We start from the raw sequence: 461,373 nt of genomic DNA, 5'->3' as shown, positions 1-461,373 counted from the left end.
CACGGTGTTCGGCGTTTCGTTTGATTCAGTCATCAATGGCTCTTACTTGATCAGACCATCCAGCGGCGAGGAGGCGCTGGCGTAGAGTTTTTTCGGCATGCGCCCGGCAAGGTAGGCCAGGCGGCCCGCGACGATCGCGTGTTTCATGGCTTCTGCCATCATGATCGGTTGCTGGGCATTGGCGATGGCAGAGTTCATCAGCACCGCTTCGCAGCCCAGTTCCATGGCGATGGTGGCGTCGGAGGCAGTGCCTACACCCGCGTCCACCAGCACCGGAATCTTGGCTTCTTCGAGGATGATCTGCAGGTTATACGGGTTGCAGATCCCCAGGCCCGTGCCTATCAGGCCAGCCAGTGGCATCACGGCGATGCAGCCGATTTCGGCCAGTTGGCGGGCGATGATCGGGTCGTCGCTGGTGTAGACCATCACGTCGAAACCTTCCTTGACCAGGGTTTCGGCGGCCTTGAGGGTTTCGATCACGTTGGGGAACAGGGTTTTCTGGTCGGCAAGTACTTCCAGCTTCACCAGATTGTGACCGTCGAGCAGCTCACGAGCCAGGCGGCAGGTGCGCACGGCTTCGATGGCGTCGTAGCAACCGGCGGTATTCGGCAGGATGGTGTAGCGGTCTGGCGGCAGGATATCCAGCAGGTTCGGTTCGCCCGGGTTCTGGCCGATGTTGGTGCGTCGCACGGCCACGGTCACGATCTCGGCGCCCGAGGCTTCGATGGCCAGGCGGGTTTCTTCCATGTCGCGGTACTTGCCGGTGCCGACCAGCAGACGGGACTGGTAGGTGCGGCCGGCCAGGACGAAGGGCTTGTCGCTACGAACGATGCTCATGGGAAATCCTCGAAATGGGGTGAGGTTCTGCAGAATCCGGGGTGGCGCGCCTGGACGCCGGACGACTAGCCGCCGCCGATGGCGTGCACCACTTCGACCTGGTCACCTTCGGTGAGCGCGGTCTCGGCGTGCTGGCTACGCGGGACGATATCCTGGTTGAGCTCCACTGCGACGCGACGCCCGGTCAGGTCCAGGCGGGTCAGCAGGGCCGCAACGGATTCCCCGTCGGGCAGTTCAAAAGATTCGCCGTTCAACTGAATGCGCATGCCACGGGCCGCCATCGTTTTTAGGGGCCAGCATTCTAGCCCGATTGAGGTTGCTGGCCCAAGTCCTCCGGTCAGCGAAAGCTTTAATCAGCCTGCAGGCGCCATGCCGCCAGGCCGAGGAAGAACCAGCCCAGCAGGAACGCGAGCCCGCCAAATGGCGTGATGATGCCCAGCTTGCTGATGCCAGTCAGGGTCAGCACATACAGGCTGCCGGAGAACAGCAGAATACCGACGGTAAACGAGAGACCCGCCCAGTTGACCAGCCGGCCAGGCATGTGCGCGGCCAGCAGCGCGACGCCGAACAGCGCCAGGGCGTGCACCAACTGGTAGGTGACGCCGGTGTGGAAGATTGCCAGGTACTCGGCGCTCAGGCGGTTTTTCAGGCCATGGGCGGCGAATGCACCGAGGGCGACGCCGGTGAAGCCGAAAAAGGCAGCCAACATCAGAAAGCCACGCAGCATGAGGAACTCCAGTCAGACTCATTGGGCAGGGTCTGTATAATGGCCCGCTCAACGGGTTCGGCCAAGCCATCTCTATGCTGCGTGTCCTCTTCAATCGTTTTCTCAAAGTCGTGAAATGGTTTGCCATCGGCAGCGTTTTGCTGGTGCTGCTATTCCGTTTCGTGCCGCCACCGTTCACGGCGTTGATGGTGGAACGCAAGGTTGAATCCTGGTTCGACGGCGAACCCATTGACCTGCAGCGCACCTGGGTGCCCTGGGACCAGATCTCCGATGACCTCAAGGTCGCTGTGATGGCCGGTGAAGACCAGCGCTTCCCGCAGCATTGGGGCTTTGATTTCGGCGCGATCCAGGCGGCGCTCCTGCACAACGAGCGCGGCGGTTCGATTCGCGGCGCCAGTACGCTGAGCCAGCAGGTGTCGAAAAACCTGTTCCTGTGGGCAGGCCGCAGTTATTTGCGCAAGGGCCTGGAGGCCTGGTTTACCGGGCTGATCGAGGTGCTGTGGCCCAAGGAGCGGATTCTTGAGGTGTACCTCAACAGCGTGGAGTGGGATGAGGGCGTGTTTGGCGCGGAAGCGGCGGCGCAGCATCACTTCGGCGTAAGTGCCAAGGGGCTGTCCCGGCAACAAGCCAGCTATCTGGCGGCGGTACTGCCTAACCCACGGGTGTGGAGCGCAAGCCATCCGACCGCCTATGTGGCGCGACGGGCCGCATGGATTCGCCAGCAGATGAGCCAGTTGGGTGGGGATGGTTATCTGGTGGAGTTGAACAATTCGCGCAAGGCGCCTTGGTCCGACTGAGACAACACAAAACAAATGTGGGAGGGGGCAAGCCCCCTCCCACATTTTTAAGCCGCGATCGACAGCTTCAGCTTATTCATCGCGCTTTTCTCAAGCTGACGAATCCGCTCGGCCGACACGTTGTACTTCTGCGCCAGGTCGTGCAGCGTGGCTTTTTCTTCCGCCAGCCAGCGCTGGTAGAGGATGTCACGGCTGCGGTCGTCCAGCACTTCCAGCGCTTCGTGCAGGTTGTGGTTGGAATTGTCGCTCCAATCAGCGTCTTCCAGTTGACGCGCCGGGTCGTACCGGTGGTCTTCCAGGTAGTTGGCTGGCGATTGGAAGGCGCTGTCGTCGTCCGCTTCGGCGGCCGGGTCGAAGGCCATGTCATGGCCGGTCAGGCGGCTTTCCATCTCACGTACTTCACGGGGCTCCACGCCAAGGCTTTCGGCCACGCGGTGGACTTCCTCGTTGTTCAGCCACGCCAGGCGTTTCTTCTGGCTGCGCAGGTTGAAGAACAGCTTGCGCTGGGCCTTGGTGGTCGCGACTTTCACGATGCGCCAGTTGCGCAGGATGAATTCGTGGATTTCCGCCTTGATCCAGTGCACGGCAAACGACACCAGGCGCACACCCATCTCCGGGTTGAAGCGCTTTACAGCCTTCATCAGGCCGACGTTGCCTTCTTGGATCAGGTCAGCCTGGGCCAGGCCGTAGCCACTGTAGCTACGGGCGATATGTACGACAAAACGCAGGTGGGCGAGCACCATCTGCCGAGCCGCCCCCAAATCCTGCTCATAGTAGAGACTCTCGGCCAGTTCACGCTCCTGCTCCGGTGTCAGCAATGGAATGCTGTTCACCGTGTGCACATAAGCCTCCAGGTTCGCACCTGGGACCAAAGCATAAGCAGGTTGCAAAGAAGTGGTCATACGAAAAAACCTCCGACTCACATAACTCGTGCAGTTCAGCACTGCGAAAATTGACCGGGAACCGTAGGACAAGTTCCCTAAACTACTGATACGGCCAATACAAACGAAACCACATTACCCTGACATTAACTACTTCGGTGCCAGCTCACGTAAATGCCGTGCGACCGCAATCCACGCACCGATATACCCCAACAATACCGCGCCAAGCAAGAGCGACAGACCGTCGGCAACCGGCACGCCCGCCAGGGCGAAATCACTGCCGTACAAGCCGGCAAGCCCGACCACCGCGTCATTCAGCCAGTCAAGGCCAAACGCCAGGACACCCCAGGACAAGATCCCCGCACCAAAGCCATAAAGCGCGCCCATGTACAGAAAGGGACGACGCACATAGCTGTCCGTGCCGCCGACCAGTTTAATCACTTCTATCTCGGTGCGACGGTTTTCAATATGAAGACGAATGGTATTACCTATCACCAAAAGTAATGCAGACACCAACAGCACCGTCAGGCCGAACACAAAGCGGTCGCCCAGCTTGAGAATCGCGGCCAGGCGCTCTACCCAGACTAGATCAAGTTGCGCCTGTTGCACCTTGGGCATCTCTGCGAGTTTTTGTCGCAGCGCTTCAAGGGCAGGCTTGTCGACTTCATTCGGCGTCACCAGCACCACGCCCGGCAGCGGGTTCTGCGGCAGCTCTTTGAGCGCCTCACCTAATCCGGACTGCTGCTGGAACTCTTCAAGGGCCTGATCGCGGCTGATGTACTCGGCATCCGCCACGCCCGGCAGGTTCTTGATGTCATCACGCAGAGCCTCGCCCTCTCTGGCACTGGCATCCAGGTTCAGGTACAGCGAAATCTGCGCCGCACGCTGCCAGGAACCGCCCAGGCGCTCCACATTATTGAGCAACAGCGACAAGCCCATCGGCAGGCTCAAGGCCACGGCCATCACCAAACAGGTGAAAAAGCTGCCGATGGGCTGCTTGCCCAGGCGACGCAGGCTGTCCAGCAGGCTGGCGCGATGGCTTTCGATCCAGGCGCGCAACAGGGTGCTGAAGTCCGGGCCGTCGTCTTCGTCGTGTTTTTTCTTTTTCGGCTGCGGGTCGGCTGCCTTTGGCGCCACACGCTCGGAAACCTTGGGGCTGCGGGTCGCACTCATACGCCAGCCTCCCCGTCGCCGATCAGGCGCCCGCGTTGCAGCGTGAGCATGCGATGGCGCATGCGCGCGATCAACGCCAGGTCGTGACTGGCAATCAATACGCTGGTGCCCAGGCGATTAATGTCTTCAAACACCCCCATGATCTCGGCGGCCAGGCGCGGGTCGAGGTTACCGGTGGGTTCGTCCGCCAACAGCAGGGCCGGGCGATGGACGATGGCGCGGGCGATGCCGACGCGCTGTTGCTGGCCTGTGGACAGGTCACCCGGGTAGAGGTCGGTCTTGTCGGACAGCGCCACGCGCTCCAGGGCCGAATCCACGCGCTTGACGATCTCGGCCTTGGACAACCCGAGGATCTGCAATGGCAAGGCAATGTTATTGAACACCGTGCGATCGAACAGTAACTGGTGGTTCTGGAATACCACGCCGATCTGGCGGCGCAGGAACGGAATCTGCGCATTGCTGATGGTGGCCAGGTCCTGGCCGGCCAGCAGCAGCTTGCCGGTAGTCGGGCGCTCCATGGCCAGCAGCAGGCGCAACAATGTACTTTTACCGGCGCCCGAATGGCCGGTCACAAACAAGAATTCGCCGCGACGCACTCGAAAGCTCAGCTCATGCAAGCCGACATGCCCGTTGGCATAGCGTTTACCGACCTGTTCGAATCGAATCATGAACGCTCCCGCTCGGCAAACAGTGCCTGGACAAAGGGTTCGGCTTCAAAAGTGCGTAGGTCGTCGATGCCTTCACCAACGCCGATGTAACGAATCGGTAACCCGAACTGCTTGGCCAGGGCGAAGATCACCCCCCCCTTGGCCGTGCCGTCGAGCTTAGTCAATGCCAGGCCGGTCAGTTGTACCGTCTGGTTGAATTGTTTGGCCTGACTGATGGCGTTCTGCCCAGTGCCGGCGTCCAACACCAGCAACACCTCATGCGGCGCGTCGGCATCGAGCTTGCCGATCACACGGCGGACTTTCTTCAGCTCTTCCATCAAATTGTCTTTGGTGTGCAAGCGACCGGCGGTGTCAGCAATCAGCACGTCAATATTGCGCGCCTTGGCGGCTTGCACGGCATCGAAGATCACCGAGGCCGAATCGGCACCGGTGTGCTGGGCGATCACCGGGATCTTGTTGCGCTCACCCCAGACCTGCAATTGCTCCACAGCAGCGGCGCGGAAGGTGTCGCCAGCGGCGAGCATGACTTTCTTGCCTTCCAGTTGCAGCTTCTTGGCCAGCTTACCGATGGTAGTGGTCTTGCCGGCGCCGTTGACGCCCACGACCAGGATCACGAAAGGTTTCTTCGGGGTAATCACCAGCGGCGCTTCCACCGGCTTGAGCATCGCGGCCAGCTCGGCTTGCAGGGACTTGTACAGTGCGTCCGCGTCGGTCAACTGCTTGCGCGCGACCTTCTGGGTCAGGCTCTGGATGATCACGGCGGTGGCTTCAACGCCCACGTCCGCCGTCAGCAGGCGAGTCTCGATGTCTTCGAGCAGTTCGTCATCGATGGTCTTCCTGCCCAGGAACAGGCTGGCCATGCCTTCGCCGATGCTGGCGCTGGTCTTGCTCAGGCCTTGCTTGAGGCGGGCGAAGAAACCGGTCTTGCTGGTTTCGACGGCAGCGACGGGCTCGGGCTCGACGGGAACCGGCTCAACCACGGGCGCGACAACCGCAACGGGTGTCGGCTCGCTCACAGCCACAGGTGCAGGGGCTTCGAACACAACAGGAGCCGGCTCGATAACCACCGGAATCGGCGGCGTCACATGCTCGGCCTGCACATCGTCAACCAACGCCACGGGCTCCTCGGCCACCGGCAGCTCCGGCCACGGCTTATGCTCGGGCTCAGGTTCCGGCACCACGTCGGCCACTGGCTGCAACACCGGTTCAGCCATCGGCAGCACCACCGGCGCCGGCGCTTGGGCAACCGGTTCGGCTTCTACTATAGGAGCGGGGATCGGCTCAGCTTGAACCTGTGGCTGTTCGACGACGGTTTCCTGCGGCTTTTTGCGCAGCCATCCGAACAGGCCTTTTTTCTCGCCAGCCGCAGCTGGGGTCTTCTTGTCGTCGTTGGAACCAAACATGGAGACGGCTATCTCAAGGTAGCGACGCGCCAAGGGGCACATCGGTAAATAAAATTCGATGCGTAACAGACTGTTTTTTAGCCAGCTCGTTCATGCGCAACATTTTGTAAGGCCTAAATAGGGCCTCAACAAGACAGCCACAGTGGCCGTCCCTTAGTCGGATCAGTATCCTAGCACCTCCTCGCCCGCCGACGCTAAGACCAAGCGGGCAGCCCAACAGGTTTAAAAACGAATGAATGCTCTAGCCCGCCGCGCTGCAGGCCTGCTGCTCAGCACAGTTTGTCTGCCCCTCTCAGCCTTGGCTGCCGACCCACAACCCACCCATGAATTCACCTTGGATAACGGCCTCAAGGTCGTGGTGCGCGAAGACCATCGCGCGCCGGTGGTGGTTTCGCAGGTCTGGTACAAGGTCGGTTCGAGCTACGAAACCCCAGGCCAGACCGGTTTGTCCCACGCTCTGGAACATATGATGTTCAAAGGCAGCGCCAAGGTCGGCCCCGGCGAAGCCTCGCTGATCCTGCGCGACCTGGGCGCCGAAGAAAATGCCTTCACCAGCGATGACTACACCGCTTATTACCAGGTACTGGCCCGCGACCGCCTGGGCGTCGCTTTCGAGCTGGAAGCCGACCGCATGGCCAGCCTGCGCCTGCCGGCCGACGAGTTCAGCCGCGAAATCGAGGTAATCAAGGAAGAGCGCCGCCTGCGCACTGACGATAACCCGATGTCCAAGGCCTTCGAGCGCTTCAAGGCCATGGCCTACCCCGCCAGTGGCTACCACACGCCGACCATCGGCTGGATGGCCGACCTCGACCGCATGAAGGTCGAGGAACTGCGCCACTGGTACCAGTCCTGGTATGTGCCGAACAACGCCACGCTGGTAGTGGTGGGCGATGTAACCCCGGATGAGGTAAAAAACCTGGCCCAGCGCTACTTCGGCCCTATCCCCAAGCGTGACGTACCGCCCGCCAAGATCCCGATGGAACTGGCCGAGCCCGGCGAGCGCCTGTTGACGATGCACGTGCAGACCCAATTGCCGAGTGTGATCCTGGGCTTCAACGTACCCGGCCTGGCCACCGCCGAAGACAAGCGCTCGGTCCAAGCCCTGCGCCTGATCTCGGCCCTGCTGGACGGTGGCTACAGTGCACGGATCTCCGAGCAACTGGAGCGTGGTGAAGAGCTGGTATCCGCCGCATCCACCAACTACGACGCCTACACCCGGGGTGACAGCCTGTTCACCCTCTCGGCCACCCCGAACCAGCAAAAGAAAAAGACCGTCGCCCAAGCCGAAGCCGGCCTGTGGCGCCTGCTGGAAGAGTTGAAGGCCAAGCCACCGACCGCCGAAGAACTGGAGCGCATCCGTGCCCAGGTCATCGCCGGCCTGGTATACCAACGTGATTCCATCACCAGCCAGGCAACGGCCATCGGCTCCCTGGAAACCGTCGGCCTGTCCTGGAAACTCATGGACACCGAGCTGGCCGACCTGCAAAGCGTGACCCCGGAAGACATCCAGAAGGCCGCACGCACCTATTTCACCCGCGAACGTCTCAGCGTCGCCCATGTTCTGCCTCAGGAGACCGCTCATGAGTGATCGCAAAAGCAGCCGCCTGATCCTGCCCGGCCTGATCGCCGTCACCTTGATCGCAGCAAGCGCCGTGTATTTCCTGCGCCCCAGCGAGTCCGTCGCCAGCCAGGCCCTGGACAAGGCCCAATCGGCCAACAAGCTGCAATCTCTGGCAGAGCTGAACGGCAAGGCGCCGACCAATCGCAAGCTCGATGTGCAAACCTGGACCACCGCCGAAGGCGCCAAGGTGCTGTTCGTCGAGGCCCATGAACTGCCGATGTTCGACATGCGTATCCTGTTCGCCGCTGGCAGCAGCCAGGACGGCAACGTCCCGGGCCTCGCGCTGATGACCAACGCCATGCTCAACGAAGGCGTGCCGGGCAAGGATGTCAGCCAGATCGCCAGCGGTTTTGAAAGCCTGGGCGCCGACTTTGGCAATGGCGCTTATCGCGACATGGCGCTGGTCTCCCTGCGCAGCCTGAGCGACAGCACCAAGCGCGACGCCGCCCTGACGCTGTTTGACCAGGTGATTGGCAAGCCGACCTTCCCCGCCGACTCCCTGGCACGGATCAAGAACCAGATCCTCGCCGGCTTTGAATACCAGAAGCAGAACCCCGGCAAACTGGCCAGCCTTGAACTGTTCAAGCGCCTGTACGGCGATCACCCTTACGCTCACCCAAGCGAAGGCACGCCAGAAAGCGTTCCGAAGATTACCCTCGCGCAGTTGCAGGCGTTCCACGCCAAGGCTTATGCGGCGGGTAATGCCGTGATTGCCGTGGTCGGTGATTTGACCCGCGCCGAAGCCGAAGCGATGACGGCCAAAGTGTCGGCCTCGCTGCCCAAGGGCCCGGCCCTGGCGAAGATCGCCCAGCCGACCGAGCCCAAGGCTGGCCTGAGCCATATCGAGTTTCCGTCCAAGCAGACCCACCTGTTGTTCGCCCAACTGGGTATCGACCGCGCCGACCCGGACTACGCGGCCCTCTCCCTGGGCAACCAGATCCTCGGCGGCGGTGGTTTCGGCACCCGGTTGATGAGTGAAGTGCGCGAGAAGCGCGGCCTGACCTACGGCGTGTACTCCGGTTTCTCGCCGATGCAGGCACGCGGCCCGTTCATGATCAACCTGCAGACCCGCGCGGAAATGAGCGGTGGCACCCTGCGCCTGGTCGAGGATGTGCTCGCCGACTACCTCAAGACCGGCCCGACGCAAAAGGAGCTGGATGACGCCAAGCGCGAGCTGGCCGGCAGCTTCCCGCTGTCGACCGCGAGCAACGCCGATATCGTCGGGCAACTGGGCGCCATGGGTTTCTACAACCTGCCGCTGAGCTACCTGGAAGATTTCATGAAACAATCCCAGGCCCTGACCGTAGAGCAGGTCAAGGCTGCCTTGAACAAACACTTGAGCGCCGACAAGATGGTCATCGTGACCGCGGGCCCGACCACTGCGCAAAAGCCACTACCGCCCCCCACTGATAAACCTGCCGAGCAGCCGCTCGGGGTTCCGGAGCATTAATGGCCAGTTCATCTCGCCCGAAAAAACCTGTCCACAACGTGCATAACGGTGTGGGCCAACTGCGCATCATTGGCGGCGAATGGGGCAGCCGCAAGCTGAGCTTCCCCGACGTCGTGGGCCTGCGCCCAACGCCGGATCGCGTGCGCGAAACCCTGTTCAACTGGCTGGCCCCGTACATCGCCGGGGCGAAGGTGCTGGACCCGTTTGCCGGCAGCGGCGCCCTGTTCCTGGAGGCGCTGTCCCGTGGCGCGGCCCAGGCACAGGCGCTGGATGCCAGCAATGTGGCGGTGTCCAGCCTCAAGGAGCACCTGGGCACCCTGCGCTGCACCAACGGCCAGGTGCAGACCGCTGACGCGCTGCGCTACCTGGAAACCCAGGCGGCGAGCGAATACGACGTGGTGTTCCTCGACCCGCCATTCAACCAGAACCTGTTGCCGACGGTGTGCGCATTGCTTGAAGAGCGCCAATGGCTGGCACCGGACTCATGGATCTACACTGAAAGCGAGACGGCACCGTCTACCTTGGGTTTGCCGGGCGCCTGGCGCCTGCACCGGGAGCAAAAATCCGGGCGGGTGTATTACGCGCTGTGGCATCGGTTGGTCGAAAGCGCCGTCTGACCTTTCAGACTGGCGTCAAGTGTGGCGAGCGGGCTTGCCCCGCGTTGGGCTGCGAAGCAGCCCTAAAACCTGCGACGGCACTCTGACTGAATAAATGCGGTGTTCTTGATGGGGCTGCTTCGAAGCCCAACGCGGGGCAAGCCCTAATGCCGTTCAGTTAAGCGTACATCGCCTTCTGTAGGAGCGAGCTTGCTCGCGAAAAACCTCAACGATAACGCGTGTTTCCTGAGTGAACGCGGCGCCTGTGAGTTCTTCGCGAGCAAGCTCGCTCCTACAAAAAAGCCTTAACTGAACGGCATTAGGGCAAGCCCGCTCGCCACAGACAGTGAGTTAGCTCAAAACCGAGAGTTTCATGACACCGTCCTCCGACCTGTTCACCCCCGCCTTCGGCCTCGGCAACCCTCACCTGCAAACCCTGTGGGGGCCGCTGTGGCGCCCTACCACCCACATCGAACGCCAGCGCGAACGGCTATGGCTGGAAGATGGCGACTTTCTCGACCTCGACTGGCACGGCCCGCACGACGCGCAAGCACCGTTGGTACTGGTGCTGCACGGGCTCACCGGCTCATCCAACTCGCCTTACGTGGCCGGCCTGCAAAAAGCCCTCGCCGTACAAGGCTGGGCCAGCGCAGCCCTGAACTGGCGCGGCTGCTCGGGCGAGCCGAACCTGTTGGCGCGCAGCTATCACTCCGGGGCCAGTGAAGACCTGGCAGCCACGATTACCCACCTGCGCACCAAACGACCATTGGCACCGCTGTATGCAGTGGGTTATTCGCTGGGCGGCAATGTGCTGCTCAAGCATTTGGGCGAAACCGGCGACGCTTCGGGGCTGCAAGGCGCAGCAGCGGTGTCGGTGCCGTTTCGCCTGGACCAGTGCGCAGATCGCATCGGGCTGGGCTTTTCGCGGATCTATCAAAAGCACTTCATGCGCGAAATGCTCGCGTATATCCGCGCCAAACAAAGCCGCTTTTTACAGGATGGTCGTGCGGACGGGCTGAAAACCCTGGAAGCCCTCGGTTCACTGGAGAAGATGCGCACGTTCTGGGACTTCGATGGCCGGGTGACCGCGCCGCTGCATGGTTTCTTGAGTGCCGAGGACTATTACCGGCGCGCGTCGAGCCGCTACTACCTGGGCGCTATCCGCACACCGACGTTGATTATCCAAGCTGCCGACGACCCGTTCGTATTCGCCCACAGCTTGCCCGAAGCCAGCGAGCTGTCGGCATGCACCGAGTTTGAGCTGACGACCAAAGGTGGGCACGTGGGCTTCGTCGATGGCTCACTGAAACGCCCCAGCTACTACCTGGAGCGGCGCATCCCCCAATGGCTGCTGGCCCAACACGGTTGAAGTAAAACCGTAGACATCGTTTACATCTGAAACCGGGGACATCGTTTACACATTTGAGGCAGGGAACTCAGTCACCCGTAGCGATTGCCCGCGCGGGATCGGTAATCCACTCGCTCCACGACCCCGCATACAACTTGCCCAACGGGTAACCCGCCAGGCTCAGGGCGAACAGGTTGTGGCACGCCGTCACGCCCGAGCCGCAGTACGCCACCAGATCTTCGGGCGAGCGGCCCTGCAACTGCGCGGCGAAGCGTTGCTTGAGTTGGTCGGCCGGCAGGAAACGCCCATCACTGCCCAGGTTTTCGCTAAACGCTGCACATTGAGCACCGGGGATATGCCCAGCAATCGGGTCAATAGGCTCAACTTCACCGCGAAAACGTGCTTGGGCACGGGCATCGATCAAGGTCAGGCCGGGCTGGCCCAGGCGTTTTTGCAGCTGTTCGGCGTCCAGCAGCAGGTGATTGTCCGGCGCCCCCACAAAGGTGCCAGGCGCAATTACCGGCGCATCCAGGCTCAACGGGAAACCCGCGGAGTGCCAGGCCTTGAGGCCACCGTCCAGGATAAACACGCCGTCACGCTTACCCAGCCAGGCCAACAGCCACCAGGCGCGAGCGGCATAGGCGCCGGGGCCGTCGTCATAAAGCACCACGTCGGTGTCGGCATTGATGCCCCAGGCCTGGAGCTGTTCGACGAATCTTTTCGCCTCTGGCAAGGGATGACGCCCGGTCACCCCCTTGGTCACCGGCCCGCTCAAATGGCGCTCCAGGTCAGCATATTGCGCGCCTTCGATATGCCCTTCGGCGTAGCTGCAACGCCCGTAATCCGGGTCTTCCAGGGCAAAACGGCAATCCAGGATCACCAGCCCCGCCGACTTTTGGCGCTCGGCTAATTGCTGGGGGCTGATCAATTGGGCAAGTGGCATGACGGACTCCTACAAATACAGGTGGGAAAGGTCTACTTCACTTCTTCCAGTGCCTGGTTCAACGGCACGTAAAACTCTTTGAACAACGCATCCACCGCCTCTTTGGCCTGAGGCGTGACAAACCCCGCCTCCAGCACCAGCACCTGGTACACACCGCGCTTGATTGCCTCGGCGCTCAAATGCGTGGAATTTTCGTTGGTGGTGCACAAGAAACGCACCCAAGAGGTGAGGATGATCCAGGCATTGAGGGTCAGGGCTTCGGTCTGCACCGGGTTCATATTAAGGATGCCGGCGTCGACAAACCCCTGGTAGATGGCGCCGCCCTGGATCAGGCAACGCTGGGAAAACCGCCGGTAGCCGGTGGCCAGTTCCGGGTCGCTTTCCAGCAAGTGTTCAAGGTCGCGATGCAAGAAGCGGTAGCGCCACATCCCGGCCAATACGGCCTGCAGGTAGAAACGCTTATCCTCCACGACCATTGCACGCCCCTGGGGCGGGCGCAGGAAGCTGTCGACCAACGCTTCATATTCGCGAAACAGCACGGCGATGATCGCTTGCTTGTTGGGGAAGTGGTAGTACAGGTTGCCCGGCGAAATTTCCATATGGGCGGCGATATGGTTGGTGCTGACACTACGCTCGCCCTGCTGGTTAAAAAGCTCCAGGCTGGTTTGCACAATGCGCTCGCTGGTCTTTACTCGTGGTGCCATAGGGGATCAGCTTCTGTACACGTGATCGGGCATCTTACGGCCTATCCTGATTGGGATAAATCCGGATGTTACTGCAATGTTATTTGACAATTTAGAGTAATGACTCTAAAAATCCAGGCAGACCTATAACAATCGGGAACTGCGCCATGTCTGCCAACGTTGCCTACCTCCAGGATTCCCAGGCACTGGACCAACTCCAGGGCTTGTTCGATGCCCAGCGTCGCGCCTATGTGGCCAACCCGATGCCGCCGGCCGCGCAACGCCAGCAATGGCTCAAGGCCCTGCGCGAGTTGCTCAGCGACGAACGTCAGGCGCTGATCAACGCGATCAGCCAGGACTTCAGCCACCGCAGCGCAGACGAAACCCTGTTCGCCGAGCTGATGCCCAGCCTGCATGGCATTCACTACGCCAGTAAACACCTCAAGGGCTGGATGAAACCTTCCCGCCGCGCTGTAGGTATAGCCTTCCAACCCGCGTCAGCCAAAGTTATCTACCAACCGCTGGGCGTGGTCGGGGTGATTGTGCCCTGGAACTACCCGCTGTACCTGGCCATCGGCCCGCTGGTCGGCGCCCTGGCGGCCGGTAACCGGGTAATGCTCAAGCTGAGCGAGTCCACCCCCGCTACCGGCGCGCTGCTCAAGACCCTGCTGGCGAAGATCTTCCCTGAAGACCTGGTGTGTGTGGTGCTGGGCGAGGCCGACGTGGGCATGGCGTTTTCCAGGCTGCGCTTCGACCACCTGCTGTTCACGGGTGCCACCAGCATTGGCAAGCATGTGATGCGCGCCGCAGCCGAACACCTCACGCCGGTGACGCTGGAGCTGGGCGGCAAGTCCCCGGCCATCGTCTCGGCGGATGTGCCGCTCAAGGACGCCGCCGAACGTATCGCGTTCGGCAAGGCCCTGAATGCCGGGCAAACCTGTGTGGCACCGGACTACGTGCTGGTTCCGGAAGATCGCGTCGAGGGTTTTGTCGAGGCTTACAGCCAGGCGATTCGCGGGTTTTATCCGACCTTGGCCGACAACCCGGACTACACCGCCATCATCAACGAGCGGCAATTGGCCCGGCTGAATGCTTACGTAAAGGACGCCACCGACAAGGGGGCCACCCTGATCCCGCTGTACGAGCAGAACCAGGCACGGCGCATGGCCCACAGCCTGCTGTTGAATGTCAGTGACGACATGACCGTGATGCAGGATGAAATCTTCGGCCCTGTGCTGCCGATCGTGCCTTATCGCGGCCTCGACCAGGCGTTTGCCTACATCAACCAACGCCCTCGCCCACTGGCCCTGTATTACTTCGGCTACAACAAGCGCGAACAGAACCGCGTGCTCCACGAAACCCACTCCGGTGGCGTGTGCCTGAACGACACCCTGCTGCACGTCGCCCAGGACGACATGCCCTTTGGCGGGATCGGCCCTTCAGGCATGGGCCATTACCATGGCCATGAAGGTTTTCTCACGTTCAGCAAGGCCAAGGGGGTACTGGTGAAACAGCGCCTCAATGCGGCAAAGCTGATCTACCCGCCCTACGGCAAATCGATCCAGAAGTTGATCCAGAAGCTGTTCGTTCGCTGATACCGCCACCCTCGGGATAACAATAACAATGAACCCTAGCCTGACTGATTCACCCGCGCTGTCGCGGCGCGGCGTCTTGAAAATCGGCCTGTGCGCCAGTGCCTTCCTGGCCACCGCCGGGCTGGGCGCCAGCCTCAGCGGCTGCTCCAGCAGCACCCCGGCCAACGGCTTCGCCATGCTGCGCGCCAGTGATTTGCCATTTCTGCGCGCGGTGATCCCGGTCCTGCTGGAAGGCGTGGCCAGCGCCCAGGAAGTCGCCAACGGGATTGAAGACACGCTGAAAAAGCTCGACTACAGCCTGCAACACCTGTCGCCGGAGATGTTCAAGCTGACCGAGCAGTTGTTCGACGTGCTCGGCATGGGCATCACCCGTGGCCCACTGACCGGCATCTGGGGCAGTTGGGAAAACGCCAGCAGCGAGCAAATCCGCAACTTTCTGCACCGCTGGGAAAACAGCTACCTGAACCTGCTGCGCATGGGCCAGGGCTCGCTGCTCAAGCTGGTGATCATGGCCTGGTACTTCCGACCGGCGTCCTGGGCACATTGCGGTTACCCCGGGCCACCGAAGATCTAGCCGTGTTCTCCGGCGCCCACATTGACGACAACGTCCTAGCCTTTAACGCATAAAAACAAGAGTGCCCCTCTATGCCCGTACCCGATTTGTTTCGCGACGGCCTGGCCCGTGGCTGGAAAACCCACAACGGCGCCGCCCTGGACAACGACCTGACCCTGGATGCCGACGTCGCAATCATCGGCAGCGGTGCCGGCGGCGGTACCACCGCTGAGATCCTCAGCGCCGCCGGCTACAAAGTGCTGCTGATCGAAGAAGGCCCGCTCAAGACCAGCAGCGATTTCAAGCTGCTCGAAGATGAGGCTTACGCCAGCCTGTACCAAGAGGGCATCGGTCGCATGAGTAAGGATGGCGCCATTACCATCCTGCAAGGCCGGGCAGTGGGCGGCACGACGTTGATCAACTGGACCTCGAGTTTTCGCACCCCGGACGCCACCCTCGCCCATTGGGCCAGCGAATACGCGGTCAGGGGCCACAGCAGTGCCGAGATGGCGCCGTGGTTCGAAAAGATGGAGCAGCGCCTGGGCATCGCACCCTGGGCCATGCCGCCCAACGCCAATAACGATGTGATCCGCAAAGGTTGCGAGAAGCTCGGCTACAGCTGGCATGTGATCCCGCGCAACGTGCGCGGCTGTTTCAACCTGGGGTATTGCGGCATGGGCTGCCCGGTCAATGCCAAGCAGTCGATGCTGGTGACCACCATTCCCTCCACCCTGGAGAAAGGTGGTGAACTGCTCTACCTGGCCCGCGCCGAGCGCCTGAGATACAGCGGCGACACGATCAGCAGCCTGGAATGCGTGGCCATGGACGAACGCTGCGTGGCCCCCACCGGGCGCAAGATCACGGTCAAGGCCAAGCATTACGTACTCGCGGGTGGCGGCATCAATAGTCCGGCACTGCTGATGCGCTCGAACGCCCCTGACCCGCATTCACGGCTGGGCAAGCGTACGTTCTTGCACTTGGTGAATTTCTCCGCGGGGCTGTTCGATGAGGTGATCAACCCCTTCTACGGTGCGCCACAGTCGATCTATTCCGACCACTTCCAATGGCAGGACGGCACCACCGGCAAAATGTCCTACAAACTGGAAGCACCGCCGCTGCACCCGGCGCTGGCCAGCACCCTGCTCGGCGGCTACGGCACCCAGAACGCCCTGGACATGAGCCAATTGCCCCACACTCACGCCATGCTCGCCTTGCTGCGCGACGGTTTCCATCCCGATAGCCCCGGTGGCAGCGTGGAATTGCGCGGTGACGGTACGCCGGTGCTCGACTATCAGGTGTCGGACTACGCCTGGGACGGCCTGCGCCGCGCCTTCCACAGCATGGCCGAGATCCAGTTCGCGGCAGGTGCCAAGTCGGTCAAGCCGCTGCATCACGATGCGCAGTATGTGAAGACCCTGGCCGAAGCCCGGAGCCTGATCGACGGCCTTAACCTGGAATTGCACCGCACCTGCCTGGGCAGCGCCCATGTGATGGGCGGTTGCGCCATGGGCGAAGACCCGAAAAATGCCGTGGCCGACAGCCTCGGTCGCCATCACCAGCTGCGCAATCTGTCGATCCACGATGGCTCGCTGTTCCCCACGAGCATTGGCGCCAACCCGCAGTTGTCGGTGTATGGATTGACCGCGCAACTGGCGTCGGCATTGGCCGAACGTCTGAAAACAGCATGAAAAAAGCCGGTATTCGGGGTGTCTATAGTGCTTTCTTCTGCATAAGTTGACTTGGCCGACCGGGATGGCTGCGATACCATCCGGTTCCCCAACGGACTCCGCCAGGACGACGCGATGAACCGAGTGTTGTACCCAGGTACCTTCGACCCGATTACCAAAGGCCATGGCGATCTGGTCGAACGTGCCTCACGCTTGTTCGACCACGTGATCATCGCGGTCGCGGCCAGCCCCAAGAAAAACCCGCTGTTTCCCCTGGAACAGCGCGTGGAGCTGGCGCGTGAGGTCACCAAGCACCTGCCTAACGTTGAAGTGGTGGGCTTCTCGACGTTGCTGGCGCACTTCGCCAAGGAGCAGAACGCCAATGTGTTCCTGCGCGGCTTGCGTGCGGTGTCGGACTTCGAATACGAATTCCAGCTGGCCAACATGAATCGCCAACTGGCGCCGGACGTGGAAAGCCTGTTCCTCACGCCGTCGGAACGTTATTCGTTCATTTCCTCGACGCTGGTCCGTGAAATCGCCGCATTGGGCGGGGATATCACCAAGTTCGTCCACCCGGCCGTGGCGGATGCACTGACGCTGCGCTTCAAGAAGTAATGCTCTTATTGGCAAGCCGGGTTTGACTGTGGCGAGCGGGCTTGCCCCGCGTTGGGCTGCGCAGCGGCCCTAAAACCAGGCGACCAGATTCTGCCTGAAACTACGCAGTGCCTTTATTGGGGCCGCTACGCAGCCCAACGCGGGGCAAGCCCGCTCGCCACAACAACAAAGTAGTCCTCTACACGACATGCCGGACGGCCACAGGTCATGTGCACTCGCACTGCGGGCGCCAATGCGGCACAATTGCGCGCATTCGTTTTCAGATGCCTTGGCTGACAGCCCTGGCAGGAGTTTCCATGTCCCTGATCATCACCGACGATTGCATCAACTGCGACGTCTGCGAACCTGAGTGCCCGAACGCTGCGATTTCACAAGGCGAAGAGATCTATGTGATCGACCCCAACCTGTGCACCCAGTGCGTCGGCCACTACGACGAACCCCAGTGCCAGCAGGTGTGCCCGGTGGATTGCATTCCGCTGGATGAGGCACACCCCGAGACCGAAGCGCAGTTGATGGAGAAGTACCGGAAGATTACCGGTAAGGCTTGAGCTTCTTTAGTGCCTGTAAGGACCTCATCGGGGGCAAGCCCCCTCCCACACTTTGATTTGTGAATACCCTCAAAATGTGGGAGAGGGCTTGCCCCCGATAGCGATATCAGCCTTTACACCGCAATCAACTCTGGCACTTGGGGCAAAACACACTCGCCCGTTGCCCCAGCACCACGTTGCGCAATTCGCTCCCACAGACCTTGCACGCCTCGCCACCCCGGCCGTAGACGAACAATTCCTGCTGGAAATACCCCGGCTGCCCGTCACCGCCGATAAAGTCGCGCAACGTGGTGCCGCCACGCTCGATCGCCGCCGCCAGAATGCGCTTGATCTCGATCGCCAGCTTCAAATAACGCCCGCGTGAAATGCCGCCGGCGGCGCGACGCGGATCAATCCCCGCCGCAAACAACGCCTCAGTCGCATAGATATTGCCCACGCCGACCACCACCGCGTTGTCCATGATGAACGGTTTCACCGCCATCGACTTGCCGCGAGACAGTTGAAACAAACGCTCACCGTCGAACAGCTCGGTCAACGGCTCCGGCCCCAGGCGCAGCAGCAGTTCGTGGTTATGCGGGTCCTGGCTCCAGAGCATTGCGCCGAAACGCCGAGGGTCGGTGTAACGCAGGGCCAGGCCGGATTCAAGCTCGATGTCCACATGCTCATGCTTGGCCGCCGGCATGCCGACCTCCACCAAGCGCAGGTTACCGGACATGCCCAGGTGGCTGATCAAGGTGCCCACTTCGGCGTTGATCAACAGGTACTTGGCCCGTCGTTCCACCAGCACGATGCGCTGCCCGGACAGGCGCACATCCAGGTCTTCCGGGATCGGCCAGCGCAGGCGCCGTTCGCGCACCACGACGCGGCTGACCCGCTGGCCTTCCAGGTGCGGCGCGATCCCGCGCCGGGTGGTTTCGACTTCAGGTAACTCGGGCATGTGGACCTCTTGAAGGGGGGATCAGTGCGCGCCCAGCTCGCGGATCGACAGCTTCATGCTTTCGAAGTCGTAGTCCGACAGGCCCACGTAGTCCAGCACCAGGTGGCCAATGGCGTTCCACTCATGGTCCTCCGCCTGGTTGCCCAACACGCGGTAGGACGAGCAGATGTGCTCGGCCATTTTCAGGATCGCCAGCAGGTTTTTCAGCTGCGGATTGCGCGACGACTCATCGCTGAAGATCGCCAGGGCATTGTGGTGGTTGGCGATGGCATCGGTCACATGTTCCGGCAGGCGCCAGGACTTGGCCGTGTAGTAGCCGACCACGGCGTGGTTGGTGTTGAACGCATTGTTCTCGGTGTCGACTACCCGGCAATCGGCGCCGGCGTTGGCGTAGGCCTCTTCGAGCACCGCCATGTAGTCGGGGAAGCGCTTGAGCATCAACGGCACGCCGCAGTCGTGGAACAGGCCCAAGGCATAAGCCTCGTCGACTGCCTGGGAACCGGTGCGCTTGGCCAGGGTCAGGCAGGTCATCGCCACATCCTGGGCGGTGTCCCAAAAACGGTTGAGCGTAACGATGGTGTCGTCGCTCATCTCGCCTTTGATCGACAATGCGTTGATCAGGTTGATGATCGAACGGCTCCCCAACAGGTTAACCGCGCGCTGGATCGAAGCGATCTTGTTGCTCAAGCCGTAATACGACGAGTTGACGATCTTCAACAGCGCACCGGAAAGGCCTGGATCCTGGGAAATCAGCCGCGCAATCACTTCCAGGTCCGGATCGGGCATGTACTGCTCCATCTGCAAATCCACCATGATTTGCGGCTGAGGCGGTACGCTGATGCCTTGCAAGGCCTGTTGGATCTGTTCGGCGGAAAGCTCTGGGGACATAAGTGCATACTCTGGGCTAGGCGGAGATTCTAACCCTTATCCACGGCGCGCCGACACCTTCCCGCACATCCGGCAGCCCGGCCATTTCCTACACAACACGGTATACTCCCGCTCTTTTTTCCGGAGCGACGTCATGTCCCTGCCAAGCCTGCGTCTCAAAGCCAACGCCGATCGTCGTTTGCGCAACGGCCACCTGTGGGTCTACAGCAACGAAATCGACGTGGCCGCCACACCTCTTCACGGCTTCCAGGCAGGCGACCAGGCCATCCTGGAAGCGGCCGGCGGCAAGACCCTGGGCATCGTGGCCATGAGCCCGAACAACCTGATCTGCGCACGCCTGCTGTCGCGTGACATCAAGTTGCCCCTGGACAAGTCGCTGTTGGTGCACCGCCTCAACGTCGCCCTGTCCCTGCGCGAGCGCCTGTTCGACAAGCCGTTCTACCGCCTGGTCTACGGCGATTCCGACCTGTTGCCAGGCCTGGTGGTCGACCGTTTCGGCGACATCCTGGTGGTACAGATCGCCTCGGCGACCATGGAAGCCCATAAAGAAGACGTGATCGCCGCCTTGACCCAAGTGCTCAAGCCGAGCGGCATCCTGTTCAAGAATGACTCCGCCGCGCGCGATGCCGAAGGCCTCAACCGCTACGTCGAGACCGTGTTCGGCCTGGTGCCGGAGTGGGTGGCACTGGAAGAAAACGGCGTGAAATTCGAAGCCCCGGTGATCCAGGGCCAGAAAACCGGCTGGTTCTACGACCACCGCATGAACCGCGCGCGCCTGGCGCCGTATGCCAAAGGCAAACGTGTACTCGACCTGTACAGCTACATCGGTGGCTGGGGCGTGCAAGCGGCAGCCTTCGGCGCCAGTGAAGTATTCTGCGTCGACGCCTCGGCCTTCGCCCTCGACGGCGTCGAGCGCAACGCCGCGCTCAATGGTGTCGCCGAGAAAATGACCTGCATCGAAGGCGACGTCTTCGAAGCCCTGAAGGAACTCAAAGCCAGCGAAGAACGCTTCGACGTGATCGTCGCCGACCCGCCGGCCTTCATCAAACGCAAAAAAGACATGAAAAACGGCGAAGGCGCCTACCGCCGCCTCAACGAGCAAGCCATGCGCCTGCTCAGCAAGGACGGCATCCTGGTGAGCGCCTCGTGCTCGATGCACCTGCCCGAAGACGATCTGCAAAACATCCTGCTGACCAGCGCCCGCCACCTGGACCGTAACATCCAGATGCTCGAACGCGGCGGCCAGGGCCCGGATCACCCGGTACACCCGGCAATTGCCGAGACGCGCTATATCAAGAGCATTACGTGCCGGTTGTTGCCCAATAGCTAAATACCGAAACCGTCCCCCTGTAGGAGCGAGCTTGCTCGCGAAGACCCCATAGACGACGCGGGCTACCTGATAGCGCTGCGTTATCGTTGACGCTTTTCGCGAGCAAGCTCGCTCCTACAGGGGCGGCGTACACCAATACGGGACGCTTCGCACAATAGATTTGATTGAATTCCATCTTTCGCAGACTAGTATCGGTTTCTGGTTTTACTCCGGAAAACAAAAACAATGTCTGGGCCCACCCTCTCCCGCTTTATCCTCATCACCTGCATTTCACTGATCAGCTTCTTCCCTATCAACATCCTACTGCCCTCTTTCCCCGCGCTGGCAACCCGGTTTGACACGCCCAGCGCAGACATCGCGCTGTCCATCAGCCTGTTCACCCTGGTCTTTTCCATCTCTCAACTGGTCACCGGTCCGCTTTCGGATAAATGGGGGCGCAAGAACGTGCTGCTCGGCTGCATCACGTTGTCGATTGTCGGAGCAATAGGCTGCGCACTGGCGTCGAATTACCTGACCTTCCTGCTGTTTCGCGCGGTGCAGGCCATGGGCTGTGGATTCTTTGTATTGGGCCATGCACTGGTGGAAGACCTGTTCGACGAACAGGACCGAGTCCGGGTGCGCCTCTATTACATGACCCTGAGCGGCTCGTTTGTCGCATTGTCACCGCTGATCGGCTCCTGGCTGCAAACCACCTTCGACTGGCAAGGGAGCTTCTATGCGTTCGCACTTATGGCATTGGGCATGTTTCTCCATGCGTTTTGCATCCTGCCTTCCAAGGCTGCCAGCCCTCACAGCGCGCCCGTCTCGATCCCAGGCACGCTCAAGGCGGTCGCGGCCAATCGCGACTTCCTGCGCTACTGGTGGATCGCCGCCCTGGTGTTTGCCTGCTACTTCGCCTTGATCAGCGTGACACCGCTGATTTTCATGGATGCGCTGAAGCTTTCCGAATATCAGTACGCGCTGGTGCTGATGGTGTACGGCGCGGCTTATCTCCTCGGCGGAGTGGCAGCCTCGTACCTGCAAAAACTTATCGCGCTGTCCCGGCAAATCAATATCGGTCTTGGGTTGTTGCTGGTCGCGGGTGTGCTGCTGGCGCTGATTATCATCTTTGAAGCCATTACCACAGTGACCCTGCTCATTCCGATGATGATCAGCGCACTGGCGGTCACCCTGATTCGTCCCGCCGCAATTTCGGCGGCGATGCTGTTGTTTTCAAGCAGCGCGGGCACAGCAGCATCAGCAGGAAATAGCATCATGTTCTTCACCGCCGCCGTCAGCAGCGCAGCGCTTGCGCAAACCGGCAGTCATTTGCTGATGACGATTGCCGTGAGCTTTATCATCTTCAGCCTGTGGGGTTGGCTGACCAATGCGCGGGTCGGACACTGACACTGTCCCCCTGTAGGAGCGAGCTCGCTCGCGAAAAACTCATAGACGACTCGGGCCATCTGATAGCGCTGCGTTATCGTTGACGTTTTTCGCGAGCAAGCTCCCTCCTACAGGAAGACGGTGTAGAATCGGCCCTATTCATCGCCAGTCATCCCCCGGCGGGTTTATGAGCTCGAGGCCCAAGCACGCGGCGATCCCGCGACGCGAGTGGCAACTTCCGGACACACGGCCATTTTTCGGGTGTTCCAGTAGTGAAATAGAAGCTCACTCCCCTTTAGTACTTGATTAGCCGCCCGGAGTGCTCCAATGCCTGATTACCGCTCGAAAACATCCACCCACGGTCGCAACATGGCCGGCGCCCGCGCGCTGTGGCGTGCCACTGGGATGAAAGATGACGACTTCAAGAAGCCGATCATCGCGATTGCCAACTCGTTCACCCAGTTCGTACCGGGTCACGTGCACCTCAAGGACCTGGGCCAGTTGGTCGCCCGCGAGATCGAACGCGCTGGCGGCGTGGCCAAGGAATTCAACACCATCGCCGTGGATGACGGCATCGCCATGGGCCATGACGGCATGCTGTACTCGCTGCCGAGCCGCGAGATCATCGCCGATTCCGTCGAGTACATGGTCAACGCCCACTGCGCAGACGCCATCGTCTGCATCTCGAACTGCGACAAGATCACCCCCGGCATGCTGATGGCCGCCCTGCGCCTGAATGTGCCGGTGATCTTCGTCTCCGGCGGCCCGATGGAAGCCGGCAAGACCAAGCTGGCCTCCCACGGCCTCGACCTGGTCGACGCCATGGTCATCGCCGCCGATTCCAGCGCTTCTGACGAGAAGGTCGCGGAATACGAGCGCAGCGCCTGCCCGACCTGCGGTTCGTGCTCCGGCATGTTCACCGCCAACTCGATGAACTGCCTGGTGGAAGCCCTGGGCCTGGCCTTGCCGGGCAACGGTTCGACACTGGCCACCCACAGCGACCGCGAGCAACTGTTCCTGCAGGCCGGCCGCACCATCGTCGAGCTGTGCAAGCGTTACTACGGCGAGAACGATGAGTCGGTATTGCCGCGCAATATCGCCAACTTCAAGGCGTTCGAAAACGCCATGACCCTGGACATCGCCATGGGCGGTTCCACCAACACCATCCTGCACTTGCTGGCCGCGGCCCAGGAAGCCGAGATCGATTTCGACCTGCGCGACATCGACCGTCTGTCCCGCCACGTGCCGCAACTGTGCAAGGTCGCGCCGAACATCCAGAAGTACCACATGGAAGACGTGCACCGCGCCGGCGGGATCTTCTCCATCCTGGGCTCCCTGGCCCGTGGCGGCCTGCTGCACACCGACCTGCCGACCGTACACAGCAAGTCCCTCGCCGAAGGCATCGCCAAGTGGGACATCACCCTCACGGACGACGAAGCCGTGCACACCTTCTTCAAGGCCGGCCCGGCGGGTATCCCGACCCAGACCGCGTTCAGCCAGTCGACCCGCTGGGACACCCTCGACGACGACCGTGAAAACGGCTGCATCCGCAGCGTCGAGCACGCCTACTCGAAAGAGGGCGGCCTGGCTGTGCTGTACGGCAACATCGCCCTGGACGGCTGCGTGGTGAAAACCGCCGGCGTGGATGAGTCGATCCACGTGTTCGAAGGCAACGCCAAGATCTTCGAAAGCCAGGACAGCGCGGTACGCGGCATCCTCGCCGACGAAGTCAAGGAAGGCGACATCGTGATCATCCGCTACGAAGGCCCGAAAGGCGGCCCGGGTATGCAGGAGATGCTCTACCCGACGTCCTACCTGAAATCCAAGGGCCTGGGCAAAGCCTGTGCCCTGCTGACCGACGGCCGCTTCTCCGGCGGCACCTCGGGCCTGTCCATCGGCCACGCTTCGCCAGAAGCCGCTGCTGGCGGCGCGATCGGCCTGGTGCAGGATGGCGACAAGGTGCTGATCGACATTCCGAACCGTTCGATCAACCTGTTGATCAGCGACGAAGAACTGGCTGCGCGCCGGGTCGAGCAGGACAAGAAAGGCTGGAAACCGGTGGAGAAGCGTCCGCGCAAAGTCACCACGGCGCTGAAAGCCTATGCCCTGCTGGCCACCAGTGCCGACAAGGGCGCGGTGCGTAACAAGGCGATGCTCGACGGCCTGTAAGCCTCGCGCATAAAAATGCCCCGCCAAGTGCGGGGCATTTTTTTGCCTGGAACAACTCTTCAAAACACTGAAGATCAACTGTGGGAGGGGGCTTGCCCCCTCCCACATTTTTGACCGCATTCGGCCCGTTACTGGATTTCGTCAGGCTTGACGATCACCCAGTTCTTGTCCGCTGTCACCGGCAACCCTTCCTTGGCCTGCGCTGCCGCGTGCTTGGCGATCATGCCGTTGAGCTGGGTCATGTACTTGTCCTTGCGGTTGACCCACAGATGGATGCCGCCCTTGGCCACGTCCACATCGTGGAACAGCATGTAGCCGTCGCTGGTCGGGGTATCGCCACCGACGATCACCGGTTTTTTCCATTCGTCGATGTAGGTCAGGATTGCGGCGTGTTTGCCGGCCATCCAGGTGGCGGGGGTCCACAGGTACGGGGTCAGTTCCAGGCCGAGGTTGGCTTTCTCGTCATATTTACCGGCGCTGATCTGCTTGCGCGCCGTGGTCAGCTCGCCGGTCTTGCGGTCCTTGAGCAAGGTGGTCACGCCGATGACGTTCTCGGGCTTGACGTTATAGCCGTACTTCGGATCGGCGGCGACCATGCGCACCAGCTCTTCCGAGGCAGCGGTCATCACGTACACCTCGATGCCGTTTTCCATCAGTTTGTTGTACAGCTCGGCCTGGCCGGTGAAGACTTTCGGCGGCTGTACTTCGGAGTTCTTCACCACGTCGCCTTCGAAGTAGCTGACCGGTACCGGCTTGCCGGAGGCCATCAACTCATCGACCTGAACCTTGAGCTCCTTGAGGGTAAAACCTGCAAACACTTGGGCGACCCACGGGTAGCAGACCATGTCGTCCACTTCGCAGAGGCGATAGTAGTAACTGAACAGGCTTTCCTTATGGTCGGCGGTGTCTTTGAACGGGATGAGCTTGAGCGACGGATCGAGCGTGTCGCGGGTGATCAGGCCCTTGTTTTCCATGTAGGGCAGCAGGGACTCTTCGAGGTCGTAGCGATAGCTGGTGTTGTCCATGTCGAACACCGCAAAGTTACCTTTGTTGGCATTGGCGGCGATCATTTCGTCCAGTTGCTTGGCGGCGGGTGCCGGCCAGTGTTTCAACTCGGTGGCGGCGAACGCCTGGCTGGCGAGGCCTAGGCAGAATGCGGCGGATACCAGTAGTTTCGGTACGAGCTTCATAGGCGTTGTCTCCCTGAGTGAAAGACATCGACGCTAACAAATCTCTGTGACAGTTACCGCCCGAGCACGACCGCCTCCATCGCGATTGCGTCAATGGCATGTGCCTGAGCGTCAAACGCTTATTCCAAAAACGACAGACGCCATTCCATATCGGTATTAAATCATTATATTTCAAGCTGTTAGGCTTCCCGGTTCGCAATCGCAGGCTCACGCGATTGGCTGCCTTCTCAACGGAGCTTCAATGAATCTGCCCCTGATTCTCAACTTACTGGTGTTCGTGGCCTTGCTATTGGGCCTGGCACAAACCCGTCGCACCCACTGGAGCCTCGCCAAGAAGGTTCTGTTCGCCCTGGTACTGGGCGTGGCGTTCGGTGTGGCCCTGCACGCCATTTATGGCGCCGGCAACCCGGTGCTCAAGGCCTCCATCGGCTGGTTCGACCTGGTCGGCAATGGTTATGTGCAGTTGCTGCAGATGATCGTGATCCCGCTGGTGTTCGCCTCGATCCTCAGTGCCGTGGCGCGCCTGCATAACGCCGCGTCCCTGGGCAAGATCAGCTTCCTGACCATCGGCACGCTGCTGTTCACCACGGCGATTGCAGCCCTGATCGGCATCGGCCTGACCAACCTGTTCGGCCTCACCGCCGAAGGCCTGGTGGCCGGCACCCAGGAAATGGCGCGCCTGCAAGTCATCCAGAGCGATTACGCGGGCAAGGTCGCCGACCTGAATATCCCGCAGTTGCTGCTCTCATTCGTGCCGGCCAACCCGTTCGCCGACCTGGCGCGGGCCAAGCCGACGTCGATCATCAGTGTGGTGATCTTCGCCGCATTCCTAGGGGTTGCCGCGCTGCAACTGCTCAAGGATGACGTGGAGAAAGGCCAGAAAGTGCTCAACGCCATCGACACCCTGCAAGCCTGGGTGATGCGCCTGGTGCGCCTGGTGATGAAGCTGACGCCCTACGGTGTATTGGCGCTGATGACCAAGGTGGTCGCCAGCTCCAACCTGCAAGACATCATCAAGCTCGGCAGTTTTGTCGTGGTCTCGTACCTGGCCCTGGGGTTGATGTTCGTGGTGCATGGCCTGCTGCTGTCGCTGGCCGGGATCAACCCGCTGCGCTTCTTCCGCAAGGTGTGGCCGGTGCTGACCTTTGCCTTTACCAGCCGCTCCAGCGCGGCGGCGATCCCGCTGAGCATCGAAGCGCAGACCCGTCGCCTGGGGATCCCGCACTCCATCGCCGGTTTCGCCGCCTCGTTCGGCGCCACCATCGGCCAGAACGGCTGCGCCGGCCTCTACCCTGCCATGTTGGCGGTGATGGTCGCGCCGACCGTGGGCATCAACCCGCTGGACCCGCTGTGGATCGCGACCCTGGTGGCCATTGTGACCTTAAGCTCGGCCGGTGTGGCGGGCGTGGGTGGCGGTGCGACATTCGCCGCACTGATCGTATTGCCAGCCATGGGCTTGCCGGTGTCACTGGTGGCGCTGCTGATTTCCGTGGAGCCGCTGATCGACATGGGCCGCACGGCGTTGAACGTGAATGGTTCGATGACAGCGGGGGCGATTACCAGCCAGATCATGCAGCAGACGGATAAAGCGCTGTTGGATGCCGATGAGCATGCCGAATTAGCGCAGGCCTGATAGACCGCCATCGGGGGCAAGCCCCCCACAGTTGATCGAGTTCCAACATGAGAATGCGGTCGAATGTGGGAGGGGGCTTGCCCCCGATGCTTTTAGACTTTTTCCCAGACTTCGAAGGTGTAAGCCGGCTTATCACCTTCGGCTGGGTTCGGCAGATTGGAGACCAACGTCCACTGGTTCGTATCAAACTCCGGAAACCACGCATCCCCATCCGGGCTCAACGCCACCCGCGTCAAATACAGGCGATCCGCCTGCGCCAGCCCCTGCTCATACAGCTGCGCGCCGCCGATCAGCATCAGCTCATCCACGCCCTGCTCCAGCGCCCAGGCCTCAGCCCGCGCCACGGCGGCATCGAGTGACGGAAAAACTTCCGCACCTTCAAGCGCCAGATCGGTCTGACGACTGACCACAATGTTCAAGCGCCCCGGCAGCGGTCGGCCCAGGGAATCCCAGGTCTTGCGCCCCATGATGATCGGCTTGCCCAGGGTGGTGGCCTTGAAATATTTGAAATCCCCCGGCAAATGCCAGGGCATGCTGTTGTCGACGCCGATCACACGGTTTTCACCGAGGGCCGCGATCAGGCTTAAAGGGAGAGTTTTTTTCATGGCGACGAGAATACCAGAGCAGCACGCCGCGTACCCCAACCAGGTGCACAGCGGTTATGCTCCAGGCTCACGAACACAACAGGACGGCGCGTGACTGCACTGACCCCCCTGCACACACTCTGGCTGACGGAAACCGTGCGCCTGCGTGAAGAACACGCCGGCCCCTTGGAAGACCTCGAAGCCAACCGCCTGGCCCGTACGGCCGGCGGCGATCTGCCGACGCGCATCCAGCAGCGCGCTCTGCACCTGGCCGAGCGCGATGGCCTGACGGCGGCCCTTGCTCGCTGGCTGCAAGGTGCGCGCCTGGCGCTGCTGCTGCTGGCAATAGTCGCAGTGATCAGCGGTGCCGGCCTGGCCTTTGCCGCGCTGGGTAACGGCTTGATCCCGGTGAACGTATTCTGGGCCCTGGGCAGCCTGCTCGGCTTAAACCTGATCCTGTTAATCAGCTGGGCTTTGGGCCTGCTGTTTGCCGGCGAACACAGCGCCAGCCTGGGGCGACTGTGGTTGTGGCTCAGCGAAAAGCTCGCCCGTGACGCCAAGGCCGCACAACTGGCGCCAGCGCTTTTACTGCTGCTGCAACGACAGAAACTCAATCGCTGGGCGGTCGGTGTGCTGGTCAACAGCCTGTGGGTGTTGGCGCTGCTCAGTGCCCTAGTGATTCTGCTGACGCTGCTCGCTACCCGCCGCTACGGCTTTGTGTGGGAAACCACCATTCTGGGCGCCGATACCTTTGTCGCCGTCACCCAGGCCCTCGGCACCCTGCCCGCCCTGCTGGGCTTCAATGTGCCAACCGTCGACATGATCCGCGCCAGCGGCGATTCCGCGCTGAATATCGAAAGCGCCCGCCAAGCCTGGGCCGCCTGGCTGGTGGGCGTGCTGCTGGTCTATGGCTTGATGCCCCGCTTGATCCTCGCCCTGCTGTGCCTGTGGCGCTGGAAACGCGGGCGCGCCGCCCTGCGCCTGGACCTCAACCTGCCCGGCTACAGCCAGTTGCGCGAACGCCTGATGCCGAGCAGCGAGCGCCTTGGGGTCAACGATGCCGCGCCCGAACAGCTGCACCACGTCAGCGGCGGCGTCAGTGAATTGGAAAGCGATGGCGCGCTGCTGGTGGCCATCGAGCTGGACGACCAGCACCCCTGGCCGCCCAAGCTGCCCTCCAGCGTCAAGAACGCCGGCATCCTCGACAGCCGCGAATCGCGCAACAAGCTGCTGGAACAACTCGCCCGCTTTCCACCTGCGCGCCTGGCCATCGCCTGCGATCCACGCCGCTCGCCGGACCGCGGCAGCCTGGCGCTGATCGCCGAGCTGGCACGCAGCGCCAGCGCTACCCGGGTGTGGCTGCTGCAAGCCCCGCCCGGCCAGGCGCTGGATGCCGAGCGCCTGGGCGACTGGCACGCCGCGCTGCAACAGCTTGAACTACCGTTCGCCGATTGCGCGCCGCTGAACTGGCTGGAGACCGGTCATGACTAAACCGCTGAAACTCGCCGTGGTCGGCCACACCAACGTCGGCAAGACCTCCCTGCTGCGCACGCTGACCCGTGACGTCGGCTTCGGCGAAGTCTCCCATCGCCCCAGCACCACACGCCATGTCGAAGGCGCGCGTTTGTCGGTGGATGGCGAAGCCTTGCTGGAGCTTTACGACACCCCCGGCCTGGAAGATGCCATCGCCCTGCTCGACTACCTGGAGCGCCTGGAACGCCCCGGCGAACGCCTGGACGGCCCTGCACGCCTGGTGCGGTTTCTGGACGGCAGCGAAGCGCGCCAGCGGTTCGAACAGGAAGCCAAGGTGCTGCGCCAGTTGCTCGCCTCCGACGCCGGCCTGTATGTGATCGACGCCCGCGAGCCGGTGCTGGCCAAGTATCGCGATGAACTGCAAGTGCTGGCCAGCTGCGGCAAACCGCTGCTGCCCGTACTCAACTTTGTCAGCAGCAACGACCACCGCGAGCCGGACTGGCGCGAAGCCCTGGCCCGCCTCGGCCTGCATGCGCTGGTGCGCTTTGACAGCGTGGCGCCGCCGGAAGACGGCGAACGGCGCTTGTATGAAAGCCTTGCCCTGCTGCTGGAAAACGCGCGGCCGCAACTGGAAAGGCTGATTCTCGATCAACACGCCCAACGCCAGGCTCGTCAGCAAAGCGCTGCGCGGTTGATTGCCGAATTGCTGATCGACTGCGCCGCTTGCCGCCGCAGCGTGGTCACCGAAGACGAACAGCAAGCCATCGGTGACCTGCGCAAAGCGGTGCGCCAGCGCGAACAAAAATGCGTGGAAGCCCTGCTCAAACTATTCGGCTTCCGCCCCCAGGATGCCGCCGCCAGCGACCTGCCCTTGCTCGACGGCCGCTGGGGTGATGACCTGTTCAACCCGGAAACCCTCAAGCAACTCGGCGTGCGCGTCGGAGGTGGCATCGCCGCAGGCGCTGCCGCGGGTGCCGGTGTGGACCTGCTGGTCGGTGGCCTGACGCTTGGCGCCGCCGCCCTGGCCGGCGCGATTGCCGGCGGCGCACTGCAAACCGCGCGCAGCTATGGCAGCCGACTGCTGGGCAAAATCAAAGGCCAGCGTGAGCTGACCGTCGACGATAGCGTGCTGCGCCTGCTCGCCCTGCGCCAACGCCAGTTGCTCAAGGCCCTTAACCTGCGCGGTCATGCGGCGATGCACAGCATCAAGGTCGACACGCCGCAGGACAAGACCTGGCGTGAAGGCAAGCTGCCGGAAGCCTTGCACAAGGCCCGCGCTCACCCGCAATGGTCGTCCCTCAACCCAAACGCCAAATTGAGCCAGGCCGAGCGTCAGGAGCAGGTCGAAGCCCTGGCCGCCCGACTCGATGAAGCCTGACCGGCTTATTGACGCGCGTACCACTCAAAGCCCAGAAAGGTCGTGCATAACGTGCGGATCAGCTCTTTATCGGCCTTGTCCGCAATACCGTCGCGGTCGATGTCACTGTTGGTAAACGATTCCAGCACCCCGTCGCCATCGCCGTCATAGGCCGCCGCCTTGTAGATCAGCGAACCCTTGCACTGCGACGCCGTGCGCTCTTGGAATTCCAGCTTGACCGCGTTGGGCGTGCCGGCCTTGGCGTAATGATCGACGTACAGCGTCAACGTGCGCTGCCAGTGGCTGCGCCGATTGAACCAGTTCAACTTCAAAAAGCAGTCGGCGAAAGTGTCCACCCGCTGTTTTTCCAGCCGACAGGGGCGGGTGACCGGGTTCAGATCGTCCGCCCATTGCAGGTCGACCCGACCGTCCGCGCTCATGTCCACGGCGAAGATCTCGTGGATCAGTTCATCGGGACGGCCAGCCTGCTGCTCATAGAAGTGCAGGATGACGGTGTCTGCCCGACCGTTGCCGCTCATGTCCTGGGCCGTCACTTTTAAGTAGCGCATCAGCGTTGCTCCTTGGATTGAAGAAGCAAGCCACCTTAGTGATCCGACCTCAGGGGCTCTAGGCGGCGCATCTGCATTTGGCGTAAGGCCAATCTACGCAGCCAGTAGCCGCGCGGCCTTGGCCTTGAGTAGCTGCAGGTCGAGCACCGGCACCTGCGCTTGCTTGGCCTGTTCGTCCCAGTGGCGCAGACGCAGACTGATCGCGTAGAGCGGGTCTTGCTCGAACGCCCGCGCTTCGTCAGGCGTCATTGCCCCGCCTTGATACGCCAGCGTGCGGCGGCTGGCTTCGCTCAACCGGGCGTAGTAGTCCGGCTGGCTGAAGGTCAGGTAGCGCTTGGCCTCGACGTGATATTCCACCAGCCGCGCCAGGCGCTCGCTGAAACCGACGCGGCGCAGGTAATCGGCGCCCAGCCGCTCATGGCTGGCCACGCCATAACCGCCCATGCTCTCGCCGCCCTGGCCGCAGAGATGGCCGATATCGTGGAAGAACGCCGCCAACACCACTTCATCATCAAAGCCCTCGGCCATGGCCAACTGAGCGGCTTGGGACATGTGCTCGATCTGCGACACCGGCTCGCCGATGTAATCCGCCGCGCCGTGCTGCTCGTACAAGCCAAACACCTCGGCGATTGCCTGTTCCGGGTTCATCATGCCGCCCCCCACAACGCACTGATATTTCGCTCGGCCATCGCCGGCCCCACGCTCATGCCTACACCGGTGTGCATCAACGCCGCGCTCACCCCTGGAGCAGCACGCAGGAATGAAAACGGTCCCGGCCCGCGCGAGCCATAGACACCCTGCCAGCGCTCCACCACCTGGATCCTGCACCCCAAGGCGTGCTCGGCCAGCTCAACCAACCAGTTATCCACGTGTTCGGCGTTGAACGGCGACGGATCGCTGCCGTAATCATGGGAATCGCCGATGATCAGCTCACCATGGGGCGTCGGGCTGATCAGCAGGTGGATGCCGTGTTCATGCAGGTACGGTGCCTCCCGCAGGATCTGCGCCTGTACCGCCGCCGCTTCCGGCAAGTCGGCAAACGCACCGTAGTGCACGCAACTGAGGCCGGTGAGCAAGGCGTGTTGCAGGTTAAGGTTGAGTGCAGGCCGGGCGCGCAGCATTTGCAGCCGGCAGATCTGCGGGTTGAGTTCGGCGATGGCCTCGGCCAGCAGGGTTTGGTAGTCATGGCCGGAACACACGATGATCTGCTCGCCACGAAAGCTGCCGGCCGTGCTGTGCAACTGGCCCGGTTCCACATCGCGCACCAGGGTGGAAAAGTGAAACTCCACCTTCAGTTCATGGCGAAGGTAGTTGATCAGCGCCGGGATCGCTTCGCGCGAATACAGTTGCTGATCGTCCTTGCCATGCAGCGCGGCGCGGTGATGGCGGAACTGGCCGCCGTACAGGTCCTTCATTGCCGCGCCTTGCAGCAGTTCGACGTGATAGCCGTGCTCCTGCGCGCGGCCGGCACAGAAGGCTTCCAGCAAATGTTCTTCCGCTTCGGTTCGCGCGAACAGGTAAGAACCATTGCGCTTGAGTTGCAGGCTGGCGAGTTGTGCCCATTGGCCCCAGATCGCGCGGCTCTCCCGAGCCAGGTCGAGCATCGGCCCCGGTGGTTGGCCAGTGACCAGCGCCTGGCCAAAGTTGCGCACGGAGGCGCCCAGCGGGGTGGCGCTGCGCTCGAACACCCTGACCTTGAGCCCGCGCCTGGCAGCGGCGTAGGCGTGGGACAGGCCGAGGATGCCGGCGCCGACGATCAGCAGGTCGCTGTGGTGTGTCATTGAGTGATGTCCTGTTTTCAAGACCGCTATCGGGGGCAAGCCCCCTCCCACAGTTGATCGAGTTCCAACATGAGAATGCGGTCGAATGTGGGAGGGGCGGGGCGACGATTCGACTTGCCCCCGATGAGGCCAGTAGCCCTAACGAAAGCCTTACTGACCCGCGACCTTCTCCGACTTGCCGTCATAGCGCTTACGCCACTCGGTCAAGATGCTGTCGCGATTCTTCGACGCCCAGCCAAAGTCGTTCTTGATCAGGCGCTGCTCGTAGTCGGCCGGCAGTTCGGTTTGCGGCTTGGCGATGCCAGGCTGGGCGAGGACCGCAAAATTTTCTTTGTACAGGTCCATCGCGGCGGGGCTGGCAGAGAAGTCGGCGAGTTTTTTCGCCGCATCGGCGTGGGCGGAACCCTTGATCACGGCGGTGGCTTCGATGTCCCAGCCCAGGCCTTCCTTCGGCAGGATGATGTCCAGCGGTGCGCCCTGGCGCTTGAGCTGCACGGCCGGGTACTCAAAGGAAATACCAATCGGGAATTCACCGGAAGCCGCCAGCTTGCAGGGCTTGGAGCCGGAGTGAACGTATTGGCCGATGTTCTGGTGCAAGTCGTCCATGTACTGCCAGCCCTGCTTCTCGCCGAAGGTTTGCAGCCAGGCGCTCACATCCAGGAAGCCGGTGCCGGACGATGCCGGGTTGGGCATGACGATCTTGCCCTTGTACTCGGGCTTGGTCAGGTCCTGCCAGCTCACCGGCTTGGTCAGGCCCTGTTTCTCGGCTTCGACAGTGTTGAAGCAAATGGTCGCGGCCCACACATCCATGCCGACCCAGGCCGGTGGGTTGGCGGCGTCACGGTAGTGCTTGCCGATCTTGTCCAGGTCCTTGGGCGCGTAGTTATCCAGCATGCCCTGCTGATCGAGAATCGCCAGGCTCGACGCGGCCAGGCCCCACACTACGTCGGCTTGCGGGCGAGCTTTTTCGGCCAGCAGCTTGGCGGTGATGATGCCGGTGGAGTCGCGCACCCATTTGATATCGATATCCGGGTTGGCCTTCTCGAAGGCCTGCTTGTAGGTCTTCAACTGCTCGGCTTCGAGGGCCGTGTACACGGTCAGCTCGGTTTTCGCGGCAAAGGCATTCAGGCTGAATACGCTGAGTACAGCAGCGGCCAGCGCCAGGGGCTTGAACATGGTGCACTTCCTTTATCGAGGGTTATTGACCGGGCGCGGTTTGACGCCAGGCTTGGGAGCGACGCAACAGGCCGCGTGAGGCCCACGCCAGCAGCAGCGAGACGGCGGCCGAAGTGAACAGGATCAGGGTCGACATCGCCGCCGCGCCGCCCACGTTGCCGGCGTCGTCCATGTTCAGCACGGCGACGGCGGCGAGAATGGTGTCGGGGCTGTAGAGAAAAATTGCCGCCGACACCGTGGTCATCGCCGACACAAACAGGTAGCGCACGATATCCAGCAGTGCCGGCAGGCAAATCGGCACGGTCACCCGCAGGTAGTGGCGATAAAGCGGCGCCTTGAGGGACAGCGCAGCGGCTTCGAACTCGGCGTCCAGCTGGCGCAGGGCAGTGGTCGCGGTCATCTGGGCAGTGGTCAGGTAGTGCGCGATGGTGCACACCACCAGCAAGGTCATGGTCCCGTAGAACACATGCAGCGGGTTGCCGTTGAGGTTGAAGAAGAACACATAACCCAGGCCCAACACCAAGCCCGGCACGGCCATCGGCACAAAACTGAGCAGGCGCAGCGCCAGGTTGAGGCCCTTCTGGCCCTGGGTCTTTTCCATCAGGTAGGCGCCGGTGAAGATCAGCACGCTGCCGATCAACGCGGTGCACAGTGCCAGGGTCAGGCTGTTGCGATAGGCCAGCCAGCCGCCGCCGGCCGTGTCTTCGAACTGGTAGTGGTTGAGCGACAGCGACAGGTTGTACGGCCAGAACTTCACCAGCGAGGAGTACACCGCCATGCCGAACACCAGCAGCAACACGGCACACATCCCCAGCACAATGGCCAGGTAGCAGGCGTCCCGCAGCCGCGATGGCGCGGGTTGGAACACCTGGGCGCGGCCACTCATCGAATCACCCTGCCGACGACGTAACCAGGCGTCCACGCCAAAGCTGAACAGCGCCGGCAGCAGCAACACCATGCCAATCAACGCACCGCGGCCGAACTGTTGCTGGCCCACCACCGCCTTGTAGGCTTCCAGCGCCAACACCTGGTAATCGCCGCCGACCACCACGGGCACGCCGAAGTCGGTGATGGTCAAGGTGAACACCAGGCAGAACGCGGCGAACACCGCCTGGCGCGTGGCCGGCCAGGTGATGCTGCGAAATGCTCGGGCGGGGCTGGCGCCCATGCTCGATGCCGCGTCGAATAACCGCGCATCCGCCAAGGAAAGCGCTGACAACAGGATCATCAAGGCATGTGGGAAGGTGTAGATCACTTCGCCGAGGACAATGCCCCAGAAGCCGTAGATATTCTCCGAGAGCAGGCCACGTAACAGGCCCTGGTTACCAAACAGGTACACCAATGCAATCCCCGGCAGCATCGACGGTGCCATCAACGGCAGTAACGACAGGCCACGCCAGATGGCCTTGCCGGGAATCAGGGTGCGTTGCAGCGCGTAGGCAAACAGGTAGGCCAGCGGTACGACGATAGCCGCCACGCTAAGGGAAACTTTCAGGCTATTGCCCAACAGCCAATGAAAGTTGGCGCTGCTCACCAGCTCTCGCGCAGCGACCAGGCCACCGCCCTGCCCCGCCTCGCTGCTGAAGCCACGCCAGAAGATCGCCAACAGCGGTAGCAGGACCGCGACACCCAGCAGGCACAGCCACAACAGTTTGCCGCCGAGCACAAAAAGGCGGTCGCCGGTTTCCGCACGGGAAACCTGGCGCGGTATCGGCAAGCTCATATCAACGGCCATCTCAGGCAAACACCTGCAGGCTACGCGGCGGCAAGGCGACCCAGATGTGCTGGGCGCCCAGGCGTGGCATGGCTTCCGGGGCCAGCTCGGCCAACAGCGGATGCCCAGGCAACTGCTCCAGTTCAAAGCTCATGCGGCAGCGGTTACCCAGGAAGGTGATCTCGCGGACCTTGGCCGGGAACAGGTTTTCTTCATGCACCGGTGGGTTGACGCTGATCGCTTCCGGGCGGCAGAACAGGCGGCCGGAGGAAGCCACACCCGCGTCGTCGGCCAGGCGCATGTTCATCCCGCCGACCTGGGCGTGACTCGCGCTGTTGCGGCTGAACGGCAGCCAATTGCCCTGGCCGACAAACTCGGCCACGAACGGTGTGGCCGGGCGATCATAGATTTCCTGGGGCGTGGCGTATTGCTCGACCTTGCCGTTGTTCATCACGGCGATGCGGTCGGCCATCAACATGGCCTCATCCTGATTATGGGTGACCATCAGGGTGGTGATGCCCAGGCGCCGTTGCAGTTGGCGCAACTCGGTGCATAAATGCTCGCGGACACGGGCATCGAGGGCCGACATCGGCTCGTCCAGCAGCAGCAACGACGGTGCTGGCGCCAGCGCACGGGCCAGGGCGACACGCTGCTGTTGGCCACCGGACAGTTGGCCTGGGTATTTCTTTTCACTGCCGACCAGGCCCACCAGTTCGAGCATCTGCCCGACACGCTGGCGCACTTCATCACGGCCGCTGCCGGTAAGGCCGTAGCCAATATTGGCTTCGACGCTGAGGTTGGGAAACAACGCGTAGGACTGGAACAGAATGCCGTAGTCCCGTGCCTGGGGCGGCAGCAGGGAAACATCCCGGCTGCCCAGGTACAGTTCACCGCTGTCCTGGCGCTCCAGGCCGGCGATGCAACGCAGCAAGGTGGTCTTGCCGCAACCCGACGGGCCCAGCAGACACACCAGCTCGCCGGCGGCGACGTCCAGGGACACGTTGTCCAGCGCGGTAAAGGCGCCGAAGCGTTTCTGGACACCGCGCACCTTCATTGGCGCGCCGGGGTTGCTCAGGGCTGTGTTCATGGAGGCACCTCATCAAACGGATGAGGGCCATGCTAGGCAGCCAATGCGTCCCTGGTGTGGCAGAAAGGCAAAACATGGCGATAGTGGTATTGGTGGATTTGGGTAGGCCATTCAGAGATGGGTTGCCTGGTCTACCGCAATCGGGGGCAAGTCGAATCGTCGCACCGCCCCTCCCACAGGGGACCGCATTTCCATGTTGGAACTCGGTCAATGTGGGAGGGGGCTTGCCCCCGATTGGTCCCCAAAGCCACCACAAGGCTTCAGATCGGCGACATTTCCTGCGCCAACCCCAAAAACGCCGCCGGCAGCCGAGCGCCTTTTCTTTCCTTGAGGCAGTAGAGATATTCCGGAATCTGCGGTGCATGCTCGATGGTCAGCACCCGTAACTGCGGGTCATGGGGCACTTCCTGGCGGGCGATGATGCTGATGCCGATATTGCGCAGCACTGCTTCGCGAATCGACTCGCGACTGCCGATTTCCAGCAGCGGCCCATAACTCACACCGGCGCCTTGCAGCATCTCTTCCGTCAGCCGTCGCGTGGTAGAACCCGCCTCACGCATCAACAGCGTATGGCCGGCGAGCGCGGTCAACGGCACATGATCCAGTTTGGCCAGGGGATGGTTGCGATGCACCGCCAGCACCAAGGGGTCGGTGCCCAATACGCGGCGGATCAAACGGGGGTCTTCCAGCAATTGCGAGGAGGCAGCGACGTCTACACGGTAATCGTCCAGGGCCTCGAGCACCTGCTGGGAGTTGCCGATTTCCACCGACACCTCCACGTGCGGCAGGCGTTCGCGAAAGGCTTTGACCAGGTCGAGGATGTAATACGGCGCCGTCGCGGCAATCCTCAGCGCCCCTTGGACCTGACCGCTGTTGCGCAGGAAAAACTCGATGTCCGCTTCCTGCTGCAACAGCGTCTTGACCATCGGCAACAGGCGCGCGCCTTCGTCGCTGACGGTGAGACGGCGGCCGCCACGGTAGAACAACTCAACGCCGTATTGGCTCTCCAGGTTGCGCACCTGGGTGGTGACGGTGGGCTGGCTCAGGCCGAGTTTTTTCGCCGCCTGGGTGATGCTGCCCAGGCGGGCGACCAGATAAAACGCCTTCAGCTCGGCACTCAGCACACCACCCTCTCATCGTCTATTTGCGCAGCAGGCGCAGGCCATTGAATACCACCAGCAGGCTCACGCCCATGTCGGCGAACACCGCCATCCACATGGTGGCCATGCCCAGGAAGGTAACGGCCAGGAAGATGGCCTTGATCACCAGCGCCAGGGCGATGTTCTGCTTGAGGATACTCGACGTTTGCCGCGACAACCGAATGAATGCGGGAATCTTGCGCAAGTCATCGTCCATCAAGGCGACGTCGGCGTTCTCGATGGCGGTGTCCGTGCCCGCGGCGGCCATGGCAAAACCGATCTCGGCGCGAGCCAGGGCCGGGGCGTCGTTGATGCCGTCGCCGACCATGCCCACGCGGTGGCCTTGGCCGTAGAGGGTTTCGATGGCTTGCAGTTTATCGGTGGGCAACAGGTCGCCCTGGGCCTGGTCGATGCCGACCTGGGCTGCGATCGCCTGGGCGGTGTGGGTGTTGTCGCCGGTGAGCATCAGGGTCTTGATGCCCAGCTCATGCAACTGCTGGATGGCTTCGCGGCTGCTGTCCTTGACCGTATCGGCCACGGCGAACAGCGCCAGCGGGCCGGATGTGTCGAGCAGCAGCACCACGGACTTGCCTTGTTTTTCCAGGGCGAAGAGTTTTTCTTCCAGAGCTGGCGAACACAGGCCCAGGTCTTCCACCAGGCGATGGTTGCCCAGGTGGTAGGTTTGACCGTTGATATCGCCGCGCACACCGCGACCGGCCAGCGCTGCGAAGTTATCCACAGCGTGGGTCGCCAGGTTTTTATCCACAGCCGCCAAGGCGATCGCCAGGGACACCGGGTGATCGGACCGCGCGGCCAAACTCGCGGCCAGGGCCGGTGCGCTGTCTTCGACATTCGGGAACAGCGCCAGGTAATCGGTTTGCACCGGCTTGCCGTGGGTAAGGGTGCCGGTCTTGTCGAGGGCCAGGTAGTCGAGCTTGTAACCGCCCTCCAGGTACACGCCGCCCTTGATCAGGATGCCTTTGCGCGCCGCGGCGGCCAGGCCGCTGACAATAGTCACCGGGGTGGAGATCACCAGCGCGCAGGGGCAGGCGACCACCAGCAGCACCAGCGCGCGGTAGATCCAGTCAAACCACATGCCGGCCATGAACAGCGGCGGGATCAACGCCACGCCCAGGGCGAACAGGAACACAGCCGGGGTGTAGATCCTCGCGAAGCTGTCGACAAAGCGCTGGGTCGGTGCACGCGCGCCCTGGGCCTGTTCCACCGCGTGGATGATCCGCGCCAGCGTGGAATTGTTGGCTGCCGCCGTCACCTTGTATTCCAGGGAGCCGGCCTGGTTGATAGTGCCGGCAAAGACCTTATCGCCCGCTGCCTTCTCAATCGGCAGGCTTTCGCCGGTGATCGGCGCCTGGTCGACAGTGGATTGGCCGGCGGTAACTTCGCCGTCCAGGCCAATGCGCTCGCCAGGTCGAACCCGCACGATTGCACCCAGTTCGATGTTTTTGACGGGTTGTACGCCCCACGATCCATCCGCCTGCCGTACCGTTGCCTGCTCCGGCGTCATCTGCATCAAGCCGCTGATCGCGTTGCGCGCCCGGTCCAGGGACTTGGCTTCGATCAACTCGGCCACGGTGAACAGGAACATCACCATCGCCGCTTCCGGCCACTGGCCAATCAGGATCGCGCCGGTGACCGCGATACTCATCAGCGCGTTGATGTTCAGGTTGAGGTTTTTCAGGGCTATCCAACCCTTTTTATAGGTGGTGAGGCCGCCACTGAGGATCGATACCAGCGCCACGATGGCGATCACCCAGGTCGGCGCGGCATTGGTAAAGTGCAACACTTCGGCGCCCAGTGCGCCCACGCCAGACAGCGCCAGCGGCCACCAGTGCTTCTTGGCTGGCGGCTCGGCGGCCGGGACGCCCTCTTCGATCGGATCGGCGTGCATGCCCAGGGATTTGATGGCCTCGACAATCGACGCGGTGCTCGGCAGGTCATGGGTGACGCCGAGTATGCGGTTGATCAGGTTGAACTCCAGTTGCTGCACGCCGGCCAACTTGCCCAGTTTGTTCTGGATCAGCGTTTGCTCGGTGGGGCAGTCCATGGCTTCGATACGGAAGGTGCTCAGGCGTGAGCCGGCGGTCTGGGCATCGCTCAGTCGCACCAATGCAGGCGCCGGGGTACCGGAGCAGCAGGAGCCGCCGTGGCCGTGATCATGCACGGGCGTAAGTTTCTTCGGCGCATGATCGTGCTCATGGTCGTGATCGTGGTCATGCTTATGCGGGGTGTGGAAGGAGTCGCTCATCAGGTCGCGTCCGTAAGGTGCCTGTTGCCAAGTAAAGACCCTGTAGCCACTATAGGGTCAAGCACCCATTTGGAGATTGCTGCGATGAAGATCGGCGAACTGGCCAAACTGACCGACTGCCCGGTGGAAACCATCCGTTATTACGAGAAGGAAGGCCTGCTGCCGCCCCCGGCGCGCACCGAGGCCAACTACCGCGTGTACACCCAGGCGCACACCGAACGGCTGGTGTTTATCCGCAATTGCCGCAGCCTCGACATGACCCTGGAAGAAATCCGCAGCCTGCTCGGGCTGCGCGACAGCCCGCAGGACCAGTGTGAAAACGTGAATGCATTGATCGACGAGCATATCCACCATGTGAAAGCGCGGATCGATGGGCTGCTGGCGTTGCAGGAACAGTTGATCGACCTGCGCCAGCGCTGTGGCAGCGGGCCGGAGCTGGACCAGTGCGGGATTTTGCAGCGGCTGGAGGTCAGCGGCGGTGTCGCTGCCAGCGAGGCTGAGCCTTCGCACGTGGGCAGAAGCCACGGCCACTGACTCAAGGCGACACAGATCAAATGTGGGAGGGGGCTTGCCCCCGATAGCAGTGGATCAGCTAAGTATTAGGTGGCTGACATAGTGAAGGCTTTTTTGTAGGAGCGAGCTTGCTCGCGAAGAACTCACAGGCGCCGCGTTCACTCAGGAAACACGCGTTATCGTTGACGTTTTTCGCGAGCAAGCTCGCTCCTACAGAAGGCGATGTACGCTTAACTGAACGGCATTAGGGCTTGCCCCCGATAGCAGTGGATCAGCTAAGTATTAGGTGGCTGACATACTGCAATCGGGGGCAAGCCCCCTCCCACAGTGGGACCGAGACCCACGTTAGATAGCCACGTCGGCCTTGATGCTTGGGTCGGCGTCGTAGCCCACGATTTCAAAGTCTTCGAACCTGTAGTCGTAGATCGACGCCGGCTTACGCTTGATCACCAGTTCCGGCAGCTTCTTCGGCGTGCGCGCCAGCTGGGTCCGGATCTGTTCCATATGGTTGCTGTAGGCGTGGGTGTCGCCGGTGGTGACGATGATCTCGTGAGGGATCAGGTCGCATTGCTGCGCCAGCATATGGGTCAGCAGCGCCAGCGCGGCGGTGTTGTAGGGCAGGCCGAGGAACACGTCGGAGCTGCGGATGTACAACTGCATCGACAGATGGCCGTCATGCACGAACGCCTGGTACAGCAGGTGGCACGGTGGCAGGGCTTGTTTGCCATTGCGCGCGTTTTCCTGCGGGCTCTTGGTTTCGTCCGGCAGGTACTCGACGTTCCAGCCGTGGAACAGGATGCGACGGCTGTTGGGGTTGGTCTTGAGCGTGTGCACCATGTAGTCGATCTGGTTGATCGTGCCGCCATCCTTGGTCGGCCAGGCGGTCCACTGTTCGCCGTACACCGGGCCCAGGTCACCTTCTTCGGTGGCCCACTCGTCCCAGATTCTCACGCCGTTTTCGTTCAGCCACTTGATGTTGGTGTTACCGCTCAACATCCAGATCAGCTCGTTGGCGATGCTCTTGAAGTGAAGCTTCTTGGTGGTCAGCAACGGGAAGCCGTCGGCCAAGTTATGCCGATACTGACGGGCGAACACGGCCTTGGTGCCGGTGCCGGTACGGTCGCCTTTGGTCAGGCCATTGGTCACGACGTCGTTCAGTAGTTCGAGATATTGCTTCATGTCATTACCCGTATCGTTGAAGCCGAGACCTCGCAGGCATCGGCGTTCGAATTTAAAGCGCGGTGTTCTTCAGCGGTTGCGGGCGGTTGTAGGCCCACCACAGCAAGCCCAGGCCGGCCAGGATCATCGGCAGGCTGAGGATCTGGCCCATGGTCAGCCAGCCCCACGCCAGGTAGCCCAGTTGCGCATCCGGCACGCGCACGAACTCGACGATGAAACGGAAGATCCCGTAGAACAACGCGAACATACCCGACACCGCCATGGTGGGACGTGGTTTGCGCGAGAAGAGGTACAGGATAAGGAACAGTGCCACCCCTTCCAGGGCGAACTGGTAAAGCTGCGACGGATGGCGCGGCAGCTGTGCCGGGTCGCTGAACGGCGGGAACACCATGGCCCACGGCACGTCGGTCGGCTTGCCCCACAACTCGGCGTTGATGAAGTTACCGATACGCCCGGCACCCAGGCCGATCGGCACCAGCGGTGCGACGAAATCCATCAGTTGGAAAAACGACTTGCCGTTGCGCCGGCCAAACCACCAGGCGGCGATCATCACGCCGATAAACCCACCGTGGAACGCCATGCCGCCCTTCCACACTTCGAAGATCAGCGTCGGGTTGGCGATATACGCCGAGAGATCGTAGAACAGCACATACCCCAGTCGCCCGCCGACAATCACCCCCATCGACAGCCAGAACACCATGTCGGAGAGTTTTTCCTTGGTCCAGGTCGGGTCAAAACGGTTCAAACGCCGAGAGGCCAGCAGCCAGGCGCCGCCGATGCCGATCAGGTACATCAACCCGTACCAGTGGATTTTCAGCGGACCGATGGCCAGGGCCACCGGGTCGATCTGCGGGTAAGGCAGCATTGCGACTCCTCGTTAAATCATTCGTTATGGCGCCGGACCATGCCCGGGCGCGATTAAGCCTGCGTTACAGCAAAAAATTCAAACCGACACAAAACAACAGACCGGCGAACAGCCGCTTCAACAGACGCGGCGACAAGCGGTGCGCCAGGCGTGCGCCGAAGCGGGCAAACACCATGCTGGTCAAGGCAATGCCCAGCAGTGCCGGCAAATACACGAACCCTAGACTATGAGCGGGCAACAGCGGGTCATGCCAGCCCAGAATCATGAAACTTAACGCGCTGGCCACGGCGATCGGCAGGCCGCAGGCCGATGAGGTGGCCACCGCTTGCTGCATCGGCACGCTGCGCCAGGTCAAAAACGGTACGGTCAGCGAGCCGCCGCCGATGCCGAAAATCGCCGAGGCCCAGCCGATCACCGTACCGGCCAGGGTCAGGCCGACCTTGCCGGGTACCGTCCGGCTGGCCTTGGGCTTGACCTCCAGGGCCAGCTGCACGGCGACGATCAATGCGAACACGCCAATGATCTTCTGCAAATGCGGGCCGGAGATCGCCTCGGCCGTCAGCGCGCCGAAGCCTGCGCCGATCAAGATGCCGACCGTCATCCACACGAATATCGGCCAACGCACCGCGCCGCGTCGGTGATGCTCACGCACGGCATTGATCGAGGTAAATATGATCGTCGCCAGGGAAGTGCCCACGGCCAGGTGGGTCAGCACCTGCGGGTCAAAGCCCTGCAAGGTGAAACTGAACACCAGCACCGGCACGATAATGATCCCGCCCCCCACGCCAAACAGCCCGGCGAGCACGCCCGCACAGGCACCCAGCAGCAAATACAGCAGAAATTCCATGGGAGCCCCCCAACCAAGTCCGGCATGTTAACGGATGGAAGGCATGCGACCCAACTGGATACGATGGAACGCCGCTGCCGGTGTGGGTAGAGTGACAAAAAAACACAAAGGGGAATCGCCTGATGTGCCTGATTGTTTTCGCCTGGCGGCCGGGCCACGCCCAACCGCTGATCGTCGCGGCCAACCGTGATGAGTTTTACGCCCGCCCCAGCCTGCCGCTGGCCCAGTGGCTGGATGCGCCCGATGTGTACGCCGGTCGCGACCAGGAAGCGGGCGGCACCTGGCTGGGGGTCAATACCGATGGGCGATTCGCCGCCCTGACCAATATCCGCGACCCGCACCAACCGCCCGCACGCAAGTCGCGCGGTGAATTGGTGGCGCGGTTTCTCAGCGGTTCACTGCCCATTGACGACTACTTGGCCGACGTTAACGGCCGATCGATTGAATATGCTGGGTTTAACCTGCTGGTGGGCACGCGGGATGAGTTGTGGCATTACAACGCCCGGGACACTGCGCCCAGCCTGTTGGCGCCTGGCGTGTACGGGCTATCCAATGCAGGGCTGGATACGCCCTGGCCGAAGCTGCTCAAGGCCAAGTCGGCGTTGATCGAGGTCCTGGACGATCCGCAGCCGGACGCGTTGCTGCAGATCTTGAGCGACCCGCTGACAGCGCCATTTGCGGAGTTGCCGGATACCGGCGTGGGGTTGGCGACTGAAAGCCTGTTATCGAGCGTGTTTATCGCCAGCCCAAGTTATGGGACACGGGCGAGTACGGCGCTGATTGTAAATGCCGATGGCACGCGGCGGATGGTGGAGCGTAGTTTCGGCCCCCATGGTGGCCGACTCGGCGAAGTCGAACTCACGCTCTAGGCACACCACAAAACCAATGCGGGAGGGAGCAAGCCCCCTCCCACCTTTCTGATCGGTGCCAGGCTTTAGAGGGTCTTGGCGGAAGCTGGATTGATCATCCGCGTCAGCCCCAGGTTCTTCAGCGCCAATTGCAGCGAGCTGTGGATCACTTGCGGGTTGTCGATGGTCATCAACTCCGCCAGCAAGTCCTTGGCCCGGCTCAGGTTGATCTGGCGCAGCATCCACTTCACTTTCGGCAAGTTGGTGGCGTTCATCGACAGGCTGTCAAAGCCCATCGCCATCAACAGCACCGCTGCGGCCGGGTCGCCGGCCATTTCACCGCAGATGCTCACCGGCTTGCCTTCGGCATGAGCGTCGCGCACCACGTGTTGCAGGGCTTGCAGGACGGCCGGGTGCAGGTAGTCGTAGAGGTCGGCCACGCGTGGGTTGTTGCGGTCCACGGCCAGCAGGTACTGGGTCAAGTCGTTGGAACCGACCGAAAGGAAGTCCACCTGCCGCGCCAGCTCCTTGGCCTGGTAGACCGCCGCCGGGATTTCGATCATCACGCCAATCGGCGGCATCGGTACGTCGGCACCTTCGTCGCGCACTTCGCCCCAGGCACGGTGAATCAGGTGCAGGGCCTCTTCCAACTCATGGGTGCCGGAGATCATCGGCAGCAGGATGCGCAGGTTATTCAAGCCTTCGCTGGCCTTGAGCATGGCGCGGGTTTGTACGAGGAAAATCTCGGGATGGTCGAGGGTGACGCGAATACCGCGCCAGCCGAGGAAGGGGTTGTCTTCCTTGATCGGGAAATAAGACAGTGACTTGTCGCCGCCGATGTCCAGGCTGCGCATGGTCACCGGTAACGGGTGGAAGGCCTGCAATTGCTCGCGATAAATCGCCAGCTGCTCCTTCTCACTCGGGAAACGCTGGTTGATCATGAACGGCACTTCGGTGCGGTACAGCCCCACCCCTTCGGCCCCGCGCTGTTGCGCGCGCGCGACATCGGCGAGCAGGCCGGTGTTGACCAGCAGCGGCACGCGGTGGCCGTCGAGGGTGACGCAGGGCAGCTCGCGCAACGAATCGAGGCCTTGCGCCAGTTGTTTCTCTTCTTCCACCACCTCGGCGAATTGCTTGCGCAGCACGTCGCTGGGGTTGGTGTAGACCTCGCCACGATGGCCGTCGACGATCATGTCGATGCCGTCGACCTTGGAATAAGGCAAGTCCACCAGGCCCATCACGGTCGGAATGCCCATGGCGCGAGCCAGGATCGCGACGTGGGAGTTGCCCGAACCCAATACCGAAACCAGGCCCACCAGCTTGCCTTCTGGCACTTCGCCAAGCTGAGTGGCCGTCAGTTCTTCACTGACCAGGATGGTGTTATCGGGGAAGACCATGTTGGTGGTGCGATCTTCCTGCAGATAAGCCAGCAGACGGCGACCCAGGTCGCGCACATCCGAAGCCCGTTCACGCAGGTAGGCGTCATCCATCATTTCAAAGCGGTTGACGTGATCGGTGACCACCTGGCGCAACGCGCCCTGGGCCCACTGGCCGGTCTTGATCACGGTCTTGACTTCGTTACCCAGGGACGCGTCGTCGAGCATCATCTGGTACACGTCGAACAGCGCGCGCTCTTCGGGGCGCAGCTGGGTGGCCAGCTTGTTCGACAGGTTGCGCATGTCGGCGCGCACGCCTTCGAGGGCGGTCTTGAACAGCTTGATCTCGGCGTCGATGTCGATGACGGTCTTGTCCGGCACCACATCGAGGTCGGCCGGTGGCAGCATGACCACCGCCGTACCCACCGCAGCGCCCGGCGAACCCGGCACGCCGACGAACTTGGCTTCCTGGATGCCCTTGCCCTGGCGCCCCAGGCCGCGAATCGAGCCCGTGGCTTCGGCGTGGGCGATAACCCCGGCCAGTTGCGCGCTCATGGTCACGAGGAAGGCTTCTTCACCTTCGTCGAACTGGCGGCGTTCTTTCTGCTGGATGACCAACACGCCAACGACGCGGCGGTGGTGGATAATCGGTGCGCCGAGGAACGAGGCGTAGCGCTCTTCACCGGTCTCGGCGAAGTAGCGATACCGCGGGTGATCAGCGGCGTGTTCAAGGTTCAGGGGTTCTTCACGCGTCCCCACCAGGCCCACCAGACCCTCATTGGGTGCCATGCTGACCTTGCCAATGGAGCGCTTGTTCAAGCCCTCGGTGGCCATCAGCACAAAACGGTTGGTCTCTGGGTCCAGCAGGTAAACCGAGCAGACCTGGCTGCCCATGGCTTCCTTGACGCGCAACACAATAATCCCCAACGCCGCCTTGAGATCCTTGGCGGAGTTAACTTCCTGGACGATCTTGCGCAGCGTATTGAGCATGGCTCGGGGTCGAACTCCGTCGTCAGTCGCGCGCTAAAAGGCGCGGGGCAAGCTCTTTGAGAGCGCGACGATAAACCTCGCGCTTGAATGTCACCACCTGGCCCAACGGGTACCAATAGCTGACCCAGCGCCAGCCATCGAACTCCGGTTTACCGGTCAAATCCATCCGCACCCGCTGCTCGTTGGAGATCAGGCGCAGGAGAAACCATTTCTGCTTCTGGCCGATGCACAGCGGTTGGCTGTGGGTACGCACCAGACGTTGCGGCAAACGATAGCGCAACCAGCCGCGGGTACAGGCCAGAATTTGCACATCTTCACGCTCAAGGCCGACTTCTTCGTTCAACTCACGGTACAAGGCGTCTTCAGGGGTTTCGTCGGGGTTGATTCCACCTTGAGGAAACTGCCAGGCATCTTGGTTGATTCGGCGAGCCCATAGCACCTGTCCGGCATCATTCGTAAGAATAATCCCGACATTAGGACGGAAACCATCGGGGTCGATCACGGCAACAACCTCGCAAACGCATGTCGCCGCATTGTTCCACAAAGGTTGATCCAGCGGCAACGAGGCTTCTTACCTTATGTGCACTCTTGTGAAAAGACCGTATTCTGGACGCCTTTTTACAGACTTTTCAGCGAGTAACTGCAATGCGCCTGGCTTTATTCGACTTGGACAACACGCTCCTGGGGGGTGACAGCGATCACGCCTGGGGCGATTACCTCTGCGAACGCGGGATTCTCGACCCGGTGGCCTACAAGGCTCGCAACGATGAGTTCTACCAGGACTACCTGGCCGGCCAACTGGATAACGCGGCCTACCTGAACTTTTGTCTGGAAATCCTCGGCCGCACCGAGATGGCCCAGCTGGACGAGTGGCACAACGACTATATGCGCGACTGCATCGAGCCGATCATGTTGCCGCAGGCATTGGAACTGCTGGCCAAACACCGCGATGCCGGCGACAAGTTGGTGATCATCACCGCCACCAACCGGTTCGTCACCGCGCCAATTGCCGCACGCCTGGGCGTAGACGCCCTGATCGCCACCGAATGCGAGATGGAAGACGGCCGCTACACCGGGCGCAGCACCGATGTGCCGTGCTTCCGTGAAGGCAAGGTGACACGCTTGAATCGTTGGCTGGAAGAGACCGGGCATAGCCTGGAAGGCAGCTATTTTTACAGCGATTCGATGAATGACCTGCCGCTGCTGGAACAGGTGACCCACCCGGTGGCGGTGGATCCGGACCCGAATCTGCGCGCTGAAGCCGAGAAGCGTGGTTGGCCGGTGATTACGCTGCGTAGCTGATGGCCCTATCGGGGGCAAGCCCCCTCCCACACTCGACCGCATTTACCAATCAAGATGTGGGAGAGGGTTTGTCCCCAATAAGGTGGACGCGCTCTAAAACCCTAAACCGGCTTGGCGCCCATCAACCCCGCAATCGCTACAAACCCCACCAGGCTGACCACTGCCAAGACCAGGGTGAAATTCAGGCTGCCGCCCTCGCCCTTGCGCAGGCGATTGAGCCGCGCCACCAGCCAGAACCAGGCCAGCGCCGCGACGGTGTAGAGGATGCTGGAACCCAGGATCCAGGTCTGCCCCAGCGGCCAGCCGATCAAGTGCGCCAGCCACCAGCCGGTAAACGGCATGCTGAGCAGGCAGACCCCCATCAGCAACCACACGAACACCCATGGGCGTTGCACGGTAACCGCCGGGCCGGCACTGCGTTTGCGCCAGGCCAGCAGGGCCAGGCCCAGGCCGCTGAGCAGCAATAACGCAGTGGCCGCAATGTGGATAACTTTCAGGGTGGTCAGGGTTTCCATGGTTTCGATTCCTTAAAGGCCGCCCAATCAGCGTAGTCGTTCAACCGAGGAACAGTTGGTACGCCGGGTTATCACTTTCATCCCAGTACGGGTAGCCGATGGCTTCAAGGGCTGCAGGCACCAAGTGGCGCTCGTCCGCCGGCACTTGCAAGCCGGCGACCACACGGCCATCAGCCGCGCCATGGTTGCGATAGTGGAACATCGAGATATTCCAGCGCCCGCCCAGCTTATTCAGGAAGTTGAACAGCGCGCCGGGGCGCTCCGGGAACTCGAAGCGCAACACCACTTCATCGCTGACTTTGGCCGCATGCCCGCCAACCATATGGCGGATGTGCAACTTGGCCAGCTCGTTTTCGGTCAGGTCCAGCACCGGAAAGCCCTTGCCGGTGAGGCTGGCGATCAACGCGCTGCGCGGGTCGTTTTCCGGGTGGGTCTGCACGCCGACAAAGATGTGCGCCTCGCTGCCGGAGTGGTAGCGGTAGTTGAATTCGGTGATCTGGCGCTTGCCCACGGCCTCGCAGAACGCTTTGAAGCTGCCCGGTTTTTCCGGGATGGTCACGGCGATAATGGCTTCGCGCCCCTCACCCAACTCAGCGCGCTCGGCCACATGGCGCAGGCGGTCGAAGTTGACGTTGGCCCCCGAGTCGATGGCCACCAGGGTTTGCCCGGTGATGCCACGGGTCTCGACGTACTTCTTGATACCGGCCACGCCCAGCGCGCCGGCCGGCTCGGTGATCGAGCGGGTATCGTCGTAGATGTCCTTGATCGCCGCACAGATTTCATCGGTGCTGACGGTGATCACTTCATCCACATAGTCCTTGCAGATATCGAAGGTGTACTGGCCGATCTGCGCCACCGCCACGCCATCGGCAAAAATGCCCACCGTCGGCAGTACCACACGTTCGCCCGCCGCCATCGCGGCTTGCAGGCAGTTGGAGTCGTCCGGCTCGACGCCGATGATCTTGATTTCCGGGCGCAGGTATTTCACGTACGCCGCGATACCCGCGATCAGCCCGCCGCCGCCCACCGGAACGAAGATCGCATCCAGCGGCCCTGGGTGCTGGCGCAGGATCTCCATGGCCACTGTGCCCTGCCCGGCAATGGTGTGCGGATCGTCATAGGGGTGGATGTAGACGTAGCCTTTTTCATCGACCAGCTTCAGCGAGTAGGCCAGGGCTTCCGGGAAGGAATCACCGTGCAGCACCACCTTGCCGCCGCGGGAGCGCACGCCTTCGACCTTGATCTCCGGGGTGGTCTTGGGCATTACGATAGTGGCCTTGACCCCCAGCACCTTGGCTGCCAGGGCCAGGCCCTGGGCATGGTTGCCGGCCGAGGCGGTGACCACGCCGCGCGCACGCTCTTCGTCCGTCAACTGGGTCAGCTTGTTATACGCACCGCGAATCTTGAATGAGAACACCGGCTGCAAGTCTTCACGCTTGAGCCAGACCTTGTTGCCCAGCCGCTCGGAGAGCTGGCGGGCGGTCTGCAATGGAGTTTCCACGGCAACGTCGTAAACGCGCGAGGTGAGGATCTTTTTGACGTACTGTTCAAGCATCGGAAAGCATCACTGGGCGGGTTGGGCAGGGTCGAGGAGTCTAACCCGGCTTTTGGCCGTACGACCACACGAATCCCGAGGTTTTGTTGGGTTATACTCGCGCCCTCTTTACTCCCCGCCCGTTCCGGAGCCCGCATGACCCAGGATCAACTCAAACAGGCAGTGGCCCAGGCCGCCGTCGATTTAATCCTTCCTAAACTCGACGACAAGAGCATCGTCGGTGTCGGCACCGGCTCCACCGCCAACTGCTTTATCGATGCGCTGGCCAAGCACAAGGGCGCATTCGATGGCGCCGTGGCCAGCTCCGAAGCCACCGCCGCACGCCTCAAGGGCCATGGCATTCCGGTGTACGAGCTCAATACCGTGAGCGACCTGGAGTTCTATGTCGACGGTGCCGATGAAAGCGACGCGCACCTGAACCTGATCAAGGGCGGCGGCGCGGCCCTGACCCGCGAGAAGATCGTCGCGGCCGTGGCCAAGACCTTTATCTGCATCGCCGACGCCAGCAAGCTGGTGCCGGTGCTCGGCGCGTTCCCGCTGCCGGTGGAAGTGATCCCCATGGCCCGCAGCCACGTGGCCCGCGAACTGGTGAAACTGGGCGGCGACCCGGTGTACCGCGAAGGCGTGTTGACCGACAACGGCAACATCATCCTCGACGTGTTCAACATGCAAATCACCAACCCGGTGGAGCTTGAGACTCAAATCAACGCCATCGTCGGCGTGGTCACCAACGGCCTGTTCGCTGCGCGTCCGGCTGATGTGCTGTTGCTGGGCACGCCCGAAGGCGTGAAAACCCTCAAGGCCTGAGAACACCACACATCCAGTGTGGGAGGGGGCTTGCCCCCGATGGCGGTGCCTAAGTCAAGTAGATGTCGACTGACACATCGCTATCGGGGGCAAGCCCCCTCCCATATTTTTTGATCGGCGGTGCCTCAGAGATTGGGTTTCTTGAACACATAGAACAGGTTCGGCTCGCTGACCAGGTACAACGTGCCCTCGTCATCCATGGCGATCCCTTCGGCCTGCGGCACGCGCTTGCCCAGGCCATGGCGCCCTTTGAGCAGCGACAAACTGCTTAATGGCCGCCCATCGATATCCAGCTCCAACACCAGGAACGACTCATCCGACAGCGCCAGCAAATGACCGCTGCGCTCATCGTATTGCAAGCTTGAAAGGTCGCGCACAAACAACCCGGCATCGCGCCTGGGGTTGTTGACCACGTGCACTGAGTAGGTTTTTTCCGGTTTGAAATGGGGAAAGCCGTGGACCTCGTAGATCAGCATCGGGTCGCGCTCCTTGGCGACAAACAGGCGCTTGCCAACCGAGTCATAGGCCAACCCTTCGAACCCCTTGTTGCCGCCGACATGCATGCCCAGGGTCATCTGCTCCGCGTCGGCCGCGTCGAGGAACTGGGTGTCGTCGTCCACATGCACCTTGATCAGGCGTTGCTGGCGCTCATCGCTGATGACGTAGATGTTGTCGCTGATGAACTCCACGGCTTCGGCATCGCCAAACCCCACCAGGGGAATGCGTCGCAGGATCTTGCCCTGCAGGGACAGTTCGATCAGTTCGGCGTTTTTATTGGTGACAGTAAACAGGCTGTTGCGCACCGGGTCGTAGGTGAGCGCTGAAACATCGTCGTCGAGCCCCTCGATCACCTGGGCTTCGAGGGCGACCCGATAATCCGCCAGGCCGATGGAGCGCTCGTCGGCAGGCTGGCGCCACGCTTTCCAGTTGAACCAGGCGCGCTCGAACAGACGAAACTGTTGCGCAAAGACGCCGACGGAAACCAGCGCAATCAACAGCAGGATAAACAATGCAGGTTTGGGGCGGGCAAATCGGCGCATCGGGGCGGGCTCGAAGAAAAACTGGCGAATAGATATCAAGGTCGCCTGAATTTAAACTTAAACGCACCGGACTGTCTGGCGAATGCCGCTCATAGAGACGCATCCGACGTAATCGGTCTGCTATTTCCGCTTCTCGAAGCGATAGAACAGGTTTGGCTCACTGACAAAGTACAGGTTGCCACTCTCGTCCATGGTCACCCCTTCCGCGCGGGGGATGGTGTCTTTCAGGCCATTGAAGCCGCCGAGCAAGGTCATGAAGCTGACCTGCTTGCCCTTCTCGTCCAGCTCCAGCAACAGGTGGGAGTCCGCCGACAGCACCAGCAAGTGCCCGGTACGCGGGTCGACGGCCAGGGCCGAGAGGTTGCGCATGTCCAGCTCGGTGCTGGCCAGCTTTTGCTTGTCGCCGACCAGGGTCTGGCTACCGTCGCTTTTCCAGGTGAACAGCGCCGGCGGTCGTTCTTCACCCAGCACCAGTTGCTGGTTGCGCTTGTCCCAGGTGATGGCTTCAAAGGCTTTGTTCTGGTCTTTGGACGGCCCCAGGTCATAACTGGAGAAGTCCGCCTTGTTCAACGCTGTCGTACCGGCGTCGACCTTGATGATGGTCAGGCTGTGCTGGCGCTCATCCACCACGGCCATCAGGCCGTTTTCCATGACAGTCACACCTTCCGGGTTATTCCAACCGTTGAGCGGCATCTTGCGCAGCACATCGCCTTGCAGGGTCAACTCAACCAGGAACGGGTTCTTGCCCATGACCGAAAACAGGGTTTTGGTCTGCGGGTTATAGGCCAGGTCGGAAGCCTCGTCCTTCTCCATGCCGGGCAACAACTTGGCGTCGATCACGGCGCGATAGTCCGGTAGCCAGACACTGGCCTCGCGCTCGGCGGGCGATTCAAAACGCTCCACCAACCACAACACACCCCGATTGTCCCAATGCATGGCCCAGGCGATGCCATACACAATGGCCCCGACCAGGAACAGCCAGGAATACCAGCGCAGGGCAAAACGCGAACGTCGCTTGGGCGTCAGGGTAGGCAGGGGCACAGCCATTGGGCGCTTATCCAGAAAGTCAGCATTAGGTGATAGCACAGGCTCGACGAGCCTGCGTGTTCGAGGCTGAGGATTATCCGGATAGCGTGTGAAAAAAATGCAAAACATTGGATTTGTGGCGAGCGGGCTTGCCCTAATGCCGTTCAGTTAAGGCTTTTTTGTAGGAGCGAGCTTGCTCGCGAAAAACTCACAGGCGCCGCGTTGATTCAGGAAACACGCGTTATCGTTGACGCTTTTCGCGAGCAAGCTCGCTCCTACAGAAGGCGATGTACGCTTAACTGAACGGCATTAGGGCTTGCCCCGCGTTGGGCTGCGAAGCAGCCCCAAAACACAGCCCCGGAGCTGACTGAAACACTGCAGCGCTCTTATTGGGGCTGCTGCGCAGCCCAACGCGGGGCAAGCCCGCTCGCCACAAGGATGCGAGAGTTAGCGCAACCCCACACATTTTTACCGCGTTTCGTCAGGCGCTCAGCGAACGCTGCTTTCGAAGCGGTTCACGCCAGACAGTTCCAGCACCAATTCATCACCCACATTCAGCGGGCCTACGCCGGCCGGGGTGCCGGTGAGGATTACATCGCCAGCTTGCAGTGAGAAACAGCCGGCCATGTGCTGGATCATCGGGACGATCGGGTTGAGCATCTGCGCGCTATTGCCGTCCTGGCGCACTTCGCCGTTGATGGTCAGGCGAATGCCGATATCGGCCAGGTCCGGGAACGTACTGCCGACCACGAACGGGGCAATCACCGCCGCGCCGTCGAAGGACTTGGCGATTTCCCACGGCAAGCCCTTGGCTTTGAGCTCAGCCTGCTTGTCCCGCAGGGTCAGGTCCAGGGCCGGGGCGAAGCCGGAGATGGCGTCCAGCACTTCTTCACGGCTGGGCTTGGTCGACAGGGGCTTGCCGATCAGCACGGCGATTTCCGCTTCGTAGTGCACCGAACCGCGTTCGGTCGGAATGCTGAAACCACCTTCCAGCGGCACCACGCAACTGCCCGGCTTGATGAACAACAACGGCTCGGTCGGTACCGGGTTGTCCAGTTCCTTGGCATGTTCGGCGTAGTTACGCCCAATACACACCACTTTACCCACAGGAAAGTGGATGTTGGTGCCGTCGACATACTTGTGCTGGTAGCTCATGAAACGACTCCTTCAGGGGCGGTTAAACAGCGAAGATCTTGCCAGGGTTCATGATCCCTTTCGGGTCGAACACGGCCTTCACGGCCTTCATGTATTCGATTTCAACCGGCGAGCGGCTGTAGGTCAGGTAATCGCGCTTGGTCATGCCCACGCCGTGCTCGGCGGAGATCGAGCCGTTGTACTTCTGAACGGTTTCGAATACCCATTTATTCACGGTGGCGCACTTGGCGAAGAACTCGTCCTTGCTCAGGTTTTCCGGCTTGAGGATGTTCAAGTGCAGGTTGCCGTCGCCGATATGGCCGAACCAGACGATTTCGAAGTCCGGGTAGTGTTCGCCGACGATCGCGTCAATTTCCTTCAAGAACGCCGGCACTTTGGAGACAGTCACCGAGATATCGTTCTTGTAGGGCGTCCAGTGGGAAATGGTCTCCGAGATGTACTCGCGCAGCTTCCACAGGTTGTGCAGTTGGGTTTCGCTCTGGCTCATCACGCCATCCAGCACCCAACCCTGCTCCACGCAGTGCTCGAAGGTTTCCAGGGCATGGTTGGCAACTTCTTCGGTGGTGGCTTCAAATTCCAGCAGCGCATAGAACGGGCATTCGGTTTCGAACGGTGCAGGCACATCGCCACGACCGAGGACTTTGGCCAGGGCCTTGTCGGAGAAAAACTCGAACGCGGTCAGGTCCAGCTTGCCCTGGAAGGCATGCAGCACCGGCATGATCGAATCGAAGTCGGTGGTACCGAGCACCATGGCGGTGAGGTTTTTCGGCGCCCGATCCAGGCGCATGGTGGCTTCGACCACAAAGCCCAGGGTGCCTTCAGCACCGATGAACAGCTGGCGCATGTCGTAGCCGGTGGCGTTCTTGATCAGGTCGCGGTTCAGCTCCAGCACATCGCCCTTGCCGGTGACGACTTTCATGCCGGCCACCCAGTTACGGGTCATGCCGTAGCGAATCACCTTGATCCCGCCGGCATTGGTGCCGATATTGCCGCCAATCTGGCTCGAACCGGACGACGCGAAATCCACCGGGTAGTACAAGCCGTTTTCTTCGGCGACGTTCTGCAATTGCTTGGTGACCACACCCGGCTGGCACTTGGCGGTGCGGTCGGTGAGGTTCACCTCGAGGATCTGGTTCATATAGTCGAACGAGACGACCACTTCGCCATTGGCCGCGACCGCGGCGGCCGACAGGCCGGTACGGCCACCGGACGGCACCAGCGCCACTGTGTGCTCATTGGCCCAGCGGACAATGGCCTGCACCTGCTCGATGGTCTTGGGGAAGACGATGGCGGTGGGGGCGGGAGCGAAGTGCTTGGTCCAATCCTTGCCGTAAGCCTCCAGGGAGTCTGCATCGGTCAGCACTTTGCCGGGCTCAACCAGGGTCTTTAGCTCATCAATCAGGGCAGGATGGGTCATCGACAGAACTCTCGAACAATTCATGGTCATCCTGAGAACGCTTCACGTCGCAGGAATAGGTGTTTAGCGGGGCGCGTATGCTAGCATACCGCCCCCGCAGGACAGAGCCCAAAGGCGTTTCTGCGGTGACGGCTTTCCTGCCGTCCGGGTCAGCTTAAGCGATCCGATTCCCTGCCATTTTTCTCCGGGATACAGGTTTACGCAGATGAGCAAGACTTCTCTCGATAAGAGCAAGATCAAGTTCCTTCTTCTGGAAGGCGTCCACCCATCGGCCGTCGAAGTACTGAAGGCCGCCGGGTACTCCAGCATTGAGTACATCACCAGTTCTCTGCCGGAAGCCCAGCTCAAGGAAAAGATCGCCGACGCGCACTTTATCGGCATTCGCTCCCGCACCCAGCTGACCGAAGAGATCTTCGATCACGCCAAGAAACTCGTGGCGGTCGGCTGTTTCTGCATCGGCACCAACCAGGTCGACCTCAACGCAGCGCGCGAGCGCGGCATCGCGGTGTTCAACGCACCGTACTCCAACACCCGCTCCGTTGCGGAACTGGTGCTGGCCGAGGCGATCCTGCTGTTGCGCGGTATTCCTGAGAAGAACGCTTCCTGCCATCGTGGCGGCTGGATCAAGAGCGCAGCCAACTCCTTCGAAATCCGCGGCAAGAAGCTGGGTATCGTCGGTTACGGCTCGATCGGTACTCAGCTGTCGGTCCTGGCTGAAGGCCTCGGCATGCAGGTGTTTTTCTACGACACCCTGACCAAGCTGCCATTGGGCAACGCCACGCAAGTGTCGAGCCTGACCGAGCTGCTGGGCATGTCCGATATCGTCACCCTGCACGTGCCGGAAACCGCTGAGACCCAGTGGATGATCGGCGAGAAGGAAATCCGCGCCATCAAGAAAGGCGGGATCCTGATCAACGCCGCACGCGGCACCGTGGTCGAGCTGGACGCCCTGGCCGAGGCGATCAAGGACAAGCACCTGATCGGCGCCGCCATCGACGTGTTCCCGGTGGAGCCGCGCTCCAACGACGACATCTTCGAAAGCCCGCTGCGTGGCCTGGACAACGTGATCCTGACCCCGCACATCGGCGGTTCCACCGCTGAAGCCCAGGCCAACATTGGCCTGGAAGTGTCGGAGAAACTGGTCAAGTACAGCGACAACGGTACGTCGGTCTCGTCCGTCAACTTCCCGGAAGTGGCCCTGCCGGCTCACCCTGGCAAGCACCGTCTGCTGCACATCCACCAGAACATCCCTGGCGTGATGATGGAGATCAACAAGGTCTTCGCGGAAAACGGCATCAACATCTCCGGTCAGTTCCTGCAGACCAACGAGAAGGTTGGCTACGTGGTGATCGACGTCGACGCCGAGTACTCGGACCTGGCGCAAGAGAAGCTGCAGCACATCAACGGCACTATCCGTAGCCGCGTGTTGTTCTAAGGCTTTAAACGCTGCATAAAAAATGGGAGACCCGCAGAGGTCTCCCATTTTTTTGTCTGAACAAATCTTACTTGACGTTAACGGTGATCACTTTCGAGGCTACAGTCGGGTTGAACTGCATGTGCAGCTTGTCGCCGGCCACCAGTTGCAAGGTGTGCTTGCCTGGGGTGAGGGTCAATTCGGTTTCGGTCTGGGCTTTGCCGTAGTGGATCACGGTGTCGGTGGCCGGGATCGGCGCGCTGGCGTCTGGCAGCTCTTTCTGGTCAACCAGCAAGTGGTGGTGGCCGGTGCCTGGGGTCTGGTCGGTAGCCGGGGCCAGTTTCAGGCCTTCCATACCGAATTTCACGGTGAAGGTTTTATCGACGGTGGCGCCGTCTTTGGGCGAGACGATAAACACCTTGGCGCCTTCGGGCGGTGCGCTGCGCGGGATACCATCGGCGGCGGAGGCCAACATGGAGGCACCCAGCAATAGGCTGGCCAGCACTGTATTAGAGAGTGTTGCGCGTGACAAAAGGGCTTTCATTCGCTTCTCCGGTTTTTCAAGAAATGTGTTGGGTTATGACAACTTCGCGACAAATTGCTGTCCAAGGCACTCAACACCATAGCAAAGCGATGCTGAACGGCGCCTCGCACATAAAAATTCTCTAGGAGTGACCATGCGCTTTTCGCCTGGCCTGTTACTGCTGCTTCCCCTTCTGAGCCCCCTGGCTCACGCCGAACTGGTCGATGATGTGTTCGATCGTGGCGAACTGCGCATCGCCCTTGAAGCCAATACGCCACCGTTCAACTTCAAGGACGGCGACAAACTCACCGGTTTTGAAGTGGAACTGGGTGAACTGCTGGCAAAGGAAATGGACGTACGCTCCTCGTTCATCACCACCGATGACGCCGACTTGCTGCCAGGGGTGGCAACCGGCAAGTACGACGTGGCCATTAACCATATCGCTAAGACTGCCGACCTTGAGGATCAGTTCGATTTCAGTGAGGTTTATCGCGAGAAGCCCGATTTGGTGATCCCATTCCAAAAGGGTAACCCCGCGTTCAAGACGAGCCTTGACGGCGCGCTGAAACGGGTGAAGGAGGATGGCCGGTTAAAGGCGCTGTCGCAGAAGTGGTTTGACGCAGAAGCACCGACTACAGCTGCGCCAGTGCCTGCGCAGCCTCAGGCAACTCCAGCTCACTGAACACCTGCACGCCGTGGCGTTTGAGCAGCGCCGCGGTTACGCCCTCGCCCTTCACTTTCACGCCGGTAAAGGTGCCGTTATAAGTGAGCAGGTTGCCACACGACGGGCTGTTGGCCTTGAGCACGGCGATGCGAATAGCGTGGCGTTGCACCAGCGCCAAGGCCTGGCGGGCGCCGTCGAGAAAGGCGGCGCTGAAATCTTCGCCCTCGGCCGTCAGCACCTGGGCGCGCCCCTCCCACACATCCACACCCTGCCCGCCTGGGATCTCGGCGGCAGGTCGTGGCGTTGGCAAACCACCCGACACTTCCGGGCAGATCGCAACCACACGCCCCTCGGCCTGCCATGCGGCCAACTGGTCAAACGGCCCGCTGGCCCCGCCGTCGTAACGCACCTTGTGCCCGAGCAGGCAGCGGCTGACAAGAATCTTTTGCATGCTCAAAACGGCTCATTGCCCCGCCGGCGAAACCAGCCCGTCAGGGACAGGCGCTCACGCGTAGCAGGCAAAACTTCGTGGGGTACCTCGCCCGACAGGAACACCACCAGGCAACCGCCGGTGGGCACCACGTCGTATTCGACGCCGTCCTTGAGGTACATGCGCAACTGGCCGCCATGCTCGGGCAGCCAGGCGTCGTTCAAGTAGATCACCGCCGACACCGTGCGCCGATCATCATCGCGAAACCGGTCCAGGTGCTTGAGGTAGAAGGCCCCTGGCGGGTACATCGCGAAGTGGCTTTCGAAATCCTCCAGGCCCAGGAACAGGTTGCGGTTCATCGCCAGGCGCAGGCTGTCCATCAACGCCATATAGTCGCCACAGACCGCCGCGTCGCCCTCTTCCAGCCACTGGATATGGTCGCCGCGAATACCCTCACGAATTTCCTGGGCCGGCCCGCGCCCCACCGCCGCCGGCGACAGCTCACCTTCGGCCGCACGTTTACGGCACTCAGCCGCCAGTTCCAGGGTCAGAGCCTGGGACAGGAAGGCGTTCTGCTGCGACCAGCCTTTCTCGGCCAGGTCGTCGACGATGCGTTGCAGCAGCGGGTGATCAAAGGGTATTTGCATGGCGCGCATAGTATCCATACGCCTATGAATCCGACAGAGCCGCCGAGCGTCTGAATGCACTTTAGTCAGGTGACTGATAGGACTTCTCGACAAATCCTACGCCCGACACGGACAATAGTGGCCGACTGACAGGAGTCCATATGCGTCGTTTGTTTTTTTCCTTGCTGATGTTCTGCGTTTTGCCCGCCTGGGCAGACGGCCATGACCAGTTGTACAAGGTCGCCGGCTGGGCCGAACAACGTGCGCATTTCAATGATGCCCTCAGTGCAGCCCAGCAACGCTACCGCAACAGCCTGCCGCCGGCGGTGTACCAGGCGCTGGTGGACAACAGCAACAGGCGCTTCGCCGCCCAGGCCATGGACCAGCGTGCCGAAGCGCAGTTGCGCCAGCACCTGGCGGACCCCAAGCCGGCCCTGGCGTTCTTCCAATCGCCGCTGGGCCGCAAGATCGTCGCCGCCGAATTGCTCGCCACCCGCCGCGACCAGTTGGCTAAAAATGCCCAGGGCCTGCCGCATGTCGAAGCCGACGCCACCCGCAGCCTGATCATCGGCCACTTGGCCCAAGCCCTGCCCGCCCGTGAAGCCGGTGCGGAAGTCAGCCTGGCAATCGCCGGCGTGGCGGCCGACAGCTTGAGCCAGATGATTCCCGGCCTGTTGGGCGGTGACCAAGCCCAGGGCATGCTGGATGGGCAACGCGAGCGCTTGATGCAACAGATCGGCAATGACCTGAACAACACACTGCTGTACGTCTATCGAGATTTGTCTGACCCGGAGTTGGAAGAATTCGCGACGTTTGCGGAGTCGCCGGAGGGTAAGGCGTATTACCGGGCGGCGCTGGCAGCGGTTCGTGCGGGGCTGGCGGTCGGCCAAAGCACTTCAAGCCTGACGCAGTAGAAAATGTGGGAGGGGGCTTGCCCTAATGCCGTTCAGTTAAGGCTTTTTTGTAGGAGCGAGCTTGCTCGCGAAGAACTCACAGGCGCCGCGTTCACTCAGGAAACACGCGTTATCGTTGACGTTTTTCGCGAGCAAGCTCGCTCCTACAGAAGGCGATGTACGCTTAACTGAACGGCATTAGGGCTTGCCCCCGATGGCAGTGGGTCAGCTACAGATAAGCTGACTGATGCACCGCTATCGGGGGCAAGCCCCCCCCACATTTGGATTGCGTTATTTCAAATGGTCTGTCAAATACCGGAAGTACTCTTCACGAATCTCCGGAATCTCATTGGCCAGGTGATGCCGGCCACGCGGCAGCATCAACACCTCGGGCTGGTCGAACTTGCCCCGCAGTACCTGCAAGTTGTGCTGCCAATCCACGGTCATGTCTTCCTCTCCCTGCACAATCACCGGCCGCCGTGGGCTGCGCGGTGCGGCTTCGATGCGTTTGATCCAGCGCGCCAGCGCCCCCACCCAGGCGGTTGGCAGCTGGCGCGGCTGAAGCGGGTCGGCCTCCAGGAACGGCTTGAACTGCGGGTCGTTGGTGTTCTCGCTGAAACGCCGGGCGATGCCTTTGACGAACGGGCGCAACAGGTAATAGCTGACCTGCGACCACCCCCACGCACGCGGCCGTACCAGCGGAGACAGCAGGAAGGTCTTGCCTTGGGCCGGGCTGTCGGCCCCGCGGCTGAGCAGGTGGTCGACCACCACCGCGCCGCCGGTGCTTTGCCCGAACAAGTGCCAGGGCTGCGGCAATTGCAGCGCTTGGGCTTGAGCGAACAGTGCCTGCACCACGTCCTGATACACCGCAAAATCATCGATGCTGGCACGCGCGCCGCTGGACAAGCCATGGCCTGGCAAATCGCAGGCGATCACCACAAAGCCCTGGTCCAGCGCCCAGTCCACCACGTGGCGATACAGCCCCATGTGGTCGTAGAAGCCGTGGAACATGAACATCGTCGCCACCGGTGCGGGCGGCCACCATACCTGGGCCACCACCTGGAACCCATCGACCTCGAAACGTCCCAGCCGGCTCACTGCCGGCACTTTGCGTGCGGCCAGGTCCAGGCCGTAGAAACGCTGGTAGACCCGCGCCTCGGCGCTGAGCGGCTGCGCATCCACCAGGGGTCGCAAGCTTTCGCGCAGATGATCGGGGTCAAAGGTGACGGGCATAGGAGGTTCCAGACTTGAGGCTTCACGCACTGCGCAGATGAATATCGAGCTGCGATATTCATCTGTCAGGGCAAGCATGGCAAGCTACGCGACCTTCGAGGATAGATCTGAATGCGACAGCCCTACCGCAGTGCCTTATTCGCCAGCCTGCTCCTGATCCTCTGCGTCGGCGTGCTATGGGCCGCCTATGATTGGTTCCAAGGCCGCTACCTGCGCGCCTTCAGCGAACATACGGCGGTCTTTTCCGGCGACGCCCTGCGCCTGCCCGCCGACCTTGCCGGCCCCGGCAACATCCGCCTGGTGCACTTCTGGGACCCGGCCTGCCCGTGCAACGTCGGCAACCAGCAACACCTGGCCGAGCTGATCGAGCACTACGCGCCCCAGGGCGTCGAATTCTACGCCCTGCAAAAAACCGGCAGCCACGGCCAATTGCCCGATAACCTGCGCCAGATGAAAATCCTCACCGCCCTGCCCGGTGCCGACCAGATACCCGCCGTCCCCGCCGTGGGGATCTGGGATCGCACGGGCAAGCTTGCGTATTTCGGGCCTTATAGCGAAGGGCTGACGTGCAATTCCAGCAACAGCTTTATCGAGCCGATCCTCAAGGCTCTTGAAGACGGACGCGCAGTGAATGCCACTCACACCCTGGCGGTGGGCTGCTATTGTTCGTGGCCAACAGGTTCGTAGCCCACTCCCATCTCTTGCTAAGGAATGTTCATGAAGCGCGTCTTGCAGGCTCTCGCGGTTCTGGTGGTGCTGATCGCTCTCGGCGCCGGCGGGTACGTCTACAGCAAACTGCCCACCCGCCAGGGCACGGTTGAGCTGGCGCACCTGCAAGGCTCGGTCACCGTGCGCTACGACGACCGTGGCGTGCCGCATATCCGCGCCGAGAACGAGACCGACCTGTACCGCGCCCTGGGCTATGTGCAGGCCCAGGACCGGCTGTTCCAGATGGAAATCATGCGGCGCCTGGCCCGTGGCGAGCTGGCCGAGGTGCTGGGGCCCAAGCTGCTGGAGACCGACAAGCTGTTTCGCAGCCTGCGCATTCGTGAGCGCGCCCTGAGCTATGTGGAGCATATGGACCGCGAGTCTGCGTCGTGGAAGGCCCTGCAAGCCTATTTGGACGGGATCAATGCGTATCAGGACAGCCACGCCAGCCCGATGGAGTTCGACGTGCTGGGCATTCCCAAGCGCCGGTTCACCGCCGAAGACACCATCAGCGTCGCCGGCTACCTGGCCTACAGCTTTGCCGCCGCGTTTCGTACAGAGCCCTTGCTGACCTATGTACGTGACCAGTTGGGCAGCGATTACCTGAAAGTGTTCGACCTCGACTGGCAACCCAAGGGCGCACTCAACCTGGCCGCCGGCGATTGGCAAACCCTTGGCGCCATCGCCTCCCTGAGCGAACAAGCCTTGGCCGACAACGGCTTGCCGCAGTTCGAAGGCAGCAACGCCTGGGCCATCAGTGGCAACCGCACCAAAAGCGGCAAGCCGTTGCTGGCCGGTGACCCGCATATCCGCTTCTCGGTGCCGTCGGTGTGGTACGAGGCGCAGTTGTCGGCGCCGGGCTTCGAACTGTACGGCTATCACAACGCGCTGGTACCGGTGGCGTTCCTGGGGCACAACCTGGACTTCGGCTGGAGCCTGACCATGTTCCAGAATGATGACCTCGACCTGATCGCCGAGAAGGTCAACCCGGACAATTCCAACCAGGTCTGGTACCACGACCAGTGGGTCGACATGACCAGCAGCGAGCAACAGATCGCGGTGAAAGGCCAGGCACCGGTCACGGTCACCCTGCGCCAGTCGCCCCATGGCCCGATCATCAATGACGTGCTTGGCGACAATGCCGGCAAGACGCCGATTGCCATGTGGTGGGCGTTCCTCGACACCGAGAACCCGATCCTCGAAGGTTTCTACCAGCTCAACCGCGCCGACACCCTGGCCAAGGCGCGCGCGGCTGCATCCAAGGTTTCCGCGCCGGGGCTGAATATCGTGTGGGCCAATGCCAAGGGCGATATCGGCTGGTGGGCGGCGGCACAGTTGCCGATCCGCCCGTCCGGTGTCAACGCCGGGTTTATCCTCGACGGTAGCAGCGCCCAGGCCGACAAGCTGGGTTTCTACCCCTTCAGCGCCAACCCCCAGGAAGAAAACCCCGCGCGTGGCTATGTGGTGTCGGCCAACGCCCAGCCGGTATCGCCCACGGGCATGGAGATCCCCGGTTATTACAACCTGGCCGACCGGGGCCAACAGTTGAACGCGCAGTTGAGCGACAAGAGCGTGAAGTGGGATGTGAACAACAGCCAGGCCTTGCAACTGGGCACCACCACCGCCTACGGCCCGCGCCTGCTGGCGCCGCTGCTGCCGGTGCTGCGCGAGGTGGTCAAGGACCCGGCGCAATTGAAGTTGGTGGAACAGCTTGCCAGCTGGAAAGGCGACTACCCGCTGGACTCCACCAGCGCCACGCTGTTCAACCAGTTCCTGTTCAACCTGGCCGATGCCACCTTCCACCCGAAACTGGGCGACGGCATGTTCAAGACCCTGCTCGGCACCCGCGTGATCGACGCCGCCTTGCCACGCCTGGCCGCATCGGCGGATTCACCCTGGTGGGACGGCAAGCGCGCCGACCTCGTCAAACTGGCCTGGGACAACAGCCTGGCGCACCTCAAGACCACCTTCGGCGATGACCCGGCTCAGTGGCAGTGGGGCAAGGCCCATACCCTGACCCACAGCCATCCACTGGGCTCGCAAAAGCCATTGGACTTGATCGTCAACGTCGGCCCCTTCCCGGCGCCCGGCACCCACGAAGTGCCGAACAACCAGTCGGCCGCCATCGGCCCGGCGCCATGGCCAGTGACCTACGGCCCATCAACCCGCCGCCTGATCGACTTCGCTGACCCGGCCCACGCCCTGACCATCAACCCGGTGGGGCAAAGCGGCGTGCCGTTCGACAAGCACTACAGCGATCAAGCGGAAACCTATATCGAAGGGGGTTACGAGCAGGCGCATTTCAGTGATGAGGAAGTCACGGCCAATACGCGCGGTACGCTGAAGCTATTGCCCGCTCGATAACGGCCTGAAACGCGATCAAACCTGTGGGAGGTCCCGCTAAAAGCGCCGTCGCCCAGCAAACTGGCCCCCTGTGGCAAGCGGGCTTGCCCTTTGTAGGAGCGAGGGGGACGCCTAGTTCTTGCTCGCGAAAAACGTCAACGATAACGCGTGTTTCCTGAATCAACGCGGCGCCTGTGAGTTCTTCGCGAGCAAGAACTAGGCGTCCCCCTCGCTCCTACAGAAGGCGATGTACGCCACAAAAAATGCCGTCGTTTAATACAGCCCTTCCCATGGTGTGTTCCGTTTAGAGCGGCGCCGCAAAGTTGCGCCGGAACTGTTGCGGCGTCACGCCCAGGCGGCGATTGAACACGCTGCGCATGTGCTGCGCATCGCGAAAACCGCACTGATAGGCCACGGTCTTGAGCGGCGCGGGACTGCTTTCGAGCATCATCCGCGCCGCATCCACCCGCGCCCGCTCGACAAACTCCGCAGGCGTTATCCGCGCTTCACGGGTGAACACCCGAGAGAAATTACGCGCACTCATATTCGCGGCCTTGGCCAGGTCGGCGATGGTCAAGTCACCGGTCAGGTTCGCCAAGACGTACACCTGCACCAGCGCTACCGCCGAGGTGGTTTCGGCATGGGGCGTGAGGAACGGGCTGAACTGTGACTGCCCACCCGAGCGCTGGGTGAACACCACCAGGCGCTTGGCCACGCTCAGCGCCACCTCCGGGCCATGGTCCTGGGCCAACAGGTACAGCGAGAGGTCGATACCCGCCGTGACGCCAGCCGAGGTGTAGAGGTTGCCGTCTTGCACGTAGAGGCGGTCAGCTTCGACCTGGGCGCGGGGGCACAAACGCGCCAGGCCTGCCGCATCATTCCAATGCGTCGTGACGGTTTTTCCATCCAGTAGCCCGGCGCGCGCCAGCGTGAAGGCGCCGTTGCAGATTGAACCGAAGCGCCGCGCCCGGGCGGTTGCACCACGCAGCCAATCATCGAACGGGGCGCCAAATTCCTCGAAGGGCAATTGCGGGCCACCGGGGACCAGCAGCAGGTCATAGGCTTGCAGGGCTTCGCTGTAGTGCCGGTGGGCCTGCAATGACAAACCGTTGGAGGCAGCCAGCGTGCCGTGGTCCAGCCCGATGACCTCCATCTGGTAGTGATCCTGGGGCGGCAGAAAGCGGTTGGCTTCGCAGAACACATCCAGGGGGCCGGTCACATCCAGTGACTGGACGCCGGGGAAGATCAGGATGGCGACGGTCTTGTGCATGCTCACAGACACCTTTTTCTAGCGGAATAAAATGCAAACCCTGTGGGAGGGAGCTTGCTCCCGATGGCGTTGTATCAGTCAGCAGATGCAGTGCCTGGTGCTCAGCTATCGGGGGCAAGCCCTAATGCCGTTCAGTTAAGCGTACATCGCCTTCTGTAGGAGCGAGCTTGCTCGCGAAAAACGTCAACGATAACGCGTGTTTCCTGAGTGAACGCGGCGCCTGTGAGTTCTTCGCGAGCAAGCTCGCTCCTACAAAAAAGCCTTAACTGAACGGCATTAGGGCAAGCCCCCTCTCACATTTTGATTTTCGCAGGCTTCGAGAGTGATATCGCCCGCTACACCCTAGTCGATTTCCCCTTGGCACGATGTGACGGCAGATTGGCCGGGATCGCCCCCTCGTCACCATGGCCGCTTCACGGGCGCGCGGCCAGACTGGATGCTTTCCAGAGGAGAACCACCATGAGCACCACCATCGCCGGCATCAAGATCCCGGACAGCGCCCTGGCCAAGGCCACCACCGAGTACATCCGCGACATTGAATCCGACCTGCTCTACCACCACTCCCGCCGGGTATTCCTGTTCGGCGCCTTGAGCGGTGAGCGCAGGCAACTGGCCTACAACCCCGAGTTGCTGTACGTCGGTGCGATGTTCCATGACCTGGGCCTGGTGGAAGGCCATCGCAGTGACAACGAGCGTTTCGAAGTAGACGGTGCCAACGCAGCGGCGGATTTTCTCAAGCCCTACGGACTGAGCGACGACGATATCGAACAGGTGTGGCTGTCCATCGCCCTGCACACCACACCGGGTGTGCCACAGCATCTGCGCCCGACCGTGGCGCTGGTGACGGCCGGCGTGGAAATGGACGTGCTGGGCATGGACTACGCCGCCTTTCCCAGCGTGCAGCGCGAAGCCGTGGTGCATGCGCATCCACGTGGTGAAGGGTTCAAGGAGTGCATCATCTGCGCCTTCGCCGACGGCTTGCGCCATCGTCCGCAGACCACGTTTGGCAACGTGAAGACCGATGTGCTGGTGGACCAGGAGCCGGGGTTCAAGCCGATGAATTTTGTCGAGGTGATTCGCCAGTCGCCGTGGTTGGCGTAGCGGCGTTGAAATGCAATCAACTGTGGGAGGGGCGGTGCGACGTTTCGACTTGCCCCCTCCCACATTTTGACCGCGCAGGCTTTTAGACCGGCGCTGGCGCCCGACGCACATCCGGCTGCTGCCAGCCATCCGCCGCTGCTTCTTCGATCGCCTGCTGGATCGCCTTCTTGCGCATTTCTTCGGCACGCCGGCTGAAGAACCACACCAGGAAGGTCACCAGCGATACCGCCAGCAGAATCAGGCTGGCCACGGCGTTGATCTCGGGTTTAACCCCCAGGCGCACTGCCGAGAACACTTCCATCGGCAAGGTGGTCGAACCCGGGCCCGACACGAAGCTGGCCAGTACCAGGTCATCCAGGGACAGCGCGAACGACATCATCCCACCGGCCGCCAACGACGGCGCGATCATCGGGATGGTGATCAGGAAGAACACCTTCCACGGCCGCGCACCCAGGTCCATCGCCGCTTCTTCGATCGACAGGTCCAGTTCACGCAGGCGCGCCGACACCACCACCGCCACATAGGCCGCGCAGAACGTGGTGTGGGCGATCCAGATGGTGACAATGCCACGCTCCTGGGGCCAGCCGATCATCTGCGCCATCGCCACGAACAGCAGCAACAGCGACAGACCGGTGATCACTTCCGGCATCACCAACGGTGCAGTCACCAGGCCGCCGAACAGCGTACGGCCTTTGAACTGACTGATGCGCGTCAAGACGAACGCGGCCAAGGTGCCCAGCGCCACCGCCGCCACCGCCGTGTAGCAGGCGATTTCCAGGGAGCGCGCCACCGAGCCCATCAACTGGGTGTTGTCCAGCAGGCCCACGTACCACTTGATCGACCAACCGCCCCACACTGTCACCAGCTTGGATTCGTTGAACGAGTAGATCACCAGGATCAGCATCGGCAGGTAGATGAACAACAACCCCGCCACCAGCATGAAGCTTGAGAAACTGACGCGCTTCATATCTTGCCCTCCATCTCTTTGGCTTGGCTGCGGTTAAACAGGATGATCGGCACGATCAGGATCGCCAGCATCACCACCGCCAGGGCAGAGGCCACCGGCCAGTCACGGTTGTTGAAGAATTCTTGCCACAACACTTTACCGATCATCAGGGTTTCCGGGCCGCCAAGCAGTTCCGGGATCACGAACTCGCCCACTACCGGAATGAAGACCAGCATGCAGCCGGCGATGATGCCATTCTTGGACAGCGGCACGGTGATCTTCCAGAAGCTGTTGAACGTGCTCGACCCGAGGTCTGACGCGGCTTCCAACAGGCTCTGGTCATGCTTCACCAGGTTGGCGTACAGCGGCAGGATCATGAACGGCAGGTACGAATAGACCACGCCGATATACACCGCGATGTTGGTGTTGAGGATCTGCAACGGTTCGTTGATCAGGCCCATGGACATCAGGAAGCCATTGAGCAAGCCGTTGTTGCTGAGAATGCCCATCCACGCATACACGCGGATCAGGATCGCGGTCCAGGTCGGCATCATGATCAGCAGCACCAGCACGGTCTGCATCTCCTTGCGCGCACTGGCAATCGCATAGGCCATCGGGTAGCCGATCACCAGGCAGAGGATGGTGCTGAAAAACGCCATCTTCAGCGAGCCCAGGTACGCGGCGATGTACAACTCGTCATCGCCGAGCATCGCGTAGTTGGCCAGGTTCAGCACCAACTGCAACTTCTGCTCTACGAAGGTGTAGATCTCGGTGTATGGCGGGATCGCCACGTCGGCTTCGGCAAAGCTGATCTTCAGGACGATGAAGAACGGCAGCATGAAGAACAGGAACAGCCAGAGGAAAGGGATCCCGATGACCACATGCCGGCCACCGGGGGTTATTCGTTGCAGCTGGCGCTTGAACTTTTTCATATTCATGAGCGAAGTACCACGCCGCTGTCGTCTTCCCACCATACGTACACCTGGTCACCCCAGGTCGGACGCTGGCCACGGCGCTCTGCGTTGGCAACGAAGGACTGCACCAGCTTGCCGCTCGGCAGCTCGACGTAGAACACCGAGTGGCCACCCAGGTAGGCGATATCGTGCACCTTGCCGCTGGACCAGTTGTGCTCGCAGGTCGGCATTTCGGTGGTCACCAGCAGTTTTTCCGGGCGGATGGCGTAGGTCACCGACTTGTCTTCGACCGCTGTGGCGATGCCGTAGCCCACGTAGATGTCGCGGTCCAGGTCCGGGCATTTGAGTACCGCGTGGCCTTCGGCGTCGTCCACCACCTGGGTGTCGAAGATGTTGACGTTGCCGATGAATTCGCACACCAGGCGGCTGGTGGGGGTCTCGTAGATGTCGACCGGGCTGCCGATCTGGGCGATCCAGCCCAGGTGCATGATTGCGATGCGCTCGGCCATGGTCATGGCCTCTTCCTGGTCGTGGGTCACCATGACGCAGGTCACGCCGACACGCTCGATGATTTCCACCAGTTCCAGTTGCATCTGCGAACGCAGTTTCTTGTCGAGGGCGCCCATCGGCTCATCGAGCAGCAGCAGTTTCGGGCGCTTGGCCAGGGAACGGGCCAGGGCCACGCGCTGACGCTGGCCGCCCGACAACTGGTGCGGCTTGCGCTTGGCGAACTGGCTCATCTGTACCAGCTTGAGCATCTCGGCCACGCGCGCATCCACTTCGGCCTTGGGGATCTTGTCCTGCTGCAGGCCGAACGCGATGTTCTGCGCCACGGTCATGTGCGGGAACAAGGCGTAGGACTGGAACATCATGTTGATCGGCCGCTCGTAGGGCGGCATATCAGTGATGTCCACGCCGTCGAGGTAGATGCGACCTTCGGTGGGGCGCTCAAAGCCTGCGAGCATGCGCAGCAAGGTGGATTTGCCCGAACCCGAACCGCCGAGCAAGGCGAATATCTCGCCTTTCTTGATTTCCAGGGACACATCGTCCACGGCAATCGTCTCGTCGAACTTCTTCGTGACCCGGTCGATTTTGACCAGCACCTTTTTCGGTGTCTGGTCGCCCTCGAGGGCTTTCTTATAGGCGCCGGAGGCAACTGCCATTTACGAAACTCCCAAAAAAAAGAGTGCAGTTCGCCCGAGGTGGGCGAACCTTGGATAGTTAGAGCCTTACTTGCCCGTCTTGACCTTGGTCCAGCTACGGGTCATTAAACGCTGCACCTTCGGGGGTAGCTCGAAGTTGACGAATGTCCGGTCGAGAACCGCCTGCGGTGGGTAAACCGCTGCGTCGGTGCGTATCGATTGCTCCATCAGTTTGTCCGCCCCTGGGTTAGGGTTGGCATAACCGACGTGATCACTGACCTGAGCGATCACCTCAGGTTGCAGCAAATAGTTGATAAAGGCGTGGGCTTCCTTGACGTTGGTGGCATCCTTGGGAATCGCCAGCACGTCAAACCACAGGTTGCCGCCTTCTTTCGGAATCGCGTAGGCGATGTTCACGCCTTTACCCGCTTCGGCCGCCCGGGCCTTGGCCTGGAACACATCACCGGAGAACCCGGCAGCCACGCAGATATTGCCGTTGGCCAGGTCGGAGATGTATTTGGAAGAGTGGAAGTAGGTCACGTAGGGACGCACTTTCAGTAGTTTTTCTTCGGCCTTCTTGTAGTCGTCCGGGTTGGTACTGTTGGGGTTGAGGCCCATGTAGTTGAGTACTGCCGGCAGCATTTCATCCGCCGAGTCCATAAAGGACACGCCGCAGGACGCCAGCTTCTTCATGTTTTCCGGTTCGAACAGCACGGCCCACGAGTCGATATGGTCGACACCCAGTACTTCCTTCACTTTATCGACGTTGTAGCCAATGCCGTTGGTGCCCCACAGGTACGGTACAGCGTACTGGTTACCCGGGTCGTTCTTTTCCAGGCGCTTGAGCAACGCCGGATCAAGGTTGGCGTAGTTCGTCAGCAACGACTTGTCGAGCTTCTGGAATGCTCCGGCCTTGATCTGCTTGCCGAGGAAGTGGTTGGACGGCACGACCACGTCGTAACCCGTGCGCCCGGCGAGCAACTTGCCTTCCAGGGTTTCATTGGAGTCAAACACGTCATACACCGGCTTGATGCCGCTGGCTTTTTCAAAGTTGGCCAGGGTGTCGGGCCCGATGTAGTCCGACCAGTTATAAACATGCACGGTCGATGCGGCCTGCACGCTGACAGCCAGCGTGATACCTGCACCCACCAGCAAGGCTTTGCGAAATAAAGAAAATGGCAAGTGGAGGTCCTCTTAAATAGTTGGGCCCAAAGTTGTTGCCCGGCAACAAAACCGGCGCGCAACTTACCCTCGATAAACCGATCCGGCAAAACTTTCTGTCATTTAATTACTGTACGGTTGCCGCTCTTTGTAGGAGCGAGCTTGCTCGCGAAGAACTCACAGGCAACGCGGGCGACCAGAGGCGCTGCGTTATCGTTGACGATTTTCGCGAGCAAGCTCGCTGCTACAGGTTTCCTCGCTTATTTGCCCGACTTGATCTTGGTCCAGCTGCGTGTCATTTCACGCTGGGTTGCCGCCGGCAAGTCAGCAATGGCGTAGAGCTTGGCCTGCACCTCCGCCGGCGGGTAGATGCCCGGGTCGCTGGTGATGTCTTTATCGACCAGTGCGGTGGCTTTTTCGTTACCGTTCGGGAAACGGACGCTGTTGGTAATGCTCGCCATGACTTCCGGCTTGAGCAGGTAGTTCAGGAACTTGTAGGCAGCGTCGACGTTTTCGGCATCTTTAGGGATGGCGACCATGTCGTAGAAGCTACCAGCGCCTTCTTTCGGAATGTCGTAGGCGACCTTGACCTTGCCACCGGCTTCAGCCGCGCGGGACTTGGCCTGCTGGATGTCACCCGAGTAGCCCACGGCCACGCAGATGTTGCCGTTGGCCAGGTCGGAGATGTATTTGGACGAGTGGAAGTAACCAATCGAAGGACGGATCTTGAGGAACAGATCTTCAGCTTTCTTCAGGTCTTCTTTTTTCTGGGTGTCGGTCGGCAGGCCCAGGTAATGCAGCGCCACTGGCAGCATTTCGGTTGGCGAATCGAGGAAGCTCACGCCGCAGCTTTTCAGCTTGGCGATGTTTTCCGGCTTGAGCAGGGTGTCCCACGAATCGATCTTGTCCACGCCCAGCGCAGCCTTGACCTTCTCCGGGTTGTAGCCGATACCGATCGAGCCCCACATGTACGGGAATGCGTGCTTGTTGTCCGGGTCGCTGACCGACACGGCTTTGAGCAGGGCTTTGTTCAGGTTGCCGTAGTTGGACAATTTGGACTTGTCCAGCTCCTGGTAGACCCCAGCCTTGATCTGCTTGGCAAGGAAGTTGTTCGACGGTACGACGATGTCGTAGCCGGACTTGCCTGCCAGCAACTTGGCTTCCAGGGTCTCGTTACTGTCGAAAACGTCGTACACCACTTTAATGCCCGACTCTTTTTCAAAGTTGGCGATGGTGTCCGGAGCGATGTAGTCGGACCAGTTATAGACGTGCAGCACTTTATCGTCTGCCTGGGCCGCGCCTGCCATTGCGCCCATCAGGGACAAGGCGAGGAGGGTCTTGCCCGCGTTCTTCAAACCTAATGCCTTCATTTGGTGATGCTCCAATTTTTCTTTTTTGGGCCACAAGCTTGTGTGTGTTTCGCGGCCCACAAAGGGCAACAAAACAGGGCGACAGTCTGGCAACTTAGAGGGCCGGCTTTCAACCAAAGCCCTCGATTTATACATGCATATTTATAGCTGCCCAGACGCAGCGGCAAAGCCACCGCGCACTGAGCCTAGCACTTAGCCCTGCAATGCCGCCAAAGTCAGGTCCAGGCAATGCCGAGCCTTGGTTACCAGCTCATCAATTTCAGCCTTGCTGATCACCAGTGGCGGCGAAATGATCATGGTGTCGCCCACGGCGCGCATGATCAGGCCATTCTCGAAGCAGAAGGTGCGGCAGATCATGCCAACGCCACGGCCTTCGTAACGCTTGCGCGTCGCTTTGTCCTGGACCAGTTCAATTGCACCGAGCATGCCGACACCGCGTACTTCACCCACCAACGGGTGGTCAGCCAGCTCCCTCAGACGTTTCTGCAAATACGGTGCCGTTTCGTCGTGAACGCGGTTAACGATTTTTTCATCGCGCATGATGCGGATGTTTTCCAACGCAACCGCCGCTGCCACCGGGTGACCGGAGTAGGTGAAGCCGTGGTTGAAATCGCCGCCTTCATTCAGCACGGCAACCACATCGTCGCGCACGATCAGGCCGCCCATCGGGATGTAGCCCGAGGTCAGGCCCTTGGCGATGGTCATCATGTCGGGCTTGAGGTCGTAGAAATCACTACCGAACCACTCACCGGTACGGCCGAAACCACAGATCACTTCATCGGCGACAAACAGGATGTCGTACTTGGCGAGAATTTCCTTGATGCGCGGCCAGTAGGTCGCGGGCGGTACGATCACGCCACCGGCGCCCTGGATCGGCTCGGCAATAAAGGCCCCGACGTTGTCCACACCCAGCTCCAGGATCTTCTCTTCCAGCTGGTTGGCAGCCCACACCCCGAACTCTTCGGGGCTCATGTCACCGCCTTCGCCGAACCAATAGGGCTGGGCGATATGGACGATGCCCGGGATCGGCAAATCGCCCTGTTCATGCATATAAGTCATGCCGCCCAGGCTGGCGCCAGCCACGGTGGAGCCGTGGTAGCCATTCTTGCGGCTGATGATGGTTTTCTTGTTCGGTTGGCCCTTGATCGCCCAGTAGTGGCGGACCATACGCAACATGGTGTCGTTGCCTTCGGAGCCGGAACCGGTGAAGAACACGTGGTTCATGCCAGCAGGCGCGATGTCGGAAATGGCCTTGGCCAATTCGAGTACCGGCGGGTGTGCGGTCTGGAAGAACAGGTTGTAGTACGGCAGTTCTTTCATCTGCTTGGCGGCGGCGTCGGCCAGTTCATCGCGACCGTAGCCGATCGCCACGCACCACAGGCCGGCCATGCCGTCGAGGATCTTGTTACCTTCGCTGTCCCACAGGTAAACGCCGTGGGCTTTGGTGATGATCCGCGGGCCTTTCTCTTTCAATTGCTTGAAGTCGCTGAACGGTGCCAGGTGGTGCTCACTGCTCAAGGCTTGCCATTCACGGGTTTGCGGGTTGTTGCTGGACATACCAATCTCCTAGACTTTTCAGGTGAGGGCGCGCCGTTCCCACGGCACGCCCGGCGCATCAGACGGCGAAGAGCAGGAATTCCCGCTCCCACGAACTGATCACGCGCTTGAAGTTTTCATGCTCGGCCCGCTTGACCGCGACGTAGCCTGTGATGAATTTATGACCCAGGTATTTCTCGATGGTCTTGCTGTTTTCCATGCGCTCCAGGGCGTCTTCGATGGTCAACGGCAGGCGCAGGTTGCGCCGCTCGTAGCCACGACCAACCACCGGTGCGCTCGGGTTATGGCCTTCGACCATGCCGATGTAGCCACACAGCAGGCTGGCGGCAATCGCCAGGTACGGGTTGGCGTCAGCCCCCGGCAGGCGGTTTTCCACACGGCGGTTTTGCGGGCCGGCATCCGGTACGCGCAGGCCGACGGTGCGGTTTTCTTCGCCCCATTCCACGTTGACCGGCGCCGAGGTGTCGGGCAGGAAGCGGCGGAACGAGTTCACGTTGGGGGCAAACAACGGCAGCAATTCGGGGATGAATTTCTGTAAGCCGCCAATGTGGTTGAGGAACAGCTGGCTCATGGTCCCGTCTTCGTTGGAGAAGACGTTCTTGCCGGTGGCGATGTCGATGATGCTCTGGTGCAGGTGCATCGCGCTGCCAGGCTCGCCGGTCATCGGCTTGGCCATGAAGGTGGCGGCCACGTCGTGCTTGAGCGCGGCTTCCCGCATGGTGCGCTTGAACACCAGGATCTGGTCGGCCAGGGACAGGGCATCGCCGTGACGGAAGTTGATTTCCATCTGCGCCGTGCCGTCTTCGTGGATCAGGGTGTCGAGGTCCAGCTCCTGCAGCTCGCACCAGTCGTAGACGTCTTCGAACAACGGGTCGAATTCGTTGGCGGCTTCTATGGAGAAGGACTGGCGGCCGGTTTCCGGGCGACCGGAACGACCAATCGGCGGCTGCAGCGGGAAATCCGGGTCTTCGCAGCGCTTGGTCAGGTAGAACTCCATCTCCGGCGCCACGATGGGCTGCCAGCCTTTGTCGGCGTAGAGCTTGAGGACTTTCTTGAGCACGTTGCGCGGCGACAGCTCGATCGGGTTGCCTTGCTTGTCGTAGGTGTCGTGGATCACCTGGGCGGTCGGCTCGATGGCCCAAGGCACCAGGAATACCGCGTTCTGGTCGGGGCGGCAGATCATGTCGATGTCGGCCGGGTCGAGCAATTCGTAATAGATGTCGTCTTCGACGTAGTCGCCGGTCACGGTCTGCAACAGCACACTCTCGGGCAGGCGCATGCCTTTTTCGGCGATGAACTTGTTGGTCGGCGAGATCTTGCCCCGGGTGATGCCGGTGAGGTCGCCAATCATGCATTCGACTTCTGTGATCTTGTGGTCTTTCAACCAATCGGTGAGCTGGTCGAGGTTGTTACTCATAAATGCCTCTGGGCTGGGTTTCCTGGCATCCATTAAAGGCCAGGCGTTGGTTGACGCAGCATCCGCGTCGTTTTTTTCGTTCAGAGTAGGAGCTTACCTGCCATTTGCTGCAGCGTTGCATTCCTCAGGCCAAAGTCGTGCAGAATCATGAGCAGCACCTTGCACGGGAGCCGTTCAGGGGTAAATTCGAGGGAAGCGCAGAGGCATAGAAGAGGTCCGCCGAAGCGTCAAGAATATTGGCCGGGGCGCGGGTGTTCACACAGGACGGATGAACGGATGACAAAGCCTGTATGGAGCAGGCCAAGACGCCAAGTGGCGGCAGGAGACACATGAAACACCCCGGTATTATTGCTGTTATGGGTTTGAATCGAGCTTAGCCTTGTTCATTTTTTTACACAACACCCCCGTAAAAAATACAACACGGCCCGCTCAAGCCTGCTGGTCCCACGGCGGTCAAACCGAAAAAACAGCCCCAAAAAGCCTCAAAAAAGCCCTCAAGGCGCTTTTTTAGGGCAAAAAAGGCCTCGCTTGACTTCGGCATGCCGTTCGGGTTGACTGAAACCAGAAAAGATCAATGATTGATATTTTTAACAACAAAGGTGTTGCATCATGTCGGTACCCCCGCGTGCCGTTCAGCTTAACGAAGCGAACGCGTTCCTTAAGGATCATCCTGAGGTTCTGTACGTAGACCTTCTAATTGCGGATATGAATGGTGTGGTGCGCGGTAAGCGCATCGAACGCACCAGCCTCCACAAGGTTTACGAGAAGGGCATTAACCTGCCTGCCTCTCTATTTGCCCTGGATATCAATGGCTCTACGGTGGAAAGCACCGGCCTGGGCCTGGATATCGGTGATGCTGACCGAATCTGTTATCCGATCCCTGACACCCTGTGCAATGAACCCTGGCAAAAGCGCCCTACCGCGCAACTGCTGATGACCATGCACGAACTTGAAGGTGAACCTTTCTTCGCCGATCCGCGCGAAGTGCTCCGCCAAGTTGTAAGCAAATTTGATGACCTCGGCCTGACCATCTGTGCTGCCTTCGAGCTTGAGTTCTACCTGATCGACCAGGAGAACGTGAACGGCCGCCCGCAACCGCCCCGCTCGCCGATCTCCGGCAAACGCCCGCACTCGACACAGGTCTACCTGATCGACGACCTCGACGAATACGTCGACTGCCTCCAGGACATCCTGGAAGGTGCAAAGGAACAAGGCATCCCGGCCGACGCCATCGTCAAGGAAAGTGCTCCGGCGCAGTTCGAAGTGAACCTGCACCACGTGGCCGACCCGATCAAGGCTTGCGACTACGCGGTACTGCTCAAGCGCCTGATCAAGAACATCGCCTACGACCATGAGATGGACACCACCTTCATGGCCAAGCCTTACCCAGGCCAGGCAGGCAACGGTTTGCACGTACACATTTCGATCCTGGACAAGGACGGCAAGAACATCTTTGCCAGCGAGGATCCCGAGCAGAACGCCGCATTGCGTCACGCGATCGGCGGTGTGCTCGAGACCCTACCCGCCCAAATGGCGTTCCTGTGCCCTAACGTCAACTCCTACCGTCGTTTCGGCGCACAGTTCTACGTGCCGAACTCGCCGTGCTGGGGCCTGGATAACCGTACCGTGGCGATTCGCGTACCGACCGGCTCGTCCGATGCGGTGCGTATCGAACACCGCGTGGCCGGCGCCGATGCCAACCCCTACCTGCTGATGGCTTCGGTCCTGGCAGGCGTGCACCACGGCCTGACCAACAAGATCGAACCGGGCGCTCCCGTGGAAGGCAACAGCTACGAGCAGAACGAGCAAAGCCTGCCGAACAACCTGCGCGATGCCTTGCGCGAGTTGGACGACAGCGAGGTGATGGCCAAGTACATCGATCCTAAATACATCGATATCTTCGTCGCCTGTAAGGAAAGTGAGCTGGAAGAGTTCGAACACTCCATCTCCGACCTTGAGTACAACTGGTACCTGCATACCGTGTAAGCAGTGGTTGTACTGAAAAACGCCTCCGACCTTTGGTCTGTGGCGTTTTTTTATGGGTTTCTTCTGGTTGACCGAGTCGGCCTCCTCGGGAGCAAGCCCCCCTCCCACACTTGACTGCATTTCAAGGTTGGAACGCAGTCAACTGTGGGAGGGGGCTTGCTCCCGATGGCGCCTTGGCAGACAACACCGGTTCCTGCTCATACAATGCCCGCTGCCTTGTAGGAGACTTCCATGCCACCCCGCCCCGCCGCCCCTCGCAAACCCCGCGCCCGCAGCCAGGCCCGGATCGACGCGATCCTTGATGCCGCCCGTACCTTGCTGGCCGCCGAAGGCGTGGCCAGTTTGTCGATCTACAGCGTGGCCGAGCGTGCGCAGATTCCACCGTCATCGGTGTATCACTTTTTTGCCAGTGTGCCAGCGCTGCTCGAGGCACTGACGGCGGACGTCCACGCCGCCTTCCGGGCAGCAATCCAGGCGCCCATCGAGCATGGTTCACTCAAGCACTGGCGTGACCTGTCCTGCATCGTCGAGCAACGCATGCTCACCATCTACGACCAAGACGCCGCCGCCCGCCAACTGATCCTGGCACAGCATGGGCTGACCGAAGTGACCCAGGCGGATCGCCAGCATGATCTGGAACTGGGCGACTTGATGCTGGAGGTGTTCAATCGTCACTTCGAGGTGCCGAGCCTGCCTAAGGATGTGGACGTGTTTGCCCTGGCACTGGAACTGAGTGACCGGGTGTATGCGCGCTCGGTGCATCAGCATGGGTTGATCACGCCGCGCATGGCGGAGGAAGGGATGCGGGTGTTCGATGCCTATGTCGGGCTTTATTTGCCGGCGTATCTGCCCAAGCGATAAGCCTTGTGTTGACTGGGATGGCCTCATCGGGGGCAAGCCCCCTCCCACATTTTGAATGTGTTCACAGATCAACATGTGGGGGGGCTTGCCCCCGATGACGGCCTCAAGAGCGACGCAAATCACAACTTGGCGATCGACACCTCGGTGGACTTAACAAAGGCAATCACTTCGCTGCCAATCACCAGCTCCAGCTCTTTGACCGAGCGGGTGGTGATCACGGAAGTGACGATGCCGGATGCCGTCTGCACGTCGATTTCCGACAGTACATCGCCTACCACGATTTCCTTGATGGTGCCTTTGAACTGGTTACGCACGTTGATGGCTTTAATAGTCATGGTGTTCTTCCTTCGTGGGACAAGTGAGTTATTGAGCCCAACGCAATTGCGTAGGCAACGGTGAAACAGGTTCGGGCTCCGGCGGGGTGCCGGGCAACGACAGCACACGGTTGAGCACTTGCGCTTCCAGCGCGGCCAGGCGGTGTGAGCCACGGGCGCGTGGACGCGGCAGATCGACGAGCAGGTCCAGGCCGATTTCGCCGTCTTCGATCAGGATCACCCGGTCGGCAATGGCCACGGCTTCACTGACGTCATGGGTCACCAGCAACACCGTGAAGCCGTGTTTTTGCCAGAGGTTTTCGATCAGTTGCTGCATCTCGATACGGGTCAGGGCGTCCAGGGCACCCAGCGGTTCGTCGAGCAGCAGCAGGCGCGGCTGGTGGATCAAGGCGCGAGCCAACGCCACCCGCTGCTTCTGCCCACCGGACAAGGCCGCCGGCCACTCATTGGCACGCTCGGCCAGGCCGACCGCTTCCAAAGCTTCCAAGGCTTTAGGGCGCCAGTTGCCTTTGAGGCCAAGCCCGACGTTGTCGATGATCTTTTTCCACGGCAGCAGGCGCGCTTCCTGAAACATCAACCGCGTGTCTTCAATCGCCTCGCTCAGCGGCGCGGAACCGGCCAGCAGCTCGCCGCCGCTGGCTTTGTCCAGGCCGGCCAACAGGCGCAGCAAGGTACTTTTACCGCAACCGCTACGCCCGACCACGGCGACGAACTGGCCCGCGGGGATATGCAGGTCGATGCCCTTCAGCACTTCCCGCGCGCCAAAGGCCTTGCGCAACTTACGCACCGCCAGCGGGATGCCTTTCAACAGGCGTGGAGGTTGTTGAGCAGTCATGCCGCACCTCCTTTATTGACTTGATACGCCGGGTGCCAGCGCAGCCATACACGTTCCAGGCCGCGCGCGGCCAGGTCGGCCAGCTTGCCGAGGATGGCGTACATCACGATGGCCAACACCACCACGTCGGTTTGCAGGAATTCGCGAGCGTTCATCGCCAGGTAGCCAATCCCGGAGCTGGCAGAGATCGTTTCCGCCACGATCAGCGTCAGCCACATAAAGCCCAGGGCAAACCGCACGCCCACCAGGATCGAAGGCAGCGCACCCGGCAGGATCACTTGCCAGAACAGGCTGAAACCGGACAAGCCATAGCTGCGCGACATTTCCACCAACGCCGGGTCGACGTTGCGGATGCCGTGGTAGGTGTTGAGGTAGATCGGGAACAGCGTGCCGAGGGCCACCAGGAAAATCTTCGCGGTCTCGTCGATGCCGAACCACAGGATCACCAATGGAATCAGCGCCAGGTGCGGCACGTTACGGATCATCTGCACCGAGCTGTCCAGCAGGCGTTCGCCCCACGTCGACAGGCCGGTGATAAACCCAAGCGCCAGGCCGATGCCGCCACCGATCACAAAGCCCAGGCCGGCCCGCCAGCCACTGATCGCCAGGTGCGTCCAGATTTCGCCGCTGCGCACCAGGTTGACCCCAGCCTCAATCACCGCGCTGGGCGCCGGCAGGATGCGCGTCGACAACCAGCCCGCCGACACTGACAGCTGCCACACCGCCAACAACAATACCGGCAACACCCACGGCGCCACGCGATGGCTCAATTTTTCAAGGTTCATGGCGCTGCCTCAGCTCTGTGATGCAGCTTTGGGAAGGATATCGTTGGCCACCATCTCGCCGAACGGGCTGACGTAACCGGCGCTTTTCGGCAGCTCGGGACGTTCGATATCCAGGTGTGGGAACAGCAGTTCGGCCACGCGATACGACTCTTCCAAGTGTGGATAGCCGGAGAAGATAAAGGTGTCGATGCCCAACGCTGCGTACTCCTTGACCCGGGCGGCCACGGTCGGACCATCGCCCACCAGCGCAGTGCCTGCCCCGCCGCGTACCAGGCCAACGCCCGCCCACAGGTTGGGACTGACTTCCAGGTTGTCGCGGCTGCCGCCATGCAAGGCCGCCATGCGTTGCTGGCCGACGGAATCGAAGCGCGCCAGGGAAGCCTGGGCACGGGCGATAGTGTCGTCGTCCAGGTGGGAGATCAGTTTGTCGGCGGCTTTCCAGGCTTCAGCGTTGGTTTCGCGCACAATCACATGCAGACGAATGCCGAAACGCACGGTGCGCCCCAGCTTCGCCGCCTTGGCCCGCACCTGTTCGATTTTTTCGGCAACGGCAGCCGGTGGCTCGCCCCAGGTCAGCACCATGTCCACTTGCTCAGCGGCCAGGTCCTGGGCCGCTTCCGAGGAACCGCCGAAGTACAGCGGCGGACGCGGTTGCTGGATCGGTGGGTAAAGCAGCTTGGCGCCTTTGACGCTGATGTGCTGGCCGTCGTAATCCACGGTCTCGCCTTCCAGCACGCGCCGCCAGATGCGGGTGAATTCCACCGAGGCCTGGTAGCGCTCTTCGTGACTGAGGAACAAACCGTCGCCAGCCAATTCTTCCGGGTCGCCACCGGTCACCAGGTTGAACAACGCCCGGCCACCGGACAGGCGGTCGAGGGTCGCGGCCTGACGCGCCGCCACCGTCGGGGAAATGATCCCGGGGCGCAGCGCCACAAGGAATTTCAAACGCTGGGTCACCGGAATCAGCGAGGCGGCCACCAGCCACGAGTCTTCGCAGGACCGGCCGGTGGGGATCAATACCCCGCCGAAACCGAGACGGTCAGCGGCCTGGGCCACTTGTTGCAAATAACCGTGGTCGACGGCGCGAGCGCCTTCGGCGGTGCCAAGGTAATGGCCGTCGCCGTGAGTAGGCAGGAACCAGAAAATATTGAGGCTCATGGAGTTGTCTCCTGAAGAAGTCGAATTACGGCGCTTTGGCCACGGCGGCAGGTGGCGTCCAGATCACGTCCTTGATGCTCAAGGGTTTGGGGATCAATTTGAGTTGGTAGAAGCTGTCAGCGATTTTCTGCTGGGCCGCCACCACTTCCGGGGTCAGGAACAGCGCGCCGTAGCCTTGGCGCTTCACCGAAGTCAGGGTGATGTCGGCCGGTAAGCCAAGCAGCGGAGCGACTTGTTCGGTGACTTCCTGGGGGTTGGCCTTGGACCATTCGCCCACCGCGCGCACTTCTTCCACCAGCGCCTTGATCACTTCGGGGTGTTTTTCGGCATAGGGTTTGGTGGCCAGGTAGAACTGGTGGTTGTCGGCAATGCCGGTGCCGTCACGCAGGGTGCGCGCTTGCAGTTGTTTCTCGGCGGCGGCCTGGTACGGGTCCCAGATAACCCAGGCGTCGACACTGCCACGCTCGAACGCGGCACGGGCATCGGCGGGCGGCAGGAATACGGTTTGTACATCGGTGTATTTCAGGCCGGCGTCTTCCAGGGCACGTACCAGCAGGTAGTGCACGTTCGAGCCTTTATTGAGCACAACTTTCTTGCCCTTGAGTTCGGCCACGGATTTGATCGGCGAATCTTTCGGTACCAGGATCGCTTCGCTGGTCGGCGCGGGCGGCTCGTAGGCAACGTAGAGCAAGTCGGCACCGGCCGCCTGGGCAAACACCGGCGGGGTCTCGCCGGTGACACCGAAGTCGATAGAGCCCACGTTCAAGCCTTCGAGCAACTGCGGGCCGCCAGGGAACTCAGTCCATTGCACCTGCACGCCTTGGGCGGCCAGGCGTTTTTCCAGGGTGCCCTTGGCCTTGAGCAGCACCAGGGTGCCGTACTTCTGATAACCGATCCGCAGGGTTTCGGCGGCGTGGGCTTGAACGATGGCGCCGAAGGACACAGCCGCGGCAAACAGCGCGACCAGACCACGACGCAAGATGACAGTGCGCATGGCGCTCTCTCCAAAAATGCGATGAAGGGGTTGGCTGCACCTGCTTGGCCGTTGGCGGCTGAGTAAGGTGAGTACTTCTATATAGCGGTGAGGCTTACTTAAATGCTCCAGCGAGCACTCAACAAACGTTCATTCAACACATGCGGGTCCAGCGGTTTCGGGCGACGGGCCATGGCGCCATAAAGCGTCTCCAGGGCCTCGTGCAAACGGTGTTCGAGCACCGGCACCAAATGCGCCTGGGCACTGCCTTCGCCATAGGCGATCTGGCTGTCTTCGGCGAAAATCCCGTGGAGCAGCTCCTGGGCTTTCAATGCCGACAACACCGGCTTGAGCGCGTAGTCCACCGCCAACATGTGGGCGATGCTGCCGCCGGTCGCCATGGGCAGCACGATCTTGTGGGCCAGAGCGCGTTCCGGCAGCAGGTCGAGCACGGTCTTCAGCGCGCCGGAGAACGAGGCCTTGTACACCGGCGTGGCGATCACCAGGCCGTCTGCATTGGCCACCTGTTGCAGCAGGTCGATGACCTTGGGGCTGTCGAAGCGGGCGTGCAGCAAGTCTTCGGCCGGGAAGTCCCGTATCTGGTAACTCACGACTTCCACGCCTTTGTGTTGCAACCACTGACGGGTTTTATCCAGCAACACCCCGGAGCGCGAACGCTGGCTGGGACTGCCTCCAAGTGTTACGACCAGCATCTAGGAAATTCCTTAAGCAAGTGTCGGCGGTTCGCTGTGTGGCGATGGCGCCAAGATGGAACAGACCATATCAGCAGATTTATATATCTATAAATCTTATTTTTTCATTTGTTTATTCTTTAAATGCATAAAGCATAGATAAATTCACAGGCGAAAAAAAAGGCCGTCGAAACGGCCTGAAAACCCCTGCTATGTGTGACTTGAAATGCGCTCAACCTGTAGGAGGGGGCTTGCTCCCGATAGCAGCGTGTCAGTCGACACATTCAGTCCTGACGCACCGCTATCGGGAGCAAGCCCCCTCCCACATGGGTCCTGTGTCAGCGGTTGGGTTGCGGGGTGAGACGCAGGTATGGCTTCACCGCTCGATACCCCTTCGGAAAGCGCTTCTTGATCTCTTCCTCGTCCTTGAGCGACGGCACGATCACCACTTCATCGCCGTCCTGCCAGTTGGCGGGCGTCGCGACTTTGTAGTTGTCGGTCAGTTGCAACGAGTCGATCACCCGCAGGATTTCGTGGAAGTTGCGCCCGGTGCTGGCCGGGTAGGTGATGGTCAGGCGGATCTTCTTGTTCGGGTCGATCACGAACAAGGAACGTACGGTGAGGGTGTCACTGGCGTTCGGGTGGATCAAGTCGTAGAGGTCCGAGACCTTGCGGTCGGCATCGGCTAGGATCGGGAAGTTGACGATCGTGTGCTGGGTTTCGTTGATGTCTTCGATCCACTTGTGGTGCGAGTCCACCGGGTCTACCGACAGGGCGATGGCCTTGACGCCGCGCTTGGCGAATTCGTCCTTGAGCTTGGCGGTAAAGCCCAACTCGGTGGTGCACACCGGGGTGAAGTCTGCCGGGTGGGAAAACAACACCCCCCAGCTGTCGCCCAGCCATTCGTGGAAACGAATCTTGCCGGCGCTGGAATCCTGTTCGAAGTCGGGGGCGATGTCGCCCAGTCTTAGGCTCATGGTGTGGCTCCTGGTGAGTGCTATGGAGCCCACTGTGCATGCATTGTGGATAATTTAAAAAGAATAAATATCGATTTATCTAGATGATAATGGAATATTAAAAATCTGTTCATTGGACGCCGGAACGGGCAAGGAGCAACATCCATTTCAAGGTTTGAGAAGGCCTTGAGACGCTGTACGAAGAGGGGTTCAGGAAGGGCTTGCGGGGGTTGAGCCCGACTTGAAAAGCAAGACACCTTGCCCGGCGTTGCGCCGGGCAAGGTTTACAGTCTTACAACAGCGTTACGCTACTAGAACAGTGGCAGCGAATAGCTGACGATCAGGCGGTTTTCGTCCTGGGAACGGGTGTTCGCCAGGTCGGTACGCCACATAGCGTTTTTCCAGGCAACGCCGAGGTTTTTCAGCGGGCCTTCTGGAATCACGTAGGCAACGGTGATGTCACGTTCCCACTCGGATTGACCGGTGATTTCAGTACGAGCAGCGTTGGTGCCAACAGTGTCGATGTCGCTACCCTTGAGGTAAACAACACCAGCAGTCAGGCCAGGTACGCCGACTTTAGCGAAGTCATAAGCGTAGCGAGCTTGCCAGGTGCGTTCGCCGGCACGGGCAAACTTCTGGATCTGCATGTCAGTGGTCAGGTAAGCCGACGAACCGTCGCCTTGGTTCAACCAAGGGAAGTCGCTGCTACCGTTGCTGACCTGGTAACCGCCACCGAAGGTGTGACCGGCAACGGTGTACAGGAACAGGCCGCTGTACAGGTTGTTGTCAACCTTACCCTTGCCGCCGCTGAAGCCGTTGTAGTTACCGCTGCTGTAGTAAGCAGGGGTATTGCCGTTTTTACCATCGTCAGAGCTGTTGAAATAACGCAGGTCAGATTTCAAAACGCCCGGGCCGATTGCCCAGTTGTGGGTCAGACCCAGGAAGTGCTGCTTGTAGAAGTCTTCCAGGTTGCCGTAGTAGTACTGGGCGGTCAGGTCTTTGGTGAGTTTGTAGTCACCACCGGCGTAGTAGAACTTGTTGGTGAACTTGCCTGCGTTGTAGTTGGAGCTGCCGTTGGCACCGCCAATCGACAGGTTTTCGTTGTTGCTGGAGTTACGACCCTTGGCCTTTTCGACCTGACCAGCAACCAAGGTCAAATCCTTGATGTCGTTGGTAGTGATCTGGCCACCTTGGAAGGTTTGCGGCAGCAGACGACCATCGTTGGTCACGATAACTGGCAGCTTAGGCTGCAGGGTGCCCAGCTTCAGTTCGGTTTGGGAGATCTTGACCTTGCCGGTCACGCCCAGGCTGGCGAAATCATTGACAGCGGTGTTGCCGTCGCTTGGGAACACGGTGCCGCCGGAAGCAGTACCGGTGTAGTTACCGTGTTCTGCACGGCTCGAATCCAGACGCACGCCGTACAGGCCGATCGCATCAACGCCGAACTGGACAGTGCCCTGGGTGTAACCCGAGATGAAACGCAGGTCGAAGCCTTGGCCCCATTCAGCGTTCTTGCTGCGGGTGTTCGAGGTCGCCGATGGCTGGCCATCACGGTTATCAGTGTTGATGTAGAAGTTACGCGCACTCAGTGTGGCGTGGCTGTCTTCGATGAAACCGGCAGCGCCTGCTTGCTGAGCGATTACGCCCAAAGCTACAGACAGTGCCAAGGTGGACTTCTTCATGTACCGCTCCTCTCATTTCTAATTTTTGTATTTCTTTGGTCTCGGGTCTGACGCCCTCGATCCACAGATGCGCGATTAGCACCGGATAGTGACTGACAAGTCAATCGTAACCTTGTGTGTCTACTACCTTCGTCTAATCACAGTTGATTTGGTCCCTGCAGGGTAATGAGTTTTTCATACACCCAAAAAGAATTGTTTCATTCTTTTTCATACGATTTGGGAATAAGCCCTAGCATGGGGTGAGCGAGTCAGCGTAGACCAACTACTCCACGAGCTAATTCCTAAAGGGTATTTGTTAGCCTTTTTTTAGATCGCTCAGTGTGGCCGCGGGGTTGCATACGTCACCCACGATCAAAAAAGCGACGCCATCATGGCCAAACGCGCATCCTCCCGTCAATTTGTTACAGTTTTTGTATCGCTAATATTTTTTCCGGGATTAAAGCCGTCGTATGGAGCGTTCTGACCACGGCAGCCTAGTGCAATCTACCCACTGCCGCCTTGATCGTATCGGCCCAAATCAAGAATTCTGAAACTTTAGTAGGGGTTCACGGCAGCCAAATTGACGCACCCCAAGACCGGCTCGACAAAAACCATTACCCCCTCCTTGTCTCATTACGGCCTGCCTGTTGCACTGGCGCCTTTGGGGGCTGGGCACCAGACAAATCAACGGCGTGAACCTGAAATCCGCCGACCAGGTGGCCCAGAAAGACGGCCGGATGATGGATTTTAACCGACACAGAAAATCGCCAAACTGACAGGTTTAAACACCGCCGGTATCCCCGAACCGTTGGCCGGCCTTACATTCCAGAATGCACAGGCGCGACAAGCCGACGCCCCGCTTAAAGGGGACACGGCAAGGGTTTTGAAGGTATGGGGGAAGGGATCGATGCAGTGTGACCGACGTATTTATCAGCCCTGGACAGATCAAATGTGGGAGGGGGCTTGCTCCCGATTTCGGTAGTTCAGATCGACACTCAGTGACTGATCCACCGCGTCGGGAGCAAGCCCACCCCACATTGCAACTTCATTCATCTATCGAGTCGGGCCTACAGGGCCTTTTCGAAAATCTTCGAGTTACGCTGATAGTTGTACAGTGACGCCCGTGCCGACGGCAGGCGGTCCACACTGCTCGGTACGAAACCGCGCTCACGGAACCAATGGGCCGTGCGCGTGGTGAGGACGAACAACGTCTTCAAGCCCTGCGCCCGGGCACGCGTCTCGATGCGCTCCAGCAGTTCATCACCACGGCCACCATGGCGGTACTCCGGGTTGACCGCCAGGCACGCCAGCTCCCCCGCGTCCGACTCCGCAATCTGATACAGCGCCGCACAGGCGATGATCATGCCTTCGCGCTCCACCACGCTGAATTGCTCGATCTCACGCTCCAGCACCTCCCGCGAGCGGCGCACCAGGATGCCCTGCTCTTCCAGCGGGCTGATCAAGTCAAGCAAGCCGCCGACGTCTTCAATCGCCGCTTCGCGCACCAGTTCGAATTGCTCCTGGGCCACCAGCGTACCGCCGCCGTCCCGGGTAAACAGTTCGGTGAGCAATGCGCCGTCTTCGGCGTAGCTGACGATATGGCTGCGCCCTACCCCGCCACGGCAGGCCTGGGCCGCTGCATCGAGCAATTCGGCCTGGTAGTTGCTGCTGCCCAGGCGTTGCAGGTGCGCCGGCACTTGTTGCGGGCGCAGTTCACGGACCAGGCGACCGTTTTCATCGATCAGGCCCAGGTCGGCGCCAAACAGCAGCAGCTTGTCGGCGCCCAGGTCGATGGCGGCACGGGTGGCGACGTCTTCGCAGGCCAGGTTGAAGATCTCGCCGGTGGGCGAATACCCCAGGGGCGACAACAGCACAATGGAGCGCTCGTCCAGCAGGCGATTGATGCCCTTGCGGTCGACCCGGCGCACTTCGCCGGTGTGGTGGTAGTCCACGCCTTCGAGCACGCCGATCGGCCGCGCGGTGACCAGGTTGCCGCTGGCCACCCGCAGGCGCGAACCCTGCATCGGCGACGAGGCCATGTCCATGGACAGCCGCGCCTCGATAGCGATACGCAGGTGGCCGACCGCATCGATCACGCATTCCAGTGTTGCGGCATCGGTGATGCGCAAACCATCGTGGTAAGCCGGGGTCAGGCCGCGTGCTTCAAGGCGTGCTTCGATCTGCGGGCGCGAACCGTGCACCAGCACCAGGCGCACGCCCAGGCTGTGAAGCAGCACCAGGTCGTGGACGATATTGCCGAAATTCGGGTGTTCCACACCGTCGCCGGGCAGCATGACCACAAAGGTGCAGTCGCGGTGGGCGTTGATGTAGGGCGAAGCGTGACGAAGCCAATTGACGTATTCGGGCATGGAACCTGGGCCTGTAATAAAAAGCAGCCGAAAAAGGATGAGTCGTGAAAACGCACAGCGGGCTGATGGTTATCGTCGGAACAGGCTTGGCGACACGCTCGCTCTCCTTATGTACGAATGGACGGGGGTTAATTTATGCAGGTTTGAGGCAGTAATGCTCGATCAGCTCACGCAATAGACGCACTGTAGGCGTCAAGCGTGACATTTCGAGGTACTCGCCTGGCTGGTGGGCGCAAGCGATATCGCCGGGGCCCAATACCAGGGTTTCACAACCAAGGCGCTGAAGATAAGGCGCTTCGGTGCCAAACGCTACTGCTTCGGCACGATGACCGGTCAATCGTTCCGCTACCCGCACCAGCTCGGCGTCTTCGGCCTGTTCGAACGGCGGCACTTCGGGGAACAACGGCGCGTAGTCGATCTTGACTTGATGGCGCTCGGCGAGCGGTTCGAGCCTCTGCCGGATGGCGGCGCGCAACGCCTGGGGGTCCATGCCCGGCAGGGGCCGCAGGTCGAATTCCAGGGAACACTGGCCACAGATGCGGTTGGGATTGTCGCCGCCATGGATGCAGCCGAAATTCAGGGTCGGCTGCGGCACACTGAATTGCGGGTTGCGGTACTCGCGCTGCCAGGCCAGGCGCAGGCCGCGCAATTCGCCGATGGCATCGTGCATGGCCTCAAGGGCGCTGTGGCCCAGGCTCGGGTCTGACGAATGGCCACTTTGGCCGAGAATATCGATGCGCTCCATCATCACGCCTTTGTGCAGGCGGATCGGCTTGAGGCCGGTCGGCTCGCCAATCACCGCCGCACGCCCCAGCGGGCGCCCGGCGGCCGCCAAGGCACGGGCGCCAGACATGGAGCTCTCTTCATCGCAGGTGGCGAGGATCAGCAGCGGCTGCTTGAACGGCTGCTCCAGCAGCGGCAACACCGCTTCGATGGCCAGCGCGAAGAAACCCTTCATGTCACAACTGCCCAATCCGACCCAGCGGCCATCGACTTCCGTCAGCTTGAGGGGGTCGGTCTTCCACAGCGCCGGGTCATAAGGAACGGTGTCACTATGACCTGCCAGCACCAAGCCACCCGGGCCGCTGCCGAAACTGGCCAACAGGTTGAACTTGCCGGGGCTGACGGGCTGGATGTCGATGGCGAATCCCAGGTCGCCCAGCCAACTGGCGAGCAGGTCGATCACCGGGCGATTGCTCTGGTCGAGAGACGCCTGGGTACAACTGACCGACGGCGCGGCAATCAAGGCGGCGAATTGCTCTTTCATGGACGGCAACGGCATGCGCGGTCTCCCTACTTCCCGGATGAACCTCACTATAGAGGCATCTGCACGACACAATAAACCGTTGCGGCGCGCTGCCGGGCTCAGTCCTGTACACTGCACGACCTTGGCAGCCACTCTTTTCCCCGGCTGCGCTCCCGATCCTGGATTTTCCGGCCATGCAGAAAGAAACCGAAATCAAGCTCCGCGTCAGCCGCGAAACACTCGCCGCGCTGCGTGAGCACCCGCTACTGAAAAAACGCAACAAAAGTGGCTGGGAACGCCGTGAGTTGATGAACCAGTATTTCGACACCCCCGAGCGCGACCTGGCCCAGGCCAAGGTTGCCCTGCGCCTGCGCAAGGACGGTGACGACATTATCCAGACCCTCAAGACCCGTGGCCAAAGCGTCGCTGGCTTGTCGGAACGTAACGAATACAACTGGGAATTGCCCAAAGCCAAGCTCGACGTCAAGAAACTCGACGGCGAATGCTGGCCCGAGCAATTGGCCGAGCTGGACAAGAAAACCCTCAAGCCAATCTTCACCACCGACTTCGTGCGCGAACGCGCCGAAATCGCTTGGGGCCGCGGCAAAGCCAAGGTGGTGATCGAAGCCGCCCTGGACCTGGGCCATGTGGTGGCTGGCAAGCAGAAAGAAGAAATCTGCGAGCTGGAACTGGAACTGCGTGAAGGCGAACCGTCCGCCCTGCTGGAGCTGGCCGCTGAACTGGCTGAGACCCTGGCCCTGATGCCGTGTGACATCAGCAAGGCTGAGCGCGGCTACCGCCTGTACGACGCCAGCAGCTACTCACTGAGCCTACCGGCGCCCCAATTGCAGGCTGAAATGCCGCTGGACGACGCCTTCGCCGCGATCATGTGGCACCTGCTGGGCAGCAGCCAGCGCCTGGCCGAGCAATACCGCTTCAATGGCCACTGGCGCCTGTTGCAAGACTGGGTCGACAACCTCGGCGAACTGCGTGCCCTGCTTGGCAGCCTCGGCCAGGCCGCCCCGCGCCAATCCACCAGCGAACTGCGCAGCGCCCTCGACGCCCTGCTGGAAGACTGGCGCCCGCTGGTCCAGGCCGGTGATGACGACGAAGACATTCGCAAAGCCGCGCCGGAACAGTTCGCTGAAGAATTGACTGACGTACGCTGGGGCCTGTTCTCGCTGAACACCTCCCGCTGGTTGCTGAACCGCACTTGGACCGCCGACCGCAACGTACGCGGCAACCGTCAGGGTGCTGCGCAAATCACCAACTGGCTGCCGCGCCTGCTGGCCGAAGATGCCGTCGCCCTGCAACTGCCGCGCTACCAGCAGCAACCGGAAGACCTCGCCGAGCAACTGCCGCGCATCGAACGCATCCAGGCCTGGCTGCACCATGCACGCCAGGTGGTGGACATCCCGGAGCTGGACCGTTTGTACGGCGAGCTGAACAAACTGGCACAACTGGCCAACCAGCCGATCACCGATGAATCGCTGGATGCGCGCATGCATCAGGCCATCGCGGTGTATCAGAACCGTGCCTGGAAAACCCTGCTGCGTCTGTAAATCGCCATCGGGGGCAAGCCCCCGATAAGGCCGGTACAGTCAACGCAATACTGGCAGGCTGGTGGTCGACTTGATCTCGGACAGTGCCACAATCGAGTTGACCTCCTGAATCCCCGGCACCATCGACAACTTCTCAAAGAAAAACCGCTCGTACGCCTCGATATCCGAGGTGACGATACGCAGCAGAAAATCCACCGCCCCCATCAGCACATAACACTCCAGCACTTCCGGAAAGCCGCAGATCGCCTCGGTAAACTCAGTGAAGTTGGATCGCCCGTGGGCGTTGAGTTTGACCTCGGCAAAAATCTGCGTATTGAGGCCGATTTTCTTGCGATCCAACAGGGTGACCTGGCCGCGGATCACCCCTTCCTCCTTGAGCCGCTGGATGCGCCGCCAGCAAGGTGACTGGGACAGCCCGACCTGTTCGGCGATCTGCGCGCTGGAGAGCGAAGCGTCCTCCTGCAGCAAGGCCAGGATGCGGCGATCATAGACGTCCAACTCGCTACGCATAAAACAACCTGCTTAGTGGCTTACATTGAATAGAATTATTCGAGCATGCGTGAATATTGCCCATTTTAGATAAGAAATCTCCGTTGGCGAATGTAAAAATTTCTCCAGTCGAAACTGGAGAGCCAACATGCACGCCGTTGAAACCACCCATTCTGTTTGCCGCGTCGATGCCTGGGCCGTCGATAGTGCTCACTGCCAGGCGCATTATCAGATCGTCGCCGAGGCTGAGCCGGATGTGCTGTGCCGGGTACTCAACTATTTCGCGTTGCAGTTCCTGACTCCGCGCCAGGTCAATGTGAACCGGCAGGAAGACCTGCTGACCCTCGACATCGTGATGGATGGCCTGAGCTGGCACCGTGCCCAGGTGATTGGTGAAAAGATTCGAAACCTGATCAGCGTGTGCACCCTCGAGGTTTGGCCTGCCGATGCCGTGCGGCCCCAGGCGCTGGCGGCGGGAGCCCAGTAAAAACCTGCAATACACATCGGGAGGAGGAACGCTGGCGGCTGACTAGCCTGGGATCACGCCTCCCAGGAAACGCCTCATGCCCATTGATCATCGATTGGAATTGCACCCGTTGTTGCCGGCCCTGCTCGAAGAAGGGCTGATCACGCCCGACATGGCACGGCGCCTGGCGACGCTGCCGGCCAGCGACACCCAGCACCCACTGGAACACATCGCGGCCCTGGGCCCTTGCCTGGAAACCCTGACCCAATGGCTTGCCCGACACACCGGGCAAGCCTACCTGCGTATCGACCCCCTGAAAATCGACGTGGCAACCGTGGTGCCGCTGATGTCCCACGCCTTTGCCCAACGCCACGCCATCCTGGCGGTGGCCGTGGACGCGCAGAGCGTCACCATCGCCAGCGCCCAACCCCATGTCACCGCCTGGGAAGCCGGGCTGGCGCAGGTGCTCAAGCGCTCGATCAAGCGGGTGGTCGCCAATCCCCAGGATATCCAGCGTTGTATCGCGGAGTTCTACCGGCTGGCCAAGTCGGTCAGCGGCGCGGATCTCAAGATGGCAGCGCCGGGCCATTTCGACCTGCTCAACCTCGGCAGCGGCGACCAGGAGCCGGACGCCAACGACGCGCACATCGTCAACATTGTCGACTGGCTGCTGCAGTACGCGTTCGGCCAACGCGCCAGTGATATCCATGTCGAACCGTGCCGGGACCAGGGCCGGGTGCGCTTTCGCATCGATGGGTTGCTGCATGATGTCTATCAATTTCCGTCCCAGGTAACGGTGGCCGTGGTCAGCCGCCTGAAAAGCCTCGGACGGATGAACGTGGCGGAGAAACGCAAACCCCAGGACGGCCGGGTCAAGACCAAAAGCCCGGCGGGCGCCGAAGTGGAGTTGCGCCTGTCGACCTTGCCCACGGCGTTCGGCGAGAAACTGGTGATGCGGATTTTCGACCCCCAGGTGCTACTCAAGGACTTAGATCAGTTGGGCTTGCCCACCGAAGACCAGCGGCGCTGGCACACCATGGTTCGCCAGACCAGTGGCATCATCCTGGTCACCGGCCCTACCGGCTCGGGCAAGACCAGCACCCTTTACACCACGCTCAAGCAACTGGCGACCCGCGAGGTCAACCTGTGCACGGTGGAAGACCCCATCGAGATGGTCGAGCCGGCGTTCAACCAGATGCAGGTGCAGTCCAATATCGACCTGACCTTCGCCAGCGGTATCCGTGCCCTGCTGCGCCAGGACCCGGACATCATCATGATCGGCGAGATTCGCGACAGGGAAACCGCCGAAATGGCGATTCAAGCTGCATTGACGGGGCACCTGGTACTGTCGACGCTGCACACCAACGATGCACCCAGCGCTATCAGCCGTTTACAGGAACTAGGAATTGCTCATTATTTGATCAAAGCTACGCTGATTGGAGTGATGGCGCAGCGCCTGGTGCGGCTGTTGTGCCCGCACTGCAAGCGTGTCGCGGGTGAGCGCTACGAAGCTGTGGGCTGCGCGCAGTGCCGAGACAGCGGTTACCGAGGCAGGGCCGGCGTGTACGAAATCATGGTCATGGACGAAACGCTCAAAGCGTTGATCACCCCCGGCGCCGATGTGCAGGCCTTGCGCCGGGCCGCGCTCAAACAAGGCATGTGCAGCCTGCGTATCGCCGGCCTGCGCAAGGTCAACGCCGGGCTGACCACACTGGCTGAAGTATTACGAGTAACGCCCGGGGATTCAGATACAAATCCTTTGCTTGTCGAACCGTGAAATCGTTCTTATCCGTGACAACACCGCTACAATCGGCCGAACGTCGTTTCACTGACACCAACAGATAGGGAATCGCTATGCAGATCGGAACCGTACTGCTTCTTTTCGTGGGTTTGGCTGTCGCCATTCTCTTCATGGGTTTCAAGGTCGTGCCACAAGGCTACCAGTGGACCGTGGAGCGTTTCGGGCGCTACACCAACACGCTCAAGCCGGGCCTCAACATCATCATCCCGGTCATGGACCGTATCGGTCGCAAGATCAACGTGATGGAAAGCGTGCTGGATATCCCTCCCCAGGAAGTGATCACCGCCGACAACGCCACCGTGCAGATCGACGCCGTGTGCTTCTTCCAGGTGGTCAACACCGCCCAGGCGGCCTACGAGGTGAACAACCTCGAGCATGCCATCCGCAACCTGCTGCAAACCAATATCCGTACCGTCCTCGGCTCCATGGAGCTGGACGCCATGCTCAGCCAACGTGACGGCATCAACGAAAAACTGCTGCGCACGGTCGACGAAGCCACCGCGCCGTGGGGCATCAAGATCACCCGGATCGAGATCAAGGACATCAGCCCACCTGCGGACCTGATGGCCGCCATGTCCGGCCAGATGAAAGCCGAGCGGATCAAGCGTGCACAGATTCTGGAGGCCGAGGGCCTGCGGGCGTCGGCGATCCTGACCGCCGAAGGCAAGAAGCAGGCACAGATCCTTGAAGCCGAAGGTGGCCGCCAGGCTGCGTTCCTGGAATCCGAAGCCCGTGAGCGTCAGGCTGAAGCGGAAGCTCGTGCGACCCAGGTCGTTTCCGAAGCGATCGCCACCGGTAACGTGCAGGCCATCAACTACTTCGTCGCGCAAAAATACATCGACGCCCTGGGCAAGCTGGCTTCGGCCAATAACAGCAAAGTGATCCTGATGCCGCTGGAAGCCAGCCAGGTGATCGGTGCAGTCGGTGGTATCGGCGAGATCGTCAAGGCCACGTTCGATAACAAGAAAGGCTGAGGCGATCGACATGTGGGATTTCCTGCAGCATCTATCGTTCTGGGATTGGCTGGCGCTGGGCACCGTGTTGTTGATTCTTGAGGTGTTCGGCGCCGGGGGTTATCTGCTGTGGATGGGGATCGCCGCCGCCGCCGTGGGCGTGATCAAGTTCCTGGTACCGCCGCTCGGGCTGGAATGGCAACTGCTGCTGTTCGCCCTCCTGTCGATCCTGACGGCGGTGTATTGGTGGAAACGCCAACGCAGCAGCGCCAAGGCCAGCGACCAGCCGGGGCTGAACATGCGCGGCTCCGAGCTGATCGGCCGCACCTTCATAGTGCATCAGGCAATTGTCGATGGGCGCGGCAAGATAAAAGTCGGTGATGGCGTATGGATCGTGACCGGCCCGGATATGCCTGTAGGCGCTCAAGTACGGGTCGTTGGCCAGGATGGCGCGATTCTGAAAGTTGAAACTGTTTAGTCAGTGATGGAACTCGGCTGGGCTAACCACAATCATAATGTACAGATAACCCACCCGGAGTCACCCATCATGCGTCTCAAATATGCTGTCGCAACCCTCGCTGTGCTTTCCCTCCCCGTCGGCTCAGCCATGGCCGACAGTTTCTGGCGCAATGTCATCTCCTCGGGCGCTACTACCGGCTCGACTTACCTGACATTCAAGGACCATAAGTTGGTGGTTGCCGCCCAGGACGACGCCGGCAGCTTCGTTGCCAGCGACGGCGGCATCCGTGGCCCGTACCTGGAGGCTGCGATGCAGAAGGTCCGTGCCGATAACCCTGGCCTGAAAGCCACGGACATGGAACTGGCCAATGCCATCCTGGCGAAAAACGCCATCGCTTCCGAGTAATACGGCCCCATGAAAAATGCCGCTTTTGAAGCGGCATTTTTTTTGCGCCGATATCCTACAGCCAGAGCTGGTAATTCATTAGCCAATGGCGCCGGCTTCGCCCATGAATGCCAGAGAAGTCCTGTTCACGCTAGATCCCCCTCCGCAACAAGCTATCGATCCCCTTTTACATCAAAGTGAATCGACGACCATGCAAAAGCTGTCCTTCGCCCTGTTACTCGCCGCGACCGCCAGCCCTGCCACCCAGGCGGAAGGCTGGTATGGTTCGGCAAAACTCAACAGCGCCCGCCAGGACCTTGCCAATGCTCTGCTGACCAGCCCCCGTGTCACCGCGCGGGTAGACGGCCCCAACAACGCCAAAACGTTCACCGGCTCCTTCGCGGCCGGTTACGCGCTCAGGGAAGGCTGGCGCCTGGAGGGCGAATACACCCTGCCTGGCAACTCGACGTTCAAGTCCTATTGGGCGCCTTTCAACGCCAACGTCAACAGCCTGCACACACGAAGCCAGCGTTTAATGCTCAATGGCTACAAAGACATTCCGATCACCCCCTGGCTGTCGTTTTACGGCATGGCCGGCGTGGGCGCAGCGCGGATTGACGCCAACGGTACCCAGGCCAACGACACCCGGCGCTTCGCCAGTCACCGCCAGTACAATCTCGCCTATAGCGTTGGCCTGGGACTGGACGCCAAGGTCAGTGACGAAACAACCCTGGGTGTGGGCTATCGCTATGTGGGCATGGGCAATGTTGAAACCGGCTACAACACCTTCGCCAACCGCATAAACGCACGAGATGAACAGCTCAAGGGCAAGCTCAAGGAGCAGAATCTGTTTCTTGAAACTCGAATTGCCTTCTGACCCTTATTGTCGAGATGCTGCCCACCGGGCGGCATCTTTTTGCAACGGCTGACGATTCATTCACAGGCGACAGGCTATATTCAGTCGAGCCGTGCAACCATGCCGGTACTGATCAATCTTTCTCTCATCGTCTATCTGAAACGGATGCCTTCGTCGTCATGAGCCAACAGCCCTTTCTGCCGTTCTCCAAACCCACCATCGATGAAGCCACCATCTCGGCGGTCGGCGATGTACTGCGCTCGGGCTGGATCACCAGCGGGCCGAAAGTGCAGGCATTCGAGGCACAGCTGTCGGAATACTTTGGCGGCCGCCCCGTGCGCACCTTCAACTCAGGCACCTGCACCATGGAGATCGCCTTGCGCATCGCCGGTATCGGGCCTGGCGATGAAGTCATCACCACACCGATCTCCTGGGTCGCCACGGCCAACGTGATTCTCGAAGTGGGCGCCACACCGGTGTTTGCCGACATTGACCCGGTGACCCGCAATATCGACCTGGCCCAGGTGGAAGCGGCCATCACCCCGCGTACCAAAGCGATCATCCCTGTGTACCTGGCGGGCTTGCCCGTGGACATGCCGCTGCTTTACGCGCTGGCCAACAAATACAACCTGCGCATCGTCGAAGACGCTGCCCAGGCCCTGGGTTCCAGCTGGGATGGCGAGCGCATTGGGGCCACGGGTGACTTTGTGTCCTTCAGCTTCCAGGCCAACAAGAACATCACCTCCTCCGAGGGGGGTTGCCTGGTGTTGAACAACGCCGAGGAAGCCCGCCTGGCGGAAAAGTATCGCTTGCAGGGGGTGACCCGAACCGGCTTCGACGGCCTGGACGTGGACGTGTTGGGCGGCAAGTTCAACATGACTGATATCGCTGCTGCCATCGGCCTGGGGCAATTTGCCCATATCGAGAAGATCACCGCCCATCGCCGGCACCTGGCACAGCACTACTTCAAGTGCTTCGGCAGTGACTTTGAAGAGAAGTACGGCGCGCAACTGCCGCCGCCGGACTTTGAAAACAGCAACTGGCACCTGTTCCAACTGGTGCTGCCGGAACGTCAGGACGGCCTGCCCGCCCGCGCCACCTTCATGGAGCAGATGCAAGCCCTTGGCGTCGGCATTGGCTATCACTACCCGCCGATCCACCTGTTGAGCCTGTATCGGGCACAGGGCTTCAAGGAAGGCATGTTCCCGGTGGCGGAGCGTGTTGGACGTTTGATCGTGTCGTTGCCGATGTTCACGGCGATGACAGAGGCGGATGTGGAGCGGTCGGTAGCGGCAGTGAAGGCTGTGTTGAAACGCTGAATGCCTGTTGCAGGAGCCGGGTGACCGGCTCCTGCAGCGGAATCACTCGCCGATGGCGGCCTTGTAGGCAGCAGCATCGAACAGTTTGGCCAGGTCGGCGTCAACGCTGCTTGGCTTGAGCTTGAAGATCCAGGCACCGTACGGGTCGGAGTTCAGCAACTCAGGGCTGCCGCCCAGCTCTTCGTTAACCGCAATCACTTCGCCAGCAACTGGCGAGTAGATATCAGACGCCGCTTTAACCGACTCCACGACACCCGCCGTTTCACCCGCCGCAAACACTTTGCCAACCTCGGCCAACTCAACAAACACCACATCACCCAACGCTTCCTGGGCATGGTCGGAGATACCGACGGTCACAGTACCGTCAGCTTCCAGACGCGCCCATTCGTGACTTTCGGCAAAACGCAGGTCGGCAGGGATATTGCTCATAGTCTGTGTCCTCAAGAAGAAATGTCAGCAGCCTTTGGCCTGCCGGAAAAGTTAGATCAAGGTTTTGCCATGGCGCACGAAGGTCGGTTTGACCACTCGAACCGGGTACCACTTGCCGCGGATTTCCACTTCGGCCCGATCGGCAGTCGCCATCGGTACGCGCGCCAGGGCAATGGATTTGCTCAGCGTAGGAGAGAAACTACCACTGGTGATCTCTCCTTCGCCAACATTGGCGATACGAACCACTTGGTGAGCGCGTAAAACCCCACGCTCTTCCAGCACCAAGCCGACCAATTTGGTCTGCACACCGGCCCCCAGTTCGGCTTCCAGCGCGGCGCGGCCGATGAAACGGCGCTCGGCCGGCTCCCACGCAATGCTCCAGGCCATGTTGGCCGCCAGGGGCGAAACGTCCTGGTGGATATCCTGCCCATACAGGTTCATGCCCGCTTCCAGGCGCAAGGTATCGCGGGCGCCCAGGCCGATAGGAGAAATACCGGCGCCCACCAGATCGTTGAAAAAACCCGGCGCCTGGTCGGCAGGCAGGACAATCTCCAGGCCGTCTTCGCCGGTGTAGCCCGTACGGGCGATAAACCAATCACCGTCGGCCTGGCCTTCGAAGGGCTTGAGCTGATGAATCAGGGTGCCGCGGGACTGGGTAACCAGCTCGGCAATCTTCTGCCGGGCATGGGGGCCTTGAATCGCGAGCATGGCCAATTCGGGCCGCTCGAGCAATTGCGCCTGGTAGGTGCCCAACTGAGCCTGCATCCAGGCCATATCCTGATCGCGGGTAGCGGCATTGACCACCAGCCGATAACCGGTTTCGGTGCGGTAGACGATCATGTCGTCCACCACCCCACCCTGCTCGTTGAGCATGGCGCTGTACAACGCACGGCCGCAGCCCTGCAGACGATCGACATCATTGGCCAGCAGGTGCTGGAGCCATTCCTTGGCCTCGGGGCCTGTGACATCGATCACGGTCATATGAGATACATCGAACACCCCGCAGTCGCGCCGCACCTGATGGTGCTCTTCAACTTGCGAGCCGTAGTGCAGAGGCATATCCCAACCGCCAAAATCGACCATTTTCGCGCCTAGGGCGAGATGCAGGTCATACAGAGGCGTACGCTGTCCCATGGGTTTCTCCTTCCGGGCTTGGCGAAGGTGCGTAAGGTTGCCGTTCGCGCTGCAAACCTTGAATTACAAGGCCTGCAGCCACATACAGCGACCCGACCCGAAAGACGGACCGCACCGAATGCCGCGCATTGTAGCCGCAAGCTGTAGGACTGGCACCTAGCCGATTTGTCGGGCGGAGCGACGGATCAGCCCGATCACCGGCAGCAAGCCCACCAACACCAGGGTCAGCGCCGGCAAGGAAGCCCGCGCCCACTCCCCTTCGCTGGTCATTTCAAAAATCCGCACCGCCAGGGTGTCCCAGCCAAACGGGCGCATCAGCAGGGTGGCGGGCATTTCCTTGAGCACGTCGACGAACACCAGCAACGCAGCGCTCAGGGTCCCGGGCAGCAGCAACGGCAGATACACCTTGCAAAACAGTCGTGGGCCGCTCACCCCAAGACTGCGCGCCGCCTCCGGCAACGATGGACGGATTCGTGCCAGGCTGTTTTCCAGCGGCCCGTAGGCCACCGCGAGGAAGCGCACCAAGTACGCCAGCAGCAGTGCCGACAGGCTGCCGAGCAACAACGGCCTGCCCGCACCGCCGAGCCAGCCCGACAGCGGCACCACCAACTCACGGTCCAGGTAGCTGAATGCCAACATCATCGACACCGCCAGCACCGAGCCCGGCAAGGCATAACCGACATTCGCCAGGCTGATGCCGGAGCGAATTGCCCTGGTCGGCGCCAGGCGATTGGCGAACGCCAGAATCAACGCCACGCTGACCGTGATCAGCGCGGCGGTACCGCCCAGGTACAGCGTGTGGACGATCAGGCCGGTATAGCGTTCATCCAGGTCGAACCGACCGCGCTGCCAGAACCAGGCAACCAGTTGCAGCACCGGAATGACAAACGCACAGCCGAACACCAATCCACACCAGGCACTGGCCGCCGCCGCCTTGAACCCGCGCAGGTGGTACAGCGCCTTGCCGCGCGGTCGTTCATTGCTCGGTCGGCTGGCGCCCCGGGCTCGCCGTTCGCCGTACAGCACCAGCATCACCACCAACAGCAACAGGCTGGCCAGTTGGGCCGCGCTGGAGAGGCTGAAAAAGCCGTACCAGGTCTTGTAGATGGCGGTGGTGAAGGTATCGAAGTTGAACACCGAGACCGCACCGAAATCCGCCAGGGTTTCCATCAATGCCAGCGCCACGCCGGCGCCAATCGCCGGGCGCGCCATGGGCAAGGCCACGCGCCAGAACGCCTGCCATGGCGATTGCCCAAGCATGCGCGCGGCTTCCATCAGGCCCTTGCCCTGAGCCAGGAAGGCGGTGCGCGCCAGCAGGTAGACGTAGGGATAGAACACCAGCACCAAAACAATGACCACGCCGCCCGTGGAGCGCACGCGCGGCCAGCGTAGCCCCGTGCCGAACCAGTCGCGCAGCAGGGTCTGCACCGGGCCGGAGAAGTCCAGCAAGCCGACAAATACGAACGCCAGCACATACGCAGGAATCGCGAAGGGCAACATCAGCGCCCAGTCCAGCCAGCGCCGCCCGGGAAACTCGCAGAGGCTGGTCAGCCAGGCCAGGCTTACGCCCAACAGGGTCACGCCAATACCGACGCCCAGCACCAGGATCAGGGTATTGCCCAGCAAGCGCGGCATCTGGGTTTGCCAGAGGTGGGACCAGATCTGCCCATCGATGCTTTGCCAGGACAGCAACAGCACGCTCAGCGGCAGCAGCACCAGCGCGGCGACGATAAAGACCGGCGCGTACCAGCGACGTTGGGCGGGGTGGACCAAGAGCAAATTCCCAGGGAAGAGTATCTAAAGGCAGACACAAAAGGGGCGGCGTTTACCCATTCAGTTCCAGCCAGCGCGATCCATCAGGCGAATGGCCTCGGCCTGGCGCTTGCCCGCGACTTCCACCGGCAAGGTATCGGCCACGAACTTGCCCCAGGTCGCGACTTCGGCAGACGGTGGCACCGCCGGGTTGGCCGGGAATTCCTGGTTCACGTCGGCGAAGATCTTCTGCGCCTCAGGTGTGGTCATCCATTCCACCAAGGCCTTGGCGGCTTCCGGGTGCGGCGCATGCTTGGTCAGGCCGATACCGGACAGGTTCACATGCACGCCACGGTCGCCCTGGTTGGGCCAGAACAACTTCACCGCCAGGTCCGGCTTCTGCTTATGCAGGCGGCCGAAGTAGTACGTGTTGACGATACCCACGTCGCACTGCCCGGCGTTGATCGCTTCGAGCACGGCGATGTCATCGGAGAACACGTCGGTGGACAGGTTGTTGACCCAGCCCTTGACGATTTCTTCGGTCTTGGCCGCGCCATGGGTTTCGATCAGGGTGGCGGTCAGCGACTGGTTGTAGACTTTTTTCGCCGTGCGCAGGCACAGGCGGCCTTCCCATTGTTTGTCGGCCAGGGCTTCGTAAGTCGTCAGGTCGCCGGGTTTGACCCGGTCGGTGGAGTAGGCGATGGTCCGCGCGCGCAAGCTCAAGCCGGTCCAGGCATGGGCCGACGAGCGATATTGAAGAGGGATGTTCTTGTCGATCACTGGGGAGGTGAACGGTTGCAGGATGCCCATTTGCTCAGCCTGCCAGAGGTTGCCGGCGTCGACGGTGAGCAGCAGGTCGGCAGTGGCGTTTTCGCCCTCGGCCTTGATGCGCTGCATCAACGGGGCTTCCTTATCGGTGATGAACTTCACCTGCACGCCGGTCTTTTGGGTGTAGGCGTCGAATACCGGCTTGATCAGTTCGTCGATGCGCGAGGAGTAGACCACGACTTCGTCGGCCGCCTGCACGGTGGTGCTGCCGATAAGGGTTAGGGCCAGGGCAGTCAGGAGGCGCTTGGGTGCCAACATGGGTGCGGTCTCTCATATGCAAATTGAAAGCAAATGATAGGGACTCACATTTGGCAGCTCAATCAAACACTCAGCGGAGGCGTTACCAGATGTTGCACGGCGCCTTCAGGGCCGTGCCAACTCTGGTAGATCCCCAGTCAGGCCAAGGGCCTGACGCACGAATACCGCCTTGGCTTCCGGCATTTGATCAACCATTTTCAACCCGGCATTACGCAACCAGCGCAACGGCAGTTGATCGGCCTGGAACAAGCGCTCGAAGCCTTCCATCGCCGCCATCAACGCCAGGTTGTGCGGCATGCGCCGACGCTCGTAACGGCTCAGCACTTTCACATCCGCCAGGCGTTCGCCACGTTCAGTCGCCGACAACAGCACCTCGGCCAGGACCGCCGCGTCGAGGAAGCCCAGGTTCACGCCCTGCCCGGCCAACGGGTGGATGACGTGTGCGGCGTCGCCGATCAACGCCAGGCCTTCGGCCACATAGCGCTTGGCATGGCGTTGGCGCAATGGCACACAGACACGCGGATCAGCGCTGAGCACCGTGCCCAGTCGGCCTTCAAAGGCGCGTTCCAGCTCACGGCAAAAGCTTTCATCCTCAAGCGCCATCAGGCGTGCGGATTCAGCTGGCGTGGTCGACCAGACGATCGAGCACCAGTCTTCCTGACCATCGCGCACCAATGGCAAGAAGGCCAGCGGACCGGTATCGGTAAAGCGCTGCCAGGCGGTGCGCTGGTGCGGCTGGCTGCTGCGCACGCTGGTGACAATCGCGTTATGCAGGTAATCCCACTCGCGGGTCGCGGTGCCAGTCAGGCGGCGTACGGCGGAATTGGCGCCATCGGCGGCCACCACCAGCGGCGCGCGCAATTTGCGGCCATCGGCCAGGGTCAGCAGCCAGTCATCGCCGGAGCGGCGCATTTGCTCCAGGCGTGCATTGGCCAGCAGGCCGAGGTCACAGTCATGCAGGCGATCAAGCAGGGCATCCTGGACCACACGGTTTTCGACGATATGCCCGAGCACTTCGGCATGCACGCTGGCCGCCGAAAAGTGGACCTGCCCGGTGCCGCTGCCGTCCCACACCTGCATCTCTGCGTAAGGGCTGGCGCGGCGGTCGACGATGCCGTCCCACACGCCCAGGCGCTCGAGGATGCGCTGGCTGGCGGCCGACAAGGCGCTGACCCGCGGCTCGAAGGCGGCGTCACGTTCGAACGGCTTGACGCTCAACGGGCTGCCGTCCAGCAGCAGCACCTGCAGGCCACTGCCCTGCAACGCCAGCGCCAGGGCGCTTCCGACCATTCCGGCCCCGACAATCAGCACATCTGCGCGCATGTCCATGCTTTAAGCCTGTCTCGCTGGCGGCTTGCGCCGCACGTAAAGGGTTTTGTCGACTCGCGCCACCAGGGTGCCGGAGCCGTCATGAATCTGGACCTTGAGGCGGGGCAAATACTTCTCGCCGCCTGCGGTCTGTCGACGCACCTCATCCAGCAAGGCGTCGTCGATGGAAAACTCGGCATACACCGGGCCTTTGCCCGGCGAGACGAAGTCGATGCTGGCCGCCTTGTCCCACACAATGTAGTCGCGGCCCAGGTTCTCCATCAGCATCAGCATGTAGAACGGGTCGACCATCGAATAGAGGCTGCCGCCGAACTGCGTACCCACGTAGTTACGGTTGTACCACCCCAGGCCCATGCGCACTTTGACGTGGCGAAAATCGGCGCTCATGTGCTGCACGCTGATCCCCGCGCCCAGATACGGCGGGTAAAGGGTCATGACCCAACGCAATAAACGCGCTTTACCCAGGCGAGCGACCAGCCACTTACGCATCGGGACGCGTACCCAGGCCCATGGCCTGCCGGGCGAACCAGCGTTTGGCCGGTGGCAGCAGGTCCAGGCCCAGCAAGCCCATGTTGCGGCCCAGGGCGACCAGCGGTTGGGCACTGCCGAACAGGCGCGTGACCTGGTCGGAGAAGCCCACGGTCAGCTTCTGATCCAGCCGCTGACGCTCGCGATAGGCCTGCAAGGTGGCCAGGTCGCCCGGCACCGTCGGCCCGGCCAACAGGGCCTCGGCCAAGGCATTGGCATCACGCAGGGACAGGTTGAAACCCTGCCCGGCAATCGGGTGCAGACTGTGGGCGGCATTGCCGAGGATCGCCAGGTGGGAGCGGACTTGTTCTTCGGCTTCCACCAGGGTCAGCGGGTACAGGTGACGAGCCCCCACTTGCTTCAGGGTGCCCAGGCGGTAACCAAACACGCCCTGCAACTCACTCAAGAAACTGCGTTCATCCAGGCTGGCCAAGCGCTGGGCGTCCATGCCGATGCGGGTCCACACCAGCGCGCAACGGTTGTCCGGCAGCGGCAGCAAGGCCATCGGCCCCTCATCGGTAAAGCGCTCGAAGGCTTCGCCGTTGTGGGCTTCGCTCGGGGTGATATTGGCGATCAGCGCGCTCTGGTTGTAGGGGCGGGTTTTCACGCCGATGCCCAGTTGCTCACGCAAACCGGAGCGGCCACCATCCGCGAGCACCGCGAGGTCGCATTCCAGTACGGTTTCATCGTTGAGGGTCAGGCGGTAGCCATCCGGCAGCGGTTCCATGCGCGTGACTTCCGCCGGGCAGCGCCAACTGACCACCTCTTTATCCAAGCCTTGCCACAAGCACTGGCCGAGCCAGGCGTTTTCCACCACATAGCCAAGGGCAGGAACGCCCTCCTCCATGGCGGATAACCGCGCGGTGGAGAAACGCCCGCGGTCCGACACATGAATCTGCTTGATCGGTTCTGCGCGGCGGGAGATGTGCTGCCAGAGCCCCAGGCGCTGGTAAATCTGCCGAGCGCCAAACGACAGCGCCGAGGAGCGTGCATCGTAGCTAGGCTGGTAGCTGTCACCCGGGGCGAAGGGTTCGATCAGCACGATCTTCCAGCCTCGGGCCTTTGCCCCCGCTTGCAATGCCAGCGCCAGGCTGGCGCCCACCAGGCCGCCACCGATGATCGCCAGGTTGACCCGGCTCATCGGGCAGCCGCCATCAGGGCTTCAATGTCGGCGACGGTCTTGGGCACGCCGACGGTCAGGATTTCACAGCCTTGCTTGGTCACTACCACGTCGTCCTCGATGCGCACGCCAATGCCACGCCATTTCTTTGCCACATTCTGGTTGTCCGGCGATATGTAGATCCCCGGTTCCACGGTCAATGCCATGCCGACCTCCAGCACACGCCATTCACCGCCCACTTTGTACTCGCCCACATCGTGCACATCCATGCCCAGCCAGTGGCCGGCTCGGTGCATGTAGAAAGCCCGGTAGGCTTCGCTGGCAATCAACTCGTCCACGTCACCCTGCAGCAAGCCCAGTTTGACCAGCCCGGCGGTGATGACCTGCACGGTTGCCTCGTGGGCCTGGTTCCAATGCTTGTTCGGCGCTATCTCGGCAAAGGCGGCTTCCTGGGAGGCCAGCACGATTTCATAGATCGCCTTCTGCTCCGGCGAGAACTTGCCATTGACCGGCCAGGTGCGGGTGATGTCGCTGGCGTAGCAGTCGATCTCGCAACCGGCATCGATCAGCACCAGGTCGCCGTCCTTGAGCACGGCGTCATTCTGCTGGTAATGCAGGATGCAGCTGTTGCGCCCGGCGGCGACGATGGAGCCATAGGCCGGCATTTTCGCGCCGCCCTTGCGGAACTCGTAATCCAGTTCGGCTTCCAGGCTGAATTCATGCAAGCCGGCGCGGCTGGCCTGCATCGCCTTCACATGGGCCGCGCAGGAAATTCGCGCAGCCTCGCGCATCACCTTCACTTCCGCCGCCGATTTATACAGGCGCATGTCGTGGAGCAAATGATCCAGGGCAACGAATTCGTTCGGGGGCTGGGCACCGAGGTGCGCTTTAGAGCGGATGACGTTGATCCACTCCATCAGGTGCCGATCGAATTCAGCGTTGCTGCCCATGGCCGAATACACCCGGTCGCGACCTTCGATCAAGCCGGGCAGGATGTCGTCGATATCGGTGATGGGGAAGGCATCGTCGGCGCCAAAATCGCGGATCGCGCCCTCGGTACCGGCGCGCAGGCCGTCCCACAGTTCGCGTTCGGCATTGCGCTCGCGGCAGAACAGCACGTACTCGCCGTGCTGGCGACCGGGCATCAGCACGATCACCGCCTGGGGCTCGGGGAAACCGCTCAGGTACTGGAAGTCGCTGTCCTGGCGATAGACGTGCTCGACATCACGGTTGCGGATCGCCACGGCGGCGGCCGGCAGGATCGCGATGCTGTTGGGTTCCATCTGCGCCATGAGCGCCTTGCGGCGCCGGGTGTATTCCGCTTTGGGGATATGGATCATGGGCAGATGGGCTTCCTTTCTCAGTGCAGCGAAGGCTTGGGGGCAGCCGGCTCAGCGGACTTCTTGGTCTCGGTGAACAGCAGCAACGGTGCGACGCGCAGGTATTCCATGACTTCCATGTAGTCGCCTTCGCCGTCTTCGGACTCTTCCAGGGCGTCTTGCACCTGGGAGATGGCCGCCAGGTCCTGCAACACTTCCTTGGCATCGGTGCTCAGCTCCAGGCCACCGGCGTTCACGCCGAAACCGTGGAGGAAGCCCTGGCACCATTGGCCCAGTGCGGCGGCGCGTTCGGCGAGCGGTGCATCGTCGGTCGGCAGCAGCAGGACCACGGTGACGTCATCACCGGTCAGCTCGCCCTTGACCATCTCTTGCAGGCCGATCAGCGCGTTACGCACGTTGTCGGTCGGTTCGGTTTCCAGCAGCTCGGCCACATCGGCCAGCCAGTTGTCGGCATCAAAGCCAACGCCGGTGCAACTGCGGCCGAGCAACACGCCGTGCAGTTCGGCAGGCGAGCAAGGATGACCGCTGGTGCTCAGCAGTTTGGAAAAAGCATCGTACGGGGAGTTCTGAATGGGCATGGTGAGCTAGGCGCCAGACGGCGCAATGTCTAGAATGGAGCGCTGTATCCTAGCACCGGCAGACGTACCAAGACTATCGAGGGCGTCAGATCGTTTATCCTGCAGTTGCCATTCATCAGACAAATCCAGTGGAACCCAATGGAAGACACCGACCTGCAAGCGCTGATGGCCAGACTCGAATTGCTAATTGATCGGGTCGAGCAACTAAAGAGCCAAAACGGACTCCTATTAGCTCAGGAAAAGACCTGGCGCGAGGAACGCGCTCACCTCATTGAAAAAAACGAAATCGCCCGGCGTAAGGTCGAATCGATGATTTCGCGCCTGAAGGCCCTGGAGCAAGACTCATGAGTTCAAGCAATAGCGTTACCGTGCAGATCCTCGACAAAGAGTATTCGATCATTTGCCCCCAGGAAGAACGCAGCAACCTGGTGAGCGCTGCCCGCTACCTGGATGGCAAGATGCGTGAAATCCGCAGCAGCGGCAAAGTCATCGGCGCCGACCGCATCGCCGTGATGGCCGCGCTGAACATCACCCACGATCTGCTGCACAAGCAGGAACGTCCTGACGTACAGGCCAGCGGTTCAACACGCGAACAGGTGCGTGACCTGCTCGAACGCGTTGATCTGGTGCTCTCCAGCGACTCAGACGCACCCAAGGGCTGATTGCCGCGACTGTTTAAGGTATACTCGCCCCACTCCCTGGCGTGCTTGCCAGTCGGCGATGTCCCGGAGCCGATTCGCACTACCCTGGAAGTTGCACGTTGGGCTGGTGTGCATGTCCGCTAGACGGAAAGCCTTAAAGCCTACTGCTTCTTCCACCTTGAACTTTCGGGTTCAAGGGCTTAGTCGACAGCGGTTCTGTCGGGGAGCCTGATTTCCAAACTCAATGCCAGTCTTAAGGACTGGCATTGTTTTATGAGCCGAAAACCATGACCGAACCTGCGCCGCTTTCCCGTCCGCACCTTCGACGCATGTTGCGCAAGGCCCGCCGTGCGCTCACCCCCAGCGAGCAGCGCCGGGCGGCCCTTGGCTTGTATCGGCAACTGGCACAGCACCCGCTGTTTCGCCGGGCCAAACATATTTCTCTATACCTGCCGACGGACGGTGAAATCGATCCGCGCCTGCTGCTGCGCGCGGCCCAGCGCCGGGGCAAGGCCACCTACCTGCCAGTACTCAGCGCCTGGCCGAGAACCAAGATGGTCTTCCAACGCGTGAGCCCAGGGGAAAAACTGCTGCCCAATCGGTTTCGCATTCTCGAACCCCGGATAAACGCCTGCCGCCAGCGCAAGGTGTGGACACTGGACCTGGTGTTGCTCCCGCTGGTGGGGTTCGACGACGCGGGGGGGCGCCTGGGCATGGGCGGTGGTTTTTATGACCGCAGCCTGGCCTACCTCGCTCGCCGCAAGAGCTGGCGCAAGCCGACGCTGCTGGGGCTGGCCCATGAGTGTCAGAAGGTCGATCGGTTGGCGCAGGCGAGTTGGGATGTGCCGCTGGCGGGCACGGTCACTGACAAGTATTGGTATATCGCAGAGACGCCACTGGAGTCAGCGGCGCCTTGAATAAGGGTCAGCGCTTGAACGGTTTAGGCTGCTGCTGAGCCAGTTCAACGGGTGCATCGGTCTTGTTCGACCACAAGCTTTGCGCATACCCGGTGGTCACGACGCCCAGACCAAACAAAATCACCAATATCCATAGTAAATCCGGTTTACGTTGCATCGATTGCCCCCCTTCAGGCATCTCGTACACGATGACAACAACGTTCCAAAGTAGTCCGTTGCAGCTGCGTCAAGCTTAAAATCCCGGCATTCTGCGTTAACGTGAACCAACACGCAAACCTTGGCGTCAACCGACTGTCGGTTTGTCATGGAATTGCCTGACAACTTGCCCAACGCCTTTTTCAGGAGCCCCCAAATGGCCTATTGGCTGATGAAATCCGAGCCCGACGAACTCTCCATCAAAGGCCTGGAAACGCTTGGCGAAGCCCGCTGGGATGGGGTGCGTAACTATCAGGCGCGCAACTTCCTGAGGGCGATGGCGGTGGGTGACCAATTTTTCTTCTATCACTCCAGCTGCCCCGAGCCTGGTATTGCCGGCATCGGCACCATCGTCGAGGCCGCCTACCCGGACCCGACCGCACTGGAGCCGGACAGCCACTATTTCGACGCCAAGGCCAGCCCGGAGAAAAATCCATGGAGCGCGATCAACGTGGCCCATGTCGAGACGTTCCCCAGCGTACTGGGCCTGGGGTACCTGAAGCAGCAAGCCGCCCTTGCCGAGCTGCCTCTGGTGCAAAAAGGCAGCCGTCTCTCGGTGATGCCAGTTACCGCCGAGCAATGGGCCGCGGTCTTGGCGCTACGCTGACGGCAGGAGCCAGCTTGCTCGCGAAGAGCGCAGCTTCACCGCGACCTTCCAGGCTGGTCGCGTTATCGTTTACATTTTTCGCGAGCCAGCTCGCTCCTTCAGTTCATTTGATCGGTATCAACGCCTTCTGAGGCAAGGCCGGTCAAACTAGGACGCTAACGCCGCAGGATGCATTCATGTCGACGAACCATCGCACCTCCCAGCTGTTTGCCTCGCTCCTGATTGTGTTGCTGCTCGCCGCCGGCGGCTTCGGTTACTGGAAATCCACCCAGGACCGCCTGCCCGAAGGCTTGAGCATGGGCAACGGTCGCCTGGAATCCACTGAGGTGCAGATTGCCGCCAAGATACCCGGGCGCCTCGCCGAAGTGCGCGTGGATGAAGGCGACAAGGTGCTCAAGGGCCAACTGCTGGCGCGCATGGACACCCGAACCCTGGAGGCCCAGCGCGCCCAGGCTGAAGCCGAGGTGCTGCGCGCCAAGGAAAACTTCGCCGCTGCCGAAGCCAATGTGCAACTGCGCCAAAGCGAGCAACTGTTGGCCCATCAGGAGCTCAAGCGTACGCAGGAGCTATACGCGCGCGGCTTTGCCAGCAGCCAACTGATCGACCAGCAGCAGGCTCGCCAGAATACCGGCAATGCGGCCGTAGTCGCGGCCCAAGCCCAGGTCAATTCGGTCAAGGCGGCCATCGGCGCCGCCGAAGCCCAGGTGGCGCAACTCACCAGCGAAATCGATGACAGCAGCCTGCGCGCGCCCATCGACGGCATTATCCAGCTACGCCTGGCTGAACCGGGCGAAGTGCTCGCCGCCGGTGGGCGCGTGTTGCTGCTGATCGACCCACAAGATCAATACATGAACCTCTACTTGCCCGCCTCTGTGACCGGCCGCCTGACCGTCGGCAGCGATGCGCGCATCCTCCTCGATGCACTCCCCGACCAACCGCTGCCGGCCAAAATCAGCTTTGTCGCGGCCAAATCGCAATTCACGCCCAAGGAAGTGGAAACCCGCGACGAACGCCAGAAACTGGTATTCCGCGTCAAACTGCGCCTGACCCAACCCAGCGCCGTGCCGCAGGCCAAGCCCGGCATGCCCGGTGCCGGCTATGTGCGTACGGCTGACATCGACTGGCCGGCCAACCTGAAATGACCGACCTGGCGCTGCACGCCACAGGTGTTCAGCACCGCTATGGCAAGCAACAGGCGCTGATCGACATCGCCTTCAGCCTGCCCGCCGGTACGCGCTGCGGGCTGATAGGCCCGGATGGCGCGGGCAAGTCGAGCCTGCTGGGCTTGATCGCCGGGGTTAAACACCTTCAGGAAGGCCAACTGGAGGTGCTCGGCGGCTCCATCGCCGACCGCCGCCATCGCAACAGCCTGTACCCGCGCATCGCCTTTATGCCCCAGGGCCTGGGCGGCAACCTGTATCCCGAGTTGTCCATCAGCGAAAACATCCGCTTCTTCGCCACGCTGTTTGGCCTGTCGAAAGCCGACTGCGACCAGCGCATGCACAACCTGCTGCTGGCCACCGACCTCGCCCGTTTCGCCGAGCGCCCGGCCGGCAAACTCTCGGGCGGGATGAAACAGAAGCTCGGCCTGTGCTGCGCACTGATCCACGACCCGGACCTGCTGATCCTTGACGAGCCCACCACTGGCGTCGACCCGCTGTCGCGTAGACGCTTCTGGGAACTGGTCGATACCGTACGTGCCGAGCGCCCGCAACTGACCCTGCTGGTGGCCACGGCCTACATGGAGGAGGCCGAGCAGTTCGAACATTGCCTGATGCTCGATCGCGGCAAACTGATCGCCAACGGGCTTAGCAGCGAACTGGCGGCGGCCACACCCAGCGGAAAACTGGATGAAGCCTTCACCCACTTCCAGGGCGACAGCGCCCACAACAACCAGCCACTGGTGATCCCGCCCAGGGCAAGCGCCAACACCGATATCGCCATCGAAGCCCACGACCTGACCCTGCGCTTCGGCGACTTCACGGCAGTCAACAAGGTCAGCTTCGCTATTGGCCGGGGCGAGATCTTCGGTTTCCTCGGTTCAAACGGTTGCGGCAAGACCACCACCATGAAGGTCCTCACCGGCCTGATGCCGGCCACCGAAGGCAGTGCCACGTTGCTGGGCAACCCGGTGAACGCCAAGGACCTGGCCACCCGCAAGCGCGTGGGCTTCATGTCGCAGAGCTTCTCACTGTATGGCGAACTCAGCGTGCGCCAGAACCTGGTGTTGCATGCGCAGTTGTTCGACTTGCCCAAGGCCGACAGTGGCGCGCGGATCGACGAACTGATCCAGCGCTTCGACCTGGGCGAAGTCGCCGAGCAGCCGTCCGGTGAACTGCCCCTTGGCCTGCGCCAACGGTTGTCGCTGGCCGTGGCGGTGCTGCATCGCCCCGAGGTGCTGATCCTCGATGAACCGACCTCAGGCGTAGACCCAGCGGCGCGGGATGATTTCTGGCGGTTGCTGATCGAGCTATCGCGCGAACAGGGGGTGACGATCTTCCTGTCCACTCACTTTATGAACGAAGCCCAGCGCTGCGACCGCATCTCCCTGATGCATGCGGGCAAGGTGCTGGCCTGCGACACGCCCGACGCGCTGCAACAGCAGTTCCACGGCGACACCCTTGAAGCCGCGTTTGTCACGTGCCTGGAGCAAGCCCAGGGCGAACCGGAACCGACGGCGCCTACCGCCACCGTCAGCGAAACCACTGCACCGCCTGTGAGCAAGCGCGGGTTCAGCCTGGCGCGCCTACTGGCCGTGGCCAGTCGCGAAGGCAAGGAACTCTTGCGCGACAAGGTGCGCATGGCCTTCGCCCTGCTCGGGGCGATGTTCATGATGGTGATCTTCGGCTACGGCATTTCCCTGGATGTGGAAAACCTCGCCTTTGCCGTCTACGACCAGGACCAGACCCCGCAAAGCCGTGCCTACCTGGAAGCCTTTCGCAGCTCGCGCTATTTCGCCGAGCAAACGCCAATCCAGGATGCCAACGAACTGCACCGGCGCCTGCAACGCTCGGAAATCAAACTGGCGCTGGAAATCCCGCCGGGCTTTGGTCGTGATCTTTACGCCGGTCGCCAGCCCACCGTGGCCGCGTGGCTCGACGGCGGCATGCCGTTTCGCGCGGAAACCAGCCGCAACTATGTCGAGGCCGTGCACCAGGGCAACCTCGAACAACTGGCCGAACTGAGCAGCTCGCCCTCGAACACACAAGCTGCCGCCAAGTTGGAAACCCGCTTCCGCTATAACCAGGACGTGGTCAGCGTAAATGCCATCGGCCCGGGCGTCATGGCGCTGATCCTGGCCTTTATACCGGCCATGCTGACGGCCCTGGGCATCGTGCGCGAGAAGGAGCTGGGCTCGATCACCAACTTCTATGCCACGCCCCTGACCCGCCTGGAGTTTTTGCTGGGCAAACAGGCGCCCTACCTGGCAGTGAGCCTGGTGAACCTGGCTGTACTGGTGGCGATGAACCGCTGGCTGTTCGGCGTGCCGTTCAAGGGCAGCGCCCTGACCCTGGCGTTTGGCGGCCTGCTGTACGTGCTCGCCACCACCAGCATGGGCCTGCTGATTTCCGCATTCACGCGCACCCAGATCGCGGCGATCCTCGGCACCATGATCATCACCAGCCTGCCGACCATCCAGTTCTCCGGGCTGATCGTGCCGCGCTCGTCCCTGGAGGGCGCGGCGGCGGTGATGGGCATGCTGTTTCCGGCGGGGCACTTTCTCGATATTGCGGTGGGCACCTTCACCAAGGCCCTGGACTTGCGCCAGTTGTGGCCACAGTGCCTGGCGCTGTTCGGATTTTTCCTCGGTTTTACCGGACTGAGCCTGATCATGCTCAAGAAGCAGGAGGCCTGATGCACAAGTTTGCGCATATCCTGCGCCTGGGGATCAAGGAGCTGACCAGCCTGCGCCACGACAGTGTGTTGCTGCTGTTTCTGTTCTACGCCTTCACGGTGGCGATCTATATGCCCGCCGCGGGCTCGGTGATTGGGGTGCACCATGCCAGCGTGGCATTTGTCGACGAAGACCACAGCCCGCTCTCGCGACAGATGGCCGAAGCGCTGCAACCGCCCGAGTTCCAGCCACCCGCACCGTTGGCGTACGACCAGTTGGACAAGGTCATGGACAGCGGCCAGTACACCTTCGTGATCAACGTACCGGCGAACTTCCAGGCCGACCTGTTGGCCGGTCGACAGCCCGCCGTACAGGTGAACGTCGACGCCACGGCGATGAGCCAGGCCTTTATGGGCGCCGGCTACATCGGCCGGATTTTCCAGCGCGAGTTGCTCACCTACAGCGGCCAGGCGGATAGCGCCGCGAAAGCGCCAGCGCAACTGACCACCCGGGCGCTGTTCAATACCAACCTGGAGGGTGGCTGGTTCCTGGCGGTGATCCAGATCGTCAACAACATCACCATCCTCGCCATCGTGCTCACCGGCACCGCCCTGCTGCGCGAGCGTGAACACGGCACCCTCGACCACTTGCTGGTACTGCCGCTGACAGCACTGGAAATCATGCTGGCGAAAATCTGGAGCAACATGCTGGTGGTCGTGCTGTGTACCTGGCTATCCCTGGAAGTGGTGGTCAAGGGCTTGCTCGGCGTACCGCTGGCCGGCTCGCTGGCGTTATTTCTGTTCGTGACCGCGCTGTACCTGTTTGCCAGCACGGCCCTGGGCATCTTCCTCGCCACCCTCGCCCGCTCGACGCCTCAGTTCGGCTTGCTGGCGATCCCGGTGATCATCCCGATGCTGCTGCTTTCCGGCGGCAGTACCCCGCTGGACAGCATGCCCGAGTGGTTGCAGTGGGTGATGCAGGCTTCGCCGTCGACGCACTTTGTGAGCCTGAGCGCAGCGATCCTGTTCCGCGATGCGGGCGCTAGCGTGGTGTGGCCGGACCTGCTGGCGCTGGCAGGGATCGGCCTGCTGTTCTTTGCCGTGGCGTTGGCGCGGTTCAGGAAAAGCCTGGCCTCCTGAGCGTGGCGAGCGGGCTTCTTGTTGTGGTCAGCCGGCTCGCCACAGTAAGCGCGATCGCCACAGTTACTGGATGATGAGGTTATTGAACAGCAGGTCTTCCACCACCGGTTTGCCGGTTTCGTCGCTCATCACTTGCTGGGTTTGCTTGAGTGCTTCCTGGCGCAGCTTTTCCTTGCCTTCGACACTGCTCATGGTCTCGTTGGTCTGCTGGGTGAACAGTGCCACCAACTGGTTGCGAATCAATGCATCGTTGGATTTGACCAGCGCCGCCGCTTCGGGGCCGGTGACGCGCAGGGCGATGTCGGCCTTGTACACCTTGAGCTTTGCCGTGCCATCCAGGCCATAGTTGCCCACGAACGGCGGAGTCAGGCTGATATAGCTGACCTTCGGTGCCTCACCTTCTTTGGCTTCTTCGGCCTGGGCTGCCATCGGCAAGGTCAGGGCCAGCATCAACGGGATCCACGCTTTCACAGTTCATTCCTCACATTCGATTGCCAGGTAGCATAACGCTAGCAAGGCTGAGCACAAGCTTATGGCGACTTATCAGGCCAGGGCATGCTCGTTGACCCCCGGGCGTACCCTCCTACACTTATCGGCCACGACGCCAAAAGGAATAGTCCGATGAAAGCTGTGCTGTGCAAAGCCTTCGGCCCTGCCGAAACCCTGGTGCTGGAAGAGATCCCCAGCCCGGCGATCAAGAAGAACGAAATCCTGCTGGACGTGCACGCGGCCGGGGTCAACTTCCCGGATACCTTGATCATTGAGGGCAAATACCAGTTCAAGCCGCCTTTCCCGTTCTCGCCGGGCGGCGAAGCGGCGGGGGTGGTCAGTGAAGTGGGCGAAAAGGTCAGCCACCTGAAGGTCGGCGACCGGGTCATGGCGCTGACAGGCTGGGGCAGCTTTGCCGAACAGGTCGCCGTACCCGGCTATAACGTGCTGCCGATCCCGCCGAGCATGGACTTCAACACCGCAGCCGCGTTCAGCATGACCTACGGCACGTCGATGCACGCCCTGAAACAACGGGCCAACCTGCAACCTGGCGAAACCCTGCTGGTGCTCGGCGCCTCCGGCGGCGTGGGCCTGGCCGCCGTGGAAATTGGCAAGGCCATGGGCGCGCGCGTGATCGCCGCCGCCAGCAGCGCCGACAAGCTCGCGGTGGCCAAGGCGGCCGGCGCCGATGAACTGATCAATTACAGCGAAGCCAGCCTGAAAGACGAGATCAAGCGCCTGACCGATGGCAACGGCGCCGATGTGATCTACGACCCGGTGGGTGGCGACCTGTTTGACCAGGCCATCCGCGCAATCGCCTGGAACGGCCGCCTGCTGGTCGTGGGGTTTGCCAGTGGGCGCATTCCGGAGCTACCGGTGAACCTGGCGCTGCTCAAAGGTGCGGCGGTGGTTGGGGTGTTCTGGGGCTCGTTCGCCCAGCGCCAGCCGCAGGATAATGCGGCGAACTTCCACCAGTTGTTTGCCTGGTACGCCGAGGGCAAGCTCAAGCCGCTGGTGTCGCAGGTGTATCCGCTGGAACAAGCCGCACAGGCGATCAATGATCTCGGCCAGCGCAAGGCGGTCGGCAAGGTCGTCGTCCAGACCCGCTGATAGCCACTTGAAATGCGATCAGTGTGGGAGGGGGCTTGCCCCCGATTGCTGTGGGTCAGTTGATGCAACTGTTGACTGAGTCACCGCCATCGGGGGCAAGCCCCCTCCCACATTTGCTCTGCATTGGTCTGAGAAGCGCTAAACGACCACCACGTATCGATTATCGACATGTTCGTAAGAGAACACGCGCTTGCTCTGTTTTCTTGTGTTTGCACATAAGACGCGATGCTATTTTCGGTAACGAAACTGTAACATTCGCATCCGCAGTCAAAACAAGAAATCTGGAGCTCTTGAATGTTTGCTTTTTTTCGTCCTGCCGCGCACCAGGCACCCCTGCCTGAAGAAAAAATAGACAGTACCTACCGACGACTGCGCTGGCAGATCTTCGCCGGTATTTTCTTCGGATACGCCGGGTACTACCTGCTGCGCAAGAACTTCTCCCTGGCCATGCCTTACCTGATCGACGAGGGTTACACCCGTGGCGAACTGGGCCTGGCAATGTCGGCCATCGCGATTGCCTACGGCTTGTCCAAGTTCCTGATGGGCCTGGTGTCCGACCGCTCCAACCCGCGCTACTTCCTGCCCTTCGGCCTGCTGGTATCGGCGGGGGTGATGTTCATTTTCGGTTTCGCACCTTGGGCAACGTCCAGCGTGACCATGATGTTCATTCTGCTGTTCATCAATGGCTGGGCCCAGGGCATGGGCTGGCCGCCAAGCGGACGCACCATGGTGCACTGGTGGTCGCAAAAAGAACGCGGCCGCGTAGTCTCGGTCTGGAACGTCGCGCATAACGTCGGCGGAGGCCTGATCGGCCCGCTGTTCCTGTTGGGCATGGCCTGGTTCAACGACTGGCATGCGGCGTTCTATGTGCCGGCAACCGTAGCGTTGCTGGTGGCGGCGTTTGCCTTCATCACCATGCGCGACACCCCGCAATCGGTTGGCCTGCCGCCGATCGAGCAGTACAAGAACGACTACCCGGAAGGCTACGACGCCAGCCACGAAGACGAATTCAGCGCCAAGGAAATCTTCGTCAAGTACGTGCTGCGCAACAAAATGCTGTGGTACATCGCCTTCGCCAACGTGTTCGTCTACCTGCTGCGCTATGGCGTACTGGACTGGGCGCCAACCTACTTGAAAGAAGCCAAGCACTTCACGGTCGACAAGTCGTCCTGGGCGTACTTCTTCTACGAATGGGCCGGTATTCCAGGCACGCTGTTGTGCGGCTGGATGTCGGACAAGATTTTCCGCGGTAACCGAGGCCTGACCGGCATCGTGTTCATGACGTTGGTAACCTTGGCCACCCTGGTCTACTGGCTCAACCCGCCGGGCAACCCGATGGTCGATATGATCGCGCTGTTCTCCATCGGCTTCCTGATCTACGGCCCGGTGATGCTGATCGGCCTGCAGGCGCTGGAACTGGCGCCGAAGAAAGCCGCCGGTACGGCAGCGGGCTTCACCGGCCTGTTCGGTTACCTGGGCGGTTCGGTGGCGGCGAGCGCGGCCATGGGTTACACGGTGGACCATTTCGGCTGGGACGGTGGCTTTGTGCTGTTGATCGGCGCGTGCCTGCTGGCCATCGCCTTCCTGATCCCAACCTTGTGGCACACCAACAGCGTCAGCTCGGCGCGTTAATCACCTGAGCAATCCTTGGCACAACGCTTGAGCCGCGCCTCCAGATTCTTGTCTGGCATGGCGTGGCTACGCAGGGCGTTGACGGTCTGCTCGACATAATCGCGCGTAGTGCCGTAACGCCCGCAAGCGCTTTGCAATACGTGATTGAGTACGATATCGGGCAAGTTGCCGGCGTAGCTGGGTAAATGCCGCTCCAAGACAAACCCTAACGCCTGTACCTGGCTGCCATCTTCCAGACGGCAACTGAGCCAGTGCGGCCGGTAGGAGGGGTATGGCATCTCGCGCTGCCACAGGGCATAAAGCGAGGCCTCCAGCTGATCTTCCGGCAGGCGATAGGCAAACCCGCTGCACGAACCGCCCCGATCCAGCCCGAACACCAACCCTGGTAGTTCCGGTGTACCCCGATGCTCGTGGGACCACAGGTACAGGCCCCGGTGATAACCGTGGACCCGTGCCCGCACGCGCTCGGTCGAGGAGCACTCAGGGCGCCAGATCAGCGAACCATAAGCGAATAACCAGACCGGCCCACCCTTATGCCTGGCCATGGTGGCCTGCATTGAGCTCATCAACTGTTCGTGAGTGAGTTGCGGCCCCAGATCGAGCCGCGGAGGGTAAGCCAATTGCAAAAGATCGGTTTCAATAACGGTCATGGCGGATCGCTTAGGTCTCCTGTGTTGCTGCGAAAAGCTGTTACCAGTTGTAAGCAACTTTACCGTAATAGAACGCGCCGCTGTAACCGTATGGCGAAAAAGTGCTATAGGCCAAATTGCCACCACTGCTGGCGAAGGCGTTGACCTTCTCCGGGTATTTATCCGTAACGTTGTCGCCGCCCAGGGTGAAGGTCCAGTTCTTCAGCTTGTAGTCCACCGACAGGTCGAGCACCCAGGCCGCCTTGAAGGTCTGGTCGTTGACCTTGTCGGCCTGGTAACTGGTGAATTCACCATAGCGCACCAGGTTGCTGTGCAACGCCCACCGGCCGAAGGTGAAGTCGTTACCCAGGCTCAGTTTGTGCTGGGGCGTGGTGTCGCCGAGCAAACCGATGCGCTCGCGACGGTCCACCCGCAGCAGGTTCACCCCCAGGCTATCGAGGACGGCCGGGTTGGCTTTCACGTCGGTGACCTTGGTGTGGTTGTAGTTGTAGCCCACGGTGCTGTTCCAGCGGATGCCGTTATCGAGTTGATAGCGATAGTTGGCCACCAGGTCGACGCCATCGGTGCTGGTGTCGGTGGCATTGGTGAAGTACCGCGCACTGGTGTAGTTGATATTGCCCACGCCATTGGCCTGCAGGTAAGCAATCGCCGCCGGGTTGAGGTTCAGGTTGGACGAAAGGCTGATGCGGTCACGGATATCGATGCGGTACACGTCCAGCGTCACGGTCAAGTCATCGGCCGGTTCCAGTACCAGGCCGAGGCTGTAGTTGCGCGATTTCTCGGCCTTGAGGTCTTCGGCACCGAGCAGACGGGCCACCTGGCTGTTGGCCGGGAAGGTGCCGGCTTCCTGGATCGTACTGCCGATCAACTGCGAGGAGGTGTAGGCAAAGTTCTGCTGGGCCAGGGACGGTGCGCGGAAACCATTGGAAATACTGCCGCGCACCGCGACTTGCGGGGTGAAGTCGTAACGCGCTGACAGCGAGCCGCTGACATTGGAGCCAAAGTCGCTGTAGTCCTCATGGCGCACGGCAGCCGAGGCACTGAGTTTTTCGGTGAAGTTGGTTTCCAGGTCCAGGTACTGTGCCCAGTTATGCCGTGTGCTGGTGCCCGCATCAGCATCACGAAAGCCACCTAACCCCGAGCTGCCGGTCTGGTAATAAGAGGCGGGCTCTCCCGCCTCGATTTCATACCCCTGGTGCAAGTATTCACCACCAAACGCCACGGACACCGGGTAAGGCAGCCAACCCACGTCGAACTCGCGAGACAGGTCCAGGCTGATTTGCTTCTGGTCGTTGCTCAACGTGCCGTTATCGAACTTGCGCGGCGTGGCCAGGCCCAGGGAGGTGTTGATGGTTTCGGTGCTCAGCGCGTACTGGTTCTTGCCGTAATTGGCCGAGAAGTCGTAATGCCAGTCGTAGGCCAGCAAACCGCGCAGGCCCACCACCAGTGAGGTGTCCTCCAGGTCGCCTTTGATCAGCGGCAGGTAGCCGTTGGGGTTGAGCGCCGGGATGTTGTTGGACGCATTGCTCGCCCGGTAGAACGCTGCCGTCTCGCCGCGTCGCTTGCTGTAACCGCCGAAAGAGTAGAACTCGGCCGCATCGTTGAAGGAATATTCGGAGTTGAACTGCAATTTGCCTTCATTGGTCGCCGGCTCGCCTTGTCGGAACACGCGCTGGCCGTAGGTGGTGGAACCCACGCTGCCCGGCCGGAAATCATTCCCGGCGCGGTTGGTGTAGTCGTTGTCGGCACCTTCGGCCGAGAGGTTGATAAAGCCGTTGTCACCCAAAGCCAGGCCAGTGTTGCCGCTGATATTGCGCTGGATGCCATCGCCCTTCTTGTATTCGCCAAACTTGGTGGAGATCGAGCCGCCATGGTCAGCGTGCTTGAGGATCACGTTGATCACACCCGCGATGGCATCGGAGCCGTAGCGCGCGGAAGCGCCGTCACGCAGCACTTCGATATGATCCACCGCCGACAGCGGGATCGCATTCAAATCCGCCGGGGCCGAACCACGCCCTACCGCACCGCCCAGGTTGACGAACGCACTGGTGTGGCGGCGCTTGCCGTTGACCAGCACCAGCACCTGGTCCGGCGACAGGCCGCGCAACTGTGCAGGTCGTACCAGCTCGGCACCGTCCACCAGGCTTGGGCGAGGGAAGTTGATCGACGGAATCAGGCGCGCCAGCACCGCCCCCAGCTCATCGGAGCCGGTACTGCGTAGGGTCTCGCCGGAAATCACATCGATAGGCGACAGTGAAGCGCTGGCCGTGCGCTCCTGGGCACGGGTACCGGTGACGATCACCGTGTCGAGTTTGGGTACATCGGCGGCAGGCGTTTCAGCCGCCTGGACTGGATTGAATCCCACAGCGGTCAGCAAATTGGCCGACAAAATCGCTGAGTACAGCGCGTGTTTCTTGTAGCTCCCCATACCGCTCCCCTTGGAATCAACACTCAGAACTTCATTGCGCTGAGTGCGTACGATCGATCCGGCTGGCGGGCGGTGGCGGTCAGTGATTGGTTAGTGTCTGTCGTTCGGTAGTCCGTTTATATATAGCTTAAAGATATCTATCAAATAAATTAAATACCTTAAAAGAATAAGCAAAAGTATAAGCCCCTCCGCCCTTTCGTCAGGATTCAGGGCAGCAATCCCGCTACTTTCAGCCCCGGTTCAGCCTGGGCGCACGTCAAGCCGTCAAAATAGCGTGCACATCACGACCCACTTAGCCGCCTCTCACACCGACTATCGAGGTCGCCTCCATGAAAAAATATCGACTGCCCGGCCTGCTGTTCCTGGCCCAGGCCGCCTCGGCCCTCGCTGCCGAAGCGCCGCCCGCCAATGACGACGATGGCTTCTGGTATGCGCAGACCAGTGTCTACACCCGCCATTTCGCGCCGGACCCGGACCACAATAACCAGCAAGACTTGATCGGGCTGGAACGCAATGAGCCGTCAGGCCTGGTATATGGCGGCGCGACGTTTCGCAACTCGTTCAGCCAGCGCTCGTACTACGTCTACGCGGGCAAGCGCTATGACATGGCTGACTATCCGGTGTATGTGAAACTGACAGGCGGGGCGATCCAGGGTTATCGCGGCGAATATCGCGACAAGATCCCGTTGAACCGTTTTGGCGTGGCGCCGGTGATCATTCCGTCCGTGGGCGCCCATTACGGGCCGGTGGCGGCGGAACTGGTATTGCTGGGGTTCAATGCGGCGATGGTGACGACCGGAGTACGATTCTGAGCCGGCACAAACCATTGTGGCGGGTGGCTTGCTCCCGATAGGGAAGTGCCAGCCAGCTCATTTGGACTGATACACCGCTATGGGAGCAAGGCGAATCGTCGCACCGCCCCTCCCACCGTTTGATCGCGTCAGGGCCGCGGGGCGTAGGCGAATACGTCGGCGCGCATCTGGTGCGCATCCATGCCGGCCTCCACCAGTGCGTCCAAGGTCCCGTAGATCATCGCCGGCGAACCGCTGGCGTAGACATGCACCGCCTTCAGGTCGGCAATGTCCTCGCACACAGCCTCATGCAACAGCCCGCAGCGACCCTGCCAGCCACACAGGTCGCTGACGACTTTGTGCAGGAACAGGTTGGGCAGTTGAGCCCATTGATCCCAATGCTCGATCTCGTAGAAGTCTTCTGGACGACGCACGCCCCAATACAGGTGCACCGGGTGCTTGAAGCCCGAGGCGCGGCAATGCTCAATCAGGCTGTGCATCTGCGCCATGCCGGTGCCGGCGGCGATCAATACCAGCGGCCCGTCTGGCAGCTCAGCCAGGTGGGTGTCGCCAAACGGCAGCTCAATGCGAGCCATCCGGTTGCGCTGCAACTGCTCCAGCAGGTTGCGCGCGCTGTCCTCACGGGCCAGCACGTGCAATTCCAGGTCGCGCCCGGCATGGGGCGCGGAGGCCAGGGAAAACGCCGACTTCTCGCCGTTCTCCCGCTCGATCATCAGGTATTGCCCAGCGTGGTAACGCACTGCCTTGCCGGCCGGGGCGCGCAGGCGCACGCGCCACACATCGCCACCGACCTCCACGCACTCGCTCAACTGGCACGCCAACTTGCGCAGCGGTAACTCACCCGGTGCCAGCACGCCATCCCACAACACCACACAATCTTCCAGTGGCTCGGCGATGCAGGTATAGAACTCACCATGGTCGCGCACCTCGCCGGCCTGCTGCACGCGGCCTTCCACCAGGAGCGCCGCACACACGTGGCACACGCCGTTGCGACAGGCTTGCGGGCACTCGTAGCCCAGGCGGCGGGCGCCTTCGAGAATTCGCTCGCCAGGGACCAACTCCAGTACCGCACCGGAAGGTTGCAGGGTTACACGCATCAATCTATTCCCAATTCTTTCCAGATCGCATCGACACGCGCCGTCACGGCTTCATCCTTGACGATCACCCGCCCCCACTCGCGGGTGGTTTCACCCGGCCACTTATGGGTGGCATCCAGGCCCATCTTCGACCCCAGCCCCGACACCGGCGAGGCGAAGTCGAGGTAGTCGATCGGCGTATTGTCGATCATCACCGTATCGCGCTTGGGGTCCATGCGCGTGGTGATGGCCCAGATCACGTCGTTCCAGTCACGGGCGTTGATGTCGTCGTCGGTGACAATAACGAACTTGGTGTACATGAACTGTCGCAAAAACGACCACACACCCAGCATGACCCGCTTGGCATGGCCTGGGTACGACTTCTTCATGGTGACAATGGCCATGCGGTACGAACAGCCTTCCGGCGGCAGGTAGAAGTCGGTGATCTCCGGGAATTGCTTTTGCAGGATCGGCACGAACACTTCGTTGAGCGCCACGCCGAGGATCGCCGGCTCATCCGGTGGTCGGCCAGTGTAGGTGCTGTGGTAGATCGGCTTGATTCGATGGGTAATGCGTTCAACGGTAAACACTGGGAAGCTGTCGACTTCGTTGTAGTAACCGGTGTGGTCACCGTAAGGGCCCTCATCGGCCATTTCACCGGGGTGAATCACGCCTTCGAGGATGATTTCGGCGGTGGCCGGTACTTGCAGGTCGTTGCCACGGCACTTCACCAGCTCAGTGCGGTTGCCGCGCAGCAGGCCGGCGAATGCGTATTCGGACAGGCTGTCCGGTACCGGCGTCACGGCGCCGAGGATGGTCGCCGGGTCGGCACCCAGCGCCACGGAAACCGGGAACGGCTTGCCCGGGTGCTTTTCACACCACTCACGGAAATCGAGGGCACCGCCGCGGTGGCTCAGCCAACGCATGATCACTTTGTTGCGGCCGATCACTTGCTGACGGTAGATGCCGAGGTTCTGGCGATCCTTGTTCGGGCCCTTGGTGACGGTCAGGCCCCAGGTGATCAGCGGGCCGACGTCGCCGGGCCAGCAGGTCTGCACCGGCAACATGCCCAGGTCGACGTCATCACCCTCGATGACCACTTCCTGGCACACCGCGTCCTTGACCACCTTGGGCGCCATGGCAATGATCTTGCGGAAAATCGGCAGCTTCGACCAGGCATCCTTCAAGCCCTTGGGAGGCTCGGGCTCCTTGAGGAATGCCAGCAGCTTGCCGATCTCGCGCAATTCGCTGACCGATTCGGCGCCCATGCCAAAGGCCACGCGGTCGGGGGTGCCGAACAGGTTGCCGAGCACCGGGATATCAAAGCCGGTCGGGTTCTCGAACAGCAGCGCCGGGCCCTTGTTACGCAGGGTACGGTCGCAAATCTCAGTCATTTCCAGCACCGGGGAAACCGGTACCTGGATACGTTTCAACTCTCCGCGCTGCTCAAGTTGCTGCACGAAATCCCGAAGATCCTTGAATTTCATTAACCATGCCACCCGTAAAATAGGCGTACATCCTACCTGCTCTGACCGCGGCTGGCAGCTTAATTGGCCGTCAGCCCCCGTGATTGCAGCGAACTGAACAGTGGCTCCAGAAAGGCTTCGATGTGCCGCGCACCGACCTCGGAGAGGTGATTATCATCGGTGTACAGCGCGCGACCATTGAGTTCGACCCGACATAGACCGTCGACGCCACACAGCAGGGGCGCCGGGTCCAGTACCGCCACGCCACTGTCGGCAGCCGCCAACTCGTCGAATAGCTGGGTGATAAAAGCCTGGCGCCGCTCATGCTCCTCCACCGCAAGCCCTTCTCCCTCCACCGGGCGGTGCATCATGGCCAGGCGACTGAGGCGGTAAGGCACGATGATTTGCTGCAGCGGGACTTCCTTGACCAACCACACGCGATGCCCGGCGGCGCGCAACCCCTTGATGCGCTCGCGCAGGCCCTCGGCGAAGCGTTGTTCGGCCACGGCGCGCACGTACTCACCGGTGCTCGGGTCCTTGAGCGCGTGCTCCTTGTCGCCCGACATTTGCCCATAGAGGTACAGGCTCCAGCGCGCCGCCAGTACCACATCACTGAACGACTGATCGGCCAAGGCCTTCTCGACGCGGCGATTGAAATGCGCACACCGAGAAATATTCTCCAGACCGTCCAAGGGCACGCAACCGGCGAAGCTGGCCTGTACCAGGCTGATGTCGTGGCGCTTGGCCCCATCCTCAAGCGCCGGAATCAACGCGGTGGCATGGCTATCGCCCCACACCAGCGCGGACACCGACAGACTTTTGGGGCCAAAGTGGCAGAACAGTCGCTCATCGGGCGTGTCCTTGTCCGCCAGGCAGGCCATGAGTTCCGGGCTCCATTTCTTAGCCTGGGCATACCGCAACGCCTGTTCGGACAAGCGTGAAGGCACGCCATCGGCTTCGCGCACCGCAAGGCCCGTCAAGCCCAGGCACAGGATGCCAGCCCCGGCAGCGGCCAGGATCGCCTTGCGCCCAGCCAGCAAGCGCTTTTCCCGAAACGGCGCCTCCACGAAGCGCCAGGACACATAACCCAGCACCAGGCTCAGCAATAACAACCCGGTCAGATCAAGCGCGCCCAAGCCATCAACCGCGGCATAGTTGGCGTACACGAACACCGGCCAATGCCACAGGTACCAGGAATAAGAAATCAGCCCCAGGCCCACCATCAACCGCGAACTGAGCAACCGCCCGACCCAGGTTTGCCGCTGCCCATTGGCCCAGATCAAACCAACCACACCCAGCACCGGCAGCAAAGCGGCGGCACCGGGGAATGGCGTGGACGCATCGAAAGCGAATATGGCAATCAGGATCAACGCCATGGACACCAGACTGACCCCCTGGGCGAGTGCCGGTGAAGCGCGCCAGTCACGCTTGGGCATCACCGCCAGCATCGCACCCGCCAGCAGTTCCCAGGCCCTGAGGTGTAGCAGGAAGAAGGCTTTTTGCGGTTGATGGTCGACGGCCCAGACGCTCAGGCCAAACGACACCAGCAACACCACGAACAAGGCCAGGCGCCAGTGTTTCAAGCGGCTGGAAAGCAGGGTCAGCAACAACGGGAAGAGGATGTAGAACTGCTCCTCCACCGCCAGCGACCAAGTGTGCAGCAATGGCTTGATGTCAGAGGAGGCGTCGAAATAACCGTGCTGGCGTGAAAATAGCAGGTTGGAGGTGAATATCACCTGGTAGTGCGCCGACCGTCCCAGCTCTTCGTAGTCCTTGGGTGCCAACAGGAACCAACCCACTGCCAGTGTCGCGGCCATCATCACAAACAACGCCGGCAGGATACGCCGGGCGCGGCGAGCCCAGAAGTCGACGAAACTGAAACGCCCGGCCTGGCGTTCGCGCCAGATGATCGAAGTAATCAAAAAGCCGGAAATCACAAAAAAAACGTCTACCCCCACAAAGCCGCCAGTAACGCCTGGAACGCCAAAGTGGAACAGTACGACTGCAAGGACAGCGACAGCACGTAGGCCATCAATGTCTCTTCGGTAAGCAAGAGAGGTCATAAATCTAGAGTCAGCCAGATACGAATGGGGATGAGCGTAGCCTCGCTCACCTTTTTTGTTTCTTAACTGACACTTGACGCGCTCAAACCTCCCTTTTTCGACACAAAAAAAATGGCGCCCCGGAGGGCGCCATTCTTACGGACCTGAAACGTCGTATTACTTACGTTTCATCGACAGGAAGAACTCGTCATTGGTCTTGGTGGTTTTCAGCTTGTCGATCAAGAACTCAATGGCCGCAACTTCGTCCATTGGGTGCAGCAGCTTGCGCAGGATCCACATGCGCTGCAGTTCGTCGTCGGCGGTCAGCAACTCTTCGCGGCGGGTGCCGGAGCGGTTGATGTTGATCGCCGGGAACACGCGTTTTTCCGCGATGCGACGGTCCAGGGGCAATTCCATGTTGCCGGTACCCTTGAACTCTTCGTAGATCACTTCATCCATCTTAGAGCCGGTTTCAACCAGCGCGGTGGCGATAATGGTCAGCGAGCCGCCTTCTTCGATGTTCCGCGCGGCGCCGAAGAAACGCTTCGGTTTCTCCAGGGCGTGGGCATCGACACCACCGGTCAATACCTTGCCGGAGCTCGGGATCACGGTGTTGTAGGCGCGAGCCAGACGGGTGATGGAGTCGAGCAGGATCACCACGTCCTTCTTGTGTTCGACCAGGCGCTTGGCCTTCTCGATCACCATTTCGGCAACCTGCACGTGGCGGGTTGGCGGCTCATCGAACGTCGAGGCAACCACTTCGCCGCGCACGGTGCGCTGCATTTCGGTAACTTCTTCCGGACGCTCATCGATCAGCAATACGATCAGGTGAACTTCAGGGTTGTTACGTGCGATGTTCGCTGCAATGTTCTGCAGCATGATGGTCTTACCGGCTTTCGGCGGTGCGACGATCAGGCCACGCTGGCCCTTGCCGATGGGAGCGCACAGGTCGATGACTCGACCGGTCAGGTCTTCGGTGGAACCGTTGCCGGCTTCCATCTTCATGCGCACGGTCGGGAACAGCGGGGTCAGGTTCTCGAAGAGAATCTTGTTTTTCGCGTTCTCGGGACGATCGAAGTTGATCGTGTCGACCTTGAGCAGGGCGAAATAACGCTCGCCTTCCTTCGGAGGGCGGATCTTGCCAACGATGGTGTCACCGGTGCGCAAGTTGAAGCGACGGATCTGGCTCGGCGAGACATAGATATCGTCTGGGCCGGCGAGATAGGAGGCGTCTGCAGAGCGGAGGAAGCCGAAGCCGTCCTGGAGAATCTCCAGCACGCCATCACCGGAGATTTCCTCGCCGCTTTTCGCGTGCTTTTTCAGCAGGGAGAAAATCACGTCCTGCTTGCGCGAACGGGCCATATTTTCTATGCCCATCTGTTCGGCCAATTCGAGCAGTTCGGTAATCGGCTTTTGCTTGAGTTCAGTCAGATTCATATAGGAATGACGTAATCATTTATGGAGGGGGGGAAATTAAGCTTTTGGCTTAATGAGGCCGCGCCGCAGAGAAGGCGACAGGATCGCGTACTAATCGAAAGGAATGCGTCGGCGACGGCTTGCAGGGGGCAGTGGAGAAACCAGTGCGGGGCCGAATGTACCACCTGAGTTTCGGAGCGTCTAGCCCTGTTTCACGAAAAAGCCCCGCGATTTGCGGGGCTTTTTGCTGACGCTTAGATGTGCGCGTCGAGGAAAGCTTGCAACTGGGACTTCGACAGCGCGCCTACTTTGGTCGCTTCGATGTTGCCGTCCTTGAACAGCATCAGGGTCGGGATACCACGCACGCCGTGCTTGGCCGGGGTTTCCTGGTTGTCGTCGATGTTCAGCTTGGCAATGGTCAGCTTGCCTTCGTAGGTGGTCGCAATGTCGTCCAGGACTGGAGCGATCATTTTGCAAGGGCCGCACCATTCAGCCCAGTAGTCAACCAGCACCGGGCCAGCAGCCTTGAGTACTTCGGCCTCAAAGGTCGCGTCGGTGACGTGCTTGATAAGATCGCTGCTCATGGATGTCTCCGGATTGTAAGCAAAAAAAACGTTGCCCATCATAGCTGCCCTTCCCCCGTTCAGGAAGCCGTCTCTGATTGAGTCTTGCTATGGTGGTGCATGAGTTTGGGTATGGGCCCAACTCAGGGCGTTACGGGAGTCACAAAGGCAATGCCAGTACGCAATGCCGCGTTGCGCACGTGTTCCTGCATGGTTTTTTGTGCCGCTGCACTGGCGCGACGTGCCAGGGCACGCAGGATTCGACGGTGCTCCTGCCAGGTTTCCATGGCCCGCTCCGGCCGGATGAACGGTAGTTTCTGGCTCTCCAGAAACACCTCGGCGCTGGCGCTGAGTATGCTCACCATCGCCTGATTGCCGCTGGCCAGGAGGATGCGCTGGTGAAATTCGAAGTCCAGTCGGGCGGCAGCTTCGAAGTCACCGGCCTTGAGCACTTTGCGCATGGCCTCGACATTATCTTCAAGGCTATCCAGCTCATCGAGGGTCAATGTCACTGCCGCCAAACCCGCCGCAAACCCCTCCAGCGCGTAGCGCAACTGGAAGATATCCAGCGGCGTGGCCTGGGCCGCGAAGGGCCAGGCAAATCCCGGCGACTCTTGTACCTCCTGCACAAACACGCCCTTGCCTGGCTGCACACTGACTACGCCCAAAGCACTGAGGGACGACAATGCCTCGCGCAAAGACGCCCGGCTCACGCCCAACTGCACTGCCAAGTCGCGCTGGGATGGCAATGCATCACCCGGCCCGAAGCCCTGCTCCTTGATCAGTTTACGGATGGCCTGCAGGGCCGCTTCCGGTACGGCTTGGGCGATGGAATTCATAAAAAACTCAAGGTTCCAGACAGCTGAGCAGCTAGTTGTAAAGCTATTCGCAGCCGGCGGCAAGCTACGCCCCAAAGGGGCTCGCCAGGTTTTGTCGACGCCCGAAAAGGGTGCGAAATGCCTGACAACTGTTCAGACCAGTAAGACCACTTAAACTCAGCAAATCCGAGCGTTGCAGGCCATTGCGACGGTCATGGCATGGGCTGTGCACTGGGCAAATCCAGAAATTCCCTTCGCCCTTCTCGGAGAGTTGCCATGACCAAGCGCTACAGCGCCCTGCTCACTGCCCTGTTTGCCAGCCTGATGCTGAGCCAGGCACCCGCCCAGGCCAACGGTCTGGACGACATCGTCGCCCGTGGCACCCTCAAGGTCGCCGTGCCCCAGGACTTCCCGCCATTCGGTTCGGTCGGCCCCGACATGAAACCACGCGGCCTGGATATCGACACCGCCAAGCTGCTGGCCGACCAACTCAAGGTCAAGCTGGAACTGACGCCGGTCAACAGCACCAACCGCATTCCGTTCCTCACCACCGGCAAGGTCGACCTGGTGATCTCCAGCCTGGGCAAGAACCCCGAGCGTGAAAAGGTCATCGACTTCTCCAAGGCCTACGCCCCCTTCTACCTGGCGGTGTTCGGCCCGCCTGACGCCCCCATCGCCAGCACTGACGACCTCAAGGGCAAGACCATCAGCGTGACTCGTGGCGCCATCGAAGACATCGAGCTGACCGCCGTCGCCCCCAAAGAGGCAACCATCAAGCGCTTCGAAGATAACAACTCGACCATCGCCGCCTACCTGGCCGGCCAAGTCGACCTGATCGCAAGCGGCAACGTGGTGATGGTAGCGATCAGCGAGCGCAACCCGAAACGCGTGCCCGCGCTGAAAGTGAAGCTCAAGGATTCGCCGGTGTACGTGGGCGTGAACAAGAACGAGCCGGCGTTGCTGGAGAAGGTCAACCAGATCCTGGTCGCGGCCAAGGCGGACGGCAGCCTGGAAAAGAACGCGATGCAGTGGCTCAAAGAACCACTGCCTGCTGACCTCTGAAGCGGAGCTGATTGATGGCCTATCAATTCGACTTTGTGCCGGTGCTGGCCAATACCGACCTGCTGTTGCGCGGTGCCCTGTTCACCCTTGAGCTGACCGCTATCGGCGCGATCCTGGGGGTCGCCCTGGGCACCGTGGGGGCCGTGGTGCGGGCGTGGAAAATCCAGCCATTGGCCTGGTTCTTTGGGGTGTATGTCGAGTTGATCCGCAACACGCCGTTCCTGGTGCAGTTGTTCTTTATCTTCTTCGGCCTGCCGTCCCTGGGGCTGAAGATTACCGAGTGGCAAGCCGCCGTGCTGGCGATGGTGATCAACCTGGGGGCCTACTCCACCGAAATCATCCGCGCCGGTATCCAGGCCATCCCGCGCGGGCAACTGGAGGCCGCCGCAGCGCTGGCGATGACACGCTTCGAAGCATTCCGCCATGTGGTGCTGCTACCGGCGCTGGGCAAGGTGTGGCCGGCCTTGAGCAGCCAGATCATCATTGTGATGCTCGGCTCGGCGGTGTGTTCGCAGATCGCCACCGAGGAACTGAGCTTTGCCGCCAACTTTATCCAGTCGCGTAACTTCCGCGCATTTGAAACCTATGCCCTGACCACCCTGGTGTACCTGTGCATGGCGTTGATGATTCGCCAGTTCCTCAACTGGATTGGCCGCCGCTTCGTGATGAGGAACAGTCGATGAGTGATTTTTCCTTCTGGGACATCGTTCGCAACCTGGCCACCGGCCTGCAGTGGACATTGTTGTTGTCGTTGGTGGCGTTTGTCGGCGGTGGCCTGATCGGCTTGCTGGTGATGACGATGCGCATCAGCCGCAAGGCTTTCCCGCGTAATGTCGCGCGCACCTACATCGAACTGTTCCAGGGCACGCCGCTGTTGATGCAACTGTTCCTGGTGTTTTTCGGCATCGCCCTGCTTGGCGTGGATATCTCGCCCTGGCTGGCCGCGGCGATTGCCTTGACGCTGTTCACCAGCGCCTACCTCGCCGAAATCTGGCGTGGCTGTGTCGACTCCATCGCCCACGGGCAGTGGGAAGCCTCGGCCAGCCTGGCCCTCAACCCATTTGAGCAACTGCGCTACGTGATCCTGCCCCAGGCCCTGCGAATTGCCGTGGCGCCCACCGTGGGCTTCTCGGTGCAGGTGGTCAAAGGCACCGCAGTGACCTCGATCATCGGCTTCACCGAATTGACCAAGACCGGCGGCATGCTCGCCAATGCCACTTTCGAGCCCTTTATGGTCTACGGCCTGGTGGCCCTCGGTTACTTCCTGCTCTGCTACCCCTTGTCCCTCAGTGCGCGCTACTTGGAAAGGAGACTGCATGCCTCTGCTTAGAATTTCCGCCCTGCATAAGTATTACGGCGATCACCACGTACTCAAGGGCATCGACCTGACGGTTGAAGAAGGCCAGGTGGTGGCGATCATCGGCCGCAGCGGCTCGGGTAAATCCACTTTACTGCGAACCCTCAATGGCCTGGAATCGATCAACGACGGCGTGATTGAAGTTGACGGCGAATACCTCGACGCCGCCCGTGCCGACCTGCGCAGCCTTCGGCAGAAAGTGGGCATGGTGTTCCAGCAGTTCAACCTGTTCCCGCACCTTACGGTGGGCGAAAACGTCATGCTTGCGCCACAGGTCGTACAAAAAGTGCCCAAGGCCAAGGCGACACAATTGGCGCGACAGATGCTGGAACGCGTTGGCCTGGGCGAGAAGTTCGACGCCTTTCCCGATCGCCTTTCAGGCGGCCAGCAGCAACGCGTTGCCATCGCTCGTGCGCTGGCGATGTCGCCCAAGGTGCTGCTGTGCGATGAAATCACTTCGGCGCTGGACCCGGAACTGGTCAACGAAGTCCTCAGTGTGGTTCGCCAGTTGGCCAAGGACGGCATGACCCTGATCATGGTGACCCACGAAATGCGCTTTGCCCGGGAAGTCGGGGATAAGCTGGTGTTCATGCACCAGGGCAAGGTGCATGAAGTCGGTGATCCCAAGGTGCTGTTTGCAAACCCTCAGACTGCCGAGCTCGCGAATTTCATCGGCACTACCGAGGCCTCCGCCTGACCCGTCAGCCTCCTGGCACCAGCTCGAATCGTCCATTGCCCTCCAGCGTGGTTTTATCGCGAACGGCAATGGCCGCACTCGACAGCCAGGTGTCGACCTGCACCTGCGCTGAAAAGGTACGCCCGGTGGCAGGCAACCCACCTGCCAACACAACCAGCACCTGCCCTGGGCGCAGGGCCCCGCCTCGCTCGGCGTGGTTGTACAACTGCGCCAGCTCCACTGGCTTCCCATCCAGCAGGGGATGCTGGAGGGTCAAGTTGAAATAGTCTTGCCGACCAAACCTGTAGCCCTCAGCGTTGGCGGGCGTACCGTCAAAACGCAGCGCAATCACGGTTGCCCCAGGGCACACCACATTCAAACGCACTGTGCGCTTGCCCATGGAAACGGCCTGGCTGGCCGACTGCCCGTCACTTCGCAGCAGGCCATAGTCAACCAGCGGCTGGCTCAAGGACAAACGACAAGCCGCACTGGCCTCACCCGCCAGCACCAGCCCCGCCAGCAGCACACCAGCACGCTTCAAGGCGCCAGCCCTAGCGGCAGGTCGCCGAAGCGGCTTCATAAAATTGGCCATCATTCGTTTGCTCCGCGAGGTCGAGTTTCAGTACGCAAGAAGTCGCATTCGACGAGGATACTTTCAGGGTTTTCAACGCGTCGGCATTACTCAGGAAAATCATGCCGTCACCCACTACCGTGGTCAGGAAAGTATTGTCAGCTCCAAGGACCGCAGCGCCCTGGGGCAAAGGGTTACCCCGCGAGTCGGTGGCACGCAGCAGCACTCGTCGCACCTTCACCACATCGAAGTTGACCTGACTGAACGAACCTCGCCCTGCCTCCAGGGTCCGGGTGCCATTCTTGATATCCACTTGTTTCGGCAAGCTTTTGCCTTCGACTTCCAACTGGCTGGTTTGATAGGCCGGCAAGGCGGCAATGACCGCATTGCCCCATGGGTCGGTCCATACGGGGCCTTGCGGCGTGGTAATCCGTGCGCCAGGGATATCGCCGACCGAGACCACGCCAAACGTGTCCTCGACAGGGTACGGCGATAGCGTGACGCCTTCCGAGTGAGCAACCACACCGCCTTGCACCTGTCCGCTGTAGCTGGTGTTGTAAGAATCGCGGTTGATTCCCAGGCCCACCTGGGCATAGCGGGATGTCGTATTGAGCGTTGCGCCCAGTGTGTTTCCAGCAGGTTCACCCAGCTCATGATCACTGCGGACCTGGTAGTTCAGCGTTTCATCGACGCGTTCGTCATAGGCGGTACCGATGCTGGATCGCAGGCCCTGGCGGCGGGCATACGTACTCAGGGAACGATCGCCACCCAAGGGCACGCTGACCTGCAAGCGCACACCTACGCCGTCGTCGTTTCGGCCCTTGTCCTTTGCCTGGCTGGATTGGCCTACTTGCGAGTCCACCGTCACGCCCACGTTGGCGTACAAGAAGTTCTTGTTCCATGAGCCATAGACGTGTTCGGAAGTGCGGCTGTTGAAATGCGATCCACGCGTATAGCCGATAGAGAAGCCACCGAATAGCGGGTCCGCCCAGCTGAAACCCGCGGTGTACTGGTTCTTGAAGCGCGAGCCTTCATGCTCTTCACGGGATACGGCATCGAGTACGTCCCGGTAACCCTGCGTCTGGGTCGTGGCGCTCAACGCCATCTGCACATCCCAGGGCAATGCAGCGCCTACGGAAATACTGCTTCGGGCGCCCTGCACTTTTTTCGAATGGTCTCGAGACAGGTTATTACGCACCCCGACGGAAAAGCGCTGGGAGAAATTACTGTCCAGCGCCCATCCCAACGAGTTATAGCCTTCAGTGGCCTGCACACCTGCGCTGAGCGCGCTGTTCCTGCCCACCGCCCAAGTGCCACTCCCCATGGCCATCAAGGGCTCCCTGGCGCCTCGCCGCTCGACATCGCGAATCTTGCCCACCGACGCGGCGTAGCCCGACTTGACGGGCACTGCCGCACGAAACGAGGCGGCGGGTACCACAAAGCTGCGCTGGCCACCGCGAGTGTCAATGACGGTGACGTTAAGATCGCTGGTGCCATTGAGCAAGGGCAGGTTCTTCAAGGCGAAAGGCCCCTCTGGCACCACTGTTGTGTAGATCAGGGCACCGGACTGCCTCACCTCGACCCGTGATTGGCTAAGAGCCTGCCCTTCCACCAGGACGCCTGCGTTGGCCGCACGGTTTTCTATACCGTCAGGAAACAGCTGTGCCCCCATCAGTTGCACGCCACCAAACACAGGACTGGTTCCAGAAACCTGTCCGACTTGGAATGTAGAAGCCAGCGGCGCAAAGTCGCGCTGTGCATAGGCGTACAGATGCTCGGACGTGGTGTTACGGTCGTTGGCGATGTAGAGCTGGCGACTGCGGGCAATCCAGTCGCCCAGGTTGAAACCCACCTCGGTGGAGGCAGACATATAACGGTTGGTGTCTGCTCGCGAGTGACTATTGACTGCCTGAATGTCGTAATTGAGCAGTGCGGCGGTGCCCCCCCGAGCGTAGCTGCCGGAACCTCGCTGACCATCGTGCAGCGCGTCCGTGGGCACCACTAACGCCACTTCTTCACTTCCAGGACGCAGGGTCGTGACCGTCTTGGGGTACTCGGCCCGAAAATCATGGCAGGCGTGATCAGCGGCGGCCCCCTTGTCAATCACCGAGGAAGGCACACGCAGGCCTGCGCGCTCCAGCAAGGCACGGGTAAAACACAATTCGCCCTCGCTATCGAAGCGTGCATCCGTCAAGCCAATACGTTCACCATTCACCGTCAGGTCTACAACCCTCAGGCCCTCGCTAAAACGCGGGGCGCTACGGAAATACTGGGCAATCGAAGGGCTGATGCCACGCGCCTGCAACGTCGCCAGATCAAAACCCGCGATGGTCGATGTCGGTGCCGCATAAGACCCCGTCGCCACACCCGACATCATCACTACACACACCGACAGGCTCAGGCCATTGACGCTGAACAGCGGCTGGGGTGTTTGTTTTTCACGTGAACGACTACGAACCGTGCCGGTGACTCCGTTGATATCACTCATGGCGGATTAAGGTGCGTTCGCTACGAGCAACGCTTCGTAGCTATCGACGGAAAAACCATACACGGTGGCAGGTTCGAGGGTGACGGAGGTCGCCCCTGGTGCCGCTGTCTTCAACTCCACGCTCAATACTTCGCCCGGCAGGATGTAGGTACGGGGAAGGCTGGTGCTGATTTTCTGCGGATTGAGCCGTACTTCAGCCGCCAAACGAACCACATAGGGGCTGTCGTTACGCACACTCAAGGTTTTGTTCCGGAGTTGCCATGCCAGCAACTCCCAGGGTGCCTCGTGCCGCGGCAGTCCCTTCGGATGCAGGATCAGCGGCAGATTCTGTCGAAGACTGATACCGATGGTTGCACCCGAACCGGGTTGAGCCTGGGGAATGCCTTCGAAGGAAACGCGCTTCAACCGCTGGGTCTTGAGCGGTTCCTTGGCGGTTATCAGGAACCTCACCATTTGCCGCTCACCACCATCGACCCGTGCAACCGGCGGGGTCAACACCACCAGGGGCTCAAGATCTTCTGGAATATCCTCGATGGTCGAATGCAGCAACGCGGGTCGGGCATCCGTATTTGTCACATTGATGCTGGCCTCCCCATCGGCCTCATTCAAAACGACGACAGTGGTTTCAGGTTGCATGCCATCGCCCACCGCCACGCTGCATAAAAGAAAGTTGAAGCATACAAACAACGAAAGGAGAGCCTTTGCCTTTGACACTATTATCATTTGTTCTTCCCTTCATTTAACGAGCATCAAAACGATTGGTGCAACTTCCAGCACGCCACGCAAGAGCACTGATTTGCCCTGACCACACCCACTACCCCTTAGAGATAGCGCAACTCCAAAGTCGCGAGACCGTCCAACCTGGCCACATCCTTAAAATTCAATTCGGAGGTTTTATTGATGACGGCTTGAAACTGTAGATATCCAGAAATAACAGTAAGCCGCACAGGCGCCATTGTTCCTGAATACCAGCTGGTTAAATGTCCCCCCTGCCCCAGCGCACCCTCACCCCCCACCCAGCGTCCTTGACCGTCCCCATAAAGAGGCAAAACAGGCCTTCCGTCAGCGGTGGAATTAAGCAATTGCATTATGTAACCACCAATCTTTTGATTCGCCGCGGTCAACCCAAGCCCGAAATTGAAGCGATCAGTAACCGGATGATCGAACTGACCTCTCATCATGTCCGGAATTTTACTGGCGGCGCGATTATCTACAGCGGTCACAGCCAACTGGGTTCCAGAAGAGCACTTAATGTTATAAGGCGTACTTTTCGCTTCCAGCGTGGTGTAGTTTGTAGCGCTTAATAGTTGAGGGTCAATGGTGCCATAATCGATGACCGCATTGACCAATGTGAAGCTGCAACTTGCAGGCACAATAAAGCCCTTTACACGCACATCAATAGCCAGGGCATTAAAACCTGCGACAACCAGAAATATGCCCGTCATCACTGCAACTATTTTTTTCATACAATTTACCGCTCATAAGACTGTCTGTTGCAGGTTTTGTAGTCCTGCCCCAATCACGCCTCTCTGACAGGTAATGAAATCCAATACTGTTAAAGGGAACGTTCACGAGACAGGAACCTGTAGCAGGTGGGCACACGTCTTAGAGGTAGCGCAGCTCCAGTGTTGCCTGACCATCCAGGCTTACCCGGCTACTCAAGTCGAGCTCGGACGTTTTATTGATGACGGCCTGGACTTCCAGGTTTCCGGAAAGGGTATTGAGTTGAATAGGGGTAGCGGTGCCCGAGTACCACGAGGCAACATTGGAAACGAGCCCCAAGGCTTGGCCACCCGCCGACCAACTTGCACCATTATTGGTGGAGGTCAGAACGCCGACCGCTTTACCATCCGCTACCGAATTGCGCAGGTGAACAACATAGCCGCCAACCTTCTGATTTTTGGAATTAACGCCCAGGCCGTAGTTATAAGTATCCGTGTAGCTACTACCGAACTGGGACACCATCAAGTTAGGGATGCGGGTACTGGCACGGTTATCGACTGCCTTGATGCCCACTTTGGCCTTGGCGTGAGATCCGCACCTGATTGCATACGGCGTGCTTTTCTTTGCGAGCTTGGTGTAATTTGTTGCACTCAGTGTATTCGGATCAATACTGCCATAATCAATAATCGAGTTAGTAATAGTAAAGCTGCAGCTGGGAGGAGCAATGGATCCTTTTACGCGTAGATCTGCCGCTTGAGCTGTCAAGCCAGCAACAGCCAAAAATACACCTGCGAATATTGCTATATTCTTCTTCATCTAAAGCGCACCTTAATCAAGAATTAGAGGGTGTATCAATAAAGATCAAAAAGCTCCTCATGCGCGCCCGGCGACGACGCCTACCAATATCTTCTTCCTGAAACGCTGACCGATAGATCAATAACACCACGGCACAATCGCCGGTCGGAAGTATCAACGCTTCACATCGGCGATAAAGCCGGAAAAAATATCAATTTCCGTAAGAACCATCAGCCGCGTAACGCGAAACCTTCAACCAGGGCCGTACGAATAAAAGCGCCACCAATAAGGTACAAAGATAAATCAAGTAGGACTTAGCCAATAAATCAGTAAATTTACGGGTAGCGGAACATGTCTTACAGCGGCTATCCGCCTTGCAATACAATATTTATAAACATTTCTTACATCCCTTACTCAATTGCCCTACCGAGCACGCAGCAAAAATCCCCTGGCACTACGCGTTGGCTCCAGCGGTCGATCGTGGCACGATGGTCAGGTTATCGACCGAGACCCCCAAACCATGCCGCAATCCCAAGCCAAGAATCTGTCCCTGATCGCCGCCATCGACCTGGGCTCCAACAGTTTTCACATGGTCGTGGCCAAGGCCCAGAACGGCGAGATCCGCATCCTTGAGCGGCTCGGCGAGAAAGTACAACTGGCAGCCGGGATCGACGATGAGCGCCAGCTCAATGAAGAATCCATGCAACGCGGCCTCGACTGCCTCAAGCGTTTTGCCCAACTGATCAACGGCATGCCCCAGGGCGCCGTGCGCATCGTCGGCACCAACGCTTTGCGCGAAGCACGCAACCGTGGCGAATTCATCCGCCGCGCCGAGGAGATCCTCGGGCACCCTGTAGAAGTCATCTCCGGCCGTGAGGAAGCCCGCCTGATCTACCTCGGCGTGTCCCACACCCTGGCCGATACCCCTGGCAAGCGCCTGGTGGCCGACATCGGCGGCGGCAGTACCGAATTCATCATCGGCCAGCGCTTCGAACCGTTGCTGCGCGAAAGCCTGCAGATGGGCTGCGTCAGTTATACCCAGCGTTATTTCAAGGACGGCAAGATTACCCCGGCGCGCTATGCCCAGGCCTACACGGCGGCACGCCTGGAAATCATGAGCATCGAGCACGCCCTGCACCGCTTGACCTGGGATGAGGCTATCGGCTCTTCAGGCACCATTCGCGCCATCGGCCTGGCCTTGAAGGCCGGTGGCCATGGTACCGGCGAGGTCAATGCCGAGGGCCTGGCCTGGCTCAAGCGCAAGCTGTTCAAGCTGGGGGATGCCGAGAAAATCGACTTCGATGGCATCAAGCCGGACCGTCGCACCATCTTCCCCGCCGGCCTGGCGATCCTCGAAGCGATCTTCGACGCCCTCGAACTGCAACGCATGGACCACTGTGACGGCGCTCTGCGCGAAGGCGTGCTGTACGACCTGCTGGGCCGTCATCACCATGAGGACGTGCGTGAGCGCACCCTCAGTTCGTTGATGGAGCGTTATCACGTCGACCTTGAACAAGCGGCACGCGTGGAGCGCAAGGCCCTGCATGCCTTCGACCAGGTGGCCGAGGACTGGGATCTGGAAGACGGTGTATGGCGCGAGCTGCTCGGCTGGGCGGCCAAGGTGCATGAGGTGGGCCTGGACATTGCCCACTACCATTACCATAAGCACGGCGCCTACTTGATCGAGCACTCCGACCTGGCCGGCTTCTCCCGGGAAGACCAGCAGATGCTTGCGCTGCTGGTGCGCGGCCATCGCCGCAATATCCCCAAGGACAAATTCGCCGAGTTCGGCGATGAAGGCATCAAGCTGATTCGCCTGTGTGTGCTGCTGCGTTTTGCAATCCTGTTCCACCACATCCGTGGCACCCAGGAAATGCCCCAGGTGACCCTGCGCGCCAACGGCGACAGCCTGGACGTGGTGTTCCCGAAAGGCTGGCTGGACGAAAACCAGCTGACCCAGGCGGACTTCGCCCAGGAAGCGGAATGGCTGACACGGGTGGGTTTCAGCCTGAACCTGCGCTGAGCCGATCCAAGACACACCGCAAACCAAATCTGGGAGGGGCACACCGCCCCTCCCAGATTGGCTCGCGTAAGACACCTCGCTCTTCCCCCCGTCACCACTCGTACAGACCTGTCAAATATGACAGTTGCGCACGCCTGCCGATCAGTTTTTACTCACGCTCACCCCCTCGCGTAACAGGCAGTAACGCCAAGGGCCAACAGACCGTCTCGTTCCAGGGAAGGGCACACTATGAAATTATCAGCGATCACGCTTACAGGCCTAGGCCTCTGGACTGCTGGCCTGAGCATTGCTCATGCAGCCACATGGACACCTTTCTCCGCAACCGTAGGTGCACAATGCGCGCCGGTCGACATCAACGATAGTGGCACGACCGTGGGCAACTGCAAGCCGGCCAGCGCCACCGCCAACAACATCCCATGGGTGGCCGACGGCTCCGCACACGGCCCCCAAACGGCACTGCCCCCTCTGGCGAGCGGGCAACCCTGCAGCGTTTGGGTAGTGTCCAACAATGGGAAAGTGGCGGGCAATTGCAGGGACGCCAGCAATTCCCACTTTGCAGTGGTGTGGGACGCCGCGTCTCCCGGAACGGCGCCCACCAAGCTGGATTCGCTACCCGCTACATTGTTAATCCCCCTGCTACGCCCCAAAGATGTCGCTACCGAAAGCGTTGCGATCAATGACCAAGGCGACGTGGCGGGTTCAAGCTTCGATGCCGATAGCCGGGGAACCGTAGTGTTTTATGCCTCCGGCAGCGGGACACCTGAACGCGTGTCCGGCTGGGGGGACAATTGCACCGTCGCAGATATCAACCGGCCCACCACCGGCACCCCGCAAATCGCACTCAATTGCCCGAACAATGCAGGTAATACCACCCCGCGAGTCGCGGAAAAAACCGGACTATCCTACAACCTGACTGACTTGGCCCTGCCCACTGGGGCTAGTTACTGTACGGTCAGCAGCGCCACTAACACTGCAAGGTTTGTGGGGACATGCATTTATCCAAACTCGTCAGTAAACGTGGCGAAAAGTGCCTTCTGGAGCAGCAAGAATGCCATGCCCCTGGTACTGAACTTGTCCTCGGGCTCAAAAAACATGGCCATCGATATCAACGAGGAAGGCCTGGTGCTGGTGTCCCAGAACACCGCAGATGGGCGATACCAGTACATGACCTGGGTACCCTCCGTGCTCCCTATCCCGGTCATCACGATCATCCCTCTTCCGAGTGGAAGCGTATGGGGCGAAGCCGGTGCGATTTCCAGCAGTACTGTCGTTGGGTTGAACATCCTTACCAGCGACCAATACTCACAGGGTTGCACCTGGACACCGACGGCAGGAACGGTATGCCTGCCGTCGATTGGCGGCGGCAAAAACAACCAGGTGACGGTCATTTCCAAAAATGGAACGTACATAGCCGGAGTGGTCATGGACAGCACACAAACCGTTGTTGCTGTAACGACGCGGCTCCCCTGAAAAGCAGGTTTGCGGGACATCAATAGCCATCGCGGCGCTGCATGCACTGAAAGAAGGAGTTGCACTTATGAAATGCAGAATGGTTGTCAGCGGCCTCCTGTGTCTATGGGCCGTCAGTCAAGTCACGATGCCGCCATCTGCTGAAGCCGGGAAGGTGAGTTGGCGCGACGATTTAACCAAAATAGTGTGGACCCATGAATGGGGTCCATTTCATGTGGACCCTGGCTTGGGTAGTGACTCGAATTCAGGGCGTGGCACTTCAGTCACTGAACGCAACGCACCTAACCCTGCCGTCTGTAAGGGTGGATACCGATGGGGGCGAGTAACCCCTGACGACTTCATCACAAAAATCTATTGCTAAGTCCTTAACCAAAGCATCGAGGGCGACTGACAGCTAGCCAACAACATCGAAAAAACCGCGGGGGCTTTCGCCCCCGTCTTCCATCTTCGCTGTTTGAGGGCATTCCCTAAGCCCGAGTACCGCCTCAGTTCACCGACAGAATCGGGCTACCCAACCTCTCCAACAACGTCGCCTGCGCGCTGCGTGGGTTCTGGTTGCCAGTTGGCGTATTACGCACATAGCGCCCGTCCGACTGCAGTTACGGGACATCAATAGCCATCGCGGCGCTGCATGCACCGAAAGAAGGAGTTGCACTTATGAAATGCAGAATGGTTGTCAGCGGCCTCCTGTGTCTATGGGCCGTCAGTCAAATCACAATGCCGCCATCTGCTGAAGCCGGGAGTTGGCACGGCGGTGGACTCAATACGGGAGGAGAATTGAATTCCCGTCAATGGGGTAGTGTTTGGAGAAGCGACCTGAGCGTGGCACTTTGGACATTCGGCCCAACGCAAATAACCCTGCGGCCTGTAAAGGTGGGCGACTGACAGCTCGCCAACAACATCGAAAAAAAAGCGGGGGCTTTCGCCCCCGTCTTCTATCTTCGCTGTTTGAGGGCATTCCCTAAGCCCGAATACCGCCTCAGTTCACCGACAGAATCGGGCTACCCAACCTCTCCAGCAACGTCGCCTGCGCGCTGCGCGGGTTCTGGTTGCCGGTTGGCGTATTGCGCACATAGCGCCCGTCCGACTGCAGGCTCCAGCTGTGGGTGTTGTCGGTCAGATAGCTTTCCAACTCTTTCTTGACCCGCATGATCAACTTCTTGCCTTCCACCGGGAAGCAGGTCTCCACGCGCTTGTCGAGGTTGCGCTCCATCCAGTCGGCGCTGGAGAGGAACATCTGCTCTTCGCCGCCGTTGAGGAAGTAGAACACCCGCGTGTGCTCCAGGAAGCGGCCGATGATCGAGCGCACATGGATATTGTGCGAGACGCCGGCAATGCCTGGGCGCAGGCAGCACATGCCACGCACCACCAGGTCGATGCGCACGCCGGACTGGCTGGCCTTGTACAGCGCGCGGATGATCTTCGGATCGGTCAGCGAGTTGAACTTGGCGATGATATGCGCCGGCTTGCCTTCGAGGGCGAACTGGGTCTCGCGGGCAATCATGTCGAGCATGCCCTTCTTCAGGGTGAACGGCGCGTGCAGCAGCTTCTTCATGCGCAAAGTCTTGCCCATGCCGATCAACTGGCTGAACAACTTGCCGACGTCCTCACACAGGGCGTCATCGGAGGTCAGCAAGCTGTAGTCGGTGTAGAGTTTGGCGTTGCCGGCATGGTAGTTACCGGTACCCAGGTGCGCGTAACGCACGATCTCGCCGGCTTCGCGGCGCAGGATCAGCATCATCTTGGCGTGGGTCTTGAAGCCCACCACGCCGTAGATCACCACCGCACCGGCCGCTTGCAGGCGGCTGGCCAGTTGCAGGTTGGACTCTTCGTCGAACCGCGCACGCAGCTCGATCACTGCCGTGACCTCCTTGCCGTTACGCGCCGCATCGACCAGCGCATCGACGATTTCCGAGTTGGCGCCGCTGCGGTACAGGGTCTGGCGTACGGCCAATACATGCGGGTCCTTGGCGGCCTGGCGCAGCAGGTCGACCACCGGGGTGAAGGACTCGAACGGGTGCAGCAGCAGGATGTCCTGCTTGCTCACGACGCTGAAGATGTTCTCGCTGTTTTGCAGCAGTTTCGGGATCTGCGGCGTGAACGGCGTGTATTGCAGCTCTGGATGGCTGTCCAGGCCAGTGATGCTGAACAGGCGCGTCAGGTTGACCGGGCCGTTGACCTGGTACAGCTCGCTCTCGCCCAGGTTGAACTGTTTGAGCAAGTAGTCCGAGAGGTGCTTCGGACAGGTGTCGGCCACTTCCAGGCGCACCGCATCGCCGTAGCGCCGCGAGAACAACTCACCGCGCAGGGCACGGGCCAAGTCTTCGACGTCTTCGGAATCCAGGGCCAGGTCGGCGTTGCGGGTCAGGCGGAACTGGTAGCAGCCCTTGACCTTCATGCCCTGGAACAGGTCATCGGCGTGGGCGTGGATCATCGACGACAGGAACACATAGTTATCGCCAGCGCCCCCTACCTCTTCCGGTACCTTGATGATCCGTGGCAACAGGCGCGGTGCCGGGATGATCGCCAGGCCGGAATCGCGACCGAACGCGTCGATACCTTCTAGCTCAACGATGAAGTTCAGGCTCTTGTTCACCAGCAACGGAAACGGGTGCGTCGGGTCGAGGCCGATGGGCGTGATGATCGGTGCGATTTCGTCACGGAAGTAGCGGCGCACCCAGGTCTTGATCTTGGTGGTCCAGTGACGACGACGGATAAAGCGGACCTGATGTTTTTCCAGTTCCGGCAGCAGGATGTCGTTGAGGATCGCGTACTGGCGATCGACATGCCCGTGCACCAGCTCACTGATGCGCGCCAGCGCCTGGTGTGGCTGCAGGCCGTCGGCACCGGCTTGTTCACGGGCGAAGGTGATCTGCTTCTTGAGGCCGGCGACGCGGATTTCGAAGAACTCGTCCAGGTTGCTGGAGAAGATCAGCAGGAATTTCAGCCGTTCCAACAATGGGTAGGACTCATCCAGCGCCTGCTCCAGCACGCGGATGTTGAATTGCAGTTGTGACAGCTCACGGTGGATGTACAGGCTGCTGTCATCCAGGTTGGTCACCACCGCCACCGGTGCCGGCGCGGGCACGGGCGCTTCGGCGACCGCAACGGGCGGGGCCGGCTCCAGCTCCGGCGGGGTCTCGGCGATTTGTTCAACCACCGGGTGAGCGTCTTTTACGGCAACTTCGGAGAGTCCTTCGGTATTCATCGAGTGTTCCTGTGAGGGCTATTGTTGCTCTCTAAGCAATTGGGCAGCGCGGGCAGCGAAGTAGGTCAGGATGCCATCAGCACCCGCACGTTTAAAGGCAGTCAGGGATTCGAGGATCACCCCTTCGCTCAACCAACCATTCTGGATCGCGGCCATGTGCATGGCGTATTCACCGCTGACCTGATAGACAAAGGTCGGCACCTTGAATTCCTCTTTGACCCGGTAAAGGATGTCCAGGTAGGGCATCCCGGGCTTGACCATCACCATGTCGGCCCCTTCGGCCAGGTCGGCCGCCACTTCGTGCAGGGCCTCATGGCTGTTGGCCGGGTCCATCTGGTACGAGGCTTTGTTCGCCTTGCCCAGGTTCAGTGCCGAGCCCACCGCATCGCGGAACGGGCCATAGTAGGCACTGGCATATTTGGCCGAGTAGGCCATGATCCGTACATTGACGTGGCCGGCCAGTTCCAGGGCTTCGCGAATCGCCTGGATGCGACCGTCCATCATGTCCGACGGGGCGACCACCTGGGCACCGGCGGCGGCGTGGGACAAGGCCTGCTTGACCAGCGCGTCAACGGTGATGTCGTTCTGAACATAGCCGTCTTCATCGAGGATGCCATCCTGCCCGTGGGTGGTGAACGGGTCCAGGGCCACGTCGGTGATCACCCCCAGCTCCGGGAACCGTTTGCGCAAGGCGCGAGTGGCGCGCTGGGCAATACCGTCCGGGTTCCAGGCTTCGGCAGCGTCGAGGGACTTGAGCTCAGGCGGGGTCACCGGGAACAGCGCCAACGCCGGAATACCCAGCGCCACCCAGTTCGCGGCTTCTTCAAGCAGCAGATCAATGGTCAAGCGCTCGACCCCTGGCATCGATGCCACCGCTTCCCGACGATTCTCACCGTCGAGCACGAACACCGGCAGGATCAGATCGTTCGTCGTCAGCACGTTTTCACGAACCAGGCGGCGAGAGAAATCATCACGGCGATTACGACGCAGACGGGTGGCAGGGAACAGGCGATTGGCAGGGGTAAAGCTCACGACAGACTCCTGAGCCCGTGTTTACGGGCGAGCGTTGCAGTTATAAGCGGCCATTATGACGAAGGAATGACAGTTGTGCTTATCGATGCGACCTGTAGTCGCATTCGTCGTTTATGTAGGAAATGTTCACTTCGTGACACATCTCGATACTTTCATGAATGATCACGAAGGCGTAGGCTGCGCGTTCATTTCGCCAGCACCCAGACCATGCTTCAACAATTTCTGCATGACTTCGGCTACTTTGCCCTATTCCTAGGCACGTTCTTCGAAGGTGAGACCATCCTGGTACTCGCAGGCTTCCTGGCGTTCCGTGGATACATGGATATCAACCTGGTGGTCGTCGTTGCCTTTTTTGGCAGCTATGCCGGCGACCAGCTGTGGTACTTCCTGGGGCGCAAGCACGGCCGCAAACTGTTGGCGCGCAAGCCGCGCTGGCAATTGATGGGCGACAAGGCCCTGGAACATATCCGCAAGCACCCGGACATCTGGGTGCTGAGCTTCCGGTTCGTCTACGGCTTGCGTACGGTGATGCCGGTGGCGATTGGCTTGTCAGGCTACCCGCCGGCCCGCTACCTGATCCTCAATGGGATAGGCGCAGCCGTCTGGGCCGCCGCGCTCGGGGCCGCGGCCTATCACTTCGGCGCGGTGCTGGAAGGCATGCTGGGCAGCGTCAAGAAGTACGAGCTGTGGGTGCTGGGCGCATTATTGCTGTTGGGCCTCGGCCTGTGGCTGCGCCGCCGCTTCAAGAACGCACGCATCACCCGCCAGGCGTGCGCCGACGCCAAGGCCCGACTGGCCGAACAGCAACAGGCCGAGCCCGCTAAAGTCGATGCGCCTAAGACGCCAATCGAGTAAGCCGGCCTCTGCAGCAGTAGAGGCCGATCACACTGAGCAAGCTGTAACTGAGCAGCCCCAGCCAGCCCAGGTGGCTGGCCGGCCATAGCCCCAGCAGCGGCGCCAGCCACACCAAGGGCACGTTCAGCGCCAGGCGCACCAGCTCCGCCTTCAACGCCCATGGGCGATTCTCCAGGGCCACGCCCAACGTAAACAGGCCCAGCGCCATTGCACTCCAGCCCAGGATCAGTGCGGCCGTGGGCAAACCTTCGCCGAAATTCATCAAGTAGCTGCCAAACCCCACATACGCCGCAAATTGCAGGGCGATATAGACCTGCTGGCGCGCGTCCAGCGGCACGTCGAATTTACGGAACTGGCTCAGGTCTGGCTTGGCCAACGGGTATTTGGCCTTCACGTCCGCCGGGCGCCAGCCGGTACGCATGAACCAGATGCGCAGCTTGTCCCACCAGCGTTCGGTGCGTCGCGCATCACTCCACAACTGCGCATAGAACTGCAGGTTGGCCCACAGCGGATTCCAACTGGCCAAAGGTGTGGTCACGCCGAAAATCACCGGCTCGTTGTCGTCTTCTTCCTGGAAGGTGCCGAACAGCCGGTCCCAAATAATGAACACCCCGCCGTAGTTGCGATCCATGTAGAGAGCGTTCTGTGCATGGTGGGCCCGATGATTGGATGGCGTGACGAAGAACCACTCGAACCAGCCAAGCTTGGGCACATGGCGGGTGTGAACCCAGAATTGGTACAACAGGTTGAGCGAAGCCACGCTGATAAACACCACCAGCGGCACGCCAAGCACGGCCAGGGGCAGGTAGAAGATCCAGCTCAGCAGAAAGCCGGTGCTGGTCTGGCGCAGGGCGGTGCTGAGGTTGTAGTCCTCGCTCTGGTGATGCACCGAATGGGCGGCCCACAGGATATTGCGTTCATGCCCCATGCGGTGCAGCCAGTAGTAGCAGAAGTCGTAGAACACAAAAGCGAACACCCAGGTCCAGGCACTCTGGGCAGGCAACTCGATAAGTGCCAGGTGCTTGAGGGCGAACGCATAGGTCAGCAGCCCCACGCCCTTGGTCAACAAGCCCGTGGTGGTAGACAGCACGCCGGTGCTGAGGCTGTTGATGGCATCCGCCACCCGGTAGTTACGCTGGCTGCGCCAACGATCGGCCAGCAACTCAACCACGATCAAGGCGATGAAAAACGGTACCGCGTAAGGCACGAAGTCCATGGGCTAGTCCGGTCTATTTTTGTTACATCAAGATTAGGTGCTGCGGCGAGAGTTCCCATTGGCAACAGATGACAAATTAGTAGACATTTAACGCCAAGACCCCAGGAGAAATGCCCATGAGCAAAAAGATTGCAGTGATCCTTTCCGGCTGCGGCGTGTATGACGGCGCAGAGATTCACGAAAGCGTGATCACCTTGCTGCGCCTGGACCAGCGCGGTGCTCAGGTCCAATGTTTTGCCCCGGATATTGCGCAACTGCATGTGATCAATCACCTGACGGGCGAAGAGATGCCTGAATCGCGCAATGTGCTGGTGGAGTCGGCACGCATTGCCCGGGGCAACGTGAAGGACATCCGTGACGCCAACGCCGAAGACTTCGACGCGTTGATCGTGCCTGGCGGGTTTGGCGCGGCGAAAAACCTGTCGAACTTCGCCGTCGAAGGTGCCGGTTGCAGTATCAACCCGCAGGTATTGGCACTCGCCGAAGCCTTTGCCGAAGCGGGCAAGCCGATAGGTTTGATCTGCATCTCGCCGGCCCTGGCGGCGAAGATCTATGGCCCGGGCGTCACCTGCACCATCGGCAACGATGCCGACACCGCGGCCGCCATGGACAAGATGGGCGCCACCCACCAGGAATGCGGGGTTGAAGACATTGTCGAGGACAAGGCGCGCAAGCTGGTGAGCACCCCGGCCTACATGCTCGGCAAGAACATCAGCGAGGTCGCGTCAGGCATCAACAAGCTGGTGGACCGAGTGCTGGAGCTGACGCACGAAAACGATTAGTCGCGATGAATAGGCTTCTGTGGCAAGCCCCCTTGCCACAACAAGCTCACTCTCGACAACAAGCTCACTCCCCAGCAAGCGCCTTCTCCACAACGCTCAATCTCCACAGGATCAGGTCTGGTGCATCAACCGCGTCAGTATCCTGTCGAGTGCGTTGGCAAACGCCTGCTTGTCCTTTTCCCCATGGGGCGGCGGGCCGCCGCCCATCTGGCCCTGCTCGCGCAGATCGGTGAACAGGTTGCGTACCGCCAACCGCTCACTCATGTTTTGCGGGCTGAATTCCTTGCCCCGTGGATCAAGGGCTGTAACCCCCTTCTTCACCAGGCGGTCAGCCAGGGGGACATCGCTACAGATCACCAATTCGCCGGGCACTGCGTGCTCCACCAGGTAATCATCCGCCGCGTCCGGGCCGCTGGGTACCACGATCAGCTTCACGCAGGCAAAGCTCGGCTTGATCTGGCTCTGCCCCGCCACCAGCACCACCTCGAACTGACGCTTGAGGGCAAATTTCACCACCTGATCCTTGGCGGCCCGAGGGCAGGCATCGGCATCGATCCACACGCGCATGGTCAGGCCGCCAATCGGCGCTTGTCAGCCACACGGCTGCGGCTGTACAGCACCACAATTGCCAGGATCGCCACCACCTGTGCACTCAGCGAGTAGGCATCGGCGTGGATACCCAGCCAATCGAAGTCAAAGAACGCCACTGGCCGCGTGCCGAAAATGCCCGCTTCCTGCAACGCCTTCACGCCATGCCCGGCGAACACCACCGACAGCGCGCACAACAGGGCGGCGTTGATACCGAAGAACAGCGCCAATGGCAGCTTCGCCGAACCGCGCAGGATCACCCATGCCAGGCCCACCAGCAGCACCAACGCCGTGGCACCACCCGCCAGCACAGCGTTGTGCCCGGCCGGGCCGGCTTGCAACCACAGGGTTTCGTAGAACAGGATCACCTCGAACAGTTCGCGGTACACCGAGAAGAACGCCAGCACCGCAAAGCCAAACCGCCCACCGCCGCCCACCAGGCTGCTCTTGATGTAGTCCTGCCAGGCTGCCGCGTGGCGCCGGTCGTGCATCCACACGCCAAGCCACAGCACCATGACGCTGGCGAACAGCGCCGTGCAGCCTTCGAGCAATTCGCGCTGTGCGCCGCTGACGTCAATCACATACGCCGCCAACGCCCAGGTCGCGAGGCCGGCCAACAACGCCAGGCCCCAGCCAATATTGACGCTGCGCACCGCCGATTGCTGGCCGGTATTGCGCAGGAAGGCGAGGATCGCCGCCAGCACCAGAATCGCTTCCAACCCTTCGCGCAACAGGATCAACAGCCCGGAAATAAAGCTCAGCGACCAACTCAAACCGTCGCCGCCCAGTAAACCGGCAGACTCGGTGAGCTTGCCCTTGGCCATGTCCAGACGCTGCTGCACCTGTTCGATCGGCAAGCCATCCTGCAACGACTGCCGATAGGCCATCAGGGCTTTTTCGGTGTCCTTGCGTACAGTGGCGTTGACGTTATCCAGGGAGCTTTCCACCAGCTCGAAGCCTTCCAGGTACGCCGCGACCGACAAGTCGTAGGCCTGTTCACGATCACCGTTGCGGAACGCGGCAAGGCTCTTGTCCAAGGTCGCGGCGGTGTAGTCGAGCAACTGCGCCGGGCCACGCTTGACCTGCGGCGGTTGCGCGCGCTGGGCCCGGAACGTCGCGGCAGCGGCCGGACCGGCACTGGTCAGCACTTCATTGGGTGTCTGACGGGCGAGGTCGGCAAGGTTGAAGGGGTGTTCGCTTTTGGCTGCGGCCGGATCGGCTGTAAAGCCTGCGATGTAAGTGGCCAGGTCCCAACGCTGGCGATCGTCCAGTTGGTCGGCGAAGGACGGCATGTCCGTGCCTTCGACGCCCAGGCCAAGGGTGTTGTAGATCGCATACAGGCTCAGGCGGTCCAGGCGTACAGCATTTCGCAGGTTCGCCGGAGGTGGCGTCATGCCTACGCTCGCCGGGCCATCACCGGTACCCGCCGTGCCGTGGCAGACCGAACAATGCTGTGCATAGAGCGGTGCACCTCGCGTTGGGTCAGGGGTGATTGCCGGGGCCTGGCTGACTTCATACGCCACCGCGAGCTTGGCGCCCAACTGACGGGCCTGGCGGGCCACGGTCGCGCCATCCTGACGAGCCGTCACGGCCGCCTGTAATTCATCCACACCCTTTACCAGCTCGGCGTGCTCGGGTTTCGACGGCAAGTCCACGACCAGGCCCTGCAAAACCCCAAGAAACTCCACCTGCTCACGGTATTCCGACTCATCAACGACTTTGCCCGCCGCCACTGTCGGGGGGTAGTCCGCGCCAATGTAATCCAGCAAATGCAGGGCTTTTTGCGCGCCTTCAGGACTCGCGGCCAACAGGTTGAAGCTGCACGACATCAACGCCGGCAACACCAGCCAGGCGAGAACACGGAAGGGGGCAGTCATGAATGAATCTCAAGGGGAAATACGAAGTAACACATTGTTGAGGTTTATGCGCTTTGACTCAAGGCGTATGTGATTCGCAGAGCAGAAGAAGAACCGAGCCTTTTGAAAAGCCATGATGGCTTTTTGTCGATTAGATCACAGCAAAAAGCCATTGTTTTGCCATTAATGACGCCTATAATGCCGCGCCCTGTTATCGCGAAAGGGAATTTTGCTCCTCGTTTTTATGAGGAATTAGTAGGACGCGCCGTGCATCCTGCGATTGGTGATTCGAGCCGACCAGCACCTCGGCTGATTACGTTCAGGGAAGAAGCTTGCCATGGCATTTCGCGCCTTAACCCCGCTAGCGCTCGCGGCGGTCACCGTGTTGTCCGGTTGCTCGATGTTTCGTAGCTACGATTCCGAGCTGCAAGCCACCAATCAGCAGTTGGCCACGGGCAATGTCGACGCCGCCCTGACCCTGCTGGAAAAGAACAACACCGGCGAAGACAAGGACCTGCTCTATTTCTTTGAAAAAGGGGAATTGCTGCGGGCCAGGGGCGACCTGACTGGCAGCCAGACCGCCTGGCGCAGCGCCGACCTGCAAGTCTACAAATGGGAAGAGTCGGTCAAGTTCGACAGCGAAAAGTACCTTTCCCAATTCGGCAGTTTCCTGGTCAACGACAAAGTGCGTCGCTATGAAGGCTATGACTACGAAAAAGTCATGCTGACCACCCAGATGGCCCTGAACCTGCTGGCCCTGAATGACTTCGACGGCGCGCGCACCGAGATCAAGAAGACCCACGAACGCGAAGCCGTGATCGCCGACCTGCGCGACAAGGAATACCTCAAGCGCGAAGACGAAGCCGAGCGCCAGGGCGTGACCACCCAGATCAAGGACCTGCGCGGCTATCCGGTGCAAGCCCTGGACGCTCCCGAAGTGGTCGGCCTGAAGAACAGCTACCAGAGTGCGTTCAGCCATTACCTCGCCGGGTTCGTCTACGAAGCCCTGGGTGAAAAAGACCTGGCCGCACCGGGTTATCGCAAGGCGGCCGAGTTGCGCCCCAATACCCCGCTGCTGGAACAGGCCTTGCTGGACCTGGATAAATCCAAGGTCGGCGCCGATGAAACCGACGTGCTGATCGTGGTCCAAAGCGGCCTGGCACCGGCCCGCGATTCGATCCGTCTGCCCTTGCCGATACCGATCAACGGCAACCTGGTGATCACCCCACTGTCGTTCCCGGTGATCAAGGCAGACACCTCCACCCCGGCCTTCGCCCAAATCGGCGTCGACGGGCGGCAGCAGAACCTCACCGCGCTCAACAGCACCACCGCGATGTCCCGTCGCGCACTGCGTGACGACATGCCGGGGATCATCCTGCGCACCACCGTGCGCGCGATCAGCCGTGGCGTGGCGCAAAACAACCTGAACAAGACCAACCCCATGGCGGGCCTGGTGCTGGGTATTGCTTCGGCCGTGGCCGAAGGCGCCGACACCCGGACCTGGCGCACCTTGCCGGATATGACCCAAGTCACGCGCCTGCGCCTCAAGCATGGCGAGCACCAGGTCAGCCTGCCCAACGCCTTGGGTGGCACGCTGGTGACGATCAAGGCCGATCAGCGCTACCAGGTGATCACCCTGCGCGTAGTCGGCAACCAAGTGTTCGCCGGCGGCCTCGCGGCCCATGTGGTCCCGAGCACTCAACCCCAGGCTATCGCCACCCTCAAACAACCCTAAGGAGCGCGCTATGCGTCATTTCATCCTCGGCGCCTTGGCGCTGGTCCTGCTCGCCGGCTGCGCGACCCCGCCGCCCCCGGCACCCGGCAGTGCCGCCAGCAAGATCGTGGTGATGGGCAAGTTCAAGGGCATCGCCGTCGGTGCCATCCGCGTCGCCCGCGAGAACGGTTTTCTAACGGCCAAGGTGCAGTTGAGCAACATCACCAGCAGCAACCAGATGATGTATTACCGCTTCGCCTGGCTGGGCGCCGACGGTTTCCCGGTAGGCGATGAAGAGACCTGGAAGGTGCTGAACCTGTACGCCAACCAGGCCACGTTCCTGCCGGCCATCGCCAATTTGCCCCAGGCGGCGGACTTCCGTCTTGAAGTGAAGACGCCTTGAAGCCCTCCTCCCTCCGCTTACAGAGAGATATCCCCATGTTTGCACGCTTCTCGATGCTCGCCGTGGTCGCCGTCCTGGCCAGCGGCTGCGCCAATACTTCACCGGTATTGGGCGGCAAAAACATCAGCTACGGCGATACCAAGGCTGTGGAACTGGTGACCAACGAATTCGGTTCCACCGACCTGCAGATGATCGCCGAGAGCATGACCCGCTCCCTGGCCCAGTCCGGCATCCTCCAGGGGCGCCCGGTAGTGCAGGTGTATGACGTGAAGAACAAGACCAGCGAGTACATCGATACCCGCGAGATCACTACGTCGATCAAGACCCAGCTGATGAAGACCGGCACCGCGCGGTTCGCCAGCGACAACACCGATATGCAAAGCCAGGTCGACCAACTCAAGCTGCAGAACCAGAGCGGCCTGTACAAGAAATCCACCGTGAGCAAGACCGGCAATATGGTCGCCGCCAAGTACCGCCTGGAAGGCTCGATCAGCTCCATCGTCAAGCGCAGCTCGGACTACAAGGACGTGTTCTACAAGTTCAGCCTGCAACTGATCGACGTCGAGAGCGGCCTGGCCGAATGGATGGACGAAAAAGAAATCCGCAAGACCACGGAGCGCTAAGCAATGCGTGCATGGATCGGCATGATCAGCCTGCTGTGCGCCTTTGGCGCATCGGCCGCGCCGAAGATCGCGGTGACCGACCTGGCCTATGAGGCACAGGTCGAGGAGTACATTCACCAGGTCTCGGCCAGCAACAACTTCCAGGCCGGCGCTTACCACGCCAGTGGCGCGTCAAACTACAGCGAGTACGAAAGCCGCACCCGCTACATCGAACAGACCGAGCTGCGTAAATTCAGCGGTGACATCAAGGGCGAGATCCTCAAGTCGCGCCAGTTCCAACTGGTGCAGGGCACGCCTTACACGGCCGACGCCAAGGCAGACGTCTACGATGTGATCAAACGCATCAAGGCCGGCAACTTCAAGGGTGCGGACTACGTGCTGTTCGGCACGCTGTCAGACATCGACTTCACCCAGGACATCAACGCCCTGGACCACACCAACAGTTACTCGGCGGTGCTGGGCCTGACACTGGTGGCGGATTTCAGCCTGATCAACACCCGCACTTTCGAAATCACCTCGGCGTTCACCGCCATGGGTGAGGGCCAGGACACCAAGCTGGTGAACAGCCGTGATGTGCGCGTAAGCCTGAACCGGCCGCGTGTGGTGAAGGAGGTGTCGAAAGCGCTGGGTGAAGATGTGGCGCGGCAGTTGGCGGAGCAACTGGGCGGAGAGTATCAAGACCCCGGTCAGCCGGTGTTGCGCAACAACCTGCCAAGGGATGAAGCGCCGAAGATCCTGCGCTGACGCCCTATTCACACACACCGCAAAACTAATGTGGGAGGGGCGGTGCGACGATTCGACTTGCCCCCTCCCACAGTTTTGATTCGGTTTCGTCAGTTATGCCGTGGCGCGGTGAAGGCTGGCGAGGAAGCCGGCAGCCCCTACGAACAACCCGGCAAACGTGCGGTTCATACGCTTCTGCTGCTTAGGCGTGCGCAACAACCGCAACACCTTCGACGCCAACCCCGTATACCCCGCCATCACGATCATATCGACGCTGATCATCGTCGCACCCAGGATCAGGTACTGGATCAACAGCGGCGCCTGCGGGTTCACGAATTGCGGCAGCACCGCGAGCATGAACACCAGCGCCTTGGGGTTGCTGGCGTTAACCAGAAAACCCCGGAACATCATCGCCATCGGCTTGCCGATCGGGCGCACCGCCGCGTCATCGGTCATGTCCATGGGCAGCGCACGCCATTGCTTGACGGCCAGGTACACCAGGTACGCCACGCCAAACCATTTGATCGCATAGAAGGCGGTGGAAGATGTCGCCAGAATGGCACCCAGGCCGCAAGCAACGACCGCAATCTGCATCGCCAGGCCCAGTTGCAGGCCAATGGCATTCCAGTAACCGCGCAGGAAACCGTATTGCAAGCCACTGGACATCGAGGCGATGGCGCCAGCGCCAGGAGAAAGGGAGATGATCCAACTGGCCAGGAAAAAGGCCAGCCATGTGTCGAGTGCCATTACACACCTCGGGAAAGAGTCAGCGATTGTTGTGCCTTAAGCTAACTCCGACGACCAAGGAATGGCTATAGATTTCTTGCAGGAGCGAGCTTGCTCGCGAAAAGCCAAGAGGCGCCGCTGGGCGTCAGGCTCCCCGCGGTATCGTTCACGTTCTTCGCGAGCAAGCTCGCTCCTACAGAGGTGAGACGCTTGTATCGCGCCAACGTCGTACCGAACGCTGGAAGAACAAGCTGTTGGGCACCTGCACCACTGCGCTGCCGGTCCCTGCTTCCTCGACCTCGATCAGCGTGGTGTAGAGCAGGTTGATCGCCACCACCCGGCCTTTCACGCCGGGCTTGTCGACGGTGTCTACCAGCTCGACGATATCACCGAGACGAAACGGCCCGACCGTGAAAATCAGGATCGCGCACAGCAGGTTGGACAACACCGACCACATGGCAAAGAACGCCACCGCCGCCACCGCCACAAACCCCGACAGTGCCGTCCACAACACCGTGGCGGAAACGCCCAGGCGCTCCAACACAAAGATCAGCGCGCTGCCCATGATCAGCCAGCGCAAGCCGCCGCGCAGCGGCATCAGCAATTGTGGCGGGAACGGGTAACGCTCACCCAGGCGGGTCAGGCCTTTTGCGACAAAGCGCTGGGCAAGGTAGCCGGCCAGCAGGATCAGCAGGATTTGCACACCGATCCACACCGGCTCGACCCATTGCGCCGGGAACGGCAGCTGCAACGTATCCATCAGGACAGCGCCTCCAGCTCCGCTTGCAGGCTTTCGAGCAGTTCGAGGGCTTCCATCCAGCTTTCCTCCAGTTGCCCTTCACGGACCTTGAGCTTGGCCTGCTCGGCCAGCAGGTCGCGCAGTTCGTCCTTGCGGGCCGCTTCATACACGGCACTGTCGCCCAGGCTGGCTTCGATTTTGGCCAGGCGTTCATGGACCTTGCCCAGCTCGGCTTCCAGCTTGTCGGCCTCGCGTTTGTGCGGCGCCAACTGCTGGCGCAGCGCGGCAGCGGCCTGGCGCTGGGCTTTCTTGTCGGTCTTGTCCGGGTTGACCGGGGTGTTGCTGACCGGTGCGTTGCGCAGGCGGTAATCCGTCAGCCAGCGCGCATAGTCGTCCAGGTCGCCATCGAACTCTTCGACTTTGCCATCGGCCACCAGCAGGAAGTTGTCCGTGGTGCTCTTGAGCAAGTGGCGATCGTGAGACACCACCAGTACCGCACCGCTGAATTCCTGCAGGGCCATGGTCAACGCCAGGCGCATCTCCAGATCCAGGTGGTTGGTGGGCTCGTCGAGCAGCAACAGGTTCGGTCGGTCCCAAGCGATCAACGCCAGGGCCAGGCGAGCCTTTTCGCCACCGGAGAAGTTCAACACGGGCTCATCGATCCGTGCGCCACGGAAGTCGAACCCGCCGAGGAAATCGCGCAAGGTCTGCTCGCGCTCGGTCGGTGCCAGGCGCTGCAGGTGCAGCAACGGGCTGGCCTTGGCATCGAGGGAGTCCAACTGATGCTGGGCGAAGTAGCCCACTACCAGGTTCTCGCCACGGGTCAGGCGGCCGGCCAGGGGCTGCAGCTCACCCGAGAGGTTCTTGATCAGCGTCGACTTGCCCGCGCCGTTAGGCCCGAGCAAACCGATGCGTGCGCCCGGCGTGAGCTGCAGCTTGACCTTCTCGAGGATGGTTTTGTCGCCATAGCCCAGGCGCGCATCCGAGAGGTCGAGCAGTGGGCTGGAGATTTTCACCGATTCGCGGAACACAAAATCAAAGGGCGAATCGACGTGGGCCGCCGACAGCTCTTCCATGCGCTCCAGTGCCTTGATCCGGCTCTGGGCCTGGCGGGCCTTGGTGGCCTGGGCCTTGAACCGAGCGATGTAGCTTTCCATGTGCGCACGCTGCGCCTGCTGCTTCTCGTAGGCTTGTTGCTGCTGGGCCAGGCGCTCGGCACGGGCGCGTTCGAACGCGGTGTAGCCACCCCGGTAAAGGGTGATTTTCTTCTGTTCGACGTGGGCGATGTTGTCGACCACGGCGTCGAGGAAATCCCGGTCGTGGGAAATCAGCAGCAAGGTGCCTTGGTAGTTCTTGAGGAAGTCCTCCAGCCACAGGATTGCATCGAGGTCCAAGTGGTTGGTCGGCTCATCGAGCAGCAACAGGTCCGAGGGGCACATCAGCGCCTGGGCCAGGTTCAGGCGCATGCGCCAGCCGCCGGAAAAGTCAGCGACCGGGCGGTCCATCTGCTCGTTGGTAAAGCCAAGGCCGGCCAGCATCTTGCGCGCGCGGGCGTCGGCGGTGTAACCGTCGGCACTGTCGAGTTCCGAGTGCAGGCGCGCCTGGGCGGCACCGTCCTGGGCTTTCTCGGCCTCGGCCAGGTCGTGCTGAACCTGGCGCAGGCGCAGGTCGCCATCGAGCACGTAGTCGATCGCAATGCGGTCCAGGGTGTCGATCTCCTGGCGCATATGGGCGATGCGCCAGTCGGCCGGCAGCAGGCAGTCCCCGGAATCCGGGGTCAGCTCACCCAGCAACAGGGCGAACAACGTGGATTTGCCGGCGCCGTTGGCACCGATCAGGCCGGCTTTGTGACCGGCGTGCAGGGTCAGCTCGGCGTCTTCGAGAAGACGTTGCGGGCCACGCTGTAATGTTAGGCTTTGAAGTCGGATCATAATGGCGGCGGAGTCTACCAGCTTCGCAGGCCGCTGGCTTGGGTGTGAATATGTGTGCTGACCTGTGGAGCTTTGCCCTCTCGACTTACACCCGCCCGGGCGTGGAGGCCGCGTGCCTGCGCCTCCAGGAACAAGGAGCGGATGTGTGCCTGTTGCTCTGCGGGGCCTGGCTGGAACAACGAGGTGTAGGGTGTGTACCCGAGCGCGTGCAGGCACTGCAACAAATTGCCCGGCCTTGGCAGATGCAGGTCATCGAACCCTTGCGTCGGGTGCGGGTGCAATGGCGAGAGCTGGCACAGCAGGATGAATCATTGGCGGCATTGCGGGAACGGGTCAAGGCCCTGGAGCTGGATGCCGAGCGACAGTTGCTGGCACGCCTGGAGGCGTTGGTTCTGGGATGGCAGGCGGGTGATGGCGTGGGTCAACCGCAATGGTTGGAAAGACTGGCGACTGAGGATGCCGCCAACCTTGACCCCGACGCGCTGCAGCAGCTGCGCGTCGAAGTCACCGGCACTTAGGAAGCGCTGGTTGGGGTGGTGCTTGGCGCTACCGGTGCAGGGGTGCTGCTGGCCGATGCGGTTGGAGCGGTGGTCGCTGCCGGGCTAGCAGCAGGCGCTGCTGGAGCCGTTGGCTTGGCCGGTGCAGGCTTGGCAGCAGCGGGTTTCGCAGCAGCGGCTTTAACCACTGGCTTGGCGGCTGGTTTCGCGGCAGCGGCTTTAACGGCCGGCTTGGCGGCTGGTTTCGCAGCAGCGGCTTTAGCAACTGGCTTGGCAGCTGGTTTTGCAGCAGCGGCTTTAGCGACTGGCTTGGCGGCTGGTTTTGCAGCAGCAGTTTTAGCAACTGGCTTGGCGGCTGGTTTTGCAGCAGTGGCTTTAGCAGCTGGCTTAGCGGCTGGTTTTGCAGCAGTGGCTTTAACAGCTGGCTTAGCGGCTGGTTTTGCAGCAGCAGTTTTAGCAGCTGGCTTGGCGGCTGGTTTTGCAGCAACGGTTTTGGCAGCTGGCTTGGCGGCTGGTTTTGCAGCAGTGGCTTTAACAGCTGGCTTAGCGGCTGGTTTTGCAGCAGCGGTTTTAGCAGCTGGCTTGGCGGCTGGTTTTGCAGCAGCAGTTTTAGCAGCTGGCTTGGCGGCTGGTTTTGCAGCAACGGTTTTGGCAGCTGGCTTGGCGGCTGGTTTTGCAGCAGCGGTTTTAGCCACTGGCTTGGCAGCCCCTTTAGTCGGCGCCTTCGCTGCAACAGCTTTGCTCGCCGGTTTTTTCGCCGCGCTGGTCGCTACAGCTTTTGCAGGGGTACGAGCGCCGAGCACTTTAGATACAGCTTCCTTCACACGACCAACGCCCTGGGCCAATTTCAGGCTTTCTTGAGCATCTTTTTTGAGTTGGGAAATGTAGGTGCGGGTTTCGGCTTGGCGATCCTTGAGGGCGTCCAGCAGGTCCTCAAGTTCTTTGACAGCGTCTTTGGCTTTGGCTTGTGCCTTGGCCTTGCCGGCAGTGGCGGCGTCTTGCAGTTTGGTGCGGGATTTGTGCAGCTTCTCTTGCGCTTTACCGCGTTGTTTTTCCAGTTTGGCGAGCAGTTTTTCTGCATCGGCCAACGCTTGGGAACATGCGCTTTCCAGATGTTCGAGCAGGCTGCCCGAAAGTTGTTGGAGTAAATGCAACGGGGTATTTACAGGCTTCTGTTTGGCCGACATGGTTTACCTCCTGGCTGACGTGGGTGCGGCTCATACTAGCCCTCTGCTCTTACCGCCGCTAGGGCATGTTGACAGTATCCTTTGCCTTGCGTTGCACCGTGCGAAAATTCTTATCGATATAACGAAAGACCACGCCACTTTTTACCTCATCACACTGGCATAATCCGTCGCACTTTCGGCGGGAGACATGCGTATGTCGCGTTACCTTTTTCTTGTGCTTGGCTTGGTGCTTGGCGGGGCCAATGCAAGCGAGCAGTCGCCGCCCAAAACCTCACCCCAGGACCAGCACGACCTCGCGTACAGCCTGGGCGCCAGCCTCGGCGAACGGCTGCGCCAGGAGGTCCCCGACCTGCAGATCCAGGCGCTGGTCGAGGGCCTCAAGCAAGCGTATCAAGGCAAGCCACTGGCACTGGATAACGCACGCATCGAACAGATTCTGGCCCAGCACGAAGAACAGAGTGAAGCCGACACACAGGTTCCAAAAAGTGAAAAAGCGCTGGCGGCGGAACAGCAATTTTTAACCAAGGAAAAATCGGCAACCGGTGTGCGCGAATTGGCGGATGGCATCCTGCTCACAGAGCTGACGCCCGGCAATGGCAACAAACCATTGGCCAGCGATGAGGTGCAAGTGAAATACGTGGGGCGTTTACCCGATGGTACGGTGTTCGATCAGAGCACCCAGCCTCAATGGTTCCGCCTGGACAGTGTGATCGACGGCTGGCGCAGTGCGTTGCAACAGATGCCTGTCGGCGCGAAATGGCGACTGGTGATCCCTTCGGCACAAGCGTATGGCGCCGACGGGGCCGGCGAATTGATCCCGCCTTACACACCGTTGGTATTCGAGATCGAGTTGCTCGGTACTCGCCACTGACCCAATAAAAAACGGTGCGCCATGCGCACCGTTTTTTTATCTCGCCAGCAAAGGTCAGGCCTGGGTGGCCGTCTCTTCCTTATGGGCGTTGTGGAGTACTTCGATCAGGCAATCTTCCAGTTCGAAACGTTCATGGAGCAGGCCACCCAACTCCTTGAATTTCTCGGCAACACATTGGCCGGCATCACACAGATCGGTGAACGCCAGCAATTTCTCAGTGATGACATCAATGCGCGGGTAAAGAGTCTCGGCCAGTTCCAGCCCACGCTGGTCATCGAAGGCTTCCGCCTCTTTGGTCAGCTGCTCATAGACACCGAAATGGCCAGCCGACGCGTAGTCCACCAACACGCCACAGAATTCCTGCAACGGCTTGCGATTCTCAGCCAGAGACTCGGGCTTGGCGCCAAGAGCATCAAAGGCCCGAACCAGTTCGTGACGTGCCTTCAACCAGCTGTCGATCAGCTTGTGCACCCCACCCCAGCGTTCCTGAGCATTCTGACAACTTTCCAGCATGATGATCTCTCTTCCCTATTGGGGGCGCTGCCGCGCTGTGCCCGCGCAACACTTCAAGGATAAAGCGGCGGCCGGACAAGGCAGCATCTGGCTAACAGTTTCATAACGCCTGCGGGCCAGATTATGCCCGCATGACTATGGCTTCAAGGTACGCAGGAGAGAAAGTTCATACAAGTGTTTAATCCCGTCCTACAGCTTTTGAGCTGTTTTCAGTGCCTTGCCAAGCTTAAACGCTGACTGAACAACAGCCGCGAAAACTGCACGCCTCCCAGGATCAGCATCGCCACGAAGAACAACAGGCTCCACTCCGGAAGGCTTAGGTCGAACAGCGTCCAGTTTATCTCCATGCAATCGACGGTGCCTTTGAACACCGAGCGCACCGCATCCTCAAGCGACAGGTTTTCAATCATGTCCTGTGCGCTGGGCCAACAATCGGGGGCTTGATCCGGCACGCTGTTCTGCAGCAGCACCTGGCGTACGGCGGCAGTCGCACCGAGCACGGCACAGCTCATGCTTGCCAACCCGTAAAGGAAGACGCCAGAGCGCCTGGGGTTATGAATGGCAGCGCTCAGGTTGATCAGCGTAAAGACCGCTAAAAATAGCCGCTGCACCTGGCACAGGAAGCAGGGCCGAAGCAGCGCGCCATATTCCAGATAGAACGATGCGCTCAACGTCAGCGCACCTGCCATGAACGCCAGCAAAAACAGGGAGCGTGAGGGGGCCAAAGACATTGTCGATCCGTAACGCAAGAGATAGGCCGTTACGGTAGAGGAAAGGCCCGAGCCCTTTCAATACACGCTAGAGCAGACGATTCCGCGAAAACGTAGGGACATCCCGTCAGAACGCGAAGGGCATCACCTAGGAATACGTAGGAACACATTACGAGCCCCATTAAACCGAGGCCATTGGCAAAATTGAAGCGTTGGCTACCAGACAATTCCGAGCCAACGCTCACTCTTTTTCCTACCTCAAACCCGCGCCGGTACCGGCAATGGAGAGGCCAGCAGACGACTGTCCAGCAGACCCAGGCCTTCCTGGAACAGCTGGTTGCTGCGCTCAGTGTCGCCTAATTGGGCCAGCAGTCGCGCCAACTCGGCGCAGGCTTCGGGATTGCGCTGCACCTGCAGGCTGCCTTCCAGGTAGTCCCGTGCCTTGCCCCACAGGCTGTTCTGCAAGCACAGGCGACCCAGGGTCAACAGCAGGCTGGCGTCACCGGAGTGGTCCTTGAGCCAGCCTTCGGCAAACTTCAGTTGCCGCGCCGGGTCACTGCCTCGCAGCAGGCCGTATAACCGAATCAGATGGCTGTCGTAGCTGCGCTTGATCGCACCCCGCAGCACTTCCTCGGCCTTGGCATCCGCGCCTAACTGACGCAGTTGCTCAGCGTAGGCCAACACCAGCTGCGGCTCCTGACGCTGGGCAGAGGTCAGTTGCTGCCAGGCCCGTTCAAGGGACTGCAAACCGGCTTCGCCCTGCTCTTCCCGCTGGGCCGCCAGGCTCAGGTTTTCACCCCAGGCGCGACGCTCCAGCTCGGCCAGTTCACCAGGGGGCAAGACTTTGTCTTTGCGCAACTCGGGCAATAGTCGAATGACCGACGACCAGTCGCCCCGCTGCTGATGCAGGCGCTGCAATTGACGCAGTACCTGGGCGTTATGGGGATGGCGCTCATGCATCGCCTGCAGGGTCACCAGGGCGCCCTCGGTATCGCCGCGGTCCGTCTGCAATTGCGCATGGCTCAAGGCAACCGCCAGCTCGGCTTGAGGCTGACGCTCCAGGGCGCGCTCGAGCAAGCTGTCCGACTCTTCGTAGCGCCCCTGCTCATTGGCCGCACGGGCCGCGCCGAGGTAATACAGCAACGGTTGACGCTCGGCTTCGGCAGCCCGGTGCAGGTGGCGCTCGGCACTGGCCCAGCGCCCTTCGGCGAGGTCCATCTGGCCCTGTTCGATCGCAATTTGTACGCGACGGCTGCGGTTACGGCGCGACCATGGGTTGACCACGCCACCGGAGGTGGTCACCAGGCTCAGCAACACGCGGAGCAGGTAGATCGCCAGGACGATGACAAACACCGCCACCAGGGTGGCCCACAGGCTCGACTCGTAATGCAGCACATGGGGATAGGTAATCAGCACGTAGCCAGTATGTTTCGAGATGCCCACGGCCAGTGCCAGGGCGATCGCAATCGCCAGCACCAGGATCACATAGAAACGCTTCATCGGCTCTACTCCTGGGTCGCCGGCGTGCCAGCCGAAGCCTTGGCTTCGTCAGCAGACAGATGACGACGCTCGAGATACGCCTGCACGGCCGCCAGGCTCGCGGCCAGGTCCGGTGTCACCACCGAGACGGCCTTGGGCTCAAGCTCGGCGATCCGTGCCAGCATCGCCTTGCTCTGGGGGTTGTCCTGGTTGAAGTTGTCCTGCAACACGCTACGCGCTTCACCCAGCGAACGGCTGTACACCGCCGACTCGCCATTGAGCGCGGCCCATTGAGCTTGCTCCAGGGCCAGGCTCAGGGCCAGACGCACCTGGTTCAAGCCTTGGCCGGCCAGCAGCGGGCGAATGTTGTCATCGGGGTTGAAATCGATGCGGAAGTAACGGGAAATCTGTTCCCACCATTGGCTCCAACGGTTGTCAGTGTCCGTGGTTGGACGCCCTTGGGAAGCCGGCTCCGTAAGCTGGTATTCCGGCGCAATCGCCGCCAGCTGCACGACCTGATCGCGCAACGCCGCCAACTGCAGATACAACCCGGTACGGTCCGGCTGCTCGGTGCTGCGCAGCGCGGCCAGGCTCTTGGCCAGTTGCTCGCGGGCAGCGTAGGAACCCGGATCATTCTGCTCGCGCAGGATCTCATCGGCGCCCTGGACCAGCGACTGAGCACTGTTGATATCCTGCAAGGCCGACAGTCGCAAACTCGCCAGACGGATCAGATGCTCGGCTTCAGCCAGGCGCCAGTCCTTGCGGCTGGCCCCCAGCACGGTTTCCAGGCGTTGGTTCAGGCGCTGCTGATCACCTTGCAACTGGGCCACCAGGCGGCGACGCTCCTCCAGCTCATCAGCGCCCGGCAACTGTGCCAGGCGTGCCGCCAACTGTTGCTGGCCTTGCTTGAGAGACTGGGACTGGTCATCAAGGGTCTGCACCTGGCCCAATTGATGCTGGCTGCTGGCTTGCAGGGCACGGACCTGCCAGATCCCCCAACCGCCAGCGGCAACACCCGCGGCGCCCAGCAGCAGGGCAACGATTGCCAGGCCATTGCCACGGCGTGGCGCGGCGACCGGTGTCTCGACCGGCGCATCAAGCGCGGGCTGAGTTTCATCTTTAGGCAAGGCTGTATCGCTCACGTATCCGTCCTTTGCGTATCAGAGAGTGGGGGCGGGATGTTTTTATAAGACAAAGCCGCCTAACGCCACTAACAAAGCCGCAGCACTCGCGCCGCGACAATCCACAACATTTTCTGCCCCAGCGTCCCGCGCCATCTCATAGACTCGCGGGCTGGGTACGAACAACGGCAGTCGGGCCACCTGTGGCCAATCGGGTCCGGCCAGGGCTTGCAGATGCAAGAAACCCTGCCCACTGCTGACCACCAGGCCGTTCAAGCGTTCCAACTGGATGCGCTGCATCAGTACCCCGGCGTCGTAGGCCGGCAGGAAGCGGCGATACAACTCCAGATAGTCGACACTAGCACCTTGCTCGCGCAAACGCTCAGCCAGCAGTTCTCGGCCGCCTTCTCCCCGCAGGATCAACACCCGCGCCCCAGGGCGTGCAATAGCCTCGCGCAAGGCGGGTAAGGCGAGCAAGGCTTCGCTGTCATCACCGGTGGGCGGATAGTGAACGTCAAGGCCCTGGTCAGCCAGCACCTGGGCGGTCGCCGCGCCAACGCTGAACCACGGCAATTGCGGCCAGTGTCGATCCAGCTGTTGCAAACCCAGGCGCGCAGCCGGTTTGCTCACCACGATCACTGCGCAATAACGGCCCAGGTCGCGGAAAACCGCCTGTTGTGCGGGCGTGACCGGCAACGCCTCGATCTCCAGCAAGGGCAGGCTGCTGCTGAAAATGCCGGCTTCGGACAACGACGCCGCCAGGGCCTTCGACTCCTCGGCAGGCCGTGTCAGCAGCACACGCCAGCCGGTCACTGCGGACCGGCCTCGCCATAGACTTTTTGCAGAATGGCGCCAGCGCCTTTTTCCAGCAGCTCTTCAGCCACCTGGATACCCAGGGCGCTCGCATCACGCCGTGGCCCGCGCATCTCGGCGGTGAGCAGGGTGCCACCGGCCGGATCCCCAACCAGGCCACGCAGCCACAGAGTGTCACCTTCGAGCACGGCGTAGCAGGCGATCGGCACCTGACAGCCACCGTTGAGGTGCTTGTTCAGGGCGCGCTCGGCCGTGACGCGCACTTCGGTGTCGTGGTGATCGAGGGGTTTGAGCAACGCGTGAATTTCGCTGTCTGCCGTGCGGCATTCAATACCTACCGCACCCTGGCCGCCAGCGGGCAAGCTGTCTTCAACGCTGATCGTTGACGTAATACGGTCTTCGAAGCCAAGGCGGATAAGCCCGGCCGCAGCGAGGATAATCGCGTCATATTCGCCGGCATCCAGCTTGGCCAGGCGCGTGTTGACGTTGCCGCGCAGAAAGCGGATCTGCAGGTCTGGACGACGGGTCAACAACTGCGCCTGGCGACGCAGGCTCGAAGTGCCGACGATGCTGCCCAAAGGCAGCTCATCCAGAGATGCATAGGTATTGGAAACGAACGCATCGCGCGGGTCTTCGCGCTCGCAGATGCAAAAAAGGCCCAGGCCTTCGGGGAAGTCCATGGGCACATCTTTCATCGAATGCACGGCGATGTCGGCTTCATTTTCCAGCAGCGCGGTCTCCAGCTCCTTGACGAACAGGCCCTTGCCGCCAATCTTCGACAGCGGCGAGTCCAGCAGCTTGTCGCCGCGACTCACCATGGGCACCAAGGATACCTTGAGACCTGGATGAGCCTCTTCAAGGCGAGCTTTGACGTATTCGGCCTGCCACAAGGCCAGGGCGCTTTTACGAGTGGCGATGCGGATTTCGCGAGAGGACATGGATCAATCCGTACTGAATAGATACGGCAGATAATAACAGCTCAGGCAAATACGCTTTGATTTGAATCAGCAAGTGCGGGGCCTCCCTGGCCGCATCACACCGGGATAAGCACTGCAGTCCACGCTACAGCCCTCGGGCTAAAGCTGCTGCATCATCTTGCGCACGCCGGCGACATGGCGTCGGCTGACGATCAAGGCATCGCCATTGAGCCCTTTCAGGAACAGCTGGAAGTGCCCCAGGGGCGTACGTTGCAGGCGCTCGATTCGTTCGCGGGCCACCAACGCATTGCGGTGGATTCGCACAAAGCGGTCGCCAAACTCATCTTCAAGAGCCTTGAGCGGCTCATCGAGCAGGACTTCACCGGCTTCATGGCGCAGCGTCACGTACTTGTGATCGGCAATGAAGTACACCACCTGGCTCAGGGGGATCAGCTCGATACCTTTGCGCGTACGCGCACTGATATGGCTGCGCGGCCCGTTGCCACTCTGGGCGGCAGGTTGAGTCAGGGCAGCGAGTTGGACCCGGTTAGGGCGCTCGGCCTTTTTCAATGCCTTGAGCAACGCGTCGCCAGTCGCCGGCTTGACCAGGAAACTGACACCACTGGCTTCCAACGCTTCCGCGGAAAACTCTTCCTGGGCAGCGCACAACACCACCGACGGAGGTGATTCTCTCTCACTCAGGCGGGCGGCGACCTGCAGGCCATCAAGGCCGGGCATGCGGATATCGAGCAGCACCACATCCGGCTTGAGGCTATCGATCAACGTCAACGCCTCCTCCCCGTTGGTGGCGCTCGGTTCAAGGACTGTATAACCCTCGAGTTCACTGACCAGGCGGCTCAGTCGCTCGCGGGCTTGGGGTTCGTCATCAACGATCAGGACATTCATATTGCGCTGGATTCCTGCGTGAGTCTCGCACAAGGATAGCGTAGACAGGTGCGGTGACTTGCGTCACAGCGATCCACGCTAAGACTAGCGCGAGCGGCAAAAAGTGCCCTGAGAGCGGCACGCATATTTACCCGGACCTGTTCAATAGCGCCCAAAACCTGCTGCCCTTGGGCATAGTCGTAGGGTTTGCTGATACACAATCCGAATACCCCCCTTTTTAATGGATAGTCTGGGTTATGACCGCATCACCCGACTTTGGTGCATTCACACACTATCAGTCCAACTGTAGACGCTCGCTGAGACGACATTACTCAATCCTCAAATATCGTTTCAACAAGCACCTGGCCCCAGTCTCTTCCCGGACGCGCTCGGCGGCAAGGCACTTAGCCATCCTTCGCGCAAATAAAAATGCCGGCCACCCACAGCACCGCCTCCACGAGCAACCCTGTTATTATCGGCGGCACACCTCCACGCCTCTTTTAAGCAGATCACGAGCGAATCCATGAGCACCGACAAGACCAACCAGTCCTGGGGCGGCCGCTTCAGTGAACCCGTCGACGCCTTCGTCGCCCGCTTCACCGCCTCCGTCACCTTCGACCAGCGCCTGTACCGCCACGACATCATGGGCTCGATCGCCCACGCCACGATGCTGGCCAAGGTCGGCGTGCTGACCGACGCCGAGCGCGACAGCATCATCGACGGCCTGACCACCATTCGCGGTGAGATCGAAGCCGGTACGTTCGACTGGCGCGTCGACCTGGAAGACGTGCACATGAATATTGAGGCCCGCCTCACCGACCGCATCGGCGTGACCGGCAAGAAACTGCACACCGGGCGCAGCCGCAATGACCAGGTGGCCACCGATATCCGCCTGTGGCTGCGCGATGAAATCGACCTGATCCTGGCCGAAATAACTCGCCTGCAGAAAGGCTTGCTGGAACAGGCCGAGCGCGAATCGGACACCATCATGCCCGGTTTCACCCACCTGCAAACCGCCCAGCCTGTCACCTTCGGCCACCACTTGCTGGCCTGGTTCGAAATGCTCAGCCGCGACTACGAGCGCCTGGTGGATTGCCGCAAGCGCGCCAACCGCATGCCCTTGGGCAGCGCCGCGCTGGCCGGCACCACCTACCCGATCGACCGCGAATACACCGCACAACTGCTGGGCTTCGATGCCGTGGGCGGCAACTCCCTGGACGGCGTGTCGGACCGCGATTTCGCCATCGAATTCTGCGCCGCCGCCAGTATCGCGATGATGCACCTGTCGCGTTTCTCCGAAGAACTGGTGTTGTGGACCAGCGCGCAATTCCAGTTCATCGACCTGCCGGATCGCTTCTGCACCGGTAGCTCGATCATGCCGCAAAAGAAAAACCCCGACGTGCCCGAGCTGGTGCGTGGCAAGAGCGGCCGCGTATTCGGCGCACTGATGGGCCTGCTGACCCTGATGAAAGGCCAGCCCTTGGCCTACAACAAGGACAACCAGGAAGACAAGGAACCGCTGTTCGACGCCGCCGACACCCTACGTGATTCGCTGCGTGCCTTTGCCGACATGATCCCCGCGATCAAGCCCAAGCACGCGATCATGCGTGAAGCGGCCCTGCGTGGGTTCTCCACCGCGACGGACCTGGCGGACTACCTGGTACGCCGTGGCCTGCCGTTCCGCGACTGCCACGAAATCGTCGGCCATGCCGTGAAATACGGCGTGGACACCGGCAAGGACCTGGCGGAAATGAGCCTGGAAGAACTGCGCCAGTTCAGCGACCAGATCGAGCAGGACGTGTTTGCCGTGCTGACCCTGGAAGGCTCGGTGAATGCCCGTAACCACGTGGGCGGCACCGCGCCGGCGCAGGTGAAGGCCGCCGTCGTGCGCGGCCAGGCCCTCCTCGCCAGCCGCTGAAAAATGAGGGAGGGGGGCAACCCCCTCCCACACTGGATCACTTTTTGGCCGCAACCATCGCCATGAACGCCGGCATCGCGGCTTCCCTGTCCGCCGCCACCTTCTGCGCATTGGGCATGGCATGCAGCCGCTCCAGCAACACTTTGGCCGCCGGGAGTTCAGCCAACAGGTCCAGGCCAAACAACTTCTCGCCCACGGCACAGGCGAGGTTCACGCTATACATGAAATACAGATCCGCAATCGTAAAACTCTCCCCTGCCACATAAGGCGCGAACTTGCCGTGCCGACCTAAAGAACCGATCCCCAGCAGCAACTCAGCCTTGGATTTCTCCTTGATCGCGTCCGGCACCTGCATGCCGAAAAACGCCTCGGCGAAACACGCGCGGGCGGGCAGTTCGATGTACAGCTCGATTTCCCGGCACAACGCCAGCACCTGGGCACGCTGAAAAGGATCAGCAGGCAGCAGCGAACGGCCCTCCTGGGTTTGCTCGATGTATTCGAGGATCACGCTGGTTTCATTGACGAAACCCTGCTTCACCCCCAGTACCGGCACCTTGCCTCGCGGGCTGACGGCAAGCGCCTCAGGGGTTTGCCCGGCGTAAAAAGGCACCTCTTCGAACGGTAGCCCCTTCTCCAGCAGCGCCAGTTTCACCATGTTGTAGTAGTTACTGACCGAAAATCCGTAAAGCTTGAGCATCGCAAAGCCTCCAGGCCGTGTGCGGGGTTGGCCGCAAGAGTTATAGATGCCCGGGCCCGCCCTGACCAGCAGCATCACCGGCCTGAATGGAGTTAGACTGGCGCCCTTTCCTTGAGGAGCCTGCCATGAGCGAGCCGACCGATATCGACAGCGACGAAGAAGCGTTCACCGAAAGTACACTGATCGAAGCCATCGAGAATCAGATCGAAAGCGACACTCCGCCTGCCGCCAAGGCCACGTTCAACAAGCTGACCCTGGTAGGTTACGAGCGCGAGGAGATTCTGAATCTCATGGCCCATGTGCTGGCGGTTGAAATCGACCAGATGCTCGACGAAGACCGTGCATTCGATACCCAATGGTATGAGACAGCCCTGCGGGCGCTGCCGGAATTGCCGCCGGAAAACGACTGAAGCCCCCTCCGCGTGGCCGGGAAGCCTGCTTCCTCGCCACAAATCTGCGGCATATCAATACCCATGACTTTCTCACTGGACAGCCCGCCAAAGTGCGTTCACCTTATGGCCTGCTAGCCTCTAATAAATTCTTAGAAAGTCTGGAGTCCTTATGTCGTATACCCCTGAGTTGGTTGCCGAACTGGAAATCCTTGCACTCTTCAACCTGGGCAGCTCCCAGGAAGGCCTGAAAGTCCACCAGACTGCCGCTCCCACTGCCATCGCCGCGGCCAAACGCCTGTTCGAGAAAAAGCTGATCGACCAACCGGACGGAGGCTATCTGACCAGCCTTGGCCGAGACGCCGCCGAGCAAGCGCAAACCCTGCTGACGATCTTGAGCACCGCGACAAGCAAAGAAGCCGCCTGACACCTGATACCGCCCATGGAGTCCGCCCCTTGCGGATTCCGAGGGCGCTGCTGTGGACGCGAGAAAATTCTGACGTCAAAAAACATTTCCCTCTAAACCTCCTACGCTTCTGACTGTAAACTCCTACACGGCCGCCCATGTCGGGCCTTGCGAGCCACCGAGTTCGACATGACCCGCACCCATGAAATCCGCCCCGACCTGGACGAAGGCATCGACCGCAAGGTGCTGGCTCAGCTGCGCGCGCGCTTCATGGCCCTCAACGAAGGCCGCATGGCCCGCGCCATCGAGGGGCTAACGCCGCGCCAGCAAAGCGTACTGACACTGTTGCCGCTGTTTTTCCACGTCAATCACCCGCTCCTGCCAGGCTATGTGTCGGGCAGTACACCGGCCGGGCTGTCGAACTTCGAGCCTGATGCCCAGGCCCTGACCGAAGCCCAGCGCCTGACCCGTTCATTCTCCTACAAGCCGCGCCATGGCAACCCGCCCCGTCCGATCCATGGCCTGTTCCTGATGGGCAGCCTCGGCACCCTGGCCCAGGCAGACCAGAGCGATATGGATGTGTGGGTGTGCCACGCCGCCGACCTGGACGAAAGCGAACTGGCCGAACTGCGTAAGAAATGCCAGCTGCTGGAGGCCTGGGCCTTGAGCATGGGCGCCGAGGCACATTTTTTCCTGATTGAGCCGACGCGCTTCGTACTGGGTGAGCGCGACACCCAACTGAGCTCCGACGACTGCGGCACCACCCAGCATTACCTGCTGCTGGACGAGTTCTACCGCACCGCCATCTGGCTGGCTGGCCGTACACCGATCTGGTGGCTGGTGCCCGTCTACGAAGAAAACCGCTACGCCGAATTCACCCACACGCTGATCTCCAAGCGCTTTATACGCGCCGATGAAACCCTTGACCTGGGCCACCTGGCACGCATCCCTCCGGGCGAATTCATCGGCGCCGGGTTGTGGCAGCTGTTCAAAGGCATCGAGTCGCCCTACAAGTCAGTGCTCAAGCTGCTGCTGACCGAGGTTTACGCCAGCGAGCACCCAAACGTGCAGTGCCTGAGCCTGCGCTTCAAGCAGGCGGTGTTCGCCAACCAGATGGATCTGGACGAGCTGGACCCTTACATCGTGGTCTATCGCCGCATCGAGGAATACCTCAAGGTCCGCAACGAACCCGAGCGCCTGGAGCTGGTACGGCGGGCACTGTATTTAAAGGTCAACCGCAAGCTCAGCGCTGGCCAGCGTAGCTCTAGCTGGCAACACCTGTTGCTGGAGCGCCTGGCCCAGGAGTGGGGCTGGAACCCGCGCCAATTGGCCCTGCTGGACAGCCGCAGCCAATGGAAAGTGCGCCAGGTCGCCTCCGAGCGTCGCGCATTGGTCAGTGAGCTGAACTACAGCTATCGCTTCCTGACGCAATTCGCCCGCAGCGAACAGACAGTCAGCCTGATCAATAAGCGTGACCTCAATGTGCTCGGCCGCCGTCTATATGCTGCGTTCGAGCGTAAAGCCGGCAAAGTCGAGTTCATCAACCCCGGCATCGCCCCGGACCTGGCCGAAGACACCCTGACCCTGGTGCAATCGCCCAACCGCAAAGAGCCGGGCCAGCACCATTGGGGGCTGTACAACGGCAACCTCACCGCCCTGGAATGGGAGCACTTTGCGCCGATCAAGCGCAGCCGCGATTTGCTGGAAATGCTGACCTGGTGCCACCGCAACGGCGTGATCGACAGCAGCACTCGCCTGGCGCTGCACCCGGGCACCAGCGACATGACAGAGTTCGAGCTGTTCAACCTGCTGGGCAGCCTGCAGCAGAGCATTGCCCTGCCCTTGCCCAGCGTCGCTGAAGAACGCCTGTTACGCTCGGCGGTGCCCGAAGAGGTATTGCTGTTGATCAACGTCGGCGTCGACCCGCTCAAGCATCACCGCGACCTGAATATCCTGATGACCACCGAGCGCACCGACTCCCTGAGCTACGCCGGTGTGCGCGACAACCTGGTGCTGACCCTCGACCAGGTCACCCTCAATAGCTGGAACGAGGTGATGGTCAGCCGCTACGACGGCCCCCATGCTCTGCTCGATTGCCTGCGCGACTACCTCAACCAGTTGCCATCGGATCACCTGCCGCGGCTACGGGTGCGCTGCTTCTGTCACAACCGTGCGCAGTTCATTGCCCAGCGCGTAGAAGAAATCTTCGACACGGCGCAGAACCTGCTGCTGGGGCAGGGCAATCACCGCTACTTGCTCCAGGTGCAACAGCACTATCACGTGATGGAGTTGATGCCCGGCCAGGCCACCCACGTATCACTGGCGACCCAGGATGCACTGATCGCCTACCTCAGCGAAGAACTGGCCAGCTACAGCCCGCTGCACCTGGATGCCATGGCCCTGGAGGACCACGACCTGGCGCTGCTTTTGCCCATGGGTATGGCCGATTGCGTGCAAGTGTTCTACCGAGTCAATGAAGGCTTCGCCGAGCTGTATGTGCTGGATGAGTTCAACGCGCTCTGGCAGCAGCGCCTGCCGTTTCATGACGAGCAGAGCCTGTTGGCACCGCTGCAGCGCTTCCTGCAATCGATCATCTATCGCCGGGACGCGCTGTCGCCGCTGGACCCACAGGAGCCGCTGGGCGCGGTGCAAACCCTGTACTACCAACTATTACCGTCAGGCAATAACCGTGCACGCGGCATAGAGCCTCGGCCAGCACCACAAAATCCGGCCAACAAGCCGTTTTATGACGTGCAGGCGATTATCGGCAAGGCGGCGCCGGGCCAAGTGGGGATTACCCTGTACTGCAATCAGCGGGAGTTTTCCGAACTGGAATTTGGCGACCAGCTGTTTGCAGTGGTCGCCCAGGAGATCGTCGGGCAGCGCCGCGAAACCGAGCGCTACCGCTGCTATATCACTGATCTGGACCTGTCGGGTCTGATCGGTGATGTGCAAAGCCCGAGCAATTTGTACCTGCGCTACAAGGCCGAGCTGGAGCAAGCGCTCAATGAAGCACTGAACCAGATTTAAAGCGAGAAAGCGCCGCCGTCTTTGGGCTGGCCTTCCACTTTGAGCAACTTGAGCTTGAGAGTCTTGCCGCCGGGAGCCGGCCAGTCGATATGCTGGCCCACTTGCAAGCCAAGCAACGCACTGCCTACCGGTGCCAGGATCGAAATCTTGCCTTCGTCGGCGTTGGCATCCTTGGGGTAAACCAGAGTCAGGTGATAGTCCTTTCCGCTGCTTTGCTCGCGGCAATGCACGCTGGAGTTCATGGTCACGACATTCGCAGGCACTTCATCGTGGCCAACCACTTCTTCGGCGCGGTCGAGTTCGTGTTGAAGGGCTTCGACACCCGGCGAGTCCTCGCCTACACGGTCGATCAGTTGCTCAAGACGCTGCACGTCGAGACGGGTAAGAATGATGGAAGGTGCGGTCATGATTCAGGCAGACTCCTTTTTTCTGCACAAAAAAGCAAAACCCCGCCAGGAAAAGGCGGGGTTCTCACGGACCTCGATGAGTTGAGGTGTACCCGGACACTACCACAGCACCGTAAATAAACAAGACGGGGTCAAGGCGCTGCCTTGCGCTGCTCGGCCTGGGCCACGATCACCCGCCGGCGCTGATCGTCGGCGGAGCGCCATTCACGGATGTCTTCCACGTGGCGGAAACAACCAAGGCAAACTTTCTCCTCGTCCAGCCGACACAAACTGATACAAGGTGACGGCACGGCCGGGCTGACATTGCTGAACAGCGGCTTCGGCGGACGTATGGGTGCAGGCTGGGTCACAGTCAGATCTCGTCGAAATCCAGCTCGGCGCCGGTATATTCGTGGACCAGGCGCATGAGCATCTCGCCCAACAACTCTTCACTCTTGTCGCACTGCCATTTGCCGCTTTCTTCGTCGTAGTCGAAGTGAACACCACCGGAGCGCGCCGCCAGCCACAGCTGATGCAGCGGCTCCTGGCGACTGAAGATCAGTTGCTGGCCACTCTCAAACTTGACGGTCAGCACCCCGGCCGAGTTTTCCAGGTCCACATCCAGGCCGCTGTCGTCGAAAATATCTTCCAGCGCCTGCTGGGTCGAATCCACCAGGTCGTGAAAACGGGCTTCGGTCAAACTCATTGTGGCAACCTCAAAAGTGTCTGGTTTTGCTCGAGCGGCGCACGATACGGGCGAGCCCCGCCGATTGCAAAGGATACCGATTTCATCACAACTGACGGCATGAAATATCCCCCGCCAGCGTAGCCCGTTTCTCAACCCACTCAGCAAAGCCCCGCCGGACGGGTATTCCAGCGCATAGGCAAGCTGGCAGGTGGTCGGTATACTCGGGCGCAATTAATGCATATTCAAGGATTTCGCCATGAAGCGCCTGATCTCTTCCCTTGCTGCGCTCGTCGCGGTCGCCTGCCTCGTTAGTGCCTGTGGTCAAAAAGGCCCGCTGTACCTGCCTGATGACAGCAAAGACCCGAATGAACAGGCGCAATCGTCGCAAAAAGCGCACAAGCACGACACTTACTAAGGGTAAATCATGGACGCTTTTAACTACCGGGACGGCGAGCTGTTCGCGGAGGGCGTGGCGCTGTCCGCGATTGCCGAACGCTTTGGCACCCCGACCTATGTGTACTCGCGCGCGCACATCGAAGCGCAATACCGCTCGTTCACCGATCCGCTGGACGGCGTGCCGCACCTGGTGTGCTATGCGGTGAAGGCCAACTCCAACCTCGGTGTACTCAATGTCCTGGCGCGCCTGGGCGCTGGTTTCGACATCGTGTCCCGTGGCGAATTGGAACGTGTTCTGGCCGCAGGCGGCCAGGCTGACAAGATTGTGTTCTCCGGCGTCGGCAAGAGCCGCGAAGACATGCGTCGTGCCCTGGAAGTCGGCGTGCATTGCTTCAACGTCGAATCCACCGACGAGCTGGAGCGCCTGCAGGTCGTCGCCGCCGAAATGGGCGTTCGCGCGCCGATCTCACTGCGCGTCAACCCGGACGTCGATGCCGGCACCCACCCGTACATTTCCACCGGTCTCAAAGAGAACAAGTTCGGCATCGCCATCGCCGACGCCGAGGACGTGTACATCCGTGCCGCCCAACTGCCGAACCTGGAAGTACTGGGCGTCGACTGCCATATCGGCTCGCAACTGACCAGCCTGCCCCCGTTCCTTGATGCCCTGGACCGCCTGCTGGCGCTGACCGATCGCCTGGCCGAGTGCGGCATCTACCTGCGCCACATCGACCTCGGTGGCGGCGTGGGTGTGCGTTATCGCGATGAAGAGCCTCCGCTGATTGCCGACTACATTGCCGCCGTGCGTGAACATATCGGCGGCCGCGACCTGGCGCTGTTGTTCGAACCAGGCCGCTATATCGTGGCCAACGCCGGCGTGCTGCTGACCCAGGTCGAGTACCTCAAGCACACCGAGCACAAGGATTTTGCGATCGTCGATGCCGCGATGAACGACCTGATCCGCCCGGCGCTGTACCAGGCCTGGATGGATGTCACCGCCGTAACGCCTCGCGACAGTGAAGCCCGCGCCTATGACATCGTCGGCCCGATCTGCGAAACCGGCGACTTCCTGGCCAAGGATCGTCAACTGGCCCTGGAAGAAGGCGACCTGCTGGCCATTCATTCGGCCGGTGCCTACGGGTTTGTCATGAGTTCCAACTACAACACCCGCGGGCGTACCGCCGAGGTGCTGGTGGACGGTGATCAAGCGTTTGAAGTGCGTCGCCGCGAGACGGTAGCCGAGTTGTATGCTGGCGAAAGCCTGCTGCCGGAGTAAGCCATGCTGCTGCGTTTTACCAAGATGCACGGACTGGGCAATGACTTCATGGTCCTTGACCTGGTCAGCCAGCACGCGCACATCCTGCCCAAGCACGCTAAACAGTGGGGCGACCGTCATACCGGCATCGGCTTCGACCAGTTGCTGATCGTTGAGGCGCCGAGCAACCCGGAGGTGGATTTCCGTTACCGGATCTTTAACTCCGACGGCTCCGAGGTGGAACAATGCGGTAACGGCGCCCGCTGCTTCGCGCGCTTTGTGCTGGACAAGCGCCTGACCGCCAAGCGGCAGATTCGCGTCGAGACCAAGAGCGGCGTGATCGAACTGGATGTCCGCAGCGACGGCCAGATCAGCGTCAACATGGGTGCACCGCGCCTGGTGCCGGCGGACATTCCGTTCCAGGCCAGCGAGCAGGCCACGAGTTACACGCTGGACGTTGAAGGCAAGGCCGTCGACATCGCCGCAGTGTCCATGGGCAACCCCCATGCAGTACTGCGGGTCAACGACATCAACAATGCCCCCGTGCATGAACTGGGGCCGAAGATCGAACACCACCCGCGCTTTCCGGCACGGGTCAATGTGGGCTTCCTGCAGGTGATCGACCGTTCCCGCGCGCAATTGCGTGTGTGGGAACGCGGCGCCGGCGAAACCCAGGCCTGCGGCACCGGCGCCTGCGCCGCTGCCGTAGCCGCAATCAGCCAGGGGTGGATGGATTCGCCGCTGCTGATCGACCTGCCAGGTGGACGCCTGTCCATCGAATGGGCAGGCCCCGGCCACCCGGTGATGATGACCGGGCCGGCCACGCGCGTATACGAAGGACAGGTCCGTCTATGAGTGAGCCAAGCAAATGACCGATAAGCCTCAAGTACCCGCACAAGCATCCCCGAGCGAAAGCCTGGAGGCCGCCGCTGTCGCGGCGTACCTTGAGGCTCATCCGGACTTCTTCGTTGAGCATGAAGAACTGTTGCCGGCCTTGCGCATCCCCCACCAGCGCGGCGATACCGTGTCACTGGTGGAGCGGCAGATGAAAATCCTGCGCGAGCGCAACATAGAAATGCGCCATCGGCTCTCGCACCTGATGGACGTGGCCCGCGACAACGACCGCCTGTTCGACAAGACCCGCCGCCTGATCCTGACCCTGATGGACGCCACCAGCCTGGAAGAAACGGTGATCGCCGTGGAAGACAGCCTGCGCCAGGATTTCCAGGTGCCCTTTGTCAGCTTGATCCTGTTCAGCGACAACCCGATGCCGGTGGGACGCTGGGTCAGCGGCAGCGAAGCACAGACCGCGATCGGCGGCCTGCTCTCCGAAGGCAAGACCATCAGTGGCACCTTGCGCGAGCACGAACTGGACTTCCTGTTTGGCGCTGAACAACGCCAACAGATCGGCTCCACCGCCGTCGTTGCCCTCAGCCACCAGGGCCTGCACGGCGTACTGGCCATCGCCAGCCGTGATCCTGCGCACTACAAGAGCTCGGTGGGCACCCTGTTCCTGACCTACATCGCCGAAGTCCTGGGCCGCGTGTTGCCGCGTTTCACTACCGCCCTGCGCGCGGTGCGCTAGCCATGGAACGGCAACTGGACGCCTACTGCGCTCACCTGCGCAGCGAGCGCCAGGTGTCGCCCCACACCCTGGAAGCCTACCGACGGGACCTGAACAAGGTCCTGGCCTACTGCGAGAAACACCAGATCGCCAGCTGGAAAGCCCTGGATATCCAGGGCCTGCGCAGCCTGATCGCGCGCCTGCACCAGCAAGGCCAATCCTCACGCAGCCTGGCCCGGTTGCTGTCGGCGGTGCGCGGCCTCTACCACTACCTCAACCGTGAAGGCCTGTGCGATCACGACCCAGCCAACGGCCTGGCCCCACCCAAGGGCGAGCGACGCCTGCCCAAGACCCTCGACACCGACCGCGCCCTGCAACTGCTCGACGGCGCGGTCGAGGACGACTTCCTGGCCCATCGCGACCAGGCGATCCTCGAACTGTTCTATTCTTCGGGCCTGCGCCTATCGGAGCTGACGGGGCTGAACCTCGACCAACTGGACCTGGCGGACGGCCTCGTGCAAGTGCTCGGCAAAGGCAGCAAGACCCGCGTGTTGCCAGTGGGCAGGAAGGCCCGGGAAGCCCTGCAACTGTGGTTGCCGCTGCGCGCCCTCACCAACCCGGCCGATGATGCGGTGTTTGTCAGCCAGCAAGGTCGGCGCCTGGGGCCACGGGCCATCCAGGTACGGGTCAAGGCGGCGGGCGAACGCGAACTGGGGCAAAACCTGCACCCGCATATGCTGCGGCACTCCTTCGCCAGCCATCTGCTGGAATCATCCCAGGACCTGCGCGCAGTACAGGAACTGCTCGGCCACTCCGATATCAAGACCACGCAGATCTACACCCACCTGGACTTCCAACACCTGGCAACGGTGTATGACAGTGCCCATCCACGGGCCAAACGTATCAAGGGCGGCGACTCATGAGTATCAAGCTGATCACTTTCGACCTGGACGACACCCTCTGGGACAACGTTCCCGTCATCGTCAGCGCCGAGGCGTCAATGCGCGAATGGCTGGCCACCCATGCCTCCAAGGTCGGCGACTTGCCCCTGGAGCACTTCGCCAGCCTGCGCCAGCAAGTGCTGCAACGTCATCCCGAACTCAAGCACCGCATCAGCGTCCTGCGCCATCGAGTGTTGATGCATGCGTTTGAAGAGGCCGGTTATCCACAGCCTCAGGCCACCGAAATGGCCGATGTGTGTTTCGAAGCGTTCATTCACGCCCGCCATCAGCTCACGCCCTTCCCCGAAGCCGAGCCGATGCTGCAAGCGCTGCGCCAGCACTTTCTGCTGGGTGTGATCACTAATGGCAATGCCGATGTGCAGCGTGTGGGCCTGGCGGACTACTTCCACTTTGCGCTGCGTGCCGAAGATATTGGGATCGCCAAGCCGGATGCGCGCTTGTTTCAGGAAGCGCTGCAGCGCGGTGGAGTGGATGCCAGTGCGGCTGTGCATGTTGGCGATCACCCCGGGGACGACATTGCCGGGGCGCAGCAGGCGGGGCTGCGGGCGGTGTGGTTCAACCCCAGCGCCAAGGCATGGGAAGCAGATAAACGCCCCGACGCGGAGATTCGTAGCCTCACGGAGCTGCCGGAATTACTCCGCAAGTGGCAGTAGCACTGGAGATCCAAATGTGGGAGGGGCAAGCCCCCTCCCACATTTGGATCACCACAAAGCTCAAATAAATCAGCAAGCATGAAAAAGCCCGCAGCGACGGCGGGCTTTTTCATACAGGCATGCGGCGGGCCTTAGATAGGCCGGCTGCCATACTTGTTGTCAGGCTTCTTGGGCGGATCTGCAACCACGTTGGGCTCGACTTCAACCACCTTGCCGCCTTTAGCGAGGAACTCTTCCATCGCGCGGGCCAGCGCATCGCGTTCTTTGTTCTTGGCTTCAACGCTCGGCAATTCGTCTACCGAAACAGCAGCCTTCGCCTTGCCCTTGGCAGCCGGAACAGGAACATCGTCACCGCCATCGTCGTCGGCAACGTCTTCCGCCGCCGCTTCAAGGCCTTCTTCGGTGTCGTCTTCGTCACCTACTTCCAGTTCGTCGTTTTCCAGATCATCGTCGCTCATGTTCTACCTCATGACTTGCGAAAAGCAGATTAGTTATAGCCCAGCCTCACCCTCTGTCGAGGTCGCCGGAAAAAAATCAACATCCACCGGATAACCAGTGGCTTATGCCCCATCACCGTGCAAGGTGGCGAGGACTTTACGAGCACCACCATGATCACGGTGCTCGCCCAGATAAACACCTTGCCAGGTCCCCATCGCCAAGCGGCCGGCCTTGACCGGCAAACTCAGCTGGCAGCCCAGGAGACTGGCCTTGAAGTGCGCCGGCAGATCGTCCGGGCCTTCGTCGTTGTGTTCAAACCCCGCACGCCCTTGCGGCACCAGCGAGTTGAAGAAACGCTCGAAGTCACGACGAACCGCCGGATCGGCATTCTCGTTGATGGTCAACGAAGCCGAGGTATGCTGCAGCCACAGGTGCAACAGGCCCACGCGGCATGCCTTCAACTCAGGCAAGCCGGCAAGCAACTCATCGGTTACCAGGTGAAAACCCCGGGGCTTGGCCCGCAAGGTAATCAGGGTCTGTTGCCACATACAGTTCTCCGCCCATCGGCGCGCATTCTAGCGCGCTCTGGGAAAAAACAAAGTGCCGAATACGCCTACATGGCTGTAAGACATTCGCACGCTTACAAGTACCGTGTGCGCGCCATCACAAACTTTGCGCTAAAACCGGTACAGCTTGTTATGACTGACAAACACCAGGCAAAAAAATGCCCGGCAAGCCGGGCATCTTTTTTTTGCGTACTTACAAGTTGTAGCCGCGTTCGTTGTGTTGCGCCAAGTCGAGGCCGACAGCCTCTTCTTCTTCGGTAACCCGCAGGCCCATGACCATGTCCAGCACCTTGAGGATGATGAAGGTCACAATAGCCGTATAGATCACGGTGAAGCCGACGCCTTTGCACTGAATCCAGACTTGGGCCGCCACATCAGTCACGGTGCCGAAGCCACCCAGTGCCGGCGCTGCAAACACACCGGTGAGGATTGCGCCGAGGATACCGCCGATACCGTGAACACCGAAGGCGTCCAGGGAATCGTCGTAGCCCAGTTTGCGTTTCAGGGTCGTCGCGCAGAAGAAGCACACCACACCCGCCGCCAGGCCGATGATCAGCGCGCCCATCGGGCCCACAGTGCCGGCTGCCGGCGTAATTGCCACAAGGCCCGCCACCACACCCGAGGCGATGCCCAGGGCACTTGGCTTACCGTGGGTGAGCCACTCGGCGAACATCCAGCCCAGCGCAGCGGCAGCAGTAGCGATCTGGGTCACCAGCATTGCCATACCGGCAGTGCCGTTGGCCGCAGCAGCGGAACCAGCGTTGAAGCCGAACCAGCCCACCCACAGCATGGCCGCACCCACCAGGGTGTAACCCAGGTTGTGTGGCGCCATTGGCGTGGTTGGGAAACCTTTACGCTTGCCGAGGACCAGGCACGCGACCAGACCGGCCACACCGGCGTTGATGTGCACCACGGTACCGCCAGCGAAGTCCAGCACGCCCCAGTCACCCAGCAACGAACCCGGACCGCCCCAGACCATGTGGGCAATCGGTGCGTAGACCAGGGTGAACCAGACGCCCATGAAGATCAGCATCGCGGAGAACTTCATACGCTCGGCGAAGGCGCCGACGATGAGCGCCGGAGTGATGATGGCAAAGGTCATCTGGAAGGTGACGAACACCGCCTCAGGGAACAGCGCCGCCGGGCCGGTGATGCTGGCAGGGGTCACACCCGACAGGAACAGCTTGGACAAGCCGCCCACAAAGGAGTTGAAGTTGACGACGCCTGCTTCCATACCCGTGGTGTCGAACGCCATGCTGTAGCCGTAGACGAACCACAGGATGGTGATCAAGCCGGTAATGGCGAAGCACTGCATCATCACGGAAAGAATGTTCTTGGAGCGCACCATGCCGCCGTAGAACAAGGCCAGGCCGGGAATGGTCATGAACAGCACCAGCGCGGTGGATGTGAGCATCCACGCCGTGTCGCCGGAATTGAGGACTGGAGCCGCCACTTCGTCTGCCGCCATGGCCAGGCTTGGCATTACGATGGACAACAGGGCTCCGAGCCCTGCGAATTTACGCAGAGTCATATTGTTTTCTCCTGGGGCGTTGGGGTTTGGCGGCTTAGATTGCGTCGGTATCGGTTTCGCCGGTACGGATGCGAATAGCCTGTTCCAGATTGACCACGAAGATCTTGCCGTCACCAATCTTGCCGGTGTTGGCGGCCTTGGTTATCGCCTCGATAACCCGGTCAAGATCCTTGTCGTCAATGGCGACATCAATCTTCACCTTCGGCAGGAAATCGACCACGTATTCCGCGCCGCGATACAGCTCGGTGTGACCCTTCTGCCGACCGAAGCCTTTGACCTCAGTAACGGTAATGCCCTGCACGCCGATCTCGGACAACGACTCGCGTACATCGTCCAACTTGAACGGCTTGATGATGGCAGTGACTAGCTTCATGAAAACTCTCTCCCGAATTGGTGGACTTGCCCCAGGAAAACAAACCCGTCTCAAGTCTAAGCGCAGTGCCTGGCTTTGTAACGCGTCGTCGCAAGAGCAGTTGCCGTTGCAACGCCAGCGAACCACTGGTGACGAAACCTGTACCCCTGATCCGTCGGCGCACTGCATTCGTCACAGCGACTGCATCAGTGCATGGGTCATGATCGTCTAAGCAGAAACCTTGCCAGCTCCGTAAAAATCACTGAAATCAGTCCTTTGCTCCGCTACGCCCACCTGCGAGGCTTTTTGGCGGTGCCATTGCGCACGAAAACAGTGCGCAGACGCCCGCCCCCATGCGCGAAAAGCGTGCGCCTGTGGCCGTGGAAATGACTATAGACGCTGCGTGATACACTGCCCGCCAACAGTTTTCCGGAATATTTCCCATGCTCGCGCCCAAAGACCTCCTCGACGCCCTGAGCGGCCACGCCTCTCGCCTGTTCAGCGGCGACACCCCGCTGCCCCGCAATGAAATCGAAAGCCAGTTCAAGGCGTTGCTGCAAAGCGGCTTCAGCAAGCTGGACCTGGTGAGCCGGGAAGAATTCGATAGCCAGATGGTCGTACTTGCCCGCACCCGTGCGCGCTTGGAGAGCCTGGAGGCGAAAGTTGCAGAGCTGGAAGCGCGGTTGAACCCTCCTGCGGAATAAATGCGATCAGTGTGGGAAGGGGCTTGCTCCCTCCCACATTTGCTCTACCTTTTGTTCTGGATACGTTCTGTAAAACCTCCCCGCCTCGCTCTTCCCCACCTCGTCTACCCTTGAAAAACCGCAGGAAGCGGCCACCTCTTTCAAGGAACGAGCATGTCCCTCGCCATCGTCCACAGCCGCGCCCAGGTCGGCGTCGAAGCCCCTGCCGTCACCGTCGAAGTGCATATGGCCAACGGGTTGCCGTCGCTCACCCTGGTGGGGCTGCCAGAAACCGCGGTCAAGGAAAGCAAGGACCGCGTACGCAGTGCCATCCTCAACTCAGCGCTGCAATATCCTTCCCGCCGTATCACCCTCAACCTCGCGCCCGCCGACCTGCCCAAGGACGGTGGGCGCTTTGATCTGGCGATCGCCCTGGGGATCCTGGCGGCGAGTGTGCAGGTGCCGGCGTTGATGCTGGATGACGTGGAGTGCCTGGGGGAGTTGGCGTTGTCCGGCGAGGTGCGGGCGGTAAAAGGCGTATTGCCCGCCGCATTGGCGGCGCGCAAGGCCGGGCGCACCGTGATAGTGCCGCGGGCGAATGCCGAGGAAGCGTGCCTGGCATCCGGGCTGAAGGTCATTGCCGTAGATCACCTGCTGCAGGTGGTGGCACACCTGAATGGGCATGCACCGATTGAGCCCTACAAGTCTGACGGGTTGCTGTATTCGAACAAACCCTACCCGGACCTGAGTGAAGTTCAGGGCCAGCTGTCAGCCAAGCGCGCACTGCTGATTGCAGCAGCGGGCGCACATAACCTGCTGTTCAGCGGGCCACCAGGTACCGGCAAGACCTTGCTCGCCAGCCGCCTGCCCGGGTTGCTGCCGCCATTGAGTGAACAGGAAGCACTGGAAGTGGCGGCGATTCAATCCGTGGTCAGCCTGGCACCGCTGAGCCATTGGCCCCACCGGCCGTTTCGCCAGCCACACCATTCAGCCTCCGGTCCGGCACTGGTGGGCGGCGGATCGAAACCGCAGCCGGGGGAAATCACCCTGGCCCATCATGGAGTGCTGTTCCTGGATGAACTCCCGGAGTTTGATCGCAAGGTGCTGGAGGTCTTGCGCGAGCCACTGGAGTCGGGGCACATCGTGATTTCCCGCGCCCGTGACCGAGTGCGCTTCCCCGCGCGCTTCCAACTGGTGGCGGCGATGAACCCCTGCCCCTGCGGTTATATGGGCGCGCCCTGCAACCGATGCCGTTGCACGCCCGAGCAAATCCAACGCTATCGCAACAAACTCTCCGGGCCCTTGCTGGATCGGATCGACCTGCACTTGACGGTCGCCCGCGAAATCACCGCGCTGAACCCGACCCCACAGCCCGGCGGCGACACATCCACCGCCTCCGCGCTGGTCGCCCAGGCTCGAGAGCATCAACAGCGGCGCCAGGGTTGCGCCAATGCGTTCCTGGATCTCTCTGGGTTGCGCCAGCATTGCGCGCTGTCCAAGCCGGATGAAGCCTGGCTGGAAAGCGCCTGCGAGCGCTTGACCCTGTCCCTTCGAGCCGCCCACCGCCTGCTCAAGGTCGCCCGCACTCTGGCGGACCTGGAGCGCGCAGACACTATCGGCCGCAACCACATTGCCGAAGCACTGCAATACCGGCCCTCGGCCTCCAGCCAAGTCGACGGCGCAAACGGCTAGAAACACCCCTCGGCGATACACCGGGCGACGGCGGCACAGCGCAACCACGCGCTCACGCACCGGCAGGTCGTTAACGGCTGATTGGCGCGCATCATTGGGCCACTCCCTTCGCCGTCACCACCGGCTCGGAGACCGGCGCCACAGTCGCCCGGCGACGGGGCAGGCGGCCGTTCAGCAGCACATACGCGGCCAATCCGATCAACAACCCCCAAAACGCTCCACCGATCCCCAGCAGGGTGATGTTTGCGGCGCAGGCCAGAAAGGTGATCAGCGCAGCTTCACGGGATCGGGTGTCCGCCATGGCGTTGGCCAGGCTGGTGCCAATGGTGCCCAACAGCGCCAAGCCGGCCAACGTGGTGATAAACGCCGACGGGAACGCCATGAATACGGCGGCCAACGTCACCCCGAACACCCCGACAAGGATATAGAACACCCCTGCGGCAACACCCGCGAGCCAACGTTTGGACGGGTCTTCCGAGGCTTCCTTGCCCGTGCAGATGGCCGCCGTGATGGCCGCGATGTTGAACGCGTGCGAGCCGAATGGCGCCATCAACAGCGAGCCCAGCCCGGTCACTGCCAGGATGGGGTTGGCGCTGGTCTTGAAGCCATCATTGCGCAACACCAGCATGCCCGGCATGTACTGGCCCGTGAGGGTGATCAGGAACAGCGGCAATGCCACACTGAGCAGCGCATTGACGGAGAATTCAGGCTGGGTGAAAACCGGCGCGGCCCATTGCAGGGACAATCCCGATAGATCCACTCGCCCTTGCACCAGCAGCAATACCAGCCCGAGCACCAGAATTCCGACGACCGCGTAGCGCGCGGTAAACCGCTTGAACCCAACGTAAGCGGCAATCAGCAACCCCACCAGGGCAGGGTCCAGGCTCATGCCACTGAATGCGCCGATCCCGAACTGCAGCAGAATGCCGGCCAGCATGGCGGCCGCAATGCCTGGCGGAATCAACCGAATGACTTTTTCAAAGCAGCCGGACAACCCGAGCAGCACAAATGCCACGGCCGAAATGATGTACGCACCGACCGCCTCGGCATAAGGCGTGGTCGACAACGCGACGATCAGGAACGCCGCCGCGGGAGTCGACCACGCGGTGATGATCGGCTCACGACTCACCCAACTGAGAGCCAGCCCCGTCACCCCAACACCGATCGACACCGACCAGACCCACGAAGCGGTCAGCTCCGCGCTGAGCCCGGCCACCTTGGCGGCCTGGAACACCAGGATGAACGTACCGCCATAATTGACGATGACTGAAATCAGACCGGCTACCAGGGGGTGAAACAGGTCGCGTGGGCGCAGCGAAGACGACGATATCGAAGAAGACATGAGGGCATTGCTCCTTGCCGTACGAGAAATTGAGCCTCACGCAGTGGGTTGTCCGCCAACGTGAAGGCTGTGGCTCGGGTCCAAGTCTACGGATAGACTGGCCTGCCATTACCGGCCAATTCTTCGAGGAAAGGCAGACCGCATGGCGAAAACGTTCGAGCTTGAAACCCTGAAAATGCGCCTTGACGATGTGCAACTCCAGGGGTTGGGCCTGCACCAGCGAATTCAACGCGCGCTGCGGGCGTTGATCCTCGACGGGGCACTGGCGCCCGGCCTGAAGCTGCCCGCGACGCGGGTGTTGGCCAAGTCATTGGGGATCGCACGCGATACGGTGGAGAACGCCTACGTGCAGTTGCAGCGCGATGGCTTTATCGCGCGGCGCGAAGGTTCCGGCAGTTATGTGTGCGAGGCCCTCGGCACCGAATTGCGCGGCGGGTCCGGCCGCCGTATCAAGGCGCAGGCAGGCAAAAGCAGTCTCGCGCCCCTCGGCACCGGCTTGAGCCAGCGCGGACGGATGATCCTCGACAGCGGTGGCGTAAACGACCAGCAGGTGATCAAAGCCTTCGCCACGGGCCTGCCTGAAACCCGCTCCTTTCCCACCGACGTCTGGGAACGCCTGCAACGTCAGGTGATGAGGGACTCTCGCAGCAGCGTGCTGTTGCACGGCGACCCGCAAGGGGCCGAGCCGTTGCGCAAAGCCATCGCTACGTATTTGAACCTTGAACGCGGCGCCCAGTGTTCGCCCGACCAGATCCTGGTGCTGAGCAGCACGCGCCAGGCGCTTTTTCTATGCGCGCAGTTGCTGGTGGACGTCGGCCAGCCGATCCTGCTGGAAAACCCGGGCTACTACGGCGCCAGGAAGGCTTTTGAAACCGCCGAGGCCAAGGTCGTGCCCATCGATGTCGATGAATCGGGCATCCGCACCGACCTGCTGCACGCCGACCGCAGCGGCGCCCACTGCGTGTATGTCACGCCCTCCCATCAATACCCGACCGGCGCCACGCTGACACTGGAACGGCGGCTTGAGCTGATCAACTGGACGGCGGAAAAAGGCAAATGGGTCATCGAAGATGACTACGACAGCGAGTTCCACTACGACGGCAAACCCACGGCCTGTGTACAGGGCTTGGACAAGTACCAGCGCACGCTTTACCTCGGTACCTTCAGCAAGACCCTCTTCCCCGGGCTGCGCATGGGCTACATGGTGCTGCCCCCTGCGCTGGTCAAAGCCTTCACCTATGCTCGCAGCATGATGGACGGCCACACGCCTCAACTCCTGCAATTGACCCTGGCGCGTTTTATGGAGGACGGTCATTACAACGCCCATGTGCGCGCAATGCGCAAACTCTACGCCGGGCGCCAAACCGTCATGCTCGATGCCATCGGCAAGCATCTGGGCGGCGTGGTCACGGCATGCCGCCCCCAAGGCGGGCTGCAAATTCCCTGCGTGCTCCATGAGGGTTGGTCGGAAGAAAAAACCATCCACAAGGCCGCCAGTGCGGGTGTGCAACTGTCCGGCCTGAGTCGGCTATACGCCGGCACCGCACAGAAACAGGGCTGGCTATTGGGCTACTCGTCCTTGACCGCCCATGAAATCGAAATCGCCATGCTACGCCTGGCTAACGCGCTCAAGACCCGCTAGACACACGCCCTGGGCCGCCTTCAACGAAAACGATCCACCTCGTGCCGCAAGCTTGCCGCCAGCGTCTCCAGTTCCTTGGCGGTAATGGCCAGGTTGGACACCACCTCACGCTGCTCGCTGTTGGCCAGCGCAATGCTCTGCAAGTTGCTGCTCAGCAAGGTCGCCGTGCTGCTCTGTTCCTGGGTGGCGGTGGTGATCGCAGCAAACTGCTGACCGGCCGAGCGGCTTTGCTCGTCGATCCGCGCCAGCGCCGAAGCCACGTCGGCATTACGCGCCAGGCCTTCCTGCATCAGTGCATTGCCGTGTTCCATGGTGCTGATGGCGTTGCCGGTTTCCTGCTGGATGCTCTGGATCATCCCGGAAATTTCGTCGGTCGCCTGGCGGGTGCGCGACGCCAGGTTGCGCACTTCATCGGCCACCACCGCAAAGCCACGGCCTTGTTCCCCGGCGCGGGCGGCTTCGATGGCGGCGTTCAGTGCCAGCAGGTTGGTCTGTTCGGCAATCGCGGTGATCACCCCGACGATGCCGCCAATTTCCTGGGAGCGCTGGCCCAGGGTGTTGATGACGGTGGCAGTGCTGTTCAGCGCGGTCGCGATATGCTCCAGGGACGACGACGCCTCTTGCATGGACGTGCGCCCGATACGGGTCTGCTGGGCGTTTTCCTGGGCCAGGCGTTCGGTATTGCCCATGTTGTCAGCAATATTCAGTGAGGTGGCGCTGAACTCTTCGACCGCGCCGGCCATGCTGGTGATCTCGCCAGACTGCTGCTCCATGCCTTCATAGGCGCCGCCGGATAACCCGGACAGTGCCTGGGCACGGCCGTTGACCTCTTCAGCCGCCTTGCGGATATGCGAAACCATGGTCGACAGCGCTTCCCCCATCTGGTTGAAGCTGCGTGCCAGTTGGCCGATCTCGTCATGGCTGGACACATTGAGGCGTACGCTCAAGTCACCCGCGCCCAGGGCTTCGGCCTGGCGTACCAGGTCACTCAAGGGGGCCAGCTTGCTGCGCAACAACCAGACCGTTGCCCCCACCGCCAGCAGCATCGCCAGCACACTGCCGATCACCAGGCGAATACCGACGCCCCAGGTCACCGAGCGAATCTCGGCCTTGGGCATGCTCGCAACCACCGACCACGGGCCGCCCTCGAACGGCACCGAGACACTGTAGAAATCTTCGTTCTTGTCGCTCCAAAAGCGGCCCTTACCTGGGGTCTTGGCCAGGTCCAGCATCACCGGAACCGCTTGATCCAGCGCCTGCACGCCTGCGGGTGGCACCAGCCAGCGTTTCTGTTCATCCAACAGGGCCAGTGAACCGGTCTGGCCGATGCGGAAGCGCTTGAGGTTGTCGAACTGCGCGTTCTGCGCGTCGGTGTAGTCGAAGCCGACAAACAACACCGCGATAACTTTGCCAGCCGCGTCACGCACGGGCGTGTACTGGGTCATGTAGGAACGTTCGAACAACACGGCGCGGCCGACATAACTCTGCCCCGCGAGCAGGCGCTGATAGGCCGGGTGCTGGTGGTCCAGGGCCGTACCGATGGCGCGGCTGCCATCCTGTTTGGTCAGGGAGGTGCTGATGCGGATAAAGTCTTCGCCGCTGCGCACAAACACGGTGGCCACGCCGCCGGAGGTGTACTTGAATTCATCGACCTCATCGAAATCATTGTTCAACAGGTCACTGCCCAGGTAGAGGGCCGGGGTCTGTACGCCAGCCACAGCCATCTGCTGATCACCGTGCACGCTCAAACCCGCGCCGAAACGCTTTTCAAACAGCCCGCTCAAACGCTGAGTGCTCTCGCGCAAGGTGCTGTGGAAGGTATTGAGTTGGTCGGCAAGCAAGCGCGCCTCGCTGGCCAAGTGCTCCTCGCGGGTGGCGAGGTTGGCGGAGTCAAGGGAACGCAAGGCGAAAACAGTGCTGCCGCTGATAACGACAGCCAGAATCACGGCTAATGCAAGACCTAACTGGGAAGCGATCCGGGCACGAGGTTGAGACATGACAGCTCCTGGCCGAGGCCAGGATCATCCTGATCTCATAGCGCTGCTCGGCGAATTATCTGGTGGGTAACGTTGGTGCACGATAGTTCCAACACACCTGCTTCGGCGGGCTTGGGCAATACTTGAGCTATTCACAGGGGTATCACGCAAACGGTTGCGAGAAAGCGCTGAAGCGATTCAATCGAGACGCTCGACTGCCGGCAGCACCATCGCCTGCACTTCGCCCTGCAGAAACTCCGCCAGCCGACGCAAGCGCTCGCCACCCGGGCGGGTTTTCGGCCACACCAGGTAGTAACTTTCACCACTGGCGACAGCCGTTGGCCACGGCAAGCTCAGCCTTCCCTGGGCGACGTCCTCGGCCACCATCAGTAAATCGCCCATGGACACCCCGTAGCCGCGCGCAGCGGCGATCATGCCCAGTTCCAGGGTATCGAACACCTGCCCACCCTTGAGCGACACCTGGGAAGCCAGGCCCATGCGCTCCAGCCAACTGCGCCAGTCCCGACGGTCGGGCGTGGGGTGCAGCAACTCGGCGGTGGCCAGGCGGCTCACGTCCCAGGGACCGTCACTCAACAGGTTCGGCGCACCCACCGGAATCAATAACTCCGGGAACAGGTAGCTGGCCTCCCAATCCGCCGGAAAATGCCCATCGCTCAACAACACCGCGCAATCGAATGGCTCCTGATTGAAGTCCACTTCATCCACGCTCATCCATGCGCTGGTCAGTTGCACCTCGTTGCCCGGCTGCAAATGCCGGAAGCGACTCAGGCGCGCCAGCAGCCAGCGCATGGTCAAGGTGGACGGCGCTTTCATACGCAGGATGTCGTCTTCGGCATTGAGGGTATGACAGGCCCGTTCCAGCGCGGCAAATCCCTCGCGCACGCCAGGCAACAGCAGGCGCGCGGCTTCGGTGAGCTGCAGGTTACGGCCGCTGCGCTGGAACAGGCGGCAGGCGAAGTGCTCTTCCAGGGTGCGGATGTGTCGGCTCACTGCGCTTTGCGTAATCGACAGTTCTTCAGCGGCGCGGGTGAAGGAGTTGTGCCGCGATGCGGCTTCAAAGGCCCGCAAGGCATACAGCGGAGGAAGACGACGAGACATAGGGAAAGCTCCGACAGCGCAATGGGCAAACCCTACCAGAATCAATCAGGCATGAGTTTTAATCATGCAAACGATCGCTTTTATCCCTTTGTGCAATGGGCTGAGAGCGCCGAGAATCAACCCCTCCCCAATTCTCTGACTTTCTGAGCGTGATGATCATGCGGCATCCGGCACGTACCGAACTCTGGGCCATTCTGCGGTTGTCAGGGCCGTTGATTGCCTCCCAGTTGGCGCACATGCTGATGGTGCTGACCGACACCCTGATGATGGCGCGCCTGAGCCCTGAAGCCCTGGCCGGCGGCGGCCTCGGCGCGGCGACGTATTCGTTTGTAGCGATTTTTTGCATCGGCGTGATTGCCGCCGTGGGCACCCTTGTTGCCATCCGCCACGGCGCGGGCGATATCGAAGGCGCCACGCGCCTGACCCAGGCCGGGCTATGGCTCGCCTGGCTGATGGCGCTGGTGGCGGCCTTGCTGCTGTGGAACCTCAAGCCGGTGCTGTTGATGTTCGGCCAAACCGAAACCAACGTGCACTCGGCGGGGCAATTCCTGACGATCCTACCGTTCGCCCTGCCCGGCTACCTGAGTTTCATGGCCCTGCGCGGTTTTACCAGCGCCATCGGCAAGGCCACACCGGTCATGGTGATCAGCCTCGGCGGCACGGTGGTCAACTACTTGCTCAACCATGCCTTGATCGAAGGCATGTTCGGCTTGCCGAAACTTGGCTTGATGGGCATCGGCCTGGTCACGGCGATCGTCGCCAACAGCATGGCGCTGGCGCTGATGTGGTACATCCGCAGCAACCGGGCGTATGCGGCCTACCCGCTAAGCAGCGGCCTGCTGCGTCTCAACACTCAATACCTGCGCGAGCTGTGGCGCCTGGGCCTGCCGATTGGCGGTACTTATGCAGTGGAAGTCGGGCTGTTTGCCTTCGCCGCACTGTGCATGGGCACCATGGGCAGTACGCAATTGGCGGCGCATCAGATTGCCCTGCAGATAGTTTCGGTGGCATTCATGGTTCCGGCGGGGTTGTCCTACGCGGTGACCATGCGCATCGGCCAGCATTATGGCGCCGCCCAACTGCTGCAGGCGCGCATGGCTGGCCGAGTCGGCATCGGCTTTGGCGCAGTGGTGATGCTGGGGTTTGCCCTGGTGTTTTGGCTGTTTTCAGACCCGCTGATCGGGCTGTTCCTCGATCATAACGACCCGGCGTTTCACGATGTCATCGTGCTGGCTGTCAGCCTGCTGGCCGTCGCCGCCTGGTTCGAGCTGTTCGACGGCGTGCAGACCATCGCCATGGGCTGTATCCGCGGGCTCAAAGACGCCAAGACCACGTTCCTGGTGGGGCTTGGCTGCTACTGGTTGATCGGCGCGCCCTCCGCCTGGTTGATGGCCTTCACCTTGGGCTGGGGGCCGACTGGCGTATGGTGGGGCTTGGCGCTGGGCCTGGCCTGCGCGGCCGTCAGCCTGACGTGGGCGTTTGAGGCAAAAATGAAACGCATGATTCGCCAGGAGCCTGAATCACAGCCAGCATTTCAGACCGCACAGACAGAATAAAAACCCTGCTCAACCCAGCAACGCCTGCTGGCTTTTCCCGAACGTCAGGTATTCCACCAACTCGGGCAACGGCAGCGGCTTGCTGATCAGGTAACCCTGGGCCTGATCGCAACCGAACAAGCGCAAGAGCGCAAGCTGTTCCGGGGTTTCGACACCTTCGGCCACCACTTCAAGATTCAGGTTGTGCGCCAGGTTGATCATCGCGTGCACCAGCTTGCGGTTCTCTTCCCGCTCCTCCATTCCACCGACAAAGCTCTTGTCGATCTTCAACAAGGCAATCGGCAGGCTGTTGAGGTGCACGAACGACGAGAAGCCGGTGCCGAAGTCATCCAGGGAAAACCGCACACCGAGGCGGCCAAGGGCATCCATGGTCTGCTTGACCAGGTCACTGCGCCGCATGACAGCGGTTTCCGTCAGTTCGAATTCAAGCCATTGCGCATCCACACCGCACTCCGCAATCAGTCGGCTGAGGGTCGAGAGCAACTGACTGTCCTGGAACTGGCGAAACGACAGATTGACCGCCATGTGCAATGCCGGCAGGCCACGTTCGCGCAGGTCTTGCATGTCACGCAGGGCACGGGCGATCACCCAGTAGCCCAGCGGTACGATCAGGCCACTCTGTTCGGCCAAGGGCACGAACTCGCTGGGCGGCAACAGGCCGCGCTCACCGTGGCGCCAGCGCACCAAGGCTTCCAGGCCGACGATATGCCCGTCGTCCAGGTCCAGGCGCGGCTGGTAGTGAAGCTCCAGCTCATCACGGCGCAAGGCGCGCCGCAGTTCGCTTTCCAGGTCGGCCAGGCTGCGGGCGTTGCGGTTGATACGTTCGTTGAAGATATGAAACGTGCAGCCCTGGGTACTCTTGGCCTGCTGCATGGCGATGTGGGCATGCCACATCAGCGGGTCGGCGCCCGCGCGAGCACGGGCGTGCGCCACGCCCAGGCTGCAACCGATCAGCAGGCTTTCGCCGTCCACCCAATAAGGCTCGGCCATGACTTCGGTGATGCGTTCGGCCATCCATTCGGCACGCTGAGGAGCGCGACGGGTGTCGATCAGCAACGCGAACTCGTCGCTGCCCAGGCGCGCCAGTTGGTCGCCGGCCTCAAGCTGGCTCTTGAGCCGCGAGACCACTTGCAGGATCAGTCGGTCGCCGGCCTGGTGACCGAGGGCATCGTTGGCATGGCGGAAGTTATCGAGGTCCAAATGACCGAGGGCCAGGCCGCGGCCGTCGTTCTCAGCCAGGCGCGCAGCCAGCAGGGTCTGGAAACCCTGGCGGTTGGCGATACCTGTGAGCGGGTCCTGTTCGGCCAGGCGTTGCAGGGTGTTTTCCAACAGGCCACGCTCGCGCACATGGCGCAGGCAGCGGCGCAGGGTGTCGGCGTCCAGGGCATGACGGACCAGCCAGTCACTGACCCCCAGTGGCGCAACCAGAGGCTCCTCCTCCAGCAACAACACGCACGGCAGGCTGCAACGCCCAGGGCCGGGTTGCAGGCAGGGCGTGGTCAACAGCACGGCAGTGTGGTCGTCATCGAACAGACGACTCACCGAGTCCCAGTTGGGTGCGCTGATCAGCACAGCCCCATCGCCCATCGGCGCCAGGCACTCGCGCAACAACGCTGCCCACGCTGGCTCATCGGCCAGTAGCAGCAAACGCAAGGGTTCGACAGGCGTAGACAAGCTAGCTCCCTAGACTCTGCAAAATATCGATGGCGGTGGGCATTATGACGTGCGGTCTGATAATCACCAACGATAGGGGTTATCAAATGCGCAGACTGTAAACATTCGTATAAATACACACACATCCTGCGGCAAAGTATCAAAACCGGCAAATTTAGATCGAGTGGTACGTCACACCGTCGATCCAGGGCAGCAGAATCTTGCCAGCCTGTTAAAATGCCCGCCCTTTTGAACAACGACTCCTGAAATTCCGTATGTCCCGACTCAATCCCCGGCAGCAAGAAGCCGTGAACTACGTCGGCGGCCCTCTATTGGTGCTCGCCGGTGCAGGCTCCGGCAAGACCAGCGTGATCACCCGCAAGATCGCGCACCTGATCCAGCAGTGCGGCATCCGCGCCCAGTACATCGTCGCCATGACCTTTACCAACAAGGCGGCGCGGGAAATGAAAGAGCGTGTCGGCACCCTGCTCAAGGGTGGCGAAGGCCGTGGCCTCACCGTGTGCACCTTCCACAACCTGGGCCTGAACATCATCCGCAAGGAGCATGTGCGGCTGGGCTACAAACCGGGCTTTTCGATCTTTGACGAGACCGACGTCAAAGCCCTGATGACCGACATCATGCAGAAGGAATACGCGGGCGACGACGGCGTCGACGAGATCAAGAACATGATCGGCGCCTGGAAAAACGACCTGATCCTGCCCGCCGAAGCCCTGGAAAACGCGCGCAACCCCAAGGAGCAGACTGCCGCCATCGTCTACACCCACTACCAGCGCACGCTCAAGGCGTTCAACGCCGTGGACTTCGACGACCTGATCCTGTTGCCGGTCAAGCTGTTCCAGGAACACGCCGACATCCTCGAAAAGTGGCAGAACAAGGTGCGCTACCTGCTGGTGGACGAATACCAGGACACCAATGCCAGCCAGTACCTGCTGGTGAAGTTGCTGATCGGCACGCGCAACCAGTTCACCGTGGTCGGCGACGACGACCAGTCGATCTACGCCTGGCGCGGTGCCCGCCCGGAAAACCTGATGCTGCTCAAGGACGACTACCCGTCCCTGAAAGTGGTGATGCTGGAGCAGAACTATCGCTCCACCAGCCGAATCCTGCGTTGCGCCAACGTGCTGATCTCCAACAACCCCCACGAGTTTGAAAAACAACTGTGGAGCGAGATGGGCCACGGCGACGAGATCCGCGTGATCCGCTGCCGCAACGAGGACGCCGAAGCCGAGCGCGTGGCCGTGGAGATCCTCAGCCTGCACCTGCGCACCGACCGGCCCTACAGCGACTTCGCGATCCTCTATCGCGGCAACTACCAGGCCAAGCTGATCGAACTGAAGTTGCAGCACCACCAGGTGCCGTATCGCCTGTCGGGCGGTAACAGCTTTTTCGGACGCCAGGAAGTCAAGGACCTGATGGCCTACTTCCGCCTGATCGTGAACCCGGACGACGACAATGCTTTCCTGCGCGTCATCAACGTGCCGCGCCGCGAGATTGGTTCCACCACCCTGGAAAAGCTCGGCAACTACGCCACCGAACGCAAGATCTCGATGTACGCCGCCACCGACGAAATCGGCCTGGGCGAACACCTGGACACGCGCTTCACCGATCGCCTGTCGCGCTTCAAGCGCTTCATGGACAAAGTGCGCGAACAGTGCGCCGGCGAAGACCCGATCAGCGCCCTGCGCAGCATGGTCATGGACATCGACTATGAAAACTGGCTGCGCACCAACAGCTCCAGCGACAAGGCCGCGGATTACCGCATGGGCAACGTCTGGTTCCTGATCGAAGCGCTGAAGAACACCCTGGAAAAAGACGAAGACGGCGAAATGACCGTCGAAGACGCCATCGGCAAGCTGGTGCTGCGCGACATGCTCGAACGCCAGCAGGAAGAGGAAGACGGCGCCGAAGGGGTACAGATGATGACCTTGCATGCATCCAAGGGCCTGGAATTCCCCTACGTGTTCATCATGGGCATGGAAGAGGAAATCCTCCCCCATCGCTCCAGCATCGAAGCCGACACCATCGAGGAAGAACGACGCCTGGCCTACGTGGGCATTACGCGCGCGCGTCAGACCCTGGCCTTCACCTTTGCCGCCAAGCGCAAGCAATACGGCGAAATCATCGATTGTGCCCCCAGCCGGTTCCTGGATGAACTGCCGCCGGACGACCTGGCCTGGGAAGGCAATGACGACACCCCGACCGAGGTGAAGGCCGTTCGCGGCAACACCGCCCTGGCGGATATACGCGCGATGTTAAAGCGCTAGAATCGACTACTTTTCAATCTACTTTCGGCGCACAACGCGCCATTAGAGGAAGCTTTCCGTGGAAGCACTGCACAAGAAAATTCGCGAAGAAGGCATCGTGCTTTCCGATCAGGTACTCAAGGTCGACGCCTTTCTGAACCACCAGATCGACCCCGCGCTGATGAAGCTGATCGGCGATGAGTTCGCCGCGTTGTTCAAGGACTCGGGCATCACCAAGATCGTCACCATCGAAGCATCAGGGATTGCCCCAGCGATCATGACCGGCCTGAACCTCGGCGTGCCGGTGATTTTCGCCCGTAAGCAGCAATCCCTGACCCTCACCGAAAACCTGCTGTCGGCAACGGTGTATTCCTTCACCAAAAAAGTAGAAAGCACCGTGGCGATCTCACCACGCCACCTGACCAGCAGTGACCGCGTGCTGATCATCGATGACTTCCTGGCCAACGGTAAGGCCTCCCAGGCCCTGATCTCGATCATCAAGCAGGCCGGCGCGACCGTTGCGGGCTTGGGGATTGTGATCGAGAAGTCGTTCCAAGGCGGTCGCGCGGAGCTGGATGCGCAGGGTTATCGGGTTGAATCGCTGGCGCGTGTGCAGTCGCTGGAAGGTGGCGTCGTTACCTTCATCGAGTAATTTGCTACACAGCAAATGCCAGGTGAGCACGATCAAAATGTGGGAGGGGGTAAACCCCAATGCCCGTCAGTTAAGCCAACATCGCCTTCTGTAGGAGCGAGCTTGCTCGCGAAAAACTCACAGGCGCCGCGTTCCTTCAGGACACACGCGTTATCGTTGACGTTTTTCGCGAGCAAGCTCGCTCCTACAAAAAAACCTTAACCGACTGACAATTAATGCGCGGTAGCCTGGAGGCCGGCAAGCAACAAACGCTGGTAGAGGTCCTCCTTCAAACCCTCCGGCTTATCCAACCGCATCCGCACCAGATGTTCAGGAAACGCCTCCGGCTCCGGTGCATCCAGCGCCGCCTTGCCCAACTCCAGAATCTCCGTCAGTTTGAATTTGCTCTTGAGCCAGTTCAACGCGCGCAACAGATCCCGCTCCTCATCGGTGAAATCAGTACCCAGCGGATATTCCGGAAACAGTCGGCGATGCCGCGCCTGGATACCTTGGAGCCGCTCCGGCGTGTTGTCGCTGAAGCGTGGGTCCAGTTGGAAATCCTTGGGCAACTTGCCGGCCTTTTGCGCCTGCTCGATCAAGTCGGCCTGGAAGCGTGAGTCGGTAATGTTGAGCAACGCCTCGATCACCTTGGCATCGGTCTGCCCACGCAGGTCGGCAATGCCGTATTCAGTGATGACGATATCCCGCAGGTGCCGTGGGATGGTGCAATGGCCGTACTCCCAGACAATATTGGAACTGACCTCGCCCCCCGCCTCGCGCCAACTGCGCAGGATCAGGATCGATCGCGCACCTTCCAGCGCATGGCCCTGGGCAACAAAGTTGTACTGCCCGCCCACGCCGCTGAGCACGTGACCACCTTCCAGTTGGTCGGCAACCCCGGCACCGAGCAATGTCACCGCAATCGCGCTGTTGATAAACCGCGCATCCAGGCGTTGTAAACGCTTGAGCTCTTCCTGCCCGTACAGCTCGTTGATGTAGCTGATGCGGGTCATGTTGAATGCCTGGCGCTTGGCGTAGGTCATCTCCTGCAAGCGCTGGTAAAAACTGCGCGGCCCGAGGAAGAAGCCGCCGTGGATCGAGACACCATCGGGTTGTGCCGCGTCGTCAAGGAGCCCGGCATTGGCTTGTGCCTGGGTTGCCACATCGGGGTAGACCTTGCGTCGCACAATTCCCGCATCCGCCAGCACCAGCAGACCGTTGACGAACATTTCGCTACAGCCGTAAAGACCGCGGGCAAAGGGATCGACACCCCCCTCACGACTGATCAGTGGCGCCCACTGGTACACATCCAGGTCCGTCAGCAGCAAGCGATAGGCTTCGTTGTCGGCCTGGCGCGCCAATAGCGCGGCCGTCAGCGCATCGCCCATCGAGCCGATGCCGATCTGCAAGGTTCCCCCATCACGCACCAGGGTGCTGGCGTGCAGGCCGATAAAGTGATCCTGGAACCCCACGGGCATGTTCGGCGTGGAGAATAAGGTGGTGCTGTCCTTTTCATCGAGCAGGTAGTCGAATTCGTCCATGCCCAGCTCGGCATCGCCAGGCATGTAGGGCAAATCGCTGTGGACCTGGCCAACCACCAGAATGGTTTCCCCTGCGGCGCGACGCTTGGCGATCATCGGCAACAGGTCGAGGGTGATGTCGGGGTTGCAGCTCAGGCTCAGGCGATCGGGGTGTTCGGCGCTGCTGGCCACCAACTGCGCCACCAGGTTGAGGCCGGCGGCATTGATGTCGCGTGCGGCATGGCTGTAGTTGCTGCTCACGTAATCCTGCTGCGCCGAGGTGCTGTGGAGCAAGCTGCCAGGCTGCATGAAAAACTGCTGCACGTGGATATTCGCCGGCAGACTGTCCTTGTGCAGGTCGGCGAGAAAATCCAGCTCGGGGTAATCGCCAAACACCCGCTCGATAAAGGGTTCGAGAAAGCGCTTCTGCAAGCCATCGCCCAAGGCCGGACGGCCCAGGCTCAGCGCGGTGTAGATCGTCAGCGCCCGCTCCGGCAGCTTGGCGATACGCCGGTACAGCGCATTGGCGAACAGGTTCGGCTTGCCCAGTCCCAAGGGCATGCCCATGTGGATATGCGCCGGCAAGCGTGCCAGTACGTCGTCAACTGCTTGCTCGATTGAACACAACTGCACCATCCGACCCTCCTGAACATTCCGTGATTAGGGGTTTGACCGAGCTTGCAGGGTCTTTGCTGCAAAGAACAGCCTCGAAACACACATTACGGGCACAAAAAAGCCGCTCGTAAGCGGCATTTTTGACGAAGATCGGCTGATTACAGACCGGACATCTTCTTGATCGCACCTTCAAGGTCTTCGAGGCTGCAATCAGCACACGTCCCCATCGGAGGCATGGCGTTCAAGCCATGCTTGGCGACCTGGGCCAACCCCTTGGTGCCTTTCTGCGGGTCCTCGATCTTGAGTTCCGCCAATACAGTATCCAGATGACCTACCCGCTCTTTCCAGGCAGCGGTATCACCGATCTTCGGAGCATTCAGCAGGCCGGTGCCGTGGCATGCGTTGCAGTGCTTGGCGATCACATCATCAGGCGTTTTAGCCGCGCCCCCGCCACCAGCAGCCACAGCCACCTCCATCCCCTTGCATTCCTGCCCCTGGACACAAACCTGGCCTACAGGCTCCAGGCGCTTGGCAATGTCATCATTGGTCGCAGCTTGAGCGCTGACAGCCCATAGGGCCAGTACGGTTGCTGGTGCAGCCAGCATTTTCATAATTAGGTTCACGCGTTCACCCTCAATGGTGGCTATTCACGCCTGCGGCCACGGTTTCGCAGGCGGCGAAAGTATAACGGTTAGCCCGCCTGGCTGAAACAACCCCATTAAATAAAGGGAGATTCAGCCTGGCGGAATACGGCTGCGGGAACCTCTGCAACGCTGGCAGGGCGCCTCTGTTGTTAAAAGTTCGCGGGTGTGGCTGCGCTGATTAGTCGCGCCGGCACGTCGAACGGATTGCGAAAACGATGGGGCTTGGTGCTTTCAAAGTAGTAGCTATCGCCGGCTTCGAGCACAAAAGTTTCAAGACCGACAACCAACTCCAGTCGACCTTCCACCAGAATCCCGGTTTCTTCGCCTTCGTGGGTGAGCATTTCTTCGCCGGTGTCGGCGCCTGGCGGGTAGATTTCATTGAGAAATGCGATGGCCCGGCTCGGGTGCGCCCGGCCCACCAGTTTCATGGTGACGGCTCCGTCGGAGATGTCGATCAGCTCATTGGCTTTATAGACGATCTGTGTCGGTATTTCCTGGAGGATCTCTTCAGAAAAAAACTCGACCATCGACATAGGGATGCCGCCCAGCACCTTGCGCAAGGAACTGATGGAAGGGCTGACACTGTTTTTTTCGATCATCGAAATGGTGCTGTTGGTGACACCCGCGCGCTTGGCGAGCTCGCGCTGGGAAAGACCCTTCAGTTTACGGATGGATTGCAGTCGTTCGCCGACGTCCAATGCGGGAGCCTCCTAGGATTCAGGCTTTGTTGTAATTGAGCGTTATCATGGCGACAGCGTTCAGTATTTACAACACTTGGGCCTAAATCCTGGCCAGCTCCGTTCGTCGAGGTCGATCAAGCCCCGGAATAGAGCCTTGGCACACGGCGAAGGTTGCAGAAGATCTGGTAGGGAATGGTCTCGGCGGCGACTGCAACATCACTGGCAAGAATATTCTTGCCCCACAGTTCCACGGTGGAACCGAGGCCGGCCTGGGGTACATCGGTGAGGTCGACGCATAGCATGTCCATGGACACACGCCCCAGCAACTGGCTGCGTTGCCCCGCCACCAGCACCGGCGTGCCCGTTGGCGCATGGCGTGGGTAGCCGTCCGCGTACCCCATGGCGACCACGCCGATGCGCATCGGTTTTGGCGTGATGAACTTGGCGCCGTAGCCCACCGGCTCGCCGGCCGGCAGTTCACGCACGCAGATGACTTTCGACTCCAGGGTCATCACCGGCTGCAAACGCGCGGCGACGGCCTGGTCTTCGCCAAACGGCGTCGCACCGTACAGCATGATGCCCGGCCGAACCCAATCGCTGGATACGTTTGGCCAGCCCATCACCGAAGGCGAGTTACGCAGGCTGACCTCGGCTGACAAGCCCTGACGCGCCGCCTCAAACACGGCCACCTGTTCATTGCTGCGCACACAATCGAGTTCATCGGCGCGAGCGAAATGGCTCATCAATACAATCTTGGCGACTTTGCCACTGGCCAGCAGCCGCTGGTACGCCGCTGGGTAATCCTTGGGGTGCAGGCCCACGCGATGCATACCCGAGTCCAGCTTGAGCCAGACGGTCAGCGGCTTGCTCAGGGTGGCCTGTTCGATAGCTTCCAGTTGCCACAGCGAATGCACCACGCACCAGAAATCATGCTCGATGATCAGCGGCAGCTCATCGGCTTCGAAAAAACCTTCCAGCAATAACACCGGCGCGCGAATGCCGGCAGCTCGCAATTCCAGTGCTTCTTCGATGCAGGCCACGGCAAACCCGTCGGCCTCGGCTTCCAAAGCCTGGGCCACCCGCACGGCACCATGGCCGTAGGCATCGGCCTTGATCACGGCGAGGGCCTTGGCCCCCGTGACTTCACGGGCCAATTGATAGTTGTGGCGCAGGGCTTGGAGGTCGATCAGGGCACGGGCTGGACGCATGGCGGCAGGCTTCTAGGCGGCAGAGTGGAGAAAAAACCGGCGCCGACTAACCGCGTCGGCACCGGGAGAGGGATCGTTGTTTATGGCAAAGCGGCCACGACGGACAGCTCTACCAGGATTTCCGGTTCGCACAGTTTCGCTTCAACCGTGGCACGGGCCGGGGCAGCACCTTTGGGCAACCACTTGTCCCATACCGCGTTCATACCGGCGAAGTCGGCATCGATGTCTTTCAGGTAGATCGTCACCGACAGCAACTTGGTCTTGTCGGTACCCGCCAGGTCCAGCAGGCGCTCGATATTGGCCAGGGTTTCACGGGTCTGCTGTTCAATCCCGGCGCTCATGTCGTCGCCGACTTGGCCTGCCAGATACACGGTACCGCTGTGGACAACGATCTGGCTCATGCGCTCATTGGTGAGCTGGCGCTGGATTGACATGTTTTGCGGACTCCTGGTGGTTGCCGTAACGGGAAATGTCGAGGCCTTCGGCGCTGATCTGCGGGGTTTTCTTCGCCATCAGGTCAGCCAGCAAGCGGCCAGAGCCACAGGCCATGGTCCAACCGAGGGTGCCGTGGCCGGTATTGAGGAACAGATTCTTGAACGGGGTGGCGCCGACAATCGGTGTGCCGTCGGGTGTGGTCGGGCGCAGGCCGGTCCAGAAAGTGGCTTCAGTCAAATCGCCGCCCTGAGGATAAAGGTCGTTGACGATCATCTCCAGGGTTTCACGCCGACGCGGGTTAAGCGACAGGTCAAAACCGGCAATTTCAGCCATGCCACCCACGCGGATGCGGTTGTCGAAACGGGTGATCGCGACCTTGTAGGTTTCGTCGAGAATGGTCGAGGTGGGGGCCATCGCCGGGTTGGTGATCGGCACGGTCAACGAGTAGCCCTTGAGCGGGTACACCGGGGCCTTGATCCCCAACGGCTTGAGCAACTTCGGCGAGTAGCTGCCAAGAGCCAGCACGTAGCGGTCGGCGGTTTCCAGCTTGCCGTCGATCCACACACCGTTGATGCGGTCGCCAGCGTAGTCGAGGCGCTGGATGTCCTGTTCGAAGCGGAACTCCACGCCCAGTTGCCTGCACATGTCGGCCAAGCGGGTGGTGAACATCTGGCAGTCGCCGGTCTGGTCGTTGGGCAGGCGCAGGGCACCGGCGAGGATATCGGTGACACTGGCCAAGGCTGGCTCAACACGGGCGATACCGGCGCGGTCGAGCAGCTCGAACGGCACCCCGGATTCTTTCAATACGGCGATGTCCTTGGCGGCGCCATCGAGCTGGGCCTGGGTGCGGAACAGCTGGGTGGTGCCGAGGCTGCGGCCTTCGTAGGCGATGCCGGTCTCGGCGCGCAGTTCGTCGAGGCAATCGCGGCTGTACTCGGACAGGCGCACCATGCGCTCCTTGTTCACCGCGTAGCGGCTGGCGGTGCAGTTACGCAGCATCTGCGCCATCCACAAGTATTGATCAATATCGGCCGTGGCCTTGATCGCCAGCGGGGCGTGGCGTTGCAGCAGCCACTTGATAGCCTTGAGGGGCACACCCGGCGCGGCCCATGGCGAGGCGTAGCCTGGGGACACCTGGCCGGCGTTGGCGAAACTGGTTTCCATGGCAGCGGCAGGCTGACGGTCGACCACGACGACTTCAAAGCCAGCCCGCGCCAAATAGTAGGCACTGGTCACACCAATGACGCCGCTACCCAAGACCAGAACGCGCATTTTTATATCCTCATCGCGGCTTGACCGCCGACGTGTGTTGTTCGAGCAATGATGTGCGCAGTATAAAAAGCAATCGCCAGTGCATTTCACTATATAACTGCCTATATTTGGCGACAATTCTCGGCAAAAACCCTTTTCACAGAGGCGTATCCCCTATGCGTACCAACACTCAGACCAAGCGGGAGCTGGACAAGATCGATCGCAACATCCTGCGCATCCTGCAAACCGACGGGCGAATTTCGTTCACCGAGCTGGGGGAAAAGGTCGGGCTCTCCACCACGCCGTGCACCGAGCGGGTACGGCGGCTGGAGCGCGAAGGGATCATCATGGGCTACAACGCACGGCTCAACCCCCAGCATTTGAAGGGAAGTTTGCTGGTATTTGTCGAGATCAGCCTCGATTACAAATCCGGCGACACCTTTGAAGAGTTCCGCCGCGCCGTGCTGAAACTGCCCCATGTGCTGGAATGCCACCTGGTGTCGGGGGACTTTGACTACCTGGTGAAAGCGCGGATTTCCGAGATGGCGTCGTACCGCAAATTGCTCGGCGATATCCTGCTCAAGCTGCCCCATGTGCGGGAGTCGAAGAGCTATATCGTGATGGAAGAGGTGAAAGAGAGCCTGAACCTGCCAATTCCGGACTGACTGACACATCGGGGTCAACGGTGGGAGCAAGCACCTCCCACATTTTGACCGCGTACATCGTTAGACCAGCACCTGCCGGGTACTCGCCATGTATTCATGTATCTGCTTCTCCACCCGTGGGTGAATCAGCTCCACCGGCCGCCGTCCATTGGGGCAAGGCAAGGTCTTGGTGGTGCCGAAAAGCCTGCAGATCAACGGCCGCTCGTCATACACCGTGCAGCCATTGGGCCCCAGGTGCACACAGTTCAGCTCGTCCATGGCGGCTTCCTGCTCGGCCGCGGTTTTGCGCGGCAGGCGGGACATTTCCTCGGGCGATGTAGTCACCGGCCCACAGCAATCGTGGCAACCGGGAACGCACTCGAACGAAGGAATCTGTCGGCGCAGCGCACTGATTTTCTGGCTGTTGCAACTCATCGAAACACGTACCGAACGGCGAATAGACGTAGATTCTGAAGCAAAACGCCCTGCGCAGACAGCTTCGTCCGACCGCTGTATCCTGCGTCAAATTTTCCAAACAGGGATGTTCCCCATGACTGCCAGCGCCCGGCACACCGCTTCCTACTACGCCGCCAGCAGCGTGCCGCAACCGGATTACCCGATGTTGACCGGCGAGGTGAGCGCTGATGTGTGCGTGATCGGCGGCGGTTTCTCCGGGCTCAATACGGCCCTGGAGTTGGCTGAGCGCGGCTTCAGCGTGGTGCTGCTGGAGGCCCGCAAGATCGCCTGGGGCGCCAGCGGGCGTAATGGCGGCCAGTTGATTCGCGGTGTCGGCCACGGGCTGGAGCAGTTCGCCAACGTGATTGGTAACGACGGCGTGCGCCAGATGAAACTCATGGGCCTGGAGGCCGTGGAGATCGTGCGTGAACGCGTCGAACGCTACCAGATCCCTTGCGACCTGACCTGGGGCTATTGCGACCTGGCCAACAAACCCCGCGACCTGCATGGCCTGGCCGAAGACGCCGAAGAACTGCGCAGCCTGGGTTATCGCCACGAAGTGCGCCTGTTGCAAGCCAGTGAGATGGGCAGCGTGATCGGCTCCGACCGCTACGTGGGCGGCATGATCGACATGGGCTCCGGCCATCTGCACCCGCTGAACCTGGCACTGGGTGAAGCGGCAGCCGCCGGGCAATTGGGCGTGCGCCTGTTCGAGCAGTCCGAAGTGACGCGCATCGACTATGGCCCCGAGGTCAACGTGCACACCGCTCAGGGCAACGTACGCAGCAAGACCCTGGTGCTGGCCTGCAACGCCTACCTGAACGGCCTCAACCCACAACTGAGCGGCAAGGTGCTGCCCGCCGGCAGCTACATCATCGCCACCGAACCCTTGAGCCCGGTACAAGCCGCCAACTTGTTGCCGCAGAACATGGCGGTGTGTGACCAACGGGTGACCGTGGATTATTTCCGCCTGTCTGCCGATCGTCGCCTGCTGTTCGGCGGGGCCTGCCATTATTCCGGACGCGATCCCAAGGACATCGGCGCCTACATGCGGCCAAAGATGTTGCAGGTGTTCCCACAGCTGGCTGACGTGAAGATCGACTACCAATGGGGCGGCATGATCGGCATCGGCGCCAACCGCCTGCCGCAGATAGGCCGGTTGGCGGATCAACCCAATGTGTATTACGCCCAGGCCTACGCTGGCCATGGCCTCAACGCCACACACCTGGCCGGCAAACTGCTGGCCGAAGCCATCAGCGGCCAACAGCAGGGCCGCTTCGATCTGTTCGCCCAGGTGCCGCACATCACCTTCCCCGGCGGCAAACACCTGCGTTCGCCGCTGTTGGCGCTGGGGATGCTCTGGCACCGCCTTAAAGAATGGGTCTGATCAATCACGCCAGAAAGGCTTCAGGCCTTCCTGGCGTGCTTGCTCTGGGGTCAACCCAACGTCACGCAACTGCTCGCGGGTCAAGTGCAGCAAGGCCTTGCGCGTATGGCGGCGGTGCCAGAACAGACTCCAACGGCTGATCTCGCGCGGCGACGTCGCCCGCTCTTGCCCAGCCTGCAATTCCTGACTGTGTAACATCAGCCGCACATCACTCATGCCGTTCATTTTGCTGCCCCTCATTTGCTTGTTGCCATGAGTGACTAGAATGGGCGAGCAGGCAAAACCATTACAGATCCAACCCATCTTTATTAAATCCATACAGAAACTGCCCATGCGCGGCTGAATCCTGTATTTTTTCCCTATCTGTACTGGTCTCCCGGAGCGACCGCCATGACGCTTTACGTTAACCTCGCCGAATTACTGGGCACGCGCATTGAACAGGGTTTCTATCGCCCCGGCGATCGACTGCCGTCCGTACGCGCCTTAAGCGTCGAGCACGGGGTCAGCCTGAGCACCGTGCAGCAGGCCTATCGGTTACTGGAAGACAATGGCCTGGCAATGCCCAAGCCCAAGTCCGGCTACTTTGTACCGGTGAGTCGGGAGTTGCCGGCGCTGCCCGAGATCGGCCGCCCGGCCCAGCGCCCGGTGGAAATCTCCCAGTGGGATCAGGTGCTGGAATTGATTCGCGCAGTCCCGCGCAAAGACGTCATACAGATGGGTCGCGGCATGCCGGATGTATTGTCACCCACCCTCAAGCCCCTGCTGCGCAGCCTGGCTCGCGTCAGTCGGCGCCAGGATCTGCCGGGGTTGTATTACGACAACATCCTCGGCTGTATGGAATTACGCGAGCAAATCGCCCGACTGTCATTGGATTCCGGCTGCCAACTGAGTGCCGAAGACATCGTGATCACCACCGGCTGCCATGAAGCGTTGTCCGCCAGCATCCGTGCGATCTGCGAGCCCGGGGATATCGTGGCGGTGGACTCACCCAGCTTCCACGGTGCCATGCAGACCCTCAAGGGCCTGGGCATGAAGGCGCTGGAAATCCCCACGGACCCGCTCACCGGCATCAGCCTGGAAGCCCTGGAACTGGCGCTGGAACAGTGGCCGATCAAGGTCATCCAACTGACCCCCAACTGCAACAACCCCCTGGGCTACATCATGCCGGAGGCCCGCAAGCGAGCGTTGCTGACCCTGGCCCAGCGCTTTGACGTGGCAGTCATCGAAGACGATGTGTACGGCGAACTGGCCTACAGCTACCCGCGTCCGCGTACCATCAAATCCTTCGACGAGGACGGCCGCGTGCTGCTGTGCAGTTCGTTCTCAAAAACCCTGGCGCCAGGCCTGCGCATCGGCTGGGTCGCGCCGGGTCGCTATCTGGAGCGGGTGCTGCACATGAAATACATCAGCACCGGCTCCACCGCCACCCAGCCGCAGATCGCTATCGCCGAATTCCTCAAGGGCGGCCATTTCGAACCGCATTTGCGGCGGATGCGTACGCAATACCAGCGTAATCGCGACTTGATGCTCGACTGGGTCAGCCGATACTTCCCGGCGGGCACCCGCGCCAGCCGGCCGCAAGGCAGTTTCATGCTGTGGATAGAACTGCCGGAGGGCTTCGACACCCTCAAGCTCAACCGCGTGCTGATGGAACAAGGCGTACAGGTGGCGGTGGGCAGCATCTTTTCGGCTTCCGGCAAGTACAGAAATTGCCTACGCATGAACTACGCTGCCAAGCCAACGCCACAGATTGAAGAAGCCGTGCGCAAGGTCGGCACCGCCGCGAGCAAGCTGCTGGCCGAGGCGGCCGACTGACCTTTCTTGGGAAATTGCCGTCATATGCCGACAACCGCCCTGATCTGGAAGCGACTCCCTTGATGATTCGACGGCTTTTACCGTTTTTCCTGCTGGGAGCCCTGGCCCTGGGCGGTTGCGCCACGGTCAATGCGCCACGCATCCCCAGCGACGCCCTGCCAGCGAAGGATTCGTCGTTCGGCCGCTCGATCCAGGCCCAGGCCGCGCCCTACCAAGGCCGCTCTGGCTTTCGCCTGCTGCCCAACAGCAGTGAAGCGTTCATGGCCCGCGCCGAGCTGATCCGTAACGCCCAGACCAGCCTCGACCTGCAGTACTACATCGTCCACGACGGCATCAGCACGCGCATGCTGGTGGATGAACTGCTCAAGGCCGCTGATCGTGGTGTGCGGGTGCGCATCCTGCTGGACGACACCACCAGCGATGGCCTCGACCAGATCATCGCCACCCTCGCCGCTCATCCCCAGATCGAGATTCGCCTGTTCAATCCTCTGCATCTGGGGCGCAGCACCGGCGTAACACGGACCATGGGGCGGCTGTTCAACCTGTCGCTGCAACACCGGCGCATGCACAACAAACTGTGGGTGGCGGACAACAGCGTGGCCATCGTCGGTGGGCGTAACCTCGGGGACGAGTATTTCGACGCCGAACCCAACCTCAACTTCACCGATATCGACATGCTCAGCGTGGGCCCGGTGGCCGAGCAGCTAGGCCACAGCTTCGACCAGTACTGGAACAGCGCCCTGAGCAAACCCATTAATGAGTTCATCTCCAACCTGCCATCCAAAGGTGACCTGGCGACTGCACGGCTTCTCTTGGAGGAATCCCTGGCCCAATCCCGCCAGCAAAACCACGCCCTGTACAACCGCCTACGCGCCTACAAGACCAAACCGCGCATGGACATCTGGCGCCGCGAGTTGATCTGGGCCTGGAACCAGGCGTTGTGGGACGCGCCGAGCAAGGTGCTGGCCAAGAATGATCCGGATCCTCGACTCCTGCTGACTACCCAACTGTCGCCGGAACTGGAAGGCGTCAACCACGAGCTGATCATGATCTCGGCGTACTTCGTGCCTGGGCAGCCTGGGCTGGTGTACCTCACCGGTCGCGCCGACGCCGGCGTGTCGGTCAGCCTGCTGACCAACTCCCTTGAAGCCACCGACGTACCCGCTGTGCATGGCGGCTACGAGCCGTATCGCAAGGCGCTGCTGGAACATGGGGTGAAACTCTACGAATTGCGCCGCCAACCGGGTGCCCCTGGCGCAGGCAGCGGCCCACACCTGTTTCGCCGCGGCACGTTCAAGGGCTCGGACTCCAGCCTGCACAGCAAAGCGATGATCTTTGATCGGACGAAGTCGTTTATCGGCTCATTCAACTTCGACCCGCGCTCAGTGTTGTGGAACACCGAAGTGGGCGTATTGGTCGACAGCCCCGAATTGGCGGAACACGTACGCAACCTGGCACTGCAAGGCATGGCACCCGCCTTGAGTTATGAGGCGAAATTGCAGAATGGCCAAGTGGTGTGGGTGACCGAGGATAACGGTCAGTTACACACCTTGACCCGCGAGCCGGGCAGTTGGTGGCGCCGGTTCAATGCGTGGTTCGCCAACTCGGTCGGCCTGGAACGCATGCTCTAAGAACAGCGAAGATCCAATGTGGGAGCAGGCAAGCCCCCCTCCCACAGTTGATTGCTTCCAGATCAAGCGGGCTGCGCAGCACCAAATGCGCCCTGGCGCAACAACAGCACCACCAGCCCCAGCGCCCCGGCCGCCATCAGCCAAGGCAGGGCATGCCCGCTGATCCACTGGCTGCCTGCACCCGCCACCAACGGCCCGATCAAGCAGCCGATCCCCCACAGCTGCGCGATATGGGCATTGGCGCGCACCAGCGCATCGTCACGGTAGCGCTCGCCAATCAGAATCAGCGACAAGGTGAACAACCCTCCGGCACTGGCGCCGAACAGCACCCACACCGGCCAGATCAACACCGTCTGCATCAACAACGGAATCGCCAGGCTCGACGCCAGCAACAGCAGCGCACAACTCAAGAACAGCGTGCGCCGCGGCAAGTAATCGGCCAAGGCACCGATGGGCAACTGCAGCAGCGCATCACCCACCACCACGGTGCTGACCATCGTCAAGGCTATCTCGGCGGTGAAGCCCTGCTGCAGGCAATACACCGGCAACAGTGTCAGAATCATCGCTTCGAACGCAGCGAATAACGCCACCGCCCAGGCAATCGCCGGCAGTGTCAGGCAGAAGCGCCACAGGTCGCCAAGGGTCACACTGAACGAATCGGCAGTCGGCGCGCCGGAACGCCCCAGCAGCAACAGCGGCGCGACCATCAGCAGCCCCGCACCCACCCAGAGACCGTAGTCATGATCAGTGCCGATCACACCCAGCAGCAGTGGCCCTGACAGCTGGCTCAAGGCATAGCTGCAGCCGTACAGCGCCACCAGCCGGCCGCGCCACTGCTCCACTACCAATTGGTTGATCCAGCTTTCACCCAGGATAAACACGATGGTCAGGATCACCCCGATCATCAGCCGCAGCACCAGCCACACCGGGTAACTGGGCAGGATCGCCAGCAAACCGATGGACACGGCACCGGCCCATAGGCACAGACGCATCAGGTTGGCAGTGCCCAGCCAAGAGGCCAGGCGGCTGGATACCTTGGCACCCAGCAGCACACCAAAGGCCGGCACCGCGGCCATCACGCCGATGGCGAAACTGCCGTAGCCCCAGCCCTCAAGGCGCAGGGATACCAGTGGCATGCTGACGCCCAGCGCCAGGCCGACACTGAGTACCGAGGCCAGGACGGCGAAATAAGTCGCCCAACGCATTTCCACGCTCCTGTGGATACTTTTCAGGGTTGCAAACGAACTGTAGGAGCGAGCTTGCTCGCGAAGAACTCAAGGACACCGCGTGTTACCAGACAGCACGCGTTATCGTTGACGTTTTTCGCGAGCAAGCTCGCTCCTACAGGGGTTCAGCGGCGCTGCTTACAGCTTGATCCAGGTCGCCTTCAGCTCGGTGTACTTGTCGAACGCATGCAACGACTTGTCGCGACCGTTACCCGACTGCTTGAACCCCCCGAATGGCGCGGTCATGTCACCGCCATCGTACTGGTTGACCCACACGCTGCCGGCACGCAGGGCCTTGGCGGTCAGGTGCGCCTTGGAGATATCGGCCGTCCATACCGCCGCCGCCAGCCCATATTGGGTATCGTTGGCGATGGCGATGGCTTCTTCAGCGCTGTCGAAGGTAATGACCGACAGGACCGGGCCAAAGATTTCTTCCTGGGCGATCCTCATGGCGTTGGTCACACCATCGAAAATCGTAGGTTCGACGTAGGTGCCACCGGTTTCTTCGAGGGTACGCTTACCGCCTGCCACCAGCTTTGCACCGTCGGCATGGCCGGCTTCGATGTAGGACAGCACGGTGTTCATCTGTTGAGTGTCCACCAACGCGCCGACGTTAGTGGCCGGGTCCAGCGGGTTGCCTGGCTTCCAGCCCTTCAGCGCGGCGATCACCAGCGGCAGGAATTTATCCTTGATGGAGCGCTCCACCAGCAGGCGTGAACCGGCAGTGCAGACTTCGCCTTGGTTAAAGGCAATGGCACCCGCGGCGGATTCGGCCGCGGCTTGCAGATCCGGGGCATCGGCGAACACGATGTTCGGGCTCTTGCCGCCCGCCTCCAGCCATACGCGTTTCATGTTCGATTCGCCGGAGCGGATCAACAGCTGTTTGGCGATCTTGGTCGAGCCGGTGAACACCAGGGTGTCGACATCCATGTGCAGCGCCAGCGCGTTACCCACGGTATGGCCATAGCCCGGCAGCACGTTGAACACGCCTTTTGGAATGCCGGCTTCAACGGCCAGGGCCGCAATGCGGATGGCAGTCAGCGGGGATTTTTCGGAGGGCTTGAGGATGACCGAGTTACCGGTGGACAGCGCCGGCCCCAGTTTCCAGCAGGCCATCATCAGCGGGAAGTTCCACGGCACGATGGCGCCGACGACACCAACCGGTTCACGGGTTACCAGGCCCAACTGATCGTGAGGGGTGGCGGCGACTTCGTCATAGATCTTGTCGATCGCCTCACCGCTCCAGCTCAGGGCATTGGCTGCGCCAGGCACGTCAATGTTCAGGGAGTCGCTGATCGGCTTGCCCATATCCAGGGTTTCAAGCAGCGCCAGCTCTTCGGCATTGGCCTTGAGCAACGCGGCGAAACGGATCATGACGGCCTTGCGCTTGGCCGGTGCCAGGCGCGACCAGGCGCCGGAATTGAAGGTGGCACGGGCATTTTCCACGGCGCGCTGGGCGTCGGCGGCATCGCAACTGGCAACGGTGGCGAGCAGGCGGCCATCGACCGGGCTGATGCATTCGAAGGTGTCACCGGAAGCGGCGGCAGTGTATTCGCCATTGATATAGGCGCGGCCTTCGATCTTCAGGTCCTTGGCGCGTTGTTCCCAGTCGGCACGGGTCAGGGTGGTCATGCGAGTGTCCTCCTCTTATTGAATACAAGGGCCAGGTGATGTCCCCCGGCAGCCTCAAAGAATTCTTGCCCGGCCAGCCTGCTGTTCGGCTCAAGGCAGCTGCCACCCTAAACCAGCGGCTGGGGATGTTTCAATATATTTGACATAACGGCGGTAAACGCCCTTGCGATGTTCATTTTAATAAACATAGACTTTGGGCTCTCCAACCGCAGGCCAGACGGGACACGCACATGAGCATCCAGGACATCGTCGACTTCAGCCAGGCCAACACGGCGCCCGACCGCTACCGCCCTGCCGCCGAGAAAATCCTCAAGGGCGACCCCGAACAAACGATCTACAACCACTACAACAGCCCATGCGGCCAGATGAGCGCCGGGGTTTGGGAAGGAGAAGTCGGGCAGTGGAAGGTCAACTATACCGAGCATGAATACTGCGAAATTGTGCAGGGGGTTTCGGTACTGCGCGACGGCGACGGTAACGCCAAGACCTTGCGCGCCGGCGACCGCTTCGTGATCCCCGCCGGCTTCAGTGGTACCTGGGAAGTGCTGGAACCGTGCCGCAAGATCTACGTGGTGTTCGAGCAGAAGGCCTGATCAACAAACGCCAGGCAAAAAAAAGCCCGCATCGTGAGATACGGGCTTTTTTTCACAAGGAAGAAAACCAATTACTTGATTTTGCCTTCTTTGTAGATCACGTGCTTGCGAACGCGCGGGTCGAACATTTTCTTTTCGAGCTTGTCCGGGGTAGTACGCTTGTTCTTGTCGGTAGTGTAGAAGTGACCAGTACCGGCGCTAGAGATCATTCGAATCAATTCACGCATGATAGAGCTCCTTAGATCTTGCCAGCGGCGCGGATTTCGGCCAGCACGACAGTGATGCCACGCTTGTCGATGATACGCATGCCTTTGGCAGATACACGCAGGCGAACAAAACGTTTCTCTTCTTCAACCCAGAAGCGGTGATGCTGCAGGTTCGGCAGGAAACGACGACGGGTTTTGTTATTTGCGTGGGAAATGTTATTCCCAGTCACCGGACCCTTACCGGTAACTTGACAGACTCTCGACATGCCTCAGCCCTCTAAAACCACATGCCCAACCCGGCATGGGTTGGCCGCTTAATCTCTCAGTCATTTGGCGCCAGGCGCCGCGTTTCTTTAGGGTCTTACCGGCTACACCTACAAGCGAAGGAACCGGGCCCCTAGAAAAGAGCGCTGCTTTATACCAGAAAGACCCAAGTGCAACAACAGCCCGTGTGTTTTTACCGGCGTAAATCTCGGCGACATACGCCCGAACCGTTGCCAGGAGGGGCCGCTGTAACAGCCGACCGCTCGTCGCACAGAATGACTTACAGCGCTCGCGCGCGCAGTGAGGCGCACAGCGAAACGCGCTGAGGCGCCATCAAAACAGCATTTGAGCCAAAAGCACAGGCAAAAATGGGCTAGTCATTTATGAATCAGACCACTACGGTAGGACTTTTCCAGACTGCACTCGCAGATGGGCCTTCGATCTGCAAAGGAAACCTAATATGCGCCTCGCTGCCCTACCGCTATTGCTAGCCCCTCTATTTGTCGTGCCGCAGGCCCTGGCGGCCACCAGTTTGAGCGTCTGCACCGAGGCCAGCCCCGAAGGGTTCGACGTGGTGCAATACAATTCGCTGACGACCACCAACGCCTCGGCCGACGTGCTGATGAACCGTCTGGTGGACTATGACGCCGCCAGTGGCAAGCTGGTGCCGAGCCTCGCCGATAGCTGGGAGGTTTCGCCGGATGGCCTGGCCTATACGTTCAAGCTGCACCCGGACGTGAAATTCCATCGCACCGAGTACTTCACCCCGAGTCGCACGCTGACTGCCGAAGACGTGCGCTTCAGCTTCGAGCGCATGCTTGACCCGGCCAACCCGTGGCACAAGATCGCCCAGAGCGGCTTCCCCCATGCCCAGTCGCTGCAATTGCCGACCCTGGTCAAGAAGATCGACGCCCTCGACCCACTGACCGTGCGCTTCACCCTGGACCACGCCGACTCCACCTTCCTGGCGGCCTTGAGCATGGGTTTTGCCTCGATCTACCCGGCCGAATACGCCGACAAATTACTCAAGGCGGGCACCCCGGAAAAACTCAACAGCCAACCGATCGGCACCGGGCCGTTCATCTTCACGCGCTTCCAGAAAGATGCCGTGGTTCGCTACAAGGCCAACCCCGACTACTTTGCCGGCAAACCGGCTGTGGATAACTTGATCTTCGCCATTACGCCAGACGCAAACGTGCGGCTGCAGAAATTGCACCGCAATGAATGCCAGATCGCCTTGTCCCCCAAACCGCTGGATGTCGGCGAAGCCGAGAAGGACCCCGCGCTCAAGGTGGAAAAAACCGCCGCATTCATGACCGCATTCGTTGCAATCAATAGCCAGCATCCGCCCCTGGACAAGCCGGAAGTGCGCCAGGCAATCAACCTGGCATTCGACAAGGCCAGCTACCTCAAGGCCGTGTTCGAAGGTACCGCCGAAGCCGCCGATGGCCCCTTCCCGCCCAACACCTGGAGCTACGCCAAAGAGCTGCCCGGTTATCCACAGGACCTCGCCAAGGCCAAGGCCTTGCTCGAACGTGCCGGGCTCAAGGACGGCTTCAAGACCACAATCTGGACACGCCCCACCGGCAGCCTGCTTAACCCGAACCCGAACCTCGGTGCGCAACTGCTGCAAGCGGACCTGGCCAAGGTCGGCATCCAGGCCGAAATCCGCGTGATCGAATGGGGCGAACTGATTCGCCGTGCCAAAGCCGGTGAGCACGACCTGCTGTTCATGGGCTGGGCCGGCGACAACGGCGACCCGGATAACTTCCTCACCCCGCAGTTCTCCTGCGCCGCCGTAAAATCCGGCACCAACTTCGCCCGCTACTGCGACCCTGCCCTGGACAAGCTGATCAGCGCCGGCAAGACCACCAGCGAACAAGGGGTGCGCAGCAAGCTGTACCAACAGGCCCAGGCGCAGATCCAGCAGCAGGCCTTGTGGTTGCCCCTGGCGCACCCGACGGCGTTTGCCTTGGCGCGCAAAACCGTCGAGGGCTACCAGGTGAGCCCGTTCGGGCGGCAGGACTTCTCGAAAGTCAGCGTCAAGCCCTGACCCAATAGCCCCCATCCAATGGGCGGGGGCTACATCCATCCGTATTCCGCCATCGACAACGGATCCCCATCCCCCACGATGATGTGATCCAGCACTCGCACATCCACCACTTCCAGGGCCTTTTGCAGCACCTTGGTCAATTTTCGATCAGCGGCGCTGGGCTCCACATTCCCCGAAGGATGGTTGTGACACAGGATCAGCGCCGCCGCGTTGTACGCCAGGGCGCGCTTGATCACCTGCCGGGGATAAACCATGGCGGCGTCGATGGTGCCCTGGAACAACGCCTCGAAACCCAGTACACGATGTTTTGAATCGAGAAACAGGCAACCGAACGTCTCGTGGGGCTCATGGCGCAGCAACGCCTTGAGGTAATCACGCACGGCCACCGGGCTTTCCAATACGGAGTCACTCCGCAACCGCTCGGCCAAGTGGCGCCGGGACATTTCCAGCACCGCCTGCAACTGGGCAAACTTCGCCGGCCCCAGCCCCAGTTGCTGGCTGAACAGCGCCTGGCTGGCCTCCAGCAGCGGGCGCAGGCCACCGAATTGCACCAACAGGTGGCGTGCGAGGTCCACCGCACTTCGCCCGGAAACCCCGGTGCGCAGGAAGATGGCCAACAACTCGGCATCGGACAGACTCGCCGCGCCCCATTCCAGAAGTTTCTCCCGCGGACGTTCCGCTACGGGCCAATCGCGAATACTCATCCCTCTTTCCTGTATACGTGCGCCGCTGTTGCCTGGCAGGCGCTGTGTTATCGTAGGCCCTCTTTTTTGCGTGCGATTTCACCTGGGGAGGGGGCATCGCAGGCGTCACTGAACTGGCTTCACTGAACTGGAAAGGCAAACCAATGCAGCGTCTGTATCGGAAACGCATCGTTCTCGGCGTCGGCGGCGGCATTGCCGCCTACAAGAGCGCAGAGCTGGTTCGCAGGCTCCTTGACCAGGGCGCCGAAGTGCGCGTGGTCATGACCCGCGGTGGCAGTGAGTTCATCACCCCACTGACCATGCAGGCCTTGTCCGGCCACCCGGTTCACCTGGACCTGCTGGACCCGGCAGCCGAAGCCGCCATGGGCCATATCGAGCTGGCCAAATGGGCCGACCTGGTACTGATCGCCCCGGCCACCGCCGACCTGATCGCCCGCCTGGCCCAGGGCATCGCCGATGACCTGCTCACCACCCTGGTACTGGCGACCGACGCCACCGTCGCCATCGCCCCGGCCATGAACCAGGCCATGTGGCGCGACCCGGCCACCCAGGCCAATACCCAACTCCTGCAAAGCCGTGGCCTCAAGGTGTTCGGCCCGGCCTCCGGCAGCCAGGCCTGCGGCGACGTGGGCATGGGCCGCATGCTCGAAGCCACCGACCTGGCGCTGTGCGCCGCCGAGTGCTTCCAGCACCTGGCCCTGACCGGCAAGCACGTGCTGATCACCGCCGGCCCGACCCAGGAAAACATCGACCCGGTGCGCTACATCACCAACCATAGCTCAGGAAAAATGGGCTTTGCCCTGGCCGAAGCCGCGGTTGAGGCAGGCGCGCGCGTCACCTTGATCACCGGTCCGGTGCATTTGCCAACGCCCGACAGAGTCACCCGAATCGACGTAGTCAGCGCCCGGGACATGCTGGCAGCCTGTGAAGCGGCGATTCCCTGCGACCTGTTTATCGCCTCGGCAGCAGTTGCGGACTACCGACCGGAAGTAGTCGCCCCGCAAAAGCTCAAGAAGGACCCTACAAGCGGCGACGGCCTGCTCCTGCAAATGGTGCGCAACCCGGACATCCTGGCCACCATCGCCACCCGTGCGGATCGCCCATTCAGTGTCGGTTTCGCCGCCGAGACCGAGCACCTGCTGGACTACGCCGCACGCAAATTGAAAGATAAAAACCTCGACCTGATCGTCGCCAATGATGTCGCCAACCCAAGCATCGGCTTCAACAGCGAGGAAAACGCCTGCAGCGTGATCGACCGCGAGCTGCACGCCACCCTTTTCGCCCAGACCAGCAAAGGCAAGATTGCCCGCCAACTGATCTCTTTTATCGCCCAACGGCTGAACCAGGTTTAATGTCCATGCACGCTTTGCAAGCCAAGATTCTCGACCCTCGCATCGGCAGCGAATTCCCACTGCCGGCCTACGCCACCCCGGGCTCCGCCGGCCTGGACCTGCGCGCCATGCTCAAGGAAGACACTGTCCTCGAGCCACGCCAGACCCTGTTGATTCCTACCGGCCTGTCGATCTATGTCGGTGACCCTGGCCTGGCCGCACTGATCCTGCCGCGCTCCGGCCTGGGTCACAAACATGGCATCGTGTTGGGCAACCTGGTCGGCCTGATCGACTCGGACTACCAGGGTGAGTTGATGGTGTCGTGCTGGAATCGTGGCCAGACCGCGTTCAATATCGCGGTCGGCGAGCGCATTGCGCAGCTGGTGCTGGTGCCGGTGGTGCAGGCGCACTTCGAGCTGGTACAGGAATTCGACGAAACCCAACGTGGCGCAGGTGGCTTTGGGCACTCCGGCAGTCACTGACCCAGCTGAACCTGGCCGGGTACGTTCGTCCGGCCAGACGCCACCGCATGGCCTTTCAGGATGAAGAATGCGCGAATCTAATCAGCGAGATTTCCCCAGGGGAATCAATGCATTACGAAAGATAAACCATCGAGCTCCCGCTCAGGTGGCACTTTTGCACCACGAACTCTCTGCCGAAAACACCGTCATACCCTTCAGTTTGAGCCTGCCGGTCAGCCACATTATGGCCAGCCTTGCCCCCTTCAGATGGAGTTTCCCCCCGCGATGAGTAACGCAGCCCGAGTAGCCCCGACCTTTCCCGACAGCATCTTTCGCGCCTATGACATCCGTGGCGTAGTACCCAAGACCCTGACCGCCGAAACTGCCTACTGGATTGGCCGCGCCATCGGCGCCCAAAGCCTGGCCCAGGACGAACCCAACGTATCGGTAGGCCGTGACGGCCGCCTGTCCGGCCCGGAGCTGGTGGAACAACTGATCCAGGGCCTGGCAGACAGTGGCTGCCACGTCAGCGACGTCGGCCTGGTGCCTACCCCGGCGCTGTACTACGCGGCCAACGTACTGGCCGGCAAATCCGGCGTGATGCTCACCGGCAGCCACAACCCGTCGGACTACAACGGTTTCAAGATCGTCATCGCTGGTGACACCCTGGCCAACGAACAGATCCAGGCCCTGCACACACGCCTGAAGACCAACGACCTGACCAGCGGCCCCGGCAGCATCACCAAGGTCGACATTCTTCAGCGCTACTCCGACGAAATCACCCGCGACGTCAAACTCGCGCGCCGCCTCAAAGTGGTGGTGGACTGCGGCAACGGCGCGGCCGGCGTGATCGCCCCGCAACTGCTCGAAGCCCTGAACTGCGAAGTGATCCCGCTGTTCTGCGAGGTCGACGGCCACTTCCCCAACCACCACCCGGACCCAGGCAAGCCTGAAAACCTGGTGGACCTGATTGCCAAGGTCAAGGAAACCGGCGCCGATGTGGGCCTGGCCTTCGATGGCGATGGGGATCGCGTGGGCGTAGTAACCGAAACCGGTGAGATCGTATTCCCGGACCGCCTGCTGATGCTGTTTGCCCGCGACGTCGTGGCGCGCAACCCCGGTGCCGAGATCATTTTCGACGTCAAATGCACCCGCCGCCTGACCCCGCTGATCAAGGAATACGGCGGTCGTCCGCTAATGTGGAAGACCGGTCACTCGTTGATCAAAAAGAAAATGAAGGAAACCGGCGCCCTGTTGGCCGGCGAAATGAGCGGCCACGTATTCTTCAAGGAACGCTGGTTCGGCTTTGACGACGGTATTTACAGCGCTGCCCGTCTGCTGGAGATCCTCAGCAAGGAAAAATCCACCGCGCAAGGGCTGTTTGAGACCTTCCCGAATGATATTTCTACGCCAGAGATCAATATCCATGTGACCGAAGAGAGCAAATTCAGCATCATTGACGCATTGCACGATGCGCAATGGGGTGAAGGCGCCAACCTGACCTCCATTGATGGTGTGCGAGTCGATTACGCCAAAGGCTGGGGCCTGGTTCGCGCGTCCAACACCACACCGGTGCTGGTGCTGCGTTTCGAGGCGGATACCGAGGCTGAGTTGCAGCGCATCAAGGACGTGTTCCACGCCCAGTTGAAACGTGTTGCCCCTGATCTCCAATTACCGTTCTGATTTTTTGTACCGGAGCCCTGAATGACCCTCGAACGCGAAGCCGCTGCCAACACCGCCAAGGTCCTGTCCGAAGCGCTGCCCTACATTCGACGCTACGTCGGCAAGACGCTGGTGATCAAGTACGGCGGCAATGCCATGGAAAGCGACGAGCTGAAAACCGGCTTTGCCCGCGACATCGTGTTGATGAAAGCCGTAGGGATCAACCCGGTGGTAGTCCACGGTGGCGGCCCGCAGATCGGCGACCTGCTCAAGCGCTTGTCGATCGAGAGTCACTTCATCGATGGCATGCGCGTGACTGACGCACAGACCATGGACGTGGTGGAAATGGTCCTCGGCGGCCAAGTGAACAAGGACATTGTCAACCTCATCAACCGCCACGGCGGCAGCGCCATCGGCCTGACCGGCAAAGACGCGGAGCTGATCCGCGCGAAAAAACTGACCGTTACCCGTCAGACGCCGGAGATGACCCAGCCGGAAATCATCGACATTGGCCAGGTAGGCGAAGTGATCGGCATCAACACCGATCTGCTGAACCTGCTGGTCAAGGGCGACTTCATCCCGGTGATCGCGCCAATTGGCGTGGGCACCAACGGCGAGTCCTACAACATCAACGCCGACCTGGTGGCGGGCAAGGTGGCTGAAGCACTGAAGGCTGAAAAGCTGATGCTGCTGACCAATATTGCTGGCCTGATGGACAAGGAAGGCAAGGTGCTGACCGGCCTGACCACCCAACAGGTGGACGCGCTGATCGCCGACGGCACGATCTACGGCGGCATGCTGCCGAAGATCCGTTGCGCGCTGGAAGCGGTGCAGGGCGGCGTGGGCAGTTCGCTGATCCTGGACGGCCGGGTGCCGAATGCGATCCTGCTGGAAATCTTCACCGACACTGGTGTAGGTACGCTGATCAGCAACCGCAAGCGTCCTTAAACACTAAAAAGCCCCACCCTCTGTAGGAGCGAGCTTGCTCGCGAAAAACGTAAAGGCGCCGCGTTCATCCAGAATAAACGCGTCATCGTTGGCGTTCTTCGCGAGCAAGCTCGCTCCTACAGGGGGTGGGGCTTTTTGTTGTGCGGCGATTACTGGACGCCGAACTGCTCGCGGTACGCGCGCACTGCCGGCAAGTGCTGCTTGAGCTGCGGATCGTCTTCCAGGAACTGCAACACCTGGTTCAACGACACGATACTCACCACCGGGATGCCGAAATCGCGCTCCACTTCCTGGATCGCCGACAATTCACCGTTGCCACGCTCCTGGCGGTTCAGTGCGATCAACACACCGGCAGCCTTGGCGCCGTCCTGGGAGGCGATGATCTGCATCACTTCACGGATGGCGGTACCGGCGGTGATCACATCGTCGATAATCAGCACATCGCCAGTCAGCGGCGCACCCACCAGGCTGCCGCCTTCGCCATGGGCCTTGGCTTCCTTGCGGTTGAAGCACCACGGCAGATCCCGCCCGTGATGCTCAGCCAACGCCACGGCAGTCGCGGCGGCCAGGGGAATGCCCTTGTAGGCCGGACCAAACAAGACATCGAAGGAAATACCGCTTTCAACAATGGCTGCCGCGTAGAAACGACCCAGTTGGGCCAGGGCCGAACCCGAGTTGAACAAGCCTGCATTGAAGAAGTACGGGCTGGTGCGCCCGGACTTGAGGGTGAACTCACCGAAGCGCAAAACCCCGCGATCGATGGCAAAACGAATGAAATCGCGTTGATACGCCTGCATGAAAAAAGCCTCAGATACCACGGATTTAGCTAATTAGGTAGACGGCGTGTATCATACACGCACGCGATTTTTGGGGCCATTTATGCGGATCATCAGTGTGAACGTTAATGGTATTCAGGCTGCAGTCGAGCGTGGTTTGCTCAGTTGGCTGCAAGCCCAGAATGCCGACGTCATCTGCCTGCAGGACACCCGCGCCTCCGCCTTTGAACTGGACGACCCAGCCTTCCAACTGGATGGCTACTTCCTTTATGCCTGCGATGCCGAAGTACCCGCCCAAGGTGGCGTGGCTTTGTACTCGCGGTTGCAACCCAAGGCGGTCATCAGCGGCCTCGGCTTCGAGACAGCCGACCGCTACGGGCGCTACCTGCAAGCCGATTTCGACAAGGTCAGCATCGCGACCTTGCTGCTTCCATCAGGGCAGAACGGCGATGAAGACTTGAACCAGAAGTTCAAGCTAATGGACGATTTCGCCCGTTACCTGGATAAACAGCGACGCAAACGTCGCGAGTACATTTATTGTGGCTCGTTGTACGTGGCGCAACAAAAGCTGGATATCAAGAACTGGCGCGACAGCCAGCAATCCCCTGGCTTCCTGGCGCCGGAACGGGCCTGGATGGACGAGATTGTCGGCAACATGGGCTATGTGGATGCCCTGCGCGAAGTCAGCCGCGAAGGCGACCAGTACAGCTGGTGGCCAGACAATGAACAGGCTGAGATGCTCAACCTGGGCTGGCGCTTCGACTACCAGTTGCTGACCCCAGGCCTGCGTCGGTTCGTACGCAGCGCACGCCTGCCGCGCCAGCCACGCTTCTCGCAGCACGCGCCACTGATCGTGGACTACGACTGGACACTGACCATTTGAGGTCTTTTTCCAGGCACAAAAAAACCGACATCGCTGTCGGTTTTTTTGTGGGCGCTCATTATTTGATCAGGCGCCAGGTCCACGGGTAACGGTAAGCCGTGCCATTGTTGGCCTTGATCCCGCCAATAATTGTCAGCACCAGCGCCGCAACCACCAGGATCAACATCAGCACAAAGCCGATCACCACGAACCCCAGCACCATGCACACCAGCCAGGCGATCGCCACGGTGATCTGGAAATTCAGCGCTTCCTTGCCCTGATCATCGATAAGCGGGTCCATGTCTTTCTTGATCTGCCACAGGATCAGCGGCCCCAAGAGACTGCCGAAGGGGAATACCAACCCCAGGAACGCCGCGAAGTGACACAGCATCGCCCACTGGCGAACTTCCTTGGACGGTGCCGGAACCGGCAACTGGCTGTCACTCATGGCACTTCTCCTTGAAGCGTGTTCAGTCAGCCAGTGCGGCGTTCTGCAGTTCGAAAATCTCAGTCATGCCCTTCTGGGCCAGGGCCAGCATCGCATTCAGGTCGGCCGGCTGGAATGGCGCGCCTTCAGCGGTGCCCTGCACTTCGATAAAACCACCGGTGCTGGTCATGACCACGTTCAGGTCGGTCTCGGCGGCCGAGTCTTCCAGGTAGTCCAGGTCCAGCACAGGCTCGCCCTGGTACATGCCCACCGATACGGCAGCGATCATCTGCTTGAGCGGATCGCCGCCTTTCAGGCCGCCACGCTTCTTGATCACTTTCAGCGCATCGACCAGAGCGACCATGGCGCCGGTGATGGACGCAGTACGAGTACCGCCGTCGGCCTGGATCACGTCGCAATCGACGTACAGGGTCACGTCGCCCAGCTTGGACATGTCCAACGCTGCACGCAGGGAGCGACCGATCAGGCGCTGGATCTCCAGGGTACGACCGCCTTGCTTGCCACGACTGGCCTCACGCTGGTTACGCTCGCCGGTGGCGCGCGGCAGCATGCCGTATTCGGCGGTCAACCAACCCTGGCCCTGGCCCTTGAGGAAACGTGGCACGCCGTTTTCGACACTGACGGTGCAGATCACCTTGGTATCGCCAAACTCGACCAGTACGGATCCCTCGGCGTGTTTGGTGTAGTTGCGGGTGATGCGGATCGAGCGGAGCTGATCGGCAACGCGACCACTTGGACGTTTCATAGGGGATACCTGTACGAAGGACGAAAAACTGCCGAGCATTATAGAGCCGCGAGCCGATTCGGGGCACTTCTTAAAATCTGGTTACGAATGCTCGGCTTGTGATGCGATGTCAGCACCCGCGTTTGGGGCCTATCGCACCACTGCGCTACACTCCTGCGCCTTCGCAGCCAGTCGGCTCCAATTTATCCATCAGCCCGCTTTCGCGGGACTGCAACGCGAGGTACCTCCATGGTGCACAGCATGACCGCCTTCGCCCGCGTCGAAAAAGCCGGCGCCCAAGGCACCCTGAGCTGGGAACTGCGCTCGGTCAACAGCCGCTACCTGGAACCGCACCTGCGCCTGCCGGAATCGTTCCGCGACCTCGAAGGCGCCGTACGTGAAGCCCTGCGCCAAGGCATCTCACGCGGCAAGCTGGAATGCACCCTGCGCTTTACCGAGGAAACCACCGGCAAGCCACTGCAGGTCGACCGCGACCGCGCCGCGCAACTGGTCGCGGCCGCCGAGACTATCGCCAGCCTGATCCAGCAGCCCGCGGCGCTGAACCCCCTGGAAGTGCTGGCCTGGCCCGGCGTGCTGGTGGCCGATGCCGTCGACCCGCAAGCCCTCAACGCCGAAGCCCTCGCCCTGTTCACCCAGGGCTTGAAGGAGCTCAAGGCCGGCCGCGAGCGCGAAGGCGCCGAACTGGCCCGCCTGATCAACGAGCGCCTGACCTCGATCGAGGAGGATGTGGTCACCCTGCGCGAGCTGGTGCCACAAATGCTGGCGACCCAGCGCCAGAAGGTCCTCGATCGCTTCGCCGACATGAAAGCCGACCTTGATCCGGTGCGCCTGGAGCAGGAAATGGTCCTGCTGGCGCAAAAAAGTGACGTCGCCGAAGAACTCGACCGCCTCAGCACCCACATCCTCGAAGTGCGCCGCGTGCTCAAGTCAGGCGGTGCCGCCGGTCGGCGCCTGGACTTCCTGATGCAGGAACTCAACCGCGAAGCCAATACACTGGGCTCCAAGGCTTTCGATCCGCGCAGCACCACCGCTGCGGTCAACCTCAAAGTGTTGATCGAGCAGATGCGCGAACAAGTACAGAATATTGAGTAAGGCAACCTCCATGACCCATAGCACCGGCACCCTTTACATCATTTCCGCCCCTTCGGGCGCAGGCAAGAGCAGCCTGGTCAAGGCTCTGACCGACACCAACGATCAGATCCGCATCTCGGTCTCGCACACCACCCGCGCCATGCGCCCGGGTGAGGTGAACGGCGTGCACTATCACTTCGTCGAGCGCACCGAGTTCGTCAAGATGATCGAGCATGGCGACTTCCTCGAGCGCGCCGAAGTGTTCGGCAACCTCTACGGCACCTCGCAAAGCCACCTGCAGCAAACCCTGGACGAAGGCCACGACCTGATCCTGGAAATCGACTGGCAGGGCGCCGAGCAAGTGCGCCAACTGATGCCCAAGGCGCGCTCGATCTTCATCCTGCCGCCGTCTTTGGAAGCGCTGCACCAGCGCTTGACCAACCGTGGCCAGGACAGCGACGCGATCATCGAAGGCCGCATGCGGGAAGCCGTCAGCGAAATGAGCCACTACGTCGACTATGACTACCTGATCATCAACGACGATTTTGCTCACGCGCTGGACGACTTGAAGGCGATTTTCCGCGCCAATCAGCTCCAGCAAAAACGCCAACAGCAGCGTTTCGGCAAATTACTGGCCGAACTGCTCGGTTGATTGGCTCTTCCCAAAACTGCTGCAGGGGCCTTACATTGGCACTTGTAGCGGTTTTGCGAGGGCCTGCGAAAAATCAGCGCTTCCCTAAACGCTGGTGATTTTTTAAACTGTTTAGTCCGCTCGCCCAGCCGGGCAGCGCGCATCTTGCATTCGCTCCGAGGAATACCATGGCCCGCGTAACCGTTGAAGACTGCCTAGAACACGTGGATAACCGCTTTGAGCTGGTCATGCTCTCTACCAAGCGTGCCCGTCAACTGGCCACTGGCGGCAAAGAGCCCCTGGTCCAGTGGGAAAACGACAAGCCTACCGTTGTAGCCCTGCGTGAAATCGCTGAAGGCCTGATGAGCTACGAGTTCATCGCCAACGCTGAGATCGTTGAAGACGAACCGCTGTTTGCAGCGTTCGAGGACGAGTCCAACGAGGCCGTCTAAGCCTATGCCTGGTCGACGTAGCACGGCGCGGGGTCACAGCCAACGGCAGGAGTTCACACTTTGCCGAGCATAGACGCCCTCGCCGATCGCTTATCGGCCTACCTCGGCCCCGACCAGGTCAACCTGGTCCGCCGAGCGTATTTCTACGCCGAACAAGCCCACGACGGCCAACGCCGCCGGAGTGGCGAGGCGTATGTCACCCATCCTCTTGCGGTGGCAAATATTCTTGCCGACATGCACATGGACCATCAGAGCCTGATGGCCGCCATGCTGCATGACGTGATCGAAGACACCGGTATTGCCAAGGAAGCGCTCAGTGCGCAATTTGGCGAAACCGTGGCCGAACTGGTCGATGGGGTCAGCAAACTGACCCAGATGAACTTCGAGACCAAAGCCGAAGCCCAGGCGGAAAACTTCCAGAAGATGGCCATGGCCATGGCCCGGGATATCCGGGTGATCCTGGTCAAGCTGGCCGACCGGCTGCACAACATGCGCACGCTGGAAGTGCTGTCCGGCGAAAAACGCCGGCGCATCGCCAAGGAAACCCTGGAAATCTACGCGCCCATCGCCAACCGGCTGGGCATGCACGCCATTCGCATCGAATTCGAAGACCTCGGCTTCAAGGCCATGCACCCGATGCGTTCGGCACGCATCTACCAGGCGGTCAAGCGTGCCCGGGGCAACCGCAAGGAAATCGTCAACAAGATCGAAGAATCCCTGAGCCATTGCCTGGCGATCGACGAGATCGAGGGCGAGGTCAGCGGCAGGCAGAAACACATCTACGGCATCTACAAGAAGATGCGCGGCAAGCGCCGGGCGTTCAACGAGATCATGGACGTGTACGCGTTCCGCATCATCGTGGACAAGGTCGATACCTGCTACCGCGTGCTGGGCGCTGTACATAATTTGTACAAGCCCCTGCCGGGCCGCTTCAAGGACTACATCGCGATTCCCAAGGCCAACGGCTATCAGTCGCTGCATACCACGCTGTTTGGTATGCACGGGGTGCCGATCGAGATCCAGATCCGCACCCGGGAAATGGAAGAAATGGCCAACAACGGCATCGCCGCCCATTGGCTGTACAAGTCCAGTGGCGACGAGCAGCCAAAAGGCACCCATGCCCGCGCGCGCCAGTGGGTAAAAGGCGTGCTGGAAATGCAGCAACGTGCCGGCAACTCCCTGGAATTCATTGAAAGCGTGAAGATCGACCTGTTCCCGGACGAGGTCTATGTGTTCACGCCCAAGGGCCGGATCATGGAGCTGCCCAAAGGCTCCACGGCCGTCGACTTCGCCTACGCGGTGCACACCGACGTCGGCAACAGCTGCATCGCCTGCCGCATCAACCGTCGCCTGGCCCCGCTGTCGGAACCGCTGCAAAGCGGCTCCACCGTGGAAATCGTCAGCGCGCCGGGCGCACGGCCGAACCCCGCGTGGCTCAACTTCGTGGTCACTGGCAAGGCACGCACCCATATTCGCCATGCGCTGAAGCTGCAGCGCCGCTCCGAGTCCATCAGCCTGGGCGAACGCCTGCTGAACAAGGTGCTCAACGGTTTCGACAGCGCCCTGGACAAGATCCCGGGTGAGCGTGTTCAAGCGATGCTCCACGAGTACCGCCAGGAAACCATCGAAGACCTGCTGGAAGATATCGGCCTGGGCAACCGCATGGCCTACGTAGTAGCCCGCCGCCTGCTCGGCGAAGGCGAACAGTTGCCGAGCCCGGAGGGTCCGCTGGCGATTCGCGGCACCGAGGGCCTGGTGCTCAGTTATGCCAAGTGTTGCACACCGATCCCGGGCGACCCGATTGTCGGCCACCTGTCGGCGGGCAAAGGCATGGTCGTGCACCTGGACAACTGCCGCAACATCAGCGAAATCCGCCACAACCCGGAAAAATGCATCCAGCTCTCCTGGGCCAAGGATGTCACCGGCGAGTTCAACGTCGAGCTTCGCGTGGAGCTTGAGCACCAGCGTGGCCTGATCGCCCTGCTGGCCAGCAGCGTCAATGCGGCCGACGGCAATATCGAGAAAATCAGCATGGACGAACGCGATGGCCGCATCAGCGTGGTCCAACTGGTGGTCAGCGTGCACGACCGCGTACACCTGGCCCGCGTGATCAAAAAACTGCGCGCCTTGACCGGCGTGATCCGCATCACCCGCATGCGTGCATAGCCCACCTCTTACAAGGAGTCATTCATGACCAAGACTGTTATCACCAGCGATAAAGCCCCGGCCGCCATCGGCACTTACTCCCAGGCGATCAAGGCGGGCAACACCGTCTACATGTCCGGCCAAATCCCGCTGGACCCAAAGACCATGGAACTGGTTGAAGGCTTCGAAGCCCAGACCGTACAGGTCTTCGAAAACCTCAAGTCCGTCGCAGAAGCCGCGGGCGGTTCGTTCAAGGACATCGTCAAGCTGAACATCTTCCTCACCGACCTGAGCCACTTCGCCAAGGTCAACGAGATCATGGGCAAGTACTTCGAACAGCCCTACCCTGCTCGCGCCGCCATTGGCGTCGCAGCGCTGCCAAAAGGCGCGCAGGTTGAGATGGACGCGATCCTGGTCATCGAGTAAAACACCCGGCGCAGCCTCAACCAGGCTGCGCCGACTTCGTTTCAGAAGGATTTCATGATGCGCAAAGCGCTTGTAGCCTCCTCGTTGCTCGCCCTGTTGCTCGGCGGCTGTGCCAGCAATCCCGCCGACCTGGATGTGAGCGGCACCTGGATCAACCAGGTCGCCATCGATGCGGCAGCCAAGGGCGGCCCTTTGCGTGAAGCATTGCAAAGCTATGGTCCAAACCTCGAATGGGAGGTCAACACCAAGGCTTCGCAAGCGCGCTACTACAACGGTTTTGAAGTTGCCGAAGGCAAGTTGCTCGGCGAGCAATCCGGCGCCTGGAGCGTGGACTTCTACGGCAGCACCGCCACCGAACTCAAGCGCAAAAACAAACAACTGCTGCAAACGGCCAACGACAACGAGCCCGAACAGCTGTTCGCCCGCGCCAAAGACCCCGCACCGGAAGGCGCGCCACTGGGCGCCAACTTCGAACGGGCGCTGTACGCGGCCTATATGGGTGGCGACTGGAAGATCACCGACGGCTTCGGAAACGGCGCCACGGTACAGTTCCAGGCTGACGGCAAGGTCGCCGGCCTGCCTGGCGTCGATCGCTACTCACTGTGCCTGGCGGGCGATTGCGCCTCCATGAGCGGCGGCTATGACAGCATCTGGCTGCAACTCAACGGCCAGGGCAACCCCTGGATCTTCGTGCGCAAGGGCAAACAACTGGAAATCTTCCAGGCCGTCAACACCGCACAGACGGATGAAGTGCCCTCGTTTACACCGGGGCCACGGCAGTGGTTGCTCGAGAAACCGTGATACACAACAAAGGAGCCTACCGGCTCCTTTTTCTTTAGCCTGCGCCATTGTTTTCACGCATAAGCGGATGGCCTCATGCACAAGTTACTCGCGCTCAGCCTCAGCCCGTTCCTGCTGGCCGGTTGCACGCACACGTCGCAACCTGTCGACATCAGCGGACTGTGGATCAACCAGGCCGCTATTGATACCGCCGCCCAAGGTCGTCCATTACTCAAAGCACTGGACGCCAATGGCCTGAATCTGGAATGGAACATCGACGCCCGTGGCGGCAAAGCGTTATTCAGCAATGCATTCGAAGCCGGCGAAGGTCAACTGCGGTCAAAGGCACCAGGCGTATGGGTTGTCGACTATGACGGCCACGGCACCGACGAACTGCACTGGGATGGCAACCAGCTTATCCAGCAGGCCAAAGCATTTTTTGCCGGCCAAGTGTTCCGGCGCCCGGCCCAGCCAGCCCCCGAGGGTGCAAGGTGGGGTACAACGTTCAGACAGGCACTGAATTCAGCCTACATGGGCGGGAAGTGGAAAATCATTGAAGGCCAAGGCGTCGGCAACAGCGTGGTGTTCAATGCTGATGGCAGCCTGTCCGGGCTGGCACAAAATGACCGGTACGAGCTCTGTCTGGGCGGCGATTGCGCCACTCAAGGCGCTGGCAATGACACGCTCTCTCTCGGCAAGGGCGATGTCGCAGACGTATGGATTTTTGTCCGTCACGGCAAGCGGATGGAAATTTTGAACGCGATCAATCATGCCCAACCGGACGAAATTCCCCAACTCGCTCCAGGCCCACGCCAATGGCTGCTGGAACAACAGTGACGAAAAAAGAGCCCTTGTTCGGGTAATGCCAGCCAGTAAGGAGGAACACCGCAACTGTGGCAAGCGGGCTTGTTGTGGCAAACGGGCTTGTTGTGGCGAGCGGGCTTGCCCCGCGTTGGGCTGCGTAGCGGCCCCAATAAGAGCGCTGCAGTGTGCCAGGCAGCTCCGGGGCTGTTTTTTGGGGCCGCTTCGCAGCCCAACGCGGGGCAAGCCCGCTCGCCACAGGTTACTGTTTGCTCGTTCTATCTCTTAACTGACTGGCATTCGCCCTTGGGCTCGTCTGTCAGCGCTGACCTTCCAGAATCGCCGCATACCCCTCGCGATAGGTCGGATAGACCGGCGCCCAGCCCAGCGCCTTGGCCCGCGCATTACTGCATTGCTTGCTGCCCGCGCGGCGCACGCTGGCGTCGTCGGCCCATTCGGTCACGCCCAAATAGTCGCGCAACCAACCGACCACCTCCGCCAATGGCGCCGGCGCATCGTCAACACCGATGTAAATCTTCTCCAACGAGCCGCCCTGCTCCACATGCCGCAGCAAAAAGGCCAGCAGGCCCGCCGCGTCATCGACATGAATCCGGTTGCCATATAAAGGCGGATCGATCGCCACGCGATAACCCTGGCGCACCTGGGTCAGCAGCCATTCACGGCCCGGGCCATAGATCCCCGTCAACCGCACGACGCTCGCCGGGATACCACTGTTCAGCGCCACTTGCTCAGCTTCCAGCATCACCTGCCCGGAATAGCCTTTCGCCTGGGTCTCGGAGGTTTCATCGACCCACTCGCCATTCTGCTGCCCATACACACTGCTGCTGGATACAAACAACAGATGCTTGGGCTCCTGGCCGTAATCCTTCAGCCACTCCAGCACGTGCTGCAGCCCCTGCACATAAGCGGCGCGATAACCGGCCTCATCGTGATCCGTCGCGGCGGCGCAATACACCAGGTAATCCACCCCGCCGATTGGCCAGGTGTCAGGGCAATCCTTGTTGAACAGGTCGCCGGCAATGCCAATCACGCCATCGGGCAGGCGCGAAATATCACGCCGCAGGCCATGAACCTCCCATTCCGAGGCGAGCAGTTGGCTGGCCAGCCGACTCCCCACATCGCCACATCCGGCAATCACAACAGAAGGCGCAGACATCACAAAACTCCGAACTGAAAGGTCTAGATTAGCCGTCTCGGTAGACCGGCGGCCAGAAAAAGGGCAAATAAAGTTACTGTATTACTTTTGTTAACAAGAATTACTTGCAATAATAACCGCCCATTTGTCCTCGACCTCGCACGGTCTGGAAGGACGATCACTCATTTTTTCTCTCAGGTCCGGCCAGCATGACACGTCATACAAACCCCGCTTCGCCAACCAAGCCTCACAGCCCATCCCGCGCCTGGCGTGCGATTGCTGCGTTGCTGTTCAGCGTACTGCTGGCACCGACCGCCGCATTCGCTGATGCCACGGCGCCGGCCACCCCGCCTGCCGCCGAACAGAACGCCGCCCCTGCGGCTGCACCTGCCGCGACCGATCCGGCAGTGCCAGCCGCTGCCGACGAGTCCGGCGTAGTACTGGAAGAAGACAACACCCTGGGCATGGCCCACGACCTGTCCCCATGGGGCATGTACCAGAATGCTGACGTGGTGGTGAAAGCCGTGATGATCGGCCTGGCCATTGCCTCGATCATTACCTGGACCATCTGGATCGCCAAGGGCTTCGAGCTGCTGGGCGCCAAGCGTCGTCTGCGCACCGAGATCGTCCACCTGAAAAAAGCCACCACCCTCAAGGAAGCCAGTGAAAGCGCGACCCAAAAGGGCACCCTGGCCAATACCCTGGTGCACGACGCGCTGGAAGAAATGCGCCTGTCGGCCAACACCCGCGAAAAAGAAGGTATCAAAGAGCGCGTAGCCTTCCGCCTGGAGCGTTTGGTCGCAGCCTGCGGTCGTAACATGAGCAGCGGCACCGGCGTGCTGGCTACCATCGGTTCCACTGCGCCGTTCGTCGGCCTGTTCGGTACCGTGTGGGGCATCATGAACAGCTTCATCGGCATCGCCAAAACCCAGACCACCAACCTTGCCGTCGTTGCCCCCGGCATCGCCGAGGCCCTGCTGGCTACAGCCCTGGGCCTGGTTGCCGCGATTCCTGCGGTGGTGATCTACAACGTCTTCGCCCGTTCGATTGCCGGCTACAAGGCCCAGGTATCGGACGCGTCGGCAGAAGTCCTGCTGCTGGTGAGCCGCGACCTCGACCACCTGCCTACCGAGCGCAGCTCGCAACCGCACATGGTGAAAGTGGGGTAATCGGCCATGGGCCTGCATTTGAATCAAGGCGACGACGAACTCGTCGAGAACCACGAAATCAACGTCACGCCATTCATCGACGTGATGCTGGTGTTGCTGATCATCTTCATGGTGGCGGCACCCCTGGCCACCGTGGACATCAAGGTCGACCTGCCCGCCTCCAGCGCCAAGCCGGCGCCGCGGCCGGAGAAGCCGATCTTCCTCAGCGTCAAGGCGGACCAGCGCCTGTTCCTGGGCGAAGAAGAAGTCAAAGCCGAAACCCTGGGGCCAGTGCTCGATGCCAAGACCCAAGGCAAAAAGGACACGACGATCTTCTTCCAGGCTGATAAAGGCGTGGACTACGGCGACCTGATGAGCGTGATGGATGCCCTGCGGGCGGCCGGCTATCTGAAGGTGGGCCTGGTCGGACTTGAGACGGCAGCCAAGAAATGATCACGACGCGCCACAAACTGACGCGTTATGGCACCAGCCTCGCCGTCGTGCTGGGCGTGCACGCCATCGCGATTGCCATCGCACTCCACTGGTCGGCACCGCGCCCGGTCCTGCTGCCACCGGCAGCCATGGTCATTGACCTGGCACCCGCGCCAGCGCCACCACCGCCAGCGCCGCCGAAAGTGGTGACGCCGCCGCAACCGCCTGCCCCGGTGGAAGAGTTGCCGCTGCCAAAACTGGCCGAGGCGCCCAAGCCGACGATCCAGGTGCCCAAGCCGGTCAAGCCCAAGCCCAAACCCCAGCCGCCCAAGCCGGTGGAGAAGAAGCCCGAGCCACCCAAGGAAAAACCTTCCGAGGACCCACCGAGCGAATCGCCACAGACCAACGCTCCGGCGGAAAAATCGGCCCAGCCGGTTCCTGGCCCATCGCCGCAACAGGTGGCCGCCAAGGCGTCCTGGGAAGGCACCCTGCTGGCGCACTTGCAGAAGTACAAGAAGTACCCGCCGGGCGCCCAGGCCCGAGGCAAGGAAGGCCTGAACCGCTTGCGCTTCGTGGTGGATGCCGATGGCAACGTGCTGTCCTATGAGCTGGTGGGCCGCTCCGGCAACGCCGACCTGGACCGTGCGACCCTGGACATGATCCGTCGTGCCCAACCACTGCCCAAGCCACCGGCAGACATGTTGAAAGGCGGCAGCATCGAGATCGTTGCGCCGTTCGTTTACAACATCGAAAAACGTCGCCGGTAATCCTCACCGTGGGCACTCTCGGGTGCCCACGGCTGCTGCTCCCTCCCCCGCGTATTGCTGCAACCTGAACCAGGGTTGAACAGCCTGCGACCTATCTCCATCTTCACTTGTAACATTTAAATACAAAGCCAATTATCCGCGAATCGTTCTCATTAGCGGACATTCGGCATGCCCACTCTTGCCCGGCTGGCTCTCCTCCTGCTGGCTTTTCCCGTCGTTGCGCAGGCGGATCAACTGGTCACCCTGGTCATTCAAAACCACACCTTCAGCCCCTCAAGTTTCGAGGTGCCGGCCGGTGAGCGCTTTCGCATTCAACTCACCAGCCACGACGAAAGCGTCGATGAGTTCGAAAGCTATGACATGAAATTCGAAAAAATCATCGTCCCCGGCAACACCGTGACGGTGTTCGCCGGCCCGCTGCATCCCGGCACTTACACCTTCTTCGATGACTACCACCCCGACCAGGCCAAAGGCACGGTCACTGCCGTCGAGGCCAAGGAGTAAGCCATGCTGGCCTGTCTGTTGATCGTGTTTCGAGAAGTGCTGGAAGCCGGGATTGTGGTGGGGATCGTGATGGCCGCCACCCAGGGCCTGGCGCGGCGCGGGCTGTTTATCGGCGGCGGGATCGCAGCCGGCGTACTGGGCGCGGGGATCCTCGCACTCTTTACCGGCGCAATCACCCAGGCACTCCAGGGCTTTGGCCAGGAGATTTTCAACGCAGCCATTCTGGTGGTCGCCGTGGTCATGCTGGGCTGGCACAACCTGTGGATGGCCAGCCATGGTCGCGAGTTGGCCACCCAACTGCGCAGCGCCGGCAATGCGGTACTCAACGGCGAAAAATCACTCTGGGCGCTGGCCGTGGTAATCACCGTGGCGGTGCTGCGCGAAGGCTCGGAAATCGTGCTGTTCCTCTATGGCATCGCCGCGTCGAGCCAGGCAGACCCACTGTCGATGCTGGCCGGTGGCGTGCTCGGCATCGCCGCCGGCGCCGCGCTGTCCTGGCTGATGTACCGCGGCCTGGTCGCCATCAGCCTCAAGCGTCTGTTTTCGATTACCGGTTGGATGATTGCCTTGCTCGCCGCCGGCATGGCGGGGCGGGCGGCCGCGATCCTCGCCGGTATCGACCTGATCCCCGCCTGGGGCTACCAACTCTGGGACACGTCCTGGCTGGTCTCCGACGCCAGCCTCACCGGCCGCGCCCTGACCGCGCTGGTGGGCTACACCGACCGGCCGCTGGGTGTCCAACTGGTCGCCTGGTCTGTCACCCTTGCGCTCCTGGTGCTGGGTAACCGCTTGCTGCATTCACGCCCGACGCAATCACGTTAACTGCCTCAAGGAGCCACGCCATGAAACACCTGCGCAACCCCTTGGCCACCGCACTGGTACTTGTCAGCGCCCTGGCCGCTTCAACCCTGACCCAAGCCCGCGAGTACCCGATTGGCGGGCCCGTCCAGGTCAACGACATGGAAATCGCCTCCTCCTACCTGGTGGGCATCGAAATGGCCCCCATGCCACCGGGCATGGTGATGAGCAAGGATTCGGTGCACCTTGAAACGGATGTGCATGCCACCGCCGACAACAAATACGGCCTGTCCAATGGCGAGTGGGTGCCCTACCTGACCATCACCTACTCGCTGGTCAAGCAGGGTTCGCCCGACTACAAGGAAATCGGCACGCTGCTGCCGATGGTGGCCAAAGACGGCGCCCACTACGCCAACAACGTGAAAATGGACGGCCCCGGCACCTACACTGTGGTACTGCGCTACGAAAGCCCGCAGATCAAAGGTTTCTTCCACCACGTGGACAAGGAAACCGGCGTACCGGAATGGTGGGGGCCGTTCACCAAAACCTTTACCTTCAAATACCCGCAAAGCTGAAAGCATGAACGCGACACCTGATTACCAGGTGTCGTAAACCCCATCCTCTCTGATAACGTGCGTCTATCGATTGCAGCCGGTATGCTTGGCTTGCAACCTCATGGACGCCCGCTATGACTCTTACAGAATTACGCTACATCGTGACCCTCGCCCAAGAACAACACTTCGGCCACGCGGCCGAGCGTTGCCACGTCAGCCAGCCGACGCTATCGGTGGGCGTGAAGAAGCTTGAAGACGAACTCGGTGTGCTGATTTTCGAGCGCAGCAAAAGCGCCGTGCGCCTGACCCCGGTGGGTGAAGGCATTGTTGCCCAGGCCCAGAAGGTCCTGGAACAAGCGCAAAGCATTCGCGAACTGGCCCAGGCCGGCAAGAACCAGCTGACCGCACCGCTGAAAGTCGGCGCCATCTACACCGTCGGCCCCTACCTGTTCCCGCACTTGATTCCGCAACTGCACCGCGTCGCGCCGCAGATGCCGCTGTATATCGAAGAAAACTTCACCCATGTGCTACGCGACAAACTGCGCAACGGCGAGCTGGACGCGATCATCATTGCCCTGCCGTTCAACGAGGCGGACGTGCTCACCCTGCCGCTCTACGACGAGCCGTTCTACGTATTGATGCCGGCCTCGCACCCGTGGACGCAAAAAGACACCATCGACGCGGCCCTGCTCAACGACAAGAGCCTGCTGCTGCTCGGTGAGGGCCACTGCTTCCGCGACCAAGTGCTGGAAGCCTGCCCGACCCTGACCAAGGGCAACGATGGCGCCAAGCACACCACGGTGGAATCCAGCTCCCTGGAAACCATTCGCCACATGGTCGCTTCCGGCCTCGGCATCTCGATCCTGCCGCTGTCGGCGGTGGACAGCCATCACTACGCCCCCGGCGTGATCGAAGTGCGCCCACTCACGCCACCGGTGCCGTTCCGCACCGTGGCAATCGCCTGGCGCGCCAGTTTCCCGCGGCCCAAAGCCATCGAGATCCTCGCTGACTCGATCCGCCTGTGCTCGGTGGCCAAGCCGCCTGCCGCGAGCTAAGCAACGGTATGACAGAGCTGTCGCAGGTGCAAGTGACGGCACTCAAGGGTGTCGGTGAAGCCATGGCCGAGAAGCTGGCCAAGGTCGGCCTGGAGAACCTCCAGGACGTGCTGTTCCACCTGCCCCTGCGCTATCAGGATCGCACCCGCGTAGTGCCCATCGGCCACTTGCGGCCTGGACAGGACGCAGTGGTCGAAGGCACCGTCAGCGGCGCCGACGTGGTCATGGGCAAGCGCCGCAGCCTGGTGGTGCGCCTGCAGGACGGCACCGGTGGCCTGAGCCTGCGCTTCTACCATTTCAGCAACGCGCAGAAGGAAGGCCTCAAGCGCGGCACCCGCGTGCGCTGCTACGGCGAGGCGCGGCCCGGCGCTTCTGGCCTGGAAATCTATCATCCGGAATACCGCGCCATTACCGGCGACGAGCCACCGCCGGTCGACACCACGCTCACACCGATCTACCCGTTGACCGAAGGCCTGACCCAACAGCGCCTGCGCCAACTGTGCATGCAGACCCTGACGATGCTCGGCCCCACCAGCCTGCCCGACTGGCTGCCCCAGGAGCTGGCGCGCGACTACCAGCTGGCGCCGCTGGCTGATGCGATTCGCTACCTGCACCACCCACCGGCCGACGCCGATGTCGACGAATTGGCCCTGGGTCATCACTGGGCCCAGCATCGCCTGGCGTTCGAAGAGCTGCTGACCCACCAACTGTCCCAACAGCGCCTACGCGAAAGCATGCGCTCCCTGCGCGCACCAGCGATGCCCAAGGCCACGCGCCTGCCTGCGCAGTACCTGGCCAACCTCGGCTTTGCGCCGACCGGCGCCCAGCAACGCGTGGGCAATGAAATCGCCTACGACTTGAGCCAGAAGGAGCCCATGCTGCGGCTGATCCAGGGCGACGTGGGCGCAGGCAAGACCGTGGTTGCCGCCCTCGCCGCCTTGCAGGCCCTGGAAGCCGGGTACCAAGTCGCGCTGATGGCGCCCACCGAGATCCTCGCCGAGCAGCACTTCATCACCTTCAAGCGCTGGCTCGAACCCCTGGGCCTGGAAGTGGCATGGCTGGCGGGCAAGCTCAAGGGCAAGAACCGCGCAGCCGCCCTCGAACAGATCGCCGCCGGCGCACCGATGGTGGTGGGTACCCACGCGCTGTTCCAGGACGAAGTGACGTTCAAGAACCTGGCCCTGGTGATCATCGACGAACAACACCGTTTCGGCGTGCAACAACGCCTGGCCCTGCGTCAGAAAGGCGTGGGCGGCCGCATGAGCCCGCACCAACTGATCATGACCGCCACGCCGATCCCGCGCACCCTGGCCATGAGTGCCTACGCCGACCTCGACACCTCGATCCTTGACGAACTGCCCCCCGGCCGAACCCCGGTCAACACCGTGCTGGTCACCGACACCCGCCGCGTGGAAGTGATCGAGCGCGTGCGTGGCGCCTGTGCCGAAGGGCGCCAGGCGTACTGGGTGTGCACGTTGATTGAAGAATCCGAAGAGCTGACCTGCCAGGCCGCCGAGACCACGTACGAAGACCTCACCAGCGCCCTCGGCGAGCTCAAGGTCGGGCTGATCCACGGCCGCATGAAGCCGGCAGAGAAAGCTGCGGTAATGGCCGAATTCAAGGCCGGCAACCTGCAACTGCTGGTGGCCACCACGGTCATCGAAGTCGGTGTGGACGTGCCCAACGCCAGCCTGATGATCATCGAAAACCCCGAGCGCCTGGGCCTGGCGCAACTGCACCAGTTGCGCGGCCGCGTCGGCCGGGGCAGCGCCGCCAGCCACTGTGTGCTGCTCTACCACCCGCCACTGTCGCAGATCGGTCGTCAGCGCCTGGGCATCATGCGTGAAACCAACGACGGTTTTGTCATTGCCGAGAAAGACCTCGAACTGCGCGGCCCCGGCGAGATGCTCGGTACCCGCCAGACCGGCCTGCTGCAATTCAAGGTCGCCGACCTGATGCGCGACGCCGACCTGCTGCCCGCTGTGCGCGATGCGGCGCAAGCGCTGCTGGAGCGCTGGCCGCATCACGTCAGCCCGCTGCTGGATCGCTGGCTTCGCCATGGGCAGCAATACGGCCAAGTGTGACGCCTGACTCACTTATCCGACCTACAGTTGTATCAAGCTGGTTATACTTCGTTGACTGTAAGAAATTGGATCAGGCCATGTCAGAAGTTGCCCTCGCCACAACCCCACTGACCGCCCCGCCGGTTATTCGGGCGTTGCTTGCAAAACTCGCCATCAGCTACACGGAAGTCGCCGAACAACCGGGCCTGAATCCTGCGCAAAAGGTCCAGGCGGTGTTGCTGGAAGATGCCGTGGGCGCACTGATGGTGCTGTTCCCACAGAGCCAGTTGCTCGACCTCAACCGCCTCACCGAACTCACCGGGCGTCGCCTCACGGCGGTATCACCGGATCGCGTCAAGCGCATGCTGGGCAAGCACGACCTGAGCCTGTTGCCGGGCCTGCCACCGCTGACCAGTTCACCGTGCCTGTACGAAGGCAGCCTGCTCAACGAACCCAGCCTGCTGGTGCATTCAGGCGAAGCCGGGGTATTGCTGGAAATCTCCAGCGAAGCCTTCAAGACCATGCTCACCAAGGCCAGCGCCGGCCAGTTCGGTGAGCCGCTGAGCAACATCCGCCCCAACCTCGACCGCCCCAATGATGACCGCGAGGAAATCACCCAAGCGATGCAGGCGTTCACGGCCCGCCGCATCCAGCAACGCCTGGAAGCGACCATCGAGATTCCGCCGCTGGCTGACACCGCGCAGAAGATCATCAAGCTGCGCGTCGACCCCAATGCGACCATCGACGATATCACCGGCGTGGTGGAAACCGACCCGGCCCTGGCCGCCCAGGTGGTCAGTTGGGCCGCATCGCCCTACTACGCCTCGCCGGGCAAGATCCGTTCGGTGGAAGACGCCATCGTGCGCGTGCTGGGCTTTGACCTGGTGATCAACCTGGCGCTTGGCCTGGCCCTGGGCAAAACCCTGAGCCTGCCCAAGGACCACCCGCACCAGGCTACGCCGTACTGGCACCAATCGATCTACACCGCCGCCGTGATCGAAGGCCTGACCCGTGCCATGCCACGCGCCCAGCGCCCCGAAGCCGGCCTGACCTACCTGGCCGGCTTGCTGCACAACTTCGGCTACCTGCTGCTGGCCCATGTGTTCCCGCCGCATTTCTCGCTGATCTGCCGGCACCTGGAGGTCAACCCGCACCTGTGCCACAGCTATGTCGAGCAGCATCTGCTGGGCATCAGCCGCGAGCAGATCGGCGCCTGGCTGATGCGCTACTGGGACATGCCGGACGAACTGTCCACCGCCCTGCGCTTCCAGCACGACCCGACCTACGACGGCCAGTATGCCGAGTACCCGAACCTTGTATGCCTGGCCGTGCGCCTGTTGCGCAGCCGTGGCATTGGTTCCGGCCCGGATGAAACGATCCCGGATGTGCTGCTCGATCGCCTGGGCTTGAGCCGTGACAAGGCCGAGGAAGTGGTGGGCAAAGTGCTGGATGCCGAAGTGCTGTTGCGCGAATTGGCGTCCCAGTTCAGCCAGGGCTGAATCGGTAGCTTGTCAGATCGCTATCGGGGGCAAGCCCCCTCCCACATTTTGATCTGCGAACACAGTCAAGTGTGGGAGGGGGCTTGCCCCCGATGAATCCACCTCGATCTACTTCTTTTTCTTCGGCTTCAAATACTTGGTCAAGCCCTGGAACCAGATCACCAACGCCGGGTTGCCCTTGATCTGGATCGACTTGTCCTGAATCCCCGTCATGAACGCCAATTGCTTGTTCTTCGCCTGCAAGGTGGCGAAGCCGTAGGCCGCATCCTTGAACGCGATGGCAAACGCCGGCGCCGGGTGGACACCCGAGCGGCTGGTGATGCGCTGGTCTTTGACGATGAAATGACGGGCAACCTTGCCGTCGAGGGTCTGCAACTGGAACGCCAGGTCTTTGTCACCCAGCTGTTGCTGGAACGCAGGGTTGGTGCGGCTGGCTTTGCCCATCATCAGGCCCAGCACCCACAGGAGAAGACGAAATTTCATAACGGCACAGCCTCAGGAAAATTAACGGCTCGCGCAGTCTAACGATTCCCCTGTAGAACGCCACTATTCCCCCAAGTTAGAAAACCCTCATTGTTTTACTCAGACGCATGACTGCACGGTCAATATTTAAACAGACCACCATTAGACCGGCGCAGGCGAGAATCAACTTGGAATAACGCCATTCCAAACAGGTCTAACTGACTGTCAACTTTAACAGTAGTTATTTCCAGTCCCTGACGCCAACCTTGACGCGAAACTTCCAGGCTCGATAAAAATCATTTAATGGAACTAAAGCCATGAAAACCATTAACAACACATTGGCTGGACAAGTAAGCGCCAATATTGAACTGGGCGGCTCCATACATCCTTTCGTGTCAACATATACCAGCGCAACTTTGAAAGACCATCACGTGGTCATCAAAGCCTCCCAAGCGGTATTTTCACCTTTCCGTATCTATACCGTTGAATTGAAAATTGCCAATGGCGCCGAACCTGGTCCATATCCCTTGGATGGCAAGCCGGGAAATACTGTCGGCCTGGCGTATGACCCACCCACGACGGTTCAGTTGGACTCCTACCGGGACATCGAAGGCGAATTTACGTTGACTGAGACGGCGTCTGAGCAGCAAATCGACGGCACCTTTTACTGCACCGCCAAAAGTTTAAACCCTGAAATCCGCGATTTAGCCACCTTCACTGAGGGCAAGGTATCCTTCCGCAGTGAAACATCACATCGACAAAGTACAGGGTATCTGAGGGGCACGCTTAATTTGCCCACGCCCGACTTCAGCTCAAGCAAACCGCACATGAGCTTCACTGAACCTGGCTTTCTGCAAGTCGTGGCAAACGATGATAACGATGATAAAAACGCGCCTAGACACTTGTGGCTGCACATTCCCACATCAAAGCTGGGTGAAAAAACACTTCCCATTTCCCCCTCTGAGGATGGGGACACCGCTGTCGTCACTTTGATTGCGAAGGTCTTTTATCGCGCCACCTCGGGAACCGTTAACTTCACCTACGATGAACATCTAAAAAAATTGACTGGCACTCTGAACTTCAGCGTCTCTGGCCCAGGCCACGACGATGTCGTATTTTCTGATGGCTCTTTTGAAATCACGGGATTGAGCAAAGCCTAGACAGGCTGATAGCACACCGATTGAACGGGTATCCAGACTCCATTCAATAGAACGCGGTGTAACAATGCCAGCCGATCACCATTGAAGATGAGTGGCTGGCATTGACGGTTTAGAACACCCCCTCGTCCTTACACGTTAGGGCAAGGCACCGGCGCCCAGTCGGCCAGGTTTGGATCGCGGCAAGTGCCTTCGATCTGCGCTTTACCGGCGCTGGCGACCTTCTTGCTTTCATCTTGCTTGGTCTGGGCGGTCTGGAAGGTTTTCTCGGTGTTTACCGCTTCTGTCGGCACGGTTGGAAGAGGCGGCTTTTTCGGCGGTTTGGTGCCTGTACCTTTCTTCTTGTTGCCCGGTGTCACCGCGGGTGTTGCATCGGCCTGGGCCACGGTGACCACGTCGGCACGCTGTACGCCAACCTGCTGCAGGTCCTTCTCGTAGGCTTGGGTGTAGTTGTTCAGGTCTTCGGCGGCTTTGCCGTTGACCGCAACGATCAGGTCATTGGATTCCTTCAGGCCCGAGACGATTTCCGCCAGGCGCTTGCGGCCTTCGGTATCGTTGACGGTCTTGGCTTTACGATCAGCCACCAACTTGGTGAATGCGCTCTGGTAGCACTGCTGGGACGCCCTGGCGTACGCGGTGCTGCGGTCGATGTCAGAGGCACTTTTGTTCACGTCAGCCGCATACGAGGCAATGCGCTGGTTGTCATCGGCGATCTGCTTCTGACGCTCGGTGTAGTAACCCGCTGCGCCGCCGGCCAGGGCGCCGCCCGCTGCGCCGATGGCGGCGTTACGGCCACGGTTTTCCTTGTCGCCGGTCAGCACGCCCAGCAAGGCACCGCCCGCCGCACCGATGGCCGCGCCGGTGACAACCGACTTGGTCATGTTCGAATCGGTGGCGCGCAAGTGCTGCACCGGCTCGTAGCAGTTGGGGTAGTACTCGACCTTGGTGCTCGACGCGACCTTGGAGGCCGGCGACGTGGCGCAACCGGTCAGCACCGTGCTGAAGCCGGCTGCGATCAGCAGCAAGTGACGCTTGGAAACCGCCTTACGGGAAAAAAGCATAGGTGTGTTCTCTTCTAAGTTTGACTTGCCCAGCACGGCCCACTGCCGCCTGAGTCCCTTCCAAGCTCGCCATACAGCCAGCGATCATCGCTGACCGCTCGCTGCGAGCAATTCCTTCAAGATCGTCGCCGGGTCGGCCCGCTGTTGCTTGCGGTAGTTGCCGACATGGCGGACGAACAGTGTCGCGCGCGTCACCAGGCTCTTGCCGAGCACTGGCTTGCGATCCAACTCTTCCTTGATGCGTTGAAACTGCGCCTGGATCACCGCGTCGGTGTAGCGCGTGCCGGTGGCCAGGTTGTCGATATAGATCGCCACCGCGCCATCGAGGGCGCTGCGCCCGTTGTCGATGGCCGTGGCAAACAGCGCCGCGCTGGCCTCGTCCTTATTGTCCAGGGCCTGCTGGCGACTCTTCTGCAGGTTGGCCAGGCGGATGTTGTAGTTGCTGATGGTCTCGGCCACCAATGCCGCCGACTGAATCAGGTTGCCCGCCGCCTCTTCGCGTTGCTGGGCGATCAGCGAGACATTGCGCTTGAGCTCTTCGTTGACCAGCCCAAGCTCGGCCTGCAACTTGGGGTCGACGCTGGCGGCGATGATGCTGTCCAGGCGCTTGGTCGGGTCCTGGGCATCGTCAATGGCGTCGGTCAACGAGGCCAGGCGGCCCTCTTTCTGCCACTGGGCGAACAACTCCTTGTAGCGTGAGCGCGGTGCCGACAACGCACCAATCGCCACGCGGAAACCGGTGGTCTCATTGCTTTGCTCGGTGCCGTCGGCGGCGAACAACGGGTATTCGCGGCGCATGCCGGTAAACAGCGTGCCCTCGCCTTCCAGGTAGTTGCCGCCCTTGACCACAAAGCCGCCGTAGGTGCCCTGGCGGCGTCCGGCGTGTACCAGTTGGAAAGATTCCTGGACCATTTCCGCGGCGTTACCGATCACGTCGAACATGCCGATCGGGTTGGGCAATTTGGTGCCGATGGGCATCAGGCGCGCGGCCTGGCCGGTGCCTCCGGCGACCTGGTTGAACACCGCATAATCGCCGAGCGGGCCGTCGCTCTCGCTGCCTTCGACGCGGCGCGGGAACAGGCGCCCTTCCAGGTCCTGGCGGCTGACCGCATGGCCACCGCGGGCCGCGAACTCCCATTCCACTTCGGTAGGCAGGCGCACAAAACCCAGGCCGCCCTCTTCTGCCGACGAACCGCGCCCGCTGACCGGCAGCAAGTCGCGGTGGTATTTCATCAGCCAGGCGCTGTACACCGCCGAGAAACGCTCGGCCTCAAAGCGCGACAGTTTCACCTTGGGCAAACGCGCGGCCATGCCGGTGGGCGCATCGCAGGCCGGCGCGGGCTCGCCACTGGCCAGCGACTGCGCCTGGGACATCACCTGGGCGTATTGGCGCGCGGTCACTTCGTACTTGCCGATGAAGTACAGCATCGGCTTGAGCGGGGTCTTGGCGTCGGTCTTGGGCATCAACGGTGCGATGACTTTGTTCCAGTCTTTCGGCAAGTCCTTGAGGGTGAATTGGCCGTTGATGAAGTCGCGGCGATAGCCGGAGATAAACGACTGCTGATAGCCCGCCTCGCCTTCGGCAAACGGGTAACCAAGGGTGATCTCGCGGTCGTCCAGGGTGCCCTGGGCCAATACGTAGGCGTAGCGGAACACCATATTGCCTTCGCACGGCAACGGCAGGCTGACGTCGTCGGGCAACGGCTTGGGGTTGTCGAGCTTGTCACTCGCTTCATCGGCCCAGGCCATCGAAGCCAAGGTCAGCGCCACACAGGCGCCCAGTAACTTATACATCTCTGATTCCTTCAGAAGCCTGGATACGCGCCACTCGCCAACCGCCACAGGCCGCCGCCACGGCGCTGACGCCGAGGACTGCAACCAGGGCCAGGCCGTAGTGACGCGCCAGCAGGTGGCTGGCGTATTCGCCCGGCACCTGCACGAATAACTTATTCACCGCTGTCTCGGCCAGGCCATACAGCCCGGCACTGAGCAAGGCGGCAAACCCTGCGCTGTACAGCGCCTGCACCACCACAAACAGCAACAGTGCGCCGGTGGAAAAACCCAACAGGCGCAACACCGACAATTCCCGGCGCTTGCGCGCCACGGCGGCCAGCGCCCCGGCGAAGATCGCCGCAAACGCCCCCGCCAAGGCCAACCCGGCGATGATCCAGAACACGATCGACAGGTTGCGGCTCAACGACTGCACCTGGGCGATGGTCTGCGCCTGGGTCGACACCAACAGATTCTGCGCGGCGAAATACACCCGCAGCGGTTCCACATCGGTGAGGCTGCGCGCATACAGGCGAAATGCCGGGTATACCCGCTGCTCGCTCACAGCCACCTCATCACCGGCCCAACCCAACGCCGGTACCGCACGGCCATCGCGGTAATCTTCCGCCGCTTCCAGCAATCTCAAATCGGCAAACAACCCATCACGCGCGAAGGCTTCCAGCGGCAGCACCGCCAGTACCTGCAAGCGTGTGCGCTGGGCTTCTACACGTCCCGCCACTTGCCGCGCAAAACTGGTCTCCAACCAATCCCCCGGCCGTGCCGCGAGCTTCTCGGCAGCGGTGTGGCTCAGCACGATCTGGTCCAGGCCCTTGGGCATCGGCAGGCCGCTCAACAACGGGTCACTCGCAGCCGTCGGCAGCATTTCCAAGGTCAGCGTGCCGACCTGCGCCGTCGCCGCAATCTGCCGCGTGCGTGGTAAGGCGAACGCCACATCGCTGCGCTGGCCGAGCTGTTCGACAAATGCGCTGCTGAATCGACCACCGCCCAACGGAATAATTTCACGGGTGGCCGGATCGGTCTCCAAACGTTCGGTCAAACTGCTAACCAGTCCAAATTTCAGGCCGAATAACACCAGCAACGGCGCGATCACCGCCACCAGCGCCAACACCGAGCAGGCCGACAGCCAAGCATCGTTGCGGTAATCCTGCCAAGCCAGGGACGCCACCAGAGGGATGCGCATCAGCACGCCTCCCCGAGGGTCGCGGTGACGCCGCCGTCGGCGTCGCGGCGACAGCTGATGCGCCGCACCTGCAAGCCGCTGGCGCGGGCCAGGGGTTCGTCATGGGTGGCGATCACACAGGCGGCGCGATGCTCGCGGGCCTGGGCCAGCAGCGCCTGCATGACGCGTTCGGCATTCAATGGGTCAAGGGACGCGGTGGGTTCATCAGCCAGCACCAACTGCGGCGCATGGGCCAAAGCGCGCGCGCAGCTCACGCGTTGGCGCTGGCCCACTGACAGGGCCGCCGGCTTCTTGGCCAACTGGTCGCTGATCTCCAGCTGTTCAGCCAGGCGCGCCACGCTGCCATCGTCCTTCAACCCCAGCAGTTGCCGCGACAGCGCGATATTGCTGCGTACATCCAGAAAGCCCAGCAGCCCGCCGGTTTGCAGCACATAGCCCAGGTGCTGGCTGCGCAGCGCGGCCAGGGTGGATTGCTGATCGGCACACCACAGCCCGCCAATGTCCTGCTGATTGAATTCGAACCGGCCCACCTGATCAGGCGCCAATACCAGCGCCAGCAGATCCAGCAGGGTGCTCTTGCCACACCCGCTCGGCCCGACAATCGCCAACTGCTCCCCGGCACGCAGGTGCAGCGCCGGGATCACCAGGCTGTAACGCTGGCTGCCGACACCCCGGCTCTTGTGCACCGCACTCAGGTTCAGCATTACGGCAGCGTCGACAAGGGTACGCGGTACAACGCATCACCCGGCTCGGCATCGCCGAAACGGACCCAGTTGGCCACGTCATTGTGGAAGGTTTCGTAGAGGCGGATCTTCGAATCCAGCTCGTCGATAAAGTCTTCCTGCTCGGCCACGCTCAACGACAACCACAAATCCTGGGTCATGTTCAGCGACTTGCTGCGGTACGGCAGGCCTTCCAGGTACTCGCCGAGAATCCCGCCATCGGCCAGGTTGCCGCCCTTGCGCAGGGCTTGCGGGTCACGGCTCATATAGGCTGAGGCGCTGGCGATTTCCTGGAAGAAATCCTTGGGTGAAGTCTGGGTTTTGCGCGCGGCATCGACGATCAGTTTCAGCGACTGTTGCAGGTCATTGAGCTGCAATTTGGTCAACATCACACACACCTGGAACGCCGGCAGTGCCGGGTTGGTCAGGTCGCGGTCGGCGGTCCAGGCGCTGACCAGTTGCGGCGCCTGGCTCGCGGCTTTGCGGCCGAGGAAGTCCATGTGCATGGCATAGCCGACCGCCGCGGATTTATCCGCCAGGCTCGGCGCGCCACTCAGCAACGGCACCGGCTGCGGCGTGTTGCTGCGCACTTGGTGCACAAGGTTGGCGAACACCGTGCCGATCTCATCGACCCGCTCACCCAACTTGCGCACATCCCCCCCCGGTACCGGCGTGTACAGGTCGCCGATCTGTGGGTTGGCGTCGGCGGTGAGGACACGGTATTGGCTCTCGGCGCCGGCGTGGGTTTTCTTGCCAGCGTCGGTGCGCAGGTGCAGGGCGTAGATCTTGATCTGCTTGCCCAGCGCGGCCTGGCGCACTTCGGCTTCGTTCATCTGAGTGGCGGCGAACGGGTCGTTCTTGCGCAGGGCGCCAGCGTCGGTGACCAGCAGGATGATCCGCCCGCCATAGCCGGACCAGTCCATGCCTTCCACGGCCTGCATCACCCCGGCAAACGCATCTTCGTTGAAGGAATGGCTGGACACCGTGGACGCCTTGACCTGGCGCGCCATGTCGAGAAAGCGTTGCGGGTCGCGGCCCTGGTCAAGGCTGATCAGGGTCTTGGCCACGTATTCCAGGCCCGGGGTTTTCTTGATGCTGTTGCGAAAACCGACCAGGCCGAAGCTGACACTGTCCAGTTCGCCACGCTCGGCAATGCGGGTTTGCAGTTCGTGCACCACGTCGCGAACCTGGTCGATATAGGGCTGCATGGAAACGGTGGTATCGACCACCAGCACCACGGCGGTGCGGAAGGCGTCGGCATTGGCGCTCATCACCGGCGTTGCCGGCTTGGCGGCCGCGCTGCTGCCAGGGTCGATGGACGCGACATTCAGCAACTGCACCGGCTGGCCATTTTCGTCGAAGCTCTCTTTGGAGTCGAAGATCGGCAACAGGTAGAACTGGTTCTGCGGCACCGCACTGGCAGCCGGCTCCAAGGCCAGGACCTGGCCGTTGTCTTCGCTGTTTTTCTGCGCCTTGGCCAACACGCCTTTAGCCGCGGCGGGATCAGCCAGCAGCTTTTCCACTTCGGCGGATTGGCGCAGGAACATCACCGGCGCCCGGCCGGAGCGTTCGGTGAACTTGAGCACCAGGCTTTGCTTCCAGTCGCTGACCTGGGCGGCGGGCAACCAACCGTCGCTGCGGCCATCGGTGGCGGCGCCGACACGAACCCACGGGCTGCCGTCGACGTCCTTACGCTGATACACGTAGAGCACGGAGAACGCCGGCAGGGCCTTGCCCGACGCGCTGCCGGCCTCATTCGACAGTTTGGCGCCGGGCTTGCTGAGGACGCGCTGGAACAGGGTCTTCTTGCCGGCCATCAACAACGGACGTTGGCCGCCATCCACTTCAGCCACCGCCACGGGTGGCGTTGCTTGTGGCACTTCGGCTACCGCCGCAGGCGGCTTGGCCTGCGGCACGACGGCAGCCGGCGGCTTGGCCGGTTCATCACGGCCGCTCAACCACCAGTAGCTGCCGCCACCAATGGCCAATGCCACGGCCACCGCCACGGCGGCCAGTGCCAACACCGGCCCACGGCGCTGCTCGGACACGGCGTTATGCTGGGTCGGTGTCACCACCGGCTGGCGCACCGGTTGCGGCTGGGGTTTATCGGTCGGGATGTCGATGGTGACCGGCGTCATGCCCGCCAGATCAAAACTCAGCGGGATCGGCAACGGCCGCACCAGCGTGGCCTCTGGCGAGTCCGCCGGCAGCTGGTCCAGTGCCGCCAACAACGCCGCCGCATCCGGGAAACGCTCCGCCGGGTCCTTGGCCAACAGCTTGCGCAGCACGCCCTGATAACGGCCATGGTGCACCGGCAACTCCGGCAAGGGTTCGGTCAGGTGCGCCAGCGCCGTGGACAGCGCATCGGTGCCGTTATACGGCAGCTTGCCGACGAGGATTTCATACAGCACCACGCCCAGGGCGTAGAGGTCGGCACGGCCATCGATCTCCTGGCCCCGTGCCTGCTCCGGGCTCATGTAGCTCGGCGTGCCCACCGCAAACCCGGCCTGGGTGAACTGGGTACGGTCGTCCAGGGACTTGGCGATACCGAAGTCCGACAACACCGCGGTGCCGTCAGCACGGAACAGGATGTTCGCCGGCTTGACGTCGCGGTGCACCAACCCCTGGGCATGCGCATAGCCCAGCGCCGAGGCAATCTGGCGAATCAACGTCACGCCCTGCTCTGGCGTCAGGCCCGCGGCGATGCGCTCCTTGAGCGTGCCGTTGGGCAGGTACTCCATGGCCATGTAGTACAGCTCACCGACATTGCCGATGTCATGGATGGTCACCGTATGCGGGTGCGACAAGCGCGCCAGGGTCTTGCCCTCGCGCAGGAAGCGTTCGCAGAAACTCGGGTCGGCCGCCAGCGCCGCCGCCATCACTTTCAACGCCACCTTGCGCTCCAGCGAGCGCTGGGTCGCCAGGTACACGCTGGCCATGGCGCCTTCGCCGATCTCGCCTTCGATGTCGTAGCCCGGAATCACAATGTTCATGCCGATACCTTCACGACGATGGCGGTGATGTTGTCCGGCGCGCCGCGGTTAAGCCCCAGGTGCACCAGGCTGCGCACGATTTCGTCCGGCGCGTCGTGGCTGAGCACTTCGCGGATCTCATGGTCTTCGACGGTCTTGTTCAGGCCATCGCTGCACAGCAGGTAGCTGTCACCCGGGGCGATCAACAGGTCGACCACCGCCAGTTCCAACTGGGCCTCTACGCCAATGGCGCGGGTGACGATGTTGGCGCGCGGATGCACGCGCGCGTCGGCTTCGCTGAGCAGGCCGCTGTCTTGCAGGTCCTGCACGTAGCTGTGGTCGCGGGAGATGCCTTCGAGCACGCCGTCGCGCAGGCGGTACAGGCGACTGTCGCCAGCCCACAGGCACACACCGCGCAAGCCGCGGGCGGCGAGCACCACCACGGTGCTGCCCATCATGGTCACACCACGGTTGGCGGTTTCTTCACGCACGGCGGCATTGATACGGAGCAGGTCATTGCGCAAGGCCGCCGAGTATTCCTCGAGGGACCGACCCAGCGGCACACTGCGCAAGCTGTCGACGATCAGGCTGCTGACGTAATCCCCCGCCGCATGCCCGCCCATGCCGTCGGCCACCACCCACAGGCGGTTTTCCGGCAGGTCCAGGCAGGCGTCTTCGTTGACCTGGCGGACCATGCCCACATGGCTTTTGCTCGCGGATACATACGTCGCCCCCATCTACATCACACCCTCTTGTCCGAGCAAAAACTGCGCAAAATCGCCGGTGGCGGGCAGGCCCTGACACCGCAATAAACCAGGGGAAATCGTCTGCGAACCACGGCCCCACCACAGGCTGGCACCGTCGCAGGCCTGTTCGGCGAGCGCGGTCATGCGCTGGTGGGGCTCGGTGGCGGCCACGCGTTGCAGGCCGGCGAAACGGCTGTCGACCGCTCGCGGCTCAGTCGCTGGCAAGCCCAGGCTGTCGAGGCCATCGTTGAAGCGTTCAAAGGTAGCGTCGGCGTCGAGGGTGCCGAGCAACAGCTCTTCGGCCTGTTCGAACCAGGTGTCCGGACCGCCCACCAGGGACGCCGGGTTGGTGTCGTGATCGAGCAAGGCCACCACCGCCAGCGGGAAATACCGCCCCACCCGATCGATGCTCGGCATCACCACGCCCGCCGCCGCGTTCGGTCCGCACACACCCGGCGCCAACACGAAGCGCCACAGCGGGCTGACCAGGTACACGTTGAGCCACTCGGCGCCCAGGCTCTGCTGGCTGGCGAGCAAACCCGCCGCCAACCAGCTGTCCCATGGGCCAATAAAGCTCTGGGGCAAGGCGCGGCTGACAAAGTCCCCACGACTGGCCAACTTGCCGTAGAAACCCAGCGTCGTCATAACCGCTCCGGCAGGCTGAAGCCGCTGAGCACGCGACTCTTGAACGGATTGAAGGCGCTGTTGGCGCGCAACTCGTAGGCGATGCTCGCCCCATCCACACGCAGGCGCAGGTTAAAGCGATCAGGCGAGTTGCCGGCGGTAAGGTCCGATTGCTCCAACAGGCGGAACCAAGCCCACGGGCCATCCAGGGTCACACCGGAGCGGCCACTGGCCGACGGCGGCATGATGGAAATTCGCACCACACCAATGCTGCCGGGGTTTGGCCATTGCATCGCCACCGGGCGGCTCGGGCCGTGGTCGTAGCTCAGTTGCTGGCCGTCAAGGTCAAGCAGGAACTGGGTAATGCTCGGGTCCATCGACACTGGCTTGAGTTCGAAGCGCACGATGGGTTGGGTACCCCCGGAGCGGAAGAACGCATCGCGGATCGTCGCGGCACGCTGGAAGGTTTGCAGCACGCCCGGTGCAATCCCGAGCTTCTGCGCCGCGCCCGGCTGCCAGCGCCAGGTCTGCGCCGAGGTGTCCACGTACGGCTGCAGGTACTTGCGGAAGTAATTGTCCATCACCCCGCCCACGCCAAAAAACTGCCCGAAGTCATCCAGGGTGGCGTCACGCGTACTGCCCGGCGACATCGGGTAGCGCCCTGCCAGGGACTGACGATACACGTTGACCACTTCGCTGACCCAGGCCGCGTTCAGTTGGTTACGCACACCGCCCATCATGCTGTTGGTGGTGGAGTTGACCACCGACTTGACCATGCCTTGCACCAAAGGTGGCTGGCGCTCGGCATTCAGGCTGACCCGCGTGGCCGCAGCCGCCGCCTGGTTCTTCGCCTCACCCAGCAAGGCGTCGCCGCTGGCACCGACCATGGCGCTGACCTGCACATATAGCGCATTCATGTCCGACAACAGGCCGTCGATGGCAGCCGGTTCGCCTTCGTTCTTGCTGACGATGCTGTTGAGTTCGGCGAAGTGTGCGGTCACCGGATCATCCGCGGCGGCCGGGGCATTCGCGGTCGGTTGCTCCTGGCCGAGCAGGCTGCCCAGGCGCTCCTTGAGCTTGTCCACCCCACCTTCCACCGGTACACCCTTGGCGGCCAATTGGCGCTCTTCCGCTTGCAGGTCGGTTTCCTTGGCCACCGCCACCAGCAGTTTTTTCAGCGGCGAGGTGGGTCCGGAAATCACCCGCAGCACATCGGCTGCCTGGGCCACGCTGGTGATCGGTACAAAGTCGATGTCGGCGAGCAACGCATCCCACTGGCGCTGGTAGTCCTGGAAGTACAGGCGACGCACATCAGCGGCCAGGCTGACCACGTTCTGCTGGTCGGCCTGCTCACGGCCCAGTACCCATTGCTCTTCGGCCAGGGTACCGGTCTGGTTCAGGCTGCTCAGCAGGAACGCCTGCCGATAGCCCTTGGCGGTAAAGAAACCACTCAGCGGCTCACCCAGCGGCTTGCCACTTTTGCGGCTGAACACCAGCGCAGCATCACGGCCGGCGGCTTCGTTGATGCGGAAGTCCGGGATGCCTTCAGGCAATTTCTGACGCTTGACCCGGTCGTAGACACGCTGGGCCACCGGCAGTTGTTGCAACTGGCGACGCAGGTCGTCGATCAAACGCGGATCGAGGCGTGCGCTCGGCGGGTGCCGTTCGAACAACGCCTGCAGGTGCCCGGCCAACGCCTGGCGCTGATCGGCGGGCAGGTCACGGGGCAGGTTGCGGTCCCAATCGAGGGCGATCCAGGCCTTGATGAAGTCCGGGTCGTAATGCTCGGTGTCGGCGAGCATCAGGTAGGCCTTGAGGCCCTCGTAAAGGAAGTCGGAATTGCCACCGCCGTGCAGTTGCTCTTCGATACGCGTCACCAGGCGTGGCGCGAAGACCGCGATCAACAGCTTGCGGTAGACGCTGGCGGACTCGGCTTCCAGCATGTCGCCTTGATACAGCCCAAGGCCCTCGGACCAGCTGGGCGAATCGCCTGCCAGGTTCTTCACCGCATTGAGCAGCGGTAGCACGGCCAGCACTTCGCGCTGCGCCGGGCTGAGGTTCTGGACGGTCTGGCCCAGGGGCGCGACCTTCTGGTCGACCTGGGCGATATACGCCTGGTTGGCGCGATAACTCACCCACCACAAGCTGCTGACCACGATCACCAAGGCCACGGTGGCCGCGAGCACACCGCGTGCGATCCACTTGCGCCGGCGCTCAACTTTCGGGTTCACACCCACCAGTCCACGTTCGGCAAAAGCCACGGCGGTGAAGAGTTTTTCGATGAAGTAACTGCGCCCGGTACCGCTCTGGCGCGCCAGGTGCTGGCGGTCCAGGTTCATGCTCTGGGCCATGGCGCCAATCAGGCGGTCAATCGGGCTGCCTTCCTGGGTACCGCTGGTGAAGTACACCCCGCGCAGCAACACGCGTTCTTCAAAGGCGTTGGGCTTGAATACACCTTCGAGGAAGCTTTGCAGGCAATCTTTCAGGGCGCCGAACTGTTGCGGGAAACCGTAGATCAGGTCGCGCCGCGCCGGGTCGCGCTCCTGTTGCAGGCGTTCCACCAGGCGTTCGTTGAGGCGCTGTTCCAGGCCGGCGAATTCGCTTTGCAGGTGGGCCAGCGGGCTGTCGCTGTTCTTGCCGTCATCCAGGGCAAAGGTCATGCCCCACACCTGGGCGCGTTCTTCCTTGCTCAGGTTGTCGAAGAACTCCATGAAGCCCGGCACCAGGTCGAGCTTGGTCAGCATCAGGTAGATCGGGAAACGCACGCCCAATTGGGTGTACAGCTCCTGGATACGCAGGCGGATCGCCGCCGCATGGGCGGCGCGTTCGGCGTCGGTACCCAGCAGCAGGTCAGACAGGCTGATCGCGATAAAGGCACCATCGATCGGGCGACGCGAGCGCTGCTTTTTCAGCAGGTCGAGAAAGCCCAGCCAGGCGGCTTTATCCACCGTGGAATTGCTGTCCTGGGTGGTATAGCGGCCTGCGGTGTCGAGCAATACCGCCTGGTCGGTAAACCACCAGTCGCAATTGCGCGTGCCGCCGACACCACGCACCGCACCGGCGCCCAGTTGCGCGGCCAGCGGGAAATGCAGCCCGGAATTGACCAGCGCAGTGGTCTTGCCCGAGCCTGGCGGGCCGATGATCACGTACCACGGCAGCTCATAGAGATTGCGGCGTTCGTCACCACCAAGCTTGGCCTTTTTCAACAGGGCCAAGGCTTCGTCCATGCGCTGGCGCAAGCTCGACAATTCTTCGGCGGTGGCCACGCTGTTGGGGTCGGCCGGGGTTTCCGCCGCCAGGCTGCGCATGACTTCGGCCGCCTGACGGCGCGCCTGGATGATGCGGAACACCCGATAGGCAATCCACACCGCAAAGATCAGCACGATCAGCGCCCAGCGCCGCCCTTCCGGAACCAGCCCATCGAGCAACGGCCCCACAAACCAGATGATCAGGCTCAGGGCGATCAGGCCCAGTACGGGGATCACCCAGCGAATCATGAAACTGAAAAACGCCTTCACTCGACGCCCTCCGCCAATACGGTGATTTCAACCCGGCGATTGCGGGCACGGCCTTCGGCGGTGGCGTTGGTGGCCACCGGCTCGGTGTCGCTGCGGCCTTCGGCGCTGAAGCGGTCGCCTTGGCCGGTCTTGGCTGCCAGGATGTCCAGCACCGACTTGGCCCGCGCTTCGGACAGCGCCCAGTTGGACGGGAAGCGCAGCGTGGCAATCGGGCGGTTGTCGCTGTGCCCGGTGACACGCACCTGGCCCTTGACCTTGCGAATGGCGTCGGCGATGCGCAGCATCAGCGGCTGGTAGTCATCGACGATGCTGGAGCTGGCGGACGCAAAGAGTTCGTCGCCACGAATGGTCACGACTGAACGGTCGACCTGATCTTCTACTGCCACACGACCCGCCTTGATGTCCTCCGCCAGGAAGCCGGCCAGGCGTGGCCGCTCGATGACTTTGGGCTGCGCCACCGGACGGTCGATGGCCTGCACCGGGATCTCGCCCAAGGCATGAATGTTCTTGAACACCGGCTCGGCGTCCGATGCCAGCTTCATGCGCAAGCCGAACAGCAACGCCAGCAGCAGCGCCAGGCCGATAGCCACCGCGATCCATGGCGGCATGAACTGCGCCAGGCGATCCCGCGCGACGCTGACGCCGCGCCAGTGCGGCGATAACTCGCGCTCGTGGTCGCCACGGGCACTGCGAATCGCCGCAGCGGTGCGCTCACGCAGGGCTTCCAACTGGCTGCGACCGTCGTTGATCACGCGGTAGCGGCCCTCGAACCCGAGGCACATGCACAGGTACAACAATTCCAGCAGGTACAGGCGCTCACGCGGGCTTTGCAGGCAGTGGTCGAGCAACTGGAAGACTTTTTCGCCGCCCCAGGCTTCGTTATGCACGGTGATCAACAGGCTCTGCTTGCCCCAGTCGCTGGTGCTGCCCCACGGCGTGCTCAACACCGCTTCATCGAGGGCGGTGCAGAGCGCATACCGCGCCAGCAGCACTTCATTGCGTGCCACACCGGCTGCTTCCGCGCGTTCTTCGAACTGGCGCAGGTAGGCCAGCAGTTGCGCACGCAAGCTGGCCGGTGCGGGGTGGGCAATGGTGTTGCGCAGGCGTGTCAGCAACGCCAATAGCGGGCCGGCGGCGCTTTCCAGCGGGTTAAGCCCCTGGCTTTTGCCGGTCAGGATCGGTGCCGCCGGCATCGACAGCGGCGCCGGCTCTGCACGCACAGGTTCCGGCGCACGGCCACCCGGGCGCGGCATGAACTGGGTGCGGTCATCATCATTGGGATGCATCGCGAATTATCCTCGGATCGCCCAGAAGGCCAGGTTCAAACCCGGGAACTGCCCGGCGATATGGAAGGCGAAACCGCCGGAGTTGCCCAACTGCTGCCAGTGCTCGCTGCCGCGGTCCAGCTCGTAATAGGTACTGCCTGCGTGGTAGGGAATCTGACGTGGCGCCACCGGCAACGGCAGCAGGCTGATGCCCGGCAGTTGCAGGTTGACCAGGTCACGGATGTGCTCCACCGAGCCGACCTTGCTCTGCTGGCCGAAGCGCGCGCGCAGGGTTTCGCCTGGCACATCGGCACGCACCACGAGGATGAAGCTGGCGCTGTCGAGCAGGGTCTTGTCGGCCAGCATCGCCACGTGGATGCCATAGGCTTTCTCCACGATCGGGATCGGCGTGGCCTTGCTGTCGATCAGCATCGACAACGCTTCGCGCAGCGCCGCCATCACCGGGGCGAAGCTCAGGGCCAGGTCGTCGTGCTGGTACTGCGGGTATTCCTGGGGGCGACGGCCACTGGTGGAAAAGGTGGAAAACTCACCGGCCAGGCTGACCAGTTCGCTGAAGAAACGCTCCGGATGCAGCGGGCTCAACTGGTTGAAATGCTGGATCAGCGGTTGGGCACGGTTGACCAGTTGCAACAGCATGAAGTCGGCAATCTCCGACGCCCCACCGGCACCCGAGGCCACCACACGGCCCGCCAGGGCTTCGCCACGCTGGTGCAGCAGGCCAAGCAGCTCACTGCGAAATGCGCTCAGTGGTTTGCTCGCGGCCACGTCCAATACCGGCGGGATATAAGTGTCGTCGAGGACCAGTGCGCGGTCGGCGCGTTTTTCCTTGATGCGCACCAGGCCGATGGCGGCGTAATCGCTGATGCCATCCTGCGCGGTCAGCAGGCGCAAGGCACGGGAGCCAACGGCCACTGGGGCGCGGTTCTCGAAAGGGGCGTTGTCGTCGCGCACTTCGCGCACCTGGCTCACGTAACGCGCGGCGCCAAGGTCTTCGCCGTCGTCGACGGTGTCGCGGGCACCCGCGCGCTTGAGGGGCAAGGCCAGGTAGACCAGGCCGTCGCGCAGGTTGTCGTCGATATTCAACGGGCTCGGCGCGAGGTCATCCTGGGGAATATTGAACGGCGTGCCGTCGGGCAACAGGCCGCGCGCCGACACGATCGCCAGCTTGCCCTGGGCCAGCAGGCCCTGGTCGATCAGCAACTCGGAAAAGCCCCAGGCGCCAGCGGACAGCGGACGGCTGCGGGCGTCGATCAGGTTTTCCAGGTAACGGTCATGCTGCTGGAAGTGCTGCGTTCCGATGAACATGCCTTCCGACCAGACCACGCGATTGTTCCAGGACATGGGGGCTCCGATTGCTTCTTATTGGGCAGGGCTGGATGGGGTAGCCACGACGTCGGCGCGCACGGCACGCACATCGAGGCTGATCTGGTATTCGGTGTATTGGCGCGCGGGCACGTTGATCACCGTGCGCCATTGCGCGCGGTCCAGCTCGCGATAACCCACCAGCAAGCCGATCTGGCGCGTGGAGGGGTCGAGGTCGCGCTGGATGCTCAGTTGCTGGCCGGGTTGCACCATGACTTCGTCCTGGTCCAGCAGGTCCAGGCCGAGGGTGGATTGCGCGCGGTCAGCCAGGGCGAAGTAATCGGAGCGGGCGAAGGTGGCGGCGTTCTTCAGTTCGAAAATCCGTACCCGCACCGGGGCGGCCTGGCCGTTGGCGCCGGGGTTAAGCCCGGCAATGGCGTGGAAATGCAACTCGACGGCGGCGGTGTCCACTTCAGCCTCAGCGGCTGTTTCGGGTTTGGCCGCGTCCTTGGCACACGCGGTCAGCAGCAGCGCGGTAGCGACTGCGAGTAAAAACCTGGGAATCATCCTGCGTCCTCAATGACGTACTTAGCTATCCGTTAATCCATGTGCTGCGGGTCAGCGACGCTGGCGTGCGCTGTGTTCTTCGTAGGCTCGGCTGAATTCGCGGCCGAACAGGTCCTGGAAATCTTCCTGGGCCTCGCGGGAAATATTGCTGTAGAGCTCGGTGAATTGTTGCCAGTACTGGGCCTGGCGCGAACCGTTGAAAAGGCTCGACAGCCCGCCGGGTTTGCCCATGCGTTCTTCCAGTTGTGCCGGTTCGAAGCGGCCGAGCAGGTGTTTGATCGCCGCTTCCACCCCCGCCATCACCGCCAACTGATGGGCGCGCAGATCGTCGAAACTGTCGCGCACGGCGAGATCCGGAGCCATAAACGCTTGGTTGCCATGGCGAAGCAGCAGCAGTAACGCTTCGTCGGCGTTCGGTGCGAATTTCAACGGATTGTTTTCGGCGGGTTGGATCATCGTCTGCTGCATGCGGAACTCGCCCTTGAGACTGGCGCGGGCGCGCAACACGTCGATCAAGCCCTCGACCATCAGGCGGTAGCTGCGGCCGATGCTTTCCATCTGCGCACAGGCATCGGCCTTGTCCAGGCGCAGTTGATCCAGGCCCGCGCCACGCAGGAAGGCTTGCAGGAGGTCGGGTTGCCGGGTATCGGCCACGGGGAGCACGGGCTCGACCACGGGGGGCGACGGCACGCTCGGTGCAGGCGGCGGTGTCGGTACGGGGGGTGGTGTCGGCGCAGGCGGCGGCGCGCTGGTCAACGGCGCTGGCGTATCGCCAAACAGGTCCCAGTCTTCGGGAATCACCGCGCCGGATACCGCAGGCTTCTCGACCAGCGGCACCGCGACCGGCGTAGGTGGGCGGAAGTCGTGTTGCTCGGAGGGTACGTGGTCCGGCACGGTGGGCGGCGGTACGGCGGTGGGGCTGAGAAAGTCGAACAGGTCGGGCAGCGTGTCCATCGACGAAGCGCCGTGGAACTGCGGCGCAATCACGGGCGTCGGCGCGGGCTTGTTCGCCACGGCGCCCATCAAGGCCTCAAAACTGTTCGGTGAATCACCGGCAAACGGCTGGCTATCGACGGCCTGCACATTGAAATCGATACGTGCCTGGATTTCGTAATCGCCGATGCGGATCAACTCGCCATCCTGCAGCGGCTCGCTATTACCCCGGCGCATACGAATACCGGCGTTAACCAACTCCACACCATTTGTACTGTTATCGGTTAAATAATAACGGCCATCTTTGTATTGAATAACGCAGTGCTGCGAAGACACCAGGCGCTCAGGGTCGGGCAATACCCAGTCATTATCCGAGCTGCGGCCGATAGCCATCGAGCCCTGGTTCATGGACTTTTCGGAGCACTGCCCCGGGGTAATCTTGTGATAACTAGTGATAGTCAAACACAGCGACATCTTGCCTCCTTGCTGATACTTCGCGCGCAGTCGATCCAAGGGACAGCGATTCCCGAGAGATCCCCATCAGGTCGTGCAATCGACCTTCCACAACCTGCTTTTGTCAGCATGATCGCTGATCTTAACTGGCCTTCATGACAAAAATCCTGTTCCGGTGCGTCGTTCGACCCACCAGTCGCGCAGGTTGTTAAACACCGCACATCTGTCACAGAGCGCGAATAGCTTACCTTGACAAGGCATAAGTACTACACCAAAAATGCACAACTTCTTGAATACCAGTGATGGCACATTAGTGGCATCTTACTTATATGACCAAGAAAACATGCAAAGTTCCTCGCGCAACTAATGCATGAATTGCCCGCCATTTAACGGGCTGATAGGGAGATCGATTTCAGTGGATGTGCCGTTGCTGCTCACCGCCGTTTCCGCGACTTCGCCGTGTGGTGAAGACATGGAATATGACGCGCAATTTTTGCAATTGGAGCGTGATGCCAAGGGCCAACCCGAGCGCAGCATGGGCGACTCGATCCTGCCCGCTGAACCGCCGGAGTGGCGCAGCATCCAGCAGCAAAGCCTTGACTTGCTGCAACGCAGCAAAGACCTGCGCATCACCCATTTCCTGCTGCAAAGCTCCCTCGCCCTGCAAGGCGTGGCCGGGCTGGCTGAAGTCCTCACGCTGATCAACGCGCTGCTGCGCGAATACTGGGCCGACCTGCATCCGCACCTGGATGCCGACGACGATAACGACCCCACCGTGCGCATCAACGCCCTGTCTGGCCTGACCAGCGACGCGACCATTCGTCTGTTGCGCGAAAGCATCCTCACGCGCTCGCGCACCTTCGGCCCCGTGAGCCTGCGCGCTGCGCTCAGCGCCAGCGGCCTGATGAATTTCCCCGATGAACAGCTCGGCGCCCAGCAACTCAACGCCGCGTTCCTCGACAGCGATCCCGAACAACTGCAGGCCACCCGTGACGCCTTGAGCACGGCGCGCGCCGCCTGCGAAGCCATCGAGCAGCAGGTCAGCGACCAGGTCGGTTCAGCCCAGGGCGTGGACCTCAGCCTGCTGAAGCAGCCGCTCAAGCAGGCGTTGCAAATACTCAACCAAGCCGTACCCGACCCTACAAGCAGCCGCGAACCCGAGGCCGTCAGTGACGACAATGCCCCCTCGGTCGATTTCGCCGCTGCCCCCGCCGCACCTCGCCCCACTGGCGACATCGCCAACCGCGACGACGTGCTGCGCAGCCTCGACAAGATCCTTGCGTACTACACCCGGCACGAGCCTTCGAGCCCGCTGCCGGTGTTGTTGAACCGGGCCAAACATCTGGTGCACGCCGACTTCGCGGCCATCGTGCGCAACCTGATTCCCGATGGCATGTCCCAATTTGAAAACCTGCGCGGCCCGGACGGCGAGTAAACCGCCCGGCTGTGCAGTAACAACACCGTCGCTCAAGCGACCAGGAGCAGCAACGTGGCGAAGCAAAGTTCTCAGAAATTCATCGCGCGCAACCGCGCGCCTCGAGTGCAGATCGAGTACGACGTCGAGCTCTACGGCGCCGAGAAAAAGGTCCAGCTGCCCTTCGTGATGGGTGTGATGGCCGACCTCGCCGGCAAGCCTGCCGAGCCTCTGGCGCCTGTGGCCGACCGCAAGTTCCTTGAAGTGGATGTCGATAACTTCGACTCGCGCCTCAAGGCCATGCAGCCACGCGTGGCGTTCCACGTACCCAACGAGCTGACCGGTGAAGGCAACCTGAGCCTGGATATCACCTTCGAAAGCATGGACGACTTCAGCCCGGCCGCCGTGGCCCGCAAGGTCGACTCGCTCAAGCAACTGCTCGAAGCCCGCACCCAACTGGCCAACCTGCTGACCTACATGGACGGCAAGACTGGCGCTGAAGAAATCATCATGAAGGCGATCAAGGACCCGGCACTGCTTCAGGCACTTGCCAGCGCGCCTAAGCCTGCAGGGGAGCAGTAATCATGACTGACAATACCGCCCGCGAAGGCGCCCAGAGCCTGGGTGCAATTGAGGAAACCAGCGAGTTCGCATCCTTGTTGATGCAGGAATTCAAGCCTAAGACCGAGCGTGCCCGCGAAGCCGTGGAAACCGCCGTGCGCACCCTGGCCGAACAGGCCCTGGCGCAAACCGACCTGGTGTCCAACGACGCGATCAAGTCGATCGAATCGATCATCGCCGCCATCGACGCCAAGCTCACCGCCCAGGTCAACCAGATCATCCACCACCCGGATTTCCAACAGCTGGAAAGCGCCTGGCGTGGCCTGCACTACCTGGTCAACAACACCGAGAGCGATGAGCAGCTCAAGATTCGCGTGCTCAACATCTCCAAGCCGGACCTGCACAAGACCCTGAAGAAATTCAAGGGCACGGCCTGGGACCAGAGCCCGATCTTCAAGAAGATGTACGAAGAAGAATACGGCCAGTTCGGCGGCGAACCGTACGGTTGCCTGGTAGGCGACTACTACTTCGACCAGTCGCCACCCGATGTCGAGCTGCTGGGCGAGCTGTCGAAAGTCTGCGCCGCCATGCACGCCCCGTTCATCGCTGCGGCTTCGCCGACCGTGATGGGCATGGGCTCGTGGCAGGAACTGTCGAACCCGCGCGACCTGACCAAGATCTTCACCACCCCGGAATACGCCGGCTGGCGCTCGCTGCGTGAATCGGAAGACTCGCGCTACATCGGCCTGACCATGCCGCGCTTCCTGGCGCGCCTGCCGTATGGCGCCAAGACCGACCCGGTGGAAGCCTTCGCTTTCGAAGAAAACACCGATGGCGCCGACAGCTCCAAGTACACCTGGGCCAACGCGGCCTATGCGATGGCGGTGAACATCAACCGTTCGTTCAAGCACTACGGCTGGTGCTCGCGCATCCGTGGCGTGGAGTCTGGCGGTGAAGTGGAAAACCTGCCGGCCCACACGTTCCCTACCGATGACGGTGGCGTGGACATGAAGTGCCCGACCGAAATCGCCATCAGCGACCGCCGTGAAGCGGAACTGGCGAAGAACGGTTTCATGCCGCTGCTGCACAAGAAAAACACCGACTTCGCCGCGTTCATCGGTGCGCAGTCGTTGCAGAAACCGGCCGAATACGACGACCCGGACGCCACCGCCAACGCCAACCTGGCCGCGCGCCTGCCGTACCTGTTCGCCACCTGCCGTTTCGCTCACTACTTGAAGTGCATCGTGCGCGACAAGATCGGTTCCTTCAAAGAGAAGGACGAGATGCAGCGCTGGTTGCAGGACTGGATCCTCAACTACGTCGACGGCGACCCGGCGCACTCCACCGAAACCACCAAGGCCCAGCACCCGCTCGCTGCCGCTGAAGTGATCGTGGAGGACGTCGAAGGCAACCCGGGTTACTACAACTCCAAGTTCTACCTGCGCCCGCACTACCAGCTCGAAGGGCTGACCGTGTCGTTGCGCCTGGTATCGAAGCTGCCTTCGGCAAAAAGCGCGTAAAAAATCCGGACTGGCTCGCTCCCTGTAGGAGCGAGCTTGCTCGCGAAAAACTTGAAGGCGCTGCGTTCATCCAGGATGCCTGCGTCACCGTTGACGACCTTCGCGAGCAAGCTCGCTCCTACAGGGGTCGGCGGCGTTAACAAATACTGTGGCTGAGACCACACAGGGAGAAAACATGGCTGTTGATATTTTCATCAAGATCGGCGACATCAAGGGCGAGTCCATGGACAAGGCCCACAAGGACGAGATCGACGTGCTGAACTGGAGCTGGGGCATGTCCCAGTCCGGCAACATGCACGTCGGCGGTGGCGGCGGCGCGGGCAAGGTGAATATCCAGGACCTGTCGCTGACCAAGTACGTCGACAAGGCGTCGCCGAACCTGATGATGCACTGCGCCAGCGGCAAGCACATCGACAAGGTCAAGCTGACCGTGCGCAAGGCCGGTGGCGAAAGCCAGGTCGAGTACATGATCATCAACCTGGAAGAAGTGCTGGTCACGTCCCTGAGCACCGGCGGTTCGGGCAGCGATGACCGCCTGACTGAAAACGTCACCCTGAACTTCGCCCAAGTGATGGTCGACTACCAGCCGCAGAAAGCCGACGGCACTAAAGACGGCGGCGCGATCAAGTTTGGCTGGAACATCCGTTCCAACACCAAGCGCTGATAGCCTTTGTGGCCGTGGCTTTGCGCCACGGCCACAAGCCCCTGCCCCTCTGAACGAGCGTCCCTCTCACAACCCGTCCGTGGAGCTGCTTTGGTGGTAACTGAAATCGCTTCCCGCGACCGTCTGCAACCGTCCCTGCTGGACCGGTTGACCGACGACGACCCAACCAATCCCAAGGAAAGCGCGGATAAACGCGTATTGTCCCTGACCCAATTGAAGGCCTCGGTGCTGCGCGACCTGGCGTGGCTGCTCAACACCACGTCGTTGCTCGATGCCGATGCCACGCTGCACACACAAGCAGGCACCTCGGTGGTCAATTACGGCCTGCCGGCGCTGGCGGGCAACAGCGTTTCCAGCGTTGATATCAAGGCCCTGGAAGCCCTGATCTACCAGGCGATCGCCACCTTTGAACCACGCATCCTGCGCCACACCCTGCGCGTCAAAGCCCGCGTCGGCCATGGCGAGATGAATCACAACGCCCTGAGTTTCGAGATCGAAGGCGACCTGTGGGCGCAGCCGGTGCCATTGCGCCTGTTGCTGCAAACCGACCTCGACCTGGAATCCGGCCATGTGCGCGTGGTCAATGCCGACCAGCGGAGGCGCCCATGAACCCGCGTCTGCTGGAGCTGTACAACCAGGAACTGCACCACGTGCGCGAAAGCGCCGCCGAGTTCGCCAAGGAATACCCGAAGATCGCCAGTCGGCTGACCCTGTCCGGTATGGACTGCGCCGACCCGTACGTCGAACGCTTGCTGGAGGGCTTTGCCTACCTCACTGCCCGCGTGCAGCTCAAGCTCGACGCCGAGTACCCGACCTTCACCCACAACCTGCTGGAAATCGCCTACCCGCACTACCTGGCGCCGACCCCGTCGATGACCGTGGTGCAGTTGCAGACCGATCCCGATGAAGGCTCCCTGGCCAGCGGCTTCCCGCTGCCGCGCGACACCGTGTTGCGCGCCGCCTTGGGCCGCGAAACCCAGACCTGCTGCGAGTACCGCACCGCGCATCCGGTGACGTTGTGGCCGTTGCAGGTCAGTGGCGCCGAGTACTTCGGCAACCCCGCCGCCGTGCTCGGGCGCCTGGCCGCCAGTGAGCCGAAAGCCAAGGCCGGCTTGCGCCTGACCCTGCGCACCGGCGCCGAATTGCCGTTCAACAGCCTCGACCTGGACAACCTGCCGCTGTACCTCAGCGGTGCCGACGAGCAGCCGTTCCGCCTTTACGAACAACTGCTGGGCAACGCCTGCGCGGTGTTTGCGCGCAAGCCCGGTGGCGATTGGGTCGAACGCCTGCCACAAGGCGCATTGCGCTCGCGGGGCTTCGATGACGCCGATGCCGCCATGCCAGTGGTGGCGCGGGCGTTCCAGGGCTACCGCCTGTTGCAGGAGTACTTCGCCCTGCCCCACCGCTTCCTGTTCGTCGAGTTCGCCGAGCTGAGCCGTGCGGTCAAGCGTTGCGACGGCCAGGAACTGGAACTGATCGTGCTGTTCGACCGTCACGAACCGAGCCTGGAAGGCAGCGTCGGCGCGGCGCAGTTTTTGCCGTTCTGCACCCCGGCGATCAACCTGTTCCCGAAGCGCGTGGACCGTATCCACTTGTCCGACCGGGTCAACGAACACCATGTGATCGCCGACCGCACGCGGCCGATGGATTTCGAGATTCATTCGTTGAGCGGCATCACCGGCCACGGCACCGGGCCAGAGCAGCCATTTTTGCCGTTCTATGCGGTACGCGATCCATCGCGGTATGGCCGCGACCAGGCTTACTACACCGTGCGCCGCGAGCCACGGGTGTTGTCCAGCGACCAGCGCCGCAACGGCCCGCGCTCCACCTATGTGGGCAGCGAAACCTTTGTCAGCCTGGTCGACAACCGCCAGGCGCCGTATCGCCACGACCTGCGCCAGCTTGGCGTGACCGCGTTGTGCACCAACCGCGATTTGCCGCTGTTCATGAGCGTGGGCAACGGCAAGACCGACTTCACCCTGGCCGACAGTGCGCCGGTTTTATCCGTGCGTTGCGTCGCCGGGCCAAGCCGCCCGCGCGCCAGCCATGCCCATGATGCCAAGGCCTGGCGCCTGATCAGCCAGTTGTCCCTCAACTATTTGTCCCTGAGCGAACAGGGCCAGGGCGCGGCGGCATTGCGCGAACTGCTACGCCTGTACGGCGACAGCAACGACGCCGCCCTGCAATTGCAGATCGAAGGCCTGCGCGAGGTCAGCAGCAAGGCGGTCACTCGCCGCTTGCCGATGCCCGGCCCGATCGTGTTTGGTCGTGGCCTGGAAATTACCTTGGAGTTTGATGAAAACGCGTTTCGCGGCACCGGCGTGTTCCTGCTCGGTGCGGTGCTGGAACGCTTCCTGGCACGCTACGTGTCGATCAACAGTTTTACCGAGACGGTGATCCGTACCACCGAACGCGGCGAGATCATGCGATGGAAAGCCAAGCCCGGGCGTCGTCCGACCCTGTGAGTACTTTGGATGCGATGCATCAGGAGCCCTGGGAATACGATTTCTTCCAGGCATTGCGGCGTATCGAGTGCGAATCGCCCGAGCTGCCGCGCCTGGGCCATTCCCTGCGCCTGGCGGATGACCCGCTGCGCCTGGGGCAGCAGGCCGATTGCACTTTCGCCCCGGCTACGCTGGCCTCGGTCGATCCCGGTGGCGACGGCAAGCCGGCGCGGCTGGAGCAATTCTTCTTCGGCCTTGGCGGCCCCAACGGCCCGCTGCCGCTGCATATCACCGAATACGTGCGCGAACGCCAGCGCAACAACGCCGACAGCACCAGCAAGCAGTTCCTGGATATCTTCCACCACCGCCTGCTGAGCCTATTCTACCGGGCCTGGGCCGAGGCACGGCCGACGGTCAGCCACGACCGCCCGGACGATGACTACTGGTCTGCACGCCTCGCCGCACTGAGTGGTCGCGGGATGCCAAGCCTGCTGAATCAGGGGCTCATCCCTGATACCGCGAAGCTGCATTACAGCGGCCATCTGTCGGCGCAAACCCGCTACCCGGACGGTTTGAAGGCGATCCTCGGCGAGTATTTCGGCCTGCCGGTGGAGATCGAAGAATACGTCGGCCAATGGCTGGAACTGCCCGAGCGCAGCCGCGTGGGCGTCAGCGCCAACCAACTGGGCGTGGACTTCTGCCTGGGCAGCCACGTGTGGGACCGCCAGCATAAATTCCGTATCCGCCTGGGCCCACTCAAGCTGGACGACTACATGGGCATGCTGCCTGGCCAGTCGCCGTTCAATGAGCTGGTGGCCTGGGTGGCCGAGTACCTGGGCCATGAATTGGACTGGGACTTGAACCTGGTTTTGCAACAACCCGAAGTGCCGGCGCTGCAACTCAACGGCCAGTTCCGCCTGGGCTTCAACACCTGGCTTGGCCGCCCTGCGGTTGATGCCAACGACCTAATCCTGGCCCGGCATTACGCCGATCAAGCCACCACCTCAAGGAATCCAGAGCATGGGTGAAATCAGTCGCGCCGCGTTGTTCGGCAAACTCAACAGCGTGGCCTACAAGGCCATCGAAGCCGCCACCGTGTTCTGCAAGCTGCGGGGCAACCCGTACGTGGAACTGGCCCACTGGTTTCACCAGTTGCTGCAACTGCAGGACTCGGACCTGCACCGCATCATCCGCCAGTTCAACGTGGAACCGGCGCGCCTGGCCCGTGACCTCACCGAAGCCCTGGACCGCCTGCCGCGTGGTTCGACCTCGATCACCGACCTGTCTTCCCATGTGGAAGAAGCCGTGGAGCGCGGCTGGGTCTATGGCAGCCTGATGTTCGGCGAAAGCCAGGTGCGCACCGGTTACCTGGTGCTGGGCATCCTCAAGACCCCAAGCCTGCGCCATGCGTTGCTCGGCCTGTCGTCTGAGTTCGACAAGATCAAGGCCGAAGCCCTGAGCGAACGCTTTGACGAATACGTCGGCGACTCGCCGGAAAACGCCCTCAGCGCCAGCGATGGTTTTAATGCCGGCGTTCCAGGCGAAGCCAGCGGTGCCATGGCGCCGAGTGCGATGGGCAAGCAGGAGGCCCTCAAGCGTTTCACCGTCGACCTGACCGAGCAGGCACGCAGCGGCAAGCTCGATCCGATCGTGGGCCGTGACGAAGAGATCCGCCAGCTGGTGGACATCCTCATGCGTCGCCGCCAGAACAACCCGATCCTCACCGGCGAAGCCGGCGTCGGCAAGACCGCCGTGGTCGAAGGTTTTGCCCTGCGCATCGTCGCCGGCGACGTGCCGCCCGCGCTGAAAGACGTGGAACTGCGCAGCCTCGACGTGGGCCTGCTGCAAGCCGGGGCCAGCATGAAAGGCGAGTTCGAACAGCGCCTGCGCCAGGTCATTGAAGACGTCCAGGCCTCGCCCAAGCCGATCATTCTGTTTATCGACGAAGCCCACACTCTCGTAGGTGCCGGTGGTGCCGCCGGGACCGGTGATGCCGCCAACCTGCTCAAGCCCGCCCTGGCCCGTGGCACCCTGCGTACCGTGGCCGCGACGACCTGGGCCGAGTACAAAAAACACATCGAGAAAGACCCGGCCCTGACCCGTCGTTTCCAAGTGGTACAGGTGGCCGAGCCGTCGGAAGACAAGGCGCTGCTGATGATGCGCGGCGTGGCGTCGACCATGGAGAAACACCACCAGGTGCAGATCCTCGATGAAGCCCTGGAAGCCTCGGTGAAGCTGTCTCACCGCTACATCCCCGCGCGCCAGTTGCCGGACAAATCCGTAAGCCTGCTGGACACCGCCTGCGCCCGCGTCGCTATCAGCCTGCACGCGGTGCCGGCCGAAGTGGACGACAGCCGTCGCCGCATCGAAGCCCTGGAAACCGAGCTGCAAATCATCGCCCGCGAGCATGCCATCGGCATTGCGATTGGCGCGCGCCAGAGCAACAGCGAAGCCTTGCTGAGCGCCGAGCGCGAGCGCCTGGCCACGTTGGAAAGCCGCTGGGCCGAAGAGAAAGCGTTGGTGGATGAATTGCTCGCCACCCGTGCAACCCTGCGCGAAAAGGCCGGGGTTGTGGACAGTGGCAACGATGAGCTGCGTGCAAAACTGGTCGATCTGCAACAGCGCCTCACCGCGCTGCAAGGCGAAACCCCGTTGATCCTGCCGACCGTGGATTACCAGGCCGTGGCCTCGGTGGTCGCCGACTGGACCGGTATCCCGGTGGGCCGCATGGCCCGCAACGAACTGGAAACCGTGCTCAACCTCGACCAGCACCTGAAAAAACGCATCATCGGCCAGGACCACGCCCTGCAGATGATCGCCAAGCGCATCCAGACCTCCCGCGCCGGCCTCGACAACCCGAGCAAGCCGATCGGTGTGTTCATGCTGGCCGGCACCTCGGGCGTGGGCAAGACCGAAACCGCCCTGGCCCTGGCCGAAGCCATGTACGGCGGCGAGCAGAACGTGATCACCATCAACATGAGCGAGTTCCAGGAAGCCCATACCGTGTCGACCCTCAAGGGTGCGCCACCGGGCTATATCGGCTACGGCGAAGGCGGCGTGCTGACCGAAGCGGTGCGGCGCAAACCTTACAGCGTGGTCCTGCTGGACGAGGTGGAGAAAGCCCACCCGGACGTGCATGAGATCTTCTTCCAGGTGTTCGACAAGGGCGTGATGGAAGACGGCGAAGGCCGGGTGATCGACTTCAAGAACACCCTGATCCTGCTGACCACCAACGCCGGTACCGAGCTGATTTCCCAGGTGTGCAAGGACCCGGCGAACATTCCCGAGCCGGAAGAAATCGCCAAGGCCCTGCGCCAGCCATTGCTGGAGATCTTCCCGCCAGCCTTGCTCGGCCGCCTGGTGACCATTCCTTACTACCCGCTCAGCGATGAGATGCTCAAGGCGATCACCCGCCTGCAACTCAACCGCATCAAGAAGCGTGTGGAAAATACGCACAAGGTCGCCTTCGACTACGACGACGCGGTGGTCGACCTGATCGTCTCGCGCTGCACCGAAACCGAAAGCGGCGGGCGCATGATCGACACCATCCTCACCAACAGCCTGCTGCCCGACATGAGCCGTGAATTCCTCACGCGCATGCTTGAGGGCAAGGCGCTGGCGGGTGTGCGCATCAGCAGCCGGGATAATGAGCTGCACTACCAGTTCAACGATTGACCTGACGGAATACGGCTCAACATGTGGGAGGGGGCTTGCTCCCGATGGCGGTGAATCAGTCACCAATGCATCACCTGACACACTGCTATCGGGGGCAAGCCCCCTCCCACATTTGGACTGGGTTCCTTCAGTTATTAGGGTACTTCGATGCTATTCAACCAAGCCTCACGCCTGGCCAAGATCACCAGCCCCCTCGGGCCGGATGTGCTGCTGCTCAATGAAATGGGCGGCGGCGAAGAGCTGGGGCGCCTGTTCACCTACGAGCTGCAACTGACGTCCCTGGACGCCAACATCGACCTCAACCAGTTGCTCGGCAAGCCGATGAGCGTGGGCCTGCAACTGGCGGACGGTGGCGAACGGCATTTCCACGGCATCGTCGCGCAGTGCAGCCAGAGCATCGACCAGGGCCAGTTCGCCAGCTACCAGGTGACGCTGCGCCCATGGCTGTGGCTGCTCAGCCGTACGTCCGATTGCCGGATTTTCCAGAACCTGAGCATCCCGCAGATCATCAAGCAGGTGTTCCGTGACCTGGGCTTTTCCGACTTCGAAGACGCCCTGAGCCGGCCGTATCGCGAGTGGGAATACTGCGTGCAGTACCGCGAGACCAGTTTCGATTTCGTCAGCCGCCTGATGGAACAGGAAGGCATCTACTACTTCTTCCGCCATGAGCAGGACCGCCATGTGCTGGTGCTGGCCGATGCCTATGGCGCCCACACCACGGTGCCGGGCTACGCGTCGATCCCCTACTACCCCAAGGACGAGCAGCAACGCGAACGCGACCACATGCACAACTGGCACCTGGCGCAGCAAGTGCAGCCGGGCTCGCTGGAGCTCAACGACTACGACTTCCAGCGCCCCAGCGCGAGCATCGACGTGCGCTCGGCCATGCCACGCCCGCACACCGCGGGCGACTACCCGCTGTACGACTACCCCGGCACCTACGTGCAAAGCGCAGACGGCGAACACTACGCACGTACCCGCATCGAAGCCCTGCAAACCCTGCATGAGCAGATCGAGTTCAGCGGCAATGCCCGCGGCCTGGGCTCCGGCCACCTGTTCAGCCTCACCGGCTTCAGCCGCCAGGACCAGAACCGCGAATACCTGATCGTCGGCTGCCGTTACTACATCGTCCAGGAAAGCCTGGAAAGCGGCGGCGGTTCAGGCGCGGCGCAGTTCGAAAGCAGCCTGACCTGCATCGACGCCCAGCAAAGCTTCCGCCCACTGGCGAGCACCCACCGCCCGATCGTCAAAGGCCCGCAGACCGCGCTGGTGGTGGGCCCCAAAGGCGAAGAAATCTGGACCGACCAGTACGGCCGCGTGAAGGTGCACTTCTACTGGGACCGTCACGACCAATCCAACGAAAACAGCTCGTGCTGGATACGCGTCTCGCAATCCTGGGCCGGCAAGAACTGGGGCTCGATGCAGATTCCACGCATCGGCCAGGAAGTGATTGTGAGCTTTCTGGAAGGTGATCCCGACCGGCCGATCATCACCGGGCGGGTGTACAACGCGGAGCAGACGGTGCCCTACGACCTGCCGGAAAATGCGACCCAGAGCGGCATGAAGAGCCGCTCGAGCAAGGGCGGCACGCCGGCCAATTTCAATGAAATCCGCATGGAGGACAAGAAGGGATTGGAGCAGTTGTACATCCATGCCGAGCGTAACCAGGACATCGTCGTCGAAGTGGACGAAAGTCACTCGGTAGGGCATGACCGCAACAAGAGCATCGGGCACAACGAGACGGTGACCATCGGCAACAACCGCCTGCGCATCGTCAAGCAGGAAGACATCCTCTCGGTGGGCCAGAGGAAGACCGACAGCATCAGCCAGAGCTACGTCATCGAAGTCGGTGAAAACCTGCGCCTGGTCTGCGGTGAAAGCATCCTGGAGCTCAACGCCAGCGGGCAGATCAACCTGACTGGCGTGCAAATCAGTTTCTACGCCAGTGGCGATGCCGAGTTCAATACCGGCGGCGTGCTGCACCTGAACAACGGCGGCGGCCCCGGCGCCACGCCCGATGGCCAGGGCCAGAAAGGCGCCATCGACGCCAATATCAAAGCCGCGTTTCCCGCGCCTAAAAGCTCCTGACGAGACCTGTTTTCCATGACGTACCGAATCAACGAATTCCAGTTTCAACTGCCCGCCAGTGAGTTGCAGGACGCGACGATCAACATCCTCAAGTTCCCCGAACTGGGCACCTCCCTGATCGTCAGCCGCAGCCTGCTCGCCGAGGGCGAAACCCTGCACAGCAACTTCAACGACCAGCTCCAGCGCCTGGAAAAACAGGTGCAGGACTTGCGCTATCAACCGGGTGTGGATGTGCGCCTGGGCGCCGCGCAAGAGGTCGAAGGCATCGAGCTGCGCAGCCAGTTCAACAAGGGCAATGACAAGGTGTTCCAGTATCAGTTGGCCCTGGTGATACCGGGCACACGCAAGATGCTCGCGTTGAGTTATGTGAAGGCGGACAAGCTGGGTGATGCCGAGGCGGCGCATTGGGCATTGATCAAAAACTCGCTGTCGTTCGACGCGATTTCTTGATGAGCTACCTGCATGTCTGACGCGTTATGGGCGGCCCGGATGGGCGATGCGCTGTCCCACACCTCGATGATGGCTGACATCCTCGGCGGTGTGCTGGAGGTGGCGGCCAATATCGCAATCACCGCCGTGGCGACTGCTGCCGTGGTCGCGGCCACCGGTATTACCGTCGCCACCGGCGGGCTGGGGTGCTTCCTGCTGGGCGCGGTGGTGGGCACGATTGTCGGCCTGGCCATGAGCAAGACAGGGGCGGACAAAGGGCTCACGAATTTATGCGATAGCTTCAGCAACGCGCTGTTTCCGCCCACGGTGCAGGCCAACATTCTGACCGGCTCCACCGATACCCTGACCAACAGCATTCCTGCCGCCCGCGCCGCCGGGGCGATCAGCTCCCATGTAGCGCCGGCCGGTACCGAGCTGGAAGCCCCCCAGCCAGAGCCCGAAGCCAGTTACCTCGACATGGCCGAAAGCTTCTTCTCGCAGATGTGGCGGCCCACGGTTGCCACCCCGGCGCCGGGCGCCGTACCCAAGCCGCTGGATCTGGTCACCTGCATGAAGCATCCACCGATGCCACCGCAGTTTCTGGCCGAGGGCTCGGACAAGGTCACGATCAACGGCCAGCCGGCGGTGCGCAGCGGTGATCGCAGTACGTGCGATGCGACCGTGGTGTCGTCCGGGTTGATTTCATCCAACGTGACCATTGGTGGCGGCTCGGTGGTGGTGCGCGAGATTCGCAGCGGCAAGACGCCGGGTGTGGGGCTGGCGGTCACCGCGTTGTTGATGCTCAAGGGCGGCAAGGGCAAGTTCTTCAGCAAGCTGCCGTGCATGTTGATCGGCGGTGCGACCTCGATGGCCGTGAGCAGTGCGATGGGGGCGATGGCCAATGCGGCCATGGGCTCGTCGAACCCGGTGCATGCTGCCACCGGTGCCAAGGTGTTGGGCGGCGATAATGAGCTGGATTTCGTACTGCCGGGCATCCTGCCGATTGATTGGCAACGTTTCTACAACAGCCGCGACGAACGCACGGGCAGTTTGTTCGGCGCGGGCTGGAGCGTGCCGTATGAGGTGTGCGTCGAAATTCGTCCCCATCCCGAGGGCGGCGAAACGCTGGTCTACACCGATGAACAGGGTCGGCCTATCGACATGGGCAGTATTCCCCTGGGCGGCGCGGTGTTCAGCGCCGGTGAGGGGCTGGCCGTGCGCCGACACCTCAACGGGCAATTGCTGATAGAGAGCGATGACGGGCTGTATCGCTTGTTTGAACCCTCTGCCAACCCTTCATTGCTGCGCCTCAGCCAGCTCGGCGACCGCAACGACAACCGTATCCATGTCGATTATGACGAAGCCGGGCGACTGATTCGGCTGCGCGATACATTCGATCTGGTGCAAGTGGAGTTGATCCGCGATCAAGGCCACGTGATGCGGCTCGAACGTCTTTACCCCGATCAACGCCGCGACGTGCTCGTCAGTTACGGCTACGACGCTACTGGCAACCTGGCGGAGGTCCGCGATGCCACTGGCCAGGTGCAGCGGCGCTTCTGCTACGACAGTGGTCGGCGCATGGTGGAGCACCAGTTACCTACCGGTCTGCGCTGTTTCTACGAATGGGCCTTGGTTGAAGACGTGGAATGGCGCGTGGTCCGGCACTGGACCGACGAAGGCGACGCCTACCAGTTCGACTATGACTTGCAGGCCGGTATCACGCGCATTACCGACGGCTTGCAACGCGTCAGTACCCGCCACTGGAACACCCAGCACCAGATCGTTCGCTACTGCGACAACCTCGCGCAAACATGGCTGTTCGAGTGGAACGACGAGCGCCAATTGCTCAGCGCCACCGATCCGCTGGGCGGGCGCTTTGCATACAGCTACGACGACGCTGGCAACCTGATCGGCGAGACCGACCCGCTGGGCCGCAGCGAATCCACTACGTGGCTTGAGCATTGGGCTTTACCAGTATCTGGCACGGACAGCGAAGGCAACACCTGGCACTTACGTTATGACCAGCGAGGTAACTGCATTGCTGAAACGGACCCGCAGGGTCATGTTTCGCAGTATCGCTATGACGATCACGGGCAGTTGGTGGAGGTCATCGACGCAGCGGGAAAAAGCAAAAGGATGCGCTGGAACCCATTCGGCCAACTTATTGAGCATATTGACTGCTCAGGTTACCCGACCCGTTTCAAGTATGACGAAAGAGGCTATTTGCAGGCTGTCACCGATGCATTGGGTGAGCGCACAACGTTTGTTTACGATGCTCGGGGCCTGGTGCTGAGTACTCAGTTGCCTGATGGACGCATTGAACACTTTCAACGCGACACCAGCGGTCAACTGATCGCACATACCGACTTCTCCGGGCACTCTACCTACTATCAACGCAATCGCCAGGGACAGGTCAGTCAGCGGCTTGATGCGCACGGCCGCCAAGTCAACTTTGAATACGACCGCTATGGCCGCCTTAACACTCTGTGCAACGAAAACGGTGAGCGGTACCGTTTCTCCTGGGACGCCAACGACCGCGTGGCTGAGCAGCAGGACCTGGACGGTAGCGTGCGCCGCTATCATTACGACGCACTGAACAACATTAAGCGGATGGAATCTATTCCTGCCCCTCTGGGCAGCGGAATGGCATCAGTCCCTGTAACTCCCGAAGCATCCATCGTGCATTGCTTTGAGCGCGACGCTGTTGGCCGCCTGCGGGTCAAGATCACTGATGATGGACGAACGGAATACACCTACGACTCGCTGGATCAACTCAAGGCCGTCACATTTACCGACAATGCCGGCAGGCAACAAGCGATCAACTTTGACTACGACAGCGTTGGTCAACTGATCGAAGAGAAAAGCGCGACTGGCACCCTGCAACATAACTATGACGAGCTCGGCAACCTGAGTCAGACTCGCCTTCCCGACGGGCGCTGGCTCAACCGCTTGCACTACGGCAGTGGGCACCTCCATCAAATAAATCTCGACGGTCAGGTTATCAGCGACTTCGAGCGCGATCGCCTGCACCGCGAAGTACTGCGTACCCAAGGACATCTCAGCACGCGTCATCACTATGACCGTTGTGGGCGATTGCGCTCCCGTGAACGAGGTCAGATCACTCGAGCATCGGTACTTCCTGCTGCGGTACAAAAGCATTTCGAGTATGACCCCAGCGACAACCTGATTGGCAAGCTCGAGCAGACGCCGAGCGGCCAACGCAGGCAACTGCTGCACTACGACGCAACCGACCGGGTGGTCGCTAGCCAAGACAATCTCGTAGGCCAACGCGAAACCTATTCCTATGATGCAGCTGCGAACCTTCTGGATGCTCCGCAACCCGGTGCCGGGCTGGTACAGCACAACAAGGTCCTGACGTATCAGGACAAACGTTATCGTTACGACGGTTTCGGTCGAATGATCGAAAAACGCAGCGCAAATCGCGGCATCCAGCGCTTTGCCTATGACGCCGAACATCGCTTGATTGAGGTCCACAATGAGCACGGCGGGCAGCGGTCTGTCGTAAAAATGACCTACGACCCTATAGGACGAAGAACTGCCAAGGCGACCTACGACGGGAATGGCTATTTGTTGAGCGAGACCCGCTTTACTTGGGATGGACTGCGCCTGCTGCAAGAACACAAGCACGCCCAGACCAGCCTTTACATATACGGGGACGATAGTCACGAACCTCTCGCTCGCGTTGATGGCAGTGGCATCCAGCAGAAAGTTCGCTATTACCACAATGACCTAAACGGTCTGCCCGAACTGCTCTCGGAAGCTGAAGGTCAGACCGTCTGGCAAGCCAGCTATCGAATTTGGGGAAACACGGTTCAGGAAATTCGTGAACCCTACTACATCGAAGAACAAAACCTGAGGTTTCAGGGCCAGTACCTGGACCGTGAAACCGGCTTGCATCACAACACATTCCGTTTCTACGATCCGGATATCGGCCGCTTCACTACCCCCGACCCTATCGGCCTTGCAGGGGGGCTGAACCTTTACCTGTATTCGACAAATCCACTGACCTGGATCGACCCCTACGGCTTGAATCCTGAGGATTTGATACGTTACAAACCCAAGGCGTCCGTCACCCCGAAAGCGGGTGGCCGCGGTACGGCAATCAATAGGGCATGGGGCGAAGAACGGGATCTGGTTCTACGCGGTGGCGGCTCACGAAACTGGACGGATGAGGAACGCGAGCTGATCAAGAATACAAAGAGCAACGCTCGCCTGAACTCTAAGATGTCCAAAGCAGGCTACACCGGTCACCATATCAACAGCGTCGAAGGTAACGGTGCCTTGGGCAAGGCCTGGAAAGGTGACCCGAGGAACATTGTTTTCTTGCAAAACTCGAAACACCCAAGTGGTGTGGACGAACATTTGAACAGCCCTCAAGGGCACCGAAAGAATTATGCCAACTCAGGCAAAGGCCGATTGATCGACCGTCTTAGAACACCCGGCAGAAAAGCCGGCTGCGGTAAATAATCCATTGGAGAAGAACATGAGCGCCCTTGACAACGCATTTAAAGAGTTGCGCCGCGTCCACAAAAAATTCGATATCGAAGGAAGCTTCGAAAAAAGCAGCCATGCCAACGCAAAATGGCCGCAGACGTTACCGCGCTCGGCAGAAACCGACTATTTCTACGATAACTGTGAGCCAGTTGATGTTGAAGTTGAAACCGGTCTGACGCCGATCTGCTTCTTCAACTTGAGCGCTTTGGAAGACGGCCAAGTTGGCTATAAATGGGATGGCGATTCGAACAAGACCCAGGTAAACGGGAATTGGCCTGCCCAGTATCTGGTTTTCATGGATGATATTGGCGGCGGAAAACCGATTATCGCCGTTACGGACACTCCCGGGACTCCAGTGTGGGCGAGCTACGATGTCGTCGAGCCGTTCAAGATTGCCAACTCCCTGGCTGATTTCCTCTTGGCATTCGCCAAAACTATCGAAATTGTTCACGGAAAATTCGACATCTTTGACATTTACAACGATGACGACGAGCTTTCCCCCAAATTTGTAAAATTGCTGACGAAAGAGGTCAGCCCGTTGCTGGGCGAGGAGAACTTCGAACGTTTTTTCGATTACTTCTACGGCTAAGGCGGATTGTGCCAAAGACAACGTACGGCCTGTCGACTGCCTTGAGGATCCGCGCATGAGAACAGCATTGATGAGCATGCCTTAACCACACGATGGCAGCTGACTGACTATGGAAAGTCTCAATAGAATCGGCACATCCCTGAGCACCACGCATGTCTGACGCGTTATGGGCTGCCCGGATGGGCGATGCGCTGACCCACACCTCCATGATGGCCGACATTCTTGGCGGTGTGCTGGAGGTGGCGGCCAACGTGGCGATCACTGCTCTGGCGACTGCTGCGGTGGCGGCGGCGATTGGTGTGACGGTCGCTACTGCCGGCATTGGTGGCTGCATCCTCGGCGCGGTAGTCGGCATTGTCGTCGGCATGGCCATGAGCAAGACGGGGGCCGACAAGGGCCTCAGTAAAATGTGCGAGAGTTTCGCCAACGCGCTGTTTCCACCGGTGGTGGAAGCCACGATTGCGGTAGGCTCGGCCGACACTTTCGTCAATAGCATCCCCGCTGCGCGTGCGGCAGGCTCCATTCCCTCGCATGTGGCGCCCGCAGGCACGGAGCTTGAACTCCCGCCGCCGGAACCCGACACCGCGCCACAAGCCGAGCCCGGCTTCCTGGATATGGCCGAGGGCTTCTTCTCGCAGCTATGGCGGCCGACCGTCGCCACGCCCGCGCCTGGTGTCGTTCCAGCCCTCACCGATATGGTCCTGTGCGCCCGTCATCCGCCGATGCCCCCGCAACTTCTGGCGGAGGGTTCCGACAAAGTAACCATCAACGGCCAGCCCGCCGTGCGCAGTGGTGACCGCAGCATGTGCGACGCGACGGTAGTGTCCTCGGGCCTGATCTCGCCGAATGTCACGATTGGCGGCGGTACGGTGGTGGTACAGGAGATTCGCAGCGGGAAAACCCCAGGCGTTGGGTTGGCGATTGAAGTGCTGATGATGCTCAAGGGAGCGAAGGGCAAGACGCTGAGCGACCTGCCTTGCATGTTGCTTAGCGGAGTCACGTCCTATGCGGTCAGCCAGGCTATGGGGGCAGCGGCAAATGCAACGATGGGCTCGCCCAATCCGGTACATGCGGCGACGGGAGCAAAGGTGCTGGGCGGTAATACCGAAATGGATTTCGTACTGCCAGGGATACTGCCGATCACTTGGCAACGCTTTTATAACAGCCGGGATAAACGTCGCAACGGGATGTTTGGCGCAGGATGGAGCGTTTCGTATGAGGTCTGCATCGAAATCTTGCCTCACCCAGATGGTGGCGAAGACCTGGTCTACACCGACGAACAGGCACGACGCATCCATCTGGGGGCTATGCCGCTGGGTACTGCGATGTTCAGTGCCGGCGAGGGCTTGAGCATTCGACGTCACCGTAACGGGCAGGTGCTGATCGAGAGTGAAGACGGGCTGTACCGCCTGTTCGACAGCGCCCCTGGAGACTCGGCATTTCTGCGCCTGAGTCAATTGGGCGACCGCAATGACAACCGGATTTATCTTGATTATGACGAGCGAGGTCAACTGGTTCGGCTGCGAGATACCTTTGACTTGATACAGATTGAACTGACGCGCGAACGTAATCGTGTCTGTCAGATTGTCCGCGTGTACCCCGACCACCGGCGAGAACCCCTTGCCCTTTATAGCTTCGATGCAGCCGGTGATCTGGCGCACGTCAGCGATGCTACCGGCCAGACTCAAAGACGTTTCGCTTATGACAGCAGCCAGCGAATGGTCGAACACCAGTTGCCCACAGGGTTGCGTTGTTTCTATGAGTGGGCGTTGATTGACCAGATGGAGTGGAGGGTTATCCGGCATTGGACGGATGAAGGGGACGAGTACAGATTTGAATATGACCTGCAAGCGGGCATTACTCGGATCACCGACAGCCTGCAGCGTGTCAGCACCCGGTTGTGGAATAGCCAACATCAAATTGTCTCTTACACGGACAACTTGGGCCAGACGTGGTTGTTTGAGTGGAATGACGAGCGTCAGTTACTCAGTGCAACCGATCCGAAAGGGGGGCGATATGCGTTCAGCTATGACGATTCGGGAAACCTGATTGGCGAACACGACCCCTTGGGACGCAGTGACTCTACCGTGTGGCTGCCGCATTGGGCGCTGCCTCGATTTCAAATTGATGCGGCGGGCAATAGTTGGACGTATCAATACGACTCACGCGGAAACTGCATCCGAGAAACTGACCCATTGGGCTATAGCACGCAGTACCGTTATGACGCTCATGGGCAGATCGTAGAAATCATTGATGCCGCGGGCAAAAGCAAACGAATGCGCTGGAATCAATTCGGCCAGCTCATTGAGTACATTGACTGCTCGGGCTACCCGACACGGTTCAGCTATGACGAACGTGGCTTTTTGCAGACGATTACCGATGCGCTGGGAGAACGCTCCCATTTCAGTGTTGATGCCAAAGGACGGCTGCTAACCAGCCAATCACCCGACGGGCAGATGGACTATTTTCAGCGCAATGCAAACGGGCAATTGGTCAGCCACACCAACGCTGCCGGCCATACCACGCACTATCGACGCAACCGTCGCGGGCAGGTGTCACAGCGCACAGATGCCCACGGTCGTACGGTCGAGTTTGGCTACGATGCCTTCGGGAGGCTGCAGGCGCTGACCAATGAAAATGGCGAACGTTATCTGTTTACCTGGGACGCCGGTGACCGGCTTGAGAAACAGCAGGATCTCGACGGCAGTGCCAAGTACTACGCCTACGATACGCTGGATAACTTGGCCAGCGTGGAATCTGTGCCCGCACTTTATGGCACAGGGCTTTCAGTTGTACCGCCCACCAGGGCTAAACCTATTGTTCACCGGCTGGAGCGGGATGCAATCGGGCGCCTGACAGCTAAAGTTACCGACGATGGCCGGACCGAATACGTTTATGACGTACTCAACCAATTGCTCGCAGTGACGTTTACGGATCACCAAGGCAATTCGCAAGCGCTGGGCTTTTCGTATGATGCACTCGGCCAACTTCTGGAGGAGGCCAGCCCAGCTGGGAGTTTGCGCCATCATTACGATGAGTTGGGTAACCTGACACAAACCCAATTGCCCGACGGACGCTGGATAAATCGATTGTTCTACGGCAGTGGCCACCTCCATCAAATCAACTTAGACGGCGTCATCATCAGTGACTTTGAGCGCGACCGCTTGCATCGCGAAGTCATGCGTACCCAGGGGCAGATCAGTACTTACTTGGGGTATGACCGCAGTGGCAGGTTAAGGTCTCGTCAACGCAGATACACGCAACAGGCGTCGCTGTTGCCCAGTGCAGAGCAAAGCAACTTCGAATACGACCTCGCAAACAACCTGGCCTTAAAGCGAGATCAACACGCCAAGGGACAGCGCCACCAGCTTCTGCATTACGACGCTACGGGGCGGATTATTGCCAGCCAGGGCGATATCCAAGGACAAGCAGAAATATTCGCTTATGACGCGGCGGCAAATCTGCTGGATGGGTCGCAACAAGGAGCAGGCCTGGTCGTACACAACAAATTAATCACCTATCAAGACAAGCGCTTCCGTTACGACGGATTTGGCCGGGTGATCGAAAAAAGAAGCAGCCAACGCGGTCTACAGAGCTTCAGATACGACGCTGAGCATCGCCTGATTGAAGTTCGAAATCACGGTACTGCTGGGGACTCCGTGATTTGCATGAAGTATGACCCTTTGGGCAGGCGTCAGGAAAAATGTGAGTGGCGCAATGGGTTTCAGACAAACAAAACCACGTTCTTATGGGACGGTTTAAAACTACTCGAGGAGCAACATAACAGTCAGAAAAGCTTATACCTGTATGCCACCAGCGGATACGAGCCTTTGGCGCGTGTCGATGGCCGCGGTCACCAGCAAAAAATCAGGTATTACCATAACGACGTTAATGGATCGCCCCTACAACTGACTGAAGCGGACGGAAGCCCTGTCTGGGAGGCCACTTATAAAGTTTGGGGCAATACCCTCCAAGAAGTGCAAGAACCGTATTACATCGAAGGGCAAAACCTGAGATACCAAGGCCAGTACCTCGATAGAGAAACCGGTCTGCACTACAACACGTTCCGCTTTTACGACCCTGATGTAGGGCGGTTTACCACCCGGGACCCTATCGGGCTGGCAGGCGGACTCAATCTCTACCAGTACGCGCCCAATCCGATTGGCTGGATCGACCCGCTGGGATTAAGTTGCTCCCTCAGTGCCAAGGCTCGAAAAATACATGACGTGGCGAGAGATCCGTTCGCCAAACGGAATTCAACCGTCGCCATCGCGGAGGTCACGATCAATGGAAAAACTACACATTACGTGGCTGGCAGCGGCGGCACACTCTCCCCTGCACAAAGAAAACTCGCCGCTGAAATGGGTATACCACCTGAAAACATATTGTCAGGCACGAAGGTACGAAGCAGTAACGCGGACCCGACACAGGCGAAACTGGAAAACCATGCTGAACGGGTTATCATCAGAAACCTGCCAGAAGGTGCAAAAGTCGAAAAATGGGGCGTGTCGTGGGGTGGTAAACAAACCAACGCATCCTGTTCAAATTGCCAGCCTCATGTGGATGCTTCCGGCGGCATTTTCGATTAAAAACTTACAGGACAATCATGATGTTTAATATCGTCGACGAGATAGACAACTATCAGGCCTTCATTCAGAACAGCCTTAAAAATTTGTCCGATAAGCAAACTATTTTTTTATCGGCCTGGTGTGTCAATGGCTTATTCAGCTTGCCAAATACCCTGACTGTTATTCAGCAAAAACTGGGTATCAGCGACAGCAAAGAAACTATTGTTGATTCTATTCTTCAAGGCAACATCTCGTCCTATCAGCACAAACTTCAACACCTGCTGGACACAATGGATGAGTATGCTGCCAACTATGAGGAACCCGAGGCACACGAAACCTATTCGTTGGCGGGTTTCAATTCTGCACTTAACAGCGCAACCGACACGGAGAACCTTGCCTACGCCCTTGAGGTGATCATTAATCTGATTGATCACTACGCGCAAACAGAAGATGACCCCGTCTGGGAGCGTACGCTAAAGGAAGAATTCGACGCTCAGCACTCGATCATTAACGATCTGCTGAAAAACAGACCGGTCACTATCACCAGCCACCATGACTTTTTGATTAGTTAAGATAAAGATCAAAAAACAGGGGGTTGGCTGCCCCACCACACAATATCCGTCCACAAAAAATGGGCACCCGACCCAGTCGGCGTGCCCATTTTTCCTACCACCCCGCCCCCTGTCGAGACGGCACTGCTTACGCGTTGACGGTGTCTTTAAGCGATTTACCCGGCTTGAACGCAACGGTGTTGCTCGCCTTGATTTTCACAGGCTCACCGGTTTGCGGGTTTTTGCCGGTGCGGGCGCCACGGTGGCGTTGCAGGAAGGTGCCGAAACCAACCAGGGTGACGCTGTCCTTGCGGTGCAGGGCGCCGGTGATTTCTTCGAGAACGGCGTTGAGGACGCGGTTGGCCTGTTCTTTGGTGAGATCCGCTTTTTCAGCGATGGCGGCTGCGAGTTCTGGTTTACGCATAAATGAAGCCTCTTTGACGGTTTTTTGTTGTTATGTCCGTGCTGCTCGTCTGTGGAGCAGCGCCCAAAGCGCCGCAGGCTCTACTCTGCGGCAGACGGGAGTGAGGATGGCATGCCCTCGTACGCCGCGCCAGTCTCGCGGCGACCTTTCTAGGGTAAAAAATGTGCTTATTCCGACAGAACGACCGGTATTTACGCCAGCAACGGCGGAAGTTCTTTGTTGAGGGCAAGTTTTTCCATCACGGCGTTGCCGGTCAGCGCATAACCCAGCAGGCGGCCGCTGGCGTCGCGGCACAGGGCCTTGATGTCGGCGCCCTGGCCTTCGACGCTCCAGACCCCTTCGGTGCCCCGTGGCGGTGGCGAAACCACCAGCGGGCAGACCGGGGTCTTCACGGTGACGGGCATCGGGCCGTAACTGACGGCGGTGGCGTTACCGGCCAGGGTCTGGGCCAGGGCGCGGGCACAGGTCATCAGGGGCATGACGTAGAGCAGGTTCAAGCCGTCGACTTCGGCGCAGTCGCCCAGAGCGTAGATATTGGCGTGGGAAGTCTTGAGGTGGCGATCCACCATGATCCCGCGGTTGGTTTGCAGGCCGGCGGCAGCCGCCAAGTCGATGCGCGGGCGCAGGCCGATGGCTGACACCACCAGGTCACAGGCGACCACCTCGCCGTCGGACAAGTGGGCTTCAAGCCCATCCGCCGTGCGTTGCAGGCGATTGAGCACCGGGCCCAGGTGGAAACGCGCCCCCAGGCCTTCCAGCCCCGCCTGCACTGCCGCTGCAGCCGCGGGGTGCAACAGGGTCGGCATGACTTGCTCGCAGGGCGCGACCAGGTCGATTTCATAGCCGCCGAGGATCAGGTCATTGGCGAATTCGCAGCCGATCAGGCCCGCGCCCAGCAGCAGTACGCGGCGCTTGCCGGCGGCCGCAGTGCGAAAGCGTGCGTAATCTTCAAGGTCGTTGATGGGGAAAATCAGCTCGGATGCATCGCCTTCCACCGGCACCCGCACGGTTTCTGCGCCCCAGGCCAGGACCAGGTCGCGATAGGCCACGGCTTCCTCGCCAATCCACAGGCGCTTGTGACCCGGGTCGATGCCAGTGATGCGTGTGTGGGTGCGCACTTCAGCCTTGAGTTGCTCGGCCATCGCGCCCGGTTCAGCCATGCTCAGGCCATCGGCGTCCTTGTTCTTGCCAAAGCCGGTGGAGAGCATGGGCTTGGAGTAGGAGCGCCCGTCATCCGCGGTGATCAGCAGCAATGGGGTCTCGCTGTCGAGCTTGCGAAACTCCCGGGCCACGTTGTAGCCGGCCAATCCTGTGCCGATGATCACGACAGGTGCGTTCATTCCTTTCTCCTTGTAGTACGGTTCTGAAACTGAAAATTAGCCGATTTCGATCATTTCGAAATCCATCTTGCCGACGCCGCAGTCCGGGCACAGCCAGTCTTCCGGGACGTCCTGCCACAGGGTGCCCGGAGCGATACCATCATCCGGCCAGCCGTCTTTTTCGTCATAGATCAGGCCGCAGACTACACATTGCCACTTCTTCATTTACTTGCTTCCTCAGGGTCCAGGCAGGTTGGCCGGCGGTCGATGGATCCAGCGTTGCCGCGCGGCTCAGGGCGTTTTGTACTGATCGGGGCCGGGAGATGCAAGCTCGATCGACGCAAGGCGCTGGCTCGGCCCGGCAAAAGGTCAGGACGCCATGGTAAGCTCGCCGCCTCTTTTGCTGCCAATACTGACTCACCGTGCCGCACTCAATCGCCCTTCCCGATGTTTGCCAATGGCTGACCCAGAGCCTTCTGATCCCTGCGCCCGCGCCCGTGACCCTCGACTGGCTGTTCGACGAAGGCTCGCTGACGCGCCGGCTGACGTGGCTGTCCAACGATGGCTTCAGCGTGACGCCGCTGTTCGAAGGCTGGCAGCCGCTGCGCGGTGATGAATGCGCGGCGCTGCACATGCCCCCGGCCAGTATCGGTTGGGTGCGCGAGGTGTATTTGCGCGGGCATGGCCAACCGTGGGTATTTGCCCGCAGTGTGGCGGCGCGCAGCGCATTGCAGGGCGACGGCTTGCATATGGACGAATTGGGCAGCCGCTCCCTGGGCGAATTGCTGTTTTGCGATCACGCGTTCACCCGCCAAGCCATCGAGGTGTGCCGTTACCCTCGCCAATGGCTGCCCACCACGGACCAGGCCGACGGGCTGTGGGCACGCCGCTCACGCTTTGATCGTGGGCCGCTGAGCGTGCTGGTGGCGGAAGTCTTCCTGCCGAGTTTCTGGCACGCGCTGCATGACCATCCGGAGAATTGCTGATGTATCAACGTCTGCTCAAATCCTTGAACCGCCTGAACCCCAGGGCCTGGGATTTCATTCAGTTGACCCGCATGGACAAGCCCATCGGCATCTACCTGTTGCTGTGGCCGACGCTGTGGGCGCTGTGGATCGCCGGCAAGGGCTCGCCGGCCCTCCTCAATATCGTGATTTTCGTATTGGGTGTGGTGCTGACCCGCGCCGGCGGTTGCGTGATCAACGACTGGGCCGACCGCAAGGTCGACGGCCATGTGAAGCGCACCGCGCAACGCCCGCTGGCCTGCGGCAAGATCAGTTCAAAAGAGGCCCTGGTGTTCTTTGCGGTACTGATGCTGATCAGCTTCCTGCTGGTACTGCTGACCAACGCCACAACCATCTGGTTGTCGCTGGGCGGCCTGGCACTGGCGGCCAGCTACCCGTTCATGAAGCGCTACACCTATTACCCCCAGGTGGTGTTGGGCGCGGCGTTTTCCTGGGGCATGCCGATGGCGTTCACCGCCGAAACCGGCCACCTGCCCGCCACCGCCTGGCTGCTGTATATAGCCAACCTGCTGTGGACGGTGGGCTACGACACCTATTACGCAATGACCGACCGCGATGACGACCTGAAGATCGGCGTCAAATCCACGGCCATTCTGTTCGGCGATGCTGACCGGGTGATCATCCTGACCCTGCAAGGCCTGGCGCTGCTGTGCCTGTTGCTGGCCGGCGCAAGGTTTGAACTGGGGGGCTGGTTCCACCTGGGGTTGCTGGCGGCGGCAGGCTGCTTTGCCTGGGAGTTCTGGTACACCCGCGACAGGGACCGGATGAAATGCTTCAAGGCGTTTTTGCACAACCACTGGGCCGGGTTGGCGATTTTTGTCGGGATTGTGGCGGATTACGCGTTTCGCTGAGGTGTTTGCAGTGTCTGGTCGGGCCTCATCGGGGGCAAGCCCCCTCCCACGTTTGAATGTATTCACACATCAAAAGGTGGGAGCGGGCCTACCCGCGATGTTTTAGCCACGAAGCAGGATCAGGGCTTGGCGACTTTCCAGGCCCCGTCCATTTTGCCGTCGCCGGTCATGTCACCGGCCTTTTTGTCCATGACGAAGGTATAGAGGGGCTTGCCGCTGTAGGCCCATTGGCTCTTTTGATCGTCTCGGGTGATGACGGTCCACTTGCCCATGGGCTTGTCGGTGGATTCGGCCATCAACGGCGGCCAGTTGGCAGCGCACTTGTCGTTACACATGGACTTGCCATCGGCATCCTTGGCGAAGGTATAGAGCGTCATGCCTTTGTGATCCACCAACACCCCATCTTTCGTCATCGCCGGCTCTGCGGCAAACGCCAGGGTCGGCAGCGTCAACGCCACCGTTACCAGCAAGGCTTTCCAGGAAAAAGTACTGTAAGTCATCGGAACCTTCCTTTTGTGGTTGTCAGGATTCGGACTCAAAGCGTAGTCCACACGGGCGGGAATTGCCCAAGCGGCTAAATTACTGTCACACGACTGCAATAATTCCGTTATCTAATGCGGCGCAAGACAGTTAAATGACAAGAGGATTTTAGGCATGGTTGGCAGGAGCATTCTGATCGTTGACGACGAAGCGCCCATTCGCGAGATGATCGCCGTTGCGTTGGAAATGGCCGGCTATGACTGCCTGGAGGCGGAAAACTCCCAGCAGGCCCATGCCATCATCGTCGACCGCAAGCCGGACCTGATCCTGCTGGACTGGATGCTGCCGGGCACCTCCGGTATCGAACTGGCCCGCCGCCTCAAGCGTGATGAGCTGACCGGGGATATCCCGATCATCATGCTCACCGCCAAGGGCGAAGAAGACAACAAGATCCAGGGCCTGGAAGTCGGCGCCGACGACTACATCACCAAGCCATTTTCCCCACGGGAGCTGGTCGCTCGTCTGAAAGCGGTACTGCGCCGTGCCGGTCCTACCGATGGCGAAGCACCGATCGAAGTGGGCGGCCTGCTGCTGGACCCGATCAGCCACCGCGTGACCATCGACGGCAAGCCTGCCGAGATGGGCCCGACCGAATACCGCCTGCTGCAATTTTTCATGACCCACCAGGAGCGCGCCTACACCCGTGGCCAATTGCTGGACCAGGTGTGGGGCGGCAACGTGTATGTGGAAGAGCGCACCGTGGACGTGCACATCCGTCGCCTGCGCAAAGCCTTGGGCGACGCTTACGAGAATCTGGTACAAACCGTGCGCGGCACCGGCTATCGGTTTTCCACCAAGGGCTGAGCCAGCCACTTCCTGATTTAAGAGCCTGACTTAACAGCTGACAAGGACGCATGTTCAAGTGAATCAAAACTGGCATGGCACCCTGATCCGCCACATGCTTCTGTTGATCACCGGCTGCCTGCTGGTGGGCCTGGTCAGCGGTCAATACGGCTGGAGCCTGGCTGTTGGCATCGGCCTGTACCTGGGCTGGACGCTCAAGCAATTGCTGCGCCTGCATGAATGGTTGCGCCAGCACAAACCCGATGAAGCACCACCCGACGGCTACGGCCTGTGGGGCGAGGTGTTCGACAGCATCTACCACCTGCAACGCCGCGACCAACGCGTCCGCGGGCGCCTGCAAGCGGTGATCGACCGGGTACAGGAGTCCACCGCCGCGCTCAAGGACGCGGTGATCATGCTCGACAGCGATGGCAACCTGGAATGGTGGAACCGCGCCGCCGAGACCCTGCTGGGCCTCAAGACGCCCCAGGACAGCGGCCAGCCGGTGACCAACCTGGTGCGTCACCCGCGCTTCAAGGAGTACTTCGAACAAGAGAACTACGAAGAAGCCCTGGAAATCCCCTCGCCCACCAACGACCGCGTGCGCATCCAGCTGTACCTGACGCGCTACGGCAACAACGAACACCTGATGCTGGTGCGTGACGTGACACGCATCCACCAGTTGGAGCAGATGCGCAAGGACTTCGTCGCCAACGTCTCCCACGAACTGCGTACCCCATTGACCGTGATCTGCGGCTACCTGGAGACGCTGCTGGACAATGTCGACGAGATCAACCCGCGCTGGAGCCGCGCCCTGCAACAGATGCAGCAACAGGGCTCGCGCATGCAAACCCTGCTCAACGACTTGCTGTTGCTGGCCAAGCTGGAGGCCACCGATTACCCGTCGGACAACCAGCCGGTCGCGGTGCAGAGCCTGTTGCAGACCATCAAGAACGACGCCCAGGCCCTGTCCGGCCAACGCGGGCAACAGATCACCCTGGAAGCCGACCCGTCGATCCTGCTCAAAGGCAGCGAAGGCGAATTGCGCAGCGCGTTTTCCAACCTGGTGTTCAATGCGGTGAAATACACCCAGGACAAGGGCAATATCCGCATCCGCTGGTGGGCCGATGAACACGGCGCCCACCTGAGCGTGCAGGACTCCGGCATCGGCATCGATGCCAAGCACCTGCCGCGCCTCACCGAACGGTTCTACCGTGTCGATTCCAGCCGCAACTCCAACACCGGCGGCACCGGCCTCGGCCTGGCCATCGTCAAGCATGTGCTGCTGCGCCATCGCGCGCGGCTGGAGATCAGCAGCGTGCTGGGGCATGGCAGTACGTTCACCTGCCATTTTCCGCCGACTCAGGTGGCGCGCTCGCGAGCCCTCAGCCCCGACGAATAAACCCAATACTGTGGGAGGGGGCTTGCCCCCGATATAGGTGGCAGGGTGTCATGCAGCACATTCATATCTGACCCGCCGCCATCGGGGGCAAGCCACCTCCCACAGTGGATCGGTGTTGTCTTAGAGAGTGCATTCCATACCCCACCTGGCAGCAACCACTAGGCAAGCGCCCCATCAGCCGCTACATTGGCCCACTTGTGTCTGCCTTTCAGGCCCTCCTGTCACCCCTAATTGAACACACGGAACCCGCAAAACCCCATCATGGACCCTTCCCCTGGTATCACCCTCGCCACACTCTTCGCCGACTTCGGCATGATTCTTTTTGCACTGGTCCTGGTACTGCTCAACGGATTTTTCGTTGCAGCGGAGTTCGCCATGGTCAAATTGCGCTCCACCCGGGTCGAGGCCATCGCCCATACCAACGGCTGGCGCGGACAGATCCTGCGCACCGTGCACAGCCAGCTCGACGCCTACCTGTCGGCCTGCCAGCTGGGTATCACCCTCGCCTCCCTGGGCCTGGGCTGGGTCGGTGAGCCGGCCTTTGCGCATATCCTCGAACCGCTGCTGGGCGCCGTGGGCGTCGAATCGCCGGAAGTGATCAAGGGTGTGTCGTTCTTTGCCGCGTTCTTTGTGATTTCCTACCTGCACATCGTGGTCGGTGAACTGGCGCCCAAGTCCTGGGCGATCCGCAAACCCGAGTTGCTGTCGCTATGGACCGCCGTGCCGCTGTACCTGTTCTACTGGGCCATGTACCCGGCGATCTACCTGCTCAACGCCAGCGCCAACGCCATCCTGCGCATCGCCGGCCAAGGCGAACCCGGCCCGCACCACGAGCACCATTACAGCCGCGAAGAACTCAAGCTGATCCTGCACTCCAGCCGTGGCCAGGACCCCAGCGACCAGGGCATGCGCGTGCTGGCGTCGGCCGTGGAAATGGGCGAGCTGGAAGTGGTGGACTGGGCCAACTCCCGGGAAGACCTGGTGACCCTGGACTTCAACGCCCCGCTCAAGGAAATCCTCGCGCTGTTCCGTCGCCACAAATTCAGCCGTTACCCCGTGTATGACGCGGTGCGCAACGAGTTTGTCGGCCTTTTGCACATCAAGGACCTGCTGCTGGAACTGGCGGCCCTGGACCACCTCCCCGAGTCGTTCAACCTGGCCGAGCTGACCCGCCCGCTGGAACGTGTGTCGCGGCACATGCCGTTGTCACAGTTGCTGGAGCAGTTCCGCAAGGGCGGCGCGCATTTCGCCCTGGTGGAAGAAGCCGACGGCAAGGTCATCGGCTACCTGACCATGGAAGACGTGCTGGAAGTGCTGGTAGGCGATATTCAGGACGAACACCGCAAGGCCGAGCGCGGTATCCTCGCCTATCAGCCGGGCAAGCTGCTGGTACGGGGCGATACGCCGCTGTTCAAGGTGGAACGCCTGCTGGGCGTCGACCTGGACCACATCGAGGCTGAAACCTTGGCCGGGCTGGTCTACGACACCCTCAAGCGGGTGCCTGAAGAAGAAGAAGTGCTGGAGGTTGAGGGCTTGCGGATCATCATCAAGAAGATGAAAGGACCGAAGATCGTGCTGGCCAAGGTGTTACTGCTCGACTAACCGCAGGCGCGGGCTTGCCCGCTCCTGCCGTCAATTGCCCAATGCAAAATTGGGCAATGCGCCGACGGGCTGGTTGAATTCATACGGGATCGACACCAGCCCCGCCTCGGTGGGCCGCTGCACCACGAAGTGCAGATGCGGCCCGCTGCTGTTGCCGGTATTGCCCGATAACGCCAGCGGGCTCCCCACTGCCACGCGTTGCCCTACCCTCACACTGACCGACCCTCGCTTGAGATGCAGGTACACGCCCTCGGTGCCATCGTCGTGCCGCACCCGCACAAAATTCCCCGACGCATCATTGCCCCGCCCGGCCTGCTCGTTCTCGGTCTTCACCACCACACCGCTGCGGGCGGCAATAATCGGCGTGCCTTCAGGCATGGCAATGTCCATGGCGTAGCGGCTCTTGGCGTCGGTGTGGCTGAAACTGCCGTTGGGGCCCTGGGTCAGGCGGAAAGGACCGCCGCGCCAAGGCAAGGGGTAGCGGTAAGCTTGTTGTGGACGATCGGGCCTGGGCACGACAAGCATCGGTCGCTCAACCTTGCGCTCCCGGATCACGAACGCCTGGGCGCCAGGCGTATACCGGTCGCTGAAAAACACCAGGCCATTGGCATCGACGGATTTGTAGAGGGTCATGGCCTGGGTCGACACGGCGACCGTTGCAAGCCCGCAGCACAGCAAAAAGCGCATGAGCATGGTGTGAACCTGCCGGGATGACTGAGCGGCAGGTTAGCAAGGGATCATGACAACTTTGTACGCCACAATGGAGATCCAATGTGGGAGAGGGCTTGCCCCCGATAGCAGTCCTTCAGCCAAGTATTCGTTAGCTGACACACCGCTATCGGGGGCAAGCCCCCTCCCACATTTTTCAGTTGTCTCGAGGATCAGGCGCCCGGCACAAAATGCTTCTGCGCCGTGCCGCGCGCGATCAGGCGCGAGATGTAGTCAAGCTTCTGCGCATCCTGGTCGATGAACCGGAAGGTCAGTTGCAGCCAGTCGCTGTCGGGCTTGGGCTCGAACGCCACAATGGCGTGCAGGTAGCCGTTGAGGCGCGCGACTTCGGCGTTGTCGCCCTGCTCAAGGTCGAGTACCGCGCTTTCCAGTACCTGGGGCAGGACCTCACCGCGACGCACCACCAGCAGCGCCTCCTTGATGCTCAGCGCCTTGATCACACACTGCTGGGTGCCGCTGGACAGGCGCAATTGGCCCTGGCCACGACCACCTGCCGGTGCCCCTGCCGCTGGCGCCGCTTGCACGGGTGGGCTGTTGAGCAAGCCGCGGCTGGGTGCCACGGCCGCGACCGGAGCGGCCTTGACCGCTTCAGGTTTGCCGCCGGTCAGGGCGCTCAGCGAGTCGTTGCCGAAAGCCGAGTTCATCTTGGTCGGTGCGCTGGCGACTAAGGCGTCGAGACGGCCGATTTTGTGCAGGGCCTGCTTGACCTTGTTCAGCAACTGCTCGTTGGTGAACGGCTTGCTGACGTAGCCGGATACACCGGCCTGGATCGCCTGGACCACGTTTTCCTTGTCGCCACGGCTGGTCACCATCACGAATGGCATGGCCTTGAGGTGCGCCTGTTCGCGGCACCAGGTCAATAGCTCAAGCCCGGACATCTCCGGCATTTCCCAGTCGCACAGCACCAGATCGAAGGTTTCGCGCATCAGGATGGCCTGGGCCTTTTTACCGTTCACCGCATCTTCGATCTTGATGCCCGGGAAGTAGTTGCGCAGGCACTTCTTCACCAGGTCGCGAATAAACGAGGCGTCATCCACCACCAATACACTGACTTTACTCATCGACCCTTTATCCTATAAAAACCGCGGCACGCAGAACGCCTGACTAATGGCATTTTGCCAAAACTCTATCGTCACGTTCGGACTTTCTTTCGTCCGATCCGTAAAAAATTCAGCTGCCACGAACAAAAACGCCCGACCAAAGGCCGGGCGTTAATTTCTCGGGCAACCTTACTTATCGTCAGATTCGCCAGGAACATTAGGGATTTGATCGACTGAACCTTCAACTTCCGCTTTCATGCGCTTGAGGCCCATGTGCCGTACGTCGGTGCCGCGTACCAGATAGATCACCAGTTCCGAGATATTGCGCGCGTGGTCGCCGATCCGCTCCAGGGAGCGCAGCACCCAGATAATGCTCAAGACCCTTGAGATAGAGCGCGGGTCTTCCATCATGTAGGTCGCCAGCTCACGCAACGCCGTCTTGTACTCACGGTCGATGATCTTGTCGTACTGGGCCACCGACAATGCCAGCTCGGCATCGAAGCGGGCGAATGCGTCAAGCGCGTCGCGCACCATGTTGCGCACCTGGTCGCCGATATGGCGCACTTCCACGTAGCCGCGCGGGGCTTCGCCTTCTTCACACAGCTGGATGGCGCGACGGGCAATCTTGGTGGCTTCGTCGCCGATGCGCTCAAGATCGATCACCGACTTGGAAATGCTGATGATCAAACGCAAGTCGGACGCCGCCGGCTGGCGACGGGCAAGAATGCGCAGGCATTCTTCGTCGATGTTGCGTTCCATCTGGTTGATCTGGTCATCGATCTCACGCACTTGCTGGGCCAGGCCCGAGTCGGCCTCGATCAGCGCGGTGACCGCATCGTTGACTTGCTTCTCCACCAGCCCGCCCATCGCCAGGAGGTGGCTGCGCACTTCCTCAAGCTCGGCATTGAACTGCGCGGAGATGTGATGGGTAAGGCCTTCTTTGCTAATCATGTTGGCGTCCTTGGAGCGTCCGGTAAGGTGCGGAGAACCGCAGCGTCAGTGCAATGTGAACCACGGCTTCCTAGCCGTAGCGACCGGTGATGTAGTCTTCGGTCTGTTTTTTTGCCGGATTGGTGAACAGGGTATCGGTATCGCCGAACTCCACCAGCTTGCCCATGTACATGAACGCGGTGTAGTCGGAAACCCGCGCCGCCTGTTGCATGTTGTGGGTCACGATGACGATGGTGAACTTGGACTTGAGCTCGTAGATCAGTTCTTCCACTTTCAGCGTCGAGATCGGGTCGAGTGCCGAGCACGGTTCGTCGAGCAGCAGCACTTCCGGCTCCACGGCGATGGTGCGCGCAATCACCAGACGTTGCTGCTGGCCGCCGGACAGCCCCAGCGCTGACTCATGCAGGCGGTCCTTGACCTCATCCCACAGCGCCGCGCCCTTGAGTGCCCACTCCACGGCCTCATCAAGGATACGTTTCTTGTTGATGCCTTGGATGCGCAGGCCGTAGACCACATTTTCGTAGATGGTCTTGGGGAACGGGTTGGGCTTCTGGAACACCATGCCCACGCGACGACGCAACTCGGCCACGTCTTCGCCCTTGCGGTAGATGTTGGTGCCGTAGAGGTTGATCGCACCGTCCACGCGGCAACCGTCCACCAAGTCGTTCATGCGGTTGAACGTGCGCAGCAGGGTCGACTTGCCGCAGCCCGAGGGGCCGATAAAGGCGGTCACGCGCTGCTTGGGGATGTTCATGCTGACGTCGAACAACGCCTGCTTTTCACCGTAGTACAGGCTCAGGCCGGGCACTTCGATGGCCACGGTCTCCTGGGCCAGGCTCAGGCTCTGCTTGTCACGCCCCAGGGCAGACATGTTGATGCCGTGGGATTGGGTTTCGTGTTGCATGGGATGCTCCCTGTGCTACCAATTCGTTTCAGTGAGCCGCGGCGATTGGGCCTGCGGTTACATCATTCTTCTGTAGGAGCGAGCTTGCTCGCGAAGGTCGTTAACGAAACGCGCGGGAGCCAGAATGAACGCGGCGCCCTTGCGTTTCTCGCGAGCAAGCTCGCTCCTACAGGGTTATCAGCTATCCAACGCTTTGTATTTTTCGCGCAGGTGGTTGCGAATCCACACCGCCGACAGGTTCAACGTAGCGATCACCAGCACCAGCAACAACGCGGTGGCGTACACCAGCGGCCGTGCGGCCTCGACGTTGGGGCTCTGGAAGCCGACGTCATAAATATGGAAGCCCAGGTGCATGATCTTCTGGTCCAGGTGCAGGTACGGGTAGTTGCCATCCAGCGGCAGCGACGGCGCCAGCTTGACCACACCCACCAGCATCAGCGGCGCCACTTCACCGGCGGCGCGCGCCACGGCGAGGATCATGCCGGTCATCATCGCCGGGCTGGCCATCGGCAGCACGATCTTCCACAACGTTTCCGCCTTGGTCGCGCCCAGTGCCAGGGACCCCTCACGCACGGTGCGAGGAATCCGCGCCAAGCCTTCTTCGGTGGCCACGATCACCACCGGCACCGCCAGCAGCGCCAGGGTCAGCGAGGCCCAGAGCAGGCCTGGGGTGCCGAAGGTCGGGGCCGGCAGGGCTTCGGCGAAGAACAAACGGTCGACCGAGCCACCCAATACATACACGAAGAACCCCAGGCCGAACACGCCGTAGACGATGGCCGGTACACCCGCCAGGTTGTTCACGGCGATGCGGATAATCCGCGTCAGGGTGTTCTGCTTGGCGTATTCACGCAGATACACCGCCGCCAACACGCCGAACGGGGTCACGATCATCGCCATGATCAGGGTCATCATCACGGTGCCGAAGATGGCCGGGAAGATCCCGCCTTCGGTGTTGGCTTCCCGTGGGTCGTCGCTGAGGAACTCCCAGACCTTGCTGAAGTAGAAGCCGATCTTGGTCATCGTGCCCATGGCGTTCGGCTGGTAGGCGTGTACCACTTTGCCGATGCCGATTTCCACTTCCTTGCCGTTCGCATCGCGGGCGGTCAAGGCATCGCGGTTGAACTGGGCGTGCAGGTCGGCCAGGCGCGCTTCGATGTCCTGATAACGGGCGTTCAGCTCAGCGCGGTCGGCATCCATGTCGGCCTGGGCGGCGGCGTCGAGCTTGCCTTCCAGTTCCAGCTTGCGACCGTGCAGGCGAATACGTTCGAGGCCGGCGTTGATCGCGCCGATGTCGGACTTCTCCAGGGTCTTGAGTTGAGCCGCCAGCTTGTTCACGCGGTCGACGCGGGCTTGCAGTTCCGGCCATGCAGCCTCGCCTTCAGCGATGACCTTGCCATCCTGCTTGACGTTGACCAGGGTGCCGTAGAAGTTGCCCCACTCGCGACGCTCGATAGTCATCAGGTTCTTCGGCGTGCTCTGGTCCTTCAACCACTCGCCGACGATCCAGGTGAAGTCGTTGCCGTTCAGGTCACGGTTGCCGACCTTGATCAGCTCGCGGGTCATGAATTCCGGGCCCGCATCGGGCACCGGCAGGCCAGCGCTTTTCAGGCGCTCGCGCGGCACTTCTTCTTTCTGCACCACTTCGCCGATGACGATATGGTTTTCCTGGCCCGGCACGTTGTAGTTGGCCTGGATCAGGTCAGCCGGCCAGAAGTGGCCCAGGCCACGCACGGCAATCACCGCCAGCAAACCAATGGTCATGATGACCGCGATGGACACCGCGCCACCGCTGATCCAGACGCCGGGAGCGCCGCTCTTGAACCATCCATTCAGGGAGTTCTGTTTCACAGACTTCTACCTTTCTTAAAGCGACGAGTATTTCTTGCGCAGACGCTGACGGATCAGCTCGGCGAGGGTGTTCATGATGAAGGTGAACAGCAGCAGCACCAGTGCCGAGAGGAACAGCACGCGGTAGTGACTGCCGCCCACTTCCGACTCGGGCATCTCCACGGCGACGTTGGCCGCCAGGGTGCGCAGGCCTTCGAACAGGTTCATCTCCATCACCGGCGTGTTACCGGTGGCCATCAGCACGATCATGGTCTCGCCCACGGCGCGGCCCATGCCGATCATCAGCGCCGAGAAAATCCCCGGGCTGGCGGTCAGGATGACGACGCGGGTCATGGTCTGCCACGGCGTGGCGCCCAGGGCCAGGGAGCCCAGGGTCAGGCCGCGCGGCACGCTGAACACGGCGTCTTCGGCGATGGAGTAGATGTTCGGGATCACTGCAAACCCCATGGCCAGGCCAACCACCAGGGCGTTGCGCTGGTCGTAGGTGATGCCGAGGTCATGGGAGATCCACATGCGCATGTCGCCGCCGAAGAACCAGGTTTCCAGGTACGGGCTCATGTACAGCGAGAGCCAGCCCACCAACAGGATCACCGGGATCAGGATCGCGCTTTCCCAGCCATCGGGTACCCGCAGGCGGATAGACTCAGGCAGGCGGCTGAAGATAAAACCTGCCACCAGGATGCCAATCGGCACCAGCATCAGCAGACTGAAAATCCCCGGTAGATGCCCTTCGACATACGGCGCCAGGAACAGGCCGGCGAAGAAGCCAAGGATCACCGTCGGCATCGCTTCCATCAGTTCGATCACCGGCTTGACCTTGCGGCGCAGGCTCGGGGCCATGAAGTAAGCGGTATAGATCGCGGCGGCAATGGCCAGTGGCGCGGCCAGCAGCATGGCGTAGAACGCGGCCTTCAAGGTACCGAAGGTCAGCGGGGCCAGGCTCATCTTGGGTTCGAAATCAGTGTTGGCGGCGGTCGATTGCCAGACGTATTTAGGCTCGTCGTAGTTTTCGTACCAGACCTTGCTCCACAACGCGCTCCAGGACACTTCCGGGTGCGGGTTGTCCAGCAGCAGCGGTTGCAGCTTGCCGCCGGCTTCGACGATCACACGGTTGGCGCGAGGCGACAGGCCGAACACGCCCTGGCCGTCGACCACCGGATCCACCAGCAGGGTGCGGTGGGCGGTGCTGTGGAACACGCCGAACTTGCCGGAAGCATCGAGGGCGGTGAAGCCTTTGCGACGCTCTTCGGCGGTGATTTCCACGATGGGCGCGGTGCCCATCTGGAAGGTGCGGATCTGCTTCAGGCGCTGCTCGCCATCCGGGTCGCGGGCCATGAACCACTGGGCCAGGCCACCCTTGGAGTTGCCGATAATCAGCGAGATACCGCCTACCAGTTGAGTGCTGGCGGTGATTTCAGCGTTGGCGTCTTCCAGCAACTTGTAGCGACCATTGAGGCTCTTGTCGCGCAGGCTGAACACATCGGCCAGGGCGCGACCGTTAATCACATACAGCCACTGCTGTCGCGGGTCGATGAAGATCGCCTTCACCGGCTCAGTCATCTGCGGCAGCTCGATACGCTTCTGCTCGCTGGTGACGTCGCCGGTCATCATGTTTTCTTCACGGCTCAGGGTCAGCACGTTCAAGTGCGAACCCGCCGAGCCGGCAACCACCAGCGACGAGTCGGTGGCGTTGAGGGCGACGTGCTCCAACGGGCGGCCGGCATCGTCGAGCACGATGGGCGTTTCACCGTAGGGGTATTCAATCGCAGGCGTGATGGTTTTCTTGCCGTCCGGGTACGACACCTTATAGGTGTGGCGGAACACCAGGGACTGGCCATTGGAAAAGCCGAGGATCACCAGCGGGCTGCCCGGCTGGTCTTCACCGATGGACGCTACGCTCGCACCCGCCGGCAGCGGCAGATCGAAACGCTTGAGTTCGGCACCGGTGGCGACATCAAAGAACAGTGCCTGGCCCTTGTCGGAAACCCGCATGGCCACCTGGTTCTGTTCCTCCAGGGAAATCATCAACGGCTTGCCGGCGTCCTGGATCCAGGCCGGGGTCAGCGCGTCTTCCTTGGTCAGGGAAGCACCTTGGAACAGTGGCGCAACCACATAGGCAAGAAAGAAGAAAATCAGGGTAATGGCGCCGAGGACGGCGAGGCCGCCAATCAGTACGTACCAACGGGTCAGGCGATCCTTGAGCGCGCGGATGCGGCGCTTGCGTTGCAGCTCAGGCGTATTGAAATCAATGCGCTTGGGGGGAGAAGTTGTCGTCATGGTGGAATTGGCCAGATCATTCATGCGCACACCCTAGCGATCCTGTATGACAGAAAGATGACAATGCAGTGACGCAAGAAATCCGCCGCGAAGCAGGGCTGGCAGCGGATTGAAAATTAGTGATGCGGGAACCGGCGTACCGGTTCCCGCAGAGGCAATCAGTTGCCTTCTTTCAGACCCAGGTCAGCCAGGGCCTTGGCGGCAACTTTGGCTGGCAGCGGGATGTAGCCGTCTTTCACTACAACTTCCTGGCCCTGTTTGGACAGAACCAGTTTCACGAACTCAGCTTCCAGCGGGGCCAGAGGCTTGTTCGGGGCTTTGTTGACGTACACGTAGAGGAAGCGCGACAGCGGGTATTTGCCGTTCAGGGCGTTTTCTTCGCTGTCTTCGATGAAGTCAGTGCTGCCTTTCTTGGCCAGGGCCACGGTTTTCACGCTGGCGGTCTTGTAGCCGATACCCGAGTAACCGATGCCGTTCAGCGAGGAGCTGATCGACTGCACGACCGAAGCCGAGCCAGGTTGTTCGTTCACGTTAGGCTTGTAGTCGCCTTTGCACAGGGCTTCTTCCTTGAAGTAGCCGTAGGTGCCGGACACCGAGTTACGACCGAACAGTTGCACTGGTTTGTTGGCCAGGTCGCCGGTCACACCCAGGTCGCCCCAGGTTTTCACGTCGGCTTTGCCACCGCACAGGCGAGTCGAGGAGAAGATCGCGTCGACTTGCTCCATGGTCAGGTGCTGGATCGGGTTGTCCTTGTGCACGAACACCGCCAGGGCGTCCACGGCAACCGGGATAGCGGTTGGCTTGTAGCCGTACTTCTGCTCGAAGGCCGCCAGTTCGGTGTCCTTCATCTTGCGGCTCATCGGGCCCAGGTTGGAAGTGCCTTCAGTCAGCGCAGGAGGCGCGGTGGCAGAACCAGCAGCTTGAATCTGGATGTTGACGTTCGGGTATTCCTTTTTGTAACCCTCAGCCCACAGGGTCATCAGGTTGGCCAGGGTATCGGAACCGACGCTGGACAAGTTGCCCGACACACCAGTGGTCTTCACATAAGCCGGAATTGCCGGGTCAACACCAGCGGCCACCGCGTTGGCGGTCGCAACGCCAGCAGCGACAAAAGTCATTGCCGCCATCAAACGTTTCAGTTTCATGCCTTGCTCCTAGCAGATAGGGATAATTGGATCGGGGCCAAGTATCGAGAGGCCGTGTGAACACTCTATGTCCGGAATATGACAATTAGATGAAAGGCCATCATCGATGATGAAACGCAGCAACGCGGGGAAAACTTCGGAAACACAGGGGTTATGCGAGGGTTGAGGCGGGCGTAACGGTTATTCGGAAACACTCTGACATTATTGATGAGGCAAACATCACCTGTGGCGAACGCGCCCGCCACAGGTGATCAGTCGGCCGTCAGCGCCCGCGCTTCCACAGGTACCCACCCACCACCATCCCCATCACACACAGGACGGCAACGTAGTAAGCCGGGCCCATCGGGCTTTCCTTCATCAGCAACGACACGGCCAACGGCGTCAGCCCACCGAACACCGCGTAGGCCACGTTGTAGGAGAATGACAAACCACTGAAGCGCACCACGGGCGGGAAGGCTTTGACCATCACGTAAGGCACCACGCCAATGGTGCCGACGAACAGACCGGTCAGGGCGTACAGCGGGAACAACCAGTCGGGGTGGTCCAGCAAGCTGTGGTAAAGCGTCCACGACGTTGCCAGCAACAGCGCGCAACCGGCAACCAGTACGCGCCCGGCACCGAAACGGTCGGCCAGGGCACCGGAGGCAATGCAGCCCAGGCTCAGGGTCACGATGGCCAGGCTGTTGGCTTGCAGCGCAATGGTCGGAGTGAAGTGGTAGATGGTCTGCAGCACGGTCGGAGTCATCAGGATGACCACCACGACGCCGGCCGACAACAGCCAGGTCAACAGCATCGACAGCACGATGGCGCCACGATGGTCACGCAGTACGGCGCGCAATGGCAGCTCGGCGGCCAGGGTCTTGCGCTGCTGCATCTCGGCAAAGATCGGGGTTTCGTGCAGCCAGCGGCGCAGGTACACCGACAGCAGGCCAAATACACCGCCCAGCAAGAACGGAATCCGCCAGGCGTAATCCGAGACCTGCTCCGGGCTATAAATAGTGTTGATGGCGGTGGCCACCAGCGAGCCCAGCAGGATACCGGCGGTGAGGCCGCTGGTCAGGGTACCGCAGGCGTAGCCGATGTGACGCGGCGGAACGTGTTCGGAGACGAACACCCAAGCACCCGGCACTTCGCCGCCAATGGCCGCACCCTGGATCACGCGCATCAGCAGCAACAGGATCGGCGCCCACAGGCCGATCTGCGCGTAGGTCGGCAGCAGGCCCATGATCAGGGTCGGCACGGCCATCATGAAGATGCTGAGGGTGAACATTTTCTTGCGGCCCAGCAGGTCACCGAAGTGCGCCATGATGATGCCGCCCAATGGGCGTGCCAGGTAACCGGCGGCGAAAATGCCGAAGGTCTGCATCATGCGCAGCCATTCGGGCATGTCGGCGGGGAAGAACAGTTTTCCGACCACCGTGGCGAAAAACACGAAGATGATGAAGTCGTAGAACTCCAGCGCCCCGCCCAAGGCAGACAGCGACAGGGTTTTGTAGTCGTTGCGGGTCAGCGGGCGCGACGGTTGCGCACTGCTTGCGGGCACGGAGGACATGGCAGAGCTTCTCTTATAGTAATCAGCGTAATAAGGACGACATGCCCGCGACTGGCGGCGGGTCTGGCAAGATAGCAAATCGTTGGAAAAAGCACAGCGCCGAACGGTTAACTGTGCAGATGGACGAAATAATCCCGTCGCGGGACACCCGTTAAGCTGGATAGAAGAACAGTTGCCCGAAAAAGCCCCATTACAGCGTCTATTTACCGACCAAATGAGCGCCGGGAGGTCGTCGTGGCGTCAGGGTCTCGATATACTCGGCCCTTGCATGCGCAAGACCCGCATCCTTGACGGGCTGCTGTGCCAAAACGCCGTTGGGTGCCACCCAGCCGGTTTGGCAGAGTTTCCCTTTAGTACGCCTTACGAGAAACGTATCGAACGGAGTATGTTTGTGCTGAAACGTTTTTCCACCAGTCGGCTATCCACTTTGCACCATCTATAAAAAGCTTCACGGGTCAGAGGCACCCCCGGCATGATCGAACTCGAACAAGAAGATCCTATCCCGCAAGGCGATCTCGCCCTGCAAATCACCGCGCTTCCGCGTGAAACCAACGGTTTCGGCGATATCTTCGGCGGCTGGCTGGTCTCGCAAATGGACCTGGCCGGCACCGCGATGGCAAGTAAAGTCGCCGGCGGTCGTGTCGCCACCGTGGCCATTGATCGCATGGCGTTCCTGGTGCCGGTCGCCGTGGGCGCGCAATTGTCCTTCTATACCCAGGCCCTGGAAATCGGCCGCAGCTCGATCCAGATGATGGTCGAAGTGTGGAGCGATGACCCGCTGTCCAGCGAATGGCGCAAGGTGACCGAGGCGGTATTCGTGTTCGTTGCCATCGATGGCAGTGGCCGCACACGTTCGGTGCCGTCGCGCGCGCGTTAAACCTCGCCGGGTTTTGACGGTCAATTGCCCCATTGCCTGCCATTGAGAGTGCTTTTGTATGCCTACGCCCCACGTTGAAACCGTGAAAGTCGACGAGCTGGACTGCTGGCGCATCCGCCACAACGGTGCGCAACTGATGGTGGCCCAGCAGGGCGCGCACATCATCAGTTACCAACGCGCAGGCGAGCAGCCGCTGATCTGGCCGAACAAGGCCGCCGTGTTCAAGACAGGCAAAGGCATTCGCACGGGTGTGCCGGTGTGCTGGCCGTGGTTTGGCGTGTTCGATCGCAACCCTCAAAGCGTCAAGGCGATGCGCCAGAGTGATACCCCGGCCGGCGCCCACGGTTTTGTGCGCACCGCCCTATGGGCGTTGGCCGGGACCGCACTTGAAGGCACAGGGTTGCGCGTCGACCTGGTGCTGCCAGTGCCCACAGGCGGCTTCCCCGGCTGGCCCCATCAGGTCGACCTGAAGCTGAGCCTGCTGTTGGACGACCAACTGCATATCCGTCTGACCAGCCATAACCGTGGCGACCACACTGTCACGCTCAGCCAGGCGCTGCACACCTACTTCGCCGTCAGCGACGTACGCAACGTGCAGGTCGAAGGCCTGGACGGCTCGGCGTACATCGATACCGCCGATGGCTGGAGCGAGAAGACGCAAACCGGCCTGCTACAGTTCAGCGCCGAGACCGACCGCATCTACCTCGATACACCCGCGCAACTGAACATCGTCGATAACGACTGGCAGCGCCGCATCCAGCTCACCAGCCAAGGCTCGAAATCCACCGTGATCTGGAACCCCTGGACCGAACGCGCCAAGGCTTTCGACGACATGGCCGACGATGGCTGGCAGGGCATGCTGTGCATCGAGACGGCGAATGTGCTGGATGATGTGGTGGCGTTGGCGCCGGGTGAAAGCCACACGCTGGGCGTGAGCATCACCAGTATCACTTTGTAAACCCAATCAAAATGTGGGAGGGGGCTTGCTCCCGATTGCAGGGGGTCAGTCACTGTCTCTGGTGACTTCATCACCGCTATCGGGGGCAAGCCCCCTCCCACATTGATTTGCAGTGTGGTTTAGAGATCCGACTCCTTCACCACCCGCACCTTGCCCGCATCCAGCGCATACGCCGCATCCGCCAGGTCGTTATTCACCTTCTCCACCTTCAACGTGCCCGTGACCCACAGCGGCGTGTAGATATCATCCAACTTCAAGCCCTTGGGATAGCGCACCAGCACCAACTGGTTAGGTGGCGGTGGCGGCACGTGGATACACGCGCCTGGGTAGGGCACCAGGAAGAACAGCGTACTGCGGCCCTTGGCATCGGTTTCCAACGGGACCGGGTAGCCGCCGATGCGGATGTTCTTGCCGTTCATGGCGGCCACGGTCTTGGTGGAATACATCACCGCCGGCAAGCCTTTGCTCTGCTTCAAGCCACCTTTATCGGTGAAGGTGCCTTGGGCTTCGGGGGAGTTGTGGTCGATCTCGGGCATGGCCTCGAGGGCCTTCTGGTCCGACAGCGGCATCAGGTCGAGCCAGTCGGTTTCCGGCAGTTCGCCGGCGTGTGCCAGGCCAGAGCCCAGCAAGAGAAGAGTCAACAGAAAACGGCGCATGGAAAGGCTCGGCAAGTAACAAGTGCCGAGCATTCTAGCCCTCTGCGCCTGCGCAGCGCAGAGGACTTTGTCGGCTGATCAGTTCTTTTTGATCAGGCCGTAGATCACCAGCAGGATGATTGCGCCGACGAGTGCGCCGATAAAGCCCGCACCTTGGCCCGCCTGGTAGATACCCAGTGCCTGACCACCGTAGGTCGCGGCCAGGGAACCGGCGATACCCAACAGGATGGTCATGATCCAACCCATGCTGTCGTCGCCGGGCTTGAGGAAACGCGCCAGCAGGCCGACGATCAAGCCGATAAAGATGGTTCCGATGATACCCATGGCATTTCCCTCTGAATGAAGTGAGCTATGCCAAAGCCTGGACAGGCTTTGGCATCCTGCAATCAGAGGACGGCGATAGCCGAATGGTTCCCGCCGCCCCCTGGGTTTATTGCTCGGCGATCAGCGCTTCGACCTTGAGGATCTGCGCTTGCAGCGTTGCGCGATCCTTGCAGCGCAGGTTGGCGTGACCGACCTTGCGCCCGGCCTTGAAGGCCTTGCCGTAGTGATGCAGGTGGCAGTCATCGATGGCAATGACGCGCTCGACCGACGGTACGACGCCGATAAAGTTGAGCATCGCGCTCTCGCCCACCTTGGCCGTGGAACCCAGGGGCAAGCCTGCGATAGCACGCAGGTGGTTTTCAAACTGGCTGCACTCGGCGCCTTCGGTGGTCCAGTGCCCGGAGTTGTGTACACGCGGGGCGATTTCGTTGGCCTTGAGGCCACCGTCGACTTCAAAGAACTCGAACGCCATCACACCGACATAATCCAGCTGCTTGAGCACGCGGCTGGAATAGTCTTCGGCCAGGGCCTGCAACGGGTGATCGGTGCTGGCCACGGACAGTTTGAGGATGCCGCTGTCGTGAGTGTTGTGCACCAGCGGGTAAAAGCGGGTTTCGCCATCACGGGCGCGCACGGCGATCAACGACACTTCACCGGTGAAGGGTACGAAGCCTTCCAGCAGGCAGGCCACGCTGCCCAGCTCGGCGAAGGTGCCGACCACATCCGCTGGGGTGCGCAGGACTTTCTGGCCCTTACCGTCGTAACCCAGGGTGCGGGTTTTCAGCACAGCCGGCAGGCCGATACTGGCAACGGCGGCGTCCAGGTCCGCCTGGGACTGGATATCGGCGAAGGCCGGGGTTGGAATGCCCAGGTCCTTGAACATGCTCTTCTCGAACCAGCGGTCGCGAGCGATACGCAAGGCTTCGGCGCTCGGGTATACCGGCACGAACTGCGACAGGAACGCCACGGTTTCAGCCGGGACACTTTCGAACTCGAAGGTCACCAGGTCAACTTCGTCCGCCAGCTGGCGCAGGTGATCCGGGTCGCTGTAGTCAGCGCGCAGGTGTTCACCGAGGGCCGCCGCGCAGGCGTCCGGCGCAGGGTCCAGGAAAGCAAAGTTCATCCCCAGCGGGGTTCCCGCCAAGGCCAGCATGCGGCCCAGTTGGCCGCCACCGATTACACCGATTTTCATCGTCAACAACCTCAGGCAATGCGTGGGTCTGGATTGTCCAGCACGCTGTCTGTCTGCTCAGCACGGAATTTTTTCAGCGCAGCGTGGAACTGCGGATGCTTGGCGCCCAGGATGCTGGCAGACAGCAAGGCGGCATTGATCGCGCCGGCCTTGCCGATTGCCAGGGTCGCCACCGGGATGCCGGCCGGCATCTGCACGATGGACAACAGCGAATCCACGCCCGAGAGCATCGACGACTGCACCGGCACGCCGAGCACCGGCAGGTGGGTCTTGGCCGCACACATGCCTGGCAGGTGCGCTGCACCGCCGGCACCGGCGATGATCACCTCAATGCCACGGGATTCTGCTTCATCGGCATACTGGAACAGCAAGTCCGGGGTGCGGTGGGCAGAGACCACTTTCACTTCATACGGAATGCCGAGTTTTTCCAGCATATCGGCGGTGTGGCTAAGGGTGGACCAATCGGACTTGGAGCCCATGATCACGCCAACCAATGCACTCATCGTCGTGCCTCTTCTCTCTGGGCGCCCGCAGGCGCGTCAAAAAACAACAAGCCACGCGGGAAATCCGGCGTGGCTTGTTGTACGAAATTTGGCCGGTTGGACCGGCCGAAGGCCGCGCAGTATACCGTAATAACGCAGATAAACAGCCCCTGGGATGACCATCTGTCTAGCCGTGCAAACCGGCGGCTTTATTGACTTTCAAGTCAGCCAGATCACCACAAAACCCTGTGGGAGGGGCTACACCCCGATAGCAGTGTAGTAGTGACATATTCAGTGCCTGACACACCGTAATCGGGGGCAAGCCCCCCTTCCACATTTGCCCTGCATTCGGCCCGAGATTGGGCTCAGGTGTTCTGCGCCGCCCCACCTTCCAACTTACGCCACAACAACCGCACATTCGCCTTACGCACCAACGCACAGCGATACAGCCGAATTTCCAGCGGCACATGCCATTGCGGCCCGCCGCACACCACCAATTCACCGCGCGCCAGTTCGGCACGCACACTCAATTGCGGCACCCAGGCAATACCCAGGCCTTCCAAGGCCATGCTCTTGAGGCTGTCGGCCATGGCCGTTTCGTAAACCGTGGTAAAACGCAGGGCGCGTTGACGTAACAGCAAATGCACCGAACGGCCGAGGAACGCGCCAGCACTGTAGGCCAGCAACGGCACGCTGCCCTCGCCTTCCAGGTCGAACAGCGGCTTGCCCTCGGCGTCGGCCGCGCACACCGGGAGCATTTCGGTGTTGCCCAGGTGCAGCGACGGGAAGATCTCGGCGTCCATCTGCATCGCCGCATCCGGGTCATAGAACGCCAGCATCAGGTCGCAACCGCCTTCGCGCAGGGCGTGTACGGCGTCGCCGACGTTGGTGGCCACCAGCCGCGTGGCGATGTTCAGACCTTCATTGCGCAGTTGTGCGATCCAGCGCGGGAAGAAGCCCAATGCCAGGGAGTGGGCAGCGGCCACTTGCATGACCTCACCCTGCCCGCCTTCCAGGTGATGCAAATGGCGCAGCACTTCACCGAGTTGTTCGACCACGGTGCGCGCGGTGACCAGGAACAGTTGCCCGGCCGCCGTCAGCTCCACCGGCGTGCGCGAGCGGTTGACCAGGGTCAGGCCCAGTGCGGCCTCAAGGCTGCGAATACGTCGGCTGAACGCTGGCTGGGTGACAAACCGTCGCTCCGCCGCCTGGGAAAAGCTGCGAGTCGCCGCCAAGGCGCTGAAGTCTTCCAGCCATTTGCTCTCAAGGTTCATCACTGCCTCCCACGGATACGCACCATTTTGGCACACACGCCCGTCATGATAGCCGGGTCACACCTGCATTATGCCGTTTATGCATAGGCCAGTGTTTAACAGCATTGGCCCAAAATTTCCTACAGGCCTAGCATTCGCAGCGTTCCGGCCTGTTCCGGGTCCATATCGAGATGATTTCCGTCATGTCCTCCGCTGCATCATTCCGCACAGAAAAAGACCTGCTTGGCGTACTCGAAGTACCCGCTCAAGCGTATTACGGCATCCAGACCCTGCGAGCGGTGAATAACTTCCGCCTCTCGGGCGTTCCGATTTCGCATTACCCGAAATTGGTGGTCGGCCTGGCAATGGTCAAGCAAGCTGCCGCTGACGCCAACCGTGAGTTGGGCCAGCTCAGCGAAGCCAAGCACGCCGCTATCAGCGAAGCCTGTGCCCGTCTGATCCGCGGCGATTTCCACGAAGAATTCGTGGTGGACATGATTCAAGGCGGCGCCGGCACTTCAACCAACATGAATGCCAACGAAGTCATCGCCAACATCGCACTGGAGGCCATGGGCCACCAGAAGGGCGAATACCAGTACCTGCACCCCAACAACGACGTGAACATGGCGCAGTCGACCAACGACGCCTACCCCACCGCGATCCGCCTGGGGCTGCTGTTGGGCCATGACGCGCTGCTGGCCAGCCTCGACAGCCTGATCCAGGCGTTCGCCGCCAAAGGCGTCGAATTCAGCCACGTACTGAAAATGGGCCGCACCCAACTGCAAGACGCCGTGCCGATGACCCTCGGCCAGGAATTCCGCGCGTTCGCCACCACCCTCGGTGAAGACCTGGCCCGCCTGAAAACCCTGGCGCCAGAGCTGCTGACTGAAGTGAACCTGGGCGGCACCGCCATCGGCACCGGCATCAACGCCGACCCGCGCTACCAGGCCCTGGCCGTACAACGCCTGGCCGTTATCAGCGGCCAGCCCGTGGTCCCGGCTGCCGACCTGATCGAAGCCACCTCCGACATGGGCGCCTTCGTGCTGTTCTCCGGCATGCTCAAGCGTACCGCTGTGAAGCTGTCGAAGATCTGCAACGACCTGCGCCTGCTGTCCAGCGGCCCACGCACCGGTATCAACGAGATCAACCTGCCGGCGCGCCAGCCAGGCAGCTCGATCATGCCCGGCAAGGTCAACCCGGTGATCCCGGAAGCGGTCAACCAAGTGGCGTTCCAAGTCATCGGTAACGACCTGGCCCTGACCATGGCGGCCGAAGGTGGCCAACTGCAGTTGAACGTGATGGAGCCACTGATCGCCTTCAAGATCTTCGACTCCATCCGCCTGCTGCAACGCGCCATGGACATGCTGCGCGAACACTGCATCGTCGGCATCACCGCCAACGAAGCCCGCTGCCGCGAGCTGGTGGAGCACTCCATCGGCCTGGTCACCGCGCTCAACCCGTACATCGGCTATGAAAACGCCACCCGCATCGCGCGTATCGCCCTCGAAAGCGGCCGCGGCGTGCTGGAACTGGTGCGCGAAGAAGGCTTGCTCGACGACGCCATGCTCGACGACATCCTGCGCCCCGAAAACATGATCGCTCCACGTTTGGTCCCGTTGAAGGCCTAAGCGTTTGTTGCACCGCTCACCAGGTTGAGGGACTAGACACCTCTCACCTTTTGAGGGCCTGAAGGCTCGTTCTTCAGGCCCTTTTTTTTGCCTCAAGGTTGTGAAATGACGCCCATAAAAATTCCAACATCGCCCCTACCCGACACCCCTTGGCTGAAACCTTTAATCAGTCCGAGCAGACGGATCACGTTCGCCTAGGTATAGTGCCGCCCCTCTTCGCGCCAGCGGCCGTCGGCAACGAGGCCCGGACACGCGCGAAACCGCATGAATAACAACACCCGCAAAAGGATGGGTCGAACCGTCGCGCACTGCCTGGTGCTATGCGAGGGGTAGGACCGTCCTGCGTTTGCCATTAGAAAAATCAGCGAGGAACACTCCATGCTCGAAGTCATCAACGACTTCCTCTCAGGGAAAGTACTGATCGTGCTCATTGTCGGGCTCGGCGGTTATTTCACGATCCGCTCGCGTTTCGTCCAGTTGCGTCACTTTTTCCACATGTTTTCGGTGTTTCGCGACAGCCTGAAAAACAGCTCCGACCAGCTCAGTTCGTTCCAGGCGCTGATGCTCAGCCTCGCCGGCCGTGTGGGTGCCGGTAACATCGCAGGTGTCGGCATTGCCGTGACCCTGGGTGGCCCGGGTGCCGTGTTCTGGATGTGGGTCACCGCGCTGGTGGGCATGTCTTCGAGCTTTATCGAGTGCTCCCTCGGCCAGCTGTACAAGCGCACTGACGCTGAAGGCACCTACCGTGGCGGCCCGGCCTATTACATCCAGCACGGCCTGCACAAACGCTGGTTGGGTATGGTCATGGCGTTCCTGCTGCTGGTGACCTTCGGCTTTGCGTTCAACGGCCTGCAAGCCCATGCCGTGACCCACTCGCTGAACAACGCCTTTGGCCTGGATACCACCTACACCGGCCTGGCCCTCGCAGTCCTGCTGGGCCTGGTGTTCATCGGCGGGATCAAGCGCATCGCGTCGATCGCCGACCTGCTGGTACCGGTCAAGACCCTGGTGTACATCGCCGTGACCCTGTATGTGATCGTGCTGCAATTCGACCACGTGCCGGCCATGCTCGCGACCATCGTCAAGAGCGCCTTCGGCCTCGACCAAGCCTTCGGTGGCCTGGTGGGCAGCGCGATCATCATGGGTGTGAAGCGCGGCGTGTTCGCCAACGAAGCCGGGCTGGGCAGTGCGCCGAACGTGGCGGCGGTCGCGTCGGTGGAACATCCGATCGCCCAAGGCGTGGTGCAAGCGTTCAGCGTGTTCCTCGACACCTTCGTGATCTGCACCTGCACCGCATTGCTGATCCTGCTCTCCGGCTTCTACACCCCAGGCTTTGAAGGCGACGGCATTGCCCTGACCCAGAACTCCCTGGCGGCTGTAGTGGGTGACTGGGGCCGCATGTTTATCTCGGTGGCCCTGGCGTTGTTCGTGTTCACCTCGATCATGTACAACTACTACCTGGGCGAGAGCAACCTGCGCTTCCTGGTGGGTAACAACCGCAAGGTGCTGATGGGCTACCGCGCGCTGGTGCTGGTGCTGATTTTCTGGGGCTCGATCGAGAACCTGAGCACCGTGTTCGCCTTCGCCGACATCACCATGACCCTGCTGGCGTTCGTCAACCTGTTCGCCCTGGCGTTCCTGTTCAAGATTGCCATGCGCATCCTGAATGACTACGACAACCAGCGCGCGGCAGGCATCAAGACCCCGGTGTTCGACTCCAGCCAGTTCCCTGACCTGGACCTGGACCGCAAGGCCTGGCCGGCCAACCCGGTAAAGCCGCAAGCGGCCCCGGCAGCTGAGCTGAACGCTCAAGTGCAACGCTGAGCCCAGGTAGATAGATGACACGCCGCCCGGCCTTGGGCATGCTCTGGGCCCGGCGGCGTTTTTCGTTCAGGAGAAAACTCATGTCCCCATCCCACAACATCATGGTGCTCTACACCGGTGGCACCATCGGCATGCAGGCCAGCGCCAACGGCCTGGCGCCCGCGTCCGGTTTCGAAGCGCGCATGCGCGAACAACTTGCCAACCAGCCATTGCCCGCCTGGCGCTTTCGGGAAATGTCGCCGCTGATCGACAGCGCCAACATGACCCCCGCCTACTGGCAGCACCTGCGCACCGCCGTGGTCGAGGCCGTGGACGAGGGTTGCGACGCGGTACTGATCCTGCACGGCACCGACACCCTGGCCTACAGCGCGGCCGCCATGAGTTTTCAATTGCTGGGCCTGCCCGCGCCGGTCGTGTTCACCGGTTCCATGCTGCCTGCCGGGGTACCCGACAGCGATGCCTGGGAAAACGTCAGCGGTGCCTTGCAGGCGCTGGGCGAAGGCCTGGCACCGGGTGTGCAACTGTACTTCCACGGTGCGCTGATGGCGCCGACCCGTTGCGCGAAGATCCGCAGCTTTGGTCGCCATCCGTTTGCGGCCTTGCAGCGTAATGGTGGCGTCGCCCAGGCCGAAATGATCCCGGCCGCCCTGCATTACCGCCAACCCAAGGCCATCGCGAATGTGGGCGTGCTGCCATTGGTGCCAGGTATCGCCGCCGGGCAACTGGATGCACTGATCGACAGCGGCCTTCAGGCGCTGGTGCTGGAATGCTTTGGCAGCGGCACGGGACCGAGTGATAACCCTGCGTTCCTCGCCAGCCTCAAGCGGGCGCAAGACCTGGACGTGGTCGTGGTTGCAATCACCCAATGCCACGAAGGCGGCGTTGAACTGGACGTGTACGAGGCCGGCAGCCGGTTGCGCGGTGCAGGTGTGCTTTCCGGCGGTGGCATGACCCGCGAAGCCGTCTTCGGCAAGCTCCACGCGCTGCTCGGTGCAGGGCTTGCAACGGATGACGTCCGACACCTGGTGGAGCTTGACCTGTGCGGTGAGCTGGCCTGAGCTGCGCTGTAAACCTGAGTAAAAACACCGGCCCACTACATAGTTAGCCTCATGCCTGCCTTGCGCCTTTCTAGCATGCCGAAGCTGTTCTTTCGGCAGCATTCATGAAACGGCAAGGCAGGACCCCATGAGCCAACTACCTTCTACCGCTCCTCACAGCCCCACTGATTCGCTGATCACTCAGCTCTGCGTAGGCCCCGCCTTCAGGGAAGCCGCCGGCGTGCTGTTGCGCCGATCACTGCAAGAGCTTTACCCGGACCTGCATATCGATCCCGATGTTGCCACGGTCGTCACACCGGTAGCCGAGCTCGTTGACGACGAGATCGTCGTCGGCGCTCCGACGCAACAGCATCTCACCGATATTCTCGCCAACCAGGCGGTCTCGGGCATTCCGACGTTGTTCACTGAGGGCCAGCATTACCTCATTCAGCCAAAAAACACGCATTCCCCCCGCCATCTCCCCGTGCGTATCGCTCAAATAGCGCAGTTGATCAACGTGCTCGCGCCCGTGATGAAGACGGCGTATCAAGAACTTCAAGTGGACTTCTGGAACTCAACCAATGGAACCTCCGGCCCACACTGGCAGGTGCTGTCCAACACATTGCGATCAATCTGGAATGTCACTGCCGTCGAAGACTGGAACGCGCAGGAATGCGCGATGGCCCGCAATCTGTTCATGTCGCCGGAGCACAAGCTCCGTCAAGCCAAGGACCCCTATGCCAGCCGGGCCTACCTGATAGATGTCGACAGGGTGGACGGCGAAACCGTCAAACACCTGGCCATGCTGTCAATGGCCGTGCTGATCGGCAGCCACGCAGGGAAGCCGATGATCCTCATGTACTCACTGCTCAACGGCTACGAAAAGTTCACCTCGCTGGAGCAACTGGGACGCAGCTTACCCAGTCACTTGCCCTCCCCAGCCCCCACGAACATACAGTGGCGACTGTTCGAGCCCGATGGCCACTTTTTTGACCACCAGGCCTGCGCGTTGATTGCCCAGCAGATCGCGTTCATCGGGCAGCTCGACCTTGGGCAACTGCGTCGCGTCGACCCCACCGAGTCCTCACTCAACGTCCCGGCCGCCGCTGAAGAACTGGCCGGTGATAAACACCCCGACCTGGCACGCTTACGTCACCTGCTACCCGATTGGCTGAAAGTCGCCTCCACCAGCGACTTGGATCTCTATGCGCGCCACCTGAAAGACCTCGCCGCCCTGCACAGCCTGAATGCTGGCAAGTCTTTTCAAGACGACATCCCTCCCATTCAGGAATACGCACTGACCAAGCTGCGCGCAGAAATGCTCAAGGAACACAGCGATGCCGCGAACCTGCGCCTGGATAGAGTCGAGATCCGGGTGCAAAGCCCCGTGGTCTGGGGCAGTTTTACCCTTCCAGGCAAGGTCGACGTCACAACCTTCAGCCTTGCCGAACTTGCCCTGCAAAGCCTGATCAGCCTGCCGGTCGGTAACAAAAGCATTCACTTGGATAGCGATAGCAATGCCTTACCGGCCTGGATGACCGTAGCGTACGTCGAGGCCCTGATTCGCAAGGTGGACATCGGTCAACAGTACCCCGCCCTGGTCAAACAGAAACTGCTCGACAACCCGCTGGAGTCCGCGCGCAGGCAATACCTGTACAGCAACCATTTGCGTATCCAACTGCCGCTCCTGGCATTGCAGTTCAAGATCCGTCAGGAAAATGGGATTGACGAGTTGGGGTATCGCTACATCGTCGCCGTATTGAATAAAGAGGTGTCAAACCGTCAGGTCGACGGTCAGACCATTGTCCTGCGCCCCCTGGCTTTCATTCCGAAACACCGCGACAACGCCACGCAAGACACGGTCGCCAATATGTATGTGATTGGCCCGCAGGACCCGGATACCGGCCCTTGCCTGTTGTACCGTCCGATGCTGGAGCCGCAGTTGATGCAATACCCGTCACCGGCCAACCTGCTGTATGCGATCCGCCAATCCCAAGCGTTGCGCGACTCAGTATTGGCCTGGCTGCCCGACGGTGTGCGCAGCGACTATGCCCGCTACGCCTTTCCCGGCGAACTGCCGTCGCCCTGGGCCGCCGTCGAGCTTCTCGTAGACCCTGCGAAGCTGCTGCTGATGAACGGGCCCATGGGCCTGGGCCACCAGACGCTCAACGACCACCTGACCGGCCAGTTGTACAAAGCCAACGCCAATGCGCTGGTTACATTGGCAGACCGTCAATCGGTTTCAAATGCAGAAGCCCGCTGGGCATCGTTCAAGCAGGCCAGCTGGCTGGCGTTCACTGCCGTACTGCCTTTTTTGGGGCGAACCGTAAACGCCGCGGCCTGGATCTGGCAGATCCTCGACCAACTGCAAGAGGCCGTCGACGCGGATAAAAAGCAAGACAAAGCGGCCGAATGGTCGGCCCTGACAGGCCTGTTCCTCAACCTGGGCATGGCGTTGACCCTGCATATTGCCAGCCGCAACGCCCCGTCAGGCAGCGCTTTGGCAGTCGAAGAACCGGTAGAGCAAACGCAACAAACGGCCACCGCAAAACCCACGGTGATCAAACAACTGACCGACATCAGTTCGCCTGCCCTGCCCAGCGATCATCCCCACGTGCTGCATACCCTCGGCGCGATCAACCGTACTACCACCGACCTGGGCAAGCTGCTGGACAGTTTCAAAGTCGAAAAACCAGCGGTGCAAAACCCGGCCTCGTCACGTAGGGGCCCTCAACGATACCTCTACCCGTTGCGCAGTAAGTGGTACGCACCAGTGGGCCAACGCTGGTTTGAAGTCACGGTCGACGAAAATGACGAGGTGCAGATCATCGATCCCCAGCAACCCACTCGCTCTGGCCCCTTTGTGATCGGCAACCTCAAGGGGGAGTGGTTCATCGACACCCGCTTGCGTCTGCGCGGAGGCGGCTCCAAGAGCCAGGAAAGAAAAGCCCGGGCACTGGCCGAGCGTCAAGTGAACCAGATGCGCAACCAACTCACGACTTTCGAGCAACGCAAACAAGCTGCGCAAGAGGAGCTGCAACGTGCACTGCAAGCCATGCTCGACGCTCCCGCAGCCACAGCCCAGGCCAAGCGCAACGTCTACCTCGGACTGCTGGACAGTCAATGCGCGAACTATGAAACAGCCCTGCAAGACCTCAAGACCTTGAATGTTTTTGCACCGACACCAGACTTCCAGTTTCGCGCCATCGGGTACATCAAAGCTCAGTTGAGTTTGAGCCAGGCGGGCCTCACTGAAATACTGAAAACCTTCGCCCCCAAGCTCAAGACAACGCTGGAGCAGATCGAGCGCCAGGCCAAAGCCCCGCAAGAGCGGGATATCCCCCAGTCCAACGAAATGACTGAAATGTTGGGGAGAATGATTCAATGCATGGATTACTTCGAATCACGATTCACCCAACTGCGCGATCTTTCAAGCGAAGGGTTACGCTTGATACAAAGCACCAAAAGCCTGCTGCCCAGTTACCGCAGCGATGACCTCAAGGCGTTACAGGTGTCCCTTGCCCGCAATCTCTGCCTGCGTGAAGACACCCTACTGAGCGAACCCCAGGCGTGGCTGGCCATCGACCAGATTGTCGACGCCTGCGACATCGCCATCCAGGCCCTGCGCGATACATTGCGCGAGCGCAGTGACAGGCGGATCGACGAGCAGATCGAAACACTGAGCAGCCTGATCGAACAGTTCACGCTGCTGGACGAACGCCTGCGAGACTTTCCCACTGAATTCCCCGACATTTCCCAGGCGCAAGCATTGACTCGCTTGCGCGACCAACTCAGCGGGTACACCAAACAGACCACGACTCAGCTGGCGCTGCTGGCCGCCAGCCGCAGCACCCTGCGATCCACCCCCCGTCCGCCGTCCACGCCCCCACTCCCACAGAAAAAGTTCATCAGAACTCGCTACCACGGCATGGTGGTCGGCGAACCGCAGTTGTCTGCAACGGGCCAGGAAACCGGGCTGGTGGATGTCCGTTCGCCCCTGTCCAATACCGTGGTGGCCACGTTTCACGAAAAATCAGACGGCTTTTGGGTCCAGCGGGCCAAGGCCGTAAAAACGGTCAACCTGCCCATCGACCTGCAAGCCAGTGTGACCACGGGCAACACCCTGCTCACTGGGTTGACAGCCTTCAAACAGCGAATCACCGAGCTGGCCAATCAAGCCCAACGCACGCCCATCGGCATCGAGTACCTCTACCATCAACACGCCCATCGCCTGGAGCAAGCCAGCCGCGACATCGAACAAGCACTGACCCAGAAAAACCTTGCCCAGGGCGACGTCACCCTGGCCAGCAGCGTCAAGAAATCCCTCGCCGAGGCTACCGCCACGCTGTATCAGCAATCCATAGAAAACGTGCTGAGAATGACCAAGCAGCACCCGCCCACGCCTTCCGGCGTGCAATGGCTCAAGGATCGCAACGCCATCAGTATCAAAAAAACAATCAACCGACGCCGCATAAAATCCGCCACTCCGGACTACCTGGACGAGTACTCCATCACCGATCGCAGCACCCATAAGGTGCTCTGGTATGCGCATTTCCACTATTCGACCGACTGGACCACCCTCAGGTCGTTTCTCAGTGCGCGCCTCAAGACACCCCAGGAGCAAAGCCTTGGCGCTACAGCCGACACCATCAAGGGCCTGAGCAGCGCACAACGCGTGGCCTTCCACCGCAGCGAGATCAACGAGAGCCAGGCTCAAACACTGTTTTTCAACTTGACCTGATGCACGGGCGACGGCACACAACTTGCTCCTTCACCGCACCTGCCACGTTGGAGCCGTCGATGCTGCACGCTCATCTCACCACCCTCAACGCGGTGTCGCTGGTGCTCAACACCTTCAAGGCCGAAGGCCAGGACAGCGAGGCGTTGCTTGCGGGCAGCGGCATCTGTGCGGCGGACTTGAGCCGTGCCGACACGCGCATCACCACCAATCAGGAAATGCGCGTGTGCGCCAACGCCGTGGCCCTGCGTCGCGATGTCGGCCTGGAGCTGGGCCGCCAGATGCATGTGTCGGCCTACGGCATGCTGGGTTACGCGCTGCTCACCAGTGCCACCTTCGGTGACGCTTTGCGCCTGGCGCTGCGTTATCCAGCGCTGTTGGGAACACTCTTCGAACTGAGCCTTGAAGAAGAGGGCGAGCGCATCTGGTTCACTGCCAGTGGCTACCGGGAAAACCCGACGCTGGAGACGTTCAACGTCGAACTGTGCCTGGCGTCGCTGAAAGTGATCTGCGACGACCTGCTCGGCCAGCCCCTGCCGCTGCTCGCCGCACGCTTCGAACATGACGCCCCGGACTACCGCGCGCGCTATGCGGAACGTTTCCCCTGCCCGCTGCAATTCCAGGCCACCGCCAATGCTTTCGCATTCGACAGGCACTGGCTCGAACAGCCGCTGCCCCTGGCTGACGCGATTACCCACCGGGCCATGGCCGAACGCTGCCGCAAACACAACCTGGAGTTCACCGGGCGCCAGGCTTGGCTGGGCAGGATTCGCCAACTGCTCACCACTCAGCTCCACGCCGCGCCCGGCGTGGAGGGCTTGGCCACGCAAATGAACTGTTCAGCGCGAACCTTGCGCCGGCACTTGCATGACCTGGGTTGCAGCTACCAGGACCTGCTTGATGAGTTGCGCTTCGAGCGGGCCAAACAACTGTTGGCGCAAGACCAATGGCCGATCTACCGGATTGCCGAGGCGCTGGGCTTCAGCGAGACGGCCAGCTTCCGGCACGCATTTGTGCGCTGGAGCGGCGTGGCGCCGAGCCAATTTCGCGCATGACGCCCCACGGAGGGGCGAATTGCGGACAGATAATTTGGCCGTATTTATCCCCTTTTGGCCGCTCCTGCCGTTCTCATAAACCGCGTCCGCCGCAAGACTGCATGCACCGACACAGCCTGCGGAGAACAACAAATGCTGACGATCTACTCGGACGATCACCACCTGCACCACGGCCGTTGTGAACTGATGGACGGGCAACTGATGCCCTGCTTCGAGATGCCTTCGCGTGCCGACCACGTGCTGCAACGGGTCAAAGACCGCGAACTGGGCCCGGTCCACGGGCCGCGGGACTTCGGCCTGGCGCCGCTGCAACGGGTCCACAGCCACGCCTACCTCGACTTCTTCCAGGGGGCCTGGCAACGCTGGACCGAATTCGGCCAGGACGGCGACCTGTTGCCCTACACCTGGCCCGCCCGCACCCTGCGCCGGGTATTGCCCGCCAGCCTGCACGGCCAGCTCGGCTACTACAGCTTCGACGGCGGCGCGCCGATTACCGCCGGCACCTGGCAAGCCGCCTACAGCGCGGCGCAAGTCGCCCTCACGGCCCAGGCTGCCATCCAACAAGGCGCCCACAGTGCCTTCGCCCTGTGCCGCCCGCCGGGGCACCATGCCGCCAGCGACTTGATGGGCGGCTACTGCTACCTCAACAATGCCGCCATTGCCGCCCAGTCCTTCCTTGATCAAGGCTGCAAGCGCGTCGCGATCCTCGATGTGGATTACCACCACGGCAACGGCACCCAGTCGATTTTCTATGAACGCAGCGATGTGCTGTTCACCTCGATCCACGGCCACCCCGAAGCGGAGTTTCCGTTTTTCCTCGGCTATGCCGATGAACTGGGCGAAGGCGCAGGCACTGGCTTCAACTTCAACTACCCCTTGCCGGCCGGTTCAGGCTGGGAACGCTGGAGCGCTGCCCTTGAAGAGGCTTGCACAGAAATTGAGCGCTATGGCGCCGACATCGTTGTCGTTTCGCTGGGGGTGGACACGTTCAAGCACGACCCCATCTCGCAATTCAAACTCGACAGCCCGGACTACCTGGCGATGGGCGCGCGCATTGCGCACTTGGGCAAGCCGACGCTGTTCGTGATGGAAGGCGGCTACGCCGTCGAAGAAATCGGCATCAATGCCGTCAACGTTCTCGAAGGTTTTGAGGGGGCTGCCCAATGAAGATGCTCAAGTCACTCGTGCTGTGCGCCGCCGTTATCAGCGGCATGGTCCACGCTGAAGAAAAAACCCTGCGAGTCTACAACTGGTTCGACTACATCACGCCCAAGGCACTGGAAGACTTCAAGGCACAGAACCCCAACCTCAAGCTGGTGTACGACATCTTCGACACCAACGAAGCCCTGGAAGCCAAGCTGCTCACCGGCAACTCCGGGTATGACGTGGTGGTGCCGTCCAATGTGTTCCTGGCCAAGCAGATCGAAGCCGGGGTGTTCCAACCACTGGACCGCAGCCAACTGCCGAACTGGAACCACCTCGATCCCAAGCTGATGAAGCTGATCGAGGCCAATGACCCCGGCAATAAATTCGCCGTGCCCTATATGTACGGCACCATCCTGATCGGCTTCAACCCGGACAAGGTCAAGGCCGCGCTGGACGCCGATGCGCCGGTGGACAGCTGGGACCTGATCTTCAAGGAAGAGAACATCAGCAAGCTCAAACAATGCGGCGTCGCACTGCTCGACTCGCCGTCCGAGATCCTGCCGCTGGCCCTGCAGCACCTGGGCCTGGATCCCAACAGCCGCAACCCCAAGGACTATGACAAAGCCGAAGCGCTGCTGCTGAAGATCCGTCCCTACATCACCTACTTCCACTCCTCCAAATACATGGCGGATATCGCCAATGGAGACATCTGCGTGGCCGTCGGTTATTCCGGCAGCTTCTCCCAGGCTGCCAACCGCGCCAAGGAAGCCAAGAACGGCGTGACCGTTGACATGCGCCTGCCCAAGGAAGGGGCACCGATCTGGTTCGACATGCTCGCCATTCCCAAGGGGGCGAAGAACCCGCAAGACGCCTACACCTTTATCAACTACCTGCTGCAACCGCAGGTGATCGCGCCGATCAGCGATTTTGTCGGCTACCCCAACCCCAACAAGGACGCCACCGAACAGGTCGACCCCTCGATTCGCAACAACCCCAACCTGTACCCGACTGAGGCGGCGATGGCCACGCTCTATACGCTCAAGCCGCTGGGGCGTGACGCTGAACGCGCCCGCACGCGGGCCTGGACCAAGATCAAGTCCGGGACATAACGCAGGCATCGGAGGGCAATGCAAAGGGGTGGTAAGTCGTTGAAGGTACTCGACAGTTAGTTACCACCCTGGGCGAACCGCTCCTCGATAAGTTCTGACACACGGATGTTTTCCGCCTGATCAGGACTGCCCACATGAACGATGTTGTTTCACCCGAAAACAGCGAAATACTGACCCAACTGAGCTCCGGCCCTTCCGTGCGTGAAGTGGCCTCGGCCACCCTGCGCCAGGCCTTGGACGAGATGTACCCGGAACTGGAAATCAACCCGGACCTGGCCACGGTGTATCAACCCCAATGGTATCCGGTGGATGACACAATCCTCCCGGGCAAGCCGCACACCGAAACCCTCACGAGCGCACTGGCGCGCAGTGCCTTTTCCGGCGAGCCGGTGACCTATCTGGACCGTGAACACTATCTGGCCTATCGCTCGACGGGTAAACCGCAAGCGCACCTGCCCGTCAGAATCGACGCGATTGCCCGGCTGATCAACGAGCTGGCGCCGCTGATGTTTGTCGCCTACCAGGAACAGCAGATGGAATTCTGGAACCAAAGCGACGGCAGGGGCCCGCGCTGGCGAGCCTTGGCCCAGGCATTGCGTAATGCCTGGAATGTGCAGGAAGTCGACGGCTGGGACGCCGACGACTGCGCCATTGCCCGCACGGTGTTTCATTACCCCGATTACGTCGAGCGCCAGCCCCGCGACAAATATGGAACGCGGGCCTACCTGGTGGACATCGATATGCAGGATGGTGCAGCCAACCAGCATATTAACGTCACGGCAGTTGCCGTACTGATCGCCAGCCACGGCGACCGGTCCATCATCCTCAGCTACTCGATCATCGACGGGTACAGAAAATTCGTCGACACCCAGGCGCTCGGCGAATCACTGCAGGCATGCATTGGCAACTCATCCGGTGAAACCCTGAACTGGCGGCTGCTGGAGCCAGACGGTGATTTTTTCGAACACCAGGCCTGCAGTTTGATTGGCCTGCAAGTCGAGGCCATTGGCTCGCTCGGTTTTTTAACCGCTGAACCCCAGGACCTGCTGTCCCTGAAAGAAGGCAGCACAGAAGCTGCCCAACTCCTGCGGCTCGATCAGTCGCATATGGGCCATATCCGACGCGCCTTACCGCAATGGTTGCTGCAAGCCTCGCAGGCCGATCAATCGGCTTACGGGCGCTACATGATCGACCTCGCCAATCAGAACGCCCGGGACGAGGGAAAAACCTTCATGGACGGCCTGCCGACTATCACCGATTTTACGCGCCAGGCCCTGAAGGCATTGCTCACCCGGGATCACCCCGAGGCCACCGGCCTGGACCCTGAGCACATTGTAATAACGGTCACCAGCCAAGTGATCTGGGGCACGGTCACGATACCTGGCAGGACGCAAACCGAGACATTCAGCCTGGTTGAATTGGCCTTGCAAAACCTGATCGCGCTCCCGCTGGGAAACAAAACCGTGAGCTACAAAAGTGGGCGCCCGACACCCGCCTGGCTGACGCCCACCTATGTGGAACAACTGGTCACCCAGGCGAATATCGGCCAAAGCTACCCGGCGCAGGTCAACACGCAGTTATTGACCAACACCGAACAAGCCTTGAAGCGTCAACAGTTGTACCGCGGGCAGCTACGCCTGCAACTGCCCTTGCTGGCCTTGCAGTACAAAATCCGCGACCAGTTCAACATTGATGAACAGGGTTATCGCTATGTGCGCGCGGCGATGGCCACCCATGCGCAGGAACGCCGGGTGGATGGCGATGAAGTGGTCATTCGCCCCTTGGCGCTACGCCCCAAGTGGCGTGTGCTAGGCGGTGCGGACACCGTCGACAACATGTTTATCATCGGGCCGCAGGAGCCGAAAAACGGCCCATGCCTCTTGTATCGACCGCTTTCCGACGCGCCTTTGATGCAATTCCCCTCATTGGCCAACCTGCTTTATGCGATCAAGCAAGACACACCATTGCGCCAATCAGTACTCGCGTGGCTTCCCGAAGCCGTACGTTCGGACTACGCCCAGTTCGTCTTCCCCGGTAGCGTGCCTTCGCCCTGGATACTCCCCACGCTGCTCAGCGAGCCGGTGAGTTCATTGGTGATGAGTGGTCCCATCGAATTCAGTACCCAGGCCCTGAGCACAGATCCCTTCACTGAACTTTACAACGCTAACGCCCGTGCCCTGGTGACCTTGGCCGACCGCCAGTCAGTCTCCAATGCCGAAGCTCGCTGGGAGAGCCTGAAGCACGCGGGCTGGCTGATTCTCAATAATGCGTTGCCATTCCTGGGCCGAACCGTGGGTGCCGCGGCCTGGATCTGGCAAATCATGGACGATATCCAGCACATCATCGATGCCGAGGCGAGCGGCGACCGCCCGGCCAGCACCTCGGCGCTGGTGGATGCGTTCCTGACCCTGGGCCTGGTCCTGGCCCTGCATATCAGCCTCCAGCACGCGCCGACACGCACACTTGAAAAGCCCGCCCTGGCACCCGAGCCGCCGCTACGGCGCAAACCTGTGTTCATTCAAAAACCCACCGTCAGCACCGCCGACCTGACCCCAACCCATGAACCGATACTGCGCAGCAGCGGTGCATTGACCCGTGGCCGCCTCAGCCTGGCCAAGCTGCTGGACAGCTTCAGCCTGCCCAAACCCGAAGGGTTGGCGGCCCAAACCGTCACGCCTGGGCCCCACCTGCACCTGTATGCCAAGGGCCAAGCGTGGTACGCCCCTGTAGGGGAGCGTTGGTTTGAGGTGACCATCGACGAAAATGACGCGGTGATGATTATCGACCCCAAGGACCCGCGACGGGAGGGGCCATCCTTGATCAACAACCGCCTGGGGCAGTGGTTTGTCGACACCCGGCTGCGGCTGCGGGGCGGCGGGCTGCGTAGCCGACGCAAGAAAGGCGAGCGCCTGAGGCCGCCGAAAATCCACGAGTTACGCGAACAACTGGAGGCTTTCGACTCCCGGACCATGCAGCGGCGCGAGCAAATCATTGAGTCCCAGAGAGCCATCGACGCGGCAACTCCGGCCGATCGTGAAGCCGCCAGCACCGCCTTCCTCACACAGGTTTCCACACGCCTGAGTGAGTTGGACGTGCCGATCGCCCAGCTGAAATCGTTGAACCTGCTCGATAGCGTGCCCAATTACCAGGAGGCCATGCTCGAATACCTGGACGAGCAGATGATACTGGCGCGAAGCGCCACGGCCGAACAGCTGGAGCGTTTTCAGGAGAGCTTGAACACGGCCTCTCAATTCCTGGACGATCCCGAGCCGTCAGATACACAAGCAGCGCTGGAAGACTGCCGCGCCATCGACCTGCAGGCCCAGGACTTGATCAATCGCTTCAGTGACCTGCACTCGCGTTTCAACGAGGCCCGCGCCCTGGGCGAGAAGGGTGTGATGCGGGCTCAACACAATGAAAAGCTATTACCCAAGATAGAACTGGAGAATCTCAAGGCCTTCAGGATCACCTTGTCGCGTTTCCTATGTATTAAGGAGAACGCCCCGGCCGGCTCAGCGGCCGCCCGTGCGGTCGTCAACCAGATCGTCGAAAAAACCGAACTGGCGGTACAGAGCCTCTGCGAAACCTTGCAACCAGATACCCCGGTTCCGCTGGATGACCAGATCGAAGCCCTCGATAGCCTGGTGGAACAGTTCACCAGTCTGGACCAAAGCCTGGCCGACTTACCGGCTGACTTTCCCGATGATGTGCATCGGCCTGCCCTTGGAGACCTGCGAGCGCTCACCGAGGAGTTCTCCCAGCGTGCGGTCAAACGCTTGACGGCATTGCTGCGCCAGCGAAAAGCCTGGGAGTCGCACGTGGCGGGCCCGTCCAGGCCCGTGCCGAGGCCGCAGAAAAAGGTGATCAAGACCCGCTTCCAGGGCGTGGTGGTAGGAGAAGAGCGCGCGCCATTAAGTGGCGAATCCACCCCCCTGGTGGAGGTGAAGCAACCGCTGACCGGCAAAGTGATTGCCTTGTTTCATGAAAAGGAACCGGGGGTGTGGGTGGAGCACGAGCGCCCGAGCGCGCCATCGACACACGCCATGCCACGCACCGTGAGCGCCGCCATTGCCAGCGGCCAGACGTTGCTCGACGAGATGGAGCCCTTCATCGAGCGCACCAAGGGCCTGGCCAGTGACACACGACGGTTGCCCGTGGAAATCGAAGAGCGTTTCCACCGCCAGATCAAACAGTTGGAACAGGCCGGCCGTGATATCGAGGAGGCATTGACCGCCAGCAACCTGACTGAAAGCGGGGCTCCGTCGGCAGCCCTGATCAATCGTAATCTCGATACGGCGGTCAAGCGCCTCTATGACGAGGGACGCCGGCTCAAGCTCACCATGCTCAAGCAGCGCCCCCCCACAGCCGCCCATGTCGAACTGCTGTACCGCGAAAAAGAGATCGTTATCAAACCGTTGCCCGGTTCACGCAGCAAGCTCTCCGGGCGCAACAAAGGCTATTTGAAGGAGTACGAGATTCTCGACACGCAAAGCTCGAATGCACTGTGGTATGCCCACTTTCACTATAAAGAGCTGGTAGGTCCCGAAGAGGCTTACACCGCCGCACACCTCAAGACCAAGGCGCAGCGACGCTTGGGTGGCAAGTACCAGACACCGACCAGAACCGACGACCACGAGAGCATCGCCGTGTACCGCAGCGAAATAGGCCCTCACCTGGCCCGTTTACTGTTCTTCAAACAGCCCGCTCCGTCGGTGCCCGCGCCCTGACGGCGGCTGGCAATGCCAGGCCTTGTAGAGACGCGCCAGGGCCTGTGCGATATCCGCCTGCGGCACCGCGGCAAACCCCAGCACCAGCCCGGCCCGCAGGTCCGGCGGCGTGCTGGAGTCGGGCAGCCAATAGCTGCTCAAGCCGTTGACCTCCACCTCTACCGCACGAGCCTGTGCCACCAACTGTTGTTCACGGGCCAGGCTGTCCACCCGCACGGTAAGGTGCAGGCCCGCTGCGACATTCGGCAGGCCGCTCACCCCCTGGAGTCCGCTCGGCCATCCGTTCAGCAGCGCATTACGCCGGCTGAGGGCGGCGCGGCGCATGCGGCGGATATGGCGTTGGAAATGGCCCGCTGCCATGAACTCGGCCATCACCGCCTGGGTGCTGACCTCTGAGTGCCGCACATCCACGGCACGACGCCGAGCAAACGCATCGACCAAGGTTGGCGGCAATACCAGGTAGCCCAAGCGCAATGCCGGAAACGCGACTTTGCCGAAGGTGCCCACATACAGCACGCGCCCGCTACGGTCCAACGCCGCCAGCGGCGACAGGGGCGCGCCGCTGTAGCGATACTCGCCGTCATAGTCGTCCTCGACGATCCAGCCACCGCTGCGTTCCGCCCAGGCCAGCAACTCCAGGCGTCGGGCCAGGCTCATGACCACACCCAGGGGGTACTGGTGGGACGGAGTGACATAGGCCAGACGGCAGTCGATGAGGCGGCTCAACGCCGTGCAATCAATGCCCTCCCCGTCCACCGCCACGCCATGCAAACGCCCACCGGCAAGCGCAAAGGCATGCCCGGCCGCGCGGTAACCCGGGTTTTCAACCGCGACCCCATCGCCAGGCGCCACCAGCAACTGTGCACAAAGGCTGATTGCCTGCTGCGCGCCACTGGTGATCACAATTTGCTCAGCCGTGCACTGCAAGCCTCGGGAGGTGCGCAAGTAGGCAGCGATCAACCCGCGCAGTCGTTCATCCCCCGCCGGGTGGCCGTAACACAGCTGTTCTAAGTTCGGCTTGCGCCAGAAAGCCGCATTCAGCTTGGCCCAGACATCGAAAGGGAACAGATCGAATGCAGGCACCCCCACTCGAAATGCCCGAGGTGGCCCCACAGGCGGCAGGGGCAAATGATTGGTTTCAAGGCGTCCCATGGCCAGGCTGTGGATAACTTTTTCGGCCGCTGAAGCCTCTTTTTGAAGATCATTTGTGGATAACCCTGGGGATAAGCCTGTTGAAAACCCTGTGGATAGTTTTGTGGATAGTTTTTTTGAGGTGGGCAGTTGCGCCACATAAGTGCCGTCGCCGACCCGGCTTTCAATAAACCCCTCGGCGTAGAGCTGATCGTAGGCGCGCACCACACTGTTGCGAGAAATCGACAGCGCCGCCGCCAGGTCACGGCTGGCGGGCAACCGCGTGCCACTGACCAGACGACCGTCCAGCACCCGTTGGCGCAACGCTTCGTACAGCTGGCGAGTCAGCCCTTGGCGGCGATCCAGCTCAATGCCGGCTGGGTTGAACGATAACGGCGGCGCACTGGATGACATGCTGGACTCTCGCGAATTGGACCTATGAAATTGGCCCTAGATGGCTCTTACAACGAACCATTAGCCTGCCTAGGATGCAGGCATTCGCCAAGGAATATTTCCATGTACACACCCCGCGCCTTTGTTCTCGACGATTTGCCCGAACTGCAGCAACTGATCCAGCACACCCGCCTGGCGCAGTTGGTGACCTTTGGTGAGCAAGGCCTGCAAGCCAGCCACCTGCCGCTGTTGATCAACCCCGACGAAGGCCCCAACGGCACACTCTACGGGCACTTGGCCAAAGCCAATCCCCAGTGGCACGACCTGCAAAATGGCAGCGATGCGCTGGTGATCTTTGCCGGCGCAGACGCCTACATCAGCCCGGCGTTTTACCCAGCGAAAGCCGAGCACGGCAAAGTGGTGCCCACCTGGAATTACATCGCGGTGCATGCCTATGGCAAGGCCGAGGTATTCACCGACGCCGAACGTGTGCTCGCCGTGGTCACCGCGCTGACCGATCGTCATGAAGGCAACCGCCCCCAGCCATGGAAAGTCAGCGACGCCCCGGCCGACTACATTGACGGCATGCTCAAGGCCATTGTTGCCTTCGCCCTGCCGATCGAGCGCCTGGTCGGCAAACGCAAACTCAGCCAGAACCGCAGCGCGGCGGATATCGCCGGCGTGCAGGCGGGCCTGGCCACCAGTGTCGACGTGCGCGACCAGACCCTCGCCCGCTTTATGCCTCAAGGAGCGCCAGAATGAGCCAGATCGATATCCGCCCCGTTACCGCCGCCGACCACGCCGCCTGGCTGCCGCTGTGGCAAGCGTACTTGAAGTTCTACAACACCGAACTGCCGGACGCCGTGAGCCAGAACACCTGGCAACGCCTGATCGATCCCCAGGAGCCAACCCATTCAGCCCTGGCCTGGCAAGACGGCAAGGCCGTGGGCATGGTCAACTTCATCTACCACCGCTCCAACTGGAGCATCGAGAATTCCTGCTACCTGCAAGACTTGCTGGTGGACCCGGCCCAACGGGGTACGGGTGTCGGCCGCAAGCTGATCGAATTCGTCTACACCACCGCCAAGGCCGATGGTTGCTGCAAGGTGCATTGGCTGACCCACGAGACCAATGCCACCGCGATCCAGCTCTACGAGCGCATCGCCGAACGCCCTGGTTTCATCCAATTTCGCAAAGGTCTTTAAGGAGCGCAGCATGCCCACTTCTCTCGCCGACTGGAAAGGCGTCCCGGCGCCCACCGTTCAACTGCTCGAAGGGCGCTTCATCCGCCTGGAGAAACTCGACCCGGCCCGCCATGGCGACGATCTGTTCAACGCCCTGCAAGGTCCCGGCGCCGATCCCAAGCTGTGGGACTATCTGCCCTATGGCCCCTTCCCCGAGCGCAGCGCCTTCAATGACTGGCTGAACAACCATGCTGCGCACAGCGACCCCTATTTTTTCAGCGTGATCGACCGTGCGACCGGCCAGGTCCAAGGCATCCTCAGCCTGATGTCCATCGTCCCGGAGCATGGCCGCATCGAAATCGGCCACGTGACCTTCGGCGCCCCGATGCAACGCTCGCCAAAAAGCACCGAGGCGGTGTACCTGCTGGCCAAGTACGCCTTTGACCAGGGCTATCGCCGCCTGGAATGGAAGTGCAACAACGCCAACGACCGCTCCAAATACGCGGCCGAACGGTTGGGCTTCAGTTTTGAAGGGGTGTTTCGCCAGCATACGGTGGTCAAGGGCAAGAACCGGGACACCGCGTGGTATTCGATCATCGACTCGGAATGGCCAACCGTTGGGGCGGGGTTTGAAGCGTGGTTGTCGCAGGCGAACCAGGCAGGTTCAGGCCAATTGAAAAGCCTGGCGGAGTGTCGCCGCCAGGCTCTTTAAACGGTTAAGCCAGCTTCTGGGCCAACACCGCAATATGCTCCGGCCCGATCCCGCAGCAACCGCCCAGGTGGCTGGCGCCGCGCGCCTGCCAGTCGGCGGCCCAGTGCAGGTAGCCGGGCGGGTCGAGATCATCACGCAGCGGGTCGAGGCCGTCGTTGGCCGTGGCCTCCTTGGGTTGCGGCGGGAACGCATTGGCGTAGGCGCCGATCTGGATCGCCACGCCCAAGCGTTCGAAGGTCTGGCGCGCCGCATCGATCGCCGCGCCAATCACTTCAGGTTGGCTGCAATTGAACAGCAGGACCTCCACCCCCAGTTGTGCCGCCGCTTCGGCCGCGTCTACCACCGGTTCGCCGGAGCGCAGGCGCGGGACTTCGTCGGTGTCTTCATCCTTCAAGGTAAATGACAGCCAGAACGGTTTCCCATCCCGCGGCAGGCCGGCATGGATGGCCTGCGCCTCGACGATCGAACTCTGGGTTTCCGCCAGCCACAGGTCGACGTGGGGGGCCAGGCCCTGCACCAGTGGTGTCAGCAACTCGTTGACTCGGTCGGCCTCAAACAGGTCTGGCCGATAAGAACCAAACAGCGGCGGCAATGAGCCTGCCACGCGTACGGCCTGGCCGGAAGCCTCCACCGCGCGCCGCGCCAACTCACCTGCCAGCGCCGCCAGGGCCTGGCCCTCGGCGGCAAACCGGGCTTCGCCGATATGAAACGGCACAACGGCGTAGCTGTTGCTGGTGATCACATTGGCGCCGCTCTGGATGTAAGCCGCATGCACCGCCTCCACGGCCTGGGGAGCTTCACTCAACGCCAGCGCTGACCACTCCGGCTGCCGAAACGGCGCGCCTCGGCGTTGCAGTTCGCGGCCCATGCCACCATCGAGAATTACTGTGCGTGTTGCGGGCATATGCTTTTTACTCATAAGCTTATGAAAATAACTCACTATGAGAGTCGTTCTTATAACTATTTAATACGTACACTTCGGTTCATCACAACCTCTTTTTTATTTAGGTGTCGCCCTTGAAACTAAAACCGCTCCTGGCCTTGGGCCTAACGATTCTGGCTGCCTCCACCCAAGCCTTCGGCGGTGCGACTCTGGACCGGGTTGAACAGAAGAAAGAACTGGTGGGGGTGCTGATGGAAAGCTACCCGCCTTTCTCGTTCCTCAACGAACAAAACCAACTCGATGGTTTTGACGTCGATGTGGCGAAGGCCGTGGCGCAAAAACTGGGCGTGAAACTGCGCCTGGAAACCCCTTCCTGGGACGTCATTGCCGCCGGCCGCTGGAGCGGGCGCTATGACATTTGCATCTGCTCGATGACCCCGAGCAAGGCCCGCGCCGAAGTGTTCGACTTCCCGGTGGAGTACTACGCCTCGCCTGCGGTGATCGTGGTCAACGCCCAGGATGAGCGCATCCACGGCGCCAAGGACTTGAGCGGCAAAAAAGTCGGCCTCACCAGCGCCTCCAGTTACGAAAGCTACCTGAACAAAAACCTGGTGATCGAAGGCGCCGAAGACACGCAACTGCAGTACCCCTTCGAGAACGTCCAGATCGCCCCGTACGATACCGATAACGTGGCCTTCCAGGACCTGGGCCTGGGCGCCGGCGTACGCCTGGACGCCATCCTGACCAACCTGGTCACCGCCCAACCACGCCTGAACCAGGACAAACGCTTCAAGCTTGCCGGCGAACCGCTGTACGCCGAACCCAACTCGGTGGCCATCGAAAAAGGCGACCCGCAGTGGGACGCCAAAGTGCGTGAGGTCTTTGCGCAGTTGAAGCAGGACGGCACCTTGAGCCAGCTGTCGAAGAAATGGATTGGCGCCGACATCAGCCAATGACCGCGTTCCCCACTCCTCCCAAGCCACCCGTGACCGAGTCGCGACGCCAGCGACTCCTGGGTTTTCGTACGCGCCTGTACCTGACCTGGGCCGCGCTGTTTTGCCTGTTCGCCAGTTTCTTCCTGAGCTTTGACCTGAAGTTCTCGATCATCCTCGACAAGCTGCCCAACCTGGTTGGCGTGCACCTGGCGCCCAACGGTTTTCTGCAAGGCGCGGCGCTGACGGTATTCCTGTGCCTGTGCTCGATCGTGGCATCATCGATACTGGGTTTCATCACTGCGCTGGGGCGTCTGTCGAAAAGCGCCGTGGCCTTTGGCATTGCGAGTTTTTACGCCTCCTTCTTTCGGGGTACGCCGTTGCTGATCCAGATCCTGCTGATCTATCTGGGACTGCCGCAACTGGGCCTGGTACCGGGCGCCATCGTCGCCGGGATCATCGCGCTGTCGCTGAACTATGGCGCCTACCTGAGCGAGATTTTCCGCGCCGGCATCCTCGGAGTACCCCATGGCCAACGGGAAGCAGCCCTGGCCCTGGGCATGCGCGACAGTGCGATCTTCTGGCATGTCACCCTGCCCCAGGCCATGCGCACGATCATTCCCCCTGCCACCAACCAATTTATCTCGATGCTCAAGGACTCGTCCCTGATCTCAGTGATGGGGGTATGGGAAGTGATGTTCCTGGCCCAATCCTATGGTCGCTCCAGCTATCGCTACATCGAGATGCTCACCACTGCAGCGATCATCTATTGGGTGATGTCCCTCGGGCTGGAGCTGATCCAGGCGCGCATGGAGCGGCATTACGGCAAGGGCTACGTACGACGGACCTAGTCATCCCTTTTGCGACGCACCTTGACCACGCCCATCTGCAAACCAAAGGGGCGGAACACGGCGTTCAGCGATTTCAAGGTTTGATTGCCTTCGCCATGCTCGATATGCAACAGGGTACGCACGGATATCTTGCACATCTGCGCGAACTGGCTCTGGTGCAGGCCTGTGACTTCGGTACGCAGGCGGCGTACGGCGTCGCCTATTTCGAGCGAACCGTCAGACAAGCCCTGCTCGATGCTTTCAATCACTTGTGCACGCTGACTGAGCGAGAGACTCATTGGAGAAAGGCCGGCGCGTGCTTGGGTGTCTCCTGTGACCAGTTCAATGGCACCCTTACACTCACCGCCTTGGCAAAAAGGGTATCCATCTCGTCCAGGTGATCGACCAGGTAGGTGGACTCGTAGCCAAAACGGCAGGGGCTTGCAAAACCTTTATCAGGCTCGGAAAACTCAAGCGTCATCGCATCCTGCCAATGACCGGCATCGAATATCTGCAAGGTAAGCCTGTAGGCATTGTCCATACGCAACTAAATGCACCTCGAGGTAATTGACCGGCCTGATAAACGCAATATAGTGCATAAAGCTGACTGTAGCAGCAGACGAAGCGCAATATAATGCAATCAAAGCGCTAAAGTTGGACCCTTAGCTGCATTAAAATGCATATCTATCAAGGTCCCGTACACCATCGTTCGGTCAAAACAGATCCGTTTTTAATCGCCCTGAACTAGAGACAACTCCCGCAAACCAGCGGTCGATGGCCTGACAGTTATCGCCCCGCCATCTCGCTAAATTCCCGGCCTCACTTATCAGAGGTCAGGAATTCATGCCCTTTACACTCCAGAAACTCACGCGTGCGGTCATCCTCGCCATTGGTATTGCCAGCGCTCCCCTCGCCCAGGCGCAAACAGGCACGCCTTATCAGTTCGAACTGCTTGTGCCTGACTACGACGACTATGACGATTACGACGAATGGATGTCGGCCCCGATCGAGCAAGCCACTCCCCTCGACGGCTACCTGACTCGCCAAGCCACGACCCTCAATGGCCTACGGGTGGCCCAGGTGCTGGAGCCTGCCTTGATTCGGTTACTGGAATCCGGCGAGCTGACCTCAGAGCAGATCAAAGAGTTGGAACGCTTCAATGAGGCATTGATGCAGCAGCCCGGAGGGGTCGGTGCGGCCCTTGAACAATTGGCCGGCAGCCAGAATGCCAACCTGGCGGCGGCGACCCAGAACATCACACAGCAACTGGGCAGCCAATTGCTGTCGACCCTGCGCGCCCTGCCCACCAATGACGACGCTCATGTCTGGGTACAGGGACTGGGCCAAGACGGCCGCCTCGACAAACAAGGCGGCAGTGCGGGCCTGAAGTACGCCAACCGAGGCCTGCTGACAGGCGCCGACTGGGCACTGGAGCACGCCTGGCGGATCGGCGTAATGGGCGCAAAATCCACCAGCCGCCTCGACGCCCAGCGTTTTTCCGCCGACCTGGACAGTTGGCACCTGGGCGGTTATGCCGTGCACCAGGACGGCCCGCTGGGCCTGCGCCTGGGGGCGATCTATAGCCGCCACGCCGGGCAGAACAAACGCAGCGTCCAGTTGCTCGATAACAAACAGCAACTCAAGGGCGACTACAAAGCCCAGAGCCAAACCTTGTTCTCGGAAGTGGGCTATCAGTTGGGCAGCGCGGACTTGAGTATCGAGCCCTTCGGCGGCCTTGGTTATCAACGCTATCACCGCGACCGGTTCCAGGAAAAAGGTGGCCTGGCGGCACTGAACGTTGGCTCACAAACCCAGCAAAACCTGAACAGCACCCTGGGCCTGCGCCTGGCGAGCCAGTATCGGTTCGATAACCAGGTCAGGCTCATCCCCCATATCAGCGCCGATTGGAAACGCCTCTATGGCAAGGTCGACAGCCGCGTCCGCCAGTCCTACCGCTACATGCCGTTCGCGATTGACGACTTCACCCTGGTCGGCGCTTCCCTGGACCGCAACAGCCTGAACTGGCAGGCCGGGCTGGACCTCGCGCTGTCGCCGCAACACACCGTCGGCCTGGCCTACCAGGGGGAAGCGGGTACCAACAGCCACAGCCAGGGCCTGATGGGGCAATGGCAAATGAGGTTTTAACCTCATGAAACCGAGGAACATTCCCTCATAGCGTTGTTATCAGGCCTGACAGCCGCCGGCTACGTTACTGGCTACATTCCGGTCTCCTACACTTGCGAGGCCGGAAATTATGTCGTCGATCTTCCCGTACATCCCTTCCGTCGGTGCCCTGATGGGGTATGGCATACACACACTGGCGCAATCCATATCGCAGACGCCGCCTGGCACCGCCGCGGGTACCCGCCAGGACAAGCCGGCCGGCCGCACAGACATCGCCGCTGCGCTCAACGATCAACCTGCGATCAAGCCCGACGCCCGGTTCAGCTCGGCAACCATCACACTCAACAATGGCAATGGCCTGGACATCGACAACGCCGCCAGGCTGCTTATCCCTAGTGCTCCAGCCGGCACTGCAACCTCGTTGCGCGGCATCGAGATTATCAACAGCGCGACGGCCAAAACCGTTGGCGAGCGCAACGGCTTCACCAGCACCGGCCTGGCACCGGTGTGGCTCGAAAACCACGGCAGCATCACCGGCAAGAATGGCGCCGGGGTAAGGCTGGACGGCGACCAGGATGATGAAGTGGTCAACGCCGGCTTGATCATTGGCAGCCATGGCGTAGCGCTGAGCATGGGGGGCGGCAACGATATGCTCATCGTCCGCAGCGGTGGGCGCTTCGAAGGCGTGGTTGACGGGGGCAGTGGCACCAACCAGGTAATTCTGGACGATGCCAGGGGCGGCACATTCGATGGTGCCCGCCAGATGCAGCATCTGTGGGTGGGCTCTGGCAACTGGACCCTCACAGGTGAAGTCCCGGTCAATCAGCAAGGTGCGGTCTACAGCGGTGCAACCCTGGTCAACCAGAGCAAAATCGGCGGTTCCATGACCGTCCAACCTGACGCCACCTACGCCGGCGGCACCGTGGCCAACCTTGAGGTCGCGGGAACATTGCGGCTGGATCCAGCCACCCACGTCGAGCAGGACCTGCGCATGCAACATGGCTCGACGCTGGCCCTGACGCTGGGCGCAGACCAAACCCATACCCCCTCGAACATTGGCAACACCGCCGACCTGCGCGGGGCGACGCTGGCTATCCACGTCGAAAACGAAAACGATGCGCTGCTCTCGCAACCCTTGCAGCTCCTCAGCGCCAAGCACGTCGAAAGCCCGTTCGCCGGCATCACCAGCAACTTGAAGACCCTGGTCCCTACGCTGACTTATCGCCCTGACGGCGTCTTCGTCACCTTCAAACGCAATGATCCCACCGCCTGAGTACCAAATCGCGGACAAAAAAAGGGGGGCACCTGCCCCCCCGAGGATTAAGCGGTAGTGTCGAAGGCTAGGGATCAGCCTTCGATTTCAATCAGGATTTCGCCCGGGTTGACCCGGTCGCCCTTGGTCACGTGAACCGCAGCCACCTTGCCGGCAATCGCAGCCTGCACTTCGGTTTCCATCTTCATGGCTTCGGTAATCAACACGGCCTGGCCGGCCTTGACCACGTCACCAACCTTGACCAGCACGTCTACGATATTGCCCGGCATCGCCGTGCTCACATGACCCGGCTCGGTGGCTTGCTTGCGCTTGCTGCTGCCGCCGCTGACAAACTCGTTGAGCGGTTCGAACACCACTTCTTCAGGCATGCCGTCGATGGACAGGTAGAAATGGCGCTTGCCTTCAGCCTTCACGCCAACACCGGTGATGTCCACGCGGTAGCTCTCGCCGTGCACGTCGATGACGAACTCGGTCGGTACGCCTTCGCCACCGGCACGGGCCACGCCGCCTGCTTCGGGGATCGGCAACAGCACTTCCGGGGTGAGGGTGCCGGCGTCGCGCTCTTCGAGGAATTTGCGACCGATGTCCGGGAACATGGCGTAGGTCAGCACGTCTTCTTCAGACTTGGCCAATGTGCCGATTTCACCGCGCAGCTTGGTCATTTCCGGCTTGAGCAAATCGGCTGGGCGCACGTCGATCACGTCTTCGCTGCCGATGGCCTGGCGGCGCAACTTCTCGTTCACCGTGCCCGGCGCCTTGCCGTAGCCGCCTTGCAGGTACAACTTCACTTCGTTGGTGATGGTCTTGTAGCGCTCGCCAGCCAGCACGTTGAAGAACGCCTGGGTGCCGACGATCTGCGAAGTCGGGGTGACCAACGGCGGGAAGCCGAGGTCCTCACGCACCCGAGGAATTTCAGCCAGCACTTCCCCCATGCGGTTGAGCGCGCCCTGCTCCTTGAGCTGGTTGGCCAGGTTGGAAATCATCCCGCCCGGCACCTGGTTGACTTGCACGCGGGTATCGACGGCGGTGAATTCGCTCTCAAACTGGTGGTACTTCTTGCGCACCGCGTAGAAGTACAAACCAATTTCCTGCAGCAATTCCAGGTCGAGCCCTGTGTCGAACTCGCTGCCTTTAAGGGCGGCGACCATCGACTCGGTACCTGGGTGGCTGGTGCCCCAGGCGAAGCTGGAGATCGCGGTGTCGATATGGTCGGCACCGTTTTCGATGGCCTTGAGTTGGCACATCGCGGCCAAACCTGCCGTGTCGTGCGAGTGGATGAACACCGGCAGGTTCTGCTCGGCTTTCAGCGCCTTGACCAGTTCGCCCGTGGCGTACGGGGTCAGCAGGCCGGCCATGTCCTTGATCGCCACCGAGTCGCAGCCCATGGCTTCCATTTGCTTGGCCTGGGCCACAAAGGCGTCGATGGTGTGCACCGGGCTGGTGGTATAGGCGATGGTGCCCTGGGCATGCTTGCCGGCGGCCTTGACCGCTTCAATGGCCACGCGCAGGTTACGCACGTCATTCATGGCGTCGAAGATGCGGAACACGTCGATGCCATTCACGGCGGCCTTGGCGACGAAGGCCCTGACCACGTCGTCGCTGTAGTGGCGGTAGCCCAGCAGGTTCTGGCCACGCAGCAGCATTTGCAGGCGCGTGTTAGGCAATGCGGCGCGCAGTTTACGCAGGCGTTCCCACGGGTCTTCCTTCAAAAAGCGCACACAGGCATCGAAGGTCGCGCCGCCCCAGACTTCCAGGGACCAGTAGCCGACTTTGTCGAGCTTGTCGCAGATCGGCAGCATGTCGTCGGTGCGCATGCGGGTCGCCAGCAACGATTGGTGAGCGTCGCGCAGGATGGTGTCAGTAACGAAGATTTTCTTGCTCATTATTATGTTCCTCACAGGCCTGCGTGGGCGGCGATGGCGGCGGCGATGGCCAGGGCCAGCTCTTCGGGTTTGCGCTTGATCGAGTAGTTGGTCAGCTCAGGATGGCTTTCCACAAAACTGGTGTTGAACTGGCCGCTGCGGAATTCCGGGTTGCGCAGGATTTCCTGATAGTAAGCGGCGGTGGTCTTCACGCCTTGCAGGCGCATGTCATCCAGGGCACGCAGGCCGCGGTCCATGGCTTCTTCCCAGGTCAACGCCCACACCACCAGCTTCAGGCACATGGAGTCGTAGAACGGCGGGATGGTGTAGCCGGTATAGATCGCCGTATCGGTGCGCACGCCGGGGCCGCCGGGCGCGTAGTAACGGGTGATCTTGCCGAAACTGGGCAGGAAGTTGTTTTTCGGGTCTTCGGCGTTGATACGGAACTGCAACGCGAAACCACGGTGCTGGATGTCTTCCTGCTTCACCGACAGCGGCAGGCCCGAGGCGATGCGGATCTGCTCGCGGACAATGTCGATCCCGGTGATTTCTTCGGTGATGGTGTGTTCCACCTGCACCCGGGTGTTCATCTCCATGAAGTACACCTCGCCCTCGGCGAGCAGGAACTCCACGGTGCCGGCGTTTTCGTAGCCCACAGCCTTGGCCGCGCGCACCGACAGGTCGCCGATATAGGCGCGCTGTTCCGGGGTCAACTGCGGGCTCGGGGCGATTTCGATAAGCTTTTGGTTGCGGCGCTGGATCGAGCAATCGCGCTCGAACAGGTGCACCACATTGCCAAAGCTGTCACCGAGGATCTGCGCCTCAATATGCTTGGGATTGACGATGCATTTTTCCAGGAACACTTCCGCCGAACCGAACGCCTTGGTGGCTTCGGAGATCACGCGGGGGAAGGCTTGTTCGAGTTCTTCGCGGCTGTTGCAACGACGGATGCCGCGACCGCCACCACCGGAGGTGGCCTTGAGCATCACCGGGTAACCGATACGGTCGCCTTCAGTGAGGGCTTCGGCGATATCGGCGACATTGCCTTCAGTACCGGGCGTGACCGGTACGCCGGCCTTGATCATGCTGCGGCGCGCTTCGGTCTTGTCGCCCATACGGCGAATCACTTCAGCCGAAGGACCAATGAATTTGATCCCACGTTCGGCACAAATGTCTGCCAGTTCGGCGTTTTCCGACAGGAAGCCGTAGCCGGGGTGCAAGGCATCACAGCCGGTTTCCACCGCCAGGTTCACCAGCTTGCGCGGGTTCAGGTAGCCGGACAGGGGCTCGGCACCGATGCTGTGGGCCTCGTCGGCACGCTTGACGTGCAACGCATGGCGGTCGGCGTCGGAATAGACCGCGACCGAGCGAATGCCCATCTCGGCGCAAGCACGCACGATTCGTACGGCAATTTCACCACGGTTGGCGATCAGGATCTTTTTTATCACTTGGAAATTCCCTTGAGCCGATTGCTGCGTTCTTCGACCCGCTAGACCCGGGTCGGCGCGTGACCAAATGTTTCAAGCCAGTCGCAGGCCCACACTAAGCCCGTAGAGGGATTAACAAAAATCAATAATTATTGGGTCGCGCATAAGTAAAGACTTATAGTCGACACACTGGATGGGATCGAGGGGATTTAAAAATGCGTAAGTCATTGATGAGGCTGACATTACGGCAATTGCAGATCTTCAATGAGGTGTGTGATTTGCGCTCGTACAGCCGTGCCGCCGAGGAAATGTCTCTCACCCAACCGGCCGTCAGCCTACAAATTCGCCAGCTGGAAGAGCTGATCGGCCAGCCGTTGTTCGACTATGTGGGCAAAAAGCTCTACATGACCGAGGCCGCCGAAGCCCTGCAACGGGCCAGTCGCGATATTTTCGGGCGCTTGGAAAACCTCGATATGCAGCTATCGGACATGCAGGGTTCGTTGCAGGGCCAGTTGAAGCTGGCCGTGGAATCCAGCGCCAAGTATTTCGTACCGCACCTGTTTGCCGCGTTCAAGCGCCAGCATCCCGAAGTGCAGTTGCACCTGACGGTGGTCAACCGTGCCCAGGTGATCCGCAGGCTTTCGGACAACCGTGATGACTTGGTGATCATGTCCATGGTGCCTCAGGACATGGGCCTGGAGTTCCTGCCGTTCCTTAACAACCCCATCGTTGCCGTGGCGCCACCCGATCACCCTTTGAGCCTCCAGGGCCCCTTGCGCTTGCAGGACCTGGAACCCTACACGCTGCTGCTGCGCGAACCGGGCTCCGGTACGCGATTGGCCTGCGAGGAGTACTTCAAGGAAAAACGCGTGCACTTCACCCAGACGGTGGAGGTGGCCTCGGCCGAGGCGCAGCGTGAGTGCGTGGTGGCAGGGTTGGGCGTGGCCTTGTTGACGCGCCACGCCCTGAACCTGGAACTGGCCACCGGCGGGCTCAAGGAGCTGCCGGTGGAAGAGCTGCCGCTGTACCGCAGTTGGTGCCTGGTGCAGGCCAAGGCCAAGCGCCTGTCACCGGTGGCCCATGCATTCCTGGGCTTTATCCGCAGCGAGCGGGTGCAGATCAGCGCGTTGGCTGAGCGCTTCGCTGGGCAGCCGCGGGTGCCTGCCAGTGCAGTTCCGGGTAGTCACTGATGCTCTGCTGCAGCTGGCGCTGGTCGCAGCGGTCTTCGATTGCGCGACGGAACGCCATGCGGCGCTGGTCTTCCTGTTGACGGCGGGTCTTGACGGAGCTGTTGCTGTCTTCGTAGTGCCGGGTCATTTTGGAGTCTCCCAATGCGAGTACGGGGAGTACAGGATCGGCTCGGCGGATGACATGACGATGACAGCCTGGTGAAGATTCTGGACACACAGAAGATGCAAAGGTGGGAGGGGGCAAGCCCCTCCCACCTTTGAAACGAATGCAACCTTGAATCAGTCGTCGAGGGCTTTGACGGACTTGGGCGAGAGCCGCAGGCTGCGCAGACTGCGCTTCACGCTCTTGAGGTGATTGACCAGGCTCGGACCGCGCGCCATGGCCACACCCATCGCCAACACGTCGATCACCACCAGGTGGGCGATGCGCGACGTCAGCGGCGTGTAGATTTCCGTGTCTTCATGCACGTCGATCGCCAGGTTGACCGTGGACAGTTCCGCCAACGGCGTCTGGCTCGGGCACAAGGTGATCAACGTGGCGCCGCTTTCACGCACCAGGTTGGCGGTGATCAGCAGGTCTTTGGAGCGACCGGACTGGGAAATGCAGATGGCCACGTCGGTCGGCTTCAAGGTCACGGCCGACATTGCCTGCATATGCGGATCGCTATAGGCTGCAGCGGTCAACAGCAGGCGGAAGAACTTGTGCTGGGCATCCGCGGCGACAGCACCTGATGCGCCAAAACCGTAGAACTCGACACGCTGGGCCTGGGACATGGCGGTCACGGCCTTTTGCAGCTCCACCGGGTCGAGCTTCTCACGCACTTCCATCAGGGTGTGCAGGGTGGTGTCGAAGATTTTCAGGCTGTAGTCAGCGACCGAGTCGTCTTCATGGATCGCAAACTGCCCGAAGCTCGCGCCAGCGGCCAGGCTTTGGGCCAGCTTGAGTTTCAAGTCCTGGAACCCGGAGCAACCGATGGCGCGGCAAAAACGCACGATGGTCGGCTCACTGATGCCCACGCTGTGGGCCAGGTCGGCCATGGAACTGTGCATGACGGCCGCAGGGTCTAGCAGCACGTGATCGGCAACCTTGAGTTCCGATTTGCGTAACAGGTGGCGCGACTGGGCGATATGTTGCAACAGGTTCAAAGGGCAGGACTCTTGTTATTGGCAGGCGCCAGGGATGTAGCAAGCTTGTAGTTATACTACAAGAATTGTCGTTTTGCCCGTCCGATGCATCACTTAATCGCCCTGATGCCCTTTGAATCTAAGGGCAGGCGAGTTGTAGCCACAATGGCTGAAGGCCCGGTGCTAGGAAAAATCTGCTTTTTTTCGTAACAACTCTGCCAGGCCATCGGCTTCCATCGGCCGACTGATCAGGTAGCCCTGCACCTCGTCACAACGCTCCCCCCGCAGGAAATCCAACTGCTGTTGGTCTTCCACGCCTTCGGCCACCACCTTGAGCGCCAGCCCGTGGGCCATTGCAATGATCGCCCGCGTAATGGCCGCGTCTTCGCGCCCCTGGCCGAGGCCACGAATAAAGGTCTGGTCGATCTTCACGTAGTCCACCGGGATGCGCTTGAGGTAGCTGAGGGACGAATAACCGGTGCCGAAATCATCAATGGCCAGCTTCACCCCCAGGTCCCGCAGTTGCTGGAAAGTCGCGATGATGTGTTCCACGCTGTCGAGCAGCTGGCTTTCGGTCAGCTCCAGTTCGAGGTATTGCGGGTCCAGCCCGGTTTCTTCCAGCACCTGGCGCACCAGGCTGACCAGCTTGCCCTGGCGCAACTGGTGCACCGACAGGTTCACCGACACCCGGATCGGCGCCAACCCTTGGCGCTGCCACTCGCAGGCCTGCCAGCAGGCCTGGCGCAGCACGAACTCACCCAGCGGCACGATCAGGCCGGTTTCTTCGGCCAGGCCGATAAAGTCCCCCGGTGGCACCATGCCCCATTGCGGATGCTCCCAGCGAATCAACGCCTCGGCGGCGTTCAGTTGGCCGGTGGCCAGGCATAATTTGGGTTGGTAGAACACCGTGAGCTGGCGCTCTTCAATGGCTTTACGCAGATGGTTTTCCAGTTGCAAACGCTCCAGCGTGCTGGCTTGCAGGCTGTCGGTGTAGAACTGGAAGTTATTACCGCCCAGGTGCTTGGCATGCTGCATGGCCATGTTCGCCTGGCTGACCAAGGCTGAAATTTCCCGCGCGTTGTCCGGTAACAGGCTGACCCCCATGGAGGCACTGACTACCAGCTCATGCCCTTCCACTGCCACCGGCACACGCAGCTTGGCCAGTAGCCGCGTGGCGACCCGCGCGAGGCTCGACAAGTTGCCATAGGCATCGAAGAGCACAGCGAATTCGTCGCCGGACAGTCGCGCAATGGTGTCGGCTTCCGGCAGGGCGTTGATCAAGCGCCGCGCCATTTTCTGTAACAACTGGTCGGCCACTTCATGGCCCAGGCTGTCATTGAGCAACTTGAAGCGGTCCAGGTTGATATGCAGCAGCGCCAGGCTACGCCCGCCCTGGCGGACGCGCTGGTGGGCTTCGCGCAGGCGTTCGCGAAACAGCGAGCGATTGGCCAGGCCGGTCAATTCGTCATAGTGGGTGAGGTAGCGCATACGCTCCTCGGACTCACGCCGCGCCGACAGATCGGCGAAGAAGCCCACGATATGGCTGACTTTTCCTCGAGCATCCCGCACAACATTCAGTTGCAGCCACTGCGGATACAACTCGCCACTCTTGCGTGTCTCCACCAGTTCACCCTGCCAGGTGCCGTGGCTGAGCAGCGCCTGGCGGATCACCGGGAAGTGACGCCGCGCATCACGACTGCTGGGCAACTCCACGACATTGCGACCCAGCATATCGTCGATGTCGAAGCCGGTGACGCGACTGAAAGCCCGGTTGACGGCGATCAGCACGTAGTCCGGGTCAAGGATCACAATGCCTTCACTGGCGGCTTCGAACACGGTCGAGGCCAGGCGCTGTTGTTCTTCCAGGGCCTTGCCGGCACTGATATCGCGACGGGTACCCAGCATGCGCGTGACCCGTCCGCTGGGCGCACGCTCCACGGCGCGGCCACGGTCTTCGATCCACACCCAGTGGCCATCGCCATGGCGCACGCGGTATTCCACCTGGTAGTCCTCACTGCGGCCCTTGAGGTGCTCCACCAGGGCACGCTTGAGCAACGGCAGGTCGTCGGGGTGCAGGCGCGGCTTGAGGTGGCTGAGCATCGCCGTGACGTACTCGGGCTCCAGCCCGAACAGCTCTTTGAGCTGGGTGTGGTGCACCTCGTCGGTTTGCAGGTTCCAGTCCCACAGCCCCAGTTCGCTGGCTTGCAAGGCCATCGCCAGGCGCGCTTCGCTTTTATTCAGGGCCAGGCTGGCCGCGTCCAGTTCCTGGCTGCGTTGCGCCACGCGGTCTTGCAGGCCGATTTGCGCTTCGCGCAGTTCCTGTTCGACTTGGCGGCGTTGCTCGACTTCGCGCACCAGGTCCTGGTTCAACTGCTCACTGCGCTGTTGCGCCTGCTGGAGATGTTCGATCAGCGCCTGGTTTTGGAAACGTCGCAACAGCCCGCGCTGGATCAGGCGATTGACCTGCCACGCCACCACGCTCAGGGACGCCAGCAGGATCAGGCCAAGTACCCCCCAGCCTTGTTGTTGCGGGGCACCGTTCCAGAACAGATAGACGATGGCCGGCACCAGGCATGGCAAGGCGAATGACAGGAATGCGGGCAAGCTCACCGCGTAGGCCACGCTGGCAGACAACGTGGCCGCACCGATCAGGCCGAACACCCAGGCCTGCTGCGTAAAGCTGTCCACCGGCACCAGGGCAATGGCGGCAGTGGCCAGGGTCAGCCCGCTGGCGGCCGAGCCGAGCATGAACCTGCGGCGCCAGATCGGCTGCGCCTGGCGGCTGGGCATGGCCGAATCAAAGTCCGCCACCTGGATCACGCGCATGGCCACCAGGGCGAGCAGCCAGACCAGCCAAATGCTGTCCAACAAGTATTGCGTGGGGTTCCAGAGCAGCCAGGCGCAGACCAGGCCGTTGACCAGCATCAACAGGGTCGGCAGCAGCGAGCCCTGATAGAGCAGGCGTGTGCGCTCGACCGCCATCTCGGTGGCGTAGTGTTTGTGGATGACCTGCGCTGGCGCCGCCGAGGGGCTGAACAGATCGGTGCTGAGAGTCATAGGCAGTGTTCTTATAATGGTGAGCCCGAAACGTCGACGGAGCATACACAAGCAAGCGCTTGGGCCAAACTGCTCCACGTCATAAAAACTGCATGGTCATCCGGCGCAAACCCAGGGGCCAGACAGCTTGAGCGAGACGCTGCGCGGGCTGCGGCCATTGACTGACCGGTCATCACCCCATGCAGAATGTTCAGCCGCCCGGAATCACCGTGGATGTTTTCCGTCGACCACCCGGCATTGGGGTTTGCCCCACTCCCCCCAGCACCCTAGAATGCGCCGATGCGCGATGATCTCTCTCTTTTGCTGAACTCCCTCAACGATGCCCAACGCCAGGCCGTAGCGGCCCCCGTTGGCCGTCAGTTGGTCCTGGCCGGTGCTGGCTCCGGTAAAACCCGAGTGCTGGTGCACCGTATCGCCTGGTTGATCCAGGTCGAGAACGCGTCCCCGCACTCCATCCTGTCGGTGACCTTCACCAACAAGGCCGCTGCCGAGATGCGCCACCGCATCGAGCAGTTGATGGGCATCAGCCCGGCCGGTATGTGGGTGGGCACCTTCCACGGCCTGGCGCACCGCCTGTTGCGGGCGCACTGGCAGGAGGCCGGGCTCGCCCAGACGTTCCAGATCCTCGACAGCGATGACCAGCAACGCCTGGTCAAGCGCGTGATCCGCGAACTGGGGCTCGACGAACAGCGCTGGCCTGCGCGCCAGGCCCAGTGGTTTATCAACGGCCAGAAAGACGAGGGCCTGCGCCCGCAGCATATCCAGGCCAGCGGCGACCTGTTCCTGGCCACCATGCGCAGCATTTATGAAGCCTATGAGGCCGCCTGCGCGCGCGCCGGCGTGATCGACTTCTCCGAGTTGCTGCTGCGCGCCCTCGACCTGTGGCGCGACAACCCAGGCTTGCTGGCCCATTACCAGAAGCGCTTCCGGCATATCCTGGTGGACGAGTTCCAGGACACCAACGCCGTGCAGTACGCCTGGTTGCGCCTATTGGCCAAAGGCGGCGACAGCCTGATGGTGGTGGGCGACGACGATCAGTCGATCTACGGCTGGCGTGGCGCGAAAATCGAGAACATCTACCAGTATTCCGAAGACTTCCCCGACGCGGTCACCATTCGCCTGGAGCAGAACTACCGCTCCACCGCCGGTATCCTCAAGGCTGCCAACGCCTTGATCGCCAACAACACCGGGCGCCTGGGCAAAGAGCTGTGGACCGACGGTGGCGAAGGCGAAGCGATCAACCTGTACGCGGCCTTCAACGAACACGATGAAGCACGCTACGTGGTGGAAACCATCGAGAGCGCGCTGAAAACCGGCCTGGCGCGCAGTGATATCGCGATTCTGTACCGTTCCAACGCCCAATCGCGAGTATTGGAAGAAGCCCTGCTGCGCGAGCGCATCCCGTACCGCATCTATGGCGGCCAGCGCTTCTTCGAGCGTGCGGAAATCAAGAACGCCATGGCCTACCTGCGTTTGCTCGAAGGCCGCGGCAACGATGCGGCGCTGGAGCGGGTGATCAATATCCCGGCCCGTGGCATCGGCGAGAAAACCGTTGAAGCCATTCGCGACCACGCGCGCCATGCCGATGTGTCGATGTGGGAAGCCATGCGCTTGCTGATCGCCAACAAAGGCTTGACCGGCCGGGCTGCCGGGGCGCTGGGGGTGTTTGTCGAGCTGATCGAGAACCTGGCGGCCAAATGTTCGGAAATGCCGCTGCATTTGATGACCCAGACCGTCATTGAACAGTCCGGGCTGATTGCCTATCACGAAGCCGAAAAAGGTGAAAAAGGCCAGGCCCGGGTAGAAAACCTTGAGGAATTGGTCAGCGCCGCCCGTGCGTTTGAAAACACCGAGGAAGATGAAGAGCTGACCCCGCTCGCAGCCTTCCTCGGCCACGCCTCGCTGGAGGCGGGTGACACCCAGGCCGACGAGCACGAAGACAGCATCCAGCTGATGACCTTGCACAGCGCCAAGGGCCTGGAGTTTCCCTATGTGTTCCTGGTGGGCATGGAAGAAGGCCTGTTCCCCCACAAGATGAGCCTGGAAGAACCCGGCCGCCTTGAGGAAGAACGCCGCCTGGCCTATGTGGGCATTACCCGGGCGATGCAGAACCTGGTGATGACCTACGCTGAGACCCGACGCCTGTACGGCAGCGAGACCTACAACAAGGTGTCACGCTTCGTACGTGAAGTGCCGAAAGGGCTGATCCAGGAAGTACGCCTTTCCAACAGCGTCAGCCGCCCGTTCGGCGGTGGCCAGCAGCAGAACTCCAGCAGCATGTTTGCGGGTTCCGAGATTCCGGAAACGCCGTTCAGCCTGGGCCAGCAGGTCAAGCATGCGATCTTCGGCGAAGGGGTGATCCTCAACTTCGAAGGTGCCGGCGCCCAGGCACGGGTGCAGGTGAACTTCGCCGAAGGCAGCAAATGGCTGATGATGGGCTACGCGAAACTCGAAGCGGTCTGAAACAATTCCAAACATGAAGGTTGCTGGCCCGCCCTTGTTTTTAACGAGCGCGGGCCAATATCTGTAACAAGTCCTACAGACCATCCTGAATCGATCTTACGCAAAAGCCCGAAACATTATGTTGCTAGCCACTGTCACGACACCTGTGCAACATGGCGCGCGTGCAATCCACAAATGGGAATTCCCTTTATGAAACGTTTTCTTAGCATCGCCATGGCGTTATGCATAGGCCTGACGATGAGCCTCGACGCCAACGCCAAACGCTTCGGTGGCGGCAAAAGCATGGGCTCGGCACCGACTCACCAGACCAGCCAAATGGCCCCATCCGCCGGTGTAGGCGGTGCTGCCGCTACCGCAGGCGCAGCCGGTGCTGCTGGCGCTGCTGCCAAGGCCGGCGGTGCTTCGCGCTGGTTGGGCCCTCTGGCCGGTATCGCGGCCGGTGGCCTGCTCGCCTCCATGTTCATGGGCGGCGGCTTCCAGGGCATGCAGATCTTCGACATCCTGATCATGGCGGTCATCGCCTTCCTGATCTTCCGCTTTATCGCCGCCCGTCGCCGCAAGCAGCAGGAGCATCTGGCGCCCGCCGGCGCGCCGATGCAGCGTGAAGTGTTCGAGCAGAAACCCGCCATGGGTTCGATCTTCGGTGGTTCGTCAGCCCCTGCTGCCGCCCGCCCAGTGATCAACGCACCGGCCTGGTTCAACGAAGAGCGTTTCGTCGAAGCGGCCCGCAGCCACTTCCAGTCCCTGCAACAGCACTGGGACGCCAACGAAATGGACAAGATCTCCGAGTTCGTGACCCCGCAACTGCTGGAGTTCCTCAAGCGCGAACGCGCCGACCTGGGCGACGGCTTCCAGTCGACCTACATCGATGACCTGCATGTCCAGCTGGACGGTGTGGATGACCGCGCCGACAAGACCATCGCCACCCTGACGTTCAGCGGTGTGTCGAAAACCTCGCGCTTCGACCAAGGTGAAGTGTTCAGCGAAAGCTGGAACATGGAACGTGCCCAAGGCGACAACCAGCCATGGCTGGTCGCCGGTATCCGTCAGAACGGCTGATACCCGCACGCTTGTGCAAGCCGTAACAAAAACCCCGGACTTGTCCGGGGTTTTCTATTTCACGGTTGCACTTATAGCGAGCTACTGTATAAAACGCCCCTATAACCGCGCCATCTAGCAAGAGGATCCCGGACGTGGAAGAAGTCATCGAACAATTGCGTGAAGCCAACGAACCGGTTCCGGTTCCTCTGGAGCTGCCTGATGAAGACCAGTTGGTGGAAATCGAAGAAGAGCTGTTCATCAATATTCCGTTCGTCTTCAAGGAGTTTCTGCTGACCGTCAGCGACGTGGTGTACGGCAGCCTTGAGCCGGTGACCGTCACCGACCCGCAATCCCACACCTACCTGCCGGAAGTCGCAGCAAATGCCTGGGATAGCGGCGTGCCGCGCGAGTTGATCCCGATCTGCCAGGACGGCGACGACTATTACTGCGTTGAAGAAGACGGCACGGTGGTGCTGTGGTCCGGCGAAGAAGAACTTGTCACCGAGGAGTCTTGGGAATCGGTATGGCACTGGGCGCGGGACGTCTGGTTGGAAAGCTAAGACCTGATCCCCGTGGCGAGCGGGCTTGTCGAATCGTCGCACCGCCCGCGTTGGGCTGCGCAGCAGCCCCCCATCAGTGCTCCGGCGTATCCTTATGGTTATCCAGCGTCTCCAGCAAGGCGACCTGCATCCGCGTATGCACACGGATAAACCAGCGCCACAGCACAGCCGCCACCGCCGCCGCGACCACAGCGATCAGCACCAGCAGCTTGTTGGTCGGCAGAATACTCGCCGACAAGGCGGCCAATAGCAGGAAAATCACCAGCAGCGACAGGATCGGGATCAGCTCGGCGATCACCCGACGCACGCGCTGGGTATGTCGTCCGGCCATCTCCGGCTTGACGCTCATCTCTGCCAGCAACATCGACAATGCCTTGAGCTTGCGGTACGCCGCAATCAGGAACGGCAGCGACAACAATAATGCCCCGCCCCAGATCAATGCCTTCTGCCAGCTTGGATCACTGATCCAACCTTCCAGAGACGCGCCAATACGCACCGCGAAGTAGCTGCCTGCAAAAAAGATCGACACCACCAGCGCCAGGTTCACCCCCACTTGCAGGATGATCTTGCGGATCATCGACACCAGCATCGCGCCTTCACCCTGAGGCTGAATGCTGCGCAACCATTCACCATACAACCCGAACACTCGGCTCATACGCTTGGGCATCACTGCCGCGATCTTCAACGACAACGGGTCGGCGCCGCGAATCAGGTACGGCGTGAGCAGCGTGGTGATCGCCGAAACGGCCACCGCCACCGGGTACAGGAAGTCGCTGGTCACCTGTAACGTCATCCCCAGCGCGGCGATGATGAAGGAAAACTCGCCAATCTGTGACAGCCCCATGCCAACCCGCAACGAAGTGCGGCCATCGTTGCCAGCGATAAACGCGCCGATCCCACAGGACAGCATCTTGCCCAACACCACGGCGACGGTGATCACTGCAATCGGCCAGGCGTATTGCAACAGGATCTGCGGGTCGATCATCAAGCCAATCGCCACGAAGAAGATCGCGCTGAACATGTCGCGAACCGGCTCGATCAAGCGCTCGATCTTAATCAACTCGCGGGACTCAGCCATGATCGCGCCGATCAGGAACGCCCCCAACACCATGCTGTATTCCAGCTTGACCACCAGCAGGCAAAAACCGAAGCACAGGCCCAATACAGTGATCAGCAGCATCTCGTTGCTGTCGAACTTGGCCACATAGGCCAACAAACGCGGCACCAGCAAAATGCCGATGACCAACGCGACGATCATGAACAGCGAGAGCTTACCGACCGTGGAAAATACTTCGCCCGAGCTGACCGTGCCACTGACGGCGATACTCGACAGCAAAGCGATGATGCCGATGCCGAGGATGTCTTCCACGATCAGCACGCCGAAAATCAGCTGGGCGAAGCGCTGGTTTTTCATCTTCAGATCATTGAGTGCCTTGACGATGATGGTGGTCGAGGAGATCGCCAGGATCGCGCCGAGGAACAGCGAGTCCATCGTGCTCCAATCGAACCAGCGGCCAATCTCGTAGCCGATCCAGATCATGAGGATGATTTCGAGGAAGGCGGCAATAAATGCCGTGGCGCCCACCTTGAACAACTTGCGCAGGCTGAACTCCAGGCCCAGACAGAACATCAGGAAGATCACCCCCAGCTCGGCGAGGGTCTTGATGGTGTCTTCGTCGTGGATCAGGCCAAATGGCGGGGTGTGGGGCCCGATGATGAACCCGGCGACGATGTACCCCAGCACCACAGGTTGTTTGAGACGGTGAAACAGGATGGTGACAACCCCGGCCACCAGCATGATCACGGCCAGGTCCTGGATAAAGCTGATGGCGTGCATGGCGAGGGCCTCCTTGAGGGTGCTGGCGCTTTTCCCACTTCCGCCCGCACCTTTGAACGGTCGCAAAGTGCGGAAGGAAAAGTCTGCCTTGATCGTAAGAAATGCCCTGATATGGGCTTTTGAAGGTTAACACCGCGACTTCCGCCGGAAAGCCGGTGCAATATATGGAAACAGATCGGTGCAGGCGTGACGGCAAGGCGCCCACCGGCGTCCCGTTAGGGATGGCGCTGCAAAGACTCCAGCACCCGAAGAGGTGCCTCCCCAACCAATGCCTACAACCGTGAGTGTGCTATGGAACCCGGAAACGCCCAGCTGTCGATGACGGTATTGATGACCCCCGATATGGCCAACTTCTCTGGCAATGTCCACGGGGGCACCCTGCTCAAGTACCTCGACGAAGTGGCCTACGCCTGCGCCAGCCGTTACGCCGGCCGCTATGTGGTGACGTTGTCGGTAGACCAGGTGATTTTTCGTGAACCGATCCATGTCGGCGAGCTGGTGACCTTCCTCGCGTCGGTCAACTACACCGGCAATACGTCGATGGAAGTGGGCATCAAGGTGGTGACCGAGAACATCCGCGAACGCTCGGTGCGCCATACCAACAGTTGCTTCTTCACCATGGTAGCCGTGGACGATCAGCGCAAACCCGCCGCCGTGCCGCCGCTGCAACCGCATAACAGTGAGGAAAGACGCCGGTTCGTGCAGGCCCAACAACGCCGGCAGATTCGCCAGGAGCTGGAAAAGCGTTACCAGGAAATAAAAGCCGACGCGCTATAAACCCCAAGCGGTAAACCCAATCAAAATGTGGGAGGGACTTGCTCCCTCCCACATGGGGTTCTGCGTATTTACAGGCCGATCGGCGTCGCCTCGAAGCGCACGCGCGGATGAGCAATACGATCCTGGGCCCGCACCAATTCCAACTCGTAACTGGCACAGGCCTGGGTTTCCAGCAGCACTTCATGCACCGCCGCGGCGGTGAATTCGAAGGCGGCCAGCAGGCTATCGCCCAGCAGCACCCGCGCCAGGAACAACCCCGAGGTCAGGTCGCCCACGCCCACTGGCTGGCGGGGGAACGCCAACAGCGGGCGGCGCAGGTGCCAGCTGCCGTCGGCAGTAACCAACAGCATTTCGAAGCCATCCGGCAGCTTGCCCGGATAATCCAAGTGTTTGACCAGCACCGCCTTCGGCCCCCGGGCCAGCAACGCCTTGGCCATGCCCAGGCAGTCGAACAGCGACTGCGGCTTACGACCGGCAAAGCTGTCCAGCTCCAGTTGGTTTGGGCAGAGGAAGTCGGCCATGGCGGCGGCCTCCTCCAGCAGGAAATCGCTGACCTCCTGCGGCACGATGCAGCCTTTTTCCGGGTGCCCCATGACCGGGTCGCACAGGTACAGGGCCTTCGGGTTGATCGCTTTGATCCGCGCCACACCGGTGAGAATGGCGCGACCCTGATCGGCACTGCCCAGGTAACCGGACAAGATAGCGTCGCAGTTGCCCAACTCACCAATGGCCGCAATGCCTTCCACCAACGCCGGAATCTGCTGCGGCGCCAACACTTCCCCTGCCCACTGTCCATACTGGGTGTGGTTGGAGAACTGCACCGTGTTCAGCGGCCAGACGTTCACCCCGACGCGCTGCATGGGAAACACGGCGGCGCTGTTTCCGGCGTGGCCAAAGACCACATGAGACTGGATCGCAAGCAGATGAGGTGTGCGTTTCATGCAGGAGATTTCCGTAAAGCCGTTTAAATTCTGGCCGCGCAGTATGCGACTAAACGCAGCCTATACGACAGACCGGCGACACAGTTAAGCTGCTCTCACTTTGTTGGAGTTTTTCGCATGCTGACCTTGGGAAACATCTTCGTGTTGATGCTGCTGGCGACCGGTGCCGCCTGGGTCTGGCACAACCACGGCCTGCGCGAGCGGGCGTTGGAGCGGGTCAAGCAGCATTGCGCCAAACTCGACATCGAGCTGTTGGATGGCGCCGTGGCACTCAAGCGCATCGGCTTTGTGAAAGATGCCAACGGCCGCCGGCGCCTGGCGCGGGTCTACAACTTTGAATTCACGGTGACCGGGGAAACCCGCCATCCGGGAACCATCACCCAGTTCGGCGCCCACAGCGCACAAATCGAACTGGCGCCCTACCCCTTCGAGATCAAGACGCCACTGCCCAGCGCCGAGGTCATCGAGCTGAGCCAATGGCGCCAGGACCACGCCACCAAGCATCGTCACTGACGGCAGGCGGCCAGCGAATGCTGTAGCAGGGCCACGTCCTGGGGTTCGCTGAAGATCAATTCGATGCGTGAGTCGCGCCGCCATTCGCTGGGTTGCCAGGCAATCGGGCTGTTATCCACAGCGTTAGCGGATAGCCAGCCCTCGCCACTGTGGATAACCAGTTTGGCGCGACGCCAGCCGAGACCGGTCAGCCACTGATGCAGGCGCTGCGGGTCGAATTGCTGGCTCGGGTGCCAGCGCCAGCCGATGCTCCAGCCACCGTCCTGAGCCTGGCTCAGGCAGATCGGCAGCAGGGGGTCGCTCCAGATGGCCGGTATTTGTGCGAGGCCTTTGGGCACCGTGAAGTTATCCACAGTGGCGCCGGCCCGTGCGCTTGAGCCTGGTAAGCGGTTCAGCGGCAATTGCGCCTGGCGGGTCCAATACACCGGGCAATCGGGTAACTGCCGTTCGATGGCCTGACGCTGTGCGGTGTCCAGCGCCTCATCTTTGTTCAAGACCAACAGCCCGGCACTGGCCAGCGCTTCCAGCTGCGCAGGTGGCAAGGGCTTGCCCGCCGCCAGGGCTTGGGCATCCAGTACCAGGACGCAGGGTTGAACCGCCAGCACGTCCTGCCACGGCGGGTCCCGCAGTTGCTTGAGCAATTGCGCCGGGTGGCCCAGGCCCGAAGGCTCGATAAAGACACGGTCAGGCTTGGCCTTACGCAGCAGACGGCCAAGGCCCACCTGGAACGGGGCGCCATTCACACAGCACAGGCAGCCACCGGCAACTTCGCCCAAGGCAATGCCATCGTCATCCTGAGTCAGCAGCGCGGCGTCCAGGCCAATCTGCCCGAACTCGTTGATCAACACCGCCCAGCGCTCGTTGGCCGGGCGTTGAGCGAGCAGGTGCTGGATCAGGCTGGTCTTGCCGGCACCCAGGGGCCCGGCAATCACGTGGGTGGGAATGTTCTGCAGCATAAGAGGCATCATTTTGACCGTGTAGAGCGCTTGATCCTACGCGGTTATGCCAGCCAATCCAGCGTCAGGATCAAGCGTCGCTCATCCGCCTTCAAGGCCGGCGAGCGGTGAATCAGGCCATGACCCTCGTTGCCATGCCATTTCGTACCCTTGAGTAGAGCCACCTCACCGCAGAGGATTTGCTCGATGCGGTCAGTGGGTTCAGCATCCGACTGGCCCAACGTGCGACGGTCCATCACCCCCTCGCGCAACCACTGGCTGCCGATGCCGGCATAGGTGGTGATCAGCCGCACAGGCACATGATCAACATGAAAACGCGGGCACATGGCCTTGTCCAACAACCGCAGGCGCACGCCGATGCGCCTGGCGCCCAGCAGGCAGGCAAAGGCGCTGATCAGCCACGACACATCGGCGATAAAGCCCTCATAACCCTCAAGATCGCGGCAACTGGACGCCAGGCCGTGCAGATTGGGCTCGGCGCCTTCGCTGTCCAGCTCGATCACCAGCGATTCAGCCAACGGCTCATTGAGCGCCACCAGCAAGGCGCCGAACTCGGCGATATGCAGGGGTAATTGGCGCTGCCACAGCGTCAGGTTCACACCATCCTCAAGGATATCGGACAGCGCCAGCGGGGTTTCACCGCGGGTCTGGCGAATCACGGGGCGCAGGGACATGACCGGCGCCAGCATCAGGCGGCCACCTCTTCATACCAAGGGCCGAAAGGATCGGCCAGTAAGCGCCAGGCGTCGACGCCCAGGGCCATTTCTTCGTCGGTGAGCAAACAAGCGTCCAACTCGGCACGCATCTGTGCGAAGTCGATGTTCTGCCCGATAAACACCAGTTCCTGGCGGCAGTCGCCCGTGCTCAGTTGCCAGTTGCCCATGATCGCGGCGACGCTTTCTTCATCCTGCGGCCACTGGCTTTTCGGTACAAAGCGCCACCAGCGTCCAGCAAAGCCATGGCGCATCAGGCCACCCGCCTGTGACCAACTGCCAGCGTCCTGGTGCTTGCTGGCCAGCCAGAAAAACCCCTTGGAGCGCAGCAACTTGCCGTTCCCCCACGGGCGATCGATAAAGTCGAAGAAGCGTTGCGGATGAAAAGGTCGGCGGGCGCGATAGACAGTGGATGCGATGCCATATTCTTCGGTTTCCGGTACGTGTTCGCCGCGCAATTCCTGCAACCAGCCTGGGGCCTGGGCGGCGCGTTCAAAGTCAAAGCGGCCGGTGTTGAGGATCTTGTTCAGCGGCACCTCGCCCATGACCATCGGGATGATTTCCGCCTGGGCATTCAGGCGTTCGAGGATGGCCATCAGTTCCTCACGTTCGTGGCTGCTGACCAGGTCGATCTTGCTGATCAAAATGACGTCGGCGAACTCGATCTGCTCGATCAGCAAGTCGGTGATGGAGCGTTCGTCTTCTTCTCCCAGGGTTTCGCCACGAGAAGCGAGGCTTTCGGCGGTCTGGTAGTCGAGCAGAAAGTTCATGCCGTCAACCACGGTGACCATCGTGTCCAGGCGCGCGATATCGGCCAGGCTTTGTTCGTTTTCATCACGGAAGGTAAACGTTTCGGCCACGGGTAAGGGTTCGGAGATGCCGGTGGACTCGATCAACAGGTAATCAAATCGCCCTTCTTTGGCGAGTTTTCCGACTTCTTCCAGCAAGTCTTCGCGCAAGGTGCAGCAGATGCAGCCATTGCTCATTTCCACCAGTTTTTCTTCGGAACGATTAAGGGTGACGTCGCGCTGAACCTCGCTGCCATCAATGTTGATTTCGCTCATGTCGTTGACGATCACCGCAACCCGCAGGTTGTCGCGGTTGCGCAGGACATAGTTGAGCAGCGTGCTTTTACCGGCGCCGAGAAAGCCGGACAACACGGTAACGGGGAGACGATTGGGCATCAGGTAGTCCTCATCAGGGTTGGCCGGTCAAATCGCCCGTTTATGGCGTTCGCGCAGCTCTTCGCGTTCTTTGGCTTCGATACACAGGGTGGCGGTGGGGCGTAGCAACAGGCGTTGCAGGCCAATGGGTTCGCCCGTTTCGCGGCACCAGCCGTATTCGCCGCGGGCCAGCCGTTCCAGGGCGTCATCGATCTTGTCCAACAGCTTCTTTTCCCGCTCCAGCAGGCGCAGTTGCCATTGGCGCTGTTCTTCGGCGCTGCCCACATCGGCAGGGTCGCTGTTGGGTTCCTGTTCGCGCAGCACCAGGAACTCAGCGTCGATTCGCGCTTGCAGCTCGTTGCGCTGGGCCAGGAGCAGCGTGCGGAAGAAGCCTTGCTGGGCTTCGTTCATGTAGTCGGCGGGCGGTTGGGCCAGGAGGTCTTGTTCGGTCATGGGAACGGTTCACGGGTCAGGCTGTGCTTTTATGTTATATTATAACAACACAAATAAGCCAATCCCCCTTGCTCGTCACGACGAAGGGCGCAATGCTTGATCATCTTCCTGCCCCGAGACCCCCTATGAAATACCTGGTGTGCGGCCTGTTATTGGCAGCAGCAGGATCTGCCTGCGCCCAAGTACCGAGCCTGTTGGCCAACTGCACGCGCAGCGCCAACCTGCTGGCGTGTGTGGACTCGCAAGGCAATGCCTACAGCGTGGCGACGGCCGGCAGTACCACGTATTTGCGCGGTTTCGAAGTCATCGGCAAACGCTATTGGGCCCAGACCAATAGCCGCTATGGGCAACTGACGTTCTTTACCGGGTTGGCGTCGGACGGTGAAGCGTGGGTCGGCTACACACGACGCGTGGGCTGGACCACCCTCAACCGGTTTTCCAGTTCCGGTGGCGCCAGCGCCAAGTTCACCTGCAGCCGGATAACCGGCTGTTAGACCTGGCCGTTTTTCTGTTCCTGCAGCCAGGCCACGTAGCTGTTCATCGGCGGGTTCTTCTGGAAGTATTTTTTCAACCCTTCGAACAAGCCATCGGCTACCGCCTGTTGATGACGCGCGGTGACCAGGCGCGCACTGTCCCGCGCATTGGAGATAAACCCGGTTTCCACCAGGATCGACGGCACATCCGGTGACTTGAGCACCGCAAACCCGGCCTGTTCCACGCGCTTCTGATGCAACGAGGTGATGCCCTCCAGGCTGCCGAGGATGGAACTGCCCAATTGCAGGCTGGAGGCGATGGTGGCGTTCATCGACATATCGAGAATCACCCCGGCCAGCATCGGGTCCTTGTCCTTGAGGTTCAGCAGACTGGTGGCGCCCAGCAGATCGGCGCCGTTTTCCCGTTGTGCCATGAACCGCGCAGTGGCCGAGGTAGCCCCCCCTTCGGACAAGGCATACACCGACGCCCCCGAGGCGGTGATCCGCGGTGCCGCATCTGCGTGTACCGAGATAAACATGTCGGCGTTGTACTTGTGGGCAATCTCCACGCGCTTGCGCAGCGGCACGAAGAAGTCGTCGTTGCGCACCAGTTTCACGTCAAAGCCCCTCTCGCGTTTCAAGCGCTTGGCCAGCAACTGCGCGATCGACAACACCACGTCTTTTTCGCGCTGGCCCTTGGAGCCGACCGCGCCGGGGTCCTTGCCGCCGTGGCCCGGGTCGACTACCACAATGATGTCGCGCTTGGGATGCGCCTTGTCGATCGGAGCGACCAAGGGCGCAGGTTCAGCTGCGATCTGGCGTGGCGCGTGGGTGGCGCTGGTCAGGTCCAGTACCAGGCGATGACCTTGGCCATCCTGAGGCGGTAGTAGAAAACTGTTGAGCTGCATCGGCGCAGCCAGGTCGAGCACGATCCGCGTATCGCCTTTGCCGAAATGCCCCGAGCGAATCGAGGTGATCCCACTGTTTTTCAAGGCCAGTTGAGAAAAGTCACCACTGAGGCCGGCACCGCTCAGGTCGATGATCACCCGTTCGGGTGCAGCCAGGGAGAAAGTCTTGTACTGCACCGGACCGCTCAGGTCGAACACCAGCCGCAGTTTGTCGTCCGAGCGCCACAGGCGGGCATTGCGAATCTGCGTGGCCGATGCGGCGAACGGCAAGGTGAACAGCGGGCTGACCAGGAGCAGGTTGAGGAGCTGACGTCTGTGCATGACATATACCGCAAATAAAGGAGCGTCCCTGCTCGACATGACTGAACAAAGGCTGGAGCAGAAAATTCATCGTCGACTCAATAGTTATAATATAACATGTCTTTTTATTTCCAACGATGGACCTGCTTATGAATGCGCTGACTCTGCCGGATATCGCCGCGCAAGCATCACGCCAAGCCTTGCCCCTCGACTGGGTCGGCATGTGCGGCATCGCCCTGCCCATCTTGATCGATGGCCAGCGTCTGACGGCCAAAGCCGATGCCGGCGTCAGCCTCGACGACGGCACCGCCCGTGGCATTCATATGTCACGCCTGTACCTGGCGCTGGAAATGCTCGGCCAACAGCCCCTGACGCCGACACTTCTGCGTAATGTACTGCAGCATTTTCTTGCCAGTCATGAAGGTTTATCTAAGAACGCCTACCTGCGTATCCATACCGATTTGCTCCTGAATCGTCCGGCCCTGGTCAGCCCACTGGCCGGCTGGAAGGCCTACCCGGTGAGCATCGAGGCGCACCTGGAAAACCAGATGTTCCACGTGGAACTAAAAATTGACGTTACTTATTCCTCAACCTGCCCCTGCTCTGCTGCCCTCGCCAGGCAGTTGATTCAGCAGCAATTTGTCGATGACTTCGCCAACACACCGTTGCGACATGAAGACGTGCTGACCTGGCTCGGCAGCGCCAATGGCATTGTGGCCACGCCCCACAGCCAGCGCAGCAGCGCACAGCTGCGCGTCCACCTGCAAGGCGAGCATCTGGCGCTTACCGAGTTGATCAACGACGCAGAAGCCGCCCTTGGCACTGCCGTGCAAACCGCCGTAAAGCGTGCAGACGAACAAGCCTTCGCCCTGGCCAATGGGCAGAACCTGATGTTCTGCGAAGACGCCGCCCGCCGCCTGAACCTCGCCTTGAAACGCTCGGATGCCGTCAAAGCCTTCCACCTCAAAGTGATCCACGCCGAAAGCCTGCACGCGCACGATGCCGTGGCTGAAAGCCGCTGGACGAGACCCTCTGCATGATCACCTGTACCGCTTTACGCTGGGGTGCCCCTGGGCAACCGCTGACCCCCGCCGTGGATTTCACCCTGGAAAAAGGCAGCCTCACCGGTGTGATCGGCGCCAACGGCACCGGCAAAAGCAGCCTGCTGAAGGTTATCGCCGGGCTGCAAAAGCCATTGGCGGGCAAAGTCACCGTGAATGTGCCACGGCGCGGCGGCCTGTCGTTCCTGCCCCAGCAGCAGCACCTCGACCGCCAGTTCCCCATCAGCCTGCAAGAGTTGGTGGCCGCCGGCTTTTGGGGCACCCAACTCACCCCGCAACAACGCAGCCAACGCCTGCAAGCGGTGCTGGAGGATTGGTGCCTCAGTGGCCTGGAACATCGCCCGCTGATGGCCTTGTCTGGCGGCGAACTGCAACGTGCCCTGCTCGCCCGCATGAGCCTGGCCGAGGCGTCGGTCCTGTTGCTCGACGAACCCCACGCCGCCCTCGATGAAGATGGCCAGGCCTTGTGCTGGAAACATATCCACGCCTGGCATGCCCAAGGTCGCACGCTGGTAGTGGTGTGCCATGACCTGGCCGCCGTGCGTGAACACACCCAGCAAGTGGTGCAGATCAAAAGCACCGGCTGCGTCGTCGGCCCCAGTCAAGAACTGATCCGTCCACACCCTCGCATGCAGGTGGCCTGATGCACTTCGCCTCCCATCTGTGGATGCCCTTTGCTGACTTCGTCTTCATGCGTCGCGCCCTGATCGGAGGCCTGGTACTCGCCTGCAGCACCGCGCCGCTGGGCGTGTTCCTGATCCTGCGGCGCATGAGCCTGATTGGTGACGCCGTCGCCCACGGCATCCTGCCCGGTGCGGCCCTGGGCTTCTGGTTCGCCGGGCTCAGCCTGCCCGCGCTGACCGTCGGTGGCCTGGGTGCCGGCCTGGGCATGGCCGGGCTGGCGGCCTGGATCACTCGCCGCACCGGCCTGCGTGAAGACGCCAGCCTCGCGGCTATCTACCCCATTTCACTGGCCGCCGGTGTGCTGATCCTGGGCATTGCCGGCAAACGCCTGGACCTGCTGCATCTGCTGTTCGGCTCAGCGCTGGCCGTCGACGAGGCCACCCTGACCGGCATGCTCTGGGTCTCCGGGTTCAGCCTGGTGGCCATGGTGCTGATCTACAAGCCGCTGCTGCTGGATACCCTCGACCCGCTGTTCCTGCAAACCGTCAGCCGCCTGGGCCCGCTGGCCCATGGTTTGTTCCTGACCCTGGTGGTGTTGAACCTGGTCATCGGTTTCCAGGCCATCGGCGCGTTGATGGTGGTGGGCTTGATGATGTTACCGGCCATCGCGTCACGGTTCTGGAGCCGGCGCCTGCCGGTGTTGATCGCGATATCGGCGGTGCTGGGATGCCTGTCGGTATGGCTGGGTTTGTTGCTGTCGTTCTACTACTCACTGCCCAGCGGCCCGGCGATTGTGCTGGTGGCTGGCGGCGGGTACCTGCTGTCCGTGGTCTTCGGTCCGGTGCACGGCTTGCTGCGCCGCCCCCCCTTGCTGTCATCCCAATGAGGTGTCTCCCGATGCGCGCTTTACTCGTGCTGTTCAGTCTCGTCCTGTCGTTATCGACGGCCCAGGCCGCCGACAAACTCCAAGTGGTTACCAGCTTCAGTATCCTCGATGACATCACCCACCAGATTGGTGGTGATCACATCCAGATCAGCAATATGGTCGGCCCCGACGCGGACGCCCATACCTACGAGCCCACCCCGGACGACGCCAAGGCGTTGCTCAAGGCCAAGCTGATCATCAAGAACGGCCTCGGTTTTGAACCCTGGCTGGACCGCCTGGTCACCAGCACCGAAACCAAGGCCACGGTGGTCACCGCCAGCAAAGGTGTGATCTCCCACACCATGGAGGAGGACGGCGAAACCATCCCCGATCCGCACGCCTGGCACAACCTGGCCAACGCCGAAATCTACGTGAACAACATCACCAAGGCGCTGGTGGCCGCTGACCCGGCCAACAAGGCTGACTACCTGCACAACAGCCAAGCCTACCTGAAAGAAATCTACCGCCTGCTCGCCGAAGCCAAGACCAAATTCGGCGCGCTGCCACCGGGCAACCGTCGCATCGTGACCTCTCATGACGCCTTCGGCTACCTGGGCCAGGCCTATGGCATCCAGTTCCTGGCGCCTCAGGGCCTGTCCACCGAACGTGAGCCTTCGGCCGCCGAAGTCGCCGCGCTGATCACCCAGATCCGTAAAGACAAGGTCAAAGCCGTGTTCATGGAAAACATCAAGGACTCACGCCTGCTCAAGCAGATCGCCGACGAAAGCGGCGCGCAGATCGGCGGCACGCTTTACTCCGACGCTCTTGCAGCAGAAGGCCCGGCCAGCACCTTTACCGGGCTGTTCGAATACAACCTCAATACCTTATGCGCCGCGTTGGGTAAGCCATGATTCGCAAGAACCCTTCCGGCGATCTGCCGGTGATCGCCGAATCGGCCTACGTCGACAAGACGGCGATCATCTGCGGCAAGGTCATCATTGGCGAGAACGTCTTCGTCGGCCCCTACGCCGTAATCCGCGCCGATGAAGTCAACGCCAGCGGCGCCATGGACCCTATCACCATCGGCGCCAACTCCAATATCCAGGACGGCGTGGTGATCCACTCCAAATCGGGCGCGGCGGTGACCATCGGCGAGTTCACCTCCATCGCCCACCGCTCCATCGTCCATGGCCCCTGCAGCGTCGGCGACCGTGTCTTCATCGGCTTCAACAGCGTGCTGTTCAACTGCACCGTCGGCGACGGCTGCGTGGTGCGTCATAACTCGGTGGTCGACGGCCGCGACTTGCCCACCGCGTTCTACGTGCCCTCCACTACCCGCATCGGGCCTAACACTGACCTTTCGCAGTTCCCGCCGGTCAGTGTCAGCGCCTCGGAGTTTTCCGAAGACGTGGCACGCACCAACGTCGACTTGGTCCGCGGTTACAAAGCCCTGCAAAACGAGTTCTGAACCATGAGCCGCCTGCTGATCCGTAACGCCCGCCTGGTCAACGAAGGCCAGGTATTCGACGCTGATGTACTGGTCGCCAACGGCCGCATCGAGAAAATCGCCAGCAGTATCGAGGACTGTAATGCGCCCCTGGCGATCGACGCAGAGGGCCAATGGCTGCTGCCAGGGATGATCGATGACCAGGTGCACTTTCGCGACCCTGGCGCACCCGACAAAGGCAGTCTCTACAGCGAATCCCGGGCGGCCGTAGCCGGTGGCATCACCAGTTTCATGGACATGCCCAACACCCAGCCGGCCACGCTGACCCTGCAAGCCCTGGCCGAAAAAAAGCGCCGCGCCGGCCTGCATTCAGTCGCCAACTACGGTTTTCACTTTGGCGTCAGCAACGACAATCTCGACATCGTCGCCGCGCTCGATCCCCGCGAAGTGGCTGGGGTCAAAGTGTTCATGGGGGCCTCCACCGGCAATATGTTGGTAGACGACCCTCGGATTCTGGAGCGGCTGTTTGCAGAAGTGCCGACCATCCTGCTGGCCCACTGCGAACACACGCCGAGCATCCTGGCCAACGAGCGGCGCCTGCGCGAGCGTTTCGGGGACAAGATCCCCGCCGTCGCCCACTCGCTGATCCGGGACGCCGAGGCCTGTTATCGCTCCTCCTCTTTGGCCGTGGAGTTGGCCAGGCACCACGGCACACGCCTGCATGTGCTGCACCTGACCAGCGCACGCGAATTGGCCTTGTTCGAGGACAAACCCCTGGCGCAAAAACGTATTACCGCTGAAGTCTGCGTGCACCACCTGCTGTTCGACGACCGCGACTATCACCGCCTGGGCCATCAGATCAAATGCAACCCGGCGATCAAGACCCACGCCGACCGCGACGCCCTGCGCCAAGCCTTGCTCAGTCATCGTCTGGATGTGATTGGCACTGACCATGCGCCGCATACCTGGGCGCAAAAACAGCTGGGGTATTGTGAAGCGCCATCGGGCTTGCCGCTGGTGCAACATGCGTTGCCGGCGCTGCTGGAGTTGGTGGCCGACGGGCTGCTGCCCTTGACCACCCTGGTGGCGAAGACCAGCCATCGGGTCGCCGACCTGTTCGCCATCCCGGATCGGGGTTATCTACGCGAAGGCTATTGGGCCGACCTGGTGCTGATCCAACCAGAGCCGGCGGGCAAGCCCGTCAGCAGCCAGCCGATCCTGGCTCGCTGCGGCTGGACACCCTTCGCCGAGCGCAGCTTCCGCCACAGCGTCAGCACCACGCTGGTCTCCGGCCACCTGGCCTGGCACAACGGCAAGGTGGTCGACAGTTGCCAGGGTTTACCGTTGCAGTTCCTGCGTTAAGCGCGAGGCTTGACCGTACCGCAATTGCTGCCCAGCCACTGGGCATGGCTGTCCAGGCTACCCTTCTGTTGAATGCCAGTGGCATTGAAGGTGCCGTTGACGGTGGTGGTGAATTCCTTCTGGCTCTGGAAGGTGGCAACCCCCGTGCCCTGGGCTTTGGGGCAACTGAAACGGAATTTCCACTGGTTACCGGTCTTGTCGGTGACTTCCTGTTTGCAGCCCGATTGCGGGTCGGTCAGGGGGATCGTGTCAGAGGCAACCTGGGCGGGCGTGAGGCACACCTGCACGCCTTTGCCGGCCATGGTGACGCCCTGCTTTTCCAACATGGCGCGCTGTTCGGGGGTCATCTGTTGCTTGAGCTGACCCAGTATCAGCGACAGGTCCGGCAGGTCCTGGTTATCGACTTTCATATTGCTGGTGGTCAATTCCCACAAGCCCGGCGCCAGCATCTGCGCCTGCGCTGCCACGGGCAACGACAAACCAACAACCATGGCCAAACCAAGCAGACGAGCATTCATCGGGTAACTCCTGGGCAATTGTTGGCGTTAGACGCCGTAAACGTGCCAGTGTTGCACGACAAATAAAATAGCGACATTCGTGGCCGAACATGGTCTGTTACGCATTGGATTGTCTGGAGTCATGTCGTCCATGGATTTTTTTGGCCCGCACCTGCTCGCCTACTTCATCGCCACGCTGCACTTTCTCGGGACCCTCGCCGCGATCCATGCGGTGCTGACCGTCAGGACCGCCCAAGGCTCGATCGCCTGGGCCTTGTCGCTGATGTTCATGCCCTACCTGACCCTGATCCCCTACCTGATTTTCGGCCGCAGCACCTTCGATGCCTACATCCAGGCGCGGCGCCAGGCCAACCAGGAAATGCACACTGCTATCACCGAGCTGAACTGGCGCCCGTGGGTCGAGGAAGCCTTGGCCGCGCGCAACTCCAGCGCCTACGCCTCCCTGCGCGCCATGCCCAAGCTGGGGCGCATGCCATGCCTGGCAAACAATGAAGTGCGTTTGCTGATTAATGGCGACGCCACCTTCAGTGCGATCTTCGACGCCATTCGCAACGCCAATACTGCCGTGCTGTTTCAGTTCTTCATCATTCATGACGATGAACTCGGCCGCCAACTGCACGCCTTATTGAAGGAAAAGGTCGCTCAAGGCGTAGGCATCTACGTGCTCTATGACCGAATCGGCAGCCATGCCCTGCCCCATCGCTACGTGCAATCGCTACGCGACGCCGGGGTGCAGGTCAAGGCGTTCGCCACCCGTAGCGGCTGGCTCAATCGCTTCCAGGTCAACTTCCGCAACCACCGCAAGATCGTAGTGGTGGATGGCATCACCGGCTTTGTTGGTGGGCACAACGTCGGTGACGAATACCTGGGCAAAAAACCGCCGCTGGCTCCGTGGCGCGATACCCATGTGCAAGTCACCGGCCCGGTGGTGGCCTGCCTGCAGGAGTCGTTCGCTGAAGACTGGTTCTGGGCCGCACGAGAACTGCCGCCCTTGATCCTGCCGGACACCTACCCCGACGACGGTGTGCTCTGCCAATTGCTCGCCAGCGGCCCGGCAGACCCGTATGAAACCTGCTCGCTGTTTTTTGTCGAGGCCATCCACGCGGCGACCGAGCGTGTGTGGATCACCAGCCCGTATTTCATTCCCGACGAAGCGGTGTTTGCCGCCCTGCGCCTGGCGGTCCTGCGCGGGGTGGACGTACGCCTGCTGCTGCCATCCAGGCCCGACCACCGAATCGTGTATGCCGCGTCCAGCCTCTACGCCATCGAAGCCGTACGCGCCGGGGTGCGGGTATTCCGCTATACGCCAGGCTTTCTGCATCAGAAGGTGGTGTTGGTGGACAGCGAAATCAGCGCCATCGGCAGTGCGAATATGGACAACCGTTCCTTCCGGCTGAATTTCGAAGTGATGTTACTGACCGTCGACGAAGCCTTCGCCAAGGAAGTGGAGCACATGTTGCTGGACGACTTTGCCCTGGCGCATGAAGTCAGCCAAGAGGAAAGCCGCGAAACCCGCCGCCTGCAACACCTGGGCATGCGGATCGCGCGCTTGATCTCACCGATTCTCTAACAGCCAACGCAGTAGAAAAAAGGTGGGAGGGGCACCGCCCCTCCCACCTTTAGTTCTTTAGTGCTTTCGTCATCGTGATCAGCGGTAGATATCTTCCCGCGTCCACGGCAGTTCATGGCTGCCATCCGCGTGAGGTTTCACCGCCAGGATCTGGTGCAAGTTGATCCAGCCCCGTGCAAACGCATACGCGCACCCCGCCAGGTACAACCGCCAAATACGCAACGCTTGCTCCGGCACCATCTTCGCCGCCGCTTCCAGGTTATCCTCCAAGCGTTCGCTCCAATGGTCCAGGGTGCGGGCGTAGTGCAGGCGCAGGCTTTCCACATCGACCACTTCCAGCCCGGCTTCGCTGATCTCTGCGGTCATCATCGCCAGGTGCGGCAGTTCGCCGTTGGGAAATACGTAGCGCTCGATAAAATCCCCGGCGCCACGGCCTACGGGACGACCATCGGTATGTTTGGCGGTAATGCCGTGGTTCATCACCAGGCCGCCTTCACGCACCGCGCCAAACAGGGTCTTGCAGTATTGCGCCAGGTTGGCGTGGCCGACGTGCTCGAACATGCCCACGCTCACCACTTTGTCGAAACGGCCGTCCTGGGGCAGGTCACGGTAGTCGAGCAACTGCAGGTCGACCTGACCTTCCAGGCCCTCGGCTTTTACCCGCTCTTTAGCCAAGGCCAGTTGGGCCTTGCTCAGGGTGATACCAAACACCTTGGCCCCGAACTCCCGCGCCGCATAACGCGCCAGCCCGCCCCAACCACAGCCGACGTCGAGCAGATAGTCCCCCGGCTGCAACCGCAGCTTGCGGCACAGATGGCGAAATTTGTCTTGTTGGGCCTGGTCGATGGATTCGCTGCCGGTTTCGAAATATGCGCAGGAATAGGCCATGTCTTGGTCCAACCAAAGCTGGTAGAACTCGTTGGACAGGTCGTAATGGTAGGAAATCGCCGCTGCGTCAGTGGCCTTGTCGTGGATCGAGCGCACCGGACGACTCCCTGCGTCGTCATCGACCAGGGCGTGACTCAATTCGTCACAAACCCGGATCACTTCGGTGATGGAGCCTTCCAGCTCCAATTTGCCCTCGACGAAGGCCTCGCCCAGTGAGTCGAGCGTTGGATGGCTAAGCTTGGACACAACCGTGGGGTCCTTCACCACGATGGTCACACTGGGCTCAGGGCCCAAGTTGAATTCATGGCCATCCCAGAGTCGAAGACGCAGCGGTAGCTGAAGATTCTGTAAGGCCGGTGGAAGTTGCGCGAGCATGAGTAGTCCCCCCTTGTTTCAGACGTCTGGAATGAGGGTAGACCATCCGAAGACAAAGTAGGAGGCTATCGATTTAATAGCAGCCTTCTATGGGGCTCGGCGCTCGAGCAAACCGTCCTGGACCCACTGTTTCAGCCACGTGACCGCTTGCAGTGGTGCGCCCTCTCCATAAGTGACTAGCAACTGCGCACACAGTTCTGAAAAACTCCAACCGGTGGTCACCATTCCGGCCAACGCACAGATTTGCGCCGAGTCCATGCTGCGGTAATGGCAGATTTGCCGATGACGCCATACCAGGCAGATTTGCGCCGGCTCCAGCGCCTGGCTGCCGGGGAATTCCGATTGATCCTTGCTCGCACGCCAGATCGCCACCGTGTTGAAGCGACAGAGCAGTTGTTGCACGGTCGGCGCCAACTGAACCTTAAGCCCAGGCCACTCGTCAGGCGGCAACGACGCCATGGCGTCCAGGGTCAACGGCTGCCCCAGCGGCGCATCGAAGGCCAGGGTAAACGCCCACTCCAGGCGCGCCAGCTCAGCCAGCGGCGCACTTTGTGCAGCCACCAGGTGCTCAAGGATAAACGCGGGAAACCGCTCACCCAGCCAGCGCAGGCTGTAATGAGCCGAGGGATAACGACGTACATAGGCTTCGGCCAGCCGCGCAAACTCATCATCCCCCAACCAATACCAGATGGCGCCGAAGTCATGCCGCATGACATCCCGCAACCGTTCCAGATAGGCGTTGTGGTAAATCGCCAGGCCGGTGTCCACATCCAAAGTGGGCCCGCCGAGCAAGGTCGCGGCAAAGCCGCTGTCGGCAGTCGAGGTGTCCGATAACAGGTGCTGTTCGAAGGCCATCTGCCAATCGATCAGGCGCATCGCGACCTCCTGGCCAACGCGGTGGCGCCCAGTTCGCGGGCCTTGCTCAACTCGGTCAGCAGCTCTTCGAAGGGCGGGAAATGATCGTCACGCTCCAACAGTGTCGAGACCGGCCCCAGGTGCTCCAGCGTCCGTTGATACAGCGCCCATACCGGATCGCACACCGGCTGGTCATGGGTATCGACCACATAGTCGCCGTAGTCCCTATGCCCGGCCAGATGCAGCTGCCGAATGCTCTCGGGCGGCAGGTTGAGAATGAAGGTCCAGGCGTCGAAACCGTGGTTACGGGCGCTGACATACACATTGTTGACGTCCAGCAAAAGCTGGCAGCCCGACAGATGGGACAGCGCGTTGAGGAATTCCCACTCGGTGAATTCATCCAGCTTGGAACGCACATAGCTGGAGACATTCTCCAGCACCAGCGGGCGCTGCAACACGTCTTGCACCTGGCGGATACGGTTGGCGACGTAGTAAAGGCTTTCTTCGGTGTAAGGCAGCGGCAGCAGGTCATGCAGCTGATGCGCGTTGCCGCGGCTCCAGCACAGATGGTCGGAAATCCACGCTGGCTGGATACGCTCGGCGAGCTGCTTGATGTGCTGGAGGTAATCGGTATCGAGGGCATGGGGGCCACCGATGGACAGGGACACGCCGTGCATCACCAGGGGGTAGCGCTCGGCGATTGCGTCCAGGTAGTACAAGGCTTTGCCGCCCTGCACCAGATAATTCTCGGAGATCACTTCGAACCAATCCACCGCAGGGGATTGCTCAAGGATCTGTTCATAGTATTCGTTGCGTAAACCCAGGCCGTAACCCAGGGAGGGGAAAGAGCTGGCCATCATGGACTCCTGGAAAGGTGTCCGCAGCGGTCGGAATACCCGCTGCGGGTGCACTCGGCTTGCGCTTACTCGCCGACCTTGCCACCAGCCTTGTCGCACTCAGCCTTGGTCATGGCCTTGAAGCCGTGGCCCTTGCACACCGCCTGGCCTTTGCAGGCGTTTTCAGCGGTCTTGCAGTCGTTCATGCCTTTGCAGGAAGTCACGCCGTAGCAATGAACCGCCGCGTCTGCGGCCTGCGCCTGGGTGGCGACACCGGCAAACATGGAAGCGGCAGCGATCGCCAGGGCAGCACCGGAAACGGCTTGTTTGATGTTCATTGTGTAGTCCTCATCAATCAGTAGTGGAGTCGGTCTGAACGGATTGCTCAGTCTCGACACACCACTAGAGTGAGGCCCCCTATCGGCGTTACAGCCGCCTGCAAAAATTCCTCGGAATTATTCGTCGAGCTTCAACAGCGGCTCCTGGAAACGCAGCAAACGCCCGGCGTTACCCAGCACCAGCAAGGTGCTGAGGTTGTGCAGCACCGCCGCAATCATTGCCCCCGCGACCCCCAGCCAACCGAATGCGGCAAACACCACGATGGCCAACGTCCAACCCAGCCCGATGATCACATTGACCTGCAATGTCTTGCGGCACTGGCGACTCAAGCGCACACAGGTGCCCAACCGGCGCAGGTCGCTGCCGATCAACACCACATCCGCCGACGCGAGTGCGATATCCGCCCCACCCGCGCCCATGGCGACGCCGACCACGCCGGCCTTGAGTGCCAGGGAGTCGTTGATCCCATCACCCACCACCATCGGCCGGAAGCCGCTGCTGATCTCCCCCAACACGCGATTGAGCTTGTCTTCCGGCAATGCCTGGGCTTCGACATCACTGATGCCGACGTCCAGGGCCAGGCTGTCGGCCACGCTCTGGCGGTCGCCGGTGAGCAGCAATTGCCGGCCCAGGCCCAGCTCCCGCAGCTCTTGCAGGGCCTGGCGGGCTTCCGGCTTGACGCTGTCAGCCAGCAGCAACCAGGCGAGGAATCGCCCGTTCAGCGCCAGCCCGGCAATCGGGCCGTCGTGGTTCGGCACGGTCGTGGTGACAATACCCAATTGTTCGAACAACTCCGGGCGCCCCAACGCGGCTTCACCCTGCTCGGTCTGTGCCACGACGCCCAGGCCCTGGCGTTCGCGGATATCAGTCAGCACCAACAATTGCGCCTGGATCGCCAACCCCGCCAACGCCCGACTGACCGGGTGACTGCTGGCCGAGCCGAGGCTGGCGGCAAGGTTCAGCAACCCCTGGCGGTCCGACACGCTGGTTTCGATCGACTGCAAACGCAGGGTGCCAAAGGTCAGGGTGCCGGTCTTGTCGACCACCAACGAAGTCAGGTCCGCCAACTCTTCCAGGAAGGCTGAACTGCGAATCAGAATCCCATGCCGTGCCGCCACGGCAATCCCGGCAATTGCCGTGGCCGGTGCCGACAGCACCAGCGCACACGGGCATGCCGCCACCAGCACCGCGAGCATCGCCTGGGCGTCGTTGGTGACAAACCAGGTGACCGCCGCCAGCAACAGCACCAACACCATATAGCTGCCGGCATAGCGCTCCAGCAGCCGCGTGATCGGTGGCTTGGAACGCTCGGCGTTCTGCATCAGGGCGATGACCTTGCCCAGGGTCGATTCATTACCGGTGCGGGTCACTTGCAGGCGCAGCAAGCCGTCGAGGTTGATCGCCCCACCAAACACCTGCATGCCGACACTGGCCTCCAGCGGCACCGACTCACCGGTGATCGGCGCCGTGTCCAGGCTCGCCTGGCCAGATAACACCACCCCATCCGCCGGCACCCGGTCGCCCGCACGCACTTCGACGATATCGCCGGTGTTCAGCGTGCCGTTGTCCACTTCAATGATGCTCCCGTCAGCCTGCACCCGGCGCGCATGGCTGCGGGTCAGCTTGCCCAAGGCATGGATCGCTTCCTGGGAGCCGATCACGCTGCGCTCTTCCAGCACATGGCCAAAGATCATGATGATCGGCAGCAGCGCGGCGGTCAGCAGATCGCCCGTCGCCCAGGCGCCGAGCATGGCCAGGGCGATCAGTTGGTCGGTGATGCCATGCAGGCTGGGAAACCGCAGGCTATACCAGGCCGAACGCATCACCGGCACGGCCACCAGCAGCGAAGCGACACCCAGCAACAACTGGCTCACCCCCTGCTGGTCCGGCGCCAGCCAGCGCCACACCAGGCCCAGCACCAGCAAACCCAAGGCGAGCATGGCCAGGGTCAATTGCCGGGCGGCGCTGCGCTGCTCGGCGGAAGTCAGCATAGGTGCGCTCATTGGTCGGCTCCCTGGATGATCAAGCGGGAGTCGTCTTTGGGATCGACCGTGGTCACTGAGCCGGCCTGGCCGAGGATTTTCGGCAAGCGCTCGCGGTACAGTCGCAGCAGCAGGCCGGGGTCTTTGACCTGGGCCAGGCTTGCGACAGTGGCGGTTTGCGCCTGGGCATTGGCCAGGCGCTCACTGGCCTGGGCATGGGCGACTTGCACCATGCGGTCGGCTTGCTGGTTGGCGGTTTGGGTGAGCTTTTCCGCGTCGGTACGCGCATTGGCCACCGCTTTGTCAGCCTGCTGGCTGGCAGTGAGTACCGCATTGAACGCATTCACCGCCGGGCTCGGCAGGCTCGATTGCACATCGACACGGGTCACTTCGATACCCAGGCCCAGACCGCTGGCGGCCAACTCGGCCAAGCGTTTATTGATGCCCTGCACCAGGTCCCCGCGCAGCCGTTCACGGCGCTCGGCGGCGCCGTTGTCGGTACCGATCAGTTCGGGGCGCGCCACCAGGATCGTGTCGAGGTCACGGGCGGCGGTCAATGCCACGGCGCTGCGGGTCACCAGGCGATCCAGGGCCGGCAGTACATGCTCGCCCTGCAACACAAACGCGTAGGGTTCGGTGACCTTGTAGAACACCCGCACATCCAGCTGCACCACGCCGGCATCGCCGGTCAGCAGGTAGCCGGAGCCGGCCAGTGCATCGCTCAACGGCGTGGCGAAACTGGCCACGCGGTCGGCCTGTACCGCCGCATCGGAGCGCAGCAGGTTCTCGACGCGGCGTTCGATCACACGGTCTGCCGCCGGCAACAGCACCACTTGCTCGAAGGGTTGCGGCCACGCCAGCAATAGCCCGGCGTTCTGGATTCGATCCAGTGCGCCGAAGTGCAAGACCACGGCGCGGTTCTGGGGGTCGATCTGGCGCACATTGGAAAATGCCCAGGCCAGCGCCGCCAACACAGTCACCGCGTACAGCGCCAGGAACGTCAGGCGGCCGGCCTGGATCCAGGGGCTGTCCGGGCTGTCACGCTCAGTCATGGTTGAACGTCCTTCGGCCCGTCCACCAAGACGCGAAATGGCGCGGCGTCAGTGCGCAGGATGATCTTGGTACCCGGGGTGACCACGGTGCCCAAGGTATCCAGGGAGCGCAGCAAGTTATACAGCTGCGGGTTGCCGGCGTAGGCACGACCATAAATCTGCGCGGCTTCGACCCGCGATTGGGCTTCGATATCGGCGGCTTTTACCGTGGCGTCAGCCTGCACGATCCGCGCATCGCGCTCGGCAGCGGAGCGAATCTGCGCCGCTTCACGCTTGCCCACGGCGGTGCGTTCAGTGGCGATGGTTTCACGCTCGGCGCGCATGCGGTCGACGGTGGCAGTGAGGGTCACCGACGGCAAGGTCAGCCGCTCAATACCCACCTGTGCCACGCGTACGCCATAGGTGGTCAGCAATTGTTGATCGATCTGCTGGCGCAACTGCGCCTCGAATTCGGCGATGCGCACCTGGCTGGCATCCGTATTGATCAGGCTGGACAGGTCGAAGCTGGCCGCCGTGGTTTCCAGTGCCGAACCGACAAAGGTGCGAATCTGCCGCGCCGCTTCATCCGGTTGGTTCTGCACTGCACGCATAAAGCGCTGCACATTGTCGGCATCGCCTTGTACCTGCCATGCCACATAGGCCTGCACGATAATGCGCAGGCCGTCGCGGGTGCCCACGTCCTGCAAACCGCTGGAAGTGGTGCGCAAGCGCAGGTCAACCGGGATCGCCGCTTCGAACGGTGCCGGCCAGCGCCAGCCCAGGCCCGGCTCCAGCAGCACTCTCGATGGGTTGCCGAAACGGGTAATCACCGTGGCCTCGCCCGACCGCACCTGCACCAGGCTGGCGGCAGCGACCGCAAACAGCACCAGCAATACGGCCCAGGCCATGCGGCGCCAAGGGAATGGGCCGGCGGGTTGTTCATCACCATGATGGTGATGATGGTGGCCGTGGTGGTGACCATGATCGTGAGAATGAGCGCTCAACAGACAGACTCCTTATTGAACGGCTTTACGCGGTACCGAGGGATCGGCCGGCAAGGTAAAAGAACGCAGATCGATCGTCGGCGCACTGTTGGCGCCCAGGCGATGATCCAGAATCAACAGTTTGGCGTGGGCCAGGCCCTGGCTGAGTTGGCCGAGGTACTGTTCCAGCACAAAGGCCCGGCCGGCCGTGGCGTAGGCCTTCTGTTCGGCACTAAAACGCAGGTCTGCCGCCTGGGCGCCGGCACTCACTTCACGGGCAATGGCCAATGCCTGGTCGCGGGCGGAGCTGGCTTGCAACAACGCCTGGTTGGTTTGTTCGCTGGCAGCGCCGCGCTCACGGGAAATCAGGGCCTGGGCGCCGATCTGTGCCGCTTGCACGCCGTGGTAGGCATTGGCGGCACCGGCCGGCGGGTGGATCGCCTCCACCACGGTCGCCAAGATTTCCACCCCGCTGTCGAGCGTTTGCAGGTCGGCTTGTACGGCATGGCCGATTTCGTCGGCCAAGCGGGTGCGTTGTTCGCCAAGCAATTCATCGAGGGTGCGTGAAGCGAAGTCATGCACGAGGATGCGGCTGGCGGTGCTGCGGATCAGGGTCGGCACATCGGCGCTGTTATAGGTGGCGGCCAGCGCGGCCTGGTCGGTCAGGCCGATACGGTAGACGAAACGCACGTCCATATTGACGATCTGGAAGCTCTGCTTGTCGCCGCTGCTGCTGGCGATCACCTGGGATTTGTCATTGACATGGCTGGCGTCCCACAAGCGGTTGGCAATCAACGGCGCAGGGCCTTCGGCGGCGGCAAGCTCCGGCGTGGCAGCCTCGCTGACGCTGGTCGCCAGCTCATGCACCACGCCGTTCTCCACACTCAACACGCGGCCCAGCGGCCAGGGCAAGCCGGCATGCAGGCCAGGGCCAAAGACCTCCACGGGTTTGCCGAAGCGCTCATAAATCCCACGGCCTTGCAGGGGCACTTCGTGTACGCCGGTCAGTGCCCAGCCTACGGCCAACACCACCAGCAATACTGGCAGGAACGCCCGGCGCATGTAGGTAAACGCCCAGATCTGGCGCAGGTCGATGCCGAAGCGGTTGTGCAATTCGTGCTGCAGCGCCTGCAAGGGTTGTGGTGGCCAGCGCAGCAACCCGGCGATAAAGCTCTGCGCCATCAGGCGCGGTTCGAGGCGCGGCTGCCGTGGGCTGAACAACGAGAGTACGCCGCGTAACAGAAACTCCAGCGCCACCAGCGCCGGCAACAGCCCGATCAGCGTGGCCAGGCGCAATGGCCAGACCGCTTCGGCACCCGCGAACAACAGGCAAATCGCACTGACCACCAGGCAGATGATCGCGACTCGACTGAGCTGCACCAACTGCGCGGCTTCCGGCCACTGCGCAGCGGTTTCCTGAGCCAGGCGGCGCTCGAACACCAGCAAGCCGAAGGCCAATGCCAGCGCCAGCGCCGCGCCGATGCTGGCAGACTGACTAACCGCCGCCGCAGGCAAGGCCAGGTTCCAGAACTCGAGGACGCTGACCAGCGCCAGCAGCGACCAACCGACGAGCCACAACACGGGCGCGCCGATCTGGGCAAGCAGCCCGCTGCCGAATCGATTGATCAGGTCGCGGTGCCAGGCGGCAGGCTCAACAGGTAGCTCGATCAGCTCGACGATGGTCCCTTCCAGCGCCTGGGCGCGCCAATCAGCCACCCACCACGCCGACTGCAAGCCGGCCACCAGCACCAGCAGGGCCGACGCGCAGTTGATCAACACCACCGGCCAGATCGACAGCGGCGCAAACAGCGCGACAAACAGCGCCAATACCCAGCCACTGATAGCCAGCAGGGTCAGGCTGATACCGGCTTGTCTCAATCGACGGGCATGGAACAGCCCTTGCTGAAAACGCGGCAGGCCTTCTACCGAGGCGCCTTCAGCTTCTAGATCCAGTTGCATCCACTCAACGCCCGCTCGTACACAATTCGTTACGATATAACACGGATAGTGAAATTTTTGTTCGATAAACACCCCTTTTCAAGCCGCCCACAGATCCCCTGTGGGTGGGGGCTTGCCCCCGATGACAATGGATCAGCCAACACCGGCATCAACTGACAGACCGCTATCGGGAGCAAGCCCCTCGCACATTTGCTCTTGCGTGCTTTCCAGATCGTGACTAACCCCCCATAAACACAAGCCATCACTGGTACAGGCCACGAATAATCGGCACACTCCAAACCAGTTTTTCGCGGGCTCACGGACAAGGAAGCGTCACCTCCCATGATTTCGATCTATCAGCTCAAACCGCGTTTTCAAAACCTGCTGCGCCCCCTCGTGCAGCGCCTCTACGACAACGGCACCACCGCCAACCAGATCACCGTACTGGCCGGCGTCGTTTCCTTGCTGGTCGGTCTGCTGATCGCTGGCTTCGCCCAGCACCTTTGGCTGTTTGCACTGATCCCGCTGTGGATGATCCTGCGCATGGCCCTCAACGCCATCGACGGCATGCTCGCGCGGGAATTCGGCCAGCAGTCGCGCCTGGGTGCCTACCTCAATGAACTGTGCGACGTGATCGCCGACAGCGCGCTGATCCTGCCCTTTGCGCTGATCCCCGGCGTCAGCCTGGTGCCCGTACTGCTGGTGACCTTGCTTGCGGTGTTCAGCGAATACGCGGGTGTGCTGGGACCGATGATTGGCGCATCACGGCGTTATGACGGGCCAATGGGCAAGAGTGATCGGGCGTTCGTCCTTGGCGTACTGGCCATGGGTGTGGCGCTGGGCTGGCTTGGCGCCGGTTGGGTCGATGCGGTGATGTGGCTGGTCGCCGCCCTGCTCGCCTACACCTTGGTCAACCGGGTGCGCCAGGGTCTCAAAGAAGAACACTCCATCTCCCCTTCTGCATAAGGATTTTGCGATGCGCGAACAGCAAGAACACACCTTCGCTACCCATGATGGCGTCGAGCTTTTCTACCGGCACTGGCCGGCCACCGCCCCCGCGGACGGCGAGCCACGCAAAGCGATCCTGCTGTTCCATCGCGGTCACGAGCATTCGGGGCGCATCGCCCACCTGGTCGATGAACTGAACCTGCCGCAGTTCGACTTCTTTGCCTGGGACGCCCGTGGCCACGGCCAATCGCCTGGCGCACGCGGCGACAGCCCCAGCTTCGCCACCAGCGCCCGCGACGTGCAGACCTTCTGCGACCATGTCGGCGCCACCCACGGTATCGAGGAAGAAAATGTCGCCGTGATCGCCCAAAGCGTCGGCGCCGTGATCGCCGCCACCTGGGTCCACGACTACGCCCCTAAAATCCGTGCCCTGGTGCTGGCCTCCCCGGCGTTCAAGGTCAAGCTGTACGTGCCTTTCGCCCGCCCCGGCCTGGCACTGATGCGCAAGTTTCGCGGCAACTTTTTCGTCAACAGCTACGTCAAGGCCAAGTTCCTCAGCCATGATCCGGAGCGCGTGGCGTCCTACGACAGCGACCCGCTGATCACCAAGGCGATTTCGGTGAATGTGCTGCTGGGCTTGTACGAAGCGGCCGACCGGGTTGTAGCCGATGCCCAGGCGATCCAGGTCCCCACCCAGTTGCTGATCTCCGGCTCCGACTTCGTGGTGCACCGCAAACCCCAGCAGCAGTTTTTCGATCGCCTGGGCAGCCTGAAAAAAGAACTGCATATCCTCCCCGGCTTTTTCCACGACACCCTCGGCGAACGTAACCGCGCCGTGGCCGTAAGCAGCGCCAGGCGCTTTATCCTGCAAAACTTCACCCAGCCGCTGGACCGCGCTTCTCTGCTGGACGCCGACAAGCTGGGCGCCACCTGCGCCGAGTCCGAAGCCCTTGCCGCGCCACTGCCGCGCAACTCCCTGCGCGACCTGTACTGGCGCATGACCCGCGCCAGCATGGGCCTGGGCAAGAACCTGTCGGATGGCGTAAAGCTGGGCTTCGACACCGGGTTCGACTCCGGCAGCACCCTGGACTACGTGTACCGCAACACGCCCACCGGCAAAGGCGCGCTGGGTCGGATGATCGACACCAATTACCTCAACTCCATCGGCTGGCGCGGTATTCGCCAGCGCAAGCTGAACGTCGAAGAACTGCTGCGCCTGGCCATGGCCAAGCTGCGGGATGAACAGCGTGAAGTACGCATTGTCGACATCGCCGCCGGCCACGGCCGCTACATCCTTGAAGCGTTGCAAGGCGTGTCGCCGCTGCCGGAATCGATCCTGCTGCGCGACTACAGCGACATCAACGTGCGCGACGGTAGCGCGCTGATTCGTGAGAAAGGCCTGGGGGAGATTGCGCAGTTCGTCAAAGGCGATGCGTTCGACCGCGCTGACCTGGCCGCGCTGGCGCCCAAGCCGACGCTGGCCGTGGTCTCCGGGCTGTATGAATTGTTCGCCGATAACGCCATGGTCGGCGGTTCGCTGGCCGGCCTGGCTGACGCGGTGGAACCCGGCGGTTACCTGGTCTACACCGGCCAGCCATGGCACCCGCAGTTGGAGTTGATTGCCCGCGCACTGACCAGCCATCGCCAAGGCCAGGCCTGGGTGATGCGTCGCCGCAGCCAGGCGGAAATGGACCAACTGGTGGAGGCCGCCGGTTTCCGCAAAATCACCCAGCGTGTAGATGAGTGGGGCATCTTTACCGTGTCCCTGGCACAGAAGATCTGAACATGCGCGAACCCGGCCTGTTAAAGCCAGCCGTCCTGTGGCTGCTGCTCTTGGCGCCGCTGTTTTTCAGCACCTATGGTTTCGCCACCTGGGTCACCAGCCAGCGCAGCGACGTCGGCACGCTGGTGTTCGGCTGGGAAAGCCATATGCCATTCTGGGCATGGACCATCGTGCCCTACTGGTCCATCGACCTGCTCTACGGTTTCTCACTGCTGCTGCCCAGTACCCGCCATGAACTGAAGCAACATGCGCTGCGCCTGCTCAGTGCCCAGGTCATCGCCGTGAGCTGCTTCTTGATCTGGCCACTGCGCTTCACCTTCGAGCGGCCGGAACTGGACGGCGTGTTCGGCTGGCTGTTTGCCGTGCTGGCGGGTTTCGACAAACCGTTCAATCAGGCCCCCTCGCTGCATATCGCGCTGCTGGTGATCCTGTGGCTCATGTACCAGCGCCATGCCCAGGGCGTGTGGCGCTGGGTGGTGCATGCTTGGTTCGGGTTGATCGGTATTTCAGTGCTGACCACTTATCAACACCACTTTATTGACTTACCCACAGGTGCCCTCGCCGGCTGGCTGTGTGTGTGGCTGTGGCCGCTGGAACATCCCAGTCCGTTGCTGAATGCGCGGCTTAGCCGCGACCCCAAGCGCTGGCGGTTGGGTCTGCGCTATGGCCTGGGCGCCCTGACGTTGGTGATCCTCGCCTGGGTACTGCGCGGGTGGTGGCTATGGCTGTTGTGGCCGGCGGTGTCCCTGGCCTTGGTCAACGCCAATTACTGTGTGCTCGGCGCGGCGGGCTTTCAGAAGCGTGCCGATGGCCGTCTCACGCCGGCGGCTCGCTGGTTGTATGCGCCCTACCTGGCAGCCGCGTGGATCAATTCACGCCTGTGGACACGTCAGCATCCACAGCCCGACCGGATTGTGGATAACGTTTGGCTTGGAAGGATTCCTGCCACGAACGAGCAGGCTTCATTCCAGGCAATCGTCGATCTGTGTGCCGAACTGCCGATTAATCCACAGGGCGCTTATCAATGCCTTCCGGTGCTGGACTTGATCGCCCCAACCGCCGCCGAATGCCTGCAAGCGGCACACGCCATCGAACGCCTGCGCTCCAGCGGCCCGCTGCTGGTGTGTTGCGCCCTCGGTTACTCGCGCAGCGCCACCGCCATGGCCGCCTGGCTGCTGCACAGTGGGCGCGCCGCCACGGTGGATGAAGCACTGGCTATTATTCGTACAGCGCGAGACCAAGTGGTCCTGCATCCCACTCACCGTGAAGCGTTGGAGGGTCTGCTCCATGCCCGCTGATATGGAACTCCAGGTCGTCGCCAGCCTGCTGCGCCGGGGCCGTTCGCTGGATCAGTTATCCACAGGCCTGACATTACTGGGGGTGTTGTTCGGCCTGGCGCAACTGCTGCTCGCCAGCATTTCGTCCATCTGCCTGTTGCTCAGCCTGTGGATGATTATCCTCGGCCTGCTGCAAAAGTACTGGTCGCTGCGGGTAGCCTTCGACGCCGACCTGTTCGCCCTGCTGGCCCGCGACACCGAGCGCACCCCGGACCTCGACCAGGCGTTGCAAACCCTCGGCCTGCAATCGCCCAAACGCGCCGGTCGCCCCTGGACCGAACGCCGTCGTGGTGCTCTCAAACTGTTGCGCAAACAAGCCTGGCTACTGGGCGCGCAAGTGCTGCTGACCCTGGCCGTGATCCTCGCCAGCCCTTGGCTACCTTTCGCAGGATAAGGAATCCCCATGTTCGAACCCGTGGTTGCCACGCTGATTACCTCGATGGCCCGCACCGTCACCGGGGCTCGTAGCCTGTGGCTGGGCTGCGCACCGGTGCCGGTGCAACGCATCTACTTCGCCAACCACAGCAGCCACGGCGATTTCGTGTTGCTGTGGGCGTCGTTGCCGCAGAACCTGCGCAAATTCACGCGCCCGGTGGCTGGCAGCGACTACTGGAACAAAAGCGCACTGCGCCGCTACATCATCAACCGCGTATTCAACGGCGTGTTGATCGACCGCGAACGCAAGGACCCTGTGGATAACCCCTTGCAACCCATGCTCACCGCGCTGGAAGGCGGGGACTCGCTGATCATCTTTCCCGAAGGCACGCGCAACCTGGAAGACGGCCTGCTGCCGTTCAAAAGCGGCTTGTACCACCTGGCAAAAAGTTACCCACAGGCTGAGTTGATCCCGGTGTGGATCGCCAACCTCAACCGGGTCATGCCCAAGGGTCGTGTGCTGCCACTGCCGCTGCTATGCACCACCAGCTTTGGTGCACCGCTGCAACTGGAGGAAGGCGAAGACAAGGCGCTGTTCCTGGCCCGTACCCGCGACGCCCTGCTCGCCCTCGCCCCGGAGCACTCCTGACATGGCTAGCCAAACCCTGATGTTGTTCGGCGGGATCGGCGCGATCCTGGTACTCGCCTCGCTGATCGGCCTGATCCTCAAGTTGCGCAGCCGTGGCGCGCCGAATGCGGTGATCGACAACCTCAACGCGCGCATCAATGCCTGGTGGGTGATGGTGGTTGTGATCGGCATTGCCTTCTGGCTGGGTACCGGCGCGGTGATCCTGCTGTTCTACGCGGTGTCGTTCTATGCGTTGCGCGAATTCCTGACCCTCACCCCCACCCGGCGCAGCGACTACCCGGCCCTGGTGGCCGCGTTCTACCTGGCCCTGCCGCTGCAATACCTGCTGATCTATGCCGACTGGTACGGCCTGTTCTCCATTTTCATCCCGGTATACGTGTTCCTGCTGCTGCCGATCCTCGCCTCCCTCGGCGGCGACAGCACGCACTTCCTGGAACGCGCGTCGAAGGTGCAATGGGGCCTGATGATCGCGGTGTTCTGCGTGTCCTTCGTGCCCGCCCTGCTGACCCTAGATATCCCCGGCTACGAGGGCCGTAACCTGCTGCTGATCGCGTACCTGGTGATCGTGGTGCAACTGTCGGACGTGCTGCAGTACGTGTGCGGGAAGCTGTTCGGCAAACACAAGATAGCGCCCAACCTGTCACCGTCGAAAACCGTGGAAGGCTTTGTCGGCGGGATCTTGCTGTCCTCCCTGATCGGTGCGGCACTGTGGTGGACCACGCCGTTCAACCCATGGCAGTCGTTTTTGATCGCCCTGCTGATCAACCTGCTCGGCTTCGCCGGCGGCATCGTCATGTCGGCAATCAAGCGCGACCGCGGGGTCAAGGACTGGGGCCATATGATCGAAGGCCACGGCGGCATGCTGGATCGGCTGGATTCGGTGTGTTTCGCCGCCCCCATCTTCTTTCACCTCGTACGCTACTGGTGGACCTGACCCACACCCCTCTCAAGCCCAATGACGATCAAAATGTGGGAGGGGCCCCGCTGACCCGGTAAACATCCCCGCCGTGCGGCGTATCGGTGTCATCTTTTGTATCAAAGACGCGTGTAAGATACGCCGCACTTAGCCAGGGATGCTCACCATGTTCGATTCGCTCAAAGCCATCAGCCGTCGTGTTGTCGGTGTGTTTCTGACTGTGGTGGGGGCCGTTTTCGGTCAATGGCATCCGCCGCTATGGCTGCGTGCCATTGGCCGCGGCCTGGCGAACCTGGGCAACAAAGCCCGCGCTTATCCGCGCCAGGCCGGTGCCGGCGTATTGGGCCTGGTGCTGCTGGCCGCCGCGGCTTTCTATGGCTGGCACTGGTACACCCACCTGCCGCAGCCCCACACCGTGGGCTATTCGCTGCATAAACCCAACCTGACCGACTACACCCAGCAGCCACCGGTTGTGGATAACCTGCAGGTGCGCTTTGCCGAATCCGTGGCACCGTTGGCCGCCATCGGCAAACCCGTGAACGAGGGCATCAGCCTCAAACCTGCGATAGCAGGCACGTGGCGTTGGTCGGATGATCGCAGCCTGGTGTTTGTGCCGGAAAAAGACTGGCCCGTTGACGCCCACTACACCCTCGACCTGGCGAAGAAAAGCCTGCTGGCCGACGGCGTGTTGCTCAGCCAGTACAGTAGCCAATTCTCCACCCAGCCGTTCCGCGCCAGCCTGGCGCAAAACGAGCTGTACCAGGACCCATCCAACCCAACCCTGAAACAACTGGTAGCGACCTTCCGTTTTTCCCACCCGGTTGATGAAGAAAGCGTGCGCAAGCGCGTATCGGTCGCCCTAGGAAAAGGCTTGGCCTACCGCGATGCACAGCTGCCCAACCGCCCGGAAATAACCTTCGACGACACCAAGCTCAACGCCTTCGTGCGCTCTGCCGCCTTGGCTACCCCGCTGGAAAGCACGCCTGTCAGCGCCAAGCTCGATGAAGGCATCAAGGCCCGCGACGGCGGTAACGCCAGCACCGCACCGCTGGTGGCGGAAGTCACCGTACCGGGTCGTTATCGCCTGACCTTTACCGGCGCCGAAGTCAGCTTTGTGGACAACGAACGCGGCGAACCGGAGCCGGTGCTGATGTTCAGCAGTTCCAGTGCCGTAGCCGATGACACCATCGCCAATAAGGTCCAGGCCTGGCTGTTGCCGGAAAAAGCCCAGGACGACACCCGCCCCTATAACAGCAACGATATCGACGATGCCCTGCTCGCCCGCAGCACCAAGGTCAACCTGACCCACGTGCCCAGCGTCGAGCCGCTCAACACCCTGCACGCCTTCAAGTTCAAGGCCCCGGCCGGTCGAGCGCTGTATGTGCGAGTGCCCGCCAACCTGGAAGCCATCGGCGGCTACCTGGCGAAAAACCCCACAGCGTCCCTGATCAGCATGCCGGCGTATCCGCGCACCTTGCAGTTCCTCTCCGACGGCGCCCTGCTCAGCCTCAACGGCGAAAAACGCCTGGGTTTCATGGCCCGTGGCGTGCCGGGTGCCCATGTGGAAATCGCGCGCCTGCTGCCCAACCAATTGCAGCATCTGGTCGACCAAAGCAGCGGCAGCTTCGCCCGGCCTAACTTCGGCAACGAGTATTTCGATCGCATGGTCGAGCGTCAGGCGCTGGATATTCCGCTGTCGTCCAATGACCCGGCGAAAACCGTCTATGACAACGTCGACCTCAGCCATTACCTCACCGCCAACGGCGGTCGTCGCGGCATCTTCGTGCTCAAGCTCAGCCCGCAGGATGAACCGGCCGAACGCACCTTCGATTATTCGCGCAGCAGTACCAGCGACCTGCGCTTTATCGTGGTCACGGACCTGGGGATCATCGCCAAACGCTCCAGCGACGGCAGCCATGATGTGTATGTACAGTCCATCGGCAATGGCTCGCCGGTCGCCGACGCCCAGGTCGATATCATCGGGCGTAACGGTTTGCCGGTCGCCAGCGGCCACACCGATAACGAAGGCCACGCGCATTTCGCCAAGCTCGATGAACTGCGCCGTGAGAAAACGCCGCTGATGTATGTGGTCAGCCGTGGCAATGACCAATCCTTCCTGCCGATTGCCCGTCAGTCCCAGCAGCTGGATCTATCGCGCTTCGATGTCGGCGGCCTGGAAGAGGACGGTGCGATCGATCGTCTCAGCGCCTACTTGTTCACCGACCGTGGCCTGTACCGGCCCGGTGAAACCGCGCACCTGGGCATGATCGTACGCAGCGGCAACTGGAAAGGCGCCCTGCAGGGCCTGCCGGTGGAACTGCAGATCACCGACCCACGCGGCCTGGAAGTGATTCGCCAACCGCTGAAGCTGTCCACCAGCGGCTTTGAAGCCTTTGATTTCCCCAGCAGCGAGACCGCCCCCGCCGGGGATTACACCGCCACCTTGCAGTTGATCGGCCAGAAGCAGACCCGCACAGACCTGGGCAGCGTCAGCTTCAAGGTTCGCGATTTCGAGCCGGACCGTATGAAGGTCAGCCTCAGCCTGCATGACACCCCGGTGCTGGGCTGGATTCCACCGGACCAGGTGGTGGCCAAAGTCACCGCGATGCACCTGTTCGGGGCCCCGGCGTCCGGCCGTCGCGTCACCGCGAAAATGTCCCTGAGCCCGACGCTGGCCGCCTTCGATCGCTACCCCGATTATCGCTTCCGCCTCAACAACTCGCTGGACGAGGCCAGCACCGAAGACCTGGCCGAGACCACCGTCGACGATAACGGCCAGGCGCTGCTGGACCTCAACCTGCAACGCTTTGCCAACAGCACCTACCGCCTGCAAGTGATGACCCAGGTATTTGAAGCCGAAGGTGGACGTAACGTGGCGGCGCAAAGTGCGTTGCTGGTGTCGTCCGCGCCCTATCTGGTCGGTGTGAAAAGTCAGGACTCACTGTCGTATGTCGCCAAGGACGCTCCCCGCCAGGTGCACTGGCTGGCCGTGGCGCCGGACCTCACGCCGCTGGCGGTGGATGGCCTGACCAGCGAAGTGGTCGAGCACCGCTACGTCTCGGTGCTGGTCAAGCAGTCCAACGGCACCTACAAATACGAGTCGCGCATCAAGAACATCAGCCAGCCGGCCTCGCCGGTGGTCATGACCCAGGAAGGCGCCAAGCAGACACTGAACACCGCCACGCCGGGCGATTTCACCCTGCAACTCAAGGATGCCAACGGCAACCTGCTCAACCAGATCGACTACAGCGTGGCCGGGCGTGGCAACACTTCGCGCTCCCTGGAACGCAACGCCGAGCTGCAACTGCGCCTGGATAAACGCAGCTACGCCACCGGGGACGAGATCGCGATCAGCATTCGTGCCCCGTATACCGGTGCGGGCCTGATCACCATCGAACGCGACAAGGTCTATACCCAGCAATGGTTCAAGGCCGACAGCACCAACAGCGTGCAACATATCCGCGTTCCCGCAGGGCTTGAGGGCAATGCCTACGTCAACGTGCAGTTTGTACGCGACATGGGTTCGGCCGAGGTGTACATGAGCCCGCTGTCCTATGGCGTGGTGCCGTTCAGCATCAACCTCGACGCACGGCGCATGGCGCTGAAGGTGGAAGGCCCGGCGAAGATCGAGCCGGGGCAGACCCTGGATATCAAGGTCACCGCCGACCGCCCGGGCCGGGCGGTGGTCTACGCGGTAGACGAAGGGATCCTGCAAGTAGCGCGCTACCAGACGCCGGACCCGTTGGGCTTCTTCTTCCAGAAACGTGCACTGGAGGTCGGCACCAGTCAGATCCTTGACCTGATCCTGCCGGAATTCAGCCGCCTGCTCAGTGGGGCCGCGCCCGGTGGCGATACCGAAGGCGCCCTGGCCAATCACCTCAACCCGTTCAAGCGCAAACATCAGCCGCCTGTGGCCTGGTGGTCCGGGCTGGTGGACCTGCCCGCCGGTGAAAGCGTGCTGCATTACCAGGTGCCAGACAGCTTCAATGGCAAGCTGCACCTGTTTGCGGTGGCCGTGGATGCTGACAGCGTCGGTGTCAGCGAGGCCAACACCGAAGTCCGCGGGCCGATCGTCATTACCCCCAACGTACCGGCCTTTGTCGCGCCGGGGGATGTGTTCAACGTGAGTGCCGGGGTGTTCAGCAACCTGGATGCCGCGGCGGATGTGAAGTTTGAAGTGCAGACCAGCGACGGACTGGTAGTCCAGGGCGGCAAGGGCACGACCTTGTCACTGCAACCGCGCAAGGAGGGTACCGCCGAGTTCAAGATCAAGGTCGGCGAGCACCTCGGCTCGGCGGATCTGCGCTTTGTCGCGGTGCTGCCGGACGGCAAGCGTATCCAAGTGGCGGAAACCACGTCGATCCGCCCCCTGAGTGAGCATCGCGTGGCCCTGAGCCTGGGACGTTTCGACAGCGCCAGCAAAGAGCTCAAGCCCACCCGCGAACTGTTCAACCAACTGCGCGATGTACAGGTGGGTGTGGCGGCCTCCCCGTTAGTATGGGCCAATGGCCTCAAGCACTACCTGGATGATTATGGCTATGCCTGCACCGAACAACTGGTGTCCAAGGCCATGCCAGCGTTGATCTGGGGCGGTACGGCGCCAGAGGCCGAGCAAGCCTTCGGCAGCGCGGTGCGCATGCTGCGCCAACGCCAGAACCAGGCCGGCGGCTTTGGTTTATGGGCGGCCAACCCGGATGTAGCGCCCTACGCCAGCCTGTACGCCACCGACTTCCTGATCGAAGCCAAGGAGCGTGGGCTGCCAGTACCGGAAGACCTGTTGGTGCGGGCCAACGCCTATCTGACGGACCTGGCCAACGGCCCGAGCGAAGGTCTGTCGGAATTGCGCAACCGTGCCTACGCCAGTTACCTGCTGAGCCGTCAGGGGATTCTCGTCAGTGGCGCCTTGAGCGATATCCGCGAACGCTACGAAAGCACCTTCAAGGACAGCTGGCAGAACGACCTCGGTGCCGCCTACCTGGCCGCCAGCTACAAGCTGCTCAAGCAGGATCGCCAGGCCGATACGTTGTTGCGCAAAATCCCATGGCGTTCGCTTGTGGATAAGTGGGACAGCGACGGCCTTTATTACGACCCGCTGGTGCACGATGCCGAACACTTGCACCTGCTGGCTCGGCACTTCCCCGAGCTGCTTGACGAGGTACCTACGGCGTTGCTGGATAAACTCGGCAAGCGCCTGAATGAACAGCGCTACAACTCACTCTCGGCCGCCCTGCTCCTGCGGGCCTTGGACAACTATGGCCAGCGCGCGCAAAGCGACATGACCCTCAAGGCCACCGCGTGGCTGGGTGACAAACAGCAACAATTACTGGAGATGGCCGGCCAGCCACCGCGTGCCGCCGTGCCCGTGGGTACGCAAAAACTGCTGATGGAAAAAACCGAAGGCCCGGCAGCGTTCTACATGCTCAGCGAAGCCGGTTTCGATAAGGGCGCCAAGCTCAAGCCCATCAACAACGGCCTGGAAATCATCCACGAGTACCTTGACCTCAAAGGCGAGCCGGTGAGCAAGGTCGCGGTGGGCGACGAATTCCTCGTACGCCTGCGCCTGCGCGCAACGGATCGCGATCAGGTGCAGCAAGTGGCCGTGGTTGACCTGCTGCCCGGTGGCGTCGAGCCTGTGTATAACTTGCCGCCGGAGCCGGAAACCGCCAGCGGCGAGGACAGCGAAGGTGAAGGCGAAGAGTCTGAATACGTCGAAGACAACCAGGAAGCCGACACCTGGCAAGCGCCGATCGGCGAGACCGAGTTGAGCAACTGGCAGCCGAATTATGTGGATGTACGCGATGATCGGGTGGTGTTGTACGGCACCGCGTTGCGCGATGCAGGCACCTTCGTCTACCGCGTGCGCGCCACCAACGCCGGCACCTTCAATACACCACCGGCCTACGCCGAAGGTATGTACGAAACCACCCTGCAAGGGCGTGGCAAAGTAGGCCAGCTTGAAATTACCAAGCCTTAAGTGCCTGACGCCGCTGCTCGCAGCGGCGGTGGTACTGGCGGGGTTGCGGCTTTGGCCCCATGCCCCGCTGGAACAGGCGGTAACGTCCTCCAGGGTCGTGCTGGCGGATGATGGCTCGCTGCTGCGCATGACCCTGGCGGATGATGGGCAATACCGCCTCTGGCTGCCGCTGGAGCGGATCTCGCCGTCATTGGTCGAAGCCTTGCTGCTCAAGGAAGACCGCAATTTCTATTGGCACCCGGGGATCAATCCCCCGGCGCTGCTGCGCGCGGCCATGGCCACCTACAGCGGCGGGCAGCGCCAGGGTGGCTCGACCTTGAGCATGCAACTGGCGCGGCGCCTGTGGGACCTCAATACGCGCCAGGTGCCGGGCAAATTGCAGCAGATGGCCTTGGCGTTGTGGCTGGAAGCGCGCTACAGCAAGCACGACATCCTGGAGGCCTACCTGAACCTGGCCCCCATGGGCGGCAATATCGAAGGCGCGGAGGCGGCCAGTCGCATCTATTTTGGCAAGTCAGCGGCGCAGCTTTCGTTATCCGAGGCCCTGGCGCTGGCAGTGATCCCGCAACAGCCGGGAAGGCGTGCGCGCTTCGGCCCCTCGCTGCAAAACGCACGGCTGCGCTTGATGAATGACTGGCGGAGTACTTATCCACAGGACGTGCGTAACGACAGTTTGCTGGACTTGCCCCTGGAAGCACGCAACCGCCAGCAGATTCCGTTCCTGGCACCGCACCTGAGCGAACAACTGCTCGCGTCTCAACCGGGTAACGAACTCAACAGCACCCTCAACCTGCCCTTGCAGCAATTGCTCGAGCGCCTGATCAGCGGGTTTATCGCCGAGCGGCGCAGCACCGGTGTGGAAAACGCCACCGCCATCCTGATCGACAGTCGCGACCAGAGCGTCAAGGCGCTGGTGGGTTCGGCGGATTATTTATCCACAGGCATCCACGGCCAAGTTAACGGCGTGCTGTCGCGCCGCTCGCCTGGGTCGACCCTGAAGCCGTTTCTGTATGGGCTGGCGCTGGACCAAGGGGTGATCCACCCCATGAGCATCCTCAAGGACCTGCCCAGTAGTTTCGGCTACTTCCAACCGGAAAATTTCGACGGCAGTTTTGTCGGGCCACTGACGGCGCGCGATGCGTTGATCCGTAGCCGTAATATCCCGGCCGTGTGGCTGGCCAGCCAGGTGAAATCGCCCTCGCTCTACGGATTACTGCAACAGGCGGGCATCAAGGGCCTGCGCAACGAGAGCCATTACGGCCTGGCGCTGGCGCTGGGTGGGGGTGAGATGACCCCGGAGGAACTGGCGCGGCTGTACGTGATGCTGGCCGGTGACGGTCATTTGCGACCCTTGCGCTATTTACAGGAACAGCCGCAAACCACCGGAGCGGCGCTGCTCACGCCCCAGGCCGCCTTTATGGTGCGCGACATGCTGCGACGCAACCCGCGCCCGGATGGCCTGCCCGGCCGCCACTGGCGCACTGCCTGGAAGACCGGTACCTCGTGGGGGTTTCACGATGCCTGGAGCGCCGGCCTGGTGGGCCCCTATGTGCTGGTGGTGTGGGTGGGCAACTTCGACGGTCGCCCGAACCCCGCGTTTATTGGCGCCAAGACCGCCGCGCCGCTGTTTTTCCGCATCGCCGATGCCCTGCCCCTGGCCTTGCCCAACACCGTCATCAAGCCCGACAAGCCGCCCGCCGGGCTGGTGCGCATCGACGTCTGCGCCGCATCCGGCGAGTTGCCCAACCGCTGGTGCCCGCAAACCCGCAAGACCTGGTACATCCCCGGCGTCTCGCCGATTCGCGTGTCCAACCTGCACCGCCCGGTGCTGATCGACACCCGCACCGGCAAGGCCGCCTGCCCGCCGTTCGATCCGCAGTACACCCGCGAAGAAGTCTTCGAATTCTGGCCCAGCGACGTGCAACGCCTGTACCGCGCCGCCGGCCTGCCTCGGCGCACGCCGCCCAACGTGCTGAAAAACTGCCAGCCCAACCGCATCAGCGACCAGAGCGAAGCCCCACAGATCCGCTCGCCCCTGACGCAAGTGAGTTATCAGTTGCGCCTGTCCCAACCCCAGGAAAGCATCCCGCTGAACGCGAATGCGGCCAGCGATGCGACGACGCTTTACTGGTTCGCCGACCAAAGCCTGATCGGCCAGGGCCCGCCACAAGCCACCTTGAACTGGCGGCCGGGCAAATCAGGCGAGTATCGGTTGCGGGTCAGTGATGATCAGGGACGGAGTGTGAGCCGGGGGTTGAGGGTGGAGTTTGTGCCTTAGGTGTGGCCATCACCCTCTGCAATCTCCACATAGTTCGACTCCCCACCTCCTGTCGCCCCCGACAACCACCCCCACACGAAACTCAGCGTGGTACGCCCGACAGCATCCACACCGACGATGCCTCGCGACCAGCCGGCCAGCAGTTCACCTTCCAGCGTCAGGCACTGATACAACAGCTCGATAGAGTCTGGACCTGTGACGCGCCCAACCTGCGTACCCAAGCGAATTCGACCGCCTTGGTACGTACCGGAAACCGCATCGCCCTCAACCAGGTAATGAAACACCGTGCCCGCGCCGGATAGCCCGTGGGTGTTGTTGGCGACGGTGAATCGGCGGTTGTTCAAACGCTCGTGGATTTGCGAGGGGGTGTTCATCGAAGGCGCGTCCTTTCGCGGGGGCCTGGAGACCCGGTTGGTGGTTACCAACAACATAGTTTGACACAGCCCCTCTCGTAAATCGGGGCCTGTAGGATGATCCGGGATCCACACGACAGCAACATAGACTGACACAGACGGGTCGCACTTCAAATACGGGGCTCGATTGGTAACAACATAGATTGACACAACAGCGAGAGCGTTCATTCAGGCCGAAATATTATGTGAGCGCGACCGGTCACTCACCTGTGCGGAAATAGTCTTTTTTCAGCACAGGCTCAGTGCGATGTCTAAATCCGTGTGCAACCTTCGACCAGTCCCCATCAGCACATAAACTGTGTTTTTTGTTCGAAATAAGCAGTCATGGGTGAAGGAAACACCCAGCGTTGTTCGGACCCAATCACCAGGCGGGAAGCGACCTTTACTGTCTTGGATAACGGTCAAAGCGTAAACGAGAGCAGGAATTAGCTGTCTATCCGTAATGGCTTTTCGCTGACGTGTTGGAATGTCGAGATCCAATATTGCCCAATCAGCAACAAGACAATAGGCATGGGAAGGAAAATGCAGACTGGCGAGGGCCACAGCATCTGAGGTGGTGAGTTGGCACCCATCTATTTTCTCACCCGCAGAAAGCACTGAGACAAAATCTGCCAGATTCATCTGTACCTCCGGCCGATCAAAAAAACGATTCGAACGAGAAGCATCAATCAGCTTAGCTCCCATCGACACACGAGGTTCCGATGCCGAAGACTGGGCCATTTCACAGCTGGTCCGTCTTCTCCCCTCATCCCACTGAACGGGATGATTTCTATCTAGCTGTCACCGGATAAAGTGGGTTTTCGCCAGTACCCAGCTATGCCATTGCCGTGCGTGAACCCTACCTAGCGGTAGGTGCCGATGTGGGTGAAACCTAGTGCTTCATGGATGCCCGTGCATGTCGTATTCGGCAAGGCGACGCCGGTATAGGCGCATGAAATCCATGTTACTCAAGGAGCGGTAGAAGCCGTTTGGCTGCGGCTGAATCAAAATGACATGCCCTCAGACACTTGAATCAGCATTTCTTCGACTAGATGTGTGCCAAAGGTTGTAGTGACCATCGCCGATGGGCTTTCTCCCAAAAAACGGGCTTTGGGTTTGGAAAGCCATTGTTTGGCCTTCCCTTTGTCACCGAAGATCACCTCGGCCATGGCGGTAATATGTGCAAACCGGAACAGGCGATCGCTCTCATGCAACGTTAAAAGCTGATTGGCTGACAGTTTTGTTTTGAGCGTTTTGGGTTGAATGATTCTGTCGCGTTCTTCGTCGCTGAGGGTTCCATCATCACAAAGCATTTTGATCAGGCTGACCGAGAAGCCAGCTACTATCATGTCGTGAATGTCCAGATCCGAAGCATTGACAGAGATATGAAGAAGCGTCTCCAGACGCATGCGGTAAGCATGATAGACATCCTGACGCAGGACGCCAGCAAACATGGGCCGCACTGATGTTGCGTTGCACACGGGCGTCAGGACTAATGTGCCATTCACTACCGTTAGCTCCAGGTCGTCCCCAACACCTAACCTCATTTGGTCAAGCAACTCTTGAGGCAGATCAATGATGATGTCGCCAGTACCGTCCTCAGTTTTCTGGCATTTTACTATCCAGCGCTCAGTTTCACTCATGATCGTCCGGCCCTCATCCGCCATCAGAGAATGACACACATCATTATGCTTGGGCCCAGAGCTGACCAAAGGAACGCGCAATCCGCTGGTAGACAGGCACTGCCGCTGCTCGAACGCCGGATAGCGAGTGAAACAGCAAAAAATGGGGCAATGGCTATACCTGCCTTTCCACCTTCACATGGCTAAGAGCCTGAGCGTGATCAGGTAACTACACGAAAGGATATGACATGCACCCTGATGAGCTTTATGTTTCCGTCGACGTCGAGACTTCTGGGCCTATACCAGGCGAATACAGTCTGCTTTCCATTGGAGCCTGTCTTGTAGCCCAACCTGTAACGTCCATCTATCTTGAACTACGACCTGACAGTCCAAAACACGACCCGGAAGCACTGGCAGTATCGGGGCTGAGTCTGGAGAAGCTGGAGCGCGAGGGCCTCGCTCCGCAACAGGCGATGCTGACATTTGATCAATGGCTGAAATCGTCCTGCCAACCGGGGCAAAAGGTCATTTTCGTAGGACTCAATGCACCGTTTGACTGGTCATTCGTCAATTACTACTTCCACAAATACCTGGAAACCAACCCCTTTGGTTTTACCGCTATCGACATGAAGGCCTACTTTATGGGCGCTGTAGGTTGCAGCTGGCAGGAAACAAAATCATCCAAAATGACCGCTGCGCTGAAGCCACTCAGCGAACCGAACCATAACGCATTGGATGATGCCCGCTTTCAGGCAGAGCTCTTCGCACTAATGCTAGCGGGTAAAGGTAAACGCTGACCTACCTTCCACCGCACTGACTCGAAGCTCATCTGATACAGGTTGCCTCAACATATCTGCCGTCCCTGAACGACCACGCCTTGATACCTTCTGGTTTTTCGGACTTGCCGACAATAACGGCTATTGGGTGCGGCAGATCCTGCGTGTAACGTGCAGCAAATTTGGAGAAACTTCCGATGTCTGCCGGAGAGATCACCGGAACGGATTGGGGATGCGTATGCCAATAGCCCACCAGACGTAACCCTTGTTCGTTGGCAGCCTGGATTTCCTGACGGCACCGCTCCGCATCCAACTCTAGCCAAGACCAGCCTGACCGATCGGCGCGATGAGGCAACGTGGCCAAGGCCAGCAGCAACCCTTTCGGATCAACCGGGTTGACAAATAACTGTCCCCCTCGCTCCACGCCAAAAAGGCCCTGCCGATGACTATCCAAGATGTCCGCGACAGCTTGGGACACCAATAGCTCGGAATTCACCTCCGGCCATCGCCAGCGCCATGCGATATCCGTCATACCGTTTCGTCCTTATCTTCCGGCCATCCGCGCTCGAGTAAGATTTGCTGCGCTCCCTCTGGCAGTTTGGGACCATGGTATTGGCCTCCTAGGCTCAGAACATCTTCAGGCCTGTAGATACTGCTGACCCAAGATGCAGTGGCGATGTTGCCGGTCAATGCGCGTAAGGCCGTGTGCGACACCATAGAGGCGATATTGGTCATTCCCAGCGAGCCGCCTGGGATAAAGCTCTCGCCACACGCGGGCAGTGGAACAACACCGCCTCCCGGCCACTCTGTAAATCTATGCAGAAAATCGCCGACGTCCGTGAACAACTGACGGCCATCAAAGGTGCCGGCTGGTGCGAATAGCGCATGGCCTACCTGGGTATACGGTTCGCTCCAGGCTTGTAAAAGCCCCCAAGGAGCGCCGCTTGATTTGGCTCGCCATACAGTGACCTCCGACTGCCAGTCTGCTGTCGTGATCACCACCAGATCTGCGTTATCAAACACTTCTGGTTTGCTGCTCATCACCACTTCGGCAAAAGTCGCATAAGCGGTGCATTCTGTCGTCGGAAGATCTAACAGAATCTTGTCCCTCAACGCGGAGGCTTTCAGTCTACCTAGGCTATCCGCTCCCAGAACGTGCCTCCCCAGATTGGCTGACACCAAAGTGTCAGGATCGATGAGGGTAAGGTGGCCGACACCGGATCGTGCCAATTGTATTGCCACCGCACTGCCTAACGAGCCAACGCCAACACAAACGACTCGAGCATTTTCAAGGTGCTGTGCAGTACCGCTTATATCGCGGGACAGAATGGACGCTCGATCAAGCACGTCCAGGGCAGTTGCTCGGACGAGCGCCGGAGGATGTGCATTTGCGATAGCTGGCCGACGGCGCGCTGTACGCAAGCCAAACTTTGCCCCCCGCTCCTGCTGTACGCCGAGCGAGCGCACATTGAGGCAATATGTTGGAGCATCTGCCCCTCCTGGAAGCTCCAGAACAATCCATCGACTCGCCAACGTTCCATGCAGCTCAAACCATGCCAGCAATTGCTCGGCATCGTCTGGTTGAAGGTGTGGCGTGAGCCACAGCAATAAATCTTCCGGATCCGGGGTGCGGATATCCGGATAAGTCTGAAGCTTGACGTAAAAACCGGGAGTTTCGGCCGCGCGAATGACAGCGGAGCGCCCGACAACCCGTCGGTAATGCCCTTTGAGTGCAGCTACGTTCGATGCTAACCAAACCGTTTCCTGACCGGATGGCATAACCCGGCGCGGATCGCTGAGAGCAAACAACTGCGAGGCGGCCTGAGGGCGATCCAACAGTAAGAGGTTCTGGAATGACTGACCGTGCTGAAAAGACCAGTAGGTAGTGATCTCATTCTGAAATTCGATATCGCGCGTTGCCTGGTTTGATCCCATCTTGGACAACGAAACGATCTGGGCCAAGCGAGCAAGGCTGTCCTCTACCACGACCTCCGGGGAGCCCATAATGGGGCGCTCCTGAAAGCCATGAAGGCAAAGCCCCGACTTGGTGGCATGCGGCCAAACCAGCCATGGAGAGGGTTCGACGTTCAGCCGCAAGAGTCCACGGGGAAAGTTGGAGGGGAAACCTATACGCAGTCGGCGCTCCTGCCCCGTGTAATCGGTGGGCAAGGGGAAGTGAAAGCACGCCGCTTCGTCAGCCCGCGTGGGTGCGGGCTGGAGCAATGCATCGGCAGCATCCTGACCTAGGGTGTTTCGCAGTGCGGCGATTCCGCGCTGCAATGGCGTCTTAATAGGATCAGCCAAGGCGTCCAACTGGCTTTACGCTCGACTGAGAGGTTCCGCCACCGCTGGCCCCTCCGAAGAGCGAACCCATCGAAGCAGAGTTTCGAGTAGTGCCATCCGGTCGGCCGGGCATCGTCCAGTTCGCAGGGATCTCATTGTTCACTGCCGTAATGAATGCCGGTGCAATACCGAAATTCTTTTTCACTGCCTCGGCAAAGGAATCGTTGGATTCAAAACTTTCCAAACCCAATGAAACAGATGCACTGGCGTCCGCATGCCATTTGGCAAATGCTTGGCGATAGCCTTGCCCCTCGCCCGGTCGATTCCACTTCTCTGCAAAGTTTTCGCCGTTATCGGCAGGATTGTAGACATAGCAGTCGCTACCTCTCTGCGCGATGTGCTGCGGCATCCTGCGAACGATTTCCAAAATTGCATCGAGCGGAGCCAGAGGCTTCGACTGCGACTCCTTTACGACATCCAGGTATGCGTGCGTGGCCAGGGTGGTGATGACCGCAGATATTGGGCGAGTATCAGCGCTCCTTGTCTTGATGGCCCATTCATCGCGATGCCGCTTGAGCAGCTTAATGGTCGCACGCAGGGGATCTTGATCGATGTAATCCTGATAATGCGGTAAAGGATCTTGTGTCGCGGCATCAAGCATCCGCTGGCTTTTGGCAACTACCAAGCTTTCCAGAGAGATTTCTTGGGCAGAAGCAACCTGCAACCAATTCGAGTAAGGGATAGGGCTGCTTGCTTTCCACCCTGTGACCCGATCCGGAACCTCCAGCTTACCTTCGCCGTTTGCTTCGCCATTTCCGTTGATCGCGCGGGCAGGCGTGACATCGATGTGGAAACCTGGATTTTCGTCGGCATAAACGATCCGGATGCCACGACGTAATTGCTTAACTTCTTCTTGAACGCGGGAGCCTTCCCTAAAACGCTGCTCAATCGCTTCTAGAACTTCCTTTGCACCAGCGCCCTGAGCGTGAGGAAGCCAAATAATCGCGTCCGCATCAATGGTGTCCAGATCCGCAGGCGCGCCGGGGATTGGCTTGATGGTCGTCTTCAGCCGCATCGAGCCTTGAACGAAAATATGGGCCTCAGCGAGCAGCGGGTTGTCGGAAGCCGAGAGGATTTTTTCCAGTTGGGAGTAGCGGTCATTGATTTTTTCGTACTGCGCTTCCGACAGCGAGATTTCCCGCGCGGCGCGAAGCAGAAAATATTCCCAACTGCTGCGCTTGGTCTGTTCGTTGCTCAAAAGCATTACATAGCCTCCTGGGCCACTGGACCCAATTGCAGTGTTTGCGTAAACCGATCTTGGTTTTCTTTGTCCCGATCGAAGATCAGGTATGTATGTTGATGCTGTGTTGTGAGCAACGCGCCAAACTCGATGGCTAATGCCGCAGGAATGGCGGCGAAGACGTGGATAGGGTCAGGAGTCAGAGCCTCAAGCTGGCTCAGTCGTATTTGAAGTGCGTCGCGAAAGGCATGAATCACCCGACGGTTCTGTACCATCGCGTAGCTTGGTTCTGGGATCGACAGCTCTGCAATACGTGCACCGGGTAGAGCGTCGGTCACGTCGCGAACTGGAACTTGCGCAGAAATGGAGAGCACCAACGCCAGTGGGCCATCGCCGTTGGGTGGAGGCGTAAACAGAAAACTAGGCGGCTCAGCAGACTGATCGGGCCAGCGCAAAAGATGCTCGCGGTGAAAAGAGAAGATCAAGCGTTTGGAACGGTCGCCGATACTCTGGCCCAACATCATCAAGGCCGGAATGTCGGCCAAGCCGACTACTGCTAGCGCGGGCGAATCGCCATAAGTGCCGCCGCGACGCTTGAGTTGCTGCTCCAGCTCATACTGGACGCTGTCTTTGACGTTCTGCCAATAGGTAGTGTCCCTGCCACGTGGTCCGGGTGCAGCGAAGGCGATTTTGATGCCTTGATCGAAGGCGGTTAATCCCTCGGCGGACATCGCAGTCAACAGATCGCGAACGGGGATATCGTTGATCGTCTGAAAATGCTGACTCTGGACGATGAGAGGAATAGCTCTGCCACCATCGGGGGTCGTTGCGGCGAGTCGGATGCGTTCCAGGTACGCTTGGTGTAAACCACTCAAATCATTTTCAGGATACCCATCTGCGTCACGATCAATTTTGTCATGACAACCTGGGCACAGGAGCATCAGATTAGCGGTATCGTTTGTGTGCGCCTCAGCATCATGATCCGCGCGTCCCCGAGGGCCTTTGGGACTGGCGGGCAGGATATGCGCCACTTCGCCCCATTTCATTGGCTTGCCGGCACGATAATCGAACGTCAGATCCGTGCCGCACAGTTCACAATGACCAGCGGTCTGTGTCCATACGATCCGCTTCGTCTCATCATTTGTGTTGAAGCGCCCGCTTGCGGGCTTAGCGTCTTCTTGTTCTGCCATTCCGACCTACCCCCGAGAAACATCCATGATTGAAAACGATGATGGCAAGATAAGATCATATTAGGGTCATTTGCCTCGATTTCAAGAGAGATCTAAGGGTGACGAATGCTGAGTCGGCTATAAGCAGGATGCTGTTTGTGGCTCATCGAAACGGAGTGTTCGCAGCGTTCGTTTTTCTGGCAAGTGCTGGTGGGTAATGGCACTGACCACAGCGTATGTATCGAAATTAGCGAGTTTATGCAAAAGACATAAACTTGCTAATTTCGATACATACCGCGCGTAGGACTGATGAGAACGGGCTGTGCAGCTCAAACGAGGCTGCAAGCGCAGCCCCTTTTGTATGCATTTTTACGCGTCAGTGCTTGCCAGGCTCAACGGACAAGTGTCGACGACGCATGAGGTGATAGGCCGCCGGGATCACAAACAGCGATAGCAAGGGCGCCGTAACCATACCTCCAATCATCGGGGCGGCAATGCGGCTCATCACCTCGCTGCCGGTACCGCTTCCCAAAAGTATTGGTAACAAACCAGCGATAACCACCGCAACGGTCATGGCCTTGGGTCGAACGCGCTGCACAGCGCCTTCACGAATCGCCGCAACCAGACCGCGCTCAGTGCGGTCGCCGACGTCTTCACGCTCGGCCCAGGCATTTTTCAGGTAGAGCAGCATGATCACGCCAAATTCGGCAGAAACGCCGGCCAGGGCGATGAAGCCGACCCCGGTGGCAACCGACAGGTTGAATCCCAACAGATAGAGAAACCATGCCCCGCCAGACAGTGCGAATGGCAAAGTGGCCATAATCAGCAGGGCCTCGTCAAAGCGTGCAAATGTCAGGTAAAGCAGCACGAAGATGATCAACAGCGTGGCAGGCACCACCAGTTTGAGTCGTGCGTTGGCCCTTTCGAGAAATTCGAACTGTCCTGAGTAACTCAGGCTCATGCCGGGCTGCAACTTGACCTGCTCGCTGACGACCCGGCGTAGATCGGCGACTACCGAGGCAATGTCCCGGCCACGCACGTCGATGTATACCCAACCAGAGGGCCGTGCATTCTCGCTCTTGAGCATCGGCGGGCCGTCGCTGACCTTGACCTTCGCCACCGTGCCGAGGGTGATCTGGCTCCCTAGCGGGGTGTAGATCGGCAATTGCTCCAAGGCACCGAGCGAGTCACGCCACTCCCGTGGATAACGCACGTTGATCGGGAAGCGTGCGAGCCCTTCAATGGTCTCGCCGACATTTTCACCGCCGATAGCGCCGGCCACGATGGACTGCACATCGTCGATATTCAGCCCGTAGCGGGCGGCGGCTTTGCGGTCGATATCCACATCGATATAGCGACCACCCGTCAGTCGCTCGGCCAGCGCAGAACTGACGCCGGGCACATCCTTGGCCACCCGCTCGACCGCCTGGGTAGCGGCATCAATCTCGGTCAGGTTGGTGCCGGCAACTTTCACCCCAATAGGACTCTTGATCCCCGTGGCCAGCATGTCGATTCGGTTGCGTATCGGTGGTATCCAGATATTGGTCAGCCCAGGAACTCGCACCACTCGATCCAGCTCTTCCACCAGTTTTTCCTGAGTCATACCTGGGCGCCATTGCTCCTGTGGCTTGAACTGGATGGTGGTTTCGAACATCTCCAACGGCGCCGGGTCGGTGGCAGTTTCAGCACGACCGGCTTTACCAAAGACATGTTCGACCTCCGGCACGGTCTTGATCAGGCGGTCGGTCTGTTGCAGCAGTTGCGCCGCTTTCTGCGCCGACAATCCCGGCAGAGCCGAAGGCATATAGAGCAGGTCGCCCTCGTCCAAAGGCGGAAGAAACTCGCCACCCAAGCGCGACATTGGCCATAGTGCGCTGATAAAAACCAGCAACGCGACCAGCAGCGTGATCTTCGGTCGTCGTAAGACTGCATCCAGAGCCGGCTGGTAGATCCGGATCAGCCACCGGTTCAACGGGTTCTGTTGTTCACTGGGAATTCGTCCCCGAATCCAGTAGCCCATCAACACCGGCACCAAGGTCACTGACAATCCCGCCGCTGCGGCCATGGCGTAGGTCTTGGTGAAAGCCAGCGGGCCGAATAGCCGCCCCTCTTGCGCTTGCAGGGTGAACACCGGAATGAACGATAGGGTAATGATCAACAAACAGAAGAACAGTGCTGGTCCAACTTCAGCCGCCGCTTCGGTCATCACGTGCCAATGACGTTCACCCTTCAGTTCCTCCCCCGGATTGGCCACGTGCCAGGCCTCAACCTTCTTGTGCGCGTTTTCAATCATCACCACGGCAGCGTCGACCATGGCACCGATGGCGATGGCAATTCCGCCTAGGGACATGATGTTGGCGTTGATCCCTTGATAGCGCATCACGATGAAGGCGATCAGCACCCCCACCGGCAGGGAGATGATTGCCACCAGAGATGAACGCAGGTGCCAGAGGAAGATGCCACACACCAACGCGACGACGATGAACTCTTCGAGCAGTTTGTGGCTGAGATTTTCCACCGCGCGGTCGATTAGTTTGCTGCGGTCGTAGGTGGTGACGATTTCCACCCCCGCCGGCAAGCTGCTTTTCAGTTCGTCGAGTTTGGCTTTGACCGCCGCAATGGTCTCCCGAGCATTCTTGCCGCTGCGCAAAATCACCACGCCACCGACGGTCTCGCCTTCACCGTCGAGTTCAGTAATGCCACGCCGCATTTCCGGTCCCAACTGAATGGTGGCGACATCGCCAAGGGTCACCGGCACACCGCCCGATCCCAGCTTGAGTGGGATCGCCCGAAAATCATTGAGCGTTTTCAAGTAGCCGGAAGCCCGCACAATGAACTCGGTCTCTGCCATCTCCAGGACGGCACCACCGGTTTCCTGATTGGCCTTGCCGATCGCGTCGGCCACCTCGGCCTGCGTGATACCGAAGCTGGCCAGTTTGAGCGGATCAAGCTGCACCTGGTACTGCTTGACCATGCCACCCACGGTGGCCACCTCGGCAACGTTGGGCAGAGTCTTGAGTTCGAACTTGAGGAACCAGTCCTGAAGTGCACGAAGTTGCGCCAGATCGTGTCCGCCATTGCGATCTACCAGCGCGTACTGGAAAATCCAGCCCACTCCTGTCGCATCCGGCCCCAACGCCGGTTTGGCGCTGGCCGGCAAGCGACTTTGTATTTGGCTCAGGTACTCCAACACCCGCGAGCGGGCCCAATACAAGTCAGTACCGTCTTCGAACAGCACATAGACAAAGCTGTCACCAAAGAAGGAGTAGCCGCGCACGGTCTTGGCGCCAGGCACCGAAAGCATGGTGGTGGCCAACGGATAGGTCACCTGGTTCTCGACGATCTGCGGTGCCTGTCCCGGATACGGGGTGCGGATGATCACCTGAACATCGGAGAGATCCGGCAGCGCATCGATGGGCGTGCTCTGCACCGACCAAATGCCCCAAGCCGTGACGAACAGTGTCGCCAGTAGCACCAGGAATCGGTTGGCCACTGACCAACGAATCAGGGCAGCAATCATAGCTGGCCCCCTGATTTCCCTAGACGCTCAACACGCAAGCCATCGTCGGTTTGACTCACTGCAATCCGGACCTTGTCGCCCGTTTTGAGGCCCTGCATCAGCGCCGGATTGGCGAGCGGGAACGTCATCGTCATGCCAGGCATGCCCAGCGTTTTGAAGGGGCCATGGGCGAGTGTGACTTCTTTGTCGTTGATCTCAACGATCTGCCCATCCGCCTCATGAAAACTGGAGGCTGCTGCGCTGGGTGGTGACTGTTCCTCTGAGTTTGCAACGATACCCTTGAGACTGGCCTCCGAGTCGAGCAGGAACTGGCCAGAGGTAACCACCTTCTGGCCCTCTTCCAGACCTTTCAAGATCGCCGTCTTGCCATCGTTTTCCTGCCCGATCAACACTTCAACAGGACGATAGCGGCCAGCGTCTTCAGCGAGCATCACCAGGGCACGTCGACCGGTGCGAATGACGGCCTCGCTCGGCACCCACAACACACTTTGCTCCGTTGAACGATTGAGGCTCACTCGTGCGGTCATACCCGGCCTGAGACGGCCTTCTGGGTTAGGTAACTCGACGCGGACGCGAAGGGTGCGGCTATCCGGATTGGTTTCCGGAAGAATCGCGCTGACGACGCCCTTGAGCACAACCCCAGGGAACGCGGGCAAACGCGCCTCTGCCGCTTGCCCCATGAGGATCGATCCAGATTCAGTCTCCGGAACGGCCAGGGCCAGCCAGACGCTACTCAAACCATTAACGCGTGCCAGTGTCTCGCCGGCGGCCACCGTCATACCCTCGCGCACATTGAGCTCTTGCAGCACACCACTAATAGGGCTGGTGAGGGTCAGGTTTGGTTGGACTTTGCCACTGCGCTCTACTTGAGCAATTGATGCCGCCGGCATCCCGGTGAGCCGCAAGCGCTGGCGAGCCGCTGCCAGCAAGCCCGCATCGCCACTGCGCTTGAGTGCGAGAAACTCCTCCTGAGCCGCAGCCCACTCAGGTACAAGGATATCCGCCATGGCGGCATTGGCTTTGATCACGTCGCCAGGAGCATGGGCATACACGCGCTCGACGAAACCCGCCGTACGGGCTTGAATGACGGCGACGTCCCGCTCGTTGAAAGCCAACACACCGACAACCTCCAGACTCGAAGCAAACACACCTCGACTGACGGTAGCCAGTCGCACACCGAGATTCTGAGTCAGGCTTGGATCAATGCGAACGGATGCGCTGTCCCCTTTGATGTCGGCGTACTGAGGGACCAACTGCATGTCCATGAAGGGCGACTTACCCGGCTTATCGAACTTTTGCTGCGGGGACATAGGGTCGTACCAATACAGTACTTTGCGTTCGTCCAGAGAGGGGAGGCTCTGCTCTGGGGCTGCACCAGGTACTTCGCTCATGCCCTGCTGAGCGAACCAGTAACCACCGGCAACACCCAATACCAGCGAGAGGCCTACCAGCAATGCCCCGTTCCACTTTCTAAGGTTCATTGGCTGGACTCCCCGTAGGCGAAATACAGGCGCGCGCTGGTCAGCGCTCGCTGCTCTTCCACATCAATCTGCTTGAGACGGGCTTCGATGAGCTCGCGGCGGGCGGCGACAACGGAGCTCAAATCGCCTTTGCCGGACCGATAGCTGGCCATGCTGAGCTCGACCTTTTCCTTGGCCAAGGGCAATAGGCTGTCCTGGGTTCGATGCACGGCACGATTCAGGCGTTCATAGTCGGCCAGCTCGTCCTCCAGTTGCTGGGTATGCTCGCGTGACAGCGCTTCGCGCTCAGCCTCAAGCTGGTTGAGTTCAGCGTGTTTGGCCGCAATCTTGGGGTTTTGCCGAGAATCAGGAAACAGTGGTAGATCCCAGGAAAGTTGCACGCTGACCATGTCGCCGAACTGTCGACCACGATGCTGATAGTCGACTTCCCAGCTCCAATCCGACTGTTTTTCCGCCTCGGCTTCACGGACCTTGGCTTGCGCTTCGCGGGTCATAGGCTCAAACGCTGCCAATTCTGGGTGATGTTGCAGCTTATGAGAGTAGCCAGAGGCTTCGACAGGCCATTCAGGCAAGCTGCCCACAGGTTTGTCGTTGGCGGCCGGGCCAATCCAGCGCTTCAGAGCCGCTCGGGCCTGCGCTCTCTGGCGAATCAGATCGTCCTGCTGCTCTTCCAGTTGTGCCGCTTCCTGTTTGGGCGTTACTGCATCAGCAGGTTGAGCGCGGCCGCCGGCAATTTGTGCACGGACGGTATCGGCCAGCAGACGGTTTTCTTTGTAGAAATCCTGGAACAGCGCGTCTTTACGCTCAACGGAGAAGCTGTTGATCCAGGCCAGCGCCGTGGCCTGACGAACCTTTAGACGTTCGACCCGGCGCTCAGCTGCGGCGCGGTTAATGGCTGCATCAGCGACCTCGATGCGGGCTTTGCGCTTGGCACTGTTGGGCATCTCCTGACTGACTCCGACCATTTGCATAGTCATGAAGTCCTGATCGATGCTCCAGCGATCCGGACCGCCAATGGGGTAGTTCTGTACGCCTAGCAGCAACTTGGGATCGGGTAGTTCACCAGCGGGGATGGCCGCACTACTGGCAGCCTGAATTTTCGCGTCTTGTGCAGTCAGCGACGGCGCATTGTTTTCAGCCAGCTGCAAAGCTTCATCGAGTGTCAATGCGGCAGCGAGACTCGGCAATGCCAGTACGCTTGCCGCCAGGCCGGCCACGAGGGACCACCCTGTGCAATAGCACTTGGAGTTCATGTTCACGATTCCTGTGATGATCCACTGCGCGCTTCATCAGACATGCACGCAGATATGCCATCCCGCTAACGCGGAATGAGGCTGAGTGTGGTACAGGAATCAAGTGCGGGGCGGTCGCCATACCCCTGACGGGGTTTGTACTGGATGGGAATCTAGGGAGAAGGACAGTACGAGGGGGCTGGATAAGGTGATAGGAGGCTTGATGATGGAGACTTGCAGCATGCCACCAGTCTTGCACTCCTGGCCTGGCTTACAGGGTTTGCCGTGCTCGGTGGGACTTTTCATGTCATGGCAGCAGTCTTGACCCATGCCGTCCATCATCGCCATGCCCATGGTTTTCATGGGGCAGGGCTCAGTCGGCGCCTGAACACCCGCCATCCCGCTGAGGGGGAGCGCCAGGCTAATCAGGAAAATCAGGCAAAACCGTAGGTAGCGTTTCATGGGCTGGAGTGTAGCCGGTGGAAATGGCCCTTACAATTCACCTTCTAGACTCCTTAGTCGGCTGTCACCAACCTCTATTCCGCGCTCATTTCCATTTCCGGACTTAAAGTGCCTAACCATGCGACAAGACAAATTATGACGACTGCCATTAAAAACTCGAGTGTCATGCTGCGGCGCAAGGCATTGACTGCGGCAGAGTATTCTCCATTTCGAACTGACCGCTCCAATACCGGACTTAGGTGAAAGCGGTTCAGCGTGGCTAAAACGATCATCCCAGCAAAGAGCAATATTTTCAAAAACAGCAGCTGGCCATAAGTACTGAGCATCACTTCATCGAGGTGTGGGCCAACGATAAACAGGTAATTTACTACGCCCGTAACGCTTATGATCGCAACAATCACTCCGCCGGCCGACTCAAAACCAGTCAGTACCCGTGCAAGAATTTGAGCTTCTTGTTCGCCCTTTAGCGATTTCAACCGCAGCAGTAGAGCGAATGCCAATAGAGCGCCCAACCAGCCACCTGCGGCTAATAGGTGGAAAATGTCGGTGATGAAATGCCAGTAGCGTCGACTGCCCTCATCCATGGCGCCGTGCCCTGTCCATGCCAACGTCGCCAACGCAATCGCTCCGCATACAGTGACGATCCAGAGACTGGGTGTTGGAAATCGCTTGTTCAACGCGACGCCAATAATTGCCATCACCAAGGCAGCTATTCGGACCATCCAGGTCAACCCGACGTCAGTCCCCATAAGGACCATTTCAAAAATATGACGATGTAGCTCCATAAGCTCCGACACACCGCTCATTGCTTTCGCAAGCAACAACATCGCGGCAAGGGACAGAGCTACACCTGCAACGGAAGTACCGTAAAGAAGCGACTCAAAATTCAAGACCGTGCCCGATACTCTTTCCTTTCCCCTGAGGCTGTACAAGCCGAAAATTGCCAATCCGAATAACAGCATCAGGTCGAAATAAAGAGCAAAGCGAACCACAATATTTATTGAGTCGCTCATAAATCATTTCACTTTAAATGAGAAGTTGCCGGTGATCGGGTGAGTGTCCGAGGAGACAGCACGCCATTCGACTTTGTAGGTACCGGTGGTCAAAGGTGCTGCCGGTGTAATCACCATCGTTTTCGGATCACCGCCACCAGCGACGGCGGCCTTAACACCCATTGGGGAGTTCGGCATGCCAGGCATATCGGTCATGATTAGTTTTGCACCGGAAAACTGAGTGGTGAGATTCTCAGAAAAGTGCAGTTCAATTTTCGAAGGGGCCGCCGCATTCGAGCCTTCTGCCGGAGTGGAAGAAAGGAGCTTTGGATGTGCTTGAGCAACTGCACTCAGAAGCAAACCAGCGGTAAGTGCAACAGCTACGGTCGTAGTTTTAAGGAATGACATGCAAGACTCCTCACAGCAAGAGCTGTTGATTCGAGGTTTGTTTGGAATATCTAATTTTTACTTTTCGATTCTTGTTAAAACCACTGATGATTAGCTAGTAGCCTCCGTGTTCTAGGTCAGGTTGAACACGAGAAACTCACTAGGCCCCAACGTCACAGTGCAAGAACACGATGCCACACGAACGCAAACTGTTCGATTACATTTCAGTCAGCTTGACGCGGTGTTTGGCCTCGAATTGGCGGGCGTAGCGAGACTTAAAGACGAGACCGCGTGCCCCAGATACTAGGGTTTTCACTCATTCAAAAATAACGAAAGTGGACGCTGGGCGCAGGCTGAGAGATCGCCGTTGATCACAAATACGCCGTTGTTCAGCTGACCTCCAAGTCAACACTAGGAAACTCTAGATGAAAGGCCGTTTTCCCGTCACATGACGTACACCAGATTTTGCCATCATGCGCCTCAATAATTGATCGGGTAATCGACAGACCTAGCCCTGCGTTGCTTGGACTCCCTTCTCGCCGCGCTGGGTCCACGCGATAAAAACGATCGAAAAGCTTTTCAAGATGTTCGGGGGCAATGGGTTCTCCGTGGTTCTCCACGACGACCAATACCGACATCTCCTTCTGGAGGATTTCGACACTGATCGTCTTCCCTTCAGAGGTGTAGCGAAGCGCGTTAGAGAGCAGGTTAGAAATGGCTCTGTGGAGCATAAGGACATCGCCTCGGACGCTGCCCCTTCCTGAAACCTTGAGTTGAATCCCTCGCTCATCAGCCAAAAGGCGGTAGTACTCAAGCAATTTTTCCACTACTTCCACGAGGTCTATTGGTTTGTTCTCGTGTGTGATCAGACCGTTGTCAGATTTCGCCAGAAAAAGCATGTCATCAATCATCCGACTCATACGCTTCAAGTCATCAAGATTTGAGTACAGGTTGTCTTCGTAGTCCTCAATATTCCTTTTTCTTGAAAGCACCACTTCGGTGTGGGTCATCAAGTTGCTCACGGGGGTCCGTAGTTCGTGGGCAATGTCTGCGGAAAAGTTCGATAACCGGACAAATGCATCGTCGAGCCTGGACAACATTGCGTTAAACGACAGCACCATTTGCTGAAGCTCTTTGGGAACGGGTGCTAAGGGGATGCGCTCTTTGAGTGATTTTGCTGACATTGAGGCAGCGACCCGCGTGACCTGGCGAATGGGCCGCATGCCACTGCTTGCTACCATCCAGCCGAGTGCAGCACTGACCAATGCGCTGATCACCAACCCTATCCAAAACCATCGTTCAAGCGTCTCGAAAAAGGACATATGCTGAGTAACGTCAAAGATCAAAATGACTGTCAACGGCTTGTCTTGCCCCGTCACAACGGCTTGTGCCGTCACTCCACGGAACATCTGCCCTTGCTCCCGCCACTCCCAGACGTTGTTGTTTGTGGTTGTGCGGAACTCCTTCGGAATATCTACCGGACCGGGATCAGCAAACAGCAGCTTGCCGTCACCATCGATTATTAGGGCAGTCAAATCACGGTGAGCCCCCAGCAGCGCCTCCAGCTCAGGCTTAAATTCGCTGAGTTGATCGATGCTGTTCAACCCGGACAAAATTCTCTGGGTCGAGTGGAGCTTTTCGTTCAATGCCTGCTGATCCAGCATCTTAAAGTGATGCCGACTGAGGTTATTGAAACTGAGTCCGGCGACCGTAAGCACGGCCGTTACCGCGAGCATGAACATCAGACTCATACGGGTCGTCAGGGACATTCGGTTCATTCCGACTCCGAATCAGGCGCGTCGAGCATGTAACCCATCCCCCTAGAGGTATGAATCAACTTGACCTCAAAGTCGTCATCTATCTTGGCCCTCAACCTTCTCACTGCAACCTCGATAACGTTGGTATCGCTGTCGAAGTTCATATCCCAAACCTGGGAGGCGATAAGTGACTTTGGCAGCACCTCCCCTCGACGTCGTAGCAACAGCTCAAGCAACGCAAACTCTTTGGCCGTAAGGTCTATGCGTTTACCTCCACGAATGGCCCGACGCTTGAGCAGGTCCACCTCCAGATCAGCCAGTTTCATATAGGTTTGCGAGGGAGCGCCGTTACCCCGACGCAGCAACGTTCTGACGCGAGCCAACAGTTCAGAAAATGCGAAGGGTTTGATCAGGTAATCATCTGCACCGAGTTCAAGTCCTTTCACTCGATCTTCAACGCGATCTCGCGCCGTGAGGAAGAGCACGGGAACATCTTTTCCGGATGCACGAACCTTCTGAAGTACTTCCCAGCCATCCAGCCCAGGCATCATGACGTCTAGAATCAGCAGGTCATAGGCCTCGCTCAAAGCGTGCTGTAGCGCCACCTTGCCATTGGTAAAGCGATCCACATTGAACCCCGCCTCCGTGAGTCCTTGCTGCAAATAGATACCTATTTTGGGTTCGTCTTCAGCAACCAGAAGTCTCATGAGGGTGGCTCTCGGATAATGATGAAGCGCAGTCTGCAACGAAACACGCCAGCCAACCAGCAACTGACAGAAAAGTAATATTGGCTTCAGGTAGATGTCAGCGAGCGCTGTCTAGGGTTCAAGCATGAGTACTTCCTGGTGCTCGACCGACTCTTCAGCATGAAACGTTAGGGAGCCGGAAAACAATTCCATAAGGAGTTGCCCCATGAATCGCCTGAAAATGCTGTTTTTTGTGAGCTCGATACTCGTCTCAGCTTCTGTATGGGCTGAAAGTGGCGGAGACCGGGTGATAGAGCGTATGGAAGGCCTGCGCGACAGGGCTGAAGCCGTACTGATCCAAGCTGAAAAAGCCCCTGAAGGACAGCGTCATGTCCACATGGCCGAGCATATGAAAATGCTCGGCGACATCATGAGCCAACTCCATAAAGATCATCCAGACGCCTCAATGTCACCCCAGCAGCACCTGGCCTGGATGGAAAAGCACGACAAAATTGTCGACGACGTTTTGAGTCAAATGCAACGCGAGCACAAGCTGATGCTGTCAGAGAACCATCAGTAAGCAACTCCCTGAAAAGAGCTTTTTGAACAGTCCTGTTAAATGCGGCGTCATCTGGACGCCGTATTTATTTCGAAAACTGACAGAAATGTAGTGTTCAGGTCAGTTAACTGGCAGCTCCGCATCATTAGCATAGCCAGTGTTTCCCACTTACTCTCGAGGTCACCATGAAAGCTAAGCTCGTTACCCCTGTCATCGCAGCAATCACTCTACTCTTCGGTGCTACGGCTATGGCCAGCGCAGGGCATGGGAAAGAGGACATCGGCCAGCCTGGAGTCGCCTCTGAGGTTACCCGTACGGTGGAGGTCGAGATGGGCGATATTTTCTTCAAACCTGAAAGCATCGACGTAAAGCCTGGTGAAACTATTCGATTTGTCCTTCGCAATGAGGGTTCGCTGCTGCACGAGTTCAACATCGGCAAAGCTGCTGCTCACGCAGCACACCAAAAAGAAATGGCAAGCATGTTCCAGAACGGAACGCTTAACCCCACAGGTACCGGGAAAACGATGAGCGGTATGGGCCACAGCATGGGTGGAATGAAGATGGTCGGAATGGAGCACAACGACCCGAACAGCGTCCTGATTGAGCCTGGCGCAACCAAAGAGCTGATCTGGACCTTCAACAACAGCACTGGGCTTCAGTTTGGCTGCAACGTGCCGGGGCATTATCAGTCAGGGATGGTCGGTCAGTTTGACCTGAAATAAGCCAGAGCTGGCTGCTAACACCGCTTCGACGCAAGAGTTGGCTACGCTCTGTCGCAGAGATCACAGCAATGCTCACACAGTGGGGTTTAGATCATGAATAACCATCAGCATCCGGATGGAAACACCACCGCACCATTTTGGAGGCGCAAAACAGGCGTTGTACTAATCATGCTCATTGCGATTGGTGCCTTTTACGTTTTGCGGGAGCATTTCAGCCACGTTTATCCATTTTGGCCTTATCTGATTCTGTTGATCTGTCCATTGATGCACTTTTTTGGACATGGACATGGCGGACATAGCCATGGCGATCAGGCAGCAACCCACAAGGACGAAAAAGGGGAATAGCCATGCCTACCATATCGAGCCACCACGACCACAGTCACGCCCATGCTGCTCCGCTCAATGACGATGATCTACGTGACCCGGTGTGCGGAATGGCAGTCACTTCATCAAGTAAGTTTGGTGAGTCTTATCAGGGACAGACATATCAATTTTGTAGCCTGAAATGCCAGGAGAAGTTTCGAGCTGATCCTGAACGCTACAGCGGTAATGTTTCGAGCGCCGAATCCCGCGTCACCTCTTCAGAGTCTGCGGTACAAACAGGCACTGAGTTTACCTGTCCGATGCACCCGGAAATACGCCAGCCCGGACCCGGCAACTGCCCTAAATGTGGCATGACATTAGAGCCGGTCATGCCCACGCTCGATGAAGAAGAAAATCCTGAACTCCGGGATTTCGCCCGCCGCTTTTGGTGGTCGCTGCCATTAACCGTGATAGTGACAGTGCTCGCCATGGCGGGACACTCGTTACAACTCCTCCATGGCTCGATCCAAAACTGGATCGAGCTAGCTCTGGCGACACCGGTGACCTTATGGGCAGGTTGGCCCTTTTTTGTAAGGGGCATAGCCTCTATTAGAAATCGCAGTCCAAACATGTGGACTCTGATTGGTTTGGGTACCGCCGCAGCCTACCTTTACAGCGTCATGGCAACGCTCTTACCCCAAAGCTTTCCCGCCACCTTCATGCAAGATGGACGTATCGGCGTCTACTTCGAAGCCGCCGCGGTCATCATCTCGCTCACCTTGCTTGGGCAGATTCTTGAGCTCAAAGCCCGATCGCAAACCTCCGCCGCCATTAAGTCCCTTCTCGGTCTATCGCCCAAGACCGCACGCCGGATCAATGCCGATGGACAGGAAGAAGACATTCCTCACACACATGTCCACCTTGGAGACCATCTGCGGGTCAGGCCTGGTGAAAAGGTGCCAGTTGATGGCTCAGTACTGGAAGGTGAAAGTGCGGTGGATGAGTCCATGCTCACTGGCGAGCCAGTGCCGGTAATGAAGAGAGCTGGAGATAGCCTGATCGGTGCCACGCTGAATACACATGGCAGCTTGGTAATGGAGGCGCAGAAGGTCGGCGCCGAGACCATGCTGTCACAAATCGTACAGATGGTCGCTCGGGCTCAGCGCTCCAAAGCACCAATGCAACGAATGGCCGACTCTATTGCTGGCTACTTTGTGATGGGTGTTATCGCGATTGCGATACTGACATTTGTCGGCTGGGGGCTTTTTGGCCCTGAGCCCAGTTGGGTGTTTGGTCTGATCAACGCTGTCGCCGTGCTGATCATCGCTTGTCCCTGTGCGTTGGGTCTTGCTACGCCCATGTCGATCATGGTTTCGACAGGTAAAGCAGCCAGCATGGGTGTGCTGTTCAGGGATGCCAGTGCCATCGAAAACCTTTGCAAGATCGACACGCTGATTGTCGATAAGACAGGCACCCTGACAGAGGGTCGGCCAGTGTTTCACAGCGTGGAGGCCACACCAAGTTTCAATCCCCACGATGTTCTTCAGCTGGCTGCCAGCCTTGATCAGGGCAGCGAACATCCCTTGGCTCATGCAATCGTCGATCACGCCCGAACCGAGAACATTAAGCTCACCAAGCCAGAATCCTTTGAGTCTGGTTCAGGTATCGGGGTCAGTGGCATCGTCGATGGCAAGAAGATCCAGCTGGGGAACACCGCGTTGATGGAAGCCGCAGGCGTGAACACCAAGCCCCTACAAGTGCGTGCAGAGTTGTTGCGTCTTGACGGCATCAGTATCATCTACCTCGCAATCGACGGGGTATTGGCAGGGTTACTGGCAGTATCAGATCCAATTAAGCCGACCTCCAAAGAAGCAGTCACCAAGCTCAAGGCTGATGACATCAAAATCATCATGGCTACTGGCGACGGGCTCACCACCGCTCGGGCTGTCGCCAGGGAGATGGGGATTGAAGAAGTCCACGGTGAAGTGAAACCTCAGGACAAAGAGCGTCTGGTCGCAGACCTCCAGCAATACGGCCGGAAGGTCGCCATGGCTGGTGACGGTATCAACGATGCACCGGCCCTGGCGCGAGCAGATGTGGGCATTGCCATGGGGACAGGGACTGACGTTGCGATGAATAGTGCGCAACTCACGCTGGTAAAAGGCGACCTGATGGGGATTTTACGAGCAAGGGCACTTTCGGTCGCAACAGTAAAAAACATGCGGCAAAACTTGGGTTTCGCCTTTCTTTACAACTCGATGGGTATTCCCCTTGCCGCAGGCTTGCTCTATCCACTGACGGGACACCTCCTGTCGCCAATGATCGCTGCCATAGCCATGAGCGTCAGTTCTGCATCTGTAGTTTTCAATGCATTGAGACTGAGGAATACCCGAATTGACTGAGCTTCAATTGCGAAATTGCAGCGCAATTGACCATGCGTTTGCATACGACCTGACCAGTCATTTGCATTTGACTGACCACCGATTGCAGAGGATTGGACCACCCAGACATCAAAGCTGAGAGGCTCATAACGACGCAAAGGAGACATTACGATCGTTGGCGGGAAGATCGCTGTTCCAATGGTTAGAGCGTGCACCCTCTACTCTTATGACCGCACAGCGATAGGCGCCGATTACAACCGTCGATAAATACTCGGCAGTGGCCGGCCCCGATGCCTGATTCCAACTTGCGGAAGAAGTGGAGAATCTGCGAGCTAGCTTTCAGCTGATGAATCGCCAGGCTCAGTAGAGCCACCATTTATATCAGCATCGTGTATTGAAACAGGTAATAAGCCATGTTGGATACTTTTCGTTTCCGGATCGTAATAGGCCTGGTAGAACTGAAACTCTTCACGGCCTTCACGTTCACAGTGGGCCTTGATAATCCTAATAGCTTTGAGTTTGTACTCCAACGGCGTCTTGATCCCAAAAATGACGCCCTCCAAGCTTGAAAACCGATACTTCAAAACTCGATGCTTTTTATCTGTGATGTCCATGCCGGAATTAAGAACCAAGCGGTACTCTTTTTCGGACTCCCACTGAGGAAGCTTTGAGGTCAAAGCGAAATCAAGGTTATTCCAGTGCCTCTCTCGCAGATCACTGGAATCAGTTTTGTACCACTCGCTAGTGGTACTCAGATTTCCTTGGCCATCGTTGTACCAGAAGCCACCTAATGCCTCGTTTGGGACGTTGCCTAATGATCTGAAGAAATCTATTTCCGAGTGTTCTCGATCGTAGAAAACTTCCTTGAACTGCATATTCTGGAAGCCATAAATGATGCCGCTATGACCAAGACCTATCGGCTTATTCATTTCAAGAGATAGTGCTTGGTCTTCACCTGAGACCCTATATTTCAGGCAGATGCCTTTGTGATTGTCTCCGTAGCTACCCCAGATGGCGGAGTTATTACACTCCTTCATAAAGCAGGCTACATACCATTTCGGGTGCATTAGCTGGTCGATTTGATCTAGATATCGAGGAGCAAATGCCGTTATTAGGTCATACACACCGTAATGATCATTGATCCATACGTGCGCAGCCTTGATGGAGAACGCCGAGGTTGTGACAGCAATCTGCCTGTATGACTCAAAATCACGATGCTGGCCATCATCTGCTTCGATATTTGATATTATCTTCAGATGAAAGTCACTGTCCCCTAGTGGGTCTCCAGGATTCTCAGGATGATGTGCACCGGTTAACTCGTACTTGTAACTTACTGAAAGTACGATTGTTAAGAAGCGCGTATGCAGAGAACTGAGGTAGAGCAACAACTGTGGCTTGTAGTGTTTTCTCTCGGCTTTAGAGAGTGCCTTGATGTACCCCTGAAATATCTCACTACTTTGGAGCAGGTAATCCATTTCCTGGAAAGCAAAGAGGTACACACCCCGGAGATTAGCAGGATACTGGCCAATTGGGAGCTCATTAGGAAGTGGCACGCCGCTCATTACCGCGTCATCAATCTCCCAGCTTCGAAGCGCTAGTATCAATAGGTAATGCCTAAAGAAATTCGCCCAGACGATTTCATCACCCGCCCAGTAGATTTCCTTGTACCCCTCTAGAGGATCGTTCAATTGCTCAGGCGGTGCGAAGTAAATCTCAAGCTTCTCAAGCTCACCGGGCACAGCCTCCTTGGTCTCGGTGGCGTCTTTTCCGAGCAGACGATCCGCTGTCCTGAACCTGTAGAGATGTCGATCCATGATTACCCCGCATGTGGCTACGAAAAAGGGCCCCACCGGGCCCTCATTTGTACTCAAACCGATCTTACTGAGTGCGCCAGGACTCAACAATGTCCGCGCCGAATTCAGTTTTCCATTCCTTGAGCTGGCGATGGTTCCCGCCCTTGGTCTCGATCAACTCGCCCGAATTTGGGTTTTGGTAGATCTTGACGTCACGTGCTTTGCGGACACTTTTCGGGGCAGCGGTAGTAGAAGCACGGCTTGCTGCCTGGGGATCGAGGAGAGCGATGACGTTGCGGAGGCTATAACCGTACTCGGCAAGCAAAGCCCGCAGCTTAGTTTCGAATTCAACTTCTTTTTTCAGGCCTTCGTCGCCTTTCATGGCTTCAAGGGCAGCGAGTTGTTCGGCCAAGTGTTTTCCGAGTTGACGGAACTCAGCAAGACGGGACATGAGATGACCTTTATAAAATGATTGAGCAGTATACGAATTGACAAATCTAGCGCAACAACTGAGATCTTAGAAATATCAGGATTAATCGCTATCCCCATGTGATCCGCTTAGCGACCAACCTGGCACGTAAATTATGCTCTTTGAGGCTTTTTCGATTGGTGTAGTGTGTTCGTCGAGAATCACGCTGTCCCTCTCGATTTTCCGTGGCCGGAAGGTGCTTTACTAAGCCAAATCCAATTTGTACAAACATTGGCGTCTTAACTTTCGGCTTTCGGACTTTGGGAGCTTTCGGTTTTTTGATCCGGTGTTCAGATCCTACCGACGTCTGAGGGGGAACATAAGGCGCAAATTGTGGGTATAGATCCTCAAAAAGCTGAACCTGCGCGGATACTGGAGTTACCCTAGTTACCCCGACCTCACCGGACTTGCGCCTAAAGTGATCGTCAGACGAATTCATTCTAGCTACAAAGTCCAGAATCGTCCCCCGAAGAGACCGCCCTGTCACAATGCGACGATGAATTCGTTTCCAGCCATCTTTCAGATTTCCCCTGGTCACGTCCCACTGCTCTGGTGACGAGAACCCCAGCTGTTTCGCGAACTCTATGTAATCTGGTGGTAAATCGTTTGCCATGTCCTTAGCCTCCGATTTTACAAGCATCGATGATGGCATAGAAGAATCAAGGGATGCTATACCAGTTCTGTCGAGAGCCTATCCGTTAGGTAATTGCACAGACTTGCCCAGCCATTTGCATTCGATTTGACCAGTAATTTGCTTCGGATTTGACCTGCAGGCTTCGTGGCCATGACCGGCAGAGGACGACCCAAAGCAGTCATTTGTTTGCGGGATATAGGCTAGAACTTTTCGTCATGCAGAAAAACGAGGCCGCAATCGCGGCCTTGTTTTTTTAGAGTGTTACTCGTGCGAATGTCCGTGCTCAGCGCTCTCGGAGGTTGTGCCTTTCTCACCACCGCCGCATGCCGTCATCAAGCCCAGGAAGCAGAACAGCAGCACAGAACGAATCAGAGTGGTTGGGGATTTCATGGGAATACTCTTCAAAAGTGGATGAAATAAATGGTCTGTGGTCAGGCTGAAGTCCGCGTTTTCGGCAGTAGGACAGCCGTCTCTGTGTCGGATTACTGTTTGACGTTCAGGTAATCACCACTCGTCTTCAACGAAATGGTCACGTCGTTATTGCTGCGATTACGCCAAAACCAACCATGGGTGCCGTCAAAAATGGCGGTGAATTCGCCTTTATTACTTTTGACCTGCTTGCCCTTGTTGTAGCTGTGGAAGTAACCCTTTTCACCGTTGTAGGGCTCGCCATGGGTGTCGTAGTTCACAAGCCCACCAGCCGCTGTCCATTCATAACTCACAGTCTTGTTCTTCAGCACTTCCAGTTTGATCTCTGTCCCTTCACCTGGTTTGAGCGTGACGGTCATTTGATTCGTCTTCATGGCTGGGGTCGGTGCCGACGCTGATTGGGCCACAGGTATTGCAGCAGGTTGGATTTGCGCAATCTGCGGAGCTGGAGCTGGAGCTGAACTAGGAGCTAATGCTTGCGGCGGCGCTGTATCCGCCAACGCCTCTTGGGCAAGGATGATCTTCAATTCGCCCATTTGGGTCAGACCCAGTGCGCGGCCCACACCCGTAGGATCAACGGCGTATTCCGAAGGCATGACAACGGTCATCAGCAGGCCAATAGCAGTCAGCAGTGCAATGACAGTCGAACGAACCAGTTTGCGAGTGCTGGGCAATTCATTAACAGTTGGAAGCGGAGTATTGAACATGGTCAGAATTCCTTAGGCGGAGATAAACAGGCCGGTGATCTGGTAACCCATCAGCAGGAAACCGGCACTCATCATGGCGACGTTGGCGGTATAGGCGTGGCGCCAGAAACTGGCGGTGCGCCGCCAATACCCCATCAGAATGAGAATCGCACTAAGGGCCAGCAACTGGCCGATCTCGACGCCGACGTTGAACGCAAGCAAGTTGGGGATCAGCCCGTCGGGCGAGATCTCGTACTCCTGGATTTTGGTGGCCAGGCCGAAACCATGGAGCAGGCCGAAAATCAGCGTGGCCACTTTGGTATTGGGTTGGAAACCGAACCAGCGCTGGAACGCGCCCAAGTTATCGAGTGCCTTGTACACCACCGAAAAACCGATGATGGCGTCGATGATGTACGAGCTGATGCTGATCTCGGTCAGCACGCCCAGCAGCAACGTCACCGAGTGGCCTACCGCGAACAGTGTGACGTAGAGCCCCACATCCTTCAGGCGGTAAAGGAAGAAGATCACCCCGAACAGAAACAGCAGGTGATCGTAGCCCGTCATCATGTGCTTGGCGCCCATGTAGATGAAGGGCAGCAACATGACGCCGGAACTTTCCTGGATAAAGCCCTTGTCACCTTCCGCGACGGCGTGAGCCATCGCCTCGGGCATCCCGAGGAAAAGTGCAGCGACAAGTAAAAACAACAGCAGTAGCGGGCGGTGCGATGGCGCAGTGAATGCGCCCACGCCGCTCATCGAGTGCGAATGCATGGATAAATCCTACGTTGGAGGGATCAAAGGCCGCTGCGCGGCCATGGTCAGGATGCGAACGAAGGACGGGGTGGACGCTTGATCAAGAATATCGGCGGAGGGGGAACTGCATATTGCGGGGCATCAACCCGCACCGATAGCTTGGGTTGTTCGGCCAAAATCAACAGTGAAGTGAGCTGCGGTGTTTCGTGCTGATGGTCAGGGGTCAGCGGGGAGTGATAGTGATCCGAGCAGCTCGCACACGACATCTCAGTCAGCTCTTCATGAGAGTGATGGGCGTCTTGCGCAACCTCCCAAGCAGGCTGTTTCGACGTCACTGACAACGTATAGGTATGCCCGGCCCAGGCCACAAACATGGCGAGGACAAGCGCGAATACCACCGTTGTTGTCAGTGTTCTGCTGAACATCGTGATCGGGCTTCAACTCGTTTTTCAGGGCTTTGATGCGTTTGACCGCATCCCCTAAGGGGGGATAGGATGCCAGCGTAATTCATTAAGGCCCGAGGCTCAAGTCATGAGTGAAAACGAACACAGCCATCCCCACACTCACCAAAGTCACGAGGCGATCATCAAGCGTCTCAAACGGGCGGACGGCCATTTACGCGGCATCATCACCATGATTGAAGAGGGGCGTCAGTGCGTGGACATCGCTCAGCAGCTGCATGCGGTCGAAAAAGCCGTATGTCAAGCGAAGCGCACGCTCATCCAGGATCACATTGATCACTGTCTGGAGGACACAGTCTCAGCCTTGAACAATGGCGAGCGCGCACCGTTGGAAGCCTTCAAACAAATCACCAAGTACCTCTAGGTCTGACATGCCCAACTTTGCTGAACTGCTGCAACAGGGCGGTACACACGCCTGGCTGTATTTCCCGAGCGCTATCTTGCTCGGTGCCTTGCATGGCCTGGAACCGGGCCATTCAAAAACCATGATGGCCGCTTTCATCGTGGCCATTCGTGGTTCGGTTAAACAGGCCGTTTTGTTGGGTCTGGCCGCGACGCTGTCGCACACCGCCGTGGTGTGGTTGGTCGCCATCGGCGGCATGTACCTGGGCAAAGGTCTGGACGCTCAAACCACTGAGCCGTACTTCCAGCTTGCGTCCTCTGCACTGATCATCGTAGTTGCTCTTTGGATGCTGTGGCGTACCTGGCGCGGTGAGCAGATGTTCAAGTTCGAGCAAGGTGATGACCACCACCACGGTGAGCATGACCATGGCCATCATGATGAAACCCATCGAATCGATACCGGCCACGGGCGCATCGAACTGTCGATTTTTGAAGTAGGTATGCCACCGCATTGGCGCCTGAAAACATTGACCGGACACGCTTGGGCTACATCGGATGTTCGCCTAATGACGACTCGTCCGGACGGCAGCACTCAATCGTTCTCTTTCGTCGAGCGCGAAGGCTTTCTGGAGTCGGCAGTCGATATCCCGGAGCCTCATGAGTTCAGTGCGCGCTTGAGTCTTGGGCATGCGGGCCACTCCCATGATTACGATCTGGCGTTCCAGGAGCATGATCACGGGCACGCGCATTCCGAACTGGAAGGTCTGGAGTTGTCAATTGATGGCTATCAGGATGCGCATGAACGCGCACATGCCAACGATATCCGTAAGCGCTTCACGAATCGTGAGGTGACCACGGGCCAGATCGTCATGTTCGGTTTGACGGGTGGTTTGATTCCTTGTCCGGCTGCCATCACCGTTCTGTTGCTGTGTCTTCAGGTTAAAGAAGTCGCGCTGGGAGGCATACTCGTCCTGTGCTTCAGCATCGGCTTGGCGATCACCTTGGTGGCGGTGGGAGCTGCTGCGGCTATTGGTGCTAAACAGGCTTCCAACCGCTGGCCGTGGCTGGGCACCGTGGCTCGTCGTGCACCGTACCTGTCCAGCGTGTTGATAATCGGTGTTGGTCTGTACGTAGGCTTCCATGGTTGGATCGGCTTGAGCGCCCAAGGCGTCGTTTAAGTGTTCGAACTCGCCAGCTATTTTGGTCTATTTCTGGCGGCATTCGGTGCCGCCACGTTATTGCCCATGCAGTCTGAAGCTGTGTTGGTCGGGATGTTGCTCTCCAACCAATACGTTGCTTCTGCGCTATTGGCGGTCGCCACCTTCGGCAACGTTCTTGGCTCTGCGCTGAACTGGATTCTGGGTCGCTCTATCGAGCGATTTCGCTACAAGCGATGGTTCCCGGTGAGCGAGAGCAAGCTCGAAAAGGCCCAGCAGTCTTACCTGCGCTACGGGCGCTGGTCGTTGCTGCTGAGCTGGGTGCCCATCATTGGCGATCCGCTGACGGTCGTCGCCGGAGTCATGCGCGAGCCATTCTGGAGTTTCCTGCTGATCGTCACCATGGCCAAGGGCGTGCGTTATCTCTTGCTGACCGCCGTCACACTGGGGTGGACATGACGACTGCTCATACAACCCAGCATTCCTCACTCAAGAGCCGAAGCAGTAGCCTGGATCTGATCAAGTGGCTGGCGATGCTGACCATGGTCATCGATCACTTGCGGTTGGTGTGGCCGGAGATGAGCAATCTGTTCATTCTGGGGCGGCTTTCCTTTCCGCTGTTCTGTGTCGCCATTGCTGCCAACGTGGCGCGCTCCAAACCGGGCGAATTACTGACTGCCGCGAATGGACGCTACCTCGCCTTGATGCTGGTGTTCGCCGCCATTTCAGAAGTGCCTTATCGCTATATCAGCACCTCGGGATCATTCAACGTGTTGGTTACCCTGGCATTGGGGCTGGTGATTGCCTGGGGATGGCAACATCGCACCTTGTTGAGCAGCGCTATGGCCTTGATGGCTGCCGCGATTGCCTACGTGCTGGATGACCCGTTGATGTACGGGCTATACGGCGCGCTCGTTCCTGCGGCTGTCTTGTTAGCGATCAAGAGGCCCGGTGCTCTTTGGTTGCTGCCAGCAGTTCTATGCCTGTTGAGCAACACCCGCAGTAGCATCGTGACCAGGGCTATGGATCTTGAAATTCACTCATTGCTGGCCTTGAGCACTGCATTTGCCGCTCCGCTGATCGGACTCTGGCTGCTGCATCAGAAGTTCACCTTCAACGTCTGGCCGGTGCGGCAATGGGGCTACTGGTTTTATCCGGGACACCTTGCCGCTCTGCAAGCTCTACGGTTCTTAATCTGAATGGCAGAGAAAGGACTCTCCCCAAAAACGGTAAACGAGATGCACAGACGTTCATTACTCAATCTATTTTTGGCCGGTTTTGCCTTTGCTTTACCTTTGGGCTTACAAGCCGCACAAGTCCTAAATGTTCGGCTATGGAACACCGACGACAAGCTTCGGCTGGTGCTAGACCTAAGTGGTCCAGCACAGTACAAGACCTTCTCCCTGACGGCGCCGGATCGGTTGATTCTCGATCTGATGGGAACCAGCCTTGCCTTTGATTTGAGCAAACTGCAACTGGGTAACATGCCAATCCGCGCTATACGTTCAGGGCCTCAAGGTACAGGAACGCGGATTGTCCTGGACCTGATAGGTCCCGTGCAGTTGAATACCTTCATGCTGGCACCTGAACAGGCACAGGGGCATCGCTTAGTGCTGGATATTTCCAACTCGGCATCCCCGGCAATACAGCCGGCTGCACCGCAGGTTGTGCTTAATGATTCGGCTCATCCAAAGCGCGACATCATCGTCGTGGTAGACCCAGGGCATGGCGGTAAAGACCCTGGAGCAGTCGGGGCCAATGGCGAGCGGGAAAAAGATGTGGTGCTGTCAATTGCTCGGCAGTTGGCCAAACGGATCGAGCGGGAAAAGGGGTTTACCGTGCGACTCGTACGCGACAGCGATGTTTACGTACCGTTACGCAAGCGGGTGGAGATTGCTCGCCAACACAATGCCGATATCTTCATTTCCATACACGCGGACGCCGCGCCTCGGCGCACGGCCTCCGGAGCGTCGATCTATGCGCTATCGGAAGGTGGAGCCACGTCCACTACTGCGCGCTGGCTCGCGCAGAAGGAGAACGGCGCCGAGTTACTCGGTACGACCAAAAGCCTCGCACTCAAAGATAAGGACCCCATGCTGGCAGGAGTGATTCTCGACATGTCGATGAGCGCTACAGTCGCAACGAGCCTGGAACTGGGCCACTCCGTACTGAGAAGTTTGGCGGGCATCACCACTTTGCACCAGAAGCGTGTGGAGCAGGCGGGCTTTGCCGTACTTAAGTCGCCAGACGTACCGTCAATCCTGGTTGAAACTGGATTCATCTCTAAGGATGGTCTGAAGTAGTTGTGTATTTCTGGCTGACTTCAGCCCCTGCCGATTTTAAAAGCGGCAAATCGATCAAAAACGCTCAGATCACCCGCTTATTTCTGTGTTTTTAGCCGCCGCGAGCACCTCGCGGCAGCCATTTTCCACATTACAGGCGCACCTCTCCTGCATTCGCCAGTAAATGTCGGCGCGCCATCCACAGGTTCGACAGCGCGAACAGCGTCATCAGTTGCGCCGTGTTCTTCGCCAGACCACGGAAGCGCACCTTCACATAACCGAACTGGCGCTTGATCACCCGGAACGGATGCTCGACCTTGGCTCGTACCTGAGCCTTGGCCTTCTCAATCTTGCGCTTGGCTTTGTACAAAGCACTGCGCTTATCAAGCTTCTTGTAAGTACTACGGCGGGCGGCGATCTGCCAGATGACCCCCCGGCCTTCATGTTCAGGGCGTTTCTCGACGCCGGTGTAACCCGCGTCGGCACCGACCATGTTCTCATCGCCGTGCAGCAGCTTATCGACCTGGGTGACATCGGCCACGTTGGCCGCCGTGCCCACCACGCTGTGCACCAAGCCCGACTCATCATCGACACCGATGTGCGCCTTCATGCCGAAGTGGTGAGTCGGCCGCGGGAACTGCCCCCGCAGCCGCTCGCAGAACCGTACGTGACACTCTCGCGTCATACGGCTCCCGTTATCCAACCTTGCTGCCCGGTCACTCGCCAGTGATGAAACAGCCGGGGTACCACAGTCCGCATCTTGTCCAGCCATTGGCTAATGCGCCGCTTGCGCCTATGAAGAGCCTTGTATTTTCGTCGGGCCCAGCGTTCAAGCGCGCGGTCAATGTGCTGGAAGATGCCAAGCATGGCTGTCCGATAGAACGAGCCATAGTATTGCGACCACCCCTGTATCACTGGATTGTAGAGCCGAGCCACGTCGACCAGCGTCACGTGGGTTTGGCGATTGAGTCGCCACCTGCGTACCGCTTGCCGCATCCGCTTTAAGGCATCCGCACTCGCTCCCGGAAGGAAGCTCGTGAAGAGCTGGTCTTGTTTGCTGAGCGCCTTCCTCGGCCTAAAGGTGAAGCCGAGGAAGGTAAAGCTCACATGCGGATAACCTGCGCGACGGTTACTGTCCTTGCAGTACACGACCTTCGATTTCTCGGGGTGCATCGTCAAGCCACAGGCAGCCAGCCGTGAAGCAATGGAGCGCATCACGTACTCCGCTTGCTTTCGACTGCGGCAGTGCACCACCGCATCATCGGCGTAGCGGGCAAACGGGCAGTTGGGGCTGGTACGTTGCATCCAGGTGTCGAAGGCATAGTGCATGAACAGATTCATCAGGAGGGGACTGATCACTCCACCTTGCGGGGTGCCGCGTTCGCGTCGGACGCGCATACCGTGATCCGTTTCGAACGGCGCAACCAGCCACCGCTCGATGTACAGAAGTATCCAGTCCTCCTTGATGTGCAGGCGCACCGCCTTCATCAGCAACCCATGATTGATCTGATCGAAGGCTGCCTTGATATCAAACTCCACCACCCAGTCGTATCGCCAGCAGCGCTCACGCGTGATCGCCACCGCCTGCTTCGCTGATCGTCCCGGCCGGTACCCATAGGAGTCCGAGTGGAAGATCGAGTCCAGCTCCGGCTCGATGAGAAGCTTGACCACGGTTTGCGCGACACGATCACCAACCGTGGGCACTCCCAGCTTGCGCGTGCCTCCCGATGCCTTGGGAATTTCTACTTGCTTGACCGGAGGCGGGAAGTACGACCCCGACGACATCCGATTCCACAGCTTGTAGAGATTCTTAGACAGATCCCGCTCGAAATCGGCGATGGTTTCATCGTCGATGCCGGCAGCACCGCGGTTGGCCCTGACCTGCTGGTAGGCGTCCCATACCGTGCGTTTCGCTATGTCATAAGGTTTCGCCGAGCTCACGCCACTCATCCCCGGAGGTTGGCAACGCTCGTCGGCCGGATAACGCCGCCCCTTCGCTCCACCTCCATTACAGAGGCTTCATCGCTACTACGGGAGGCTCCGCCCCTCGTTCCAGCATCGGTATTCTTCCTCATGGTGTTGGCCATTTGTCATTTTCCTTCGCATCTGGAACAAGGTTCTCACGTTCCGTACCAAAGCCTGTATGAAGATCATGCCGCCTATACACCGGCTGCCATCGGGTCCGTAAGCAGGTAACGCCCCGACTTGTCCTGAAGCCAGTACTCCACCTCAGTTTCGGCAGCACCTTGGGCATAACGATGCGTCATCGGACGGTTTGCTTTCGCTCATCTTCTCCATACTCACCTGCCATCCTCAGGGATGACTTTTCCTCGGTCGCTCACCACCACACCTTTTGGATGCAGCAGCACCGGGTGGTTTGAAGTCCGCTCCTGCAAGCCGACTTCGGAAGGCCTACTTCCATCTTCGGCACAGCAGCACAGGTCATCTGACCTGTGTTCGTGACACACAGTACTGGTTACCCTTCTTGGTCTGATGCATTTCCGGGTCGCGCTTACCGTCCTTGTTCTTGGTCGAACTCGGCGCATTGATCAGCGTGGCATCGACGATCGTGCCTTGGCGCAGCGACAGCCCTCGGTCGCCCAGATAGCCATTGATGACAGCCAAGATGCCGGCGGCTAGTTCGTGCTTCTCCAGCAAACGACGGAAGTTGAGGATGGTGGTTTCATCGGGGATACGCTCCAAGCTCAGCCCCGCGAACTGGCGCAGGATGGTGGTCTCGTACAGCGCCTCTTCCATCGCTGGATCGCTGTAACCGAACCAGTTTTGCATCAGGTGCACGCGCAGCATCGCCATCAGCGGATAGGCCGGACGACCGCCTTCACCCTTGGGATAATGCGGCTCGATCAAGGCAATCAAACCCTTCCACGGCACCACCCGATCCATCTCGATCAGGAACAACTCTTTGCGGGTTTGTTTGCGCTTACCGGCGTACTCGGCGTCGGCGAAGGTCATCTGCTTCATCGGGAAACTCGGTGGGTGGAATCCGGGTATTTTGCCAAAATCTGGAAGTCTTCTTCAGATGGTATGGACGCCTCCCCCCGGCAGCGGGCCGACCGCAGCACCTCTACATCAATAGAGGATCCTCGCTGCCCCGGCATCTAGGTGCCAAAGTGGAGAGTGGATAACAAACACCACTTGAGCAGGAGGATCCACCATGAAACATAGCGTAATTGGCATGGACATCGCCAAGAAGGTTTTCCAGCTGCACACCGTTGATCAGTGCACTGGGAGGATCGAGCGTATCAAGCTGCGCCGTGATGAAGTGCTGGCGTTCTTTGCAAATTATCCGACCAGCCTGGTGGCAATCGAGGCCTGTGGCAGTGCCCACTGGTGGGCACGTCAGCTTCAACAGCAGGGGCATGAGGTACGACTACTCGCCCCTCGTTCAGTACGCCCCTTTGTGCTGCGAAACAAAACCGATGCGGCTGACGCTCAAGCCATCTGGACAGCGGTGCAGCAGCCCGGCGCTTGCCTGGTGGCAATCAAGCAGGCGGATCAGCAGGCGATCCTCTCGCTACACCGTATCCGCTCCCAGTTGCTGAAATTTCGCATCATGCAGAGCAATGGCTTACGTGGGCTGCTTTACGAATTCGGAATCGTGCTGCCAGAAGGTTATACCCAGCTGAGCAAGGCCGTTCCGGAGGCCTTCGCCGATGCTGAGCATCGAGTGCCTTCCATGTTGTTGGACAGCCTACGCGATCAGTGGACTCGGATTATCCAGTTGGATGAGGAAATTCGAAAAATCGAACTGCGTTTGAAACAGTGCCTGCGTGAGAGCTCCGACTGCCAGAAAATTGCAGAGATTCCCGGAATTGGTTTGTTGACCGCTACAGCCGCTGTTGCCTCACTGGGAGATGCGACAACCTTCCATTCTGGTCGCCAGTTCGCGGCTTGGCTGGGACTGGTTCCTCGACAAACGGGCACCGGTGGCAGAGTTCGGCAACTGGGGCTGAGCAAGCGCGGAGACACCTATCTGCGAACGCTGTTGATGCATGGTGCTCGCTCGATCCTCAATAGAGGACACCGGTCAGAGTGGGTTGAACGCTTGTTGACCAGGCGGCCTTATAACGTGGCGGTCGCCGCAGTGGCTAACAAGCTCGCCAGAACCCTTTGGGCCGTGTTGGCCAAGGGCTCTACGTATCGGGCCGAACTCTTTACGGCATGCCCTACGGGGCATTGAAAACAGTAACCAACAGACTTCACAAGGAGCACAGGCGGTAAGCACGTGATGGCGAAATAGGTCAGACCGTGACGGGGTAAACCTGGTAGGGAATATGAGCCACGGGCACAGCCTTCAGCTCGATTTTCAGATGAGGGCCTCGTCAGCGGATTCCATCAGGGCCAGCAGGTTTTTCGGCCTGCACAACAGGCCGGATATAAGACTGCTCCTACCTACGCGCCAGCATGGCTACCTATTGAGCTCCGGGAGGCGTCCATATAAGAGTTTCCCTAGCATTAAGCTGGGCGCGACAACAGACGTCTAGTTGGGCGGCACCTGAAGGTTTCGACCAGCCACATAACGGCCTAGGTCAATCGACGGGCAAGAATAGAATGTCTCCTATAGTCCGCTAGTGTGCGCTCTCTTGCTTGGATGGCATTACGTTCTGGCCCAACGTTACTGTAGCGAATCCGCAGCAGTATCAATCAAAGCCTCCTGTATCCCGCGTGAAGAAAGACGCTACGTTGCGCCCGTTCTTCCACGGCTTCGCTTGCCGCCCCGCTACGGCAGATTCGAAGTATTCATCGAAATGTCATCCTTTAGAAGCAGTGCGGTAACAAGGAATTTCTACCCTTTGCATCGCGAACCGCAATTGTGCGGCCAGCAATATTGCGAAAGGTGATCAAATGACGCCCCATCCGATACAGGACGCCGTGCTGCGGGTCGACCGGTTGAGCGTCGTCTATCCAGGCGGCGTGACAGCCCTACGCGATACCTCGATTGCATTTCGGCGTGGTGAGTTCACCGTGCTGCTTGGTCTCTCGGGCGCAGGCAAGTCGACCTTGCTCCGTAGTCTCAATCGACTCGTCACGCCCACTGGCGGCAGTGTCACCAGCGAACTCGGTGAACTCGGCAGCGGCTCGGCCTTGCGTCAGCATCGTCGGCGTACCGCCATGATCTTTCAGCACCACCAGCTAATCGAACGTCAAAGCGCACTGGCTAATGTGCTTACCGGTCGGCTGGCCTTTCACAACACGCTCCGCTCGCTGTTTCCTCTGCCGCGTGCCGATCAGGAGATTGCGCTCAGTTGCCTCGCTCGGGTCGGTCTGGCAGACAAGGCGCTAAGCCGGGTGGACAAACTGTCCGGTGGCCAGCAGCAGCGGGTAGGCATCGCGCGTGCGCTAGCGCAACAGCCGGCGATCATTCTGGCCGATGAGCCGGTAGCCAGTCTCGACCCGGCCACTTCGGTCCGTGTTCTCGGATTGCTGCGCGACATCTGCAAGGAAGACGGCATCACCGCCATCGTTTCGCTGCATCAACTCGAATATGCCCGCCGCTTCGCCGATCGCGTCGTCGGGCTGGCCGATTCTCAGATCGTTTTCGATGCCGCGCCCTCGGAACTCACCGATGCGCAGCTTGAGCGCATCTATGCAGGCCGCTCTACGACTCAGCCAGCGAATGCTCCGGCTGAACCACCTGTCATGCTCGAACCTTCACTGGAGATGTCCCGATGAAACGCTTATCCGCGCTCTTATTGACTTGCTTGCTGTCCGCTGTTTCAAGTTTGTCCGCCCTAGCGGCCGATGCCGATCCGGATGTGCTAAAGGTTGCCCTGCTGCCGGACGAAAACGCCTCCGAGCTGATCAAGCGTAACCAGCCGCTGAAGGATTATCTGGAAGAGCATCTGGACAAGAAGGTGCAGCTGATCGTAACCACCGACTATTCCTCGATGATTGAGGCGATGCGCTTTGGCCGTATCGACCTGGCGTATTTCGGTCCGCTGTCCTACGTCATGGCCAAAAGCAAAAGCGACATCGAGCCCTTCGCTGCCATGGTCATCGACGGCAAGCCGACCTATCGCTCGGTGATTATCGCCAATGTGGCGTCAGGCGTGAATGAGTATGCCGACCTTAAGGGCAAGAAGATGGCCTATGGTGACCGGGCATCGACGTCCAGCCATTTGATTCCCAAAACCGTGCTTCTTGAGACGGCCGATTTGACGGGTGGGCAGGACTACGAACAACATTTTGTGGGCACGCATGACGCCGTTGCCGTCAACGTGGCGAACGGCAACGCCGATGCGGGTGGGCTGTCGGAGGTAATTTTCAATCACGTAGCCGAACGTGGCCTAATCGATCCGAGCAAGGTGAAAGTACTTGGTTACAGCGGCGAATACCCCCAGTACCCCTGGGCGATGCGCTCGAACCTGAGCCCCGAGCTGAAAACCAAGGTGCGGGATGTATTCGTCGGTATCGACGATCCCGAAGTGCTGCGCAACTTCAAGGCCGAGGCCTTCGCGCCAATCACCGACGCCGACTACGATGTGATCCGCAACATGGGATCGCTGCTCGGCCTCGACTTCGCCACGATGTGAGCACCGATATGTCTACTCATTACGACGTGCAGGCGCTGCCTGCAGAGCAACGCGAGCACATCCTTCGAGGCTTCGGCCTCGGTTGGTGGCGCCAGCTGGGGCAGGTGGCGATTGTATTCGGAGTGGTGCTGTTGGCCTGCTGGTACGTGGGGCTGCTCGATGCCACCACGCTGCTGAACGGGCTGCCCTCCATCGCGACCCTGGCAGGCGAGGCCATGCCGCCAGACTTTTCGGGCTATCGAAGCTGGATTCGCCCCTTGATCGACACCTTGGCGATGAGCATCGCCGGTACGGCCATCGCAGTGGTGTTCTCGCTGGTGGTGGCCTTCGTTGCAGCGCGCAATACGGCGCCGCACCCCCTTGTGTTCGGTGTTGCCCGGGTGCTGCTCAATGCCCTGCGGTCGGTGCCGGAGCTGATCATGGGCATCATCTTCGTTGCAGCCGTAGGGTTCGGCGCCTTGCCGGGCGTGCTTGCCCTGGGTCTGCATTCGGTCGGCATGGTCGGCAAGTTCTTCGCCGAGGCCATCGAGCACGTCGACGAAGCGCCGGTGGAAGCCGCTCGGGCGGCGGGGGCTACGCCGATGCAAGTGCTGCTGCACGCGGTTTTGCCACAGGTGACGCCGCAGTTCGCCGACGTGGCGATCTACCGCTGGGAATACAACTTTCGCGCCTCCACCGTGATGGGCATGGTTGGCGCCGGCGGTATCGGCTTCGAACTCATGGGCTCGCTGCGCATCATGCAGTACCAGGAGGTTGCAGCAATCCTGCTGGTCATCCTGGCCATGGTCACGCTAGTAGACGCCTTCAGTGGCGTGCTGCGCAAACGTTTCAAATAGGACAAACCATGCTGCCGAAACTCGTTATAACTCACCGAGTACACGATGAGATCCTGCAACTGCTGGCGCCACATTGCGAGCTGATGACCAACCAGACCGACAGCACGCTGACGCGCGAGGAAATTCTGCGCCGCTGCCGCGATGCTCAGGCGATGATGGCGTTCATGCCCGATCGGGTCGATGCAGACTTTCTTCAAGCCTGCCCTGAGCTGCGTGTAGTCGGCTGCGCGCTCAAGGGCTTCGACAATTTCGATGTGGACGCCTGTACTGCCCGCGGGGTCTGGCTGACCTTCGTGCCTGATCTGTTGACGGTCCCGACTGCCGAGCTGGCGATCGGACTGGCGGTGGGGCTGGGGCGGCATCTGCGGGCAGCAGATGCGTTCGTCCGCTCTGGCGAGTTCCAGGGCTGGCAACCACAGTTCTACGGCACGGGGCTGGATAACGCTACGGTCGGCATCCTTGGCATGGGCGCCATCGGACTGGCCATGGCTGATCGCTTGCAGGGATGGGGCGCGACCCTGCAGTACCACGAGGCGAAGGCTCTGGATACACAAACCGAGCAACGGCTCGGCCTGCGCCAGGTGGCGTGCAGCGAACTCTTCGCCAGCTCGGACTTCATCCTGCTGGCGCTTCCCTTGAATGCCGATACCCAGCATCTGGTCAACGCCGAGCTGCTTGCCCTCGTACGGCCGGGCGCTCTGCTTGTAAACCCCTGTCGTGGTTCGGTAGTGGATGAAGCCGCCGTGCTCGCGGCGCTTGAGCGAGGCCAGCTCGGCGGGTATGCGGCGGATGTATTCGAAATGGAAGACTGGGCTCGCGCGGACCGGCCGCGGCTGATCGATCCTGCGCTGCTCGCGCATCCGAATACGCTGTTCACTCCGCACATAGGGTCGGCAGTGCGCGCGGTGCGCCTGGAGATTGAACGTTGTGCAGCGCAGAACATCATCCAGGTATTGGCAGGTGCGCGCCCAATCAACGCTGCGAACCGTCTGCCCAAGGCCGAGCCTGCCGCATGTTGAATCCGGTCTGGCTGAAGAGCCTGGTAGCGATCGTTCAAACAGGCAGTTTTCAGAGCGCGGCGAGGGCGTTGGGGCTGGCCCAGCCGACGGTGTCGCAGCACTTGCAGAAGCTTGAAGAGCAGGTCGGCGTAACGCTGGTGCAGCGCAGTCGTAGCGGCTGCCAGCCTACCACACGGGCGCTGGCCTTCATGCCGCATGCGACCGCCTTGCTCGACATGCACGCCCGGGCGCTAGAAGCCCTGCATGGCAATCGTGAGCGCGTCGGGGCCAGCTCCAACATCGGCACCTACCTTCTCCAGCCATTCGTGCGCAACTATCTGACGACCGCAAATGAGAGGGGCGAGGTGGATCTGCGCATCGCCGCCAACCCGGATGTGGCCGACCAGCTACTGGCGGGCCAGCTCGACGCCGCGATCATGGAATGGTGGCTACCTCACCCCGACTTCGAACACCGCCTCTGGCGGGTCGAGCCGCTGGTGCTTATCGTCAGCCCCGACCATGCGCTGGCTGAAGCAGGGTGCATAGAACGTGATCGTCTGGTGGACCTGCCGATGCTGGGAGGTGAACCGGGTAGCGGTACCGGACGGCTTCTGACCGAATACTTTGGCGAACTGGGCGTGCCTCGCAGCGGTATGCAGCTAGGCAGCACCGAGGCAGTCAAACAAGCAGTGAGGGCGGGACTCGGCGTGTCGTTGGTGATGGCTTCCGCAGTACAAGACGAAGTTCGCAGTGGCGCGCTGGTAGCTCTTCCCATCCCGGGGCTTGAAAAGCGTCTCCAACTGATCTGGCGCAAACCTCCCGGAAATCTGCACCCGCCGGGATTTGTGCGGCACTTATTGGAGGAGGCAGATCTAGCTGGATAAGGTGATGGATGGTTGCGATCCAGCGCTTGGCTTGTCAGCCTAGGGAAACTCTGAAAAAGACTTTCTGATTTGGCAAAATACCGCGACCCCACCCACCGAGTTTCCCGATGAAGCAGATGACCTTCGCCGACGCCGAGTACGCTGGCAAGCGCAAGCAAACCCGCAAGGAGTTGTTCCTGATCGAGATGGATCGGGTGGTGCCGTGGAAGGGCTTGATTGCTTTGATCGAGCCACATTATCCGAAAGGTGAAGGTGGCCGTCCGGCCTACCCGTTGATGGCGATGCTGCGTGTGCATCTGCTGCAGAACTGGTTCGGCTACAGCGATCCAGCGATGGAGGAAGCGCTGTACGAAACCACGATCCTGCGCCAGTTTGCCGGGCTGAACCTGGAGCGCATCCCCGACGAAACCACCATTCTCAACTTCCGCCGCTTGCTGGAGAAACACGAGCTGGCGGCCGGCATCCTCGCTGTCATCAATGGCTATCTGGGCGACCGCGGCCTGTCGCTGCGCCAGGGCACCATCGTCGATGCAACGCTGATCAATGCGCCCAGTTCGACCAAGAACAAGGACGGCAAGCGCGACCCGGAAATGCACCAGACCAAGAAGGGAAACCAGTATTATTTTGGCATGAAGGCCCACATCGGCGCCGATGACGAATCGGGTCTGGTGCACAGCGTAGTGGGCACGGCGGCCAATGTGGCGGATGTCACCCAGGTGGACAAATTGCTGCATGGCGACGAAAACGTGGTCTGCGCCGATGCAGGCTACACCGGTGTCGAAAAGCGGCCCGAGCATGAAGGACGTGAAGTTATCTGGCAGGTGGCGGCACGCCGCAGCACCTACAAAAAACTCGATAAGCGCAGCGTGCTGTACAAAGCCAAGCGCAAGATTGAAAAGGCCAAGGCTCAGGTGCGCGCCAAGGTCGAGCATCCGTTCCGGGTAATCAAGCGCCAGTTCGGTTACACCAAGGTGCGCTTTCGCGGCTTGGCCAAAAACACGGCGCAACTGGTGACACTGTTCGCTCTGTCGAACCTGTGGATGGCGCGCCGACATTTACTGACGAATGCAGGAGAGGTGCGCCTGTAATGCGGGAAATGGCCACCGGAGTGGGGTCCGGGTGGCGAAAACGTAAGAAATACTCGTCGAATTGATTGTTTTTTGATCATTTGGCGAGTTTAAAAGTTGCGCTAGGTGGTATGCCGGGGAAATACATGGCTACTTCAGACCATCCCTAACGCACAGGACTGCCAGCGGTTAGTCAGCGCACGCCATCAGCAAGCGTTGGCGAACTCTTTGTTTGATGGGCTACGGCAACACTTCAGCCGACGCCCTCCAGTGAACACTTATCTAGCTTGGCAGAAGGACCAGGAAAGATCCTAGTCTAGCTTTGTAGTTTCAGGGCGCTGAAAAGAAAAATGAGCAATGACCTCAAGTAGAGAAAAAAACAAACCAATAGTATTTGGTAGCGGCACTATTATCGGTGCCCTAGGTGGGCTGATTGGCTTGGGTGGCGCAGAGTTCAGGCTGCCACTACTCATCGGATTGTTTGGTTTCGGTGCGTTGGAGGCTGTCATTCTCAACAAGGCCATGAGCCTCGTGGTGGTAGCCACAGCTCTTCCATTTCGCGCATTCAGCGTTCCCTACTCTGCGGTCTTTGAACGGTGGGACATCATCGTCACGCTTCTGGCTGGAAGCCTTGCGGGTGCTTGGTTTGGAGCGGGATGGGCAACCAAGCTCAAGAGTAAAACCTTGTACCGCGTTTTGGCAGTGCTGCTCGTAGGCATCGCTGTTGCTTTGCTGTTCGGCCATGAGGCAAGCGCAACTGGGGTCGCCCTGCTTCAAGGCGAGACACTGGCTATAGTCGGGATCGTGGTTGGCTTCGGTATCGGAGTAGTTGCTGCATTGATGGGGGTTGCTGGCGGTGAGTTGTTAATACCCACAATCGTTCTACTATTCGGTGCTGACATCAAGCTCGCTGGCAGTCTTTCACTTGCTGTGAGCCTGCCCACAATGATTGTGGGTTTCACGCGATACAGCCGCGACCAGAGCTTTTCGATAATCCGCGCTCAACGGCCATTCATACTGGTCATGGCAGCGGGTTCCATCATAGGAACATTCATCGGCGGGCAATTACTAGGTCTGATCCCGACAACATATCTCCTCCCGTTGCTCGCCGCCATTCTCCTGATTTCCTCGGTAAAAGTATGGCGTCATAGTTGAACTTTGACTCGGCCGCTAAGGGAAAGGCACTCGCCCATGAACCGAATTTACTGGTCTGGCCAAAAACCTCAATTTAGTAGTACCTGAGCGCACGGCAACCTTGGGCCGCCCTTGTGGTTCGCACTTATGCGGCGGCAATTCTTCAATTTCACTCGCTCGCGGTAGAGGAGGCCACGCCAGCACATCCCTTAAGTAGGTATACGGATCATGGCTTAAAGGTGACGGGTGGATTCTTTGCTAGGATTATCGATAGTGCTCCAAGACAAAATCAGGATTCGCCATGCACGCCCGCCATGTACCAGTTTACCTTGTGCTGCTTGGTGTTCTGAACACGGTCTATGCAGGTTTCGATGAAGGTTTCTCGGCTTTTCAGCGAGGAGATTTCACCGCCGCTTTACGTGAATGGCGACCTTTAGCTGAACAGGGCAACGCTGCCGCACAATCCAACCTCGGAATGATGTACGTCCAGGGCAAAGGCGTGCCGCAGGACTTCAAGGAGGCCATCAAGTGGTATCGCCTCGCTGCCGAGCAGGGGGCAGCCCTCGCTCGATCCAACCTCGGAGTGCTATACGCCAATGGTTATGGGGTGCCGCAGAATCACGTGGTAGCTTATGCGCTCTTTAGCCTGGCGGCCGCGAGCGCTCCTGACAGCATTGCGTTAGAAGAGCGCGATAGGATTACCGCTTCAATGACGCCACAAGAGATTGAGGCCGCGCAGAAGCTGACGCAGGACATGTCTGGCAATCCCATCAAAGCCATAGATGCGTATCTTCACTGAAAAGGCGATGACCTATGGCCCGAAATATTGTGCCGATCATCATCCAGTTCGGCTCAATCGTATGCATAATTCCATTTCAAAGTTGATCAAGACACCCAGCAAGACCATCGCTGAGATTCATCAGCAATTGCTCGTAGTTGTTGGACAAGGGTTTTAGACCAAAGCCCAGCGCATCTAGTTCGGCAAAATGCACTGGCAGGCCATCGCTCAAGGTTTGCGCCAGACGTGGACGCATGGGTGGTTCGCTAAATATACAGGTAGGTCCAGCAGCCTTGAGGCGCTCTCGCATCTCTGCGACGTGGCGTGCACCAGGCGGGACCTCGGCGTTGATTGCGAAAACTCCAGTGTGCTGCAATCCGTAGGCCTCCTCAAAGTAGTCGAAAGCCTGGTGGAAGACGAAGAACGGTTTGCCTTCCAGCGGCTTGAGGCGCGCTTTTAGTTTGATATCGAGGGTTTTTAAGCGTTGCTCGAAGGCATCCAGATTTGCTTGGTAGCGAGCGGCATTGCCTGGATCGACAAGAGCCAGATCCGAAGCCATGTGTTTGGCGATCAACCGTGCATTCTCAGGTCTCAGCCAGAGGTGGGCATCCAGTGCACCGGGTCGATGAAGTTGGTCATGATTATCGACCTGCAATTCTGTTGCCTGCTCTTTTGCATCATGCCCCTCAGATTGATCTCCGACAGGCTCGTCGTCATGTCGATGCTCCTCGCCAAAATGCCTTAGGTGCAGCCCCTGCATGTCCTGCACAGCCACGCTCTTGCCCTTTCGGCCCTCAAGTACGGTAGGCAGAAAGCCCTCCAAGTCTGGCCCGATCCAGTAAACCAGGTCTGCTTCTTTTACCTGACGCAAGTCCGAAGGACGTAACGTGTAATGGTGAGGTGAAGCACCGGCTGGTAGTAACACATCAGGTGTCCCGACACCGTCCTGCACGGCCGCAGCAATGAGTTGCAGCGGTTTGATGCTGGTTAGAACACGGGGTTCGGCGAAGGCCGAGGCGGCCACCAACCAAGTCAGGGTCACGGCGGGCAAAAGGGAAGAGAGGCGAGGCAAGGCGGCATCACTCATTGATTTTTATAGTTACATAATAACATACCGATCAGCCGGCATGTTCAAGTCGATCCGTGAATTCTGGATTGAGCGATGGAGTGCATATCTGCCGTTGCTTTGCAGCACGCAGTACTCCCACGGCAGTGCTTCGAGGAACCGGCCTGCTCCAGGCTGACTTTCAGGGCGAGCTGGTCTCTTCAGATTTTGGCGGCCAATCATGCAGTTTGCCTGGAGCAGCCTTAAAGCAGGTGTTGACGCGGTTACCTATTCGGCCAGCGACGATGTTGATCATCAATGACATATGGATGTTCATGATCGGTGCCGCTGTGTCCGTCCAGGTGAGTATGGTCATCCGACAGATTCTCATGGCTGTGCCTGATACTCTCTTGATCATGGGCCGGACGCCAGATCACGATGCTGACCGCCAATGCGCTACCTGCCACGACAACGAGCCCAACAAACGAGGCCGTGAGGCTGATGTTGGCACCCAGCCATCCCGCCAATGGGTAGGTAATCAACCAGCAGGCATGGGATAGCGCAAATTGGGCGGCAAACAACGCCGGGCGATCTTCGGCATGTGCAGAGCGACGCAACAGTCGACCGCTCGGAGTCTGGGCCAAGGAGTAGCCCACCCCAAGCACCATCCACAGCGGCAGCAGAAAGTTGTAGGTGGTCAGGTTGATGCCAACCGCTAAGCCTGCGACCAATATGCCTCCGCCAAACAGCATGGCCGTTCGGTCTTTGATGTTTTTCAACAATCGAGGCAAGACCAGGGCAGCGACCATCGAGCCGCCACCAAACGCAGCCAGCGCTAATGCCGTAGAACTCTGAGGCAGAGCGAAGCGCGACTGCACCAGCACTACGGTGTTGACGATGACCATTGCACTAGCAGCCGCTACCGTCAGATTGAGAGCCAGCAGCCCCCGCAAGCGAGGAGTGGCCAGGAATATGCGCAGGCCACGAGTGGTTCGTTCGTAGATGCTGCGTCGTGGCGTCGGTTTCGCCTTTGGCAGGAGTACTGTGGCGACCAAGGCCGCTGAGGCAAGGAACCCGATGACGGTGCCGGCGAACAGGTTATGGAAGCTGATCACGGTCAGCAACGCGGCGGCGAGCATTGGGCTGGCGACACTTTCAAGATCGTAGGCGAGACGTGATAGCGACAAGGCGCGGGTGTAATCGTCCTCATCCGGCAGTATGTCTGGAATGGTCGCCTGGAACGTCGGAGTGAACGCTGCCGAGGCGGACTGAAGGACGAAAATCAGCACATAGATTTGCCAGACTTCGGTCACGAACGGCAACGCCAGTGCAACCACGGCACGTATCAAATCCAGCGAGACCAGCATCGCTCGACGGGGTAGGCGTTCTGCAAAAGCGGCGGCAATCGGCGCCACGCCGATGTAGGCCGTCATTTTAATCGCCAAGGCTGTACCGAGGACGGCGCCCGCTTGGGCGCCCGCAAGATCGAATGCCAGTAGCCCCAGCGCGACGGTGGCGAGTCCAGTCCCTACGAGCGCGATTACTTGGGCGAGAAAGAGATGACGGTAGGTGCGGTTGGCTAGGATTTTCAGCATGAGAAATCTCACATGGAGAGGCGTGTGACCACTAGATTGTCGAGCATTTCTCGAAGAAAGAGAGCAACGAGTTTCTCGTTTATAGATGTTCTTATATCCTCCCTAGGGGGATATCACAACATCCTAAACTAGAGGCGGGGACAGCTCAAGAAATAGGCACTCAGCCTTTCATCGAATGTCAGGGAAACAGCGAGGAAGTTGCTTGCTCGATGAAGGCAATTGGCCATACTCTGCAAGGCGTGAGAGGTCTCACGAGTATAAAAACATGAGCATGGAGCAAGCCCTGATGAAACTGTCTGCCCTTTTGATCGCCGCTTTACTTTCGATTTCGTCCGCTGCTGCCTTCGCGCATAGTGGTGGTACTGATTCAAAAGGTTGCCATCGCAACCATAAAACGAACGACTACCACTGCCACTAAACGGCAAAAGCCCAGCGCTAGGCTGGGCTTCAGTGCGAGCTGGTCTCTTTACATTTGAGGAGGCCAGTTGTGCGATTCACCTTGGCATTCCTTGCACCAGGCATAAAGCGCGTCGTACAGGATCAGTCCATGCGAAAGCATTTCATGATCATCGGAATATCGCTGCGACAGCCCCAGTGAGATGGCGTACAGCCCAGCCGATTGTGGCGTCAGATCCAGACGAGAGGTATCTGCTCCCCGCACGATCTTCGCGAGCTGCTGCAAGGCGGGCTCATTGAGCTGGTACTTCTTCACAAACGCGTCGAAGCTGCACAACTCACCCTCATGGGTAAGCTCTACGCCCGGAATGTCGTAGGGTGTCGCATCTTTCTCAGCTGCAATCCGCAGCACATCACCGCTGGGTACGTACAAGAACTCGGCCTGTGGATCGATAAAGCGAGTGATCAGCCAAGGACAAGCAACCCGATCGATCTTGGGTCGTTCACGGGTAATCCACCTCATGGAACACCTCCTGCCTAGCTCAATAGGCTGGGTGGTCAGGCGAGCCCAATGCCCGCCAAAGATTGCTAATCAATTCATGCTTTCTAGCGCAGCAAATGCACAGCCAACCCGACGAGCGCGCAGGCCATCAGTACCTGAATGACGCCTCGCTTGAAGCGGAACAAGGCAATCGCCGCAGCAATCGCGATCAACGCGGAGGGCCAGTCCAGGTTACCGCTGAAGCCTTTCGGCCAAAGTACGTGATAGCCGAAGAAACACGCCAGATTGAGGATAACTCCCACCACCGCCGCCGTAATGGCGGTAAGGGGTGCCGTGAACTTGAGTTCGTTGTGGGTCGACTCCACCAGCGGGCCACCCGCGAGGATGAACAGGAACGATGGTAGAAAGGTGAACCAGGTCACTAGGGCGGCGGCCACAGCTCCCGCCAGAAATACTTGATCGGCACCGAATACTTGCAAGACATAGGCCCCGACAAAGCCGACGAAAGCCACCACCATGATCAGCGGCCCTGGCGTGGTTTCCCCCAGAGCCAGCCCGTCGATCATCTGCGTCGGGGTTAGCCAGCCATAGTGACCGACCGCGCCTTGGTAGACGTATGGGAGCACTGCGTAGGCTCCGCCAAAGGTCAGTAATGCCGCCTTGGTAAAGAACCAGCTCATCTGGGTCAAGGTTCCTTCCCAACCAAAGAGGGCGGTCAAAATCCCCATCGGCAAAGCCCATAGCACGGCGCCGATCAGTGCGAGCGATGCCAATTTCAACCAGCTGAACCGGGCATGTTCCGGGGACGGAGTGTCGTCATCGATCAAGGCTGGGCCGAAGGACTTTTTGGCGGCGCTATGCCCCCCAGCTCTGAACTTCTCGGGAGCCAGGCGACCTCCGACATAGCCGATTAACGCGGCCCCCAAGACGATCAGCGGGAACGGAACATTGAATGCAAAGATCGCGGTAAATGAAGCCGCCGCTATTGCCCACAGCCAATTGTTCTTCAATGCCCGAGAGCCGATTCTATGTGCCGCCTGCACCACGATGGCCGTTACGGCGGGTTTGATCCCATAGAAAAGTCCGGCCACCGCGGGGACATCGCCAAAGGCGATATACATCCACGAAAGAGCGATCAGGATGAAAAGTGAGGGCAGTACAAACAAAGCACCCGCAATAACTCCGCCCCAGGTTCGATGCATTAGCCAGCCAATGTAGGTTGCTAACTGCTGAGCTTCAGGCCCAGGCAACAACATGCAGTAATTGAGGGCATGCAGGAATCTGCGCTCGGAAATCCAGCGTCGCCGTTCCACCAGCTCCTGGTGCATGATCGAGATCTGTCCGGCTGGCCCGCCGAAACTGATGAAGCCGAGCTTCAGCCAGAACCAGAACGCCTCACGCAGACTAATCGGTTCAGGCCTCGACATATCCTCTTCAACCTCTGGTGCCAAAACCTTACTCATTGGGTTGCTCCTCTTTCACGAACCCGGCGAGCAGGCCATCGAAGATGGCACTTGCAGCTGCCAGCAGATGGTCGTCATGGGTAATGGTTTCACGTAGCCCTGCCAGCACCCGTTCGATACCGGCAGCCTCCACCGGCTGGATACCTCCGATATCGAGGTAGTGCACCAATGCGGCGATACGGTTTAGGCCGGGCTCTTGAAGCTCAAAACTGGCTTGTAGGGTTTCGAAGGTGACGCGGTTACCAACATGGCTGAAGGTTGCGTCATCGAAATCAAAACCCAGGGCACCGACTGGACAGTCCTGTGGCGTGTTCAGCCAGAGGATCTGAGCTTGCGCGTCAATGAAGCGACGAATGAGCCAGGCACACGCCAGTCGGTCGACCCAGGGACGCTTGCGTGTTGCCCAGACGCGTCCCTGATAATCATCAACATAGAGTGTCGTTATTGTTTGGTTGCTGCTGTGTGGCTCATCCGGAGACAGGGCCCTGCTAACCGCTGTCTCTAGCTCCTGCAAAGCCAAATTAATTTGCTGCTTCGGCTTACCTGGAAAGTAATCGATGTTGACCAGTTGTTCGTAGGCTTTGCGCAGCTTGCGAATCTGCTTGGTGGTGGCCAGTGCGTTCTCAGCATTGAGCTGTGCACGGCATGCTTCGATCTCAGTGCGTAGCTTGGTGTAGTCCTCGCTACGGTCGAACAGCTCGACAAAGCGCTCACCGTGAGAATCGACGACGGGCAAGACGTAAGCGGTGCCGTTGATGGCCAGGATGTCGCGTTCGACAGACGCTAACGCTTCACGACAGACACCGGTATCAGGCAGCAGGTAAGCACCATCGCGCAAAACTGCCGCACCTGAAGCTTTCAAAGCGCGCCAAGCCCGCATGCGTTCGGTGGCATTAGCGGTGGGTAAGCCAAGAATCAGAGTCAGCCAATTTTTCATGTAGAGATAGCTATTTAATATGTAGTCAGTATTACATTACTCCTAATCTTGGCGTTTGGAAAGCCGCCCTATAGAGCTAGGGTTTTGGCGAGACCAACTGGAGAAGGGGTTGCGAAGGCAGGGTTAATAGGTGCTGTGCGTGTTGGCCTGTCAGTCAGGCTTTCAAGCTTCAGACGTTCGTGATGAGCGTCCGGTTTTGGCCGTTCTCTGCCGGTCATGGCCAAGAAGCGTACTGGTCGAATCCGATGCAAATGGCTGGTTAGGTCAAATGCAAAAGGGTGGTCCAGACTGTGCAATTACCCATGAATGACGCTCACAACCCGAAACAGATAACTATTGACCTTGCCATCGTGTCAACGTTGATGCTGTCGGTGCGGTGAAAAGAGACCGCTCAGCACGAGAGGAATAACCATGTTCGTCTTAGATGTATCAGGCATTGGTTGCGGCAGTTGCGTCAGCAAAATTACCAAAGCGATTCAGTCACTGGACAACGAAGCTACGGTTTCCGTGGATCGGTCAGCCGGTAAGGTGAGTGTTGAAAGCAGCGAAAGCCCAGAGCAGATTCGTAAAGCTGTCGAGGCGTTAGGTTTTCCTTCTCAGATCAGCGCTTGAATGCTGACACCTGCCCCTAGTCAGAGCCCCGTATGCAGGGGGCTCCCCTTGGTGAACCCTCAGGGAGTACCGAAGCAGCCGCGTCGGCCACAATTACCGCTCGCAAGCCCTTGCGCTACTAATCACCTCGCAGAGCTTTGAGCAAACCTTTGAATGCTCCATTCAACCGAGTAAAAGCGGCGTCGAAACGTATTCCATTTTCTGTGTATTTTGCGACCTCGACCTGCTGATCGACAGTATTTTGATCAATGGCAGGTTGAGCTGGTGTGCTGTAAAGCAACGCACCTCCGTAAATATCACCTGCTGATTCTTTTTCGGTAACGTGTTTTACATTTGTTGTTTTCAAATAAAACGGAGTAGCAGGAGTTTCTGTTGTCTGGCTTGCAAGCACAGTAGAAAAATCTAAGTCTCGGGCCTTGAAGTTCGGCGTATCAGCGTTTGCGATATTGTTACTCAGGATCTCAGCTCTTTGACTACGATAAATTAACGCTCTTTCTGCGAAGCCAAGCGCTTTCTCAAAATTAATACTCACGCTAAATCACCCTCAGTAGCGCTACTATTTCCCATGAACATCGAACACTTAAGTGTTGACGCGGTGCATCCAGGTTCAGATATGCAGTTCCAGTAAAGAAACTAAAAAAACATCTTCCCCTTGAAAGTTAACGGAAACTTACAAAGTCACGCACCTCAAACTGATACTCAGTAAATAGCGGTGTGACGCTGGAAGATCGAGACCTTACGGATTAAATAGCGTGTTCCTCAAGAGAAATATCGCAACCTGACACAACTGTAATATTCACCTAAGGTTCCTGACAGGGGATGAGTCTTATAGTCCTATTGAGCCTTAAGCTCACCCCTAAGAATCATCACTTGATGTGGATTCGGGGGTTACCAATACTCATCCGAGGAAATTCAAATGAACCCCATCAAAACTTTGTTCGTCATCGCAGCCCTGACCGTCTCTTCTTTGGCAATGGCTGAAGGCGGTGGTGACCGGGCGTTCGCACGTATGGAAGCGGCTAGGAATAATTCAATGGAATCGTATCAAGTAGCCCAAAAGCAAAGCACCCAACCTCCCATCGCAGAAAGCCAAGCCAAATCGACGGACCACAAGAATTGCTGAATAGCTTGCTGCGCTCCCAAGCTGACAGAAATGTAATCACTGTGGTGGTTCAAATGTGGCAATTTCTGAGCTCGCTTGCCGTAAGAACTCGTTTTTAGTGACGGCGAGCGAGCTCATTCGGGCTCATTACACCCCCCGAGAGAGTGCCTTCACCTGTTTGAGCAACTCATTGGTTGTTTCGCACGGCTTCCCTTTTGACTGATCGGACATAAACGGCATGCATTCCAAAACCTCTAGGCGGACATTCGTTAAAGGCCTGGCCGCTGGTGGCATTCTCGGCGGCCTGGGTCTGTGGCGCACTCCTGTATGGGCAGTGACCAGTCCTGGTCTGCCGAGCGTTCTCACCGGTAACGAATTTGATCTGTTTATTGGTGAAACCCCTGTAAACATAACTGGCTCGCCGCGCACAGCCATGACCATCAATGGTTCGTTGCCCGGACCTTTGCTGCGCTGGCGCGAAGGCGAGACGGTCACACTGCGTGTGAAAAATCGCCTAGACCAAGACACCTCCATTCATTGGCACGGGATCATTCTGCCCGCCAATATGGACGGTGTACCGGGTTTGAGTTTCCATGGCATCGCGCCCGATGGCATGTACGAGTACAAATTCAAGGTGCATCAGAACGGTACGTACTGGTACCACAGCCACTCTGGTTTGCAGGAGCAGGCAGGCGTTTACGGTCCAATCGTCATCGACTCGAAAGAGCCTGAACCTTTTCAATACAACCGCGATTATGTGGTGATGTTGACTGACTGGACCGATGAAGATCCTAGTCGCGTCATGGCCAAGCTCAAGAAGCAATCGGACTACTACAATCACCACAAACGTACCGTGGGCGACTTTATCGACGACGTCAGCAAGCAAGGTTGGTCTGCTGCCGTGGCCGACCGGAAGATGTGGGCTGAAATGAAAATGAACCCCACTGATCTCGCAGACGTCAGTGGGGATACTTACACCTATCTCATGAATGGCCAGGCGCCTAACGGTAACTGGACCGGTATTTTCAAGCCGGGCGAGAAGCTGCGCCTGCGCTTTATCAACGGCTCAGCTATGAGCTATTTCGACGTCCGCATCCCTGGTTTGAAAATGACCGTTGTGGCGGCTGACGGCCAACATGTCGAACCAGTCAGCGTCGATGAATTCCGCATCGCCGTGGCAGAAACGTATGACGTGATCGTAGAACCTGCCAGCGAAGAAGCTTACACAATCTTCGCCCAGTCCATGGATAGAACCGGTTATGCACGTGGAACCTTGGCAGTTCGCGAAGGATTAAAGGCACAGGTACCTGCGATCGATCCTCGGCCGCTTTTGACCATGGATGACATGGGTATGGGCGGTATGGCGGGCATGGACCATGGCAGCATGGCTGGTATGGGCGGCGGCGATATGAAACAAGGTGACATGTCAGGCATGGCGGGCATGGACCACAGCAAAATGGCGGGAATGGACCAAAGTGACATGACCGGGATGACCGGCATGGACAGCGGTGACATGACTAACATGGCCGGTATGGACCACAGCAAGATGGCGGGAATGGACAAAGGCGACATGTCCAACATGGCCGGCATGGACCACAGCAAGATGGCGGGAATGGACAAAGGCGACATGTCCAACATGGCTGGCATGGACCACAGCAAGATGGCAGGGATGGGCGGTATGGGTGGCGAAATGCAAACTCACCCAGCGTCCGAAACCAACAACCCGTTGGTTGACATGCAAGCCATGAACCCAACGCCCAAGCTAAACGATCCAGGCATCGGGTTACGAAACAATGGTCGTCGAGTGCTCACCTACTCAGACCTGAAAAGCACCTTCCAAGACCCTGACGGTCGCGAGCCCAATCGCACCATTGAGCTTCATCTGACCGGTCACATGGAGAAGTTTTCGTGGTCCTTCAACGGCATCAAATTCTCTGACGCCGAGCCGCTTCGTCTGAAGTATGGGGAGCGTCTGCGTATCACCCTGGTGAACGACACCATGATGACCCACCCCATCCACCTTCACGGCATGTGGAGCGACCTTGAAGATGAGAACGGCAAGTTCATGGTGCGCAAGCACACAATCGACATGCCACCAGGTACCAAGCGCAGCTATCGAGTCACCGCCGATGCCTTAGGTCGCTGGGCCTATCACTGCCACCTGCTTTTCCATATGGAAATGGGCATGTTCCGTGAAGTACGGGTTGATGAGTAAAGGAGACGATCTGTGAGCACATACCTAAATCGTAAATCGCTGGTCGGTTGCCTCTTTGCCGTCGGCTTGATGGGTGGACTCTCGTCCGTGGCGCTGGCAGTCGAAGATAGTAGTGTTCATTCACCTGCTACTCCTGCGGAAGCAACGAGCAAGCCTCCAACTGCGACAAACGAGTCAAAGCCCGATCACGGGTCAATGGATCACAGCAAGATGAGCCATGAGTCGATGGATCATGACCAAAAAACCAAAAAGGCAGATTGAGATCATGACCAGTAAGTTTTTACGCCCAACGTTGATAGCACTGGCAGTCTCTACCAGTCCTGCTTTCTTTGTCGTGGTTCACGCCGCTGAAGAGATGGATCACTCCAAGATGGACCACGGCTCAATCGGAGCTATGGACCATAGCAAGATGGGGGCTATGGATCACAGCAAGATGAGTATGGATGACGGGCAAATGGACGGAATGGAAAGTATGGATGGAGGGGCGACTACCACCAGTCGAACCCCAGTCCCCGTACTTACCGACGCTGACCGTGCAGCCGCCTTTCCAGATGTCGCTGGTCATGGTGTCCACGACAAAAAACTAAATTCCTTCATGCTGCTGGATAAATTTGAGTACCAGGATGCTGACAACGGTAGTGCATTGGCCTGGGATGCAAAAGGATGGATCGGCGGTGACGTTGACCGACTGTGGTTGCGCTCGGAAGGCGAACGTACCAATGGCGTAACGGAAAACGCTGAACTCTCAGCACTTTGGGGGCACTCCATCGGTCCATGGTGGGATGTCGTCACCGGCGTACGACAAGACTTCAAACCCGGGTCACCACAAACTTGGGGAGCGCTCGGTATTCAGGGCATGGCCCTCTATAACTTTGAAGCCGAAGCGACCGCCTACATCGGTGAGAACGGTCAAACCGCTGCTCGATTGGAAGGCGACTACGACATTCTGCTGACCAATCGCCTGATCTTGCAGCCGACGGCCGAAGCCAATTTTTACGGAAAAAATGATCCCCAGCGCGGCATTGGGTCTGGATTGGCAAACACCGAAGTAGGGCTCCGATTGCGTTATGAGATTGTTCGCCAATTTGCCCCTTACATTGGTGTTAGCTGGAGCCGCTCCTACGGCAATACGGCAGATCTGGCCAGCGATGAAGGAGAGGATGCCAACGAGGCCCGGTTTGTCGCCGGTATTCGGATGTGGTTTTGAGGGCCTGACATGAAAAGAACATTGAAAACATTGACTGCTGCCGGGGTGGTTGCCGCAATAACAGGTGCCGGCGTGGTTTATTTTGGTGTGATCAATGTTGGGGCGGATGAACCACATTCCGATCCCGTTTACGCGCTACTTTCCACCGCTCGGGATCGCTCGATCGAAGTGCGCTCACGCGACATTAAAGTCCCCGACCTGAGCGAAGAAGCTCTCATCCGCGCAGGTGCTGGCAACTACAACTCTATGTGCATCGGTTGCCATCTGGCTCCGGGTATTGCAGGAACCGAGTTAAGTAATAGCCTTTACCCTGCACCTCCGAATCTTTCAAAACTGGGCGTTGATGGAAACCCTGCCGCAGCTTTCTGGATCATCAAGCATGGAATCAAATCCACAGGCATGCCCGCTTGGGGTAAAAGCATGGCCGATCCCTACATATGGGGAATGGTCGCTTTTCTCCAGCAACTGCCTTCATTGGATGCAGAGCAATACAAAGCTCTAGCAACCAGCAGCGGTGGTCATCAACACGGTGGCGGTGAGAGCAAAATGCATAACCATGAAGGCCAGCATGAGGGCCAAAAAGGCGTTGTCGCGGGGCATCATGACGCGAGTGCAGCCGAAGAGATAGCCGAAGCAGGCGACCATCATGGCGAGAGAAACAGCGCTCATGCCCATGAGGCGGCCGCAGCGCCTTCTCAGGATGAAAGTACCGAACACGCCCATCCTCAGGTTGTGGAGGCTTCACATGACGCCCCTGAAACTCCGGCCACTCAGCCAAAAACTCATACCCACGCTGATGGGAAGGAACATACCCATGCGAAATAACTTTCTTCGTCCCGGTCGGGCACTTCGCCTCGCTGCATTTGCGGCTCTGTTTATCAGTTCAGCTGGTCATGCAGCAGAGTCGCTGACGATCGACGTCCATCGTGACGCTAACTGTGGATGCTGCAAGAAGTGGATCCAGCACCTTGAAGCTAACGGCTTCACCGTCGTTGATCATGTAGAAACCAACATGAGCGCGGTCAAGCAGGATCTCGGTGTTGCTCCACGACTCTCGTCCTGCCACACAGCAATGATCAATGGAAAGTTTGTTGAAGGTCACGTGCCCGCCGAGCAAATCATTGCGATGAGCAAACGTGACGACCTTCTCGGGATCGCCGTTCCTGGCATGCCGGCCGGCTCCCCAGGAATGGAAGTGGACGGGAAACATGACGCTTATAAGGTAATCGGCTTGTCCAAAGCAGGCACAGACCACGTCATTGCTGAATACCCCGGAAACTGATCTTCTAATCTTGTTCCTGCATGGTCAGGGTCATGGCAGTGCAGAGGACATAGCTCATTTTGAACGTAAAAAAGGCGCCACTAGGGCGCCTAAACCGCCTCCCAAACCAAAGGAGAAACAAGGAGGCGGGATGTATCTGGTGGTTGAGCAATACTTCACTGCGCGTTAGAAACCTTTCAACTGACAGAGATGATTTCATAAAATGGATAACTTCAGCCTGTCCTGAAAATTACTTCTACGTCAGCGGGCAGTAAGCTTGTTCGGACAAACGGAAAATTATGTTGCGCTTAAATAATTTGCATGGTCTAGCTTCCATGTGGGCAGTTGTCGGCCATAACCTTATATTCCACGGTGTTAAGCTTGCCGGTAGAGTCTTCGTAGGTCATGCGCGAAGGAGCAATACCACAGGTTTTATTGGCTTGTGTGACACTGACGACCTTCTGGATATCGAGGTTCATACCATATTCATAATGAACAATTTCAGGAGGTGTCTTACCATTTCTTGAGGCGTATTGTTCCATTGCCTGTTGGTTCTCTTGCATCATTCGACCATAAACGCGGTCACCGCCTCCCTCAGCCATGGCCAAAGCAGATAAGGTCAAAATAGTAGCGGCAAAAAATCCTTTCATTGCTGTCATTGCTTTCATAATTATCTCCAGAGCTCAATTATTTCTGAGTTAAAGAGTAACAAGTGAAAGCTTTCAGAAAGCTGCCGCGAATGTTACTAATGTGAAAGGTGGACCCTGCTCCGCGTCTACGCTTAGGAGCCAGATGGGATTTTTATTATCACCTGAGGTTGGCAGACGCTGACGGAATACAGATGCCCTCAAAAGCTTATTGGAACCGGTGGTCCCTCCCAATTCCTCGATACGCCGGTAGATCTGAGCAAGGCCTCCGCGTCGACTCCGGTTCTTGCCAAGCTTTCCAGATCCCACTCGAAGAAACTGGAAAAAACCAGGAAAACCTTGCTTGCTACCGCTGAGGTCAATCTTACCGTCGAGTAATTCACCGGGAGCTTCATCCTGATGAGTTCAGAGACAGTCCACACCAAAGTTCTTAGACGGAAATGCCATACTGACTCTTGATGAATCTTGATCTGTTGATAAGTAAGGGGAAACTTCTGCTTGCGCAGATCCAGTTCATGAGGTAACGAACTTGGGAGCAGCGATTGCAAATTCCGAATGTTCACTCTCTTCGGATCTTTCGTAACTTTGTATAGCTCATCTACGCCCGCTTCGATAAGGGCTGCATACGCGCCGTCTCTAGAGTCGACAGACTTCTCGGCCGTAACTGCAACTTTTTTAGGTGCACGGAGTTTTGCCATTAACCATGCGTTATCATTTTCTAGAATCCATTGCGTAGGTTTGTACGCTTTCTTCCAGAGGTACTCGACATCGGCGTCGGCACGTAGCGCTAAAAGCAACTCAATTTTTTGGCGATATCTAGTTTTTTGGTTAGGATGCGATTCTTCGCCTTTGGGAACTCGCGGAGAAATAGAGGCACTCAGCAGGATAGACTCATTCTTCAGAGCCTCTTCAAAGTCATCTGCACTGGAAAACAAATGAAGAGCAATGATCAAATGCCGCGCGAGCGGCATATTTAGCTGACCTTTGTCTGATTTGAGCCGGATCCATTGCTCATGCTTCCCGGTGTTATAGGCTGGATCAATCTGCGACAAAAGCTCATCGCCGTAAGCGCTTTGGATGCTGTCGAATAGTTTTGCGATACCCGCATTTTTTCCGAAAATGAATCCGCGTTTCTTGCATTGGCGGACGTAGCACGAACTTAATACCGTACTGCCTATCGGAGGAATATTGCGTTGCAAGATATCGTGTGCGAACAGGGCGACTTTCTGTTCCAGATTTGAGCCCTTGTGAGTCGCTGCGCTGTTTAAGGGGCTCCAGCCGCACGCGCATGGCTCAGTCAGATTGGGAAGTAGCTTCAATTTTCGGTAGAACGGGCGAGAGCACTCGGGGCAGGCATGGATCAATGCGTCGCCATGACGCCAACAGACGGCAACACCGGGTATCTGGTGAGATCGATGCCAGTAGGCAGAACCCCGATCAATCAAATCCTCCTGAACGCAGGTAGGACAAAGCTTAGCCTTGCCATGGGTGGACTCTTCTCTGCGGGGCACCCGTACCACCCCGTCATAACCGAGCGGTCCTACGTTGTTCTCCGGACCCTGCTTAACCCCAAGAAAAGGTCGGTAAGCAGGAAAAGTCGTGTTGCTACTGATCAGCTCTGCGAGATTGCTCTCCGATTGCCCCGGCAGCCTGTGGGCGAGCCTCTCGATCTGCTTGGGTACGATGCCACCAATGCAAAAGGGTTTCGATGCGAACAAATCGCGGTAGGTTTCTGTCGCGGTTCTATTGCCTGACAGATAGTGATAGCGGGTGACACGAGAGTGCAGCATTTCATCCGGCATCGATACGGGGAAAAATAATAGATCAGACATCATTTACCGATTAAAGGTAGGGCTCGAAGAGAACGTGCATCCGAGGGCAGTATATATGCAACCCGTAAAATTCTGTATCCGGCCTGGATTTGGAAATGACACAGCCGCTCAACTTTGAATCGTAGTGAATTCATTTAAACCCTGCCGCGACCGTACTCCTTGAATACAACACACGTATCGATAACCCGCGTAGGTCAGCCCATGGCGATTGCTCGCAGGTTAGTACATTTTACTTGCTGATCGTGATCATGCGTATTCCGGACCTATTCTGGAAGGTGCAAATTTTCATTAACAGAAAAACAATGTGTTCACGGTGAATTAATTCAGAACGTTTTTTAGATGGAGGGAATGGCGGGCTGGATTACAGCGTGGGCCGAATGCTCGCGACCCGGTAGAGCGAAGAACGTGATACAGGCTTGCCCTCCGAGAGCAATTTGCGTCTAGCCCATCGCAGACGCCTATCGTGAAAGCCTTCGATTGATTCACATACTTTGTCGAGCATTGCTGCACAGAGAGGAAGCTTGCAGAGCTGCTTTTCGAAGCGAGACAGAACATGAAGCTCCCGGCCAATTCTGGTACGCGAGATGCGGACAGGCTTACCCGCAAGAGCATAAAGCGCTTCAGCACACTGACGGACTTCTTCGGCCAGTCTCGCATCGAGGGCAGCGAACATTTCGGCGCTATTTAGACGGGGCGTACGATGGGGGCTTGGGTTTACAGTTGACTCCGAAAGCCACTGCCTATCGTGGCGATACAGCCACGCATACCCCCTGCATGCATGTGCTTTGTAAAAGCGATAATCAGCCTCGAAAGCCGCGCGTCTTGCGCATAGCTCAATGTGAAATCGTGCCTCCCTCCAAGCACCTTGCCCGCCGGCTACATTTCGGATGTGACGATAGACATACGCCAATGAAACGCCTAGAACGGCAGCGATCTTTTTGGCATCAGCTCCCTCAAGAGCATGTTTCCACACAGCGGCTGACGAACAGTCCAGGCCTTCACCAGGCATCACCGGAGAAAGGCGCGTGTGAAGTCGAATGTGAGCTTTCGGACCACACGCCACCGCCTGTTTCATTGGGCGTTGACCATGCAGCAAGCTCACCATGTCAATGCCCAGAGCACCGGCCAATAAAATGTATTTGAGCGGATGGTGGGAGGTTATTGGCGTACGAAGCAGCTTCATGACCCATGAGGCGGGTGTACCTGCACGAACTTCTCCGAGTATAGAAAATTCCCATTCTCGCGGGAGTGCAGCAAAAAAATCGGCCATGTGCTGCGCCAGCATGTGCAGGTGCAAGCGATGGTTATCAGAGGCAAGGTTAAGCTGCGTTGCCCTTTGTAAAAGCGTGTAGCGCACCGCCTCCGCCGACAAAGCACTGACTTCAGACTCGATGACCTGAAGTGATCGCAACGCTATTTCGTGAAGCGGCGGCATGCGCAGCAACGGGGTATCGAGAAGTACCGTGTGTGCTTGCACATTCTCATCACTCGGCAGATTGAGTTGTCGAGAGCTACGGCTGGACCAGCGAGGATCAAGGATCCTAAGTGACGTGCCGTGATGCGGACATACCAGCACGCCTGGAAGCATGTGGACCCTGTGCCAGTAAGCAACTCCCCGTTGGGCCTGATCTTGGGCGATACATTCTGGGCATAACCGCACTCGGGAGGCGAATCCAATACGGCTCGCGTTGACGCCCAGCTTCAACATCAAGCCCTTCCCATCGGCAGTCATCAGCGTCCGAGCGTGTTCTACCTGGCTCATACTCAAAAACGGCGCATAGTAGGGTAATAGCGTGTGACGCATGAGGACCTCGGCTATCGATAGCTCGGTACCGCTGGGTAGCGCGTCGACAAACTCCCCTAAATGACTTGGGAATGCCACATTTTGCGAAAATGCTGCCGCCGATTTCAGTCCGGCAAATGCTTCTTGGCAATTACGAACACCGCAAAGACGGGCATAGCGAGAAATCACGCTGTGCAGCGTCTCGTCGGGAAACGCGGCGGGGAAGAAATGGAGTTTAAGGTGCACTTCGCCACCTCCCGACTCACGCTTTGTGGTACATCGGTGAGAACTCAAACAGGTCCTCGTTGAGCCAGCCCGCAGCGCGCAGAGCATCGAGGGGAGCGTCATGTTCGCTTAGCGCTGTAGCCTCTGAGTTTTCCACTGCAGTAGCAATTGGCGATGGGTGGCCTTTCGCAAGAATGGTTGGAGATGGGTCTACCGGCTTCTCACGGGATACAACACTTCGAAGCAAGGCAAGGCGATCCTCTCGTGCCAAACCATCGAAGACCATCATTTCGCTCAGCTGATCCTCAATCGGCAGCAAATCGTCGAACTGTCGCATCCGCTTCGGATCTCGGCTACGCAGAGCTGAAAGGGCTGGCTTTAGAATCTGCATTTTTGAGTTGCTTACCTTCACCAGGACCTCGGCAGTCAAACACTCCGAGCCACTCTGGACCGCATAACGCTGACTCAATACCAGCAGCTTGACCAGGAAATCTGTGACGCCTTGAGTGTGCTCATACAGCGTGTCGAAAATCTCGTCGGTCAGCTCAGCAGTCTGTTTGCACCACTGATAGCTCCAGAGATTTTCGACTAACAACCGCCACTCCTCATCATCTTTCTCGAATCGTTTGAATTCCAGCGTACCGGCACCACAGACTCGGCGGGCAGTCCGCATGACTTCTGAGAACAGGCTAATCGTAGAGTTCGTGCCACTGAAAACGACCGGGATACCAATGTTGTTAACCAAGTGCAGAAAGAAATTCAGCATGCTCTCCTTACCACCGGTTTTCGCCAAGTGGAGGTTTTGCAGCTCGTCGATTAACAAGGCGCCGATGAAAAACGTGCTGGCCACCTGCTCCATCTGTTGCAGCGCATCATTGATGTTTCGATGCCTGTAGCGCTTGTGATAGTCCTTGTCTCCTAGAGCGTCACCAACTGCATAAAAAAACTGCTGGCAAAATCCAGCCAGCGATCCATCCCGAGGGCAGTCAAGCTTCAGCCAAGTGATTTGGGTATGAACAAACTGCTTTCCCTCATAACGCTCATGACGGATTGTCTGTGGATAAAGGCTCAAAATGGCGTGGAGTGCCGTCGACTTGCCAATGCCGCTCAGGCCGACGACGGTGAACGTTTCTGCAGTGGACTTGAACGCATCGTGGTAACGCTGAGCCCCCGATAAAGAATGCAAATGCCGGACGGTAGCGGGCGACATCGGGTTACGCCCAACATACCCTCGACGGATGAGCAGTGAAAACAGGGCCTCCAGTTCCAGGTGTAACAAAAACGGCTGCACCACGGTTCTCAACCGGTCGATACAGTGAATTCGAGTGGATCCTTCGAGGGTCAGCTCTTTCGGATCCACCGGCTGAGGAAAATTCGAGATCAGCTCAATAGCCGCCGCCTCCGACAATATCGGAGGCAAAGCTTCGATAAGCGGATTGCCCGCATACTCACTTATGTCCTGTTTGACGTAATTGGCAAACGTCTGCGCACCTTTCATTTTGCCTGTCCTGGCCGAATTCTTTTGAGCAAATCGATAACCTGCGCAGTTCGCTCGCCGGCATATGAGTCATGCGCTTTCGGTGTCAATTCAGATTGAAGTGAAGCTGGCTCCGCCCTGACGCCTTCAGGAACAACCGCATTTTCACGCTCACGGAGACGTTCTTCTGCGCGGTTCTCGCGGATGTTCCCAGTGGCCTCTGCCTTGGTGGGCGGAGCAGGTTCCAATTTTCGTTCTGCGAGCGCATGACTGATGATCTGGTGGACCTGATCGCTAAGCTGGACACGGCTTTCCAGCTCGGCTCGCCGGCGAGTAGGCGGTTTTTGGCGATAGGCTTCGAGCAGATCAAAAATCTCGTCCGAGCGGTAATTCGCGTAACCGGCATCCGATCGTCGAAGATCACAGCGGATAAACTGCTTGGCCTCTCCCTGGATCCAGATGTGCGCCGCAGAGTTCGGATCGAACCAACACTCTATTGACCAAACGCCCCCTTTGCGAGCCTTGGCAAACCAATCTTTCTCTATGGCCATATCACACACGTAGTGCATGCCGCGAAACATCACCCCGCCCTTTTGAACGGTCGCGCGCTCGCGCGGCAAGAGATGGAGGTAAACCAGCTCGTCGGGACGTTTGTTGGATTCGATCAGGTCGTTTTCGCAGGCCCAATTCCATATCCCGTTGGGCGTAGGTTCAACGCCGTCATTCATCATCGCCTGAGTCAGTCGGTCAGGCTGTCGATGGTGCCGGTTATAGTGGAGCACGCAATTGATGAGTATCTGGGTGAACTCTTTGAGGTTCAGCGTGGCATCGAGCCGGTAATCTCGCTCGCCTCGCTCTTTGTCTCGCGCAGCTACCCCGCCAGGTAGCCATCTGATACCCGTCAAATCATTCAAAATGCCAAACCGACTTTCTACCATAGGCTTCCAATCAGGCCGATAAGGCGGAGCAGTGCCCATCTCAATTCCCAAGCCTGACGATAGCCCCTCTGCTGCCAGTGACAACATCTCTCCCCTGTCGGCGTAAATCTGGTGGGGCAGGTGGTGACAATTCCAATCATCTGAATTGATTTCAACGCCGTTCTGAGCGCAGAACTCGACTTTGGAGGTAAACGCGTTGAACAGCGCTTGCCTCGCCCCGTTCCAACTGGGACCTTCCAATCCTACATAGAGGCCAACAATCATTCCGGAGAAACTATCCACAACGATATAAACTACGGGCCGGCCAATGAGCATCCGTCTAGAGTAGCTGTTGACCAAATAAATATCGGCAATAGTTGCGTCGATTTCGAACTGATGACACGGTCCACGCAGCCAATCGCGAACGGTACCTGAAAGCGGACGGCAGTCCTTTAACCACTTCCTCAACCCTTTACGGCCACGCTCGGTTTCAATTTCGTCGAAAAAAATCTGTCCCCAATATCTGAACTGCCTCAGGCTGGGCAGCTCTAAGCTAGGCAGCAAACGAAGCTCTTCTTCACTGTTTTTAGAGATGTCTCGAACCGAGTAGAATCTTCTCAACATTTCGTCATATGCGCTCGAAATAGAAGACTTTTTATCTTTTACATAAAGGGAATACCCAACTCGGATGCATCGTTTATCAACCGCACCGAGCATCTTGGAAGGCGCAGTAAGAACGCCTTGAAACTTAGGCTTTCGCCCTGGAGGCCTACTTGGATCATATTTTCTATCGGCAACACCTACCGCCGAGTAATTATTAAGCAATGAGTTTCGAACTTGACCATAAAACCAATATCGGTAAAGAAGCCGATAGATAGTTTTTCGCTGGATTCCGAGCTCTGACGCCCGTTTGCTAACAAGCCGGCCTAACTCCCCCCGTACAAATATTTGTCCTGGATATTCAGGATCTAGCAGAGGGGCGATGACGGCCCACTTTTCGTCCCGGCCTTGCTTGGCTCTCTCATCCAACTGCTCCTCAAGCACAAGCATAAACTCGGGCGTGGTGATGGCTGCTGGTTTGGTGTGACCAGACGCTAGCGAGCGACGCAGCTCATCAAGACCAACAGCGTACGGCTGCCGGGGAGGGTCAGCTAGATCTATCACAACTGCTAAGTCATGCGTTTCATCCTGGTAAATGAGCCTGGCTATCGTAGAGATGACCGACAGATCGGTAACAGGCTCGAAAACGTCATTAACGAGAACAGTCATGACATTTTCTCCATCAACGATACTTGGGCAGGGATCTGGAAAACTTCGAAGTCAGGAACTAGACCAGTAAGGTGGAGAGGAGTGTTAACCAAATCTATTTTCAGTATCTTGTTCCAAACCAGATGGAAGAAAATTGCTTGAGCATCTATATAGGAAATGGACAGAAGGCATGCTATTTTTCTTAGACAGGTGGCCAAGGTCCACGAATATTCCCGGCTGTTTGCTAGGCAGTCGATAAAATTCGAATGCAACGGGACTTTCATTAAATCGCGATGCAGCTTCGAGTATTTTCTGATTAGTCCAAGATTTTTTATCAAATCTCGTGTAAAAAACTCATCTGTGACGATCTTCCAATCAACACCTTGGCTATGCCAAAAGCGCTTTTCAATCTCAAGTTTTTCAAGCGTGCGGTTACTTCCTTTGCCAACTAGGTCGGATCGATACTTCACAGTTCTAGCTACCGACTTAAAGTTTCCGTTCAAGTCCTTAACAGTTAGCAGGAAATCTGTTGTCATTACATAGGGCAGTGTCGTTCTAGGGTATCTGGGATAACGTACATCTATTGCCGACGCTATCGCTTGCGCACGCTCTGTAGGTAGTAACGGATATTGCTCACGGATATCCACGACGTTTTCAGAAAATTCACACACAAGGAAGTACGAACGCTCGAGATCTGACAGTAGGTGATGAATCCTCTCGATCTTCACACCTTGGATCTTGTGCGAACGACCTATCGACGGGACATCTTGTACCCGCAGCCAAGGCACGTAGCTTGCCCCGGCGCCTTCGCCAAATCCATTTGCAATATGCCGTTCAATGTCTTGCTGTGATGCAAACTTACGACCTCGCAACCCACGCCTCCTCAGTCGATGCGGACCGCTTCACCTCACGCCGAGAAAAAGTCGTAGAAGGACATGACCGCCGTAGCGGCCATATTTCAAAGCGTTTTCTAGACTACACCCGCGGAGAGTTGAAGCGATGAATCCAGACCAAAGGGAAAGCCTGGAAAGGAAAAACCCCCATAGATACGGGGGTTTGGGCCTTGTGTCAATCTATGTTCATGAGTGTCAAACTTTATTGTTTTGTGTCAATCTTTATTGTTCAAAACCAGTTGGGCCTCCAGGGTAAAGCGGGTTACTCCACCGTCACCGACTTCGCCAGGTTACGTGGCTGGTCAACGTCGGTGCCCTTGAGCACCGCGACGTAGTACGACAGCAGCTGCAGCGGGATGGTGTAGAGGATCGGCGACAGGGTGTCGTGGATATGCGGCATATTGATGACGTGGGTGCCTTCGCCGTTGGTCATGCCAGCTTTTTCGTCGGCGAAGACGATCAGTTGGCCGCCACGGGCGCGGACTTCCTGCAGGTTGGACTTGAGCTTCTCCAGCAGTTCGTTGTTTGGCGCCACGGTGACCACCGGCATGTCGTCGTCCACCAGGGCCAGCGGGCCGTGTTTGAGTTCGCCGGCCGGGTAGGCTTCGGCGTGGATGTACGAGATTTCCTTGAGCTTCAGGGAGCCTTCCATCGCTACCGGGTACTGGGCGCCACGACCCAGGAACAGGGTGTGATTCTTGTCGGCAAACAGCTCGGCAACTTTTTCTACCGTGCTGTCCATGGCCAGGGCTTCGCCCAGGCGCGTCGGCAGGCGGCGCAGTTCTTCTACCAGGGTGGCTTCGACACCGGCGGCCAATGTGCCACGTACCTGACCCAGGGACAGGGTCAGCAGCAGCAGGCCCACCAGTTGGGTGGTGAACGCCTTGGTGGAGGCGACGCCGATTTCGCGACCGGCTTGGGTCAGCAGGGTCAGGTCGGACTCACGCACCAGGGAACTGATGCTGACGTTGCAAATCGCCAGGCTGGCGAGGAAGCCCAGTTCCTTGGCGTTACGCAGGGCCGCCAGGGTGTCGGCGGTTTCACCGGACTGGGAGATGGTCACGAACAGGCTGTCGGGCTGCACCACCACCTTACGGTAGCGGAACTCGCTGGCGACTTCGACCTGGCAAGGGATGCCGGCCAGTTCTTCCAACCAGTAACGCGCAACCATACCGGCGTGGTAGCTGGTGCCGCAGGCGACGATCTGGACATTGCGTACTTTGGCGAACAGCTCGGCGGCCTGCGGGCCAAAGGCGTTGACCAGCACTTGCTTGTCGCCCAGGCGACCTTCCAGGGTGCGTTGCACCACGGCGGGCTGCTCGTGGATTTCCTTGAGCATGAAGTGGCGGAACTCGCCTTTGTCGGCGGCTTCGGCACCGTCGCGGTATTGCACGGCTTCGCGCTCGACGGATTGACCGTTGACGTCCCAGATCTGCACGCTTTCACGGCGGATGTCGGCAATATCGCCTTCTTCCAGGTACATGAAACGGTCGGTGACCTGGCGCAGGGCCAGTTGGTCGGAGGCGAGGAAGTTCTCGCCCAGGCCCAGGCCGATCACCAGCGGGCTACCGCTGCGGGCGGCGACCAGGCGGTCGGGCTGGCTGGCACTGATCACAGCCAGGCCGTAGGCGCCGTGCAGCTCCTTGACGGTGGCCTTGAGGGCGACAGTCAGGTCACCGAGGTCCTTGAGCTTGTGGTTCAGCAGGTGGGCAATGACTTCGGTGTCGGTGTCCGAGGTGAACACGTAGCCCAGGCCCTTGAGTTGTTCGCGCAGCACTTCGTGGTTTTCGATGATGCCGTTATGCACCACCGCCAGGTCACCGGAGAAATGCGGGTGGGCGTTGCGTTCGCACGGCGCACCGTGGGTAGCCCAACGGGTGTGGGCAATGCCCAGGCGGCCGACCAGCGGCTCACCGAGCAACGCCTGCTCCAGCTCGCTGACCTTGCCTGGGCGACGCATGCGTTCGAGCTTGCCGGCGTTGGTGAAGACAGCCACACCGGCGCTGTCATAGCCACGGTATTCCAGGCGCTTGAGGCCTTCGAGCAAGATGGCGGTGACGTTGCGTTCAGCGACTGCGCCTACAATTCCACACATGGTGTTTCTCCTAGATGATTGCCACGCATATCAGCGTAATGCCGCGGGCTTGGATCTGGTCGCGGGCCTCGAGCGGCAGGCGATCATCGGTAATAAGGGTATGGACGCTGCTCCAGGGCAGTTCCAGGTTGGGAATCTTGCGGCCGATCTTGTCGGATTCGACCATCACCACCACTTCCCGGGCGACTTCGGCCATCACGCGGCTCAGGCCCAGCAATTCGTTAAAGGTGGTGGTACCGCGCTGCAGATCGATGCCGTCGGCACCGATGAACAGTTGATCAAAGTCGTAGGACCGCAACACCTGCTCGGCGACTTGCCCCTGGAACGAGTCCGAATGGGGGTCCCAGGTGCCGCCGGTCATCAACAGCACCGGCTCGTGTTCCAGTTCGCTCAAGGCGCTGGCCACGTGCAGGGAGTTGGTCATCACCACCAGGCCGGGCTGATGGCCCAGTTCGGGGATCATGGCGGCGGTGGTGCTGCCGCTGTCGATGATGATGCGGGCGTGTTCGCGCAGACGCATCACGGCGGCACGGGCGATAGCGCGCTTGTAGGCCGAGATGGGCTGGGCCGGATCACCGACCAGTTCCTGGGGCATGGTGATTGCGCCGCCGTAGCGACGCAGCAACAGGCCGTTGCTTTCGAGGGCGGCCAGGTCCTTGCGGATGGTCACTTCCGAGGTTTCGAAACGCTTGGCCAGTTCGTCCACGCTGACTTCGCCCTGTTCATTGAGCAACGTCAGGATGTTGTGGCGTCGTTGGGGTGTATTTCGTTTCGACATGGTAATGATAAGTTTCGTTTCGAAAGATAACGAAGGCAATCAAAACCTATTGGCAAGATATCGTCAAGCGTCGGGAACAGATTTTTCGAACAACACACGACAAATGTGGGAGGGGGCTTGCCCCCCGATTGCGGTAGATCAGTCGATCTAAAATATTGACTGAAAATTCGCCATCGGGGGCAAGCCCCCTCCCACATTTGGATAGCACTGCTGATGAGGCTGTGGATAACTCAGGTCTTTTTGATTTTGACCGGACGCTTCCATCCGTCAATGTTGCGTTGGCGGGCGCGGGCTACGGCCAGTTGGGACTTATCCACATCCTGATTGATGGTGGAACCGGCAGCGGTGTTCGAGCCATCTCCGATGGTTACAGGTGCAACCAACGAATTATTGGAGCCTATAAACACATCCTCACCAATAGTCGTCTGATACTTGTTGGCACCGTCGTAGTTGCAGGTGATGGTGCCGGCGCCGATGTTGGTCCGCGCACCGATCACAGCATCGCCCAGGTACGTTAAGTGGCCGGCCTTGGCGCCTTCGCCCAGATGGGCGTTTTTCAATTCGACAAAGTTACCCACATGGGCCTTGGCTCCCAACACGCTGCCCGGACGCAACCGTGCAAACGGACCCGCATCACTGCCCTCGCCCATCACGGCACCGTCGATATGACTATTGGCCTTGATCACCACGCCTTTGCGCAGGGTGCTGTCCTTGATCACGCAGTTCGGGCCGATCACCACGTCGTCTTCGATGATCACGCGGCCTTCGAGGATGACGTTGATATCGATCAGCACGTCGCGGCCCACGGTGACTTCACCACGTACATCAAAACGCGCCGGGTCGCGCAGGGTCACGCCCTGGGCCATCAGGCGGCGGCCTTCACGCAGTTGGTAGTGACGTTCGAGCTCTGCAAGCTGCTTGCGGTCGTTGGCGCCTTGCACTTCCATAGGGTCGTGGGGCTGCTCGGTGGCGACCAGCAGGCCATCGCTGACAGCCATTTCGATCACGTCAGTGAGGTAGTACTCGCCCTGGGCGTTGTTGTTGGACAAACGGCTCATCCAATCCGCAAGCTTATTGGCAGGGACCGCAAGAATACCGGTGTTGCCTTCGGTAATGGCGCGCTGGGCTTCGCTGGCGTCCTTGTGCTCGACGATGGCCGCGACCTTCCCGTCAGTGTTACGCACGATGCGCCCGTAGCCGGTAGGGTCATCCAGCTCTACGGTGAGCAGGCCCATCTGGCCAGGTACTACATGCTTGAGCAGGCGTTGCAGGGTTTCGACTTCGATCAGCGGCACATCGCCGTAGAGGATCAGCACGGTGTCGGCTGTGATGAACGGCACGGCTTGGGCGGTGGCGTGACCGGTCCCCAGTTGCTTGTCTTGCAGAACGAAATTCAGGTCATCCGCGGCCAGGCGCTCACGCACCACATCAGCACCATGGCCGATCACCACGTGGATACGTTGTGGGTCCAACTGCCGGGCACTGTGGATAACATGCCCGAGCATGGAGTTACCCGCGACCGGGTGCAGCACCTTGGGCAATGCCGAACGCATGCGGGTGCCCTGGCCTGCGGCGAGAATGACGATTTCAAGAGACATGAATGGCTACCAATCCTGGGCGGTCCGGCTTCAGACCAGAGAAGTATTTTGCTAAAAAAGAAAAAGGGTAGCCGAGGCTACCCTTTTTAATCAATCGCGCATGAAGCATGACGGCGTGGCCGCTTACTTCTTGCGGATCTGCTGGAGCGTGCGCAGCTGAGCTGCAGCCTCGGCCAGACGTACAGCAGCAGCGCTGTAGTCGAAGTCCGCACCTTTCTCGTGCAGGGCCTTCTCGGCAGCCTTGACGGCTTCCTGAGCAGAAGCTTCGTCCAGGTCGCCAGCACGTTGCACGGTGTCGGCAAGTACCTTGACCATGTTCGGCTGAACCTCGAGGAAACCACCGGAGATGTAGAACACCTCCTTTTCCCCGCCTTGCTTGGTCAGCGTAATCGGACCTGGCTTCAAGCTGGTGATCAATGGCGCGTGGCCCATGGCAATACCCAGGTCACCGAGTTCGCCGTGTGCAATCACCATTTCTACCAGACCGGAGAAGATTTCCCCTTCCGCGCTGACGATATCGCAATGGACTGTCATAGCCATCTGATTGCCTCAACCTGATGAGCGCCCGTTGCCGGGCGCCGGGATTACAGTTTCTTGGCTTTCTCGATCGCTTCTTCGATGCCGCCGACCATGTAGAACGCTTGTTCTGGCAGGTGGTCGTAGTCACCGTTGAGGATGCCTTTGAAGCCAGCAATGGTGTCTTTCAGGGAAACGTATTTACCCGAGGCACCGGTGAAGACTTCAGCCACGAAGAACGGCTGCGACAAGAAGCGCTGGATCTTACGAGCGCGGGATACCAACTGCTTGTCGGTTTCCGACAGTTCGTCCATACCCAGGATCGCAATGATGTCCTTCAGTTCTTTGTAACGCTGCAGCACGTACTGAACGCCGCGAGCGGTGTCGTAGTGCTCCTGGCCGATCACGTTCGGGTCCAGTTGGCGCGAAGTCGAGTCGAGTGGATCGACCGCTGGGTAGATACCCAGGGAAGCGATGTCACGGGACAGTACGACGGTGGCGTCCAAGTGGGCGAAGGTGGTCGCAGGCGACGGGTCGGTCAAGTCATCCGCAGGTACGTATACCGCTTGGATCGAGGTGATCGAACCTTCCTTGGTCGAAGTGATACGTTCTTGCAGAACGCCCATCTCTTCAGCCAGGGTCGGCTGGTAGCCTACTGCCGAAGGCATACGGCCCAGCAGTGCGGATACTTCAGTACCGGCCAAGGTGTAACGATAGATGTTGTCGACGAACAGCAGAACGTCGTTACCTTCGTCACGGAACTTCTCGGCCATGGTCAGGCCAGTCAGGGCTACGCGCAGACGGTTTCCCGGCGGCTCGTTCATCTGACCGTAAACCAGTGCCACTTTGTCCAGAACGTTGGAGTCCTTCATCTCGTGGTAGAAGTCGTTACCCTCACGAGTACGCTCACCCACACCGGCGAACACGGAATAACCGCTGTGCTCGATGGCGATGTTACGGATCAGTTCCATCATGTTTACGGTCTTGCCTACACCGGCACCACCGAACAGACCGACTTTACCGCCCTTGGCGAACGGGCAAACCAGGTCGATAACCTTGATGCCGGTTTCCAGCAGGTCGTTGCCGCCAGCTTGTTCCGCGAACGAAGGTGCTGGACGGTGAATGCCCCAGCGCTCTTCGGTGTCGATCGGGCCAGCTTCGTCAATCGGGTTACCCAGTACGTCCATGATCCGGCCCAGGGTCGCTTTACCGACCGGTACGGAGATGGCAGCGCCAGAGTCGACAACGTCCAGACCGCGCTTCAAGCCTTCGGTAGAACCCATCGCAATGGTACGAACTACGCCGTCGCCCAGCTGCTGCTGAACTTCCAGGGTAGTTTCCGCGCCTTGTACTTTCAGCGCGTTGTAGATGCTCGGTACGCTGTCGCGTGGAAATTCCACGTCGATAACGGCGCCGATGATTTGAACGATACGTCCGCTACTCATAGCTGGATCCTCTGAATATTTGAACCGTTAAACCGCGGCAGCGCCGCCGACGATTTCCGAGATCTCTTGGGTGATCGCAGCCTGACGCGCCTTGTTGTAGATCAGCTGCAAATCGCTGATCAGATCACCGGCGTTATCGGTAGCGTTTTTCATCGCGATCATCCGCGCCGCTTGTTCAGCTGCGTTGTTCTCGACCACCGCCTGGTACACCTGCGACTCCACGTAGCGCACCATCAAGCCGTCAAGCAGCTCTTTGGCGTCTGGTTCGTAGAGGTAGTCCCAGTGGTGCTTGAGTTCCTGATCCGGGGTCGCCACCAGTGGGATCAATTGCTCCACGGTTGGCTGCTGGGTCATGGTGTTGATGAACTTGTTGGATACCACGGACAGGCGGTCAATCCGGCCCTCCAGGTACGCATCCAGCATCACCTTCACACTGCCGATCAGATCATTGATCGACGGTTCTTCACCCAGGTGGCTGATAGCTGCAACGACGTTACCGCCGAAGTTACGGAAAAAGGCCGCACCCTTGCTACCAACGACACACAGATCGATCTCGACGCCGTTTTCGCGGTTTACCGCCATGTCCTTGACCAGGGCCTTGAACAGGTTGGTATTCAAACCACCGCACAAACCACGGTCACTGCTCACTACCACATAACCCACACGCTTGACTGCGCGGTCGATCATGAACGGGTGGCGGTATTCCGGGTTGGCGTTGGCCAGATGCCCAATTACCTGGCGGATACGCTCCGCATAAGGACGGCTAGCAGCCATACGCATTTGTGCCTTGCGCATTTTGCTGACCGCCACTTTTTCCATGGCGCTGGTAATTTTTTGCGTGCTTTTGATGCTCGCAATCTTACTGCGAATCTCTTTTGCGCCTGCCATGTAACACCTATCAGGTTAGCAAGCGGGAGCCTTGCGGCTCCCGCTGCGGCTTACCAGGTTTGGGTGGCCTTGAACTTCTCGATACCGGCTTTCATGCCAGCGTCGATATCGTCATTGAAGTCACCCTTCACGTTGATCTTCGCCATCAATTCGGCGTGATCGCGGTTGAAGTAAGCAATCAGCGCTTGTTCAAAGCTGCCGACCTTGGCGATTTCAACGTCGGTCAGGAACCCACGCTCAGCGGCATACAGCGACAACGCCATGTCAGCGATCGACATTGGGGCGTATTGCTTCTGCTTCATCAGCTCGGTAACGCGCTGACCATGCTCAAGTTGCTTACGGGTCGCTTCGTCCAGGTCAGAAGCGAACTGGGCGAATGCCGCCAGTTCACGGTATTGAGCCAGAGCGGTACGGATACCACCGGAGAGCTTCTTGATGATCTTGGTCTGAGCGGCACCACCCACACGGGATACCGAAACACCGGCGTTCACTGCAGGGCGAATGCCCGAGTTGAACATGGCCGATTCCAGGAAGATCTGACCGTCGGTGATGGAAATCACGTTGGTCGGAACGAACGCGGAAACGTCGCCAGCCTGGGTTTCGATGATCGGCAATGCGGTCAGGGAACCGGTTTTGCCGGTCACTGCGCCGTTGGTGAACTTCTCTACGTATTCTTCCGAAACGCGGGATGCGCGCTCCAGCAGACGGGAGTGGAGATAGAACACGTCGCCTGGGTAAGCTTCACGGCCTGGTGGACGGCGCAGCAGCAGGGAAATCTGGCGGTAAGCCACTGCTTGCTTGGACAGATCGTCATAAACGATCAGCGCGTCTTCACCGCGGTCGCGGAAGAATTCACCCATGGTGCAACCGGAGTACGGTGCCAGGAATTGCAGCGCAGGAGATTCCGAAGCACTGGCAGCCACGATGATCGTGTTGGCCAGGGCGCCGTTTTCTTCCAGCTTGCGAACCACGTTGGCGATGGTCGACTGCTTCTGACCAATGGCTACGTAGACGCAGAAAATGCCGCTGTTCTTCTGGTTGATGATCGCGTCGATCGCCAGAGCGGTTTTACCGATCTGACGGTCACCGATGATCAGCTCACGCTGGCCACGGCCGACAGGGATCATGGCATCGACAGCCTTGTAGCCAGTCTGTACAGGCTGGTCTACCGACTTACGCCAGATCACGCCTGGAGCAACTTTCTCGACCGCATCGGTCTCGGTGTTGCCCAGTGGACCTTTACCGTCAACAGGGTTACCCAGTGCGTCGACTACGCGACCCAGCAGTTCCTTACCAACCGGAACCTCCAGGATGCGGCCGGTGCACTTGGCGCTCATGCCTTCAGCCAGACTGGTGTACGCACCCAATACAACGGCACCTACGGAGTCTTGCTCCAGGTTGAGGGCCATACCGTAGACGCCGCCCGGAAACTCGATCATCTCGCCGTACATGACGTCGGCCAGACCGTGAATCCGCACGATACCGTCAGATACGCTGACGACAGTGCCTTCGTTACGGGCTTGGGAGGTCACATCGAGCTTGTCGATGCGGCCCTTGATAATTTCACTTATTTCGGAAGGATTGAGTTGCTGCATTGCTCTGCTGCCCCTTCAAACTCAAGATTTCAATGCTTCGGCAAGTTTCGCGATTTTGCCGCGAATCGAGCCATCGATAACCAGGTCGCCGGCGCGGATAACGACACCACCAATCAGGGATGCGTCCTCCGTAGCTTGCAGGCGCACTTCCCGATTGAGTCGTGCACTGAGAACCTTGGCGAGTTTGTCTTGCTGTTCTTGGTTCAATGCAAAAGCACTGGTCACTTCAACGTCTACCGATTTCTCCGCTTCGGCCTTGTACAGGTCGAACAGAGCGGCAATCTCCGGCAGTAGCGGGAGACGGTCGTTTTCGGCAACGACGTGGATGAAGTTCTGCACTTTCACATCAAACTTGTCGCCGCACACTTCAATAAAAGTGGCGGCCTTGTCTGCGCTCGTCAGGCGCGGGGCCTTGAGCACGCGCTGCATGGTGTCATCTTGCGACACTGCTGCAGCCAGGCCGAGCATGGCTGACCAAGAGGCCAGCTGCTGGTGGGCCTGGGCGTGCTCGAAGGCTGCCTTAGCATAAGGTCGGGCCAACGTGGTCAGTTCTGCCATGATCGCCCTCGCTTAAATTTCAGCAGCCAGTTTGTTAACCAGCTCCGCGTGCGCGTTTTGATCGATTGTGGCACCGAGGATCTTCTCTGCACCGCCGACCGCCAGAGCACCCAGTTGGGCACGCAGCGCGTCTTTGACGCCGTTCAGTTCCTGTTCGATCTCGGCATGAGCCGAAGCCTTCACACGGTCAGCTTCGACGCGGGCTTTTTCAACAGCCTCTTCGACGATCTGGTTGCCGCGCTTCTTGGCTTGCTCAATGATTTCAGCTGCCTGTGCTTTAGCATCGCGCAGTTGATGACCCACTTTCTCTTGGGCCAACTCCAGGTCGCGAGCTGCACGGCTGGCAGCGTCCAAACCATCAGCGATCTTCTTCTGACGTTCGTGCAAAGCCGCGATGACCGGAGGCCACACGAACTTCATGCAAAACACTACAAAAATGAAGAACGCAACGGATTGGCCAATCAGGGTTGCATTAATGTTCACGCCAACACCTCGCTCATTCGTTGTCCATCACCCCAATCAACTCGAAAATTCGAGTGATTAGCCAGCGAGTTGACCAACGAAGGGGTTCGCGAAGGTGAAGAACAGAGCGATACCAACGCCGATCATGGTTACGGCGTCGAGCAGGCCGGCAACGATGAACATTTTAACTTGCAGCATTGGGACCATTTCTGGCTGACGCGCTGCGCCTTCCAGGAATTTGCCGCCCAGCAGGCCGAAACCAATGGCAGTACCCAGGGCGCCCAGGCCGATCAACAGTGCAACAGCGATAGCGGTTAGACCAACTACAGTTTCCATCTTTCCTCCCGACTTTTACGTCGTATGGTTTAGGTTTTTTAGATTTTAAAGCGGTAAAACAAATCGTTTCATAGCCCTTTCAGGCCACCTTCCCGTTTCACCGGGAAGGACATCAGACTAGTCGAGACTGGTCTTAATGGTTCTCTTCGTGCGCCATCGACAGGTAGACGATGGTCAGCATCATGAAGATAAACGCCTGCAGGGTGATGATCAGGATGTGGAACACAGCCCACGCCCACTGCAGAACAACGCCCAGGCCGCTAAGCCAGAGCAGACCACTGCCGAACATCACAGCGATCAGAATGAATACCAGCTCGCCGGCATACATGTTGCCGAACAGTCGCAGTGCCAGGGAAATCGGCTTGGCGACCAGGGTTACGAATTCCAGCAGGAAGTTCACCGGGATCAGCAGGGCTTGAACGAAGATGTTCTTGCTGCCGAACGGGTGCAGGGTCAGTTCGCCGATGAAGCCGCCGATGCCCTTGACCTTGATGCTGTAGAAAATGATCAACGCGAACACCGACAGGGCCATGCCCAGGGTGGCGTTAGGATCCGTGGTGGAAACCGCACGGAATGGAATGTGGTGATCGCCGGAAATCAGGATGGCCAGTTGAGGAATCCAATCGACCGGTACCAGGTCGACGGCGTTCATCAGGAACACCCAGACGAAGATGGTCAGTGCCAGCGGTGCAATCACCGGGCTACGGCCATGGAAGCTGTCTTTCACGCTGCCATCGACGAATTCGACCAATACTTCAACGAAGTTCTGCAAGGCACCCGGCTGACCGGAGGTCGCCTTCTTTGCCGCCATGCGGAAAATCAGGACGAAGATCAGACCCAATGCGACCGACCAGCCCAGAGTATCCAGGTGGAAAGCCCAAAAGCCCATTTCCTTGGCTTCTGCTGCGGTGTGGGCGAAGCCCCAGCCGCCGTTGGGAAGCTGACCAAAGGTCAGGTTCTGCAAGTGGTGCTGGATATAGCCCGAAGCGGTTGTTTCTGCCATGGTTGCCTCAAACGCCCTAAGGTTTCGAAAGTCTTGTTTTCATTAGCAGGGGAGCGAACCAGCTGACCAGTTGGGTCAACACGAAGACGCCGAATACAGCCAGCGGCGCCAATGGCTTCACACCTGCAAAGGTCAGTGCAAACAGCACTGCCGTCAAAATCAGTTTCCCCGCCTCGCCGGCATAAAAAGACCGGACGATGGCCTGGGCTGCTCGGGCGCCGGAAAACCGAAAGGCCCTGTGAGCAAAATACATATTGGGCAGCAAGGCTATCAGGCCTCCGCAGAGTCCTGAATACCCGGCTACGACTCCATGCCAGTACCAAAGCGCCAATGCGGCGATCAGCACCATGACAAATTGAGCCAATAAAACCGGGAAAACGGCCAAGCGATGGAACGGCAACGTGTTTGGCGTGCGGGTTTCCATCACTCTTGCTCCTCAATGGTCGGCTGCCGGAAATCAATAACTTGGCATAATTTGTGCCGACAAAATGCGCGCAGAGTATAGGGGCGGTTCTGCCCCTATTCAACTGCCGGGTAGTGATTTCCGATCACGCGCTACATAAGCAAATGTTTCAGCGAATGTGGGCAAGGACGCCCTGAAGCTCATCGAGCGAGTTATATCCGATGACCAATTGGCCTTTGCCTTTCTTGCCATGGCGAATTTGCACCGCAGAGCCCAGGCGCTCGGCCAGGCGCTGCTCGAGACGCGCGATATCCGGATCAGGTTTGGCCGTTTCGACCGGTGCAGGTTTGCCACTGAGCCACTGGCGAACCAGGGCTTCAGTCTGACGAACGGTGAGACCTCGTGCGACAACGTGTCGCGCCCCTTCAACTTGTTGATTTTCCGGTAAACCGAGCAAAGCGCGGGCATGACCCATTTCCAGATCGCCATGGGAAAGCATCGTCTTGATGACTTCCGGCAGAGCGATCAGGCGCAACAAGTTGGAGACCGTGACGCGGGATTTACCCACCGCCTCGGCCACTTGTTGCTGGGTCAGCTGGAATTCCTGCTGCAAACGCTGCAGGGCGATCGCTTCTTCGATCGGATTGAGGTCTTCTCGCTGGATGTTCTCGATCAACGCCATGGCGATGGCAGTTTCATCCGAGACATCGCGCACCATCGCCGGGATGGTTTCCTTGCCGGCCTGCTGGCTGGCGCGCCAGCGGCGCTCACCGGCAATGATTTCGAAGCGGCCACCACCAATCGGGCGTACCACGATCGGCTGCATCACGCCCTGAGCCTTGATCGAATTGGCCAGCTCTTCAAGCGCTTGGGGATCCATGTCCCGCCGTGGCTGGTATTTACCGCGCTGGATCAGGTCCAGCGGCAGGTGTTGCAGCTCACGCTCGTCGGCCTGCACCGCTTGTTCTTCAAGGGTCGTGACAGTCGGACCACTCAGGAGCGCATCCAGTCCACGTCCGAGACCTCGTTTCTTGACGGCCAT

General features: G+C 60.2%; 412 protein-coding genes, 1 other RNA gene and 3 pseudogenes (1 of these 416 only partly in view). 189 read left to right on the top strand and 227 right to left on the bottom strand.

From position 1 onward, the window contains the following. The 4 genes from trmB to QU606_RS02070 form a co-directional block, all read right to left on the bottom strand. A protein-coding gene (gene trmB, locus QU606_RS02085) for a tRNA (guanosine(46)-N7)-methyltransferase TrmB (RefSeq protein WP_024077914.1) crosses the window boundary here: on the bottom strand, nucleotides 1–33 show its start. The gene continues 693 nt to the left of window position 1, outside the view; only the first 33 of its 726 coding nucleotides appear in the window; its start codon is at nucleotides 31–33; its stop codon lies off the left edge, out of view. 9 nt (nucleotides 34–42) lie between these two features. Then, a complete protein-coding gene (locus QU606_RS02080; protein WP_017845016.1) occupies nucleotides 43–837 on the bottom strand; it encodes a thiazole synthase in 795 nt (264 codons plus the stop codon). Nucleotides 838–902: 65 nt separating this feature from the next. Beyond that, nucleotides 903–1,103 carry a sulfur carrier protein ThiS gene (gene thiS / locus QU606_RS02075; RefSeq protein ID WP_069077196.1) on the bottom strand — a complete coding sequence of 67 codons (201 nt, stop codon included), beginning with the start codon at nucleotides 1,101–1,103 and terminating at the stop codon, nucleotides 903–905. Nucleotides 1,104–1,186: 83 nt separating this feature from the next. Next, complete coding sequence (locus tag QU606_RS02070; protein WP_024077916.1) at nucleotides 1,187–1,564, bottom strand: DUF423 domain-containing protein; 378 nt, start codon at nucleotides 1,562–1,564, stop codon at nucleotides 1,187–1,189. 74 nt (nucleotides 1,565–1,638) lie between these two features. Here QU606_RS02070 and mtgA point away from each other — a divergent pair, with 74 nt between their 5' ends. Continuing rightward, the gene (mtgA, locus tag QU606_RS02065) at nucleotides 1,639–2,361 is read left to right on the top strand and encodes a monofunctional biosynthetic peptidoglycan transglycosylase (protein ID WP_024077917.1); all 723 of its coding nucleotides are present in this window, start codon (nucleotides 1,639–1,641) and stop codon (nucleotides 2,359–2,361) included. 47 nt (nucleotides 2,362–2,408) lie between these two features. Here mtgA and rpoH read toward each other — a convergent pair whose 3' ends face one another. The 4 genes from rpoH to ftsY all read right to left on the bottom strand — a co-directional run bounded on the left by rpoH (nucleotide 2,409) and on the right by ftsY (nucleotide 6,486). Further along, nucleotides 2,409–3,263 carry an RNA polymerase sigma factor RpoH gene (gene rpoH / locus QU606_RS02060; protein WP_003176698.1) on the bottom strand — a complete coding sequence of 285 codons (855 nt, stop codon included), beginning with the start codon at nucleotides 3,261–3,263 and terminating at the stop codon, nucleotides 2,409–2,411. Nucleotides 3,264–3,392: 129 nt separating this feature from the next. Further along, the gene (gene ftsX / locus QU606_RS02055; RefSeq protein ID WP_069077195.1) at nucleotides 3,393–4,415 is read right to left on the bottom strand and encodes a permease-like cell division protein FtsX; all 1,023 of its coding nucleotides are present in this window, start codon (nucleotides 4,413–4,415) and stop codon (nucleotides 3,393–3,395) included. Continuing rightward, on the bottom strand, nucleotides 4,412–5,083 hold the full coding sequence (gene ftsE, locus QU606_RS02050; RefSeq protein ID WP_003213784.1) for a cell division ATP-binding protein FtsE: 672 nt from the start codon (nucleotides 5,081–5,083) through the stop codon (nucleotides 4,412–4,414). The genes ftsX and ftsE overlap by 4 nt, the downstream gene beginning before the upstream one ends. Continuing rightward, a complete protein-coding gene (gene ftsY, locus QU606_RS02045; protein ID WP_069077194.1) occupies nucleotides 5,080–6,486 on the bottom strand; it encodes a signal recognition particle-docking protein FtsY in 1,407 nt (468 codons plus the stop codon). Before ftsY ends, ftsE begins: the two co-directional genes overlap by 4 nt. Nucleotides 6,487–6,718: 232 nt before the next feature. Between ftsY and QU606_RS02040 the strand changes: the two genes are divergently transcribed. The 4 genes from QU606_RS02040 (at nucleotide 6,719) to QU606_RS02025 (ending at nucleotide 11,522) form a co-directional block, all read left to right on the top strand. Beyond that, a complete protein-coding gene (locus QU606_RS02040) occupies nucleotides 6,719–8,074 on the top strand; it encodes a pitrilysin family protein (protein WP_069077193.1) in 1,356 nt (451 codons plus the stop codon). Next, nucleotides 8,067–9,557, top strand: coding sequence for a pitrilysin family protein (locus QU606_RS02035; RefSeq protein ID WP_024077921.1), 1,491 nt, complete (start codon nucleotides 8,067–8,069; stop codon nucleotides 9,555–9,557). The genes QU606_RS02040 and QU606_RS02035 overlap by 8 nt, the downstream gene beginning before the upstream one ends. Then, nucleotides 9,557–10,174, top strand: a complete 618-nt coding sequence (gene rsmD / locus QU606_RS02030; RefSeq protein WP_024077922.1) for a 16S rRNA (guanine(966)-N(2))-methyltransferase RsmD — start codon at nucleotides 9,557–9,559, stop codon at nucleotides 10,172–10,174. Before QU606_RS02035 ends, rsmD begins: the two co-directional genes overlap by 1 nt. A gap of 352 nt (nucleotides 10,175–10,526) precedes the next feature. Beyond that, the gene (locus tag QU606_RS02025; protein ID WP_069077216.1) at nucleotides 10,527–11,522 is read left to right on the top strand and encodes a hydrolase; all 996 of its coding nucleotides are present in this window, start codon (nucleotides 10,527–10,529) and stop codon (nucleotides 11,520–11,522) included. Between the two features lie 67 nt (nucleotides 11,523–11,589). On the opposite strand, the gene QU606_RS02020 is transcribed toward QU606_RS02025, so the two are convergent. Both QU606_RS02020 and QU606_RS02015 read right to left on the bottom strand, forming a co-directional pair. Beyond that, the gene (locus QU606_RS02020; RefSeq protein ID WP_024077924.1) at nucleotides 11,590–12,444 is read right to left on the bottom strand and encodes a sulfurtransferase; all 855 of its coding nucleotides are present in this window, start codon (nucleotides 12,442–12,444) and stop codon (nucleotides 11,590–11,592) included. A 32-nt stretch (nucleotides 12,445–12,476) separates the two neighbouring features. Continuing rightward, nucleotides 12,477–13,148 carry a TetR/AcrR family transcriptional regulator gene (locus tag QU606_RS02015; RefSeq protein ID WP_069077217.1) on the bottom strand — a complete coding sequence of 224 codons (672 nt, stop codon included), beginning with the start codon at nucleotides 13,146–13,148 and terminating at the stop codon, nucleotides 12,477–12,479. 146 nt (nucleotides 13,149–13,294) lie between these two features. Between QU606_RS02015 and QU606_RS02010 the strand changes: the two genes are divergently transcribed. The 5 genes from QU606_RS02010 (at nucleotide 13,295) to QU606_RS01990 (ending at nucleotide 18,105) form a co-directional block, all read left to right on the top strand. Next, nucleotides 13,295–14,722: a coniferyl aldehyde dehydrogenase gene (locus tag QU606_RS02010; RefSeq protein ID WP_102624176.1), complete on the top strand. Its 1,428-nt coding sequence runs from the start codon at nucleotides 13,295–13,297 to the stop codon at nucleotides 14,720–14,722. A 28-nt stretch (nucleotides 14,723–14,750) separates the two neighbouring features. Next, nucleotides 14,751–15,296, top strand: coding sequence for a twin-arginine translocation pathway signal protein (locus QU606_RS02005; protein WP_069077219.1), 546 nt, complete (start codon nucleotides 14,751–14,753; stop codon nucleotides 15,294–15,296). Nucleotides 15,297–15,367: 71 nt separating this feature from the next. Then, nucleotides 15,368–16,963 carry a GMC family oxidoreductase gene (locus QU606_RS02000; RefSeq protein ID WP_069077220.1) on the top strand — a complete coding sequence of 532 codons (1,596 nt, stop codon included), beginning with the start codon at nucleotides 15,368–15,370 and terminating at the stop codon, nucleotides 16,961–16,963. A gap of 114 nt (nucleotides 16,964–17,077) precedes the next feature. Next, nucleotides 17,078–17,557 (top strand): pantetheine-phosphate adenylyltransferase, encoded by a 480-nt coding sequence (coaD, locus tag QU606_RS01995; protein ID WP_003176711.1) that lies wholly within the window; start codon nucleotides 17,078–17,080, stop codon nucleotides 17,555–17,557. Nucleotides 17,558–17,853: 296 nt separating this feature from the next. Beyond that, complete coding sequence (locus QU606_RS01990; RefSeq protein ID WP_010564414.1) at nucleotides 17,854–18,105, top strand: YfhL family 4Fe-4S dicluster ferredoxin; 252 nt, start codon at nucleotides 17,854–17,856, stop codon at nucleotides 18,103–18,105. Between the two features lie 124 nt (nucleotides 18,106–18,229). Here the strand turns inward: QU606_RS01990 and mutM are convergent, their stop codons facing one another. Continuing rightward, complete coding sequence (mutM, locus tag QU606_RS01985; RefSeq protein WP_024077929.1) at nucleotides 18,230–19,042, bottom strand: bifunctional DNA-formamidopyrimidine glycosylase/DNA-(apurinic or apyrimidinic site) lyase; 813 nt, start codon at nucleotides 19,040–19,042, stop codon at nucleotides 18,230–18,232. Nucleotides 19,043–19,063: 21 nt separating this feature from the next. Further along, on the bottom strand, nucleotides 19,064–19,930 hold the full coding sequence (locus tag QU606_RS01980) for an HDOD domain-containing protein (RefSeq protein ID WP_024077930.1): 867 nt from the start codon (nucleotides 19,928–19,930) through the stop codon (nucleotides 19,064–19,066). Nucleotides 19,931–20,063: 133 nt separating this feature from the next. Between QU606_RS01980 and QU606_RS01975 the strand changes: the two genes are divergently transcribed. The 3 genes from QU606_RS01975 (at nucleotide 20,064) to ilvD (ending at nucleotide 24,794) form a co-directional block, all read left to right on the top strand. Continuing rightward, nucleotides 20,064–21,260 (top strand): class I SAM-dependent rRNA methyltransferase, encoded by a 1,197-nt coding sequence (locus tag QU606_RS01975; protein ID WP_304998062.1) that lies wholly within the window; start codon nucleotides 20,064–20,066, stop codon nucleotides 21,258–21,260. Nucleotides 21,261–21,485: 225 nt separating this feature from the next. After that, a complete protein-coding gene (locus QU606_RS01970) occupies nucleotides 21,486–22,646 on the top strand; it encodes an MFS transporter (protein WP_024077931.1) in 1,161 nt (386 codons plus the stop codon). A 306-nt stretch (nucleotides 22,647–22,952) separates the two neighbouring features. Then, nucleotides 22,953–24,794, top strand: coding sequence for a dihydroxy-acid dehydratase (ilvD, locus tag QU606_RS01965; protein ID WP_024077932.1), 1,842 nt, complete (start codon nucleotides 22,953–22,955; stop codon nucleotides 24,792–24,794). 128 nt (nucleotides 24,795–24,922) lie between these two features. On the opposite strand, the gene QU606_RS01960 is transcribed toward ilvD, so the two are convergent. Beyond that, complete coding sequence (locus QU606_RS01960) at nucleotides 24,923–25,984, bottom strand: hypothetical protein (RefSeq protein ID WP_024077933.1); 1,062 nt, start codon at nucleotides 25,982–25,984, stop codon at nucleotides 24,923–24,925. Between the two features lie 241 nt (nucleotides 25,985–26,225). Between QU606_RS01960 and QU606_RS01955 the strand changes: the two genes are divergently transcribed. Beyond that, nucleotides 26,226–27,617, top strand: coding sequence for an L-cystine transporter (locus tag QU606_RS01955; protein ID WP_024077934.1), 1,392 nt, complete (start codon nucleotides 26,226–26,228; stop codon nucleotides 27,615–27,617). A gap of 92 nt (nucleotides 27,618–27,709) precedes the next feature. Here the strand turns inward: QU606_RS01955 and QU606_RS01950 are convergent, their stop codons facing one another. Beyond that, entirely contained in the window at nucleotides 27,710–28,222 is a 513-nt protein-coding gene (locus tag QU606_RS01950; protein WP_150053771.1) for a dihydrofolate reductase, read from the bottom strand. A gap of 90 nt (nucleotides 28,223–28,312) precedes the next feature. Between QU606_RS01950 and QU606_RS01945 the strand changes: the two genes are divergently transcribed. Further along, nucleotides 28,313–29,692, top strand: a complete 1,380-nt coding sequence (locus tag QU606_RS01945; RefSeq protein WP_069077226.1) for a DUF2868 domain-containing protein — start codon at nucleotides 28,313–28,315, stop codon at nucleotides 29,690–29,692. Next, complete coding sequence (locus QU606_RS01940; RefSeq protein WP_024077937.1) at nucleotides 29,685–31,052, top strand: DUF3482 domain-containing protein; 1,368 nt, start codon at nucleotides 29,685–29,687, stop codon at nucleotides 31,050–31,052. Before QU606_RS01945 ends, QU606_RS01940 begins: the two co-directional genes overlap by 8 nt. Before the next feature lie 5 nt (nucleotides 31,053–31,057). Here the strand turns inward: QU606_RS01940 and QU606_RS01935 are convergent, their stop codons facing one another. The 8 genes from QU606_RS01935 to QU606_RS01900 form a co-directional block, all read right to left on the bottom strand. After that, nucleotides 31,058–31,600, bottom strand: coding sequence for a hypothetical protein (locus tag QU606_RS01935; protein ID WP_069077227.1), 543 nt, complete (start codon nucleotides 31,598–31,600; stop codon nucleotides 31,058–31,060). A gap of 93 nt (nucleotides 31,601–31,693) precedes the next feature. Beyond that, nucleotides 31,694–32,248 (bottom strand): phosphonate degradation HD-domain oxygenase, encoded by a 555-nt coding sequence (locus QU606_RS01930; RefSeq protein ID WP_102624185.1) that lies wholly within the window; start codon nucleotides 32,246–32,248, stop codon nucleotides 31,694–31,696. Then, nucleotides 32,248–33,381, bottom strand: coding sequence for a TIGR03364 family FAD-dependent oxidoreductase (locus tag QU606_RS01925; RefSeq protein ID WP_304998061.1), 1,134 nt, complete (start codon nucleotides 33,379–33,381; stop codon nucleotides 32,248–32,250). Before QU606_RS01925 ends, QU606_RS01930 begins: the two co-directional genes overlap by 1 nt. 150 nt (nucleotides 33,382–33,531) lie before the next feature. Continuing rightward, complete coding sequence (locus QU606_RS01920; protein WP_024077941.1) at nucleotides 33,532–34,557, bottom strand: putative 2-aminoethylphosphonate ABC transporter substrate-binding protein; 1,026 nt, start codon at nucleotides 34,555–34,557, stop codon at nucleotides 33,532–33,534. A 22-nt stretch (nucleotides 34,558–34,579) separates the two neighbouring features. Continuing rightward, the gene (locus QU606_RS01915) at nucleotides 34,580–36,292 is read right to left on the bottom strand and encodes a putative 2-aminoethylphosphonate ABC transporter permease subunit (RefSeq protein ID WP_041161047.1); all 1,713 of its coding nucleotides are present in this window, start codon (nucleotides 36,290–36,292) and stop codon (nucleotides 34,580–34,582) included. A gap of 1 nt (nucleotide 36,293) precedes the next feature. Continuing rightward, nucleotides 36,294–37,358 (bottom strand): putative 2-aminoethylphosphonate ABC transporter ATP-binding protein, encoded by a 1,065-nt coding sequence (locus tag QU606_RS01910; protein ID WP_102624181.1) that lies wholly within the window; start codon nucleotides 37,356–37,358, stop codon nucleotides 36,294–36,296. Nucleotides 37,359–37,618: 260 nt separating this feature from the next. Next, a complete protein-coding gene (locus QU606_RS01905; RefSeq protein ID WP_024077944.1) occupies nucleotides 37,619–38,482 on the bottom strand; it encodes a LysR family transcriptional regulator in 864 nt (287 codons plus the stop codon). A 16-nt stretch (nucleotides 38,483–38,498) separates the two neighbouring features. Then, the gene (locus QU606_RS01900) at nucleotides 38,499–40,763 is read right to left on the bottom strand and encodes a heavy metal translocating P-type ATPase (protein ID WP_304998060.1); all 2,265 of its coding nucleotides are present in this window, start codon (nucleotides 40,761–40,763) and stop codon (nucleotides 38,499–38,501) included. Between the two features lie 84 nt (nucleotides 40,764–40,847). Here QU606_RS01900 and cadR point away from each other — a divergent pair, with 84 nt between their 5' ends. Then, nucleotides 40,848–41,297 carry a Cd(II)/Pb(II)-responsive transcriptional regulator gene (gene cadR, locus QU606_RS01895; protein ID WP_024077946.1) on the top strand — a complete coding sequence of 150 codons (450 nt, stop codon included), beginning with the start codon at nucleotides 40,848–40,850 and terminating at the stop codon, nucleotides 41,295–41,297. A gap of 324 nt (nucleotides 41,298–41,621) precedes the next feature. Here cadR and QU606_RS01890 read toward each other — a convergent pair whose 3' ends face one another. The 3 genes from QU606_RS01890 to QU606_RS01880 form a co-directional block, all read right to left on the bottom strand. Then, complete coding sequence (locus tag QU606_RS01890; RefSeq protein ID WP_024077947.1) at nucleotides 41,622–42,455, bottom strand: thymidylate synthase; 834 nt, start codon at nucleotides 42,453–42,455, stop codon at nucleotides 41,622–41,624. Nucleotides 42,456–42,507: 52 nt separating this feature from the next. Continuing rightward, the gene (lgt, locus tag QU606_RS01885) at nucleotides 42,508–43,320 is read right to left on the bottom strand and encodes a prolipoprotein diacylglyceryl transferase (protein ID WP_024077948.1); all 813 of its coding nucleotides are present in this window, start codon (nucleotides 43,318–43,320) and stop codon (nucleotides 42,508–42,510) included. 64 nt (nucleotides 43,321–43,384) lie between these two features. Further along, nucleotides 43,385–44,167 (bottom strand): sulfite exporter TauE/SafE family protein, encoded by a 783-nt coding sequence (locus QU606_RS01880; RefSeq protein ID WP_069077231.1) that lies wholly within the window; start codon nucleotides 44,165–44,167, stop codon nucleotides 43,385–43,387. A gap of 122 nt (nucleotides 44,168–44,289) precedes the next feature. On the opposite strand from QU606_RS01880, the gene QU606_RS01875 reads away from it, so the two are divergent. Further along, complete coding sequence (locus QU606_RS01875; RefSeq protein WP_024077950.1) at nucleotides 44,290–45,036, top strand: NRDE family protein; 747 nt, start codon at nucleotides 44,290–44,292, stop codon at nucleotides 45,034–45,036. A 65-nt stretch (nucleotides 45,037–45,101) separates the two neighbouring features. On the opposite strand, the gene ptsP is transcribed toward QU606_RS01875, so the two are convergent. Then, a complete protein-coding gene (gene ptsP / locus QU606_RS01870) occupies nucleotides 45,102–47,381 on the bottom strand; it encodes a phosphoenolpyruvate--protein phosphotransferase (protein WP_024077951.1) in 2,280 nt (759 codons plus the stop codon). A 22-nt stretch (nucleotides 47,382–47,403) separates the two neighbouring features. After that, nucleotides 47,404–47,883 (bottom strand): RNA pyrophosphohydrolase, encoded by a 480-nt coding sequence (locus QU606_RS01865; protein WP_003176750.1) that lies wholly within the window; start codon nucleotides 47,881–47,883, stop codon nucleotides 47,404–47,406. Between the two features lie 143 nt (nucleotides 47,884–48,026). Between QU606_RS01865 and QU606_RS01860 the strand changes: the two genes are divergently transcribed. After that, nucleotides 48,027–48,683, top strand: coding sequence for an HAD family phosphatase (locus QU606_RS01860; RefSeq protein WP_024077952.1), 657 nt, complete (start codon nucleotides 48,027–48,029; stop codon nucleotides 48,681–48,683). Between the two features lie 101 nt (nucleotides 48,684–48,784). On the opposite strand, the gene QU606_RS01855 is transcribed toward QU606_RS01860, so the two are convergent. Then, nucleotides 48,785–49,198, bottom strand: a complete 414-nt coding sequence (locus tag QU606_RS01855; RefSeq protein ID WP_024077953.1) for a DUF2269 family protein — start codon at nucleotides 49,196–49,198, stop codon at nucleotides 48,785–48,787. Between the two features lie 40 nt (nucleotides 49,199–49,238). After that, nucleotides 49,239–50,753 (bottom strand): threonine ammonia-lyase, biosynthetic, encoded by a 1,515-nt coding sequence (ilvA, locus tag QU606_RS01850; RefSeq protein ID WP_024077954.1) that lies wholly within the window; start codon nucleotides 50,751–50,753, stop codon nucleotides 49,239–49,241. A gap of 135 nt (nucleotides 50,754–50,888) precedes the next feature. On the opposite strand from ilvA, the gene rpiA reads away from it, so the two are divergent. After that, nucleotides 50,889–51,560, top strand: a complete 672-nt coding sequence (gene rpiA, locus QU606_RS01845) for a ribose-5-phosphate isomerase RpiA (protein ID WP_024077955.1) — start codon at nucleotides 50,889–50,891, stop codon at nucleotides 51,558–51,560. 125 nt (nucleotides 51,561–51,685) lie between these two features. On the opposite strand, the gene QU606_RS01840 is transcribed toward rpiA, so the two are convergent. From QU606_RS01840 to QU606_RS01825, 4 genes are all read right to left on the bottom strand, one after another. Continuing rightward, entirely contained in the window at nucleotides 51,686–52,600 is a 915-nt protein-coding gene (locus QU606_RS01840; protein WP_024077956.1) for an SdiA-regulated domain-containing protein, read from the bottom strand. 120 nt (nucleotides 52,601–52,720) lie between these two features. Continuing rightward, nucleotides 52,721–53,647: an SdiA-regulated domain-containing protein gene (locus tag QU606_RS01835; protein ID WP_024077957.1), complete on the bottom strand. Its 927-nt coding sequence runs from the start codon at nucleotides 53,645–53,647 to the stop codon at nucleotides 52,721–52,723. A 468-nt stretch (nucleotides 53,648–54,115) separates the two neighbouring features. After that, nucleotides 54,116–54,781, bottom strand: coding sequence for a fumarylacetoacetate hydrolase family protein (locus QU606_RS01830; RefSeq protein ID WP_024077958.1), 666 nt, complete (start codon nucleotides 54,779–54,781; stop codon nucleotides 54,116–54,118). 22 nt (nucleotides 54,782–54,803) lie between these two features. After that, nucleotides 54,804–56,198, bottom strand: a complete 1,395-nt coding sequence (locus QU606_RS01825) for an FAD-binding oxidoreductase (protein WP_069077232.1) — start codon at nucleotides 56,196–56,198, stop codon at nucleotides 54,804–54,806. A gap of 205 nt (nucleotides 56,199–56,403) precedes the next feature. Between QU606_RS01825 and serA the strand changes: the two genes are divergently transcribed. Then, nucleotides 56,404–57,633 (top strand): phosphoglycerate dehydrogenase, encoded by a 1,230-nt coding sequence (serA, locus tag QU606_RS01820; RefSeq protein ID WP_024077960.1) that lies wholly within the window; start codon nucleotides 56,404–56,406, stop codon nucleotides 57,631–57,633. 67 nt (nucleotides 57,634–57,700) lie between these two features. Here serA and QU606_RS01815 read toward each other — a convergent pair whose 3' ends face one another. Then, nucleotides 57,701–58,156 (bottom strand): DUF4399 domain-containing protein, encoded by a 456-nt coding sequence (locus QU606_RS01815; RefSeq protein WP_150295587.1) that lies wholly within the window; start codon nucleotides 58,154–58,156, stop codon nucleotides 57,701–57,703. A gap of 133 nt (nucleotides 58,157–58,289) precedes the next feature. Here QU606_RS01815 and QU606_RS01810 point away from each other — a divergent pair, with 133 nt between their 5' ends. After that, a complete protein-coding gene (locus QU606_RS01810; protein WP_024077962.1) occupies nucleotides 58,290–58,817 on the top strand; it encodes a transporter substrate-binding domain-containing protein in 528 nt (175 codons plus the stop codon). Here the strand turns inward: QU606_RS01810 and QU606_RS01805 are convergent. Together QU606_RS01805 and QU606_RS01800 are read right to left on the bottom strand one after the other, a co-directional pair. Next, complete coding sequence (locus QU606_RS01805) at nucleotides 58,768–59,250, bottom strand: DUF523 domain-containing protein (protein WP_304998059.1); 483 nt, start codon at nucleotides 59,248–59,250, stop codon at nucleotides 58,768–58,770. The two genes, QU606_RS01810 and QU606_RS01805, sit on opposite strands and share 50 nt — an antisense overlap. Before the next feature lie 2 nt (nucleotides 59,251–59,252). Further along, complete coding sequence (locus QU606_RS01800) at nucleotides 59,253–59,885, bottom strand: 2OG-Fe(II) oxygenase (RefSeq protein ID WP_024077964.1); 633 nt, start codon at nucleotides 59,883–59,885, stop codon at nucleotides 59,253–59,255. 131 nt (nucleotides 59,886–60,016) lie between these two features. Here QU606_RS01800 and QU606_RS01795 point away from each other — a divergent pair, with 131 nt between their 5' ends. Next, entirely contained in the window at nucleotides 60,017–60,769 is a 753-nt protein-coding gene (locus tag QU606_RS01795; protein ID WP_024077965.1) for a DUF2059 domain-containing protein, read from the top strand. A 270-nt stretch (nucleotides 60,770–61,039) separates the two neighbouring features. Here the strand turns inward: QU606_RS01795 and QU606_RS01790 are convergent, their stop codons facing one another. Continuing rightward, on the bottom strand, nucleotides 61,040–61,981 hold the full coding sequence (locus tag QU606_RS01790; protein WP_024077966.1) for an alpha/beta hydrolase: 942 nt from the start codon (nucleotides 61,979–61,981) through the stop codon (nucleotides 61,040–61,042). Between the two features lie 111 nt (nucleotides 61,982–62,092). Between QU606_RS01790 and QU606_RS01785 the strand changes: the two genes are divergently transcribed. Further along, on the top strand, nucleotides 62,093–62,668 hold the full coding sequence (locus QU606_RS01785; protein ID WP_102625495.1) for a DUF6436 domain-containing protein: 576 nt from the start codon (nucleotides 62,093–62,095) through the stop codon (nucleotides 62,666–62,668). A gap of 30 nt (nucleotides 62,669–62,698) precedes the next feature. Then, entirely contained in the window at nucleotides 62,699–65,053 is a 2,355-nt protein-coding gene (locus QU606_RS01780) for a penicillin acylase family protein (protein WP_304998058.1), read from the top strand. 283 nt (nucleotides 65,054–65,336) lie between these two features. Here QU606_RS01780 and QU606_RS01775 read toward each other — a convergent pair whose 3' ends face one another. Then, on the bottom strand, nucleotides 65,337–66,302 hold the full coding sequence (locus tag QU606_RS01775; RefSeq protein WP_168233486.1) for a GlxA family transcriptional regulator: 966 nt from the start codon (nucleotides 66,300–66,302) through the stop codon (nucleotides 65,337–65,339). A gap of 459 nt (nucleotides 66,303–66,761) precedes the next feature. Here QU606_RS01775 and QU606_RS01770 point away from each other — a divergent pair, with 459 nt between their 5' ends. Beyond that, nucleotides 66,762–67,403: an HD domain-containing protein gene (locus tag QU606_RS01770; RefSeq protein ID WP_024077970.1), complete on the top strand. Its 642-nt coding sequence runs from the start codon at nucleotides 66,762–66,764 to the stop codon at nucleotides 67,401–67,403. An 82-nt stretch (nucleotides 67,404–67,485) separates the two neighbouring features. Here QU606_RS01770 and QU606_RS01765 read toward each other — a convergent pair whose 3' ends face one another. From QU606_RS01765 to QU606_RS01735, 7 genes are all read right to left on the bottom strand, one after another. Continuing rightward, nucleotides 67,486–68,370 carry an ABC transporter permease subunit gene (locus QU606_RS01765; protein WP_024077971.1) on the bottom strand — a complete coding sequence of 295 codons (885 nt, stop codon included), beginning with the start codon at nucleotides 68,368–68,370 and terminating at the stop codon, nucleotides 67,486–67,488. Continuing rightward, on the bottom strand, nucleotides 68,367–69,287 hold the full coding sequence (locus QU606_RS01760; protein ID WP_024077972.1) for an ABC transporter permease subunit: 921 nt from the start codon (nucleotides 69,285–69,287) through the stop codon (nucleotides 68,367–68,369). Before QU606_RS01760 ends, QU606_RS01765 begins: the two co-directional genes overlap by 4 nt. Beyond that, the gene (locus QU606_RS01755; RefSeq protein WP_024077973.1) at nucleotides 69,284–70,426 is read right to left on the bottom strand and encodes an ABC transporter ATP-binding protein; all 1,143 of its coding nucleotides are present in this window, start codon (nucleotides 70,424–70,426) and stop codon (nucleotides 69,284–69,286) included. The genes QU606_RS01760 and QU606_RS01755 overlap by 4 nt, the downstream gene beginning before the upstream one ends. 66 nt (nucleotides 70,427–70,492) lie before the next feature. Beyond that, entirely contained in the window at nucleotides 70,493–71,587 is a 1,095-nt protein-coding gene (locus tag QU606_RS01750) for a polyamine ABC transporter substrate-binding protein (RefSeq protein WP_024077974.1), read from the bottom strand. 239 nt (nucleotides 71,588–71,826) lie between these two features. Then, nucleotides 71,827–72,921: a polyamine ABC transporter substrate-binding protein gene (locus QU606_RS01745; protein WP_041161317.1), complete on the bottom strand. Its 1,095-nt coding sequence runs from the start codon at nucleotides 72,919–72,921 to the stop codon at nucleotides 71,827–71,829. A 207-nt stretch (nucleotides 72,922–73,128) separates the two neighbouring features. Beyond that, nucleotides 73,129–74,493 carry an aspartate aminotransferase family protein gene (locus QU606_RS01740; protein ID WP_024077976.1) on the bottom strand — a complete coding sequence of 455 codons (1,365 nt, stop codon included), beginning with the start codon at nucleotides 74,491–74,493 and terminating at the stop codon, nucleotides 73,129–73,131. Nucleotides 74,494–74,551: 58 nt separating this feature from the next. Continuing rightward, nucleotides 74,552–75,910 carry a glutamine synthetase family protein gene (locus QU606_RS01735; protein ID WP_017845082.1) on the bottom strand — a complete coding sequence of 453 codons (1,359 nt, stop codon included), beginning with the start codon at nucleotides 75,908–75,910 and terminating at the stop codon, nucleotides 74,552–74,554. A 609-nt stretch (nucleotides 75,911–76,519) separates the two neighbouring features. Between QU606_RS01735 and QU606_RS01730 the strand changes: the two genes are divergently transcribed. Next, the gene (locus QU606_RS01730) at nucleotides 76,520–77,896 is read left to right on the top strand and encodes a glutamine synthetase family protein (RefSeq protein ID WP_003213894.1); all 1,377 of its coding nucleotides are present in this window, start codon (nucleotides 76,520–76,522) and stop codon (nucleotides 77,894–77,896) included. A 231-nt stretch (nucleotides 77,897–78,127) separates the two neighbouring features. Next, on the top strand, nucleotides 78,128–78,757 hold the full coding sequence (locus QU606_RS01725) for a TetR/AcrR family transcriptional regulator (RefSeq protein ID WP_024077977.1): 630 nt from the start codon (nucleotides 78,128–78,130) through the stop codon (nucleotides 78,755–78,757). 119 nt (nucleotides 78,758–78,876) lie between these two features. On the opposite strand, the gene QU606_RS01720 is transcribed toward QU606_RS01725, so the two are convergent. From QU606_RS01720 to argE, 10 genes are all read right to left on the bottom strand, one after another. Next, on the bottom strand, nucleotides 78,877–79,092 hold the full coding sequence (locus tag QU606_RS01720; RefSeq protein ID WP_003176783.1) for a molybdopterin-binding protein: 216 nt from the start codon (nucleotides 79,090–79,092) through the stop codon (nucleotides 78,877–78,879). A 28-nt stretch (nucleotides 79,093–79,120) separates the two neighbouring features. Then, nucleotides 79,121–79,927, bottom strand: a complete 807-nt coding sequence (gene ssuB, locus QU606_RS01715) for an aliphatic sulfonates ABC transporter ATP-binding protein (protein WP_024077978.1) — start codon at nucleotides 79,925–79,927, stop codon at nucleotides 79,121–79,123. After that, nucleotides 79,924–80,712, bottom strand: a complete 789-nt coding sequence (gene ssuC, locus QU606_RS01710; RefSeq protein WP_024077979.1) for an aliphatic sulfonate ABC transporter permease SsuC — start codon at nucleotides 80,710–80,712, stop codon at nucleotides 79,924–79,926. The genes ssuB and ssuC overlap by 4 nt, the downstream gene beginning before the upstream one ends. Nucleotides 80,713–80,721: 9 nt before the next feature. Then, nucleotides 80,722–81,870: an FMNH2-dependent alkanesulfonate monooxygenase gene (ssuD, locus tag QU606_RS01705; protein ID WP_024077980.1), complete on the bottom strand. Its 1,149-nt coding sequence runs from the start codon at nucleotides 81,868–81,870 to the stop codon at nucleotides 80,722–80,724. Between the two features lie 25 nt (nucleotides 81,871–81,895). Beyond that, nucleotides 81,896–82,864 carry a sulfonate ABC transporter substrate-binding protein gene (locus QU606_RS01700; protein ID WP_024077981.1) on the bottom strand — a complete coding sequence of 323 codons (969 nt, stop codon included), beginning with the start codon at nucleotides 82,862–82,864 and terminating at the stop codon, nucleotides 81,896–81,898. Between the two features lie 98 nt (nucleotides 82,865–82,962). Beyond that, nucleotides 82,963–83,556, bottom strand: a complete 594-nt coding sequence (gene ssuE / locus QU606_RS01695) for an NADPH-dependent FMN reductase (protein WP_304998057.1) — start codon at nucleotides 83,554–83,556, stop codon at nucleotides 82,963–82,965. A gap of 317 nt (nucleotides 83,557–83,873) precedes the next feature. After that, nucleotides 83,874–84,512 carry a peroxiredoxin gene (locus QU606_RS01690; protein WP_024077983.1) on the bottom strand — a complete coding sequence of 213 codons (639 nt, stop codon included), beginning with the start codon at nucleotides 84,510–84,512 and terminating at the stop codon, nucleotides 83,874–83,876. A gap of 290 nt (nucleotides 84,513–84,802) precedes the next feature. After that, nucleotides 84,803–86,173: an OprD family porin gene (locus QU606_RS01685; protein WP_069077239.1), complete on the bottom strand. Its 1,371-nt coding sequence runs from the start codon at nucleotides 86,171–86,173 to the stop codon at nucleotides 84,803–84,805. Between the two features lie 1,046 nt (nucleotides 86,174–87,219). Beyond that, a complete protein-coding gene (argA, locus tag QU606_RS01680; RefSeq protein WP_024077985.1) occupies nucleotides 87,220–88,521 on the bottom strand; it encodes an amino-acid N-acetyltransferase in 1,302 nt (433 codons plus the stop codon). A gap of 133 nt (nucleotides 88,522–88,654) precedes the next feature. Continuing rightward, the gene (gene argE / locus QU606_RS01675; protein ID WP_024077986.1) at nucleotides 88,655–89,803 is read right to left on the bottom strand and encodes an acetylornithine deacetylase; all 1,149 of its coding nucleotides are present in this window, start codon (nucleotides 89,801–89,803) and stop codon (nucleotides 88,655–88,657) included. 158 nt (nucleotides 89,804–89,961) lie between these two features. On the opposite strand from argE, the gene QU606_RS01670 reads away from it, so the two are divergent. Next, complete coding sequence (locus tag QU606_RS01670; RefSeq protein ID WP_024077987.1) at nucleotides 89,962–91,329, top strand: inorganic triphosphatase; 1,368 nt, start codon at nucleotides 89,962–89,964, stop codon at nucleotides 91,327–91,329. A 39-nt stretch (nucleotides 91,330–91,368) separates the two neighbouring features. Here the strand turns inward: QU606_RS01670 and QU606_RS01665 are convergent, their stop codons facing one another. Further along, nucleotides 91,369–91,839, bottom strand: a complete 471-nt coding sequence (locus QU606_RS01665; RefSeq protein ID WP_304998056.1) for an Lrp/AsnC family transcriptional regulator — start codon at nucleotides 91,837–91,839, stop codon at nucleotides 91,369–91,371. 127 nt (nucleotides 91,840–91,966) lie between these two features. Here QU606_RS01665 and QU606_RS01660 point away from each other — a divergent pair, with 127 nt between their 5' ends. From QU606_RS01660 to QU606_RS01630, 7 genes are all read left to right on the top strand, one after another. After that, a complete protein-coding gene (locus QU606_RS01660; protein ID WP_024077989.1) occupies nucleotides 91,967–92,305 on the top strand; it encodes a hypothetical protein in 339 nt (112 codons plus the stop codon). Between the two features lie 76 nt (nucleotides 92,306–92,381). Next, nucleotides 92,382–94,061 carry a GspE/PulE family protein gene (locus QU606_RS01655; RefSeq protein WP_304998055.1) on the top strand — a complete coding sequence of 560 codons (1,680 nt, stop codon included), beginning with the start codon at nucleotides 92,382–92,384 and terminating at the stop codon, nucleotides 94,059–94,061. 77 nt (nucleotides 94,062–94,138) lie between these two features. Then, complete coding sequence (locus QU606_RS01650; protein ID WP_024077991.1) at nucleotides 94,139–95,059, top strand: SPFH domain-containing protein; 921 nt, start codon at nucleotides 94,139–94,141, stop codon at nucleotides 95,057–95,059. Nucleotides 95,060–95,069: 10 nt separating this feature from the next. Continuing rightward, entirely contained in the window at nucleotides 95,070–95,516 is a 447-nt protein-coding gene (locus QU606_RS01645; protein WP_024077992.1) for an NfeD family protein, read from the top strand. A gap of 69 nt (nucleotides 95,517–95,585) precedes the next feature. Then, on the top strand, nucleotides 95,586–95,903 hold the full coding sequence (locus tag QU606_RS01640) for a DUF2388 domain-containing protein (RefSeq protein ID WP_041161049.1): 318 nt from the start codon (nucleotides 95,586–95,588) through the stop codon (nucleotides 95,901–95,903). 190 nt (nucleotides 95,904–96,093) lie between these two features. After that, nucleotides 96,094–96,759 carry an outer membrane protein gene (locus QU606_RS01635; protein ID WP_304998054.1) on the top strand — a complete coding sequence of 222 codons (666 nt, stop codon included), beginning with the start codon at nucleotides 96,094–96,096 and terminating at the stop codon, nucleotides 96,757–96,759. Between the two features lie 158 nt (nucleotides 96,760–96,917). Further along, complete coding sequence (locus tag QU606_RS01630; protein WP_069077242.1) at nucleotides 96,918–98,057, top strand: DegT/DnrJ/EryC1/StrS aminotransferase family protein; 1,140 nt, start codon at nucleotides 96,918–96,920, stop codon at nucleotides 98,055–98,057. 42 nt (nucleotides 98,058–98,099) lie between these two features. Here the strand turns inward: QU606_RS01630 and gcvH are convergent, their stop codons facing one another. The 9 genes from gcvH to QU606_RS01585 form a co-directional block, all read right to left on the bottom strand. After that, nucleotides 98,100–98,486 (bottom strand): glycine cleavage system protein GcvH, encoded by a 387-nt coding sequence (gcvH, locus tag QU606_RS01625; protein WP_069077243.1) that lies wholly within the window; start codon nucleotides 98,484–98,486, stop codon nucleotides 98,100–98,102. A 51-nt stretch (nucleotides 98,487–98,537) separates the two neighbouring features. After that, a complete protein-coding gene (gene gcvT / locus QU606_RS01620) occupies nucleotides 98,538–99,620 on the bottom strand; it encodes a glycine cleavage system aminomethyltransferase GcvT (RefSeq protein WP_024077997.1) in 1,083 nt (360 codons plus the stop codon). Nucleotides 99,621–99,776: 156 nt separating this feature from the next. Then, nucleotides 99,777–101,393 (bottom strand): iron ABC transporter permease, encoded by a 1,617-nt coding sequence (locus QU606_RS01615; RefSeq protein ID WP_304998053.1) that lies wholly within the window; start codon nucleotides 101,391–101,393, stop codon nucleotides 99,777–99,779. A gap of 60 nt (nucleotides 101,394–101,453) precedes the next feature. Then, a complete protein-coding gene (locus QU606_RS01610) occupies nucleotides 101,454–102,458 on the bottom strand; it encodes an extracellular solute-binding protein (RefSeq protein ID WP_024077999.1) in 1,005 nt (334 codons plus the stop codon). Between the two features lie 105 nt (nucleotides 102,459–102,563). Beyond that, nucleotides 102,564–103,781, bottom strand: coding sequence for a 2-octaprenyl-3-methyl-6-methoxy-1,4-benzoquinol hydroxylase (locus QU606_RS01605; RefSeq protein WP_168233073.1), 1,218 nt, complete (start codon nucleotides 103,779–103,781; stop codon nucleotides 102,564–102,566). Between the two features lie 9 nt (nucleotides 103,782–103,790). After that, nucleotides 103,791–104,276, bottom strand: a complete 486-nt coding sequence (locus QU606_RS01600) for a DUF4442 domain-containing protein (protein WP_024078001.1) — start codon at nucleotides 104,274–104,276, stop codon at nucleotides 103,791–103,793. Next, the gene (gene ubiH / locus QU606_RS01595) at nucleotides 104,269–105,456 is read right to left on the bottom strand and encodes a 2-octaprenyl-6-methoxyphenyl hydroxylase (RefSeq protein ID WP_024078002.1); all 1,188 of its coding nucleotides are present in this window, start codon (nucleotides 105,454–105,456) and stop codon (nucleotides 104,269–104,271) included. The genes QU606_RS01600 and ubiH overlap by 8 nt, the downstream gene beginning before the upstream one ends. Next, a complete protein-coding gene (gene pepP / locus QU606_RS01590) occupies nucleotides 105,453–106,775 on the bottom strand; it encodes a Xaa-Pro aminopeptidase (protein ID WP_024078003.1) in 1,323 nt (440 codons plus the stop codon). The genes ubiH and pepP overlap by 4 nt, the downstream gene beginning before the upstream one ends. Nucleotides 106,776–106,795: 20 nt before the next feature. Continuing rightward, entirely contained in the window at nucleotides 106,796–107,353 is a 558-nt protein-coding gene (locus QU606_RS01585; protein WP_021492630.1) for a YecA family protein, read from the bottom strand. A gap of 138 nt (nucleotides 107,354–107,491) precedes the next feature. Between QU606_RS01585 and QU606_RS01580 the strand changes: the two genes are divergently transcribed. The 4 genes from QU606_RS01580 (at nucleotide 107,492) to QU606_RS01565 (ending at nucleotide 108,911) form a co-directional block, all read left to right on the top strand. After that, on the top strand, nucleotides 107,492–107,701 hold the full coding sequence (locus QU606_RS01580) for a TIGR02449 family protein (protein WP_003177365.1): 210 nt from the start codon (nucleotides 107,492–107,494) through the stop codon (nucleotides 107,699–107,701). Then, nucleotides 107,698–108,015: a cell division protein ZapA gene (locus tag QU606_RS01575; protein WP_010207385.1), complete on the top strand. Its 318-nt coding sequence runs from the start codon at nucleotides 107,698–107,700 to the stop codon at nucleotides 108,013–108,015. Before QU606_RS01580 ends, QU606_RS01575 begins: the two co-directional genes overlap by 4 nt. A gap of 30 nt (nucleotides 108,016–108,045) precedes the next feature. Then, nucleotides 108,046–108,224, top strand: a non-coding RNA gene (ssrS, locus tag QU606_RS01570) — 6S RNA. Nucleotides 108,225–108,281: 57 nt separating this feature from the next. Next, nucleotides 108,282–108,911, top strand: a complete 630-nt coding sequence (locus QU606_RS01565) for a 5-formyltetrahydrofolate cyclo-ligase (protein ID WP_150295571.1) — start codon at nucleotides 108,282–108,284, stop codon at nucleotides 108,909–108,911. 7 nt (nucleotides 108,912–108,918) lie between these two features. On the opposite strand, the gene QU606_RS01560 is transcribed toward QU606_RS01565, so the two are convergent. Continuing rightward, the gene (locus QU606_RS01560; protein ID WP_024078005.1) at nucleotides 108,919–109,068 is read right to left on the bottom strand and encodes a hypothetical protein; all 150 of its coding nucleotides are present in this window, start codon (nucleotides 109,066–109,068) and stop codon (nucleotides 108,919–108,921) included. Between the two features lie 195 nt (nucleotides 109,069–109,263). Here QU606_RS01560 and QU606_RS01555 point away from each other — a divergent pair, with 195 nt between their 5' ends. The 4 genes from QU606_RS01555 (at nucleotide 109,264) to QU606_RS01540 (ending at nucleotide 114,687) form a co-directional block, all read left to right on the top strand. Then, entirely contained in the window at nucleotides 109,264–109,713 is a 450-nt protein-coding gene (locus QU606_RS01555) for an EVE domain-containing protein (protein ID WP_102625018.1), read from the top strand. Between the two features lie 176 nt (nucleotides 109,714–109,889). Further along, complete coding sequence (locus tag QU606_RS01550) at nucleotides 109,890–110,855, top strand: HlyD family secretion protein (RefSeq protein WP_024078007.1); 966 nt, start codon at nucleotides 109,890–109,892, stop codon at nucleotides 110,853–110,855. Further along, nucleotides 110,852–113,569: a ribosome-associated ATPase/putative transporter RbbA gene (gene rbbA, locus QU606_RS01545; protein ID WP_304998052.1), complete on the top strand. Its 2,718-nt coding sequence runs from the start codon at nucleotides 110,852–110,854 to the stop codon at nucleotides 113,567–113,569. The genes QU606_RS01550 and rbbA overlap by 4 nt, the downstream gene beginning before the upstream one ends. Then, nucleotides 113,569–114,687 (top strand): ABC transporter permease, encoded by a 1,119-nt coding sequence (locus QU606_RS01540; RefSeq protein WP_024078009.1) that lies wholly within the window; start codon nucleotides 113,569–113,571, stop codon nucleotides 114,685–114,687. Before rbbA ends, QU606_RS01540 begins: the two co-directional genes overlap by 1 nt. Before the next feature lie 63 nt (nucleotides 114,688–114,750). Here QU606_RS01540 and QU606_RS01535 read toward each other — a convergent pair whose 3' ends face one another. Next, nucleotides 114,751–115,158, bottom strand: a complete 408-nt coding sequence (locus QU606_RS01535) for a flagellar basal body-associated protein FliL (RefSeq protein ID WP_024078010.1) — start codon at nucleotides 115,156–115,158, stop codon at nucleotides 114,751–114,753. 150 nt (nucleotides 115,159–115,308) lie between these two features. Between QU606_RS01535 and QU606_RS01530 the strand changes: the two genes are divergently transcribed. Together QU606_RS01530 and glpT are read left to right on the top strand one after the other, a co-directional pair. Beyond that, complete coding sequence (locus tag QU606_RS01530; protein ID WP_069077247.1) at nucleotides 115,309–116,286, top strand: NADPH:quinone oxidoreductase family protein; 978 nt, start codon at nucleotides 115,309–115,311, stop codon at nucleotides 116,284–116,286. A gap of 294 nt (nucleotides 116,287–116,580) precedes the next feature. Next, the gene (glpT, locus tag QU606_RS01525; RefSeq protein WP_024078012.1) at nucleotides 116,581–117,918 is read left to right on the top strand and encodes a glycerol-3-phosphate transporter; all 1,338 of its coding nucleotides are present in this window, start codon (nucleotides 116,581–116,583) and stop codon (nucleotides 117,916–117,918) included. Here glpT and QU606_RS01520 read toward each other — a convergent pair. Both QU606_RS01520 and QU606_RS01515 read right to left on the bottom strand, forming a co-directional pair. Beyond that, the gene (locus tag QU606_RS01520) at nucleotides 117,915–118,568 is read right to left on the bottom strand and encodes a gamma-glutamylcyclotransferase (RefSeq protein WP_024078013.1); all 654 of its coding nucleotides are present in this window, start codon (nucleotides 118,566–118,568) and stop codon (nucleotides 117,915–117,917) included. The genes glpT and QU606_RS01520 overlap by 4 nt on opposite strands. A gap of 40 nt (nucleotides 118,569–118,608) precedes the next feature. Next, nucleotides 118,609–120,996, bottom strand: a complete 2,388-nt coding sequence (locus QU606_RS01515) for a TonB-dependent siderophore receptor (RefSeq protein ID WP_168233039.1) — start codon at nucleotides 120,994–120,996, stop codon at nucleotides 118,609–118,611. A gap of 329 nt (nucleotides 120,997–121,325) precedes the next feature. Between QU606_RS01515 and QU606_RS01510 the strand changes: the two genes are divergently transcribed. After that, a complete protein-coding gene (locus QU606_RS01510; protein WP_304998051.1) occupies nucleotides 121,326–121,808 on the top strand; it encodes a sn-glycerol-3-phosphate transporter in 483 nt (160 codons plus the stop codon). 128 nt (nucleotides 121,809–121,936) lie between these two features. On the opposite strand, the gene QU606_RS01505 is transcribed toward QU606_RS01510, so the two are convergent. The 6 genes from QU606_RS01505 to QU606_RS01480 form a co-directional block, all read right to left on the bottom strand. Next, the gene (locus QU606_RS01505; RefSeq protein ID WP_024078016.1) at nucleotides 121,937–122,905 is read right to left on the bottom strand and encodes a CDP-6-deoxy-delta-3,4-glucoseen reductase; all 969 of its coding nucleotides are present in this window, start codon (nucleotides 122,903–122,905) and stop codon (nucleotides 121,937–121,939) included. Beyond that, nucleotides 122,905–124,371 carry a 4-hydroxy-3-polyprenylbenzoate decarboxylase gene (gene ubiD / locus QU606_RS01500; RefSeq protein WP_024078017.1) on the bottom strand — a complete coding sequence of 489 codons (1,467 nt, stop codon included), beginning with the start codon at nucleotides 124,369–124,371 and terminating at the stop codon, nucleotides 122,905–122,907. The genes QU606_RS01505 and ubiD overlap by 1 nt, the downstream gene beginning before the upstream one ends. Before the next feature lie 59 nt (nucleotides 124,372–124,430). Further along, nucleotides 124,431–126,413, bottom strand: coding sequence for an acyltransferase family protein (locus tag QU606_RS01495; RefSeq protein ID WP_069077249.1), 1,983 nt, complete (start codon nucleotides 126,411–126,413; stop codon nucleotides 124,431–124,433). Nucleotides 126,414–126,569: 156 nt separating this feature from the next. Then, the gene (gene rho, locus QU606_RS01490; RefSeq protein WP_017845130.1) at nucleotides 126,570–127,829 is read right to left on the bottom strand and encodes a transcription termination factor Rho; all 1,260 of its coding nucleotides are present in this window, start codon (nucleotides 127,827–127,829) and stop codon (nucleotides 126,570–126,572) included. Between the two features lie 233 nt (nucleotides 127,830–128,062). Then, nucleotides 128,063–128,392, bottom strand: coding sequence for a thioredoxin TrxA (trxA, locus tag QU606_RS01485; protein WP_024078019.1), 330 nt, complete (start codon nucleotides 128,390–128,392; stop codon nucleotides 128,063–128,065). Between the two features lie 122 nt (nucleotides 128,393–128,514). Next, entirely contained in the window at nucleotides 128,515–129,210 is a 696-nt protein-coding gene (locus QU606_RS01480; protein ID WP_024078020.1) for a FadR/GntR family transcriptional regulator, read from the bottom strand. 255 nt (nucleotides 129,211–129,465) lie between these two features. Between QU606_RS01480 and QU606_RS01475 the strand changes: the two genes are divergently transcribed. From QU606_RS01475 to QU606_RS01460, 4 genes are read left to right on the top strand one after another with little or no spacing between them, the layout of a single operon-like run. Beyond that, on the top strand, nucleotides 129,466–130,251 hold the full coding sequence (locus QU606_RS01475) for a transporter substrate-binding domain-containing protein (RefSeq protein ID WP_024078021.1): 786 nt from the start codon (nucleotides 129,466–129,468) through the stop codon (nucleotides 130,249–130,251). Nucleotides 130,252–130,265: 14 nt separating this feature from the next. Next, nucleotides 130,266–130,934, top strand: a complete 669-nt coding sequence (locus QU606_RS01470; protein WP_304998050.1) for an amino acid ABC transporter permease — start codon at nucleotides 130,266–130,268, stop codon at nucleotides 130,932–130,934. Next, entirely contained in the window at nucleotides 130,931–131,581 is a 651-nt protein-coding gene (locus tag QU606_RS01465; RefSeq protein WP_024078023.1) for an amino acid ABC transporter permease, read from the top strand. Before QU606_RS01470 ends, QU606_RS01465 begins: the two co-directional genes overlap by 4 nt. Next, nucleotides 131,568–132,305 carry an amino acid ABC transporter ATP-binding protein gene (locus QU606_RS01460; RefSeq protein WP_024078024.1) on the top strand — a complete coding sequence of 246 codons (738 nt, stop codon included), beginning with the start codon at nucleotides 131,568–131,570 and terminating at the stop codon, nucleotides 132,303–132,305. The genes QU606_RS01465 and QU606_RS01460 overlap by 14 nt, the downstream gene beginning before the upstream one ends. A 4-nt stretch (nucleotides 132,306–132,309) precedes the next feature. On the opposite strand, the gene QU606_RS01455 is transcribed toward QU606_RS01460, so the two are convergent. From QU606_RS01455 to QU606_RS01435, 5 genes are all read right to left on the bottom strand, one after another. Beyond that, the gene (locus tag QU606_RS01455) at nucleotides 132,310–132,825 is read right to left on the bottom strand and encodes a DUF1120 domain-containing protein (RefSeq protein WP_304998049.1); all 516 of its coding nucleotides are present in this window, start codon (nucleotides 132,823–132,825) and stop codon (nucleotides 132,310–132,312) included. Nucleotides 132,826–132,835: 10 nt separating this feature from the next. After that, the gene (locus QU606_RS01450) at nucleotides 132,836–135,343 is read right to left on the bottom strand and encodes a fimbria/pilus outer membrane usher protein (protein ID WP_304998048.1); all 2,508 of its coding nucleotides are present in this window, start codon (nucleotides 135,341–135,343) and stop codon (nucleotides 132,836–132,838) included. A 6-nt stretch (nucleotides 135,344–135,349) separates the two neighbouring features. Next, nucleotides 135,350–136,066 carry a fimbria/pilus chaperone family protein gene (locus QU606_RS01445; protein WP_024078027.1) on the bottom strand — a complete coding sequence of 239 codons (717 nt, stop codon included), beginning with the start codon at nucleotides 136,064–136,066 and terminating at the stop codon, nucleotides 135,350–135,352. Between the two features lie 98 nt (nucleotides 136,067–136,164). Continuing rightward, nucleotides 136,165–136,809, bottom strand: coding sequence for a DUF1120 domain-containing protein (locus QU606_RS01440; RefSeq protein ID WP_304998047.1), 645 nt, complete (start codon nucleotides 136,807–136,809; stop codon nucleotides 136,165–136,167). Nucleotides 136,810–136,948: 139 nt separating this feature from the next. Then, nucleotides 136,949–137,602 (bottom strand): DUF1120 domain-containing protein, encoded by a 654-nt coding sequence (locus tag QU606_RS01435; protein ID WP_304998046.1) that lies wholly within the window; start codon nucleotides 137,600–137,602, stop codon nucleotides 136,949–136,951. A 499-nt stretch (nucleotides 137,603–138,101) separates the two neighbouring features. On the opposite strand from QU606_RS01435, the gene ppx reads away from it, so the two are divergent. Together ppx and QU606_RS01425 are read left to right on the top strand one after the other, a co-directional pair. Then, nucleotides 138,102–139,604: an exopolyphosphatase gene (gene ppx / locus QU606_RS01430; protein WP_069077252.1), complete on the top strand. Its 1,503-nt coding sequence runs from the start codon at nucleotides 138,102–138,104 to the stop codon at nucleotides 139,602–139,604. Nucleotides 139,605–139,832: 228 nt separating this feature from the next. After that, nucleotides 139,833–141,074 (top strand): hypothetical protein, encoded by a 1,242-nt coding sequence (locus QU606_RS01425; RefSeq protein ID WP_024078031.1) that lies wholly within the window; start codon nucleotides 139,833–139,835, stop codon nucleotides 141,072–141,074. Between the two features lie 979 nt (nucleotides 141,075–142,053). Here the strand turns inward: QU606_RS01425 and ppk1 are convergent. Both ppk1 and hemB read right to left on the bottom strand, forming a co-directional pair. Continuing rightward, nucleotides 142,054–144,282 carry a polyphosphate kinase 1 gene (ppk1, locus tag QU606_RS01420; RefSeq protein WP_024078032.1) on the bottom strand — a complete coding sequence of 743 codons (2,229 nt, stop codon included), beginning with the start codon at nucleotides 144,280–144,282 and terminating at the stop codon, nucleotides 142,054–142,056. Nucleotides 144,283–144,300: 18 nt separating this feature from the next. Further along, complete coding sequence (gene hemB, locus QU606_RS01415) at nucleotides 144,301–145,314, bottom strand: porphobilinogen synthase (RefSeq protein ID WP_024078033.1); 1,014 nt, start codon at nucleotides 145,312–145,314, stop codon at nucleotides 144,301–144,303. Between the two features lie 207 nt (nucleotides 145,315–145,521). Here hemB and QU606_RS01410 point away from each other — a divergent pair, with 207 nt between their 5' ends. Further along, nucleotides 145,522–146,169, top strand: coding sequence for a DedA family protein (locus QU606_RS01410; protein ID WP_024078034.1), 648 nt, complete (start codon nucleotides 145,522–145,524; stop codon nucleotides 146,167–146,169). Here QU606_RS01410 and QU606_RS01405 read toward each other — a convergent pair. Further along, nucleotides 146,150–147,385 carry a sterol desaturase family protein gene (locus QU606_RS01405; protein WP_024078035.1) on the bottom strand — a complete coding sequence of 412 codons (1,236 nt, stop codon included), beginning with the start codon at nucleotides 147,383–147,385 and terminating at the stop codon, nucleotides 146,150–146,152. The two genes, QU606_RS01410 and QU606_RS01405, sit on opposite strands and share 20 nt — an antisense overlap. A 116-nt stretch (nucleotides 147,386–147,501) precedes the next feature. On the opposite strand from QU606_RS01405, the gene elbB reads away from it, so the two are divergent. Beyond that, the gene (elbB, locus tag QU606_RS01400) at nucleotides 147,502–148,167 is read left to right on the top strand and encodes an isoprenoid biosynthesis glyoxalase ElbB (RefSeq protein WP_041161052.1); all 666 of its coding nucleotides are present in this window, start codon (nucleotides 147,502–147,504) and stop codon (nucleotides 148,165–148,167) included. 111 nt (nucleotides 148,168–148,278) lie between these two features. On the opposite strand, the gene QU606_RS01395 is transcribed toward elbB, so the two are convergent. After that, nucleotides 148,279–148,734: a YaiI/YqxD family protein gene (locus tag QU606_RS01395; protein ID WP_304998045.1), complete on the bottom strand. Its 456-nt coding sequence runs from the start codon at nucleotides 148,732–148,734 to the stop codon at nucleotides 148,279–148,281. Nucleotides 148,735–148,736: 2 nt separating this feature from the next. Beyond that, nucleotides 148,737–150,632, bottom strand: a complete 1,896-nt coding sequence (locus QU606_RS01390) for an FTR1 family protein (RefSeq protein ID WP_304998044.1) — start codon at nucleotides 150,630–150,632, stop codon at nucleotides 148,737–148,739. A gap of 316 nt (nucleotides 150,633–150,948) precedes the next feature. Between QU606_RS01390 and QU606_RS01385 the strand changes: the two genes are divergently transcribed. From QU606_RS01385 to QU606_RS01370, 4 genes are read left to right on the top strand one after another with little or no spacing between them, the layout of a single operon-like run. Then, nucleotides 150,949–152,346 carry a COG3014 family protein gene (locus QU606_RS01385; RefSeq protein WP_069077257.1) on the top strand — a complete coding sequence of 466 codons (1,398 nt, stop codon included), beginning with the start codon at nucleotides 150,949–150,951 and terminating at the stop codon, nucleotides 152,344–152,346. A 10-nt stretch (nucleotides 152,347–152,356) separates the two neighbouring features. Then, nucleotides 152,357–152,728: a YcfL family protein gene (locus QU606_RS01380; RefSeq protein ID WP_024078040.1), complete on the top strand. Its 372-nt coding sequence runs from the start codon at nucleotides 152,357–152,359 to the stop codon at nucleotides 152,726–152,728. Nucleotides 152,729–152,763: 35 nt separating this feature from the next. Next, complete coding sequence (gene lpoB / locus QU606_RS01375; protein ID WP_024078041.1) at nucleotides 152,764–153,351, top strand: penicillin-binding protein activator LpoB; 588 nt, start codon at nucleotides 152,764–152,766, stop codon at nucleotides 153,349–153,351. A gap of 3 nt (nucleotides 153,352–153,354) precedes the next feature. Then, nucleotides 153,355–154,095, top strand: coding sequence for a penicillin-binding protein activator LpoB (locus QU606_RS01370; RefSeq protein ID WP_069077258.1), 741 nt, complete (start codon nucleotides 153,355–153,357; stop codon nucleotides 154,093–154,095). Nucleotides 154,096–154,188: 93 nt separating this feature from the next. Here the strand turns inward: QU606_RS01370 and QU606_RS01365 are convergent, their stop codons facing one another. From QU606_RS01365 to QU606_RS01355, 3 genes are all read right to left on the bottom strand, one after another. Next, the gene (locus QU606_RS01365; RefSeq protein WP_024078043.1) at nucleotides 154,189–154,821 is read right to left on the bottom strand and encodes a LysE family transporter; all 633 of its coding nucleotides are present in this window, start codon (nucleotides 154,819–154,821) and stop codon (nucleotides 154,189–154,191) included. 172 nt (nucleotides 154,822–154,993) lie between these two features. Next, nucleotides 154,994–155,560 carry a mechanosensitive ion channel family protein gene (locus QU606_RS01360; protein WP_069077260.1) on the bottom strand — a complete coding sequence of 189 codons (567 nt, stop codon included), beginning with the start codon at nucleotides 155,558–155,560 and terminating at the stop codon, nucleotides 154,994–154,996. After that, nucleotides 155,560–157,470: an ATP-binding cassette domain-containing protein gene (locus QU606_RS01355; RefSeq protein WP_024078045.1), complete on the bottom strand. Its 1,911-nt coding sequence runs from the start codon at nucleotides 157,468–157,470 to the stop codon at nucleotides 155,560–155,562. Before QU606_RS01355 ends, QU606_RS01360 begins: the two co-directional genes overlap by 1 nt. A gap of 50 nt (nucleotides 157,471–157,520) precedes the next feature. On the opposite strand from QU606_RS01355, the gene QU606_RS01350 reads away from it, so the two are divergent. Next, the gene (locus QU606_RS01350; protein WP_069077261.1) at nucleotides 157,521–157,988 is read left to right on the top strand and encodes a TIGR02444 family protein; all 468 of its coding nucleotides are present in this window, start codon (nucleotides 157,521–157,523) and stop codon (nucleotides 157,986–157,988) included. On the opposite strand, the gene QU606_RS01345 is transcribed toward QU606_RS01350, so the two are convergent. Further along, entirely contained in the window at nucleotides 157,985–159,154 is a 1,170-nt protein-coding gene (locus tag QU606_RS01345; RefSeq protein WP_193689958.1) for an AlgP family protein, read from the bottom strand. The two genes, QU606_RS01350 and QU606_RS01345, sit on opposite strands and share 4 nt — an antisense overlap. A 193-nt stretch (nucleotides 159,155–159,347) precedes the next feature. Here QU606_RS01345 and QU606_RS01340 point away from each other — a divergent pair, with 193 nt between their 5' ends. Continuing rightward, nucleotides 159,348–160,025, top strand: a complete 678-nt coding sequence (locus QU606_RS01340) for an FKBP-type peptidyl-prolyl cis-trans isomerase (RefSeq protein WP_277378886.1) — start codon at nucleotides 159,348–159,350, stop codon at nucleotides 160,023–160,025. Between the two features lie 54 nt (nucleotides 160,026–160,079). On the opposite strand, the gene QU606_RS01335 is transcribed toward QU606_RS01340, so the two are convergent. The 7 genes from QU606_RS01335 to QU606_RS01305 all read right to left on the bottom strand — a co-directional run bounded on the left by QU606_RS01335 (nucleotide 160,080) and on the right by QU606_RS01305 (nucleotide 166,484). Then, entirely contained in the window at nucleotides 160,080–160,538 is a 459-nt protein-coding gene (locus QU606_RS01335) for an Rsd/AlgQ family anti-sigma factor (RefSeq protein WP_024078049.1), read from the bottom strand. Nucleotides 160,539–160,747: 209 nt separating this feature from the next. Further along, a complete protein-coding gene (locus tag QU606_RS01330; RefSeq protein ID WP_277378887.1) occupies nucleotides 160,748–161,269 on the bottom strand; it encodes a disulfide bond formation protein B in 522 nt (173 codons plus the stop codon). Between the two features lie 237 nt (nucleotides 161,270–161,506). Further along, entirely contained in the window at nucleotides 161,507–162,748 is a 1,242-nt protein-coding gene (locus QU606_RS01325) for a heme biosynthesis protein HemY (protein ID WP_024078051.1), read from the bottom strand. A gap of 5 nt (nucleotides 162,749–162,753) precedes the next feature. Then, nucleotides 162,754–163,869: a uroporphyrinogen-III C-methyltransferase gene (locus QU606_RS01320; protein ID WP_024078052.1), complete on the bottom strand. Its 1,116-nt coding sequence runs from the start codon at nucleotides 163,867–163,869 to the stop codon at nucleotides 162,754–162,756. 42 nt (nucleotides 163,870–163,911) lie between these two features. After that, nucleotides 163,912–164,661, bottom strand: a complete 750-nt coding sequence (locus QU606_RS01315) for a uroporphyrinogen-III synthase (protein WP_102624921.1) — start codon at nucleotides 164,659–164,661, stop codon at nucleotides 163,912–163,914. Beyond that, nucleotides 164,658–165,599 (bottom strand): hydroxymethylbilane synthase, encoded by a 942-nt coding sequence (gene hemC, locus QU606_RS01310; protein WP_024078054.1) that lies wholly within the window; start codon nucleotides 165,597–165,599, stop codon nucleotides 164,658–164,660. Before hemC ends, QU606_RS01315 begins: the two co-directional genes overlap by 4 nt. Nucleotides 165,600–165,737: 138 nt before the next feature. After that, nucleotides 165,738–166,484: a LytTR family DNA-binding domain-containing protein gene (locus QU606_RS01305; RefSeq protein WP_024078055.1), complete on the bottom strand. Its 747-nt coding sequence runs from the start codon at nucleotides 166,482–166,484 to the stop codon at nucleotides 165,738–165,740. Between the two features lie 502 nt (nucleotides 166,485–166,986). Between QU606_RS01305 and argH the strand changes: the two genes are divergently transcribed. Beyond that, on the top strand, nucleotides 166,987–168,381 hold the full coding sequence (argH, locus tag QU606_RS01300) for an argininosuccinate lyase (RefSeq protein ID WP_024078056.1): 1,395 nt from the start codon (nucleotides 166,987–166,989) through the stop codon (nucleotides 168,379–168,381). Nucleotides 168,382–168,418: 37 nt separating this feature from the next. Here the strand turns inward: argH and QU606_RS01295 are convergent, their stop codons facing one another. Further along, a complete protein-coding gene (locus tag QU606_RS01295) occupies nucleotides 168,419–169,078 on the bottom strand; it encodes a glutathione S-transferase family protein (protein ID WP_024078057.1) in 660 nt (219 codons plus the stop codon). A 125-nt stretch (nucleotides 169,079–169,203) separates the two neighbouring features. Between QU606_RS01295 and QU606_RS01290 the strand changes: the two genes are divergently transcribed. From QU606_RS01290 to QU606_RS01280, 3 genes are all read left to right on the top strand, one after another. Further along, nucleotides 169,204–169,488 carry a hypothetical protein gene (locus QU606_RS01290; RefSeq protein WP_024078058.1) on the top strand — a complete coding sequence of 95 codons (285 nt, stop codon included), beginning with the start codon at nucleotides 169,204–169,206 and terminating at the stop codon, nucleotides 169,486–169,488. Nucleotides 169,489–169,639: 151 nt separating this feature from the next. Continuing rightward, nucleotides 169,640–169,894 (top strand): TIGR02647 family protein, encoded by a 255-nt coding sequence (locus QU606_RS01285; RefSeq protein ID WP_024078059.1) that lies wholly within the window; start codon nucleotides 169,640–169,642, stop codon nucleotides 169,892–169,894. Nucleotides 169,895–170,062: 168 nt separating this feature from the next. Further along, on the top strand, nucleotides 170,063–172,903 hold the full coding sequence (locus QU606_RS01280; RefSeq protein ID WP_102624920.1) for a class I adenylate cyclase: 2,841 nt from the start codon (nucleotides 170,063–170,065) through the stop codon (nucleotides 172,901–172,903). On the opposite strand, the gene rnk is transcribed toward QU606_RS01280, so the two are convergent. The 3 genes from rnk to cyaY all read right to left on the bottom strand — a co-directional run bounded on the left by rnk (nucleotide 172,900) and on the right by cyaY (nucleotide 173,995). After that, nucleotides 172,900–173,310, bottom strand: coding sequence for a nucleoside diphosphate kinase regulator (rnk, locus tag QU606_RS01275; RefSeq protein WP_024078061.1), 411 nt, complete (start codon nucleotides 173,308–173,310; stop codon nucleotides 172,900–172,902). The genes QU606_RS01280 and rnk overlap by 4 nt on opposite strands. Before the next feature lie 131 nt (nucleotides 173,311–173,441). Next, entirely contained in the window at nucleotides 173,442–173,660 is a 219-nt protein-coding gene (locus QU606_RS01270) for a DUF1289 domain-containing protein (RefSeq protein ID WP_102624919.1), read from the bottom strand. 2 nt (nucleotides 173,661–173,662) lie between these two features. After that, nucleotides 173,663–173,995 carry an iron donor protein CyaY gene (gene cyaY / locus QU606_RS01265; RefSeq protein WP_102624918.1) on the bottom strand — a complete coding sequence of 111 codons (333 nt, stop codon included), beginning with the start codon at nucleotides 173,993–173,995 and terminating at the stop codon, nucleotides 173,663–173,665. 238 nt (nucleotides 173,996–174,233) lie between these two features. Here cyaY and QU606_RS01260 point away from each other — a divergent pair, with 238 nt between their 5' ends. Genes QU606_RS01260 through QU606_RS01235 form a run of 6 tightly spaced genes read left to right on the top strand, consistent with a single transcriptional unit; the run spans nucleotide 174,234 to nucleotide 178,807 of the window. After that, entirely contained in the window at nucleotides 174,234–174,392 is a 159-nt protein-coding gene (locus tag QU606_RS01260) for a lipoprotein (protein WP_024078064.1), read from the top strand. Between the two features lie 9 nt (nucleotides 174,393–174,401). Next, nucleotides 174,402–175,649 carry a diaminopimelate decarboxylase gene (lysA, locus tag QU606_RS01255; RefSeq protein WP_024078065.1) on the top strand — a complete coding sequence of 416 codons (1,248 nt, stop codon included), beginning with the start codon at nucleotides 174,402–174,404 and terminating at the stop codon, nucleotides 175,647–175,649. A 3-nt stretch (nucleotides 175,650–175,652) separates the two neighbouring features. Further along, the gene (gene dapF / locus QU606_RS01250) at nucleotides 175,653–176,483 is read left to right on the top strand and encodes a diaminopimelate epimerase (RefSeq protein ID WP_024078066.1); all 831 of its coding nucleotides are present in this window, start codon (nucleotides 175,653–175,655) and stop codon (nucleotides 176,481–176,483) included. 13 nt (nucleotides 176,484–176,496) lie between these two features. After that, on the top strand, nucleotides 176,497–177,213 hold the full coding sequence (locus QU606_RS01245) for a DUF484 family protein (RefSeq protein WP_024078067.1): 717 nt from the start codon (nucleotides 176,497–176,499) through the stop codon (nucleotides 177,211–177,213). A gap of 2 nt (nucleotides 177,214–177,215) precedes the next feature. Then, nucleotides 177,216–178,115, top strand: coding sequence for a tyrosine recombinase XerC (gene xerC / locus QU606_RS01240; protein WP_024078068.1), 900 nt, complete (start codon nucleotides 177,216–177,218; stop codon nucleotides 178,113–178,115). After that, nucleotides 178,112–178,807: an HAD family hydrolase gene (locus QU606_RS01235; protein ID WP_024078069.1), complete on the top strand. Its 696-nt coding sequence runs from the start codon at nucleotides 178,112–178,114 to the stop codon at nucleotides 178,805–178,807. Before xerC ends, QU606_RS01235 begins: the two co-directional genes overlap by 4 nt. A 131-nt stretch (nucleotides 178,808–178,938) precedes the next feature. Here QU606_RS01235 and sutA read toward each other — a convergent pair whose 3' ends face one another. The 4 genes from sutA to glnK all read right to left on the bottom strand — a co-directional run bounded on the left by sutA (nucleotide 178,939) and on the right by glnK (nucleotide 181,715). Beyond that, a complete protein-coding gene (gene sutA / locus QU606_RS01230; RefSeq protein ID WP_010567186.1) occupies nucleotides 178,939–179,265 on the bottom strand; it encodes a transcriptional regulator SutA in 327 nt (108 codons plus the stop codon). 102 nt (nucleotides 179,266–179,367) lie between these two features. Further along, on the bottom strand, nucleotides 179,368–179,793 hold the full coding sequence (locus QU606_RS01225; protein ID WP_017845176.1) for a secondary thiamine-phosphate synthase enzyme YjbQ: 426 nt from the start codon (nucleotides 179,791–179,793) through the stop codon (nucleotides 179,368–179,370). A 211-nt stretch (nucleotides 179,794–180,004) separates the two neighbouring features. Next, nucleotides 180,005–181,342: an ammonium transporter gene (locus tag QU606_RS01220; RefSeq protein WP_024078070.1), complete on the bottom strand. Its 1,338-nt coding sequence runs from the start codon at nucleotides 181,340–181,342 to the stop codon at nucleotides 180,005–180,007. Nucleotides 181,343–181,376: 34 nt separating this feature from the next. Further along, nucleotides 181,377–181,715, bottom strand: a complete 339-nt coding sequence (glnK, locus tag QU606_RS01215) for a P-II family nitrogen regulator (protein ID WP_002555808.1) — start codon at nucleotides 181,713–181,715, stop codon at nucleotides 181,377–181,379. Nucleotides 181,716–182,137: 422 nt separating this feature from the next. Between glnK and QU606_RS01210 the strand changes: the two genes are divergently transcribed. Then, complete coding sequence (locus QU606_RS01210) at nucleotides 182,138–182,398, top strand: accessory factor UbiK family protein (RefSeq protein WP_010567183.1); 261 nt, start codon at nucleotides 182,138–182,140, stop codon at nucleotides 182,396–182,398. Between the two features lie 153 nt (nucleotides 182,399–182,551). Continuing rightward, on the top strand, nucleotides 182,552–184,069 hold the full coding sequence (locus QU606_RS01205; protein ID WP_069077278.1) for a YifB family Mg chelatase-like AAA ATPase: 1,518 nt from the start codon (nucleotides 182,552–182,554) through the stop codon (nucleotides 184,067–184,069). Nucleotides 184,070–184,160: 91 nt separating this feature from the next. On the opposite strand, the gene QU606_RS01200 is transcribed toward QU606_RS01205, so the two are convergent. Beyond that, nucleotides 184,161–185,411 carry a benzoate/H(+) symporter BenE family transporter gene (locus QU606_RS01200; RefSeq protein ID WP_304998043.1) on the bottom strand — a complete coding sequence of 417 codons (1,251 nt, stop codon included), beginning with the start codon at nucleotides 185,409–185,411 and terminating at the stop codon, nucleotides 184,161–184,163. Nucleotides 185,412–185,553: 142 nt separating this feature from the next. On the opposite strand from QU606_RS01200, the gene QU606_RS01195 reads away from it, so the two are divergent. Then, entirely contained in the window at nucleotides 185,554–187,053 is a 1,500-nt protein-coding gene (locus QU606_RS01195) for a PLP-dependent aminotransferase family protein (RefSeq protein ID WP_304998042.1), read from the top strand. A gap of 20 nt (nucleotides 187,054–187,073) precedes the next feature. On the opposite strand, the gene QU606_RS01190 is transcribed toward QU606_RS01195, so the two are convergent. After that, nucleotides 187,074–189,050 carry a methyl-accepting chemotaxis protein gene (locus tag QU606_RS01190; protein WP_069077275.1) on the bottom strand — a complete coding sequence of 659 codons (1,977 nt, stop codon included), beginning with the start codon at nucleotides 189,048–189,050 and terminating at the stop codon, nucleotides 187,074–187,076. A 177-nt stretch (nucleotides 189,051–189,227) separates the two neighbouring features. Further along, complete coding sequence (locus tag QU606_RS01185) at nucleotides 189,228–190,148, bottom strand: LysR substrate-binding domain-containing protein (RefSeq protein WP_024078075.1); 921 nt, start codon at nucleotides 190,146–190,148, stop codon at nucleotides 189,228–189,230. A gap of 152 nt (nucleotides 190,149–190,300) precedes the next feature. Between QU606_RS01185 and QU606_RS01180 the strand changes: the two genes are divergently transcribed. Next, nucleotides 190,301–191,704, top strand: a complete 1,404-nt coding sequence (locus tag QU606_RS01180; protein WP_024078076.1) for a NorM family multidrug efflux MATE transporter — start codon at nucleotides 190,301–190,303, stop codon at nucleotides 191,702–191,704. A 9-nt stretch (nucleotides 191,705–191,713) separates the two neighbouring features. On the opposite strand, the gene QU606_RS01175 is transcribed toward QU606_RS01180, so the two are convergent. After that, the gene (locus QU606_RS01175) at nucleotides 191,714–193,378 is read right to left on the bottom strand and encodes a bifunctional diguanylate cyclase/phosphodiesterase (protein WP_024078077.1); all 1,665 of its coding nucleotides are present in this window, start codon (nucleotides 193,376–193,378) and stop codon (nucleotides 191,714–191,716) included. A gap of 254 nt (nucleotides 193,379–193,632) precedes the next feature. Here QU606_RS01175 and rep point away from each other — a divergent pair, with 254 nt between their 5' ends. Then, nucleotides 193,633–195,642 (top strand): DNA helicase Rep, encoded by a 2,010-nt coding sequence (gene rep / locus QU606_RS01170; protein ID WP_024078078.1) that lies wholly within the window; start codon nucleotides 193,633–193,635, stop codon nucleotides 195,640–195,642. A 58-nt stretch (nucleotides 195,643–195,700) separates the two neighbouring features. Continuing rightward, nucleotides 195,701–196,273, top strand: a complete 573-nt coding sequence (locus QU606_RS01165) for a xanthine phosphoribosyltransferase (protein ID WP_024078079.1) — start codon at nucleotides 195,701–195,703, stop codon at nucleotides 196,271–196,273. A gap of 212 nt (nucleotides 196,274–196,485) precedes the next feature. On the opposite strand, the gene QU606_RS01160 is transcribed toward QU606_RS01165, so the two are convergent. The 6 genes from QU606_RS01160 to dadA form a co-directional block, all read right to left on the bottom strand. Then, complete coding sequence (locus QU606_RS01160; RefSeq protein ID WP_069077273.1) at nucleotides 196,486–198,408, bottom strand: acetyl-CoA hydrolase/transferase C-terminal domain-containing protein; 1,923 nt, start codon at nucleotides 198,406–198,408, stop codon at nucleotides 196,486–196,488. Between the two features lie 137 nt (nucleotides 198,409–198,545). Then, on the bottom strand, nucleotides 198,546–199,010 hold the full coding sequence (locus QU606_RS01155) for a cytochrome c5 family protein (protein ID WP_172831364.1): 465 nt from the start codon (nucleotides 199,008–199,010) through the stop codon (nucleotides 198,546–198,548). A 170-nt stretch (nucleotides 199,011–199,180) separates the two neighbouring features. Next, a complete protein-coding gene (locus tag QU606_RS01150) occupies nucleotides 199,181–199,729 on the bottom strand; it encodes a cupin domain-containing protein (RefSeq protein WP_003176893.1) in 549 nt (182 codons plus the stop codon). Between the two features lie 116 nt (nucleotides 199,730–199,845). After that, entirely contained in the window at nucleotides 199,846–200,919 is a 1,074-nt protein-coding gene (gene alr, locus QU606_RS01145; RefSeq protein ID WP_102625040.1) for an alanine racemase, read from the bottom strand. 80 nt (nucleotides 200,920–200,999) lie between these two features. Then, nucleotides 201,000–201,353 (bottom strand): RidA family protein, encoded by a 354-nt coding sequence (locus QU606_RS01140; protein WP_024078083.1) that lies wholly within the window; start codon nucleotides 201,351–201,353, stop codon nucleotides 201,000–201,002. Continuing rightward, the gene (gene dadA, locus QU606_RS01135) at nucleotides 201,325–202,626 is read right to left on the bottom strand and encodes a D-amino acid dehydrogenase (RefSeq protein WP_024078084.1); all 1,302 of its coding nucleotides are present in this window, start codon (nucleotides 202,624–202,626) and stop codon (nucleotides 201,325–201,327) included. The genes QU606_RS01140 and dadA overlap by 29 nt, the downstream gene beginning before the upstream one ends. Before the next feature lie 155 nt (nucleotides 202,627–202,781). On the opposite strand from dadA, the gene QU606_RS01130 reads away from it, so the two are divergent. Then, a complete protein-coding gene (locus tag QU606_RS01130) occupies nucleotides 202,782–203,270 on the top strand; it encodes an Lrp/AsnC ligand binding domain-containing protein (RefSeq protein ID WP_003176896.1) in 489 nt (162 codons plus the stop codon). A gap of 60 nt (nucleotides 203,271–203,330) precedes the next feature. On the opposite strand, the gene QU606_RS01125 is transcribed toward QU606_RS01130, so the two are convergent. Then, nucleotides 203,331–203,684, bottom strand: a complete 354-nt coding sequence (locus tag QU606_RS01125; RefSeq protein WP_017135860.1) for a YkgJ family cysteine cluster protein — start codon at nucleotides 203,682–203,684, stop codon at nucleotides 203,331–203,333. Between the two features lie 115 nt (nucleotides 203,685–203,799). Between QU606_RS01125 and QU606_RS01120 the strand changes: the two genes are divergently transcribed. After that, nucleotides 203,800–205,092, top strand: a complete 1,293-nt coding sequence (locus QU606_RS01120) for an FAD-binding oxidoreductase (protein WP_041161053.1) — start codon at nucleotides 203,800–203,802, stop codon at nucleotides 205,090–205,092. Here QU606_RS01120 and QU606_RS01115 read toward each other — a convergent pair whose 3' ends face one another. Continuing rightward, the gene (locus QU606_RS01115; protein ID WP_024078086.1) at nucleotides 205,093–205,317 is read right to left on the bottom strand and encodes a DUF1127 domain-containing protein; all 225 of its coding nucleotides are present in this window, start codon (nucleotides 205,315–205,317) and stop codon (nucleotides 205,093–205,095) included. A gap of 165 nt (nucleotides 205,318–205,482) precedes the next feature. Between QU606_RS01115 and QU606_RS01110 the strand changes: the two genes are divergently transcribed. Both QU606_RS01110 and QU606_RS01105 read left to right on the top strand, forming a co-directional pair. Further along, a complete protein-coding gene (locus tag QU606_RS01110) occupies nucleotides 205,483–206,907 on the top strand; it encodes a PLP-dependent aminotransferase family protein (protein ID WP_304998041.1) in 1,425 nt (474 codons plus the stop codon). A gap of 62 nt (nucleotides 206,908–206,969) precedes the next feature. Next, entirely contained in the window at nucleotides 206,970–208,538 is a 1,569-nt protein-coding gene (locus QU606_RS01105) for a phospholipase D family protein (RefSeq protein ID WP_069077270.1), read from the top strand. Nucleotides 208,539–208,600: 62 nt separating this feature from the next. Here QU606_RS01105 and QU606_RS01100 read toward each other — a convergent pair whose 3' ends face one another. After that, entirely contained in the window at nucleotides 208,601–209,743 is a 1,143-nt protein-coding gene (locus QU606_RS01100; protein ID WP_304998040.1) for an MFS transporter, read from the bottom strand. A gap of 159 nt (nucleotides 209,744–209,902) precedes the next feature. After that, a complete protein-coding gene (locus QU606_RS01095; protein ID WP_024078090.1) occupies nucleotides 209,903–211,396 on the bottom strand; it encodes an aldehyde dehydrogenase in 1,494 nt (497 codons plus the stop codon). A gap of 230 nt (nucleotides 211,397–211,626) precedes the next feature. On the opposite strand from QU606_RS01095, the gene QU606_RS01090 reads away from it, so the two are divergent. Further along, nucleotides 211,627–211,989: a cupin domain-containing protein gene (locus QU606_RS01090; protein WP_024078091.1), complete on the top strand. Its 363-nt coding sequence runs from the start codon at nucleotides 211,627–211,629 to the stop codon at nucleotides 211,987–211,989. 71 nt (nucleotides 211,990–212,060) lie between these two features. On the opposite strand, the gene rpmG is transcribed toward QU606_RS01090, so the two are convergent. Continuing rightward, nucleotides 212,061–212,216 (bottom strand): 50S ribosomal protein L33, encoded by a 156-nt coding sequence (rpmG, locus tag QU606_RS01085; RefSeq protein ID WP_003176906.1) that lies wholly within the window; start codon nucleotides 212,214–212,216, stop codon nucleotides 212,061–212,063. A gap of 11 nt (nucleotides 212,217–212,227) precedes the next feature. Further along, on the bottom strand, nucleotides 212,228–212,461 hold the full coding sequence (gene rpmB / locus QU606_RS01080) for a 50S ribosomal protein L28 (protein ID WP_003176907.1): 234 nt from the start codon (nucleotides 212,459–212,461) through the stop codon (nucleotides 212,228–212,230). A gap of 458 nt (nucleotides 212,462–212,919) precedes the next feature. Here rpmB and QU606_RS01075 point away from each other — a divergent pair, with 458 nt between their 5' ends. Continuing rightward, entirely contained in the window at nucleotides 212,920–214,512 is a 1,593-nt protein-coding gene (locus QU606_RS01075) for an ABC transporter substrate-binding protein (protein ID WP_069077268.1), read from the top strand. A 29-nt stretch (nucleotides 214,513–214,541) separates the two neighbouring features. Here the strand turns inward: QU606_RS01075 and radC are convergent, their stop codons facing one another. Beyond that, the gene (radC, locus tag QU606_RS01070; protein ID WP_024078093.1) at nucleotides 214,542–215,216 is read right to left on the bottom strand and encodes a DNA repair protein RadC; all 675 of its coding nucleotides are present in this window, start codon (nucleotides 215,214–215,216) and stop codon (nucleotides 214,542–214,544) included. 143 nt (nucleotides 215,217–215,359) lie between these two features. Here radC and coaBC point away from each other — a divergent pair, with 143 nt between their 5' ends. The 4 genes and pseudogenes from coaBC to argB all read left to right on the top strand — a co-directional run bounded on the left by coaBC (nucleotide 215,360) and on the right by argB (nucleotide 219,618). Further along, nucleotides 215,360–216,568: a bifunctional phosphopantothenoylcysteine decarboxylase/phosphopantothenate--cysteine ligase CoaBC gene (coaBC, locus tag QU606_RS01065; protein ID WP_024078094.1), complete on the top strand. Its 1,209-nt coding sequence runs from the start codon at nucleotides 215,360–215,362 to the stop codon at nucleotides 216,566–216,568. 5 nt (nucleotides 216,569–216,573) lie between these two features. Then, nucleotides 216,574–217,029 (top strand): dUTP diphosphatase, encoded by a 456-nt coding sequence (gene dut, locus QU606_RS01060; protein ID WP_304998039.1) that lies wholly within the window; start codon nucleotides 216,574–216,576, stop codon nucleotides 217,027–217,029. A gap of 240 nt (nucleotides 217,030–217,269) precedes the next feature. Further along, nucleotides 217,270–218,691: pseudogene (locus tag QU606_RS01055) on the top strand (phosphomannomutase/phosphoglucomutase); the annotation flags it as partial. 21 nt (nucleotides 218,692–218,712) lie between these two features. Beyond that, on the top strand, nucleotides 218,713–219,618 hold the full coding sequence (argB, locus tag QU606_RS01050) for an acetylglutamate kinase (RefSeq protein ID WP_024078097.1): 906 nt from the start codon (nucleotides 218,713–218,715) through the stop codon (nucleotides 219,616–219,618). Nucleotides 219,619–219,767: 149 nt separating this feature from the next. On the opposite strand, the gene pyrE is transcribed toward argB, so the two are convergent. Beyond that, on the bottom strand, nucleotides 219,768–220,415 hold the full coding sequence (pyrE, locus tag QU606_RS01045; RefSeq protein ID WP_024078099.1) for an orotate phosphoribosyltransferase: 648 nt from the start codon (nucleotides 220,413–220,415) through the stop codon (nucleotides 219,768–219,770). An 82-nt stretch (nucleotides 220,416–220,497) separates the two neighbouring features. Here pyrE and QU606_RS01040 point away from each other — a divergent pair, with 82 nt between their 5' ends. Then, nucleotides 220,498–221,277, top strand: coding sequence for an exodeoxyribonuclease III (locus QU606_RS01040; protein ID WP_003176915.1), 780 nt, complete (start codon nucleotides 220,498–220,500; stop codon nucleotides 221,275–221,277). Nucleotides 221,278–221,335: 58 nt separating this feature from the next. On the opposite strand, the gene QU606_RS01035 is transcribed toward QU606_RS01040, so the two are convergent. Beyond that, the gene (locus QU606_RS01035; RefSeq protein WP_024078100.1) at nucleotides 221,336–221,704 is read right to left on the bottom strand and encodes a DUF4870 domain-containing protein; all 369 of its coding nucleotides are present in this window, start codon (nucleotides 221,702–221,704) and stop codon (nucleotides 221,336–221,338) included. Nucleotides 221,705–221,726: 22 nt separating this feature from the next. Beyond that, on the bottom strand, nucleotides 221,727–222,449 hold the full coding sequence (gene rph / locus QU606_RS01030) for a ribonuclease PH (RefSeq protein ID WP_024078101.1): 723 nt from the start codon (nucleotides 222,447–222,449) through the stop codon (nucleotides 221,727–221,729). Nucleotides 222,450–222,677: 228 nt separating this feature from the next. On the opposite strand from rph, the gene QU606_RS01025 reads away from it, so the two are divergent. From QU606_RS01025 to QU606_RS00995, 7 genes are all read left to right on the top strand, one after another. Beyond that, on the top strand, nucleotides 222,678–223,541 hold the full coding sequence (locus QU606_RS01025; protein WP_024078102.1) for a YicC/YloC family endoribonuclease: 864 nt from the start codon (nucleotides 222,678–222,680) through the stop codon (nucleotides 223,539–223,541). 10 nt (nucleotides 223,542–223,551) lie between these two features. Beyond that, nucleotides 223,552–224,172 carry a guanylate kinase gene (gmk, locus tag QU606_RS01020; protein ID WP_024078103.1) on the top strand — a complete coding sequence of 207 codons (621 nt, stop codon included), beginning with the start codon at nucleotides 223,552–223,554 and terminating at the stop codon, nucleotides 224,170–224,172. A gap of 167 nt (nucleotides 224,173–224,339) precedes the next feature. Continuing rightward, nucleotides 224,340–224,603, top strand: coding sequence for a DNA-directed RNA polymerase subunit omega (rpoZ, locus tag QU606_RS01015; RefSeq protein WP_003176920.1), 264 nt, complete (start codon nucleotides 224,340–224,342; stop codon nucleotides 224,601–224,603). Between the two features lie 60 nt (nucleotides 224,604–224,663). Continuing rightward, nucleotides 224,664–226,769 (top strand): bifunctional GTP diphosphokinase/guanosine-3',5'-bis pyrophosphate 3'-pyrophosphohydrolase, encoded by a 2,106-nt coding sequence (gene spoT, locus QU606_RS01010; protein ID WP_024078104.1) that lies wholly within the window; start codon nucleotides 224,664–224,666, stop codon nucleotides 226,767–226,769. A 24-nt stretch (nucleotides 226,770–226,793) separates the two neighbouring features. Continuing rightward, nucleotides 226,794–227,174, top strand: coding sequence for a RidA family protein (locus tag QU606_RS01005; RefSeq protein WP_003176922.1), 381 nt, complete (start codon nucleotides 226,794–226,796; stop codon nucleotides 227,172–227,174). Nucleotides 227,175–227,231: 57 nt separating this feature from the next. Next, complete coding sequence (locus QU606_RS01000; RefSeq protein WP_024078105.1) at nucleotides 227,232–227,975, top strand: hypothetical protein; 744 nt, start codon at nucleotides 227,232–227,234, stop codon at nucleotides 227,973–227,975. A gap of 75 nt (nucleotides 227,976–228,050) precedes the next feature. Further along, nucleotides 228,051–228,791: a hypothetical protein gene (locus QU606_RS00995; protein WP_304998038.1), complete on the top strand. Its 741-nt coding sequence runs from the start codon at nucleotides 228,051–228,053 to the stop codon at nucleotides 228,789–228,791. Nucleotides 228,792–229,074: 283 nt separating this feature from the next. Here the strand turns inward: QU606_RS00995 and QU606_RS00990 are convergent, their stop codons facing one another. Then, the gene (locus tag QU606_RS00990; protein ID WP_024078107.1) at nucleotides 229,075–229,932 is read right to left on the bottom strand and encodes an SDR family oxidoreductase; all 858 of its coding nucleotides are present in this window, start codon (nucleotides 229,930–229,932) and stop codon (nucleotides 229,075–229,077) included. 188 nt (nucleotides 229,933–230,120) lie between these two features. Between QU606_RS00990 and exbB the strand changes: the two genes are divergently transcribed. The 9 genes from exbB to QU606_RS00945 all read left to right on the top strand — a co-directional run bounded on the left by exbB (nucleotide 230,121) and on the right by QU606_RS00945 (nucleotide 238,731). Then, entirely contained in the window at nucleotides 230,121–231,080 is a 960-nt protein-coding gene (exbB, locus tag QU606_RS00985; RefSeq protein WP_024078108.1) for a tonB-system energizer ExbB, read from the top strand. Nucleotides 231,081–231,086: 6 nt separating this feature from the next. Continuing rightward, nucleotides 231,087–231,512, top strand: coding sequence for a TonB system transport protein ExbD (gene exbD, locus QU606_RS00980; protein WP_003195519.1), 426 nt, complete (start codon nucleotides 231,087–231,089; stop codon nucleotides 231,510–231,512). Beyond that, a complete protein-coding gene (locus tag QU606_RS00975; protein ID WP_102624892.1) occupies nucleotides 231,509–232,258 on the top strand; it encodes an energy transducer TonB in 750 nt (249 codons plus the stop codon). The genes exbD and QU606_RS00975 overlap by 4 nt, the downstream gene beginning before the upstream one ends. 168 nt (nucleotides 232,259–232,426) lie before the next feature. Beyond that, entirely contained in the window at nucleotides 232,427–232,762 is a 336-nt protein-coding gene (locus QU606_RS00970; RefSeq protein ID WP_024078110.1) for a cupredoxin domain-containing protein, read from the top strand. Nucleotides 232,763–232,765: 3 nt separating this feature from the next. Next, on the top strand, nucleotides 232,766–233,584 hold the full coding sequence (locus QU606_RS00965; RefSeq protein WP_102624893.1) for an FTR1 family protein: 819 nt from the start codon (nucleotides 232,766–232,768) through the stop codon (nucleotides 233,582–233,584). Between the two features lie 20 nt (nucleotides 233,585–233,604). Beyond that, entirely contained in the window at nucleotides 233,605–234,135 is a 531-nt protein-coding gene (locus tag QU606_RS00960) for an iron transporter (RefSeq protein WP_024078112.1), read from the top strand. A gap of 113 nt (nucleotides 234,136–234,248) precedes the next feature. Then, nucleotides 234,249–235,169 (top strand): hydrogen peroxide-inducible genes activator, encoded by a 921-nt coding sequence (locus QU606_RS00955; RefSeq protein WP_024078113.1) that lies wholly within the window; start codon nucleotides 234,249–234,251, stop codon nucleotides 235,167–235,169. Nucleotides 235,170–235,177: 8 nt separating this feature from the next. Continuing rightward, complete coding sequence (recG, locus tag QU606_RS00950) at nucleotides 235,178–237,253, top strand: ATP-dependent DNA helicase RecG (RefSeq protein WP_304998037.1); 2,076 nt, start codon at nucleotides 235,178–235,180, stop codon at nucleotides 237,251–237,253. A gap of 77 nt (nucleotides 237,254–237,330) precedes the next feature. Next, the gene (locus QU606_RS00945; protein WP_024078115.1) at nucleotides 237,331–238,731 is read left to right on the top strand and encodes an aminoacyl-tRNA deacylase and HDOD domain-containing protein; all 1,401 of its coding nucleotides are present in this window, start codon (nucleotides 237,331–237,333) and stop codon (nucleotides 238,729–238,731) included. A gap of 108 nt (nucleotides 238,732–238,839) precedes the next feature. On the opposite strand, the gene QU606_RS00940 is transcribed toward QU606_RS00945, so the two are convergent. Next, complete coding sequence (locus QU606_RS00940) at nucleotides 238,840–239,214, bottom strand: helicase (protein ID WP_069077358.1); 375 nt, start codon at nucleotides 239,212–239,214, stop codon at nucleotides 238,840–238,842. A gap of 296 nt (nucleotides 239,215–239,510) precedes the next feature. Between QU606_RS00940 and QU606_RS00935 the strand changes: the two genes are divergently transcribed. Continuing rightward, entirely contained in the window at nucleotides 239,511–240,353 is an 843-nt protein-coding gene (locus QU606_RS00935; protein WP_024078117.1) for a DUF6252 family protein, read from the top strand. Between the two features lie 128 nt (nucleotides 240,354–240,481). On the opposite strand, the gene tagQ is transcribed toward QU606_RS00935, so the two are convergent. The 12 genes from tagQ to tagH all read right to left on the bottom strand — a co-directional run bounded on the left by tagQ (nucleotide 240,482) and on the right by tagH (nucleotide 257,526). Continuing rightward, nucleotides 240,482–241,411 (bottom strand): type VI secretion system-associated lipoprotein TagQ, encoded by a 930-nt coding sequence (gene tagQ / locus QU606_RS00930; protein ID WP_041161054.1) that lies wholly within the window; start codon nucleotides 241,409–241,411, stop codon nucleotides 240,482–240,484. Between the two features lie 84 nt (nucleotides 241,412–241,495). Next, nucleotides 241,496–243,205, bottom strand: coding sequence for an SUMF1/EgtB/PvdO family nonheme iron enzyme (locus QU606_RS00925; protein ID WP_304998036.1), 1,710 nt, complete (start codon nucleotides 243,203–243,205; stop codon nucleotides 241,496–241,498). Next, nucleotides 243,198–244,382, bottom strand: a complete 1,185-nt coding sequence (locus QU606_RS00920; protein WP_024078120.1) for an ABC transporter permease — start codon at nucleotides 244,380–244,382, stop codon at nucleotides 243,198–243,200. The genes QU606_RS00925 and QU606_RS00920 overlap by 8 nt, the downstream gene beginning before the upstream one ends. Beyond that, nucleotides 244,382–245,086, bottom strand: coding sequence for an ABC transporter ATP-binding protein (locus QU606_RS00915; RefSeq protein ID WP_304998035.1), 705 nt, complete (start codon nucleotides 245,084–245,086; stop codon nucleotides 244,382–244,384). Before QU606_RS00915 ends, QU606_RS00920 begins: the two co-directional genes overlap by 1 nt. Beyond that, nucleotides 245,086–248,097 (bottom strand): serine/threonine-protein kinase, encoded by a 3,012-nt coding sequence (locus QU606_RS00910; RefSeq protein WP_304998034.1) that lies wholly within the window; start codon nucleotides 248,095–248,097, stop codon nucleotides 245,086–245,088. The genes QU606_RS00915 and QU606_RS00910 overlap by 1 nt, the downstream gene beginning before the upstream one ends. After that, nucleotides 248,094–248,813 (bottom strand): PP2C family serine/threonine-protein phosphatase, encoded by a 720-nt coding sequence (locus tag QU606_RS00905; RefSeq protein WP_024078123.1) that lies wholly within the window; start codon nucleotides 248,811–248,813, stop codon nucleotides 248,094–248,096. The genes QU606_RS00910 and QU606_RS00905 overlap by 4 nt, the downstream gene beginning before the upstream one ends. Next, nucleotides 248,814–249,467 (bottom strand): type VI secretion system-associated protein TagF, encoded by a 654-nt coding sequence (tagF, locus tag QU606_RS00900; RefSeq protein ID WP_150295499.1) that lies wholly within the window; start codon nucleotides 249,465–249,467, stop codon nucleotides 248,814–248,816. Continuing rightward, nucleotides 249,464–252,964, bottom strand: coding sequence for a type VI secretion system membrane subunit TssM (tssM, locus tag QU606_RS00895; RefSeq protein ID WP_024078125.1), 3,501 nt, complete (start codon nucleotides 252,962–252,964; stop codon nucleotides 249,464–249,466). The genes tagF and tssM overlap by 4 nt, the downstream gene beginning before the upstream one ends. Beyond that, a complete protein-coding gene (locus QU606_RS00890; RefSeq protein WP_024078126.1) occupies nucleotides 252,961–254,250 on the bottom strand; it encodes a DotU family type VI secretion system protein in 1,290 nt (429 codons plus the stop codon). The genes tssM and QU606_RS00890 overlap by 4 nt, the downstream gene beginning before the upstream one ends. Nucleotides 254,251–254,256: 6 nt before the next feature. Continuing rightward, entirely contained in the window at nucleotides 254,257–255,591 is a 1,335-nt protein-coding gene (gene tssK, locus QU606_RS00885) for a type VI secretion system baseplate subunit TssK (RefSeq protein WP_024078127.1), read from the bottom strand. A gap of 18 nt (nucleotides 255,592–255,609) precedes the next feature. After that, on the bottom strand, nucleotides 255,610–256,119 hold the full coding sequence (gene tssJ / locus QU606_RS00880; protein WP_024078128.1) for a type VI secretion system lipoprotein TssJ: 510 nt from the start codon (nucleotides 256,117–256,119) through the stop codon (nucleotides 255,610–255,612). 51 nt (nucleotides 256,120–256,170) lie between these two features. Further along, on the bottom strand, nucleotides 256,171–257,526 hold the full coding sequence (gene tagH / locus QU606_RS00875; RefSeq protein WP_304998033.1) for a type VI secretion system-associated FHA domain protein TagH: 1,356 nt from the start codon (nucleotides 257,524–257,526) through the stop codon (nucleotides 256,171–256,173). A 394-nt stretch (nucleotides 257,527–257,920) separates the two neighbouring features. Here tagH and tssA point away from each other — a divergent pair, with 394 nt between their 5' ends. From tssA to QU606_RS00800, 14 genes are all read left to right on the top strand, one after another. Beyond that, complete coding sequence (gene tssA, locus QU606_RS00870) at nucleotides 257,921–258,940, top strand: type VI secretion system protein TssA (protein WP_024078130.1); 1,020 nt, start codon at nucleotides 257,921–257,923, stop codon at nucleotides 258,938–258,940. A 54-nt stretch (nucleotides 258,941–258,994) separates the two neighbouring features. Further along, on the top strand, nucleotides 258,995–259,501 hold the full coding sequence (tssB, locus tag QU606_RS00865; RefSeq protein WP_003213340.1) for a type VI secretion system contractile sheath small subunit: 507 nt from the start codon (nucleotides 258,995–258,997) through the stop codon (nucleotides 259,499–259,501). A 2-nt stretch (nucleotides 259,502–259,503) separates the two neighbouring features. Further along, the gene (tssC, locus tag QU606_RS00860; RefSeq protein ID WP_024078131.1) at nucleotides 259,504–261,000 is read left to right on the top strand and encodes a type VI secretion system contractile sheath large subunit; all 1,497 of its coding nucleotides are present in this window, start codon (nucleotides 259,504–259,506) and stop codon (nucleotides 260,998–261,000) included. A 175-nt stretch (nucleotides 261,001–261,175) separates the two neighbouring features. Next, nucleotides 261,176–261,664: a type VI secretion system tube protein Hcp gene (locus QU606_RS00850; RefSeq protein WP_024078132.1), complete on the top strand. Its 489-nt coding sequence runs from the start codon at nucleotides 261,176–261,178 to the stop codon at nucleotides 261,662–261,664. A 93-nt stretch (nucleotides 261,665–261,757) separates the two neighbouring features. Beyond that, complete coding sequence (tssE, locus tag QU606_RS00845; protein ID WP_027608263.1) at nucleotides 261,758–262,273, top strand: type VI secretion system baseplate subunit TssE; 516 nt, start codon at nucleotides 261,758–261,760, stop codon at nucleotides 262,271–262,273. Continuing rightward, entirely contained in the window at nucleotides 262,270–264,129 is a 1,860-nt protein-coding gene (tssF, locus tag QU606_RS00840) for a type VI secretion system baseplate subunit TssF (RefSeq protein WP_304998032.1), read from the top strand. Before tssE ends, tssF begins: the two co-directional genes overlap by 4 nt. Continuing rightward, nucleotides 264,093–265,136, top strand: a complete 1,044-nt coding sequence (tssG, locus tag QU606_RS00835) for a type VI secretion system baseplate subunit TssG (RefSeq protein ID WP_024078135.1) — start codon at nucleotides 264,093–264,095, stop codon at nucleotides 265,134–265,136. Before tssF ends, tssG begins: the two co-directional genes overlap by 37 nt. Next, entirely contained in the window at nucleotides 265,129–267,783 is a 2,655-nt protein-coding gene (gene tssH, locus QU606_RS00830) for a type VI secretion system ATPase TssH (RefSeq protein ID WP_024078136.1), read from the top strand. Before tssG ends, tssH begins: the two co-directional genes overlap by 8 nt. 147 nt (nucleotides 267,784–267,930) lie before the next feature. Continuing rightward, complete coding sequence (locus tag QU606_RS00825) at nucleotides 267,931–269,871, top strand: type VI secretion system Vgr family protein (protein WP_024078137.1); 1,941 nt, start codon at nucleotides 267,931–267,933, stop codon at nucleotides 269,869–269,871. Between the two features lie 15 nt (nucleotides 269,872–269,886). Further along, entirely contained in the window at nucleotides 269,887–270,321 is a 435-nt protein-coding gene (locus QU606_RS00820; RefSeq protein ID WP_024078138.1) for a DcrB-related protein, read from the top strand. A 12-nt stretch (nucleotides 270,322–270,333) separates the two neighbouring features. Beyond that, complete coding sequence (locus QU606_RS00815) at nucleotides 270,334–274,788, top strand: RHS repeat-associated core domain-containing protein (RefSeq protein WP_304998031.1); 4,455 nt, start codon at nucleotides 270,334–270,336, stop codon at nucleotides 274,786–274,788. Between the two features lie 16 nt (nucleotides 274,789–274,804). Continuing rightward, nucleotides 274,805–275,404 carry a hypothetical protein gene (locus tag QU606_RS00810; protein ID WP_024078140.1) on the top strand — a complete coding sequence of 200 codons (600 nt, stop codon included), beginning with the start codon at nucleotides 274,805–274,807 and terminating at the stop codon, nucleotides 275,402–275,404. 152 nt (nucleotides 275,405–275,556) lie between these two features. Next, nucleotides 275,557–279,993: an RHS repeat-associated core domain-containing protein gene (locus QU606_RS00805; RefSeq protein WP_024078141.1), complete on the top strand. Its 4,437-nt coding sequence runs from the start codon at nucleotides 275,557–275,559 to the stop codon at nucleotides 279,991–279,993. Between the two features lie 20 nt (nucleotides 279,994–280,013). Next, nucleotides 280,014–280,544, top strand: coding sequence for a hypothetical protein (locus QU606_RS00800; RefSeq protein WP_024078142.1), 531 nt, complete (start codon nucleotides 280,014–280,016; stop codon nucleotides 280,542–280,544). A gap of 127 nt (nucleotides 280,545–280,671) precedes the next feature. On the opposite strand, the gene QU606_RS00795 is transcribed toward QU606_RS00800, so the two are convergent. The 3 genes from QU606_RS00795 to QU606_RS00785 form a co-directional block, all read right to left on the bottom strand. Continuing rightward, nucleotides 280,672–280,947 (bottom strand): HU family DNA-binding protein, encoded by a 276-nt coding sequence (locus QU606_RS00795; RefSeq protein ID WP_003176958.1) that lies wholly within the window; start codon nucleotides 280,945–280,947, stop codon nucleotides 280,672–280,674. Nucleotides 280,948–281,138: 191 nt separating this feature from the next. After that, the gene (locus QU606_RS00790) at nucleotides 281,139–282,287 is read right to left on the bottom strand and encodes an NAD(P)/FAD-dependent oxidoreductase (protein WP_168233070.1); all 1,149 of its coding nucleotides are present in this window, start codon (nucleotides 282,285–282,287) and stop codon (nucleotides 281,139–281,141) included. A gap of 36 nt (nucleotides 282,288–282,323) precedes the next feature. Next, nucleotides 282,324–282,491 (bottom strand): rubredoxin, encoded by a 168-nt coding sequence (locus QU606_RS00785; protein ID WP_003213373.1) that lies wholly within the window; start codon nucleotides 282,489–282,491, stop codon nucleotides 282,324–282,326. 197 nt (nucleotides 282,492–282,688) lie between these two features. Between QU606_RS00785 and QU606_RS00780 the strand changes: the two genes are divergently transcribed. After that, a complete protein-coding gene (locus QU606_RS00780) occupies nucleotides 282,689–283,252 on the top strand; it encodes a chorismate lyase (RefSeq protein ID WP_304998030.1) in 564 nt (187 codons plus the stop codon). Then, the gene (ubiA, locus tag QU606_RS00775) at nucleotides 283,252–284,142 is read left to right on the top strand and encodes a 4-hydroxybenzoate octaprenyltransferase (RefSeq protein WP_024078145.1); all 891 of its coding nucleotides are present in this window, start codon (nucleotides 283,252–283,254) and stop codon (nucleotides 284,140–284,142) included. Before QU606_RS00780 ends, ubiA begins: the two co-directional genes overlap by 1 nt. A gap of 119 nt (nucleotides 284,143–284,261) precedes the next feature. On the opposite strand, the gene QU606_RS00770 is transcribed toward ubiA, so the two are convergent. Next, complete coding sequence (locus QU606_RS00770; protein WP_024078146.1) at nucleotides 284,262–284,642, bottom strand: hypothetical protein; 381 nt, start codon at nucleotides 284,640–284,642, stop codon at nucleotides 284,262–284,264. A 154-nt stretch (nucleotides 284,643–284,796) separates the two neighbouring features. On the opposite strand from QU606_RS00770, the gene phoB reads away from it, so the two are divergent. From phoB to QU606_RS00755, 3 genes are all read left to right on the top strand, one after another. Then, a complete protein-coding gene (gene phoB / locus QU606_RS00765; protein WP_003176964.1) occupies nucleotides 284,797–285,486 on the top strand; it encodes a phosphate regulon transcriptional regulator PhoB in 690 nt (229 codons plus the stop codon). Nucleotides 285,487–285,580: 94 nt separating this feature from the next. Continuing rightward, nucleotides 285,581–286,867: a phosphate regulon sensor histidine kinase PhoR gene (gene phoR, locus QU606_RS00760; RefSeq protein WP_219730516.1), complete on the top strand. Its 1,287-nt coding sequence runs from the start codon at nucleotides 285,581–285,583 to the stop codon at nucleotides 286,865–286,867. Nucleotides 286,868–287,128: 261 nt separating this feature from the next. Next, nucleotides 287,129–288,469 (top strand): hemolysin family protein, encoded by a 1,341-nt coding sequence (locus QU606_RS00755; RefSeq protein ID WP_024078148.1) that lies wholly within the window; start codon nucleotides 287,129–287,131, stop codon nucleotides 288,467–288,469. A gap of 30 nt (nucleotides 288,470–288,499) precedes the next feature. Here the strand turns inward: QU606_RS00755 and QU606_RS00750 are convergent, their stop codons facing one another. The 8 genes from QU606_RS00750 to QU606_RS00715 all read right to left on the bottom strand — a co-directional run bounded on the left by QU606_RS00750 (nucleotide 288,500) and on the right by QU606_RS00715 (nucleotide 298,915). Then, nucleotides 288,500–289,162 (bottom strand): M23 family metallopeptidase, encoded by a 663-nt coding sequence (locus QU606_RS00750; protein WP_024078149.1) that lies wholly within the window; start codon nucleotides 289,160–289,162, stop codon nucleotides 288,500–288,502. 188 nt (nucleotides 289,163–289,350) lie between these two features. Then, complete coding sequence (locus QU606_RS00745) at nucleotides 289,351–290,259, bottom strand: response regulator (RefSeq protein WP_069077344.1); 909 nt, start codon at nucleotides 290,257–290,259, stop codon at nucleotides 289,351–289,353. 168 nt (nucleotides 290,260–290,427) lie between these two features. Then, entirely contained in the window at nucleotides 290,428–291,189 is a 762-nt protein-coding gene (gene phoU / locus QU606_RS00740) for a phosphate signaling complex protein PhoU (RefSeq protein ID WP_024078151.1), read from the bottom strand. 70 nt (nucleotides 291,190–291,259) lie between these two features. Continuing rightward, nucleotides 291,260–292,093, bottom strand: a complete 834-nt coding sequence (gene pstB / locus QU606_RS00735) for a phosphate ABC transporter ATP-binding protein PstB (protein WP_024078152.1) — start codon at nucleotides 292,091–292,093, stop codon at nucleotides 291,260–291,262. A gap of 177 nt (nucleotides 292,094–292,270) precedes the next feature. Continuing rightward, complete coding sequence (pstA, locus tag QU606_RS00730; RefSeq protein WP_024078153.1) at nucleotides 292,271–293,941, bottom strand: phosphate ABC transporter permease PstA; 1,671 nt, start codon at nucleotides 293,939–293,941, stop codon at nucleotides 292,271–292,273. Nucleotides 293,942–293,956: 15 nt separating this feature from the next. Further along, nucleotides 293,957–295,990 (bottom strand): ABC transporter permease subunit, encoded by a 2,034-nt coding sequence (locus QU606_RS00725; RefSeq protein ID WP_173860558.1) that lies wholly within the window; start codon nucleotides 295,988–295,990, stop codon nucleotides 293,957–293,959. 386 nt (nucleotides 295,991–296,376) lie between these two features. Beyond that, nucleotides 296,377–297,363 (bottom strand): phosphate ABC transporter substrate-binding protein PstS, encoded by a 987-nt coding sequence (locus tag QU606_RS00720; protein ID WP_016978637.1) that lies wholly within the window; start codon nucleotides 297,361–297,363, stop codon nucleotides 296,377–296,379. A gap of 262 nt (nucleotides 297,364–297,625) precedes the next feature. Next, nucleotides 297,626–298,915 carry an MFS transporter gene (locus QU606_RS00715; RefSeq protein WP_024078155.1) on the bottom strand — a complete coding sequence of 430 codons (1,290 nt, stop codon included), beginning with the start codon at nucleotides 298,913–298,915 and terminating at the stop codon, nucleotides 297,626–297,628. Between the two features lie 472 nt (nucleotides 298,916–299,387). On the opposite strand from QU606_RS00715, the gene QU606_RS00710 reads away from it, so the two are divergent. Next, a complete protein-coding gene (locus tag QU606_RS00710; RefSeq protein ID WP_010566936.1) occupies nucleotides 299,388–299,792 on the top strand; it encodes an acyl-CoA thioesterase in 405 nt (134 codons plus the stop codon). Between the two features lie 58 nt (nucleotides 299,793–299,850). Further along, nucleotides 299,851–300,750: a D-hexose-6-phosphate mutarotase gene (locus tag QU606_RS00705; RefSeq protein ID WP_024078156.1), complete on the top strand. Its 900-nt coding sequence runs from the start codon at nucleotides 299,851–299,853 to the stop codon at nucleotides 300,748–300,750. 119 nt (nucleotides 300,751–300,869) lie between these two features. Here the strand turns inward: QU606_RS00705 and QU606_RS00700 are convergent, their stop codons facing one another. The 5 genes from QU606_RS00700 to QU606_RS00680 form a co-directional block, all read right to left on the bottom strand. After that, on the bottom strand, nucleotides 300,870–301,406 hold the full coding sequence (locus QU606_RS00700) for a DUF3299 domain-containing protein (RefSeq protein WP_041161056.1): 537 nt from the start codon (nucleotides 301,404–301,406) through the stop codon (nucleotides 300,870–300,872). Between the two features lie 78 nt (nucleotides 301,407–301,484). Next, nucleotides 301,485–301,730, bottom strand: a complete 246-nt coding sequence (locus QU606_RS00695; protein ID WP_024078158.1) for a GlsB/YeaQ/YmgE family stress response membrane protein — start codon at nucleotides 301,728–301,730, stop codon at nucleotides 301,485–301,487. A gap of 106 nt (nucleotides 301,731–301,836) precedes the next feature. Further along, entirely contained in the window at nucleotides 301,837–302,922 is a 1,086-nt protein-coding gene (locus QU606_RS00690; RefSeq protein WP_024078159.1) for a 5-(carboxyamino)imidazole ribonucleotide synthase, read from the bottom strand. 11 nt (nucleotides 302,923–302,933) lie between these two features. Further along, on the bottom strand, nucleotides 302,934–303,425 hold the full coding sequence (gene purE, locus QU606_RS00685; RefSeq protein ID WP_003213411.1) for a 5-(carboxyamino)imidazole ribonucleotide mutase: 492 nt from the start codon (nucleotides 303,423–303,425) through the stop codon (nucleotides 302,934–302,936). A 344-nt stretch (nucleotides 303,426–303,769) separates the two neighbouring features. Then, nucleotides 303,770–304,678, bottom strand: a complete 909-nt coding sequence (locus QU606_RS00680) for a LysR substrate-binding domain-containing protein (protein WP_024078160.1) — start codon at nucleotides 304,676–304,678, stop codon at nucleotides 303,770–303,772. A 182-nt stretch (nucleotides 304,679–304,860) separates the two neighbouring features. On the opposite strand from QU606_RS00680, the gene aspA reads away from it, so the two are divergent. From aspA to QU606_RS00640, 8 genes are all read left to right on the top strand, one after another. After that, nucleotides 304,861–306,285 carry an aspartate ammonia-lyase gene (gene aspA, locus QU606_RS00675; protein ID WP_041161057.1) on the top strand — a complete coding sequence of 475 codons (1,425 nt, stop codon included), beginning with the start codon at nucleotides 304,861–304,863 and terminating at the stop codon, nucleotides 306,283–306,285. Nucleotides 306,286–306,663: 378 nt separating this feature from the next. Then, nucleotides 306,664–308,109, top strand: coding sequence for a sodium:alanine symporter family protein (locus tag QU606_RS00670; protein WP_069077340.1), 1,446 nt, complete (start codon nucleotides 306,664–306,666; stop codon nucleotides 308,107–308,109). 80 nt (nucleotides 308,110–308,189) lie between these two features. Beyond that, a complete protein-coding gene (locus QU606_RS00665) occupies nucleotides 308,190–309,167 on the top strand; it encodes an asparaginase (RefSeq protein WP_193689975.1) in 978 nt (325 codons plus the stop codon). 127 nt (nucleotides 309,168–309,294) lie between these two features. Continuing rightward, the gene (locus QU606_RS00660; protein ID WP_304998029.1) at nucleotides 309,295–313,887 is read left to right on the top strand and encodes a dermonecrotic toxin domain-containing protein; all 4,593 of its coding nucleotides are present in this window, start codon (nucleotides 309,295–309,297) and stop codon (nucleotides 313,885–313,887) included. 59 nt (nucleotides 313,888–313,946) lie between these two features. Beyond that, nucleotides 313,947–314,939: an AraC family transcriptional regulator gene (locus tag QU606_RS00655; protein ID WP_024078165.1), complete on the top strand. Its 993-nt coding sequence runs from the start codon at nucleotides 313,947–313,949 to the stop codon at nucleotides 314,937–314,939. Nucleotides 314,940–315,071: 132 nt separating this feature from the next. After that, entirely contained in the window at nucleotides 315,072–316,106 is a 1,035-nt protein-coding gene (locus tag QU606_RS00650) for a histone deacetylase family protein (RefSeq protein WP_304998028.1), read from the top strand. Further along, the gene (locus tag QU606_RS00645) at nucleotides 316,103–317,194 is read left to right on the top strand and encodes a polyamine ABC transporter substrate-binding protein (protein ID WP_304998027.1); all 1,092 of its coding nucleotides are present in this window, start codon (nucleotides 316,103–316,105) and stop codon (nucleotides 317,192–317,194) included. The genes QU606_RS00650 and QU606_RS00645 overlap by 4 nt, the downstream gene beginning before the upstream one ends. Before the next feature lie 134 nt (nucleotides 317,195–317,328). Then, entirely contained in the window at nucleotides 317,329–321,921 is a 4,593-nt protein-coding gene (locus QU606_RS00640; RefSeq protein WP_304998026.1) for a dermonecrotic toxin domain-containing protein, read from the top strand. On the opposite strand, the gene QU606_RS00635 is transcribed toward QU606_RS00640, so the two are convergent. Continuing rightward, nucleotides 321,877–323,466, bottom strand: a complete 1,590-nt coding sequence (locus QU606_RS00635; protein ID WP_304998025.1) for a PLP-dependent aminotransferase family protein — start codon at nucleotides 323,464–323,466, stop codon at nucleotides 321,877–321,879. The genes QU606_RS00640 and QU606_RS00635 overlap by 45 nt on opposite strands. Nucleotides 323,467–323,568: 102 nt before the next feature. Here QU606_RS00635 and QU606_RS00630 point away from each other — a divergent pair, with 102 nt between their 5' ends. From QU606_RS00630 to QU606_RS00620, 3 genes are read left to right on the top strand one after another with little or no spacing between them, the layout of a single operon-like run. Then, nucleotides 323,569–324,207, top strand: coding sequence for an FMN-binding negative transcriptional regulator (locus QU606_RS00630; protein ID WP_069077335.1), 639 nt, complete (start codon nucleotides 323,569–323,571; stop codon nucleotides 324,205–324,207). Beyond that, nucleotides 324,204–324,650, top strand: a complete 447-nt coding sequence (locus QU606_RS00625) for a GNAT family N-acetyltransferase (protein WP_024078171.1) — start codon at nucleotides 324,204–324,206, stop codon at nucleotides 324,648–324,650. Before QU606_RS00630 ends, QU606_RS00625 begins: the two co-directional genes overlap by 4 nt. A 10-nt stretch (nucleotides 324,651–324,660) precedes the next feature. Continuing rightward, entirely contained in the window at nucleotides 324,661–325,341 is a 681-nt protein-coding gene (locus QU606_RS00620) for a GNAT family N-acetyltransferase (protein WP_069077333.1), read from the top strand. A 4-nt stretch (nucleotides 325,342–325,345) separates the two neighbouring features. Here QU606_RS00620 and QU606_RS00615 read toward each other — a convergent pair whose 3' ends face one another. Then, complete coding sequence (locus tag QU606_RS00615; RefSeq protein ID WP_069077332.1) at nucleotides 325,346–326,245, bottom strand: homocysteine S-methyltransferase family protein; 900 nt, start codon at nucleotides 326,243–326,245, stop codon at nucleotides 325,346–325,348. A gap of 113 nt (nucleotides 326,246–326,358) precedes the next feature. Between QU606_RS00615 and QU606_RS00610 the strand changes: the two genes are divergently transcribed. Beyond that, the gene (locus tag QU606_RS00610) at nucleotides 326,359–327,180 is read left to right on the top strand and encodes an ABC transporter substrate-binding protein (protein WP_024078174.1); all 822 of its coding nucleotides are present in this window, start codon (nucleotides 326,359–326,361) and stop codon (nucleotides 327,178–327,180) included. Then, nucleotides 327,177–328,007, top strand: a complete 831-nt coding sequence (locus QU606_RS00605; protein ID WP_024078175.1) for an amino acid ABC transporter permease — start codon at nucleotides 327,177–327,179, stop codon at nucleotides 328,005–328,007. Before QU606_RS00610 ends, QU606_RS00605 begins: the two co-directional genes overlap by 4 nt. On the opposite strand, the gene QU606_RS00600 is transcribed toward QU606_RS00605, so the two are convergent. Together QU606_RS00600 and QU606_RS00595 are read right to left on the bottom strand one after the other, a co-directional pair. After that, nucleotides 328,004–328,285 carry a helix-turn-helix transcriptional regulator gene (locus QU606_RS00600; protein WP_304998024.1) on the bottom strand — a complete coding sequence of 94 codons (282 nt, stop codon included), beginning with the start codon at nucleotides 328,283–328,285 and terminating at the stop codon, nucleotides 328,004–328,006. The two genes, QU606_RS00605 and QU606_RS00600, sit on opposite strands and share 4 nt — an antisense overlap. Then, nucleotides 328,282–328,527: a hypothetical protein gene (locus tag QU606_RS00595; protein WP_024078177.1), complete on the bottom strand. Its 246-nt coding sequence runs from the start codon at nucleotides 328,525–328,527 to the stop codon at nucleotides 328,282–328,284. The genes QU606_RS00600 and QU606_RS00595 overlap by 4 nt, the downstream gene beginning before the upstream one ends. A gap of 302 nt (nucleotides 328,528–328,829) precedes the next feature. Here QU606_RS00595 and QU606_RS00590 point away from each other — a divergent pair, with 302 nt between their 5' ends. Together QU606_RS00590 and QU606_RS00585 are read left to right on the top strand one after the other, a co-directional pair. Continuing rightward, the gene (locus QU606_RS00590) at nucleotides 328,830–330,131 is read left to right on the top strand and encodes an autotransporter domain-containing protein (protein WP_102623582.1); all 1,302 of its coding nucleotides are present in this window, start codon (nucleotides 328,830–328,832) and stop codon (nucleotides 330,129–330,131) included. A 109-nt stretch (nucleotides 330,132–330,240) separates the two neighbouring features. Beyond that, complete coding sequence (locus tag QU606_RS00585; protein ID WP_304998023.1) at nucleotides 330,241–331,383, top strand: hypothetical protein; 1,143 nt, start codon at nucleotides 330,241–330,243, stop codon at nucleotides 331,381–331,383. A 74-nt stretch (nucleotides 331,384–331,457) separates the two neighbouring features. Here QU606_RS00585 and oadA read toward each other — a convergent pair whose 3' ends face one another. Next, a complete protein-coding gene (oadA, locus tag QU606_RS00580) occupies nucleotides 331,458–333,266 on the bottom strand; it encodes a sodium-extruding oxaloacetate decarboxylase subunit alpha (RefSeq protein WP_024078180.1) in 1,809 nt (602 codons plus the stop codon). An 11-nt stretch (nucleotides 333,267–333,277) separates the two neighbouring features. Beyond that, on the bottom strand, nucleotides 333,278–334,693 hold the full coding sequence (locus tag QU606_RS00575; RefSeq protein WP_024078181.1) for an acetyl-CoA carboxylase biotin carboxylase subunit: 1,416 nt from the start codon (nucleotides 334,691–334,693) through the stop codon (nucleotides 333,278–333,280). Nucleotides 334,694–334,887: 194 nt separating this feature from the next. Between QU606_RS00575 and QU606_RS00570 the strand changes: the two genes are divergently transcribed. After that, nucleotides 334,888–335,862 (top strand): LysR family transcriptional regulator, encoded by a 975-nt coding sequence (locus QU606_RS00570; protein WP_024078182.1) that lies wholly within the window; start codon nucleotides 334,888–334,890, stop codon nucleotides 335,860–335,862. On the opposite strand, the gene QU606_RS00565 is transcribed toward QU606_RS00570, so the two are convergent. The 3 genes from QU606_RS00565 to QU606_RS00555 form a co-directional block, all read right to left on the bottom strand. After that, nucleotides 335,792–335,989 carry a PA3496 family putative envelope integrity protein gene (locus QU606_RS00565; RefSeq protein ID WP_081329271.1) on the bottom strand — a complete coding sequence of 66 codons (198 nt, stop codon included), beginning with the start codon at nucleotides 335,987–335,989 and terminating at the stop codon, nucleotides 335,792–335,794. The genes QU606_RS00570 and QU606_RS00565 overlap by 71 nt on opposite strands. 152 nt (nucleotides 335,990–336,141) lie before the next feature. Next, complete coding sequence (hexR, locus tag QU606_RS00560) at nucleotides 336,142–337,008, bottom strand: transcriptional regulator HexR (RefSeq protein ID WP_010168370.1); 867 nt, start codon at nucleotides 337,006–337,008, stop codon at nucleotides 336,142–336,144. A gap of 162 nt (nucleotides 337,009–337,170) precedes the next feature. Then, on the bottom strand, nucleotides 337,171–340,044 hold the full coding sequence (locus QU606_RS00555) for an EAL domain-containing protein (RefSeq protein WP_304998022.1): 2,874 nt from the start codon (nucleotides 340,042–340,044) through the stop codon (nucleotides 337,171–337,173). Between the two features lie 279 nt (nucleotides 340,045–340,323). Between QU606_RS00555 and uvrD the strand changes: the two genes are divergently transcribed. The 3 genes from uvrD to QU606_RS00540 all read left to right on the top strand — a co-directional run bounded on the left by uvrD (nucleotide 340,324) and on the right by QU606_RS00540 (nucleotide 344,108). Beyond that, on the top strand, nucleotides 340,324–342,507 hold the full coding sequence (gene uvrD, locus QU606_RS00550; protein WP_024078184.1) for a DNA helicase II: 2,184 nt from the start codon (nucleotides 340,324–340,326) through the stop codon (nucleotides 342,505–342,507). A gap of 189 nt (nucleotides 342,508–342,696) precedes the next feature. After that, nucleotides 342,697–343,566, top strand: a complete 870-nt coding sequence (locus QU606_RS00545) for a Tim44 domain-containing protein (RefSeq protein ID WP_024078185.1) — start codon at nucleotides 342,697–342,699, stop codon at nucleotides 343,564–343,566. 134 nt (nucleotides 343,567–343,700) lie between these two features. Next, nucleotides 343,701–344,108, top strand: coding sequence for an SMI1/KNR4 family protein (locus QU606_RS00540; RefSeq protein ID WP_024078186.1), 408 nt, complete (start codon nucleotides 343,701–343,703; stop codon nucleotides 344,106–344,108). A 73-nt stretch (nucleotides 344,109–344,181) separates the two neighbouring features. Here QU606_RS00540 and QU606_RS00535 read toward each other — a convergent pair whose 3' ends face one another. Next, entirely contained in the window at nucleotides 344,182–345,945 is a 1,764-nt protein-coding gene (locus QU606_RS00535) for a cation:proton antiporter (RefSeq protein WP_024078187.1), read from the bottom strand. A 291-nt stretch (nucleotides 345,946–346,236) separates the two neighbouring features. Between QU606_RS00535 and QU606_RS00530 the strand changes: the two genes are divergently transcribed. Continuing rightward, nucleotides 346,237–346,722 (top strand): acyl-CoA thioesterase, encoded by a 486-nt coding sequence (locus QU606_RS00530; protein WP_024078188.1) that lies wholly within the window; start codon nucleotides 346,237–346,239, stop codon nucleotides 346,720–346,722. A 68-nt stretch (nucleotides 346,723–346,790) separates the two neighbouring features. On the opposite strand, the gene pdxY is transcribed toward QU606_RS00530, so the two are convergent. After that, nucleotides 346,791–347,663 carry a pyridoxal kinase PdxY gene (pdxY, locus tag QU606_RS00525; protein ID WP_024078189.1) on the bottom strand — a complete coding sequence of 291 codons (873 nt, stop codon included), beginning with the start codon at nucleotides 347,661–347,663 and terminating at the stop codon, nucleotides 346,791–346,793. Between the two features lie 117 nt (nucleotides 347,664–347,780). Between pdxY and QU606_RS00520 the strand changes: the two genes are divergently transcribed. After that, nucleotides 347,781–348,176 carry a DUF3301 domain-containing protein gene (locus QU606_RS00520; protein ID WP_024078190.1) on the top strand — a complete coding sequence of 132 codons (396 nt, stop codon included), beginning with the start codon at nucleotides 347,781–347,783 and terminating at the stop codon, nucleotides 348,174–348,176. Here QU606_RS00520 and QU606_RS00515 read toward each other — a convergent pair. The 4 genes from QU606_RS00515 to dksA are packed head-to-tail and all read right to left on the bottom strand — an operon-like array spanning nucleotide 348,170 to nucleotide 351,461. Then, nucleotides 348,170–349,132, bottom strand: coding sequence for a GTP-binding protein (locus QU606_RS00515; protein ID WP_024078191.1), 963 nt, complete (start codon nucleotides 349,130–349,132; stop codon nucleotides 348,170–348,172). The genes QU606_RS00520 and QU606_RS00515 overlap by 7 nt on opposite strands. Nucleotides 349,133–349,176: 44 nt before the next feature. Continuing rightward, on the bottom strand, nucleotides 349,177–349,821 hold the full coding sequence (locus QU606_RS00510; RefSeq protein ID WP_304998021.1) for a DUF1826 domain-containing protein: 645 nt from the start codon (nucleotides 349,819–349,821) through the stop codon (nucleotides 349,177–349,179). Then, the gene (zigA, locus tag QU606_RS00505) at nucleotides 349,821–351,029 is read right to left on the bottom strand and encodes a zinc metallochaperone GTPase ZigA (RefSeq protein WP_304998020.1); all 1,209 of its coding nucleotides are present in this window, start codon (nucleotides 351,027–351,029) and stop codon (nucleotides 349,821–349,823) included. The genes QU606_RS00510 and zigA overlap by 1 nt, the downstream gene beginning before the upstream one ends. 27 nt (nucleotides 351,030–351,056) lie before the next feature. Then, nucleotides 351,057–351,461, bottom strand: coding sequence for an RNA polymerase-binding protein DksA (gene dksA, locus QU606_RS00500; protein WP_024078194.1), 405 nt, complete (start codon nucleotides 351,459–351,461; stop codon nucleotides 351,057–351,059). A 125-nt stretch (nucleotides 351,462–351,586) separates the two neighbouring features. On the opposite strand from dksA, the gene QU606_RS00495 reads away from it, so the two are divergent. Then, the gene (locus tag QU606_RS00495) at nucleotides 351,587–351,955 is read left to right on the top strand and encodes a glutamine synthetase (protein ID WP_150054441.1); all 369 of its coding nucleotides are present in this window, start codon (nucleotides 351,587–351,589) and stop codon (nucleotides 351,953–351,955) included. Here QU606_RS00495 and QU606_RS00490 read toward each other — a convergent pair. Beyond that, nucleotides 351,952–353,163 (bottom strand): N-acetylmuramoyl-L-alanine amidase, encoded by a 1,212-nt coding sequence (locus QU606_RS00490; protein ID WP_024078196.1) that lies wholly within the window; start codon nucleotides 353,161–353,163, stop codon nucleotides 351,952–351,954. The genes QU606_RS00495 and QU606_RS00490 overlap by 4 nt on opposite strands. Nucleotides 353,164–353,291: 128 nt before the next feature. Between QU606_RS00490 and folE2 the strand changes: the two genes are divergently transcribed. The 6 genes from folE2 to QU606_RS00460 are packed head-to-tail and all read left to right on the top strand — an operon-like array spanning nucleotide 353,292 to nucleotide 358,501. Beyond that, nucleotides 353,292–354,182, top strand: coding sequence for a GTP cyclohydrolase FolE2 (gene folE2 / locus QU606_RS00485; RefSeq protein WP_024078197.1), 891 nt, complete (start codon nucleotides 353,292–353,294; stop codon nucleotides 354,180–354,182). Then, nucleotides 354,179–354,847 (top strand): metal ABC transporter ATP-binding protein, encoded by a 669-nt coding sequence (locus QU606_RS00480; RefSeq protein ID WP_069077323.1) that lies wholly within the window; start codon nucleotides 354,179–354,181, stop codon nucleotides 354,845–354,847. The genes folE2 and QU606_RS00480 overlap by 4 nt, the downstream gene beginning before the upstream one ends. Further along, nucleotides 354,847–355,713: a metal ABC transporter permease gene (locus QU606_RS00475; protein WP_024078199.1), complete on the top strand. Its 867-nt coding sequence runs from the start codon at nucleotides 354,847–354,849 to the stop codon at nucleotides 355,711–355,713. Before QU606_RS00480 ends, QU606_RS00475 begins: the two co-directional genes overlap by 1 nt. Nucleotides 355,714–355,724: 11 nt before the next feature. After that, entirely contained in the window at nucleotides 355,725–356,603 is an 879-nt protein-coding gene (locus tag QU606_RS00470) for a metal ABC transporter substrate-binding protein (protein ID WP_024078200.1), read from the top strand. Continuing rightward, entirely contained in the window at nucleotides 356,600–357,160 is a 561-nt protein-coding gene (locus QU606_RS00465; protein WP_150295457.1) for a DapH/DapD/GlmU-related protein, read from the top strand. Before QU606_RS00470 ends, QU606_RS00465 begins: the two co-directional genes overlap by 4 nt. Nucleotides 357,161–357,163: 3 nt before the next feature. Then, the gene (locus QU606_RS00460; RefSeq protein WP_304998019.1) at nucleotides 357,164–358,501 is read left to right on the top strand and encodes a dihydroorotase; all 1,338 of its coding nucleotides are present in this window, start codon (nucleotides 357,164–357,166) and stop codon (nucleotides 358,499–358,501) included. Here QU606_RS00460 and QU606_RS00455 read toward each other — a convergent pair. Continuing rightward, nucleotides 358,498–359,019: a DUF3617 domain-containing protein gene (locus tag QU606_RS00455; protein ID WP_024078203.1), complete on the bottom strand. Its 522-nt coding sequence runs from the start codon at nucleotides 359,017–359,019 to the stop codon at nucleotides 358,498–358,500. The two genes, QU606_RS00460 and QU606_RS00455, sit on opposite strands and share 4 nt — an antisense overlap. 130 nt (nucleotides 359,020–359,149) lie before the next feature. On the opposite strand from QU606_RS00455, the gene cls reads away from it, so the two are divergent. Next, complete coding sequence (gene cls, locus QU606_RS00450) at nucleotides 359,150–360,589, top strand: cardiolipin synthase (protein WP_024078204.1); 1,440 nt, start codon at nucleotides 359,150–359,152, stop codon at nucleotides 360,587–360,589. Between the two features lie 78 nt (nucleotides 360,590–360,667). Here the strand turns inward: cls and cfaB are convergent, their stop codons facing one another. The 8 genes from cfaB to hflK (QU606_RS00410) all read right to left on the bottom strand — a co-directional run bounded on the left by cfaB (nucleotide 360,668) and on the right by hflK (QU606_RS00410) (nucleotide 369,837). Continuing rightward, the gene (cfaB, locus tag QU606_RS00445) at nucleotides 360,668–361,852 is read right to left on the bottom strand and encodes a C17 cyclopropane fatty acid synthase CfaB (RefSeq protein ID WP_304998018.1); all 1,185 of its coding nucleotides are present in this window, start codon (nucleotides 361,850–361,852) and stop codon (nucleotides 360,668–360,670) included. Nucleotides 361,853–361,939: 87 nt separating this feature from the next. Next, nucleotides 361,940–362,728 (bottom strand): DNA-binding domain-containing protein, encoded by a 789-nt coding sequence (locus QU606_RS00440; RefSeq protein WP_150054188.1) that lies wholly within the window; start codon nucleotides 362,726–362,728, stop codon nucleotides 361,940–361,942. Then, complete coding sequence (locus QU606_RS00435) at nucleotides 362,719–363,564, bottom strand: DUF692 domain-containing protein (protein ID WP_069077319.1); 846 nt, start codon at nucleotides 363,562–363,564, stop codon at nucleotides 362,719–362,721. Before QU606_RS00435 ends, QU606_RS00440 begins: the two co-directional genes overlap by 10 nt. Nucleotides 363,565–363,629: 65 nt before the next feature. After that, the gene (locus QU606_RS00430; RefSeq protein WP_024078208.1) at nucleotides 363,630–363,881 is read right to left on the bottom strand and encodes a membrane protein; all 252 of its coding nucleotides are present in this window, start codon (nucleotides 363,879–363,881) and stop codon (nucleotides 363,630–363,632) included. Nucleotides 363,882–363,998: 117 nt separating this feature from the next. Next, a complete protein-coding gene (locus QU606_RS00425) occupies nucleotides 363,999–365,885 on the bottom strand; it encodes a cation-translocating P-type ATPase (RefSeq protein ID WP_304998017.1) in 1,887 nt (628 codons plus the stop codon). Continuing rightward, nucleotides 365,882–366,916: a protease modulator HflK gene (gene hflK / locus QU606_RS00420; RefSeq protein ID WP_024078210.1), complete on the bottom strand. Its 1,035-nt coding sequence runs from the start codon at nucleotides 366,914–366,916 to the stop codon at nucleotides 365,882–365,884. Before hflK (QU606_RS00420) ends, QU606_RS00425 begins: the two co-directional genes overlap by 4 nt. Next, nucleotides 366,913–367,902: a protease modulator HflC gene (gene hflC / locus QU606_RS00415; RefSeq protein ID WP_162163627.1), complete on the bottom strand. Its 990-nt coding sequence runs from the start codon at nucleotides 367,900–367,902 to the stop codon at nucleotides 366,913–366,915. The genes hflK (QU606_RS00420) and hflC overlap by 4 nt, the downstream gene beginning before the upstream one ends. Before the next feature lie 9 nt (nucleotides 367,903–367,911). Then, entirely contained in the window at nucleotides 367,912–369,837 is a 1,926-nt protein-coding gene (gene hflK / locus QU606_RS00410) for a protease modulator HflK (protein WP_304998016.1), read from the bottom strand. Nucleotides 369,838–370,158: 321 nt separating this feature from the next. Here hflK (QU606_RS00410) and QU606_RS00405 point away from each other — a divergent pair, with 321 nt between their 5' ends. The 8 genes from QU606_RS00405 (at nucleotide 370,159) to pbpC (ending at nucleotide 384,076) form a co-directional block, all read left to right on the top strand. Next, the gene (locus tag QU606_RS00405; RefSeq protein WP_102623570.1) at nucleotides 370,159–370,782 is read left to right on the top strand and encodes a CDP-alcohol phosphatidyltransferase family protein; all 624 of its coding nucleotides are present in this window, start codon (nucleotides 370,159–370,161) and stop codon (nucleotides 370,780–370,782) included. Nucleotides 370,783–370,792: 10 nt separating this feature from the next. Then, nucleotides 370,793–372,547, top strand: coding sequence for a bifunctional alpha/beta hydrolase/class I SAM-dependent methyltransferase (locus tag QU606_RS00400; protein ID WP_024078214.1), 1,755 nt, complete (start codon nucleotides 370,793–370,795; stop codon nucleotides 372,545–372,547). Nucleotides 372,548–372,549: 2 nt separating this feature from the next. Further along, nucleotides 372,550–373,845 (top strand): phosphatase PAP2/dual specificity phosphatase family protein, encoded by a 1,296-nt coding sequence (locus QU606_RS00395; RefSeq protein ID WP_304998014.1) that lies wholly within the window; start codon nucleotides 372,550–372,552, stop codon nucleotides 373,843–373,845. After that, nucleotides 373,835–374,278: a hypothetical protein gene (locus tag QU606_RS00390; RefSeq protein WP_024078216.1), complete on the top strand. Its 444-nt coding sequence runs from the start codon at nucleotides 373,835–373,837 to the stop codon at nucleotides 374,276–374,278. The genes QU606_RS00395 and QU606_RS00390 overlap by 11 nt, the downstream gene beginning before the upstream one ends. A 9-nt stretch (nucleotides 374,279–374,287) precedes the next feature. Then, on the top strand, nucleotides 374,288–374,908 hold the full coding sequence (locus QU606_RS00385; RefSeq protein ID WP_024078217.1) for a 1-acyl-sn-glycerol-3-phosphate acyltransferase: 621 nt from the start codon (nucleotides 374,288–374,290) through the stop codon (nucleotides 374,906–374,908). Between the two features lies 1 nt (nucleotide 374,909). Then, nucleotides 374,910–375,842 carry a phosphatidate cytidylyltransferase gene (locus QU606_RS00380; RefSeq protein ID WP_024078218.1) on the top strand — a complete coding sequence of 311 codons (933 nt, stop codon included), beginning with the start codon at nucleotides 374,910–374,912 and terminating at the stop codon, nucleotides 375,840–375,842. A 148-nt stretch (nucleotides 375,843–375,990) separates the two neighbouring features. Beyond that, entirely contained in the window at nucleotides 375,991–381,798 is a 5,808-nt protein-coding gene (locus QU606_RS00375) for an alpha-2-macroglobulin (RefSeq protein WP_304998013.1), read from the top strand. Beyond that, nucleotides 381,779–384,076: a penicillin-binding protein 1C gene (gene pbpC, locus QU606_RS00370; RefSeq protein ID WP_193689992.1), complete on the top strand. Its 2,298-nt coding sequence runs from the start codon at nucleotides 381,779–381,781 to the stop codon at nucleotides 384,074–384,076. The genes QU606_RS00375 and pbpC overlap by 20 nt, the downstream gene beginning before the upstream one ends. Here pbpC and QU606_RS00365 read toward each other — a convergent pair. From QU606_RS00365 to QU606_RS00350, 3 genes are all read right to left on the bottom strand, one after another. Then, the gene (locus QU606_RS00365; RefSeq protein WP_024078221.1) at nucleotides 384,073–384,450 is read right to left on the bottom strand and encodes a hypothetical protein; all 378 of its coding nucleotides are present in this window, start codon (nucleotides 384,448–384,450) and stop codon (nucleotides 384,073–384,075) included. The two genes, pbpC and QU606_RS00365, sit on opposite strands and share 4 nt — an antisense overlap. 267 nt (nucleotides 384,451–384,717) lie before the next feature. Further along, complete coding sequence (locus QU606_RS00360; protein ID WP_074059250.1) at nucleotides 384,718–385,110, bottom strand: hypothetical protein; 393 nt, start codon at nucleotides 385,108–385,110, stop codon at nucleotides 384,718–384,720. 362 nt (nucleotides 385,111–385,472) lie between these two features. Beyond that, nucleotides 385,473–386,111 carry an antitoxin Xre/MbcA/ParS toxin-binding domain-containing protein gene (locus QU606_RS00350; protein ID WP_228758830.1) on the bottom strand — a complete coding sequence of 213 codons (639 nt, stop codon included), beginning with the start codon at nucleotides 386,109–386,111 and terminating at the stop codon, nucleotides 385,473–385,475. Nucleotides 386,112–386,338: 227 nt separating this feature from the next. On the opposite strand from QU606_RS00350, the gene QU606_RS00345 reads away from it, so the two are divergent. Then, entirely contained in the window at nucleotides 386,339–386,887 is a 549-nt protein-coding gene (locus QU606_RS00345; RefSeq protein ID WP_017341626.1) for a 3'-5' exonuclease, read from the top strand. A gap of 28 nt (nucleotides 386,888–386,915) precedes the next feature. Here QU606_RS00345 and QU606_RS00340 read toward each other — a convergent pair whose 3' ends face one another. From QU606_RS00340 to QU606_RS00285, 12 genes are all read right to left on the bottom strand, one after another. Beyond that, entirely contained in the window at nucleotides 386,916–387,398 is a 483-nt protein-coding gene (locus QU606_RS00340; protein ID WP_017341627.1) for a Mov34/MPN/PAD-1 family protein, read from the bottom strand. After that, nucleotides 387,395–389,179, bottom strand: a complete 1,785-nt coding sequence (locus QU606_RS00335; protein ID WP_031319187.1) for a ThiF family adenylyltransferase — start codon at nucleotides 389,177–389,179, stop codon at nucleotides 387,395–387,397. Before QU606_RS00335 ends, QU606_RS00340 begins: the two co-directional genes overlap by 4 nt. Continuing rightward, a complete protein-coding gene (locus QU606_RS00330) occupies nucleotides 389,163–390,413 on the bottom strand; it encodes a nucleotidyltransferase (protein WP_019821279.1) in 1,251 nt (416 codons plus the stop codon). The genes QU606_RS00335 and QU606_RS00330 overlap by 17 nt, the downstream gene beginning before the upstream one ends. Continuing rightward, nucleotides 390,413–391,579 (bottom strand): SAVED domain-containing protein, encoded by a 1,167-nt coding sequence (locus tag QU606_RS00325; RefSeq protein WP_019821280.1) that lies wholly within the window; start codon nucleotides 391,577–391,579, stop codon nucleotides 390,413–390,415. The genes QU606_RS00330 and QU606_RS00325 overlap by 1 nt, the downstream gene beginning before the upstream one ends. A 355-nt stretch (nucleotides 391,580–391,934) precedes the next feature. Next, entirely contained in the window at nucleotides 391,935–395,078 is a 3,144-nt protein-coding gene (locus QU606_RS00320; RefSeq protein WP_019821281.1) for an efflux RND transporter permease subunit, read from the bottom strand. Beyond that, on the bottom strand, nucleotides 395,075–396,559 hold the full coding sequence (locus tag QU606_RS00315; RefSeq protein ID WP_019821283.1) for an efflux RND transporter periplasmic adaptor subunit: 1,485 nt from the start codon (nucleotides 396,557–396,559) through the stop codon (nucleotides 395,075–395,077). The genes QU606_RS00320 and QU606_RS00315 overlap by 4 nt, the downstream gene beginning before the upstream one ends. After that, entirely contained in the window at nucleotides 396,556–397,812 is a 1,257-nt protein-coding gene (locus QU606_RS00310; RefSeq protein WP_019821285.1) for a TolC family protein, read from the bottom strand. The genes QU606_RS00315 and QU606_RS00310 overlap by 4 nt, the downstream gene beginning before the upstream one ends. A gap of 99 nt (nucleotides 397,813–397,911) precedes the next feature. Continuing rightward, nucleotides 397,912–398,253, bottom strand: a complete 342-nt coding sequence (locus QU606_RS00305; protein ID WP_019821287.1) for a hypothetical protein — start codon at nucleotides 398,251–398,253, stop codon at nucleotides 397,912–397,914. 74 nt (nucleotides 398,254–398,327) lie between these two features. Beyond that, nucleotides 398,328–399,266: a copper homeostasis membrane protein CopD gene (copD, locus tag QU606_RS00300; RefSeq protein WP_019821289.1), complete on the bottom strand. Its 939-nt coding sequence runs from the start codon at nucleotides 399,264–399,266 to the stop codon at nucleotides 398,328–398,330. A 3-nt stretch (nucleotides 399,267–399,269) separates the two neighbouring features. Further along, a complete protein-coding gene (gene copC / locus QU606_RS00295; protein WP_019821291.1) occupies nucleotides 399,270–399,653 on the bottom strand; it encodes a copper homeostasis periplasmic binding protein CopC in 384 nt (127 codons plus the stop codon). 368 nt (nucleotides 399,654–400,021) lie between these two features. After that, complete coding sequence (locus tag QU606_RS00290) at nucleotides 400,022–401,410, bottom strand: heavy metal sensor histidine kinase (RefSeq protein ID WP_024078224.1); 1,389 nt, start codon at nucleotides 401,408–401,410, stop codon at nucleotides 400,022–400,024. Further along, entirely contained in the window at nucleotides 401,407–402,096 is a 690-nt protein-coding gene (locus tag QU606_RS00285; protein WP_024078225.1) for a heavy metal response regulator transcription factor, read from the bottom strand. The genes QU606_RS00290 and QU606_RS00285 overlap by 4 nt, the downstream gene beginning before the upstream one ends. A gap of 205 nt (nucleotides 402,097–402,301) precedes the next feature. On the opposite strand from QU606_RS00285, the gene QU606_RS00280 reads away from it, so the two are divergent. The 4 genes from QU606_RS00280 to QU606_RS00265 all read left to right on the top strand — a co-directional run bounded on the left by QU606_RS00280 (nucleotide 402,302) and on the right by QU606_RS00265 (nucleotide 406,061). Next, on the top strand, nucleotides 402,302–402,655 hold the full coding sequence (locus tag QU606_RS00280; RefSeq protein ID WP_024078227.1) for a co-regulatory protein PtrA N-terminal domain-containing protein: 354 nt from the start codon (nucleotides 402,302–402,304) through the stop codon (nucleotides 402,653–402,655). Between the two features lie 164 nt (nucleotides 402,656–402,819). Then, nucleotides 402,820–403,356, top strand: coding sequence for a plastocyanin/azurin family copper-binding protein (locus tag QU606_RS00275; RefSeq protein ID WP_024078228.1), 537 nt, complete (start codon nucleotides 402,820–402,822; stop codon nucleotides 403,354–403,356). A 93-nt stretch (nucleotides 403,357–403,449) separates the two neighbouring features. Beyond that, nucleotides 403,450–403,701, top strand: a complete 252-nt coding sequence (locus QU606_RS00270) for a DUF2933 domain-containing protein (RefSeq protein ID WP_019821297.1) — start codon at nucleotides 403,450–403,452, stop codon at nucleotides 403,699–403,701. A gap of 2 nt (nucleotides 403,702–403,703) precedes the next feature. Continuing rightward, nucleotides 403,704–406,061, top strand: coding sequence for a heavy metal translocating P-type ATPase (locus QU606_RS00265; RefSeq protein WP_024078229.1), 2,358 nt, complete (start codon nucleotides 403,704–403,706; stop codon nucleotides 406,059–406,061). Nucleotides 406,062–406,372: 311 nt separating this feature from the next. Here the strand turns inward: QU606_RS00265 and QU606_RS00260 are convergent, their stop codons facing one another. The 4 genes from QU606_RS00260 to QU606_RS00245 form a co-directional block, all read right to left on the bottom strand. Beyond that, nucleotides 406,373–407,854 (bottom strand): DUF2971 domain-containing protein, encoded by a 1,482-nt coding sequence (locus QU606_RS00260; RefSeq protein WP_161952183.1) that lies wholly within the window; start codon nucleotides 407,852–407,854, stop codon nucleotides 406,373–406,375. A gap of 64 nt (nucleotides 407,855–407,918) precedes the next feature. Next, nucleotides 407,919–408,284: a histone-like nucleoid-structuring protein, MvaT/MvaU family gene (locus QU606_RS00255; RefSeq protein ID WP_083375400.1), complete on the bottom strand. Its 366-nt coding sequence runs from the start codon at nucleotides 408,282–408,284 to the stop codon at nucleotides 407,919–407,921. Between the two features lie 1,134 nt (nucleotides 408,285–409,418). Further along, nucleotides 409,419–410,072 carry a hypothetical protein gene (locus QU606_RS00250; protein ID WP_024078232.1) on the bottom strand — a complete coding sequence of 218 codons (654 nt, stop codon included), beginning with the start codon at nucleotides 410,070–410,072 and terminating at the stop codon, nucleotides 409,419–409,421. Nucleotides 410,073–410,084: 12 nt separating this feature from the next. Next, the gene (locus QU606_RS00245) at nucleotides 410,085–410,822 is read right to left on the bottom strand and encodes a HupE/UreJ family protein (protein ID WP_024078233.1); all 738 of its coding nucleotides are present in this window, start codon (nucleotides 410,820–410,822) and stop codon (nucleotides 410,085–410,087) included. A gap of 513 nt (nucleotides 410,823–411,335) precedes the next feature. Between QU606_RS00245 and QU606_RS00240 the strand changes: the two genes are divergently transcribed. From QU606_RS00240 to QU606_RS00220, 5 genes are read left to right on the top strand one after another with little or no spacing between them, the layout of a single operon-like run. Continuing rightward, entirely contained in the window at nucleotides 411,336–411,629 is a 294-nt protein-coding gene (locus QU606_RS00240; protein ID WP_024078235.1) for a metal-sensing transcriptional repressor, read from the top strand. Between the two features lie 7 nt (nucleotides 411,630–411,636). Then, the gene (locus QU606_RS00235; RefSeq protein WP_024078236.1) at nucleotides 411,637–412,785 is read left to right on the top strand and encodes a nickel/cobalt efflux protein RcnA; all 1,149 of its coding nucleotides are present in this window, start codon (nucleotides 411,637–411,639) and stop codon (nucleotides 412,783–412,785) included. Next, complete coding sequence (locus QU606_RS00230; protein WP_024078237.1) at nucleotides 412,786–413,223, top strand: YqaA family protein; 438 nt, start codon at nucleotides 412,786–412,788, stop codon at nucleotides 413,221–413,223. Beyond that, nucleotides 413,220–413,963 (top strand): TraX family protein, encoded by a 744-nt coding sequence (locus QU606_RS00225; protein WP_024078238.1) that lies wholly within the window; start codon nucleotides 413,220–413,222, stop codon nucleotides 413,961–413,963. The genes QU606_RS00230 and QU606_RS00225 overlap by 4 nt, the downstream gene beginning before the upstream one ends. Before the next feature lie 39 nt (nucleotides 413,964–414,002). Next, nucleotides 414,003–415,067 (top strand): N-acetylmuramoyl-L-alanine amidase, encoded by a 1,065-nt coding sequence (locus QU606_RS00220; protein WP_041161326.1) that lies wholly within the window; start codon nucleotides 414,003–414,005, stop codon nucleotides 415,065–415,067. 130 nt (nucleotides 415,068–415,197) lie between these two features. On the opposite strand, the pseudogene QU606_RS00215 reads toward QU606_RS00220, so the two are convergent. The 3 genes and pseudogenes from QU606_RS00215 to QU606_RS00205 form a co-directional block, all read right to left on the bottom strand. Beyond that, nucleotides 415,198–415,668 (bottom strand): annotated as a pseudogene (locus QU606_RS00215) (IS5 family transposase); the annotation flags it as partial. A gap of 59 nt (nucleotides 415,669–415,727) precedes the next feature. Beyond that, a complete protein-coding gene (ltrA, locus tag QU606_RS00210; RefSeq protein ID WP_010466266.1) occupies nucleotides 415,728–416,996 on the bottom strand; it encodes a group II intron reverse transcriptase/maturase in 1,269 nt (422 codons plus the stop codon). Between the two features lie 519 nt (nucleotides 416,997–417,515). Continuing rightward, a pseudogene (locus QU606_RS00205) lies at nucleotides 417,516–418,028 on the bottom strand (IS5-like element ISPre1 family transposase); the annotation flags it as partial. Nucleotides 418,029–418,221: 193 nt separating this feature from the next. On the opposite strand from QU606_RS00205, the gene QU606_RS00200 reads away from it, so the two are divergent. From QU606_RS00200 to QU606_RS00160, 9 genes are all read left to right on the top strand, one after another. After that, on the top strand, nucleotides 418,222–419,247 hold the full coding sequence (locus QU606_RS00200) for an IS110-like element IS1383 family transposase (protein WP_019692570.1): 1,026 nt from the start codon (nucleotides 418,222–418,224) through the stop codon (nucleotides 419,245–419,247). Between the two features lie 665 nt (nucleotides 419,248–419,912). Beyond that, nucleotides 419,913–420,740, top strand: coding sequence for a phosphonate ABC transporter ATP-binding protein (phnC, locus tag QU606_RS00195; RefSeq protein WP_003118432.1), 828 nt, complete (start codon nucleotides 419,913–419,915; stop codon nucleotides 420,738–420,740). Then, the gene (gene phnD / locus QU606_RS00190; protein WP_010466255.1) at nucleotides 420,737–421,600 is read left to right on the top strand and encodes a phosphate/phosphite/phosphonate ABC transporter substrate-binding protein; all 864 of its coding nucleotides are present in this window, start codon (nucleotides 420,737–420,739) and stop codon (nucleotides 421,598–421,600) included. Before phnC ends, phnD begins: the two co-directional genes overlap by 4 nt. 8 nt (nucleotides 421,601–421,608) lie before the next feature. Continuing rightward, nucleotides 421,609–422,436, top strand: coding sequence for a phosphonate ABC transporter, permease protein PhnE (gene phnE / locus QU606_RS00185; protein ID WP_010466252.1), 828 nt, complete (start codon nucleotides 421,609–421,611; stop codon nucleotides 422,434–422,436). 8 nt (nucleotides 422,437–422,444) lie between these two features. Continuing rightward, the gene (gene ptxD, locus QU606_RS00180) at nucleotides 422,445–423,455 is read left to right on the top strand and encodes a phosphonate dehydrogenase PtxD (protein ID WP_003118429.1); all 1,011 of its coding nucleotides are present in this window, start codon (nucleotides 422,445–422,447) and stop codon (nucleotides 423,453–423,455) included. Beyond that, the gene (locus QU606_RS00175; protein ID WP_010466239.1) at nucleotides 423,449–424,318 is read left to right on the top strand and encodes a LysR family transcriptional regulator; all 870 of its coding nucleotides are present in this window, start codon (nucleotides 423,449–423,451) and stop codon (nucleotides 424,316–424,318) included. The genes ptxD and QU606_RS00175 overlap by 7 nt, the downstream gene beginning before the upstream one ends. Nucleotides 424,319–424,425: 107 nt before the next feature. Then, the gene (locus QU606_RS00170) at nucleotides 424,426–425,406 is read left to right on the top strand and encodes an IS5-like element IS1384 family transposase (RefSeq protein ID WP_010466230.1); all 981 of its coding nucleotides are present in this window, start codon (nucleotides 424,426–424,428) and stop codon (nucleotides 425,404–425,406) included. A gap of 336 nt (nucleotides 425,407–425,742) precedes the next feature. Continuing rightward, nucleotides 425,743–426,540: a sulfite exporter TauE/SafE family protein gene (locus QU606_RS00165; protein WP_019821372.1), complete on the top strand. Its 798-nt coding sequence runs from the start codon at nucleotides 425,743–425,745 to the stop codon at nucleotides 426,538–426,540. A gap of 280 nt (nucleotides 426,541–426,820) precedes the next feature. Next, a complete protein-coding gene (locus QU606_RS00160) occupies nucleotides 426,821–427,318 on the top strand; it encodes a tetratricopeptide repeat protein (RefSeq protein ID WP_019821370.1) in 498 nt (165 codons plus the stop codon). 76 nt (nucleotides 427,319–427,394) lie between these two features. On the opposite strand, the gene znuA is transcribed toward QU606_RS00160, so the two are convergent. Both znuA and QU606_RS00150 read right to left on the bottom strand, forming a co-directional pair. Further along, on the bottom strand, nucleotides 427,395–428,384 hold the full coding sequence (gene znuA / locus QU606_RS00155; protein WP_019821367.1) for a zinc ABC transporter substrate-binding protein ZnuA: 990 nt from the start codon (nucleotides 428,382–428,384) through the stop codon (nucleotides 427,395–427,397). A 242-nt stretch (nucleotides 428,385–428,626) separates the two neighbouring features. Continuing rightward, a complete protein-coding gene (locus QU606_RS00150) occupies nucleotides 428,627–429,937 on the bottom strand; it encodes an MFS transporter (protein WP_019821365.1) in 1,311 nt (436 codons plus the stop codon). Between the two features lie 175 nt (nucleotides 429,938–430,112). Here QU606_RS00150 and QU606_RS32805 point away from each other — a divergent pair, with 175 nt between their 5' ends. Next, nucleotides 430,113–430,355 carry a YHYH domain-containing protein gene (locus QU606_RS32805; protein WP_368773269.1) on the top strand — a complete coding sequence of 81 codons (243 nt, stop codon included), beginning with the start codon at nucleotides 430,113–430,115 and terminating at the stop codon, nucleotides 430,353–430,355. 48 nt (nucleotides 430,356–430,403) lie between these two features. Here the strand turns inward: QU606_RS32805 and QU606_RS00145 are convergent, their stop codons facing one another. The 3 genes from QU606_RS00145 to QU606_RS00135 form a co-directional block, all read right to left on the bottom strand. After that, on the bottom strand, nucleotides 430,404–430,856 hold the full coding sequence (locus QU606_RS00145) for a chromate resistance protein ChrB domain-containing protein (RefSeq protein ID WP_019821364.1): 453 nt from the start codon (nucleotides 430,854–430,856) through the stop codon (nucleotides 430,404–430,406). Between the two features lie 83 nt (nucleotides 430,857–430,939). After that, nucleotides 430,940–432,298: a chromate efflux transporter gene (gene chrA / locus QU606_RS00140; protein WP_019821362.1), complete on the bottom strand. Its 1,359-nt coding sequence runs from the start codon at nucleotides 432,296–432,298 to the stop codon at nucleotides 430,940–430,942. Next, nucleotides 432,291–433,235: a chromate resistance protein ChrB domain-containing protein gene (locus tag QU606_RS00135; RefSeq protein ID WP_024078242.1), complete on the bottom strand. Its 945-nt coding sequence runs from the start codon at nucleotides 433,233–433,235 to the stop codon at nucleotides 432,291–432,293. Before QU606_RS00135 ends, chrA begins: the two co-directional genes overlap by 8 nt. 411 nt (nucleotides 433,236–433,646) lie before the next feature. Here QU606_RS00135 and QU606_RS00130 point away from each other — a divergent pair, with 411 nt between their 5' ends. Beyond that, nucleotides 433,647–433,847, top strand: coding sequence for a heavy-metal-associated domain-containing protein (locus tag QU606_RS00130; protein ID WP_019821359.1), 201 nt, complete (start codon nucleotides 433,647–433,649; stop codon nucleotides 433,845–433,847). A 118-nt stretch (nucleotides 433,848–433,965) separates the two neighbouring features. On the opposite strand, the gene flgB is transcribed toward QU606_RS00130, so the two are convergent. Beyond that, on the bottom strand, nucleotides 433,966–434,379 hold the full coding sequence (gene flgB / locus QU606_RS00125) for a flagellar basal body rod protein FlgB (protein ID WP_019821357.1): 414 nt from the start codon (nucleotides 434,377–434,379) through the stop codon (nucleotides 433,966–433,968). A gap of 384 nt (nucleotides 434,380–434,763) precedes the next feature. On the opposite strand from flgB, the gene QU606_RS00120 reads away from it, so the two are divergent. From QU606_RS00120 to QU606_RS00100, 5 genes are all read left to right on the top strand, one after another. Continuing rightward, nucleotides 434,764–434,970 (top strand): co-regulatory protein PtrA N-terminal domain-containing protein, encoded by a 207-nt coding sequence (locus QU606_RS00120; protein ID WP_019821356.1) that lies wholly within the window; start codon nucleotides 434,764–434,766, stop codon nucleotides 434,968–434,970. A gap of 217 nt (nucleotides 434,971–435,187) precedes the next feature. Further along, entirely contained in the window at nucleotides 435,188–437,164 is a 1,977-nt protein-coding gene (locus QU606_RS00115; protein WP_024078243.1) for a copper resistance system multicopper oxidase, read from the top strand. A 232-nt stretch (nucleotides 437,165–437,396) separates the two neighbouring features. Then, a complete protein-coding gene (locus QU606_RS00110) occupies nucleotides 437,397–438,371 on the top strand; it encodes a copper resistance protein B (protein WP_019821351.1) in 975 nt (324 codons plus the stop codon). Between the two features lie 9 nt (nucleotides 438,372–438,380). Beyond that, nucleotides 438,381–439,196 carry a cytochrome c gene (locus tag QU606_RS00105; RefSeq protein WP_024078244.1) on the top strand — a complete coding sequence of 272 codons (816 nt, stop codon included), beginning with the start codon at nucleotides 438,381–438,383 and terminating at the stop codon, nucleotides 439,194–439,196. Beyond that, nucleotides 439,186–439,653, top strand: a complete 468-nt coding sequence (locus QU606_RS00100) for a DUF411 domain-containing protein (protein WP_024078245.1) — start codon at nucleotides 439,186–439,188, stop codon at nucleotides 439,651–439,653. Before QU606_RS00105 ends, QU606_RS00100 begins: the two co-directional genes overlap by 11 nt. Nucleotides 439,654–439,958: 305 nt before the next feature. Here QU606_RS00100 and QU606_RS00095 read toward each other — a convergent pair whose 3' ends face one another. From QU606_RS00095 to QU606_RS00005, 19 genes are all read right to left on the bottom strand, one after another. Further along, nucleotides 439,959–440,291, bottom strand: coding sequence for a DUF2790 domain-containing protein (locus QU606_RS00095; protein ID WP_032874284.1), 333 nt, complete (start codon nucleotides 440,289–440,291; stop codon nucleotides 439,959–439,961). A gap of 188 nt (nucleotides 440,292–440,479) precedes the next feature. Beyond that, the gene (locus QU606_RS00090; RefSeq protein WP_158080547.1) at nucleotides 440,480–442,111 is read right to left on the bottom strand and encodes a TniQ family protein; all 1,632 of its coding nucleotides are present in this window, start codon (nucleotides 442,109–442,111) and stop codon (nucleotides 440,480–440,482) included. A gap of 361 nt (nucleotides 442,112–442,472) precedes the next feature. Continuing rightward, on the bottom strand, nucleotides 442,473–444,140 hold the full coding sequence (locus tag QU606_RS00085) for a TnsD family Tn7-like transposition protein (protein ID WP_019821343.1): 1,668 nt from the start codon (nucleotides 444,138–444,140) through the stop codon (nucleotides 442,473–442,475). 16 nt (nucleotides 444,141–444,156) lie between these two features. Further along, nucleotides 444,157–445,617 (bottom strand): ATP-binding protein, encoded by a 1,461-nt coding sequence (locus QU606_RS00080; RefSeq protein WP_019821342.1) that lies wholly within the window; start codon nucleotides 445,615–445,617, stop codon nucleotides 444,157–444,159. Next, nucleotides 445,614–447,782, bottom strand: coding sequence for a Mu transposase C-terminal domain-containing protein (locus QU606_RS00075; protein ID WP_019821340.1), 2,169 nt, complete (start codon nucleotides 447,780–447,782; stop codon nucleotides 445,614–445,616). Before QU606_RS00075 ends, QU606_RS00080 begins: the two co-directional genes overlap by 4 nt. After that, on the bottom strand, nucleotides 447,779–448,633 hold the full coding sequence (locus QU606_RS00070; RefSeq protein WP_019821338.1) for a TnsA endonuclease N-terminal domain-containing protein: 855 nt from the start codon (nucleotides 448,631–448,633) through the stop codon (nucleotides 447,779–447,781). Before QU606_RS00070 ends, QU606_RS00075 begins: the two co-directional genes overlap by 4 nt. 283 nt (nucleotides 448,634–448,916) lie before the next feature. After that, nucleotides 448,917–450,749: a glutamine--fructose-6-phosphate transaminase (isomerizing) gene (glmS, locus tag QU606_RS00065; protein WP_024078248.1), complete on the bottom strand. Its 1,833-nt coding sequence runs from the start codon at nucleotides 450,747–450,749 to the stop codon at nucleotides 448,917–448,919. A 10-nt stretch (nucleotides 450,750–450,759) separates the two neighbouring features. Beyond that, entirely contained in the window at nucleotides 450,760–451,527 is a 768-nt protein-coding gene (locus QU606_RS00060) for a DeoR/GlpR family DNA-binding transcription regulator (RefSeq protein ID WP_304998012.1), read from the bottom strand. A 230-nt stretch (nucleotides 451,528–451,757) separates the two neighbouring features. Further along, the gene (glmU, locus tag QU606_RS00055) at nucleotides 451,758–453,125 is read right to left on the bottom strand and encodes a bifunctional UDP-N-acetylglucosamine diphosphorylase/glucosamine-1-phosphate N-acetyltransferase GlmU (RefSeq protein WP_024078250.1); all 1,368 of its coding nucleotides are present in this window, start codon (nucleotides 453,123–453,125) and stop codon (nucleotides 451,758–451,760) included. 123 nt (nucleotides 453,126–453,248) lie between these two features. Then, the gene (locus tag QU606_RS00050) at nucleotides 453,249–453,665 is read right to left on the bottom strand and encodes a F0F1 ATP synthase subunit epsilon (protein ID WP_024078251.1); all 417 of its coding nucleotides are present in this window, start codon (nucleotides 453,663–453,665) and stop codon (nucleotides 453,249–453,251) included. A 44-nt stretch (nucleotides 453,666–453,709) separates the two neighbouring features. Continuing rightward, nucleotides 453,710–455,086, bottom strand: a complete 1,377-nt coding sequence (atpD, locus tag QU606_RS00045) for a F0F1 ATP synthase subunit beta (protein WP_024078252.1) — start codon at nucleotides 455,084–455,086, stop codon at nucleotides 453,710–453,712. Between the two features lie 27 nt (nucleotides 455,087–455,113). Beyond that, nucleotides 455,114–455,974 (bottom strand): F0F1 ATP synthase subunit gamma, encoded by an 861-nt coding sequence (atpG, locus tag QU606_RS00040; RefSeq protein ID WP_003233565.1) that lies wholly within the window; start codon nucleotides 455,972–455,974, stop codon nucleotides 455,114–455,116. 50 nt (nucleotides 455,975–456,024) lie between these two features. Further along, nucleotides 456,025–457,569, bottom strand: coding sequence for a F0F1 ATP synthase subunit alpha (gene atpA / locus QU606_RS00035; RefSeq protein WP_003177064.1), 1,545 nt, complete (start codon nucleotides 457,567–457,569; stop codon nucleotides 456,025–456,027). A 21-nt stretch (nucleotides 457,570–457,590) separates the two neighbouring features. Further along, the gene (locus QU606_RS00030) at nucleotides 457,591–458,127 is read right to left on the bottom strand and encodes a F0F1 ATP synthase subunit delta (protein WP_053258794.1); all 537 of its coding nucleotides are present in this window, start codon (nucleotides 458,125–458,127) and stop codon (nucleotides 457,591–457,593) included. 12 nt (nucleotides 458,128–458,139) lie between these two features. Further along, nucleotides 458,140–458,610, bottom strand: a complete 471-nt coding sequence (locus QU606_RS00025; RefSeq protein ID WP_015886647.1) for a F0F1 ATP synthase subunit B — start codon at nucleotides 458,608–458,610, stop codon at nucleotides 458,140–458,142. A gap of 57 nt (nucleotides 458,611–458,667) precedes the next feature. After that, a complete protein-coding gene (gene atpE, locus QU606_RS00020; protein ID WP_002555987.1) occupies nucleotides 458,668–458,925 on the bottom strand; it encodes a F0F1 ATP synthase subunit C in 258 nt (85 codons plus the stop codon). A gap of 133 nt (nucleotides 458,926–459,058) precedes the next feature. Further along, a complete protein-coding gene (atpB, locus tag QU606_RS00015; protein ID WP_024078254.1) occupies nucleotides 459,059–459,928 on the bottom strand; it encodes a F0F1 ATP synthase subunit A in 870 nt (289 codons plus the stop codon). A gap of 16 nt (nucleotides 459,929–459,944) precedes the next feature. Next, nucleotides 459,945–460,352 carry a F0F1 ATP synthase subunit I gene (locus tag QU606_RS00010; RefSeq protein ID WP_024078255.1) on the bottom strand — a complete coding sequence of 136 codons (408 nt, stop codon included), beginning with the start codon at nucleotides 460,350–460,352 and terminating at the stop codon, nucleotides 459,945–459,947. 148 nt (nucleotides 460,353–460,500) lie between these two features. Continuing rightward, the gene (locus tag QU606_RS00005; protein WP_024078256.1) at nucleotides 460,501–461,373 is read right to left on the bottom strand and encodes a ParB/RepB/Spo0J family partition protein; all 873 of its coding nucleotides are present in this window, start codon (nucleotides 461,371–461,373) and stop codon (nucleotides 460,501–460,503) included.

Origin of the sequence: Pseudomonas sp. OVF7 (assembly GCF_030644265.1) — a bacterium.
GTDB classification, from domain to species: domain Bacteria; phylum Pseudomonadota; class Gammaproteobacteria; order Pseudomonadales; family Pseudomonadaceae; genus Aquipseudomonas; species Aquipseudomonas gorinensis.
This window is presented reverse-complemented; position numbering and strand designations above follow the sequence as displayed.

Coding starts and splice junctions, on each gene's coding strand:
- QU606_RS02080 (WP_017845016.1), bottom strand. CDS start 837: ATGAGCATCGTTCGTAGCGACAAGCCCTTCGTCCTGGCCGGCCGCACC.
- thiS (WP_069077196.1), bottom strand. CDS start 1,103: ATGCGCATTCAGTTGAACGGCGAATCTTTTGAACTGCCCGACGGGGAA.
- QU606_RS02070 (WP_024077916.1), bottom strand. CDS start 1,564: ATGCTGCGTGGCTTTCTGATGTTGGCTGCCTTTTTCGGCTTCACCGGC.
- mtgA (WP_024077917.1), top strand. CDS start 1,639: ATGCTGCGTGTCCTCTTCAATCGTTTTCTCAAAGTCGTGAAATGGTTT.
- rpoH (WP_003176698.1), bottom strand. CDS start 3,263: ATGACCACTTCTTTGCAACCTGCTTATGCTTTGGTCCCAGGTGCGAAC.
- ftsX (WP_069077195.1), bottom strand. CDS start 4,415: ATGAGTGCGACCCGCAGCCCCAAGGTTTCCGAGCGTGTGGCGCCAAAG.
- ftsE (WP_003213784.1), bottom strand. CDS start 5,083: ATGATTCGATTCGAACAGGTCGGTAAACGCTATGCCAACGGGCATGTC.
- ftsY (WP_069077194.1), bottom strand. CDS start 6,486: ATGTTTGGTTCCAACGACGACAAGAAGACCCCAGCTGCGGCTGGCGAG.
- QU606_RS02040 (WP_069077193.1), top strand. CDS start 6,719: ATGAATGCTCTAGCCCGCCGCGCTGCAGGCCTGCTGCTCAGCACAGTT.
- QU606_RS02035 (WP_024077921.1), top strand. CDS start 8,067: ATGAGTGATCGCAAAAGCAGCCGCCTGATCCTGCCCGGCCTGATCGCC.
- rsmD (WP_024077922.1), top strand. CDS start 9,557: ATGGCCAGTTCATCTCGCCCGAAAAAACCTGTCCACAACGTGCATAAC.
- QU606_RS02025 (WP_069077216.1), top strand. CDS start 10,527: ATGACACCGTCCTCCGACCTGTTCACCCCCGCCTTCGGCCTCGGCAAC.
- QU606_RS02020 (WP_024077924.1), bottom strand. CDS start 12,444: ATGCCACTTGCCCAATTGATCAGCCCCCAGCAATTAGCCGAGCGCCAA.
- QU606_RS02015 (WP_069077217.1), bottom strand. CDS start 13,148: ATGGCACCACGAGTAAAGACCAGCGAGCGCATTGTGCAAACCAGCCTG.
- QU606_RS02010 (WP_102624176.1), top strand. CDS start 13,295: ATGTCTGCCAACGTTGCCTACCTCCAGGATTCCCAGGCACTGGACCAA.
- QU606_RS02005 (WP_069077219.1), top strand. CDS start 14,751: ATGAACCCTAGCCTGACTGATTCACCCGCGCTGTCGCGGCGCGGCGTC.
- QU606_RS02000 (WP_069077220.1), top strand. CDS start 15,368: ATGCCCGTACCCGATTTGTTTCGCGACGGCCTGGCCCGTGGCTGGAAA.
- coaD (WP_003176711.1), top strand. CDS start 17,078: ATGAACCGAGTGTTGTACCCAGGTACCTTCGACCCGATTACCAAAGGC.
- QU606_RS01990 (WP_010564414.1), top strand. CDS start 17,854: ATGTCCCTGATCATCACCGACGATTGCATCAACTGCGACGTCTGCGAA.
- mutM (WP_024077929.1), bottom strand. CDS start 19,042: ATGCCCGAGTTACCTGAAGTCGAAACCACCCGGCGCGGGATCGCGCCG.
- QU606_RS01980 (WP_024077930.1), bottom strand. CDS start 19,930: ATGTCCCCAGAGCTTTCCGCCGAACAGATCCAACAGGCCTTGCAAGGC.
- QU606_RS01975 (WP_304998062.1), top strand. CDS start 20,064: ATGTCCCTGCCAAGCCTGCGTCTCAAAGCCAACGCCGATCGTCGTTTG.
- QU606_RS01970 (WP_024077931.1), top strand. CDS start 21,486: ATGTCTGGGCCCACCCTCTCCCGCTTTATCCTCATCACCTGCATTTCA.
- ilvD (WP_024077932.1), top strand. CDS start 22,953: ATGCCTGATTACCGCTCGAAAACATCCACCCACGGTCGCAACATGGCC.
- QU606_RS01960 (WP_024077933.1), bottom strand. CDS start 25,984: ATGAAGCTCGTACCGAAACTACTGGTATCCGCCGCATTCTGCCTAGGC.
- QU606_RS01955 (WP_024077934.1), top strand. CDS start 26,226: ATGAATCTGCCCCTGATTCTCAACTTACTGGTGTTCGTGGCCTTGCTA.
- QU606_RS01950 (WP_150053771.1), bottom strand. CDS start 28,222: ATGAAAAAAACTCTCCCTTTAAGCCTGATCGCGGCCCTCGGTGAAAAC.
- QU606_RS01940 (WP_024077937.1), top strand. CDS start 29,685: ATGACTAAACCGCTGAAACTCGCCGTGGTCGGCCACACCAACGTCGGC.
- QU606_RS01935 (WP_069077227.1), bottom strand. CDS start 31,600: ATGCGCTACTTAAAAGTGACGGCCCAGGACATGAGCGGCAACGGTCGG.
- QU606_RS01930 (WP_102624185.1), bottom strand. CDS start 32,248: ATGAACCCGGAACAGGCAATCGCCGAGGTGTTTGGCTTGTACGAGCAG.
- QU606_RS01925 (WP_304998061.1), bottom strand. CDS start 33,381: ATGACACACCACAGCGACCTGCTGATCGTCGGCGCCGGCATCCTCGGC.
- QU606_RS01920 (WP_024077941.1), bottom strand. CDS start 34,557: ATGTTCAAGCCCCTGGCGCTGGCCGCTGCTGTACTCAGCGTATTCAGC.
- QU606_RS01915 (WP_041161047.1), bottom strand. CDS start 36,292: ATGGCCGTTGATATGAGCTTGCCGATACCGCGCCAGGTTTCCCGTGCG.
- QU606_RS01910 (WP_102624181.1), bottom strand. CDS start 37,358: ATGAACACAGCCCTGAGCAACCCCGGCGCGCCAATGAAGGTGCGCGGT.
- QU606_RS01900 (WP_304998060.1), bottom strand. CDS start 40,763: ATGAGCGACTCCTTCCACACCCCGCATAAGCATGACCACGATCACGAC.
- cadR (WP_024077946.1), top strand. CDS start 40,848: ATGAAGATCGGCGAACTGGCCAAACTGACCGACTGCCCGGTGGAAACC.
- QU606_RS01890 (WP_024077947.1), bottom strand. CDS start 42,455: ATGAAGCAATATCTCGAACTACTGAACGACGTCGTGACCAATGGCCTG.
- lgt (WP_024077948.1), bottom strand. CDS start 43,320: ATGCTGCCTTACCCGCAGATCGACCCGGTGGCCCTGGCCATCGGTCCG.
- QU606_RS01880 (WP_069077231.1), bottom strand. CDS start 44,167: ATGGAATTTCTGCTGTATTTGCTGCTGGGTGCCTGTGCGGGCGTGCTC.
- QU606_RS01875 (WP_024077950.1), top strand. CDS start 44,290: ATGTGCCTGATTGTTTTCGCCTGGCGGCCGGGCCACGCCCAACCGCTG.
- ptsP (WP_024077951.1), bottom strand. CDS start 47,381: ATGCTCAATACGCTGCGCAAGATCGTCCAGGAAGTTAACTCCGCCAAG.
- QU606_RS01860 (WP_024077952.1), top strand. CDS start 48,027: ATGCGCCTGGCTTTATTCGACTTGGACAACACGCTCCTGGGGGGTGAC.
- QU606_RS01855 (WP_024077953.1), bottom strand. CDS start 49,198: ATGGAAACCCTGACCACCCTGAAAGTTATCCACATTGCGGCCACTGCG.
- ilvA (WP_024077954.1), bottom strand. CDS start 50,753: ATGCTTGAACAGTACGTCAAAAAGATCCTCACCTCGCGCGTTTACGAC.
- rpiA (WP_024077955.1), top strand. CDS start 50,889: ATGACCCAGGATCAACTCAAACAGGCAGTGGCCCAGGCCGCCGTCGAT.
- QU606_RS01840 (WP_024077956.1), bottom strand. CDS start 52,600: ATGCGCCGATTTGCCCGCCCCAAACCTGCATTGTTTATCCTGCTGTTG.
- QU606_RS01835 (WP_024077957.1), bottom strand. CDS start 53,647: ATGGCTGTGCCCCTGCCTACCCTGACGCCCAAGCGACGTTCGCGTTTT.
- QU606_RS01830 (WP_024077958.1), bottom strand. CDS start 54,781: ATGAGCTACCAGCACAAGTATGTCGACGGCACCAACATCCACTTTCCT.
- QU606_RS01825 (WP_069077232.1), bottom strand. CDS start 56,198: ATGACCCATCCTGCCCTGATTGATGAGCTAAAGACCCTGGTTGAGCCC.
- serA (WP_024077960.1), top strand. CDS start 56,404: ATGAGCAAGACTTCTCTCGATAAGAGCAAGATCAAGTTCCTTCTTCTG.
- QU606_RS01815 (WP_150295587.1), bottom strand. CDS start 58,156: ATGAAAGCCCTTTTGTCACGCGCAACACTCTCTAATACAGTGCTGGCC.
- QU606_RS01810 (WP_024077962.1), top strand. CDS start 58,290: ATGCGCTTTTCGCCTGGCCTGTTACTGCTGCTTCCCCTTCTGAGCCCC.
- QU606_RS01805 (WP_304998059.1), bottom strand. CDS start 59,250: ATGCAAAAGATTCTTGTCAGCCGCTGCCTGCTCGGGCACAAGGTGCGT.
- QU606_RS01800 (WP_024077964.1), bottom strand. CDS start 59,885: ATGCGCGCCATGCAAATACCCTTTGATCACCCGCTGCTGCAACGCATC.
- QU606_RS01795 (WP_024077965.1), top strand. CDS start 60,017: ATGCGTCGTTTGTTTTTTTCCTTGCTGATGTTCTGCGTTTTGCCCGCC.
- QU606_RS01790 (WP_024077966.1), bottom strand. CDS start 61,981: ATGCCCGTCACCTTTGACCCCGATCATCTGCGCGAAAGCTTGCGACCC.
- QU606_RS01785 (WP_102625495.1), top strand. CDS start 62,093: ATGCGACAGCCCTACCGCAGTGCCTTATTCGCCAGCCTGCTCCTGATC.
- QU606_RS01780 (WP_304998058.1), top strand. CDS start 62,699: ATGAAGCGCGTCTTGCAGGCTCTCGCGGTTCTGGTGGTGCTGATCGCT.
- QU606_RS01775 (WP_168233486.1), bottom strand. CDS start 66,302: ATGCACAAGACCGTCGCCATCCTGATCTTCCCCGGCGTCCAGTCACTG.
- QU606_RS01770 (WP_024077970.1), top strand. CDS start 66,762: ATGAGCACCACCATCGCCGGCATCAAGATCCCGGACAGCGCCCTGGCC.
- QU606_RS01765 (WP_024077971.1), bottom strand. CDS start 68,370: ATGAAGCGCGTCAGTTTCTCAAGCTTCATGCTGGTGGCGGGGTTGTTG.
- QU606_RS01760 (WP_024077972.1), bottom strand. CDS start 69,287: ATGAATATGAAAAAGTTCAAGCGCCAGCTGCAACGAATAACCCCCGGT.
- QU606_RS01755 (WP_024077973.1), bottom strand. CDS start 70,426: ATGGCAGTTGCCTCCGGCGCCTATAAGAAAGCCCTCGAGGGCGACCAG.
- QU606_RS01740 (WP_024077976.1), bottom strand. CDS start 74,493: ATGTCCAGCAACAACCCGCAAACCCGTGAATGGCAAGCCTTGAGCAGT.
- QU606_RS01735 (WP_017845082.1), bottom strand. CDS start 75,910: ATGAGTAACAACCTCGACCAGCTCACCGATTGGTTGAAAGACCACAAG.
- QU606_RS01730 (WP_003213894.1), top strand. CDS start 76,520: ATGTCGGTACCCCCGCGTGCCGTTCAGCTTAACGAAGCGAACGCGTTC.
- QU606_RS01725 (WP_024077977.1), top strand. CDS start 78,128: ATGCCACCCCGCCCCGCCGCCCCTCGCAAACCCCGCGCCCGCAGCCAG.
- QU606_RS01720 (WP_003176783.1), bottom strand. CDS start 79,092: ATGACTATTAAAGCCATCAACGTGCGTAACCAGTTCAAAGGCACCATC.
- ssuB (WP_024077978.1), bottom strand. CDS start 79,927: ATGACTGCTCAACAACCTCCACGCCTGTTGAAAGGCATCCCGCTGGCG.
- ssuC (WP_024077979.1), bottom strand. CDS start 80,712: ATGAACCTTGAAAAATTGAGCCATCGCGTGGCGCCGTGGGTGTTGCCG.
- ssuD (WP_024077980.1), bottom strand. CDS start 81,870: ATGAGCCTCAATATTTTCTGGTTCCTGCCTACTCACGGCGACGGCCAT.
- QU606_RS01700 (WP_024077981.1), bottom strand. CDS start 82,864: ATGCGCACTGTCATCTTGCGTCGTGGTCTGGTCGCGCTGTTTGCCGCG.
- ssuE (WP_304998057.1), bottom strand. CDS start 83,556: ATGCTGGTCGTAACACTTGGAGGCAGTCCCAGCCAGCGTTCGCGCTCC.
- QU606_RS01690 (WP_024077983.1), bottom strand. CDS start 84,512: ATGAGCCTAAGACTGGGCGACATCGCCCCCGACTTCGAACAGGATTCC.
- QU606_RS01685 (WP_069077239.1), bottom strand. CDS start 86,173: ATGAAGAAGTCCACCTTGGCACTGTCTGTAGCTTTGGGCGTAATCGCT.
- argA (WP_024077985.1), bottom strand. CDS start 88,521: ATGCCCGAATACGTCAATTGGCTTCGTCACGCTTCGCCCTACATCAAC.
- argE (WP_024077986.1), bottom strand. CDS start 89,803: ATGCCGTTGCCGTCCATGAAAGAGCAATTCGCCGCCTTGATTGCCGCG.
- QU606_RS01670 (WP_024077987.1), top strand. CDS start 89,962: ATGCAGAAAGAAACCGAAATCAAGCTCCGCGTCAGCCGCGAAACACTC.
- QU606_RS01665 (WP_304998056.1), bottom strand. CDS start 91,839: ATGCGTAGCGAGTTGGACGTCTATGATCGCCGCATCCTGGCCTTGCTG.
- QU606_RS01660 (WP_024077989.1), top strand. CDS start 91,967: ATGCACGCCGTTGAAACCACCCATTCTGTTTGCCGCGTCGATGCCTGG.
- QU606_RS01655 (WP_304998055.1), top strand. CDS start 92,382: ATGCCCATTGATCATCGATTGGAATTGCACCCGTTGTTGCCGGCCCTG.
- QU606_RS01650 (WP_024077991.1), top strand. CDS start 94,139: ATGCAGATCGGAACCGTACTGCTTCTTTTCGTGGGTTTGGCTGTCGCC.
- QU606_RS01645 (WP_024077992.1), top strand. CDS start 95,070: ATGTGGGATTTCCTGCAGCATCTATCGTTCTGGGATTGGCTGGCGCTG.
- QU606_RS01640 (WP_041161049.1), top strand. CDS start 95,586: ATGCGTCTCAAATATGCTGTCGCAACCCTCGCTGTGCTTTCCCTCCCC.
- QU606_RS01635 (WP_304998054.1), top strand. CDS start 96,094: ATGCAAAAGCTGTCCTTCGCCCTGTTACTCGCCGCGACCGCCAGCCCT.
- QU606_RS01630 (WP_069077242.1), top strand. CDS start 96,918: ATGAGCCAACAGCCCTTTCTGCCGTTCTCCAAACCCACCATCGATGAA.
- gcvH (WP_069077243.1), bottom strand. CDS start 98,486: ATGAGCAATATCCCTGCCGACCTGCGTTTTGCCGAAAGTCACGAATGG.
- gcvT (WP_024077997.1), bottom strand. CDS start 99,620: ATGGGACAGCGTACGCCTCTGTATGACCTGCATCTCGCCCTAGGCGCG.
- QU606_RS01610 (WP_024077999.1), bottom strand. CDS start 102,458: ATGTTGGCACCCAAGCGCCTCCTGACTGCCCTGGCCCTAACCCTTATC.
- QU606_RS01605 (WP_168233073.1), bottom strand. CDS start 103,781: ATGCGCGCAGATGTGCTGATTGTCGGGGCCGGAATGGTCGGAAGCGCC.
- QU606_RS01600 (WP_024078001.1), bottom strand. CDS start 104,276: ATGCGTAAGTGGCTGGTCGCTCGCCTGGGTAAAGCGCGTTTATTGCGT.
- ubiH (WP_024078002.1), bottom strand. CDS start 105,456: ATGAGCCGGGTCAACCTGGCGATCATCGGTGGCGGCCTGGTGGGCGCC.
- pepP (WP_024078003.1), bottom strand. CDS start 106,775: ATGATCCATATCCCCAAAGCGGAATACACCCGGCGCCGCAAGGCGCTC.
- QU606_RS01585 (WP_021492630.1), bottom strand. CDS start 107,353: ATGCCCATTCAGAACTCCCCGTACGATGCTTTTTCCAAACTGCTGAGC.
- QU606_RS01580 (WP_003177365.1), top strand. CDS start 107,492: ATGGAAGACACCGACCTGCAAGCGCTGATGGCCAGACTCGAATTGCTA.
- QU606_RS01575 (WP_010207385.1), top strand. CDS start 107,698: ATGAGTTCAAGCAATAGCGTTACCGTGCAGATCCTCGACAAAGAGTAT.
- QU606_RS01565 (WP_150295571.1), top strand. CDS start 108,282: ATGACCGAACCTGCGCCGCTTTCCCGTCCGCACCTTCGACGCATGTTG.
- QU606_RS01560 (WP_024078005.1), bottom strand. CDS start 109,068: ATGCAACGTAAACCGGATTTACTATGGATATTGGTGATTTTGTTTGGT.
- QU606_RS01555 (WP_102625018.1), top strand. CDS start 109,264: ATGGCCTATTGGCTGATGAAATCCGAGCCCGACGAACTCTCCATCAAA.
- QU606_RS01550 (WP_024078007.1), top strand. CDS start 109,890: ATGTCGACGAACCATCGCACCTCCCAGCTGTTTGCCTCGCTCCTGATT.
- rbbA (WP_304998052.1), top strand. CDS start 110,852: ATGACCGACCTGGCGCTGCACGCCACAGGTGTTCAGCACCGCTATGGC.
- QU606_RS01540 (WP_024078009.1), top strand. CDS start 113,569: ATGCACAAGTTTGCGCATATCCTGCGCCTGGGGATCAAGGAGCTGACC.
- QU606_RS01530 (WP_069077247.1), top strand. CDS start 115,309: ATGAAAGCTGTGCTGTGCAAAGCCTTCGGCCCTGCCGAAACCCTGGTG.
- glpT (WP_024078012.1), top strand. CDS start 116,581: ATGTTTGCTTTTTTTCGTCCTGCCGCGCACCAGGCACCCCTGCCTGAA.
- QU606_RS01520 (WP_024078013.1), bottom strand. CDS start 118,568: ATGACCGTTATTGAAACCGATCTTTTGCAATTGGCTTACCCTCCGCGG.
- QU606_RS01515 (WP_168233039.1), bottom strand. CDS start 120,996: ATGGGGAGCTACAAGAAACACGCGCTGTACTCAGCGATTTTGTCGGCC.
- QU606_RS01510 (WP_304998051.1), top strand. CDS start 121,326: ATGAAAAAATATCGACTGCCCGGCCTGCTGTTCCTGGCCCAGGCCGCC.
- QU606_RS01505 (WP_024078016.1), bottom strand. CDS start 122,905: ATGCGTGTAACCCTGCAACCTTCCGGTGCGGTACTGGAGTTGGTCCCT.
- ubiD (WP_024078017.1), bottom strand. CDS start 124,371: ATGAAATTCAAGGATCTTCGGGATTTCGTGCAGCAACTTGAGCAGCGC.
- QU606_RS01495 (WP_069077249.1), bottom strand. CDS start 126,413: ATGACCTCTCTTGCTTACCGAAGAGACATTGATGGCCTACGTGCTGTC.
- rho (WP_017845130.1), bottom strand. CDS start 127,829: ATGAATCTGACTGAACTCAAGCAAAAGCCGATTACCGAACTGCTCGAA.
- trxA (WP_024078019.1), bottom strand. CDS start 128,392: ATGAGCAGCGATCTTATCAAGCACGTCACCGACGCGACCTTTGAGGCC.
- QU606_RS01480 (WP_024078020.1), bottom strand. CDS start 129,210: ATGAATTCCATCGCCCAAGCCGTACCGGAAGCGGCCCTGCAGGCCATC.
- QU606_RS01475 (WP_024078021.1), top strand. CDS start 129,466: ATGACCAAGCGCTACAGCGCCCTGCTCACTGCCCTGTTTGCCAGCCTG.
- QU606_RS01470 (WP_304998050.1), top strand. CDS start 130,266: ATGGCCTATCAATTCGACTTTGTGCCGGTGCTGGCCAATACCGACCTG.
- QU606_RS01465 (WP_024078023.1), top strand. CDS start 130,931: ATGAGTGATTTTTCCTTCTGGGACATCGTTCGCAACCTGGCCACCGGC.
- QU606_RS01460 (WP_024078024.1), top strand. CDS start 131,568: ATGCCTCTGCTTAGAATTTCCGCCCTGCATAAGTATTACGGCGATCAC.
- QU606_RS01450 (WP_304998048.1), bottom strand. CDS start 135,343: ATGAGTGATATCAACGGAGTCACCGGCACGGTTCGTAGTCGTTCACGT.
- QU606_RS01445 (WP_024078027.1), bottom strand. CDS start 136,066: ATGATAATAGTGTCAAAGGCAAAGGCTCTCCTTTCGTTGTTTGTATGC.
- QU606_RS01440 (WP_304998047.1), bottom strand. CDS start 136,809: ATGAAAAAAATAGTTGCAGTGATGACGGGCATATTTCTGGTTGTCGCA.
- QU606_RS01435 (WP_304998046.1), bottom strand. CDS start 137,602: ATGAAGAAGAATATAGCAATATTCGCAGGTGTATTTTTGGCTGTTGCT.
- ppx (WP_069077252.1), top strand. CDS start 138,102: ATGCCGCAATCCCAAGCCAAGAATCTGTCCCTGATCGCCGCCATCGAC.
- QU606_RS01425 (WP_024078031.1), top strand. CDS start 139,833: ATGAAATTATCAGCGATCACGCTTACAGGCCTAGGCCTCTGGACTGCT.
- ppk1 (WP_024078032.1), bottom strand. CDS start 144,282: ATGAATACCGAAGGACTCTCCGAAGTTGCCGTAAAAGACGCTCACCCG.
- QU606_RS01410 (WP_024078034.1), top strand. CDS start 145,522: ATGCTTCAACAATTTCTGCATGACTTCGGCTACTTTGCCCTATTCCTA.
- QU606_RS01405 (WP_024078035.1), bottom strand. CDS start 147,385: ATGGACTTCGTGCCTTACGCGGTACCGTTTTTCATCGCCTTGATCGTG.
- elbB (WP_041161052.1), top strand. CDS start 147,502: ATGAGCAAAAAGATTGCAGTGATCCTTTCCGGCTGCGGCGTGTATGAC.
- QU606_RS01395 (WP_304998045.1), bottom strand. CDS start 148,734: ATGCGCGTGTGGATCGATGCCGATGCCTGCCCTCGGGCCGCCAAGGAT.
- QU606_RS01390 (WP_304998044.1), bottom strand. CDS start 150,632: ATGACTGCCCCCTTCCGTGTTCTCGCCTGGCTGGTGTTGCCGGCGTTG.
- QU606_RS01385 (WP_069077257.1), top strand. CDS start 150,949: ATGGCATTTCGCGCCTTAACCCCGCTAGCGCTCGCGGCGGTCACCGTG.
- QU606_RS01380 (WP_024078040.1), top strand. CDS start 152,357: ATGCGTCATTTCATCCTCGGCGCCTTGGCGCTGGTCCTGCTCGCCGGC.
- lpoB (WP_024078041.1), top strand. CDS start 152,764: ATGTTTGCACGCTTCTCGATGCTCGCCGTGGTCGCCGTCCTGGCCAGC.
- QU606_RS01370 (WP_069077258.1), top strand. CDS start 153,355: ATGCGTGCATGGATCGGCATGATCAGCCTGCTGTGCGCCTTTGGCGCA.
- QU606_RS01365 (WP_024078043.1), bottom strand. CDS start 154,821: ATGGCACTCGACACATGGCTGGCCTTTTTCCTGGCCAGTTGGATCATC.
- QU606_RS01360 (WP_069077260.1), bottom strand. CDS start 155,560: ATGGATACGTTGCAGCTGCCGTTCCCGGCGCAATGGGTCGAGCCGGTG.
- QU606_RS01355 (WP_024078045.1), bottom strand. CDS start 157,470: ATGATCCGACTTCAAAGCCTAACATTACAGCGTGGCCCGCAACGTCTT.
- QU606_RS01350 (WP_069077261.1), top strand. CDS start 157,521: ATGTGTGCTGACCTGTGGAGCTTTGCCCTCTCGACTTACACCCGCCCG.
- QU606_RS01345 (WP_193689958.1), bottom strand. CDS start 159,154: ATGTCGGCCAAACAGAAGCCTGTAAATACCCCGTTGCATTTACTCCAA.
- QU606_RS01340 (WP_277378886.1), top strand. CDS start 159,348: ATGTCGCGTTACCTTTTTCTTGTGCTTGGCTTGGTGCTTGGCGGGGCC.
- QU606_RS01335 (WP_024078049.1), bottom strand. CDS start 160,538: ATGCTGGAAAGTTGTCAGAATGCTCAGGAACGCTGGGGTGGGGTGCAC.
- QU606_RS01330 (WP_277378887.1), bottom strand. CDS start 161,269: ATGTCTTTGGCCCCCTCACGCTCCCTGTTTTTGCTGGCGTTCATGGCA.
- QU606_RS01325 (WP_024078051.1), bottom strand. CDS start 162,748: ATGAAGCGTTTCTATGTGATCCTGGTGCTGGCGATTGCGATCGCCCTG.
- hemC (WP_024078054.1), bottom strand. CDS start 165,599: ATGTCCTCTCGCGAAATCCGCATCGCCACTCGTAAAAGCGCCCTGGCC.
- QU606_RS01305 (WP_024078055.1), bottom strand. CDS start 166,484: ATGAATGTCCTGATCGTTGATGACGAACCCCAAGCCCGCGAGCGACTG.
- argH (WP_024078056.1), top strand. CDS start 166,987: ATGAGCACCGACAAGACCAACCAGTCCTGGGGCGGCCGCTTCAGTGAA.
- QU606_RS01295 (WP_024078057.1), bottom strand. CDS start 169,078: ATGCTCAAGCTTTACGGATTTTCGGTCAGTAACTACTACAACATGGTG.
- QU606_RS01290 (WP_024078058.1), top strand. CDS start 169,204: ATGAGCGAGCCGACCGATATCGACAGCGACGAAGAAGCGTTCACCGAA.
- QU606_RS01285 (WP_024078059.1), top strand. CDS start 169,640: ATGTCGTATACCCCTGAGTTGGTTGCCGAACTGGAAATCCTTGCACTC.
- QU606_RS01280 (WP_102624920.1), top strand. CDS start 170,063: ATGACCCGCACCCATGAAATCCGCCCCGACCTGGACGAAGGCATCGAC.
- rnk (WP_024078061.1), bottom strand. CDS start 173,310: ATGACCGCACCTTCCATCATTCTTACCCGTCTCGACGTGCAGCGTCTT.
- cyaY (WP_102624918.1), bottom strand. CDS start 173,995: ATGAGTTTGACCGAAGCCCGTTTTCACGACCTGGTGGATTCGACCCAG.
- QU606_RS01260 (WP_024078064.1), top strand. CDS start 174,234: ATGAAGCGCCTGATCTCTTCCCTTGCTGCGCTCGTCGCGGTCGCCTGC.
- lysA (WP_024078065.1), top strand. CDS start 174,402: ATGGACGCTTTTAACTACCGGGACGGCGAGCTGTTCGCGGAGGGCGTG.
- dapF (WP_024078066.1), top strand. CDS start 175,653: ATGCTGCTGCGTTTTACCAAGATGCACGGACTGGGCAATGACTTCATG.
- QU606_RS01245 (WP_024078067.1), top strand. CDS start 176,497: ATGACCGATAAGCCTCAAGTACCCGCACAAGCATCCCCGAGCGAAAGC.
- xerC (WP_024078068.1), top strand. CDS start 177,216: ATGGAACGGCAACTGGACGCCTACTGCGCTCACCTGCGCAGCGAGCGC.
- QU606_RS01235 (WP_024078069.1), top strand. CDS start 178,112: ATGAGTATCAAGCTGATCACTTTCGACCTGGACGACACCCTCTGGGAC.
- sutA (WP_010567186.1), bottom strand. CDS start 179,265: ATGAGCGACGATGATCTGGAAAACGACGAACTGGAAGTAGGTGACGAA.
- QU606_RS01225 (WP_017845176.1), bottom strand. CDS start 179,793: ATGTGGCAACAGACCCTGATTACCTTGCGGGCCAAGCCCCGGGGTTTT.
- QU606_RS01220 (WP_024078070.1), bottom strand. CDS start 181,342: ATGACTCTGCGTAAATTCGCAGGGCTCGGAGCCCTGTTGTCCATCGTA.
- glnK (WP_002555808.1), bottom strand. CDS start 181,715: ATGAAGCTAGTCACTGCCATCATCAAGCCGTTCAAGTTGGACGATGTA.
- QU606_RS01210 (WP_010567183.1), top strand. CDS start 182,138: ATGCTCGCGCCCAAAGACCTCCTCGACGCCCTGAGCGGCCACGCCTCT.
- QU606_RS01205 (WP_069077278.1), top strand. CDS start 182,552: ATGTCCCTCGCCATCGTCCACAGCCGCGCCCAGGTCGGCGTCGAAGCC.
- QU606_RS01200 (WP_304998043.1), bottom strand. CDS start 185,411: ATGTCTTCTTCGATATCGTCGTCTTCGCTGCGCCCACGCGACCTGTTT.
- QU606_RS01195 (WP_304998042.1), top strand. CDS start 185,554: ATGGCGAAAACGTTCGAGCTTGAAACCCTGAAAATGCGCCTTGACGAT.
- QU606_RS01190 (WP_069077275.1), bottom strand. CDS start 189,050: ATGTCTCAACCTCGTGCCCGGATCGCTTCCCAGTTAGGTCTTGCATTA.
- QU606_RS01185 (WP_024078075.1), bottom strand. CDS start 190,148: ATGTCTCGTCGTCTTCCTCCGCTGTATGCCTTGCGGGCCTTTGAAGCC.
- QU606_RS01180 (WP_024078076.1), top strand. CDS start 190,301: ATGATCATGCGGCATCCGGCACGTACCGAACTCTGGGCCATTCTGCGG.
- rep (WP_024078078.1), top strand. CDS start 193,633: ATGTCCCGACTCAATCCCCGGCAGCAAGAAGCCGTGAACTACGTCGGC.
- QU606_RS01160 (WP_069077273.1), bottom strand. CDS start 198,408: ATGGTGCAGTTGTGTTCAATCGAGCAAGCAGTTGACGACGTACTGGCA.
- alr (WP_102625040.1), bottom strand. CDS start 200,919: ATGCGTCCAGCCCGTGCCCTGATCGACCTCCAAGCCCTGCGCCACAAC.
- QU606_RS01140 (WP_024078083.1), bottom strand. CDS start 201,353: ATGTCAATCCAGCGCCAGCTCACCAATGAGCGCATGAGCCAGATCGTT.
- dadA (WP_024078084.1), bottom strand. CDS start 202,626: ATGCGCGTTCTGGTCTTGGGTAGCGGCGTCATTGGTGTGACCAGTGCC.
- QU606_RS01130 (WP_003176896.1), top strand. CDS start 202,782: ATGCGTACCAACACTCAGACCAAGCGGGAGCTGGACAAGATCGATCGC.
- QU606_RS01125 (WP_017135860.1), bottom strand. CDS start 203,684: ATGAGTTGCAACAGCCAGAAAATCAGTGCGCTGCGCCGACAGATTCCT.
- QU606_RS01120 (WP_041161053.1), top strand. CDS start 203,800: ATGACTGCCAGCGCCCGGCACACCGCTTCCTACTACGCCGCCAGCAGC.
- QU606_RS01115 (WP_024078086.1), bottom strand. CDS start 205,317: ATGAACGGCATGAGTGATGTGCGGCTGATGTTACACAGTCAGGAATTG.
- QU606_RS01110 (WP_304998041.1), top strand. CDS start 205,483: ATGACGCTTTACGTTAACCTCGCCGAATTACTGGGCACGCGCATTGAA.
- QU606_RS01105 (WP_069077270.1), top strand. CDS start 206,970: ATGATTCGACGGCTTTTACCGTTTTTCCTGCTGGGAGCCCTGGCCCTG.
- QU606_RS01100 (WP_304998040.1), bottom strand. CDS start 209,743: ATGCGTTGGGCGACTTATTTCGCCGTCCTGGCCTCGGTACTCAGTGTC.
- QU606_RS01095 (WP_024078090.1), bottom strand. CDS start 211,396: ATGACCACCCTGACCCGTGCCGACTGGGAACAACGCGCCAAGGACCTG.
- QU606_RS01090 (WP_024078091.1), top strand. CDS start 211,627: ATGAGCATCCAGGACATCGTCGACTTCAGCCAGGCCAACACGGCGCCC.
- rpmG (WP_003176906.1), bottom strand. CDS start 212,216: ATGCGTGAATTGATTCGAATGATCTCTAGCGCCGGTACTGGTCACTTC.
- rpmB (WP_003176907.1), bottom strand. CDS start 212,461: ATGTCGAGAGTCTGTCAAGTTACCGGTAAGGGTCCGGTGACTGGGAAT.
- QU606_RS01075 (WP_069077268.1), top strand. CDS start 212,920: ATGCGCCTCGCTGCCCTACCGCTATTGCTAGCCCCTCTATTTGTCGTG.
- radC (WP_024078093.1), bottom strand. CDS start 215,216: ATGAGTATTCGCGATTGGCCCGTAGCGGAACGTCCGCGGGAGAAACTT.
- coaBC (WP_024078094.1), top strand. CDS start 215,360: ATGCAGCGTCTGTATCGGAAACGCATCGTTCTCGGCGTCGGCGGCGGC.
- dut (WP_304998039.1), top strand. CDS start 216,574: ATGCACGCTTTGCAAGCCAAGATTCTCGACCCTCGCATCGGCAGCGAA.
- argB (WP_024078097.1), top strand. CDS start 218,713: ATGACCCTCGAACGCGAAGCCGCTGCCAACACCGCCAAGGTCCTGTCC.
- pyrE (WP_024078099.1), bottom strand. CDS start 220,415: ATGCAGGCGTATCAACGCGATTTCATTCGTTTTGCCATCGATCGCGGG.
- QU606_RS01040 (WP_003176915.1), top strand. CDS start 220,498: ATGCGGATCATCAGTGTGAACGTTAATGGTATTCAGGCTGCAGTCGAG.
- QU606_RS01035 (WP_024078100.1), bottom strand. CDS start 221,704: ATGAGTGACAGCCAGTTGCCGGTTCCGGCACCGTCCAAGGAAGTTCGC.
- rph (WP_024078101.1), bottom strand. CDS start 222,449: ATGAAACGTCCAAGTGGTCGCGTTGCCGATCAGCTCCGCTCGATCCGC.
- QU606_RS01025 (WP_024078102.1), top strand. CDS start 222,678: ATGGTGCACAGCATGACCGCCTTCGCCCGCGTCGAAAAAGCCGGCGCC.
- gmk (WP_024078103.1), top strand. CDS start 223,552: ATGACCCATAGCACCGGCACCCTTTACATCATTTCCGCCCCTTCGGGC.
- rpoZ (WP_003176920.1), top strand. CDS start 224,340: ATGGCCCGCGTAACCGTTGAAGACTGCCTAGAACACGTGGATAACCGC.
- QU606_RS01005 (WP_003176922.1), top strand. CDS start 226,794: ATGACCAAGACTGTTATCACCAGCGATAAAGCCCCGGCCGCCATCGGC.
- QU606_RS01000 (WP_024078105.1), top strand. CDS start 227,232: ATGCGCAAAGCGCTTGTAGCCTCCTCGTTGCTCGCCCTGTTGCTCGGC.
- QU606_RS00995 (WP_304998038.1), top strand. CDS start 228,051: ATGCACAAGTTACTCGCGCTCAGCCTCAGCCCGTTCCTGCTGGCCGGT.
- QU606_RS00990 (WP_024078107.1), bottom strand. CDS start 229,932: ATGTCTGCGCCTTCTGTTGTGATTGCCGGATGTGGCGATGTGGGGAGT.
- exbB (WP_024078108.1), top strand. CDS start 230,121: ATGACACGTCATACAAACCCCGCTTCGCCAACCAAGCCTCACAGCCCA.
- exbD (WP_003195519.1), top strand. CDS start 231,087: ATGGGCCTGCATTTGAATCAAGGCGACGACGAACTCGTCGAGAACCAC.
- QU606_RS00975 (WP_102624892.1), top strand. CDS start 231,509: ATGATCACGACGCGCCACAAACTGACGCGTTATGGCACCAGCCTCGCC.
- QU606_RS00970 (WP_024078110.1), top strand. CDS start 232,427: ATGCCCACTCTTGCCCGGCTGGCTCTCCTCCTGCTGGCTTTTCCCGTC.
- QU606_RS00965 (WP_102624893.1), top strand. CDS start 232,766: ATGCTGGCCTGTCTGTTGATCGTGTTTCGAGAAGTGCTGGAAGCCGGG.
- QU606_RS00960 (WP_024078112.1), top strand. CDS start 233,605: ATGAAACACCTGCGCAACCCCTTGGCCACCGCACTGGTACTTGTCAGC.
- QU606_RS00955 (WP_024078113.1), top strand. CDS start 234,249: ATGACTCTTACAGAATTACGCTACATCGTGACCCTCGCCCAAGAACAA.
- recG (WP_304998037.1), top strand. CDS start 235,178: ATGACAGAGCTGTCGCAGGTGCAAGTGACGGCACTCAAGGGTGTCGGT.
- QU606_RS00945 (WP_024078115.1), top strand. CDS start 237,331: ATGTCAGAAGTTGCCCTCGCCACAACCCCACTGACCGCCCCGCCGGTT.
- QU606_RS00940 (WP_069077358.1), bottom strand. CDS start 239,214: ATGAAATTTCGTCTTCTCCTGTGGGTGCTGGGCCTGATGATGGGCAAA.
- QU606_RS00935 (WP_024078117.1), top strand. CDS start 239,511: ATGAAAACCATTAACAACACATTGGCTGGACAAGTAAGCGCCAATATT.
- tagQ (WP_041161054.1), bottom strand. CDS start 241,411: ATGCTTTTTTCCCGTAAGGCGGTTTCCAAGCGTCACTTGCTGCTGATC.
- QU606_RS00925 (WP_304998036.1), bottom strand. CDS start 243,205: ATGTATAAGTTACTGGGCGCCTGTGTGGCGCTGACCTTGGCTTCGATG.
- QU606_RS00920 (WP_024078120.1), bottom strand. CDS start 244,382: ATGCGCATCCCTCTGGTGGCGTCCCTGGCTTGGCAGGATTACCGCAAC.
- QU606_RS00915 (WP_304998035.1), bottom strand. CDS start 245,086: ATGCTGAACCTGAGTGCGGTGCACAAGAGCCGGGGTGTCGGCAGCCAG.
- QU606_RS00910 (WP_304998034.1), bottom strand. CDS start 248,097: ATGAACATTGTGATTCCGGGCTACGACATCGAAGGCGAGATCGGCGAA.
- QU606_RS00905 (WP_024078123.1), bottom strand. CDS start 248,813: ATGGGGGCGACGTATGTATCCGCGAGCAAAAGCCATGTGGGCATGGTC.
- tagF (WP_150295499.1), bottom strand. CDS start 249,467: ATGACGACGCTGGGTTTCTACGGCAAGTTGGCCAGTCGTGGGGACTTT.
- QU606_RS00890 (WP_024078126.1), bottom strand. CDS start 254,250: ATGCATCCCAATGATGATGACCGCACCCAGTTCATGCCGCGCCCGGGT.
- tssK (WP_024078127.1), bottom strand. CDS start 255,591: ATGTCCTGGAACAATCGCGTGGTCTGGTCGGAAGGCATGTTCATCGGA.
- tssJ (WP_024078128.1), bottom strand. CDS start 256,119: ATGATTCCCAGGTTTTTACTCGCAGTCGCTACCGCGCTGCTGCTGACC.
- tagH (WP_304998033.1), bottom strand. CDS start 257,526: ATGTCGCTGTGTTTGACTATCACTAGTTATCACAAGATTACCCCGGGG.
- tssC (WP_024078131.1), top strand. CDS start 259,504: ATGACTGACAATACCGCCCGCGAAGGCGCCCAGAGCCTGGGTGCAATT.
- QU606_RS00850 (WP_024078132.1), top strand. CDS start 261,176: ATGGCTGTTGATATTTTCATCAAGATCGGCGACATCAAGGGCGAGTCC.
- tssF (WP_304998032.1), top strand. CDS start 262,270: ATGAACCCGCGTCTGCTGGAGCTGTACAACCAGGAACTGCACCACGTG.
- tssG (WP_024078135.1), top strand. CDS start 264,093: ATGGAAAGCCAAGCCCGGGCGTCGTCCGACCCTGTGAGTACTTTGGAT.
- tssH (WP_024078136.1), top strand. CDS start 265,129: ATGGGTGAAATCAGTCGCGCCGCGTTGTTCGGCAAACTCAACAGCGTG.
- QU606_RS00825 (WP_024078137.1), top strand. CDS start 267,931: ATGCTATTCAACCAAGCCTCACGCCTGGCCAAGATCACCAGCCCCCTC.
- QU606_RS00820 (WP_024078138.1), top strand. CDS start 269,887: ATGACGTACCGAATCAACGAATTCCAGTTTCAACTGCCCGCCAGTGAG.
- QU606_RS00815 (WP_304998031.1), top strand. CDS start 270,334: ATGTCTGACGCGTTATGGGCGGCCCGGATGGGCGATGCGCTGTCCCAC.
- QU606_RS00810 (WP_024078140.1), top strand. CDS start 274,805: ATGAGCGCCCTTGACAACGCATTTAAAGAGTTGCGCCGCGTCCACAAA.
- QU606_RS00805 (WP_024078141.1), top strand. CDS start 275,557: ATGTCTGACGCGTTATGGGCTGCCCGGATGGGCGATGCGCTGACCCAC.
- QU606_RS00800 (WP_024078142.1), top strand. CDS start 280,014: ATGTTTAATATCGTCGACGAGATAGACAACTATCAGGCCTTCATTCAG.
- QU606_RS00795 (WP_003176958.1), bottom strand. CDS start 280,947: ATGCGTAAACCAGAACTCGCAGCCGCCATCGCTGAAAAAGCGGATCTC.
- QU606_RS00790 (WP_168233070.1), bottom strand. CDS start 282,287: ATGAACGCACCTGTCGTGATCATCGGCACAGGATTGGCCGGCTACAAC.
- QU606_RS00785 (WP_003213373.1), bottom strand. CDS start 282,491: ATGAAGAAGTGGCAATGTGTAGTCTGCGGCCTGATCTATGACGAAAAA.
- ubiA (WP_024078145.1), top strand. CDS start 283,252: ATGTATCAACGTCTGCTCAAATCCTTGAACCGCCTGAACCCCAGGGCC.
- QU606_RS00770 (WP_024078146.1), bottom strand. CDS start 284,642: ATGACTTACAGTACTTTTTCCTGGAAAGCCTTGCTGGTAACGGTGGCG.
- phoB (WP_003176964.1), top strand. CDS start 284,797: ATGGTTGGCAGGAGCATTCTGATCGTTGACGACGAAGCGCCCATTCGC.
- phoR (WP_219730516.1), top strand. CDS start 285,581: ATGCTTCTGTTGATCACCGGCTGCCTGCTGGTGGGCCTGGTCAGCGGT.
- QU606_RS00755 (WP_024078148.1), top strand. CDS start 287,129: ATGGACCCTTCCCCTGGTATCACCCTCGCCACACTCTTCGCCGACTTC.
- QU606_RS00750 (WP_024078149.1), bottom strand. CDS start 289,162: ATGCTCATGCGCTTTTTGCTGTGCTGCGGGCTTGCAACGGTCGCCGTG.
- QU606_RS00745 (WP_069077344.1), bottom strand. CDS start 290,259: ATGAGTAAAGTCAGTGTATTGGTGGTGGATGACGCCTCGTTTATTCGC.
- phoU (WP_024078151.1), bottom strand. CDS start 291,189: ATGATTAGCAAAGAAGGCCTTACCCATCACATCTCCGCGCAGTTCAAT.
- pstB (WP_024078152.1), bottom strand. CDS start 292,093: ATGCAACACGAAACCCAATCCCACGGCATCAACATGTCTGCCCTGGGG.
- QU606_RS00720 (WP_016978637.1), bottom strand. CDS start 297,363: ATGAAACTGAAACGTTTGATGGCGGCAATGACTTTTGTCGCTGCTGGC.
- QU606_RS00715 (WP_024078155.1), bottom strand. CDS start 298,915: ATGTCCTCCGTGCCCGCAAGCAGTGCGCAACCGTCGCGCCCGCTGACC.
- QU606_RS00710 (WP_010566936.1), top strand. CDS start 299,388: ATGATCGAACTCGAACAAGAAGATCCTATCCCGCAAGGCGATCTCGCC.
- QU606_RS00705 (WP_024078156.1), top strand. CDS start 299,851: ATGCCTACGCCCCACGTTGAAACCGTGAAAGTCGACGAGCTGGACTGC.
- QU606_RS00700 (WP_041161056.1), bottom strand. CDS start 301,406: ATGCGCCGTTTTCTGTTGACTCTTCTCTTGCTGGGCTCTGGCCTGGCA.
- QU606_RS00695 (WP_024078158.1), bottom strand. CDS start 301,730: ATGGGTATCATCGGAACCATCTTTATCGGCTTGATCGTCGGCCTGCTG.
- QU606_RS00690 (WP_024078159.1), bottom strand. CDS start 302,922: ATGAAAATCGGTGTAATCGGTGGCGGCCAACTGGGCCGCATGCTGGCC.
- purE (WP_003213411.1), bottom strand. CDS start 303,425: ATGAGTGCATTGGTTGGCGTGATCATGGGCTCCAAGTCCGATTGGTCC.
- QU606_RS00680 (WP_024078160.1), bottom strand. CDS start 304,678: ATGAACCTTGAGAGCAAATGGCTGGAAGACTTCAGCGCCTTGGCGGCG.
- aspA (WP_041161057.1), top strand. CDS start 304,861: ATGTCCTCCGCTGCATCATTCCGCACAGAAAAAGACCTGCTTGGCGTA.
- QU606_RS00670 (WP_069077340.1), top strand. CDS start 306,664: ATGCTCGAAGTCATCAACGACTTCCTCTCAGGGAAAGTACTGATCGTG.
- QU606_RS00665 (WP_193689975.1), top strand. CDS start 308,190: ATGTCCCCATCCCACAACATCATGGTGCTCTACACCGGTGGCACCATC.
- QU606_RS00660 (WP_304998029.1), top strand. CDS start 309,295: ATGAGCCAACTACCTTCTACCGCTCCTCACAGCCCCACTGATTCGCTG.
- QU606_RS00655 (WP_024078165.1), top strand. CDS start 313,947: ATGCTGCACGCTCATCTCACCACCCTCAACGCGGTGTCGCTGGTGCTC.
- QU606_RS00650 (WP_304998028.1), top strand. CDS start 315,072: ATGCTGACGATCTACTCGGACGATCACCACCTGCACCACGGCCGTTGT.
- QU606_RS00645 (WP_304998027.1), top strand. CDS start 316,103: ATGAAGATGCTCAAGTCACTCGTGCTGTGCGCCGCCGTTATCAGCGGC.
- QU606_RS00640 (WP_304998026.1), top strand. CDS start 317,329: ATGAACGATGTTGTTTCACCCGAAAACAGCGAAATACTGACCCAACTG.
- QU606_RS00635 (WP_304998025.1), bottom strand. CDS start 323,466: ATGTCATCCAGTGCGCCGCCGTTATCGTTCAACCCAGCCGGCATTGAG.
- QU606_RS00630 (WP_069077335.1), top strand. CDS start 323,569: ATGTACACACCCCGCGCCTTTGTTCTCGACGATTTGCCCGAACTGCAG.
- QU606_RS00625 (WP_024078171.1), top strand. CDS start 324,204: ATGAGCCAGATCGATATCCGCCCCGTTACCGCCGCCGACCACGCCGCC.
- QU606_RS00620 (WP_069077333.1), top strand. CDS start 324,661: ATGCCCACTTCTCTCGCCGACTGGAAAGGCGTCCCGGCGCCCACCGTT.
- QU606_RS00615 (WP_069077332.1), bottom strand. CDS start 326,245: ATGCCCGCAACACGCACAGTAATTCTCGATGGTGGCATGGGCCGCGAA.
- QU606_RS00605 (WP_024078175.1), top strand. CDS start 327,177: ATGACCGCGTTCCCCACTCCTCCCAAGCCACCCGTGACCGAGTCGCGA.
- QU606_RS00600 (WP_304998024.1), bottom strand. CDS start 328,285: ATGAGTCTCTCGCTCAGTCAGCGTGCACAAGTGATTGAAAGCATCGAG.
- QU606_RS00595 (WP_024078177.1), bottom strand. CDS start 328,527: ATGGACAATGCCTACAGGCTTACCTTGCAGATATTCGATGCCGGTCAT.
- QU606_RS00590 (WP_102623582.1), top strand. CDS start 328,830: ATGCCCTTTACACTCCAGAAACTCACGCGTGCGGTCATCCTCGCCATT.
- QU606_RS00585 (WP_304998023.1), top strand. CDS start 330,241: ATGTCGTCGATCTTCCCGTACATCCCTTCCGTCGGTGCCCTGATGGGG.
- oadA (WP_024078180.1), bottom strand. CDS start 333,266: ATGAGCAAGAAAATCTTCGTTACTGACACCATCCTGCGCGACGCTCAC.
- QU606_RS00570 (WP_024078182.1), top strand. CDS start 334,888: ATGCGTAAGTCATTGATGAGGCTGACATTACGGCAATTGCAGATCTTC.
- QU606_RS00565 (WP_081329271.1), bottom strand. CDS start 335,989: ATGACCCGGCACTACGAAGACAGCAACAGCTCCGTCAAGACCCGCCGT.
- QU606_RS00555 (WP_304998022.1), bottom strand. CDS start 340,044: ATGACTCTCAGCACCGATCTGTTCAGCCCCTCGGCGGCGCCAGCGCAG.
- uvrD (WP_024078184.1), top strand. CDS start 340,324: ATGCGCGATGATCTCTCTCTTTTGCTGAACTCCCTCAACGATGCCCAA.
- QU606_RS00545 (WP_024078185.1), top strand. CDS start 342,697: ATGAAACGTTTTCTTAGCATCGCCATGGCGTTATGCATAGGCCTGACG.
- QU606_RS00535 (WP_024078187.1), bottom strand. CDS start 345,945: ATGCACGCCATCAGCTTTATCCAGGACCTGGCCGTGATCATGCTGGTG.
- QU606_RS00530 (WP_024078188.1), top strand. CDS start 346,237: ATGGAACCCGGAAACGCCCAGCTGTCGATGACGGTATTGATGACCCCC.
- pdxY (WP_024078189.1), bottom strand. CDS start 347,663: ATGAAACGCACACCTCATCTGCTTGCGATCCAGTCTCATGTGGTCTTT.
- QU606_RS00520 (WP_024078190.1), top strand. CDS start 347,781: ATGCTGACCTTGGGAAACATCTTCGTGTTGATGCTGCTGGCGACCGGT.
- QU606_RS00515 (WP_024078191.1), bottom strand. CDS start 349,132: ATGCTGCAGAACATTCCCACCCACGTGATTGCCGGGCCCCTGGGTGCC.
- QU606_RS00510 (WP_304998021.1), bottom strand. CDS start 349,821: ATGCTGGCGCCGGTCATGTCCCTGCGCCCCGTGATTCGCCAGACCCGC.
- zigA (WP_304998020.1), bottom strand. CDS start 351,029: ATGCCCAATCGTCTCCCCGTTACCGTGTTGTCCGGCTTTCTCGGCGCC.
- dksA (WP_024078194.1), bottom strand. CDS start 351,461: ATGACCGAACAAGACCTCCTGGCCCAACCGCCCGCCGACTACATGAAC.
- QU606_RS00495 (WP_150054441.1), top strand. CDS start 351,587: ATGAAATACCTGGTGTGCGGCCTGTTATTGGCAGCAGCAGGATCTGCC.
- QU606_RS00490 (WP_024078196.1), bottom strand. CDS start 353,163: ATGCACAGACGTCAGCTCCTCAACCTGCTCCTGGTCAGCCCGCTGTTC.
- folE2 (WP_024078197.1), top strand. CDS start 353,292: ATGAATGCGCTGACTCTGCCGGATATCGCCGCGCAAGCATCACGCCAA.
- QU606_RS00480 (WP_069077323.1), top strand. CDS start 354,179: ATGATCACCTGTACCGCTTTACGCTGGGGTGCCCCTGGGCAACCGCTG.
- QU606_RS00475 (WP_024078199.1), top strand. CDS start 354,847: ATGCACTTCGCCTCCCATCTGTGGATGCCCTTTGCTGACTTCGTCTTC.
- QU606_RS00470 (WP_024078200.1), top strand. CDS start 355,725: ATGCGCGCTTTACTCGTGCTGTTCAGTCTCGTCCTGTCGTTATCGACG.
- QU606_RS00465 (WP_150295457.1), top strand. CDS start 356,600: ATGATTCGCAAGAACCCTTCCGGCGATCTGCCGGTGATCGCCGAATCG.
- QU606_RS00460 (WP_304998019.1), top strand. CDS start 357,164: ATGAGCCGCCTGCTGATCCGTAACGCCCGCCTGGTCAACGAAGGCCAG.
- QU606_RS00455 (WP_024078203.1), bottom strand. CDS start 359,019: ATGAATGCTCGTCTGCTTGGTTTGGCCATGGTTGTTGGTTTGTCGTTG.
- cls (WP_024078204.1), top strand. CDS start 359,150: ATGGATTTTTTTGGCCCGCACCTGCTCGCCTACTTCATCGCCACGCTG.
- cfaB (WP_304998018.1), bottom strand. CDS start 361,852: ATGCTCGCGCAACTTCCACCGGCCTTACAGAATCTTCAGCTACCGCTG.
- QU606_RS00440 (WP_150054188.1), bottom strand. CDS start 362,728: ATGCGCCTGATCGATTGGCAGATGGCCTTCGAACAGCACCTGTTATCG.
- QU606_RS00435 (WP_069077319.1), bottom strand. CDS start 363,564: ATGGCCAGCTCTTTCCCCTCCCTGGGTTACGGCCTGGGTTTACGCAAC.
- QU606_RS00430 (WP_024078208.1), bottom strand. CDS start 363,881: ATGAACATCAAACAAGCCGTTTCCGGTGCTGCCCTGGCGATCGCTGCC.
- QU606_RS00425 (WP_304998017.1), bottom strand. CDS start 365,885: ATGAGCGCACCTATGCTGACTTCCGCCGAGCAGCGCAGCGCCGCCCGG.
- hflK (WP_024078210.1), bottom strand. CDS start 366,916: ATGACTGAGCGTGACAGCCCGGACAGCCCCTGGATCCAGGCCGGCCGC.
- hflK (WP_304998016.1), bottom strand. CDS start 369,837: ATGCAACTGGATCTAGAAGCTGAAGGCGCCTCGGTAGAAGGCCTGCCG.
- QU606_RS00405 (WP_102623570.1), top strand. CDS start 370,159: ATGATTTCGATCTATCAGCTCAAACCGCGTTTTCAAAACCTGCTGCGC.
- QU606_RS00400 (WP_024078214.1), top strand. CDS start 370,793: ATGCGCGAACAGCAAGAACACACCTTCGCTACCCATGATGGCGTCGAG.
- QU606_RS00395 (WP_304998014.1), top strand. CDS start 372,550: ATGCGCGAACCCGGCCTGTTAAAGCCAGCCGTCCTGTGGCTGCTGCTC.
- QU606_RS00390 (WP_024078216.1), top strand. CDS start 373,835: ATGCCCGCTGATATGGAACTCCAGGTCGTCGCCAGCCTGCTGCGCCGG.
- QU606_RS00385 (WP_024078217.1), top strand. CDS start 374,288: ATGTTCGAACCCGTGGTTGCCACGCTGATTACCTCGATGGCCCGCACC.
- QU606_RS00380 (WP_024078218.1), top strand. CDS start 374,910: ATGGCTAGCCAAACCCTGATGTTGTTCGGCGGGATCGGCGCGATCCTG.
- QU606_RS00375 (WP_304998013.1), top strand. CDS start 375,991: ATGTTCGATTCGCTCAAAGCCATCAGCCGTCGTGTTGTCGGTGTGTTT.
- QU606_RS00365 (WP_024078221.1), bottom strand. CDS start 384,450: ATGAACACCCCCTCGCAAATCCACGAGCGTTTGAACAACCGCCGATTC.
- QU606_RS00360 (WP_074059250.1), bottom strand. CDS start 385,110: ATGAATCTGGCAGATTTTGTCTCAGTGCTTTCTGCGGGTGAGAAAATA.
- QU606_RS00350 (WP_228758830.1), bottom strand. CDS start 386,111: ATGAGTGAAACTGAGCGCTGGATAGTAAAATGCCAGAAAACTGAGGAC.
- QU606_RS00345 (WP_017341626.1), top strand. CDS start 386,339: ATGCACCCTGATGAGCTTTATGTTTCCGTCGACGTCGAGACTTCTGGG.
- QU606_RS00340 (WP_017341627.1), bottom strand. CDS start 387,398: ATGACGGATATCGCATGGCGCTGGCGATGGCCGGAGGTGAATTCCGAG.
- QU606_RS00330 (WP_019821279.1), bottom strand. CDS start 390,413: ATGCTTTTGAGCAACGAACAGACCAAGCGCAGCAGTTGGGAATATTTT.
- QU606_RS00325 (WP_019821280.1), bottom strand. CDS start 391,579: ATGGCAGAACAAGAAGACGCTAAGCCCGCAAGCGGGCGCTTCAACACA.
- QU606_RS00320 (WP_019821281.1), bottom strand. CDS start 395,078: ATGATTGCTGCCCTGATTCGTTGGTCAGTGGCCAACCGATTCCTGGTG.
- QU606_RS00315 (WP_019821283.1), bottom strand. CDS start 396,559: ATGAACCTTAGAAAGTGGAACGGGGCATTGCTGGTAGGCCTCTCGCTG.
- QU606_RS00310 (WP_019821285.1), bottom strand. CDS start 397,812: ATGAACTCCAAGTGCTATTGCACAGGGTGGTCCCTCGTGGCCGGCCTG.
- QU606_RS00305 (WP_019821287.1), bottom strand. CDS start 398,253: ATGAAACGCTACCTACGGTTTTGCCTGATTTTCCTGATTAGCCTGGCG.
- copD (WP_019821289.1), bottom strand. CDS start 399,266: ATGAGCGACTCAATAAATATTGTGGTTCGCTTTGCTCTTTATTTCGAC.
- copC (WP_019821291.1), bottom strand. CDS start 399,653: ATGTCATTCCTTAAAACTACGACCGTAGCTGTTGCACTTACCGCTGGT.
- QU606_RS00290 (WP_024078224.1), bottom strand. CDS start 401,410: ATGAACCGAATGTCCCTGACGACCCGTATGAGTCTGATGTTCATGCTC.
- QU606_RS00285 (WP_024078225.1), bottom strand. CDS start 402,096: ATGAGACTTCTGGTTGCTGAAGACGAACCCAAAATAGGTATCTATTTG.
- QU606_RS00280 (WP_024078227.1), top strand. CDS start 402,302: ATGAATCGCCTGAAAATGCTGTTTTTTGTGAGCTCGATACTCGTCTCA.
- QU606_RS00275 (WP_024078228.1), top strand. CDS start 402,820: ATGAAAGCTAAGCTCGTTACCCCTGTCATCGCAGCAATCACTCTACTC.
- QU606_RS00270 (WP_019821297.1), top strand. CDS start 403,450: ATGAATAACCATCAGCATCCGGATGGAAACACCACCGCACCATTTTGG.
- QU606_RS00265 (WP_024078229.1), top strand. CDS start 403,704: ATGCCTACCATATCGAGCCACCACGACCACAGTCACGCCCATGCTGCT.
- QU606_RS00260 (WP_161952183.1), bottom strand. CDS start 407,854: ATGGATCGACATCTCTACAGGTTCAGGACAGCGGATCGTCTGCTCGGA.
- QU606_RS00255 (WP_083375400.1), bottom strand. CDS start 408,284: ATGTCCCGTCTTGCTGAGTTCCGTCAACTCGGAAAACACTTGGCCGAA.
- QU606_RS00250 (WP_024078232.1), bottom strand. CDS start 410,072: ATGTTCAATACTCCGCTTCCAACTGTTAATGAATTGCCCAGCACTCGC.
- QU606_RS00245 (WP_024078233.1), bottom strand. CDS start 410,822: ATGCATTCGCACTCGATGAGCGGCGTGGGCGCATTCACTGCGCCATCG.
- QU606_RS00240 (WP_024078235.1), top strand. CDS start 411,336: ATGAGTGAAAACGAACACAGCCATCCCCACACTCACCAAAGTCACGAG.
- QU606_RS00235 (WP_024078236.1), top strand. CDS start 411,637: ATGCCCAACTTTGCTGAACTGCTGCAACAGGGCGGTACACACGCCTGG.
- QU606_RS00225 (WP_024078238.1), top strand. CDS start 413,220: ATGACGACTGCTCATACAACCCAGCATTCCTCACTCAAGAGCCGAAGC.
- QU606_RS00220 (WP_041161326.1), top strand. CDS start 414,003: ATGCACAGACGTTCATTACTCAATCTATTTTTGGCCGGTTTTGCCTTT.
- ltrA (WP_010466266.1), bottom strand. CDS start 416,996: ATGAGTGGCGTGAGCTCGGCGAAACCTTATGACATAGCGAAACGCACG.
- QU606_RS00200 (WP_019692570.1), top strand. CDS start 418,222: ATGAAACATAGCGTAATTGGCATGGACATCGCCAAGAAGGTTTTCCAG.
- phnC (WP_003118432.1), top strand. CDS start 419,913: ATGACGCCCCATCCGATACAGGACGCCGTGCTGCGGGTCGACCGGTTG.
- phnD (WP_010466255.1), top strand. CDS start 420,737: ATGAAACGCTTATCCGCGCTCTTATTGACTTGCTTGCTGTCCGCTGTT.
- phnE (WP_010466252.1), top strand. CDS start 421,609: ATGTCTACTCATTACGACGTGCAGGCGCTGCCTGCAGAGCAACGCGAG.
- ptxD (WP_003118429.1), top strand. CDS start 422,445: ATGCTGCCGAAACTCGTTATAACTCACCGAGTACACGATGAGATCCTG.
- QU606_RS00175 (WP_010466239.1), top strand. CDS start 423,449: ATGTTGAATCCGGTCTGGCTGAAGAGCCTGGTAGCGATCGTTCAAACA.
- QU606_RS00170 (WP_010466230.1), top strand. CDS start 424,426: ATGAAGCAGATGACCTTCGCCGACGCCGAGTACGCTGGCAAGCGCAAG.
- QU606_RS00165 (WP_019821372.1), top strand. CDS start 425,743: ATGACCTCAAGTAGAGAAAAAAACAAACCAATAGTATTTGGTAGCGGC.
- QU606_RS00160 (WP_019821370.1), top strand. CDS start 426,821: ATGCACGCCCGCCATGTACCAGTTTACCTTGTGCTGCTTGGTGTTCTG.
- znuA (WP_019821367.1), bottom strand. CDS start 428,384: ATGAGTGATGCCGCCTTGCCTCGCCTCTCTTCCCTTTTGCCCGCCGTG.
- QU606_RS00150 (WP_019821365.1), bottom strand. CDS start 429,937: ATGCTGAAAATCCTAGCCAACCGCACCTACCGTCATCTCTTTCTCGCC.
- QU606_RS32805 (WP_368773269.1), top strand. CDS start 430,113: ATGTCAGGGAAACAGCGAGGAAGTTGCTTGCTCGATGAAGGCAATTGG.
- QU606_RS00145 (WP_019821364.1), bottom strand. CDS start 430,856: ATGAGGTGGATTACCCGTGAACGACCCAAGATCGATCGGGTTGCTTGT.
- chrA (WP_019821362.1), bottom strand. CDS start 432,298: ATGAGTAAGGTTTTGGCACCAGAGGTTGAAGAGGATATGTCGAGGCCT.
- QU606_RS00135 (WP_024078242.1), bottom strand. CDS start 433,235: ATGAAAAATTGGCTGACTCTGATTCTTGGCTTACCCACCGCTAATGCC.
- QU606_RS00130 (WP_019821359.1), top strand. CDS start 433,647: ATGTTCGTCTTAGATGTATCAGGCATTGGTTGCGGCAGTTGCGTCAGC.
- QU606_RS00120 (WP_019821356.1), top strand. CDS start 434,764: ATGAACCCCATCAAAACTTTGTTCGTCATCGCAGCCCTGACCGTCTCT.
- QU606_RS00115 (WP_024078243.1), top strand. CDS start 435,188: ATGCATTCCAAAACCTCTAGGCGGACATTCGTTAAAGGCCTGGCCGCT.
- QU606_RS00110 (WP_019821351.1), top strand. CDS start 437,397: ATGACCAAAAAACCAAAAAGGCAGATTGAGATCATGACCAGTAAGTTT.
- QU606_RS00105 (WP_024078244.1), top strand. CDS start 438,381: ATGAAAAGAACATTGAAAACATTGACTGCTGCCGGGGTGGTTGCCGCA.
- QU606_RS00100 (WP_024078245.1), top strand. CDS start 439,186: ATGCGAAATAACTTTCTTCGTCCCGGTCGGGCACTTCGCCTCGCTGCA.
- QU606_RS00095 (WP_032874284.1), bottom strand. CDS start 440,291: ATGACAGCAATGAAAGGATTTTTTGCCGCTACTATTTTGACCTTATCT.
- QU606_RS00090 (WP_158080547.1), bottom strand. CDS start 442,111: ATGTCTGATCTATTATTTTTCCCCGTATCGATGCCGGATGAAATGCTG.
- QU606_RS00080 (WP_019821342.1), bottom strand. CDS start 445,617: ATGAAAGGTGCGCAGACGTTTGCCAATTACGTCAAACAGGACATAAGT.
- QU606_RS00075 (WP_019821340.1), bottom strand. CDS start 447,782: ATGACTGTTCTCGTTAATGACGTTTTCGAGCCTGTTACCGATCTGTCG.
- glmS (WP_024078248.1), bottom strand. CDS start 450,749: ATGTGTGGAATTGTAGGCGCAGTCGCTGAACGCAACGTCACCGCCATC.
- QU606_RS00060 (WP_304998012.1), bottom strand. CDS start 451,527: ATGTCGAAACGAAATACACCCCAACGACGCCACAACATCCTGACGTTG.
- glmU (WP_024078250.1), bottom strand. CDS start 453,125: ATGTCTCTTGAAATCGTCATTCTCGCCGCAGGCCAGGGCACCCGCATG.
- QU606_RS00050 (WP_024078251.1), bottom strand. CDS start 453,665: ATGGCTATGACAGTCCATTGCGATATCGTCAGCGCGGAAGGGGAAATC.
- atpD (WP_024078252.1), bottom strand. CDS start 455,086: ATGAGTAGCGGACGTATCGTTCAAATCATCGGCGCCGTTATCGACGTG.
- atpG (WP_003233565.1), bottom strand. CDS start 455,974: ATGGCAGGCGCAAAAGAGATTCGCAGTAAGATTGCGAGCATCAAAAGC.
- atpA (WP_003177064.1), bottom strand. CDS start 457,569: ATGCAGCAACTCAATCCTTCCGAAATAAGTGAAATTATCAAGGGCCGC.
- QU606_RS00030 (WP_053258794.1), bottom strand. CDS start 458,127: ATGGCAGAACTGACCACGTTGGCCCGACCTTATGCTAAGGCAGCCTTC.
- atpE (WP_002555987.1), bottom strand. CDS start 458,925: ATGGAAACTGTAGTTGGTCTAACCGCTATCGCTGTTGCACTGTTGATC.
- atpB (WP_024078254.1), bottom strand. CDS start 459,928: ATGGCAGAAACAACCGCTTCGGGCTATATCCAGCACCACTTGCAGAAC.
- QU606_RS00010 (WP_024078255.1), bottom strand. CDS start 460,352: ATGGAAACCCGCACGCCAAACACGTTGCCGTTCCATCGCTTGGCCGTT.
- QU606_RS00005 (WP_024078256.1), bottom strand. CDS start 461,373: ATGGCCGTCAAGAAACGAGGTCTCGGACGTGGACTGGATGCGCTCCTG.